The organism is Yersinia sp. 2553 StPb PI (genome assembly GCF_052217105.1).
Lineage (GTDB): Bacteria > Pseudomonadota > Gammaproteobacteria > Enterobacterales > Enterobacteriaceae > Yersinia > Yersinia enterocolitica_E.
This window is the reverse complement of sequence record NZ_JAZGPX010000002.1, coordinates 3,453,842-3,915,214: the sequence shown is the minus strand read 5'-3', so window position 1 is coordinate 3,915,214 and position 461,373 is coordinate 3,453,842. Positions and strand designations below refer to the sequence as shown.

The following is a 461,373-nucleotide window of genomic DNA, read 5'->3' as shown; positions in this document are numbered from 1 at the left end:
TAGCATCGAATACTACCGCTACATGGCTAGGACGATATTGCAGCAATAGACTGCGCAACATGTTCAACACGCCGTACATCGCACCCGTTGGTTCACCGCTGCCGTTGGTCAGTGGTGGGAACGCATGGTAAGCACGATAGAGGTAAGAGGAACCGTCAACGAGGATCAATGGGTTTTCTGCAATCTGGGCCATAGGGTTTCTTCATCTTTATTCAGCAAGGTCTAACGCTAAGAATGCCATAGCTGGCGACAAGAGACGAATTTTAGCGTCCATTGTTGTGCGAAAGAGAGCATTTTTACGTAGTGATCCTGAAGATCCAATCTGTGGATAACTTTGTGAGTAAAAGCATGTGCAGATTATATCTGCTCTACTTATTTTTTAGAGGTAATATTTAAAATTATAATAATCATATAGTTACATTCATTGTTTTTTTATTTTACTGTCATTTTTTCTTTATCTAAATTGTGGATATTACTTATTCAGTTACAGTCTTAAGGTAAATAAATTCCACGGGTGGATAATTTAGTGTTCTCTCTTTTTTATTACCCACCATCAAGTCGTTTTCTCTTTTTAGCATCGCTAATATCCGTATTTATCCATCACTGAAATAAATAAATCTATCGAAAACAACATGGAAAAAAATATAAAATCAGTATTTAGTCGTATTACTGTCACATTAGTAAATATGATGATTCCGTGGCAGAGATAGATACAGAATTGAAGTGCTGATGACAATGTAGGTATTGGATAAGTGAAAGAGGAGCTAACAAAAGCCAGCTCCTCCTTTTGTACAATTACTTTTGGGTCAGTAGGAACTTAACGACATCCGCATACTGTTTAACATAGGTATCCATTGAGCTGGTATCCATGCCATCATTCTTAATCATATATTTGCCATTAACAAACATGGCTGGCACACCACGTAATTGTAAATCTTCAGCCGCTTTTTGTTGTTGAGCAACCAGTGATTTAACGACAAAACTATTTAATGCTGCATCATAATCTTCGCCACTCACACCCGCTTTAATAAAGACATTACGAATATCATCAGGGGTTTGAACAGTTTGTGTTTTCTGTACACCTTCAAACATCAGTGGGGTGATTTTTTCCTCAACACCCAATGCCATGGCAACAGCCCATGCCTGAGTCAATTGCTTACCTAATGGCCCAAGGAACTCAACATGGTATCGAGTCATTTTTGTCCCTTCTGGCAGTGCTTTTTTTACTGCCTGAGGGATATGATAAACTTCTTCAAACTGAAAGCAGTGCGGGCAATAGAAAGAGAAAAACTCTAAAACCTGAGGCTCACCCGTTACTGGTTTATTTAACGTCTGGTACTGGGTTCCATCTGTAAACTGTGCGGCAGATGCACTGAATGCCAACACCATGCCAACGAGAGCTAACCATACATTTTTCATACTATAACAATCTCCATTATCTTAGCTTTAGTACATTGGCATCAGCTGCAAAGGGGGTACCTGCAACAGCTTAACCTGTTCTGTAAATGATGCAGTCTGCTGTAACCAAAAATCAGACTCCGCCATCCACGGAAAACTTTTCGGAAATGCAGGGTCCTGCCAACGTCTGGCGACCCATGCAAGGTAATAAACCATGCGCATTGCGCGTAAAGGTTCAATCAATGCAAGTTCACGCTGATCAAAATCAGCAAATTCACCATAAGCTTCCAGCAAGATATCCAACTGGATCAATTGCTCTCTGCGCTCGCCGTGTAATAACATCCACAAATCCTGAACCGCCGGACCATTTCTGGCATCATCCAAATCGACGAACATTGGCCCATCACGCCACAAAATATTACCAGGATGGCAATCACCATGTAGCCGCAACGGCTGCCAATCGGTGTGCCAATACTGCTTAATGGTGGCGATCAACAGATCGGTTGCCGCCAGAAACTTGTCTTTCTGTTTTGCCGGCACTAACACACTGCTGGCCAGTAACTGACGTGGCTCGGTCAGATATTCCTCAATACCCATCGTTGGCCGGGCAACAAAAAGTCCATCGCTACCCACCTGATGAATTCTGCCGAGAAAACGGCCCACCCACTCCAGTTGATCAAGATTGTCTATTTCATATTGCCGCCCACCGACACTTGGGAACACAGCAAAGAAAAAGCCGCCATGAGTATGCAAAGTTTCGCCGTTTAGCGCTAATGGGGCGATAACCGGAATCTCAGATTCTGCCAAATCAAGCGAGAACCGATGTTCCTCGATAATTTGTTCACTGCTCCAACGCTCGGGACGATAAAACTTCACCACATACCGTTTACGATCTTCATCCATAAACTGATAGACGCGGTTCTCATAACTATTAAGCGCGGTTAACCCTGAATCCACCCGTAATCCTACAGCCTCAAGGGCGTCCATAATCAGGTCTGGAGACAAAGTCTGAAAATTAAAAGCAGAATTGTTCATAACAACATTCAGTCTGTATAAGTAACAGCGGCGCGCTGAGAATAAGAAATAGTATCATTAAAGCCCCCTCCCTACGCAGACAGGAGTGTGACTAATCTTTAATGATGCCACGAGCTCTCAATAATGCTGTTTTAAAATCCTCTTCATAATCCTTTTTCAGTCCTGGAATCACTTCCGTTGATGCCGAGCCACGCATTTTCAGATGATAAATAAGAATATCGTCTGTCAAATCTGCGAAATTACCTTCAAAACCAGCTTCCTCTGACAATTTTTGTAAAAACTGCACCAGATTTAAATCAGGTTCTTGCTGCCAGGCCGGATGTAAAAGCTCAATCAGTTCATTAACACGATGACATTTCATAGCGAAGTTATCCTATTCAAAAATATGCTGACAAAGTAGCAGGGATATTCACACAGGGAAAGAGAGCCTATTGTCAATAAAAGTAAATCCTGACCTGTTCACCTATTTGAAGATACAATCCCATAGTCAGTTTAATACCGTGGAGTGATAGAAATGCGACCTAATATTACAGGCGTTATTCTTGCTGGAGGCCTTTCGTCCAGAATGGGCGGAAATGATAAAGGATTAATCTCCCTAAATGGAAAGCCACTGTATCGACATGTGATTGATAGGTTAAGACCTCAGGTTGAGAATTTACTGATTAATGCTAATCGTAACCAAGCCCTCTATCAACAAAGTGGCGTTCACGTCATTAACGATATCATTACTGGCTTTGTAGGCCCATTGGCTGGCATGCATGCTGGATTAAGCCATTCAACTACCGAATGGGTTGTCTTTGCTCCCTGTGACGTTCCTATGCTTCCACTTAATCTGGTTTCTCAACTCTGGCAGTCAAAAGGGCAGGCTCTTGCTGCTTATGTTAGTGATAACGAGCGTGAGCATCCAACATTAGCTTTAATGCATGTTAGTCTTAAACCAACGCTAGCAACGTATCTGGCAAAAGGGGAGCGTAAGTTAATGATATTTATGACGAGTATCAACGCGCAAAGAGTGGTATTCGATGGACAACCCAATCAATTCAGTAACCTAAATACTCCCGCAGATTGCGAGTTATGGGAACAAGCTAAAAGAGAGCCATTATGAGCAGCAAGACGCCCCCGTTACTCGGTATAGCCGCGTACAGTGGTACAGGAAAAACAACCTTACTAAAACATCTGATCCCCTTACTTCAACAGCGCCAAATCCGCGTTGGCTTAATCAAACATACTCATCACAATATGGAAATTGATACGCCGGGCAAAGACAGTTATGAATTGCGTAAAGCTGGAGCCCATCAAACGTTAGTTGCCAGTGATTGCCGCTGGGCATTAATGACAGAAACACCAGAACAGCCTCCGATGGATCTTCACTATCTGGCTAGTCGATTAGATACATCAACTATCGATTTGATTTTGGTTGAGGGCTTTAAGCACGAGCCGATCAGCAAAATTGCTCTTTATAGAGCAGCTGTAGGTAAGCCTTTCGCTGGTTTGATTGATGAATACGTTATCGCTTTGGCAAGTGACGAGCCGATAGATACTGTAGTAAAGCAATTAGATATTAATCAACCAGATCAGATCGCAGAGTTTATTTATAGCTGGCTCAAGATGGATCAGTCAGAGCTATAAAAACAAAAAAAGCCACCTATCAAGGTAGCCTTTTATTTTATTCATCGCTGTGACGGCCGGATTTGACTCATCTGCCCCTGCAATATTTGACTCGTCTGACTATGAGCCCTGCGACGCAACCACTCTAAGGTCACTATTTATACCTATTTCACTATTCTGCCCATAGCAAAAACCCCACGCTTTTGGCATGGGGTCTCGGCTTTATTTGATGCCTGGCAGTGTCCTACTCTCGCATGGGGAGACCCCACACTACCATCGGCGCTACGGCGTTTCACTTCTGAGTTCGGCATGGGATCAGGTGGGACCACCGCGCTATGGCCGCCAGGCAAATTCTGTCTAAACTAACCCGCTATATGTCTCCACACAGCCAGCCAGCCCAATCTCGGAACTTCGCTGAAAATTTCTATCTCTCAAATCTAAAACACCTTTGGTGTTGTAAGGTTAAGCCTCACGGATCATTAGTACTGGTTAGCTCAATGCATCGCTGCACTTACACACCCAGCCTATCAACGTCATAGTCTTTAACGTTCCTTCAGGGGGCTTAAAGCCCCAGGGAAGACTCATCTCGAGGCAAGTTTCCCGCTTAGATGCTTTCAGCGGTTATCTCTTCCGAATTTAGCTACCGGGCAATGCCATTGGCATGACAACCCGAACACCAGTGATTCGTCCACTCCGGTCCTCTCGTACTAGGAGCAGCCCCTCTCAATCTTCCAACGCCCACGGCAGATAGGGACCGAACTGTCTCACGACGTTCTAAACCCAGCTCGCGTACCACTTTAAATGGCGAACAGCCATACCCTTGGGACCTACTTCAGCCCCAGGATGTGATGAGCCGACATCGAGGTGCCAAACACCGCCGTCGATATGAACTCTTGGGCGGTATCAGCCTGTTATCCCCGGAGTACCTTTTATCCGTTGAGCGATGGCCCTTCCATTCAGAACCACCGGATCACTAAGACCTACTTTCGTACCTGCTCGAGCCGTCACTCTCGCAGTCAAGCTAGCTTATGCCTTTGCACTAACCTCACGATGTCCGACCGTGATTAGCTAACCTTCGTGCTCCTCCGTTACTCTTTGGGAGGAGACCGCCCCAGTCAAACTACCCACCAGACACTGTCCTCACCCCGGATCACGGGGCCGAGTTAGAACATCAAACATTAAAGGGTGGTATTTCAAGGTTGGCTCCATGCAGACTGGCGTCCACACTTCGATGCCTCCCACCTATCCTACACATCAAGGCTCAATGTTCAGTGTCAAGCTATAGTAAAGGTTCACGGGGTCTTTCCGTCTTGCCGCGGGTACACTGCATCTTCACAGCGAGTTCAATTTCACTGAGTCTCGGGTGGAGACAGCCTGGCCATCATTACGCCATTCGTGCAGGTCGGAACTTACCCGACAAGGAATTTCGCTACCTTAGGACCGTTATAGTTACGGCCGCCGTTTACTGGGGCTTCGATCAAGAGCTTCGCCTTGCGGCTGACCCCATCAATTAACCTTCCAGCACCGGGCAGGCGTCACACCGTATACGTCCACTTTCGTGTTTGCACAGTGCTGTGTTTTTATTAAACAGTTGCAGCCAGCTGGTATCTGCGACTGGCTTCGGCGCCGGGAGCAAGTCCCATTACCTAATGCCAGCGTGCCTTCTCCCGAAGTTACGGCACCATTTTGCCTAGTTCCTTCACCCGAGTTCTCTCAAGCGCCTGAGTATTCTCTACCTGACCACCTGTGTCGGTTTGGGGTACGATTTAATGTTACCTGATGCTTAGAGGCTTTTCCTGGAAGCTTGGCATCAACTACTTCACCACCGTAGTGGCTCGTCATCACACCTCAGCGTTGATAAGCAACCGGATTTACCAAGTCACTCCGCCTACATGCTTAAACCGGGACAACCGTCGCCCGGCTAGCCTAGCCTTCTCCGTCCCCCCTTCGCAGTAACACCAAGTACAGGAATATTAACCTGTTTCCCATCGACTACGCTTTTCAGCCTCGCCTTAGGGGTCGACTCACCCTGCCCCGATTAACGTTGGACAGGAACCCTTGGTCTTCCGGCGTGCGGGTTTTTCACCCGCATTATCGTTACTTATGTCAGCATTCGCACTTCTGATACCTCCAGCAACCCTCACAGGTCACCTTCAACGGCTTACAGAACGCTCCCCTACCCAACAACGCCTAAGCGTCGCTGCCGCAGCTTCGGTGCATGGTTTAGCCCCGTTACATCTTCCGCGCAGGCCGACTCGACCAGTGAGCTATTACGCTTTCTTTAAATGATGGCTGCTTCTAAGCCAACATCCTGGCTGTCTATGCCTTCCCACATCGTTTCCCACTTAACCATGACTTTGGGACCTTAGCTGGCGGTCTGGGTTGTTTCCCTCTTCACGACGGACGTTAGCACCCGCCGTGTGTCTCCCGTGATAACATTCTTCGGTATTCGGAGTTTGCATCGGTTTGGTAAGTCGGGATGACCCCCTAGCCGAAACAGTGCTCTACCCCCGAAGATGAGTTCACGAGGCGCTACCTAAATAGCTTTCGGGGAGAACCAGCTATCTCCCGGTTTGATTGGCCTTTCACCCCCAGCCACAAGTCATCCGCTAATTTTTCAACATTAGTCGGTTCGGTCCTCCAGTTAGTGTTACCCAACCTTCAACCTGCCCATGGCTAGATCACCGGGTTTCGGGTCTATACCTTGCAACTAGACGCCCAGTTAAGACTCGGTTTCCCTACGGCTCCCCTATTCGGTTAACCTTGCTACAAAATATAAGTCGCTGACCCATTATACAAAAGGTACGCAGTCACCCAACAAAGTAGGCTCCCACTGCTTGTACGTACACGGTTTCAGGTTCTATTTCACTCCCCTCGCCGGGGTTCTTTTCGCCTTTCCCTCACGGTACTGGTTCACTATCGGTCAGTCAGGAGTATTTAGCCTTGGAGGATGGTCCCCCCATATTCAGACAGGATGTCACGTGTCCCGCCCTACTCATCGAGTTCACAGCAAGTGTGTTTTGGTGTACGGGACTATCACCCTGTACCGTGCGACTTTCCAGACGCTTCCACTAACACACAAACTGATTCAGACTCTGGGCTCTTCCCCGTTCGCTCGCCGCTACTGGGGGAATCTCGGTTGATTTCTTTTCCTCGGGGTACTTAGATGTTTCAGTTCCCCCGGTTCGCCTTGCATGGCTATGTATTCACCATGCAATAGTGCAACGAATTGCACTGGGTTTCCCCATTCGGGTATCGTCGGTTATAACGCTTCATATCAGCTTACCGACGCTTTTCGCAGATTAGCACGCCCTTCATCGCCTCTGACTGCCTAGGCATCCACCGTGTACGCTTAGTCGCTTAACCTCACAACCCAAAGGTGTTTTTCGTTATTGGTGTGGCTGTGAACACACTCTGCTATGTTGTGCAGTGCGCGCAATCCTCATGAACGTTAAGTTCACTCCGGTTGCTGTGCGCTGTACGCCTTGCTGAGTGTCTTCTCGCTCACACTGCAACAATGATTACCCATTGGCATTGCGATTATTTGAGAGACTCTATTACAGGTTACTCTTTATCTCAGTACATCTACGGAGAGATAAATTTCGGCTGTAATGTTTCAATTTTCAGCTTGTTCCAGATTGTTAAAGAGCAATATCTTAAACACGACTCGTTAAAGTCATCTTTAAGATATTCAGTTGATAATGTCTTTCACACATTATCGGAGTGGCGTCCCCAAGGGGATTCGAACCCCTGTTACAGCCGTGAAAGGGCAGTGTCCTAGGCCTCTAGACGATGGGGACACAAAAATTTCTACTGAATCACTGATTCAGTATTTTTGTGTAAAGGTGAAAATGTGGTGACACATTCGAACGACTGATGCAGTAAAAACTCGATACCGAGGTCTTATTACACAATCATCACCCTCATCAACAGGTGCTCTTGCTCATTTACATTCATCAGACAATCTGTGTGGACACTACGCAATGCGTATCGTTAGGTAAGGAGGTGATCCAACCGCAGGTTCCCCTACGGTTACCTTGTTACGACTTCACCCCAGTCATGAATCACAAAGTGGTAAGCGCCCTCCCGAAGGTTAAGCTACCTACTTCTTTTGCAACCCACTCCCATGGTGTGACGGGCGGTGTGTACAAGGCCCGGGAACGTATTCACCGTAGCATTCTGATCTACGATTACTAGCGATTCCGACTTCATGGAGTCGAGTTGCAGACTCCAATCCGGACTACGACAGACTTTATGTGGTCCGCTTGCTCTCGCGAGTTCGCTTCACTTTGTATCTGCCATTGTAGCACGTGTGTAGCCCTACTCGTAAGGGCCATGATGACTTGACGTCATCCCCACCTTCCTCCGGTTTATCACCGGCAGTCTCCCTTGAGTTCCCACCATTACGTGCTGGCAACAAAGGATAAGGGTTGCGCTCGTTGCGGGACTTAACCCAACATTTCACAACACGAGCTGACGACAGCCATGCAGCACCTGTCTCACAGTTCCCGAAGGCACCGAAGCATCTCTGCTAAGTTCTGTGGATGTCAAGAGTAGGTAAGGTTCTTCGCGTTGCATCGAATTAAACCACATGCTCCACCGCTTGTGCGGGCCCCCGTCAATTCATTTGAGTTTTAACCTTGCGGCCGTACTCCCCAGGCGGTCGACTTAACGCGTTAGCTCCGGAAGCCACGCCTCAAGGGCACAACCTCCAAGTCGACATCGTTTACAGCGTGGACTACCAGGGTATCTAATCCTGTTTGCTCCCCACGCTTTCGCACCTGAGCGTCAGTCTTTGTCCAGGGGGCCGCCTTCGCCACCGGTATTCCTCCAGATCTCTACGCATTTCACCGCTACACCTGGAATTCTACCCCCCTCTACAAGACTCTAGCTTGCCAGTTTCAAATGCAGTTCCCACGTTAAGCGCGGGGATTTCACATCTGACTTAACAAACCGCCTGCGTGCGCTTTACGCCCAGTAATTCCGATTAACGCTTGCACCCTCCGTATTACCGCGGCTGCTGGCACGGAGTTAGCCGGTGCTTCTTCTGCGAGTAACGTCAATCAACCGTGCTATTAACACGACTGCCTTCCTCCTCGCTGAAAGTGCTTTACAACCCGAAGGCCTTCTTCACACACGCGGCATGGCTGCATCAGGCTTGCGCCCATTGTGCAATATTCCCCACTGCTGCCTCCCGTAGGAGTCTGGACCGTGTCTCAGTTCCAGTGTGGCTGGTCATCCTCTCAGACCAGCTAGGGATCGTCGCCTAGGTGAGCCATTACCCCACCTACTAGCTAATCCCATCTGGGCACATCCGATGGCGTGAGGCCCGAAGGTCCCCCACTTTGCTCTTGCGAGGTCATGCGGTATTAGCTACCGTTTCCAGTAGTTATCCCCCTCCATCAGGCAGTTTCCCAGACATTACTCACCCGTCCGCCGCTCGCCGGCAAAGTAGTAAACTACTTCCCGCTGCCGCTCGACTTGCATGTGTTAGGCCTGCCGCCAGCGTTCAATCTGAGCCATGATCAAACTCTTCAATTTAAGATTTGTTTGATTTGCTGCTAATAAAAGCAGCGATGCTCAAAGATTACTTTCTGCAAATAAGCATTCGAACCGAAGTTCAAATGTGTACTGCTTTGGTCACTCTTCAAGACTTTGATATTTCTTCTGCCTGCCGAAACAGGCTTCGATATCGTCTTGCGAGTGCCCACACAGATTGTCTGATAAATTGTTAAAGAGCGTTCGTTACCCGTTTGCCTTTCGGCGAATCTTACGGTAACGCGGGAGGCAGATAATACGCTTTCCCGCTGAAGAGTCAAGAATTTCTTTGGTTTCTTTCGAAGTCAAAATCATTCTTTTCGCTTCCTGACCCGGCGAAGTCTGTTTCGTTGTTCCCGGTCAGTGGAGGCGCATTATAGGGAGTTCCTGACAGCCTGCAACCCCTAATTTGAAAAAACTTTTCAACCGCGTTTTATTTCAGCAAAAATAGGCTAAAAGACCAATGTTTAAACAATTATTAAGCTAAACATTCACTACCAGTGTTAAACAGTAGAGTAAAATAGATATATAAGAAGATAGATAGGACAAATCACCATGCAACTAAATACCCAACAACAGGCCGCCCAGCGAAATCTCTCTTACCTGTTGGCTGAGAAGATTGGCCAGCGAATTCTCGCCGGAGAATATGCAGCCGGCAGCATACTGCCTGGTGAGATAGAGTTGGGGGAGCAATTTGGTGTTAGTCGTACTGCCGTTCGTGAAGCAGTAAAGATGCTGGCAGCAAAAGGGATGTTATTACCCCGCCCACGCATTGGTACCCGAGTGATGCCACAAACAAATTGGAACTACCTTGATCAGGAGTTACTCACTTGGTGGCTGAACAGAGAGAATTTCGATCAAGTGATGCAACACTTCCTTATATTAAGAACCTCACTTGAGCCTCAAGCCTGTTCATTGGCAGCCATTAATGCCAATGAGCAACAGCGAGCATTGTTAGCATCACTGATTGCAGAGATGCGTGCGTTAGATACTCACTTTAATCGTGAAAAATGGATTCAAGTGGATGCTCAATTTCATCAGTTAATATATGAAGCCAGTGGTAATCCGTTTTTGACCTCTTTCGCCAATTTGTTCAGTTCGGTTTATCACAGCTATTTTCGCGCCATTACCGGCGATGAAGTGATTAAGCTGCAATACCATCAGGATATTGTTGATACAATTTTGGCAGGTGACAGTCAGGGAGCCTTGCTGGCATGTCAGGTATTATTAACAGATAAAAATTAACGGCTAGCTGTTCTATCTATATATATAAAGAAGGTGCTCACACTCACCCCTATAATCAGGACGAACAATGATAAAATCTGCACGCAGTATGGCGGGCCTTCCTTGGCTAGCTGCCATGGCCTTCTTTATGCAGGCTTTGGATGCCACCATACTGAATACGGCACTCCCATCAATTGCTGAAAGCCTTAACCGCTCACCACTGACCATGCAGTCAGCAATTATCAGCTATACCCTGACGGTCGCGATGTTGATTCCAGTGAGTGGCTGGCTAGCGGACCGTTTTGGTACCCGACGGGTATTCATTCTGGCTGTATCTCTATTTACGCTAGGGTCATTACTGTGTGCACTTTCAGATTCATTGGCTTTTCTGGTGGCCTCCCGGGTTATTCAAGGGGTGGGTGGCGCAATGATGATGCCTGTGGCCCGGCTTGCGCTGATCAGGGCTTACCCACGCAGTGAATTATTGCCGGTTCTGAATTTTGTCACTATCCCAGGGTTAGTCGGCCCGGTGATGGGGCCACTATTAGGTGGATTACTGGTGACCTATACCACTTGGCATTGGATCTTTATCCTTAATATTCCTATCGGCTTACTGGGCATCTTTTATGCCCGTAAATATATGCCGGACTTCACCATGCCTAAACGTGCCTTTGATATTATCGGTTTCCTGCTATTTGGTAGCAGTTTGGTCCTGATATCCGTAAGTCTGGAGATAATGGGCCGACCGGATATCGCCAGCTATCTGCCAGTCACGGTGTTACTGAGTGGTTTATTGATGTTGCTCTTCTATATATTCCACGCCAAAGGTCATCCAAATCCATTGATTGGTTTACCGCTATTTAAAAACCGAACATTCTCGGTTGGGATTGCCGGTAACGTGGCCTCGCGTTTAGGGACTGGCTGCGTTCCTTTCCTAATGCCACTGATGTTGCAGGTCGGATTTGGCTATTCCGCTATTATTGCCGGTTGTATGATGGCCCCAACCGCCATTGGTTCGATGATGGCAAAATCTGCCGTTACTCAAGTATTACGTTCACTGGGTTATAGGACTGTATTGGTAGGTATTACGGTTATTATCGGAGTGCTGATTGCGCTATTTGCGCTGCAATCACCGGGCATGTCACCGTGGATGATGATATTGCCGCTGTTTGTCTTGGGGATGGCAATGTCGACACAGTTCACTGCGATGAATACCATCACACTGGCTGACTTAACCGATAACAATGCCAGCTCAGGTAACAGTGTTTTGGCGGTAACCCAACAACTGGCCATTAGCTTTGGCGTTGCCATTAGTGCGGTGGTATTGCGGTTTTATGATGGGTTATCGTTTGGTGGCAATGTCGATCACTTCCACTACACCTTTATTACAATGGGAATAGTGACATTACTTTCATCCATGGTGTTCTTATTACTGAAACCAAATGATGGCGACAATCTAATTCAAGGCCGTAATAGCAAAAAAGCCACACAACCTGCGGAGAGTGAAGTTTAACAACTGACCACCGATCCCCGCTCGATTAGCTCGGGAGTGAGAATCAGAACTTGTGGTTCCGCTTCCGGGTTATTCAATCGATGAATCAGTGTATCAATAGCCAGTTCACCAAGGGAGTCTTTTGGTTGATGGATAGTGGTCAATGGCGGTGTCATATATTGTGCGATTTCAATATCATCGTAACCAATAACCGCCATATCTTGTGGTATCGATAACCCCGCCTGATGCAATGCCTGATAAACCCCAACAGCCATCGCATCATTACTGGTAAATACCGCTTCTGGCGGTTCCGGTAGCGCAAGCAACTGTTTCATGGCGACTAAACCGCCACAAAATTCAAAATCACCGGCAACTTCATAACCGGATGGAATAGGTAAACCTGCGCGATCCATAGCCTGACGGTACCCTTCCAAACGTTCTTTGGCAGGGGTTTTATCTTGTGGGCCAGCAATACAGGCAATTCGGGTATAGCCTCTGGCAATCAAATATGAGGTTGCCATTTCGCCACCCAATAATGAATTATCCTGAATCACGTCATTGACGCCCTCAAAGGGTGCCCAATCCATCATGATTATCGGTAATGACGGGTAGCAACGCAGAATATCTTGAGAAGGGCGGTGATTTTCAGTGCACATCAGTAGCAGACCATCGACGCGCTTTTGCATCAGAGTTTCAATGCTACGGCTCATGCGATCGATATCGCCTTCGGTATTGCATAGAATCAAACTGTAACCACGCTCATAGCAACTGCGCTCCACGCCACGGACTACTTCAGCATAAAATGGGTTGCTACTGGCGGTAACCAACATACCAATGGTACGGGTTTGATTGAGTTTCAAACTACGAGCCAGTGCTGAAGGGGCATAGTTGAGCTGTTTGATAGCAGCCAGCACTTTGTCGCGAATAGGATCACTGACAAAGCGGTTTTTATTAATAACATGTGAGACTGTTGACGTAGATACACCCGCCAGGCGGGCGACGTCTTTCATGGTGGCCAAAGTTATACCTGGCCTTGTAGGAAACTGTCTATCTCTGCACGCCACGGAATAGAGGGCTGCGCGCCGGGGCGAGTCACCGCGATAGCGGCTGCTGCGTGAGCAAAACGTACTGCTGAGTCCATTATCTGACCTTCCAATAACGCAGTTAATAATGCGCCATTGAATGTATCACCAGCAGCAATAGTATCTACGGCGTTAACCTTGAACCCGGCAACCAATTTCCCTTTACCTTGTTCACTAAGCCATACGCCACGGCTACCCAATGTAATGATTACGGTAGCGATGCCTTTATCATGCAGAATTTGCGCTGCTTGCGCTGCGTCATCATCCTGATCAATATGAATCCCCGTTAAACGCTCGGCTTCTGTTTCATTCGGAGTAATCATATCCACCAGCGTTAATAGCTCGTCCGGTAATTCACGAGCTGGTGCCGGATTAAGAATAACCTGTGTTTGATGCAGCTTCGCCAATTTAGCGGCAGCAATAACTGTCTCAAGTGGTGATTCCAGTTGCATCAATAATGCATCTGCATCGATAACTTGCTGCTGGTAGCGACCAAGATATTCAGGTGTAACTGCCGAGTTAGCACCGGCATTGATACCAATGACGTTTTCGCCTTCACCATTCACGAAAATCAAAGCAACACCGGTTGTGGTATCCGCTACAGCCTCGATTGGCGCAGTATCAATGTTATCGTTGGCTAATTGCTGGCGCACCCGGTCACCAATATCATCTTTACCCACACAGGCAATAAACGCGATGTTTGCTCCGCTACGGCCAGCAGCTACCGCCTGGTTAGCACCTTTGCCACCAAACGCCACTTTATACTGCTTCCCGATCACCGTTTCACCTGGGCGCGGAAACTGCTCAACATTCAGAATATGGTCGGCATTGATGCTGCCCAAGACCACCAGTTTGCCTGTTTTCATCGTATTTATTCCTTTGTGAATGACACCGCCACCCGTAACGTTTTGTTTTCCGTTTTAGGGTAGCGGCGTTATATGCCCTGCTTTTCGATATTATTTAGTCACTAATTTCAAATCAACCGGGATAACGGCCTGCACTTTCTCGCCTTTCAATACTTTATCAGCGGTTTGCACGCCAATAACACCAATCTGGTCAGGGCGTTGAGCGATAGTTGCGCCCAGTTTGCCGCCTTGAACGGCTTTAAGACCGTCGTCGGTGCCATCAAAACCAACCACTAGCACATCGGCTTTACCGGCTGTTTGCAAGGCACGCAGTGCGCCCAGTGCCATCTCGTCGTTCTGTGCGAATACAGCCTGAACATTCGGGTGGGCGGTCAGCAGGTTCTGCATCACATTCAAACCTTTAGTACGATCAAAATCAGCAGGTTGGCTGGCTAACAGTTGGAATTTATGTTGATCCATTGACTGCTTGAAGCCTTCACCACGTTCACGGGCCGCAGACGCCCCCGCAATCCCTTCCAACTGAATCACTTTGGCATCATTACCCAATTTTTTGGCAATGAAATCACCGGCCATTTTGCCACCAAAACGGTTATCGGAGGCAACGTGACTCACCACAGTGCCAGAGTTTGCCAAACGGTCGAGTGTGATAACCGGGATATTGGCCTTATTTGCCATTTTGACTGCGTTACCGACTGCATCGGAATCAGTTGGGTTAATCAGCAACAGTTTGGTGCCGCGAACCGTCAGATCCTGCACGTTAGCCAGTTCTTTCGCTGGGTTATTTTGAGAATCCAATACCACCAGGTTATAGCCGAGTTTATCCGCTTCTTTTTGCGCGCCGTCTTTCATTGAAACAAAGAACGGATTATTCAACGTGGAAACTACCAGTGCGATGGTGTCTTTTGCCAGTGCGTTAGCACTTACGGTGGCGCTCAGGGCAACAACAGAGATCAAGGTAGCTAGTTTCTTCATTTTCATGGTCGCAATTCCTGTAGGGAGTTAGGAGGTTATTTGCTGCTTTTATTGTCTACCAATACCGCCAGCAGGATAACCACTGCCTTTACGATCATTTGGTAGTAAGAGGAGACACCCAATAAATTCAAACCGTTATTTAAAAAGCCGAGGATTAACGCGCCAATCAGGGTGCCGACGATCCGCCCCTTACCCCCAGCAAGGCTGGTACCCCCAAGAACCACGGCTGCGATTGCATCCAGTTCATAGCCAGTACCGGCTGTAGGTTGTGCTGACGACAGGCGGGCCACTTCGATAATCCCAGCCAGTGCCGCTAACAATCCACATAATGAATAAACAATAATCTTAACTTTATCTACGCTAATACCAGAGAGCCGTGTTGCTGACTCATTGCCACCCAATGCGTAGATATAGCGGCCCAGGCGAGTGTGGTGCAACATGTACCACACAGCAATAAAGACGATAGCCATCAACCAGATTGGTGTTGGTATACCCAATGGGCGCCCGATACCGAACCAGCCAAAAGTATCAGCCACATCAGTAAAACCGGTATTTACTGGGCTACCATTGGTGTAAACCATAGTAACGCCACGTAATAACAGCATCATGACCAGAGTGGCAATGAACGCTTGTACCTTACCTTTAGCGACAATGACCCCGGTTATGGCACCAATAAATGCCCCTAGCGCCAATGCAGCTGCGACGGCAACCAAAGCATTCACTTCCAACCCAACAATAGATGCCGCTACTGCGCCAGTCAGTGCCAATAATGACCCGACAGACAAATCAATACCGGATGTCAGGATAACCAGCGTCATACCCACCGCCATAATGGCATTGACAGAAGTCTGCTGGAGAATGTTAAACATGTTATTTAGGGTAAAGAAGTTCGGGCTTAGTGACGAAACCACAGCAATCAGCACCAGCAGCGCAATCAGTGATTTTTGTTCTAATAACCATTCTTTACTGAACCAGCGTTTTGTCTGGATAGCTTGGGAACTCATATCTGATTACTCCTGCTCTACTCGTCATATTTCAAGCCGCATTTGCGTTGGCTTCCTGCAACTCGAATTATTTAGAGTGTAAATAAATTATTTTTCAATAAATCACGCTTGCCAACGGCTGCCGCCATCAACACTTCCTGGGTAGCCTGTTCAATAGAGAACTCGCCGCTTAGCTGGCCTTCATGCATCACAAGAATGCGGTCACTCATGCCCAGCACTTCCGGCATTTCTGAGGAAACCAGAATGATGCTCAACCCTTCTTGTTTGAATTGGTTGATTAATTGGTAAATTTCTTTTTTAGCCCCGACGTCGACACCACGGGTAGGTTCATCAAGGATCAACACTTTAGGACGGGTCATTAAACCGCGTGCAATAGCCACTTTCTGCTGGTTACCACCGGATAACAAACCAATAGGTTGTTCCATGGAAGGTGTTTTAATATTAAATAAACGAATGAAATCCGATACCGCCTGCTGCTCTTCAGCATGCTTGAGCGAACCACCTGAACGGCTAAAATAACGCAATGCAGTCAAAGACATATTCTCTTTAACTGACATTCCAAGTACCAAACCATCCCGTTTGCGGTCTTCAGAAATATAGACAATGCCATTTGCCAGACCATCTTGTGGTGAATGGGTGACAACTTCGCGGCCATCCAACATCACAAAACCTGATTTACGCGGTAGCGCGCCATAGATGATTTTCATCAGCTCGGTGCGACCAGCCCCCATGAGACCGGCAACCCCCAAAATTTCGCCACTGTATAAAGTGAAACTGACATTTTTCACGCCCGGGCCGCATAGCTGTTTGACCTGCAAACGCTTTTCACCACGGGGTATATTCAAGCGCGGGTACTGTTCTTCCAGCTTACGGCCCACCATCATCTCAATCAGTGAGTTTTCAGTCAGACTATCAACCGGTTTTTCGGCAATAAATTGCCCATCACGAAATACCGTGACGTCGTCGCAAATCTCAAAAATCTCTTTTAACCGGTGAGAGATATAAACAATTCCGCGACCTTCCGCCTTTAGCTCTTTAATCACATTAAACAGAGAGGCGGTTTCAGTATCGGTAAGCGCATCGGTTGGCTCATCCATAATGATCACTTTGGATTCAAAGCTCAGCACTTTGGCTATCTCCACCATTTGCTGATCACCAATGGAAAGCTCACCCACTAGCCGATGGCTGCTGTAACTGATATTAAGACGCGCCAGCAGTAAATCGGCTTCGGCATACATCTTTTTCCAATCGATGCTGCCAAAACGATTAACAAACTCACGCCCTAAGAAGATGTTTTCTGCGATAGTTAATTGAGGAATCAGGTTAAGTTCCTGATGAATAATGCCAATGCCCGCTTCCTGCGAGTCTTTTGGGCCATTAAACGCCACTTCCTTACCCATAAAATACTGACTGCCAGCATCTTTACTGTAGATGCCGGTCAGCACTTTCATCATGGTCGATTTTCCAGCGCCATTTTCGCCTACCAGTGCCATCACCCTGCCGGGATAGACACTCAGTGCGGCACCGGAGAGTGCTTTAACGCCGGGAAAGGCTTTATCAATCCCTTTAAGTTGCAGCAAAGGTTGCATAAATGCCTCAGAAGGTTACGCCGGAACAGAGAATGACATTAGCAAAGGGGGAACATTCCCCGCTACGGATCACTGCCCGGCTTTGTTTGGTTTGCTCTTTAAAAGCCTCATGGCTGATATAGCGCAAAACAATTTGGTTTCCCTGGTGCTGCTCAAGTTGTGATAGTTGCGCGAGTAACGCTTCATGGAGTTGCGGATTATTTTTAACGATCTCCTCCGCCAAGACTGCACTTTCAACCTGCATTTCTTGTGTTACCACCTCAAGAACCTGAAGAAATCCAGGGACGCCTCGTGTCAGTGCCAGATCGATACGTGTGGTGGTTGCCGGTATCGGCAGCCCCGCATCACCTATCACAACCTGATCGGTATGGCCCAGGCGGGAGATAACAGCGGAAATATCAGAATTAAGTAATGCGCCTTTTTTCATTTTCCACTCCAACAGCGAAACGTTTCGCTGATACTGAGTTTAGAAAAATAGCCGCAGAAGGCAAACCCAATTTGATGAAATTGTGATCGCCATCGAAACGTTTCGCTGAACAGTGGGAAAAGAAGAAGAATAGGTACAAAAAAGGCCGTTAATCATAACGGCCTTTCAGATTAAATCTCTACCTGCGTCCCAAGCTCAATCACCCTATTCGGTGGGATCTCAAACTGGTCAGCTGCACGCAGCGCATTCCGACTGAGCGCAATAAATAACTTACCGCGCAGGAACAGGTACCACGGCCGCTTGGTAAGGATTAGCGACTCATGGGACATAAAGAATGAGGTTTCCATCATCTGGCATGGCAACCCCTCCAGGCCGCAGCGATGGAAGATTTCTTCCACATTCGGTGTTTCACGCCAACCATAACTGGCCACCACTCGCCAAAACGTCGGGGAGAGTTGTTCGATGGTTACCCGGTTCACATTGTGCACATACGGCGCATCTTCAGTTCGCAATGTCAGTAGCACAACCCGTTCATGCAACACCTTATTATGTTTAAGGTTATGCAACAGCGCGAAGGGAATGACATTCATTGCGCGCGACATATACACAGCAGTACCCGTAACCCGCACTGGGGGGGATTTCTCCAATGAAGCAATCATCGCTTCCAGTGAATTACCGTGTTCATGCATACGGCGCAGCAAACCGAAACGTTCACTTTTCCAGGTCGTCATGATGATAAACATCACCAGCCCCAGAGACACTGGCAACCAACCACCGGAGAACAATTTCAACGCATTGGCAGAGAACATAGGGACATCGATAATCAGCAAAATCACCAGTAAGATGCCGACAAATACCCGATTCCAGTGCCAGTTTTTCAATGCCACGATGCAGAACAGAATACTGGTTATCACCATGGTACCGGTTACGGCGATACCGTACGCGGCCGCCAGGTTACTGGAACGTTCGAAGCCAACAATAACCAATACCACCGCCAGATAGAGAGTCCAGTTAATGACCGGGATATATATCTGGCCAGATTCCATTTCGGAGGTATGAATAATCCGCATTGGCGGTAAATAGCCTAGGCGAACCGCCTGCCGGGTGAGCGAGAATACACCGGAAATAACCGCCTGCGAGGCAATAACGGTCGCCAGGGTTGCCAGAATTAACAGCGGAATCAATGCCCAGTCAGGAGCTAATAAGAAGAAGGGGTTTTTGATGGCTTCAGGATTTTTCAGCAATAACGCGCCCTGACCAAAATAGTTCAGTACTAATGAGGGCAAAACCACGGTAAACCAGGCTAAACGAATAGGGAATTTACCAAAATGGCCCATATCTGCATATAAGGCTTCCACCCCAGTTATCGCCAGTACAACTGCGCCAAGCGCATAAAACGACACGGATTTATATTCAGTAAAGAAACCTATCGCCCATTTAGGATTCAGCGCAACCAATACTTCTGGATTCGCAATAATACTGCGCAAACCAAGTAGTGCGATCGTCAGAAACCAGACCAGCATCACGGGAGCGAATAATTTACCGACACTGCCGGTACCGTGCTTTTGAATCACAAACAGCAGGGTGAGTACCGCAATGGAGCAGGGAACAATATAAGGGTCTAATGCTGGGGCTGCTATTTCTAGCCCTTCAATGGCCGACATAACGGATATTGCCGGGGTGATGACCACCTCACCATAAAAGAAACTGCCGCCAATTAACCCGAGAATCACCAGTATTGAGGTGGCTCTGGAAGAGGTATTACGCCCTGCCAAAGACATTAACGTTAAAATGCCCCCTTCGCCGGCGTTATCGGCCCGCATGACATAGGTAAGATATTTAATCGAGACAATCAGGATAAGCATCCAGAAAATCAGCGATAAAAAGCCAAACACCACGTCCGGGCGGACATCAAAACCATAATGACCAGAAAAGCACTCTCTCAAGGTATAGAGCGGGCTGGTACCAATATCACCGTAAACTACCCCTATTGCCGCCAGGGTTACCGCCGATAAAGACTGTTTATGTTCTGTGCTCATAATTGATTTCTTTTTGCTAGAACATCCATAAGCTGATGCGTGCGTTTAAGAACCTTAATCCTCGGTTCTGTATTGTTTATACGCCCACCAAAAGGCGCACAGTATGCACGATTTCAATGGATTGCCTACTCTTAAATAGGCACCTAACAGAGCGAAAATTCATCAACTACAAATAACTGATGATATAAAAATTCTACGAATCAACGAACTATCTTATTAATAAAACCAGCGATCCCATGAAGAAAAGATGGTTTATTCCTTTTTATCAGGTAAAAATCAATCAACTAACGGAACATGTAGAACAATTATGGCGCAATCATCACAATTAGCAGAAAGAATCTCCCGCTTAAGCAGTGCCCTTGAAAGTGGTCTGTATGAAAGACAGGAAGCTATCCGCTTATGTTTGCTGGCCGCCCTCAGTGGCGAGAGTGTTTTTTTGCTCGGCCCACCGGGAATTGCCAAAAGCCTGATTGCCCGCCGCCTGAAATTTGCCTTCCGTAATGCCCGTGCATTTGAATATCTGATGACCCGTTTCTCAACACCGGAAGAGGTGTTTGGCCCCCTCTCGATTCAGGCATTGAAAGAGGAGGGACGCTATCAACGGATGACAGGCGGTTACCTGCCGGAGGCTGAAATCGTCTTTTTGGATGAGATCTGGAAAGCCGGCCCGGCAATTCTAAACACCTTGCTGACAGCGATTAATGAACGGCGCTTTAGAAATGGTGATCGGGAAGACAGCATCCCTATGCGATTACTCGTTACTGCCTCTAACGAGCTGCCTGACGCTGATAGTAGCCTGGAAGCACTTTATGACCGCATGTTGATCCGTCTATGGCTGGATCGCGTACAAGAGAAGCAGAACTTCCGCTCACTACTGCTCAGCCGACAGAATGAAAATCATAATCCGGTGGCAGAAAATCTCAGTATCAGCGATGAAGAGTTCTATCAGTGGCAACCGTTGATCGACAAAATCACCTTACCGGATCACTGTTTTGAGCTTATTTTTCAGTTACGTCAACGGCTCAGTGCGCAAGAACAAGCGCCCTATGTCTCAGATAGACGTTGGAAAAAAGCGCTACGCCTGTTACAAGCCAGTGCTTTCTTTAGTGGCCGCAGTGAAGTGACACCCATCGACTTAATCTTGCTGAAAGATTGCCTGTGGCATGACCTCAGTTCGCTTAAGCTGCTGCAACAGCAGCTTGAACAGTTATTAACCGAGCAGGGATATCAACAGCAAAGCCTGTTAATGAAACTACAGCATGTTCAGGGTCAGTGGTTGCAGCACCAACAACAGCAAAGTGACCATCAAGCGCTAACAGTCGTCAAACAAAGCGGTATGTTCAGCCGCAAATCCCAATATGCTCTACCAGACGACCTGACAGACAGCACTTTGACGCTTTTGCTGCAAAAACCGCTCAGCCTGCATGATATTCAAGTTACCCATTTGCAAATAGAAAAAGATGCCCTCGCTCAATGGTTGAACAAAGGAGGGAGCTTGCGCGCTAAATTAAATGGTGTCGGTTATGCCCAATCCATTGATGCAGAAATTGATGATAAATTGCATATCACAATACTAGATATCAGCCGCCAACCCTCCACACTTTCCCAACCGGGCACGGCAACTGTCAGTGTTCCCCCGGAATTGCTGGTGGAATTAACCACAGTAGAACATAGTCTTGCCGAACAACGGCGGCTATTCAGCCAACACCAGCCATGTTTATTCACTCCCTCCTCATGGCTTGCCAAAGTCGAGGCCAGCTTGTTGCAGGTGGCAGAACAACTTAAACAGCAACAGCAAAAAATGCGCGGACACTGACAGATGCTCAGCCTGGCAACATTGGATATGCTGCTATCGATAAGTGAGGGTGAGCTTATCGAAGAGATGGTGATCGGGCTATTGGCGTCACCTCAATTAGCACTATTTTTCGAAAAATTCCCGCGAATTAAACGGGCGCTAATGAAAGATATTCCTGGTTGGAAGCAAAACTTACAGCAGCGTATCCGCGAGGCTAAAGCTCCGGCTACTCTGGCAAATGAGTTTTCCCTATACCAACAAAGCTTGTTGGAAAGTAGCCCACTATTTTATGTGCATCTGCCAGATATTGTGGCTCAGTTACAGCAATGGCAATCGCCCTTTGCTTCACAAGCCAATACATTGCTACAAACCGCTGATTTAGCCAGAAACCCTCAACCCGGCGATAGTTTACAAACCTTATTTTTACAGCGTTGGCGTGTCAGTCTAACGCTACAAACCATCACCATTCATCACCAGTTACTTGAGCAAGAGCGGGAGCAACTTCTGGCTGAACTCCAGCAGAGATTGGCGCTCAGTGGGGCATTAGAACCTGTACTGGCAACCAATGATGGGGCAGCAGGGCGGCTTTGGGATATGAGTCAGGGCCACTTACAGCGTGGCGATTATCAATTGCTCCTGCAATACGGTGACTTTCTACAACAACAACCCGAATTACAACAACTGGCCGAGCAATTGGGTCGTAGCCGTTCAGCAAAGGCACAACCGACACCAGAGGCTCGCTTTGAACCTTATACTGTCATGGTTCGCCAGCCCGATACAGTGCCAGAGGAGGTCAGTGGCATTCATCAAAGCAATGATATTTTGCGATTGCTCCCGACGGAACTGGTGATGTTAGGGATGAGCGAGCTGGAATTTGAGTTTTATCGCCGTTTACTGGAGCGCCGCTTACTCACTTACCGTTTGCAGGGTGACAACTGGCAGGAGAAAACCTTACAGCGCCCGGTCAGTCTTAAAAGCAATGATGAACACCCTCGCGGCCCTTTTATCGTCTGTGTCGATACCTCAGGCTCCATGGGCGGATTTAACGAACAATGTGCCAAAGCATTTTGTCTGGCTCTGCTTCGAATTGCACTGGCAGATAATCGCCGCTGTTACATCATGCTATTTGCCACTGAAATAATTCACTACGAGCTATCTGCTGCCAGTGGTATTGAGCAGGCGATTCGTTTTCTTGGCCAACATTTTCGCGGAGGTACCGATCTGGCTGCTTGCTTAGCCAGCACATTAAATAAAATGGAAGATAGAGAATGGTATGACGCAGATGCAGTGATCATTTCAGATTTTATCGCCCAACGTTTACCAGACGAATTAGTCAGAAAGATTAAAATCCAGCAACAAGCCCACCAGCACCGTTTTCATGCTGTTGCCATGTCTGCGTATGGTAAGCCCGGTATCATGCGAATTTTCGATCATATCTGGCGTTTTGATACTGGGCTAAAAAGCCGCTTGATGCGCCGCTGGAAGCGCTAGTTAAGCAGGCCGGCACCAACGTTTATCGACAACCCCAATATCGTCATATTAAAGATAAATGATAACACTGACTGCAAGAGTACTACGCGGCGGATATCTGACGTGCCGGTAGAGACATCGGCAGTTTGGCAAGCCACACCAATGGTAAATGAGAAATAAAGGAAATCCCAATAGGAAGGCGTGGTTATCTCTTTGGGGAAAAGTAACGGTAGAACCGTTTCTGATTTATCGCGGCGCATATAAAACAAATGTGCGTAGTGCATAGTAAAAGCGGTGGATAATAATAACCATGAAACTAATAACGTCAGCCCTGTCAGGACCAAATGGAACGCCTTGGCAGAGCCTGAGAGCTGATTCGCCGTGCTCAATTCAAATAAAATAACCAGAATACTGGCCAGACACGCCATGCTGACAATACTCAGCACCATACTGGCACTTTCATCCTGCACCCGGGCTATTTTGCTGATTTTCGTCGAATCAGTGCGTAATAATTGCAACCATAAAAACAGTAAATAAAGCCAGGCGGAAACATTCCAACTCACCATCAGACGCAGCAATACCGAGTAATGTGTTGGCAGCAGGAAATAAGTGACAACACCCGCGCCAACCGAAAACAACAATCGTGGCCGAGCGTGTAAATAGTGCTTTATAGGATGAAAAAGGGCCATAATATCAACAACCTTGCATATAGTGATATTTAAAATATTTATATATCACTACAGCATAGATTAAAAACCCACAATTATATTGGGAATCAATAATCCCCAATATAATTGGTGTTGTAGGTAGGCAGCAAGCGCACTCCCCCCTACAACATCTAGTATTAAGGGGATTTACAGTAGGCCTTCAACCTTCTCGCTAATTTCTGGCCCCCATACGCCACATTGAACCTGACCGATATGTTGCTGTTGCAGCAATAACATCACTAAACGAGACTGGCCGATACCGCCACCGATAGTTTGCGGCATTTCACCACTCAGCAGTGATTGGTGCCATTCCAGTTTCAGACGATCTTCATCAGAAGTCAGTGCCAATTGGCGTTTAAGTGCCTCAGCATCAACACGTATCCCCATGGATGAGATTTCAAACGCGTCTTCAAGAACAGGGTTCCAGACAATAATGTCACCGTTCAAGCCCGCAAAACCTTCAGCACTCGGCGACGTCCAGTCATCATAATCTGGCGCTCGGACATCATGAGATTTACCGTCAGCCAATTTACCACCGATGCCAATCAGGAATACAGCTCCCAGCTCTTTAGCTATCGCACGTTCGCGGCCTTTAGCATCCAGGTCAGGGAAACGCGCACGCAGGCTTTCGCTGTGGATAAACTGAATATTCTCTGGCAGGAATGGCTTCACACCAAATTCAGCACTGATCGCTACTTCAGTTTCTTTAATAGCGGTATAAATCTTGTTAACAGTGGATTTCAGATAAGCCAGGTTGCGTTCACCATCTCCCATCACGCGTTCCCAATCCCACTGATCGACATACACAGAATGAATAGCACTTAGGCGATCTTCATCAGGGCGCAATGCTTTCATATGAGTATATATCCCTTGGTCAGCACCAAAATCAAAGCGACCCAAGGTTTTGCGTTTCCATTTAGCTAATGAATGAACGACTTCAAAAGTTGCATCCGGCAATGTCTTCACTTTTACCTGAACGGCTTTCTCTGAACCTGAAAGGTTATCTTGAGTACCATCACCCACACGACTCAGGATTGGTGCCTGTACTTCAATCAGACCCAGTTGTTGTTCTAATTGACGGGAAAAGAATGATTTTACGAAGCTGATTTGTTGTTGTTTTTGGATAAATTGTTTTTTCATTGCCGTTTTCTCGATTCGTTATTACTGATTATGCTAATTAGGTTATGCCACCTGGCTTGACATCGATTAAGCAACATAATGAGGGTTAAATTCAATATCCAACAAATAATATTGCCTTTTCGCTTTTAATAATTCATTTTTATGGGTCTTAAATTAAGTAATCGTTAAAAAAAGGAGGCAAATATGGGTGAAATTTATCAAATCGATAATCTCGATCGCGGCATCCTGAACGCATTAATGGAAAATGCACGCACACCTTATGCTGAATTGGCAAAAAATTTTGGCGTGAGTCCAGGAACTATCCATGTGCGAGTGGAGAAAATGCGCCAGGCGGGGATCATTACCGCGGCTTGTGTTCACGTTAATCCAAAAAAACTCGGGTATGACGTGTGTTGCTTTATCGGTATTATTTTGAAAAGTGCCAAAGACTACCCGTCGGCACTAAAAAAACTGGAAGGTTTAGAAGAAGTTGTAGAAGCCTATTACACCACCGGCCACTACAGCATTTTTATTAAAGTGATGTGTAAGTCAATAGATGCGCTCCAGCAGGTACTTATCAACAAGATCCAGACTATCGATGAGATCCAGTCAACGGAGACACTTATCTCCCTGCAAAACCCCATCATGCGTACCATTGTGCCTTGAGCACTAAATAACTATACCCACATTATCCACAGGTAGATCCCAGCTGATTCACAGCGTACAATACCGGCTCTTTACTTCGGTTGGGTTCTTTATGGCTGACATTACCTTGATCAGTGGCAGTACACTCGGCAGCGCTGAATATGTTGCTGAACATTTAGCTGAGAAATTAGAAGAAGCAGGTTTTTCTACAGAGACGCTGCATGGCCCTGAATTAGACGAGCTTACGCTTGAGGGTACGTGGCTAATAGTCACATCAACCCACGGTGCGGGTGATCTCCCAGATAACCTTCAACCATTATTAGAACAAATCGAACAACAGAAGCCTGATCTTTCTCAAGTGCACTTTGGTGCTGTTGGTTTGGGCAGTTCAGAATATGACACTTTCTGCGGTGCAGTGAGAGCATTGGATCAACAATTGATCGCACAAGGCGCCAAACGTTTGGGTGATATTTTAGAAATTGACGTCATACAACATGAAATTCCCGAGGATCCGGCAGAGGTTTGGGTCAAAAATTGGATTAATTTGCTCTAATTTGATTAAAGATCACGCGAACGAATGTGGATAAGTATGCTTAAAAGCAGGGTAAAACCGGTACATATCCACATAACAACCTTGGCACCTCAGAGTGCCTGTGCATAACATGGCATTTAGATCCCAGCTTATACGCAATAGGATCACCGATCATTCACAGCAAACGATCTTCCTTAATACTATGATCTTCCATGTGAATAATCACTTATCCACAGAGGATCATGATCCTAATAAGAGATCTAATAAAGAGATCTTTAAATAAAAAGATCTTCTTTTAATTAAGGGGGATCCTAAGCCGCTTGGTCGAAAGTCTAAACTTGAGTAGAATCCCCCACCCCAGGGCAAACACAGAAATTCGCATAACGGCGAGGTGCAGTACCATGTTTTATCCAGATCAATTTGACGTCATCATCATTGGTGGTGGCCATGCCGGCACGGAAGCTGCAATGGCAGCGGCACGCATGGGACGTCAGACCTTATTGCTGACGCACAACATCGACACACTGGGACAAATGTCTTGTAACCCAGCGATTGGCGGTATCGGTAAGGGACATTTGGTAAAAGAGATCGATGCTCTGGGTGGTCTGATGGCCATGGCGACTGACCAAGCGGGTATTCAGTTTAGGATACTAAACGCCAGCAAAGGGCCAGCGGTAAGAGCGACCCGAGCTCAGGCTGACCGTGTGCTGTATCGCCAGGCAGTACGTACCGCATTGGAAAACCAGCCAAACCTGATGATCTTTCAACAGCCAGTTGAAGATCTGATTGTTGAAAATGATCGCGTTGTGGGTGCAGTCACCCAAATGGGTCTTAAATTCCGAGCGAAAGCGGTGGTATTAACCGTTGGTACTTTCCTCGACGGAAAAATTCATATCGGTCTTCAGAACTACAGTGGTGGTCGTGCTGGTGATCCGCCATCCATCTCATTGTCACAGCGTTTGCGTGAATTACCACTGCGCGTTAATCGCCTTAAGACCGGTACTCCACCACGTATTGATGCGCGGACCATTGATTTTAGCCAATTGGCTCCTCAGTTCGGTGATACGCCTATTCCAGTATTTTCATTCTTGGGTAATGCTAGCCAGCATCCAGAACAAATGGCTTGTCATATCACCTACACCAATGAAAAAACCCATGAAGTGATCCGCAATAACTTGGATCGTAGCCCAATGTATGCCGGGATCATTGAAGGGATCGGGCCACGCTACTGTCCGTCGATCGAAGACAAAGTCATGCGTTTCGCCGATCGTAATTCACACCAGATCTTCCTTGAACCAGAAGGTCTGACCAGTAATGAGATCTATCCGAACGGTATTTCAACCAGCCTGCCTTTCGATGTACAGATGCAAATCGTCCGTTCAATGAAAGGGCTAGAAAATGCCCGTATCATTCGACCAGGTTATGCCATCGAATATGATTTCTTTGATCCACGTGATTTGAAACCTACCTTGGAAAGCAAATATATCCACGGTCTGTTCTTTGCTGGGCAAATCAATGGCACTACCGGCTATGAAGAAGCAGCGGCTCAAGGGCTGCTTGCAGGGCTTAATGCGGGCCGCTTCGCTAACGATGACGATGGATGGTCACCTCGCCGCGATGAAGCTTACCTTGGCGTGCTGGTGGACGATTTAAGCACCCTTGGCACCAAAGAACCGTATCGCATGTTTACCTCTCGCGCAGAGTATCGCTTGATGCTGCGTGAAGATAACGCGGATCTGCGCCTGACTGAGATGGGCCGTAAATTGGGGTTGGTTGACGATGCTCGTTGGGCACATTTCAGCAAGAAAATTGAGCAAATTGAAAAAGAACGTCAACGTCTGCGTGATATCTGGGTACATCCACACTCAGAAAACGTTTCTGAGATCAATGCATTACTAAAAGCGCCGTTGTCTAAAGAAGCCAATGGTGAAGAATTACTGCGTCGGCCTGAAATTGATTATCGTTTGCTGACAACCCTAACCTCTTTTGGCCCAGCATTAACAGATCCACAAGCTGCGGATCAGGTTGAAATTCAGGTTAAATATGAAGGGTATATTGCGCGTCAGCAGGAAGAAATTGAAAAACAACTGCGCAATGAGAATACTCTACTGCCGGCTGATCTGGATTATCGTCAGGTGTCTGGTTTATCGAACGAAGTCATCGCTAAACTGAACGATCACAAACCTAACTCAATCGGACAAGCCTCGCGTATTTCTGGCATTACCCCAGCAGCAATCTCTATTTTATTGGTTTGGCTGAAAAAACAGGGGTTGTTACGCCGTAGTGCCTAACAACCGACGTTTGCCTGCATTGCTAAGGGATAAGCAGTGCAGGTAAGTTCTTCTTTGCTTCAGGCCACAACTAACGGTTCAAACCACTGCCAAGCTAGATTATCATTCCTCATCCCGGCCCTTTTCATGCTGACTGAACGAGCTTAGTCAGAGGATATTGTTGTGTTAAAAAAATTAGATTCCCTGCTAAATGCCGCAGCTATTGTGTTACCTGAACAGCAAAAATTACAGTTGATAGGCTATGTAGAACTGCTGCATAAGTGGAACAAAGCTTACAATCTGACTTCTGTTCGTGACCCACAGCAAATGCTAGTGCGACATATTCTGGATAGTATTGTGGTTAACCCACATTTGCAGGGTGACCGGTTTATTGATGTGGGCACCGGCCCTGGGCTTCCTGGGATACCGCTGGCAATTGTACGGCCTACTGCGCACTTTACGTTGCTAGATAGCTTGGGTAAACGTGTACGCTTCTTGCGTCAGGTACAGCACGAACTGGGCTTAAATAATATTGAGCCAGTGCAAAGCCGAGTTGAGGACTTTGCCGCAAAACCGCCATTTGATGGTGTAATAAGCCGTGCATTTGCATCTCTACAAGATATGCTGTCTTGGTGTCACCATTTGCCAGCCAAGCCTGAAGGGCGCTTTTATGCGCTTAAAGGGGTGAGGCCGGACGATGAGTTAGCCGTACTGCCGGAGGGTATTAGCCTTGAATCGGTCGTGCGATTGCAGGTGCCAGAGTTGGAAGGTGAACGCCATCTGGTCATTCTTAAGTCAAACTAACTTTGTTATTTATCAAAAAAATGTAATAAATCCTTGGCGGATGGTAGGAAAATTATCGTATTTATTATTTTTAATATCGATAAGTATTTCTTCGCTTACTATCGTACCGGCAGATTATATTTTACGTGTTGTTTACAAAAACAGCGATAACAGATGGCATAACTATATTGAAAGCTGGCAAATAGTCACTTTAGTCATTACTTTAGCTGTGCCATCACTCTTTTTATGTAGACGAAGTGTTGCTTGATTATTATCTGAAATGTCAACGGGAAGTTTTTACTAAGTAGATAAGTTGTTCGATAATAGTTTAATTTTAACATTATGATTTATAAAACTTTTTAATGGCTCTTTTCGTTAAAGACAAACAGAAGCTTTATGGGATATAAATCAGTTTGTTTTAAGTTTTGTGATCAGTTGCACGCTTTATTGGTAATGGTTGGAATCGTCAGACAATTAAATGGGGGCTTTATTCCGAGGCTTTTCTTGTGAAAATAGTCCGAAAGAAGAAAATTTAAATAATTGTTCACCTTTTCGCTACTTATCGATTGAATTCGTTTGAGTGGCCCGTATAATTTGCTCGTTTTTTGCTGCTTGACTCAATGGGGTAAAAGGCAGTTTTATACCTCACTCAGCATACCCTTAGTGTGGTTCGGAGAGAACAAACGTCATGCCTGTATCCCTTTACAGTGGGAAAATCGCACGAAAGCTGCTGTTTTTGCAGTTAATGACTTTTGTTGTTCTCAGTGCTGCTTTTGGCTTTAAAAGCCTGGAATGGAGTGCTTCTGCTCTGGCAGGAGGATTGGCGGCTTGGTTGCCCAGCGCCATGTTTATGTTGTTTGCTTGCCGCCATCAGGCAAAAACAGCAGCTCCAGGTCGTGTTGCGTGGTCGTTTGCCATTGGCGAAGGGTTAAAAGTTATCATGACGATAATTTTGCTGATTGTGGCTTTGGGGCTGTTTAAAGCAGCGTTTGCGCCACTCGGTTTAACCTATTTGGCGGTGCTGATTGTGCAGATATTGGCACCGGCTGTGATTAGCGGCTACCGTACTTAACCGTTATCGTATTTAACTACAAAAAGGGTAAGAGGCATCATGTCTGCATCAGGAGAAATCTCTACTCCAAGGGACTACATAGGTCACCACCTGAATAACCTTCAGTTGGACCTGCGTACCTTTGAGTTGGTCAATCCCCACTCACCTGGCCCTGCAACGTTCTGGACGTTGAACATTGACTCTTTGTTCTTCTCTGTCGTGCTGGGGTTAGCTTTTCTGTTTGTGTTCCGCAAAGTCGCGGCAGGTGCCACCAGTGGCGTGCCTGGCAAATTGCAGACTGCTGTTGAGTTAATTATCGGTTTTGTCGATAACAGCGTGCGGGATATGTACCACGGCAAAAGTAAAGTCATAGCACCATTAGCCCTGACCGTGTTTGTTTGGGTTTTATTGATGAACATGATGGACTTACTGCCAATCGATTTACTGCCTTACATCGGTGAACATGTCTTTGGGTTACCTGCATTGCGCGTGGTACCTACTGCGGACGTGAGTATTACCTTGTCCATGGCATTGGGTGTCTTCATCCTGATTCTGTTCTATAGCATCAAAATGAAAGGTGTAGGCGGCTTCGTAAAAGAACTCACGATGCAGCCGTTCAATCACCCGATATTTATTCCAGTTAACTTAATTCTGGAAGGTGTCAGCCTGCTGTCCAAACCCGTTTCACTCGGTTTGCGACTGTTCGGCAACATGTATGCGGGTGAGTTGATCTTCATCCTTATTGCGGGTCTGTTGCCGTGGTGGTCACAGTGGATGCTCAGTTTACCTTGGGCTATCTTCCACATACTGATTATTACGTTACAAGCCTTTATCTTCATGGTTCTAACGATTGTCTATCTGTCGATGGCGTCCGAAGAGCACTGATTTTCTTAATATACCCTAAATAATTCGAGTTGCAGAAAGGCGGCAACTGAGCGAATCCCGAGGAGCTTACATAAGTTAAGTGACTGGGGTGAACGAAGGAAGCCAACGCACATGTAGCTTGAAGTATGAAGTGTATAACACTACTGCGTTTAACTGAAATAATTGGAGACTGTCATGGAAAACCTGAATATGGATCTGCTGTACATGGCTGCCGCTATAATGATGGGTTTAGCGGCAATCGGTGCTGCGATCGGTATCGGCATCCTGGGTGGTAAATTTTTGGAAGGCGCTGCACGTCAGCCTGACCTGATTCCTCTGCTGCGTACACAGTTCTTTATCGTCATGGGTCTGGTTGACGCCATCCCTATGATCGCTGTTGGTCTGGGTCTGTACGTGATGTTTGCTGTCGCGTAAGTAGAGTTTTCTCTACCGTGAACTACACCAAACTATTAACTTTTAAAGAGGCATTGTGCTGTGAATCTTAACGCAACAATCCTCGGCCAGGCCATCGCGTTTGTCCTGTTTGTCCTGTTTTGTATGAAGTATATATGGCCGCCAATTATGGCTGCCATCGAGAAGCGTCAAAAAGAAATTGCTGACGGTCTCTCTTCTGCAGAGCGTGCCAAAAAAGATTTGGACTTAGCGCAAGCCAATGCGACCGACCAACTGAAGAAGGCTAAAGCAGAAGCACAGGTGATCATCGAGCAGGCAAGTAAACGCAAAGCTCAGATCCTTGATGAAGCTAAAACTGAAGCCGAACAGGAACGTAACAAAATCGTGGCGCAAGCGCAGGCAGAGATCGACGCCGAACGTAAGCGTGCTCGTGAAGAGTTGCGTAAGCAAGTCGCGATGTTGGCTATAGCTGGCGCCGAGAAGATCATCGAACGTTCCGTGGATGAAGCTGCTAACAGCGACATCGTTGATAAACTGGTCGCTGAACTGTAAGGAGGGAGGGGCTGATGTCTGAATTTGTAACTGTAGCTCGCCCCTACGCCAAAGCAGCTTTTGACTTTGCTGTTGAGCACCAGGCGGTTGATCGTTGGCAGGATATGCTAGCGTTTACTGCCCAAGTGACGCGCAATGAACAGATCGCTGAATTGCTTTCCGGTGCTGTAGCACCTGAAACAATGTCTAAGACGTTTATTGCAGTCTGTGGTGATCAGCTCGATGAACCCGCACAGAACTTCATTCGAGTTATGGCGGAGAATGGCCGTTTACTGGTTCTTCCTGAGGTGCTACAGCAGTTTATTCAACTGCGTGCCTCGCTGGAGTCGACCGTCGACGTCGAAGTGAGCTCTGCGAGCCCACTGAAAGACGAACAGCTAGCTAAAATTGCTGCTGCGATGGAAAAACGTCTATCACGCAAAGTTAAGCTGAATTGCAAAATCGATAAGTCCGTAATGGCCGGCGTAGTAATACGTGCAGGCGATATGGTGATAGATGGCAGCGTTCGCGGTCGTCTAGAACGCCTGGCGGACGTCTTGCAGTCTTAAGGGGACTGGAGCATATGCAACTGAATTCCACCGAAATCAGCGAACTGATCAAGCAGCGCATTGCTCAGTTCAATGTGGTGAGCGAAGCTCACAATGAAGGTACTATTGTTTCCGTCAGTGACGGGATCATTCGCGTACACGGCTTAGCCGATGTTATGCAGGGCGAGATGATCGCACTGCCAGGCAACCGTTACGCAATCGCACTGAACCTGGAGCGCGACTCCGTAGGTGCTGTAGTTATGGGTCCGTACGCCGATCTTGCCGAAGGCATGAAGGTTAAATGTACTGGCCGTATCCTGGAAGTTCCCGTCGGTCGTGGCCTGTTGGGTCGCGTCGTCAATACTCTGGGTGAACCTATTGATGGTAAAGGTCCGGTAGAAAACGACGGCTTCTCAGCTGTTGAAGCTATCGCACCTGGCGTTATCGAACGTCAATCCGTTGATGAGCCTGTTCAGACGGGCTATAAGTCAGTGGATGCCATGATCCCAATTGGTCGTGGCCAGCGTGAATTGATCATCGGTGACCGTCAGACAGGTAAAACTGCTTTGGCGATTGATGCGATCATCAACCAACGCGATTCCGGCATCAAATGTGTGTATGTTGCTATCGGCCAGAAAGCCTCTACTGTTGCTAACGTAGTGCGTAAACTGGAAGAGCATGGCGCTTTGGCTAATACCATTGTGGTTGTAGCTACCGCCTCAGAATCTGCAGCATTGCAGTACCTGGCACCTTACTCCGGTTGTGCTATGGGTGAATATTTCCGCGACCGCGGTGAAGATGCGCTGATTATTTATGATGACCTGTCTAAACAGGCTGTTGCATATCGTCAAATCTCCTTGCTGCTCCGTCGTCCACCAGGTCGTGAAGCTTACCCTGGCGACGTATTCTACCTCCACTCCCGTTTGCTGGAGCGTGCTGCGCGTGTTAACGCCGACTACGTTGAAGCCTTTACCAAGGGTGAAGTGAAAGGTAAAACCGGTTCTTTGACCGCATTGCCAATCATTGAAACTCAAGCAGGGGACGTTTCCGCGTTCGTTCCGACTAACGTAATTTCGATTACCGATGGTCAGATCTTCCTGGAATCCAGCCTGTTTAACGCCGGTATTCGTCCTGCGGTTAACCCAGGTATCTCCGTATCTCGTGTGGGTGGTGCAGCGCAAACCAAGATCATGAAAAAACTGTCCGGTGGTATTCGTACTGCTCTGGCACAGTATCGTGAACTTGCTGCGTTCTCCCAGTTCGCATCCGATTTGGATGATGCAACACGTAAACAGCTGAGCCACGGTCAGAAAGTGACCGAGCTTCTGAAACAGAAACAATACGCACCGATGTCTGTTGCGCAGCAATCTCTGGTTCTGTTCGCAGCTGAACGTGGTTATCTGGGTGATGTTGAGTTGGCGAAGGTAGGTAGCTTTGAAGCTGCGCTGTTAGCGTTTGCTGACCGTGAGCATGCCGAGCTTCTGCAACAAATCAACCAAACTGGCGCGTACAACGATGAGATCGAGGGCAAGCTGAAAGGCATCCTTGATACATTTAAGGCAACCCAGTCCTGGTAACGCTATGCGGCCTTGCTTTTCATTAGAAAAGCAGGCCGTCTGGTAATGAGGAGAAGCAGAAATGGCCGGCGCAAAAGAGATACGTTCCAAGATCGCCAGCGTGCAAAACACGCAAAAGATCACCAAAGCCATGGAGATGGTCGCCGCCTCCAAAATGCGTAAATCGCAGGAACGCATGGCGGCCAGCCGTCCTTATGCAGAAACTATGCGTAGTGTGATTGGTCACCTTGCGTTAGGTAATCTGGAATATAAACATCCGTACCTGGAAGAGCGTGACGTTAAGCGCGTTGGGTATCTGGTGGTTTCTACAGACCGTGGCTTGTGCGGTGGTTTGAACATTAACCTGTTCAAAAGACTGTTGGCTGAGATGAAAGGTTGGTCTGAAAAAGGCGTTGAATGTGATTTAGCGCTGATTGGATCAAAAGCAGCTTCTTTCTTTGGTTCCGTGGGTGGCAAGATTGTCGCTCAGGTTACTGGCATGGGGGATAACCCTTCCTTGTCAGAGCTTATCGGGCCAGTCAAAGTGATGCTGCAAGCCTATGATGAAGGTCGTCTGGATAAGCTGTATATCGTTAATAACAAGTTTATCAATACGATGTCTCAGGAACCACGGATCATGCAGCTACTACCGCTTCCGCCTGCGGAAGATGGCGAGCTGAAGAAGAAATCCTGGGATTACCTGTATGAACCCGATCCTAAAGCATTGCTGGATACCCTCCTGCGTCGCTATGTGGAATCGCAAGTTTATCAGGGCGTCGTTGAAAACCTGGCCAGCGAGCAGGCCGCGCGAATGGTAGCGATGAAAGCCGCCACCGATAACGGCGGTAGTCTGATCAAAGAGCTGCAGTTGGTTTACAACAAGGCTCGTCAGGCCAGCATCACTCAGGAACTCACCGAGATCGTCGGGGGAGCCTCCGCGGTTTAACCAGGTTATTACCCTAAATAGTTCAGATTGCGAAACGGCGGCAACTGAGCAAATCCCCTGGCGCTTGCTAATAAAGTAAGCAACTGGGGTGAGAAAAAGCAGCCAACGCCCCAGCAATTTGAAGTATGACGGGTAAACGTATTACGTAGAGGATTCAAGATGGCTACTGGAAAGATTATCCAGGTAATCGGCGCCGTAGTGGACGTCGAATTCCCCCAAGACGCTGTACCAAAAGTGTACAACGCCCTTGAGGTTGAAGGCACTGCTGAGAAGCTGGTGCTGGAAGTTCAGCAACAGCTAGGCGGTGGTGTTGTTCGTTGTATCGCAATGGGCTCTTCCGATGGTCTGAGCCGCGGGTTGAAAGTCATCAACCTGGAACACCCAATTGAAGTGCCGGTTGGTAAATCAACTCTGGGCCGTATCATGAACGTATTGGGTGACCCAATCGACATGAAAGGTCCGATCGGTGAAGAAGAGCGTTGGGCAATCCACCGTGAAGCGCCTTCTTACGAAGAGCTTGCCAGCTCACAAGATTTGTTAGAAACCGGTATCAAAGTAATGGACTTGATTTGCCCGTTCGCTAAGGGCGGTAAAGTGGGTCTGTTTGGTGGTGCGGGTGTTGGTAAAACAGTAAACATGATGGAGCTTATTCGTAACATCGCGATCGAGCACTCAGGTTATTCTGTATTTGCCGGTGTGGGTGAGCGTACTCGTGAGGGTAACGACTTCTACCACGAGATGACGGACTCCAACGTTCTGGACAAAGTATCCTTGGTGTATGGCCAGATGAATGAGCCACCAGGTAACCGTCTGCGCGTTGCTCTGACCGGCCTGACCATGGCGGAGAAATTCCGTGATGAAGGTCGTGACGTACTGTTGTTCATCGATAACATCTATCGCTATACCTTGGCCGGTACGGAAGTATCCGCACTGCTGGGTCGTATGCCATCAGCGGTAGGCTACCAGCCAACGCTGGCAGAAGAGATGGGTGTGTTGCAGGAACGTATTACGTCCACCAAGACGGGTTCAATCACTTCTGTTCAGGCCGTTTACGTGCCTGCGGATGACTTGACTGACCCATCACCAGCAACCACCTTTGCTCACTTGGATGCAACCGTCGTTTTGAGTCGTCAAATCGCCTCTTTGGGTATTTACCCTGCGGTTGACCCACTTGACTCCACCAGCCGTCAGCTTGATCCGCTGGTTGTTGGCCAGGAGCACTACGATGTAGCGCGTGGCGTGCAGTCTATTCTGCAACGTTACCAGGAGCTGAAAGACATCATCGCAATCTTGGGTATGGACGAGTTGTCAGAAGATGACAAACTGGTTGTATCCCGTGCGCGTAAAATTCAGCGCTTCCTGTCTCAACCGTTCTTCGTGGCAGAAGTCTTTACCGGTTCACCGGGCAAGTTCGTTTCGCTGAAAGATACCATTCGTGGTTTCAAAGGCATCATGAACGGCGACTATGACCACTTGCCGGAGCAGGCGTTCTACATGGTTGGCACCATTGAAGAAGCAGTGGAAAAAGCCAAGAAACTGTAACGCTGTTGACTGGAGGGTGACATGGCTGCAATGACTTACCATCTGGATGTTGTGAGCGCAGAGAAGAAGATGTTCTCTGGCGTGGTACAAAAAATTCAGGTGACGGGTAGTGAAGGCGAACTTGGGATTTTCCCTGGTCACGCCCCACTGCTCACTGCCATTAAGCCTGGCATGATACGTATCGTGAAGCAGTTCGGTGAGGAAGAGTTTATTTATCTTTCTGGCGGCATCCTTGAGGTGCAACCGAGCGTTGTGATCGTATTGGCTGACACAGCTATTCGCGGAACTGATCTGGACGAAGCTAAAGCGCTGGAATCTAAGCGTAAAGCCGAAGATCATATCAACAACTCCCACGGCGACGTCGACTATGCTCAGGCATCCGCTGAATTGGCGAAGGCGATTGCGAAATTACGCGTAATCGAACTGACCAGGAAGGCGATGTAATTTTATACTAATGGGTTGCGTTAACTCGTTGATTTATAAAATTACTATATATACTCAGGTCATTGGGGTTGCAGGTAGGTAGCAAGCTAACGCTACTGCAACTTCCAGTACGAAGGTATAAATAAAAAATAGAATGCCAGTCAGTAAATCTGATTGGCATTTTTTTTTACCTATACATCAGATAACACAGATACTCGCCTTTGGTTTATCTCCCTTAATCCGCTTTCCTACTATTTAGTTAAGCCTCAGCTAAACTCAAAGCGTTTCTTTCTGAAAACTCTTGTTTCTTGTCGTAAAATAAGTGGTTAATAGCGTAAATATGTACATGTGTTTTGACAAAAACAGCACGGGAAGCGTCGCTGATCGCAGACACTTTTCGCCCCATTTTTTCGTTACATGACGAGTAGCAACAACCCTTTAACCATGCGGGTTGAGTACATTTTTCGTTGAGAAATATGTAGTAATTATTTCGCTAAACAGGTTTACTTCCGTCTATTAAATTGGAGTTATCAGGTTGCTTATGTCTAACAGCTCAATGAGTGTAGTCATCCTTGCCGCAGGTAAGGGAACACGCATGTATTCCGACCTTCCTAAGGTGTTACACCCATTGGCAGGTAAGCCGATGGTTCAGCATGTTATTGATGCGGCCATGAAGCTGGGTGCAAAAAACGTTCATCTGGTTTATGGGCACGGCGGCGATCTGCTGAAAAAGACGCTATCCGATCCCTCTTTGAACTGGGTATTACAAGCTGAACAGTTGGGTACCGGGCACGCGATGCAACAAGCCGCACCGCACTTTGCTGACGATGAAGATGTGCTGATGCTATACGGCGATGTGCCGTTGATCTCTGTGGATACCTTACAGCGACTGCTGGCGGCGAAGCCACAAGGCGGCATTGGCTTGTTGACCGTGAAGCTGGATAACCCAAGTGGTTATGGCCGTATCGTGCGTGAGAATGGCGACGTGGTGGGGATTGTTGAGCATAAAGATGCCAGTGATGCACAGCGCGAAATTAATGAAATCAACACCGGAATACTGGTTGCTAATGGGCGTGATCTAAAGCGCTGGCTATCACTGTTGGATAACAATAATGCTCAAGGTGAGTTTTATATCACCGATATTATTGCATTGGCACATGCTGATGGTAAGAAGGTTGCTGCGGTTCACCCCGCTCGGTTGAGTGAGGTTGAAGGGGTAAATAACCGCCTGCAACTCGCTGCTCTAGAGCGTGTATACCAGTCTGAGCAGGCTGAGAAACTGTTATTGGCCGGTGTGATGTTACTGGATCCCGCGCGCTTTGATTTGCGCGGAGAATTAACACATGGTCGTGATATTACTATCGATACCAATGTCATCATTGAAGGTCATGTGACTTTAGGTGATCGGGTTCGTATTGGTAGCGGATGCGTACTGAAAAATTGTGTGATCGGTGATGATTCTGACATTAGCCCATATAGCGTATTAGAAAACTCACGCCTGGATACTGGCTGCTCTGTTGGGCCATTTGCCCGCCTGCGCCCAGGTGCTGAATTAGCTGAAGGCGCACATGTTGGTAACTTCGTTGAAATCAAAAATACCCGCTTGGGTAAAGGCTCGAAAGCGGGTCATCTTTCCTATTTGGGCGATGCCGAGATTGGTTCGGGCGTAAATATTGGCGCAGGAACCATAACTTGCAACTATGATGGAGCTAATAAGTTTAAAACTATTATTGGCGATGATGTCTTTGTTGGGTCCGATACTCAATTGGTCGCGCCGGTCACTGTTGCAAAGGGTGCCACTATCGCTGCGGGAACTACCGTAACTCGCGATATTGCGGAAAATGAGTTAGTGCTTAGCCGTGTTAAACAAGTCCATGTTCAGGGCTGGCAGCGTCCGGTGAAGAAAAAATAAGCTATACCCGTTATATTTCAAGCTGCATGTGCGTTGGCTGCGTTCAATCACCCCAGTTACTTACTGGTCGTTGACCTTAAAATAAGTAAGCTTCTGGGGATCTGCTCAATTGCTGCCTTCCTGCAACTCGAATTATTTAGGTTATATTAAAACAGCCCCTTCAATATCGTTTATTCTTTGAAGGGATGTTTTGCCCTGTGTTTTTGGTTTATCTATTGATGCTGAAAACACAGAGCAAAACATAATAATCCCCAACTCTACAGGCTCGGGGAACCCTGAAAATCCGGAAAATCAGGTCACTGACATCGACAAGGTTCTAAAAGAACCTTACATAGGAATAAAATAGATGTGTGGAATTGTTGGCGCAGTAGCGCAACGTGATATCGCTGAGATTCTGATCGAAGGTTTACGTCGTCTTGAATACCGTGGCTATGACTCTGCTGGTTTAGCAGTGGTTGACGCTGAAGGTAATATGACGCGTTTACGTCGGGTGGGTAAAGTACAGGCGCTGTCTGATGCTGCCGAAAATCAGGCTTTACATGGTGGCACCGGGATTGCACATACCCGTTGGGCTACCCATGGTGAGCCATCGGAAGCCAATGCGCACCCTCATGTTTCTGACTATATCTCTGTGGTACACAACGGCATTATTGAGAATCACGAACCTTTACGTGAATTACTGATTGGTCGTGGTTACCGTTTCAGTTCTGAAACAGATACTGAAGTTATTGCTCACTTGGTGCACTGGGAGCTACAGCAAGGTGGATCTTTGCTGGAAGTGGTTAAGCGTGTTATCCCGCAATTACGTGGCGCTTACGGCACTGTCGTTATGGATAGTCGTGACCCAAGTCGTTTGGTGGCTGCGCGTTCCGGTAGCCCATTAGTGATTGGTTGTGGTGTAGGTGAAAACTTTATTGCCTCTGACCAACTGGCGTTATTACCCGTGACTCGCCGCTTCATCTTCCTGGAAGAAGGTGATGTGGTTGAAGTAACTCGCCGTAGCATCGCAATTTTTGATAAACAGGGTAATGCTATTGAGCGCCCTGAAATTGAATCTCAGGTGCAGTACGATGCCGGTGATAAAGGTGTTTACCGCCATTACATGCAGAAAGAGATTTATGAACAGCCAATGGCGATTAAAAATACGCTGGAAGGCCGTTTAAATCATGGTGTAATTGATTTGTCTGAACTTGGCCCTAAAGCGGATGCATTATTGGCAAATGTTCAACATATTCAAATTATTGCCTGTGGTACCTCTTATAACTCAGGCATGGTTTCGCGTTATTGGTTTGAATCATTAGCCGGTGTGCCTTGTGACGTAGAGATTGCGTCTGAGTTCCGTTACCGCAAATCCGCTGTGCGCCCAAACAGCCTGTTGATCACCTTGTCACAATCAGGTGAAACTGCCGATACCTTAGCTGCTCTGCGCTTATCAAAAGAGTTGGGGTATTTGGGGTCGCTGGCTATTTGTAACGTCGCTGGCTCATCGCTGGTGCGTGAATCAGATTTAGCGTTAATGACCAAAGCCGGTACTGAGATTGGCGTAGCATCAACGAAAGCCTTTACCACTCAGTTGACAGTATTACTGATGCTGGTGGGGCGTATTGGCAAGCTGAAGGGCGCTGATGCCAGTCTGGAGCAGAATATTGTTCATGCGTTACAGGCTCTACCTGCTCGTATTGAACAGATGTTGTCTCTGGATAAAACCATTGAAGCGCTGGCTGAAGGTTTCTCTGATAAACACAATGCCTTGTTCCTTGGTCGCGGTGATCAATATCCGATTGCGATGGAAGGCGCGCTGAAACTTAAAGAGATCTCTTATATTCACGCTGAAGCTTATGCTGCAGGTGAGTTGAAGCACGGTCCATTGGCATTGATTGATGCTGATATGCCGGTCATCGTGGTTGCGCCAAATAATGAATTGTTGGAAAAACTGAAATCCAACATTGAAGAAGTGCGTGCCCGTGGCGGTTTGCTGTATGTGTTTGCTGATCAAGATGCCGGTTTCACTGACAGTGAAGGGATGAAAATCATTCAGTTACCACATGTAGAAGAGATTATCGCGCCTATCTTCTATACCGTGCCACTACAGTTACTCTCTTACCATGTCGCGCTAATTAAAGGCACCGACGTGGACCAGCCACGTAACTTGGCAAAATCAGTCACGGTTGAATAAGCTGCGATAGATATAGCACAAAATATTGTGGGCGGATGAAATAGCCGTTAACTCGAAAAGTCCGGTTATGCTGTTTAAAAGCATACCGGATTTTTTTATGACCAAATTAAAACAGTCATTGTCAGGAATCGGCAAAAGTTACGTTGCCGGTTTTTTAGATAGCTGCCGCTATCATCAGTTTATATATAAAAACACAATATATTACCCAACGACACTTTAATGCCACAGCGTCGTTGGGAGAGTGTCAAGGGACATAAATAATTTCGAAGGTCGAGGTTAAATCTCTAAGCTCTTTCCTTGCCCCATCCTGGTAATGAATCTGCACATCATAATGGTAGATCAGCTTTTCTTGCGGATTAAGAATGAGTTGCAAGGCCGACACTTTCACTTCTAAGGTTTTGGTAGGCTGCTCGCTATTCAGTGCTATCGTCTGGTGGTTGATACTGATTAGTATCTGTTCTATGGGTTTCGGGCCGGTGGGATCATAAGCACCCTGGCTGCTGATAAACTTCAGCGTTTTGACAATTTCAACTGGGGTGGAATTATCGATAAACAGCTGGGGATTATTTTTATATGCAACCGGCATCCTGAGCTGTACCGGGATATTGTCAGGGCTAAAGCCTTCCTGTTTAACTTCCAGCTCGCCATTGAGCAACAGATGCTGTGCCGTGGTATCAAACAGCGCATCCCAAATTTTTGCAAACTGCGCCGATGGCAGCGTGAACGAATCAATAATACCGCTTTGCAGGTTTACTATTGCGTTGGTTTCTTCGGTTTTCCCCGCCGGTAATGACAACCGTAGTTTAAGGCTATGCGCACTGGAAAAAGGGATCAACTTACCCTGTGGCTGGGATTGGATAAAGGTAGTTTCGGCGTCGCTAATGCGTTGTCTGTCCACCTTGGGTAGCAAGAAATAGTCAAAGGTCACATTAAACTGAGCCACCTCTGTTGCCCCTTCTGGTGCAGAAAAGGAGATCGACAACATGGGTTTATTATTGTCATTGCTGTTACTGGCCAGTTGAAACGTATCGGGTAAATAATAAAGATAATCTTTACGAATATTATCCTGATAATAGTTATACCAGTATTGATGATATTCTATTGGTGTGAGAATTAATTCAAGACGTGGATTCGGTGGCGCAATGCCGCAGTAGATATAAGGATAATAATTTTCCGCAAAATAAAATATTTTAGGATCAGTAATAGTATTCAGCAGGCCGGTATCAGATTTGATGGCGATCACCAACGTGGTTTGCGCATCGTAGTTGGATAAGGCTCTTAATAACGCATCTCGCTGCTCAAGTCGGGTTAGTTTTAGTTGAGCCTGATATTGCCGTTCAGCTTTGAGTGCCACGTCCTGAAATATCATTTCATTGAATTTGCCAAACTGATTGAAATTGAGCACTACATAAGGCATTTCCTGAATGTTTTTGTTGAGAAAAAAACTCAGTACCATCGTCCAACTAATGCCATATGTTATGGTTTCAATCTGATAGCGTATTTCGCCAGAGACATTCTCGGTACTGACCTGTGCTATCAATTCATCGGATAATGGCGTTAGAGTTGTCCGTAATTTTCTGGTCAGATTAACATTGTCGGTAAACTGCTGCTGCGCGTTTTCCAGAATAATTTTGTTTAGCGTGACCAGATCATTGAGAAAGATGTTCATAGGTATCCTTCGTATCATAGAGAACAGAACAACGCCTTAGCGCTGATAAATAGGATGAGGTCCACAGATACTGCCCATCGTGACGACGATAGAGTGGTATTTCCCTAGCACTATTGGCAAGCTGCCATTTTTTTAACGGCGTAATAATGTCAGATAGTGTATCGATACCGATATTTTGGGCATATTCAAGTGTGGACAACCATTCGGCGGGATGAGCGTAGTAGGAGGTTAATTGGGTTATTCTCTGATATTCGTTTTGGCTCCAGACGACGGCTTTATTCAGCATGGTGATAATACGATAATAAGCCGGTAGGGTTGCGCATTGTTCGCCATAAAAACGATACAGTAAAATTAGCGCATTGGTATTAACACAGCAGTCGAGCTGGCTAATCTCATTATTTTGTTTCATCCAAGTGTGGAAGGTTTGACATTCAGCCCATTGATGCTGTGGTTCGGTAAGTCGGGCATCAACCTTCTGTAGCTGATAGCCATTCATCTCAATCAGCGTCAGGCGAACGGCGTCAGGCGAAATACGGCCAAATTTGTATAACATTTCGGTAATTATCGCCGTGTCATCAATATCGGCGTCAATCATCTGGCCGTTCATCCAACGGGGATGAGCGTGACGAGGCCAGAAACTGAAATGACCGGGGCGGGTTTCACAACTAGCGAGAAAATCCAGCGCGCGATCAATATAGGGAGCCGTTTGCTCGGTGTAGTCGAGCGTCCTTAATACCTGAGCAGTGACAAAAGCATTGGCATCCTGATGCCACTGGCCGTCGGGTGTTCTGACGCTGGACAGGAATGCCCCGTTTTCTGATTGCTGTTGTCGGAGGATTGCATCTGGCGACATGCCGCGCGGCGGCGGCGGGCTACGGTCTGGTAGGGCAACCTCGCGCCAAAGGTCGTTCTGCGGGCTGAAGGTACAACTGACGCCGCACCTTGCCTGTGCATCAACCGTAAAGCCGATGACATTAAACTGAAGAGGCACATTCTCCTTGAGCAACGCTTGTAGCAGCGGCATGGGCTGTGCCACGTGCTGCAATAGCTCACCAATCTTGATGGCAGCCTGCGCGTTGCCGCCTAAAAAGCGCGGCGCCATAGTAAACAGGCTAAAACTTTCCAACTGGCGTCGATGGTTATAGACCAGGCTGAAACCATAGGTGGTGGCGGGGAATTCATCTGGATTAGGCATGTTAGCTAATACCTGCCTGAGCAGCGCGGCCAGCGGAGGAAACCCACGTTCAATACCAAATAACCGCATAACGTTGGCAATGTCTGCCAGCGTTATTTCTGCGCTGTGCCACTGATAATAATATTCAGTTGGTGTGTCAGGGTTATCTGGGTAATAGCCAATCATCAACAGCGATAGTCCGGCTGCGGTTAACTGATGCAGGGGATAATCGCTATTGGCGTGATTTAGCGGGGAGGCATACAGAGCGATTAATGCTTGATTATTTGGCGGTACTTCGGAGTAAACCTTGGTTTTAATGCCGTCAGCGGTATATTTCCGCCCCAACCATGAGCCAAATTTTAGCGCTTGGGTAGGCGTATCCGGCCGTTGTATCCGGGCAATGTGTGCGAAGCAGGATGCAGACGAGTCTGACGAGGCGTGTGGGTAATTTTCCGCACTGAAGGCCCCAATATCACGAGCCTGGGTGAATAGCGGGAGAAAAGTATCAAACGTGCAAGCCACAGCCTGCGGTTTTATGCTGGATGTCGTGAACTCCAGTGGGCAACCGTTATAAGCCAATAGACTGGTATTAAATGCCGCAGACAGCAGCCCCGATGCCATCCGTTTCTGGCTAAAACGGTGAATGTCGGGTAATAGCGTGCCTGCTAAATCCGGCACATGATGGCATAAAGTGGTTACCAGGGCGTCCAATGCCGCTGGTAACACCGCAACGCGTTCAACCATGATTATTTACCGTAGCTCATGTCGGAATAACGATGGCAGGCGGATTATCTGTACCGTCGACCAACCGGGTATGCCCGCCGATCTCAAGATAGGTAATCGTATAATGAACCGTCCAGGGTTTCTCTGTCAGGCAGCGATACTTGAAGGTTTGCGCTTTGGTTTTATCGGGATTAAAGGAGAACTTCTTGGTTTTCTTTTGTTCTTTGTCATCAAGATAAGTGAGTTCAACCAGCACCTGATTGTATTTATCCCAGGAGAACTGGCGATCGAGGAAAATATCAATTTCATTGAAAGTGAGTAAATTACTCGGATCGAGACCGATGGTGGTAGAAGCGGTTTTGAATTTTGACTGATAGCTGCTGTTACCTTCCCAGCCGGAGCTGCTCGCTGATTTAAAAATAAACTCGCCTTGAATATCGAGTAATTCATTTTTGTCTTTGCTTCTGGCAATATTTTTCCGCCATTCTTTACCGTCCTCGGTAAAGGCATCACTGGTATAGACATTGTTATTGTAGCTGGCTTGAAATGCTGCCGCTTTGATACCGAACTCTTCAAAGCCATCAGGGCCGAAGATTTGCAGTTCGATTTTCTGAAAGAACGGATCATTGACGTTTACTTCAATAAAATAAGGTTTATCTTTTTGGGCTTTTAACGTGTCGGTGCCGATAAAGTTTTGTGGTACGGCGGCCTGAGTAATCGCTTTTGATGAAGTGTAGTTAAAGGATAAGGTTTTATGCTCGGTAATGTTGACCACTTTTAATTCCAATGATGCGCAGGGGAAAAGACCGCCTTTCCCTTTTTCATCTTTACTGCCAATCAATGATTCCAGAATGGAAGCGCTGGCTGATTTTGCCTGCTCATTACTTTCTGCGTTTGGTTTAATGGTTGCGTTGAAAAATATCTTTAGTAGTTCTTCTTTGACAAACTGTAATGCCCACTCTTTTTCTTTGGTCGCCTGATCGCCGGGCATACTTTCGGTCACTTTAATCACGAGTTTTTGATCTTGCTCCAGTTTCTTAATCACGCTGTCAAAGCCGAGCCAAAAACTTGCCGGTGTCTCGACCGGAATAGGAATATTAATGCCAAACTTAGCACCGAATTCCTTATAAACGCTGTCAAATTCCGCTGTAACATCCACTTTCAATGCTGGGGTGATACCGGTATAAGTGAGGTTGTAAGCCACCGCCGCTGGTGCCTGCGCTTGATTAAACGCAGCCTCCAGAATAACCGCCTGTTGTGGCGTCAGTTTGGCACTGAAAATGGCGGTGTTATTACCAAATAGGCTAGAGCTTTGTGCGCTAATCAACTGGCCGTTGGAATTTTGTGCATCCAGAACAAAAAAGTTCACAGTACCATTATTAAACGGTACTGGCGCTTTACGGGCATTTTTCGGCTTGATCTTCAGTTTATTCAGGTAATCGGTAAACGCGGTGTTGAGTTCGCCTTCATCGACGGCAGTATTGACCTCAAAGTTTATGTACCCGCCCTGTTGGTTGGCGTCATCACCGGTGTATTTAATTAATGAAAATACCGGTTTCCCATCGCGTACGGCAATATGAATATCACCGGGCAAATACCAAAATTGGTTTTCATCTGAATCATCAGAAAAAAACGTGATGTTTTTAATCGTGGCGGTTTTTTCTCTCAGTAATAACATGATATTTCCTCATGGTCAGTTAGTAATATTGATCTGTTCTTCATCGGTAATGAGTTTTTTATTTTCAACGCCGCCGTCATTATCAATAATCATGATGTCGAGATTAATAAACAGTAATGTCGGGTCGGTTTGATCTGCGCTAAATAATGCAGGTTCTGACTGGTCTTCAGAGAAATAAAATGCTTCCTTTAACGTGTTCATGGCGAATTGGTTATAGCAGTAAGTCACATTGACTAGAACCTGTGTGATTCTTTCCCAGTCAAAAGCTGGGGTGATTTTCAGCGTTCTTTGTTTATAGAGTCGTGAAGATATGCTGACATCCTGGCTGGTGGGTTGGTCTAACCTTACTGGTATATGGGGAGTGTTAGCGCTAATGCTATATTCTTTGATTACCGAAAAAGTATAGCATTCAGGATCTGGTAGCATGATGCTGTATTCTTCTGACGGTTTTTTCTCGGTGATGTGGAAGTTTTTTGATGTGCTGTTTTCTTTGTTTTCAATATGGGTACAGGTGATATTTACCAATATTGATGTATACCATGCCCAGTTGAATCTTTTTTCTGTGGCAATAACGAAATGATAACGGCTATATAACGATTCAATGTCTAAAAAAATTTCGGTTAAGGATGTGCTCATGATGGCTGAACTGACAAACATCACACCACCGACCGGATGGTTAAAATATAATGTGAACTGATACTCCACCGGCCAGGACATTTTTTTTGTTACAGGGTCGATAATGGCGGAAAAATGGAACGTTTTGGCCGCCATATTATTTCTGGAAAAAACTAACGGGGACCGCGTGTTACCATAAGTCAAATTGAGCGCCACCAATTGAATATTTTCGTCTAACTCAGATGTCAGCAGTTGAGCTTTTATGCTGCGGTAAGAGAAAAAATCATCCTGAAGCTCGTGATAGCTTACGACGTCGATGGCATCATAATGGCTCTGGCTAACCAATGTGGCAAAAAGCGCTTGAGGATAGAGAGATCGCCGTACTACCGTAGTTTCGGTGATTCGGGCACTGAGCGTGCGTTTATCAATATCTTTAACTGAGATGTTTTGTAATTGGAAACCAAATTTAGGCGCGGGGGCTGTTTTTATTTGACCAAATACTGGGGTGAAAAATTCGCAAGTCAGAATCGTGCTCAATTCAGCCGTGGCTTGTTTCATATAATGGTCGGGGTTGGTATTTCTTACCTTGATAGTAACCAGCTTATTACTGATTAAGGTTTCGGAAATATCATCAATATTAAAAGAAAAAATCAGCGCATTAAAACCGAATGAGATTTTCAGATATTCATATACCTGATCCCATTGGGCATCAAGTTCAAAGGTTGAGGGGGGTAATTGTTGCAGGTAGTCGATTTTATAACTGACGGCAATCGGTGCTGATTCCGGTTGCTGAAGCAGCGCGACGATTCGCTCAATATCATTCGTATCAGTCAGTGCGGCCATGATGTAGCAAAACTGATTATTCCCCAGCGAGGTGTGATTCAGCAGTTGAGGCATAGCTTGTGGAATACAGAGCGTGGCAGTGCTGGCAATAATTTGTAAGGGGAGCAGGGTCGCGTCCGGCGGAATATCGGGATTATCCCGCGCCGCTGCCTGTGCAGCAGCCATACTGCTGTTCAGTTGCGTCTGCAATGAGAGTATTGCGTAGTAAGTCGTCGGTTGTGCGGTGGCGCTGCTCCTGAATATTTGATAATGCACTTCGGGAATAGCCTGCTCATTTACCAAAATACTGGGTGCCAACGCGCTATAATAATAAACTTGGCTACCTGGCATTGCATTAATAAAACCGATAGTTTGTTCCGTTATTCTGTTATCCATGGGGGTGTCCATGTTGAATAAAAAACAATCAACCGAGCATCAGTCATCAATGCAATGACCGATGCTCTGCCTATCCAATAGTAATGAACACTGTTCATCACCGCCTCAACGGGAGGGCCGGTTCAGAGGCAGCACATCTGGCCGCCGCTACACCAGAAGAATGACGGGCCATTAACACTTCACCACCACCGCGACCGATGAACCGGTTACCTTGCCCTCAATTGGCTTGGGATCGCGCTCATCATTGTAAATAATGGTGCCGTTATAGGTGATTTCAGGAATGTCATCTGTGCCATCGGGTAAAAATTCGAAGGTAAGGTCGCGGCGGGTGGTGGTATCCACGAGATCTTTTTCTTCCAGATTAATCGATTTAGTCTGTTTAAACTTGTAGGTCTTATAGTTCACCATCATGTCGAAGATGATAATTAGTACATCTTTCTTCGGTGCGATGAAAAATATGGAGTAGGTCGTTTTCCTCGGTAAGGCATTCATTATTTGAATCTGGTTCGCACGGGTGCCACCATATCCGGGCAATTGCGGAGATGGTTCAATACCTGGTTCGATGTAAGTAAAATTACCACCATCCCGGGTATAATAACTGGTGGTGAAATAAATGGGATTCTCTGGCTTCATGCCTACTGGATAAATAAAAGGTTTTGGCTGCGTGGAAACATTCAATACCTGAGTATCGCTTTTTAATTCTACGCCATGCGCTGGATCGGAATATTGGGCTTTCAATAGCACCTGGTTGAATGTTTCCCATGCCTGTGTATCAAGTAACGAATCAATTTGCGCGTAGACAATACCGCATTGTGCCATGTTGATATATTGAACCAGACTATCAATTATATCTATTTTACCTGAATGATAGGGTTTTGAATGCAACCCTGAGAAATTCACCGTATATGAATAGCTGTAGGTGCGCCCCAGTTTTTTATCAATATACCATTTCTCGGTTTTTTGCGACGCGGTGTTTTTTCTGTCGAAGCGGAGTGTGCTGACATGGTTATCATCATATTTTGCGATAACAATAATATTTTCAATATCATATTTATCCAGGTCCTGACTGACATAAAATTCGGGTTGAATAAACTGAAAGAAGGGATCATCAAGATCGTATTCTTTGAAATAGTCATCGACCTTCTCAGCACCAACAATAGAGAGGATAGACGGCAACTGAGTCTGCGGCGCGATGGAAAAAGGAACAACACGGTTTTCTTCATATACGCGGGTGAAATCCTGCGTGTTTTTCAGACTTTCTTTAAATTTATCAAAACTACCCGCATCGTTCAGCAAATCCATACTCATATCCAGCCCTGTCTGGCTAGACAATATTTGTTGAAGTTGTGCTTGTCCCCAGTCCTCGAAGGTTTTTATCCAAGCGCTATATTGGTCATCTTTCATGCCCATTTCTTGCGCGCTGAGGCTGGTAATGACAGCGACCTTGGCGGCACCTTTCTCGGAAAATTCACGGGTGATTTCTTTTTCATCCGCAGACCAGGTATGCCGAGTAATGGTCTGCGTCACTTCTTTCATTTTCTCACTGTTGTAGGTGACAATAACTTTTACTGCCGGCAGAGAGGCATCCAGCGTGAAGTTATAACGAATCCCGACACTGGCGTTACTCGGCGTTCCTTTTAATACATTCTCAAACAGGGTTGCTCCCAGCCCCGTTAGCGACATGCTAAATACAGTATCGTTATTCCCCAAACCAGAGGGACTCAGTGGTGTGGGCATCTGACAGTAAAATACTTTGTTCTCATTGATGATCAATGAGGCCTGCGCTGAGGTATAGCGGGGTTGGCGCAATTCTATTTTACGCGCATTATCGGGCATCAGTTGACCAAGAAATTGATCGTCACCCGCGTCAGGGTTATAAGCGAGTATATATTTTTTTGCTTGCTCTTCGGTTAATCCAGAATTTTGAAAAGCTTTAATTTTGGCATCTTGATTGGCTTTATTGGTCGGATCGGAATTAAATAATTCTTCAGCTTTAATATACTGGACGATAAGTTTTGATTTCGCCACAAGTTGCGGTGATATCCCACTATAAAGCTGTGCTTTTATTTTGTCGGCTTCGCTTTCTGATGGCACAGGAAGTTTGACGGTAAACTGTGCGTATCCGCCTTGTTGCTCTTCTTTACGATATTTATAGAATAAGAAGTCAGGTTTATTTTCCTGACCAGAAAATACTGGAGTTTCAGGAATAACATAAAAAATATTTTTATCTTCGCTATCGCCATAGCAGGTATAGGTATATACCTTGACGCCTAAGTGTTCTTTGGTATCTATTTTAATCGAATGCTGGATGGCTGTGGTTAACATAGCTTATTCCTCTTAACTCATGGTTATTTTTTGTATTGAAGTTCAATACGGAATGAGGTCGATTGCTGTACACCTGAATCGTAATTTCTGCTTATAAATGACGACGTTTTTCCCTGCCAGTGGTATTCAATACGGCCATTCAAGCTATTTGACTGGGTATTGAGTAACCAAGTGGTTTGCCACTGCTGATCGGAAAATGAAAAATTAAAGGTAGCGCGTTTGGCCTGACCTTCTGGGACGTAATTGGCACTGCCTGAAATCGTCTTAAAATCAGATTGTAAGTGGCGGGCATCAAAGGTCACTTCATGAAACCCGATATCCTGAACGGTCAGGTTGATGTCTGCTTGCCACTGGCGCGTGATATTAATGAATGAATAGTCGGAAAAGGTGACCTTGATATTTATCTCATTCACGCGACTATCGGCGGTGACGGTGAGAGGAGGAAAGTTTGGCCACTGCATGGGTATTTTTTTATCCGCCCACGTCAGTTCAATCGACATAATCATAAATTTGCTGGCATTGAAATCCAGGCTGACTTTGCAGGTATGCTGTTTTCCCGGATCGTCAGGTTGTTTTCGTTGAGGCTCAGGCAGCGGCGAAGGGTCATAGGAAATAAGTTTATTGGCGATAAAGCCGCTAAATAGCGTCGCGATATCCTGTTCGTCGATCAGTTCATAAGATTGGGGCAGGCTGCTTTCGTAAGAAAAATCATAGTCAATTCTGGTGGGTATCTCATCAATATGCGAGATATTGGCGAGCGTATTACTGAGGATGCTGGCAGCGAGATCGACCAGATTTTTTCTCACGGTCTCTTTGGTCTGCGGCGACGGGGTATTTTTAAACTCCTCGTCCAGCACGACGATACCAGCAGTAATTTGCTTGTCGAGTAGCTGCGCAATAGCTTCTGGTGTGCGGGTTTTGGTGTTAAACGCCAGTATTAGAAACTGCCGCCAGTCGCTGTTGAGACGGGCATTAACCGTAGTGCTTACCGTGAATTGTGTGTGGGTGGCAAGAAAAACCCGCTTCGCGTTGCCCTGTATGGCCTCAGTCAACTCTATCCCTTCCGAATGGGTGGTCGACATAGAGTTTCCTTCAAACTCAACCAGATAGGGGGCGTCACCCAGCGGCTCATGAAAACGCAAGAAAATCGCCGTCTTCGCAGTACACTGCTTAAGGGTGATGTTACCGCCTGAGTGGGAGATATGTGTCTGAATATACTGTTGTATAGCTTGGGTATTGAGGGGAACTAACGGTGTAATCAGGATGACGAGGCCGCCTGCCGGACTGGTGGTAAGGTGAAAACCACTGGTTTTATTTCCCCGATCGTCATGAACTATCTCAGGCGTGAAGCAGCCGTAGGTATAGTCATTGGGCGGGCACCGCTGATCGTGAAAGACGAAAGCTCGATCAAGCAAAAAAAAGGACGCCAGATTTTTTTCAGGATTTAATGATTCAGTCTTCATTTTCAACCTCAAGTGTAATGGTTTGATTGCCCGTCACATAGTCCGACCATTGACCGTTACTGGTTTTATAACGAAACCCTGCCGCGTAAATCGATGTGACATTCCATTGATATTCATAGCAATTATCCTGCTGCGTAAACGTATGATCGCGCGTTTGCGTTTCACCCTGAGCTTGAAATCGTAACGTGACATAACGGATGCCAGTAGCAAACCGGGCGATAATGGTGGCGTGCTGCGCACCAAACTGAGGAAAACTATAAACACCGATGGTGGCTGACTGGATGATTGGCATATCGAGCACCACTGAGGCGGCGCTATCGTTATCCCAGGCGGTCAGCTTGGCATAGGCATCACGTCCCGTTATCGGATAACTGAAACAGGGCGAAGCCAGTGTGAGTTCAAAGGGTTCTGACAGGTTAGCGGAGGAGTAGTGGCCTGTGAGCATACTGTGTTGTGCGAATGTCGGATCGATATTGAGGGTCAGGAACTGACAAGGAAGGCTGGAATAATCCAGCGTCAGTATTTTGTTATTACTGGTTCGTTGCTCGCTGACGAGGGAGAGATATCCATTGGCGGTTGGGTAGCTAACGCGAATGTGGTACTGATATTCGCCATTCAAGCTGAACGTATTATTAATAAATGTGAAGGCCAAATAACTCTGACTGGGTATCAATAGCAGGGTTTGCTGTTGTCCAGCAGGATAAAGCTCGCCCGGAGGTAAAATGATTTGTATATCAATAAACGCCCCGTCTTTAAGACCCTGTGGGAAAGCGTAAAGGATGTTAATCCGCAGGCTACCGTCTGGCAGCGCAGGTGCGATTATCTGGTGGATAACCTGTTCGGGAGCCTCTTTGGCAATTTGTTGTGCCGTGGCAAAGGGATCCAATAAAAAGCAGATGGGGCGCTGGGTTAGCTCAACGCGTTTTAAATCAATTATCAGACGACGCTGTTTCTGGGGGAGCAACAGACAAATATAAGTAGTATTGGTGTTGGCGTTACCGATATAGGGCGATCCCAACGTGTTGAACAGACGATCGAGCAAAGCCTGCGCGAATAATAGCGCTTCTGCCGGGTTGGTTGAGGAGAAGGCTGGCGAGATTAGCAGCGGTAGCCGGGACAGATTTTCGTACATGTACTGAGTAAGCAACATGTAGGGAAACGCGATCCGGTTGTTGGACACCGGTTGGGCGTCTTTAATATTGGCCGCCAGTTCGGCAATTAACTGGCCGGGATCGCAATCTAGTGTGTAGTTCAGCCGTGGCGATACACCTTCGACAAAGCCATCGATACGAGCATTAAAGCCAACAATATTATCCAGCAACGTTTTTTTCATCAGTTGCGTGGTATCTGCATCAAGCGAGATCAAAAATTGAATCGACTGCGCCGAATACCAGGTCGGATCGTAATCCTGATGGGTTAATGCTGAATCATGGTCAGGTGGTGAGCGGAAACTTAGCTTATAGGGGATAACCGGCAAACCTTGGATAGCCTTCCCTGGGTGTTGGCGATTGAATGCCTCAAGTGCGCCGCCGCTGGCAAATTGTAGCTCAGCGGTAAAATCAAGGTCGCCGTAGATAATGTTGCTGCTTAGGCTGAGGATCACATCCAGTGCAAAGGCCAACGGATCACCAGCAATCAGGACGAAGGGTTCTGGATATAAATAATAGACATCAGACTGCTGACAGACGGCAACGACGCGCAGCTTGTCATCGGTGATAATTTGCTGAAAATCAGGATAACCAATAAACATATCAATCAATTACCTTATGGTTTTAATATGGTTTTGATAATCCTGACGCCATTCTTCCGGTAGCTGGTTTAGGATATTCACCGAGCGATGGTGGTAGGCCTCTTCGTAGTGATACTGCATCGTGCTATCGCCAACTAGCACGCCCGCGGCATACATGGTGCTGCTACTTTCTGTCAGATCTTTGATGGGGTCGTCAGTGGAAAGGTGCAGGTTGTACACCTCAATTTCGCCGTGTTGTTTGTTGATACGGCTGATAGCACAGTCACACTCTGGGGTTAGCAGTCGACTGGTCAGAGTCAATTCACTCGCCAGTTTCACACCGGTGGTAGTGCAAAAGGGGTGGCCCAGACTGGTGATAAGGGTTTTGAGCTGGCCGCTACTATCCCTGACTTCAATCTCAAGATAGTTTTGCTCCGTGCCGGTAATCACATCTTCGACTCTTAACGCTCGCCCATCCTGCGATTGCACCCATTCACCAATAAAGATGTCGTCAATGGCTTTTTCTTTACCATCCTGCATCAAAATGGGAGTGCCTTTACCTAAACAACCATAGGTAATCTGCATGGGTTTTAGTGTGTTGGTATTTAAAAAGCGCTGTTCAGGATCGAACGGACCGGGAGCATTGGTAATAAAACTGGCTACACTCGCTCCTTCAATTTGTAATGTCACTTTAAAGATATAATAAACCCGCTCACCGGAATCAAAATCGGGACGTTTGAATTTAAGCCAGTCTAGATCCCACGATAAAACGTTGCCATTAATTCGGGTTTTAGCGTCGTCAAAGAAATTAAAGTCATTGGCAGGGGTGATCGGATCGCCGCCCTGACGTTCGCGGACCAGATAAATTGAGTTATACGCGTTTATAGGCTTGCCATTATTTAAATCAATATTGCCGAAGTAAGTTACGCTGCCTTTTATCGGTACGGTGACATTGCCGTCAAAATTATTAAAGTAGTCACAGTCGCTTTCTTGACGGGCCAGACAGATTTTTATCAGATTATTTTTATTTAAATCAGCAGGAGAATCATTTTGAATTAATTTTGGGTAACTTTGTGTGGTAACAATTTCGGCCCCGTAAACTGTCTGGTTATTCACCGTTTGGGCGAAGGTATAGATGATATTAACCGGATAGCGGGTTTGTTTTAAACTGGCCGGGAAGGTGCCATTAGCCTGGATGGGGCAATTAGCAGTATAAATATAGTTCTTTTTACATTGTACTGTTCCCGCAGGGCTGCCTGATTCGTCAAAAATACCTAAGGTTTGCGTGATGTTTACGGCTGACACCGGCAACGAACCAATGGCATTTGCTGAGAACGTTTGCCCATCAGTAGAATCCAGGCTGACGATGCTGTGTACCTGTTGTGCGCTATCGCTATCCCCCATCGCCAGTGAGCTGACGGCATATTTAGCCAGTTTGTGGTTTGCCCAGAGCTGACTGAAATTAGGACAACGAACGAGGCTGATACCTGCCAGTCCCAGTTGAATATCATAAAATTTCACCAGCAGCGGATCGTTGGTATTAATTATAAATACACCGGTGTTTGCATATTTATTAATTACACTGCTAATAATATTATTTTCAGAAAAACTATTTTTTCCTGAGGGCATAGTTGCAGATTGCATAATATCATTTCCCAATGAGTTTACTGTGATTATCTATACGAAAATTCTCTAAAGCATCGGGCGTTTGATAGAATATAGAGACAAATATTCAGCGTAATAAAACAAGATGTTGGCTTAGTAACTCAAAAGCATTGACTGAAAATTTATATTTTCTATCTTTCGTATGCTGCCAGTTTTATGTAGGTAGCCGCGTTGGTTACTTGTTCTACCCGAGAGTCTGGCTCGGAAAGAGCCAATATGTTGTTAAGACAGAAATATTTTCTCCTGAGACGATGATTTTTTTGTGTGTAATATTGAAAATTTATTAAAATGGTGACGGTGTTCAATAGAGTAAATTAATTCAGTGTTACTCAGTATCGTAACCCTAGAAAATAATGTTAGCAGCAATGCAAAAAAAAACCACTGAGGAAATAGAGAATAGAGGGAAGCCGTCTGGGAAAATGTGCACAGCAGGATGGTGATGAGAATGAAATAATAGGCTTTATATTCGTATTTTTATTGAGTTTCCTCTCCTTATTCTTTTATCTTACGTTTACTCATCCAATTTGTTGAATATGCTCAGCGCTGAGCATAAATACAACATTATTCAATTGAATTCATTCGTTAATATAATGGATTAAACGTGATAAAAAACGACGTTATTTTATCAGAAACGATTTCGTCGTATCGAACCCACAGCGCAACGCTACTTGAAAGCGGTGACCAACCACGATCACAACTGAAGTTATTACAAATAAAAAGATAAAAAATAGTCTAATCTAATGATAAATAATGATTTTATTTTAACGCCAGCAGCTTGTCATATAACTGTAATATTTCATACATTTTTCTGTCATTAAACTGTCCTATTTTCCCTCCTGCACCATACTTAATCTGATGAAAACAATTTATACACTTGGTACTTGAGTTGCAGCGTTGTTAGCTTGGTTCATTACTCAGCCCATCCTGCAATACCAGGTTCTTTGGTATAGAGTTAATTCTAATATCCCATTAGGAGGGATTATGAAACTGATGCGTACCACCGTAGCCAGCATTGTGGCAGCGACTTTATCTATGACCACTGTGTCCGCGTTCGCTGCTGCAAGCCTGACAGGTGCAGGTGCGACATTCCCCGCGCCGGTGTATGCCAAGTGGGCAGATTCTTATCAGAAAGAAACAGGTAACAAAGTTAACTATCAAGGGATCGGCTCTTCAGGTGGCGTAAAACAAATCATTGCCAATACTGTTGATTTCGGTGCTTCTGATGCGCCATTAGCAGACGATAAGCTGGCGGCTGAAGGTTTGTTCCAATTCCCAACTGTGATTGGTGGTGTGGTGCTGGCCGTTAATATCCCTGGCATCAAATCTGGTGAACTGACTTTAGACGGTAAAACACTGGGTGATATTTATCTGGGTAATGTGAAGAAGTGGAATGACCCGGCGATTGTGAAGCTGAATCCGGGCGTTAAATTGCCAGATCAAAATATTGCAGTGGTGCGCCGTGCTGATGGTTCTGGCACTTCATTCGTATTCACCAGCTATCTAGCTAAAGTGAATGCGCAGTGGAAAGAGAAAGTGGGTGCAGGCTCAACGGTTAACTGGCCGACCGGTTTAGGTGGTAAAGGTAACGACGGTATTGCGGCATTTGTTCAGCGCTTGCCAGGTGCCATTGGTTATGTGGAATACGCTTATGCCAAACAAAATAACCTGGCTTACACCAAACTGGTTTCAGCCGATGGCAAACCAGTCAGCCCAACAGAGCAAAGCTTTAGCGCTGCGGCCAAAGGTGTAGACTGGAGCAAAACGTTTGCTCAAGACTTAACCAATCAGAAAGGTGATGATGTTTGGCCAATTACCTCTACTACTTTCATTTTGGTGCACAAAGAGCAGAAAAATGCGGCTAAAGGCACTGAAGTACTGAAGTTCTTTGATTGGGCATACAAAAACGGTGCTGAACAAGCTAATGCGCTGGATTACGCCACATTACCAAAAGAAGTGGTTGAACAGGTTCGTGCAGCTTGGAAAACCAATGTTAAAGACAGCAACGGTAAGCCAATCTTCTGATTGAAGTTAGTTTTGCCTGTAATAATTTATTTATAAGATATTGATTTAATATACCCAAAGTAATTGAAGTTGCAGGTAGGCGGCAAGTGAACGAACCCCGATGAGCTGACTCAGGTCAGTGATTCGGGTGAGCGAACATAACCAACAACCCTGCGGCTTCAAGTACGAAGGGAATTAACACCCGGATGAGAAGAGAGTCTATGGCTGATTATAAGCCGACTACCAAAGCACCGAGCAAATACGGTGACATCATTTTCAGCGCGCTGGTTAAACTGGCTGCGCTGATTACGCTATTTCTGCTGGGCGGCATTATCATTTCATTGATTGTTGCTTCTTGGCCAAGTATTCAAAAATTTGGTTGGGCTTTCCTGTGGACCAAAGAATGGGATGCCCCGGCTGAGCAGTTTGGTGCATTAGTGCCGATTTATGGCACAGTTGTCACCTCTGTTATCGCCTTACTTATTGCAGTCCCGGTCAGTTTTGGTATTGCCTTGTTCCTGACTGAGCTGGCCCCTAACTGGCTAAAACGCCCACTGGGTGTGGCTATCGAACTATTAGCGGCTATCCCTAGTATTGTTTACGGGATGTGGGGTTTGTTTGTTTTCGCTCCCTTATTTGCCCGCTATTTCCAAGAACCCGTCGGCAACGTGATGTCTGGCATCCCGATTGTGGGTGTGTTGTTCTCAGGCCCGGCATTCGGTATTGGTATTCTGGCCGCAGGTGTCATCCTGGCCATCATGATTATTCCTTACATTGCAGCGGTTATGCGCGATGTGTTTGAGCAAACCCCGGTGATGATGAAAGAGTCAGCCTATGGTATTGGCTGTACCACTTGGGAAGTTATCTGGCGCATTGTGCTGCCTTACACCAAAAACGGTGTGATTGGCGGTGTGATGCTGGGCCTGGGGCGCGCTTTGGGTGAAACCATGGCAGTGACCTTTATTATCGGTAACACCTACCAACTCGACAGTTTCTCACTCTTCATGCCAGGGAACAGTATCACCTCTGCGTTAGCGAATGAGTTTGCTGAAGCGGAGTCCGGTTTACATACTGCCGCGCTGATGGAATTGGGCCTGATATTGTTCGTGATTACCTTTATCGTGCTGGCGTTATCTAAGTTAATGATTTTGCGTCTGGCTAAGAAAGAGGGGCGCTAAGATGGCGACAATGGATATGCAAAGTGATGCGACGCTACTGGAAACCCGCCGTAAAAAGCAGGCTTGGCGTCGCCAAAAGAACCGTATAGCCTTACTGCTTTCAATGGCTACCATGGCGTTTGGTTTGTTTTGGTTGGTGTGGATTTTGTTCTCCACCGTGACCAAAGGAATTGACGGCATGTCTTTGGCGCTGTTTACCGAGATGACTCCGCCACCCAATACCGCGGGTGGTGGTTTGGCTAACGCCATTGCCGGCAGTGGTTTATTGATCTTATGGGCCACAGTCATTGGCACCCCTCTGGGTATCATGGCGGGGATTTACCTGGCTGAATATGGCCGTAAATCCTGGTTGGCGGAAATTACCCGCTTTATAAATGATATTTTGCTATCAGCACCTTCCATCGTGGTCGGTCTGTTTGTCTACACCATCGTGGTTGCCAAGATGGAGCACTTCTCCGGTTGGGCTGGGGTGATTGCATTGGCGCTGTTACAAGTGCCGATTGTTATCCGTACTACTGAGAACATGCTCAAGTTGGTACCAGATAGCCTGCGTGAAGCTGCCTATGCCCTGGGAACACCGAAATGGCGCATGATATCGGCTATTACGCTGAAAGCGTCTATCTCCGGTATTTTGACAGGCATCTTGCTCGCGGTAGCACGTATTGCCGGTGAAACAGCACCCTTGCTGTTCACATCGCTCTCCAACCAGTTCTGGAGCACTGATCTGAGCCAGCCTATCGCTAACTTGCCGGTTACTATATTTAAATTTGCCATGAGCCCATTTGCCGAATGGCAACAACTGGCTTGGGCAGGGGTGCTGCTAATTACCCTGTGTGTATTGTTACTGAATATTCTGGCTCGGGTTATTTTCGCGAAGAAAAAGTATTAATCGGCTGCGTAAGTATCAGCATTGAGTAATGAAAATACCGAATCGCCAATAAATTTCAAAATGCGGCTACGGCAGCATTGGCTAAAAGAGAGAAGTCTTGATGAGTATGGCTACTGACATCAATAACAGCAAAATCCAGGTTCGCGATCTGAACTTCTACTATGGCAAATTCCATGCGCTAAAGAATATCTCGCTGGATATTGCTAAGAACCAGGTCACAGCATTCATCGGGCCATCAGGTTGCGGTAAATCTACTCTGCTGCGTACATTCAATAAAATGTATCAGTTGTATCCTGATCAACGTGCTGAAGGCGATATTTTATTGGACGGTCAGAATATCCTGACTGACAAACAAGATATTGCGTTGTTGCGGGCTAAAGTTGGCATGGTTTTCCAAAAACCGACCCCGTTCCCGATGTCGATTTACGATAACATCGCCTTTGGTGTGAAACTGTTCGAAAACTTGTCCCGTGCTGATATGGATGAACGGGTGCAATGGGCGCTGACCAAAGCGGCATTATGGAATGAAACCAAAGATAAATTACACCAGAGTGGTTATAGCTTGTCAGGCGGGCAGCAGCAGCGTTTGTGTATTGCCCGTGGTATTGCTATCCGCCCTGATGTATTGCTGTTGGATGAGCCTTGCTCAGCGTTGGACCCTATATCCACCGGTAGAATTGAAGAGTTGATCAGCGAATTGAAGTCCGATTACACGGTAGTTATTGTGACGCATAACATGCAGCAAGCTGCACGTTGCTCAGACCACACTGCATTTATGTATCTGGGCGAGCTAATCGAATTCAGTGATACCGATACCCTGTTTACTGCGCCACAGCAGAAACAGACGGAAGATTATATTACTGGTCGCTATGGCTGATCGGCCTATCCCCGTAATACTTCAAGCTGCATGTGCGTTGGCTGCTTTCGTTCACCCCAGTCACTTACTTGAGTAAGCTCCTGGGGATTCGCTCAATTGCCGCCTTCCTGCAACTCGAATTATTTAGGGTATACATCAATTTCGCCTACTTACACGTACGGGAAGTATTATGGATAACTTGAATCTGAATAAACATATTTCCGGCCAGTTCAATGCAGAACTTGAACATATCCGCACCCAAGTATTGACCATGGGTGGACTGGTGGAACAACAATTATCTGACGCGATCACCGCAATGCATAATCAGGACGGTGAACTGGCGAAGCAAGTGATTGCAGGCGATAGAAAGGTCAATATGATGGAAGTGGCGATTGATGAAGCCTGTGTGCGCATCATTGCCAAACGTCAACCTACGGCCAGTGATTTACGCTTGGTGATGGCGATTATTAAAACTATCTCTGAGCTGGAGCGCATCGGTGACGTAGCAGATAAAATCTGCCGTACCGCGCTGGAAAAATTCTCTCATCAGCATCAGCCTTTGTTGGTTAGTCTGGAGTCTTTGGGCCGCCATACGGTGCAAATGTTGCATGATGTGCTGGATGCTTTCGCACGTATGGATTTGGACGAGGCTATTCGGATCTATCGCGAAGATAAAAAGGTTGATCAGGAATATGAGGGCATCGTGCGGCAATTGATGACTTATATGATGGAAGATCCGCGAACTATCCCAAGTGTACTGACTGCCCTGTTTTGCGCTCGCTCTATTGAGCGTATTGGCGACCGCTGTCAGAATATTTGTGAGTTTATCTTCTATTTCGTCAAAGGGCAGGATTTCCGCCACCTTGGTGGCGATGATTTAGAGAAACTGCTTTCCAGTAAGACTGAAAAATAACGATTTCCCCAATCATCCTGGCGAATTAGGCAGGTTGGGGATTGTTTTTTGTATTTGCCCTCCTTTTTTGAACAATATAAGATAACTCTATATTGTTTCATGTTTGTTTATATTCTAAATCCTAATTTGTTGACATAATAAAATAGCATTGTGCTTCTCTGTTTTTATATATTCCTGATAATTTTGTTATAGGTGGGAAATATATTTTCCTTTTGACGGAAGATGTATTTCCTATATCTAAATTGTTTTTGGTGATATTTAAATTTCAGCTTAACATGATTATTTTGGTATGTTTTTACGCGGGAGCGGGATAAGTGAACATGGGTCTGTATACACACAAAAATGTAACGCTTAGCCTATTTTGGTTGCTATGGATAGCATGTTTAGTGAGCTATATAGTCTACAATTTATTTTTTTATCTACTGCTTGCTCCTACTCTATTCCTTATCTTTATCTTGATAAAAATTATGTTTAAAAAGAAAACTAACAGTAATAATGAGGTGTTTCCTGTGACGAATATTCCCCATAAAGCCCATTCACCATTAACTGATTTGTCACCAGATACAACTAAAACAAATACCATTATCGCCGCAGGTACGCAATTAACAGGTGATGTTAGGCTTGATGGCGACATTCAAATTTATGGTGTAGTGGTCGGCGATATTATCGTTAGTGATGGCACCATAAGGCTGATGCGCAGTGGCAAGATTGAGGGTAATTTAACCGCACCACACATTACGGTGGATGGACGGATTGAAGGGATCTGTGTTTCTGATCATCTGGAAATTCTGGAAAATGGACGTTTAAACGGCATTGTGAAAGGCAGTAATTTCTCAATCAAGAAAGGTGGCGTCTTTATCGGTCAGTCTGAGATAACAGAGGAACCTGACAGCCAAAGCAAGGGTAAAGTAAAACCTGCTGTAATAGTGCCCCAGGAAAAGGCTAATACAGAAGAAGCCCGATCTGATGCCATTTCCAGTAGCAAATAATTCTGTCAGTTCACTTTTTTCTAATACATGCTAATAACACGATTGGGCTAAATTTTAGGGCTACGATCGTGTTACTTGCTCACTTTTTTGGGTGTTTTTTCATCGATTATTTTTTTATTTGCTGAATATACAGCATTTTTCAACCTACAACTTCAGAAACAGGCTTTGGGATGCACTCTAAGGCTCCCTATTCTCCTCATTTTCCTTTGCCACCGATCCCACTTTCTTTGCCAATATAATCAGACTAATTGACTGAGATTAATTAGTTATAAATATATCGTTTTATATTATTTCCTGACCTAACGCCGAATTGATAGCTTATCCACATCGCAACATCTCAATCATCTTAGGAGCTTTCAATGAAGCAATCTCTGTCCACAAAAAAAAGCGCACTGGCATTAACGCTGTTAGCGGGTCTGGCGACGCTGTCTGGTGCAGCCCACGCTGATAAACTGGATGATATCAAGCAAGCGGGTGTGGTGCGGATTGCTGTTTTTGATAGTAACCCTCCATTTGGTTATATCGACCCACAGACTAAAAAGCTGGTGGGATATGACGTGGACGTGGCGAATGCTATCGCGAAAGATCTCGGTGTAAAAGTAGAACTACGCGCCACTAACCCGGCCAACCGTATTCCATTACTGACATCGAAGAAAGTTGATCTGATTGCGGCAAACTTCACTATTACTGATGAGCGCGCTAAGGAAGTTAACTTCAGCCTGCCATATTTCGCTACGGGTCAGAAATTTATCGCGCATAAAGGTGTGCTAAAGACACCTGAAGATATCGGCAAATTACGTATTGGTGCGGATAAAGGTACGGTTCAGGAAATTACCCTGCGGGAGCATTATCCAACCGCAAAAGTGATTTCTTACGATGATACACCGCTGGCATTTACTGCTTTGCGTAATGGTAACGTTCAAGCTATCACCCAGGATGATGCGAAACTTGTCGGCCTGCTCGGTAACTTACCGGCGGCACAAAAAGCTGATTTTGAGATCTCACCGTTCAGTATTACCAAAGAGTACCAAGGGGTTGGTATTCCTAAGGGTGAAGAGCGCTTAACGGCAAGTATTAACGAAACACTGGTGAAATTGGAAAAAGATGGCGAAGCGGCGAAGATTTATGATCGTTGGTTTGGCCCAGCAACCAATGCAGCCCAGCCGCGCGGTGAGTTTAAATTTGCGCCATTGGATCAGCAACCTAAAGCCTAATATATCCTTCGTCCTTGAAGTGAGAACATTAAAGCCCTGCATTGTCACGATGTGGGGCTGCTTGCATTGTAATCCGTTAGTGATTAACACCATGGGGGATAGGTAAGATGGATTTTACAACACAGCTAATAATAACTATTGAGATGCTTTTAGCGCGATATGGGTATCAAGACCTATGAATCTACATCATCTCACTGATTGGTTGTTGGCCCCGCAATATCTTAACTGGCTGTGGCAGGGGTTTCTGCTTACGTTGTGGATTTCTGCCTGCACGGTGGTTGCTGCCACGTTATTAGGCTTTTTGCTCGCTGCCGCCAGAGATAGTGAACTTAAAGTGCTGCGGTGGTTTGCTGTTGGCTATAGCACGCTATTTCGCAATACGCCGCTGCTGATACAACTGTTCTTTTGGTATTTTGCTGCCAGTCAGTTTCTGCCTGCTTCCTGGGTTCCATGGCTCAATACGCCCCATGAAATCACCTTTATCGGACTCACGTTAAGTTGGCCTTCTTTTGAATTTTTAGCCGGGTTTATCGGGCTAACCCTCTATTCCACGGCGTTTATTGCTGAAGAATTACGTTCTGGGATCAGCGGTGTCGCTAAAGGACAAAAATACGCGGCACATGCGCTGGGGTTAACGGGCTGGCAATCGATGCGCCATGTGGTGTTGCCGCAGGCGTTGAAAATTGCCATGCCGCCATTGTTGGGCCAGTACATGAATATTATTAAAAACTCCTCTTTAGCGATGGCTATCGGGGTGGCTGAGCTTTCCTATGCTTCTCGTCAGGTTGAAACCGAAACATTGCGGACATTTCAAGCCTTTGGGGTGGCAACAGTATTGTATATCGCCATTATCGCGTTGATTGAAGCCTGGGGCATGTGGCGTCAACAGCGAACCACAATCAGGGGGCATTGAGATGGATTTTACAATTATTGCTGATAACTGGACTTATCTACTGTGGGGTACTTTCCCTGATGGCCCTCTGGGTGGGGCGGCATTAACCCTGCTGATCAGTATCATGGCTGGAGTGGCCTCCGCAATCTTAGGGACCGTGCTGGGGGTATTGCTGGCAATGTCTCGTGGTGTTTGGGCGGGCGTATTGGCGGCTTTTTTGGGCTTTTTCCGCGCCATCCCGGTGATAATGCTGATTTTTTGGACTTACTTCCTGCTGCCAATTGTATTTGGTGTGGATATCCCCGAAATCACCACGGTGGTGTGTGCACTGGCATTGATTGCTTCCGCCTATCTGGCGCACGCAGTAAAAGCGGGGATTGTGGCGATTGGTGCAGGGCAGTGGCAGGCTGGGTTGTCGCTAGGTTTTAACCGCTGGCAGGTTTTATGGTTTGTGGTCTTGCCGCAAGCATTGCGCATGATGGTGCCATCATTTATCAATCAATGGATTTCATTGATTAAGGACACATCGCTGGCTTATATAGTTGGGGTGAATGAACTGACTTTTCTGGCAACTCAGGTTAATAACCGCAGCATGGTTTATCCAATGGAAGTGTTTCTGTTTGTCGCGTTGGTCTACTTCGTTTTATGCCTGGCTTTGGATTTATTGGCAAATGGCCTTAACCGCCGTTTTAGCCCACAGCATGCTATTAAGAAACAAAGTGCCATTAAACGTTCATGGCGCTGGTTGAGTCATAAACCAGCGCCGTCGGCACACTAATGATGAGTAATCTGCCAGCCTCTTTCGCGCCACAAGTCAGGCAGTTGCTGCATATCATCAAACATGGTGACTAGCGGGTGGTGTATCGGCTGGTTGTGTGGATCAGCGCAGTAGTAAAATACCGGTATACCTGCGGCAATCCCAGCGTGGGTGCCGGCCGCGGAGTCCTCCACCAAAATGCAGTGCTCGGCGGCCACCTGCATCTCTTTTGCCGCGTGATAAATCAGCGCGGGATCAGGCTTCCAACGCTGAATGTCGTAACCGCTATAGAGGCGCGTATCAAAGAAAGACAGCAGGCCAGTCAGGCCAAGGGAGTGCTGCATTTTGCTCACTGGCCCGTTGGAGACCACGCAGACGGGCAGGGTGATTTGCTCCAATAGCGCTTTTGCCCCAGCAATAGGCTGTAATTCGGCATCAAACAGGCGTGCAACCTCAGCGCGGTAGAGTTTTTCCAGCGTTGCTATTGATTCATCCAGACCGTTTTCTTTACTCACCAGCGCGACTATTTCATTCAGTTTTACCCCTTTAAAACGCTTAATCACCTCTTCCAGCGACAGGTGAATACCGTAATGGGCAAACATCACGACGTATGCACGACAACACAGAACTTCACTGTCAACCAAGGTGCCATCGCAATCGAACATGACGCATTCAATGTTATTCACTCTACTTATCCTTAAATTGTGCAGATCTACGTTCACTTCACTTTAATCATCCTGAGTAAGAATGCGATGTTTATTGACCCTACTAGCAGAAAAACTAATAACAAGTTAATAAAATACAACGGGTTGAATAATATGCAGTCATAATGAAGGCGTTGTTGCGCAACAGTGAAGATAAAAAATAGCCAAAAAAGAGTGTGATCCCGCTCTAAACAATAGTTTTTTGTTATAGGATATCCCCCGACTATCACTCCCTTCTGTGGAACTCTTCGAATGAGTAAACCAAACCTTGATACTGAGCAGGGGCTGCTCGAACGTGTATTTAAACTGAAACAGCACGGTACCACGGCACGTACTGAGTTGATTGCCGGTATCACTACCTTTTTGACTATGGTCTATATCGTGTTCGTAAACCCCCAGATTTTAGGGGTTGCGGGTATGGATGTGCGGGCTGTTTTCGTGACAACCTGCCTGATTGCCGCCTTTGGTAGCATCTTTATGGGCTTATTGGCTAACTTACCGGTAGCACTGGCTCCGGCGATGGGGCTTAACGCTTTCTTCGCTTTTGTGGTGGTTGGCGCGATGGGTATTTCATGGCAAGTCGGCATGGGTGCTATTTTCTGGGGCGCAATCGGTTTCCTTTTACTGACCATTTTCCGCATCCGGTATTGGATGATTGCTAACATCCCACTGAGCCTACGGGTGGGGATTACCAGTGGTATTGGCCTGTTTATTGCCATGATGGGGCTGAAAAATGCCGGTATCGTGGTGGCAAACCCGGATACCTTAGTCGCGGTAGGTAATTTGACTTCTCACAGTGTGCTGTTAGGTGCGCTGGGCTTCTTTATTATTGCGGTTCTGGCCTCTCGCAATATCCACGCTGCGGTGCTGGTGTCGATTGTGGTCACCACGCTGATTGGCTGGGCGCTGGGTGATGTGCATTACTCTGGCATTTTCTCCATGCCGCCAAGTGTGACTTCGGTGGTCGGGCAGGTGGATTTAGCCGGAGCGCTGAATATAAGTATGGCGGGGATCATTTTCTCCTTCATGCTGGTTAACCTGTTCGATTCATCCGGCACATTAATCGGCGTCACGGATAAAGCGGGCTTAACCGACCACAAAGGCAAGTTCCCGCGCATGAAGCAAGCGCTGTACGTAGATAGCATCAGCTCGGTAGCCGGTGCTTTTATCGGTACCTCATCGGTGACCGCGTATATTGAAAGCTCCTCAGGGGTGTCTGTCGGGGGTCGTACTGGTTTAACGGCCGTTGTGGTTGGTATCTTGTTCCTGCTGGTGATGTTTGTGTCACCCCTGGCCGGTATGGTGCCTGCTTATGCCGCTGCCGGTGCGTTGATTTATGTTGGCGTGCTGATGACATCTAGCCTGTCACGGGTGAAGTGGGATGATTTGACTGAAGCCGTTCCTGCGTTTGTTACCGCGGTGATGATGCCGTTTAGTTTCTCTATCACTGAAGGGATCGCGCTGGGCTTTATCTCTTATTGCCTGATGAAGCTGGGCACTGGCCGTTGGCGTGAAATCAGCCCATGCGTAGTGGTTGTTGCGCTACTGTTTGTGCTGAAAATTGCCTTTGTTGATCACTGATAGCCGATCATAAAAACGCCCCCCTTTCGACACCGAGGGTGGGGGCGTTGTCGTTATAATCTTATGCTTTTAACTGAGCGCTGATTTGCTCCAGTGCCTTTGTCGCACATTGTGCGTCCAAATGCCCGCCCGGTGCACCGGCAACACCCACTGCACCGACCACCTCATCCCCTGCTTTCACTGGCACTCCACCCCCTAACAGCAAGAACCCTGGAATGTCTTTCAGGTTGTTGGCCGCAGGTGTCTTTTGGCTGTTTTCCATCACTTGCCCGCTTGGGGTTTTAGTCGATAGTGCCGTAAAGGCTTTTTGCTCGCTGGCTTTAACGGTGTGCGGACCGGCATTATCAGCACGTAATACAGTTTTGATGATCCCAGCACGGTCAACCACAGTTACCGCCACGTTGTAACCATCCGCCTGGCAAACAGCGAGGGTGCGGCTGGCCAAATCGGTGGCCAGCGCCTGAGAGATATTACGTTCAGTGTTCAGACCCGCAGCAGAGGCTTGAGCTATCAGGCCAATGAATAAGGCGGAGGTCAGGGCAATAGGCTTGATCATATAAAATCCTTATTGTTAGCGAAGTGATTTCATCACTGTGCCGCTATGTTACGGCGATAAGTGGTGAAAAAACATTCGGCTAACTACCCGTTTTACTCCGTACTTCTACCTATTCCCTTCGGACTTGGCGCCGCAGGGTTGTTATCTGCGCTCACGCATCCACATCACTTGACTGCGTAAGCTCATCGGGATTATGAGCCTCATCAGAGGCTCACCCTACGGGCCACGCAGGCGCTGTTCAAAATGGTTTACAACCAATTTGTTGTTCACTTGCTGCCTACCTGCAACACCAATTACTTTGAGTATATTATTGGTAGGATATAGGAGTAATTATGAATAAGTGATGCCAGCGAGTTGACCTCCAGCTTGGAGAATATATTCGCGCGGTGCGCTTCAACGGTTCGCGGTGAAAGTGACAACATATGGGCGATTTGCTTGCTGGTTTCCCCTTGGATAATCAGCGCGGCGACTTCCCGCTCGCGGGGTGAGAGCTGGCTAAGTAACTGTTGATAGCTCACTTGCTGCTTTTTCACTGCCAGCGCTTGCTCATGTTGCTCCAGTGCCATGCCGACCGCCTCGATCAGCACATCGGCGTCGATAGGTTTGGTCAAAAACTCCAGCGCTCCACCTTTAAATGCCCGGCGGCACAATTCAATATTACCGTGCCCAGTCATTATGATGACCGGAAGAGTGCTATCACGGCATTGAATGGCTTCTAATACTGCCATCCCACTCTTACCCGGCATTCTGATATCCAGGAGTACGCAACTTGGCTGGGTTATTGCCAATGTATCGAGGAAATGCTGGCCGTCACTGAATGCTTTTACTTCCCAGCCCAGGGTGGCGAGTAATGCGGTTAGCGCGGCGCGAACACCGTCATCGTCATCAATCAGATAAATGTGTTTTGTCATGCGTATTCTCGCCAATCAGGGGAAAGGTTAGGGTAAAACAAGCCCCGCCATATTCACTGTTTGCGGCTTTTATGTCACCTCCCATTCGCTGTACCAATGTCTCACACAGGGTTAGCCCTAATCCCAGGCCACTCTCGCGAGTGGTATAAAAAGGTGTGAACAGGTGGTCTAACTGCTGATGGCTTAGCCCCGGCCCATTATCTTCTATCTGAATTAGCCATTGCTGTGGTTGCAGGCGGGCAGTGAAATAAATTAACGGGGTCGCAGTATGTTGTACGGCATGGATAGCATTACTGAGTAAATTATGCAGAATTTGCTCCAGCCATAAAGGATCGGCCGAGAGTGGTGGTAAATTCGCTGGAATACTATTCACAACCGTTACTTTGCTGGCGGCTATCTCATTACTTAATAAAGCATTCACGCGTAACCAGATATCCGCTACCACCACCGGTTGTAAATTCACCTGCCCACGGCTGAGTAATGTGCGTAGCCGCTCCAGTAGCGCCGAAATCCGTTTGATTTGCTCAACTGACGCCCGTAGCAGTGGGGTAATTTTGTCGTCCTGTGCGGGTAATAACCGCAGAGCGGTTTGGTTATACGTCAGGGTGGCAGTGAGCGGCTGGTTCAACTCATGGGCGATACCTGTGGCAATTTCCCCCATGGCATTGAGTCTGGCTTGATCAGCAAATTTAGCCCGTTGTTCGGCGCGATTGCGGTATTGCGCCAACTGCTGCCAACGGTGCCAACCATAGAGGGTAGCTCCCCATATGAGTGAAAGCAGGAGGGCAGTTAACCAAGGCAGGTCACGCCAAAGAGGAGTTGCATAGCCAGTTAACGCAAAGGATTGAGCGCCCTCTCCCAATGGTTTTTGCCATTGCCAAAAGCTGTCTGGATTTGGCTTGCCCAGCACAGCTAACAGATGTTGCTGATAGCGCAATGTCACGCTGTCGAAATTTTCTGGTAAACCCACTACCTGTAACAGTTTTAACCCATTAATCTGCAAGCCACTGCCATTGTATGAGTTCGATAGCTGATAATCACCGCCGTGAACTTGCAGCGTTAACTGGCCTGCTTTTGATTTGTCGGCTTTAGTTTGGCTAATTGCGACTAATTGCGGGAAATGGCGCTGTAGTTGCGACAGTTGGTTTGGTTCAAGAGTCAGAAACAAAATAGCCTGTTGCTGGGCTAATTGCTGGCTCAATTCACGGTGGGTAATACGAAATTCGGCCTCACGCTCAGCTTGCTGCTCATTTAAACCATACCAACCCAGCCAGAGAGTGGATATCAGGGTCAGGATAAGCCAGACAGTGATTTTAACGGCCATTTAGCAGCATCCAACATGTGTGGGTCAAGAGAGTAACCCCCAATCACCAGCGGCCAGTGGGGGTTTTGAATCATGGGTTACTTCACGCGGACACGATCAATATAGGTCGCAAAGGCTGCTAGTTGGCTGGTAAGGAAATCCAGCGTTCCTTGATCAATCAACGCCTTGGCATGCTCATCCACTTTGCTTTGAATCACGCCACCCATAAATTCAGGCTTATTCATCACCATCGCATCAAGGAAAACCAGGATCTGACGTAAGTGATACTGGCAACGTGCTCCACCCACCGGCCCCATTGAGCTGGTTTGAATAGCAACTGGCTTGCCTGCCAGTGGTTGGTTTGGCAAGCGAGACAACCAGTCGATCGCATTCTTCAATCCACCTGGCACCGAATAGTTATATTCCGGTGTGACGATGATAACCCCATCAGCTTGACGAATCTGCTCAGCAATAGCTTGAACTGTAGCCGGGAAGCCGTCTTCCTGCTGAACATCAGCATCATAAAGCGGAATATCACGAATAGAAGGCAGTGCTTCAATGGTGACGCCTGAAGGCGCTAATTTAGGCAGTGCGCGGGCTACCATCGCATTGTAAGAACCATTACGCAGGCTACCCAGTAGGGTAACAATTTTAAGGGATTGCTGTGGCATGACATACTCCCGTTCAGTAAATGGATGAGGCTTTATACCCGTCATCTTTCTCATTGCAGGTGTGTTGGCCTCTCACCTGCATTTTGAAATCTATTGGTTATTTGTTACCAGAGTAGGCCAAACTTATGCGACAAAACAATGACTATCTCGCGTATGACGACATTTAAACATCACTTAAATTGGTGTTAGGGGGGAATTATTACGCTGAAACTGTGACCGCAGGAGAGGAACGGAAAAATCGTTTTTATCAGTCATCAAGTCTGTGCGCAAAATGCCGTTAATAGATCTGGAGCTATCCAGCTCTCTTAATTGAGCGACACGATAATGCTAAAAACCACTCAAGCCCGCTTTACCTTACTCGTCAGTGCGTTTTTTATTTTATTACTGATAATCACCGTGGTGGTTATTCAGCTTTTTGTGACACCACAACTCAAACAATCTGAAAGTACCATTGTCGGTAATAGCGTTGACCAAATTGCGACGGCAATCACGGCGCAAATGAACAAAGTGGAAGCGCAAGCCCGCAGCATTACACAGGCTGTTGCCATTATGGACAGCAATACCATTGATCAACTATTACCGGGGCTGGTGGATCAGTACGGCGACAGTAATGTGTTTGGTGGTGGCATTTGGCCATTACCTAATAAACGTGAGCAAGGGGTGACTAAGTTCAGCACTTTCTTTGCCCGTAATGGAGAAAATAAGTTAACGGTCAACACCCATTGGAATTCACCAGAATCACAAAATTATTTTGAGCAACCATGGTACAAAGATGGCTTAAATGCGCCTAAAGGCTTCTGCGCGTGGGCTAAGGCCTACCAGGATGATGCCAGCCCACAGCCAAGAACCAACTGCGCGATGGCAATTTATAAAGGTGACGAGGCCTACGGTGTTTCAACCATTGACGTTACTTTAGGTTTCTTTAACCGTTTGGTTAAAGAAATGGAACAGAAAGTGAATGGCACTATTCTGATTGTCGAAGCTGATGGCAAGATTGTCGGCAGCAGTGCTCTGGCGGATGGCAAAGCCGAATTAAAAAATCTGTCTGACTTTGCGGCCAACTCGCCGATGGCGGCTGAAACCCAGCGGTTATTGCCGCAGTTAAAAGATCAAAAAGCACTGGAGAGTGAATTTGATGTCGACGGTACCTCTCACACCCTGTTTATTCGCCCGATCGCCAATAGCCCGTGGTATTTGGTTACTGACTTACCAACCAGTTTATTGGTGAAACAGAGCCACGCCATCCTGTTGCATCTGGGGTTAGTACAGATTCCAATTATGCTGTTATTGCTCTTGTTCCTGGTGTTTTCTATCCGCGTCTTTATGAAACGCTTAGCGGCTTTGAAAGAGAATATCACTGCATTATCGGCGGGAGGGGCTGATTTGACGCAGCGCTTACCGGAAAGCAATAGCCCAGAATTCAATGCAATTAACCAAAGTTTCAACAATTTTATCGACTATTTACAGCAAATGATGCGGCAAGTCGGTGAAAGTAGCCTAGCTATTGCCTCAGCATCGCGCCAGATAGCTAGCGGTAATCTGGACTTATCCGCCCGTACTGAAGATCAGGCCAGTTCAATTGAACAAACCGCAGCCTCAATGGATGAACTTACCAGCACGGTGAAACAAAATGCGGATAACGCCAGTCACGCCAACCAATTGGCGAGAGATGCTTCTACTGTTGCGGTGAAAGGTGGCAAGGTGGTGAAACAGGTGGTGGATACCATGGGTTCAATCAATCATTCATCGAAGAAAATAGTCGATATCATTAGTGTGATTGACAGTATCGCCTTCCAAACCAATATATTGGCACTTAATGCGGCGGTAGAAGCAGCAAGAGCGGGTGAACAAGGCCGTGGTTTTGCGGTGGTGGCATCAGAAGTGCGTAATCTGGCGCAGCGTTCAGCGACATCTGCTCGTGAGATTAAAAAACTGATCGAGGACTCGGTGGCTGATATTGCCATTGGTACTGGCTTGGTGGCTGACGCGGGAACCACTATGGATGATTTAATGAGCGGGGTGTCCAATGTGGCGGCATTAATGAATGAAATCATGTCATCCAGTCAGGAACAAAGTTTGGGTATCGAACAGGTTAATCTGGCAATCAATCAGTTGGATAATTCAACACAGCAAAATGCGGCGCTAGTGCAACAAGTTGCTGCTGCGGCTCAGGCGATGCAGGATCAAACTTTACAGTTGGAGAGTGTGATTAGCGGCTTTAAAGTTTAATTTTATACCTGTCATACTTCAAGCTGCAGGTGTGTTGGCTACGTTTAATCATCCGAATCACTTACTTATGTAAGCTCATCGGGATTATGGGCCTCTAATGAGGCTCACTCTGCGGGCCAGCGCAAGCGCTGTTCAACATGGTTTACAACCAAGTTGTTATTCACTTGCCGCCTTCCTGCAACTCGAATTATTTAGGGTATATATTGCAGTTATGCCAAAAATCTGACCCCTTTTGCTCGCCGAAAAGGGGTTTTTTTATCACTCACGGCGAATTTTACTGGCAAATAAATTACCCAGCGATTGGATGAGCTGTACCGTAATAATCAATACAATCGCGGTAGTGACAGTTACGAACGTATCAAAGCGCTGATAGCCATAGGTTATAGCCAGATCACCAATCCCACCGCCGCCGACAGTACCTGCCATGGCGGTAGCACCAATCAAGCCAATGGTGGCTGTGGTCAGTGCCAATATCAAAGATGACAGTGCTTCGGGTAATAGAAAATACCAAATCGCCTGAAGGGGCGTGGCACCCATCGATTTTGCTGCCTCGAGAATTCCGGGGTTAACATCCAATAATGAATTTTCTACTAATCGGCCAATATAAGGTGCGATAAAAATAATCAATGGCACGATGGCTCCTGGTGTTCCGATAGTGGTATTCACGATCAAGCGGGTAAGTGGGATAATCGCTACCATCAAAATAATAAAGGGCAGTGATCGGATGATATTAATCAATGGGTTAAGAATATTATAAAAAGTGCGATTGTTAATTAGCCCTCCGGGCCGGGTTACCACCAATAAGATTCCCAGTGGGATACCAATAAGAGAACCGATCACCAATGAAATACTGACCATAACCAGTGTGTCGTGTAGCGCCTGGACAAATTGGTCCAACGTAATTGCGGTTTCGATCATTAATGTATTTCCTGTATATCAATTCCTGTTCCAGCCAGGTGCGTGACGGCACTATCAATGAGGTTGTTGTCACCGCTTAACAGCAGCACCATATGACACAATGTGGTGTCTTGTATCTCCGACATGTTGGCAAATAGAATATTCACGCCCACATCATATTGCCTGATAAGTTGATTTATCACCGGTTGCGTCGCAATCGCCCCCATAAATGCTAAACGAAATTGGCGGCCAGCATGACTGCTATCTAACAGTTTTCTCACACTATCGGGCAGGCTGTCCTTGATCACGGTGCGGACGAAATTAAGGGTTGTGGGGTGAGTGGGGTGGCCAAAAACCGTTAATACCGAACCCTGCTCAATTATTTGGCCGTTTTCCATAACCGCGACCTTATTACAGATTTTTTGAATGACGGACATTTCATGGGTAATCAGCAACACTGTAATATTGTATTGCTGATTAATTTTCTTCAGTAATAATAAAATCTGGGCGGTAGTTTGTGGATCCAGTGACGATGTGGCCTCATCACACAGCAGAATTGATGGATTGGTTGCCAGAGCACGAGCAATACCTACCCGCTGCTTCTGCCCCCCCGATAATTCATTAGGAAAACTATGGCTCTTATCACCTAACCCAACAAAATCCAGCAATTCAGCGACGCGCTCCTGAATGAATTTTTTATTTTTACCTAATAAGATGAGCGGCATAGCTACATTCTTAAAAACAGTTTTTGACTCCAGTAAGTTAAAATTCTGGAATATCATTCCGATGTTTTTTTTAAGTAGCCTGAGTTGCTCATGACTAAAATCATGTAGATTATTACCATCAATAATCACATCACCGGATGTTGGACTTTCCAATGAGTTTACCATTCGTAATAAGGTGCTTTTCCCTGCACCGCTATAACCGATAATGCCAAATATATCGCCATCTTCGATGGTTAAACTAACATTATTAAGCGCTTGTAGCTTTACACCTTTACGTTCAAAGGTTTTAGAAATATGCTGAAGTTCAATCATCAGATTATTCCATTACTTAAGATAATCAGGCAGCATATAACCGGTGTATTTCTCATTTCCTAGAATGTATTTTTTGAACTCCGCCGAGTGGTATCCCGCAATAATATCCTTGGCAAATTCTGCATCTTTATTTTTACCGGCGACAGTTACCACATTCACAAACTGTGTGGTTGGTTTTTCAAGTTGCAGTGCTGAGCTGAGTTTTATACCGTTAGATACAGCAAAATTACCCTGAATAGCACCAAAGTCGACATCGGGTAATGCTCTGACTTGCTGGGCATTATCCATATCTTTGATCACCAGATGGTACGGATTTTCTGCTATGTCTTTTTGCGAGAAGGTCGCTGGATCAATTTTTTCCTTTAGCTTTATCCAGCCGATAGATTGCAACAACAGTGCTGCGCGGTACTCATTTGAGGGCTGGTTAGGGACTGAAATCAAAGTACCTTCTTTGGGTTTTTGGTCTTTTTGGCTTTGCTGATATTTATCAGAATACAGTCCCATCGGTGGCGTTGGGACCTGAACAATACCGGTATTATCAATCCGCAGACGCTCATTTATCGCTTGCAGATAAATAGGGTGTTGCATGATATTGCCATCAATCTCGCCAGTGCTAACGGCATTATTAACCTGGATGCCATCATTAAAATCTTTATATTCGATGCGATAGCCTTTGTTGATCAGATAAGGGGCTACACCTTTTTCAAATTGTTCTTTATAAGGGCCAGGATTAAATCCCAATTTGATAACTTTATTTTCTTCACTATGGGCATTTAGTGAAGTAACAATAATTAAACTAAATAAAGGTATCGTCAGTGAAGGTATTCTCATCATAATTTCCCTGTGGAATAGTGTTAATTTAGTCTCTACCAGAGGCTTTATTTATTATGTTGCCGGTTATTCTTTTAGCTAAAAGCGGGATAACTAAGAATGAAATCATTCAAACATTGCGGGGATGAAGCGTAAACGAAGAAAATGATCTTAGCTTATCTATAATAGAGATAATGGATTTAGTGTTTTTTATTAGGCGATTGGGACGAAAGGCGGATTATCAACCCGCTGCGTACAAATTGCGCAGCGGGTTCTATCGCTATAACCGGGGTTTAGCCCTGAATCAGATTAGGGATTTTTACATCAGGATTTACGTCAGCGTCATAATCCACACCGTCGACGGCAAACCCAAACAGGTTTAAGAACTCAGTCTTATAACCGGTAAAGTCGGTCAATTGGTAGATATTGTCATTGGTGACTTGATCCCACAACGCTTGTACCTGGTTTTGAATTTCTGGTGCCAGTTCTTTGTAGTCAGCACGCAAACGGCCATCGGCGTCTAGATGCGGTGCCTCACCACACAAGCTGTCTTTATACAGCGAATAAACTTGCTCGATGCAGCCTTCATGAGTGCCTTTTTCTTTCATCACCTTGAATAGTAATGACAAATACAGTGGCATCATTGGGATAGCGGAACTTGCCTGAGTCACTACCGCTTTCAACACGGATACCCGGGCATCACCGCCGCCATGGGCAGCTAAGCTATCGCGGATAGTCAGAACTTTTTGGTCCAGATCCTTTTTGGCTGCGCCAATAGAACCGTTCCAATAGATATCATGAGTGATTTTTTCACCCAGATAAGTAAAGGCGGTAGTTTGTGCCCCTTCAGCCAGCACGCCAGCTTCCAGTAGTGCATCAATCCACATCTGCCAGTCTTCGCCACCCATCACTGCTACCGTGTTGTCTATCTCGGTTTGAGTTGCGGGTTGCAGCACAACTTCTTTGATAACTTCTTTATCGGTATCCAGGCCACGGAATTTAACTTCATGGCCGATTGGCTTCAGTGTGGAGTTAAACACTTCGCCGGTTTTTGGATGAGTGCGGCGCGGCGAGGCCAGGCTATAGATAACCTGATCAACCTGACCCAGATCTTGCTTAATAGCCTCGATGGTCAGTCGTTTGATCTCATCGGAGAAAGCATCGCCATTGATGCTTTTCGCATACAGGCCTTTCTGCTCAGCAAACTTGTGGAAAGCTGCGCTGTTGTACCAGCCGGAGGTCGCCGGTTTACCTTCTTCTCCTGGGCGTTCAAAGAAAATACCCAGCGTATCGGCACCACAACCAAATGCTGCTGTGATTCGAGCTGCCAGCCCGTATCCAGTTGACGCACCAATCACTAATACTCGTTTTGGGCCGTTAGCAATTGGGCCTTCTGCTGTGACATAGTCGATTTGCTTTTTGACGTTAGCTTCACAGCCCGCCGGGTGAGCAGTCACACAGATAAAGCCGCGTACACGTGGTTTTATAATCATGGATACCTCAGTTTATGAATAAAGTTAAGTGTTCGAGCTACCGTCGGTCGAGACTCTAACAGTTCGGACTCATAGAGTCAGATTATCAAAATTAGCGATAATCTGCTCCAGCTCTATAACATCACACTCATTTTCCGATACAAAAACTGGAGAAAATGCGCCCCAGTAAGTCATCTGAGCTGAATTCGCCGGTAATTTCACTCAATGACTGTTGTGCTAAACGTAGCTCTTCCGCCAATAACTCACCGGCGTAAGCGCTTACTAACTGTTCGTGGCCTTGCACCAAATGCTGGGCAGCGGCTTCCAACGCTTGCAAATGGCGTCGGCGAGCCAGGAAGCCACCTTCGGTGTTACTGGTAAAGCCCATACTCTGCTTAAGATGGCTACGCAGCAGGTCAATACCTTCGCCGGTACGGGCCGATAAGCGAATAAGTGAGTGACCATTCACTTCGGTTAACCCCAGCGATTCACCTGTGACATCCGCTTTATTGCGCACCACGGTGATGGGCAGAGTCGATGGTAGGCGGGCCATAAACTCAGGCCAGATAGCGGCCGGTTCGGTGGCATCAGTCGTCGTACCATCAACCATAAACAGTACGCGATCTGCTTGTTCTATCTCATTCCACGCCCGTTCGATGCCAATGCGCTCAACTTCGTCACTGGCTTCACGTAAGCCAGCAGTATCGATGATATGCAATGGCATCCCATCGATATGAATATGTTCCCGTAAAACATCACGAGTTGTGCCTGCGATATCGGTTACGATTGCAGCTTCACGGCCCGCTAACGCATTGAGCAGGCTTGATTTACCGGCATTTGGGCGGCCGGCAATGACCACTTTCATCCCTTCACGCAACAAGCTGCCTTGCCGTGCTTCAGTGCGCACCTGCTCAAGATCGGCCATCACACCGTTCAACTGGCCTTCAATCTTGCCATCAGAAAGGAAGTCAATTTCCTCATCTGGGAAGTCAATGGCAGCTTCGACGTAGATTCGCAAGTGAGTAAGTGCTTCCACCAATTGATGGATTTTAACTGAAAATGCACCCTGCAATGAATTTACTGCTGAGCGGGCGGCTTGCTCCGAGCTGGCATCAATCAGGTCGGCAATCGCTTCTGCTTGAGCCAAATCCAGCTTGTCGTTTAAAAACGCGCGTTCAGAAAACTCACCCGGACGGGCAATGCGCAGCCCTGGCAGCGCCAGAATGCGTTTTAACAGTAAATCCAGTATAACCGGACCACCGTGACCTTGCAGTTCCAGCACGTCCTCGCCAGTAAAGGAATTGGGGCCGGGGAAGTAGAGAGCGATACCTTGGTCTAATGTACTGCCATCAGTATCTTTAAACGGCAGATAATCGGCATAGCGAGGCTTGGGCAATTTGCCCAAAACCGCCTGCGCCACGTCTGCGGCAGCACGACCTGAAACACGTAAAATACCAACACCACCACGGCCTGGCGGGGTTGCTTGTGCCACGATAGTATCAGTGGTGCTCATGGTTATTTCTCTCTTTAAAAGAATAAGGCGGTCATATAGCTATGACCGCCTCATATACCCTTCTTAATTGCAGTCGCAGCGTTTGTTAGCTGCTCTCCCCCAGTTACTGACGTATGCCAGTGACTGGGGTATCTATCATGTTAAGACTGTTTCTTCTTATCGCGGCTATGTAAACCACGTTTTTCCAGACCACGATAAATCAACTGCTGTTGCAGGATGGTCACCAGGTTACTGACGATATAGTACAGTACCAGACCAGCCGGGAACCACAGGAAGAACACAGTGAAGATAACTGGCATAAAGGTCATTATCTTCTGCTGCATTGGGTCCGTCACGGTAGTTGGTGACATCTTCTGAATGAAGTACATGGTGATACCCATCAGAATCGGCAGAATGTAGTACGGGTCTTGTGCTGACAGGTCATGAATCCACAGGATGAACGGCGCATGACGCAACTCAACGGAACTCATCAACATGTAGTACAACGCCAGGAAGATTGGCATCTGAATGACCAGCGGTAAGCAGCCACCCAGCGGGTTAACCTTCTCAGCTTTGTACAGCGCCATCATCTCCTGACTCATACGCTGCTTATCGTCACCGATACGCTCACGCATGGCAGCCAGTTTAGGCTGTAGCAAACGCATTTTCGCCATCGAGGTGTATTGCGCTTTTGTCAGCGGGTACATGATACCGCGCACGATAAAGGTAATCACGATGATGGAGAAGCCCCAGTTACCGACAAAGCTGTGAATGAATTTCAACAGTTTGAACAGTGGCTGAGAAATAAACCATAACCAACCATAATCAACAGTCAGGTCCAGATGTGGCGCAATGGCCGCCATTTTGTCCTGAATTTCTGGGCCAACCCATAAGGTAGCACCCAGCTGTTTCTGCTCACCCGGTTGAATAATAACTGGCGCACCTTTAAAGCCGATAGCCGCCAGACCATTACCCAAATCAGAAGAGTAGAAAGTGTTGGTTTCATTAGCTGCCGGGATCCAGGCGGTTGCAAAATACTGTTGCAACATGGCTACCCAGCCACCTTTGGTGGTGATGTCCATATTTTTGTCTTCGATATCACTAAAGCTGTATTTTTTATATTTAGTGTCATCAGAAGAGTAAGCCGCGCCACGATAGGTGTGCAGCGCAAAGTTATTGCTGCCGGTATCACGGTGTTTAGGCAAATTGATGCTTTGCTTCAACTGACCAAACAGCGTCAGCTCCAGCGGGGCAGCAGAGGCGTTTTTAACGTGATAATCCACGCCAATGGCGTAATCGTTACGTTTTAGCACAAAAGTCTTGGTGAAAACGGAGCCATCTTTGCCGGTAAAGGTCAATGGAATACGCAGTTCATCCTGACCGTCAGCCAATACAAAGCTGGTTTGAGGCGCTTCAAACAGTGGGCGCTCACCGTTAGCTGGATTATCCGGGCCGCTTTTGCCTGTCAGACCGCTTTGCGCCTGATAGACGAAAGCTGGAGTGGTTTCCAGTAATTCGAAAGTTTTATCTGAACCCAGAGCATCCGGGTAAGCCAGCAGGTTAGCCTGCTCGATGTCACCACCACGGGTATTAATGGTCAGAGACAGCACATCAGTTTTTACAGTAATCAGTTGACCCTGACCACTGCCGGGCACAGCCTGGCTTGCTTTATCACCGGTAGCAGTATTCGCAGTCTGTTGCGTGGTCTGAGCGGCTGGTTGTGGACTGTTGTCCACTTGCCAGGCTTGCCAGATCATGAAAGACACGAACAGCAGAGCGATGAGTAGAAGATTGCGTTGCGAATCCATCGTTAGTGTTCTCTGTTATCGTCGGGTTTCGGCGGCACGGGATCATCGCCACCTGGGTTCAAAGGGTGGCATTTTAATACGCGTTTCAGTGTTAACCAACTGCCTTTTATCATCCCAAACCGGCGCAATGCCTCAATTCCGTAATGAGAGCATGTCGGATGGAAACGACAACGCGGCCCCAGCAGCGGACTAATCACGAGCTGATAGCCCCTGATTAGCCCGATCAGGATGCGGGAGCCTGGCGACAGTGGCGACGCCATAATTTTTCCAAAGCTTCCGTCAACGCACGGTTATCGAGGTCAGCCACACCCTTTTTCACCAAAACGACAAAATCCATAGACGGTAACGTATGCTGATGCAAACGGAAGCTTTCGCGTGTGAGGCGCTTTATCCGGTTACGTTCGTGAGCACGTTTGACATGTTTTTTGGCGACGGTAAGACCGATGCGGGGATGCCCCAGCTCGTTCAGGCGGCCGAGGATGGTGATTTGCGGCGTGCCAGCCCGTTGTGGCTGCTGGAAGACAAAAGTGAAATGACTGGGAGTTAACAAACGTAACTCCCTAGGAAATGCTAGCTTAACCACTGAGATGGTTAGCTTTTATTACTTAGAAACAGTCAGACGAGTACGGCTTTTCGCACGACGGCGAGCCAGAACTTGACGACCATTTTTGGTGGCCATACGAGCACGGAAACCGTGGCTACGGTTGCGCTTCAATACGGACGGTTGGAAAGTGCGTTTCATAGCGATTTCTACCTAAACTTAAAATAATTACTGATTCAGTAAACGCGTTTGGCTGCTCGGAGTGAAGACACCGACGCCTCAATCGCAACATATAAAGAAGCGGGATTGTAATAATTGTACAGTCCTGAGTCAATTGACATTGCGCCCGCCCGCACAGAAGTTTTCTGTATCGGGAGTTTACCAAGAGCCTGCCCGTGTTCACCGCTGGTTTCTTTTTGGCCAAAGCCATCAAGAACACAGGCATCACACGTAGGGCTGAGGATTATACGGACTCCCAGACAAATCGCAAGGATCGCCGTGAGATCCTTTGTGGATTAATGAGGATCAGTTGTTAGAAAAGGGGAAGGTGATACCAGTATATTCTGAAATATTTTGCGATCATTGCTGATGAGGGACACGAAAAGCTGTGCACTGGGTTACACTCCTAACAGAAGTTATGTCCTGTGGATAAAAAGGATCTAATCTGTGAGGAAGGGGAGGATCTATTGCTCCTTTTGCGCTATGATCCGCCATTCCGATCGCATCCGCTACTCTGGATCACTACTCCGGGATCGTAGGGGGATGTTAGTCGTAAAAACAACCGAAAAACGGTTCGCATGTCACTTTGGCTTGCTACAGGCCATATTGGCGTGTGTCAAAAACGATGAGTTACAAAAAATCCTGATTTCTTTCTTTTATTGATCTTGTTCGAGTGGAGTCCGCCGTGTCACTTTCGCTTTGGCAGCAGTGTCTTGCCCGATTGCAGGATGAGTTACCTGCCACAGAATTTAGTATGTGGATACGCCCCCTACAGGCGGAACTGAGTGACAATACTCTGGCGCTTTACGCCCCTAATCGTTTTGTACTGGACTGGGTCCGTGATAAGTACTTAAACAATATCAATGGCTTACTTAATGACTTTTGTGGTTCCGAGGTTCCTTTACTGCGTTTTGAAGTAGGGAGTAAACCGGCGGTAAGAACACACAGCCATCCAGTAACCGCCAGTGTTAGTGCACCTGTCGCTCCGGTTACCCGCAGCGCCCCTGTACGCCCGAGTTGGGACAGTTCGCCCGCTCAACCTGAACATTCTTACCGTTCGAATGTGAACCCGAAGCACACATTTGATAACTTCGTTGAAGGTAAATCCAACCAACTGGCTCGTGCTGCGGCACGTCAGGTTGCTGATAATCCGGGTGGCGCATATAACCCGTTATTCCTCTATGGCGGTACAGGTTTGGGTAAGACTCACCTGTTACATGCAGTAGGGAATGGCATCATGGCGCGTAAAGCCAATGCCAAAGTGGTTTACATGCATTCGGAGCGTTTTGTGCAGGACATGGTTAAGGCCTTGCAGAACAACGCGATAGAAGAATTTAAACGCTATTATCGTTCCGTTGATGCATTATTAATCGATGATATTCAGTTCTTTGCCAATAAAGAGCGTTCCCAGGAAGAGTTTTTCCACACCTTTAATGCCTTGTTGGAAGGTAATCAGCAGATCATTTTGACCTCAGATCGCTATCCAAAAGAGATCAATGGCGTCGAAGATCGTTTGAAATCGCGTTTTGGCTGGGGTTTAACGGTTGCCATTGAGCCGCCGGAACTAGAAACCCGAGTCGCGATCCTGATGAAGAAAGCGGATGAAAATGATATTCGCTTGCCCGGTGAGGTTGCGTTCTTTATTGCCAAGCGTCTGCGTTCCAATGTGCGTGAGCTGGAAGGGGCATTGAACCGTGTGATAGCTAATGCCAACTTTACCGGTCGGGCAATCACCATTGATTTCGTGCGCGAAGCTCTGCGTGACTTGCTGGCATTGCAGGAAAAGCTGGTTACCATCGATAATATTCAAAAGACTGTCGCAGAATATTATAAAATTAAGGTCGCTGACCTGCTCTCCAAACGGCGTTCTCGTTCGGTGGCCCGCCCGCGCCAAATGGCGATGGCGCTGGCAAAAGAGTTAACCAACCACAGCCTGCCTGAAATCGGCGATGCGTTTGGTGGCCGCGACCATACCACGGTGTTGCATGCTTGCCGCAAGATTGAGCAATTGCGTGAAGAAAGCCACGACATCAAAGAAGATTTCTCTAACTTAATCAGAACATTATCCTCCTAGCGCTATGAAATTTATCATTGAACGTGAGCATCTGCTAAAACCGCTGCAACAGGTCAGTAGCCCGCTGGGTGGACGTCCTACGTTGCCAATTTTAGGTAACTTGTTGTTGCAAGTGACCGAAGGCTCTTTGTTGCTGACGGGGACCGATCTGGAAATGGAGATGGTCGCGCGCGTGGCGCTGTCTAATCCCCATACCCAGGGAGCAACCACCGTACCGGCCCGGAAGTTTTTTGATATCTGGCGCGGTTTGCCAGAAGGGGCAGAAATCACGGTGGCGCTGGATGGTGATCGTCTACTGGTGCGCTCTGGCCGTAGCCGCTTCTCGCTGTCTACCCTGCCCGCGGCGGACTTCCCTAATCTGGATGATTGGCAGAGTGAGGTGGAGTTCACCTTACCGCAAGCCACACTGAAACGTCTGATTGAGTCCACTCAGTTCTCGATGGCTCATCAGGATGTGCGCTATTACTTGAACGGTATGCTGTTTGAGACTGAAGGTGAAGAGCTGCGCACTGTGGCGACCGATGGCCACCGTTTGGCGGTATGTTCCATGCCAATCGGGCAGACATTACCTTCACATTCGGTGATCGTGCCGCGTAAAGGTGTGATGGAGCTGGTCAGGTTATTGGATGGGGGTGATACACCACTGCGCCTGCAAATCGGCAGCAACAACATCCGCGCGCATGTGGGGGATTTTATTTTCACCTCTAAGCTGGTTGATGGCCGTTTCCCTGATTATCGCCGGGTATTGCCGAAGAACCCTGACAAAACGCTAGAAGCGGGTTGTGACTTGCTGAAACAGGCTTTTGCCCGTGCAGCAATTTTGTCAAATGAGAAGTTCCGCGGCGTTCGGCTCTATGTCAGTCACAATCAGCTCAAAATCACCGCCAATAACCCTGAACAGGAAGAGGCGGAAGAAATCCTCGATGTTAGCTACGAGGGAACGGAAATGGAGATCGGTTTCAACGTCAGCTATGTACTTGATGTGCTGAATGCACTGAAATGCGAAGATGTGCGCCTGTTATTGACCGATTCGGTCTCCAGTGTGCAGATTGAAGACGGTGCTAGTCAGGCTGCGGCCTATGTTGTCATGCCAATGCGTCTTTGAACTATAGCGGGCTATCTTACTTGCCAGCTTGGGATTGGGCAGTGCTCACCATCCTCACGTACATTAAGTACGCTCCGGTGGTTGTGCGCTGTCCGCACCCAATCTGTCTGCGACAATTACGCCCTCTTTCAGAGGTAATGCGATAACGCCCTTGATGGTTTGATGTTCAATAATGAAGACATTTGCAGCATGGCTCTGACACGGTTGTTAATTAAAGATTTTCGTAATATCGAATCGGCAGACTTGGCGCTGGCAGCGGGGTTTAATTTTTTAGTTGGCCCCAACGGTAGCGGTAAAACCAGTGTGTTAGAAGCGATTTATACCCTTGGCCATGGTAGGGCTTTTCGTAGTTTACAAGCAGGCAGAGTGATCCGTCACGACTGTGCCGAGTTTGTGTTACATGGCCGGGTTGATGTGAATGAACGTGAATCATCTATTGGGCTAAGTAAAAGCCGGCAGGGTGATAGCAAGGTGCGGATCGATGGCACTGACGGCCACAAAGTGGCCGAATTGGCGCAAATGCTGCCCATGCAATTGATCACCCCTGAGGGGTTCACCTTATTGAATGGCGGGCCAAAATTCCGGCGCGCTTTTTTAGACTGGGGTTGCTTTCATAATGAACCCGGTTTTTTTACGGCCTGGAGCAATCTAAAAAGATTACTTAAGCAGCGCAACGCCGCGCTGCGCCAGGTTAGTCGCTATGCGCAAATCCGGCCTTGGGATCAGGAAATTATCCCACTGGCTGAACGCATTAGTGAGTGGCGGGCGGCATACAGTGATGCAATTGCGGCAGATATTTCAGCCACATGCTCCCTGTTCCTGCCAGAGTTTGCCTTGAGTTTCTCTTTCCAGCGCGGCTGGGATAAAGAGAGTGACTATGGTGAGTTGCTGGAACGCCAGTTTGAGCGTGACCGCGCGCTAACTTATACCGCCATCGGGCCACATAAAGCGGATTTCCGCATTCGGGCCGAGGGTACGCCGGTAGAAGATTTGCTATCGCGTGGTCAGTTGAAGTTGCTGATGTGCGCACTGCGGTTAGCGCAGGGTGAGTTTCTCACCCGACAGAGCGGGCGGCGTTGCCTGTATCTGCTTGACGATTTTGCTTCCGAATTGGACACCGGCCGTCGTCGATTATTGGCCGAGCGTCTCAAGGCTACCCAGGCACAGGTTTTTGTCAGCGCAGTGAGTGCTGAGCAAGTTGCCGACATGGTAGGCGAAAAGGGCAAGATGTTCCGCGTGGAACATGGCAAAATAGAGGTTCAACCACAGGATTAAAAATGAGCGAGAAACGTTGATGTCGAATACTTATGACTCCTCAAGTATCAAGGTATTAAAAGGGCTGGATGCGGTTCGTAAGCGTCCGGGCATGTATATCGGTGATACTGATGACGGTACCGGTCTGCACCACATGGTATTCGAGGTTGTGGACAACGCTATCGACGAAGCCCTCGCTGGCCACTGTAAAGAAATTATAGTCACCATCCATTCGGATAACTCTGTTTCTGTGCAGGATGATGGCCGTGGTATCCCAACCGGTATGCACGAAGAGGAAGGGGTATCAGCCGCAGAGGTCATCATGACCGTGTTGCATGCTGGCGGTAAATTTGACGATAACTCTTACAAAGTTTCCGGCGGTTTGCACGGCGTGGGCGTGTCCGTTGTTAACGCCCTGTCTGAAAAGCTGGAACTGGTCATTCGCCGTGATGGCAAAGTTCACGAGCAAACCTACAAAATGGGCGTGCCTCAGGCACCGCTGAAAATGGTGGGTGAAACCGATCTGACCGGGACGACCGTGCGTTTCTGGCCAAGTTTCCAGACCTTCACCAATAACATCGAATTCCAGTATGAAATTCTGGCTAAACGCCTGCGCGAGCTGTCGTTCCTGAACTCCGGTGTATCAATCAAACTGAAAGACAAACGTAACGACAGAGAAGACCACTTCCATTATGAAGGGGGTATTCGGGCGTTTGTTGAGTATCTGAGCAAAAACAAAAACCCGATCCACCCGAAAGTGTTCTATTTCTCCACCATGAAAGATGATATCGGTGTGGAAGTGGCATTGCAGTGGAATGATGGTTTCCAAGAAAATATCTACTGCTTCACCAATAACATTCCGCAGCGCGATGGTGGTACTCACTTGGTGGGCTTCCGCACGGCGATGACCCGTACGCTGAACAGCTATATGGACAAAGAAGGCTACAGCAAGAAAGCGAAAATCAGCGCCACTGGTGATGATGCCCGTGAAGGCCTGATTGCTGTTGTTTCTGTTAAAGTGCCGGACCCTAAATTCTCCTCACAGACTAAAGATAAATTGGTTTCTTCTGAAGTGAAAACTGCGGTCGAAACGCTGATGAACGAGAAGTTGGTTGAGTATTTGCTGGAAAACCCAACCGACGCCAAAATCGTGGTTGGCAAAATTATCGATGCTGCCCGCGCGCGCGAAGCCGCGCGTAAAGCGCGTGAAATGACACGCCGTAAAGGCGCGCTGGACCTGGCAGGTTTGCCGGGCAAACTGGCAGATTGTCAGGAACGTGACCCCGCGTTGTCCGAACTCTACTTAGTGGAAGGGGACTCTGCGGGCGGCTCTGCGAAACAAGGCCGTAACCGTAAGAATCAGGCCATTTTGCCGTTGAAAGGTAAAATCCTGAACGTTGAGAAAGCGCGCTTTGACAAAATGCTTTCTTCGCAGGAAGTCGCAACGCTGATTACTGCATTGGGTTGTGGTATTGGCCGGGATGAATATAACCCTGACAAACTGCGCTACCACAATATCATTATCATGACCGATGCCGACGTGGATGGTTCTCACATCCGCACGTTGCTATTGACCTTCTTCTACCGTCAGATGCCGGAAATTATTGAGCGTGGCCATGTGTTTATCGCTCAGCCGCCACTGTATAAAGTGAAAAAAGGCAAACAAGAGCAATACATCAAAGATGATGATGCGATGGAACAGTATCAGATGACACTGGCACTGGATGGCGCTGCATTGCACGTCAATCCTGAGGCACCACCGCTAGTGGGCGAGCATTTTGAGAAACTGGTTGCTGAGCATTATAGCGTTCAGAAGACCATTGCTCGTATGGAGCGCCGTTATCCGCGTGCTTTGCTGAATAACCTGATTTATCAGCCAACCTTGAAAGAAGAGGATTTGAGCGATAAAGCAGTGGTGACACAGTGGATTGATTCACTGGTGGTGTTACTGAATGAAAAAGAGCAGCACGGCAGCAGCTACAGTTCTGTGGTGCGCGAAAACCGTGAGCGTCAATTGTTCGAGCCAATATTGCGTATCCGTACCCACGGTGTAGATACCGATTATGATCTGGACTTTGATTTTGTCCACGGCGGTGAGTATCGCAAGATCTGCCTACTGGGCGAAAAACTGCGTGGCTTAATTGAAGAAGGCGCATTTGTTGAACGTGGCGAACGCCGAGTTCCGGTTTCAAGCTTTGAAGATGCGCTGGACTGGTTAGTGAAAGAGTCTCGCCGTGGCTTGGCAATTCAGCGCTATAAAGGCTTGGGTGAAATGAACCCAGAGCAGTTGTGGGAAACCACCATGGACCCAACCAGCCGCCGTATGCTGCGAGTGATGGTGAAAGATGCCGTTGCAGCGGATCAGTTATTCACCACCCTGATGGGTGATGCGGTTGAGCCTCGTCGTGCCTTTATCGAAGAGAATGCGTTACGCGCAGCCAATATCGATATTTAATCCGATAAGCGATTGATCGGATAGAAAAGCCCAGGGCAGTAAGCTGCCTCTGGGCTTTTTTTTGCCTATTTGCACCCCATTGAGAATTCATCGGGTTATGACATTCAAAATCAACTCAAGAGCAGCAAACCAGGTTTACGCTATGTCGGATGTGCCAATGGGGCGATGTCAGTTTTGCGTGAAGCTAGCGTGCTGTTTGCCGTGGTGATAGGTTGTGTATTTCTTGGCAAATCGCTGTCCATCAGAAAAGTGGTGGCGTGCACCGTAATTGCTATCGGTTCGATCCTCATTAGGTAACGGTTGGGGGGCATGGAATATCCCAATCAGGTTGCCGCAGGACAGCATAGGATAATCAGGAGAATGAAAGATGTCTTTGAATCCAACCATTGCGCTTATTGGTCCGGGCGCTATTGGCACCACCATCGCAGCAGTACTGCATGAGGTGGGACGTACACCGGTACTTTGCGGTCGAACTGCGCATTCGCAGCTAGAGCTACGCTATGACGGCGGCCAGATTATTGTACCCGGACCAGTGCAGATCCATCCCGCAGCGATTACCCGGCCGGTCGATCTGGTTTTTGTTGCTGTAAAATCGACTCAGGTTGACGCGGCAGCGCCATGGCTGGCGACTTTATGCAATGAGAATACCGTGGTGTGCGCACTGCAAAATGGTGTTGAGCAGATGAGCCAACTTGCGCCTTACGTATGTGGCGCCACCGTTCTGCCTTCAGTAGTGTGGTTCCCCGCACAGCGTGAACCGGATGCTTCTGTATGGCTGCGTGCTAAACCACGTCTTACCTTGCCGGATTCTCCGCCGGCGAATTTGGTGCTCACCGCGCTAAGTGGCACCCGTTGCTTAGTCGAGCTGGCGGCTGATTTCACCTCTATCGCCTGGCGCAAGCTGCTCCAGAACGCGGTGGCGGGGTTGATGGTACTGGCGAATCGCCGTGCTGGCATGTACACACGTCCCGACATCACCGAGTTGGCACTCGCTTATCTGCGGGAATGCCTCACCATCGCGCGAGCTGAAGGCGCAAAACTAAGTGATGACGTGCCGCAGGAGATTGTGGATGGCTTTCATCGCGCCCCGGCTGATTTAGGTACTTCGATCCTTGCCGACCGTCAGGCGAATCGTCCGCTGGAATGGGATATTCGTAACGGCGTGGTGCAGCGGTGCGGGCGTGCGCATAATATTCCAACACCGTTCAGTGATGTCATCGTTCCACTTCTTGCGGCAGGCAGCGACGGGCCTGGGTGATCATGCTAATTGAGGATAAAAAACGCATCATTCGTACATCCGGTTTACGCAAAGAAATCTGTCACCCCAATACAAGATATATGGCGGGAAATTGTGCTGATGCCAGTTGCAGTGCCAGTCCAAGTCGGGACTGTATATGCGTCGTTACCTGATTGATTTCTCGCGCGTACGCTTTTATTCCATTGGCTCTCATACCCCATTCACTAGCATTTGAGCGCTGAATCGCGTTAGCATGAGGCATTAGTTAAATAAATGTGAGGACCTATGGCTATTGAACTGATCGCTATCGATATGGACGGCACGTTACTGAATCCGCAGCACGAAATCACTCCACGGGTAAAGCAGGCTATTGATGCTGCCCGGGCTAAAGGGGTCTGTGTGGTATTGGCCACGGGTCGGCCCTATATTGGGGTCCAACGTTATTTACGTGAATTAAATATGCAAAACAGTGGTGATTATTGCATCAGCAATAACGGTGCATTAGTGCAAAAAGCCGCCACGGGTGAGTGTATTTTGCAGGAAACTATCAGTTTTGAGGATTACCTCTATTTCGAGGCTTTATCGCGCAAAATGGATGTTAGCTTCCAGGCTTTTGATTTTGATACCTTATATACCGCGAACAAAGACATCAGCAAATACACCCTACATGAAGTGTTATTGACCGGTATTCCATTGAAATATCGTGCAATCGAAGAGATGGACCCAACATTACGTTTTCCTAAAGTGATGATGATTGACGAGCCAGAAAAACTGGATCGTGCCTTAGCGATGATGCCAGCCGAAGCTTTTGAGCGTTTCACTATCATGAAGAGTGCACCGTTTTATCTGGAAATCCTGAGTAAGCGAGTGGATAAAGGGACTGGGGTGAAAATGCTGGCAGATCACTTAGGCATTGCGCAGGAAAATGTGATGGCTTTGGGTGATCAGGGTAATGATATTGCGATGGTTAACTATGCTGGTGTCGGTGTTGCAATGGGGAATGCTATCCCTGAATTGAAAGAGATAGCGCAGTTTGTCACGTGCACCAACAGTGAAGACGGTGTGGCGGTAGCGATAGAGAAATTTGTACTTTGATATTTAACTGATGCAGTAGCTCATTAATTTGCTGCTCGGATCAGGTTTCGGTTGATATTCAATTTGTTGCTATTGCCGACCGTTATGCCTCAACCAAGCAAGAGGGCTGGCCGGCCCTCCTGCACCTGCGGCTTGCGCGAAATATTGTGGCTTCGCCATACCCTCCGGCAGCTTACCGGCTAATCGAACCGGTGCTGACTCGCTCCCAGCTCGACAGCACCTTTCGCCGCGTCCATGCGGCTCATTCGGCCTGTAAACTTTGTCGGCAATATTCCTGATTGCGCTCAAGGTCAACAGAGAAAATCTAAAAGCCTACCCTCTCTTTTATCACCCTAGAATCCCTTTCACTATTTGCACATCCTGAATCCCTAATCCGGTTAAATCCGCCAGAGTGATCTGTTGGTCATTATCTCTAAAAGAGATACCTTGCGCTAAAACTGAACCCACCTCAGTTAAGGTGTGAGTTGCTAATAGCCCTTGCTGGAATGCCTGCGAAATCTCACCAAATTCTGAGCATTGCGCCCATGAGTCCAGCAATATTTTATCGGCTTTAGCTACCAGTTCAGGGGATAGCTCATGTTTACCTGCACTATCTGCACCGACCGCCGTAATATGGGTTCCTGGCTGAATATCCGCCGCTTGCAAGATAGGTTCTCTGCTCGGTGTGGTGGTGATAATCAACTGGCATTGACGGGCTAACTTTGCGGCATTCAGTGTAGTATTAACCGCGAAACCTTCATCTTCAGCATACTGCCGATACTCCTCTAATGCCGTTTCACTGCGACCCCAAACCCATAGCTGACGGCATGCCACCACACTTTTTAGGTACATCAGATGTAGCCGTGCCTGCATACCGGTACCGATGATACCAATAGCACTGATATGTTTTGGTGCGCAAAGCTCGGCGGCAATTCGCCCGGCCAGCGCAGTACGCAGCGCAGTTAGCCACCCCTCATCGAGCAAGATAGCTTGTGGCTCGCCAGTAAGGGCGGAAAAGGCCATCATCAGCCCTTGATTACTGGCCAATCCTTGCGCGGGATTATCATAGAAACCGCCGGAAACCTTTACCACAAACTGACTGTCACCTTGCAAATACCCACTTTTAATACAGCAATCACCGTTGGCTTGCCCAAACAGCAAATGTTGCACTGGGGGCATTTGCACTTGCTGCTGGCTATATGCAATAAAGCCCTCTTTGAGCAGCAAGGTGATGGCATCTGCATCGAACTTGTCAAGAATTTGTTGCTTACTCAAAATTAGCATTCGGCGATGGCTCCCAGATATTTTTCCAGTACGATATTTTTACCGCACAGTACCACTGCCACTTTCTTACCTTGCCAACGTGGTGCCAGTTTCAACGCTGCCGCTAATGCCACACCAGCAGCACCTTCAATCATCCAACGGTCTGTGTGGGCAATCAAGCGCATGGCATCTTTGATTTCCTGCTCACTCACCAGGACTTTCTGATCGATCAACTGTTGGCAAAGTGCGAAGGTGATGGCTCCGGGTTCAACACCTCCGGCGGTACCGTCAGACAGGGTTTCCTGCTCTGCCACTTCCTGAATTTGGCCATTTTGCAGGCAGGTATACATGCTGGTGGCATTCGCCGGCCAGCAACCAATCACCTGTGTTTTATCCGATAATTTCTTTAAAACTGTCGCAATACCAGAAATCAGGCCACCACCGCCAACGGCAATAAACACAGCATCAAGGTCTGGTTGCTGTTCCACCATCTCCATGCCACAGGTACCTTGCCCGGCAATCACTTGCGGGTCGTTATAAGGAGAGATATAGACTTTGCCCTGCTGCTCTGCGGCGATACTCGCAGCCAGTTCGGCATTTAAAGCATCTCCTGCTACCAGTTCAATATGGCCGCCCAGTGCGCGAATAACTTCCAGCTTGATAGCTGCCGCTTGCTCTGGCGCATATATGGTGGCTTTCACTCCTGCCAGTTTCCCCGCTAGCGCCATAGCTTGCCCGTGGTTACCGGTCGAGGCAGTAATAACGCCGTTCTGGCGCTGTTCATCGGTCAACAAACGCAACTTGTTACTGGCTCCACGAAATTTAAAAGAACCGGTATGTTGCAGATGCTCACACTTAAGATAGATTTCGCAGCCACTGTGCTGCGATAGCAATGGGCTATATTCCAGCGGCGTCACTCTCACTTGTGGGCGTAATACCTGATGAGCTTCTTTAATGGCATCGAATAATGTATTCATGACGGTTCCTTAAAATCCTTTAGCTGGTTTTTATATTTTTCAAATGGTTATAAACAGTCGCCCGACCAATGCCGAGGATTTTTGCCACGTAACCTGCTGCATTCTTACCGTTGAATGCGCCCTGTTGATAGAGGGTCTCAATGAGCATCCGGCGGCTAGCATTATTCAAAGCTGCTAGCGTGAGCTGCTGCTGCTGTAACCAATGATGGATATAAGTGTTGATGCGTTCCTGCCAATCATCCTGAAACAGCACATCCGGTTGTGGCTGTAGTTGTTGCCCTGACAGGAATAGCTCCAGTGCTGCTTTGGCACTTTCAAATACGGTGATATCCAGATTGATACATAACAATCCAATTGGCTGCCTATTGTCATCACGTAATACCGTGCTGATGGAACGCAGTTGACGGCCATCCCAATTACGCTTTTGGTAAGGCCCGATCACCTGTGAGTGCTGATCAAATCGCAACTCACTGAGATTGGAGTCTTCCCCTAATTCCCGCTGTGAATAGTTGTTGGCGATATAAACCAATTTTTGGCTGGTTAAGTCATGAATGACGACTTCTGCATAGGGAGAGAAAAGGGTGGCGATTGCATCGGCAATGGGCTGGTATCGATTAAGCATAGGTCATTTTATTTGGAATTAAAAATCCATATTAGACTTTTATTTCTAAATGCACAGGGGTTATGCCGTTTTTTTCATTCATTTTGTGATGGATTGCTTATTTTGCGATCCAAATTGTAGTACAAAAATAAAGTATAGCTCTACAATCTGTTTGTGTTGAATGACAAAGTTTGAAAATTGTGCGGCGTTGTGGGGACGGTTAATCAAGAGATGCGTAAAGTAAGGGAATCATTATTGGTTAACCTGAAATAACCGGAGCGAACATGACAAAAGAACAACTCAGTAAAACAGACCGCATTATTTTGGTTATTGGTCAGCAGATTGTTGAAGGCAAATATCCACCGGGCTCACCGTTGCCTGCCGAAGCGGAAATTTGTGAGGAATTTCAAACCTCTCGTAACATGATTCGTGAGGTTTTTCGGGCGCTGATGGCAAAGCGATTGATTGAAGTGAAACGTTTTCGTGGAGCGTTTGTCCGGCCCCGTAATCAGTGGAATTATCTCGATACCGATGTACTGCAATGGGCGCTGGCCAGTGATTATGACCCACGTTTAATCAGTGCGATGAGCGAAGTGCGTAATCTGGTCGAGCCAACTATCGCCCGCTGGGCTGCCGAAAGGGCAACCTCGAAAGAGCTGGCGGTGATTGAAACGGCACTCAATGAAATGATCGCCAATCATCAAGATAGAGACGAATTTAACGAAGCGGATATCCGCTATCACGAGGCGGTATTGGCTTCGGTACACAATCCGGTATTACAGCAACTCAGTGTGGCAATCAGCTCTCTGCAACGGGCGGTGTTTGAACGAACCTACATGCCTGATGAAGAAAACATGCCGCGCACATTACAAGAGCATCAGGATCTTTATGACGCTATTCGCCATCAAGATGCTGATGCGGCAGAACGGGCTGCGTTAACCATGATAGCCAGCTCCGCTAAACGGCTAAAGGATATTACATGAGTGAGCAGAGTTATGGATAAAAGCTATATCGCCATTGATTGGGGATCGACCAATCTGCGTGCTTGGCTTTATTTACGTGGTGAATGTGTAGATATGTTGCGCTCAGAAGCTGGGGTCACTCGCTTTAATGGGCAAAGTGCGCAGCAGATATTTCAGCAGGTTATCGCGCCGTGGCGCGAGCAGCAGCAACAGTATGACTTGCCAGTGCTGATGGCGGGCATGATTGGCAGCAATGCGGGTTGGATTTCAGTGCCTTATCTTGCTTGCCCAACCCGTCTTACGCAGGTATCGCGTCAATTAACTTGTGTGGCGGAGGCTGAGCCAATTCGGGCATGGATTATCCCCGGTTTATGTGTTGATAAGCCAGATAACCGCAACGTGATGCGTGGTGAAGAAACCCAACTGATCGGTGCGTATAGCGAACGGCCTTCATCAGTCTATTTAATGCCGGGAACTCACAGTAAATGGGTGCAAATGCAGGGTGACCAGGTCATGGATTTCCGCACTCTGATGACAGGTGAATTGCACTATTTGCTGCTGAATAATTCATTGGTGGGGGCAGGGCTGGAGGCTCAATTACCGGACAATACTGCGTTTATCGATGGCCTGACGCAAAGCTTTAATGACAGCAATATCATGCGTTGTCTGTTTGAGACGCGTGCTGCCCATGTGTTGGGTCGATTGAAGCGAACATCGGTCGGCGACTGGCTTTCTGGCCTGCTGATTGGCAATGAAATCGTGCAGATGCAGCAGCAATATCCGCTCGCTGCTGGTGAGTGTATTACGGTGATTGGCAATCCTAAACTGGTTGAGCGCTATACCCAAGGGTTAGAGATGGCTGGGATGCTTTATCAGGTGTTGGATGGCGATCAGGCTTTTCAAGCGGGAATCAGGAGTATTGTAAATGAAATGGAATACTAACATGCCATTGATTGGCATTTTGCGCGGCATCACACCGGCGGAAGTTCATGACCATGTGGCCGCTCTGCTTGATGCAGGCTTTGATGCGGTTGAAATTCCGCTGAATTCCCCACAATGGGAAGTGAGTATCGCGCAAACGGTCGCGGAATTTGGTCATCGTGCATTAATTGGTGCGGGCACGGTACTGAAACCCGAGCAACTGGATGTGTTGCATAGCATGGGCAGCAAGCTGGTGGTCACGCCGAACACCCAACCGGCGGTGATCCGTCGGGCTGTTGAGTTAGGCATGACGGTTTGCGCTGGGTGTGCCACCGCATCTGAAGCTTTCACGGCGCTGGATGCAGGCGCGCAAGCCCTGAAAATTTTCCCCTCGGTCTCTTTTGGTCCCGACTATATCAAAGCATTAAAAGCCGTATTGCCCCCTGAGGTGCCGGTGTTTGCCGTTGGTGGGATTACACCTGAGAATTTGTCTATTTATTTGGCTGCGGGTTGTGCTGGTGCTGGTTTGGGCGGTGACCTTTACCGCGCAGGCCAATCGGTATCTCAGACCGCACAACAAGCGGCTGCGTTTATTAAAGCCTTTAAGGATGCTACAAAATGAAAATTACCAAGCTAACCACTTACCGTTTACCCCCACGCTGGATGTTTCTGAAAATCGAAACCGATGAAGGCATTATTGGTTGGGGTGAACCGGTAATTGAAGGGCGTGCTCGTAGCGTTGAAGCTGCGGTACATGAGTTATCGGAATATGTTATCGGGCAAGACCCGGCGCGTATCAACGATATTTGGCAGACATTATATCGCGGCAGTTTCTATCGCGGTGGTCCTATTCTGATGAGTGCTATTGCCGGCATCGATCAGGCGCTATGGGATATTAAAGGTAAAGCGTTGGGAGTTCCGGTTTACCAATTATTGGGTGGATTGGTTCGCGATAAAATTAAAGCTTACAGTTGGGTTGGCGGTGATCGTCCGTCTGATGTGATTAGCGGTATTAATAAACTTACTGAGATTGGTTTTGATACGTTTAAACTCAATGGATGTGAGGAAATGGGCCTGATTGATAATGCCCGTAAAGTTGATGCCGCAGTAGCGGTCGTAGCACAAATTCGTGAAGCCTTTGGTAACCGTATTGAATTTGGTTTAGATTTTCATGGTCGGGTTAATGCGCCAATGGCAAAAATCCTGATTAAAGAATTGGAACCTTATCGCCCATTGTTTATTGAAGAACCCGTATTAGCTGAACAGGCAGAATATTATCCCCGTCTGGCGGCACAAACCCATATTCCTATCGCAGCAGGCGAGCGGATGTTCTCCCGTTTTGAATTTAAACGGGTATTGGCCGATGGCGGGCTGGCAATTATTCAACCTGACTTATCTCATGCTGGTGGCCTGACTGAGTGCTTTAAAATTGCCGCTATGGCAGAGTCTTATGATGTGGCATTAGCACCACATTGCCCACTTGGGCCAATTGCATTGGCGTCTTGTTTGCACCTTGATTTTGTCGCCCGCAATGCAGTCTTGCAGGAGCAAAGCATGGGGATTCATTACAACCAAGGTGCTGAGCTGCTGGATTATGTGATTAATAAAGACGATTTCAAAATGACCGATGGTCATTTCTATCCACTGACGAAACCCGGCTTAGGGGTAGAAATCAATGAGGAATTAGTGATTGAACGCAGCAAGAATGCCCCTGATTGGAGAAATCCGGTTTGGCGCTATCCTGATGGTGCCGTCGCCGAATGGTAAGTTGCCCTCGTTCGATTAATTAATAAATTATCTAATACAATTATCAGGGAAATAATCCTAACAAAGATAAAGCGTATATCAGCCGTTAAAAAACTATTTTCTTCCGGTTAATAATTCGGGTGGAAAAATAGAAATTATATTAAATAACAATTTATTGCGACCCTACACGCAGGAGTTCCCTTGCGCCCAAAATACGGTAATGCGACAGTGTTATCAGCAATTTGGGCAGGGAGCTTCGGCGTATATTAATCCGATTATAATTGGGATCATTACCATGGAAATGACCTTAGCTACTGCCCCAAGCAAAAGGCGCTATCTGACACTATTTATGATATTTGTCACGGTTGTCATTTGTTATGTTGATAGAGCCAACCTTGCCGTTGCTTCAGCCCATATTCAGGAAGAATTTGGTATCACCAAAACCCAGATGGGTTATATTTTCTCCGCTTTTGCCTGGACCTATACCTTATGCCAGATCCCCGGAGGCTGGTTCCTCGATCGCGTTGGCTCCAAAATGACGTATTTCATTGCTATTTTGGGGTGGTCAGTCGCGACCTTATTACAGGGATTTGCGAACGGGCTGGGCACCCTAATTGGTTTACGTGCGATTACCGGTTTATTTGAAGCGCCTGCTTTCCCAACCAATAACCGCATTGTCACCAGTTGGTTCCCAGAGCAGGAGCGAGCCTCGGCAGTTGGTTTTTATACCTCAGGTCAGTTTGTCGGCCTGGCATTTCTGACTCCATTACTTATTTGGGTACAGGAAGTCCTCAGTTGGCACTGGGTATTTATTATCACTGGGGGGATCGGCGTTATATGGGCATTGATATGGCACTTTGTTTATCAGCCACCACGTAAATCCAAAGGTATTAATCAGGCCGAACTGGATTACATTCAATCGGGTGGCGGTATTGTTGATGGTGATGCGGCGAGCGAGAAAAAAGCCCGAACCCCCATCACCGCTGCTGAGTGGAAACTGGTATTTAACCGCAAACTGGTTGGCGTCTATATTGGGCAGTTTGCCATAACCTCGACGCTGTGGTTCTTCCTGACCTGGTTCCCTAACTATCTGACCCAAGAGAAACATATCAGTGCGTTGACTGCCGGCTTTATGACCACCGTACCGTTTTTGGCGGCTTTCTTTGGTGTATTGCTCTCTGGGCTAGTGGCCGATCGCATGGTGCGCAAAGGCAAGTCCATTGGCTTTGCCCGTAAAACACCAATTATCTGCGGTTTATTGCTTTCTACCTGCATTATGGGGGCTAACTATACCAACGATCCGTTCTGGATTATGGTGTTAATGGGGTTGGCTTTCTTCGGTAACGGCTTCGCTTCTATTACCTGGTCACTGGTTTCATCATTGGCACCAGTGCGGTTGATTGGCCTGACGGGTGGCGTCTTTAACTTTGTCGGTGGGCTGGGGGGGATCACGGTTCCACTGGTGGTCGGTTATCTGGCACAGGATTATGGTTTTGCTCCTTCCCTGATTTATATCGCAGCAGTGGCATTTATGGGTGCACTCTCTTATATCTTCCTGGTCGGAGATGTAGAACGGGTGGGATAAACCCTGACTCTGCATGTCGCTGATAGTGGTGATATGCAGAGCATTTGACCAGAGACAGAGCACCGGGTGGTGATATAATTCGTATAAATGATTTAGCCTTCCGTATCACCGGAGCCAAGATGACCTGTCAGCAAGATGCCCCTTCACAAGAACAGCAACTCACCTTTGATCCTCGCGGTCATCAACTCACTAATATCAATGTCTGGACCCCTGATAGCCAATGGTTGGCCTATGATGTGCGGCCCAATGGTAGCACTTTTAGTGGCTTAACGATTGAGCGGGTTAATTGTATTACTGGTGATATTGAGGTGATTTATCGCGCTCAGCAGGGGGCGCATGTTGGTGTGGTGACGGTCAGCCCAGACTCACCCGCGCGTTATGTGTTTATCCACGGGCCAGAGCACCCGGATAGCCACTGGCACTATGATTTTCATCATCGGCGCGGTGTGATTGTGTCCGAACCGGATAGAGAGCTGGCGGTAACACTGGATGCGATGGATATCACCCCGCCCTATACCCGTGGGGCATTGCGTGGTGGTAGCCATGTCCATGTTTTCAGCCCAGACGGCAGCCGCCTTAGCTTCACCTATAACGACCATGTATTACATGAATTAGACCCGTTATTGGATTGTCGCAACGTGGGTATTGCACTGCCGCTGCATGGCGTGAATCCACCTAAACAGCATCCTCGTGAATATGATGGCAGCCATTTCTGTGTTTTGGTCAGTCACACCACGCCCATACCACAAGCGGGCAGCGACCAGATAAATCGGGCATACGAGGAGGGGTGGATTGGTACGCAGGGGTATCTTAAAACGGACGGTACCCGTCAGCGTTGGGCATTGGCCTTTATCGGCGACACCCTTTCAGCACAGGGCGAAAAAATCCCAGAAATCTTTATTGCTGATTTGCCCGAACATGACCGAGAGTATGCCCATGCCGGAACGATGCCACTTGAGGGGACGCAAAGCACGCTACCTGCGCCACCCGCAGGGGTGATTCAGCGGCGGCTAACTTACACCAGCGAGCGGCCTTTCCCTGGTCTTGCTACCAGCCCGCGTCATTGGTTGCGTTCATCGCCGGATGGCAGTGCCATTGCTTGTTTGATGAAAGATGATAGCGGTATCGTACAATTATGGCTGGTTTCCCCCAATGGTGACTCACTACGGCAACTGACATTCAGCGAGGGAGGGATTCAATCAGCATTTAGCTGGCATCCACAGGGCGGTAGTTTGGCTTTTGTCTGTGATAACAGTGTGATGCTCTGTGATAGCACCACCGGTCAACTGCGCCGTTTGACGGCTCGCAGTACGGTTGCGCCACTGGCGGATGCGGTGGTTTTTGCACCAGACGGTAATAAGGTAGCATTTATGCGGGAAATAGATGGGTGGGTGCAAATATTTACTGTGAATGTAAGCTAGGCCCCTTAGCTAATACGGTCAGGGGCTGGAGAGGCCACGAGCTGTGATTACTGTATCGGTGCACTGACAGTTTGTGTCGGTTGCTGATTTTGTGTTTCCGATTGACGGATACGCTCGCGCGGTGAGCTGGCCATTTTGTCTTCATTGTCTGAGCGCAGATAATCGTAGGGTAGGAGCAGGGTATCCATCACCGCAGAGAAGGGCAGATCTACTGCCAACAGGGGCCGTAGCGCCCAGCCGGTATTGTCATCTTTAAGCATCGCCACATTGGCTTCAGTGCCAGAGTAGTAGCCTTGACTGCTGCTGGTATGGGTCATAATGCTTGAGCAGCCACTAACGAACAGCAGAGAACAACCGGTAACAAAAGGGATAACTGTATTTCTCATTGTTGTACTCAGCTCTCATGATACCGTGATTAACTGACACGACACTATGTCAGGTTTTGTCGTAAATTGTTACACCCATTTACAGACACTTCCGATGGTCAAAGATTCAATCTTGTGGACTGATTTAACTTAAGTGTAAGTTATAACAGCTGATTTATCGAATATTAGTTTAATAAACATCCTATTGAGATTTTTCGTGTAAATTTTTTTTGATTTTACTCTTGAAAAAAACAAGACCGATACCATCTTATTATCAGGTCAGAGAGAATACGCCGATAGGGTATTCAGACCATTAGTCTGTCCATAGTGGAAGGCTTAATTAAAAATAGGATAACACCCTTGCTAATATATTTAGGAGGCAGTTTTTATGCGTAATTCCGAGCTTGCTCCATTGTACCGTTCAGCTATCGGTTTCGACCGGTTATTTAATCTATTAGAATCCGGCCAGAACCAAAGTAATGGCGGTTACCCTCCCTATAACGTCGAGTTGGTAGATGAAAACAACTACCGCATTGCTATTGCTGTGGCAGGCTTTGCAGAGCAGGAGTTGGAAATTGTTACTCAGGATAACATATTGATTATTCGAGGGTCTCATGCTGGTGAGCCTGTGGCTCGCACCTATTTATATCAAGGTATCGCTGAGCGTAACTTCGAGCGGAAATTCCAGTTGGCTGAGCACATTAAAATTAAAGGTGCCAACTTAGTGAATGGCTTACTGTATATCGATCTTGAGCGATTGGTACCAGAAAGTTTAAAACCGCGCCGTATTGAAATTAAGCAATCAGCTTAATATGTTTTTTCAATAATATGGCTAAGTCACATTATTAATAACTGAGCCAAGTCTGCCGTAATCGGGGACTGACCGGCTTTCTATTATCTCGCTTCTTAGAAGGAGTTATATTTATGCGTAATTATGATTTGTCACCTTTACTTCGTCAGTGGATTGGTTTTGATAAACTGGCCAGCTCAATGCAAGGCAGTCAGGATGCCCAAGGGTTCCCGCCATATAACATTGAGAAAACTGATGATAACCACTATCGCATCTCACTGGCATTAGCCGGATTTAAGCAGAGCGAACTGGATATCGAAGTAGAAGGCCCACGCCTGACGGTACGCGGTAAGCCCGCGCCAGTAGAAAAACAGGTTGAATACCTGCATCAAGGCTTGATACGTAAAGAGTTCTCATTGACCTTTACTCTGGCTGAGCATCTGAATGTAGATAATGCTCAGTTTGAAAATGGCCTGCTGCATATTGATCTGCTGCGCCAAGTGCCAGAAGCGCTGCAACCACAGCGTATTACCATCGGCAATGCTGCACCTGCGGAGCGTCAAGTATTAGATAGCCCGGCGGCAACCGAGCAAACTGAACAGCAGTAATTATGATGACCGGTACCTCTGCGTGAGGTGCCGGTATACCCTTCTTACTTAACGCCGCCGCTTTGTTAGCGGCGTTTTCTAACCGAGAGTTTCCCCGCTCTCCGGTGCATTTTGTGGTGTATCACACATTCAACCGTTCCCCCTTCTGACAGAATCCCTACTAATTATATGTCCGTCATTCTTCAAGCTGCATGTACGTTGGCTGCGTTCAATCACCCGAATCACTTACTCATGTAAGCTCATCGGGGTTCTCTCGCTTGCCGCCTTCCTGCAACTCGAATTATTTAGGATATAAGAATTTAAGGCTATGTATGACATTGGTGATATTTCACATGGCCGACCGGTTTTTAAACTTAGGCAAGGAAGTGATTTATGAGTGCTATCGCCCTTACCGTCAGTATGTTGGCGCTGGTCGCTGTATTGGGGTTATGGATCGGTAATTGGAAGGTCTATGGTGTTGGATTAGGTATTGGCGGGGTGCTGTTTGGCGGCATTATTGTGGGCCATTTTGCACAAACCTATGACGTTGTTCTTAATGGGGACATGCTGCACTTCATTCAGGAGTTTGGTCTGATTCTGTTTGTCTACACTATTGGTATTCAAGTCGGACCGGGGTTCTTCTCTTCACTGCGAGTATCGGGGTTACGACTTAACTGCTTTGCCATTCTGATGGTGATTGTCGGTGGGTTAGTGACTGCCATTATTCACAAACTGTTTGCCGTGCCGCTGCCGATTATTTTGGGGATATTTTCGGGGGCGGTGACTAATACACCGGCACTCGGGGCGGCACAGCAGATCCTTACTGATTTGGGGTCACCACCTCAATTGGTTAGCCAAATGGGGATGGGTTATGCCATGGCATACCCATTTGGGATTTGTGGCATTTTGCTGGTGATGTGGCTGATTCGTTTATTCTTTAAAATCAACGTCGATCGTGAGGCCAAAGAGTTTGATAGTAGCCACGGGCAGAATCGTGAATTGTTGCAAACCATGAACGTTGCGGTGCGCAACCCTAATCTGAATGGTTTGTCAGTACAGGATGTGCCGTTGCTCAATAGTGATGAGGTGGTCTGTTCCCGATTGAAACGTGGTGATTTGCTGATGGTACCGTTGCCCGCCACGGTGATTGAACTGGGGGACTATTTGCATTTGGTTGGTCAGCGTGAAGCTTTAGAAAAAGTGCGGCTGGTGGTGGGGGAAGAGGTGGACGTTACGCTTTCCACTGCGGGGACGGCGTTGCAAACCGCTCGGGTGGTAGTAACCAATGAAGCAGTATTGGGTAAGAAAATCCGTGACCTCAATCTGAAGCAGAAGTATGACGTGGCTATTACGCGCCTTAATCGTGCGGGTATCGAACTGGTGGCCAGTAACAGTGCCAGTCTGCAATTCGGTGACATTCTTAATTTAGTGGGTCGCCCAGAAGCGATTGAGGCGGTATCCGCTGTCGTGGGTAACGCGCAACAGAAGTTGCAACAAGTGCAGATGTTACCGGTATTTATCGGTGTCGGTCTGGGGGTATTGCTGGGGTCGATACCGCTGTTCATTCCTGGGTTCCCGGCAGCATTACGGCTCGGGCTGGCGGGTGGGCCACTGGTGGTGGCGTTGATTCTTGGGCGTATTGGTAGCATCGGTAAGTTGTATTGGTTTATGCCACCGAGTGCCAACCTGGCTTTGCGTGAACTGGGGATTGTGCTGTTCTTGTCAGTGGTCGGGCTGAAGTCCGGCGGTGATTTTATTAATACGCTGGTTAATGGTGATGGGCTGGCATGGATTGGTTATGGCGCGATGATTACCGGCATCCCGTTGCTGACTGTGGGGATTCTGGCACGCATGTTAGCTAAGATGAACTATCTGACGCTGTGCGGCATGTTAGCCGGGTCAATGACCGATCCTCCGGCGTTGGCATTTGCTAATGGCCTGCACCCAACCAGCGGTGCGGCAGCGCTCTCTTATGCCACGGTTTACCCACTGGCGATGTTCTTACGAATAATGTCGCCGCAGATACTCGCCGTGCTGTTCTGGACATTGTAATGGATAGCCGATTATCCTGCGTATAGGGTGTTAATACAGTGAGAACAGGCAGATCGTAAAGACGCCGTCAATCCATCCCGGGAGGCTCGAGCCGCGCCATCCCTGGCGCGGACGCTTTACTCTTCTGCCTATCCTCACCGTATAAAGACTAAGGTGATATTTTCCAAAGGAATAGCAAGTTACGCAATTTGCTGCTTAATAATCACTTCGCTTCTTGAAATGCCAGCTCAATCTCTTCGGCCAGAATTGCGACACCCTTTTCGATCTGCTCAGGCGCGGGCACATAGTTCATCCGCATGCATTGATGGGTGTGCGGCCAGTCATGTTCCAGACCTGGGAAGAAATAGTGGCCCGGTACCATTAGCACGCCACGTTTTTTCAGGCGCTGATAAAGTAGTTCGGTGCTGATCGGCAGCTCTTTAAACCATAACCAGAGGAAAATGGCACCTTCGGGTTTGTGGATCAGGCAGCGTTCGGGCGGCAGGTATTTACGCAGGATAGCGATAGTTTGCTGCACCCGTTCAAAGTAAAATGGCCGGATCACCTCATTGGATAAGCGCAACAAATCACCACGCTCAATCATTTCGGCAGCGATCGCAGGCCCCATACTGCCGGGCGATAAGCTGATAATGCCATTCATATTGGTGATGGCCGAAATCACTTTCTCATCGGCAATCACAATACCGCAGCGGGAACCTGGTAAGCCCAGCTTCGACAGGCTCATGCACAGGATGATATTCGGATTCCACAATGGCGTAGCATCAGTAAAGATGATACCGGGGAAGGGCACACCATAGGCGTTATCAATCAATAGCGGAATATCACGTTGCTGAGCTATTGCATCAAGGCGAATCAGCTCTTCATCGGTAATCACATTACCGGTAGGATTGGTTGGCCGCGATACACATATCAGGCCAATATCATCGGTAATATTGAGGTGATCGAAATCGACGTGATATTTGAATTGGCCTTCTGGCAGCAGCTCAATATTCGGCTTGGCAGACACGAACAGGTCTTCATCCAAACCTGCATCGGCATAGCCTAGATACTCCGGTGCCAGTGGGAACAGCACTCGACGGCGGCTGCCATCAGCATAGCGACCAGCGAATAAATTAAATAAGTAGAAAAATGCGCTCTGACTGCCATTTGTCAGTGCAATATTCTGTGGCTCAATTTGCCAGCCCAACTCCTCGCGCAGCATTTTTGCCAGCGCTTTCAGCAGCAAGTCTTTGCCTTGTGGCCCGTCGTAATTACACAGCGCCTCAGTCAATTGCCCGCGCTCCAGCATCTCCTGACACAGTTGTTGGAAGTAGGCATCCATCTCTGGAATATGTGCCGGATTACCGCCGCCAAGCATGATAGAACCTGGGGTTCTAAGGCCGTCGTTGAGGTCATCCATCAGTCTGGTAATACCCGCGTAGCGGGTAAATTTATCGCCGAAAAGTGAAAACTTCATAAATGAAAATTTATTGTTATCCGTAAGTGAACAAGTACCATACGCGTAGATAAAAGTGGGTGCAATGCGGAAAGATTTCTTCCTGCCGATGGAAAGTGTCGGCAGGGAGTGTTTTTGCGGGATAATATTCTTATTTACTCTTTCTTGTCTCCGACCCAAACCACCAGCACATTATCCCCCTGATACTGGCGACTAAAAGCATAATAATCATCAGTTTGTTGGGATTGTTGTACTCCGGCACCAATCGCCGGATGGCGAGCGCGGAACTGACTGACTTTTTGCCAGTGTGTCAGCAGCGCACCTTTGGCACCGGTGAGTTCATTCCAGTTCATATCTGATCGGGTGCCCTGCAACGGATCTGAACCCGTTGGGCCGAATTGCCGCCCACTTTCATCGCCATAGAAGATTTGCACCGCACCTGGAGCCAGCAGCAGCAGTGAGCCCGCCCGTTGCTGTTTCAGTAATGACTGCTGGGCATCATCTTTGAAGAATAATCGGGTATCGTGTGATGACAGGTAACTCAATACATTGAAAGCTTGCAGTTTTTCAGCCATTTGCTGATAGGTGCTATCAATAGAAGAGAAGCACGCTAGCGCTTGTTTTGCTTGATCCTGAAAATCAAAGTTAATCATCGCATCGAAGCCGTTTTGGTAGTAATCGCTCTTCATCACACCGTGGCCCCATGCCTCTCCGGCCATCCAGAACGGTAAGTTATCCAGTGCTTGAGAGGGATGGGCCGCTTTCCATTCAGCCAATGCGGCAGTGGTTTGTTGTTTAAGCTGTTGCCATGCCGGCTTCTCCACATGCTTGGCAGTATCAACCCGAAAACCGTCGATACCGTAATCGCGTACCCATTGGCTTAACCAATGAGTTAGGTAATCACGCGGCGTGGCTCCAGCAATTTCCCGCGCTGCGGTATCACGTTTATGCCGATAAAACACCGGTAAGCCGCTGGGGTGAGTCGATTCTGTTTTGATGTCCGGTAAGAAAGCTAATGACATGGTTAGGTCGTCATAACCCGGTGAGTCGTAATCGCCAATATCGGTGCGGATCCACTGCTTACCCCACCAGTTGTCCCAACTGGCTTTATCACCGAAGTTGATGTAATCATTAAAACTATGCCAAGTTTGCCCTTTGCCGGGCGTCCAGTCGGTCCATTTTTTACCCAGTGTTTTTTCCAGTTGGTCGCCTGGCAAATAGAGTGCCCCGAACTGGTAACTTTGCATATCCGCTAAAGTGGCGTATCCCACATGATTCATCACCACATCAAATAGAACACGAATACCACGTTTATGGGCCTGTTCAACCAGTTTATGTAAATCCTGTTCGGTCCCCATATTGGCATCCAGACGGGTCCAATCCAGCCCGTAATAGCCATGATAGGCATAATGCGGGAAGTCGCCTTTAGTACCGCCCCCGACCCAACCGTGAATCTGCTCCAGTGGCGAACTTATCCACAAGGCATTAACGCCAAGTTGTTGCAGATAATCAAGTTTCTCGGTTAAACCCGCCAGGTCGCCACCGTGGAATGTGCCAATTTCCTGCATACCATCGCCATGGCGGCCGTAGCTGTGGTCATTGGCGGGATTGCCATTTTTAAAACGATCCGTCAGCGCAAAATAAACAGTCGCATTTTGCCAGCTAAATGGCGCGGCATGTTGAGTTTGGGCTGATTCCAGTAGTAATAAACCACCGCTTTCGGGGGCCGGTTGTAGCGTGATTTTCCCCAGCGAGACTGTTGCCGTTTGGCCGGAATAGAAATCCCGTATCGTTTCGCCTTCAGCAAAGGTTTTGCTCACATCTACGGTAACAGGCAAGCCATTCCAGCGCTGGCAACTGTGGGTTACGACTTTTGCCACTTCCGCCACAGGTTCTGTGAGGCTTAAAGTGAGTGTCGGCGTCCCGCTGCGGATATCAATGCGCGCCTGATACTGGCCATCACGGAACAATCGCCACTGGATATCGGCTTGATTCTGACAGGGTTGCAGCGAAAACGTCTGGTTCAACTTCACCGGCCCGGTGGGCTGCCAGCACTGTTTATTCTGATAAAACTTGAGCGGATATTCCCCTTTAGTCAGAGTGCTATTACTGACAAAAATACCACTGTCCTGCTCGGTGAATACCGGGAAATGCTGGAGTGACCAGTTAGCCATCGCTGCCGGTGAGAGTAGTAGCAGCAAGGATATTTTGAGATGTTTCATGGCACATCTTCCTATTTTGGGCGCGAGGTTTATTCGGATTGAGGCTGGTTTAGTGTGCCGTTTGGTGAGGAAATAGCCTCATCCCTGAGTGGATTTTATGGGGAGGAGACGTGCGGAGGAGTGGGAATTGGCCTGCTAGCAGGCCAATGGGCGTGGTTAGGCTTTCTGCAAAACCTGCGGATTCACGCAGTTTTCCGTCACGGTACCGGTTAGCGCGGCGATCAGGTTATCCACTGCACAGGCAGCCATGTTGTAACGGGTCTCGGTGGTGGCGGAACCAATATGTGGCACGGCAACGACATTGCGCAGTGAGAGTAAGGGCGAATCTATCGGTAGCGGCTCTTGTTCAAACACATCCAACCCAGCGCCATGAATCGTGCCATCTTGTAGCGCGGCAATCAGCGCTGGCTCATCGACAACCGGCCCACGGCCCGCATTAATCAGAATTGCGCTGGATTTCATTTTAGCCAGTTGGTCACGGCCAATCATATGGTAGGTCTGCTCGGTCATCGGCAGCGTAATACAGAGAAAATCAACTTCAGCCAATAAGGTATCGAGAGAACAGCGACGGGCATTAAAGCGTTTTTCGGCTTCTTCATGTGGGCGGCGGCTGGTATACAACACCGGCATACTGAAACCGAAATGTGCCCGCTGGGCCAGTGCCATCCCAATGCGACCCATACCGAGAATGCCGATGGTTTTGTGATGGATATCAACACCATACCAATCATCGCCAATGCTACCTTGCCATTCACCGGCTTTCACCCGTTCAGCCAATTCAACCACTCGACGGGCGCAAGACAGCACCAAGGCCATCATGGTGTCGGCGACGGTTTCTGTCAGCACCGTTGGTGTGTGCATCAAGGCCACACCACGCTGGCTCAGGGCATCAACATCAAAGTTGTCATAACCGACAGAAATGGTTGAGGCAGCGCGCAAACGCGGTGCTAATTGTAGAAAGTCCTGATCGATTTTACCGCCGGAACCGATAAGCCCCTGTGCCTGTTGCAACGCAGACAATAGCTCTGGCTGATTATCAGGCGCTAAGCCATCAAAACTGTTTACGGTAAAATGTTGGGCTAAACGCTGATGCAGATCGCTGGGAATACTTTTGTACAGCACAATAGAAGGCTTCATCGCAAACTCCAATGACGTTACCCTTCATACTTGAAGTCGTAGGGGGTTAGCTTCATTCACTAATCCGAATCACTTGACTGTGTAAGTTCATCGGGGTTTGCATCACTTGATGCCTGCCCGCAACCTCAATTACTTTGGGTGGGTGAAATTTAAAGCCAGCATACCAGTGATCACTATTGTGGGATCAAGCGCTAATCACCTTCGTCATGTTACAACGCATGAAAACCAACCTGCGTTGGCAGGTCGGTGACGTCGAATTATTGTGCTTCGCTGCGGGCGGTATTTTTAGCCGTCAGGGTATGCGAACTGATGGCAGCGCAACGTAGTGCGGTAATAATCGCCAATGCGGGTGCGATGGCAAACAGAATAAACAGCCAATGGGCGGTATTTTCTGCCCCCGCTACTCCCCCTGGGGAATTAAGGCCAGAGAGGTTGGCTACCATGCCAGCCATCGCCGCACCGAGTGCGGTGGCAAACATCTGAACTGTGGTAATCGAGGCTCCGGCAATGTCTTTATCTTCTTCAGCAGCCACTTGCAGAATACGGGTCAGCAAATGTGGCCAGCCAAAACCGATACCAAAACCGACCAGTGTTAATGCAATAGCGATCGGCACCATATGTTGCCAACCACCGAGTGAACCGGCTGGCATCAAGATAGACAGTGCCACTAACCCCACTAGCACAATAATTGGGCCGCTGATAATCGCCCAGCGGACGCCTGATTTCTTCCAACCCGCGCTCATTACTTCAGAAAGGGTCCAGCCAGCCGCCATGGTGGCTGCAATATAACCTGAAATCAACGGTGACTGACCATGGAGGATTTGCAGGAAGTAAGGGACGAATATCTCACAGGTAATGCCGATCGCTAGCAGAGAAATGGTGATATAGAGTGCTGCCAGCGGTGAGTTAAGGCGCAATGCATCTTTTGGCAGTAGCCGAGAGGTGGCACGTGACTCGATGCGCAGTAACAACAGCAACAGTAAGATGGCAAACACCATACCCACCATGTTTATTAGGCCGCTACTGGCAATACTGCTGGCAGAAATAGTCAAAACAATCGCGGTTAATAACATCAATTGCGTGACGGGTAATGCCGACGCTGTCGTGGTATTGGATCGGCCCGCTGGCAGGATTCGCCAGGTAAAAATGGCATAAATAAGGGTGATGGGGAGTAGCGTCCAAAACGCAAAACGCCAGGCATTCATTTCAGCAAAGATGCCACCAATCGCAGGGCCAACCAGGGTAGCAACACCCCACATACCTGAAATCAGCGCCATTGCCCGCGGCCATAACGATTGTGGAAATACCAGATTAATCATGGCGTAAGAAAGGGCAAACAGGAAACCACCCCCTAAGCCTTGCACAGTGCGGCCCAGCAGCATCAGTGGCATATTCGGTGCCATGGCACATAACGCACTGCCGAGCATAAAGATTAGCGAGGCAAACAGGTATGCGCTACGTGGCCCGTAGCCACTGAGTAAGCGCGCAGAAAGGGCAGAGCCGAGGATCGAGGCGGTAACGAATAGCGTGGTATTCCAGGCGTACAAGCTCAGGCCGTCAATATCCAGCACCACGGACGGTAAAATGGTGGTGGCGATGTAGATATTGATGGCATGTAACACCACACCACCTGACAGGGCTATGGCAAAGGCCGCATTTTTACCGGAGAACAGGTCACTCCAACGGCTTGCATCATTTATTATCACGTTTCTATCCTGCCAGAAATCTGGTTGTTGAGTTGAGTTGATTTGGTGGTTACGATAAAATTAAACAAGTAAATTCTTGGAATAACTTAGGGCAGTTACTAATAATAAGTCAAGCATACGCTTGGAAAATGTTATGCTGGCATTGATTGATCAAAAATAAAAAACCTAGCAATGATACCGGGGAAGATATGAATATCGACCATACCACCAGTCAGCCACAATCGGTGGCGAAACGCCTACTGATGCTGCTTAAAACTCGTGGTCCGATGCAAGCGAGTGATGCCGGGATGATTTTAGGCACGACAGGTGAAGCGGCCCGGCAGCAATTCGTCAAATTGGCTAAGGAGGGGTTGGTGGTCTCCGAGGCGCAAACGCGCGGTGTGGGTCGGCCGATTCAATTATGGCAGCTAACCGAGGTGGGTAACGCGCAGTTCCCTGATACGCACAGCGAACTGACGGTACAACTCTTAGGTTTAATCCGTTCTCAATTGGGTGACAGCGCCCTTGAGTTGCTGATTGATAGCCGCGAACAGGAAACCCGCACTCAATATTGTCAGGCGATGGTGGGGGCAAATAGTGTGACCGAGCGGGTTGAGCGGCTGGTGGCCATCCGCAGCCGTGAAGGTTATATGGCACAAATGCAGCAGGAGGCTGATGGGTCACTCTTGTTGATCGAAAATCACTGCCCGATCTGTGCCGCAGCGGCCAGTTGCCAGGGTTTTTGTCGGGCGGAGTTAGCCGTGTTCCAGCAGGTGTTAGGGGTAGCGGTTGAGCGTGTTGAGCATATTCTATCCGGCTCGCGCCGTTGTACTTATCGCATTAGATTGGCGTCATTATGATGACCGATTGGCTGCTGTAATGAAAATGCGGATAAAGCCTGAGGCACTATCCGCAGAGAAAGTATTAAGAATCACAGCGGGCTTAAGGTGATTTCAACCCGGCGGTTTTGTGCTTTACCGGCGGCGGTGCTGTTGCTTGCGACCGGATTGTCCGGGCCTGCACCACTGGTGCGAATACGATTAGCGGCCACGCCCTGCACGATGAGTGCGCTACCCACGCTGTCGGCGCGTTGTTGTGAAAGGGTCATGTTATGAGCTCTGGCACCGGAGCTGTCGGTATAACCCGTCACATTGACGGCGGTTTTATCATACTCTTTCAATACCATCGCCACGCCGGTTAAGGTGTTGGCACCCGCGGGTTTCAGATTGCTGCTGTCAGTATCAAATGTGACATTATTTGGCATATTCAACACGATATTATCGCCCTGACGGGTGACACTAACACCGGTACCGTTCATTTTTTCACGCAGTTTGGCTTCCTGCACATCCATGTAATAACCGGCACCACCACCCAACGCGGCACCTGCTGCTGCGCCAATTAACGCCCCTTTGCCCCGATCGTGTTTCGATGATGACAACATACCAATGCCAGCCCCTAATGCCGCACCAATACCAGCACCGTAACCGGATTTTCCGGCTTGAGACTCGCCAGTATAAGGATTGGTAGTACAAGCGGAAAGCGTAAGCGCCACAGCAACGGCGGCCACCGTGGCCAGAATGCGTTTTTTCATTGAATTTCCCTTAAATGGCACTCTATTTTGGCGAAAAGATAGATAACGTCGCCCAATAGCAGATTAAAAAATCAGTAACCAGCATTAAGTCCTGTTGCTGGTTTTTATCTGCCATCGTTATCCGGTAAAAAGGGGGGGAATACCATTGAGAAAACTCTCATAGTGCTGTGGCGTTAGTCTAAATGCTGTGTTTGTCGGCAGAAAAAGCACAGAAAAGCGCTTTACTCGCTGCCGGGTATTTCAGGAAACCGTAAAAGTGTTAACTATCAAAACTCATCATGCTGGAAGCTGAGTTTTGTGGCTACTCGCGCAGCGGGCTGACTCGGGGTGCGAAAACGTAAAACTTTTACCCCATGTTGTTGTAGATAACGTGCCAGCCCGTGCAGTGCGGCGCTACCGGCCCCGCGAACACTTCCTTCATCATCAGGCAGCAGCACATAGTTGGGATCAGTCACAAAAAATTCGATGTAGTAGTTCTCGTGACTATTTTCAAAAGTCTCATCTCTGCGGGCTGCCAGAATGTTGACAATATCTCCTTGCAGCCGTATCGCCACGTACACATAGTTATTTTCGAAAGAGATCAATTCGCTATACAGGACGAAGTTGTTTATCCGCCCGGCTTCGATAGTGCGGTTATGTTCCGACCAGGGTTCGCTAGTTATGTGGTAATAGATGGGCGCCTCGTTATAAATGTCTGACCATGCGCCTACCGCCGCTAAGGCATCATCCATAAAGGCGGCATCGATATCTGGCCGTATCGGAATGGTGGTATCAAAAATATCGACATCAAAATATAAATCGGGGTGGGTGACCCACTGATCATTCTCAAGCACTCGTACGGTAGGCGGATCGGTGGGGTAATGATAAGAGGCTAAAGAGAGTGAATAGGTGCCTAATGGCAAGCGCTGTGCACCAGAGGGAGGGGCAGTAGCGGTAGGGTTATGTAGCAAATAACGTGCGTAATTTAATCTCGTATAATCAAAAGCCTGAGATAGTTGGCGGATGGTTTCATCTATTCCGAATTGACGAACAACTAACTGGACCTCATTCACCAGGCGACTTTCTGCTGCCGGATCACTGGCCGCATAGCCCGTGGTATCATTAGTATGGATTTGCATTAATACCCGGCGTAGAACATCCAGAGTCCAGTCGCGCAGTGAATCACCGAATAACAGCGTGAAATCGGCTAATACTCTTGCTACCCACAGTTGGCAGTTTAAATTTACGTCTCGGGGATAGCGCTCGGCGAGGATATTATCTATCGAGGTTTTACAAAATTGCGCCGCGGCGGGGAGTGTAAGAGCCTGATTATGTAGTTGGGTGTCGAGCTTGGTTAACATCAGTCCAGCGCTGTCACTATTTTCTGGGCGTTGTGGCTGTGGCTCAAGTAAGGGTGGCTTGGTGGTAATCACAACCGATTTATCTTTGTTATCATCAGAAAACCAATGTTTTACTTTACCCCACAGCGTATCGCCCTGATTGCAGCGGCTGTGAGTGACGTAATTATAAATCGCCAGCGCGGGAATAAAGGTACAACCCAATGTTCCGGCGGTATCCCGTTCGCTTCTGTGGTGCACAGGCTGAATATCTTCAGTGCTGGCAACCATCACTATTTGGTCGATGATCAGTGGCTGGCTGGCATTGTTATTAATGGTTAACCTTGCATCAAACTGGGAATTATTGAATGGGAAGGTGCCAAGTTCAATGGTGGGCGATAAGGCAATTTGTTCGGTTCCACGACTTTCCATATAATCTATCGCAATCCTGTTACTGTTCAAATGGAATGTCAGGGATAAACGATTGGCATCTGGGTGGAGATGGAAAACCAATGGTTCGTCACCAACCTGGCCAAAAATGGAAAGTTCTCTGTTAGATAACCATATGACTGGGGCTTGTGGTAAACCCACCATAAAGTCACTGGTATTATTAATATCGAAACTTAATAAAACCTGTTTGTTAGGGTGATTTATATTGTTCCAGTATGAGGCGAAAATTTTGGATAAAGGAAATTGCATTCGCTTTAAAATGATACAACGTTCACTACAGACTTTAAGGGGAGAATTAGCAACTATAACGCTGCTGATTTGATTATCCATATCCAAAGCAGCTAAATCACGCTGCCCGATTGACTCGGCTAAATTAAAGTAAGGCATATTGTAACTATCATTTTTATAGATGGTGGCGAACATGCCATTTGGAATGGAGATTGAGGATATACTGTCATTTCTAATAACCTCATCATCTTGATCGATAAAATCGATTCCTTGCTTATGAGATAAGCACATCGATTCTCCCTGAAAATCATCTTCATTATATAAACAAACCTTTGTGTTGTTTATTTGAGGGATATATCTGTTATTAGGTGATAAATGATTATGCTTAATGCAGTCGCGGTCCATTTCATGAGACATGGTCATCGGCGATAATATTATTAATGAAAGCAACATAAATTTATTAGTTATGACTTTTAATTTCATGGTTTTACCTCTATTCGTTTTCTCCGAAAAGTGGAAGGGGGGGAATATCAAAACTCATCATGTTTGAAGCCTAGTTTCATTTTTACTCGGGCAGAGGGTTGTGAAATAACGGTAGAACGTAGTGTTTTCACCCCCTTTTCTTTCAGATAACGAGCCAATTCATACACTGCTGCGGTACCTGCCCCGCGAATATTTCCCTCTGCATCTGGCGTTAGCACATTGCGCGGTGCGCTCACCGAAACATCGATATAGAACTCATCGTTAGCGTTCCCCTTCGCGGCCCCCAGCACGCTAACAATCTCGCCCTCAAGCCGCACCACCACAAACAGATAGTCATTACTGGTGTTTTCCAACTCGAGCAACAGCGAGGTACTGGTGGTGCGTGCGGCACTGATGGTGCGATCAAGGTCAGTTAGAGGATTGTCTTGCTGGTCAGTTTCTAATGGTGTGAAAAGATAAGTATTAAACCAATGGTCCATCACTGTGTGCGCACGAGTAATCGTTGATCTATCTGTGGTGCTGGCATCAATGATCTCCACCTCAAAATGTAAGTCGGGTCTGGTCACCCATGCATTACGCTGACGAATGCGGACGGTAGGTGGCTCGGCGGGATAGTGATAAGACTCCAGCGAAAGTGAATATTCCCCTAACGGAAGACTTTGTGCAGCGGCAGGTGATTGTGTGGCGTTGGGATTATGTTCGACATAATTGGCATAATTTAATTGGGCATAGCGAAATGCGCGGGTGATCTGCCGGATGGTTTCAGCCAAGCCCAATTGTTGGATAATCGCACGGACACCACTGACCAGATGACCCTCAGTGGCCTGATCGTTACCTGCATAGCCCGTCGTATATTGTTCATCAATCCGCGTGACGACATCCTGTAGTTGCTCTGGTGTCCAGTCCCGCACAGAATGACCGAATAACAGGGTAAAATCTGCCAAGACTTTTGATACCCAATGAGGGCAGTTTTCATCTGGGCTGCGGGGATAGCGCGCGGCGAGGAGATTCTCTAGCGAGGTTTTACAAAATCTTGCGCTGGCCGGTAATGTCAGGGCTTGATGATGTAATTGCGTATGAACTTTACTTAATATAAATGCGAGCGGGCTGGCTTGGTTATTGTTGTTTTCGCGGCGGGAGGATTGTGGCTCAAGTAAAGGAGTGTTGCCGGTAATCAAGACTACCTTGTCTTGATTATCATCGGAAAACCAATGTGATATCTGACGCCATAATTTATCCGCCTGATCACAATGGCTATGGGTAACATAATTATAAATCGCCAATGCGGGGATGAAGGTGCAGCCTAGCGTGCCTGCGGCATCCCGTACCTTTCTACTGCATCCACTATATTCAATGTTATCCGTTACGGCAGTATCAACTTGATATTTATCTTCAGAATATAAACAAACTTCTTTGATTTTAATGCCATCGGCAATGGCTAATTGGGAGGATGTTATTAAGAAAATTAAGGCTAATTGGATATTTAGCAATGTCCCTATCATATTAAATCCCTCACTTAATTCCCACAGGAAAATAGGCTCAGGAATAGAGTAATGCAATTATGGATTTGAACCGGTTATTAAAATTTGTCAGATGCAGGGAGAGTTAAAGCAGGGATGAGTTAAATGGGCGCTGCCAATGCAGGGTCAGGATAGTGTTTTTGGTCTCTGCATTATAGGTTTTCCCTACTACGGTAAAACCTTGTTTACGATAGAAGTGATAGGCACGCTGATTTCGTTGGTAGACCTCTAGAGTTAGCGCGCAGTAGCACTGTTGAACGTAATCCATCAACGCTTGCCCAATCCCCTTACCGTGCAAGGATTGGGTGACGAACAGCGCGCCGACCAGTTGTTCTTCGAGAATACTAATAAAGCCTGCAATGGGGTTAGCATCACCGGTAGTTTCCGCTGACAAATATAGCCAAGTGCGTGCCGCCGGGAGATAGGTATTCCGTACCAACGGGGCGCTCTCGTGCCAGTATTGTTCGGCCACAAAAGGATGCGCAGCAATGGTACTGGTCAGCCACAATTGCATCAGGTCATCGAGATCGCTTGGTTGGTAAGGTCGAATCATTTTACGGCGTTATCCGGGTGACAAAAACAGCTTGCCAGATGGTCGTTCACTAAACCGCTGGCCTGCATAAATGCGTAGCAAATGGTGGAACCGATAAATTTAAAACCTTTTTTTTTCAATGCTTTTGACATTGCATCTGATACGGGTGTGGTTGCGGGTGACTCCGCCAGACACCACCAATGGTTAATTTTTGGCTCGCCATCAACAAAACTCCAGATAAAGCGCGAAAAATCCTCACCGTTGGCTTCCATGGCCAGATAAGCCTGTGCATTGGTGATAATGGCCTGAATCTTACCGCGATGACGGATAATACCGCTGTCCAGCACCAGTTTTTCTACATCGTCTGGCCCCATTTTCGCCACACGCACCGGATCAAAATTATGGAAGCACTTGCGGTAGTGTTCACGTTTTTTCAGCACGGTTATCCATGACAGTCCGGCTTGTTGCCCTTCGAGGCAGAGCATTTCGAACAGCGCCTGACTGTCGGTCCGTGGGATACCCCATTCAGTGTCGTGATAAGCGAGATAGAGAGGATCAGAGGTGACCCAACCGCAGCGTTGTAGACTCATAACTCGTCTTCCTTTTTATTATCTGACTTAGCAGAGGATGATCGCTGTTCATTAGCTGATTAGCAACCTATCGACGGACTCTTTACCTTTGTTGGCGCAGAGCAGAATAATCAGTTGGAATACAGTGAAAGGCTCATTTTATCGACAAATCCATCTTGATTGTTGCATCTTGCCGGATTCTGGCTGTATATCTTACGGTCAACGGGTATACTGACTCATTCCATTTTAATCCACTTGTATCGCGTGCGAATCCAACATGCAAAAGTTTGATACCAAGACCTTTCAGGGCCTGATCCTGACGTTACAGGACTATTGGGCGCGCCAAGGCTGCACCATTGTTCAACCACTGGACATGGAAGTCGGCGCGGGTACCTCCCACCCAATGACCTGCCTGCGTGCACTTGGCCCAGAGCCAATCGCTGCCGCTTATGTACAACCTTCACGCCGCCCGACCGATGGTCGCTACGGTGAGAACCCAAATCGCCTGCAACACTATTATCAGTTCCAGGTGATCATTAAGCCTTCACCAGACAACATTCAGGAGCTGTATTTAGGCTCGCTGAGAGAACTGGGTCTGGACCCGACTATCCACGATATCCGCTTTGTCGAAGACAACTGGGAGAACCCGACCTTGGGTGCCTGGGGTCTGGGCTGGGAAGTGTGGTTGAACGGGATGGAAGTGACGCAGTTCACTTACTTCCAGCAAGTGGGCGGTTTGGAATGTAAACCGGTCACTGGCGAGATAACCTATGGTCTGGAACGTTTAGCGATGTACATTCAGGGTGTAGACAGCGTTTATGACCTGATTTGGTGCGACGGCCCGCTGGGCAAAACCACTTATGGCGATATTTATCATCAGAATGAAGTGGAGCAATCCACCTATAACTTCGAATACGCCGATGTGGATTTCCTGTTCTCCTGCTTTGAGCAGTATGAGAAAGAAGCTCAGTCGCTGCTGGCACTGGAAAACCCGCTGCCGCTGCCCGCTTATGAGCGCATTCTGAAAGCTGGCCATACGTTTAACCTGCTGGACGCCCGTAAAGCCATCTCGGTGACCGAGCGCCAACGCTATATTCTGCGCATTCGTACGCTGACCAAAGCTGTCGCCGAGGCTTATTATGCTTCCCGCGAGGCGTTGGGCTTCCCTATGTGCAAAAAGAATCAGAACTAAGAGGCTGTCATGACTCAACAGACTTTCCTGGTGGAAATCGGCACGGAAGAGTTGCCGCCGAAGGCTCTTCGTTCTCTGGCCGAATCTTTTGCTGCCAACTTTACTGCTGAACTGGATAACGCCAACCTGCCTCATGGTGAGGTGGTTTGGTATGCTGCGCCGCGCCGTCTGGCGGTAAAAGTGGCCGATTTAAGCGCGGCTCAGGCGGATCGTGAAGTTGAAAAACGCGGCCCTGCCATTGCGCAAGCTTTTGATGCTGAAGGTAAACCGAGCAAAGCCGCCGAAGGCTGGGCACGGGGTTGTGGTATTACTGTCGATCAGGCTGAACGCCTGGTTACTGACAAAGGCGAATGGCTGCTGTACCGCGCCCATGTCAAAGGCCAATCAGCACAATTACTGCTGGCAGATATGGTGAATAGCGCGCTGAGTAAGCTGCCTATTCCAAAACTGATGCGCTGGGGTGATAAAGAAACCCAATTCGTTCGCCCGGTTCATACTGTAACCCTGCTGTTAGGCAGCGAATTGATTCCAGGCACTGTGTTAGGTATCGATTCAGACCGCATTATTCGTGGTCACCGCTTCATGGGTGAGGCTGAGTTCACTATTGATAACGCTGACCAATACCCGCAGATTTTGCTGGAGCGCGGTAAAGTCATCGCTGATTATGAATCACGTAAAGCTATAATCAAGCGTGATGCAGAACTGGCAGCGCAGAAGATTGGCGGTATTGCTGATCTGAGTGAAAGCTTGCTGGAAGAAGTGACATCACTGGTTGAATGGCCGGTGGTGCTAACCGCCAAGTTTGAAGAGAAATTCCTAGCAGTACCTGCGGAAGCACTGGTCTACACCATGAAAGGTGACCAGAAGTACTTCCCGGTTTACGATGCTGCCGGTAGCCTACTGCCAAACTTCATTTTTGTTGCCAATATCGAATCTAAAGATCCTCAACAGATTATTTCCGGTAACGAGAAAGTGGTTCGTCCGCGCTTGGCTGATGCGGAGTTTTTCTTTAAGACTGACCGTAAAAAACGTCTGGAAGACAATTTGCCGCGTCTGGAAACCGTGCTGTTCCAACAGCAATTGGGGACGTTGCGTGACAAGACCGACCGTATTCAAGCATTGGCGGGCTGGGTTGCCGCACAGATTGGCGCGGACGTTAACCATGCTACCCGTGCAGGTCTGCTGTCCAAATGTGACCTGATGACCAATATGGTGTTTGAATTCACCGATACTCAAGGTGTGATGGGGATGCACTATGCCCGTCACGATGGTGAAGCTGAAGATGTTGCTGTAGCGCTGAATGAGCAATACCAGCCACGGTTTGCCGGTGATGATTTGCCATCTAACCCAGTTGCTTGTGCATTAGCGATTGCCGATAAGATGGACACATTGGCCGGTATTTTCGGCATTGGTCAACATCCGAAAGGTGATAAAGACCCGTTTGCGCTACGCCGTGCGGCGTTGGGAGTACTGCGCATTATCGTCGAGAAGAACTTGCCACTTGATCTGCAAACGCTGACTGAAGAGGCGGTGCGCCTGTATGGCAGCAAGCTGACCAATGGCAACGTGGTCGATGAAGTGATTGAGTTCATGCTGGGCCGTTTCCGTGCCTGGTATCAGGATGAAGGTCACAGCGTTGACACTATTCAGGCGGTACTGGCTCGTCGTCCAACCAAACCGGCTGATTTTGATGCGCGGGTGAAGGCGGTGACCTATTTCCGTACCCTGGATGCCGCAGCGACATTGGCTGCTGCTAACAAGCGTGTATCGAATATTCTGGCGAAATCCACTGATACCCTGAATGACCATGTGCATGCCTCGGTGTTAAAAGAGCCGGCAGAGCTGAAACTGGCAACACATTTAGTGGTGTTGCGTGACAAACTGGAGCCAGTCTTTGCTGCGGGCCACTATCAGGAAGCGCTGGTGGAACTGGCAGCTCTGCGAGAAACGGTCGATGAGTTCTTCGACAGTGTTATGGTTATGGCAGAGGACGATGCAGTGCGGATCAACCGTCTGACATTGCTGAGTAAATTACGCGAGCTATTCTTGCAGGTTGCTGATATTTCGTTATTACAGTAATTCTGTACTTGGCTGGTCACAGGGGAGCGTATATCGCTCCCCTTAGCTATTCTTATTACTCACGTTAGATGATAAGAATGGGATTTTGTGAAAATAAGTACTTACTACAGGAGTAGTTTCACATGACTTTTGCACTGAATACAGCCCGATATTCACGTTGGTTAGCGCCATTACTGGCGTTACTGGTGGTGTTCCAATTGACCGCCTGCGGGGATAAAGAGCCAGAACAACGTAAGGCTTTTATTGATTATCTGCAAAATACAGTGATGCGTAGCGGGATGAAACTGCCAACACTGAGCGAAGATCAAAAACAGAAATTTGGCCCTTATGTCAGTGATTATGCGATTTTAGTCACTTTTTCACAGCAGCTTACCAAATCTGTTGATGCCAGCTTGAGCCCGGCGATTGCTCAAATCAATGAGATTCGCGTGGCGCAGGATTATCTCGCCAAGCGTGATGCATTACAGCAGTCCGCAGGTGCATTGAACTTGTTAGTGCAACAGATTCGTACGGCAAAAACACAAGCCGATAGTGCGGTTGCTGCATTGAAACAGCCTGATGATTTGAAAGTGGTATTTAATAAAGCTTTCGATAATATTGTGACTCAGCCAGCCAATGTGTTGATCCCAGCAGTGCCGGTGATTTCTGCTTTTGTGCAGGATCTGGCACAAGTTGGTGATTTCTTGCAGCAGCAGGGAACGCAGGTCACTTTCAATAATGGCGGCGTTCAATTCCAGACCCCACAGCAAGCAGCGCTATATAACACGATGATGGCTAATTTAGTCGCCAAGTATCCGGCGATGATGACGGCACAGAAGAGTGTTGCGAGTGTCATGCAGTGATGGTTTTGGTTGATTTGATTTGATTTGATTTGGTGATCGGTTCGGTTGTTAGGACTGATCGAGTTATTCTTTCGGTTAGTATTTGATAAGTGAATAAGTTCGGTTGTTAAAGTAACTGAATTTACTTAACCTGCGATGAACCAACCGGCAAAGGGGCCATAAGCGTGGCCCCTTGTGCAATCCCGCGCTTGCGCGAAATATTGCCCTGCGGGTAAACCGTCCGCGTCTTTCGGGCTGACGAGCCAGCGCGATTCGCTCCTGCTCAAGCGCGCTTTTCGCGGGCGTCCATGCCCGCTCACTCTACCCTCATTCCTTGTCGGCAATATTCCTGATTGCGCTCAACGTCAAAACCATCGCTTTAGGTTTTGATTTTCTCTTTTGACTTTAAAAGCACATTTGAGCTGCCGAGTGAAGAATGAAGTCAGCGAAATCCGCCATGGACGGCGGATTTAGGCGTCATGAGCAGGGATGCGACAACACTGCGAAGCAGTTTTGAACAACGCTTGCGTTGGCCCGAAGGGTAGCCTCAAAGAGGCCATAATAAAGCCGTCCCGCCAGCGTAATGATGAGCCGCAGGCAAGCGATACGTGCGCAAGCGCGGATTGTTAAGGCCCACGCTTATGGGCCTTAACTCGGTTGAGGCGACTGAGCTAAAATGACCTCTGAGCGTTTATCAACCGAAACCTGATCCGAACCTAAGCACTAAACCCATATCAACCGAAACCCGCTCCAATAATGTGCCCCCTTCCCCCTGTTATTTTATTACACATTTCTACCGAGAGTTGAGTCTGAGAGGTTATTAGCAGGGTGAATGTCTCATCTCCTCTCTACGAGCAAAAATAACTTGTGATTAACATCACATTTTCAAAACAAACTAACCCACGCAAAATGTGATTTATATCACTCTTATCGAGCTTTTTAGCTTAAAAATTCGTCGTCGTGGTTTTCTTACAGTCATTTAGTGTGATCTGCGTCAACAAACACACCCCTATAATAGGTGGTTTGGTGTGACTTATGTCACATAAATCCAGTGAGCTACGCGTGAATAAAGGAGCATGCTAGAGTTTGTTTTGCATACAGCGTGTTTGTATTCGATAGCACCGGCGGGTTTTGCAGAACTGCCTCAACAAAACAATTATATCGCGCTCTTATTGTTAGCGCGTACCAATAGGGGTGTTTTATGTTTTCACCAGACGCAAAGGTCAGAATTCAAAATTTTGGCCGATTCCTCAGTAACATGGTTATGCCCAATATCGGGGCGTTTATTGCCTGGGGTATTATCACCGCACTGTTTATTCCAACCGGCTGGCTGCCAAATGAAACACTAGCCAAACTGGTTGGCCCAATGATCACCTACCTGTTACCACTGCTGATCGGTTTTACCGGTGGCCGTTTGGTGGGGGGTGATCGCGGTGGTGTGGTAGGTGCTATCACCACCATGGGTGTTATCGTTGGTGCGGATATGCCAATGTTCCTCGGTGCGATGATTGTGGGTCCACTGGGTGGCTGGGCAATCAAACACTTTGACCGTTGGGTTGAAGGTAAAATCAAAAGCGGCTTTGAGATGCTGGTTAACAACTTCTCAGCCGGTATCATCGGTATGCTGTTGGCGATTTTGGCCTTTATGGCGATCGGCCCATTTGTAGAAGTGTTGTCTAAAGCACTGGCTGCTGGTGTGCATATCATGGTGCAGCTTAACCTGCTGCCATTAACGTCTATCTTCGTCGAACCAGCTAAAATCCTGTTCCTGAATAACGCGATTAACCACGGTATCTTCTCACCTCTGGGTATCCAGCAGGCGACTGAAACCGGTAAGTCTATCTTCTTCCTGATCGAAGCAAACCCAGGCCCAGGTATGGGTGTGTTGATGGCTTACATGTTCTTCGGTAGAGGCAACGCTAAGCAATCTGCTGGCGGCGCGGCTATCATCCATTTCTTCGGTGGTATCCACGAAATCTATTTCCCATACGTGCTGATGAACCCGCGCTTATTGCTGGCGGTTATTCTGGGCGGTATGACCGGCGTGTTCACTCTGACTGTGCTGAACGGCGGTCTGGTATCACCTGCGTCTCCTGGTTCTATCCTGGCAGTATTGGCGATGACACCTAAAGGTGCTTATTTTGCCAACATTGCTGCAGTTGCTGCTGCGTTTGCCGTCTCCTTCGTGGTATCCGCTATCTTGCTGAAAACCTCTAAAGTCAAAGACGACGAGGAAGACAGCCTGGAAGATGCAACTCGCCGTATACAAGATATGAAAGCGCAATCTAAAGGCGCACAAGCGGCGAATGCTGCCGCTGCCGCAGGCGACCTGACCACAGTACGTAAAATCATCGTAGCTTGTGATGCTGGTATGGGTTCTAGTGCGATGGGGGCCGGTGTGCTGCGTAAGAAAGTACAAGATGCGGGCTTGAGACATATCTCGGTGACTAACTGTGCTATCAACAACTTACCAGAAGATGTGGACTTGGTTATCACCCACCGTGATTTGACTGAGCGAGCCATGCGCCATGCGCCACAGGCACAACATATCTCGTTGACCAACTTCCTTGATAGCCAGTTGTACACCAACCTGACAGCACGTTTGGTGGAGGCGGCTAACACGACAGCAAGCACTCAGAAAGTGATTGAAACGCTGGACGATAGCTTTGAAGCCTCTGAAGCCAACTTGTTCAAGCTGGGCGCGGAGAATATTTTCCTCAATCAACACGCAGCCACCAAAGAGCAAGCTATTCGCTTCGCTGGTGAGCAGTTGGTGAAGGGCGGTTATGTTGAGCCGGAATATGTTGAAGCGATGTTGGAACGTGAAAAACTGACCTCCACCTATCTGGGCGAATCTATCGCGGTACCACACGGTACCATTGAAGCGAAAGACCGTGTGTTGAAAACCGGTGTAGTATTCTGCCAATACCCTGACGGCGTGCGCTTTGGTGACGAAGAAGATGAAGTGGCGCGTTTGGTGATTGGTATCGCGGCCCGTAATAATGAGCATATTCATGTTATTACCAGCCTGACGAATGCGCTGGATGATGAGTCGGTGATTGAGCGCTTAAGTAAAACTACCAGCGTGCAGGAAGTATTGGACTTATTGGGTGGCAAAAAGTAACCCAGCAATAACTGAATAGGGCCGTTGGGAGAAACGGCCCTTCTACAGCAAAAGGTAACGAATATGAAAGCATTACATTTTGGCGCAGGTAACATTGGCCGGGGCTTCATTGGTAAACTTCTTGCTGATGCCGGTGCGCAACTGACCTTCGCAGATGTTAACCAGCCGCTGCTGGACGAACTGAATAAACGTAAAAGTTATCAGGTCAATGTGGTTGGTGAGCAGGCGCGGGTTGAAGAAGTCAAAAACGTGAGTGCAGTAAACAGTAGTAGCCCAGACGTGGTGGCGCTGATTGCTGATGCCGATATTGTCACCACCGCTGTTGGACCGCAGATTCTGGCACGTATTGCCGGCACCGTGGCACAAGGCTTAGTCGCTCGTCATCAACAAGGTAATACTCGTCCGCTGAATATTATCGCCTGTGAGAATATGGTGCGCGGTACCAGCCAGTTAAAACAGCATGTCTTCGCTGCGTTACCGGAAAGTGAACAAGCGTGGGTTGAGCAACATGTCGGTTTCGTAGATTCCGCGGTAGACCGTATTGTGCCGCCATCAGAAGCGGGCAGTACAGATATTCTGGCAGTGACGGTAGAGACCTTCAGTGAGTGGATTGTTGATGGTACCCAGTTCAAAGGGCCGCCACCGGAAATTGCAGGTATGGAGTTGACCGACAACCTAATGGCGTTTGTGGAGCGTAAACTCTTCACCCTGAACACCGGTCATGCGATAACGGCCTATCTGGGGCAACTGGCCGGCCATCAAACCATCCGTGATGCCATTCTGGACCCAGCAGTACGCCAGACAGTGAAAGGCGCGATGGAAGAGAGCGGTGCAGTGCTGATTAAACGCTATGCTTTTGATCCACAAAAACATGCCGCTTATATCAATAAAATCATCTCCCGTTTTGAGAACCCTTACCTGCATGACGATGTTGAACGTGTTGGCCGTCAGCCACTGCGTAAACTGAGTGCCGGTGATCGATTGATCAAACCGCTATTGGGTACACTTGAGTATCAACTGCCACACACCAATCTGGTAACCGGTATTGCGGCGGCCATGAGTTATCGCAGTGAGCAAGACTCACAAGCTCAGGAGTTGGTTGAATTACTGGCGAAATTGGGGCCGAAAGCTGCTTTGGCGCAAATTTCAGGCTTACCCGCTGATGGCGAGGTTGTCGAACAGGCGGTGAGTGTGTATAACGCCATGCAGGACAAGCTGACGCACTAATTTTGTGATGAACAAAATGAGTTTGCGTTAGGTGATATACCCTAAATAATTCGAGTTGCGGGAAGGCGACAAGCGAGATACAAATCGGTCGGGAACCGATTTGTACAGCATTTATGCTAGCCCGTAGGGTGAGCCTCCAGGATGAGGCTCATTAATCCCGATGAGCTTACGCAGTCAAGTGATTCGGGTTATTGAACGTAGCCAACGCACATGCGGCTTGAAGTATGACGGGGATAAATACCGTGTCAGATTGCGCGGTATTTATCTTTTCGTAGCCCGATATTCTGAAACCACCTCAGTGACAAGCGATGATTGAAAAAACACAGGCATTTGAGAATCGGGTACTTGAGCATCTGAACGCAGGCAAGACCGTTCGGAGTTTCCTGATGGCTGCTGTCGAATTATTGGCAGAAGCGCTGAATATTCTCGTGGTGCAGGTTTTTCGTAAAGATGACTATGCGGTGAAATATGCCGTGGAGCCATTGCTGGTTGGCGATGGGCCGCTTGGTGAGCTATCTGTGCGACTAAAGTTGGTTTATGCCTTGGGTGTGATCACCCGTCATGAATACGAAGATGCTGAGCTATTGATGGCGCTTCGTGAGGAGTTAAACCATGATGGCACCGAGTATCGCTTTACTGATGACGAAATCCTCGGGCCATTTGGTGAATTACATTGTGTGGCTGAATTGCCGCCAGTGCCCACTTTCCTGCGCCCGGATGAAGCAGACGCGTCGCTGATTGCCATGCAACGCCAGCGTTATCAGCAAATGGTGCGTTCCACCATGGTGCTCTCGATTACAGAATTGCTCTCCCGCATCAGCTTAAAACAGGTTTCCAAGCTGTCACCACTCGGCCATGCCTGAGTTACGGCAACACACTGAGCCATTCGTCAACTAACAGCCACAATGCTGTTATTGCCATCAAGCCCCCCATCACTCCATTGAATAATCGTAGTTTCCAGTTAACCCGTAACGCATGGCGTAACTGATCCCCCATCACCGCCCAAACGGCCACACAAGGCAGATTTAACAGAGCAAAACCACTAACAATCAGTAGGGTATGGCTCAGCGTAGCACCTTCACGTGGTGTAAATAAGATGGCGACATTCATAGCCATCAGCCAAGCCTTTGGATTAATGGCCTGGAATAAAGCCCCCTGGATAAACCCCATTGGTTGCTGGCCATCTCTTGACTTCGGGCTACCGGAATTAAAAATTTTCCACGATAACCAGAATAAATATGCACATCCCAGCGTCACCAGTGGCAAGCGAATTACCCCCAGCCAACTGAGAATTAATGCCAACAATGTGGTCATTAATGCGCATTGCAACGCGCAGCCAAAGGTAATCCCCAACATCATTGGGAAGGTACGACGTAAGCCAAAATTGACACCAGATGCAGCTAATAACAGGTTATTTGGGCCTGGAGTGATCGACATAACGGTAACGTAACTGATGAAAGCACTGTCTAGCATGGGATATCCTCCCCTTTCGTACTTGAAGCTGCACGGGTGAGTAAGCTTGTTGCCTACCTGCAACTCCAATTACTGTGGGTATTATATTATTGATGTTATCGAGAGATTCAGCATAAACAGCAATCCGCTATGGCGTCAGAAGCAGAAGTTATCTATTGTTGTGGGTACAGTTTGTATAAGATTTAACTGTACCCATTGAACCTGCGGAGAACTGTCACCATGCCCGTTGTTATGAATGAAATTCGCTACTTGCAAGTGGCTGACAATCTGGCGCAGGCCATTAAGAAAGGCAGTTTGCTGGCGGGTAGCCGCCTGCCATCAGTGCGCGGTTACGCCAAAAACCATCAGGTGAGTATCAATACGGTGGTGGCAGCTTACCGTACGCTGGAGGATCGAGGCTTGATTGAAGCGCGTCCGCAGTCAGGGTTTTATGTTTGTAGTCCGTCAACGGCGGTGGTGCCAACAGCGACAGTCGGCAAACCGGTAAATGAGGTGCTGGATTTAATTGATACGGTATTTGCCGCACAACAAAACCCTCGCTTTACCAATATCTCGCTCGCCTGTCCACAAACGGCGGATTTTTACCCCAGCGCCAAGTTGGGCCGCATCATGGCATCACTATTGCGTCGTGAGCCGCAGTTAATCAGTCAGTACGCGTTGCCACCAGGATGCCAGCGCCTGCGTCAGCAAATCGCCCGCCGCGCCATGACCCTAGGGATGCTGGCTAATCCGGCAGATATCACTATTACGCATGGTTGTATGGAGGCGTTGCAGTTAGCGTTGCGGGTCACCACCAAACCGGGTGATTGTGTCGGGCTGGAATCGCCAACCTATTTCTATCTGATGCCATTACTTGCCAGCCTTGGCCTGAAAGCCGTGGAGATTCCAACCGATCCACAGCAAGGTTTATCGTTGGATGTGTTGGAGTTACTGCTTCAGGAGGGGCGGTTGAATGCATTGATCGCTATGCCAACGGTGCAGAATCCGTTAGGTTTTACGATGCCACTGGCGGCGAAAAAGCGCCTGGCACAGTTGATGAACGATCATCAGGTGCCGCTGATAGAAGATGGCTTATATGCAGAAATACAATTCGGTTCTACTTTGTCCCCAGCGGTAAAAGCCTTTGACCGCGACGGTTGGGTGCTGTTCTGTTCCAGCTTCACCAAAACACTGGCCCCAGACTTCCGTATCGGCTGGATTGATGGTGGCCGCTTCGCTGAGGCATTACATAAGCTCAAAGCGGTGTCGTCGATGGCGGAACCGGCGTTATTATCAGAAACACTGGCACTGTTTCTGGAGTCTGGCGGTTACGACCACCACCTGCGCGGGCTACGGCGCCGTTATGCGCAACAAGTACAACAGGCGCAGCAACTCATTGCACAGTACTTCCCTCGTGGGACCAAAGTGACCCAACCAGCAGGGGGTTTTGTTTTCTGGGTCGAGTTCCCTGCCTGTGTCGATACCGTGGCGCTATTTCATCAATTGCTACAAGAACAGATATGCCTGACCCCCGGTACGCTTTACTCGCCGAGTGGCCGCTATCGTAATGCTTTTCGCCTCTCGTGCTGTTATCCGTTCAACCACCACTATACCCAAGCTTTGGTCAGGCTCGGGGAGGTTGCTTGTGAAATTAGCAGCCTACCGGCCGGCATGCAGTGGCAACCAATACAGGAGGCTGCTGCTGAAAAGCACGCATCCTGATACACTCTCTATCTTGATGCACAATCAGTGCTATCCTATCCCCAACTTTAGCGAAATATCGTGCCCATCAGTGGCATGTACGGGCCAATACTATGAAAGAACATGCAGAAATCAAACGTCTAAGCGATATGCTGGATGCGTTGAACCACAAAGACCCTACCGTGATCCAACAGGGTAATATGGATTTGATCGCGCAGCATATGAAAGAAAAAGAGAAACTGGCGGCTGAAATTCAGCGCCTGAAAGAAGTGCGGGTTAAAAACCTGAGTGCTGAAGCACAAAAGCTAGCTCAACTGCCGTTCAGCCGTGCTATTACTAAAAAAGAGCAGGCGGATATGGGCACGCTGAAGAAAGCGGTACGCGGTATTGTGGTGGTACACCCAATGACGGCATTAGGCCGTGAGATGGGCTTGAAAGAAGTGACCGGCTACGCGAAAAAAGCGTTCTAATTGCGACTTTCGAAATAACCGGGTGTGTGGCATGGCCGCTACCCGGTTTGTTGTGGGTTTTCATCTCTCTTGACATATGCTAAGCATATGCTAGTGTCTTTAGTGACACGATTATCAGGAGTAAAAATATGAGAACAGTCTCTATTTTCAAAAATGGCCAAAATCGGGCAATACGTTTACCAAAAGATATGGACTTTGCGGGTGTCACCGAACTGGAAATACTCAAAGATGGCGATAATATCATTTTAAGACCTATCCGCCCTACATGGGTATCATTCATGGATGAAGATAAAGCGGATAACGATTTTCTTACGGAAAGACAAGACGTTATCGAAGAGGGACGCTTCGAATTATGATGAAAAGAATATATATGCTCGATACGAATATTTGCTCTTTTATTATGCGGGAACGCCCTGCTGAATTAATTATAAAATTACAACAGTGTATTGAGCATCAGAATAAAATAGTCGTTTCAGCCATTACATACTCAGAAATGCGGTTTGGTGCAATTGGTAAGAAAGCATCACCGAAACATAACTATTTAGTAGATGAATTTGTGAAACGATTAGATGCTATCTTGTCGTGGGATGCAGCGGCTGTAGATGCTACCACTAATATTAAAGTTGAGCTGGCAAAGCAGGGTACGCCAATTGGCGGAAATGATGCAGCAATAGCCGGACACGCAATTTCGGCTGGAGCAATATTAGTGACTAATAACATTAGAGAGTTTGAAAGAGTTAAAAAGCTGCGAATTGAGGATTGGAGTAAATAATCATCATTTCTAATAAAATTTACAAATACAACCCAATCATATATTCAAGGTGGTGATTAAAATTACCTATTTAATTACTGCTCTTTCATATAACTTGCCGTCCTTGGCAAGATCGTGTGTTGTATTATTTGATAATTAATACATCAAGAACCTAATAACCGCCGATTGAAATCCTCGATCTTTCCTTGCGAAAGACGCGTTAGCATAGTTTTACTCCAACTGGTGGATAATCCTGATACAGCCAGCAAGCGGTGATACTGTTCTTTATCGAAAGGCATATGCCAGGCGATGGCAATCGCTTCTGCCACCGAGATATCACTGGTGCGCGCCAACAGCTCTAATGCATGGCCCTCACTAACAATACCGGTGGAAATTACGCGATACAGCCAGCCGCAATAACCGGTCTGCTGCATCAGTGCCGACATCTCCTCGATAGCGAAATGGAAGTTGAGCTTGTAACAAGGTGAACGCGGTTGAGTCACCTGAATGATTGCCCCTCCCCAGCGGTAGATATCCCCCATATAGACATTTTGTTCCGTCATGCCGAGGGTTGAGATATTTTCGCCATAGGCTGGTGCTGCGAAAATATCTTCCTGTGCAGGGAATCGCTCTATCCAGTGGGAGTAGTGTTCTCGTGGATAATGGCATAAGGCGCGGTCCGGCCCACCGTGAAAGCGGGTCTCGGCTTGTTCATCCCCTTCCAATCCCAGCGTCGTGAGCATGATGCCACCCTGAACCTGACGTTTACCAATCGCGCTCGGGGAACTGCCGTTATAAGGCTCGATTTTACCGATATAAACCTGAGGATACTTCATCTGCTCTCCTTGTCTGCGTTGGGAAGGGAGAATCAGAATACCCTGCCTGACCGCAGGGTTCCAAGGTAAAAGAGGTTATCGATAGGATTGAGCGAAACGACGAGATAGGCAGGAGTAACCGCATTGGCTACTCCTGCCGGGTAACGCGGTTTAGCGGATAATCAGAAGGTTTCCCAATTATCGTGCTGAGTGGTGCGACTGCTTTCTGTGCCAGAGCGAGGTGTTGGGGTACTTTTAGGTGCCACGGATGCACCGACGTTTTTCTGTGCCGATTCTGCCTCTGCATCGGATAGGCGGAACACGGCGACGGCCTGTGCCAGTAAAATGGCTTGTTCAGCCAGTGAGTCGGCGGCGGCGGCAGACTCTTCCACCAGGGCCGCATTCTGCTGAGTGGTGCTGTCCATTTCAGAGATAGCCTGGCTAACCTGCGTGATACCACGGCTCTGCTCATCGGATGCTGAGGCAATTTCCGCCATAATATCGCGCACATGGGTCACTGAGCGGACAATATTCTCCATCGTTTGCCCGGCATTTTGCACCAACGTGGTTCCGGCATTTACCTGAGTCACTGACTCGCCAATCAAGCCTTCAATTTCTTTCGCCGCTTGTGCACTGCGTTGTGCCAAATTGCGAACTTCGCTGGCGACAACGGCAAAACCACGGCCTTGCTCGCCGGCGCGGGCGGCTTCAACCGCAGCATTCAAGGCCAAGATATTGGTCTGGAAAGCAATACTGTTAATGACTGAAGTAATCTCAGAGATACGTTTGGAGCTACCGGAGATATCGTTCATGGTGCGCACCACATCGTTAACCAGCTTACCGCCCTGTTGTGCGGTTTGTGATGCCTCGGTTGCCAGTTGATTAGCATGGTGGGCATTATCGGCATTCTGCTTAACCGTGGCATTCAACTGCTCCATGCTGGCAGCGGTTTCCTCTACAGCCGCAGCCTGCTGTTCGGTGCGGGAAGATAAATCGGTATTACCGGCAGCAATTTCGCCGGAGGCATGAGACACCTGACTGACACCAATGCGGATCTCATCAATCATGGCGCGCAGGTTTTCATTCATCCGGGCGACGGCATTCATCAACAGGCCCAACTCATCGGTACGGTTTGATGTTGTCGCCGCAGTTAAATCACCGGTAGCAATGCGCTCTGCCATCGCCAGTGTGGTGCGCAGTGGTACCGTGATCTGGCGGGTCATGCGCCATGAAATCAATAGACCAAACAGCAGTGCGGCAATGGCAGCAATAGTTAACTGCAATTGCGCATTATTGATTTCTGCGTGGGTCCCTTGCAGCTCTTGGGTGAACAGATGGGTGGCCAGTTTATTCAATTCGTTGGCATTCGACTCCATCACTTTACCGGTCTCCAGCTCTTGCTGATAAGCCGGTAAATAGGCCAGTACGTTATCTTTATAGGTACTCAGGCTGGAGATAACCGGAGCCAGCAGCTTTTGCTGTTCGGCCGATAGCACCGGCATAAAAGCATTTCCGGCACTATTAGCGATATTGATTGAGGTAATCAGCGAGGACTCTGCATCCTGGTTGCGATCCAGCAATAAGCCGCGTGCGTTGTAGCGTACGGTCATCAACTTCTGGTTCATCTCTGCTAGCAGGATTTGGGTATTGGTATCTGCCCCTTCATTAAGTAGGCTTTGTTGCAGCTCGTTGAGGTTCTTCTGGGTTTCAGAAATATTCCAGCTTTTGCGCACATCATCTTTATGGGCTACGGCATTGACGAAGTTACTCTGCTGCTGCAGATACTCCTCTACCACATCGGAAATACTGCTAATGGTTTTGCGGTTATCTGCCGACCAACTAAGACTTTCGCTCTGGGTCAGAAGATTTTTTATATTATTGATATGTTGAGAATTTTCTTTGATGTATTGCAGAGAGTAGGTACGTTCATATAATGCGCGATTATATTTTGCCTGATTGGATTCATCGTTAACTTTGTAACTCAGGTCAACTTTATAAGCATGATCTTCAATCACGGAGAAATGATAAGCGGTGGTACCGGCGATGATCCCGACCAGCAACAACATCAGGAAAAAGCTTAATCCCAGCTTTTTACCGACTTTCATATTTTCAAAGCTGCCAAAAACGTTGCTAAATACTGCCATGTTCTTCTCCGTTATGCGGTGTCTCTGATGCAAATCAATCAGCGTAGGTGAGTTTGGGGAGGTCTAGTTATTAGAAGATTTTGGGGAGTTGGTGGTATGTGGGGTAGCCTTGGCAAGAGTACTTATCCCAAACGATATACCCGTCATACTTCAAGTTGCATGTGCGTTGGCTGCCTTCCTGCAACTCGAATTATTTAGGGTATAGTTCATGAGCTTTATATCCATGAATACCAACGCCCTTCTTGGACAATCTATCGGCAGAAATTGGCTAAACTTTAGCAATAAAAATGCCAGCAAGATGACCTTGCTGGCATGTATCCTTCGGACTTGAAGCTACAGGGTTGTTAGCTGCAACTCCACGTTCTTTGGATATGCAACATACGGTTTATGCGGCTTATTTGGCTTGAGTGAAACGCGCTGCTGCTTCGTCCCAGTTAACCACGTTCCAGAATGCTTTGATGTAGTCTGGGCGGCGGTTTTGGAATTTCAGATAGTAAGCGTGTTCCCACACATCCAGGCCAATAATTGGGAAGCCTGATGCGCCAGAAACTGCTTCGCCCATCAGTGGGCTATCTTGGTTAGCAGTAGATACAACCGCCAGCTTGCCGTCGTCTTTCAGAACCAGCCAAGCCCAGCCAGAACCGAAACGGGTTGCCGCAGCAGCTTCAAATTTCTCTTTGAAGCTATCTACGCTGCCGAAATCGCGCTCAATAGCGGCTTTCAGATCACCCTTCAGGGTTGTGTCCAGTTTCAGCCCTTTCCAGAACAGGCTGTGGTTAGCGTGGCCGCCGGCGTTGTTACGCATAAAAGTGCGTTTTTCAGTAGGAACTTTGTCCAGATCTTTGATCAGGTCTTCAACGCTGAATTTAGCCAGCTCAGGGAAGCTCTCCAACACCGTGTTTGCATTGTTAACATAGGTCTGGTGATGTTTGGTGTGATGGATTTCCATCGTCTGCTTATCGAAGTGGGGTTCCAGGGCGTCATAAGCATAAGGCAGGGATGGCAGTGAGTAACTCATAATCATCGTCTCCGTAGTGTAGGGCGGCGCAAAAAAAGTAAGCGCCGCGTAAGCATTCGGATCATTATAGTTAATTAAATGATATTGAAAATGATTATCAATGCCGTACTAATTGTATGGTCTTTCTATTCGCTAATCCGCTGCGGATGGGTGTAAACCGTTGCTCTACCGGGTTTACTGAAGCCAACCAGCGTCAGATTACAGCGCTCGGCAACTTCAACCGCTAAGGTTGTTGCAGCAGAAACAGCAAATAAAATCTCTGCACCGCACATTGCGGTTTTCTGCACCATCTCATAGCTAGCACGGCTGGAAACCAGCACAGCACCTTGCTGCCACGGCTGTTTGGCCCGAATCCCCAGCAGCTTATCCAGTGCGACATGGCGGCCCACATCTTCACAACCACCCAACAATTCACCTTTCGGATTAATCCAGGCCGCAGCATGAGTGCAACCCGTCAACTGACCCACAGTTTGTACCTGCTTGAGTTGTGCCAGTGCGTTATCGAGTTGATTCAAATTAAAGGTCTGAGTGAAAGGCAGAGGGGTGATGGGGCGAAAAATATCATCAAGCTGTTCAATACCACAGACCCCACATCCGGTGCGGCCGGCCATAGCCCGGCGGCGCTCTTTTAAACCGGAAAAGCGACGGCTGGATAACTCAATGTTAACTTCTATGCCATTACAGCCTGGTGTCACATCAATGGCGTAGATATCTTGTGGGGCGCTAATAATGCCTTCTGACAACGAAAAACCTAGCGCGAATGCTGCCAGATCTTTCGGGGTTGCCATCATCACCACATGGGAAATGCCGTTGTAGACCAGCGCTACCGGCACTTCCTCCGCCAGCCAATCCAATTGCGGCTCGGCCATTTGATGGCGCTGTAGCACGTTAAGTTGTTTTGCACCGCAGATTCCGGTGGAGAGGTCAATTGTTGAAGGTTTGATCTGGCTCACTATGCGGCCCTGAAAGTTATAACCCATAATCACAATGTGGTAACATTCACATTAAGAATGGTATGGGTATAATTCTATTTCCAGAAGAATGTATCCCACACCGATAAAGGTGATATCGCGTAAGCGATTTTAGCGCTTCCGGTTTCGTTGAGGGAAGTGTGAACTGAAATAATGTGACAATGAACGAAGGAGAGACCCATGCAGGTCAGCAGAAGGCAGTTCTTTAAGATCTGCGCTGGCGGTATGGCAGGAACCACGGTCGCGGCACTCGGCTTTACGCCGTCAGTGGCGCTGGCGGAAACGCGCAATTACAAATTGCTGCGCGCCCGTGAGACGCGGAATACCTGTACATATTGCTCCGTTGGTTGCGGGCTTTTGATGTATAGCCTCGGTGACGGCGCAAAAAACGCCAAAGAGAGTATTTTCCATATCGAAGGGGACCCGGACCATCCGGTAAACCGTGGCGCGCTGTGCCCGAAAGGTGCAGGGCTGGTGGATTTTATCCATAGCGAAAGCCGCCTGAAATATCCTGAATACCGTGCTCCGGGTTCAGATAAATGGCAGCGAATCACTTGGAATGATGCATTTGACCGCATTGCCAAGCTGATGAAAGAAGACCGGGACGCTAACTTCATTAAGACCAACGACGCCGGTGTTACCGTCAACCGTTGGCTGAGTACCGGTATGCTGTGTGCCTCGGCATCCAGTAACGAAACGGGTTATCTGACCCAGAAATTTAGTCGCGCTCTCGGCATGCTTGCCGTAGACAACCAAGCACGTGTCTGACACGGACCAACGGTAGCAAGTCTTGCTCCAACATTTGGTCGCGGTGCGATGACCAACCACTGGGTTGACATCAAGAACGCAGACTTAATTATCGTCATGGGCGGTAATGCGGCAGAAGCGCATCCGGTGGGGTTCCGCTGGGCGATGGAAGCCAAAATCCACAACAATGCTAAGTTGCTGGTGATAGACCCACGCTTTACTCGTACTGCATCGGTGGCGGACTTCTATACGCCAATCCGCTCCGGTAGCGATATCGCGTTCCTGTCCGGCGTGTTGTTGTATCTGATGACCAACAACAAAATTAACCGCGAATACGTCGAAGCTTATACCAACGCCAGCTTGCTGGTGCGGGAAGACTTTACCTTTGATGACGGCCTGTTCAGTGGCTATGACGCCGAAAATCGCAAATACGACAAAACCACCTGGAATTACCAGTTGGATGAAAACGGCTTTGCCAAACGCGATGTCACGCTGCAAGACCCGCGCTGTGTGTGGAACTTGCTGAAAGAACACGTCAGCCGTTACACGCCAGAGGTGGTCTCCAATATTTGCGGTACGCCAAAAGAAGATTTCTTGCAGGTTTGCGAATATCTCGCCGAAACCAGTGTGTCCAATAAAACCGCCACATTCCTGTATGCGCTGGGCTGGACACAACACTCGGTTGGCGCGCAGAACATCCGTACCATGGCGATGATCCAGTTGTTACTGGGCAATATGGGCATGGCGGGGGGCGGTATTAACGCCTTGCGCGGTCACTCTAATATTCAGGGTTTAACTGACCTGGGTTTGCTGTCACAAAGCTTGCCGGGCTACCTGAATCTGCCGTCAGAAAAACAGCCGGATATTGACACTTATCTGAAGGCCAACACGCCGAAAACCCTGTTGCCGGGCCAGGTTAACTACTGGAGCAATTACCCGAAATTCTTCGTCAGTTTGATGAAAAGTTTCTACGGTGATAAAGCCCAGAAAGAGAACGGCTGGGGCTACGACTGGTTGCCGAAGTGGGATAAAGGCTATGACGTATTACAATATTTCGAGATGATGTCGCAGGGTAAAGTGAATGGCTATATTTGCCAGGGCTTTAACCCGGTCGCGTCGTTCCCGAACAAAAACAAAGTAGTAGCATCACTGTCGAAACTGAAATTCCTGGTAACTATTGACCCGCTCAATACTGAAACCGCGAATTTCTGGCAAAACCACGGTGAATTTAACGATGTCAGTCCATCGAAAATTCAAACCGAGGTGTTCCGCTTGCCATCCAGTTGTTTTGCTGAAGAAAACGGTTCAATTGTTAACTCCAGCCGCTGGCTGCAATGGCACTGGAAAGGTGCTGATTCACCGGGCGAAGCATTGAACGATGGTGCCATTTTGGCAGGTATCTTTAGTCGTCTGCGTGACATGTACCATCGGGACGGTGGTGCAGTGCCAGAACAGGTGCTCAATATGACCTGGGATTATCTGACGCCAGACAATCCAGAGCCAGAAGAAGTGGCACAGGAAAGCAATGGTAAAGCACTGGCTGATATCACCGATGCTGACGGCAAAGTGCTGGTCAAAAAAGGCGAGCAGCTCAGTACCTTCGCTCATCTGCGTGATGATGGTACTACCGCCAGTGGATGCTGGATCTTTGCCGGTAGTTGGACACCGGCCGGTAACCAGATGGCACGCCGTGATAACGCTGACCCATCCGGCCTTGGCAATACACTGGGCTGGGCGTGGGCATGGCCGCTTAACCGCCGCATTCTATACAACCGTGCCTCTGCTGACCCACAAGGTAAACCGTGGGATCCGAAACGCCAGTTGCTGGAGTGGGATGGCACCAAATGGGGTGGCGTTGATATCCCAGATTACAGTGCCGCGGCACCGGGTAGCGATGTCGGGCCGTTTATCATGCAGCCAGAGGGCATGGGCCGCCTGTTTGCCATCGACAAAATGGCAGAAGGACCGTTCCCGGAACATTATGAGCCATTTGAAACGCCGTTGGGCACCAACCCGCTGCACCCGAATGTGATATCCAACCCGGCCGCGCGCGTGTTTAAAGACGATTTGGCCGCAATGGGTTCTCATGAGCAGTTCCCGTATGTCGGTACCACTTATCGTCTGACCGAGCATTTCCACTACTGGACTAAGCATGTGCTGCTCAATGCTATCGCACAGCCAGAACAGTTTGTGGAAATTGGCGAAAAACTGGCAGCGAAAAAGGGCATTAAGCAGGGCGATACCGTGAAAGTCAGTTCCAACCGTGGCTATATCAAAGCCAAGGCGGTGGTGACCAAACGTATTCGTACGCTGAATGTTCATGGGCAGGAAGTTGACACTATTGGTATCCCGATCCACTGGGGATACGAAGGGGTGGCGAAAAAAGGCTTCCTGGCCAATACCCTGACACCGTTTGTCGGTGATGCCAATACGCAAACGCCAGAGTTCAAGGCGTTTCTGGTCAACGTGGAAAAGGTGTAACGGAGAGAACCTATGTCACTGCAAACCCAAGACATTATACGGCGCTCCGGCACCAACTCCCTTACGCCGCCGCCACAGGATCGTAACCACCAGCAAGAGGTGGCCAAGCTTATCGACGTCACCACCTGTATCGGTTGTAAAGCCTGTCAGGTGGCGTGTTCGGAGTGGAATGATATCCGTGATGAAGTCGGTCATAACGTCGGGGTGTACGATAACCCCGCAGATCTGACCGCTAAATCATGGACGGTGATGCGTTTTTCTGAAGTTGAAGAGAGCGGCAAGCTGGAGTGGCTGATCCGTAAGGATGGCTGCATGCATTGTGCTGACCCCGGCTGCCTGAAGGCATGTCCGTCGGAAGGGGCAATCATTCAGTATGCCAATGGTATCGTCGATTTCCAGTCAGAACACTGTATCGGCTGTGGTTACTGCATCGCCGGTTGCCCGTTCGATGTGCCGCGCATGAACAAAGATGACAACCGGGTGTATAAATGTACCTTGTGCGTCGATCGCGTTGGTGTTGGCCAGGAACCTGCCTGTGTGAAAACCTGCCCGACCGGAGCGATTCACTTTGGCACCAAAGAGTCGATGAAAGAAGTCGCTGCGGGCCGGGTTGCTGAGTTGAAAACTCGTGGCTTTGATAACGCAGGGTTATATGACCCCGCTGGCGTGGGGGGCACCCATGTGATGTATGTACTGCATCATGCGGATAAACCGCAGCTCTATCATGGTCTGCCGGAGAACCCGACCATCAGTCCGACAGTCACCTTCTGGAAGGGGATCTGGAAACCACTGGCAGCGGTGGGCTTCGCTGCAACCTTTGCGGCCAGTATCTTCCATTATGTGGGTGTCGGCCCGAACCGGGTTGAAGAAGAGGAGAACGAAGACGATAAGCCGGATTCAACACCTGCTGACACGTCATTGCCGCCACCGGAGCAGACCACCGCTGAGCACTCAGACGACGGGGAGACGCCCAAATGAAAAAAGAAAAACGCATCCAGCGCTACAGCGCGCCGGAGCGCATCAACCACTGGATAGTGGCCTTCTGCTTTATACTGGCCGCTATCAGTGGTTTGGGGTTCTTCTTCCCGTCATTTAACTGGCTGATGAATATTTTTGGTACGCCGCAGTTGGCACGCATCCTTCACCCCTTTGCCGGGGTGATTATGTTCGCCGCCTTCCTGATCATGTTTTTCCGTTACTGGAAACATAATCTGATCAATAAGGAAGACCTGGAATGGGCTAAAAATATCCATAAAATCGCCATGAATGAGGAAGTCGGCGACACGGGGCGCTATAATTTCGGTCAGAAGTGCGTATTCTGGGCTGCTATTATCAGTCTGGTGTTGTTGTTGGCCAGTGGTGTTGTTATCTGGCGGCCTTATTTTGCGCCTTCCTTCCCGATCCCGCTGATTCGCCTGGCACTGCTGGTGCATTCGCTGGCGGCGGTCGGGTTAATTATCGTGATTATGGTGCACGTTTATGCTGCCCTGTGGGTTAAGGGCACCATTACCGCGATGGTAGAAGGCTGGGTACCGGCGGCGTGGGCGAAAAAGCACCATCCGCGCTGGTACCGTGAGGTTAACGCCAAAAGTCAGCGTCAGAAAAAACAGGAAGAGAAACCCTGATGAGTATTCGCATTGTCCCTAAAGATCAACTAGGAAAACAAAGCGAAAAAGGCACAACGGCGGGGAATATCCCGCCGTTACTTTTCGCGAATTTAAAAAGCCTGTATACCCGGCGCACTGAACGTTTACAGCAACTTGCGCTGGATAACCCGTTGTCCGATTATCTGGATTTTGCGGCTAAAATTACCCAAGCGCAGCAAAAAGCGCTGCATGACCATCCGCTGGTGTTGGATATGCAGGCTGAGTTGGAGCAATCCGCTGCCAGCGGTAAACCGCCCCTGGATCTGAGTGTTTTTCCTCGCACTGAACATTGGCGTAAGCTCCTGTCAGCACTGATTGCTGAACTACGCCCTGATGCCCCGGATCATATTGTGGCCGTATTGGATAATCTGGATAAGGCATCGGTACATGAGCTGGAACTGTATGCTGATGCGCTGTTAAACCGCGAGTTTGCCCAAATCGGCAGTGAAAAAGCGCCATTCATCTGGGCGGCTTTATCGTTGTATTGGGCGCAGATGGCCAGCCAGATCCCCGGTAAGGCGCGAGCTGAATATGGTGAACATCGCCAGTTCTGCCCAGTCTGCGGCAGTATTCCGGTCTCCAGCGTGGTGCATATCGGTACCCAAAACGGTTTACGTTATCTGCACTGCAACTTGTGTGAAAGCGAGTGGCATGTGGTCCGAATCAAATGCAGTAACTGCGAACAGACCCGTGATTTGAATTACTGGTCACTGGACAGTGAACTGGCGGCAGTAAAAGCGGAAAGTTGTGGTGATTGCGGCACTTACCTGAAAATTCTCTATCAGGAAAAAGACCCACAAGTTGAAGCGGTTGCTGATGATCTGGCCTCGCTTATTCTTGATGCCAAAATGGAAGGTGAAGGATTCGCCCGCAGCAGTATCAATCCATTCTTGTTTCCAGGGGAATAGGTTTCCGGGTCACAAAATAGAAGTATAGTTTGTATGGTTATTATACAATGGTCGCGCTCACATGTGATGGCCATTGTAACCACTGTTGGTTTTATTGACAGGCGCTACTCCATCATCCGAGCGATACGCTAACTTAAATAAGGATATTTATTGTATGTTGAAGATAGTCGCAAAACTGACGGTAGTGATGGTGTTGGTAGGTGGTCTGGCCGCGTGTGATAACAGTAAGGAGAGCAAGGAAAGCACCAACAATGCCGCCCCTGCATCGACCCCTGCTACAACACCCGCGCCCGCTCCGGTAGCCTCTACACCCGCAGTAACTCCGCCAGCAGCAACCACGCCAGCCGCTAAACTTTCCGCTGACCAGCAGCAGGTTAGTCTATTTGATGGTAAGGTTACCTTTGTATTACCAACATCATTTGTTGACCAAACTAAATTGGCGGGTGACGTAAACAATGAGCAAAATCAAACGTTGTTATTGATTGATGCTGCCGGTAAACAAATGGCCGTCACTGCGGTGACTAACCCGCCGGGCGTTGAATTGCTTGATACCAGTGATTTGTCCCTTGATGCGTTAAACAAAGGGTTATTGCAGGGGTTCAGTGCTCAGTACCAGAATATTAAACAAACCGGACAAAAAGACATCACCGTTGATGGCCATAAGTTCCGCCTGTTTGATACCAAGCAAAAAATACAAAATTCGCCGATGGTAGCGACTACAATCTTTACTGTGTTAGATAAGAAAGTGGTATTTATTCAGATGGTCTCTGCCGCTGAAAAAACCAAGCAACACCAAACGTTAGTGAATAGCGTGGTTGATTCTATCGCGCTACACTAATTACTCAGACCGAGCGCCGTACCATTATTATGGCGCTCTTTCGACCTTATTACCTGAGTGAGTATGAGCGCAGAACCCCATCAGTTATACAGTCAGTTACCCGCAATAGATCGCCTGCTACGCGAGCCAGATGTTGCCCCTTTAGTGGCTGAATATGGCCCTGTTTTATTGACCGATATTTTGCGTCAAATGCAGGTTGAGGCTCGTGAATATATCCGCCAATTTCATTCACTGGCTGATTGGTGCAGTGACTGGCCAACAGCATTAAAGCAGCGTTTACATAGCCGCCAATCCGCGTTAAAACCCGTCTTTAACCTTTCCGGTACCGTATTGCATACCAACTTGGGCCGTGCCCCATTGGCTGAATCAGCTATTGCTGCGGTGAATGATGCGATGCGTGGCGCGGTAACACTGGAATACTCTCTGAGTGGTGCCGGGCGTGGCCATCGTGACCGGGCTATCGCCGATTTGCTGTGTGAGCTGACCGGTGCGGAAGATGCTTGTATCGTGAATAACAATGCTGCTGCGGTGTTTCTCATGCTGACGGTAATGGCGGCGGGGAAACAGGTAGTGGTTTCTCGCGGTGAGCTGGTGGAGATTGGTGGTGCTTTTCGTATCCCGGATGTGATGCGACAGGCGGGGTGTGAATTGGTCGAAGTGGGTACCACTAATCGCACGCACCTTAAAGATTACCGCCAAGCCATAAATGAACACACTGGCCTGCTGATGAAAGTGCATACCAGCAATTACAGTATTGAAGGTTTCACCGCCTCGGTTGCCGAAGCGCAACTCGCAACATTAGGCCATGAATTCTCCATCCCGACCGCCACCGATCTGGGCAGCGGTTCGTTGGTGGATATGACCCGCTATGGTTTGCCAGCAGAACCAATGCCACAGCAATTGATTGCAGCGGGTATCGATTTAGTCACCTTTTCGGGCGATAAACTGCTGGGTGGCCCACAGGCCGGGATTATTCTTGGCAAAAAACAGTGGATTGAGCAGCTACAGCAGCACCCACTTAAGCGGGTGTTACGCGCCGATAAAATGACGCTGGCCGCACTGGACGCCACCTTGCGTCTCTATCAGCAGCCAGACCGGTTGACAGAGTTGCTGCCAACCATGAGGTTACTCACCCGGCCAACACAGGTTATCGCCGAGAGTGCACAACGGGTATTGGGTGCTCTAACCGCTCGTTATGGCACCGATTTCACGCTGGCGGCAGAACCTTGCTGGTCGCAGATCGGTAGCGGTTCGCTACCGGTAGACCGTCTGGCCAGTTGGGCGGTAACGTTCGCACCAAAAGAGGGGCGTGGAAGTGCTCTGGAAGCCCTAACAGCGCGTTGGCGCGGTTTGGCTAAGCCGGTTATTGGCCGCGTGGCTGATGGGCGTTTGTGGCTCGATTTGCGTTGCCTGGAGGATGAGGCGGCGTTGCTCAGGGAATTGGCTCGATGATTATTGCAACAGCAGGCCATGTCGATCATGGCAAAACGACACTCTTACAGGCTATCACCGGGGTGAATGCGGATCGCCTGCCGGAAGAAAAACAGCGCGGCATGACCATTGATCTGGGTTATGCCTATTGGCCCCAGCCCGACGGCAGCGTTATGGGTTTTATCGATGTCCCCGGCCATGAGAAGTTTTTAGCCAATATGTTGGCGGGCGTGGGCGGTATTGATCATGCTTTGCTGGTGGTTGCCTGTGATGATGGTGTCATGGCACAAACCCGCGAGCATCTGGCGATTTTGCGCCTCAGCGGTCGCCCCACGTTGACCGTGGCACTGACCAAAGCTGATCGGGTTGATGATGAGCGTATCGAACAGGCTCGCCAGCAGGTGCTGGCAGAGCTGGCGGCACAGGGCTGGCAAGCAGAGCAAGTCACTTTGTTCGTGACGGCGGCGGCGACCGAGCGTGGCATTAACGAATTACGTGAACATCTGGCGCAATACCACCAACAAAATGCACAGCACAGCCGGTTACAGCGGCGCTTTCGTCTGGCTATCGATCGTGCATTCAGTGTGAAAGGGGCTGGCTTGGTGGTAACGGGCACGGCGTTGGCAGGTCAGGTGGAACTCGGTGATACCTTATGGCTCACCGGCGGCGACTGTCCGGTGCGGGTGCGTGGTATCCATGCCCAAAATCAAAATACATCACAGGCGCAAGCTGGCCAGCGTATCGCCCTGAATATCAGTGGCGATATCAGCAAACAACAGATCAACCGCGGTGACTGGCTATTAACGCAACAGCCGCCGCAGGCCACGGAGCGGGTACTTGTCATTGTGGATGCTGATACACCGATCCAACATTGGCAACCTTTACATCTGCATCATGCCGCCAGCCATATTACCGGGCGTTTTTCGCTGCTGACCAATCCACAACCTACCGACGAGAACCCCCAGCCGATACTTGCTGAACTGCTGTTGGATAACCCGCTATCGCTGGCTGAAAACGATCGTCTTATTCTGCGTGATATTGCGGCGAAGAAGACCTTGGGCGGTGCTCGGGTGATTCATCTGACGGCCCCCAAACGCGGCAAACGGCAACCTGCGTATTTATCTTGGTTAACCGCGCTGGCCCAGGCAGCCTCTGACCGTGAAGTGCTAGATTTACATCTGGCCCAAGGGCCGGTTTCTTTGTCTGACTTCAGTTGGGCACGCCAGCTAACTGAACGTGATATGGCGGACTTACTGGCGCAGACCGATAGCGTTGTCGCCGGTGATATCGCACTCTCGCGCCCTCATGCTCAGCAAGGGCAACAAACCTTATTACATGTCCTGTGCCTGTATCATCAACAGCATGGTGATCAGTTAGGATTAGGGCGGGCGCGCTTGCGGCGTATGGCGTTGCCAACGCTGGATGAAGGGCTGGTATTCCGTTTGATTGATGATCTGCTGGCTGAAGGGGCGCTAAAGAATACCCGTGGCTGGCTACATCTGCCAGCTCATGGCCTGGCATTTACTGCCGAGGAGCAGGTTCAGTGGCAGCAGGTCGCATCCTATTTTGCCGATGACCCTTGGTGGGTGCGCGATTTGGCGGCACAGATGCAGATTGAAGAAGGTGAGATGCGCACACTATTGCGCAAAGCGGCACAACTGGGCTATATCACAGCAATTGTTCCTGATCGCTACTATCGCAGCCAGCGTATTGAGCAATTCGCTGATTTGGTACGTGAGCTGGATGCCAGCCAGGGCAGCGCCTGTGCCTCAGATTTCCGCGATAGACTGGGTGTTGGCCGCAAACTGGCGATTCAAATCCTTGAATTCTTTGACCGCAGTGGGTTTACTCGCCGCCGAGGTAACGACCATTTGTTGCGTGACAGTGGGCTATTTCTTAATACATCTCCTAATATGTAATTTTTACGATATCCAGCGCATGAGATGTATTAATTGTTGGGTGCTGCTTTTGGCGCTAACCTAATTCGCAAGGATAGTTATATGGCGTGACAGCTTTTCAGCTTTAAAGTTACGCTAACAAAAATATTTAGCGGGAGAAAAGCGCTGCTTCTCTCCCGCTTTAAAACTACTCCGCAGTAACCGCCTCCGGCTGACGGCGAATAAATATCATCACCAAGCCCAGCCACAGCAAGCCACTGATCAGATTGAACAGGTTAAAGATACCGCTGTTGCCCCACAAGTAAGCGATTTTGGCAAACTCAATGCCGAAGGTGAATACCATCATACTGATCATCCCCATGGCGGCAGATACCGTACCTTTACTGATATCACTGGCGAACAGTGTCAACCGCACCAAACCGGCATTAGCCAAGCCAATACCAAAGGCATACAGGCTCAGTCCTGCCGTCATCCACAGATAAGCATGGGATGAATAGAGCGTTGAGCCTGCGGCAACCAGCAAGCCAATAATCATCGGACCGGCACCGTAGCGGATAAGACGTGGAATACTGGTTTTGCCGCTCAATCTCGCCAGTGTCAGATTACCAATAATCAGTGCGCCGAAAATGGGCACCTGCAAAACACCATATTCAACAGTGGATAGCTGCTCACCGCTGATCAAAATGACAGGTGATTGCGCAATCCACGCCAGCAATGGCAGGCTGGCAAAGCCTAACGCCAGGGAACCACACATGAAACGGCGGTTGGCGAGCACCAGCTTATAGTCATGCCACATCGCTGCCACTGACAGTTTCTCCCCTTTCAGAGCGGCGGTTTCCGGCATGGCGCGCCATAAGCCCACAAATGAAATGGCCCCCAGCACGGCAAATAGCACAAACATTGCCTGCCACGGAGCGACATGAATCAAGGCGGCCCCCGCCAGAGGGCCGAGTAATGGGGCAATCAAGGCGACATTGGCCATTAACGCGGTAATTTTAATACAGACCGCTTCTTCAAATGATTCCTGAATAGTGGCGTAACCGACGGCACCAATAAAGCATAAGCCGATCCCTTGCAGGAAGCGCATGGCGATGAACTGTTCGATACTATTGACCAGCAAGATGGCAAGGCATGTCACCACAAAGAATGCGACACCGAACAACATTACCGGGCGGCGCCCACGGCGGTCTGACAACGGCCCAAGTAACCATTGCAAGAACATCCCGCCAGCCAGATAGGCAGTCATAGAGGTCGGAACCCACTCAATACTGGCATTAAAATCAGCCACTACGGCGAGCATACCTGGCTGGATCATATCGTTAGCGATATAAGCGGCAAATTCGAACAATACTAAACAAAGAGGGAATAAAAGCGCCCGTCGACCTAAACGTGTCGCGGGTGAAAATGAAGTTTGCATAAATTAAGCTATTAATAATAAACGTAAAAAAGGATACGGCTCAGGCAGGGTGTGCATTCAAAGCGCGTCAGGTCGGTTATTTTGCCGTCAATAGAGGAATATGGCAATGCCAATTATTTTGGGGATACGTTAAATTTACGTTATTGTTTGCAACCTGATTATTGATGCCGTAAATAGATCAACGCTTTTAGTATGCTGACAGGTGATAGAGAGTATGCATGACCAATAAGATTGGCTGGATTGATAATTTGCGGGCGGTGGCCTGCATTATGGTGGTCATGATCCATGCCACAACCTATTACGTCACCAGTGGTGCTCAGGTGGGTGAGGCTAACTGGGATATTGCCAATCTGCTCAATTCTGCTTCTCGTGCCTGCGTGCCCCTGTTCTTTATGATCTCTGGTTATCTGTTTTTTGGTGAAAAAAGTGCACAGCAAAAGCACTTCACCCGAATTGGGCTATGCCTGCTGTTCTACAGTGTGATTGCCCTGATTTATATTTCGATCCTGACGCCGATCAACGGTTGGAGCTCACTACAGAATATCCTGCAAAAACCGGTGTTTTATCATCTGTGGTTTTTCTACGCCATTATCGTGGTTTATCTGGTATCACCACTGATTAATGTCAAACCGGTGTCAGGCCGCTATCTGGCGGTGGTGATTTTACTGCTGGCAGTGCTAGCCAATCCCCAAGCCAGCAAATATTCGATTGGCGGTTTCCATTTATTGCCAATCAACCTCTATATCTACGGTGATACTTTTTATTACTTGCTGTACGCGCTGTTGGGGCGGGCAATTGGAATGTTGGAAACCAAAGGCAGGGTGATCAGTTGGGGGGCGGCATTGCTGTTTATCACCAGCGTAATATTTATTGCCATCTCAACTGAAAAGCAGACGCGGATTAATGGCAGTTTTGCGGATACTTTCTATATGTATTGTGGCCCGCTGGTGTTCGTTGCGGCGGTATCACTGCTGGTGTGGTTTAAAAACTGCATGAACCAGCAAATTGGCTGGCTAAGCTGGCTCGCCGGGCATTCATTGGCGATTTACGGCTTCCACGCGCTCATTATTCACTTTATTCGCACCCATCATTACGATTTTACGGGTTATCCGATACTGGATATTTTCTATGTTTTCGCACTGGCTCTCGCCCTGAGCACTTTGCTATCCATGGGATTACAGCGCATTGACCGGCGGCGTCTGGTCAGTTAACCACGACCTGCCCACGCTGTTGTGCGCGCCGAAGCTGGCGGCCGGAGGAGAACCCGGCAGCCAGTGCGGCTTTCTCCAGATTAAACCCTTCTTGCAGGCGAACTTCGGCCACTGCGACTCGCAATTGTTCGTGAAATTCACGCACACTGATCCCGACATGTTCGCGGAATAATCGTGTTAAATGGCGGCTACTGACATGTGCTTTCTGCGCGACCTGAAGCAGTGACCATTCGGCTTCCGGTTCTGCCGACATCACATCCTGCGCGCGGTGTACGGCGGGATGCAGGTGATTGCGGTAACGTAACCAGGGGGAAAGCTGCGGATCATCGCCAGACCGTCGAAAATAAACCACCATTTCCCGTGCGACTTCTAATGCAGTTTGTGGGCTGCAATAGCGGCTAATCAGATGCAAAGAGAGATCAATACCCGCCGTAATTCCGGCGCTGGTATACACGCCACGGTCTTCAACAAAGATACGGTTTTCTTTGGTTTGTGCGGCGGGTGCCTGCTGACGTAATCGCTCAAGTACATTGTGATGAGTGGTGCATTGGTAGCCATCCAGTAGCCCCGCTTGTGCCGCCAGTAATGCACCGGAGCAGACACAAACCAAGATTATTTTTTGCTGTGTAATGGCTATTTTTTGCTGTTGTAACCAGTGACGGGCCACTGCGGCCGTTTCGGTTGCAAAGTAGTGGCGTGAGTCGCTCACTCCCGGCACGACCAGTAAACTGCCCTCTGGCAAGCGGTCAGGCAGTGGTTGTAACTGGCCTAGCACCATGTCGGTGGAAGCCGTCACTTGCGGCAATGGACTGATATAGAAGAGATTAAATGACCCTGCCAACCGTAAGGTTTCAGCCGGGCCAGTTAAATCCAGCGACAGCACGCCGGGAAGCAATAGGAAATAGACATTTCGTTGCATGGTTAATCCACAGTTACCGTCAGATAACGGTTCAGATAAGCCGGAATATCCGGGGTGTGCTGTAGCAAAGTAGCAACAAAAGCATCGCGTTCAAAGGCCATAACCTGCAAATCCCACACACAGAACGATTCATCCCGTGCCGCACGCCACACTCCCTGCTCTTGTACCCAGACTTTCACGCGCAATTCATTCTCATTGTCCCACCATCCAACAATCAGGTAATTCAGTGTTTTCCCCTGATGCTCAATCACAAAACCAATGCCTGGGCGGTTCACCGTTTCTGCTTCTTCAGGTAACCACTGCCCAACTAACTGATAAGCGGGGGCGTAATATGGTGTGTCACCTTGGGCCTGCGAGTAACGAATAACATAGCGCTTCAACTGCCACTGCTTAAGATATTTAACGTCAGCAGGGGTGATATCTCGTGGCAAATAAGGCTGTGGCTGCCAGTTTACTGTTTTTTCTGCAACCACCTCTGACGGCCGAGTATCCAGAGCATCCAGTGTTTTCGCAACGGTACGGATGGTGGCAAACCGATCGACTAACACGGTTTCAGTGCGCAGCTTTAATTCTTCGCTACTCAATACCACACCATTTGGCTGCATCATTGGGAAGGTTAGCGTAGCTTCAGTCACGAAGGTCACTTGATAACCTAAATCCGATGCCACACGGGCGGTGGTTTCACAGCATTGCTCAGTACGCATACCGGCAATAATTAGATGATCTATCTGCCTTTCCTTTAGCCACTGATCCAGACCTGAATCAGTCAGCGCGTTATGTACCCGCTTTTGTACGGTAACATCTGCCTGATGGGAAACCAGCGACATTGGTTTAACATAGCCTGACGCCAGTGAGAAAGGCCCTTCTGGGGCGACATGAAAAACATCGACCAGTGCCACTCCTCGCAGTTTACAGCCGGTAATTAATAGATTCAGTGCCGCCGAGAAGGCGGGTAAGTCTTGCTGCTGCCAAAAAGATTTATGTTCGAAAGATTGTTGAACATCAATAATCAGTAATGCGCTGTTAGTCATTTCCGGCCCTCCGCCGTATGGATGTAGCTCAATCATGGGCTGGTTTTAACTAGAGCGGAATGCCAAATCCGGCCATCATAGGGTGTAAAAGGGACCAGTTAACCATTTGTTTATACCCCTTATGCTTCAACTTGCTGGTGTATTAGTTGTGCTAGCCTGCATTTTGCAATCTCGGGATATATATCATTTGGTTTCCAACATCTTTTTTATCGACAAAATTTGACATTAAAAATGTATTCATTGCTTATTATATACAATTTGAATTAATTAAAAGAATAGTTCTATTGATGGCGTATGAATATATTCCTATATTTTGTAGGATTTTTCCTTCAACATTGTTGATGTCTCTGATTTGTCGAATAAACACAGATAAGATTTATTGCTGATATTATAAAAATATTTGAAGTATAACCTTGCTTAGTCAAGCCTATTTGGCATAAATAACTGGGTTTTGATCATAAACATGGCATAAAACACCAAATAAATTATATATAACGATCGATTTGGCCGATAAATTCGTATTTACTAGATAAAAAGATCGCGTATAGTCCTACCCATGTCCAGTCGGGGCGAGAACAGCCAGATAATATAAATACATGGGAGTTTATAAAGTATCGGTTACTATTTAATATAAATTACACTTTGATGATTATAATTTAAATATTGAGGATTAATTCTGGAATTTTTATTCTGGAATGCATTCCTATAATTAAATTTTAGTGTCATTTTGTGATTTCATCTTATTGCATTTTTACTTTCATGTTTTTTATTTATTTTATCGTGGTTATAGCCATCGGTAATGACGTGAGCCGTTGATGGCATTCCATCAGCGTATTCTTTAAATATGGTGTCTAAATAAAGGTTTTTTAATATGTCTAATTTTAAGAAAAGTGCATTGATTATTGCGTTGGCGTCTTCTGCTTTCATTTCCCAAGCATTTGCTGCAGATGAAGGTAATGGCCGTATTCATTTTACCGGTACTGTTATTAATGCACCATGCTCTATCGCGCCGAACTCTACTGATATCAGCGTAGATATGGGGCAGGTAGCGAATAAATTACTGGAAACCGGTAATAAATATTCTCAGAACGTTCAGTACAACATTGATCTGCAAGATTGCGATCTGACTGAACAAACCGCAGGTTCAGTAACTTACCCTGCAATGTCTAAAGTTACCGTAACTTTCGGCGGCGTTTCTGATGCAACCTCTCCAGCATTGCTGGCAAACACCGGTAGCGCAGGTGGTGCAGGTATTCGTCTGATCGACACTAACGGCGCATTGCTGAAAGTGGGTGATACCGGTGCTGATGTTAATCTGGTAACTGGCCCGAATCAGATAGTATTCGCAGCGCGCGTTGAAGCAACTGGCGCACCTGTAACAACCGGTACTATCGTGTCCCAGGCTACTTACGCGCTGAACTATAAATAAAATTACCCTTCGTACTTGGCGTTGCAGCAGCGTTAGCGGCACTTGTTTGCTGCTTTGCTGAAACACCAATTACTTTGGGTCATACCCTGCTTATTTGACGTTACAGCGGCGTATGTAGCTTCAATTTAAGGGGAGGATACTCCCCTTTATTAATACTTTGCCATAAGACAGTGATTTATTTATGCAATATAAATCTAGAAGAAAAGAAATGATCTTTCGAATGGTGCAAATATTAACATTGGCAGGTTTGAGTTTATTATTGCCTGGAATGGCTGCAGCAGTAGAGTTTAATACCAATATTATCGATGCAAAAGATCGCAGTAATATCGATCTGTCTCGTTTTGAGGTTGATGATTATACCCCTCCTGGTGATTATCTGCTTGATGTCCTGATTAATGGCCGGCTGTTACCTGAGCGCTACCTGATACCCTATTTACCTGTCGATGATGGGAAATTAACTAAATTATGCCTGTCTCCAGATTTAGTTGATCTGCTAGGGTTAGCTCCGGCTGTGCGTGAGTCGCTGACATTATGGAATGATGGCAAGTGTGTCTCTATTGATCAAAAAGAAGAAATTACGGCAAATTACGATAAAGAAAAACAATATTTAATTATCTCTATTCCACAAGCATGGTTAGCTTACAGTGATCCTAATTGGGTGCCGCCTTCTCAATGGGATGATGGCATTCCCGGCGCTATATTGGATTACAACCTGTTTGGTAATCGTTATGCGCCGAAAAGTGGTAGTAGTAGCACTAATTTTAGCAGCTACGGAACTGCGGGCGCCAATATGGGGCCATGGCGTATCCGTGCTGATTACCAATATATCAATAATGAAACAGAAGGCTCGCACTACAGTAATTTTGACTGGTCACAAGTGTATGCATTTCGGGCTATCCCAGCGATAGGGGCTAAATTTATTGGTGGTCAAACCTATCTCAGCTCCAGTATTTTCGATTCATTTCGTTTTCTGGGGGCATCACTTTCCAGTGATGAGCGGATGTTGCCACCGACACTGCGTGGCTATGCACCGCAAGTGATCGGCATTGCTCGCACCAATGCCAGAGTCATTCTGAGCCAAAATGGCCGTACCCTTTACCAAACCAACGTTGCTCCGGGGCCGTTTGTTATTCAAGATATTAGTGAGGCGGTACAGGGCAATATTGATGTCCGCGTGGAAGAGGAAGATGGTCGTGTAACCACTTTCCAAGTTAGCGCCGCAACCGTACCATTTTTAACCCGCAAAGGTGCCATCCGCTATAAAACGGCTTTGGGCCGTCCGATGCAGGGCAGCAATAACGCGGTAAGTGATCCGACTTTCTTTAATGGTGAGTTTTCATGGGGGGCATTTAATGATGTTTCCTTGTATGGCGGAGTGATTGCTACGTCACAGGACTACACCGCGATAGCCATGGGTGCTGGGCAAAATTTACATGATTTCGGTGCGCTGTCTGTCGATGTTACACATTCCCGCTCTCAGTTACCGCATGAAGGGAAGCAGAGTGGTGAAAGCTACCGGGTTAACTATTCCAAGCGTTTTGACCAGACTAATAGCCAGATTACCTTTGCCGGATACCGTTTTTCCGAAAAGAACTTTATGAGCATGAGCCAGTATTTGGATCGGCTAAATGGCAATAATTATCTACAAAATGATAAGCAAACATACACCGTGACCGCGAACCAATATTTGGCCTGGCCGGATATCACTATGTACTTATCTGCTACCCATAAAACTTACTGGAATGATGTATCCAGTAATAATTACGGTGTTTCTGTCAGCAAAATTTTTGATATTGGCTCTTTTAAAGGCATTTCGACGACAATCTCTGCCAATAAAGTGAAATACCAGTATGAAAGCGAAAATCAGGTGTTCTTCTCATTCAGCGTCCCGATTGGTGTTGGGCAGCAGGTCAGTTATGACGCGCAACGTGATAAGAACAACGGCTACTCGCAGAATATCTCCTATTTCAACAGCCAGGACCCGAGGAATATCTGGCGTGTCAGCGCCGGGGGCGCCAGCCCTGAAATACAGCAAGGAAATGGCGTGTTCCGTGGTGGCTATCAGCATAGCTCCCCTTATGGTGAGTTTGGTGTCGATGCCAGCCATAAAAATAATGAATATAACTCGTTGAATACCAACTGGTATGGCTCGATAACCGCGACTGCGAAGGGTGTTTCAGCTCACCAGAATAAATCGGGTAATGAGCCAAGAATAATGATTGATACCGGCAATGTTTCAGGTGTGTCATTGAATAATAATTCGGCGATTACCAATCGGTTTGGTGTGGCAGTGGTAAATGGCGTTACCAGTTATCAGCAGTCAGACGTTCGGGTTGATGTGCAAAGCCTGCCGGAAGATATTGAAGTCTATAGTACTGTTATTCAAAAAACCCTAACCGAAGGTGCTATTGGTTACCGTGAAATTAGGGCAGTAAAAGGTCAGCAAATTATGGCCATAATCCGCCTCAATGACGGTAGTTTCCCACCACTTGGGTCATCGGTTATTGCTGATAAAACCGGAGCCGAGGTAGGTATTTTAGGCGAAAGTGGCTTGGCCTATTTGGCTGGCTTAGAAGATGCCGGGAAACTGACGGTTCAGTGGGGCAAAAAGCAGTGCAAGATAGTATTGCCGGAAAATAACGGCATGAATTCAGGGAAAATTCTACTTCCTTGTCAGTAGGTTAGGCAGCAATATGGAAAAATATTAATTAAAATAGTTTATTGACCGAAAACTATTATTGACCGTAAATTATTTTTTACCCAAAACTGTTGCTTACTTAAAGCAGTTATTCACAGCATAACGATCTAATTTAGAGCGGAACAGAAAATGAAAGACCTTAATAACATGATGCTGGTTAGGAAGAACCAGCAGATAAATAATGCCATAGTAGGGATTGCCTTATTGCTTACCACGATGGTCAGTGAGGCGGCGATTAATCTTGACCGGACACGGATTATCTTCAACAGCAGCGATAAATCAGCCAGTGTTATTTTGCAAAATCAGAGTAAAACATCACCTTATTTAGCGCAATCATGGTTAGAAAATGCCGCTGGCCAGAAAGTAGATAACCCATTGGTTGCTTTACCGCCAATGCAGCGGATTAATGCCGGCCAAAAAAGTCAGGTGCGCATTATGAAACTGCCTGATGCTGATAAATTAGCTACAGATCGCGAGACGCTATTCTATTTCAACGTGCGGGAAGTACCACCAAAAAGTGAAATGACCAACGTGGTACAAATTGCGATTCAAAATAGAGTGAAGCTATTTTACCGCCCTACGGCGATAAAAGCAGATTATAACGAGGTCTGGCAGGAAAAATTACAGATTAGTAAGCAAGGTGAAAGTCTAAAAATTCATAACCCGACACCGTATTACATCACGTTAGGGTATTTAAGCCAGGATAATCGCGGTAATTTCCCCGGTTTCGATAGCCTAATGATCGCGCCTTTTGGTACTGAGATTGCCAAGACGCCAGGTTATAGTGGCAGTCGTTATAGCATTGGTTATATGGATGATTTTGGTGGCATGGTCATCCGTATTTTTAACTGCTCGGCTGTTGATTGCCAAATTCAACCTGCGGAAAAGAAAAAGTAATGCGCGCAGCCTGTTCCGGTACCGGTAAAGGAATGACAATGACTCATGCTATGTTAAATAAAATGGGCCGGATGGGTGGCTCGGTAGTTATTTTATTGGTGACGCTGCTGTTATCGCAGGCGGCCTATGCCCTTGATTGTGTTGAAAAGGGAACCGGTATTGTGATTAAGCCTGCGATACCTATCGGGCAATTAGCGATACCATCGAATGTTGCGGCAGGGACGAAAGTCTGGGAATCGAACGATATTACTGTTACAGCCTATTGCGATAACGTATTAGGCTCGACGGTTGACCAAGTGTGGTTCTATTTTAACCCGCTACATCAATCGTTGGGGCAGGGGTTGCAATTAGGTGTCAGTTATAATGGGCAGGATTTAGAAACTAACGCGGCCCGTTTAAATACCAATTCCTCTCCGATTGTTAAAGGGCAAAACGTTACCGTTACGGTGACTTTCCGGCTATATATTAAAGTGACCGGTAACCCACCTTCGAGCGGTTATTATGTGGGTGCAGATAACTTCACGGTATTCCAACTTGATGGTTCAACTGGGCTGAATCTGACCTCTGGGGCAAAGAACTTGCGCTATGCCTTATCAGGGTTAACGGGAGTACGGTTTATTGCCTGCGGTGCAGACTTGGTGGTATATCCAGAATCGCAAATCGTGAATTTTGGCGTATTCAATAAAGCGTTGCTACAAAATAGCGGCAATAATATTAGTCAGCCGTTTTCCATTACCGCAGTCAAACAAGGTTGCTTGTCCAATTTTTCTATTCAGGCGCAGTTCTCAACCACGAATCCGTTAGTGGGTGATAATGCCATTGATATGCAAAACGGCACGAAATTGACGATTTATAATGATGCCAGTCAGGCGATTGTATATAACCGTTATAACGAGTTCGCACAGTTGAACGATGTGAGTCAGGTGACAAAAAATTATACTGCCAGCCTGAATGCTATTGCCGGGCAATCAGTGAAATTAGGCCAATTTGATGCCACAGCCATCGTGAAAATCAACTATTACTAATACGCTCAGGGCTGAGGGGTATTACTCGCCAGCCCTGAGGTGTTATTTACTCACATAACGGCAGTAATTGCTGATAGAGCTTTTTGAAGATTGTCCGTTGAGCAGTGTAATAGTGATGGCGATCTGTATCAGGTAAATGGGTTTGTTCCAATATCAGTTCAGGTAATAAGTCCGCTAATGGCGTTTCTGGGTTCAGTGCAATTTGAGCCAACCGGGCTGCGCCCAACGCTGGGCCGATATCCCCCCCGGTACGATATTCCAGCGTTTGGCCACTGATATCAGCCAACATTTGCCGCCAATAGGCACTGCGAGCCCCCCCGCCAATCAATGTGACTGATGTCGGCTGCAATCCGCTGGCATGCACCGCATCCATCCCATCAGCTAAAGCAAATCCCACCCCTTCTAACACCGCACGGGCTAAATCTGCCCTGCCATGTTGGTGGGTAAAGCCCCAGAATGCCCCTTTAGCATTGGGGTTATTATGGGGAGTCCGTTCGCCAGAAAGGTAGGGTAAGAACCATACCGGGGTAGCCGCTGGCGGTGCTTTCTCCACTTCTGCTATCAGTGCAGGAACATTATCGACGCCGGTGAGTTGGCAAGCCCAGTCAAGACAGGATGCGGCACTTAGCATCACCGACATCAGGTGCCAGGTATGTGGTAATGCATGGCAAAAACTATGAACTGCGCTGGCGGGGTTGCTGAGAAAACCGTCACTGACGGCAAAATAGACGCCGGAGGTACCCAGCGACAACATCGCCTGTCCGGTCTGATACAGACCAACACCAATAGCACCGGCAGCATTATCACCACCTCCGGCCACTACCGGAATGGTGTTGATACCCCAGCGGTGGGCAATAGCTGTACTGACATGGCCGGTAATCTGGCTGCCTTCAAACAGTGCTGGCATGTGCTGGCGGTTTAAACCGCAGGCGGCCAACATCTCATCACTCCAGTCACGCTGCGCGACATCCAGCCACATAGTACCGGCGGCATCGGACATATCGCTGGCGAAATCACCACTGATCAGAAAACGAAGATAATCTTTTGGTAACAGTACCTTATCAATACGATTAAAAATATCTGGCTCATGCTCAGCCAGCCATTTCAGTTTTGGTGCGGTAAACCCGGGCATCATCAGATTACCTGTAATCTGGCGCGACTCGGGTACTGCTTGCTCCAGTGCCTGACATTGGGCAAAACTGCGGCCATCATTCCATAGAATGGCTGGGCGCAGCACCTGATGTTGTTTATCCAGTAAGGTTGCGCCGTGCATTTGCCCGGTTAACCCAAGGGCTTTTACCTGCTGCAAATCATGTGCTGCGGCCAGAGCCTGCATGGCCTGATCGGTTGCCTGCCACCAGTCAGCTGGGTTTTGTTCCGACCACAACGGGCGTGGGCGCGAGACGGATAAAGCGGCACTTTGGCTCGCAACTACTTGCCCGTTTTCGGCCAGTAGAATTGCTTTGACGCCGGAGGTGCCCAAGTCGATGCCAAGGTACATATACCTTCCTTATAGGTGAGATTGGGGCAGCGGGTGCCCCATCTTAAACATCAGCCGAATAAATAGCGGTTAACCAGATTTTCTAACTGCTCCTGATGACCACTCTGATGTTGCGGATTCAGGTTATGCTGTTCGGCATAGCGTGCCAGCTCTTCCAGCGACAGTTTACCTTGCAGAATTTGCTGACCCATCTCAGTATTCCAACCGGCATAGCGCTTGGCAACGCGTTGATCCAACTGACCATCTTCAATCATTTTGGCGGCAACTTTCAGTGCCAGCGCCATGGTATCCATCGCCCCAATATGGCCATAGAACAGGTCATATTTATCGGTACTTTGGCGGCGTACTTTTGCATCAAAGTTCAGCCCACCGGTAGTAAAACCACCCGCTTTGAGGATCTCAAACATCACCAACGCATTTTCTTCTACACTGTTTGGAAACTGATCGGTATCCCAGCCCAACTGTGGATCACCACGGTTAGCATCTACTGAACCGAAAATACCTAAGGCAATAGCACTGGCGATTTCGTGATGGAACGAGTGGCCCGCCAATGTGGCATGGTTGGCCTCAATATTTACTTTAATCTCTTTTTCCAGCCCAAACTGCTTGAGGAAGCCATAAACGGTAGCCACGTCATAGTCGTACTGATGCTTGGTGGGCTCCTGTGGCTTAGGTTCAATTAATAGCGTGCCCTGGAAACCGGTTTTATGTTTGTGCTCCACCACCATCTGCATAAAGCGGCCAATCTGCTCGCGTTCCTGGCGCAAATCGGTGTTTAACAGTGTTTCGTAGCCCTCACGCCCGCCCCATAACACATAGTTTTCACCGCCGAGTTTTTTGGTGGCATTCATGGCAGTAAAGACTTGAGTTGCAGCCCAACTAAAGACTTCTGGATCAGGGTTAGTGGCTGCCCCCGCGCCATAGCGTGGATGGGTAAAGCAGTTAGCTGTACCCCATAATAATTTTACGCCGCTGCTCTCTTGTTTCTCGGCCAATACCTCGGTCATAACGGCAAAATTATTAAGATACTCTTTCATTGACGCGCCTTCTGGCGAGACATCGATATCATGGAAGCAGTAATAAGGCACATTCAGTTTATGAAAGAATTCAAATGCGACATCGGCTTTGCGTTTTGCCAGAGCCAGTGCATCCCCCGGATGCTGCCACGGGCGATCAAAGGCATTGCTGCCAAACATATCGGCCCCGCCCCAGCAGAAGGTATGCCAATAACAGGCCGCAAACCGGAGGTGGTCGGCCATTCGCTTACCAAGAATAATTTCATCCGGGTTGTAATGATGAAATGCCAGCGGGTTAGCGCTCTGGCTGCCTTCGTAACGCACTTGTTCTAATTCATCAAAATAAGATTGCATGCAATACTCCTTGGAAGCTGGCCCCGCTTTTGCCGGGCTGATGAGCTTTTATCTTCGGAGTTGTTAGCGATTCTCTCAATTACGTTATTTCACACTTAAATTCAGAGAATTATTAATTGTGGTGTAGATCTCATAAATAACCGCTTAATTATAAAAATGCTTAGATATTCATTACACGGATAACATCCCGTAATGGAATTATGCATTTTATGAGGAAGAAAACATGATCGTTATCATAAAATTAACATTAAACCAAAAAACATAATTGGCGGATGAAAATCTGTAATTGCCGATGTGCAAATAAGCGTCAACAATCCCTATTGCAGTCGATGTTTACCGTTTCTCTTACCCTGCTTGCACAATAAGAAAGGTACCGAAAGATGAAATTTAAGAACATTTTACTCTCCGCATGTGCCGCTCTGGTGATGATTAGCCAGCCCGGATTTAGTAAAGAAATTAAAATCGGTATGGCGATAGATGATCTCCGCCTGGAACGTTGGCAGAAAGACCGCGACATTTTTGTTAACAAAGCTGGATCACTTGGCGCTAAAGTATTTGTGCAATCTGCAAATGGCAATGAAGAAACACAGATGTCACAAATAGAAAATATGATTAATCGTGGCGTTGATGTGTTAGTTATTATTCCCTATAACGGTCAAGTATTAAGTAACGTTATCGCCGAGGCTAAACGGGAAGGGATAAAGGTATTAGCGTATGATCGTATGATAAATAACGCTGATATTGATTTTTATATCTCATTTGATAATGAAAAAGTGGGTGAGTTGCAGGCGAAAAGCCTGGTTGAGCGGGTGCCGCAAGGCAATTACTTCCTGATGGGTGGGTCACCCGTCGACAACAATGCCAAGTTGTTCCGCCAAGGGCAAATGACAGTGCTTAATCCACTGATAAAAGAGGGGAAAATAAAAATTGTCGGTGATCAGTGGGTTGATGCCTGGTTACCAGAAAATGCCTTGAAAATTATGGAGAATGCACTCACTGCCAACAATAACAAGATTGATGCTGTGGTGGCATCCAATGATGCAACTGCTGGCGGGGCAATTCAGGCGTTAGCCGCACAAGGGTTGGCAGGGAAGGTGGCTATTTCCGGTCAGGATGCTGATTTGGCTGCAATAAAACGAATTGTTGCGGGTACGCAAACCATGACCGTATATAAACCAATCAGTAAATTAGCCAATGATGCGGCAGAAATTGCAGTCACCCTGGGTAAAGGTGAGGAACCAAAAGCCAACAGTAAATTAAATAATGGTATAAAAGATGTTCCTGCTTATTTATTAACACCGATTCAAGTTGATAAAAGCAATATTGATAGCACTATCATAGCCGACGGATTCCACAAAAAAGCAGATGTTTATTGATTGGCATATTGCTGATTGGACTTTGTAATAAACGGCCAGTTATTTAATTTATTAACATGGCCGTTATTTAATGTAGCCGCAATGCTATAAAATCAGCAGTATTAAGGAGGGGTTATGCCCTACCTGCTAGAAATGAAAAATATTACTAAGCAATTCGGTGTGGTTAAAGCCGTAGATAATATCAGCCTGACATTAGAGGCCGGACAAATATTATCGTTATGTGGTGAAAACGGTTCGGGGAAATCCACACTAATGAAAGTGTTATGTGGTATTTATTCCACCGGTTCTTATCAGGGAGAAATATTTTTTTCAGGCGAAATGTTACAGGCCAAAAATATTCGTGAAACAGAGCAAAAGGGCATTGCGATAATTCATCAGGAACTGGCGTTAGTGAAACAGATGTCGGTGCTGGAAAACATGTTCCTCGGTTCCGAATGGGGGCGCTTCGGCATTATGGATTACGATGCCATGTATTTACGCTGCCAGCGGATGTTGGCACAGGTCAAACTGGTCGTCGACCCTCACACTCCCGTCGGTGAGTTGGGCCTTGGGCAGCAACAGCTCGTTGAAATTGCGAAAGCGCTGAATAAACAAGTGCGGCTACTGGTATTAGATGAACCTACCGCCTCACTGACTGAAAGTGAAACCGCTATTTTGCTGGATATTATCCGTGACCTGCGAAACCACGGTATTGCCTGTATCTATATCTCGCATAAATTGAATGAAGTCAAAGCGATATCCGATCATATCTGTGTGATCCGCGATGGTCGTCATATTGGTACCCGCCCGGCGGCGACCATGAGCGAAGATGACATTATCGCTATGATGGTAGGCCGCGAACTGAAAGAGCTTTACCCCCATGAAGCCCACCATATTGGCGAAGAAATTCTACGGGTGGAAAATCTCTGTGCCTGGCATCCGGTCAACCGCCATATTCGCCGGGTCGATGAGGTCTCTTTCGTGTTGAAACGTGGCGAGATTCTAGGTGTTGCCGGGTTGGTAGGCTCAGGTCGAACCGAAACAGTGCAATGTCTGTTCGGCGTCTATCCGGGCCGTTGGCAGGGAGATATTTTTATTGATGGTAAACCGGTGACCATCAACACGTGTCAGCAGGCGATGAAATTGGGCATTGCGATGGTGCCAGAAGATCGCAAAAAAGACGGCATCGTACCGGTGATGGGGGTGGGCGCGAATATCACACTGGCGGCCTTGGATGATTTTACCGGTGCTTTTAGCATGCTGGATGATGCCAAAGAGCAATCCACCATTGCGCAGTCTCTGGCGCGGTTAAAGGTCAAAACCTCTTCATCAGAGCTGGCGATTGCCCGCCTTAGCGGTGGTAATCAGCAAAAAGCGATTCTGGCTAAATGCCTGTTACTGAACCCGAAAATTTTGATTCTCGATGAGCCAACTCGTGGTATAGACATCGGCGCAAAATATGAAATCTATAAACTTATCAATCAATTGGTCCAGCAGGGAATTGCGGTCATTGTGATTTCTTCTGAATTGCCGGAGGTTTTGGGATTAAGTGATCGGGTGTTGGTCATGCATCAGGGGCGCATCAAAGCTGATCTCATTAACCATAACCTGACCCAAGAAAAGGTCATGGAAGCCGCACTCAGGAGTGAAACCCATGTCGCAAGCTAATCAGTCTGAACTGAATACACCAGAAAATGGCGTTAAAAAGCCACTATTTCGGCTAAAATCAGTTAATTTGCAAGTTTTTGTCATGTTGGCCGCTATTGCCATTATTATGCTGTTTTTCACTTTTACCACTGAAGGGGCCTATCTCAGCGCCAGAAATATCTCGAATCTTCTGCGCCAAACGGCGATCACCGGCATCTTGGCGGTGGGGATGGTGTTTGTCATTATCTCAGCGGAGATTGATCTGTCGGTCGGTTCGATGATGGGGTTGCTGGGCGGTGTGGCCGCGATTTTTGATGTGTGGCTTGGCTGGCCGTTACCGCTAACCATTGTGGTTACGCTAGGCTTGGGGCTAGTACTGGGGGCATGGAACGGTTGGTGGGTTGCCTATCGCAAAGTTCCTTCATTTATTGTCACCCTTGCCGGAATGCTGGCTTTCCGTGGCATCTTAATCGGTATTACCAACGGCACCACGGTATCGCCAACCAGTAATGCGATGTCACAAATCGGCCAAAGCTACCTGCCTAATGGATTCGGTTTTGGTATCGGGGCGATTGGCCTGATGTTGTTTGTGGCCTGGCAATGGCGTCGGCGTAGTCACCGTATTCGGCTGGGTTTGCCGGTTGCGGCACCCCAGGGAGATGTTACTCGCCAATCTATTACTGCTGTAATAGTTCTTGGGGCTATATATTTATTGAATGATTATCGTGGTGTCCCTACCCCGGTATTAATTCTTACGGCGCTGATGCTGGCCGGTATATTTATGGCTACCCGGACTGCTTTTGGTCGCCGGATCTACGCCATTGGCGGCAATATCGATGCAGCCCGTTTATCTGGGGTCAATGTAGAACGCACCAAACTGGCGGTATTTGCTATCAATGGATTGATGGTGGCAATAGCCGGTCTGATTCTTAGTTCCCGCCTGGGGGCGGGTTCACCTTCTGCGGGTAATATTGCCGAATTGGATGCCATCGCAGCTTGTGTGATTGGTGGTACCAGCCTTGCAGGGGGTATCGGCAGTGTTGCTGGTGCCGTGATGGGCGCATTTATTATGGCTTCTCTCGACAATGGGATGAGCATGCTGGATGTGCCGACTTTCTGGCAGTACATTGTCAAAGGTGCGATTTTGTTGCTGGCTGTATGGATGGATTCCGCGACCAAACGCCGGGTTTAACCCTATCTTTTTGCAGAGAGATCAATGCCATACTGCGTTGATCTCTCTGCTTATTGAGTCTTGATATCCCACCTATTTCAGGAGCCATTCCCATGTTTGAGAAACGCTACCGGATAACCTTGCTGTTTAACGCTAACAAAGTATACGACCGGCAAGTGGTGGAAGGGGTCGGTGAGTATTTACAAGCTTCACAATGTGATTGGGATATTTTTATTGAAGAGGATTTTCGTTGCCGTATCGATAACATTCGAGATTGGCTGGGTGACGGTGTTATTGCCGATTTTGATGATCGGCAGATAGAGCAATTACTGGCGAATGTAGATGTCCCGATTATTGGCGTGGGTGGTTCTTATCATCAACCGGCAGATTATCCGCCGGTCGATTATATTGCGACGGATAATGCAGCGCTGGTTGAGGCTGCTTTTATGCACTTGAAAGAAAAGGGTTTAAATCGTTTTGCTTTCTACGGACTGCCTGCCAGCAGTGATAAACGCTGGGCACAGGAGCGAGAATATGCTTTCCGACAGTTAGTGGCGGCGGAGCAATACCAAGGGGTGGTTTATCAAGGAATGGCTACCGCGCCGGCTAACTGGCAATACACCCAGAACCGCCTGGCGGACTGGGTGCAGACCTTACCACACCAGACCGGGATTATTGCTGTGACGGATGCGCGAGCGCGACATTTGCTCCAAGTGTGCGAGCATCTGGATATTGCGGTACCCGAGAAGCTGAGTGTTATTGGTATTGATAATGAAGAGTTAACCCGCTATTTATCGAGGGTGGCACTCTCTTCGGTGGTGCAGGGAACCCGACAGATGGGCTATCGGGCAGCTAAGTTGTTGCATCAACGCCTTAATCAGCGTCAGAAACAACAAGAGACAGCGCCATTACAGCGCATTCTGGTGCCACCGGTTAAAGTCATGGCCCGCCGCTCAACCGATTTTCGCTCGCTACGTGATCCGGCAGTGATTCAGGCGATGCATTATATTCGCCATCATGCTTGTAAGGGGATTAAGGTTGAGCAGGTATTAGATGCGGTAGGAATGTCGCGCTCAAATCTGGAAAAACGCTTTAAGGATGACATTGGGCAGACCATTCATGGCGTAATTCATGAAGAAAAGCTTGATCGGGCGCGTAACTTATTGGCTGCCACTTCCTTGCCTATCAATGAAATATCGCAAATGTGCGGTTATCCATCGCTACAATACTTCTATTCGGTATTCAAAAAAGGCTATTCCATTACCCCGAAAGAACACCGCGATAAATATGGCGAAGTGAGCTATTAACTGATTCGGTACTCTCAATAATGTCTCATCCCACTCTTACTTGAGGGGATTATTCATCATGTTTATTGAATGGCTAGCACCATACAATAAACAAGCTATAATCACCGCCTTACACCATTCTTCCAAATGGAAGATCATCGTCCCCGGTGGGGCGGCTGGACTTCAAATCCAGATGGGGCCGCCAGCGGTCCCTGGCAGGTTCGACTCCTGTGATCTTCCGCCAAGGCCTATCTCCTGCTTTCTCTATTCGTCAATAAATCCTTTTATAATCATATGGTTATATGGAAAGTAGTCTGTCTGAATCTACCGTGGTCTACTGGTTTCTACCCTGTGCTGGGGGCATAATTGGGGGCATAAAAATACTGTCATTTTAGAGATGCCCCCAAATGAAACTCAATGCCCGCCAGGTAGAGACTGCAAAGCAGAAAGAGAAATCCTACAAGTTGACTGATGGGGGAGGGTTATATCTCGAAGTCAGTGCCAGTGGGGCGAAATACTGGCGTATGAAATACCGCTATGGCGGCAAAGAGAAGCGCATTGCTTTTGGGGTTTATCCCCATGTATCGCTGGCCGATGCACGTCAAAAACGAGAAACGGCGAAGAAGCTTTTAGCCTCCGGAACAGATCCCGGAGAGACTAAAAAAGCTGAGAAATTGGCGCAAAAAATAGCGATGGAAAATAGCTTTGAATTAATGGCGCGGGAATGGCATAAAAATAAAGCCGATCGCTGGTCATTGCGTTATCGCGAAGAAATTATCGATACCTTTGAAAAAGATATTTTCCCCTTTATTGGCCGTCGCCCAATAGCTGATATTAAACCAATGGAATTGCTGGAAACGCTCAAACGCATGGAAAAGCGTGGCGCATTGGAGAAAATGCGTAAAGTACGCCAGCGCTGCGGCGAAGTATTTCGTTATGCCATTATTACCGGGCGCGCGGAATATAATCCGGCACCGGATTTAGCCGGTGCTTTGCAAACCCATAAGAAACAGCATTTACCTTTCCTCACAGCTCAAGAGTTGCCTTATTTCTTACGAGATTTAGCGGGCTATACTGGCAGCATAATTACTAAAACTGCCACTCGGATTATTATGTTGACCGGTGTTCGCACCCAAGAACTGCGTTTTGCCCGTTGGGAGGATCTTGATCTCGATAAAGGCTTATGGCACATCCCTCCTGAGCACATGAAAATGAAACGCCCCCATGTTGTTCCTCTTTCTATTCAAGTTATTACCGCGTTTAAGCAACTCCACCCGCTGACCCATCATTATCCGCTGGTATTCATTGGCCGTAATGACCACCGCAAACCCATCAGTAAAGAGAGCATCAATCAGGTGATTGAACTGCTGGGTTATAAAGGGCGGTTAACTGGACATGGTTTTCGCCACACCATGAGCACTATCTTGCACGAGCAAGGCTATAACTCTGCATGGATTGAAACTCAGCTTGCTCATGTGGATAAAAACTCAATTCGTGGCACGTATAACCATGCTCAATATCTCGATGGGCGACAGGAGATGTTGCAGTGGTATTCAGATTATATGGATAGCCTTGAACTAGGGGGTAATGTGTTGCATGGCACTTTTGGTCAGCGACGATAAGCAGGGTTAAGATTCGGCGGCTTATAAAGAGATAACAGGAGTAATCTCATGATAAACCCAGCGGAAAAGCTCAAGGCAAAGCAGCAGGAATTTATCAGTATCAGGGAGTTGATTAAGCGAATTTCGCGTCTCCACCCCGCGATGAGTCAGGCGCAGATAGTCAACTGGCTGCTGATAGAATTGACAGATGCCAGGGCAGTTACACCGCCGTTATTGATTCAGGACGCGCTCGGCGTGATCCGTTCACCCAGCTTTGATGACCCCAAACTTTGCTATTTTGATCTGCTCTCGGCAGCGATGGCCAACCCTAAAATGGATGGAGCGCCTTATGATGGGTGGATACCTGAAAGTTATAAACCCAGCGAATTTAATCACCGGCCCGATGAGGAGGATGATCACGAACTTCCCTTCTAAGGTATTAACAGCATGAATTGTTATGATTACGTCGGATTTAACCGCACTGAAATAGAACAACTTTTGCAGATTAACCTGCGCGACAGTGACGAAGAATATCAAAATATTCTTAAAGATAAATTGCCAAAATGGTTAACGCCATTTCTATCCAGAATTAATATTACAATAAAAGAAACTGCGGCATTGATTGTTGGGGTAATGCCTTATTCTATTCAAACTGATGATATAGGAATGGTAATAATTAATTATGAGAACTCATTATGGGATGCAGTGGATTGCAACCTATTAAGTTGTCGAGATGGCTTTGTTGAATAATTCGGATTTAGATAAAAGCGCCTCTCGTCACTGACTTCCTCAGGCAATCCGCACACTTTCTGGCATCCCTGCACGCGTCATTTTGTTTAAGGCACGGATCATGGCCATAGTTTCTCCAACCTGCGCATCGTAATCCCTCAACGTAAGATGCCCACCAAACAGCTGTTTTACGCGGTACATCGCCGTTTCGGCCACTGAACGCCGGTTATAAGCCGTGTGCCATTTCCAGTACGCATTGCTCCCAGTAAGCCGTTGCCTCGCCACCGCCTGATTTCTGTCGGCATACTCCACCGGCCAGTAGCCGGCGCGCGTTCGCGGCGGGATAAGCGCCTTAATTTTCTTGCGCCGCAACTCGTCGTGGCACCGCTTTGTGTCATAAGCCCCGTCGGCACAGGCGGCCCTGATTTTCCTGTGCGTCTGACGGATAAGCCCCGGGAATGCCTCTGCATCAGTCACGTTGTTTAGGGACAGGTCAGCGCAGATAATCTCATGCGTATCAGCATCCACCGCCAGGTGCAGTTTCCGCCAGACGCGGCGCTTTTCCTGGCCGTGTTTTTTCACCTTCCACTCACCCTCACCGAAGACTTTTAAGCCGGTGGAATCGATAACCAGATGGGCAATTTCACCGCGTGTTGGGTTTTTGAAAGGGATGCTGACGGATTTAGCCCGCCTGCTGACGCAGGAATAATCCGGGCAACGGAGCGGGAGCTTCATTAGGGTAAAGATGGAGTCAATGAATCCCTGCGCAGCGCGAAGTGTGAGGCGAAAAACGCGTTTGAGCATCAGAACGGTTGAAATGGCCAGCTCAGAATAACGTTGCGGACGACCGCGTAAAGACGTGTTGGGCTCGTCATACCATGCCTGAATGGCCGACTCATCAAGCCAGAATGTCAGTGAGCCCCGATTGACAAGCGCCTTGTTGTAGGTGGCCCAGTTGGTGATTTTGAACTTTTGTTTTGCCACGTGATATCGCTGCAGGATCAGGAGTGTGGTGATCTGATCCTAACTACGGCCAAAAGTTCGATTTATTCAACAACGCCAATTTTTATCTATGGTGATTACCTCTTTACTATAGCTATTATTTTGAATAAATTCCACAACAAAATAATTATAACCAACTGATATAAAAAGATTTATCTTATCATGATTAATCGTGCATTCTGCAGGAAAAACAGAGGGTTAGGCCAAGGAAACTAAAAAAACACTTGATTTCACGGTTTCAGCCAATCACTTTTCTCGTGAGTGCATATGGTGTTCATAAAATCGTAGTTACCCTAGAGCGTAAACGGTAACTCGTTTTAATCAAGTTGTTAGAAACAGAGTAATAGCCGCACCATTTGAACTGATGGGGAAGAAATGTTTAAGAAATTCATATTATGAAAATTCGTGATAGGTGCGCCCTGCAGCCAGTCGATTGACACCATCATTTACCATGATTTGAATAGCTTCATTAGGGATGGTCTGATTATCTTCGAGTTTTGCATTACACCCACAAATGCGGCCCCTCTCGCATCTACAAAAATGTTTGTCCTAATTTACCACTGGTTAATTGAACAGTAGAGAATGGCCGGATATAGTGCCCTCGCAGCGGCAAAATCCGTTGCTGGGTTTAGCAGCCCGAGACAAAACAGAGCGCACAACCGCGCAGGCGGTTACTATGTGCGGGTACAGTTACACCTGTGAAAAACAATGGTGGGCTGGACGGGGGCATCGAAAGATGCGCCGGGTTCTCTGTTGACCGGTCTGCTAACCCCGTTCAGTCCACCACCCAAAGGGATTAGCAGCTCTTGGTGGTGGGATAAAGCCATCAACTGAGAGGTTGTCATCATGGATTCGACGACTAAAGCCCCTTGCCGTACCGCTTTTCTTCACCTGCCAGCATCACTGGCCGCCACTCTCCGGCCGGAGGTGCGCCATGTACGATAACTCGCCCCGCGTAGTGGAAGACCTCATTGATCATTGCCGTGCGCTCATTTATGCCGTTGTCGTGCTTGATCAACCCGCTGCGAAAGAAATACTCAATCTCGTCCTATGGCAGCAAATAGACCTGCTACATCAAACTTATCATCAAGCTATCAGTGAGCCTCTCGAGGCCGAATAACCCCTAAATGCAAAAAGGCATCGTGAGATGCCTTTAAAGTTTAAGAATCACTCCATCTCACTTCATTTGAGCACTTAACGTACTAATCTCTTGATAGTTAACAAGATATAGATGCTCATTTATAACTTTAATTTTTTAAAGTAACTCATTGTTTTAAATTAAAAACAATCTATAATAAGCATTGATTTACCTATGAGTACTTAAAGGAGGCAATCATGATTTTGAAGCAAAAACTGTTGCGCTCCATCGCCAACCGGAAAGGTACTGTTGTACTGCGTTCGGAGCTGGAACACTTGGGTAGCAAATCGCAAGTTAGCAAGGCATTGTCTGAACTCGTTAAAGAGGGCGTATTAATTCGAGTTAGCCTTGGCGTGTATGCAAAAACTAGATTTAACCGATTTGCGGGGAAAAGGACGGTAGCCGCACCATTTGAAACTGTTGTGGAAGAAACGTTCAAAAAACTCAACGTGAAAGTCACTCAGGGCAAGGCCTTAGAGGATTATAACGCGGGAAGAACGACACAGATCCCAATGCAGCTCCAAGTCAGAACTCCAGGAAGGAAAATATCCAGAAACATCACTGTTTCGGGTAAAAATGTAAAATATGAAAAAACTTACGGATGAGCAAATTGCTGATATTCAGGATGCGGAAGCTGCGGGCCTGCTAAATGGCCTGCCAGCATTTGTCGCTGAAAAAGATGTGCATGTAACAGATGCATTGCGTGTATTAGCTAACTTGAATGTAGTGCATGAGGCACAGTTAAAAGGATTTGACCCTAGAAGTAAAAAATTACCTGTTGAGCCAGTAAATATAGAGCTTCCTGTCCGATTAGTGTTTGCTGGCGGTACTTGCTTATCGAAAGCTTATAATTTGATTAGTCGGATGTCAGAAGATATTGATATAAAAGTCATTCTTCCAGAGGTTCCGAACACCTATAAATTAAAAAATGAATGCTCATCTGATAAAGCAAGACTGAAAGATATTCATAAAAAACTGACAACAAAGCTAGAAGAACTAGGTTTCTACCTTACTGATAAAGAAGGTGAAAACCCTGAAATTAATGATAAGCACCGTCATTATAATGTCGATTTAAGCTATCAAGGGAATTTCAGTAGCGGTGTTTCTAACCCTTTGCGTAGCTGTATAAAAGTAGAATTAATAAATCGCCCCATCAATTTACCTACTGAGAAGTTAAAGATTAATTATCTTTATCAACAATTAGTAAATGGTAAAAGCTACCCTGATTTTGATATCGAATGTATCAACATATCCGAGACTCTTGCCGAAAAGGTCTTATCTCTTCTAAGACGATTTGCAATGTATTGTGCTGGCGTGAGGCAAGCCGAATTTGATGAGGCGCTAGTACGGCATATTTATGATGTATGGCGCATATACACAATAAAACCCAAAGCGATTAATGCTGCTGCTAGTATGTTCGGGCACTCAGTAAAAACTGATATGGAAGAATATTCACAGCAATTTCAGGCATTCGTTGATGACCCGTATAGTGTCCTGAGTAAAAGTCTTGATGTCATAAAAAATACTAAAGATGGGCAGGGTAAATGGTTGAACCATTTATACATAACGAGGCTTAGCCCACTGGTTTATTCGCAGGAACCACACTCCTATGAAGAGGCGTTGGCAAGTTTTGTCGAGGTAGCTAACCACTTACTCCGGGCCTTAGCTGAAAAGTGAATATATAGATGTTCACTAGGCGTCTATCAGACGAATTAATTGGAAATACACTCAGAAAAACATTCATCAGCCATATGGTTATGGTATCAACATGAAGTAATAGCGTGTCGAAAAATACCTTAAAAATGTACCTGAAAGTTATCCTCTTACGGGCCAGCAGCAGCGGCCCGTTTCAATTCAGCGCCCTAGACATCAAGCAAAAGTATTTGGGGGCATAATTGGGGGCACATCTCAGGCGCGGGATTTTAAAATGTAGTAAATACAAAAGATTATCTTGTAATACCGACTCCTGTGATCTCCGCCAAAAATTTTTTTTGCCTATTCCTCAGCACTTACAAAATATCCCCATTTTAAGTAAATATGAAAAATAAGTAGAATCAGCTTGTTGAAGTTATGATGATTCGATACGGATGATTTTGTATGATTCTAAACCAATAAAATGCCAAGTTATTTTCAGTAGTACTGATAATAAAAACATGTTCTTAAAAACAGTATTGACATCTGGTACAGAACACGTAGATTGGAATTCAACACCGGTGCAATTAGTAACGAACTCTTTATTTAGCCGGTGTCCATGTAGTTGATTTAAAATAATGCGATAAAGGTCACGAAATATTTTTTTATGTGAGATTCGCGATGGGTTTTTAATAATGGACTCGTGCGATGATGATTTCAGGCCACGTAATAAATCTTTACGATCGCATATGTGGACCAAAACGCGATGAGTTAAGGCTTTGTTGTTAATAGTAATGTTCGCGATTTGTGTACGTAAGTATGAAGTCGAGGATATCGCGAAGAAAGTAAAGCCATGTAGTAAGAGTATATATCGCGAGGGTGATGTACTAATTTAGTCAGTGTTATCATAAGCATGGCTAAATGTAACAAACGGGAAATGTTATCATTCAGTTAATATATTGGAGGATAGAGTTAGTTGTAAGCACCAAATATTCCTGTAGAAATAGGTACATCTTTGTAAATAGTACTAAGATAAGTGTCACGTTATTAAGTTGATTAATGTTTAATTTTAAATCTGTAGTACCTTAAAAGCCCTGACTACTGTAGTCGGGGCTTTTATCATTGTGGCTTTATAAGGTTTTGTATTACTGCGTTTTATCGGGGCGATCCAATGCTGTTATCCCGATAAGAACAAAATAACCGCCATGAGGGCGCCCCAATCCCATCAATAACTGAAGCTTTTAACCCGCGCCAGCACATGCTCCCCTACCGGCATAGTAAGTGACGTACATCCTATATAATCGCCAACTAACCCCAGAAAAGACGTAAATGTCTTAAATACATTGATGGCTTCGTTTAATATTGTTTTCTTTCATTTTATCCGATGGGGTCACCGATGATCGCAGTTATCTTTGAAGTTGAACCGGCAGAGGGTGAGTACCACGCATATCTGGATTATGCCGGGGCACTGAAACCTTTATTGGAACAAATGGACGGTTTTATTTCAGTAGAACGTTTTCAGAGTTTAAGTAATCCGCAGAAGTTGTTATCGCTATCATTTTGGCGCGATGAGGCGGCCGTTAAGCAGTGGCGGAATATTGAACAGCATCGTAGCGCACAAGCCGCGGGGCGTGCGAGTGTGTTCGCCGGTTATCGCCTGCGGGTAGCGGCGGTGGTACGGGACTACGGCTTAACTGAGCGAGAGCAAGCGCCTGTTGATAGCCAGGTTCATCATAAACAATGAGTTATAGGTAACGACGGATACATTTTGTGTTTGGTAGCCCCCTAATGGTCAACCGCGGAACCGTATAGTGTATTTGGGACGATATCGCCGATTTAGTGTGTCACAATGTAAAATCCATGTGACGTATATGTGACTTCGTGCGCAAAAACACACCAATTTTATGCTGATTTCATCAGTAAAACCACGTTGAAAATCCTTCTACTCTGCCTTAACGCAGAACGAAATTAATTATAACTAATTAATTTAAAACACTATTCATAATATTATTTTTTTTGGGTACGGCAGAATATTGCCTTTTTACCAGAGCTTGATTGTACTTGTCTATACGAGTATATGTTAATAAATACTCAAGCTAAGTAATGTCGTTGATACCTGAAAAACTGGTTGAAGGAAATTGCCGTGACTGCCCCAAATAGATTCCGTGATACTGAGATTCGTGCCCCGCGTGGTACGCAACTTACGGCCAAAAGTTGGCTGACCGAAGCCCCGTTACGTATGCTAATGAACAATCTTGATCCAGACGTGGCTGAGAATCCAAAAGAATTAGTGGTTTACGGCGGTATCGGCCGCGCAGCCCGCAATTGGGAATGCTATGACAAGATTGTTGAAAGCCTGACCCATCTGAATGACGACGAGACGCTACTGATTCAGTCAGGTAAGCCCGTCGGTGTCTTCAAAACCCACAGTAACGCCCCTAGAGTATTGATTGCCAACTCGAATCTGGTGCCTCATTGGGCCAACTGGGAGCATTTTAACGAACTAGATGCCAAGGGGTTGGCGATGTACGGCCAGATGACCGCAGGCAGTTGGATTTATATCGGTAGCCAAGGCATTGTGCAGGGTACCTATGAAACCTTCGTCGAAGCCGGTCGACAGCACTTTGGTGGCAGCCTGAAAGGGCGCTGGGTATTAACGGCAGGTCTGGGTGGCATGGGCGGGGCACAGCCACTGGCGGCAACCTTGGCGGGTGCATGTTCTCTGAATATTGAGTGCCAGCAGAGCCGCATCGATTTCCGTCTTAAAACCCGTTATGTCGATGAACAAGCCACCGATCTGGATGATGCGTTAGCGCGAATCGAAAAATATACTGCGGCGGGTGAAGCTGTTTCTATTGCACTGTGTGGCAATGCGGCTGAAATTTTACCTGAGCTGGTTCGTCGTGGGGTTCGCCCAGATATGGTGACCGACCAAACCAGTGCACATGACCCGCTAAACGGTTATCTACCAAAAGGCTGGAGCTGGGAAGAGTATCGTCAGCGCGCCCAAAGCGAACCCGCATTGGTGGTTAATGCCGCTAAAACTTCCATGGCGGAACATGTTGAAGCGATGCTGGCCTTCCACAATATGGGTATTCCAACCTTTGATTACGGCAATAATATTCGCCAGATGGCACAAGATATGGGGGTCACTCATGCTTTTGATTTCCCTGGTTTTGTCCCTGCGTATATTCGCCCGCTATTCTGTCGCGGTATTGGCCCGTTCCGCTGGGCTGCGCTCTCTGGTAACGCCGACGATATTTATAAAACCGATGCCAAGGTTAAGGAACTTATCCCTGATGATGAGCACTTGCATCACTGGTTGGATATGGCCCGCGAACGTATCAGTTTCCAAGGGCTACCGGCCCGTATTTGCTGGGTAGGCTTGGGGCAGCGCGCTAAATTAGGTTTAGCTTTTAACGAGATGGTTCGCAGTGGTGAACTGTCGGCCCCGATTGTCATTGGCCGCGACCATCTGGACTCCGGTTCAGTTGCCAGTCCTAACCGAGAAACCGAAGCGATGCAGGACGGCTCTGATGCCGTATCTGACTGGCCGCTGCTCAATGCATTGCTCAATACGGCCAGTGGCGCAACGTGGGTTTCTCTGCACCACGGTGGTGGTGTCGGGATGGGCTTCTCCCAGCACTCTGGCATGGTGGTGGTCTGTGATGGCACTGATGATGCTGCTGAGCGCATCGCCCGGGTATTACATAACGATCCGGCTACTGGTGTTATGCGTCATGCAGATGCAGGTTATGACATTGCCATTAATTGTGCACAAGAGCAGGGGTTGAACCTGCCGATGGTTGCTGCAACTCAAGGTAAAAAATCATGAAAACAGTCAATAAAACAGTCAATAAAACAATGGTACTGCACCCTGGGCTGATGACGTTGGCGGATTTGCGACATATATACCAACATCCAGTCAACATATCGCTGGATGAAAGTGCTGATGCGGCTATCCAGCAGAGTGTGAAGTGCGTACAGGCAATATTGGCAGAAAAGCGTACTGCCTATGGCATTAATACTGGTTTTGGCCTGTTAGCATCGACTCGCATCGCTACCGAAGATCTGGAGAACCTGCAACGTTCGATAGTCCTTTCCCACGCAGCCGGCGTCGGAGAGCCGAATGACGACGCCATTGTGCGGCTGATTATGGTGTTGAAAATCAATAGCCTGGCGCGTGGATTTTCAGGTATCCGTCGGGAAGTCATTAATGCGTTGATTACGTTAGTTAACGCAGAGGTCTATCCGCATATTCCGCTAAAAGGATCCGTGGGTGCTTCCGGTGATTTAGCACCGTTGGCGCACATGAGCTTGCTGCTGTTGGGAGAAGGTAAAGCGCGTTATCAGGGCGAATGGCTTGATGCTCGCACGGCTCTGACGAAAGCGGGCCTGGAACCGCTCACCTTAGCGGCCAAAGAAGGGTTAGCATTACTCAATGGCACTCAGGTTTCAACAGCTTATGCACTACGTGGTTTGTTTGAAGCCGAAGATCTCTATGCTGCGGCGTCTGTCTTTGGCAGTCTCACCGTGGAAGCGGCTTTAGGCTCCCGTAGCCCGTTTGACGCACGTATTCATGCGGTGCGAGGCCAGCGTGGTCAGATTGACGCGGCCAATACTTATCGCCACCTGTTGGGCGATCGCAGTGAAATCTCTGAATCTCATAAGAATTGTGACAAAGTACAGGATCCTTACTCTCTGCGTTGTCAGCCGCAGGTGATGGGTGCCTGCCTGACTCAAATGCGTCAGGCAGCAGAGGTGCTGGCTATCGAGTCGAATGCAGTATCAGATAATCCGCTGGTGTTTGCCGAACAAGGCGATGTGCTGTCAGGCGGTAATTTCCATGCTGAGCCGGTGGCTATGGCAGCGGATAATTTGGCATTGGCACTGGCTGAAATAGGTTCATTAGCCGAGCGTCGTATTTCACTATTAATGGATAAACATATGTCGCAGTTACCACCATTCCTGGTGGAAAATGGCGGCGTAAACTCTGGTTTTATGATTGCACAGGTGACTGCTGCTGCATTAACCAGCGAAAATAAAGGGCTGGCATACCCTTCCAGTGTTGACAGTATTCCTACATCTGCCAATCAGGAAGACCATGTCTCTATGGCACCACGTGCGGGTAAACGCTTGTGGGAAATGGCCGAAAACGTGCGCGACATTCTGGCTGTTGAGTGGCTAGCGGCATGTCAGGGGTTGGATTTGCGCAAAGGTTTGAAAACCTCGGATGCATTGGAGCCTGCCCGCCAGCTATTGCGCCAACATGTAGCCTACTACGAGAAAGATCGTTTCTTTGCCCCCGATATTGAAGCGGCAAGCCAACTCATCGCGCAGCGTCATATGAATGAACTGATGCCTGCGCACCTACTACCCAGCCTTTAATAACGATTTGTCCACTAATAACCGTTCATCAACTAATAACAATTAATCTACTAATAACAACGGTCACCAGTTATTACATCAACCTATGGGTGGTCCCGATTACCGGGATCACCCTCTCTGAACCCCTGCCTGAAAAGGCACAAATTTTGCGAGAATGTACCATGAAAAATGATTCATCCACGCTCAAACGAGGCCTCAGTGCCCGGCATATCCGGTTTATGGCGTTAGGTTCCGCCATTGGGACCGGTCTGTTTTATGGCTCTGCCGAGGCGATTCGTCTGGCGGGACCAGCAGTTTTACTTGCTTACCTCATCGGCGGAGCGGCCGTGTTTATGGTGATGCGCGCGCTGGGTGAGATGGCAGTGCATGACCCGGTAGCAGGCTCTTTCGGTCACTATGCCAGCCGTTATCTTGGGCCGCTGGCCGGTTTTCTCACTGGCTGGACCTATACCTTTGAGATGATTATTGTGGCGTTGGCTGATGTCACCGCATTCGGTATCTATATGGGGTTATGGTTCCCTGATGCGCCACAGTGGGTTTGGGTGCTGAGTATTATTTTCTTTATTGGTGCGCTGAATCTCTGCTCAGTCAAAGTGTTTGGTGAAATGGAGTTCTGGCTATCGTTGCTAAAAGTGACGGCGATTATTGCCATGATTGCTGCCGGCTTGGGCATCATGATGTTTGGCTTTGGTGCAGGTCATGAGAGCACCGGTGTCAGTAATCTCTGGTCTCATCAAGGATTTATGCCGAATGGCTTGACGGGGGTGATTGCATCATTTGCCGTGGTGATGTTTGCTTTTGGGGGGATAGAAATTATCGGTGTCACGGCCAGTGAGGCAAAGAACCCAGAAAAAGTACTACCACGTGCCATTAATACCGTACCGATACGCATTCTACTGTTCTATGTTTTGACCTTGTTTGTGCTGATGGCTATTTATCCATGGAATAGTATTGGGCAAAATGGCAGTCCTTTTGTTGAGATTTTCAGTAGTTTAGGTATTAGTTCTGCTGCTAATATTTTGAATCTGGTGGTTATTACCGCGGCTATTTCCGCCATTAACAGTGATATTTACGGTGCGGGTCGCATGATGTACGGCATGGCGCAAGAAGGGCTGGCACCGAAGTGTTTTAGCCGTCTGACCCGTAATGGTGTGCCATGGATGACTATTTTGGTGATGGCAATCGCACTGTTATGTGGTGTGGTGCTGAACTATCTGATCCCGAAAAATGTATTCCTGATTATTGCCTCGATTGCCACCTTTGCGACGGTCTGGGTATGGCTGATGATCCTTATCTCGCAAGTGGCGATGCGCCGCTCTATGAGCAAAGAGAATATTGCCCGGCTGACATTCCCGGTACCGTTCTGGCCAGTGGCACCGATTCTGACCATCATCTTTATGGCATTTATTATCGCGGTTTTAGGTTACTTCCCTGATACCCGTATCGCCATGTATGTTGGGGTGGCGTGGGTAGTATTAATGACTCTCGCCTGGTGGGTCTGGTTACGCAAGGCTTCACCACGGTCTCTTCAAGAACCGATAGAGAGTTTGCAAAAACAGATAGAAAGTCGCGAGGTTTAGTCACGACTGGCCGCTGATGATCGATTCAGCGGCCATACTGTTGCTTTTTAGCTCTGTGGGGGGCGAGTCGGCACATTGATCACCAATTTTTGGTGTAATTCTAACGCCATGGTTTCAAGGCGGGTGGTTAATTGATTGGTCAGGGTGGTGAGTTCTGTATTCTGCCGCAGTAACTCCAGCATTTGTTCCGCATTTTGCGCTGCCATTCTTTGCCGCTCTTCATTCGCAATGGCTAGTGCCTCGCGATGTTGTGCATCGGCTTGTGCATTAGCCTTATCACGTTCTGCCTGGCGGGTTTGCGCCAATAAAATAAGGGGTGCTGCGTAGGCCGCCTGTAAGCTAAAAGCCAGATTTAGCAAAATAAACGGGTAAATATCAAATTTGACAATACCCATCACATTCAGACCAATCCAGATCACCACAATGAGTGTTTGTGCGCCAAGGAAGACTGGCGTGCCGAAAAAACGGGCAAAAGCTTCTGCTTTCTGGGCAAACCAACTGTTGCCGAAAGGGGTTGATAAGTGTTCATGAGCACGATGGTAGCGGAGATAATCGACTTTACGTGTCTGTAGTGGCGGCTGCTCGGTCACGGGTTCAGTTTTTTTCATAGGATGTTACCCCGGTAGATGAAGGATTCTGTTGAGGTCAGCTCACGACAAAATTAAATCAGGTTACTTAATGCTTCAGACTATTTAATTATAGAGTGGGGTCCGATGAGCAATGGATAATTACCCCGTCTAAAGATGTTGAGTTGATGGAATAATCACATATTCATTTTATTGTTATCGCACTATATACCAAGATAATGTTTTGCGTTTAAAGTAGCGGCGTGGCCAGATGGTGATAAACTGACCTCAATTGTGAAAAATTATATACATACGGAGTAGCGGCCCATGCCTGCCATAGCCATTAAGCGGTGGATTAAACGGATTGTACTGGTCTTGGTGGTAATGTCAGTTACCATACTGGCGATACGAATTTACGATACACAACGTGGCCCAAAGCTCGAGCTTTGGCATACGTTTGTTCCTCATGATATGCGCGCGGCTGAGATTGATAAAGCCAGTTGGGCGGATTACATCAAAGCTGAAAATAACCTTTTCGATGAAGTGCGGATTAATGTTACCGAGAAACTGGAACCAAGGAATGAAATTCCATTAAATCGTTATTACTCTGGTAGCTCGATTTACCCCCCACATTTCAAAAATGACTGGAATCGCTCATATATTCTTGAGCCAGAAGGTAAACCTAAAGGTGCTGTGGTCTTACTGCATGGTTTAACTGACACCCCTTATAGCCTGCGTCATATTGCTGAAAATTATCGTCAGCGTGGATATGTTGCCATTGGTATTCGTTTGCCCGCTCACGGAACAGTGCCTGCGGCTCTGACCGATGTTGAATGGCAGGACTGGCTGGCGGCAACGCGCTTAGCTGTTCGTGAAGCCAAAGCACTGAGTGGCCCTGATTTACCGCTACACGTGGTCGGCTTCTCCAATGGCGGCGCGTTGGCAATGAAATATACGTTGGATTCAATGGATGACCCAACACTGGCGAAACCGGTGCGGGTTATCTTGATATCCCCGATGATCGGTGTCACCAGTTTTGCGCGTTTTGCCGGTATTGCCGGTTGGCCCGCTATCTTCCCGGCCTTTGCTAAAGCTGCCTGGTTGGGGATTGTGCCGGAGTTTAATCCTTTCAAATATAACTCGTTCCCAGTGAATGCTGCCCGTCAGTCTTATTTACTGACGTCTGTGCTGCAACAGCAAATTGCGCGTGATGCCAGAAACAATAAGATGGAGGAGTTACCTCCGATTCTGACCTTCCAGTCGTTAATGGATTCAACGGTCAGTACTCGTGCGGTTGTTACTGCTCTTTATAACCACTTGCCGAAGAATGGTAGCGAAGTGGTGCTGTTCGATTTGAACCGTGCCGCCAGTTTCGGCCCGCTATTAAGAACTTCTTCTTATACTGCTCTGGCGCGTTTGTTGCCTCCACCACCACGTAATTATAGCGTAACGGTGATTACCAACGTTTCACCGCAAAGTAATGAAACAGTGGCGCTGACTACCTTGGCGGGTGAGACTAACGAGGTTTCAGTACCTACCGGCTTGATTTACCCACCGGACATTTTCTCGTTATCCCACGTGGCATTGCCATTCCCAATGAGTGATTCGCTGTATGGCCGCTATCCAGAACCGCGTGACCAATACGGTATCAGCTTGGGGACTTTTGCCGCTCGTGGTGAGCGGGCGGTACTGGTTGTCGGGTTAGACTCACTGATGCGTATCTCATCAAATCCATTCTATTCGTACATGTTGCAGCGGATAGATGACAAGATAGACGCACCAGCGAAATAAGATGATGTTAAAGCCTCCGAATCGGGGGCTTTTTCATAATGAGTGCCATACTTTCAAGTCGTAGCTGTTGTTCATATTTACTGACCCAGAAAGGAAAGCAAAATGTCTATTGAAAAAGTCGTATACCGTGCCAAAGCTAAAGCCACTGGCGGGCGTGATGGTCGGGCAACATCCTCAGATGGCGTATTGGATGTGAAATTGGGCGTCCCAAAAGAGATGGGTGGGGCGGGGGGCGCTGTGACTAATCCAGAACAGCTCTTTGCTGCGGGCTATTCAGCTTGTTTCCTTGGTGCGCTGAAATTTGTGGCATCAAAAGAAAAGGTGAAAGTGCCTGATGATGCCAGCATTGAAGGTACCGTGGGTATTGGTGCCATTCCAACTGGTTTTGGTATTGAAGTGCAACTGGATATCAGCTTGCCGGGTATCGAGCGTAGCGTAGCAGAAGATTTGGTGAAAAAGGCACATGTTGTCTGCCCATATTCCAATGCCACGCGTGGCAATATTGATGTGACATTGAATATCAAATAAGCCAATTTCTCATCTCAGCAGCCCATGAGAATTATCTTGTGGGCTATATGCTGCATCCCCAAATTTTCTGCTCTAACTTCAAATAAATAAGCCAATATATCCTCTAGAGACTATGCGCTAGTTCGTGGATTGACGAACTAAGAATTGTTAAGATAATTCTTGTAACTAAAATCAATAGCATGCTTATTGATCTCGCACTGAACCTGAGGGGGGGTTCACTGTCTGACTGATTCAAGCCGCAAATAGTGTCTCTGGAGACCTGGCGTTATATGGACAGAGTTAAATCTTTATCACAGCAAAGCATTTCTTTGTTGTTGGCTGTTTATATTGGTATTTTCCTGAATATATCTGTCTTTTATCGTCGTTTTGACTCCTTTAGCCAAGGTATCCAAGGCATAAAAGTCGTGTCTGCTATCATCGAAGTGATGGCCATTATTCTGTTTACCTTTTTTGTTATGAGGGTGATCTCCCTCGGTGGCCGGTGGTTTTATCGTGTTATTGCCACCCTGCTGGTCCTAATTTCTGTCGCTGCCAGCTATTACATGACTTTTTTCAATGTTGTCATTGGCTACGGCATCGTTATTTCGGTGCTGACCACCGATACAGATTTATCGAAAGAAGTCATCGGGTTACATTTTGTCATTTGGATGGTATTGGTCAGCACACTACCGTTACTACTTATCTGGAAAAACACTCTGCGGCTAACCCTGCTTGAGCAATTTTTGACACCAGGGCAGCGTATTAAGCCTGTTTTGTTGATGGCGGTTGCTGTGGCGCTGGTTTGGTTGCCGTTACGCTATCTGGATAATGTACAAGATGCTAATGAGCAACTGAAAACGGTGGATTTGCCGAGTTATGGCGGTGTGGTTGCTCACTCATATTTACCCTCTAACTGGTTGGCTGCATTGGGTTTATATGCTTATACCCAATATAACGAGCGTTATGATGCGGTAACATTGTATAACCCGACCGAACACCATACTTATATCGCGCCTGCCGGTATTGATGACACCTATGTTGTGTTTATCATTGGCGAAACAACGCGTTGGGATCATATGGGGTTGTTGGGATACCCACGTGATACCACTCCTCGCCTGAGTAAAGAGAAGAATTTAGTCGCTTTCCGTGGCACATCTTGTGATACCTCAACCAAACTTTCACTGCGCTGCATGTTTGTGCGCGAAGGCGGCACTGAGAATAATCCACAGCGCACATTGAAAGAGCAAAATGTGTTTACGGTGATGAAATCATTGGGTTTTACCTCTGAACTGTTTGCCATGCAGAGCGAAATTTGGTTTTACAACAATGCGAATACTGATAATTACTCGTTCCGTGAATTGATTGCTTCAGAGAAGCGCAACGATGATAAGCCGGTAGATGACATGCTGCTGGTTGATGAATTGAAGGAGTCTCTGGGACGTTATCCTGTAGGCAAACATTTGGTGGTATTGCATACCAAAGGCTCACATTACCTCTATTCCCAACGCTATCCCCGCAGTTATGCCCGCTATCAGCCTGAATGTATGGGGGTCGATGATTTTTGCAGTAAGCAGCAATTGGTGAACGCTTTTGATAACAGTGTGCTGTATACCGATTCGTTTATCGCAAATGTGATTGACCAAATGCGGGATAAAAAAGCATTAGTGTTTTATGCATCGGATCATGGTGAGTCTATTGACGAGAACTCCCACTTCCATGGAACACCACGTGAAATGGCGCCCCCGGAGCAATTCCGTGTGCCATTGATGGTTTGGGCCTCGGACAAATTCCTGGCGCAACCGGATCATCTCGCGGCTTTTGAGCAACTACAGGCTGAGCAGCGGGTGGGTAAGACCCATCGTCAGGTTGAATTGTTTGATTCTATTTTGGGTTGTTTAGGTTATACCTCGCCAGATGGCGGCATTAATGCCCAGAATAACTGGTGCCAGGCACCGGGGCGGCCCGCAAAATAAACATTTAGCACAAGTATAATCCGATACGGAATGATTTTTGATTCCAATCCCATTGTCACTTTTAGGTTACGGTATACTCCAGTTCCAATCCCTACTGGCTGGAGTCTTCCATGACTTACCGTGTTGCCTTTATTGATGATCATGACATTGTGCGCTCAGGTTTTGCCCAGCTACTTTCTCTGGAAGACGATATTCAAGTGGTGGGGGAGTTTAGTTCAGCAAAACAGGCACGCCTCGGATTACCTAGCCTACAGGCGAATATCTGTATTTGTGATATCTCGATGCCTGATGAGAGTGGTTTAGATTTACTGAAAGACCTCCCTTCAGGGATGGGGGTCATTATGCTCTCGATGCACGACAGCCCGGCGCTAGTGGAAATGGCGTTGGAGCGTGGTGCGCGGGGGTTCCTATCCAAGCGTTGTAAGCCAGAAGATCTGGTTTCCGCTGTCCGTACCGTTGGCAGTGGCGGCGTCTATCTGATGCCTGAAATCGCCCAACAATTGACTCGTATTGCTGTTGACCCCTTAACCCGACGTGAGCGGGAAGTTGCCTTGTTATTAGCGCAAGGAATGGAAGTGCGCGAGATAGCCGAGTCACTTGGCCTGTCACCGAAAACCGTGCATGTTCATCGCGCTAACTTATTTTCCAAGCTCGGTGTCAGTAATAACGTTGAGTTAGCTAAGCAGGTATTGAATCTATGATGCAGCGTTTTATTATGCTGCTGGCATTGTTATTTATTTATATCACTGCAGCTTTCTGTTTATGGTCCGTTGGCACTCAATTAGTTGATCGGCCGTTACAGGCACTACTGCTGTTCCCGTTTGGCCTGCGGATGGGCATTTTATTGCAAAGCCCACGTCAATATTGGCCGGGCATTCTGTTGGGTGATGCACTGCTATGGTGGCTGCTGACCGATCAGTTTGGCTATCCTTATAGCTTGCTGTGGGCTGCGATTCCCTTACTGCTGGCGACCACGTTATTGGCGGTTATCGCTTCTCCTTGGCTGTTGCGCAATCAGAGCAGCGGCAGTGAATGGAAGTGGCCCTTGATGCAAGGTGTGGTGATTTTTGGTGCTGCATTGATACAAGCATTAGGATGGCAAATTAACAGTGGTCAGGGTGCGATGGCGCTGTTATTGGGGTTGGTGGGTGGATTTACCATCGCGCCGATTTGTCTGTTGTTGTGGCACTATCTGGCGCGTCAAATCTGGGCTCCGCTGGAGCCGGGGCTGATTCATAAACCCATTAATCTACGTTTGCGCCATATCCTGTGGTATCTGCTGCTATTCGCCTTGAGCATATGGCTACAACATCATGTCACCGAGTCAGATTTGTATTTGTTTGCACCGTTCTGTTTGGCAATCCCGATTGTATTTATGTCTTATCGCTATGGTTGGCAAGGGGCGGTGGTGGCCACATTGCTCAATGGCATGGTGTTATTGATCAATACCCCCGCAGAATTAGATTCACACCGTGATTTGTTGTTGTCGTTATTGGCGCAGAGTTTGACCGGCTTATTATTAGGTGCGGGGATCCAGCGTCAGCGCGAGTTAAATTACCAATTACAGCTACGGCTGAATGAAAATCGTGAGTTGGCTAAAGCATTGGTGGTGGCCGAAGAACATGCCCGGCGTGATGTTGCACGTGAACTGCATGATGAGGTTGGGCAGACAGTGACGGTTATCCGAACCCAAGCCAGTATTATCAAACGGTTAACTACCCAACCACAGGTATTGGCCAGTGCCGAAATGGTCGAGACGCTGGCGTTGCGGGTTTACGATGGTGTCCATGATGTTTTGGCGAAACTGTGGCCTGCGGCATTGAATAATCTGCCCTTATCGGCGGCTATTGCTGCACTAATACGTGAACTTATTCCGCAGGATCAATCAGTGACCGGTGTGCTTAACTGGCAACTCAGTGACGCTGATATAGATGAAACACTGAAAATCACCCTATACCGTATCTGTCAGGAGGGAGTAACCAATGCCTATCGCCATGGTGCTGCCAGCCGGATTGAAATTAATGCACAACAGAATGATAGACAGATAACACTGACGATTCGCGATAATGGAAAAGGTGTTGATTTGGCGACATTAACCCCAGGTTATGGGCTAAGAGGTATGCAATCACGGGTGAGTGCTTTAGGGGGGGATTTTACGCTGAGTGTCGATAACGGCACCTGTTTAAATGTGATCTTGCCCACAGTTTCTCTGCCAGCTAATGAAAACTAAGAAATATTCTCGGTTTTTGCAGGGTTTTTTCTCATTGGTTTTGTACGCACGAGGAACATGATGACTCTACTTGAAAAAATTTCTGAGGTTCACATGTGGTCTTTCCTCAAAAGCCGCGATAACGTGCCGCCCGTCACGGATCAAGCGCAAATTGATTCGTCTTATAAATATTGGCGTATTCAACTAATGTGGACGATGTATATCGGCTACGCTGCGTTCTATTTCACCCGTAAAAGCTTTAACTTCATCATGCCTGCAATGCTGAGTGATTTAGGGCTGACCATGTCTGATGTCGGGATTTTAGGCACACTCTTTTATATCACTTATGGTTGCTCTAAATTTATCTCCGGCATGATAAGTGACCGCTCAAATCCGCGCTACTTTATGGGCATTGGGTTGGTTATGACCGGGGTTATCAATATCCTGTTCGGCATGAGCTCGTCACTGCTTGTGTTTGGTTCTTTGTGGATCCTTAATGCCTTCTTCCAAGGTTGGGGTTGGCCGCCTTGTTCCAAAATCCTGACCAGTTGGTATTCGCGCTCAGAACGCGGGGGTTGGTGGGCGATGTGGAATACTTCGCATAACTTTGGTGGTGCACTGATTCCCTTGTTGGTCGGCTTTATTTCTCTGCACTTTAGCTGGCGTTACGGCATGATTATCCCTGGTATTATCGGTGTGGTGATCGGTTTACTGATGTGTTGGCGCTTGCGTGATAAGCCGAGCACGATGGGGTTGCCGAGTGTGGGTAAGTGGCGCAATGATGCGATGGAATTGGTCCAGGAATCTGAAGGCCAGGGGCTATCAAATAAAGAGATTGTGAAGCGCTATGTATTAACCAACAAATATATCTGGTTGCTGGCGGTATCTTACGTGCTGGTTTATATCGTTCGTACTGCTATCAATGACTGGGGTAACCTTTATTTGACACAAGAGAAAGGTTATTCATTGATGACGGCCAACTCGGCGATTTCACTGTTCGAGGTGGGGGGTTTTATTGGCTCGTTGGTGGCAGGTTGGGGTTCTGATAAGTGGTTCCGTGGCAACCGTGGGCCAATGAACTTGATATTTGCTATTGGAATTTTCCTCTCGGTGGCGTCGTTGTGGATTATGCCGGGTGTCAGTTACATCTTGCAGGCGAGTTGCTTCTTTGCCATTGGCTTCTTCATTTTTGGCCCGCAGATGTTAATTGGTATGGCTGCCGCTGAATGCTCACATAAGGATGCTGCGGGAGCTGCTACCGGTTTTGTTGGGTTGTTTGCCTACTTGGGTGCGGCCTTATCTGGCTACCCCATTGCCCGCGTGATGGAGGTTTGGCACTGGAATGGTTTCTTTGTGGTTATTTCCATTGCGGCCTGTTTATCTGCATTCTTCTTGCTGCCATTCCTACGGGCGCAATCGCCAGAATTAAAGCAAGCGGAAGCCTGATTTACGTGCAAATGCGTCAGTTTTAGCCGTTGGTGATGTTTTTAACAACAGTCACTCAGCGTTTGTTAAAAAGTGATTGACGGCCAAAAATCGTAGCAGTAAGATGCGCCCCGATTCGGCGAGTAGCGCAGCTTGGTAGCGCAACTGGTTTGGGACCAGTGGGTCGGAGGTTCGAATCCTCTCTCGCCGACCAAATTTAAGAACCCTGACTTTTAAGTCAGGTTTTTTTTTGTGTTTTTTCTGCCAAATTTGCCTATCCATCCCGCTATTTCCTTAATCTAAATCGCCCCCACTGACATGATTTGGTCACCGATAATATCTGTTGCGCAGTCATGCACTCATAAGGGGCACCATTAGGGTGCACTTTCGTATGAAGCCTTGCTATCTCTTGGACGGTGAGGGGGGTGGCAAGCTGACTTTGCTTTTTTAACGGCACGCAAGATGTGTGAAATTCTGGCTGGATGTGACAACGATCACGTCACTTATCGGCTGTCACGACAGCATTTCCTCCTGTTTTCTGTCGAGATTACAAAAAAATCCGACCAGATATGCATCATTTAGCAACAAAGTTTTTTCGTTTGTCACTGGATGTTGCGACTGCTTTATTCTAATTAGCCAGTCAATATCGCTGGCATATTACCGCTAGCATAATTTTTCATGCTAATAATGTTAACGAGAAGTTTTTTTTATGTTTGCATGCTGTTTCTCATTGTCTTGATAAAACCTTTCAGACCGTATTGACGTTGCCACCAACTGTTGCCAAATTGGTACCCTCAGGGGGAGTCATAGAGAGCAGTTTGGGTGATTCAATGCATTCAAAATTGCTGTCGTGATAGCTTTTATCCGACATCTCAATCCCGCATCCCTGCGGCTAATGAGCCAAAACGGTACAGTCCACGGACGAAAAAATTATAGGGTCTGGCCGTACACACAACACACATCACCATAATGGAGCACAAGCGATGACGATTTCCTTGGGAAAAACAGGGATACTGAAATTCGGTATTGGGCTGATTGCACTGACCGTGGCGGCCAGTGTACAAGCAAAAACATTAGTCTATTGTTCTGAAGGTTCACCTGAGGGTTTCAACCCGCAGCTCTTTACCTCTGGCACAACGTATGACGCCAGCTCGGTACCCATCTACAACCGTCTGGTTGAATTCAAACTCGGTACTACCGAAATTGAACCTGGTCTGGCTGAAAAGTGGGAAGTTAGCCCAGATGGCAAAAGCTATACCTTCCATCTGCGTAAAGGCGTGAAGTGGCAAGATAATAAAGACTTCAAACCGACCCGTGATCTCAATGCTGACGATGTGATCTACTCCTTCATGCGTCAGAAAGATGACAAACATCCGTACCATAAAGTGTCTGGCGGCAGCTATGAATACTTCCAGGGCATGGGTATGGGTGATTTGATCACCAATGTGGTTAAAGTTGACGACAACACCGTGCGTTTTGAATTGGCGCGTCCTGAGTCGCCATTCCTTGCCGATCTGGCGATGGACTTTGCCTCTATCCTGTCTGCTGAATATGCCGACAAGATGCTGAAAGCGGGCACCCCGGAAAAAGTCGATTTGAACCCAATCGGTACCGGCCCATTCCAGTTGCAACAATACCAAAAGGACTCCCGTATCCTGTACAAAGCCTTTGAGGGTTTCTGGGGTACTAAGCCGAAAATTGATCGTTTGGTGTTCTCTATTACACCAGATGCGTCAGTCCGTTACGCTAAATTGCAGAAAAATGAATGTCAGGTTATGCCATACCCTAACCCGGCTGACATTGCTCGCATGAAAGAAGACAAAACCATCAACCTGATGGAGCAACCTGGCTTGAACGTCGGTTACCTCTCCTTCAACGTTGAGAAAAAACCATTGGATAACGTGAAGGTTCGTCAGGCGTTGACCATGGCTGTTAACAAAGAAGCGATTATTGATGCGGTTTATCAGGGTGCTGGTCAAGCAGCCAAGAACCTGATCCCACCGACTATGTGGGGCTACAACGATGACGTGAAAGATTACGCTTACGATCCGGCTAAAGCGAAAGAGCTGTTGAAAGAAGCGGGCCTACCAGATGGATTCGCTATCGATCTGTGGGCAATGCCAGTTCAGCGTCCGTACAACCCGAATGCCCGTCGTATGGCTGAAATGATCCAGTCTGATTGGGCGAAAATTGGTGTGAAAGCCAAGATAGTGACTTACGAGTGGGGCGAATACCTCAAGCGTGCTAAAGACGGCGAGCATGAAACGGTGATGATGGGCTGGACTGGGGACAATGGGGACCCAGACAACTTCTTCGCCACCCTGTTTAGCTGTGATGCGGCCAAGCAAGGTTCCAACTACTCCAAATGGTGTTATAAGCCGTTTGAAGACGTGATTCAGCCTGCTCGTGCTGAGTCTGATCATGACAAACGTGTCGCACTTTACAAACAAGCTCAGGTTGTTATGCATGATCAAGCTCCGGCGCTGATTGTTGCTCACTCAACTGTGTATGAGCCAGTGCGTAAAGAAGTGAAGGGTTATGTTGTAGATCCGTTGGGTAAACACCATTTCGAGAACGTGTCCCTGGATTAATTTTAACCGTGCATAAGACCGGTGAGTATGTGTAAAAGCATATTCGCCGGTTTCTTATTGATACCCAAAATAATTCGAATTGCAGGAAGGCGGCAAGCGAATGAGTCCCGATGAGCTTACTGAAGTAAGTGATTCGGGTGATTGAGTGTAGCCAACGCACATGCAGTTTGAAGTATGAAGGGTATAGGTTAAAACAGATACAGATGTGAGCCATATAACCTCTCCCAATAAGTGTCATTGTCGCAGAAATTTTGAGCATGGACAGCGCGCAAGCACTGGAGCGGACACCATGACCTTGTAAATCATGGCTACGTGACGGTGGTGAGCACTACCCTAGGTCAAAATGGCAAGTAAAATAGCTTATTGGGAAGGTTTTAATAAGCTGGGTTGCCCACGAGCAGCCCGGCATTCTACACAGAGAGTTCGGGATATGTTGCAGTTCATACTCCGACGTTTGGGGTTAGTTATCCCAACGTTTATCGGCATTACTTTGCTGACCTTTGCTTTTGTCCATATGATCCCGGGTGACCCGGTGACCATCATGGCTGGGGAACGCGGCATCTCCACCGAGCGTCATGCTCAAATCATGGCGGAAATGGGGCTAGACAAGCCTCTCTATCAACAATACTTCCATTATGTGAATGGCGTATTACATGGCGACCTCGGCATCTCGCTGAAAAGCCGTATTGCTGTCTGGGAAGAGTTCGTCCCACGCTTTAAAGCGACACTGGAACTGGGGATCTGCGCGATGCTGTTTGCTATCGCGGTGGGTATTCCGGTGGGGGTGTTGGCGGCAGTTAAACGCGGTTCAATATTCGATCACACCGCTGTTGGGATCTCCCTTACCGGCTATTCGATGCCTATCTTCTGGTGGGGCATCATGCTGATTATGTTGGTCTCGGTCCAATGGAACCTGACTCCGGTTTCCGGGCGCGTCAGTGATACGGTGTTCCTTGATGACAGCCTGCCTTTGACTGGTTTTATGCTGATTGACACCTTTGTTTGGGGTGAGCCGGGTGATTTCAAAGACGCGGTGATGCATATGATTTTGCCTGCCATCGTTTTAGGGACTATCCCTCTTGCCGTCATCGTGCGTATGACGCGCTCCTCGATGCTGGAAGTCTTGGGTGAAGATTATATCCGTACTGCGCGGGCGAAAGGCCTGAGCCGGATGCGGGTGATTGTGGTCCATGCACTGCGTAATGCTTTGCTACCGGTGGTTACCGTGATTGGTTTGCAGGTTGGTACCATGCTGGCAGGCGCTATCCTGACGGAAACCATCTTCTCCTGGCCGGGGTTAGGGCGCTGGCTGATGGATGCTTTGCAACGCCGTGATTACCCAGTGGTTCAGGGTGGTGTGTTGCTGGTCGCAATCATGATTATTTTAGTTAACTTGCTGGTAGATGTGCTCTATGGCGTAGTTAACCCGCGTATTCGTCACAAGAAATAAGGGGCGCAGAATGTCTCAACTTACTGAGTCTACAGTAAAAAGTGCGCCGAAGCCGATGACTCCATTGCAGGAGTTTTGGCACTATTTCAAGCGCAATAAAGGGGCTGTTATCGGCCTGTTCTACATTATTATTATGCTATTGATTGCTGCCGGTGCTACCTGGCTTGCCCCGCACGGGCCGGCAGAGCAATTTCGTGATGCGTTACTGAAGCCGCCGGTCTGGGAAGAGGGCGGCAGTTGGAAATTCCTGCTGGGTACCGATGATGTGGGCCGTGATGTCTTATCTCGCCTGATGTACGGTGCTCGCCTCTCGCTGCTGGTGGGTTGTCTGGTGGTGGTGCTATCACTGGTGATGGGCGTGATTTTCGGTTTATTGGCCGGTTATTTTGGCGGTATCGTTGATGCCATCATCATGCGTGTTGTCGATATCATGCTGGCACTGCCAAGCCTGTTGCTGGCATTAGTGCTGGTGGCGGTATTTGGCCCCTCCATCGTTAACGCCTCGCTCGCATTGACCTTTGTTGCCTTGCCGCATTATGTGCGTTTAACCCGTGCCGCGGTGCTGGTTGAGGTTAACCGCGACTACGTAACGGCCTCAAGAGTGGCTGGGGCGGGTGCGATGCGCCAGATGTTTATCAATATCCTGCCCAACTGCCTTGCGCCGTTAATCGTGCAGGCTTCTCTCGGCTTCTCTAACGCCATTCTGGATATGGCGGCTCTCGGCTTTCTCGGCATGGGTGCGCAACCGCCAACACCGGAATGGGGCACCATGCTCTCTGACGTGTTGCAGTTCGCCCAAAGCGCCTGGTGGGTCGTGACCTTCCCCGGTGTGGCGATCCTGCTGACGGTTCTGGCGTTTAACCTGATGGGGGACGGCCTGCGTGATGCTCTCGACCCCAAACTCAAGCAGTAACAGAGGTAGAGAGAGATGGCACTTTTAAATGTAGATAAATTATCGGTGCACTTCGGTGACGAAGGTGCGCCGTTCAAGGCCGTAGACCGTATTAGCTACAGCATTGAGCAAGGGCAGGTGGTAGGGATTGTGGGTGAATCCGGTTCCGGTAAGTCGGTCAGTTCACTGGCGATTATGGGACTGATTGATTACCCCGGCAAAGTGATGGCTGACAAGTTGGAGTTTAATGGCCGTGACCTGACCAAGATTTCCGAGAAAGAGCGACGTCAGTTAGTGGGTTCGGAAGTGGCCATGATCTTCCAGGACCCGATGACCAGTTTGAACCCGTGCTATACCGTCGGTTTTCAGATTATGGAAGCGCTGAAGGTGCATCAGGGCGGCAACCGTAAAACCCGCCGTCAGCGGGCGGTGGATTTGCTGACGCTGGTGGGCATTCCTGATCCCGCGTCACGTCTGGATGTGTATCCGCATCAGCTTTCCGGCGGGATGAGCCAGCGCGTGATGATTGCGATGGCGATTGCTTGTCGGCCGAAATTGTTGATTGCTGATGAGCCAACGACTGCGCTGGACGTGACCATTCAGGCCCAGATTATTGAATTGCTGCTGGAGTTACAGCAGCGTGAAAATATGGCGCTGCTGTTGATAACCCATGATCTGGCACTGGTGGCTGAGGCGGCTCATCATATTATTGTGATGTATGCCGGTCAGGTAGTGGAAACCGGTAAAGCCTCGGAAATCTTCCGCGCGCCACGGCACCCGTACACTCAGGCATTGTTACGAGCCTTACCGGAGTTTGCTCAGGATAAAGCGCGTCTGGCGTCGTTACCGGGTGTGGTACCGGGTAAATATGACCGTCCTGACGGGTGCTTATTGAACCCACGTTGCCCGTATGCCAATGATCGTTGCCGCCGTGAAGAGCCAGAACTGCTGGGGCCAGCGGGGCGTCAGGTTAAATGTCATACACCGCTCGATGATGCGGGGAGGCCGACCTTATGAGCCAACCAACTGATATGAAAAAAGAATCACAGGTATCCAAGCCGCTATTACAGGCTATCGACCTGAAAAAATACTATCCGGTCAAAAAAGGGTTCTTTGCACCAGAGCGTCTGGTTAAAGCACTGGATGGGGTTTCTTTCACCTTGGAGCGCGGTAAAACATTGGCCGTGGTTGGCGAGTCCGGTTGTGGTAAATCCACACTGGGCCGCTTGCTGACCATGATAGAGATCCCAACTGGCGGTGAGCTTTACTACCAGGGTCAGGATTTACTTAAGCCGGATGAAAGTGCGGAAAAACTACGGCGTCAGAAGATTCAAATTGTGTTCCAGAACCCTTATGGCTCGCTGAACCCACGTAAGAAAGTGGGGCAGATTCTGGAAGAGCCACTGCAAATCAATACTAATCTCAACAGCAAAGAGCGGCGTGAGAAAACATTGGCAATGATGGCAAAGGTCGGCCTAAAAACCGAGCATTATGACCGTTATCCCCATATGTTTTCCGGCGGTCAGCGCCAGCGTATCGCCATTGCTCGTGGGCTGATGTTGAATCCCGATGTGGTGATTGCCGATGAGCCGGTTTCTGCACTGGATGTTTCGGTGCGGGCTCAGGTATTGAACCTGATGATGGATTTGCAGCAGGAACTGGGTCTGTCGTATGTCTTTATTTCCCATGATTTATCAGTGGTTGAGCACATTGCTGATGAAGTGATGGTGATGTATCTGGGGCGCTGTGTTGAGAAAGGCAGTAAAGAAGCCATTTTTAATAACCCACGCCACCCTTATACACAGGCATTGCTCTCTGCTACCCCTCGGCTGAACCCTGATATGCGCCGTGAGCGAATTAAATTGACGGGTGAGCTACCTAGCCCCATGAGCCCGCCACCGGGGTGCGCATTTAATGCCCGTTGTCGTCGGGCGTTTGGGACTTGCACCCAACTACAGCCGCAACTGAAGCAATATGGTGATCAAATGGTCGCCTGCTTTGCGGTTGATCAGGATGAAGCAGAAAAAGCCAGCTAACACGAGTTAAGGCCCCAGCGCTGTTGGTTGGGGTCCAATCGACGAGTGCGATATCAATTACAACAACGCCGATAATTCGGCGTTTTTTTATAACTGAAAATAGCCTTCCACTGACTATTTATAACTTCATTTTAAAAATAATTACTGTAAATGTGAATGTAATATTGTAAATAAATAGTTACGCAACAATTTAATATTGCTGAATGTGACTTAATAACCGAGTACTCCTGTTATTTAGGTCGAGATTAACATTCACTTAAAATGATATAGATCACATTTTTAGTTCTATCTGGCAAATGCAGTCACTATCGATGTAAACATCATTTTGTTGATATGTGAATAATAAAGGGTGCAATGAATGCACCCTTTATCAAATAGCCGAAGACAATACTATTCGGTTTTTATTGTGGGTAAGGCACCCAGTCACCGCCATTTAATCGAATATAAGGTTTTCCCTGATATTGAATCACAATGGCATTATCGTTTTCCGATATTACCGCTGTTTGCGGCAATCCTTGTGTCAGGGTCTGCCAATTGATAGTCGGCGCAGTAAATACTTTGCCATCGACCATACGTGATACTAATTCAGAAAGCGCCAGATAGCTGCTTGGCGTATTGATAATCACCGGGCTGGCGGGCTGTGGCGCTTTGATTCCCATTAACGTAATCCCAACAGGGATATGCGTGATACTTGGGCTGGGGATATCCCTCAGGCCGGACATCTGCATTTTATCGCCAACCAGCGCGGCTCCATGCTCTGGTACCACCACCACCATAACTTTGCGGCCTGATTTTTCCAACGCCGCCAAAAACGTATTCAATTGGTCAAATAGCGTTTGGGCGCGAGCGTGGTAATCAGCCGTTTTATTGGTACCAACGAAACGGTTACCATCATGTAACGGTATGATATTCAGGAAGGTTGCGCTGCGGCTATCCCCCCCTTTCTGCTGCTGTTCCAGCCAGCGGTTGAGCAGTTCCAGATCATTGTAAATTGGCTCACCATCGAAGGACGCCAATTGATTACTGATGCCTTTTTGTGACATCAGCGGCGCGCGCATATTGCCGTCATCTTGAATGTTTTGCAGATAATTACCAAATACACCTGAGTGGTCCATCATCAACTGAGATGTGAAGCCAAGTTTCGCAAGATTATCAAACAGATAACACTGCTGCTCTTGTGGCAGATAGAGGTCTTTGTGCGATGACTGGCCACAACTGGCGCGCAGTAGTCGAATAGAGGCTGGGCCACTGTAGGCGGTGGCAGAGTTGAAGTTCTTGAACAGAATATCAAACTTATTCCACAGCGGGTGCTTATCCAGTTGGATAGCTTCAATGTCTGACCAAGACAGCGAGCAGATATTAATAACTAACAAATCAAAAGGTTGCGCATCTGTTGGCAGCGATGTAGGGAATGCCGTATGGCGGGTTTTCTCCTGCTCATAAAATGCATTCAGATAAGCCGTCAGATTGGCATCGGTTGGTGGGCCATTGGCCGCCACCTGATGACTATTAGGCGTTGGCGGCTCAGCCCCCAGTGTTACTGGAGATGATGCTACCGACGTTTCAGCGGCAGGTGCCAGAGAAAATGCCGGTGCGGCGATGCTGGCAACATTCAGCCAAATCATGGCTGCAACAACAAAAACCGTCACTCGAATCCACTGTGAAATAAACAGGTAGCCCACCAGAATAACAAAGGCGGTCCCTATCATGGCCCAGTTAATAAAACGGCTAATTAATTCAATTAGATAACTGAAGCTAAAGCCCGTAATCTGCGAGCCTTGGCTCAGGATACTGTTGAGCCCCGGTAGCCAGGTGTCGTGATATAGCAAACCAATACCTATTGGTATCGCAATCCAGTGACGCCAGCGGTGGACCCTATAGGCCGGGATCGGAAATAGCAGGAAAGCAATAAACACCAAGTTGGCCAGCGGATGGAAGTTCAGGTAACCAAACCACAGCAAGGCAAACTTTAGCAGGAAATAGTAGTTCCATGCGCCAAGACCACGCCAATAGCGCCACGGGCTCGGTGATTCTTGCAGTTTATTCTTTGCATTCATGGTTGTTTCTTCGTCAGTGAAGAGGAGCCATTACGCAACCAAACCCCTTCTGATTTTAAATATCGCGCAGATAAGAACAGATGTTGTCTTTTCTCCCACCAGCGTGGAAACCAACGGTGTGCTACATAACCCAGAGGGAAAAAGATAACCGCAGCGCACAGCAGGATTTGCCAGATATCGTTGAGATTCATTGGGTTTGCTCCTTGTTCGGCCCGACATTCAGTGCCAGAGGCACGGGGACTCGTCGGCTAACTTCGGCTTGCTCAGCTGTATCCATTTGTTGCGTATAGGATTTTTTGTCACCGGTCATTTGCCATGCATCGGGGGTATTCATCCGATGAATCTCAGCGATAATTGCCTGATCCTGATACCACACCCGTTGATTACTGAAAATTTCAGCCACCGGCAAACGGAATATATACTTCAGAGCGGTATCTAAATCATTGATACGGCAGGTAGAAAGGAATAATACCACGTGGTTATCAGCTACCGTTACCACATCACCATAGCGGCGTAGATGGCACAGTGTTAGTGCTTGTCTGGCCTGTAACCCAGGGACTGTCCGCAGAGCAACCATGACACCTTTGCCGTTTTCTGGCAGCAGCGTGTTGTTCATCAGTTGCAAAACAGAGTGGCAGAACTCAGCGGGAGGTAAATAACCTTTAAGCTGAAGTGGGCGTAACGCCTCCAATAACGCATTGATATCTTGAGGAACATGCCGAGAGGAATGTTGGCCCTGAATACCTTCTAACATGGTAAGAAAGCGTGACAGCGGTGCGATGTGAGGCACGATCAGATTCGCGCCGCAGGCCAGCAATAAACGTTCATCGCTGTAACGCAGGCTGGCGTTCATTTCACGCACCACAATTTTGATAGCATCACCCCGTTGGCGGCGTATGTTATGGATCTGATGTGCTAAATCGTCAATTTGCTCACTTTGATTAAGGGCAAAAATCAATGTGGCGGCATGAGCACTTATTGCCCGCTGCGCCAATACTACATTATTATCAAGTAGTTGCCAGTTGGTAGAGAGTGGCGGAGCGCCTTCCAAAATAGTGCGCTCCGCCAAATACAGATGCTCATCATTACGTGAAAGCGGCAGTGCCTGTTGAACTTCATCCGCCATGCTCCAGCCTTGTTCATCTGCTTCCAATCGGACTAACTGATTGGCGGTAACCCCTTTTTCAGTGCTCCACCAAGAGGCAACATACTGGGCATTATCTTGCTGCCATTGCAGGCTAGCCAATCCTTGTAAATAACGGTGCTGGCTAACTAATTGATTCTTAATTTTATTAATACCAGAACTGTGGCAAATTACGATTAACGTACAGTTTTGCGCCTCCAGCCATTGCTGAATATGCTGTAGCCACTGCTGCATCTCTTCGCCAGTGAATGTTTGCCATAAACTGGCCGGTGCTAACAGAATGAACAGTCGCTGTTGCGGCCGTAATGAACGCATTAAATCTTGAGTTAAATGTAGTAATGCTTTTCTTTGTGCCGGTAAGGTAAAAAGTGGCAATTTATAGGGGCCATAACCCACAATATTTGCCAGTAATTTCTCAGGTTTTAGCCCGCAACAAATCAAGGCGGCCCGAGTATTTTCAGATTGGTTACGAATAAGTTGCTGACAGAATAAATTAGCATCAATTTGACGTTCAATATTGACCCAATAAAACCCAGGCGCCTGCATCACTGCTAATTCATCCCAGATTTTTCGAATACCTAATGTGAAAGATCGTGGCATAGATTCTTTATCTGCTTGGTTAAAATGCGATTGGGCCAATTACTGGATAAATTCAGTGAACAATTGTAACATTGCAATAATTATTAACCAATGTCTTTCCCGTGATAATAATCTAAGACTCATCTTATTGGGAGAAAGTATACTCGAATTATTGTTATAATTAATTACCATAGCCTATTTTCTAAAGGCGGATAAATGAAAACCATAATAAATCGATTTCACGCCAAAACATCGCTCGAATCTCAGGATGATCTACTAGCATTAACTCAGGCTTTCTCATTACCAACGTTAAGTTATATCGATATCGTCCGTCAGGAACGATTAACTCAGATGATGGCTCGCTGGCCATTGTTGGCTGAACTGGCACAATCCACAGGGAGTGAATAGTTTATGCCGGTACTGGCGTTACAAGGGATAAGAGGGGGGACTGGTACCACATCGGTAACCGCCGCGCTTGCTTGGGCATTGCAACAACTGAAGGAATCAGTTCTGGTGATCGATTTTTCACCGGATAATTTATTGCGGTTGCATTTCAATATGCCGTTTGATCAAACCCGTGGTTGGGCCAAAGCTGAAATTGAGGGCCAAGGTTGGCAGCAAGGGGCGATGCGCTATACCGAAGGGTTGGATTTTCTGCCATTTGGCCAACTAACTCTCATTGAAACTGAGCAACTGAACTCGTCCTTACAACAGCACCCCGGTCAATGGCGAGAAAACCTGTCTGCGTTGCAAGCCAGCGCGCCCGATTGCTGGATTCTATTGGATATCCCTGCGGGTGATAGTATATTCACGCGCCAAATTTTAGCGCTGGCTGATCTGGTGCTGGTATTGATCCATGCCGATGCCAGTTGTCATATTCGTCTACATCAGCAAAATTTGCCTGTCGACTGCCATTTCCTGCTGAACCAATTTTCTGCCAGTAGCCATCTACAACAGGATTTACATCAGCTTTGGCTACAAAGCCTAGATAACTTATTGCCTACATTTATTCATCGCGATGAAGCAATGGCTGAAGCGTTGGCGGCCAAACAACCATTGGGTGAATACAGTGAGCAAAGTTTGGCTGCTGAAGAGGTCACCACACTGGCAAATTGGTGTTTGATTACTGTGGCGAACAACAGGCTATGAACTACTTGATGCGGATGTTATTTCTGACCCCGGTTTATCAGGGGATGCGCCGTCGTTATCATCTGTATATGCAGCAAGGTTGCACCGTGCTCACCGCCTTTTTGACCACGTTGGCGCTGCCGTTGTGCTGGATTTTTCTGCGTCTGGAGTCGCCCAGTTGGCAACGTGTAATACAAAACCGCACTTACTGGTTCCCACAGATTTCACCTATTCGCCCACGGCTTGGCGATGGCCTACGGTATCTCTTGCAAGGGCTGTGGCTGCTACTGACCTATCCTGAATCGCGCAATGAAAAGAGGCACCAGCCTGCCGCAGTCGGCAAAAAGTGGGTAAAACATACCAGACAAGGTTATATCCGTTGGCTGGGGAATATGCCCGAACGTTTTGAACTCCAGCGACTGGAACAATCGCTTATCACCCGATTAACCCCGTCATCAAAGCGCACCCGCCGGGTCCTGTTTATTATTTTGGGTATTTTTACCGGCATATTAGCGTTGCTGTGTATTTCTCAGCCGTTTGGCATGATGGCGCAGTTCGTTTTTGTGCTGTTGCTTTGGGCGTTGGCGATGGTGGTGCGACGGGTGCCGGGTCGCTTACCAACCTTAATGCTTATCGTGCTGTCTTTAACCGTCTCCTGCCGCTATCTGTGGTGGCGCTATACCGAAACTCTGAACTGGGATGACCCCGTCAGTCTGGTATGCGGCTTATTGTTGCTGTTCGCTGAAACATACGCCTGGGTGGTGCTGGTGCTGGGTTACTTCCAGACCATTTGGCCGCTTAATCGCCAGCCGGTGGCAATGCCGGATGATATCAATAGTTGGCCGACCATTGATTTGATGGTGCCGACCTATAACGAAGATCTTGGCGTGGTTAAACCAACTATTTATGCCGCTCTTGGTATTGATTGGCCAAAAGACAAAATCAATATCTATATTTTGGATGATGGTAACCGACCCGCGTTTAAAGCATTCGCTGCTGAGGTCGGGGTGCACTACATTGCCCGACCCACCCACGAGCATGCTAAAGCCGGTAACATTAACCATGCACTGAAACAGGCTAACGGTGAGTTTGTCGCCATTTTTGACTGCGACCACGTGCCGACCCGTTCTTTCCTGCAACTGACGTTGGGTTGGTTCTTTAAAGATACCAAGTTGGGCATACTCCAGACGCCGCATCACTTTTTCTCTCCCGACCCCTTTGAGCGAAACCTGGGGCGTTTTCGTCAGACGCCGAATGAAGGCACACTGTTTTATGGCTTGGTGCAAGACGGTAACGATATGTGGGATGCCACCTTCTTCTGTGGCTCTTGCGCTGTGCTGCGCCGCAGTGCGTTAGATGCTATTGGCGGTATTGCGGTAGAAACAGTGACTGAAGATGCCCATACCTCGTTGCGTATGCACCGTAAAGGATACTCCTCCGCCTATATCCGCATTCCGCAGGCCGCAGGCTTGGCAACAGAGAGTTTATCGGCGCATATCGGGCAGCGTATCCGCTGGGCGCGGGGCATGGTTCAGATCTTCCGGCTGGATAATCCACTACTGGGTAAGGGGCTGAAGTTAGTCCAGCGCTTATGTTATGCCAATGCCATGCTGCACTTTTTATCCGGTATTCCACGCTTAATCTTTCTAACCGCTCCGCTGGCTTTCTTGTTGCTGCATGCTTACATCATTTTTGCTCCGGCACTGGCGATTGCACTCTATGTGTTGCCGCATATGATCCATGCCAGTCTGACCAACTCCCGCCTGCAAGGGAAATACCGCCATTCCTTCTGGAGTGAAATCTATGAAACGGTGTTGGCATGGTATATCGCCCGTCCGACCACCATGGCACTTCTCAGCCCACACAAAGGAACGTTTAATGTGACGTCGAAAGGGGGGTTGGTTGAAGAGCAGCATGTGGATTGGGTGATTACCCGCCCGTATATCGCGCTGGTTCTTCTCAACGTTGCCGGCCTGATTGCGGGTTTGTGGCGTTTGGGTCATGGCCCGTCGAATGAAATTATGACGGTGGTTATCAGCTTGGTGTGGGTGATTTATAACATGACGATTTTAGGCGGTGCCGTCGCGGTGGCAGTTGAAGCTAAACAAGTGCGCCAGTCACACCGGGTCGAGATAGCCATGCCAGCCGCAGTAGCCCGTGCTGATGGTCACTTGTTCTCCTGTACATTGCGCGACTATTCCGATGGTGGCGTGGGGATTGAAATGCGCGAAGCCGGATTACTGCAAGAGGGTGAGGCGGTTCATTTACTGCTCAAACGTGGGGCGCAGGAGTACACCTTCCCCTGTGAGGTGACCCGAGCCTTCGGCACTAAAGCCGGGATGCGAATGCATCAACTGAGCGTGGCACAACATATTGATTTTATACAGTGTACCTTTGCCCGTGCCGATACCTGGGCGCTGTGGCAGGATGGTTTTCCTGAAGATAAGCCGATTGAAAGTCTGCGCGATGTGTTGGCGCTGGGCTTTAGAGGATATGTCCGTATGGCCAGCTATGCGCCACCGGTAATGCGAAATGTATTGGTAGGATTTACTTCCCTGATTGCCTGGATAGCGTCATTTGTACCCCATGGCGTCGGTAAGAATCAGGCTCCGAGTAGCCAAGGCCAGACAGTGGCTCAACATTGATGATGGTATGGTGATGAGAAAAATAACATGGTTTACCGCATTGGCTTTGGGATTGACGTCATTCACCCATGCTGAAACTCCAACGGTACCGTCAGCTCAATCGGCGGTCATGGCCACTGACGTGGCGCAGATACCCGCAATATCGGGTGATGTACCGATGCGCGACGTAGAATATTCGTTTGCCAAAATCGCGCCGCCGCCGGGGACCTTCTCCTTGCGTGGCACTAACCCTGAAGGCCAGCTTGAGTTCGGCGTGCGCAGTGATGAGGTGGTGACTCATGCGACCTTGAATCTTGAGTTTACGCCATCACCTTCGCTGATCCCGGTGGAGTCGCAGGTGAAAATTTTGCTGAATGATGAACTGATGGGCGTCATGGCGATCACCAAAGATCAGCTTGGTAAACCCACCCACCTTCAATTACCGATCGATCCGCGTTACATCACTGATTTCAACCGCTTGCGGTTAGTTTTTGTCGGCCATTATCAAAATATCTGTGAGAACCCAGCGAGCAATACCCTGTGGTTGGATGTCAGTAAGTCCAGCTCACTGGATTTGCGCTATCAATCGCTGCTGGTTAAAAATGATTTATCCCACTTTCCTGAGCCATTTTTTGATGCCAGAGATAATCGCCCGCTGATTCTACCCGTGATATTTGCTGCTGCACCTGATGTGTCGCAGCAGCGGGCCGCCGCTATTCTGGCCTCATGGTTTGGTGATAAGGCGCAATGGCATGGGCAGAACTTCCCGGTATTGTATAACCAACTGCCTACTCAGCATGGCGTAGTATTCGCGACTAATGCTCAACGCCCTGATTTCCTAAAAGATTACCCGCTGGTGAAAGCTCCAACGGTGGAAATCATCAGTCATCCGAATAACCCGTATGTGAAGTTATTGCTGATTCTGGGGCGCGATGATAATGACCTGATTACTGCGGCACAGGGGATCGCGCAAGGCAATATTCTGTTTCGTGGTCAGAATGTAACGGTGGATAAGGTTGAGCCATTAGCACCTCGCCTGCCTTATGATGCACCAAATTGGGTGCGTACCGACCGCCCGATGACATTTGCTGAGTTGCAGCAATATCCTGAGCAACTGCAAACATCGGGATTACTGCCGCCGCCGATTTCATTAGCGATGAATCTGCCACCGGATTTGTTCTTGACTCGCAGTGCTGGTATCGATATGCGCTTGATATATCGTTACACCTCAACACGTTTGATGGATGGTTCCCGCTTAAGTATTAGCTTGAATAATCAGTTTGTGCAGGATTACCCACTGTCACCGAATATGCCCGAAGACAGTAAGATCCTGCGTCTGCCATTGCTACAAGGCTTACAGGATGCTGCCAAAAGGCTAAGCATTCCGTCCTTGAAACTGGGCGCGACTAACCAATTACGTTTTGATTTTGATTACAGCACCTTGCTGGCAAGCGGTGCCGAGGGGCGATGTGAAACCTATTCTACCGCGCCGAATCACGCGGTAATTGACGGTAACTCTACTATTGATTTCTCCGGTTACCGTCACTTTATGGAAATGCCTGATCTACGGGCATTTGCCAATGCTGGATTCCCCTTCAGCCGTATGGCTGATCTCTCCGAAACGCTAGTTCTGGTACCACCAAACCCGGCGCCAGCACAGATAACCACCCTACTCAATGCGGTGGGAAATATCGGGGCGCAGGTGGGTTACCCCGCGGTCGGTATTAACATTACCGATGATTGGTCACAGGCGGCGGAGAAAGATGCGGATGTGTTGATTATTGGCACCATTCCGCCAGAACTGCGCAATGATCGAAAGATTAACGTACTGGTGGAACAGACCCTGAGTTGGGTAAAAATGCCAAATCGGCAAACCGGCTTACCAACCATGATGGTACCGCAATCAGATTGGGTAGCAGACAGCCAGGCGACGATAAGCTCTGAAGGGGCGATGTCGGCGATTATCGGTCTACAGTCACCTCACTTCCCTCAGCGCAGTATTGTGGCGTTATTGGCCGACAGCTCGCGTGGTTATACCTTGCTGAACAATGCCATGCTCGATACTGGCAAACGCGAAGCGATATTTGGCTCAGTCGCGGTTATTCGCGAGTCGGGCGTCAACAGCCTGCGGGTTGGTGAGACCTATGATGTCGGTCATTTACCGTGGTGGGAACGTATCTGGCATACCTTATCTACCCATCCGGTACTGTTGGCAGGGGTGGCCGTATTGGTCGTGGTTATGGCTGCAATGATGGTCTGGCGTGTATTACGTCTGATCAGTCGCCGCCGGTTATCACCTGATGAGCGAGATTGACGTTGAAGGTCGTGATGTTTAAGCGACAGATCTGTGCCCTGCTGCTCGTCAGTTTTGGTAGCGCAGCAACATGTGATTGGCCAGCATGGCAGCAGTTCAAACATGACTATGTCAGCGATGGCGGGCGCATTATTGATCCCAGCAGCCCGAGGAAAGTCACCACGTCGGAAGGACAGAGTTATGGGTTGTTTTTTGCTCTGGTTGCCAATGATCGGGAAACCTTTGACCAATTATTGTCCTGGACGGAAAACAACCTGGCCGCCGGGGATTTAACCGCACGTCTGCCGGTATGGCTATGGGGACAACGCAAGGATAATAATTGGGATGTTCTGGACCCCAATTCGGCCTCTGACGCGGATTTATGGATTGCATACAGCTTGCTGGAAGCGGGGCGGTTATGGGATAGCCGCCGTTACCAGACGATGGGTACTTTGTTGCTGCAACGTATTGCTCAAGAGGAAGTGGTGAATATTCCGGGCCTTGGCGAAATGCTATTGCCGGGGAAAATTGGTTTTAATGATGATGACCGTTGGCGGCTCAACCCGAGTTATCTGCCGCCACAACTGTTGGCCCGCTTTGCCTCTTTGGCGGGGCCGTGGAAAGCGATGGTTAAAGTCAATCAGCGCTTATTGCTTGAAACGGCACCCTATGGTTTCTCCCCTGATTGGGTGGTTTGGCAAGAGGGCAAAGGCTGGCAACCTGATGAGACACGGCCCGATGTCGGTAGCTACGATGCGATACGCAGCTATTTGTGGGTTGGTATGTTGTCCAATAACAGCCCAGAAAAGGCTGTATTAATCCAGCGCTTCCAGCCGATGGCGGGGGTAACCCAACAACGTGGGGTACCACCAGAAAATACGGATACCAGCAACGGTAAAACCAGTGGTAAGGGATCGGAAGGGTTCTCGGCGGCATTACTGCCATTTTTAGCCAGTAGCCCTGAACCCTATAATCAGCAAACCTTGAGCGTGCAACAACAACGTGTGCAAGATTCGCCACCGCCCGCAGATGCCTATTACAGTGCGGTGCTAACACTGTTTGGTCAGGGATGGGCGCAGCATCGTTATAGTTTCAATCGTCAGGGTGAGCTTCAGCCCTCATGGAACAGTCAATGCGCAACATTAAAATATACTGGCTCTTAAGCTTAGCGCTGTTGTCCCAAGCCTTTACCACTCCGGCGCAGGGCGCTGAGCCTATCTCACCGACCCAGTTTTTACTGGAGCAGGTACGGCTAGGGGAAGCAACCAATAGAGACGAGTTGGTTAAGCAATCACTGTATCGCTTGAATATGATGGACTCGAATAACCCGGAAGTGGTGGCGGCAGGAATGCGCCAAGCTCTGAGACAGGGTAATTTGGCTGAAGCACAAAAACAGTTGGATAAGCTGCAACAATTGGCACCCGACTCAGAGGCTTATCAGCGGGCTAAACTGCTGTTGGCGCTGACTAAGCCGGAGGTACGCCAACAATTACAACAAGCGCGTCTGTTAGCGACCGCCGGGCGGGTGACTGAGGCCAAAGTTCAATATGATCAACTGTTGCAAGGCAAACCACCAACACTGGATCTTGCTGTGGAATACTGGCGGTTGGTCGCACGTGTACCGGGGCAGGAAGCTCTCGCCACCCAGAAATTAGCCGCGCTTGACCAACAATACCCCGGTAATGTCGCGCTGCGAATGGCCTTGGCGCGCCTGTATTTCAATCAGCAAAATGCCACGCAAGGCTATGCCACATTGGAGAAAGTGGCCGCGGACCCAGTGGGAGCTTCAGATGCCGCAGACTTGTGGATGGAGACTGTCAAAACCATGACTGTCAGTCCACAAAGCGTGGCGGCGCTGACCCATTTCCTCGACATCTTCTCGTCTGGTCCTCAGGCTAATATCGCCCGTCAAGCATTGGCCAGCCAGCAGGCCATGCTGGCTTCACCGACTTATCAAGCGCGTTTAAGTGGATTGGCAAAAGTAGACAGCGGTGGCGGGGCGGCGGCTATCCCCGCACTAAAACAGGCACTGGCTGCCGCACCTAATGACCCCGAGATACTCGGCGCGCTGGGTCTGGCATATGCCCGTAGTGGTGACCGTGCCCAAGCTCTGCGCTTGTTTGAACTGGCGCAAAAATCAGATAAAGATGGTCTGAAAAGCGACAAGTGGATCAGCCTGATAAAAACCAATCGCTACTGGCTGCTAAATGACGAGGGGGATAAAGCGCTGAAAGCCGGTAATACCGGGGTGGCACAACAGAAATACCAGCAAGCGCGCCATATTGATGGCAGCGACAGCTATGCATTGATTGGTTTGGCTGATGTTGCCGTGGCCCGTCATGATGATAAAACGGCCGAGCAGTATTATCAGCAGGCACTCCGTCTGGACCCATCAAACGGCAGTGCGGTACGAGGGCTAACCCATATCTACCAGCGCGAATCGCCGCAAAAAGCACTGAGTTATCTGAGCAGTTTACCACGCAGTCAACAAGCCAAAATGCATGACACATTAGACAGCCTGCAAGTCGATATGCTGAAACAACAAGCCGAAAATCTGGCGGCGCAGCAACAATGGCATCAAGTAGCGGAAAAATATCGCCAGGCGCTGAAGATGGCCCCGGACGATGTCTGGATAACCTACCGGCTGGCACAAGCGTTAGCGCAAGAGGGGCATTTGGTGGAAGCTGACGCACAGTTCCACCAATTAGCGAGCCGTAAGCCGAAAGATCCCGAGCAGGTATATGCCTATGCGCTGTATCTCTCCAGCACCGGGCGTGATAGTCAGGCATTGGCGCATTTGGCAACACTGCTAACCCTGCACTGGAACGATAATATCCGCGCTTTAGACCAGCGCTTGAAATTTGCTCAGCTACTGACATTAGCTCGCCAACTGCGGGCTAGTGGTGATGAAGTGGGGGCGATAACCCTATTACGTCAACAGCCAGCCAACACTGCCATTGACTTGACGCTTGCTGATTGGGCGTTGGAGCGTGGTGACTATCACACAGCGCTGGTGGGGTATCAGCGAGTTCGGGCGCGCGAGCCACAAAACCCCGATGCTATTCTGGGTGAGATTGAGGCTTATATTGCCGAAGGCCGTCTCAGTGACGCTCGCCAATATTTACAACATGAGCCACTTTCCGGTGACGGGACTAACTCAAGCGCCCAGCGGCGGATAGCCAATGCCTGGTACGGCGTGGGCGAGCCACAAAAAGCGGCAGAGATCTTCCAGCACTTGAAACCGGCGGCAGCTAAAGGGGGACCCTCACAGGATAATGCATTGATATTCCGTGATTCAGGTCGATTAGCACAAGCGCAGGGGCAACCCGCTGCGGCACAAGATGATTTCAAACATGCCATGGTAGCCAGTGGTATCACACCGACACTGGCGGCGGATAACGACAGTTATACCTTGCTGACCCGCAATCAGGCCACCGATGACTGGCTTAAGCGGGGCATTCGTTCTGATGCCGCTGACCTTTACCGCCAGCAGGAGACCCGTATCACGATTGATCACGACTACCTGCGGTCAAGCGGCACGGAAGGGATCTCTGATCTCCGGGCGCACAACACCATGTTGCAGGTAGATACCTCGCTGGCTGATGGTCGGGCTTTCTTACGAACAGATACGGTGCAGATGGATGCCGGGACCTTTGACAAGAATGCCCGATATAAAGCCGGTACCTGTTACCAGACAGAAAAGCCATGTCAGACTAATCTACATCAACAGGCAACGGGTACCAGTGTTGCCGTGGGCTGGCAAAATGACAGTTGGGAAACTGATCTTGGTACTACACCGATGGGTTTTGATGTCGTTGATGTGGTCGGTGGGCTGGCATACAGCAATAGTTGGAATCATATTGGCTGGACCGCCACGGCGTCACGTCGGCCAATATCCAGCTCGATGCTGGCCTTTGCTGGAGCCAAAGATCCGAATACCAATGTGACCTGGGGGGGCGTGCGTGCCAACGGTGTGAGCCTGGGAGCCAGTTATGACCGAGGTGAGGCTCACGGAGTGTGGAGCGATTTAAGTTATCACTATCTGACCGGGCAGAATCTGGCGGATAACCAGCGGCTGCGCTTTATGACGGGTTATTATTACAAGCTAATCAACGAAGATAACCGCCGTGTTACCGTCGGTTTGAACGGGATGTGGTGGCATTATCAAAAAGACCTCAGCGGTTATACGCTAGGCCAGGGCGGGTATTACAGCCCGCAAAAATATCTGTCACTGGCTATTCCGGTAAATTATCGGCAGCGGACGGCTAACTGGTCGTGGGAGTTGGGTGGGTCGGTGTCTGTTTCACATTCTGCAACTAGCTCACGGGCACGTTATCCACTGCAAAATCTGCTCAACCACAGTATCCAGACTATTCCAGACCGGTATGAACCCGATGATGGTGATAGCAGTAATGGGGTGGGTTATACCTTGCGCGCCTTGATCGAGCGCCGGTTGAGTTCGCATTGGACATTGGGAGCTGGGGTTGATATCCAGCAGGCGAAGGACTATACCCCAAGCCATGCGCTTATCTACTTGCGTTACTCTCTGGCTGGATGGCAAGGCTCTCTGGATATGCCACCACAGCCATTGGTGCCATACGCAGATTTTAAGTAATCATTGGGTCGTGATGATTTGCACGAAAAAACAACGTTAGAGTGAGAAATAGCACTCTGACGTTGCGATCCTGATAGGAAAAGACTGAAACCCACGGTATTCTTCCCCTCCGGTTTGGTTTCACCAGATAAAATCTGAACGCGATCGAGTATCATACACCCAAAGTAACTGACTCGCTGTGAGCGAGCCATAAGCTGATGCTGGTTAGTGCTTCGTGAGTGGAGAGCCGCTAACATCGCTGCAACTTCAAGCAAGAAGGGTATACTCAGACAGCATCGACGAGTCGCCATATCACCATGGCACTCTCTTATATTATTCAGTTGGCATTGGCGGAGAGCGAGTTTGCAGGTAAGGCGTTCATTAACGATTAAACAAATGGCGGCAGTGGCAGTTGTGGCACTGGTGACCATCTGTATTTTTATCGTCCTTCAGTTGTTCCACTTTGTGCAGCAGCGCAAAGATGACTACGCCAAGCAGTTGGAGAGCATTGCATATTCGGTTCGCCAACCGTTGTCAGAAGCCATACTAAGTGTCGATGTCCCACAAGCCAAAAAAATCCTCAATAGCTTGTTACCGATTGGTATTCTCAGCCGCGCTGAAGTGATATTACCGAATCAGATTCAGGTATTACATGCTAACTTCCCCACAGAACGGCCTGTTCCACGCTGGGCTAAGCGTATTTTTTCCCTGCCAGTACAGATAACAATACCGCTGTATGCACTGGAGCGGGTATCCGCAAATCCGCAGCCACTGGCACATTTAGTGTTGCGAGCCGACTCATTTCGTATGTATCAGTTCATTCTCAGTGCATTGTCGGCCATGCTATCGACCTATTTGTTACTGGCATTGGTACTTTCGGTCTCTATCGCCTGGTGTATTAATCGCCTGATTATTCATCCATTGCGGGCGATGGCCAAAGAGCTGGAAAAGATTGGTCAGCAAGGTGTGCTTAACCACCAACTGTCCTTACCTGCCCACCATCAGGATGATGAATTAGGCGTACTGGTACACAATTACAACCGTAACCAGCAACTATTAGCCGAAGCTTATACGGATATGACCCGTATAAATACCCGTTTCCCGGTGACTGAACTCCCCAACCGCCCGTTGTTTATGGCTCTACTTGAGCAGGAAATTGCAGCTGGCATGCATGCTGAGAAATTCCACCTGTTAGTCATTGGCATTGAAACATTGCAAGAAGTGTCCGGCGTAATGAGTGAAGAGCAGCACCGGCAGCTCTTGCTGACTATGGCACAGCAACTTGAACAATGCATTGATGAAAACAGCTTGCTGGCGCAACTGAGTAAAACTGAGTTTGCAGTACTTGCCAGAGGGATCAGCCGCCCGTTCCCGGCGATGCAGTTGGCGCGGCGGATTATGCTGCAAATTACTCAACCCTTAGTCTTTGGCAATATGCAACTGCGGCCCAGCGCCAGTATTGGGATTACTGATTACCAATACCAAGATGAAACAGCCGAGTCTCTGATGGGCAATGCCAGCACTGCGATGATGGCCGCTCACCATCAGGGGCGAAACCAGATTATCGTGTTTGAGCCGCATTTGACTGAGAAAACGCAAAAGCGACTGACTCAGGAGCATGACATTTTACAGGCAATTGAAAATCACGACTTCAGGCTGTTTTTACAACCCCAATGGAATATGCAAGATCAGCGGGTTATCGGTGCAGAAGCGTTGTTACGCTGGCCCCAACCGGATGGCAGTTATCGTTCCCCTTCAGAGTTTGTCCCCGGAGCGGAAGAGGGGGGCGTGATGATGCCACTAGGTAACTGGGTACTGGAAGAGGCATGCCGCATTCTGGCTGACTGGAAAGCACAAGGGATTACCCTATCTTTGGCAGTAAATATTTCGGGTTTGCAGGTGCAGAGTGATCAGTTTTTACCGCATCTGAAAACCATCATCGATCAGTATCAAATCGACCCGCGCCAATTATTACTGGAAATAACCGAAACCGCCCGTATTCAGAATCTGGATGAAGCTCTCGGGCTACTGCGCGAATTACAAGGGCTAGGTTTGTCGATCGCTTTGGATGATTTTGGTATGGGATATTCAAGTCTTCAATATCTCAATCATCTGAAAGGCCTACCAATCAGCATGATTAAGCTCGATAAATGCTTTGTGGAGCACCTGCCAGAAGATGATGTAATGGCGCGAATAATCGCCACTATCTCAGAAGTATTAAAGCTGCGAGTGATGGCCGAAGGTGTCGAGACCGATGAGCAACGTCAATGGTTGCTAAACCACGGCATTTACTGCGGGCAGGGTTTTTTGTTTTCGGAGCCGTTACCGCGAGAGGTGTTTGAGGCGCGCTACATCCTTCGTCCTTGACGCCGCAGCGTTGTTAGCTGCACTCGTATACTCGGCCCATCCTTGGGCCTCGCCTCGTTGAGGCCGCTGCAAGCAGCGTTCAAATCTGCTCCCGGCAGATTTGTCACCCGAATCACTGAATTGAGTCAACTCATCCTACGGGCTAGCATAAATGCTGTCCAAATAGATTCCCGACCAATTTGCCGTTTGCTGGCTGCCTGGCCGTTATTCCATTTCAGGGGTATTGCGTTGAAGCCAGCGGTAAGTTTATCACTACTGGCTATGTGCAAATTACCAAAAGATGGGCCTTGTATTTTTATAAAAAAAAGCATGATGTTAGTTTGTATTTATCGAGAATTAAGTTAAATGAATGTAGGATAAATGTACTAACACAGGCAAATAAAAAATAAAATTCTCACTCCGTTGTAGGAATTTTATTTTTTATCTGTAGGCTAAAATACTGGGTATTTGGGATTGTTTACCCCCCAAAATGGAAATGGATTATTTTATTCTTTAAAATAAAAACATAATAATCTGCTAAAATGATCTTAATCCACATTAACGATTACTTTTCTATATGTAGACGATCTAAAAATCTTCGGAAAAGACAGTATTCGGTATAATATACTGCAAACCAATATTGCTTTCAGACCATTGATCTGCAATATCGATGTTTACTAGATGAATCGATCGCGTATACTTTAATCCATAGCAAGTGAGCACAGCGACAAGGATGTTTCAGGTTTCTAAGTCGCTTAATATACAGCACGGACATTGTGAATATTAGAAACCCGCTTTACTCCCGCTCTTAAAAGATATTTAAAATATCGTTTTCGCTACCTAGTATATATATTGAGCTTCGACATTTATTGGATGGTTGAAAAAACTCATTACTGGTCTTATTGCCCAGCAGCGATAAATAAATATCTAATGGATTCTTGTGGAATAACCACCACCAAATTAACACAACAGTACTGAGTTATTTAACTCATACATCTATTATTAATTGGAAATTTAAATGAAAAAGTTAGCTATTATTGCCTCAATCGTTGCTGCATTCGCGGGTGTTAACGCTGCTCAAGCCGCTTCTACCGGTACCATCACCTTTAACGGTGAACTGACAGCGTCTACTTGTGACGTATCCGTCGACGGCCAGGGTGCAGACGCAACAGTAGTACTGCCAACTGTCGGTACCAACCAGTTGACTTCTGCTAACCAGGTTGCTGGTAGCACAGGCTTTAACATGGCGCTGAGCGATTGTGCTGGCACCCTGAAAACAGTTTCTGCTTTCTTTGAAGCAGGCCCAAGTGTCGATGTGGTTACCGGTCACCTGAAAAATGTAAGCGGTACTGCCGGTCAGGTTAGCCTGGAACTGCTGGACGCGTCTAACGCCATGACGCCAATTAAAGCCGGTAACAGCAACCAGACGACCAGCACGACTTATATTGATGCTTCTACGGGTTCTGCTTCACTGCCGTATGCGGTTCAATATTATGCTGATGGCGCAACCACTGCCGGTACAGTTATCAGCAACGTGGTTTACTCTATACAGTACAAATAAGTATTAACGCGTAACATATAAATTTTAAAGGGCAGATATCTGCCCTTTTTGACGATAAGCACTAAAATTAAAGCATGCACACATTCATTAAGTGTCGAGGTTGTTATGAACAGCACTAACCGTCTTTTATTAACTGTATTTTCAGCCTTGTTCTTGATTCTATTTGTCGGACGCTCTGTTCAGGCCAGTGTGGTTATTACCGGCACCCGGGTAATTTATCCGGAAAAACAAAAAGAAGTGACGGTAAAGGTTAATAACACCGGCACCGGCCCGGTGGTATTACAAAGCTGGATTGACAATGGGGATGTGAATGCCCGCCCGGAAACCTTGAAAGTGCCTTTTGTGCTTACACCTCCAATCAATCGCGTCGAGCCTAATAAAAGCCAGACATTACGCATCAGTTATACCGGAGCCTCTTTACCCACAGATAAAGAATCGGTGTTTTGGTTGAACGTATTGGAAATTCCCGCGAAAGTGGATTCGGGTAGCAGTCAGAATTATTTGCAGATGGCGTACCGCTCCCGTATTAAATTGTTTTTCCGTCCCGCAGGGTTAGTGGGTAATGCGAATGATGCTGCACAATCTTTAGTCTGGACCAAAGTCCCTGGCGGACTTAAAGCCACCAATCCGACACCGTTTCATGTTTCTTTGGTCACGGTGGGGATAACGGGCAGTAAAACAGCGCCGGTTGAAGGCCAAATGATTAGCCCTAATAATTCGCTGACCTTTTCGTTACCGGGAAATACCACCGGCAATAACGTTGATTTTGAATTTGTTAATGATTATGGCGCACTCAATAAACTGAGTCAGCCCATTAAACCTTAATTTAATTTATATACAGCAGTTATACACAGCGTCCGCTGGTTATCTCGTGGGGGCGGAATACGTCTGTACACTACGGAATAATTGAATAATGAAACACCCTGCAATGCCTTTTTCAGCAGAACGGCGTACCCGCAATGTTGGTTTAACACCCGTTGCGGCGGCGGTTATTACCGTTTTTTTGTCACCAACTGTTTTTGCTGTTGATAGCATTGGAAAAACAGAGAGTACTGTATCACTTGAGCCTAATAAACCTCAGGCGGTGGAGTTTGACAGTATTTACTTAAATACCGAACACGGTGGTTCCGGCATTGATTTAAGCCGCTTCTCGAAAGGGGGCAGCGTGCTACCCGGCACTTACCGGGCTGACATTTATTTAAACAATACCCTGATTGGCAATGAGAATGTGGAATTTAAGGCCCGCGACGATAAAAGTGTCCATGCCTGCTTATCCTCGTCGGTCATTGCCAGTCTTAATCTCAAGACAGAAGCATTGCCGCCTGAATCACTGGCCCCGCTGAAAAAAGAGGACGGCTGTGTTGATCTGGCGTCGCTGCTCCCCGATGCCCAGGTGGCTTTTGACAGCGGCGAACAACGGCTGGATATCGCTATTCCCCAGGCATTGTTACTCCGTACCGCCCGTGGCACCGTCAACCCCGCGTTGTGGGACAGCGGCGTGACGTCAGGGATGTTGGGCTATTCACTCAATGGCTACAGCTCCTCCGCCAACGGACAGACATTTAACTCGGCTTTTGCCGGGATTAACACCGGGGTAAACCTCGGCTCATGGTATTTCCGTCATAACGGCTCGTATAACTGGCAAGAAGACGGTGACAGCAAATACACCAGTATTAACAGTTATGTGCAGCGGGATGTCCCGGCTGCGCTGGGCCGGGTGTTGCTGGGACAATCCAATACCACCGGGCAGTTATTCGATACCGTGCCTTTCACTGGAGCACAATTCAGCACCGATGACCGCATGTTGCCAGAGTCCCTGCGTGGCTATGCGCCGGAAGTGCGCGGGATTGCCCGCACCAATGCGCTGGTGACCGTGCGCCAGAGTGGTCAGGTATTGTATGAAACCACGGTTTCGCCGGGCGAATTTATCATTGATGACCTCTATCCGACCGGTTACGGCGGCAATCTGGATGTCACGGTGCGTGAAGCCGACGGCAGCACACAGAATTTCCAGGTGCCGTTTGCGGCAGTGGCGCAATTGCTGCGCCCCGGTTCGCAGCGCTACAGCCTGACGGTGGGTAAAGTGCGCAATGATTCGCTCTCCTTTACCCCGGGTCTTTATCAGGGAACCTATCAGCGTGGTCTGAATAACAGCATTACCGGTTATACCGGGGCGCAGGCCAGTGAAGACTACTATGCCGTGCAGGTCGGGACTGCGTTCAGTACCCCGATTGGGGCGGTGGCGGTCGACGTGACCCAGGCCAATACCCGCCTGCGTAACGGCAATGAAAGTGGCCAGAGCTATCAGGTCAGTTACAGCAAGGTGATTGCTGAAACCAACAGTAACCTGAGTGTGGCGGCGCACCGCTTTTCGACTCAGGGCTATCTCGATTTCGCCACGGCGATGCAAACCCTTGATGCCGAACGTCAGGGCTATGACGCCAACAGTATCTACCGGGCAAAAAACCGCTTAACCGTGACCGCCAATCAGGGGTTACCGGACGGCTGGGGCCAGATGTATATCAGTGGTTCTTTGCAGGATTACTGGAATAAAGGTGGCAGTGACCAGCAGTATCAGGTGGGTTACAGCAACAACTATAAAAGCATGACCTACCGCGTCAGCGTGAATCGCAGCCGCTCCGGGTTTGGCGAGATGCAAAATACTTATCTGGTCAGTATGAGTTTCCCGTTGGGGCGTAATGACCAGCAGAACGTGCCGCAAATGCGACTGGAAATGAACCGCAATGGTCAGGGCAACTGGGGCGAACAGGCATCGGTTTCAGGCAGTGCTGGCGAGCAAAGCCAGTTCAGTTATGGGGCAACCGCCATGAACAGCAACGGCGGGTCGGGGGCCAGTGGCAGTGTCAATGGTCAGTACCGCGGTTCTAAAGCCACCAGTATGGCGTCTTACGGTGGCGGTCGCGACTATCAGAGTGGCTCGGTCGGCATTTCAGGCAGCATGATTGCCCACCCCGGTGGCGTGACATTAACGCCGTACAGCAGTGAGACCTTTGCGGTGGTGGAAGCGAAGGGCGCTGAAGGGGCCGAAGTGTCCGGTTACTCCGGCGTGAAAATTGACTCCCGGGGTTATGCCGTGGTGCCGTATCTGAGTGCCTATCAGATGAATGAGATAACCATCGATCCGAAGGGGACCTCTTATGACGTGGAGCTGGAATCCACCAGTCAGAAAGTGGCGCCGAATGCCGGTGCGGTGGTGATGGTGAAATATAAAAGCACCAAAGGCTATCCAATATTGGTCAATGCCACCCAGTCGGATGGCGAGCCGGTGCCGTTTGGCGCACAAGTGTTAGACACCAAAGGTCAGGTAGTGGGTTCTGTCGGTCAGGGTGGTCAGATTTATGCGCGGGTGAGCGAGGAGCGTGGCCGTTTGCAAGTCAGTTGGGGTGAAGGTACCGGCCAGCAATGTTACCTGAACTATATTCTGCCGCCGCAATTAGCCAACGGTAAAGCCAGCGCGATGATGCGGTTTACCTCGACCTGTGTGCCCCAAGGACAAGTCAGTGAGCATCGAGCCATCACAAACTGAGAAGAACGGCATACAGAACTAAAGGGGGAATAACCTGTGCGTAAAGTATATTTAAATCAATTTTGTGTTCTGTCGATGACCGCCAAAATAGTGAACGTAATGCGTAGTTGTGCCAAAGGTGAACGAATGAAAAAAATAATACAAAGTATCGCCGGGCTTGTTTTACTCATGATGACCAGCCATAGCGTTTGGGCTGAGGTGGTTTGTGCGCCGCTGAATGGGGCCCCCCGCACGGATACGGTGCAACTCACTCCTCCGGCGATTTCAGCCGGTGCAGATATTCCAGTCGGAACGGTGATTTATCAGGGGCGCTGGAATAGTGGATCCACTGGCCTTAGCGTGATGAAATGCACATCCCCAGTAGATACCACTATGTGGCTCAATATTGCATGGGGGATTGAGCAAGCCCCTTTGCCACTGGCTAATTGGACGGGTAGCCCCTTTAGCGGTGCGGTATATCAGACCAATATTCCGGGTGTCGGGATTGCCATATCCCGGAACAACAACGCTGATGCAGCTATTTTGGGCCAGGCTAACTATCAATTCCCTGCCGATGTACAAAGTCCGGTAGCGGGTGGGTCTTATGAACCTTTCCTGAATGGCAGAACCGTCTATGTCTCATTGATCAAAATCGGCACGATTACACCTGGAAATTATAGTCTTGATGCGTCAACACTGCCGTCTGCCAGTATCTCTATTGTTAACCCACTGACTCACTCTGCAACAACAGGGCTTCCGGTCAAAGCTAATGTGATCAAGTTTCAGGGGCAGTTAACGGTCTCTGCCCAGACTTGCACGACACCGAATGTGAATGTGAACATGGGGAGTTATGAGAAGCGGCAATACTTTACGGCTATTGGTGCTACGACGCCGTGGATAGATGCCTCGATTATATTGACAAATTGTCCTACTTTTTATGGCTTCTATAATGCGAACAATAGCACGCTGATGTTTGATTACAGCACCGGCACGGGTGCTGTAGCAACGTCAACCAGTAACAGTATTGGTGTGCGATTAACACCCACTAGCAATGTTATTGATTCGACAAGTGGAGTGATGGCTATCGATTCAACAGTATCAGGAGCCGCATCGGGTGTAGGCATACAAATCGGTTGGGGTGTGAGCAACCAGACGCCAACACTCTTTAACTTTGCCGCAGAACAAACGTTAACGCTGCCAAAAGATGGCAGTTCTACGATACGCGTTCCACTGGTGGCTCGCTATATTCAAACAGAAGCGAACCCCATGCCAGGTAAAGCGAATGGTAAAGCCGTATTCTTGATCAATTACTATTAACTAAATTGTTGTATCAAATTTAATTAAATTAATAACATGGCCTTTATGGGAGGCGAGGTGCCGCTGAAGATAAAGCGGCACCGTTGCAACGTTGGTTTGGTGCTTACCAAAAAACGGGTTGAGGTAACCGGTGGTATTGGCCATTCGCTGGCTGCTCCTCTTGGTCTACAGATTGTGCTGGTGTAATCACTGCAATATGGCTAGATATCAGAACTTTCATCTATGCAGGAAATATCAAGATATTATCTTTTCTTATATTAATTAACCTTAATTTTTAATAAGAAATATCCGTCACACCTTGGTTCGGCGTGTATATCCACTAATCCTTTGCCCACAAGAAAATAGCAAATATCATCTGTAGTGTAAAAGTGATTAAAACTATCAATAATACCCATATGAAAATATTGGACTAGGATGTATTTGCCTTATATTCGCTTGTACCTACAATATTATTGCCTACCACGTCAAGACTATTTATCCCTCACATTATCCTCTTTAAAATAGCGACAATCCCTTGCTATGCCTACGTTACAGCAGAATTATTACAGACGAGAGATATTGGTTAAAACTATTTACTTTGAACCATGTCACATAAATGGATATTGGTTTTATTAATTTCAAACTATCGGTCATGGATCTCGGAACTTAATATCAAAATAAATAGAATTATGTTTCATAAATGTCTTTTGTATTTATCATAATAATACTTATCTTTATTAAAATAAGGGAAATTGGAATGAAATTTAAATTACTATCTCTGGCAATGGCATCACTTATCAGCACTAGCGCAATGGCGGTAACTATTGACTATCGTCATGAAATGCAAGATCAAAGTGGTAACACCCACAAAGATCGTTTATTAATGTCACATCGTTTTGCAAATGGCTTCGGTTTGTCACTGGAAGGCAAGTGGAAAGGAGCTCAGGACAAAGATAAAGCATTTAATGAAACAGTCAGCAATGGTACTGAAGTCGTTGCCAGCTATGTATACAAAATTGATAATACATTTTCTATTGAACCAGGTTTCTCATTAGATTCAAGCTCCACAGCCAATAGTTATCGTCCTTACCTGCGAGGTAAGGCTAATATCGTTGACGACCTCTCTGTTTCCTTCCGTTATCGTCCTTATTACAAACGCACCAGCGCCAATATTAATACGCCAAAAGATACATCTGAAAATGGCTATAATCTGACGAGCGTGGTTAGCTATAAATTCTTTAAAGATTATCAATTAGACTATGAGCTGGACTACAAACAAGCCAATAAAGCTGGGGTTATACTGGCAAATAACGAGAACTACGATTGGAGCCACGATTTTAAATTGACTTACAAGTGGGATAAAAACTGGTCTCCTTATATGGCAGTGGGTAACGTTGCTGGCAGCAAAAATACCAACGAACGTCAAACCCGTTATCGCGTTGGGGTGAAATACAGCTTCTGATCCATTATTGAAATAATCAGATTCTGACCTCAGGGGGTCACACCTCACATAACGATTTTTGACAGGTAGCAAGTAATGAAAAAAAGAGCGTTATTCTTGAGTATGGCAGCGCTGGCAACGCTGTATATACCCGCTGGACAGGCAGCGGATACCGATCGTCTCACTGTCGTGAAACAGTATGTCGATAACGTGTTAAGCAAAGCTTCAGATACTTACCACGGCGATAAGCCCAGCCCGTTATTGGCGGATGGTGTTGACCCCCGTACTGGCCAACAAATGGAATGGATATTCCCCGATGGCCGTCGGGCTGTGTTATCAAACTTCTCAGCACAACAAATTCTGATGCGTGTCATGAGCGGCCTGAGCCAGCTTACTCAGGACGCCCGTTACCCAAAACGCGCTGAAGATATCGTTCGTTATCATTTCCAAAATTATCAGGACCCGAGCGGCTTACTCTATTGGGGCGGCCATCGCTTTGTCGATTTGAAAACGCTGCAACCAGAAGGGCCGAGTGAAAAAGAGATGGTGCATGAACTGAAAAATGCCTATCCCTACTATGACCTGATGTTCAGTGTTGATAGTGATGCCACTGCCCGGTTCATTCGTGGTTTCTGGAACGCCCATGTTTATGACTGGCGTATTCTCGAAACCAGCCGCCACGGCGAATATGGCAAACCAATGGGGAAATTGTGGGAAAGTAAATTCGAGCAACAGGCCCCCTTCTTTGCAACCAAAGGGCTTAGCTTCCTCAATGCAGGTAATGATCTGATTTATTCCGCCTCTCTGCTTTATAAACATCAGCAGGAGCCAGAGGCATTAGTGTGGGCTAAGCGTTTGGCCTCGCAGTATGTATTGCCACGTGATGCGAAAACCGGTCTTGGTGTTTATCAGTTTACCCAAGCTCTTAAACGGGAAGAGCCAACAGATGACGCAGATACCCACTCCAAGTTCGGTGACCGCGCCCAGCGTCAGTTTGGCCCAGAGTTTGGCCCGGCAGCATTGGAAGGCAACATGATGCTCAAAGGGCGCACCAGCACGCTTTATTCTGAAAATGCGCTGATGCAACTGCAACTGGGTAAAGATCTGGGCAATCAAGGGCAGGATTTATTGAAATGGACCGTGGATGGCCTAAAAGCATTCGCGCAATATGCTTATAACGATAAGGACAACACCTTCCGCCCAATGATTGCTGATGGGCAGGACTTATCCAATTATACACTGCCGCGTGATGGCTATTACGGCAAAAAAGGCACCGTACTCAAGCCGTACAAAGCGGGCAACGAATTCCTGATTTCATATGCCCGTGCTTATGCCATTGATAATGATCCACTGTTGTGGAAAGTGGCTCGCGGTATTGCAAACGATCAGGGGCTGGGTGATCTCGGCACAGCACCGGGTAAAGAGGTGAAGATCAAGTTGGATACCACCAACAGCGATCCTTACGCATTGTTTGCTTTGTTGGATCTCTACCATGCCAGTCAGGTGGCGGAGTATCGGTTATTAGCAGAGAAAATCGGCGATAACATCGTTAAAACCCGCTATATCGATGGTTTCTTTATGGCTTCACCGGATCGTCAATATGCAGATATAGATGCCATTGAGCCTTACGCTTTATTGGCGCTAGAGGCTTCACTACGCAATAAACCACAGGCAGTAGCCCCTTTCCTGAATGGTGCTGGTTTTACTGAAGGTGCTTACCGAATGGACGACGGTTCAGCCCGGATCTCAACCCGTGATAATGAACTGTTCTTGCTCAATGTGGGTGAGAAGCTGCAACCGAACGGCCGTAAATAGTCCCGACAGCGGCCCGTGCTGGGGCCGCTGTTGGTAAAGTGCCGGGCAGTGGCTTCCCAGGGTTGCTTGTCCCGGCGCTTTCCTCTCGGGTTTCTGTGTCGTGATAAAAAGGATAGGTTGATGAAAAAACAGGTTTTAGCCACTCTGGTGTTAGGTTCGTTGTTCTGCGCATCGGGTTATGCCGCGCAGATTGTTGCTGTCACTGCATCGGGTTATGACAGTGAGAAAGGCCATGTTCCGGCGAATATTGCCGACGGCGATGTAAAAACGCGTTGGGCAGCATCGGGAGATAGCTGGATTCAACTGGAATTGGATAAAGCGCAATCCATTGAAAATATTCTCGTGGTTCCATTTAAACCCACCGAACGCAAGCTGAAGTTCTCCATCGCCTATTCCAGTGATGGGAAGAGTTGGCAGCCGCTGGCGCAAGGGCTGGAAACCTCTACGGCGAACAAAAGCGGTGAGAAGCTGACTTTTACACCGGTGACAGCCAAATATATCAAGCTGGACACTTTTGGCACAGATATCAATAAGTGGAGTGCCATTAACGAAGTCGCCATTAACAGTGCTGCCACCGCGCCCACCCGGGCAATTAAATAAGCTTACTGGAAATGGCTAACTCGCCCCCTTGACCAATCATCCTTAAAGGGGGCTATTGCTGCAATACATCGGCTGTTCACGTCGTTCAAAAACCTTCTTTTTCCCCGACACACCATCCCGATTATTTATCTCATTTCTACCCCTTCTGCGGACTAATCATTTTGGTTAATTGTCTGGTTGATCTGTCTGTTTTTCCGTTGTTGCTCTCGCTTGAAGCGTTTCAGTTCTTAATTTCGTGTTAAGGGTGCAATCCAGTGCAACTAATAATTTCCATATTGTTATGAGGGTGTTATTTTCCGCGCAAGCACGGATAAAAAAGAAGTGTCACTCAATCATCACAAAGAGTTAAGCGACAGGCTGCCGTGTATTTACCCAAAAGGACATAGTCATGAAAGTTTCAATATTTAAAAGTCTTTATTTTCAGGTGTTAACGGCGATTACCTTGGGCGTATTGTTAGGGCACTTTTACCCTGACCTCGGCGCTCAGATGAAACCTCTGGGTGATGGATTTGTTAAACTAATTAAAATGATTATCGCACCCGTGATTTTCTGTACCGTGGTTACCGGTATCGCGGGCATGGAAAGTATGAAGGCCGTTGGCCGTACCGGTGCGATTGCACTGCTCTATTTTGAAATTGTCAGCACCATTGCACTATTGATTGGGCTGGTGATTGTTAACGTGGTGCAACCCGGTGCCGGTATGAATATCGACCCGGCAACTTTGGATGCCAAAGCAGTTGCACTTTATGCCGAACAAGCCTCGCAACAAGGGATTGTGCCATTCTTGCTGGATATCATCCCAGGCAGTGTGGTGGGCGCGTTTGCCAGCGGTAATATTCTGCAAGTATTGATGTTTGCTGTTCTGTTCGGTTTTGCCCTGCACCGTTTGGGTGAAAAAGGTCAGCTCATCTTTAATGTTATCGAGAGTTTCTCCCGCGTTATCTTCGGTATCATCAATATGATTATGCGCCTGGCGCCGATTGGTGCTTTCGGTGCGATGGCCTTTACTATCGGTAAGTATGGTGTCGGCAGCTTGGTGCAACTGGGGCAGTTGATTATTTGCTTCTACGCGACCTGTATTCTGTTTGTGGTGGTGGTGCTGGGGTCAATTGCGAGATTCAATGGCTTTAACATCTTCAAATTTATCCGCTATATAAGAGAAGAACTGCTGATCGTATTGGGGACGTCATCTTCTGAGTCCGTGCTCCCGCGCATGCTCGATAAGATGGAGAAAGCAGGGTGTAAGAAATCGGTGGTGGGGTTGGTTATCCCGACCGGTTACTCCTTTAATCTGGACGGCACCTCTATCTACCTGACCATGGCGGCAGTGTTTATTGCGCAGGCGACCAACACCCATATGGATGTTATTCATCAGGTCACATTACTGGTAGTACTGCTGCTCTCCTCAAAAGGTGCGGCCGGTGTGACAGGCAGTGGCTTTATTGTGTTGGCGGCGACCATCTCTGCGGTTGGGCATTTACCACTGGCCGGGTTGGCGCTGATTCTGGGTATCGATCGCTTTATGTCCGAAGCTCGCGCCCTGACTAACCTGATAGGTAACGGTGTGGCAACTATTGTGGTTGCCAAATGGTGTAAACAACTGGATAACGACCAGTTGCAGGCGGTGTTATCAAACAAAACACCACCTAACAGTGAGATAAAAAACGGTCTTTCTTCTTCGTAGCATCAAGTGCGAAAGATATAACCAAGATTCAGTCGATTAGTACGACCAAATCGCTACCGGTGGCTTGCTGTCACCGGTAGCACCTCTGCACTATAATCGCGAAAATAATGCCCCGCGATCCATTTTCTGGTGTTAAATACCCTTTAGCTACTATTTTTTACTCTGTTGAGTGACATCGGCAAAAGCATGCGGTCTAACAGAATGGTACACTGCCACCTCCGGTTTTCACGGTGGCGTTGACCGTTGATTTTTCGCCTAATAATGACGGCAGAGCGATCAGTTTGTGATGGCTGGACTGGGGTTATTAAAGCTGGATTGGTTTATGCATGTCTTTATGGCTGCCATATCGATGGCGCTGACAAGTTAAACATGGGCTGTTCGGGTGAAAACACGACTGGCTGGTGTAAATTTGTATCGTTTTAAAATTGGATAGTTTATTAAGTAGGGGTTCACATGCAGGGCACCAGAATTCGTCTCATAGTTGGTGGATTATTGTTGGCTGCCGCCAGCAGTAATGTGCAGGCTGAAGCACTACAACCCGATCCTGCTTGGCAGCAGGGGAAGTTAGAAAACGGGTTCTCATGGCAGTTGCTGGCTACGCCGCAACGCCCAAGCGATCGGATCGAGTTACGTCTGGTTGTTAATACTGGCTCATTATCTGAAAGCGCACAGCAAGTTGGCTTTGCCCATCTGCTACCACGCCTGGCATTAATGAGTAGCGCGAGTTTTACTCCCGCCCAACTTCAGTCGCTGTGGCAACAAGGGGTCGATAACGAGCGCCCGTTGCCACCGGCCATTACATCTTATGATTTCACGTTATACAGCTTAAGTTTGCCCAATAACCGCCCCGACCTGATGAAGGAAGCGCTGGCCTGGTTATCTGATACCAGTGGCAAGCTGGCTGTAAATGAACAAACCGTTAATGCAGCACTGAATGGTGCCACCGATCCTATTGCCACTTTCCCGCAAAATATTCAGGAACCTTGGTGGCGTTATCGGCTTAAAGGTTCTTCTTTGATTGGGCATGATCCGGGTCAACCTGTGGCGAAGCCGGTCGATGTCGAAAAGCTAAAACAGTTTTATGAACAGTGGTACACCCCGGATGCGATGACGTTGTACGTGGTCGGAAACGTGGATAGCCGCAGCATTGCCGCCCAAATTGGTAAAGCGTTCTCTGAGCTGAAAGGGAAACGCGCGACACCTGCACCGATTGCGATGTTAGCGCCATTGCCGCCAGAGCCGGTAAGCCTTATTAATGAACAAGCGGCACAAGATACGCTATCGCTGATGTGGGATACCCCATGGCATCCTATTCAGGATTCCATCGCATTGAGCCGCTACTGGCGCAGTGATTTGGCGCGCGAGGCACTGTTCTGGCATATCCAGCAAGTGTTGGATAAAAGTGATCAGAAGAACCTGAAGCTGGGCTTTGATTGCCGGGTGCAATATCAGCGTGCGCAATGTGCTATCCACTTGAATACGCCGGCTGAAAACCTGACGCCAGGGATGAGTTTTGTTGCCCGTGAACTGGCTAGCTTGCGCGCTAATGGCCTGAGTCAGGCTGAGTTTGATGCGTTGATGGCGCAGAAAAATGATCAGCTAAGTAAGTTGTTTGCAACCTATGCCCGGACTGATACCGACATTTTGATGAGCCAACGTTTGCGTTCACAGCAAAGTGGCGTAGTGGATATCGCCCCGGAACAGTACCAGAAGTTGCGCCAGGCATTCTTGTCGGGTTTGACGCTGGCTGAGCTTAATCAGGAATTGAAACAGCAGTTATCGCAAGATACCACGTTGATTCTGACGCAGCCGAAAGGCGAGCCAGAAGTGAATGTGAAGGCATTACAGGCGGCGTATAACGCAATTATGACACCCCATACGGTGGTGCCAGAGGATGCCACGCCAACAGTAGCGGCACCACCAACACCGACCACTGCGCAGTAATCAAAAAAGCCCGGGCGGTATGTGCCGGGCTTGTCGTTAATGAAATGAATTCATGACGATATGAAGCAGCAGAGGCGGACCGTAGCGACGTCAGTCACCGGCCGCCTGAACCTGTTGGCGAGTATCAAACTGCTGGCATTGCTGCCAGTGGAATGATAGCACCACGATATTGAATCACCGTGCTGGCTGTTAAATGGCCACGTACTGCTGCGTCGTGGGCGCTACCGCCCGTTAAGCGAACCGCCAGATAGCCCGCACTGAAGGAATCCCCCGCAGCAGTGGTATCCACCACTTTCTCTTTCGGCAGTTTGACCGCGGGAACATCATATTGATGGGCTTCAAAACCGTCTTTTACCCAGACGATACACGAGTCCGCACCACGCTTGATGATAATCTCGCTCACGCCCAAAGCCTGAGTGCTTGCAATCACCTGTTCCAGTGGCTTCTCGCCCCACAGCATATCTTCATCATCCAGTGTCAGGAACGCGATATCCGTACAGGCTAACATGTCACGGTAGGCTTCCTGAGTCTCTTGCTTGCTCTGCCACAGGCGTGGGCGGTAGTTGTTATCAAAGATAACTTTGCCGCCGTTGGCACGACAGGCGCGCAGCAATTGCAGCAGACGCTGGCGCGATGCGCTGTCCAGAATGGCCAAACTGATCCCACTAAGGTACAGATAATCAAATTTTTCCAGCCGCTGGCAGATTTCATCGGCTGCCGGGCTGGTCAACCAGAAACGGGCTGCGGCATCATTGCGCCAGTAATAGAAGGTTCGCTCACCGGTGTTGTCGGTTTCGATGAAGTACAGACCCGGCAACTTATTATCCATACGCTGAATAAGATCAGTGTGGATTTGTTCTTGCTGCCAGGCAGCCAGCATCTCTTCACTGAAGTTATCAGTCCCCAATGCGGTCACGTAATGTACATTCAAAGCCTGCTTTGATACCTGACGGGCAACATACACCGCAGTGTTCAGCGTATCACCGCCAAAACCCCGGCTAAGATCGGTACCTTTTTGTGACAGTTCAATCATGCATTCGCCGATAACGGCAATATTTTTGCTGGTCATGGAAAGCGGCCTATTTCTGAATGATGAGTCAGTGATGGGAATGATATTGGGTTATCCCCGGCTAACTTGACGTTGTAGCGTTGTTTGCAGCCGTGCTACAACGCCAATGACTTTGACTATAGTCTCACTGCTGGCTTGGTCGGAGTCAATAGTATTAAAACGACGTTTTAAATTTTTTATGATGTAGGTCGGGAAACTGACAAGTTTCCCGCCACTCAGAACAGAATTATGATGATTTCCGCAGTTCGGTGACGCTTTGACCACCAATACCCCAGTTATCAGTGTCCACTTCATCAATCACGACGACCGTAGTCGCGGGGTTTTTACCTAAGGTATCGACTAATAGTTGGGTGACTCCGGCAATTAGCTGTTTTTTCTGCTCCGCCGTCGCTCCTTCGCGAGTAATTTTAATATTTACATAAGGCATACAGACCTCCATTAACATTAATGGCATTATTGAGTTAACTACTGTAGATGGCTTTAATGTACCGTGCCAGCCCGCTTGGGAACGATAATCTGTCATGCCGCTATATAAAGTTCTGGTCGCTCGAGTCGATAACATCTCCAGAAAGAAAACCGTTTACCACAGGATGCAATCAGGCTGGCAGCGATATACACTGCCATTACTGTACGGTGTCTTGCAACATGGCGACTAAACTGATGATGACCAATAAAGTATCAGGTTTACTTGCGCCATCCTTTGCCGCTATTGATCGAAATAAAGGACAGAGCTTCTGGCGGCAATGTCAGCGTCGGTACACTTTTCAACCTATCTATCGTACATCTGGTGCGTTGCTGGCAATTGAACTGCTCACGGCTGTTTTTCATCCTTCATCCCCGGATACACGTTTAAATCCAGAGGATTACTTCAGTGCTATTAGTATCCGCGCTCGTTTGGATGTGGTACTAGAGCAGTTGAATATGATTAAGCAGTGGCACGCCATATTTGTTCATCACTCGGTACTGGTTTCGATCAACATTGATGGACAGGCATTGATGGCGATGCAAGATGATCTGCAAGCCAAATTGCTAATCGATGCTATGCCCTATATTCGCTTTGAATTACTCGAGCACGTTGATACCTCCCTTGATACTCCTTTTGCGCGTATTGCTGAAGCTGACCGACTCTGGTTGGATGATTTTGGCAGCGGGCTGGCGAATTTCACTTCATTTATCAGTTGGCGCTATGAGTACATCAAAGTCGCCAGAGATTTATTTATTGTGTTGCAAGAAAGTGAGGTTGGAAACCAACTGTTCTTCACCTTGGTCACCTTAATGGGGCGCTACTGCAAAGGGGTTATAGTTGAAGGGGTTGAGACCTCGCAGGAGTGGGCCATGGTGCAACGCTCTGATGCCGCTGCCGCACAGGGTTATTATCTGTCCCGGCCAACTTCATTTGATAGATTACAGACGCTGCCTATGTTGTTTTGTGGTTAACCTTCTCTGAGAAAAAGCACTTCCCTGCCGTGTTGCCTCTGCGCATCACCGGATTCAACTGCCCAAATAATGGATTCTGAACCATCATCGACTATGGTTAGTGTAGTCTTCTGAATCCGCATTATTAATCAGTTAGCTATTTTTATGGCTGATTTTTCGATTAAATTACCGCGAACTGACGTCCATTAAATACGCGCCTGGTGTCGGATTTAGCTTTATCTATTATGAGTACGGGCATGGAGCTGTTATGACAAAAACCGGAAAAGTGCTGACAGGTGTTGGTGGACTTATCGTGCTGCTACTGGCGGCGACGGTGATTTTCGTGATGACCTTTGACTGGAACCGTTTGAAGCCAACCATCAATGAAAAAGTCTCTGCTGAGTTGCAGCGGCCGTTTGCTATCCGTGGCAACTTGGGGGTGGATTGGTCACGTAAAGGGGATGAGCCGGGTTGGCGCGGCTGGATACCATGGCCACATATTCATGCTGAAGATTTGGTGTTGGGTAACCCGTCAGATTTAGTCAGTGATAAAACAGATAATAAAACTAACACGCTAGCCACAGATTTTCCGGCTGGGGAAATGGTCACGTTAAAACGGGTTGATGCCAGTATTGCGCCGTTGGCTTTATTGGCACAGAAAGTGTGGATCCCTCGTATCTGGCTAACACAACCGGATGCCAAGCTGCTTCGTCTGGCTAACGGTAAGAATAACTGGACCTTCAATCTGGCCAATAGCCCTACGCCGGGTGAAGCACCTTCTTCATCTTGGTCAGTGAATATTAACGATATTGTGTTTGATCGCGGTGAAATAACCCTCAGTGATGCCATTCTGAAAGCTGATTTGCACGCCGTGATCGACCCACTGGGTAAGCCATTGCCGTTTGCTGAGGTGACCGGTACTCGTAATGAGACAAAGGATAAACAGGTCACGGATAAGGCGCAGAGCCATACGCCAGATTATGTTTTCGGCTGGAAAATTGACGGTAAGTATCAGAGCCAGCCACTCACCGGCAGCGGAAAAATAGGCGGCATGCTGTCGATGAGTGATGCGAGCGTACCATTCCCGTTGCAGGCTGATGTGCGTTCTGGCTCTACCCGTGTGGTGGTAGCCGGTACCTTAACCGACCCTGGCAATCTGGCGGGATTAGATCTGCAATTGAAATTCTCCGGTGCCAGTCTGGACAACCTCTATCCCCTTATCGGTGTATTGCTGCCCGCGACCCCGCCTTACAATACCGATGGCCGCTTAATTGCCAGCCTAAAGCAAACTGGTGGCGCAGTTTATCGCTATGAAAACTTTAACGGTAAAATCGGTGACAGTGATATTCACGGCAGCCTGACCTATACCGCCAGCCAGCCACGGCCGAAATTAACGGGCAAAATGTCATCAGAAAAATTACGTTTTACTGATTTAGCCCCCTTGATTGGTGCTGACTCCAATCAGGAAAAGGCCAATCGTGGTGAGCGAAACCGGCAGCCTGCAAACAAGGTATTACCGACAGATAAGTTTGATACCAAAAGTTGGGGAGTGATGGATGCAGATGTTACGTATGCGGCTAAGCGTATCGAACGGGATAAATCATTACCTTTGAATAATCTGTCTACCCACGTGGTACTCAATCAGGGTGAGTTACGACTCGATCCACTGCGTTTTGGCATGGCGGGCGGTAACCTTAATGCCACTTTGCGGCTGAATGGCAACAAAGATCCGATGACCGGCAAGGTTGATTTGCATGCCCGTCGCCTGCAATTGAAAGAGCTATTGCCACAGGTACAGGCGATGCGCAACAGTCTGGGGCAGTTGAATGGCGACGCATCATTTACCGCTACCGGTAACTCAGTGGCTGCGTTGCTGGCAACCAGTAATGGTAACCTGCGCTTGCTACTGAATCAGGGGCTAATCAGCCGTAGCCTGATGGAGTTGTTGGGGCTGAATGTGGGTAACTATCTGGTGGCGAAGCTGTTTGGTGATGATGAGGTGAAAATTAACTGCGCAGTGGCCGATGTGCAGTTGCGCAATGGATTGGCAACACCGCGCCTGTTTGTTATTGATACCGAGAATGCCATTATCAACATTACCGGTAATATCAACTTTGCTACTGAGCGGTTGGACTTATCGGTCAATCCAGAAAGTAAAGGGCTGCGTATTCTGACCCTACGCTCTCCGCTGTATGTGAAAGGAACATTTAAACAGCCTGATGCTGGTGTGAAAGCGGGGCCGTTGATCGCCCGTGGTGCGGTTGCTGCTGTATTGGGTGTCGCACTCACACCTGCTGCGGCCTTGCTGGCACTGATTTCGCCCAGTGAGGCTGATGAAAACCAGTGCACCCCTTTCCTGCAAAAGATAAAGCAAAAGAAATAGAGCAATAAAAGATCTATCGCCAGGCTAATGGGAGCCGGTAAATCAATCAATTTGAACAGGGTAGCGGCTGGGCGGTGAGAGCGAGTAACTAACTGCCCGGCCGTTTTAACTCTACGAAGAAGAGAGCAGCGGCGGCGGCGGTGGAGATAGCAAATTACAGTCGTGATCCTGCAATTCTTCCACGGATGCACGGTGCAGTTTCGTCAGGCTCGCCTGGCTTGCCAGTAGTAAAAATGCCCCATCAGGCAATGCGGTCATGGCTAAACCATAGCGGCCCATACTATCTTTCGCTCCAGCCACCTCATCGGCTAACAGGCGGAATGCACCTGAGTGCTGCAATTCAGCGGCTGTTGTGCGCCGCACCAGATAGTCATGACCTAACAGACCACCTGGCAGGGGCTGCCACTGCTGACGGAAGTTTGCTTCTTGCGCCGCCAGCGCCGCTTTTACCTGTGGTTTCAGGCAAGAAATATGGATATGTAAATGATCCTGACTACGCCCGTATTTTGAATTAATGGTCAGTGAAATATCCGCATCATCAATTGGTGCGCCATATTTATCGGCCATAAAGTGACGGGCTTGCCAGGCATCAAGGAAGTAGTTTGGGCTGCTGCTCGTTAACAACTGTGGGCTTTCCATGCCGCTGATTTTAGCGGTCGGCATCAACAAATACTGCAATGGCCCAACATTCGATTTATACACCACAAAACCAGCCGGTATGTCAGCCGCGACACAAGGCTGCGGGCTATGTTCTGCGACCATATGGGGAACACATTGCTGGCTGACGATTTTCCACAGTGCATCCGCATTGCTAAAACGCAATTTATACACTGTGGCCAGCACCGCAACTGCAAGTAATATCAGTAAAAACCACGGTTTTTTTATATAACGCGACACGGATAGCCCTCTGTTTTTGATAACGGCGGCCAGTGTAGTGATAAGTCAGCGAGGTGAGCAAACGCCATAATGCTTATTTATCATTAATGGGGTATTGACCCTATCTGGTTGGGCTTATTGGGTGGCCTTGTTTCCCCCGCCTTGCGGTAAGGTTTCATCCTCATCGTAGTGGGCTGTGGCTATCCAGGCGGCACAAAATAACGTTAGCCGGGCAAAAAAGTAGAAAAACGCCATTAAACCAATAACGGAGCCAAAAGCCGCCCCGGACGGCGAACTGGCAAGGCGTGGTAGCATCATCGTCATGACAAACTTAATTATCTCAAAGCCGATAGCGGCAATCAGGGTGCCGCGCAGTAACGCTTTTTTCTTAGGTTTATGGCGCGGCAGAATCCAGAATATCCATAAAAATAACAAATAGTTAGCCGCAATAGAGATCGACAACGCAATCAATGTCATAACGGGCCGTAACCAATCAATTCCCCCCAATCCTAATGCATCAACAATGGCAGATTGTGCAGCACCGGCAATTGACGTCAGTGACAGGGTGATAATCAGTGCGATAACCAACCCGGTCAGCGAGATAAAATCGCGGGCATAACGGTAGTAGAACTTTTCCTGATCCTGTGGATTACGCTCCCACACATCCCGTGATTGAGCACGAATCGCCTCGCGTAAGTTCCCCATCCAACTGATACCGGAATACAGCGCAATCGCTAAGCCAGTCAAGCCGACGGTGGTGCGCTGCTGGATTGCGGTATTTACCGTGTTTTTAAGTGTAGCGGCCAGTGTTGGATCACTGATGGTATTGACAATTTTATTAATTAATTCAGCTAATAAGTCAGGATTAGACGCCAGGACAAAACCGACTGCGGCGAAAGAAACCATCAAAATAGGGATCAGTGACAAAAAAGAAAAATACGTAATAGCTGCACCAAACTGGCTGCCCATCCGGTCATTAAAGCGATCGGTGGCACGGATAATATGAGCAACCACTGGGTAAGCTTTGATGTGGTTACTCAGCTGGGTCATATAGGAAATGGCTTTTTTACCGGTTTCAATCCCCGCCGCCAGTGGGGCTGAATTGTCTTTCGGTGCGTTCGGCATAATTCTCCTCAGTGGCCTTAATCCATGCCTTATGCAGATGATTATTCTACAAAATATGATACAAAATGGCAGCAACCTGTTGATAATAGCAGAGTCGACGTCTATCACAACCTAACCAATAGTTATGCCAGGGTGTCGGTCGGGATTCTGTATGACCACGGATATCTCGATAGCTTATGTGTGCTCAATCATCATCACCGCAGTGGTATCCACGGCCAGTGCTTCAAAAATATGTTCCACATCAGCAGAATAGCTAATGTAGTCTCCTGCGTTTAACTCAACTGCTTGATCAACTGGGCCGATTCTGGCTTTTCCTGAACTGATAATCACATGTTCAATGGTACCGGGCATATGTGCTCGGGAGCGCCTGAGTTCACCGGGTTGAACATTAATCCGATAGATATCCCGCTGTACCCCTGTGGGGCAGGCAGCCAGCAACGTCGCGGTGTAGTTCGCCTGTTCAGAAACCGCAGTAATCCCTTCATTGGCCCTGATCACCTGAACATGCATGCGCGGCTGGGCGATAAGCCGACTGACCGGAACATCCAGTGCCATGGCTAACGACCACAGTGTTTCCAGACTGGGATTACCGGCTCCACCTTCCAATTGCGATAACGTCGATTTCGCGATACCTGCACGCTTTGCTAATTCCGTTACCGTCAGCCCTAACTTCTCACGTTCCCGGCGAATAGAGGCAGAAAGCAAGCCAATCGGGGTTGCTGCATGGTCTGAGTTATCGGGTATAAAGTGAGTCATTGTTCACCATATCATTCATTTGTTCATCTTGACGAACGACTGATTGTCGTTCACCATAATAGTCACTTGTTCATTTTAATGTATTGTCTGTTGAGTGCCAAGCACTCAAATACAAAAGCATCCTGGCAGCGATTACGGAGAGAGAATGATAAAAATGAAAGCTCGCGGGGCCATGGAAATGGTCGCAGCTATGCTTATTTCCGGTACTGTGGGCTGGCCGGTTATCGCATCAGGGCAACCTGCGGTAACGGTTGTGTTCTGGCGCTGTGTATTTGGTGCATTCGCCATGTTTATCGCTTGTGCCATGCTGGGTTTACTCAAACGCGGTGTGCTCACGCGACAGCATATCGTCATTGCAGTTATCGGTGGTATTACGCTGGTATTGAACTGGGTTCTACTGTTTGGCGCTTACTCTTATGCCTCCATTTCGATGGCAACCGTTACCTACCATACTCAACCCTTTATGCTGGTTGGGCTGGGGGTGCTGTTTTTTGGTGAGAAATTAACAGTAAATGCGCTCTGTTGGTTGCTGGTCGCTTTTGGCGGGATGCTGTTTATCATTATCGGGCAACCGGGGGCCATCACCTCAGGTTCTGACTACCTCTTCGGCATCATTATGGCGCTGGGGGCGGCATTTATGTATGCGGTAACGGCCGCGATTATCAAACGGCTAAAAGGCTTGCCACCACATCTGATTGTACTGATTCAGTTGTTGGTCGGCGCTATTTTGCTGGCACCCTTTGTGTGTTGGTCTGATTTACCGCTATCAGGCAACACATGGGGATTACTGTTCATTATCGGCGTGGTTCACACTGGGTTAATGTCCGCACTGTTGTACAGCGCGATTCAGAAAATCCCAACCAGTTTGGTTGGCACGTTATCTTTTATTTATCCGGTTGTGGCGATTATTGTCGACTGGTTGGTATTCGATCACCGCTTGAGTCTCGTGCAAATAGCTGGGGCGACCGCCATCCTATTGGCTGCTGCGGGCATGAATTTTGGCTGGAAACTACTAAGGGATCACCCGCGCGAAAGTAAGAAATATTCGCGAGGATAGAATTTAAAACAATAAAAAAGGCTATCAACCCTGCGGTCCATAGCCTTTCTGATCTTTTACCAAACCTTAACGCATGGTTACAAACTCTTCTGCGGCGGTCGGGTGGATAGCGACGGTGTTGTCGAAATCTTTCTTGGTCGCGCCCATTTTCACGGCGACAGCAAACCCTTGCAAGATTTCATCCATACCGAAACCGATACCATGGATACCAACAATCTTCTCTTCCACCCCTACGCAGACTAATTTCATCCGGCATGGCTGGCGGTGCTGAGTCACCGCGCTGTACATTGCAGTGAATGAAGATTTGTACACTTTCACCTGATCGTCGCCAAACTTCTCACGTGCTTGCGGCTCAGTCAGACCAATAGTGCCGATTGGCGGATGGCTGAATACCACGGTTGGGATATTACTGTAATCCAGATGCTCATCCGGCTTGTTATTGAACAAGCGTTCAGACAAACGGCGACCCGCAGCCACGGCTACAGGGGTCAGTTCAACCGCACCGGTGTTGTCCCCGACGGCGTAGATACCTTTGACGTTAGTGTTTTGGAACTTATCAACTTCGATATAGCCTTTGTCATTGGTTTTGACACCGCTGGCAGACAGATTGAGGTTGTCAGTTGACGGTTCACGGCCAATGGCCCAAATCAGGTGGTCAACGGTGACTTCAGTGCCATTTTCCAGTTGCAGCGTTAGGCTACCATCGGCGTTTTTAATCACCGCTTTTGGTACCGCGTCGGTATGCAGTGTTGGCCCTTCGGTGTTCATCACTTCAAGCAGAGTTTCAACAATCAGCGGATCAAAAGTACGCAATGGTGCATGTTTGCGCACAAACAGATGGGTTTCTGTACCTAACCCATTGAGCACCCCGGCGATTTCTACCGCGATATAACCTGCACCTACTACGGCAACTCGCTTTGGCATCTCGTCTAATTCGAAGAAGCCATCGGAGTTAATCCCGTATTCTGCGCCAGGGATATTCGGGTGACTTGGGCGGCCACCGGTGGCGATCAGGATGTGATCAGCAGTGATTTTTTCACCGTTCACTTCCACAGTATGCGCATCAACAAAACGCGCGAAACCATGAATAATATCCACTTTGTTATTGCCTAAACCACGCTCATAAGACTGATGGATACGATCGATGTAAGCAGTACGGTTAGCGATCAGCTTTTTCCAATCGAAATGGTTCACCGTGGTATCGAAACCGTAATCTGGGCCATACAAATGAATCGCTTCTGCAATTTGCGCAGCATGCCACATTACTTTTTTCGGCACACAACCAACGTTGACGCAGGTGCCACCAAGTTGTTTAGCTTCGATCAGCGCACACTTTTTGCCGTACATGGCTGCCCGGTTGATCGACGCGATCCCACCACTGCCACCGCCAATTGCCAGATAGTCGTAATGTTTGGTCATCAGAATCGTTCCCACGTTGTTTAAAATTTGCCTAACAGTTTAACGCTTACCCGAGTTTTGTCGCAAAGGTTGCGTCAATGGCTCTGATTCGCGTGACCAATTGATTTAGGCTGTGTTTATTCTGGCACTACCCACTTCACCAGGGTATGACCATGGCCCGATGGCACCAGCACGTTGTGCAGCCACGGCAACAAGGTATTCATCTGTTGTTCTAGCTTCCACGGCGGGTTAATCACAATCATGCCAGATGCGGTCATACCATGTTGGTCACTGTCCGGGCGCACTGCCAGCTCAATTTGCAAGATACGGCGGATGCCGGTGGCTTCCAGATCCCGTAACATACGTTTGATTTGCTGACGTAAAACCACTGGATACCATAATGCATAGGTACCCGTTGCAAAGCGTTTATAGCCTTCCTGAATACCTTTCACCACATCCTGATAATCCGTTTTCATTTCATACGGCGGATCAATCAGAACAAAACCCCGGCGTGATGATGGGGGCAATTGTGATTTAAGTTGTTGATAACCATCGGCACGTTGAACTTTAGCTCGCTCATCTTTAGCAAACTCATTGCGCAGCAACGGGTAGTCGCTTGGGTGTAGTTCAGTCAGATGAATTTTGTCATCTTCACGCAATAAATGGCGGGCGATTAATGGTGAGCCGGGGTAGTAACGCAGTTTTTCACTACGGTTAAAGTAATTGATAGCACTGATATATGGCGCTAAATCAGCAGGTAAATCATCTCGTTGCCACAGTAGGCCGATACCATCAAGGTATTCACCCGTGCGCTCGGCATGCTCGCCGCTTAACTGGTAGCGACCGGCACCGGCGTGGGTATCCAAATAAAGGAACGGTTTTTCTTTTTCCTTCAAAGACTCAATAATCAGACTTTGAACGGTATGTTTAAGAACGTCGGCATGGTTGCCGGCGTGAAAACTATGGCGATAACTTAACATTTTATTTTAACCAATTGATATTCTAATTTAAATCAAGGATTTAGCGAGAATATATGCTGTAGATTGTGGCAGTGCTTTTTATCTGTGGATGCGACAAACACCCTGGTGAGAAACCGCAGCCAGCACATTATGGCAACTAGTATAAACTGTCTGGTGGATAAAAACTGAATTGCATTAATCTGTGATGAATACCTGATCTCACCTCAATGGATATAATAATGACTAACAAGATAATTGCTGAGCACTACCCAGACGCTTTGCTCTGGTCCTTTGGCGACAGTTCTGAGATGGCAGATGAATTGGCACAATTGGTCATCAATGGCGCTAAAACAGCGACTTGTTGCTCCTATCGTGCTTATAAATCAGAAGCTTCGCCCAGTGTTGGTGATTACAATGTCATTCTCGATGGCCGAGGCACACCGGTTTGTGTCATTAGAACCATGAGCTTAACGCTGGTCCGCTATTGTGATGTCACCGCAGAAATGGCGGCCAAAGAGGGCGAGGGAGATAAAAGCTTGGTTTATTGGCAGACCGGGCATCGGGCCTTCTTTGAACGAGAGGGTGATTTCTCCCCTGAGATGCTATTGGTCTTTGAGCAATTTAAGCTGGTTGAGGTTTTTGCTACACCAGCAGTGCGAGCTTGATTGCCAAAATCGGTGGGTAATCAATAGTCGTCAGGCCGCCAGCCATTGATTTTCATGTTGATAGACCTCATGTTAATCATACATAGATAATTTATAAGTCGTCGTTGTATTCACCATCGCGGCGGTATTGAAAACGATCATTGATATTCAAAAGAATCATTGATATCCAAAACTATAATCAGGACTGCCCTATGACAAATCCGCTGTTGACCCCGTTCTCCCTGCCGCCATTTTCTGCGATTCGCCCCGAAGATATCGTGCCTGCGGTGAAATCCGCGCTGGATGAATGCCGTCAAGCGGTGGAGCGGGTAGTTGCCCAGCCAGGACCTTTCACTTGGGATAACCTGTGCCAGCCATTGGCTGAGTCTGACGATCGCTTATCGCGTATCTGGTCGCCGGTCGGGCATTTAAATTCGGTCAAAAATAGCCCGGAACTGCGCACTGCATATGAACAAAGCCTGCCATTGCTGTCGGAATACGGTACTTGGGTGGGTCAACATAAAGGTTTGTATCAGGCCTATGTCAGTCTGAAAGAAGGCCCGGGGTTTGATGCATTGACAGCCCCACAGCGCAAAGCAGTAGAGAATGCGCTGCGCGATTTCCAGTTATCCGGTATCGGTTTGCAACCCGATCAGCAGAAACGTTATGGCGAAATTGTCGCCCGTTTGTCTGAGCTAGGCTCCACTTACAGCAATAACGTGCTCGATGCCACTATGGGCTGGAGCAAGTTAATTACTGATGTTAACCAATTGCAAGGCTTGCCAGAAAGTGCCTTGGCTGCGGCTAAAGCTATGGCTGAAGCCAAACAGCAGGATGGTTGGTTGCTGACACTGGATATGCCAAGTTATCTGCCGGTTCTGACCTATGCTGATAACGCTAAATTGCGCGAAGAGATGTATCGCGCCTTTGCTACCCGCGCCTCTGATCAGGGGCCAAATGCCGGTAAGTGGGATAACAGTGAAATCATGGCGGAAATTCTGACATTGCGTCATGAATTGGCACAACTGTTAGGTTTTGGCAGCTATGCCGAGAAATCGCTGGCGACCAAAATGGCAGAAAGCCCGCAACAGGTGCTTGGTTTCCTAAACGATTTGGCGAAACGCGCCCGTCCGCAGGCTGAAGAAGAACTGGCACAATTACGTGCTTTTGCTGAAAAACACTACGGCGTCAATGAGTTGGCTGCTTGGGATATCACCTATTATTCAGAGAAGCAGAAGCAGCATCTGTTCTCCATCAGTGACGAGCAATTGCGACCTTACTTCCCGGAACAGCGGGTGGTGGAAGGGTTATTCGAAGTCGTTAAACGTATTTACGGTATTAGCGCCAAAGAGCGCCGAGATGTGGATACCTGGCATCCAGATGTGCGTTTCTTCGAACTCTTTGATGCCAGCGGTGAACTGCGCGGCAGCTTCTATCTTGACTTGTACGCCCGTGAGCACAAACGTGGCGGTGCCTGGATGGATGATTGCGTCGGTAGCCTGCGTCTGGCGAACGGTCAATTGCAAAAGCCGGTGGCTTATCTGACCTGTAACTTTAACGGGCCAGTCGGCGGTAAACCGGCGCTGTTCACCCATAACGAAGTCACCACCTTGTTCCATGAGTTCGGCCATGGTTTGCATCACATGCTGACCAAAATTGATACTGCCGGCGTCTCGGGTATCAATGGTGTCCCTTGGGATGCGGTCGAATTGCCGAGTCAGTTTATGGAAAACTGGTGCTGGGAGCCACAGGCGCTGGCGTTTATTTCCGGCCATTACGAAACCCATGAGCCACTGCCACAGGAGATGCTGGATAAACTGTTGGCGGCGAAAAACTATCAGGCGGCGCTATTTATTCTGCGTCAATTAGAGTTCGGGCTGTTCGATTTCCGCATGCATTATGAGTTCGATCCACTGACCGGTGCACAGATCCTGCCGATCCTGTATGAAGTGAAAAAGCAGGTGGCAGTGGTACCGTCACCGACATGGGGCCGCTTCCCACATGCCTTTAGCCATATCTTTGCCGGTGGCTATGCAGCGGGTTACTACAGCTATTTGTGGGCAGAAGTGCTCTCGGCAGATGCATTCTCGCGTTTCGAAGAAGAGGGGATTTTCAATGCTGCCACCGGGCAGTCCTTCCTCGATAATATTCTGTCCCGCGGTGGCTCTGAAGAGCCGATGACGCTGTTCAAGCGCTTCCGTGGCCGTGAACCGCAGTTGGATGCTATGCTGCGCCATTACGGTATTAAGGGCTAGAACGTGTCACAAGTCAGTATCTGTTTATTGTCTGAAGCAGGCGCCGCCCCCGGCGCCTTGTCTATTTTGGCTGAGCGTTGGGGTTTGGTGTCTGACGAGCAGGCCATTATGGCACTGGTGTTGACACCTGAGCGCCTTGAATTGCGCAAGAGGGATGAGCCGAAGCTCGGCGGCATTTATGTCGATTTTGTCTCCGGCACGTTGGCGCACCGCCGCAAGTTCGGTGGTGGGCGAGGGGAAGCGGTAGCCAAAGCCGTCGGGGTCAAAAAGGGTTATCTTCCCCGCGTGGTCGATGCTACCGCAGGCTTAGGGCGGGATGCGTTTGTTTTGGCGGCGCTGGGTTGCCAGGTGCAAATGCTGGAGCGCAATCCAGTGGTGGCAGCATTGCTCGATGATGGTTTGTGTCGCGGTTATCAGGATGCTGAGATTGGTCCGTGGCTGCGCGAACGGTTGACGCTGTTGCACGCCTCCAGCCTGATAGCACTGGCAGATATTGAACCCCGGCCAGAAGTGGTTTACCTCGATCCGATGTATCCGCACCGGCAGAAAAGTGCACTGGTTAAAAAGGAGATGCGGGTGTTCCAATCGCTGGTGGGTGCGGATGAAGATGCCGATGGTTTATTGGCACCGGCCCGCGCGTTAGCGACCAAACGGGTGGTGGTGAAGCGGCCAGATTATGCCGAGCCGTTGGCAGGAATAGCTGCGCAAGCGGCTGTAACCACTAAAAGTCATCGTTTTGACCTCTATATGCCACTTCCTTGATGTTATTACAGTGTCAGTTTGCCCTATGGCTGTAACACCAATGACTTTGGGTATATTGGTTTCAATCAGGCGGCTGCGCGTTATTGCAGCCACCTGAATCATCGATTCTACCTGGATAAATAGTTATGAAATAAGCGGTGAACTGACAATAAAATCATTGTGGGTGAATTGATGTTTACCGGTGAATTTTATCATCATATCGACTTTGCTTATTTTTGGATCGAAATCAATCATCAGATAGGTAATATTAGCGACATCATCATATTTCTGCATTAATTCTGTTTGACCATTCGCGCTGAATTGATTGACCATAACAATATTATTATTGCCAGCCATAATGAATGATAAATCAATTTTATCTTCACCAGAGGTAAAGTCGATGATGGTATCGGTATATTTTTTGGTGGAATCTCTGCTATTACGGTATTGGAAAATATCATGGCCCTCTCCCCCTTTCATCCGGTCAGCGCCGCGCCCGCCGAATAGCCGGTCATTGCCATTGCCACCGCTGAGCCGGTCATTACCCGCGCCGCCGGATAAGAAGTCATCACCCTTACCACCGGATAGCCTGTCATTACCACGGCCGCCAAATAGCCGGTCATTTCCCACCCGGCCCCATAATCTGTCATCACCACCCCCTCCGTTCAGGGTGTTATTTGATCGGTTACCGTTGATTTCATCATCACCGCTACCGGCGATGGCATTTTCAATCACGACTTTATTTGCAATTGAGACATTGCCTCTCAAACCACCAATATCAGAGAAACCACGCTTAGTCAGTGTGATTCTTTGGTCTTGATGATAGCCCGAGAAATCAAACGTATCGTTACCACCGGCATCCCACACGCAGAATACCAACTTGTCGTTAGCGTGGGTTGCAGTAAAGTAATCCCTATTACTATTGGAATTGAAACCATAAGTCGTATTACCGATACGGGTACGATTATTGGCTCCGTAAAGGTATTGAAGTGCTAAAATATCATGGAGTTGCGGGGTTGATGCAAAGTTACCCCCGTAGATTGCTCCTGAGTAGAACTCAGATAAATAGCTCATTACGCTGGTTTGTTGTGTTAAGCCTACGGTGTCATGAGTATGTTCCAAGCCGAGTGCATGGCCGAGTTCATGCATAAACACCCGACCACCATAGTTTGATTGCGTGGGGGCTAGATTCTCCTCTATCTTCGCATTAATAAATATGGGGCTGAGGTTACTAGGATTCGGGGGATAGGCATAACCGCCACGTGACCCATCGAGTGAAACATTGGTAATGGGGATGTTAGCTATAACATCATCTTTAGCCTCAATAAATTTAATATTCGCCACATCAGCAATGGCGAGCATAGCGGTTCTTATCTGGTGAATTTGGGCTTCATTAAGGGAATAGGCCGGAACACCCTCAGCTGATTTATAATAATGGTAATCTATTGGTATTCGTTGGCTAAATGAATAAGTGATAATACTTATTCCATTCTTATCTTTATTTTGCCATTTGTTTCTGCTGGTTATCGCTAATAGATTAATCGTCTTTGATTTATTAATATCAATACTATTATTAATATCTACAGTTCTGACATTATTTTTAGTCTGTTCCCTGAGCATTATTATTCCTCATAATTTAAATTATTTACTTTGCTATCGACTCATGCATGGGAAGGATGTTACTGACATCGATAATATTTAAAATAAGCACGTTCTTAAAAAGAACTAAGGATTTTATATATTACTCTGCGGGATATATGATTTTTAAATCTATGAGGATAAAGTTCCCATATTCTTCTGGTATTGTTACCTCAAAGAATATGGGAATAGAGTCTTACTTACAACACACCTTGGGCCAGCATTGCGTCTGCCACTTTAACAAAGGCCGCAATATTCGCGCCGTGTACATAGTGGGTTTGCTTGCCTTCGCCACCGTATTCAACACAAGATTGATGAATATCGAGCATGATGTGATGCAGACGGACATCAACTTTCTCTGCCTTCCAGCTCAGGCGGGCCGCGTTCTGCGCCATTTCCAGACCTGATGTGGCAACACCACCGGCATTGGCGGCTTTACCCGGTGCAAACAGCACCCCTGCATCAAGGAAAGCATCAGTTGCCTGAATAGTCGTAGGCATATTAGCGCCTTCGGCAACGGCTTTAACCCCGTTGGCAATCAGTTGACGTGCCGCTGGCAGGTCCAGTTCATTCTGCGTCGCACATGGCAGCGCGATATCAACCGGTACACTCCATGGCTGCTGATCGGCTAAATAGACCAGATTACGTTCACGGGCATAATCTTCAATACGACCATAACGATTGTTCTTAATCTCAGCCAGATGAGCCAGTTTTTCTGGGGTAAAGCCTGTTTCATCAACCACTGTACCACCTGAGTCAGAAGCGGTAATCACTTTGGCACCCAGCTCCATGGCTTTTTCAATAGTGTATTGTGCGACATTTCCGGCGCCGGAAACCGAGACTTTACGACCTTCAAAACCTAAGCCGTGACGTTTTAACATGGCGTCGGTGAAATAGACCAAGCCATAACCGGTGGCTTCCGGGCGAATCAGACTACCGCCGAAGGAGAGACCTTTGCCGGTGAAGACACAAGCGGTGTTATTCGACAGTTTTTTCATCATGCCAGACATAAACGCCACTTCACGGCCACCAACACCAATATCACCCGCCGGAACATCGGTATCCGGGCCGAGATGACGATACAGTTCCATCATCAGTGCCTGGCAAAAACGCATCACTTCAGCCTGACTTTTTCCTTTAGGATTAAAATCAGAACCGCCTTTGCCGCCTCCCATAGGCAGGGTTGTCAGGGCATTTTTAAAGGTCTGTTCAAAACCAAGGAACTTCAGAATTGATAAGTTTACTGATGGGTGGAAACGCATCCCGCCCTTATAAGGACCAATCGCCGAGTTAAATTGAACACGCCAGGCGCGGTTAACCTGAACTTTACCTTGGTCATCAGTCCAGGCAACGCGGAATTGAATAACACGTTCTGGCTCGACTAAGCGCTCGAGTAGGCTTTGTTCACGGTAATGTGGGTTTTGCTCCAGAAAGGGCCAAAGTGACGTGAAGACTTCACGTACTGCTTGGAGATATTCTGGTTGGTTGGCATCACGTTGTTGTAAAGATTCTAAAAACGACTCCAGAGAGGTTAAACCATTCATCACTAATAATTCCTTGTACCAATTAAGACTCTCCCTACACCTTTTTGCGAACTATTATTATTATCCAAATAGTGAGGAGACGATGTTGTGCATCTTCGACTATATCACTGGTTTATATTCATACAGCAAGGGATTTTGACAAAAACTTAGCAGGGTTATCAATGAGTGGCTATCGGGGCTTGGCGGGGGTTGTTGATTAAAAACGCCCGCAAAAGGCGGGCGTTAAAGCTAAACAGGATGACTCTCGCGAAACTTATTCGTCTTCGGCGTCGTCATCGCGCAGTGGCACGATAAGCATATCGACATGTACGGTATTGATCAGTTGGCGTGCTGAAGACATCAATTTGCTCCAGAAATCCTGATGATGACCGCATAATACCAAGTCCATATCATATTTCTTAATGGCATCAACCAGTACCTGGCCCAAATCGCCGCTACCGCTGAGGGTTTGCTCAATTGGGTAGCCCGCATTTTGCGAAAGCTCAGTTAATGCATTATGGGTTTCTTCAGAGATACGTTTTTGCATATCACCAAGATTAACGTCGATCAGACCGGTATAGAGGTCTGAGTAGTTAACATCAACATGGATCAGGGAAACTTTGGCATTGTACGGTCTGGCCATGGAGACCGCCTTTTCCACCAATACCTTACTTTCTGGAGATAGGTCAACCGCAATCAGAATGTGTTTGTAAGCCATAAGTAAACTCCTTCCATAATGTTAATTAATGGGTAAGCAAACATTCAACCTGTTGAACGGGTGCTAACACGGTATCTGCATACTATCATTATGACCCCTAACTGAAGTGTTTCACGGATCACAACGCACTGTTTTGATGATGATCACTAAAGCATCCGTATGTCATTTTGCACCAAATTGCACCAATAAGTGATGAGATTCGCCCGTTAATTGCCTTGGCGCACGGTGAGAATACTTGAATTTAAAGCAGATCATTATCTTAAGTATAGCGCTGATAAATCATCATGATTAACGGAATTTCATATTTGTGATGCAAATATAATTTACAAAAAACAGCAGCCAAATTTATGTAATTCAGTTAAGAGAGATTAATATTTAAGCGGAATTTGTATGGGTTACGAGCATTTATCAGTGACAGATATTCGATATAAGTTAATGCCAATCGATAGTTAACAAATGCCTAAATAGGCTTAATTTAGAGATTATCAGGCTATTTTCCATTTCATTTCCTACACTGATAAAGGGAGTCCTACACGTTCGGATACTGTGTCGAACGAACAACGTATCGAGCATAGTCAGAAAGCGGACGATAGGGGGTGTTTTTTGAGGCCCTGGGGGTGTTTGTATCGGCTAGAGTAAGCGATGGCACAGAGGTTCAGGTGATTGACCCAATGTGTGAGATATCGCTGGGAGGATAATTATGATCAGTACCGTCGCGCTTTTTTGGGCTTTATGTGTGGTATGTGTGATTAATATGGCACGTTATTATTCATCTCTGCGTGCTTTGTTAGTGGTATTACGTGGCTGCGACCCGTTGCTGTATCAATATGTTGATGGTGGTGGCTTTTTTACCTCCCACGGTCAGCCGAGCAAACAAATTAGATTAGTGGGTTACATCTTCGCCCAACGTTATCTTGATCACCACGATCCTGAGTTTATTCGCCGCTGTGAGAGGCTACGTGGGCAATTTATACTGACCAGTGCATTATGTGGATTGGTAGTGGTCAGTCTGGTGGGTTTAATGTTGTGGTATTAGTATGAATTATTGGCAGAGAAGCATTTAAAAAGGCGACCTGATAAGGCCGCCTTTTTTATTTACCGTAACCGTTCAATATGTTTACTGCCCGGTCTTATCACAGTGCTAGGTTGAGGCGCACTATGATAGTAATACGTTTCGCTGGGTTTAAATGAATCTTAGAGCCACCCAGTACAACCCACCGGAAAGAAGAATAGATATTGGTAAGGTTAATACCCACGCCAACATAATGTTCTTCACCGTTTTACTCTGAACACCACCGCCATCAACCAACATGGTCCCGGCAACTGCGGAAGAGAGCACTTGCGTTGTCGATACTGGCATACCGGTATAACTCGCAATACCGATGGAAACCGCCGCAGTCATCTGGGCAGAAACCCCTTGCGCGTAAGTCATGCCTTTCTTACCGATTTTCTCACCGATGGTGACTGCCACACGTTTCCAGCCAATCATGGTACCCAAAGAGAGGGCCAGAGCGACGGCAACGATGATCCAGGTCGGTGCATATTCCACAGTTTCCAACAAATCTGTACGCAGATTATTGAGGAAACGGCGGTCTTCAGCACTGGTTTCAGGCAGTTTGGCAACAGTCCCTGCGGTTTCGGCAACACACATCAGCAAGCGACGCATATGGCTGCGTTGATCAACCGTCAGATCGTCATAGCTTTGCAGATTAGCCAGCAACGTTTGGGCATGATCAATGGCAATCATGGCGCGTGAGCTATCACAATGGAACTGTGCCGGTGTATTCGGCAATGTTTCTGGTGCAGGTACCAGCGGTTTCAGCGCGACAGCATGAGGTAACACCTCAACATGTTGCTGATAATATTGTTGCAGATGGGTCACTGCATCGCGGGTGCGGGCAATATCATAACCGGTTGCATTCATATTCACGACGAACCCAGCCGGAGCCACGCCGATTAATACCAGCATGATCAAGCCAATCCCTTTCTGACCATCGTTAGCGCCATGAGAGAAACTCACACCGATAGCCGATAGAATCAGCGCAGTACGGGTCCAGAAGGGCGGTTTACGTTTACCGTCTTTCTTTTCACGTTCAGCAGGTGTCAGGTGAATACGTTGCTGTTTCTTGGACCCGTTCCAGTAACGACGTAGCAGGAACACCATCAAACCGGCAATAACCAGACCCACAATTGGGGATAAGATTAATGACAGGAAGATTTGAATCATCTTAGGAACGTTCAGTGCATCTACAACAGATGTACTGGTCATTAATGCATTGGTTAAACCAATACCGATGATTGCACCAATTAGCGTATGAGAGCTGGAAGCCGGGATACCGAAATACCAAGTGCCCAAATTCCAGATAATCGCCGCCAGTAGCATAGAGAAGACCATAGCCAACCCATGCGCCGAACTGACGTTTAACAGCAGATCAGTAGGCAATAAGTGAACGATAGCATAAGCCACGCTCAAACCGCCCAGCATCACGCCGAGGAAGTTAAACACCCCTGCCATCACAACAGCAACCTGTGAACGCATGGCACGGGTATAGATTACGGTCGCGACCGCATTGGCTGTATCATGAAAACCATTGATGGCTTCGTAAAACAGCACGAACAACAAAGCAAGAACTAACATTAGGCCGGTATGGAAATCCAGGCCAGCGAAAAGATGTAGCATAAGCGTTACGCCAGTTTGTGGACATGAACGCGGCGCATTATCAGTGACAATGGGGGGTGGGGAAAAGGAAAATATGACCTTTTTTTGACATGACCGCAGACGAATTCGTCTTATTGAGCAACATATGCATGTTATATCAGCAGGTTACTTAGTTTTACTGTATGAGACATTTTCTTACTATAGCGATATTCCTGCGAGCGACTTACAATCTCCCGCCGCCAATTTGTCGGTTGAATGCGCTAAATAATATAATAATCAGCCAAAAGCGGGCAATTTTGCAGCGATGATGATTTTACTCAGTGAGGCCAAGTGTGGAACAGTTTGATGTGGTAGTGATAGGTGCAGGTGCTGCGGGGCTATTTTGTGCCGCTCAGGCTGGACAAGCCGGATGTCGGGTGTTGTTGGTCGATAACGGCAAAAAGGCGGGGCGCAAAATACTGATGTCTGGTGGTGGCCGCTGTAATTTTACCAATCTCTTTGCAGAGCCTGCCGCGTATCTGTCACAGAATCCTCACTTCTGTAAATCTGCCTTGGCGCGTTATACCCAATGGGATTTCATCGATCTGATGAATCGCTATGGCATTGCCTGGCATGAGAAAGCGCTAGGGCAGTTGTTCTGCGATGACTCTGCTCAGCAGGTGGTTGAACTATTACTGAAAGAGTGTGAGCTGGGGCAAGTCACGATTCGGTTGCGTAGCGATGTTTTGTCGGTTGAAAAAAGCGGCACCGGTTTCGTATTACAAATTAATAATTTGGAAGTGAGCACTAACTCACTTGTCGTCGCCTCTGGCGGACTCTCTATGCCCGGACTTGGTGCTTCACCGTTCGGCTATAAGTTGGCAGAACAGTTTGGCTTGAAAGTCCTCCCTACCCGTGCGGCATTAGTCCCGTTCACCTTGCACAAACCGCTGCTGGAGCACCTGCAAACATTATCTGGGGTTTCCGTGCCTGCGGTGGTCACCGCCGAAAATGGCGTTAGCTTCCGTGAGAGTATTTTGTTTACTCACCGTGGGCTTTCTGGCCCAGCAATTTTACAACTTTCAAGCTATTGGCAGGCTGGTGAGTATGTGAGCATTAACTTACTTCCTGATACTGATTTAGATGATTTTCTAAACAGTGAGCGAAAAAACCACCCTAATCAGACACTGAAAAATACTCTGGCTCAACGGTTACCTAAGCGGCTGGTGGAGTGCCTTCAGACCTTGGAGCAACTGCCAGACGTTACCCTGAAGCAATTAAACGCGCCGCAGCAGGCCGCGTTAGTCGCCAATCTTCAACAATGGCGAGTGCAGCCCAATGGCACCGAGGGCTACCGTACTGCTGAGGTCACTCTTGGTGGTGTTGACACCCAAGAGCTCTCCTCTAAGACAATGGAGGCCCATAAAGTGCCTGGAATGTACTTTATTGGTGAGGTTGTTGATGTCACTGGCTGGTTGGGTGGCTATAACTTCCAATGGGCCTGGAGCTCTGCCTGGGCCTGTGCGCAGGCATTGGCGGTTGTTCTGGAATAATAAAGTTTGTACACCAAGCTATAGTTAGTCCATCAAGTGGGCTTGTTGCAAATAATGAGCGTCGGTGATTTTACTGATAGATGAGCGGGATAATTAAGCTAAAACCGCCTCAATATGAAAGAGCCGATTCATAAAGGCGGATCTTTCCCGCACTCGATACTCAGGTTCGTCACGGCGTAGCCAAATATCAAATTGACCTTTATTCAGTCGTCGCAATGTTTCAACTCCCTGAAGCGTTGACCCGGCAAGGTTTGGCCGTTTGAAGCCCCCGCCCGCTTTGACTAATTTTTTGATGGGGGCATATTCAATAAACCAACGGTAAATGGTAGAGCGGTGAACGGAAACCCCACGCTCTGCCAGCATATCGCTGACATTGGCATAACTCATCGGGGTTGAGCCGTACCACCGTAAGCACCACAGAATGATCTCGGGTGCAAAATGTTTTCATTTGAAATCGCTAGGGGGCCATGTGGGTTCACTGAAGAAGGGATGAATAGCCTCAGCTTTCATGGTCACTCCATTTTTTGCAACAAGCCCGTCTGAGCGTGGTGAATTATATCACTTACGTGCGACGCAAAAAATCAGCAATGAAACCCTGCAAAAATTGTTGCATGATTTAGATTTGCTGGAAGCGTTATTGATTGAGAAGGAAAGTTAATTTTTCTTCGGTCGGTCATCTTAAGTGATCCGGCTCCTCTCATATTTGGCAGGCAGTTAATATGGCTCTGCTGCGTCTTAATACAACACAACCTTTTCTTGTTATACATGCAACCATCCGCCAGTGTTGGGGCACCTCCTTGTTAATAAAACATCAAATCATTGGTTCTTATTAATATTATTAAACCTGAATAAGATGGGTTCACTAATTGTTCGGGGCTGTCTGATGCATCATAGGTAATGAAACTGCCGATCAGTGTCGAATCTAGCAATATAGATACGGTAGTTTATCGTTACTCACCTGATTCCGTGGGGGGGGGGTAGGAAACTAACACTAAAAAATTTTCGTCACTCTACAATATCAAACGAGATTTAGGCAATATTGATTAAATCGCGAGGTTATGTGACGGTTTTTTTACTCGGCTGAGTATAATAAATTGCGTAATTTTTTTTGGACGAAATCACTAAAAACATCCTCGAGTCATGGGTTCACGCGGGCATACGCACTACCACAAACGTTCAGGATTATTGCGTGGATTAATATCCTGTTTCAGTTACTGTTTCCTTTGAGTTTGGCATTTTCACCTGCGGTTGTCGCGTCTTCTTCGTATACTTCGCAAGTCAATACGGTTACAGAGTCTTATATTTTGCAGACCGGTAAAAACATTAATACTGTCGCCAAGTTAGGGGATGAAATTGATGTTTCCGGTAAGCTGCCTTCGTTATCCATTAGTGATGAAAGTTATTCACATGCTGATATTCACATAAATAATAAGCTGGCCGGTTATGCCCAGACCGGTGCTGTCGCATTATCTAATGGCAATGCAGTAAAATCTGGTGAGCGCATGCTCAACTCAGCTGCCAACAATGAATTAAACAACTCCACGCAGCAGTTGCTGAGCCAGTTTGGTACCGCCCGGGTACAAATGAATGTTAATGAAGATTTTAAGCTGGATGGCAGTATGGTCGATGTACTGGTTCCACTTTATGATAATCAGAAATCCCTACTTTTTACCCAATTGGGTGCCCGAAATAAAGACGATCGTAACACCGTTAACGTTGGTGCTGGAGTGCGTACTTTCCAGAATAGCTGGATGTATGGGGCTAATGCGTTTTTTGATAATGATGTTACAGGCAAAAACCGGCGGGTTGGGGTAGGCGCAGAGGCTTGGACCGACTACCTGAAGTTCTCGGGTAACAGTTACTTCGGTACCACCGATTGGCATCATTCACGGGATTTTGCTGACTATAAAGAACGGCCTGCCAACGGCTATGATGTGCGGGCAGAAACTTATTTACCCTCTCATCCCCAACTTGGCGGCAAGGTCATGTATGAAAAATACCGTGGTGATGATGTGGCCTTGTTTGGCAAAGATAACCGCCAGAAAAACCCCTATGCTATTACTGCGGGTGTAAATTACACCCCTATACCATTAGTGACTATTGGGGCTGAACATCGCGCCGGTAAAGGCAGTAAAAACGACAGCAACATTAACTTCCAGCTAAATTACCGACTGGGTGAATCTTGGCAATCTCATATCAGTCCATCAGCCGTGGCAGCAACGCGCACTTTGGCGGGTAGTCGTTATGATTTAGTCGAGCGTAACAACAATATTGTGCTGAATTATCAGGAACAGAAGGTGATACAGCTGATCCTTCCGGCTATGATAAGCGGTGAGGGGGGGACAAGCGTTCCATTGAGTGCAGAGGTATCCACCCGACATGGCCTTGAGCGTATTGAGTGGGACAGTTCTGCCTTGATAGCGGCAGGAGGTTCTCTCACACCGGTATCTGCGCACGCTGTTGTAGTAGGATTACCCTCGCATCGGCTAACGCGGAGTGGTAGTAATGCCCACACGTTAAGTGCAGTGGCTCATGACATCCAAGGTAATGTGTCATTACGTGCGACAGTGCAGATCACTGTTATGCCTAGTACTGTTGCAGCAGTGAACCTGACGGCGACTGCCGATAATGAGGTTGCCAATGGCATTGCCACCAATGCGGTGAAAGCGATAGTGATGGATGCGGGCAATAACCTTGTACCGGGCCAGGTGGTGACATTTACCGCCAGCAACGGGGCGAACGTGACGACGGTGATTGGTACTACTGGCGTGGACGGGGTTGCTACGGCGACACTGACCAATATGAAGAGTGGAATAAGCGCGGTCACCGCCACGGTGAACGGCAGTAGTCAGACGGTCGACACCACTTTTGTGGCGAACAGCAGCACAGCGGAAATCACTGCAGCCAACCTGACGGCGACTGCCAATAATGAGGTTGCCAATGGCATTGCCACCAATGCGGTGAAAGCGATAGTGACGGATGCGGGTAACAACCTTGTACCGGGCCAGGTGGTGACATTTACCGCCAGCAACGGGGCGAAAGTGACGACGGTAATTGGTACTACTGGCGTGGACGGGATTGCTACGGCAACACTGACTAATACTGACTCGGGGATTAGTGTGGTCACCGCCACGGTGAACGGCAGCAGCCAGACGGTGGACACTACCTTTGTGGCGGACGGCAGCACCGCAAAAATCACCGCAGCCAAGGTGACTGCCGATAGAAGGGTGGCCAACGGCACGGCCACCAATGCGGTGGTAGTGATAGTGACGGATGCCGGTAACAATCCTGTCGCAGGCCAGGTGGTGGCATTTACCGCCAGCAACGGGGCGAAAGTGACGGCAGTCATTGGTACTACTGGCGTGGACGGGGTTGCCACGGCGACACTGACCAATATGAAGAGTGGAATAAGCGCGGTCACCGCCACGGTGAACGGCAGTAGTCAGACGGTCGACACCACTTTTGTGGCGGACGGCAGCACAGCGGAAATCACCGCAGCTAACCTAACGGCGACTACTGATAACGAGGTCGCCAATGGCAGAGCCACCAATGCGGTGAAAGCGATAGTGACGGATGCGGGTAACAACCTTGTACCGGGCCAGGTGGTGACATTTACTGCCAGCAACGGGGCGAACGTGACGACGGTGATTGGTACTACTGGCGTGGACGGGGTTGCTACGGCGACACTGACTAATACTGCGCCGGGTGTCAGTGTGGTCACCGCCACGGTGAACGGCAGCAACCAGACGGTCAGCACCACCTTTGTGGAGGATTCGATGTTTACCGGAATAGCCGTTAACGGCCATGTGTTCACTGTAAACGATGAATTTCCAAAAACAGGTTTTACCGCGGCTACCTTCATACTAAATATGAACAGAAATGCGAGCGACTTCACCTGGAGTTCCAACCAGCCAGGGGCTGTAAACGTCAATGGTGGCGGTCAAGTGAAGCTCAACAGCAAACCTACGGGGCCAGTGACCATTACGGCGACACCCAAGGATGGAGGCAGTCCACTAAGCTACACATTTGCTGTGCAGAAATGGTTTATACATAACGGTAGCACAATGGCTGTTTGGTCAGATGCTGTGGAATTCTGTAGTCTACAGCTGGCGTCTCAGCCATCACGCACTGACTTGAGTTCTACCAACTACTCATTTGGTACCCGTTTGGTGGGTTCATTGTTCGATGAATGGGGGCGAATGGATAACTACACTGGTTCCGGTTTTATCGGCACCCTCTACTGGACGGGCGACACTCCTGACCCCAGCACTGGTTACCACTACCTTGGCGACTCGATCGCGGGCGTTACCAATAGCTACAGTGACGCCGATATTCCTAGGCATGTAATGTGTCGTCGATAGAGTTTTGAGTTTTTAAATTTGGTTTTGCTTTTCTGGTATTCCCCCGCGTTTAGTGGGGGAAAGGTCAGTGGCTTTGTGGCGCTAATACTCCGTCGGGTAACATGCTATTTTTTTGATGATGTTATCGGGCTTGTTGCAAAAAATGGAGTTGTCATGAAAACTGAGGTTATTCATTCCTTCTTCAGTGAACCCACCTGGCCCCTAGCGATTTCAAATGGAAACATTTTGCTCCCGAGATCATTCTATGGTGCTTACGGTGGTACGGTTCAACCCCGATGAGTTATGCCAATATCAGCGATATGCTGGCAGAGCGTGGGGTTTCCGTTCACCGCTCTACCATTTACCGTTGGTTTATTGAATATGCCCCCATCAAAAAATTAGTCAAAGCGGGCGGGGGCTTCAAACGGCCAAACCTTGCCGGGTCAACGCTTCAGGGAGTTGAAACATTGCGACGACTGAATAAAGGTCAATTTGATATTTGGCTACGCCGTGACGAGCCTGAACGTCGAGTGCGGGAAAGATCCGCCTTTATGAATCGGCTCTTTCATATTGAGGCGGTTTTAGCTTAATTATCCCGCTCATCTATCAGTAAAATCACCGACACTCATTATTTGCAACAAGCCCCCTAGGCCAGATAAACCTGTTTCCCTGTACGATAATGACTGGGGCCACTCCCCGGATAGATGCAGATAATTTGGGTTGAAAAACGCGATAACTGCAGATTTTTCCATTTATAAATGCAGGCTGTTACAGGTAGCGAAAGTGACAGCAGTGTTCATTCAAGCCTGCTTTTTTTGAAAATCCGAGAAAATAATAACTCAAAAGTTCCCAATCACTCGATTAGTGTACAAACTTTAATATACCGAGTCGGACTTATGTACAAACTTTATTTTTCCAACACAGCGGTTATGCAGAAACAATAAAGTCTGTTCAGTGACGCTAGAATTCGAATAGACTCGATTTTAATGACATTAAAGTTTGTTTTTTAGCTTTATATCAATAAATTGGATTTATTTTCCACCATGCTAATTTGACGTGGCTAGAACGCTGATTGCAGTATTGAAGACAATATTAATTGTTTGTAGTTAGGGTTTATGGTTAGGAAGTTGGTGTAATAAGGATCACTCCAAGTGATCCTTAACTGATTAGCATTACGCCTAATGGGGGTGTTTTTTATTGTTCCCCCCCCTATATTCCCGAACAAAACTCGGAAAGGTCTACCCCGACACAGATTAACGCCTAAATCCTCCCTCGGCCGAATTTTTTAAAAGACAATAAAACATTTAGAAAGTATCTTGATTAAGGTGCTCATTATTCTGCGTTATCTATCATTAATAACATCATGATAAGAATCGTTATTCACTTCTGGAGAGATTTATGAAGGCGCTTTTACTGAAACAGTTACCACGGTGTAAAGCATTACTGGCTCTGATGGTTGTTGGAGCCTGCGCTCTGCCTCTTGGCTTCCCGACGATCAGTATGGCTGCCGCACCCACGCAGCAACAGACGCAGGTTCCCGGTTACTATCGTATGGCATTAGGTGATTTTGAAGTCACAGCCATCTATGACGGTTATGTAAAGCTGGGTACCAATCTGCTGAAGGATATCAATGAGAAAGATATCCAGACGCTGCTGTCCAGTATGTTTATTGATAGCACCAACGGGGTACAGACTGCGGTAAATGCCTTCTTGATCAATACCGGAACCAACCTAGTCTTAGTTGATGCCGGCACCGCACAATGTTTCGGGCCGACACTGGGTGCTGTGGTCGATAATATTCGTGCTGCGGGTTATCAGCCTGAGCAAATTGATACTGTATTGCTGACCCATCTACATCCCGATCATGCCTGTGGTATTAACAATCAGGGTAAAGCCGCATTCCCTAATGCTACTGTGTATGTGTCAAAAGGGGATGCCGATTTCTGGCTGAATAAAGACGTCGCCAGTAAAGCTACGCCAGAACTGCGCCCAATGTTTGAAAAATCAATGGAATCGGTTGCCCCTTATGCGGCAAACAATAAATTAAAAATTTACACTGCTGGTGACACCTTATTACCAGGCGTCAAAGTGGTGCCAACGCCGGGCCATACCCCAGGGCATACTTCATATCTTTTCACCTCAAAAGGCGACAACTTGCTGGTGTGGGGCGATATTGTACACAGTCATTCCATCCAATTTGCGCGCCCGAATGTCTCTTTAGAATTTGATACGGATAGCAAACAGGCAGTGGCCACGCGCAAAGCTATCTTTGCCACCGCCGCTAAAGACAAACTGTGGGTGGCGGGCGCTCATCTTCCGTTCCCTGGTTTGGGCCATGTCCGGGCAAATAAAGTTGGCTACACTTGGGTGCCGATAGAATACAGCCCGATGATTGAGAAGAAATAAGGCAATAACACTAAACTGACCATAGTGAAATCTATGGTCAGTCTTATTTTATCTGATCTATCATGGAGTTAGTGCGGCATGACTATCAACGCAATGCCTGAAGAATATTATAGGCAGCTTGCACGCGAACAGGATTAGGGTAATTCTTGTTAGCTAACATCACTATGCCAATATTTTCCTCTGGGATGAAGACAATATAAGCCCCAAAGCCATTGGTAGCACCGGTCTTATGCACCCAGGATGCCCGTGTTGCCGGGTGTGCTGGCAGCAATTGCTCAACTTTACGCGGTTTCAACGCGATATCATTGCCACTGTCGGCGATAACCTCCTGTGGGTTGATAGGCCAGTTATACATTTCCCATCCCAACCCCTGGAACATCTCCCCCGCCTGGAAATAGCGAGACTGAGCCGCGATGATGGCTTTCTTTAACTTATCGTTTTCGGCAGGTAGGCTGTCTGGGTCCATATTGGCCTGCATATATCTCACCATATCTTTCGTGGTGGTTTTTACCCCATAAGCTTCCTCACCCAGCATGCCCAATGTAACGCGTACTGGCTGGCCATCCTTATATCCCCATGCATAGCTTGACTGCATCGATTCAGGGACAGTGATAAAAGTATGTGTCAGTTTTAAGGGCTGGAATACATACTTTTTCATGTAGTTTTCGAAGGTTAATTGGCTTCTTTTCACCGCCAACGCCCCGAATAAACCAATACTGGCATTGGAGTAATTGCGCATCACTCCAGGCGCCCATTGTGGCTGCCATTGCTGATAATATTGCCATAATGATTTTTGGTCTGTAACCGAATCGGGCAGTTGAAGAGGTAGCCCCCCCGCAGTGTAGGTTGCCAGATGCAGCATTTTCACATCTTGCCACTGACTACCCGTTAGCTCAGGAGCATATTCCGTCACTGGATCATTAAGGTTCATAATGCCGGTTTGCATGGCATATTCCCCAGCTATTCCGGTAAAGGTCTTACTTACTGAACCGAGTTCAAACAGCGTATTCTCAGTGACTGGGATATCTGCTTTTATATCCGCTACGCCATAGTTAAAAAACTGTGGCTTTCCGTCATAAAATACAGCGACGGCCATGCCGGGGATATTCTGCTGTTCGATCAACGGCTTAAGGGTGTTATTGACGATAGCCGCAACCTGTTGCTCCGTAAGTATGGTTTGTGCCGAGGTATAAAATGGCGAAGTTGCGATAGCGGTAAAGACCAAGGTATTGATTACAGACTTTTTCAACATTAGAAAATCTTCCTTAGATTGATAAACAACAAGCAGTGTGTCTCCTTCTGCGTCGCTGATTTTGCGATGATTGACTATGGATAACAATCGATTATATTTAGTGTTTGATAATAGAAAATCTAACAGATAATCCTATGGTACGCAGTTATATTCCCCTAAATTCACTTCGCGCCTTCGAAGCCGCAGCCAGACAGTTAAGTTTTACTAAGGCTGCTATCGAATTAAACGTTACCCATGCAGCAATAAGCCAGCAGGTCAAAGCGCTGGAACAACGCCTCAATTGCCGTCTGTTTATTCGTATTTCACGCGGATTAGTGTTAACAACCGAAGGTGAGAATCTCCTACCGATCCTTAATGATTCCTTTGATCGTATCGCTGACACGCTAGACCGTTTTTCCGCTGGGGTAATGCGTGAGAAAGTCAGAGTAGGTGTGGTTGGGACCTTTGCAACCGGCTATCTCCTGCCGCGCCTGAGGGATTTTCAACAACGTTATCCACATGTGGATGTTTCACTTTCAACGCATAACAACCGTGTTGATGTGGTGGCTGAAGGGCTGGATTATGCTATTCGCTATGGCAATGGTGCCTGGCATGATACTGAGTCGCAATTTTTATGCGATGCGCCACTTGCACCTTTGTGTGCTCCCTCGTTAGCGGGATGTTTACACCAGCCTGATGACCTGCAAAAATTTACGCTGCTTCGTTCCTATCGTCGCGATGAGTGGTCGGCATGGTTTAGTGCGGCTGGAGGATGTGTCCCTTCACCTTCTCAGCAAATAATGGTGTTCGATTCGTCGGTGAGCATGCTGGAAGCGGCGCAGGCAGAGATAGGCATTGCGCTGGCTCCACCGTCTATGTTTACGCATCTGTTACTCAGAGAACGTATCATTCAGCCCTTTAGCACCACGATTAGCCTGGGTGGGTATTGGTTAACTCGGCTACAATCGCGCACAGAAACTGCCGCGATGCGGGATTTTTCTCTGTGGTTATTATCTGAGATGAAATCTGAACTCAGCCTTGGCAGACCACTAATTTAGCAACCACTGATTCTATTCAGAAACCAGTATACCAACGCTACATTTTGGCAGCGAAGAATATAGGTTTCTGTTATTTCCTCCCTCTAGCACAAATTTCCCTCAGTATTTGTGCCGAATTCAGCATGAAGAGTAAATAGACTATAACGTGGCTGGTATATAGAGAATTGCTACAGATAAAATACATGCATGACTGATAAAATTCCCACCTTAATGATGAGTAATAAAGGCGGGGATTTTACTTTGTTGTTTAAATAATTATTTATAGGTTACTTGAGTAATCGCGAAAGTTTTTCTTTAATGCAGCAAAAACATAAATTCAAAAATATTTTCCTTTGAGTGCATCCAAAATGATCACCTGAACGTCTCTATCAGAGTAATCAAACACACAACAAGGATATCAACGATGAAACTCCGCTTGCTACCTGCAATGATCGGCTTACTGGCATTCTCGGCTCTGGCTTCTGATGTCGCAGTAAAAGAGACTACATTAGGACAAGTTTATACCGACAGTAAAGGTATGACCCTGTATACCTTCGATAATGACAAGCAAGACTTGTCCAATTGCTACAAGGATTGTGCCAAGGCTTGGCCACCGTTGTTGGTAAAAGATAATGCCACTCAACTCCCTGGGCTGGATAAAATTAAACGTGCGGATGGTAGTCTGCAATGGGCACTGAACCATCGCCCACTTTATCTCTGGCATAAAGATCTACAGCCTGGGGATATTACCGGAGCGGGCTTTAAGAATATATGGTCACTTGCCCGTGCAGATAGGGCGCCGGTCAAGGTTTACACCACCGATTCCGGCAAGATTTTAGCCAATAAAGACAATATGTCGCTCTATACCTTCTCTAAAGACAGCAAAGGGATATCGGTATGCTATGAAGATTGCGCCGCAAATTGGCCGCCATTAGCAGCCCAAAAAGATGACAAAGCCAGTGCGCCGTTCAGCGTTGTTGCACGTAAAGATGGTACCTATCAGTGGGCCTATCAGGACCAGCCTTTATATTCTTGGATTAAAGATAAACAACCCGGTGATATCACGGGTGATCAGATAAAAGATGTCTGGCATCTGGTTCATCTTTAAATAACGCGTTTGAGGTTATTGTGGTCACAGCAAATGAAGAACTACAGAAACTTTTCTCTCGGGTCAAGCTGAGAGACAGGCAGGCTTTTGAAACCTTATATAGCCAAACTAATCGCAAGTTATACGGCTTGATCATGAAAATTGTGGCTGATCGAGATATTGCCGCCGAGCTATTACAAGAGGGGTATCTCAAAGTCTGGTTTGCTGCTGACCGCAGCCCAACGACTTATCCCTGGGCCTGGATGTGTCAATTAATGCGTAATCTGGCTATTGACCATGTCCGACAGCATGGCCGTCATCATCCTATTTTTGAAGAGGCAGACATGTTATCGGAAGTGGGGAAAGAAGATGAAACCGATACCGCAGCTCACCTTGCCATTTTAAATCGCTGTATTTTTTCGCTGACACAAGAAAAAAGGCAAGCGATAAGGTTGGCTTATATCCATGGTTACTCCCATGAGGAAATTGTTGAACGATTGGCGCGTCCGTTGGGCACGGTCAAATCGTGGATACGGCGCGGTCTAAAGGAGTTAAAACAATGCATGGACACTTAACTCCGGGTCGATATCGCAATTTAGTCATCCGGGAACATCTGGTGAGTCAGTATTTACTTGGCACATTATCCCCCAAAACCAGAAAACGTCTTGAATCTCTGATGGCGGAAGATGAAAGCTGGTATGAGCTGGTTATGCAGTGGCATTCACGTTTAAGTGGACTGGAACCAATGACATCAGATAAGCCCCCTTCATGGGTATGGAAAAATATTCAGACCACATTGGGACAACCAGTAAAACCGGGGTTGTGGGCATGGTTGGGGCCAAGAAAGTGGCCAACATTGTCGCTTGCTTGCGTGGCACTGTTATTGCTGTTTTCCAGCACTATGTTGTTTATGGCCAAGCCGCAAGTCGCCATGCCCAGCTATATCGCAGTTATGTCGTCCGCAGAAAAGGCCGACCACTTTGTCCTGATGGCTTACAAAGGTGACAAACCAGGGGAATCAAGTATTCGCTTGAAATGGAATGCCCGTCATCAGTCAACCGATGCAGGAATGGAAACAGCCATGTTATGGGCACGAAATAAAGATACCGGTCAGACGGTGTTATTAGGGCGATTTACTGATTTAACTGTCCCTAAATTACTCACGCCAACGGAATGGAATACTGTCAAAAACAGCAGTGAGCTTTTCATTACGGCAAATAATAATCCTGCAAGCAAGGTTCTGTTCAAAGGTACCTGTATTGAACTGTCTGCTTCAACGGTATAACGATGAGAATAGTTGATGAAAATTAGAAAGTTAATCATTGGCACACTGAGTATCATGGCATCGGCGCTGTCCTACGCCAGCGGCCAATTTCTCGATACTAATATCATCCATCAACCCAACGATGGCGTGGTTCGCGTCTATGGGCCGGGCGGACCTCACACCGCGTTGATAAAAGCCGCAGAGAGTTTTCAGCAACAGACCGGACAACGTGTGGAAATAATCTACGGGCCAGAGGAGAAATGGTCAAAAGATGCCCAGCAACGTGCTGATATTATTTTCAGTGCTTCAGAGCAATCGATGACGGCGTATCTGGAGAATTATCCTTTTGTGGCCAGCAAGGATGTTGTGCCGATGTTTATTCATCCGGCAGTGATTGCAGTAGCAAAAGGTAATCCTAAAAATATTAAGAGTTTTGAGGATCTGATCAAACAACCGGTCAAAATTGTGGTGACCGAAGGTAAAGGAACCTACAACACCTCAGGTACCGGTTTGTGGGAAGATATTGCCGGGCGTTTGGGCCGGCTGGAAGATATCAAACAAATACGGTCACATATCGTGGCCTATGAGCAGGGGAGTGGTGCTGCATTTAAGGCCTTCCAACGGTTAAAAGCAGATGCCTGGATCACCTGGAGTGACTGGCCGATTGCTAACGCGGATAAAGTCGATATGGTGACTATTGAGCCGGAAAGACGAATTTACCGCGACTTCAATATGGCAATTTCACCGAAAGCAGATATAGGTGCGGCGCAATTCATGGCTTATTTGACTACAACGGAAGGCGCTAAGTTTTTCACCAATGAAGGATGGCTGCGATAGAATTAATTGCTTTATCTGCACAATCCTTAAAAGGCATCTGTCATTATCAAGAACCAGTCCTCGGGCTGGTTTTTCTATTTTTGCGCTGGGGGTTGCGTGCCAGCCAGACTCGGCATGGCGTGGCGCATAATATCTAAAAATGCCCGTAATCTTGCTGGGTAAAAACTGGCATGGGGATAAACCAGATAGATGGGCAAAGGTAATCCGTGCCAATCGGGAGTTAGATGTACTAACCGCCCTTGTGCAAGATCTTCGCTTACCACCCACGTTGAGGCGATTCCTACCCCGCCCCCCGCGAGTGCGGCATTACGTAAGGCATACAGACTGTCGGTACTCAATTGTGGCTGGATAGAAAATCGATGTATGTCACCACTCGTCTGATGATTTAGGACGACTTCATTACGGTAAAAGGAGCTTAATGCCAGCCAGCCTAAATCCTGCAATTGGTCAGGATGTAGCGGTAGCGGCTTATCATTGAGCAATTCAGGCGCGGCGACGACAATACGCGGCACCTCGGCCAGCAGAATCGCAATCACCGAAGGATCGGTGACGGCTCCAACTTGAATGGCGCAATCAATACCTTCCACGATGAAATCCGGGCGGCGATCATTTAGCATCCATTCCACAGACATTTTCGGATAACGGCCTAAATAGTCTTTAAGCGGTTTGATTAATTGATCTTGCCCGAACGCGTGCGGCACTAAAACTCGCAGTACTCCTCTGGGCTCGTCCGTGGCCCCGCGCAGGTCATCCTCCATCCTATGCCAGTTTTCAACCAGTGCTTTAGCATGGGAATAGCAGCGTTCGCCATCGTCGGTGAGCTTCATAACATGCGTAGTGCGCTGCAATAATTTCAGACCAAGCAGGCGTTCCAGTGTCTGTAACCGCCGGCTAATCGTCGGCTGGCTTGTACCCAGGCGTACTGCTGCTGCCGATAAACTACCAGCCTCAACGATGCGGATAAATGTCTGCATTAACTCTATACGATCAATGCCAGTCAAACCGAGTTCTATCATACGTTAAGCGTATAACAGTTTTACTCTTTAGGCGACTACCAACACATGTCTACTCAGGCAAGAATACTGACTCAATATCATTATAGGTAGCCGCCATGTCAGCCATTCAAACCATACCAAGTACTTTAGATAGTCCTGAGAAAACCCTTTCCGGCCGGACAGTTCTTATGTTGGCAACCGGCGCTGGGCTTAGCGTTGCCTCAATTTATTATAGTCAGCCATTATTGGGGGTTATGGGTACCGACCTGCATGCCAGTGTAGGTACGGTTGGTATGGTGCCGACACTGACACAGATTGGTTATGCTTTAGGTATCTTGTTGCTCGCCCCGCTAGGTGATCGCCACGATCGTCGGATTGTTATTTTATTGAAAGGTCTTTTGCTTACCGCAGCGTTGCTGTGCAGTGGTTTTATCTCTGGTATCAATGGGTTGTTAGTCACCAGCTTTGTGGTCGGGATTGCCGCAACCATGGCACAGGACATTGTTCCTGCATCAGCGACGTTGGCTTCAGCAGCACAACGGGGCAAGACCGTCGGAACTGTAATGACGGGCTTATTGCTGGGGATTCTACTGTCGCGGGTGCTGAGTGGTTTTGTCGCCGAATATTTTAGTTGGCGGGTGCTGTATATCGGTGCGGCGCTGTCAGTTATTTTTATAACGCTGGTGATATGGCGCGGTTTACCTCGGGTTCCCGCCGCTTCAACACTGAGTTATCCAGCACTACTTATGTCGATGATTCACTTGTGGCTTCAGTTTAAAACCTTGCGCCGTGCGGCGCTATCACAAGGGTTGTTATCGGTCGGATTCAGTGCTTTTTGGTCAACACTAGCAGTGATGTTACAAGATACTTATCATCTTGGTAGTGCTGTTGCCGGTGCGTTTGGCCTTGCCGGTGCCGCAGGTGCTTTGGCGGCCCCTCTTGCTGGAGCATTGGCGGATCGCCGTGGACCACATAGGGTTACTTTGATTGGTGCAAGTGTGGCAACCCTCTCATTTGCAGCGTTATTTCTTCTGCCGCTATTGCCACTTCAATACCAGATTGGGCTTATGGTCATCAGCGCGATTGGTTTTGATTTCGGCGTTCAGGCGACACTGATAGCACACCAAACCATTATTTACAGCCTGGAACCTGCAGCTCGTAGCCGGCTCAATGCCTTGTTATTTACCGGTGTGTTTGTTGGGATGGCGGTTGGTTCAGCTTTAGGCAGCCTGATGCTGGAAAAAATGGGATGGACTGCTGTAGTTAGTCTGATTACCCTCGCGGGTGCAGCTAGCCTGGTCGTACGCTGGAGCAATCGTAGCGCCAGGTAGCCGTGATTCTGCTCATAATGAGCAGAGAGGATAGTAATTTTGCCAATATAGTTAGCATGTCGGGATGTCTAAGAAAACAGGCACCCCGAGCCGATGTCTTGAGTTCCGTTTTAAAGTGTTAAGCCCAATAGTCAGTTATCAGCCCCAATATCAGTAGGGCTGATTAGCTTTGTAAATAAGCCATGCTCTGGCGAATTTCTCTTTCTATATCAGCTTCAGACCAAATATTTAGTTGTGACGAAAACGGTTCAAAAGCATAAATTCCCTGATAACCCATACGTTCAAGATTTGCGACTTGTTGCTTACTGTTCAACTTATCTTGCTCGCTGAGCATAATGCGGTCTTCATCAGTCAGTGTGGATTTCAACCTGTTCTCTTCGACGCCGGAAAGGTGTACTAAGCCAATTATATTAACGTCAATATGTGCATCAAACTCGGCCTGAACGATATCACTCAGGTAGTAATGGAAAGTATCCAACACCATTTGGTAGGGGGCAGCCGATGTGCGGATCAGTGATTGTGTTACCAGATGAGAACGCAATGAACTGATTCCAAAGCCTAAAGGCTCAACTAATCCAGTGACTTGATATTTCTTAAACAGGGGGGCAAGTAGCCGCAGTGCATCCAGGGTGTCATACTCTTTTTGCTCGGCTGAACGTTTGTCACTGGCACTACAATTCGGGCACAGAATGACTCCGTGACAGTTGATATCCCGTGCCAACTTGAGCATGTTTTCCGCTTCTTGTAGTAGCTCGCCTCGCTGCTCTGGCAGATTGAAATATTGCAATGCATTGATAGTAACAATCTCAATTTGATGTTCATCAGCCAGTGCATTGAGTTGGGCCGTGCTTAGCTCGTCAGTCACTTTTCCACCGGGCATATCATCGCGTAGCTCAACCTTATTTAAGCCACATTTCTTAACCAGACGGAAAAAATTCTCAATACTGAGATTCGGGGCGATTTTGCGATTAATACAGAAACGATCTTGCGCGATGGACATGGTGCTCTGCTCCTGCTGTGATAAATGCTATACATAGCTCAAAATAAGAACATTTATTTCATTTTAATTAAATAACGAAAAATTAATTTTTAGATGTAGTTCAAAAATTAAGCTAAAAAAGCGATTCAGCTTTCATTAAGAACCAATGAAATCGAGCTATTGCCGTTGTTTTTTTAACCTTAACAATTTATTTATCGCAAAAGAACGAGATTTTTTAGCCTTTTTGGCACGTTGCGTGGGCTATCTGGCTTTTTTGATGGTGGTGTTAAAGCCTTGCAGGAACTTGCGATACATCGCACAAAACAAAATTTCTAAAAGAAGTTATTTGAAACTTTTTTTTCAATGGAATAGAGTCTGCATGTCGGCTGGTTTTTCGCCTCTCTGGTGGCAGGTCGCCTTGCTGGCTATTTTGGTCCCACCACAAGATAGCCTTTACTGATTGAGCGTATGGTCCGTTAGGAATGAGTGTCAGGTTAAAGCCACTTTGAGCGAACCTTGCGGTAGCAGCTATTGAGAAGAGGGTTAGACATGAAAATCGTGAGTAACTTTATTGGCGGGAAGAATTCCCTGAGTTCCAGCAATCAGACTGCCGAGATTCATAATCCAGCCACCGGTAAAGTCGAAAGCCAGGTTACGCAAAGTACTGCCGAGGAAGTTAATCAGGCTATCGGCGTGGCTCATCAAGCATTTGCCGATTGGTCACGGACTACCCCACTGCGTCGCGCCCGTATTATGTTTAACTTTAAAGCACTGATTGAGCAACATCGTGATGAGTTGGCTGAGTTGATTGTCCGTGAGCACGGCAAGGTTTATTCCGATGCGTTGGGTGAGATCACCCGTGGGCTGGAAGTCGTCGAGTTTGCCTGTGGCATTCCACATCTCTTGAAAGGTGAATATTCCGCAGATGTTGGTACGGGGGTGGATTGTTTTTCCATGATGCAGCCGTTAGGTGTGGTCGCAGGTATAACACCGTTTAACTTTCCTGCTATGGTCCCGATGTGGATGTTCCCCGTTGCCTTAACTTGCGGCAATACCTTTATCCTGAAGCCACCGGCATTAGACCCGTCAGCCTCTGTTCGTCTGGCGGAATTGTTGACTGAAGCTGGGTTACCGGATGGTGTATTCAATGTTATTCACTGTTCAAATGAGAGTGCAGCCCAACTCTGCACTGACCCACGAATTCAGGCCGTCAGTTTTGTTGGATCTTCTACCGTAGCTGAACATATTTATACTACTGCCAGTGCACACGGTAAGCGCGTACAAGCATTTGGTGCTGCTAAAAATCAGGCAATTATCATGCCTGATGCTGATTTGGATGCCACAGTAAATGCATTGATGGGTGGTGCATTTGGTTCGGCGGGTGAACGTTGTATGGCTTTGCCGATTGCGGTTGTCGTGGGTGATGACACCGCGGACAAATTAATTGAGAAGTTAAAACCACTCATCACTCACTTGCGAGTCGGCCCTGGCTTGCAGCAAAGTGGTGAAGAAAATGAGATGGGGCCGCTAATCTCAGCCACCCATCAGAAAAAAGTGCTCGGTTATATCGATCAAGGTGTGAAAGAGGGCGCAACGTTAGTCACCGATGGCCGCAATTATAAAGTTGCAGGTTATGAGCAGGGATATTATGTAGGCGGCACTCTGTTTGACCATGTCACGCCACAGATGAAAATCTATCGGGAAGAGATTTTTGGGCCGGTACTGGGTATTGTCAGAGTCCCTGATTACCAAACAGCCATTGATACAGTTAATAGCCATGAGTTTGGCAACGGCAGCGCTATTTTTACCAGTAGCGGCCATTATGCGCGGCTATTTGTGCATGAAGTTCAGGCCGGAATGGTTGGCGTCAATGTTCCAGTACCTGTCCCAATGGCATTCCATAGCTTTGGTGGCTGGAAGCGCTCGGTATTCGGTGCGTTAAATGTTCACGGTACCGATGGCGTGCGTTTTTACACCCGGATGAAAACAACCACTGCCCGTTGGCCTACCGGCCAGCAAACGGTTTCAGAGTACAGTATGCCAACACTTGGCTAATGCTATCAGTGGGTGTGCCTTGGGTTAATTTCAGTGTTAACAGGAGAGCTATTATGTCTTCACTGCTTGCCAAATGTCAGTTACCGGATGCGGATGGACGTATTCAACACATTTCACCGCAAAATGCGGGTTGGCGTTTTGTTGGATTTGATGTCTATCGTCTTACTGCGGGTAAAGCATTAGTTCTGGACAGTGGTGACAATGAACTCTGTCTGGTATTGGTTGCTGGTGTTGCTTCAGTTTCAACTCTGCACGCTGAATACCCACATATTGGTAAACGTATGAGTCCGTTCGAACGAACACCGCCTTATTCTGTTTATGTCCCACATCATGATCATGTGAAAGTGGTGGCAGAAACTGACTTGGAATTGGCGGTATGCCGTGCCCCTGCACAGGGGCATTTGCCTTCCCGCCTGATTACGCCGGCTGATGTCGGGGTCGAACGGCGCGGTAAGGGGCGCAACCAGCGGTTAGTGCATAATATTCTGCCTGACAGTGAGCCTGCGGACAGTTTGTTGGTGGTAGAGGTCTACACAGACGAAGGGAACACCAGCTCATATCCAAGTCATAAACACGATCAGGAAAATTCTACCGACGAAACTTATCTTGAAGAAACCTATTATCACCGGTTGAACCCTGAACAGGGTTTCTGTATGCAGCGTGTTTATACTGACGACCGTTCACTGGATGAGTGTATGCCTGTTTATAACCGTGATGTGGTGAAAGTCCCCAAAGGTTATCACCCGGTGGCAACGTTAGCAGGCTACGACAACTATTATTTGAATGTGATGGCAGGGCCGGTACGGTTATGGAAATTTACCTGGGAGAAAGACCACGCATGGATCAACAGCGATAACTATCCGGTTAATAACAGCTAACTTACTCTGGCTAAAGCATATAATAATGGGGTAGGAGGAATCCTACCCATTCTAGGTGTGAGCAGAAATGACGAAAAACAAACAGAGTCTCCTATTGGAGTGTTTACTCTTTCGCGTTATTCAGTGCCAGTGAAACTGCCAATGTTTGTGCTAGACACATAGAGGCTACTTGCGAACGGAAACCGTCAACTTGAGCTTCTCGCACGACAAAACACACATCGCTAAAAGCCGCTAATGGGCTGACCTGGCTATCTGTAATCGCAATCTGCTGTGCACCACTCTTCGCCCCTAATTCCACCAGTTCTAACGCCTCTTGCGCATAAGGTGAATAACTAATGGCGATCACTACGTCTTTGGGTTTCACCATGCTCAGTTGTTCAGAGAACATTCCCCCTAGCCCATCGATCAGAAAAGCACGACGTTCCAGATGGCGTAACGCATAGGTGAGATAAGAAGCAACACTAAAAGAGCGACGTAGACCAATCACATAGATATTTTCAGCATTTTTCAACAAGTTAACTGCTCTCTCCAACTGTTCTGCGCTGGTTTGTACGGCCAGTTGTTGCAGCGCTTGTGCATTTACCATGGTAAATACATTCAGTATTTCTGCCGGACTTTCTGGTGCCGTACTGCCATCTGTCGATATTTGGCGGAATAACCGTGCTCGCTCAGTATAGTTAACGGTTTCTTCCATCAAATGCTGGCGGAATACCTGTTTCATTTCGTTGAAGCCGCTGAAATTAAAGGCATTAGCAAATCGGATCAATGTTGAAGGTGGTACGTCGGCTTGAGCCGCAATAGAAGCAACCGTATCAAATGCAATGCTATTACTGTTATCCAATATATAACGGGCAACTTGTTTTAAGCGTTTGCTTAACGTCTCATAGCGATGACGAATTTGGTCTTGTAACAATGAAAGTTGAGTAGGGTTATTCATCCATTCGGCCCACGGCAGAGGAAATTTCAGGGGTTATTCCCTTCGTACTTAAAGCTGCAAGGTTGTTAGCTAAGGTTATTCACCCGAATGACTGACATGTGTCAGCTCGTCGAGATGTGTTCGCTTTGGCTGGCTGCAACCCCAAGTTCTTTGAGTCTATCTGACAGTATTCTAACAGGTGGTTGGAAAATTTCATTTATTGATGTCAGTATTTGCTTTTATTTCATCGCAACTTAAATAAATTCACCAAACTATATTAATAGAAATGAATGAAATCTAAAGATATTCCTTTATTAACTTTGATGGAAATCAGGATTTTTTTGGCTTTATGGGGAATAAACAGCGTAGATAGCGGCATAATAGTGGCGCTGAGGCAGTATCACTTCAGCGCCGATAGAGTCGTTTTTAATTCAAATCGCAGGGCGATAGTCACGCCAATAACCGATCAGGGTTTGGTAATTTTGTTTCACTTGTGTCATTAACTCGGCATCATTCAATTCACCTTGTAACCAGTGGCGCGATGCCAGGCCAAAAATGGTCCGGCCGACAGCAAAACCTTTAACCCACGGGGCGTGTGCAGCAGCGGCAAACCCTGCTTTTAATACGGCCTCTGTCGAGTCCAGCCCAAGAATTAATACACCTCGGCAATAGGGATCTTCAGTTTCAATCAGTTTGCCAACCAGTTGCCAGTTTTCTGCCGTTAGCGGCGGCAGCTTCCACCAATCTGGCTGAATGCCTAGTTGATAGAAATGAGCCATAGTTTCAATATAATAGCGCTCATCCTTATCCTTATTATCTTCAGGTAAAATCACTTCCAGTAGCAATTCATGTCCTGATTTACAGCATCCACGATATACATCCACAATCAGCTCATCCTGCTGTTGGCGCAGTTCTGCACGGTCTTGGGGATGATAAAAAACCAGACACTTAACAACATGTTCAAGTGGCCAATCTATTAGCTGGGAACCAATATTACCGTGTTCAAGCCGTAATGGCCTGGAACTGGGTAATTCTATGGGGCGGCCTATCCACCATCCCTGGCCGGTAATGATATTGAGCGCCTCCTGACCATATGTCGTATCAGCCAGAATGCCACTTTTATGCTCCAATCCAGACTCCAAAGCGGCTTGTTGCGCTGCTTGTAGCAACAATGTCTTAAGTTTTGGGATGCGCTCTTCACCAACACCGGCTTCACGGGCCATATCAGCCAATTGTTTGCGGTGGTCAAAGGCAAAAACACAAAGTTCAGGCCACTGTTGCTTACGGGTAGTCACCCGATGTAAATGATTAAGGCGGCTATCCTTGTCAGGGCGTGACACGGAATATTCGCGGCTAAGATAATCATCCAGTTCAATTTTTGTCGGCATCGCTGGAGCACAACCATGACGTGAAACAACTAGCGCCCCACAGGCATTGGCGTAGCGGCAGGCTTGCTCCCAGCCTTCATCATTCAGATAACCGCGCAGCAGGCCAGACATGAAGGCATCGCCAGCCCCTAATACGTTGAGAACCTCGACGCGCACACCAGAATGCAGTTTGATTGACTCCCAACGGGTGGGAATATCCCCTTCAAAAACAGAGCAACCTTGTGCTCCGCGCTTGCAAACCAGTGTCGCTGGCGTGGTTTTACGCACATTTTGCAGGGCTGTCAGCGTATCTGTGCTCCCCCCCGCAATGTGAAATTCTTCTTCTGTACCAACGATTAAATTGAAATGATGCAGTACTTCCTGCAATTCCTGCGTTACTTTTTGCGACTCTATGAAACGCGTTTCACCGTCTCCAAGTGAGGTCAGGCCCCATAATACCGGACGATAATCAATATCGAGCGCTGTGCGCAACCCATACTTATGGGCATATTCCAATGCTTTTAGCACTGCTGCTCGGGTATTCGGATGCGAAAGATGTGTACCCGTGATTGCCAGCGCGCGTGATGAAGCAATATATGTCTCGTCAATATCATCTGGCGTCAGGGCCATATCAGCGCAGTTTTCACGGTAAAAGATCAGTGGAAAAGTCTCTTGATCTTTAATACCCAGAATAACCAGACCTGTCAGCCGTTGTTTATCAGTAATAAGAAAACGGGTATCAGACCCAACACGCTGTAATTCCTCGCGTAGGAAACGGCCCATATGTTCATCGCCAACACGTGCCAGCATGCCTGACTTCAAGCCCTGAATTGCCGTGCCATAAGCAACATTACCTGATGACCCGCCTAAATATTTGGCAAATGTACTGGTATCTTCCAGCCGGGCACCAATCTGCTGCCCATAAAAATCGACGGCAATACGACCGATACATATGACATCCAGTACTTTGTGTTGTGTACCCATCCCCATTTCCTTCTGTATTAAACCAAGCCCCGACAGTGACCGATGAAATAAACCTGTAATGACATTTCTAAAACCAGTATGAGGAATAAAAATTTCAAGTTCAAGATTAAATGAAATTTATTCCCCGGTTGTGTGACGAAGATAAAAGCCTCATATCAGGTCTGAAAATGGGACTTACACCAAAAGCTTAGGCCGGTTATTGGCAGTGTTTTCGAGGTGTAATAAAGAAGAGTTAAAATCAAAATAGTATATTAATATCAATTAATTATGCGTTTTTATTGACGATTGGAAATGAACGGTCGATTGCATGGTAAGAGGGGGGACGCGTTATTTCAGTGTTTCTGAGAATATTTGATCTTCATCGCAGAATGAAATGTTTCTTCTGTAATTTTATTTTATGAAAAAAATATTTGTTTATAATCCCTGCTATGTTTCACCTTACTGTCGTCAGCCAGGCGAAAGCTAACAAGTCTGCTGCTTCTCTCCGGCATATGTATCTTCAGGGGCTGAACGTCACTTGGTCACCATGATGTAGCGCAACAGAGCAAAGGATGGGTAAATGAATAAGATTCGGCTAACCACTGCACAGGCATTAGTCCGGTTTTTGGACAACCAATACCTGCAAGTTGATGGTCAGGAAATCAAATTTATCAAAGGGATTTTTGCTATTTTTGGCCACGGTAATGTGCTGGGAATGGGGCAGGCGTTGGAACAAAACTGTGGCGATTTAGTGGTTCATCAGGGGCGGAATGAGCAAGGGATGGCCCATGCCGCTACCGGTTTTGCCAAACAAAAACTGCGCCAGCAAATTTATGCCTGCACCTCATCCGTCGGGCCGGGCAGCGCTAATATGATTACCGCCGCTGCAACGGCAACGGCCAATCGTATTCCTCTACTATTGCTCCCAGGCGACGTATTTGCATCCCGCCAACCGGACCCAGTGTTACAACAAATAGAACAATCTCATGACCTTAGCATCAGCACTAATGATGCATTCAAACCGGTTAGTAAATACTGGGATCGCATTACGCGGCCAGAGCAACTGATGAGAGCCTGTATTAATGCGATGCGGGTTCTGACTGATCCGGCAGAAACGGGGGCTGTGACACTGAGCTTGCCACAAGATGTGCAGGCTGAAGCCTATGACTATCCTGACTATTTCTTCCACAAGCGAGTTCATCGCCTTGACAGACGCCCTGCCAGTGCCGCTATGCTGGCTGATGCCATTGCGTTACTGACCGCCAAACGTAAGCCCATTTTGGTATGTGGGGGAGGGGTGAAATACTCACAAGCCGGCCAGGCATTGCAACGATTTGCTGAATGTTTTGGTTTGCCGTGGGTAGAAACGCAAGCCGGTAAAGGCACTATCAGCTCAGAACATGAATTAAATCTTGGTGGTATTGGTGAAACCGGCTGCCTGGCTGCTAACACATTAGCAAAACAGGCGGATCTGGTGATCGGCGTTGGCACTCGCTATAGCGATTTCACCACGTCCTCTAAATGGTTATTCCAGAATCCAGACGTTTCATTCCTGAATATTAATGTCAGTGCCTTTGATGCCGGCAAATTGGATGGTTTGCAATTGTTGGCTGATGCGCGTGAGGCATTATCAGCATTGCATCAACAGCTTGGCACTACCGGTTATCAAGCCGGATGGGGGGATGAAATTGCTCGCATGCGCGCGGAACAATTAGCTGAAACGCGGCGGGTTTATCAAGTGCAATACCGCGCCGACGATTTCGTTCCTGAAATTAATGACCATTTGGACCGTGAACAGGTTTTTGCTGAATTTATCAATAAAACCGGCTCTTTCTTGACGCAAAGCCAAGTGCTGGGAGTACTGAATAACACATTACCTCCTGATGCCATCATTGTTGCGGCTGCGGGTAGTTTGCCCGGCGATTTACAGCGGGTGTGGCGTACCAAAGGGAGTAACGACTATCACGTCGAATACGGTTATTCGTGCATGGGTTATGAGGTGGGTGCCGCACTGGGTGTGAAGTTAGCTGAACCAGACAGGGAGGTCTACTCATTGGTTGGGGACGGCGCATTTATGATGCTGCATTCCGAACTGGTTACCTCTATTCAAGAGCGTAAAAAAATTAACGTTGTGCTGTTCGATAACATGACGAATGGCTGCATCAACAACCTGCAAATGGAACATGGCATGGACAGCTATGCCACAGAATTCCGCTTTCGTAATGAGGACACAGGCCAATTAGATGGCGGTCTTGTTCCGGTTGATTTTGCCATGCTGGCTGCCGCCTATGGCTGTAAAACATATCGTGTTTCTACCGAGCAACAGCTGATCGATGCATTAACCGATGCCCATTCGCAGGCAATTTCTACCTTGATTGACATAAAAGTGCTGCCAAAGACCATGGTACATAAATACCTGAGTTGGTGGCGGGTAGGGGTTGCTCAGGTTTCTGAAAGTGAACGAACCGATGCAGTGGTTCGTGAGCTGGAAAAAAATATCGCCAAAGCCCGTGATTACTAAGGCTAATTAAGCAGGCAATCAATGCGTTATACCCAATAGCTTTCAACACACAAAATGGCGGTACAGGGATGTGCCGAGTCATGAGGGCTGCCAACGCACCTGCAACTTGCAAGTTGAGCTGGATGTGAAGTCGTAAAACGAGCAGGTATCACCTGCAAACCGAAACTTCATGAGGAAAATAATATGTCGTTAAATATTGGTGTCATCGGAACAGGTGCTATCGGCCAGGATCATATTCGTCGTTGCAGTAAAGTTTTACAGGGCGCTCGTGTGGTTGCTGTAACGGATATCAATCAGCAGCATGCCACTAAAGTTATTCGTGATCTGGGTATTGAGGCGAATATCTATGCCGATGGGCATGAAGTGATTAATGCAAAAGAGGTGGATGCGGTATTAGTCACATCTTGGGGGCCGAGTCACGAAGAGTTTGTTCTGGCAGCCATCGCTGCGGGTAAATATGTATTTTGTGAAAAGCCGTTGGCGGTGACAGCTGAAGGGTGTAAGCGAATTGTAGAGGCTGAAGCCGCCAAGGGTAAACGCTTGGTTCAGGTTGGGTTTATGCGCCCTTATGATCAGGGTTATCGCGCACTGAAAGATGTGATTACTCGTGGGGAAATCGGTGAACCCTTGATGCTGCATTGTGCTCACCGTAACCCGAGAGTCGGCGAAAATTACACCACCAATATGGCTATTACTGACACATTGATCCATGAGATTGATGTACTGCGCTGGCTGCTGGATGATGATTATGTCTCCGTTCAGGTTGTTTTCCCACGTAAAGCCAAACACGCTAAAGCGCATCTGAAAGACCCGCAGGTGGTGTTATTTGAAACGGCGAAAGGAACGCGTATAGATGTTGAAATCTTTGTGAACTGTCAATATGGCTATGATATTCAATGTGAAGTGGTAGGTGATACCGGTATTGCAAAATTACCAGAACCCTCATCCGTGCTGATGCGCAGCCAGGCACGGCTATCGCATGAAATACTGACCGATTGGAAAGACCGCTTTATTGATGCTTATGATGTTGAGTTACAAGCATTTATCAATGACGTTTTAGCTGAAAAACTCACCGGTCCTTCTGCCTGGGATGGTTTTGCTGCCGCCGTTACTGCGGATGCCTGTATTGCGGCACAGAATAGCGGTGAAATTGTTCCTGTGAGTTTGCCGCCACGACCTGATTTTTATAATAAATAACATCAAACTCTGCTGCCTGTGCGCTAGCTAGCCTGCTGCCGCATAGTCAGGTTTTTTGTTGCAAATGGAGTTTATCTCAAGCTTGCATGTATCTTGCGTGAAACGGGGGAGCGATGAAGATTGCATTTGATGTTGATGTCATTAAAGGCCTTGGTATCAGCAATATGGTTCGTCAAGTGGCAGAATGGGGATATGACTATATTGAACAATCACCGCATCCGCAGTTAAACCCATTTTATAAACACCCAAAAGCGGGCCGCGAAGTTGTTGCTGAATATAAGAAAGTACTAAAAGAAACCGGGGTGCAAATATCTTCCTTTATTGTGGTTTATCGTTGGGCTGGGCCACTCGAGGCAAGGCGGCAGGCTGCGGTGACCAACTGGAAGAGAATGATTGAAATTGCAGTTGAAATGGGTGTCTCTGTGATTAATACCGAACTTTCTGGCGATCCAAATGAGCCAGAAGTTTGCGAAGAGATGTGGTATCGCTCAATGGAAGAGTTATTGCCGATTATTGAGCGGGAAGGGATTCGGGTAGAGATTCAATCTCATCCGTGGGATTTTTGTGAAGAAAATAATGAAACCGCAGATTTAGTGAAATCACTCCGCAGCGATAATGTGAAGTATCTGTATAGCGTGCCCCATACCTTTTTCTACGATAAGGGCAAAGGAGACGTTGCCAGCATGCTGAAATATGCGGGTGTTGACCTTTCTCATGTATTGATTGCAGACACCATGAATCACACCAAGCATTGCCGTTATATTGTGAATCCACCAGGTGTTGATGCGGTTATTCATCAACATGTTGGTATTGGTGAAGGGGAAGTCGATTTCTCTGCCTTATTTCAAACTCTGCGCGATATGGATTTCGCTAATCGCACCTTTAAAGTCGGTGGTGAGTCAATTATTGCGACTTCTCTTTTTGGTTATCCAGAAAAAATGGTGCATCAGGCGGTGGCTACTCGCGAACGTATTGAGCGCGAATTGTTGGGGAAATAAAGTCGCCCGGCGGCCTCAGTTGCAAGTTCTCTTTAAGATTTTAAATAAAAACTTAGCCCAACGTTATTGACGTTGCAGTGAACAACGCCGCAGCTTCAAGCGCCAAAGGTATATTTTCCTGCATTAAAGACGGGCAATTAATCACATTTTAATTGTATTCATCTCTATAAATTGGATGTATCGCAGAGGTTTATTATGAATAAAGAACGTGTGAAGTTAGCAATCGCGCCAATTGGCTGGACCAATGATGATATGCCTGACTTAGGCAAAGAAAATACCTTCCAACAATGTATCAGTGAAATGGCTCTTGCCGGATTTACTGGTTGCGAGGTTGGTAGTAAATACCCGCGAGATCCTAACGTACTTAAACCTATGCTTGAGCTGCGCGGTATGCAGATTTGTAATGCATGGTTTAGCACTTTCTTTGCCGATGACCAGCGGACCAAGACCATTGATGAATTTATTAATCATATGAATTTCCTCCATATAATGGGCGCAAAAGTGATTGGTTGCTCAGAACAAAGTAAGAGCATTCAAGGGACGACGAAGGCAGTATTTGAAGAAAAACCACACTTCACTGATGTGCAATGGCAGCGAGTTGCTGATGGTTATAACGAATTAGCCAAGATTGCGGCAACCAAAGGTATGCAAGTCTGTTTGCACCACCATATGGGGACGGGGATCCAAACTACCGAAGAAATAGATCGTTATATGAGTATGGTTAACGACGATGTATATCTGCTCTTTGATACAGGTCATGCCTATGTTTCTGAGGGGAGCCAGGCGGCGATGCTGGCTATTTTGGAGAAATACCTGCCGCGTATTAATCATGTTCATTTAAAAGATGTGCGGGATGAAATAGTGGCTGATGTGAAAGCGAATAAACTCAGTTTCCTCGATGGGGTGAAAAAAGGCATGTTCACTGTACCGGGCGATGGGGTAATTGATTTCCGTCCGGTATTTAAATTGCTGGATGAAAAAGGCTATCAGGGCTGGATGGTAGTAGAGGCAGAGCAGGATCCGGCTATCGCTAATCCATTTGAGTATGCAGTAAAAGCCCGCCACTATATTAAAGAAACCGCGAGCATTTAGTCATATTCAGTTATGGCAGGGGATAGGCTGATACACTATCCCCTGAGGATTAGGCGGATATCTTGATTCGCCCCATATGATACGCATCGATATATTGGCCCTCGCGAAAAGCAAAGCGTGGGCTGGTACCTTCAATTTCAAAGCCAAACTTGCGGTAAAGCGCGATAGCCGCCAGATTATCGACAAACACTGTTAGCTCAATACGTTGTATATTCAACCAGTTATCACATAAATCAATCATGGCAGTCATTAATACACTGCCGATGCCTTGTCCACAGTAATTTGCATCAACGGCAATACCAAAAGTGGCGACATGCTTACGCCGTGCCCGTTGGTTGGCTTCGACAGTCAATTGCCCAACGATCTCCTCGTCAATACATGCCACCAGGCTATGCATCCCGGCGGGAAAATCTTTAATTCTTTTGGCCCACATCTCTTCAGAAGGTAGGGGAAGCTGTAACGTGTCGCGATAAACCTGTGGATGAGAAAATAACTGCCGCAAAGCGGGATAGTCGGTGAACTCCACATGGCGTATCTGCACATTTTCCATAAACATACCCTTACTCTTACTATTTGAATTACCTAATAAAATAGCGTTTTATTTACCTGAGTCAATAATATTGCAGGTGGTTAGAAAAAACACTTTACAAGTGAGAGTGATAATGATTATCATTGTCGTGCTTTCAGATGAGGCCATCAGTGTTTAGGTGTTCACATTACGAAGGCACGACATTGCTCACATTGCTTCCAGTGTTTACTTAGCCAGCCGGGTGCTGGCTTTTTTTTTGCCTATTTCGCACTGTTTGTTCGCTGCATCATTGGTTCGTAGGCAGTCATATCTCAAGTTCTCTCAACGTTTTCTTTCGCTAATTACTTCAAATTCAAATCATTTGTCTTTCAACTTATTAATCAGTCGAATTTTTTGAACAGAGGAGTGAGTTTTTTACGCTTTCATATTCTCCCGCGACATCTAGACTAAAGAAAACGTTGAGGAGAACTGAACATGATCTATTTACGCAAAGCAGAAGAACGTGGCCATGCTAATCACGGTTGGTTGGACAGTTGGCATACCTTCTCATTCGCTGATTATTACGATCCAGAATTTATGGGGTTTTCAGCACTGCGAGTGATTAACGAAGATGTGATCGATGCAGGTCAGGGGTTTGGTACCCATCCGCATAAAGATATGGAAATTCTGACTTATGTGCTGTCTGGTACTGTCGAGCACAAAGACAGTATGGGTAATAAAGAGCAGATCCATGCCGGTGAATTCCAGATTATGAGCGCAGGTACCGGTATCCGCCATTCAGAATATAATGGCCGTGACGACCAACCGCTGCATTTGTACCAGATTTGGATTATCCCCAATAAGACAGGTTTGGAGCCGCGTTATGAACAGCAGATGTTTGATATCCCGCAAGGGCGGCAGTTGGTGTTATCACCGGATGCCCGCGATGGCTCGCTGAAAGTATTCCAGGACATGACACTCTGGCGCTGGGCACTGAAACGCGAGGAGCAGTCCATTTATCAGATTCAAGCAGAGCGCCGCATCTGGATACAGGTAGTCCGTGGTAAGGTCTCTATCAATGGGCATCATGCTGCGGCCAGCGATGCATTCGCTATCTGGGATGAAGCTGCACTTTCTATTCATGCTGATGAAGACAGTGAAATTTTGTTGTTTGATTTACCGCCAGTTTAAGTTTGACCATCTCATACCCTAATAATTCGAGTTGCAGGAAGGCGGCAATTGAGTGAATCCCGATGAGCTTACTCAGGTAAGTGATTCGGGTGAAAGAAAGCAGCCAACGCATAGGCAGCTTGAAGTATGACGGGTATATGTAAAAAAGGGTATGTGCATCGCGCCATACCCTTTTCTTTGCTAGAATAGCATCCCATTTACCCAGCCTCAGTTCATTGATAATGAAGAAAAAAAGGCCAGTGCTCCAAGACGTCGCCGATATGGTTGGGGTGACAAAAATGACCGTCAGCCGGTATTTGCGTAATCCAGAACAAGTTTCTGCGCTTTTGCAGAAAAAAATCGCGCTGGCATTAGACGAACTGGGCTATATCCCCAACCGCGCCCCCGATATCCTGTCCAACGCGACCAGTCATGCCATCGGTGTATTGTTGCCGTCATTGACCAACCAGGTTTTTGCCGAGGTTTTGCGCGGCATTGAGAGTGTGACGGATGCGCATGGCTATCAGACTATGCTAGCGCACTATGGCTATCAGAAAGAGCGTGAGGAGCAACGGTTAACCTCGTTACTCTCTTATAATATTGACGGCCTAATCCTCTCCGAACGTCACCATACCGCCCGTACATTGAAAATGATTGAGGTCGCGGGGATTCCAGTCATTGAGCTGATGGATTGTATTTCACCGTGTATTGATTTGGCTGTGGGCTTTAATAACTTTGAAGCGGCAAGGCAGATGACGCAGCAAGTTATCGCCAAAGGCCATCGCCATGTTGTCTATTTTGGTGCACGTCAGGATGAGCGTACCGTCATTAAGCAGCAAGGCTATGAGCAGGCGATGCGTGAATCCGGTTTGGTGCCGATGAGCGTGATGACCAGCCGTTCATCGTCATATTCGGCAGGTGCTGAGTTGTTGCGTGAAGCGCAAGCCAGTTATCCACTGATTGACAGTATTTTTTGTACCAATGATGACCTGGCAATTGGTGCTGTATTTGAGTGTCAGCGTCAGGGGTTATCTATCCCTTATGATATGGCAATAGCGGGTTTCCATGGTCACGATATTGGCCAGTCGATGGTACCCAAGCTGGCCAGTGTGCTTACCCCGCGTGAAAGAATGGGGCAAATTGGTGCCGAGCGTTTGCTGGCAAAACTGCGCGGAGAGGCGGTAGCGCCGAGGATGGTTGATGTCGGTTTCACCATCCTCCCCGGCGGCAGTATTTAAATCACAATGGTTTAGCTAAATAACTATTGCTGCCAGATGCTATATCACCATGGCTAATAACAGGCAACCGACCAGGCCGCAGACCGAAATAATGGTTTCCAGCACTGACCATGACTTAAAGGTTTCCACAATGGTCAGGTTAAAGTACTCCTTGAACAACCAAAAGCCCGGGTCGTTGACGTGAGAGAAAATCACGCTACCCGAACCGACGGCAATAACCATTAATTCAGGGCTGGCACCGGTGGTGGCAATGAGCGGTGCCACGATACCGCCAGCCGTAATCGCCGCCACTGTCGCAGAACCTAGCGCAATACGCAGTACGGCTGCGATTGACCATGCCATCAGAATTGGTGATAAACCGCTGCTATTCATCATGTTGGCAATATAATGATCGACGCCACTGTCGACTAAAACCTGTTTGAAAGCACCACCGCCGCCGATAACCAATAGCATCATTGCAATGATTTTGATGGAGTCGGTCACGGTATCCATCACTGATTCCATTGACCGGCCACGGTTTAAGCCAAAGGTGAAAATCGCTATCAATACAGCAATTAAGGTGGCGATCACCGGGTCACCGAAGAACTCCGCATAAGAGAGCACTGGGTGGCCTTTTGGCAAAATCATCTCTGCCACTGCCCGCAATGCCATCAAAATCACCGGAACCAGCGCTGTACAGACACTGACGCCAAAGCTTGGCATCTCTTCATCGGTGAAGGTTTTCGGGTTATACAATCCTTCTGGTACTGGTTTATCAATTCCTTTTAGAAAGCGCGCAAACACCGGGCCGGCCAGAATAACGGTCGGAATTGCCAGTAAAGTCCCGTATAGCAGCGTTTTACCCATATCCGCGTGGAAAATGGTCGCAATAGCCGTTGGGCCTGGGTGAGGTGGCAGGAAACCGTGGGTTACAGACAAGGCTGCGGCCATCGGCACACCGACATACAACAGTGGGATACGGGCTGACGCCGCGATACTAAACACCAGTGGCAGCAACAGTACAAAGCCCACTTCATAAAACAGCGCAAAACCGACAGTAAAACCAGTCAGCACGACCGCCCACTGAATGTGTTTTTTGCCAAATTTATCAATCAGCGTGGTCGCAATTCGTTGAGCACCACCACAATCAGCCAGTAATTTACCGAGCATGGCACCAAAGCCCATAATCAGCGCCAGACTGCCTAACGTTCCGCCAACCCCAGCTTTGATTGAGCCGACGACTTTATCGACTGGCATCCCTTGCATGATACCTACCGCCAGCGCGACCAGTATCAACGAGATAAATCCGTTCAGTTTGAAACGGATCATCAGTAACAGCAGCATGGCAACGCCAACCGCGACAATGACTAATGGCATAGTATTTCTCCAATAACTTTGGGTATTTCGTTTTTTGTTATGATTTGCGGTCAGCTTCTTTTTATCGTCAGTAGGGTCGGAAGATGGCCTTTGTGATAAAAATCACATCTTCATTTGTTACCGGTATCATGATACCGGTAACATGGTAAAATACGGAACCATAGAGAGCAGTAAAATTCCCATTCTGAGATAGAGATCAACATTATGGCAGGACATAGCATTATCGTGATGGGTGTATCGGGTAGCGGCAAAACCACGGTAGGAGAGGCTGTAGCCCGCCAAATCCATGCCAAATTTATTGATGGTGACGATCTGCATCCTCGTGCCAATATTCAGAAAATGGGCAGTGGGCATCCACTGAATGATGAAGATCGTATGCCGTGGCTGGAGCGTTTGAGTGATGCTGCCTACAGCCTGAATCATAAAAATGAAACCGGTATTATTGTCTGCTCAGCGCTGAAGCGCCGTTATCGTGATCGTCTGCGGGAAGGTAATCCGGGGATGGTGTTTATATATCTAAAAGGCAGTTTCGACGTCATCATGGAGCGATTAAAAGCCCGCTCCGGCCATTTTATGCCAACTGATCTGCTGAAAAGCCAGTTTGACGCGTTGGAAGAGCCAGGTTCAGATGAGCCAGATGTTCTCTGCGTCGATATTGATGCGGATATTGATAACGTGGTGCAGCGTTGTGTATTAGCACTGAAAAGTCGTAACTAAAGTGAGTTTATACCCAAGAGGGCGCGCCCCTCTTGGATTGCGCAATTGAGGCCAACCCTATTTGGTCAAATATGCCCGCACACCATCTAAAAACATCTGCGTAGATAGCATCACCAAAATTAACCCCATCAACCGTTCCAGCGCACTGACACCTTTATTACCCAGCAGGCGCAGGAACAGATTCGACATCAGCAAAATCGCCGCAGACAACCCCCACGCAATCATCAACGCCAAAACTAAATGGCTAATTTGATTAGGATATTGATGCGACAGTAGCATCAGCGTTGCCAGAATCGACGGACCCGCGACTAAGGGAATAGCCAGTGGTACTAAGAATGGCTCTTCCCCAGCCGATAACCCGGTAACGTTACTTTCTGGGGTGGGGAAAATCATCTTAATTGCGATTAAAAACAGAATAATACCACCCGATATCGACACCGTTTCAGTTCGCAGATTTAGGAACGCCAGAATCTTCTCGCCAGCGAATAGGAAAATCAGCATTAATATCAGCGCAATGAGCAATTCGCGAATCAATACGACTCGCCGGCGCTTAGGTTCCAGATGCTTGAGTACCGACATAAAAATCGGCAGATTTCCCAGTGGGTCCATAATCAAAAACAGCAGCACTGTTGCCGCAATCATCTCAGTCATTATTACCTCTAGGGACTGGCGTTTCCCGCCAATCAAAGCCACATATTAGGAAGATTGCTTTGAATCATTCTGGTATCGAATAAATTCACTTGCCACTTTGTCCATATTTTGTAAGGTGGTATCAGGTCTATCTTAGTCAGTCTGCCGTACCCTTACAGCGCGCAGTTATACAAGACAGGCATCCATTAATCGGTGTCACCTTCCAAGGCAGGACAGTAAACATGAAAAATGTTGGTTTTATCGGCTGGCGCGGTATGGTCGGCTCAGTACTCATGCAACGCATGATTGAAGAACGCGACTTTGACGGTATTCGCCCGGTCTTTTTCTCCACCTCGCAACATGGCCAGGCCGCGCCGACATTTACCGGCCAGCAAGGTACGTTGCAAGATGCTTATGATATTGATGCGCTGAGTGCATTGGATATTATCATCACCTGCCAAGGAGGAGATTATACCAACGAAGTTTATCCAAAGCTGCGAGAAATCGGCTGGAAAGGCTATTGGATCGACGCCGCTTCTTCTCTTCGTATGCAAGATGACGCAATTATTATTCTGGATCCGGTTAACCATAGTGTCATTCAACAGGGTTTAGATAAAGGTATCAAGACCTTTGCGGGGGGTAACTGTACCGTTAGCCTGATGCTGATGTCTTTGGGTGGTTTGTTTGCTAATAATTTGGTTGAGTGGGCATCAGTTGCCACTTATCAGGCAGCATCCGGTGGTGGCGCGCGCCATATGCGTGAGTTGCTGACTCAGATGGGTATGCTACATGCTGGCGTGGCTAAAGAGTTGCAAGACCCGGCCTCTGCCATTTTGGATATTGAACGTAAGGTCACTGCTGCAACCCGTAGTGGTACCTTGCCGACTGATAACTTTGGCGTACCGCTGGCAGGTAGCCTGATCCCGTGGATCGACAAACAACTGGATAATGGTCAGAGCCGCGAAGAGTGGAAAGGCCAGGCTGAAACTAACAAAATTCTGAACACCAGCAGCGTCATTCCAGTAGATGGTCTGTGCGTGCGCATCGGTGCGCTGCGTTGCCATAGCCAAGCCTTTACGCTGAAACTGAAAAAAGACGTGCCATTGCCAGAAATTGAGCAAATGTTGGCAACGCACAATGACTGGGTTCGTGTTATCCCGAACGACCGCGAGCTGAGCATGCGTGAACTGACTCCGGCTGCGGTAACCGGTACATTGAATACCCCGGTTGGCCGCCTGCGTAAATTGAATATGGGGCCGGAGTATCTCTCCGCCTTTACTGTAGGTGACCAGTTGCTATGGGGCGCGGCAGAGCCATTGCGCCGTATGCTGCGCATCTTGATGTGATTGGTTATTAAGAGTAATAACCATAAAGCCCTGATCTTATGGTCAGGGTTTTTTTATATGATTAACACGGCTTTTTTGTATCCCTCGATGTGTCAGCAACTACGTTGCACGCCACCCGATACGGGCTTCGCACTACAGCAATTGGCTGATATTCAGCTCTTCCATTAAACGATAGTTATCTGAATAATCCACCGGGATGGCAATGACTGCCGGGCCTAATACATCCATAGCTTGATGCAATTTATGGGATAATTCGTCAGCAGATTCTACGGCAAAACCTTTCGCACCAAAGGATTCGGCGTACATTTTGAAATCAATCGGGCCAAAGCTAACTCCCGATGGCCGATGGTATTTTTTCTGCTGCTGTATTTCCACCATGTTGTAACCGTTATCGACCCAAATAATATGCAGTAAATTGCTTTTCAGGCGCACCGCAGTTTCTAGCTCCATACTTGATTGCATAAAACCGCCGTCACCTGATACGGATACGACCTTTTGATGTGGGTTCACCAGTGCGGCGGCAATGGCCCATGGCAGTGCAACACCCATAGTCTGTTGACCGTTTGACATCAAAATTTGACGGGTGCGGAAGCTGTAAAGATAGCGGGCAATCCAGATGTGAAAGCTCCCCATATCGACACATAGGGTCACGTCACTATTAACAATATCCTGCATTGCCCGGACTAAACGCAGCGGATGAATAGCGAAACCACTCATATGGTCAGCCCGGAGGGCCAAGTCTCGTAGTTGGCGGCAGCGCTCTTCCAATACCGCCTGTGTTGCCAATGTTAATATTAACGGGCCATGTATCCGGGGGGCTAATGCATCTATGGTAGCGGCAATATCGCCCAATAACTCTTTTTCCGGTTGATAGGCTGCATCTATTTCGGCGGGTAAAATATCCAGATGTATCAGTGTTGCCTGGCCGTTGTTCCATAGCGCTGGGTCATATTCCACAGGGCTATAACCGATGGTGATAATCACATCGGCTTGTTGTAGTAACTTGTCGCCAGCCTGATTATTAAACAAGCCCACCCGCCCGGCAAAATGATCAAAGTGCGCCTGATCAACCACCCCTGCGGCTTGATAGGTGCTGGTGACAGGTATTTTGCTATGGTGAAGTAAACGCCGAATGGCTTGAGCGTTTGCCGGCTGACTGGCCATCAATCCAAGGAGCAAAATGGGATTTTTAGCGTTGTTAATCAACTTAGCCACGGCAGTAATCTCATCCAAGGGTGCACCGCCATTGTGTGGACATGGTTGATGAATCAATGCCTGGCTGGTCACAGGGTTGTTGAGGATATCTTGCGGCAGGCTAACAAAGGCCGCGCCCGGCCGACCAAATTCAGCGGTTCTAAAGGCATTACCCAGGACTTCTGACAGCGCCGCAGAGGCCGTCACCTCCGCACTAAACTTAGTTATCGGGCGAAAAATACTCACAGTATCCATACTCTGGTGAGTTATTTTCAGGCTATCGGCTCGTTTTACCGCGCCGCCCAGTGCCACCACTGGATCCCCTTCAGAGGTTGCTGTTGCCAGTCCGGTGACTAAGTTGGCGCAACCCGGCCCTGAGGTGACTAATGCAACGCCTGCTTTACCGGTTAGCCGGCCGATGGCCGCAGCCATGAAAGCCGCATTCGCTTCGTGGCGCACCACAATCGTTTGAATGCTGGAATCTTCCAGTGAATTAAATACTCGATCAATTTTAGCGCCGGGAATACCGAACACCTGCTTTACACCTTGCTGCTCTAAATGATTAACCACCAGATCAGCCCCGCACTGCCAAGCCTGAGTATGCGTTTCATTGGTCATGATGTGTTGTCCTCTATGGTTGATTTAGCCGCTATTAATTGATGTTTTACCGCCGGTTAACTTTCTACCGCGCGGATGGCGTTATTGAGATTTTGCGGGGAGAGATTGGCCTGGAGAAAATCAGCTTCCTGCGGCAGATCGATTACCAGTTTGGCCACGGTGCCGAAGGTCAGAACACCCTTTTCCAATTGGTAGTCGAGCACATGGCCACCGCCATTGCGGGTGTCAGTAATAAAATGCTCGTGGTAGCCAGCAACATTTATTCCTTGGGTATAGTCTGGGCTGCGAAAACCGATGATCACGCCATTTTGATGGGTGAAATCAAACGTCGGTTGCTCGGAGATGGCTTCAAGCATGGGTTTATAGGGGCGCTGTTGGCAGGGAACGGTGCGGGTTTCAACGTGGCTGAAGGTGCCATCAATACGCAGAGCACAAAACAGATTATCTGTTTTGGTAAGGTCATCAATCACATTATGGAGCTGCTTTCTGCTTATTTTATGTTCGAAACTGCGTTTTTCTGTCGGCTGAAAAAACGTCATTACTGCGAAAGGTGTCTTCTGTTCTGGTTGTGCTGAACGGGCGCTGCCATCGGATCGTAATTGATAAATTTTACTGTTTAGTGCGACTAATTCACCATCAAGATTGTTAAATGTTCCTAATCCAAAATCACCGTGTTTCAGTAGTTCTGCCATGGTGATTTGGCCTTCATAAACCCCACTAATTAGCGCGCTCATTAGTGATGTTTGATAAATAATGCACTCAGAATGCTTTTCTCTATAGGCAATAAAGCTTTTTACAATCTCTTGAGTACATGAACAATGCGATGTTATTGATTTAGTCATCTCTCTCTCCGTCTTACCTGTAACATAAATTATATTTATATTTACGTATAAGGTTGACGCTGAAAGAACATAAGTACCAATATAGGAATCCCACTTTTTTGATATCAATAATATATGGAACTACGTTATCTACGATATTTTGCTGCGGTTGCTTCAGCCCGCCATTTCACCCGGGCGGCTGAAAAGCTGGGTATCTCTCAGCCACCACTAAGTCAGCAAATTCAAAAGCTAGAGCGGGAGATCGGGACACCACTGCTACGTCGGCTCACGCGCGGTGTTGAACTGACTGATGCAGGGAAAGCGTTCTATGTGGATGCCTGTCATATATTGACGCTTACGGATGAAGCGATAGAGCGAGCTAAAAGTATCGCGCGCGGGGAGACGGGTAAGTTGCGGGTAGGTTTTGCCAGCTCGACAGCCTTCCAGCCCTTGGTATTGCGCCTACTCCACGCCTATCGGGATAAATATCCTGAGGTGATATTGTCACCCAGTGAAAAGACCATGCCGGTGTTAATGAATGATTTGCATAACGAACGCATTGATGTGGCTTTTATCCGTCAGCCATGTGATGCCAGTAATGAATTCACCTGTAAGGTGCTGGTGGAGGAAGATATGTTGCTGGTACTGCCCCATAACCATCAGTTGCATCGCTGCCCACAAATCAATCTGCAAGCGATACAGCATGAAAAGCTGATTACTTTCCCTCGCGAAGTGGCTCCCGGATTGTTTGATACCATTATCAGCGCTTGCTACCGTGCCGGATTTAAGCCGGAGCTGGGGCAACAATCCCCCCAGTTGGTGTCTGCCATAGGGATGGTGTCGGCAGGCTTTGGTTTTACTATCGTGCCTCGCTCACTGACAACTATTCAGACGAATAATGTTACTTATCATGAGATTGACGATAGTTTGCTAAAAACCAAGATTACACTGGCATGGCGGCGGCATGAGCGCTCTGCCGCGGTACTTAATATGGTGAGTATCATTGCCCGCACGGGTAAGTAATTAACCGTTGTTAACCCTCACTCGCGGTGATAAAGGGCAATTTAAGTGTAATGCGCGTGAATTTATCTGCCTCGCTTAGGGCGGTGACACCATATTCGTTGCCATAGCGGACTTTAATTCGCCGGTCTACCAGATTCATCCCCAGCCCATCGCCGTTTGGTTGCGGTTGATACAAACCAGCATTGTCTTCCACTTCCAGTATCAACGTATTGCCCTCGAGCTTACCGTGCAAGGTGATGCGCCCGTTATTGAACATCTGCGCTATGCCGTGTTTGATGGCATTTTCGACCACGGGTTGCAGGGAAAAAGCCGGTAAACGCGCTTCCATCAATTCATCAGGTAATGAGATCTCAACGGAGAGGCGGTCGGCAAAACGTGCCTTTTCTATTTCCAGATAAGCATTCACATGTTCAATTTCATCGCTCAGCGTGACCACATCATGGCTGCGCTTGAGGTTCTTACGGAAAAATGTCGACAAAGAAAGCACTAGCTTGCGGGCATGGTCTGGATTACGGCGGATTACTACTGACAGGGTATTCAGTGCGTTAAAGAGGAAGTGAGGATTTACTTGCGCGTGCAGTAGCTTGATTTCTGATTGTGCCAATAGCTGTTTCTGTTGTTCAAATTCACCCGCCAGAATCTGGGCGGACAGCAGGTGAGCAATACCTTCACCCAATGTGCGGTTGATACTGGAGAACAATTTACTTTTTGGTTCATACAGCTTGATGCTGCCAATCACCCGATGCTCTTCACCGCGTAGTGGGATAACTAACGTGGAACCCAGTTTGCAATTAGGTGAAATAGAGCAGGTATAAGGGACGGCATTGCCATCGGCATAAACCACCTGATTCAACTCAATCGCCCGGTGGGTATGGTCTGAGGTGATAGCACTCCCCACAAGGTGATGGTCGGCGCCAGTACCGATAAATGCCAGCAGCTTCTCGCGGTCGGTAATTGCCACCGCGCCAACGCCCAGCTCCTCATACAAGATACGCGCCACCCGCATACTGTTTTGTTGGTCAAAACCATGGCGTAGTTGCCCCTCCGCCCGTGCGGCAATTTGTAATGCTTTGGCTGAGAAGGCGGTGGTGTATTTTTCGAAAATAGCCCGCCGGTCCAATAAGATACGCATAAACATGGCAGCACCAATGGTATTGGTGATCATCATCGGCAGGGCAATGTTTCCGACTAACTCGACAGCTTCATGGAATGGGCGAGCAACGGCCAAAATAATTAACATTTGCAGGACTTCAGCGACCAGCGTAATGCCTGCAACCACCAGCGGCTGGAACAGCAAGTCAAGGCGGTTTTTACGTATCAAATAGCTGTGGAGGAAGCCACCCAATAGCCCTTCAGCGACGGTAGACAACATACAGGCGGTGGCGGTCATCCCACCCATGGAGTAACGGTGCAACCCACCCGTCAGCCCTACCAGAAAACCGACCGATGGCCCCCCCAAAACACCACCTAACACAGCGCCGATAGCACGGGTATTGGCGATGGAGTCCTCAATATGCAGACCAAAATAGGTGCCCATGATGCAAAACATGGAAAACGTGAGATAGCACACCAGTTTGTGGGGCAGCCGAATGGTAACCTGCATTAACGGAATAAACAGCGGTGTTTTACTTAACAGATAGGCGATCACCAGATACACACACATCTGTTGTAGCAGGGAGAAAATCAGTTCGGCTTGGCTTACGCCCATATTGATAACCACAAATGCTAATTCTTGCCGCTATTGTAACCACATTTAGCCGCAGAAAGTTTTAACCGTCACCCCTTTTAAGCAAAAAGGGCCTTATATGGGCAAACGTCAGCTCAGTTCCCTGTTTTGGGCATTTCTACTGGCCGATGTTATCCGCACTGTTTTTACGTCTTAACTTAGGGTTTTACGTCATTCACGCACGCCTTACGCCGTTTAAACACTGTTTTTTTTGCTAATTCATATGAGAAAAAATTTCATTAATAGTAAGCCGATTTTTTTGGCGGCCTTTGACTATGCTTATAGTTTGGGTAAGAAAAGTTAACTGACGAGCTTTTACTGTCAGAAAATGAGTATTAGGGCATTAAATCAACTAATTGGTTAATCATTGACCTTAGTCACTCTTTAAACGCTAAATGGATTGCATGATGAAAAGGTCGGTTCTGCTGTCAGAGTTCAGAATTTGGCTCAAAATCATGCCGTTAATCATAGGAAGAAATCATGCCAGTACTTCCCGATCGTCAGGTGATTAATCAGATTATTTCCGGCCATTATGCCGATCCCTTTTCCATTTTGGGTATGCACCAAACTGCGCAAGGGTTACAGATATGCGCTTTGCTGCCAGATGCAAAAGAAGTCTGGCTGGTCGAAACGGAAAGTGGGCGCAACATTGCTCAGTTGACCAGTGAAGACCCGCGCGGTTTTTTCATTGCGAAGCTTCCTCGTCGTAAAAGCCCGTTTCGTTATCAATTAGCGGTTACTTGGCAAGACAGTCCCCAAATCATCGAAGATCCTTATCGATTCGGGACGTTATTGCAGGATATTGACAGTTGGTTATTGGCCGAAGGCACCCATCTACGCCCTTATGAACGTCTGGGCGGGCATTTAATGAGCCTTGATGGAGTCGCGGGGGTCAGTTTTGCCGTTTGGGCACCTAATGCCAAACGAGTGTCTGTGGTGGGGGAGTTTAACTTTTGGGATGGTCGCCGCCACCCGATGCGGTTACGGCGCGAAAATGGTATTTGGGAGCTATTCCTGCCCGGTGTACAAGCCGGCCAGTTGTACAAATTTGAGATAATAGACAGTAATGATCAGGTACGCTTAAAAGCGGACCCTTATGCATTTGAAGCTCAGATGCGGCCAGAAACTGCCTCGTTGGTCAGCCCGTTACCTGAAGTGGTACAAAATACGCCAGCAAGACAGAAAGCCAATGATTTGCGCTCACCGGTTTCTATCTATGAAGTCCATCTCGGTTCATGGCGCCGCCATACCGATAATAACTATTGGCTCAGTTATGGCGAGTTGGCTGAGCAATTGGTTGAATACGTTAAATACATGGGGTTTACCCATGTCGAGCTGCTGCCGATTAACGAACATCCATTTGATGGCAGCTGGGGTTATCAGCCGCTCGGGTTATATGCACCGACCCGCCGCTTTGGTACTCCGCAGGATTTCAAAGATTTTGTTGCCGCATTCCATACCGCGGGGATTAACGTCATCCTTGATTGGGTTCCCGGCCACTTCCCGAGTGATGAACACGGGCTCATGCAGTTTGATGGCACCTCGTTGTATGAATATGCCGATCCGCGCGAAGGCTATCACCAGGATTGGAATACCCTGATTTATAACTATGGTCGTAATGAGGTCCGTAATTATTTGGCTGGCAATGCGTTTTACTGGATGGAACGTTTTGGTATCGATGCATTGCGTATTGATGCCGTGGCTTCGATGATTTATCGCGATTATAGCCGTGCTGAAGGGCAGTGGGTGCCTAACTATTATGGCGGGCGTGAAAATCTGGAAGCGATTGCTTTCCTGCGTTACACCAATCACACCATCGGCGTTGAGCGCCCTGGCGGTGTGACGATGGCGGAGGAATCGACCGATTTTCCTGGCGTGACATTACCGCCCGATGCCGGTGGATTAGGGTTTAACTATAAATGGAATATGGGTTGGATGCATGACACGCTCAATTACATGCAGTGTGATCCGATTCATCGCAAGTACCACCATAATCTGATGACTTTCGGGATGTTGTACGCCTATACCGAGAACTTTATCTTGCCTATCTCCCACGATGAAGTGGTGCACGGTAAGCGCTCGGTGCTCGATCGTATGCCGGGGGATGCCTGGCAGAAATTCGCCAACCTGCGTGCCTATTACGCGTTTATGTGGGCGCATCCCGGTAAAAAACTGCTGTTTATGGGCTGCGAGTTTGCGCAGGGGCGCGAGTGGAATTTCGATACCAGCCTGGACTGGCATTTACTGGATGATGAAAATGGCTGGCACCGTGGCGTGCAGCGTTTTGTTCGTGACCTGAACCACTGCTATCAACAACATGCGCCACTCTATGAATTGGATTATCAGCCCGATGGCTTTGAATGGCTGGTGGTAGATGACCACGAAAACTCAGTGTTTGCTTTCTTGCGCCGTGATGCGAATGGTGGCGAACTGATTGCCATCAGTAATTTCACACCGGTGCCGCGTTATGACTACCGTGTGGGCATTCCGCAGGCAGGGCATTATCGGGAAGTACTTAATTCTGACTCTGAGTTTTACCGTGGCAGCAATCTGGGTAATCAGGGGGGGATCCATAGCCAGCATGTCGGTAGCCATAACCACGCGCACTCATTGTTGTTAACACTACCGCCACTGTCGACTATTTACCTGTTACGGGAGGGGTAGGATGACTGGCCTTACCCGTGGTTCCCCGACACCGATTGGTGCCCATTTTGATGGGGCTGGGATAAATTTCACGCTGTTTTCAGCCCATGCTGAACAGGTCGAACTGTGTCTGTTTGATGACAATAACCAAGAATTGAGGATTGCCTTGCCCGCCCGCAGTGGTGATATCTGGCATGGCTATCTGCCTGGAGGTAAACCGGGGCAGCGCTATGGTTATCGGGTCAGCGGGCCATTTGACCCACAACAAGGACATCGTTTTAACCCACATAAATTATTGATAGACCCCGGTGCCCATGCATTAGATCGCAAAGTGGCGGATGATCCAAGCTTGGAGGGGGGGGTTAATCAGCCCGATGAGCGCGACAGTGCTGCCGCCTTACCTAAGTGCATTGTGGTACATGAAGAATATGACTGGCAGGAGGATAAGTCACCGGCTATTCCTTGGGGCAATACCGTGATTTATGAAGCCCATGTACGCGGCTTAACCAAACTGCACCCTGATATTCCGGCTGATCTGCGTGGTAGCTATGCGGCGTTAGCTCATCCCGTCATGATTACCTATTTGCAAGACATGGGCATTACCACACTGGAGTTGTTACCGGTGCAATTCCACGTCGATGAACCTCGTTTACAGAAGATGGGACTGGGTAATTATTGGGGCTATAACGTGCTAGCGCCTTATGCCGTTGATCCTGACTATGCCTCGGGCCGTGACGGCATATCTCCGCTGCGAGAGCTGCGGGATGCGGTCAAAGCGTTACATAAAGCGGGTATCGAAGTGATTCTCGATGTGGTGTTCAATCACAGCGCCGAATTGGATATTTTTGGCCCAACCCTGTGCCAGCGCGGTATCGACAATGCTAGCTATTACTGGCTCACTCCTGACGGTGAATACGACAACATGACTGGCTGCGGCAATACGCTGCGGCTTAATCATCCTAATGTCATGCAGTGGGTTATCGACTGCCTGCATCATTGGCTCGATAGCTGCCATGTTGACGGCTTCCGCTTTGATCTGGGTACCGTTCTGGGCCGCACGCCGGCTTTTGACCAACATGCCCCTTTATTTACCGCGCTGGCTGCCGATGAGCGGCTGCGTGCCTGCAAAATGATTGCCGAGCCTTGGGATATTGGTCTGGGAGGCTATCAATTGGGTAACTTCCCTACCGGTTTTAGTGAATGGAATGACCAGTATCGTGATGCGATGCGCCGTTTCTGGTTAAGGGATGACTTACCGCTGGGACTATTTGCTCAGCACTTTGCCGCTTCAAGCAATCTTTTCCAACAGCGGGGGCGTTTGCCTTCCGCCAGTATCAATCAAATTACCGCCCATGATGGTTTTACTTTGCAGGATTTGCTGTGTTTTAACCAAAAGCACAATCAAATCAATGGTGAGGAAAACCGTGATGGCAGTGATAACAATCTTAGTAATAATTTTGGTAGCGAAGGGTTGGTGGCTGATGAGGCTATCTGGCAACGGCGTAAGTCTTGTCAGCGGGCATTGTTGGCCAGCTTATTACTCTCGCAGGGAACGCCAATGTTACTGGCCGGTGACGAGCATGGTCACAGCCAGCAAGGTAATAACAATGCATATTGTCAGAACAACATCCTCACCTGGCTCGACTGGGGCAGTGCGGATCGTTCATTAATGACATTTACCGCCGATCTTATCCGGTTACGCCAGCAAATTCCGGCCCTGATTAAGGACGCATGGTGGCAGGAGGGTGATGGCAATGTGCAATGGCTGGATAGTCAGGGGCAAGTGCTGAGTGATGCAGCTTGGGAACATGGCTGCCAGAAACAGCTGCAAATTCTGTTGTCTCAGCGCTGGCTGGTGGTGATTAACGCCACTGGTCAAGAATGTGAAATACAGTTACCTACGGGGGAATGGGAGGTTATCCCTCCTTTTGGGCCGTCAGATCAGATGGAATCATTCACCGTATGGAACGGAGCCGCGCATGACATTTGCGTGCTCGTACTGAAATCTTAAGGAGTCAGCCATGGTTAAATTCGAAAATAAAGACCCATTGATGTTAGCCAGACAATTACCGAATAAATCTGTAGCGCTGATTCTGGCCGGAGGTCGTGGTTCTCGTCTGAAAGATTTGACCGCCACCCGTGCCAAACCGGCGGTACATTTTGGCGGCAAGTTCCGTATCATCGATTTTGCGCTATCTAACTGCCTGAATTCAGGTATCCGCCGTATCGGTGTCATCACCCAGTACCAGTCTCATACTCTGGTGCAGCATATTCAACGTGGCTGGTCATTCCTCAACGAGGAGATGAACGAGTTTGTTGATTTATTGCCTGCCCAACAACGTTTGAGCACCGAGCATTGGTACAAAGGTACTGCGGATGCGGTTTATCAAAACCTGGATATTATCCGCCGCTATGAGGCGGAATATGTGGTCATTCTGGCCGGTGACCACATCTACAAGATGGATTACTCGCGCATGCTCATCGACCACGTAGAGAAAGGCGCTGAGTGCACCGTTGCTTGTATCCCGGTACCCATTAACGAGGCCAATGAATTTGGGGTAATGGAGGTGGACGAGGATTACCAGATAACGGCTTTCTTTGAAAAACCTGCGAACCCGCCTTCAATGCCTGGACGGCCTGATATGGCGTTAGCCAGTATGGGGATCTATATTTTTAATGCCAATTATCTGTTCAAGTTATTAGAAGAAGATATGAATACCCCTGGCTCTACCCATGATTTTGGTAAAGATTTGATTCCCAAACTTACCGAACAGAAGGCGGCTTGGGCACATCCGTTTGATCTCTCCTGCGTGACCTCCAATGCCGAATTGCCACCTTATTGGCGTGATGTTGGGACATTGGATGCCTACTGGCGGGCCAACCTGGATTTGGCATCGGTCACACCAGAGCTGGATATGTATGACCGTGCCTGGCCAATCCGTACCCATATGGAGCCGTTGCCGCCGGCTAAGTTTGTTCAGGATCGCTCCGGTAGCCATGGCATGACCATGAACTCGCTGGTCTCCGGTGGCTGTATTGTTTCTGGCTCGGTAGTGGTGCATTCGGTGTTGTTCCCTCGGGTTCGGGTGAACTCGTTCTGTACCATTGATTCCACGGTATTGCTGCCTGATGTCAATGTTGGTCGCTCGTGCCGTTTACGCCGCTGCATTATTGATCGCGCCTGTCACATACCTGAAGGGATGGTTATCGGGGAGAACGCCGATGAAGATAGCGCCCGTTTTTATCGTTCGGAGGGCGGGGTGGTGCTAGTGACCCGTGCGATGCTGGCGAAATTAGCCGTCAACGTCAAATAGGGCTATTTTATTTATCCGATAGGTGTCAGGAGTCACGATGCGGGTCTTACACGTATGTTCTGAGCTATTTCCTTTGTTGAAAACAGGGGGATTGGCTGATGTTGTTGGCGCTTTACCTGCCGCACAAATTGCTGAAGGGGCCGATGTTCGGGTCATGCTACCGGGCTTCCCTGATTTGCGTCGTGGAATACCAGACACCGTGCTGGTTAGGGAGATAGACACCTTTGCCGGACGGGTTTCTCTGCGCTACGGCCATTATCAGGGCATTGGTATCTATCTTATTGATGCTCCGGGGTTATATGACCGCGCTGGCAGCCCTTATCACGACCAGTCGTTGCATGCTTACGCCGATAACTATCGCCGCTTTGCCTTGCTGGGATGGATGGCGTGTGAGCTGGCCTGCGGGCTGGATGGTTTCTGGCGTCCCGATGTGGTGCATGCCCATGATTGGCACGCTGGGCTGGCCTGTGCTTATCTGGCGGCGCGTGGTAGACCGGCACGATCAGTATTTACCGTCCATAATCTGGCCTATCAGGGGCTATTTGCTGGGTACCATTTGGCTGAGTTACAACTCCCCGCCGCATTTTTCCAAATGTACGGGTTGGAGTTCTACGGTCAAATTTCCTATCTGAAAGCTGGGCTGTTCTTTGCTGATCATGTCACTACTGTCAGCCCGACCTATGCCAAAGAAATTACCCAACCTGCTTTTGGTTACGGCATGGAAGGGCTGCTGCAAGAACGAGCCAGTCAGGGGCGTTTGACCGGCATCCTCAATGGGGTGGATAGCGCCATTTGGGACCCACAGAGCGATACCTTGCTGCACGCCTGCTATGACATAGAGAACCTGCAGCAGAAAGCGGTGAATAAAGTGCATCTGCAAACCACGATGGGGTTGGAGGTGACGGATAAGAAACCTATTTTTGCCGTGGTCAGTAGATTGACCGAGCAAAAAGGGTTGGATTTGGTGCTGGAAGCTTTGCCTGAATTACTGAAACTAGGTGGGCAACTGGCGGTCTTGGGGGCGGGGGATGCCATTCTACAAGAGGAGTTTTTGGCGGCAGCGGCAGACTATTCCGGCCAGGTTGGGGTACAAATTGGTTATCACGAGGCATTTTCTCACCGAATTATTGCCGGTGCGGATGTGATTCTGGTGCCTAGCCGTTTTGAACCTTGTGGGTTAACGCAGTTGTATGGTTTGAAATATGGCACTTTGCCACTGGTCCGGCATACGGGCGGGTTGGCAGATACCGTGGTGGATTGCGCGCTGGAAAATCTGGCGGATGGCAGCGCCTCGGGGTTTGTGTTTGATGAATGCGATGCGCAGGCATTGGTGCGGGCAATTCGCCGTGCTTTTGTTCTGTGGAGCCGGCCAAAACATTGGCGTCATGTTCAGCGCCATGCAATGGGGTTGGACTTTGGTTGGCAAGTAGCTGCTGGTCAATATCTGTCACTTTATCGGCGTCTCTAGTTGTCGATTTGTTGTAACCACGAATTGGGAAAACCGCTATGACATCACCGTTCAGTTATACCTCACCCGTTGTCAGTGTGGATGCGCTGAAACACTCGATTGCCTACAAATTGATGTTTATTGTCGGCAAAGATCCCTCGATTGCGACTCAGCACGATTGGCTGAATGCGACATTATTTGCGGTACGGGATCGGATGGTAGAACGCTGGCTACGCTCTAACCGCGCACAATTATCACAAGACGTTCGTCAGGTTTACTATCTGTCGATGGAGTTTTTATTGGGGCGAACCCTCTCTAATGCACTGTTATCTATGGGTATTTATGAAGATATCGAACAGGCGCTGGATGAGATGGGCCTCAATCTGTCAGAGCTGTTGCAAGAAGAAAACGACCCTGGGCTTGGCAATGGTGGCTTAGGCCGTCTGGCGGCGTGTTTTCTGGACTCACTGGCAACACTGGCACTACCGGGCCGAGGCTACGGCATCCGCTACGAATATGGCATGTTCAGCCAGAAAATAGTGGATGGCCAACAGATGGAGTCGCCAGATAACTGGCTGGAATATGGTAATGCCTGGGAATTCCCACGCCATAATACCCGCTATAAAGTGCGCTTCGGTGGCCGAATTCAGCAGGAAGGCAGCAAAACTCGCTGGCTGGAAACCGAAGAAATCCTCGCCTGTGCTTATGATCAAATCATCCCTGGCTTTGATACGGATGCAACTAATACACTGCGCTTATGGTCTGCGCAGGCCAGTAATGAAATCAATTTGGGCAAATTCAATCAGGGTGATTACTTTGCTGCGGTTGAAGATAAAAACCATTCAGAAAACGTATCACGAGTGTTGTATCCCGATGATTCTACCTATTCCGGCCGTGAATTACGTTTGCGACAAGAGTACTTTTTAGTGTCGGCGACGGTACAGGATATCCTCAGCCGCCACTGGACCATGCATCAGACGTTCGATAATCTGGCAGATAAGATTGCTATTCATCTCAATGATACTCACCCGGTCCTTTCCATTCCTGAAATGATGCGTCTGTTGATCGACGAACATAAGTTCAATTGGATGGATGCGTGGGACGTGGTGCAGCAGGTGTTCTCATACACCAATCACACGCTGATGACCGAAGCGCTGGAAACCTGGCCAATTGACATGATTGGCAAAATCTTACCGCGCCATCTGCAAATCATTTTTGATATCAATGATCACTTCCTCAAACTGGTGCAGGAACAATATCCGTCTGAACCAGAACTGTTGCCACGAGTCTCTATTATTGATGAAACCCATGGGCGGAAGGTCCGTATGGCATGGCTTGCGGTGATCGCCAGCCATAAAGTTAACGGTGTGTCTGCTTTGCACTCTGAACTCATGGTGCAGTCACTGTTTGCCGATTTCGCTCACATTTTCCCTAATCGCTTCTGCAATAAAACCAATGGGGTGACGCCACGGCGCTGGCTGGGGTTGGCTAACCGACCACTGGCTACGGTATTGGATGAGAGTATTGGTCACAATTGGCGGACTGATCTGAGCCAACTCAGTGAGCTGGAAAAAAACCTCGATTACCCCAGCTTCTTGCAGGCATTGCAAAAGGCCAAGCTGGAGAACAAAAAACGGCTGGCGGCTTATATTGCTGAAAAATTGAATATTGTGGTCAATCCGGGCGCGTTGTTTGATGTGCAAATCAAACGTATTCATGAGTACAAACGACAATTGCTGAATGTGTTGCATGTTATCACCCGCTATAACCGTATTCTCGAAGCACCGAATGAGAAGTGGGTGCCGCGCGTGGTAATTTTTGCCGGTAAAGCGGCATCAGCGTATTACAATGCTAAGCAAATCATTCGATTGATCAACGACGTAGCGAAGGTAATCAACAATGACCCTCGGATTAATAACCTACTGAAAGTAGTATTTATTCCAAACTATAGCGTGAGTCTGGCGCAGTTGATCATTCCGGCGGCTGACCTATCGGAACAGATTTCTCTGGCGGGAACCGAGGCTTCGGGTACCAGTAATATGAAGTTTGCCCTCAACGGGGCGCTGACCATTGGCACATTGGATGGGGCTAACGTCGAGATCCGCGAACATGTGGGTGAGGAGAATATCTTTATCTTCGGCAATACCACCGAACAGGTCGAGGTGCTGCGTAACAATGGTTATAACCCACGGAAATATTACGATGAAGATCCTGAATTGCATCTGGCATTGACGCAAATGGCGACGGGCACCTTTAGTCCCGAAGACCCTAAACGCTATACCAGCCTGTTCGATTCACTGGTTAATTTTGGTGATCACTACCAGCTATTGGCTGATTATCGCAGCTATGTGGATACTCAGGAGCAGGTTGATACGCTATATCGCCATTCGGACGAATGGACGCGCAAGACGTTACTCAATATTGCCAATATGGGTTACTTCTCTTCAGATCGTACCATTGAAGAATATGCCGACGAGATTTGGCATATTAAACCTATCAGGCTGTAGTTATATCCACTGAGCTAATAATAAAAACCCTCTTCAACAGTCAACTGTGAAGAGGGTTTTTTTAAGCAGATCGATGAACTGGATGGGTTATCAGGAAACCAGCGATAATGTCTGTTGTTTTCCGGCCTGCACCTGTGCCAACCATTCGGCAACGCGCTGTTTCTGCGCATCGTCCAGAGCCATACCTAACTTGGTACGACGCCAAATCGCATCATCTAGTTCTACAACCCATTCTTTTTCAACTAGATAGCGTAATTCTGCTTCGTACAAGCCATGGCCGAAATGTTCACCCAAGCTTTCGATACTGGTCGCTTCTGCCAAAATTATCTCGCTATGGCTACCATAAGTACGGGTATAGCGGCGGGCCAGCCCTTCAGGTAACCAGTTATAGCGATGGCGCAACTGAACAGTATAGTTATCACGGCTGCCGCCAATATCACCACCCGGCAATGCGCCAGTCTTGGTCCATGCTGGGCCGACATTCTGATAGTAGCCAGACAGTTTTTCCAGCGCGTGTTCTGCCAGTTTGCGATAGGTGGTCAGTTTGCCGCCAAATACAGAAAGCAGTGGTGCTTTACCGTCTTCATCGGCTACATCCAACGTGTAGTCGCGGGTAACAGCTTGCGGTGAATCTGATTCGTCGTCACATAGCGGACGTACACCAGAGTAGGTCCACACGATATCGTCGCGACCCAACTGTTTTTTAAAGTGATCGTTATACACTTTCAGCAGGTAATCGATCTCTTGTGAGTCGATCTTCACCTCTTTCGGATCGCCGTGGTACTCCACGTCAGTAGTGCCGATGATGGAATATTCATCCAACCACGGAATGACGAAAACAATACGATGGTCTTCGTTTTGCAGAATATAGGCTTGTGGCTGATTATGAACCCGTGGCACGACGATATGGCTGCCTTTAATCAAGCGGATGCCATAAGGCGATTTCAGCTTCAGGCCGTCGTCGAAGAATTGCTTAACCCATGGTCCGGTCGCATTTACCAAGCCTTTGGCACGCCAGGTAAAGGTTTTGCCGGTATTCACATCAATGGCTTCAACCATCCATAGACCTTGTTCACGCCAGGCACGGGTCACTTTGGTACGGGTGCGGACTTCACCACCGCGCTCGACCACTTCTTGGGCATTCAGCACCACCAGGCGAGCATCATCGACCCAGCAGTCAGAATATTCGAAACCGCGCACCAATTCTGGTTTCAATATCGATTCTGGTCCAAAACGCAACCCTTTACTGGCAGGCAGACTGGTACGTTTGCCCAAGTGATCGTACAGGAACAAACCAGTGCGGATCATCCAGGCTGGGCGCAGGTGGGGTTGATGCGGCAGACGAAAACGCATTGGGAATGCGATATGCGGTGCCAGTTTCAATAATACTTCACGTTCGGCCAGTGCTTCACTTACCAGACGGAATTCATAGTGTTCCAGATAGCGCAGGCCACCGTGGATAAGTTTGGAGCTGGCGGAAGACGTAGCACAGGCCAAGTCTTGCGCTTCCAGCAGCAGAACGGACAGGCCACGCCCTGCCGCATCCGCAGCGATACCGGCACCATTAATGCCGCCACCGATCACGATCAAGTCTTTGGTTTCCATGCTTCCTCTCTCCAGATGTTCGAAACAGCTCTTTAATGTTCGTTTTCGCTCATGATTGTAATCAAAAACCAACAAACAAGCCAAGAGTTAACCAAAAAAAAACATTCCCCCGTGATGGAGGTAACAGTTTTGTTATCAAAATGTGGGGAAAGTTTGGATTTGGATTTGGATTTGGATTTGGATTTGGATTTGGATTTGGATTTGGATTTGGATTTGGATTTGGATTTGGTGATTAGGTTTGGTTGTTCGGTGTTCTGTGGTCCGATTCGGTTGTTAGAGCACTTGAGTTGACTTAACAACCGCACCGGATCACCAAAACTAAAATTTAATGACTAACACAACTCCAATTGAACCTGATGCTGCTCAATAATCTTCATCACACTGGGAGGAGGCATCTGATCGGTAAACAGATAATCAATCAAATTCATATTCCCCAAATTCACCATTGCGTTACGACCAAACTTCGAGTGGTCGGTTACCAGCATCACACAACGGGAGTTCTCGATAATTGCTCGCTTGGTGCGCACTTCATGGTAATCAAACTCTAATAATGAGCCGTCCATATCAATACCACTGATACCAAGGATGCCGTAATCAAGACGGAACTGAGAAATGAAATCCAGTGTGGCCTCACCAATAATCCCACCATCGCGGGTGCGAACTTCACCACCAGCCAGAATCAGCCGGAAATCCTCTTTAGCCGTCAGCAAGGTAGCAACGTTAAGATTATTGGTCACCACCCGCAGCCCCTTATGGTTCATCAGCGCGTGGGCGACAGCTTCTGGCGTGGTACCTATATCGATAAACAGTGTTGCACCATCGGGGATCTGGCTGGCAACACGCTGTGCAATACGGGCCTTTTCTTCCGACCACATCACTTTACGATCGTTATAGGCGGCGTTAACTGAGCTGGAAGGGAGTGCTGCACCACCATGATGACGATGAATTTTGTTTTGGTCAGCCAAATCATTCAAATCACGCCGGATGGTTTGCGGGCTAACGGCAAAATGTTCTACTAACTCTTCAGTGCTGACGTAGCCTTGTTGGCGTACCAATTCAATAATCGCATCATGCCGCTGCGTTTGCTTCACTATAATCCCCTAATGCGCCTGGTTGCTCAGGCAGTTATTGTGTGGTTCTTACGCTGTTGCGCGTATCCCAAAATGCCATTAATAACCCAATAATCAAACCTGAAACGTGAGCCGCATTGGCAATCGACAAACCTAAAACATCGAAATAACCGGCAATCAGCCAGAGGACAGAAAAAGCCATTAAACCTCGGGGCAACGAGATACCGCGCTCGGGTGCGCGCTCGCCGGTCAGCCAGACATAACCCATTAAGGCATACACCACACCAGACAGACCACCAAAATTCACACCGCTAAATAGCGATTGCCCCCAGCCACTGAACAGGGCAGATACCACAGTTAATACCAGCAATTTACCGGTGCCAAGCCGTTTTTCCATTTGTCCTGCCAGATACCACCACCACATCAGGTTAAATAAGATATGCAGTAGCGAAAAGTGTAAAAAGCCATGGCTGACCCAGCGCCAGAGTTGTAGATATTGGCTCTCGTCGCGGGGCCAGGCAAGCCATGACATAACGGCCGCATCGCCGACAATTTGCATCAGAATATAGATGGCGATGCACAGTACCATGACACTCAATGTCAGTGGGCCGGCCTGACTGCGCAGCGTCTGCAGGTAGGAAAAGCGCTGATAGGATAAATTTGAGTGTAAATTACCCGATTGCCAACTTGCGGCCTGATAGCGTGGATTGAGGGGATCGAGCAAAAACTGTTCCAGCTCCTGCTGCACCAAGGGCAATTGCTCATCATCGGCAAGCCAGATCTCTGCACCCTGAGTATCAGGCCGAACTTCCAGTACCACATTGCGAGTGGCCATATAATCCACAAAGGCCTGTGCCAGACGCGGATTAGAGATTGCTATTACACGAATCATATTGCCCATTACCGTCTATACCTTTTGTATTTGAGGCCGCAGGGTTGTGAGCTGCCTACCTGCAACGCCAATGATTTTGAGTATAGATATTATGAATGTGATTAAAGTGCTTAAAAATATCACAATCTGGTCGGTTGTGGCGAATGACAAGCTACAAACGGGTAACAAAGTCAGACATTTTCACGAATGATTTCTTGTGGATAGCTTTTGGCCCATGCCTCAAAACCACCATCAATGCTGTAAACCGCCTCAAAGCCCTGCTGGAGCAAATACTGCGCCGCCCCTTTGCTGCTATTGCCGTGGTAGCACATCACCATGACGGGCTGTTCAAAATCTGTTTGCTGCATAAAGGTATGCAGGCTGCTATTGGTCAAATGGAACGCGATGGGTGCATGGCCCGCTTCATAACTCTGTGGATCGCGGATATCGACCAATACGGCGGTATTCTCTTTCAGGCGGCTATGAGCCTGCTCAACACTGATTGTTTCAAACTGTTCCATCTTGCTCTACCTTACAAAAATGCATTTAGAGAGAAAATGCCAAAACACGATTATAATCATTTTTTAGCTGATAAATACCAGACTAACTGTAATGTTATTTTTGTCTCTGATTCCAATTTAATATGTTGTTTTTTTATAGAATTAATAAATTAAATCTATCGTTATTAATATAGGGCACATGGTTGGTTTAAAATAAAGGCATTATCTATGCTTAACCGCTTATCAAGTGCACAATATCAATCTCAGGCTACTATTTATAATGATAATATTAAGGTGGAGAAAAGGAATGCCAGTTTGAATGCTAATCCGACATTAAAGTCATTGTTGGAATTCATTAAATATTTCAATGAAGTGGGAAGTTTGTAGTAAAAACGAAATGAAAAAATTATATAGGCTATATAGTTGTACTTAACTTGTCTTTTCAATCAGTAGGATTGTTGCTTCAATCCCCCATAGATATTAAAGAGCTAACAGTTATAGCCGATAATATTATTAATATAAAAAATATTATCGCCAAAGACCACTGACTGCAATAACATTGGTTTAATGTAAATTGCAGTACAGTGGTAACTTATTGCCATAACAATAAAAATAATCAAACATAACCCATCATCTGTAATAAACGCTGTGCCTGTTGTACGGCTTCCTGGCGGTGAGCAACCCCCAGTTTTTGATATAAATTACGGATATGGGTTTTAATCGTAGTGGCTGCCACTTCCAGCTCACCGGCGATCTGTTCATTACTGTAGCCGGAGTAAATCAGCCCTAATACCTGCCATTCGCGCTGGGTTAGCGGGCTGGTACGGATCAGTTCTGGTACTTGCGGGTGAGTTAGCAGTTTATCGACAAATATCTCATCAAAATGGGCGAATTTATGCCGATGGTGCTGGTTAATATCCTTCAGTATTCGCTGAGCACGATGCTGTTCCAATTCCGGTAACGCGTTAAGTTGAATCAGTTGGCGCAACTGCTGTGCCATAGCTTCACCTTCAATCACGAAATGGCTGATAAAACCGGTGCGGTTAGCCAATGACAGTGATTCAATCAGCGCTTTCTGGGCCTCACTTTTACGTTCGGTTTGCCAATAAAGGATATTACTTAACAACAGATTACGGTTGAGGTCACTGGTTAAACGAAGGCGGCGGGCATTTTCGTTCAGTTCGTCCAATACCACTTCGGCTTCATTAAACCGCCCTAGCATGATCTGTATCCGCGCGATATTACGCCACTGCCCCTGTAAAAAGTGATTATCCGCCATCCCCGGTTTTTCTGCCTGGCGCAGCCAACTTGCAGCGGCGACTTTATCCCCGGTCATCTGCCAGTGAATAACCCGTGGCTTATCGGCATTGGTTATCCAGTCGAGATGATATTGGCTGCCGTGTTGCAGGGCCTCACAACGCTGAATATACATATTGGCGTTATCCAGATCACCACGCGCCAGTGAGCATTTTGCCAGCATCGCCAAACACTGCAATTGCTGTTGGGGTTGGTAATTGACCAGAATCTCAATGCCTTTGCGTGCCGCTTCTTCCGCTTCATCCAGCCGTGACCACGACCATAAAATTTGGGAGCGAATACGCAGCAGGAATTCATGCAACGGCAACTGCTCAAGATGTTGTTCATGAATTAAATCAAAGGCTTTATCTTGCGTTTCATAAGCGGCTTGCAAGAAACCTTGTGCAATCAGGATTTCGCTCTGTTGTAGCAATGCCCATAAGGCATAGTGATAGGCTTCGTGGCGACGTGCCATTTGCTCGGTTTGCTGCATCATGGGCAGCGCACGGCTTAGCTCCCCTTTACAATGATGAACTTCACCAGTTACGGAGGTTGCCACAATACGGCTATAAAAGTTCGCCATCGGCAGATATTTCAGCGCATCAGTTGCCAGTTTTTCGGCTTCATCTGGCTTACCATCATTGATAGCCACCTGAGCACGCAGGGCATCAAATTCAGCGCGTAAAATCTCATCAACAGGGATTTTGCGTTCTTGCATTGCCGATTCAGCGCGCTCGAGCAAGGTATTCACCTCACCATAACGGTGTTGGCTTTGCGCCAGCCAGGCTTGTAGCAGTGCCAGTTCTGGATTCTGCACCAATAAAGAGTAAGGCAGGGCGACTAGACATTGTTCCAGCAGCGCCAACTCACTGTGGTTAAACAGAGTCCAGGCATGTTGCAGCAAGATATCACGTAACATGCCAACATCACCTGCGGCCAATGCATGGTGGATTGCTTCAGCCGGGTAGCCCAACGCCATCCAACCTTCAGCGGCTGCGTGATGCAATTCCGGTAACTCCAACGCCAATTCCCACTGGCAGCGCTGGCGCAAGAAGGTGGCAAATAGCGGGTGGAAGCAGAACCATTCACCACTGTCATCCATACGATGAATAAATAACCCTTGGCGCTCCAACTCTTCCAGCCGTTGCTGACCGTTATCTTCCCCAGTCAGGCGCACAATCAGGGCATCATTCATGGAACGTAATACTGAGCAACGCAGCAGAAAAACGCGGGAATTGCTATCCACCTGATCTAATACTTCATCCACCAGATAGTCTGACAAATGGCTGGCATTTAACCCTGCCAGGCGTTTTGCCGATTTTTGCGCGGATGAGTTTGGCTGACGCGATGACAGTGCTATCAGTTGCAGCGCGGTAGCCCAGCCTTCAACTTCATCACACAAGCGGCTGCTATCACCTTGTTCCAGTGGCACTGACAGGCGGCAATCAAAAAATTGCTGTGCTTCCTGATGATTAAATGCCAGTTGCTGCATGCCTAATTCCAGCAACTGATCGCGCACCCGCAGGTTAGCAATTCCCAGCGGTGGCAAGGTGCGGGATAGCAGGATCAGCGTCATATTTTCCGGCTGGTGACGCAGAAAGAAGCGCACAGCTTCATGAACAGCGTCATTGGTAATCAGATGATAGTCATCGATGACCAGATAAAGCGGGCCGTCCCAATCGGACAACTCGATAAATAATTGAGCAAACAGCGCTGAAAGGCTGGCGTATTGATGCTTTTGGCTGAGCGCTTCACTTTTACTGCAATGGCCGCCAGTCGCCAACTGTACCGCAGCAATCAGATAAGAGGCGAAACGCTCTGGTTGATTGTCACTTTCATCCAGTGAATACCACCCGAGATTGGATTGGTCGGCAGCCCATTGGGCGATCAACGTGGTCTTACCATAACCGGCTGGGCAATTGATCAAAGTCAGGCGATAGTTTGCTACACCTGATAACTTAACCAATAGACGGTCGCGTATCACGGTATTTTGCAGCCGTACCGGGCGGCTCAGTTTTGAGGGGATCAGCATGCTGTGTCCGGTTTAACCAATATCCGGTGAGAAGACGTCCTGGCGAGTGATATGTCCATTTGTAATGAAATGTTACAGGCATTCATAAGAGTAATTATTTTTAGCCTCGTAATTAATCAGCACTGCTAAGGTCTGATAACGGCCATGTTATTGCAATAGAGTTAATGTTTCATATGGCTGTAAGTTGCACCGGATCACAATTTTAGCTACGCCCTGCGACTCATCCCCAGCTAATCCCCCGGCAGGATGATGCCCTTGTCAGTTCTCATTGGCAGGATAAGGGTAAAATTACCCCACTCACAGGATAGAGACCCCCTATGTCACAGCCTACGCTTAAAAAGGACGATTTCCTGGCCGCACTGACCCGCCAGTGGCAGCGCTTTGGCCTAACCTCCGCTCAGCAAATGACTCAACACCAATGGTGGGAAGCTGTCAGCGCGGCGTTAGCCGAACAATTGGCGGCTCAGCCTGCACCAGGTAAAACCCAAAAAGTCCAACGGCATGTTAACTACATTTCAATGGAGTTTTTGATTGGTCGTTTAACGGCAAACAACCTGATTAATCTGGGTTGGTATGACCAAGTGGAGGCGTTGCTGGCCGAGCAGCAAATTAACCTGTGTGATTTGCTGGAGCAGGAGACTGACCCTGCATTGGGTAATGGCGGTCTTGGGCGTTTGGCGGCCTGTTTCCTTGATTCGATGGCAACCGTTGAGCAACCCGCCACCGGTTATGGTCTGAATTATCAATATGGTCTGTTCCGTCAATCTTTCAGTGAATGTAAACAACAGGAAGCCCCGGACAACTGGCAGCGCGAGAGTTATCCGTGGTTTCGCCATAATGCGGCGTTGGCGGTTGATGTCGGCTTTGCTGGCAAGTTAGAAAAACTCGCTGATGGCCGCCAGGTGTGGCGTCCGGCCTTCACCTTGCGCGGTGAAGCTTGGGATTTACCGGTGCTGGGTTTTCGCAATGGTGTAACACAGCCGTTGCGCCTGTGGCAGGCTACTCATCAACATCCATTTGATTTAACTAATTTTAATGATGGGAAGTTCCTGCTGGCAGAACAAAATGGCGTTGAAGCAGAAAAACTGACCAAAGTATTGTATCCAAACGATAACCATCTGGCCGGCAAACGTCTGCGCCTGATGCAGCAATACTTCCAATGCGCCTGCTCGGTGGCGGATATTTTACGTAAGCATCATCTGGCTGGTCGTAAACTGGCTGAATTGCCTGACTATGAAGTTATTCAACTGAATGATACCCACCCGACTATCGCTATTCCTGAAATGCTGCGAGTACTGCTGGATGAGCATCAGCTAAGCTGGGATGCGGCGTGGGCGATCACCAGTAAAACCTTCGCCTATACCAACCACACGTTGATGCCTGAAGCACTTGAATGTTGGGATGAAAAATTGGTGCGTAGCTTGTTGCCACGCCATTTTGTCATCATCAAGCAGATCAATGCGCAGTTTAAAAAGGTGGTGGATAAGCAATGGCCTGGGGATGAAGCGGTGTGGGCCAAGCTGGCGGTTCATCATAATAAGCAAGTGAGAATGGCCAATCTGTGTGTGGTCAGCGGCTTTGCCGTCAACGGCGTAGCGCAACTGCATTCTGATCTGGTTATCAAAGACTTATTCCCTGAATACTATCAATTATGGCCAAATAAATTCCATAATGTTACTAATGGTATTACGCCGCGCCGTTGGTTGAAGCAATGTAATCCGGCATTATCTGGCCTGATTGATGAAACGCTGAAAGTGGAATGGGCGAATAATCTGGATGCATTAGCTGGGCTTGAGTCTTATGCCGAAGATAAGGCTTTTAGGGGCCGTTATCAGCAGATCAAATATGACAACAAAGTTAAGTTAGCTGAATACGTTAAGCGAACTATGGGGTTGGTGATTAATCCAGACGCCATCTTCGATGTGCAGATTAAGCGGTTGCATGAATATAAGCGTCAGCATTTGAATCTGTTACATATTCTGTCGCTCTACCGCCAGATCCGTGACAACCCGAATCTGGATATTGCGCCGCGGGTGTTCTTGTTTGGTGCCAAAGCTGCACCTGGTTATTATTTAGCTAAGAATATTATTTATGCGATCAATCAGGCCGCCGATAAGATCAACAATGATCCGATCGTCAAAGATCGCCTAAAAGTGGTCTTTATCCCCGATTATCGGGTTTCAGTCGCGGAATTGATGATTCCTGCGGCGGATGTATCGGAGCAGATTTCAACTGCCGGTAAAGAAGCCTCTGGTACTGGCAACATGAAACTGGCACTGAATGGTGCATTGACTGTGGGCACTCTCGATGGGGCTAACGTTGAGATTGCCGAGCAGGTGGGTGACGAGAATATCTTTATTTTCGGTAACACCGTGGAGCAGGTAAAAGCCATTTTGGCGAAAGGCTATAAGCCGCAGAAGTATCTTAAAGCTGACTCGCACCTGAAAAGCATTCTGGATGAGCTGGCCAGTGGTGCGTTCAGCCAAGGTGATAAGCACGCATTTGACATGATGTTGCATAGCCTGTTGGAAGGGGGTGACCCTTATCTGGTATTGGCTGATTTTGCCTCATACTGTCAGGCACAGAAGCAAATTGATGCCCTGTACCGCGATAAGGATGAATGGACCCGCCGTACCATTCTTAACACTGCCCGGGTAGGGATGTTCAGTTCTGACCGTTCAATTCGTGATTACCAATCACGGATTTGGCAAGCCAAACGTTAAGGAGAAGACTGCATGGATCGTAAATCGCTCGATCAAGCAGCGACACTGGCAGGGATAGCCGCCAGCTACATTAATGCTCATGGTAAGCCGCAGGCTATTTTGCCGGAAACCAAGCAGCAGTTGTTGGCGGCCATGGGGCGCACTCAGGTGCCTCAGGACACCTCGACAGAAAATACACCACTACCGGTGGTGAAAGTATTTACTTTTGGTAGCCCAATGCAGCTACCAATGGCGGGTTCAGGCGATTATCACTGGCAATTGCAGACAGAAAAAGGTGAGTTGCACCAGGGGCGTATCAGTGCAAAGAAGACGCTGACATTGCCATCTTCTCTGCCGCAGGGTTATCACCGTTTGATTCTCGAACAAGGGTTACAGCAGTGGCAGTGTTCAATTATTGTGGCACCGAAACGTTGCTATGAGCCAGATGCGTTGCTGGCAGGGAAAAAGTTGTGGGGCGCTTGTGTACAGCTCTATACCCTGCGTTCCGAACGCAACTGGGGGATTGGTGATTTTGGTGATCTCAGCCAAATGTTGGAACAGGTGGGCGAGCGTGGTGGTGCCTTTATCGGTTTGAATCCAATTCATGCGCTGTACCCGGCTAACCCACAGAGTGCTAGCCCCTATAGCCCCTCTTCAAGACGCTGGTTGAATGTGGTTTATATCGACGTGAACCGCGTGGATGAGTTTCAGCACAGTGAAGCGGCGCAGCTCTGGTGGCATCAACCAGCAACGCAACAGACGCTGGCTGAAATTCGGGCTAATGAGTGGGTTGATTATCCGCAAGTTATGCAACTGAAATTGATGGCGCTGCGTTTGGCCTTCCCGTTGTTTACTGCTCGTAAAATAAAAGATGCGCGGATGCAGGCGTTCCACCAGTTTGTGGAACAAGGCGGTCGTGGTCTGCATCAACAAGCAGCTTTTGATGCGCTACATGCTCATTTAAGTGCGCAAGACCCAATGATGTGGGGCTGGCCGGTGTGGCCAGAAAAATATCGTGATGGGCACAGCAGTGCTGTAGCTGATTTTTGCCGCGAATACGCGAGTGATGTGACCTTCTATCTATGGTTACAGTGGTTGGCCGCCACTCAGTTTGATAACTGTTTTCGCAACAGCCAGACACGAAAAATGCCGATTGGTTTGTACCGTGATTTAGCTGTTGGTGTGGCTGAAGGTGGCGCTGAAACCTGGTGTGACCGCGAGTTATATTGTCTGAAAGCTTCAGTAGGGGCTCCGCCTGATATTTTAGGGCCGCTGGGCCAGAACTGGGGGTTGCCACCAATGGACCCGCACGTCATGGTTGCGCGTGCCTACCAGCCTTTTATCGATTTGCTGCGCGCTAATATGACCAGTTGTGGTGCTCTGCGTATTGATCATGTGATGGCCTTATTGCGTCTGTGGTGGATTCCCTACGGGCAGACTGCCGCCCAGGGGGCTTATGTTAAATATCCGGTCGATGATCTATTGGCGATATTGGCGCTGGAAAGTCAGCGTCATCACTGCATGGTGATTGGCGAGGATTTAGGCACGGTACCGGTAGAAATTGTGGCTAAGCTGCGTGACAGCGGGGTGTATTCCTATAAGGTGCTCTATTTTGAGCATGACAGTGAGAATACCTTCCGTGCGCCACAATCTTATCCGGCACAGGCGATGGCCACCATTACGACCCATGACTTGCCGACCTTACGGGGCTATTGGCAAAGTGACGATCTGACGTTGGGGAATAAGCTGGGGTTATATCCAGACCAACAGATATTGAAGCAGCTTTATCTTGATCGGGAACGGGCCAAGCAAGGATTATTGGAAGGGTTACATCACTATGACTGTGTGCCAAAGAAGGTAGGCCATAAAGCGTCACTCCTCTCGATGAGCCCAGTCCTTAACCGGGGATTACAGCGTTATGTTGCTGACAGCGCCAGCGCATTACTGGGTTTGCAACCGGAAGATTGGTTAGATATGGCGACACCGGTAAACATCCCCGGAACCAGTGAGGAATATCCGAACTGGCGGCGTAAATTGACCTCGACCTTGGAAGAGATGTTTACTGACAGTCAGGTTAATCGTTTATTGAAGGATTTGGATAAGCGGCGCAAGAATGTGTCGGCGGGATGATAAGGGAGGGAATCTCTCAGTAGGCTGCCAATAAAGTGCTCGTGGCGGAGAGAACAGGCAGATCGTAAAGACGCCATCAATACGTCGATGTAGGCTCGTGCCGCGCCATCCCTGGCGCGGACGCTTTACTCTTCTACCTATCCTCGCCGCTCCAGATTGAGTCATCTGGTTTTGTCAGCATTAAGAACAATATTGTTCATTGGTGTTACAGCAAGGCAGCAAGCGAACAAATCCCGATGAGCTGACATCAGTCAGTGATTCGGGTGAGCGAGCGAAGCTAACACCGCTGTAGCACCAAGGACGCAGGACAATTAGTAATAGCAATGCTCAATTATTAGCCAAAGTTATTGGTGTTACAGCAAGGCAGCAAGCGAACACCGCTGTAGCACTAAGGACGCATGACAATTAGTAATAGCAATGCTCAATTATTAGCCAAAGTTATTAGCCAAAGTCATTGGTGTTACAGCAAGGCAGCCAGCGAACAAATCCCGATGAGCTGACATCAGTCAGTGATTCGGGTGAGAGAGCGAAGCTAACACCGCTGTAGCGCCAAGGACGCAGGATAATTAGTAATAGGAATGCTCGCCGCGCTGATGCTCGGTCAAATCCCTCACGCCTTTCAATTCTGGGAATTTCTGCAACAGCTCTTTTTCGATGCCTTCTTTCAATGTGACATCAACCATAGAGCACCCGTTACAGCCACCGCCGAATTGCAGGATAGCCAATGCATCTGGTGTGATCTCCATCAATGTTACACGGCCACCATGCCCGGCCAGTTGCGGGTTAATCTGCGATTGCAGAACATATTCAACCCGCTCCATCAATGGTGCAGTATCATCAACTTTACGCATTTTGGCATTAGGCGCTTTCAGGGTAAGTTGAGAGCCTAGTTGGTCAGTGACGAAATCGATTTCAGCGTCGTCCAAATAAGGCTTGCTCATTTCATCAACATAGGCAGATAACTGCTCAAATTTCAGTACAGTATCTGTTGCTTCGACCGCATCCGGTGGGCAGTAAGACACGCCGCATTCAGCGGTGGGTGTTCCGGGGTTGATAACAAATACCCGGATTTGGGTGCCTTCTTCTTGATTTGCCAACAGTTTGGCAAAATGAGATTGTGCTGCGTCTGTTATTGTGATCATGGCATCTGCTCAATAGTTGACTATTCTTGTCGGTTATAATACGCCCATTGCTAGGGTGACTACAAGGTTCGGCAGATACACCACACCTGTAATGAGGCAATCCCCTCGGACCAGAGTAGATCGGCAATCTCATTCAGTGTACTGCCCGTTGTTACGACATCATCCAGCAGAGCAATATGTTGGCCGCGAAGAGACTGTGTACAACGAAATATCCCCCGCATATTTTTACGTCGCGCGGTAGCTTTCAATCGCTGCTGCGGTGGTGTAGCCCGTACTCGCTGTAACGTCATATTACTGTAGTGGCAGCCAAGCCAGTGTGCCAATGGCCGTGCTAACAGGTCTGTTTGGTTATAGCCGCGCCGCCAACAGCGCCTGCGGTGTAAAGGCACACTAATGATTCTTTCTGGCCTGATAACCTTACCCTGACGGTAGGCATCAAGCCAGCGTAACAATAATAAACGGGCCAGTACCGGAGCCAACGGTGTGACGCCGTTAAATTTGAACTTTTTTATCAGCCCGTTCAAGGGCGGAATATAATCACTGACAAAGGTCATACTCGCCCAGCGGGGTGGTGCGTTAAGGCAGCGGCCACAAGGTAATGCCGGGTTAGTGCAGGGCAAGCCGCAGCGAGGGCAACAGGGCGGTAATTTAGGTAAATGCTGGTTGCAATAACAACAAATGCCATGCCTGGGATGATATAACCGCTGCCGGCATAGCCAACACTGGCTGACGATTGTTAGCATGTTTATCTTCCTTGATAAGTGATGTATGACGCGGCTAAGGCAACAGGATATTAACGTATGAAACAACTGTATTGGAACATCTGCGGTGAAGGTGATTGCGATCTTGTGCTGCTGCACGGATGGGGGCTGAACGCCGAAGTCTGGCATTGCATAATTGATAGACTCGCGCCGCATTTTCGTCTGCATTTGGTGGACCTCCCCGGTTATGGGCGCAGCAAAGATTTTGGTACGATGCCACTGTCTGATATGGCGGCAATTGTCTTACAACAAGCACCACCGCGCGCCTTGTGGCTCGGTTGGTCGATGGGCGGGCTGGTGGCCAGTCAGATAGCTTTGACTCAACCAGAGCGCGTGCGTGGGCTGATAACTGTCTCCTCCTCGCCATGTTTTACTGCGCATGATGAATGGCCGGGGATTCGGCCGGAAGTCTTGGCTGGTTTTCAGCAACAGTTAAGTGAGGATTTTCAGCGTACCGTTGAGCGTTTTCTGGCATTGCAAACTTTGGGGACGGAAAGTGCACGACAGGATGCCCGTTTATTGAAAGCGGTGGTGCTACAACACCAGATGCCAGAGGTGGAGGTGTTAATCGGCGGGCTAGACATTCTGCGTACTGCAGATTTACGACCCGCACTGGCCAAATGCACTCTACCTTTGTTGCGCATTTATGGTTATCTGGATGGGCTGGTGCCGCGCAAAGTGGCTTCGTTATTAGATAGTGCCTGGCCGCAGAGTCAATCGGTGGTGATGAAGGGAGCAGCTCATGCCCCTTTTGTTTCTCATCCTGATGATTTTTCAAAATTACTTATAGATTTTTCAGCACATGTTGACGCTAAAATCACACTGGAATAGCTAACTGCCACAGATTTAAGGCCTTAGCACATAGAGATGAATGGAATTTAATGCGTAATTTAATGGCTAAATATTAAATTTACTTAATAATTAAGAAGGTTCAAATTGGCGCATCCCCGCGCACTGGCATGGGGAGAGCCTTTTCTTTAGAGGTGTGGGCGGCCACTGCGCGTGGCGTCACATCAGCCAACTGTCTTTAATTAAATCAATATCATCTCTGTTTTTCTTACTGTTTTTATACGCATTAATCCTTCATTTGCGAGGTATTCGGTATGAATTTATTGAAAAATCTGGCTGTAGCTCTGGTCGTTACGGGGGTTTCTTTTGGCGCGATGGCGGCGAAAGAAATTACTAAAGAAGAAGCGAAGAATTACGAGAAGATTGGCACCATCACCACGTCGGGTCAGGCAACATCGCCGATGGATGTGAAAGAAGAGCTGTCGAAAATGGCGGATGAGAAAGGCGGTAAGTATTATGTGATCATCGCCGAGCGTGAAAAGAAGAAATTTGACGCTGATGCCGATGTTTATAAGTAATAAAAAGGCAGAGATGCCCATCGGGCATCTCTTTTTGTAACTTAATGATGATTTTTTATTTTATAAATCACAGTGTTACATTTATTTTTTCCTTCAGGGCAGCTCTTGCAACTGCCCGTCAGGCACCCACTATTATCTTGCTCAATGCGTTCAACCTTGCCCATTGCCGTCAGCCTTTCTAGCATGGCCTCAACCAGGGGTAAAGGTGTTGCCAATTGCTGGCTTAGTTGACTCGCTCCCACACTACCACTGAGCGCGATGGCATCGCGTAATTGGAGTAGGCTCGCCATCATGCCTCCTGTTGTAACAAAAGCGGTTTGTTAATGGCAATCATTGCTTGCACTCTGACAACAGCTCGCAGGTTTACTGTTTTGCAACCTGACAGTTACCCGGCTCCGCGCGCGGCGCAATCCAAACAAGATCAATGCATTAATCACCATAACCACCGCAATAATCATTAGGCTTTGTTGTGGGTGCTGGTGAAACGTAGCGGCTTGGTAGAACAGGGTTGCCAGTGAGTAGGCCACATTTAACCCCCACAATATTGAGAAGGTCATCCAGCCGCGGCTGGTTTCCCGAGCGATAGCCCCCATGACTGAGACGCAGGGCACATAGAGCAACACAAATATCAGGTAGCTATAGGCAGCAATACTGGAACCGAATTTACTGCTCATCATGCCCATCGAACCGGCTGCCATTTCACCATCACCTTTGCTGGCTTCAATGGGATTGGATAACACGCTAAGGCTAAAAGTATCTTTTAAGCCCTGCCAGGTAGTTTTAACCGCCCCGACCAATTCGCCCGGTAAGTTGAAGCTCTCGGCATCAAAGGGTTCATTCTTAATCTGCTCTGCGGTATAGAGAGTATTGAGTGTCCCTACCACCACTTCTTTTGCCATGGCGCCGGTCACTAACCCCACGGTTGCCTGCCAGTTATCGCCATGAACACCCATGGGTGCCAGCAGTGGCGTCAGCACTTTACTGACTGAGGCCAGTGCTGAGTCATTGATGCTATCTACCGGTTTGCCACTGAAAGAGAAGCTGTTCAGGCCGCCGATGAAGATACTGGCAATGACAATCACTTTCCCTGCGCGCAGGACAAAACCTTTTAACCGTTGCCAGGTTTGCAATAATAAACTCTTTAGATGGGGCACATGATAAACCGGCAGTTCCATCACAAAGGGTGAGGCTTCGCCACGCATAATGGTGTATTTCAGCACCAGCCCAGTGAGGATGGCGACCGCGATACCCAATAGATAAAGAGAGAAAACGATACTGGCCCCATCCTGACCGAAGAATGCCGCCGCGAAGACGGCAAAAATCGCCAGCCGTGCGCCACAGGACATAAAGGGTGCCATCATGATGGTTATCAGGCGTTCGCGTTGCGCATCCAGTGTTCGTGCACCCATGATCGAGGGCACATTACAGCCGAAACCGACAATCAGTGGTACGAAGGATTTACCCGGTAACCCCAGCGCCTGCATCAGCCGGTCCATAACAAATGCGGCTCGGGCCATATAACCGGAGTCTTCCAAAAAGGAGAGAAACAGGTACATCATGCCAATTTGTGGCACCAACGGCAGCACGGTATTAATCCCGCCCCCCACGCCTTGAGCGAGGAAGATGGTTAACCACTGTGGGAAATGCAGCGTATAACCCACCCATTGCAACCCCTGAATAAAGATAGCCGCAGAGCCGATATCAAATATGGGTTGCAACGCCCCACCGATATTGATGGCTAAGACAAACATTAAATACATGACAAACAGAAAGATCGGGACACCTAACCAGCGATTAAGGATCACTTTATCAAGCGCTTGTGTCAGGCGGTTCGGTTCCGCTTGCTGCGAGTTACCGACCACATCACAGATGCGGGCAATACTTTGATAGCGGGCATCGGCTATCACCAGCTCGGGATCTTCGTGTTGGCTTGCTCGCAGATTTTCACGCGCTAGCGCCACGATTGAGGGCGCTATGCCTGCACGTGCCAGGCTATAGATATCACCTTCCAATATTTGCAGTGCCAGCCAACGGCGCTGCTGTACCGGCCAGGACTCAGGCATGGCCTGTACCAACTTATCTACTTCACTGAGTAGCACTGGCGGGTAGTTAACCAAAGCCTTAAAGGGAATCGGCTGAAGTTCATCAATACTGCTTTTTAATTCATTGATACCCTGCCCGCGAGTGGAGACCAGCGGAATAACCGGGCAACCTAACTGCTGAGATAATGCCTTGATATCAATATCGATATGTTGGCTTTTGGCAATATCCAACATATTGAGCGCCACAATACAGGGAATACCCAATTCAACCAGTTGCAGTGTCAGGTAGAGATTGCGCTCCAGATTCACCGCATCAATGACATTAATCAGCAGGTCAGCTTCACCACTTAGAATGTAGTGACAAGCAATTTGCTCATCCAGCGAGGTTTGCTCAGAAATGGTGGTCAGGGAGTAGGTTCCCGGCAGGTCAACCAATGTCACTTGATGTTGCGCGGTAGTGAAATGGCCTTCTTTGCGCTCCACCGTAACCCCGGCCCAGTTCCCCACCCGTTGGCGGGCACCGGTTAACTGGTTAAAAAGGGTGGTTTTACCTGCATTGGGATTGCCGATCAGGCCGATTGTGAGTGCTTTCATGATCCAACGTGATATTAGTAAATTAAAATCAGACTACGCAGGGGGGCTTTGACACGCAGCCCGGCAGCCAAAATAGGATGTTGACCCGCAATATTAGGGTTGCAAGTCCAGCGTAAGCAGATCTAAGTCTTTTTTCCGTAGCACCAGACTGACGCGGCGGGTCTCTATCTGAATGGGGTCACCTAATGGCGCGAGGCGGACAACATTAAACGAAGAGCCGGGCAGCATACCCAGTGACAATAATTTCTGCCGGTAAGCCGGGCTGATTTCAGGCGAGAAACCAACAATTTTATAGGAACGCTGCGGGATAAGATGCATAGGTGCCTCTTGTTATTACGTTATTGGCGTACCAAAATTCAGAGTGATACGACTCTAAAAGGTAATAGATAAAATAATAATAGTAAGAATCGTTTTCATATTCAACTAAGGTGAAATACTCAAAGGTAAGTATTCGTTACTATTTCATTTTTATATACCCGTCATACTTCCATCTGCCTGTGTGTTGGCTACGCTCACTAACCCGAATCACTTACTCATGTAAGCTTATCGGGATTATCTCGCTTGCCGCCTTCCTGCAACTCGAATTATTTAGGGTATAATTAATGAGTCTGATTTTTATTTATGCTTGTTTTACCATCAAATTAACATAATCGCAAATGAAAATAATGAGTTAAATCAGTTAACTGAATGTTTCCATTATGCCCTGTTAGGGCAGTTAAATACCGATTGTTAACATAATTAATTCACTCACATTTTAATAAAATAACATTCGGATTTTAATTAACTCACAGAATGTCTTCATAATTATTTATAAATTAGAGTGAATAATTGACGAAATTAACCCTCATGTTAAATAGATTGTTAAATTAACGCCGATTTAATCATGATGTAAACGTCATTTCGCAGCAGAAAAGAATCGCGTGCTAATTAATTTAAAAGATAAATCTTCAGCTTTATAGAAGAAAAGGATATGAGAGGAAATATTAAAGATGTCGCGATAATTTGAAACAAAAACGTAAATGAAAAAAGGGCCACCAACGTGGCCCTGAGTAGAGATATCAGCGTTTTTTAAATGCCGCCGCCAGTGCATCACTCATGGCGCTGTTGCTACCAGAATTACTGTCTGCCCGGCCCTTGGCTGCTGGGCGACTGTTCGCATCATTGCTGTTACGAGGCTGGCTGGCACCACGATTGTCATTACGACCATTGGCGCTGCTATTCGCACTATTAGCGCCATTGTTACCACGACGCGAGCCGCCTTCACCAGGCTGTTCATCAAGGCGCATGGTCAGGGCAATGCGCTTGCGTTGCAAATCCACTTCCATGACTTTCACTTTGACGATATCCCCGGCTTTCACCACCTTATGTGGGTCATCGACAAACTTATCCGCCAGTGATGAAATATGTACCAAACCATCCTGATGAACACCAATATCAACAAAGGCACCAAAGTTGGTCACGTTAGTGACCGAGCCTTCGAGGATCATGCCCGGAGTCAGGTCATTGAGCGTCTCTACACCTTCAGCGAAGGTTGCGGTTTTGAACTCAGGGCGTGGGTCACGGCCTGGCTTTTCTAACTCGCGTAGAATATCGGTGACCGTCGGGACACCAAATTGCTCGGTGGTGAAATCACGCGCATTAAGATTACGCAGCGCGGTAGCATTACCCATTAGGTCCTGCAATGCCTGTTCAGTTGCAGCCAAAATGTGCTCAACAATCGGGTAGGCTTCTGGATGCACGGTTGATGCGTCCAGCGGGTTATTGCCATGATTGATACGCAGGAAGCCGGCACACTGCTCGAAGGCTTTCGGCCCGAGGCGGCTGACTTTGAGCAATTGCTCACGGTTATGGAAGCGGCCATTCTCATCACGCCAGCTAACAATGTTTTGCGCCATCATGCGGGTTAAACCCGCAACCCGGGTCAGTAACGGCACCGACGCGGTGTTTAAATCCACACCCACGGCGTTTACGCAGTCTTCCACTACCGCATCCAGCTTTTTCGCCAGTTGGCTTTGGCTAACATCATGTTGATACTGGCCGACCCCGATAGATTTCGGGTCAATTTTTACCAGTTCAGCCAGTGGATCTTGTAACCGCCGGGCAATAGACACTGCACCACGGATGGAGACATCCAGATCTGGGAACTCCAGCGCCGCCAACTCCGAGGCGGAGTAAACCGAGGCTCCAGCTTCGCTGACAATCACTTTTTGCGCGGTGACTGCCGGATACTGTTGCTGTAGCTCGACAAAGAAACGCTCGGTTTCCCGCGATGCCGTACCATTCCCGATAGCCACCAGTTCAACCTGATGCTTGATGCATAGGGCGGCCACCACGGCGGCGGCTTTAGCAGCCTGCCCGGTATGAGGGTAGATGGTATCAAAGGCAACCAGCTTGCCGGTAGCGTCCACTATCGCCACTTTCACCCCAGTCCGCAGGCCCGGATCAAGGCCCATGGTGGCGCGCATGCCGGCAGGGGCTGCCATCAACAGATCTTGCATGTTACGGGCGAATACGTTGATTGCTTCATCTTCGGCTCGTTCGCGCAGGGTACTCATCAGCTCGGTTTCCAGATGCATCAGCACTTTGATACGCCAGGTCCAGTTGACCACCGCTTTGCGCCAACCGTCTGCTGGCGCATTATTCAGCCGCAGGTCGAGATGGTTAATAATTATCTGCTCGCCCTGACTTTCGCGCGGCGGTTCGTCAAACTGCGGATCCGGATTTAGCGCCAGTTGCAGCACACCTTCATTACGTCCACGGAACATTGCCAGTGCGCGGTGAGAAGGGACTTGGGCGATAGGTTCGTGGCTGTCAAAGTAATCGCGGAATTTAGCGCCTTCCTGCTCTTTGCCTTCCACCACTTTTGCTACCAAATGGGCATTTTTCCACAAATACTGGCGCACTTTCGCCAGTAGGGTTGCATCTTCTGCAAAGCGCTCCATCAGGATATAGCGTGCACCATCCAGTGCCGCTTTCGTATCTGCAACACCTTTATCGGCATCAACATAAGCGAGAGCAACCTGTTCTGGCTCTTGCTGTGGGTCATGCCATAAACTGTCCGCCAATGGTTCCAGACCGGCTTCAATCGCAATCTGACCACGGGTGCGGCGCTTCGGTTTATAAGGGAGATATAAATCTTCAAGCTCAGTTTTACTCATGGTGCCATTGATGGCACCGGCCAACTGCTCAGTGAGCTTGCCCCTTTCTTCAATTGATTTAAGAATGGTTTGGCGGCGCTCTTCGAGTTCACGCAGATAGCCCAAACGACTTTCCAACTGGCGCAACTGGGTATCATCCAACCCGCCGGTAACTTCCTTACGATACCGCGAAATAAACGGCACGGTATTACCTTCATCAAGCAGGCGGATAGCAGAGATAACTTGCTCCGGCCGCGCCTGTAGTTCGCTTGCAATAATGCTGCTCAGTTGTTCATTCATAAGTCTGATGTCAAGTCTGATAGTGAGTAGGAAAAATGGCAGAAGATAGTTATACGGATTGCCCGGATAAATTGCCAGTAGAGCGGCAGCAGAGCTTGAGGTAACGTGGACTTATCGGTAAAAAGTTAGGGTATAGTAGAAGCATCAATGCCAAAGGGATAATTATATGGCGAAAAGTAATTACATTACCCGCGAAGGCTGGCAGGCGCTGGATCGTGAATTGCATTATCTGTGGCGGGAAGAGCGCCCGGTGGTAACACAGGCGGTGTCTGAAGCCGCAGCAATGGGTGACCGTTCGGAAAACGCTGAATATATCTATGGTAAGAAGCGGCTACGAGAGATTGATCGCCGGGTACGCTTTTTGACCAAACGCCTTGAGGTGCTGAAAGTTGTCGACCCTGACCCGCGTCAGGAAGGAAAAGTCTTTTTTGGTGCCTGGGTGCGGGTAGAAAATGAATTAGAAGAGCAGCGCATCTTTCGCCTGGTTGGGCCGGATGAGTTTGATCCGGCAAAAAAATGGATTTCTATCGATTCACCGGTTGCCCGTGCCTTAATTGGCAAGCAGGTGGAGGATGAGGTGACGGTTCAGACACCAAATGGTGAAGCAACCTACTGGATATTAGAGATCCGCTACCGCCCATTTGACGAAAGTGTTGATAATTAGGCACAACAATAAGCTTTGTAACAATTTCGACTAGAATGTATACCATAAAAAGCTGTCTGTTATACACGTCATACTTCAAGCTGCATGTGTGTTGGCTTCCTTCGTTCACCCTCCGTCACTGACTCATGTAAGTGACCGAGGGCTCGCTCAGTTGCCGCCTTCCTGCGACTCGAATTATTTAGGGTATAAAGTAAGTTTTTTTAACAATGTACAGGTTCGAGCAATACGGCCTTTGGGAGTAATAAAATGCAAGAGAATCACAAGATTCTGGTCGTTGATGACGATATGCGCCTGCGCGCGCTGTTGGAACGTTACCTAACAGAGCAAGGTTTCCAGGTGCGCAGCGTTGCCAATGCTGAACAGATGGATCGCTTGCTGACCCGTGAGTCTTTCCACCTGATGGTGCTTGATCTGATGTTACCGGGTGAAGATGGTCTATCTATCTGCCGCCGTCTGCGTAGCCAAAGTAACCCGATGCCGATCATTATGGTGACGGCTAAGGGTGAGGAAGTTGACCGTATCGTCGGATTGGAAATTGGTGCTGACGATTATATTCCTAAGCCATTCAACCCCCGAGAATTACTGGCCCGTATTCGTGCGGTGTTACGCCGTCAGGCTAACGAGCTACCGGGTGCACCTTCACAGGAAGAAGCAGTGATTGCGTTTGGTAAGTTCAAACTCAATTTAGGCACGCGCGAGATGTTTCGTGAAGATGAGCCTATGCCACTGACTAGCGGTGAGTTTGCGGTGCTGAAAGCCTTGGTGAGTCATCCACGTGAGCCGTTGTCACGCGATAAGCTGATGAATCTGGCCCGAGGTCGCGAATACAGTGCGATGGAGCGTTCCATCGACGTACAGATTTCACGTCTGCGGCGTATGGTCGAGGAAGATCCGGCGCATCCGCGCTATATCCAAACTGTATGGGGCTTGGGCTACGTATTTGTACCGGACGGCAGTAAAGCATGAGGCGATGGCGCTTTTCTCCACGTAGCTCATTTGCCCGAACCTTATTACTGATTGTGACCTTGCTGTTCGTCAGTCTGGTCACCACGTATTTGGTGGTGCTGAATTTCGCCATTTTGCCCAGTTTGCAGCAGTTTAACAAAGTGTTGGCGTATGAAGTTCGTATGCTGATGACTGACCGGCTGCAATTGGAAGATGGCACGCTACTTGAAGTCCCGCCGGCGTTTCGGCGTGAGATTTACCGTGAATTGGGGATTTCGCTTTATACCAATGCTGCGGCGGAGGAAAGTGGCCTGCGTTGGGCACAGCATTACAAATTTCTCAGTGATCAAATGGCCCAACAATTGGGTGGGCCAACCGATGTTCGGGTCGAAGTTAATAAAAACTCCCCTGTTGTCTGGCTAAAGACGTGGTTATCGCCGGATATTTGGGTACGAGTGCCATTAACTGAGATCCATCAGGGCGATTTCTCGCCACTGTTCCGTTATACCCTGGCAATTATGTTATTGGCTGTAGGGGGAGCCTGGCTGTTTATCCGTATTCAGAATCGGCCATTAGTTGAGCTGGAGCATGCCGCTTTGCAGGTGGGTAAAGGGATTATTCCGCCACCGCTACGGGAGTATGGTGCGTCAGAGGTGCGTTCGGTTACCCGGGCATTTAACCAAATGGCCGCCGGCGTGAAGTTGTTGGCGGATGATCGGACCTTGCTGATGGCTGGGGTTAGCCATGATTTACGCACGCCGTTGACCCGTATTCGTTTGGCGACTGAAATGATGAGTGAAGCCGATGGATACCTTTCTGAGTCAATCAATAAAGATATCGAAGAGTGCAACGCCATTATTGAGCAATTTATCGATTATCTACGTACCGGGCAGGAGATGCCGACAGAGTCGAGTGATTTGAATGCCGTACTCGGTGAAGTGATCGCGGCTGAAAGTGGTTATGAGCGGGTAATCGAGACTGATTTGTGTGCAGGTGAAGTGCTGGTGGATATCCATCCGTTATCGATTAAGCGTGCGTTGGCCAATATGGTGGTGAATGCGGCGCGTTACGGTAATGGCTGGATAAAAGTCAGTAGTGGCACTGAGCTACAGCGTGCGTGGTTCCAGGTTGAGGATGACGGCCCTGGTATCAAGCCTGAAGATTTGAAGCATCTGTTCCAGCCTTTTGTGCGTGGCGATAGCGCGCGGAGTACCAGTGGTACTGGACTGGGCTTGGCGATTGTGCAGCGGATTATTGATGCCCACGCCGGTTCGTTGGATATCGGTACCAGTGAGCGAGGCGGTTTACGGATCCGGGCGTATATTCCGTTGCCGTTAGATATGAAGGCGAAGCCACCGGCGGTAGTGTGAGTTTTATTTTGGTTATTTAGTATGGTGATCAGGTTCGGTTGATATGAGTTTAGTGATCGGGTTCGGTTATGGTGGGGTCGGATCAGGTTTCGGTTGATATGAGTTAAGTGCCTAATTTACCTCCGTAGCCTCAACCGAGCAGGAGGGCAAGCCGGCCCTCCTGCACCTGCGGCTTGCGCGAAATATTGCCCTACGGGTAAACCGCCTACGTCTTTCGTGCTGACGAGCCAGCGCGATTCGCTCCTGCTCAAGCGCGCTTTTCGCGGGCGTCCATGCCCGCTCACTCTACCCTCATTCCTTGTCGGCAATATTCCTGATTGCGCTCAACGTCAAAACCATCATTTTTTGCTGTTGATTTCCTCTTTTGACTTTCAAAGCACATTTGAGCTGCCGAATGAAGAGTGAAGGTAGGACGCGAGGCAGGGAAGCCGAGCGAACCGTGCTTGAGCAGGAGCGAATCACGGCGGTCCGTGAGCCGAAACGATGAGTGAGGGAACCCACGCAGTGGGCAGGCGATACGTGCGAAGCGCGGGATTCCACAAGGGTGCGCGCCCGCACCCTTTGGCGGTTGAGGCAACGGAGACAAGTTAATCACTGAACTCATATCAACCGACCCGGATCACTGAACAACTAATAATGAACACCCGACCCCGATCACTCATCCACCAAACCTGATCTAATCCATTTTTGATTGGCGAAAAACAAAAGGGACACAAATGTGTCCCTCCCATAATCATTACAAAATCAACGCTAACTTAGAGCTTTGGCCCTGCGCTAACCAATGCAGCACCTGCTGGGGTATCAGTATACTTATCAAAGTTAGTGGTAAAACGCTTCGCCAGATCTTCGGCTTTCTCTTGCCACTGTGCCACATCAGCGTAAGTGTCACGAGGATCGAGGATCTCTGGGTTCACGCCCGGTAATGCCGTTGGCACCGCCAGATCAAAGATTGGCAGAGTGAAGGTTTCTGCTTTATCAATCTCACCGTTCAGAATGGCGTCAATGATGCCACGGGTATCCTTGATGGAAATACGTTTGCCAGTGCCATTCCAGCCAGTATTGACCAGATAGGCTTGTGCGCCCACCGCTTGCATACGTTTAACCAGCACTTCTGCATATTGTGTTGGATGCAGCGACAGGAAAGCTGCACCAAAACAGGCTGAGAAGGTCGGTGTTGGCTCAGTTACACCGCGCTCAGTACCAGCCAGTTTAGCGGTGAAGCCAGACAGGAAGTGATACTGGGTTTGATTTGCTGTCAGGCGTGATACTGGTGGCAATACACCAAAGGCATCAGCAGTCAGGAAGATAACCTTAGTGGCATGACCCGCTTTAGAAACCGGTTTAACGATATTTTCAATGTGATAGATCGGGTAAGAAACACGGGTGTTTTCCGTTTTGGAACCATCATTGAAATCAACGGTACCATCGGCCAGTACTACCACGTTCTCCAGCAAGGCATCACGCTTAATAGCATGATAAATATCCGGTTCTGCCTCTTCAGATAACTTGATGGTTTTGGCGTAGCAGCCACCTTCAAAGTTAAATACGCCGTCATCATCCCAACCATGTTCGTCATCACCAATCAACTTACGTTTCGGATCAGTCGACAGCGTGGTTTTACCGGTACCAGACAGACCGAAGAAGATAGCCACATCGCCTTTCTCGCCGACGTTGGCCGAGCAGTGCATGGAAGCAATGCCTTTCAGTGGCAGCAGGTAGTTCATCATCGAGAACATACCTTTCTTCATTTCGCCGCCATACCATGTGCCGCCAATGAGCTGCATACGTTCTGTCAGGTTAAAGGCAACAAAGTTCTCGGAATTCAGACCTTGCTCTTTCCAGTCTGGGTTGGTGCATTTAGCGCCATTCATGACGATAAAATCAGGCTCGAAATGGGCCAGTTCTTCGTCTGATGGGCGGATAAACATGTTTTTGACAAAATGAGCCTGCCACGCGACTTCAGTGACAAAGCGAACTTGCAGGCGAGTATCGGCGTTAGCACCGCAGAAAGTATCAACAACAAACAGACGCTTACCGGACAGTTGCTCGGTTACCAACCCTTTCAAGTGGCTCCAGGTTTCCTGACTCAGTGGCTTGTTATCATTTTTGCCTTTGCCCTGATCGGCCCACCACACGGTATCTTGAGTGATGGCATCGCGGACAATATATTTATCTTTTGGCGAGCGGCCGGTAAAAATCCCGGTATCTACCGCTATTGCTCCTGTGGTGGTGAGGATTCCGCGCTCGTATCCTTCAAGCGTGGGTTTGGTCTCTTCCTGGAACAGTAAATCATAGCTTGGGTTGTAAACAATCTCGCTGACGTTATGGATGCCATAGGCGGCGAGCTCCTGCGGGGTAATTCCTTTAACACTCATGTCATAACTCCTGGATCGTCAATTTTCTACCAGCGATTGTAAATCCTCATCTCTGATTAACAGCGATAGCTATCAAATATTTCAACATATGACCTATTTTTCGCTAGGTTATGAGAGATAGGACACGGATTGTCGCAAGTATGAAACGCCAGAAGAAATAGCTGGGCACGAGTCAGCACCCAACCAATCATTATGCTTATTAATGAATTTGTTCTGAGGAAGTGCTGTTACCACTCTTTAATGAGGCGATATCAACGGCATCAAACAGGTAGTGATTGCCGCAATACTCACAATGCATATCAATATTGCCATCTTGTTCCAGCATTTCGGTGATGTCATCTTCCGACAGTGTGACTAATGCATCAGCACAACGCTCGCGGGAACAGGTGCAGCAGAAACTGACGTTTTGCGGCTCATATAACGTCACTTCTTCCTGATGATATAAACGATACAGCACTTCATTCGCTGGCAGCGTAAATAGCTCCTCAGCTTTGATGGTAGTGGTAAGCTGTGCCAGGTGATCAAACTCATCTTCATTGCGCTCTTCGGCTGGTAACACTTGCAGCAACATCCCGCCCGCAGCGGCTTTACCTTCCACACTGCCGGTACGAATAAACAGGCGTGTTGGTAATTGTTCCGACTGCATAAAGTAATTTTCCAGACAGGCGGCGATAGTCTCCCCTTCCAGTGCGACCACACCCTGATAGCGCTCGCCCTTTGCCGGGGTGATAGTGATAACCAGATAGCCGTTGCCGACCATCTCTTTCAGTGTGCTTTCATCGCTGATTTCACCTTTAAAGCGGGCGACACCCCGCATCTGCTGCTGGTTATTACCGTTAATCACTGCCAGTGACAATGGGCCATCCCCTCCTTGTAACTGCACGGTAATATCACCATCAAACTTGAGCGTGGCGGTCAGTAAACTGGTTGCGACCAACATCTCACCCAACAGTTTTTGTACCGCTGGTGGGTAATCATGATTGGCTAATACTTGCTGGTAGGTTTCATTGACTGAAACCAGCTCACCGCGCACAGCATGGTTAGCAAACAGATAGCGGTGTAATTGGTCGTGATTAGACATAGTTTTCTCTCTTTCTGGCTGCAAGCAAAGCCGTCATCTTTCAAGTTGCAGGTGTGTGGGCTGCCGTCCTGCATGTTGAAATCTATAGGGTTTACTCAGACTCGCCTTGTTTAAATTTGATCAGGTTGCGACGCTCTTTTTTATCCGGCCGTCGGTCAGGATGTGGCATGGTCAGGGCATTCAGTTTACGCGCCTGTGCCACCTTATCGCGATTGGCAATACTGGCTTCAGTCTCTTCATACAATGCCTGTGCTTCGCTTGCACCACGGCGTTGACCGTGTAATGCCAATACCCGCACCGTGCGTTCATCATTGCCCTGACGCAGGCGGATTTCAGCATTCAGTTCAACCAACTTGCTCGGTTTACCGCGCTGGCCGTTGTAGTGGACTTTACCGCCATCCACCATTTCCCGGGCGATTGCTCTGGTTTTATAAAACCGGGCTGCCCAAAGCCATTTATCCAGCCGAACCGATTCGTCAGAAACTGCTTTATCCTTCATGAATACTCCTGCCTGTTATCTCCGTCATATTTCACGTCGCATGCGTGTTGGTCGCCTTGTTGCAACGCGAATTATTTAGGCTATAGGGCTAAACATCTTTTTAGTCACCACGTAACTGTAGCGCGGGTAATAGCTTACGGTAATCATTGATTGCAGGGTGGCTGTGAAATGCTTTGTCAGCACAACTGGAATCCGGGTTTTCTATACCCAGACAGTAGCGGATACCGAATGTGCGCGCGGCATCCAGAATCGTTTCACTGTCATCGACGAATAAGGTTCTGGCCGGATTCAGCCCGGTATGCTGCGCGACAGCTTGCCACAGTCGTTGATCTTCCTTCGGATAACCAAATGTATGGGTGGAAAGTAATAAATCAAGGTGCTGGTCAAGTGCAGTATGCTCAATTTTGACTGCCAGACTGTGTGGATGGGCGTTGGTGAGCAAAATGGTTTGTAACCCTTGCTGGCGTAAACTGGACAAAAACGGCTCAGTATCCTGGCGCAGACGAACCCGGTTACCCGCAGCCGTGGTCATGGCGTAAATATCTAAGTCCAACCGTTCACTCCAATAATCGAAGCAATACCAGTTTAAGGTATGTTGCACTGCCAAGTATTCATCATGAATAATTTTGTGGGCCTGCTCCAGCGGGATCCCTCGGTGTTGGCTAAGGGTTTCCGGCACCTGCTTTAGCCAGAAATGGCTATCGAACTCCAAATCCAACAGGGTGCCATCCATGTCCAACAGCACGGTATCAATCTCTTGCCAATTAAATTCTGGGGGCATAGCGGCTCCACAATCACATTATTTTTATGCAAACAAATAATACGGGTTACAACGAATACCAGCGCCATCAGGGTGATGTCCCGATAACAGCCACAGATAAAGTTAGCCTAGCATATCAAAGTTACAGAGCCAGCCAGAGATGAATGATATGGCCTGAAAGAAAGCTAACGCAGGAAAGGCGCGGGAGTGAGGGTTTGGTTAAAACAATTATCATAATAGCGTTGAATATTATCCATCCGGTTACGGTTTCGTAGTATCCGTTGAATTAATAAAGTGATATTCACGGCCAGACAGGCAATCAGTATTAGCAGCAATAGGCTGGTACCCAGATAGCGACCGAGTGTGACGATATCCGGCTCACTGTGTAGCGCGATATGCCGTGTGCCATTGGCATCAATGGTGATATTGGTAATGATGCCTTCTGCCTTAAACTGAGTATTAAGTAGCAGCCCGGAGAGCCGTTGTAATTCCCGCCACTGCTCCAGTGCGCTGTAATCAAACATGGGGACGGCAGGGGCAGGGTGATTAACTAACTGCTTACCTTCATCACTGGTTAGCAAGAAGCCACCCGGCGGCGGGCTATTTAATGCTTCAGTTGCCAAATGCGTTTCACGATAAACAAACGATGAGGTAGCGGTTTTAACCAGACTTTCCAGGGTATCGGCACTGACTGGGCGCAACAGCACATTCATCCCTTTCAATGTGCCAGATTGTGCTCGTTTAACCAGCCCCGGCCAATTCTTGGCATTACCTAAGTTAACCAAGGCATTTTTCAGGCGGACACAGTCGCTATCTCCACCGCATAATGCCTGTGTTTTTAAAACGATATCTGCAAAATCATTCAGTAAAATCATGCCAGATTTTTCAATGGCGGTTGCCAACTGTGGGTTGACGTTGGCACCAGTACCTTGCGGATGCAACTGCTGATTGACTGTTGCCACCAGTGCGGCGGCTTTTTCAATGGTGTCAGATTCAGGTTGTGGCAGTGGTGCTGCGTTATTCCAATAGATCCCAGAACAATCAAACGGCGTAAAAACAAAACTATGCGGATTTTGAGTATTCGGCGGGACATAACACATACCGGTACCCTGAGCTTTCAGCATATCGCCGATGCGCAGAGGCATTTTATCCAGAGCTTCAACACTAGTAACTTGCTGGCTTTGTGCGCCTTGCAACCAGGCAATACTCAATTTCAATGGCAAGCTGAGCGGCACATAGATTAGCAATAACACCATTATTAACAGTGAGCCGGCAATAAGCGTCAGGTTTTTCCCCCAGCGCTGTAACGGGAAATGTTTCATTTCGTCATGCAGGGATAAAAAAGGCCCCTGACGCACGACCTGACGGTTGAGATAGATATCAATGTTGGTTTTCTTGCCCAGGTCATGAGCAAAATAGGGCCCCCAATGGGCCGGATAAATCAGGTCGACAATCCCGAGCGAGATGTTATTCATCTGCCCTTGGTTCGATTCACCAAACAGCCCCCAGCGCTTTGGCGTACCGCTCAAGCAATGGACTTCACGCAAATCTTTTTCAGATAACGGGCGGAACATATTCCAGCATGCCCAACCGGTTAACGTTATCGCCACAATAATCAGCCAGGGCAGTGTAACCGCCGGACCGGTGAGTGCGAAAAACAGTAATAACAATGCCAGACAGATCGCAGCGGCTTCTTTTAAGCCATTAGCACCATGTAAGGCATATTCTTCGGGTGTTTCCTTGCGGATATTCAACAGCTCTATATGTTCGCTGTCCGCTTTGCGGATTGAGGCATTTTGCGCTGGAGAAGGCAAGATAGGCTGGTAGCTATTCTCAGCCTGGTGATTTTTAAGCGTATGCCCATTAAGGGAGATCACCAAAGGAATCGTCTGCGTTTGGATAAGTTCTACGTCATTATCCTGAGCGATATATTGTTCCCACGAAGCCGGTAGGTGAACTTCAATCGAATCAAGGTAATAACGCCATTTATTGGGTTCGTCACTCGCCACGCCGTAGCGGGTGATGGCGCGGGTAACCGAATAAACATTTTCGCTTTGTGGAGTTAGAGTCAGCTTTGCTGGCGCAAGATTGCTGTTCGTCAGTGTGCGGGTGTCAAAAGTTGACTGGGATTTGAATCCGAGCTTCTCTTGCTGACCGAGCAGATAATTCTCAATATTAACCCGTTCTTCCGCGGTGAGTTTACGGTGAATAGGTTTAGCGAACGGCAGTATTGCAGTTACGGGGGCGGGGTGGCGGAATCGGAACCACCATAACAAACCTACCGCGATCAGACTGGTCAACAGTAAGGCCAATATTAAGACTATTGTGCTCATCCCATCCCCATCCGAGCGCCTCTGACTTACGTCAACTCTATGAAAGAATGCATATTATGCGTAAAAACAGTACCAAGGCATATAACAGAGTCATTCAGTGAACTAGCATTTTACACGCTATTATTCATCAAAAAACCTAATGCAAGTGCTCTTAAACTGCCCGTAGATTGATAAGGATAGCAAGGCTAAAACAGCGGTAATATCAGCATAATCCTATTTTCAAACACATTTTTTAACGTGTGTTGAGTGAGGGTAGGATGAAATTTAACCGGTTGAATCTTGACTAAACTCGACGTCATGTTAAAAACAGGTAAATTATATCTAACTGAGATTGCGATAAAGGTTCTCACTAACGCACAATGTGATCAAGTTCTAATAAATTCCAGTATAAAGTGTTGGGTTAATCGTTATCGGCAAAAAGTGGCTTACTAAGTAACCATAAAATAGCTCTGGTTATCCTGATGCAAGTCCGATAGGCGGTGAGTATTTAAATTGGGGCTATCATGAAACACCTGCAAAAACCTAAAATTCTTAAAATAGAAACGGTTGCCCACTCCCGCTTGTTTACTGTTGAAGCGGTGGATCTGGAGTTCAGTAATGGCGTACAACGCGTTTATGAACGAATGCGGCCATCAAACCGTGAAGCGGTGATGATAGTGCCGATTATTGGCGATGATCTCCTGCTGATTCGTGAATATGCCGTGGGTATTGAAGAGTATGAGCTGGGCTTCCCCAAAGGGTTGATTGATCCGGGCGAAGGTGTGCTGGAGGCGGCGAATCGTGAACTGATGGAAGAGGTTGGCTTTGGTGCTAAAAGCTTTGATTATCTCAGTAAGCTGACGATGGCTCCGTCCTATTTCTCTAGCAAAATGAATATTGTTATTGCTCATAACCTCTATCCACAAAGTCTGGAGGGTGACGAGCCGGAACCCCTGCCACAAGTCCGCTGGCCGATCGCCAATATGATGGCACTGCTGGATGAGCCTGATTTTCGCGAGGCCCGTAATGTTAGTGCCCTTTTTCTGGCTCAGGCATTTCTTAATAAGTAATGGTCAGAGATAAAAAAGCCTGGACTCTGTTACGAGCTCCCGGCTTTTTTATTGGCGCTGCTCCGTCTTGATACTCAGGCCATCAGCGTTTACAGAACAACTCCATCAGAACAACTCGTGAGTCTGCCCGTTATCCATTAGAGTCGTCCCTGCTTCATGTACTGAATACTCGGTGGGTTGTGTCCCCTCGATAAAGTACTCTGAACGACTGCCTGGTCCGCCACTGGATAACTTACCCGTCTGCTTATCAATCACTACGCTGACAATACCCGGCGGTGGAGAAACCGGTTTTTCTGGCAAACCTTCAAGGGCCGCTTTCATAAAGTCATCCCATGCAGGTTGTGCACTCTTCGCCCCACCTTCAGCACCAGAGATCTGATCTGATATGGCCCCTGATGCAGAGCTGCGGCCTAAGTCGCGGCGATGGTCATCGAAGCCAATCCAGACGGAGGTCACGGTATCCGGGCCGTAGCCAGAGAACCAAGCATCTTTTGAGTTGTTAGTGGTACCGGTTTTACCGCCAATATCCTTGCGTTTCAGGTCACGCCCGGCACGCCAGCCGGTACCCATCCAACCCGGTTCCCCGAAGATATTTGAGTTCAACGCATCACGAATCAAAAAGGCCAACGGCGTGCTTATCACATGGGGTGCGTATTGCTGGTCACCGTTGAGCTTGGCCTGTTCGGGCGTCACTTTTTCTAACTCAGGCATTGGCACATTACTGGCGTTATTGTTCTGCGAGGTGGCGACGTTTTCGATGTTATCATCAGACAGAACAACTGAGCGCTGAGTGTCACCGTAAATAACCGGTAAGTTACACTCTTCACAGACAATCTTCGGTTTCTCTTCGAACAGCACATTGCCCACATCATCAGTTATCTTGGTGATGAAATAGGGATCGACCAGATAGCCGCCGTTTGCCAACACGGCATAACCACGGACTAACTGCAATGGCGTAAAGGAGGCGGAACCTAATGCCAGGGATTCTGAGTGCACAATATTTTGTGCTGGGAAACCAAAGCGTTGCAGGTATTCAGCCGCATAATCCACACCCATGGCACGCATTGCCCGCACCATCACCACGTTCTTCGATTGACCTAAACCTTGGCGTAAACGAATTGGGCCGTCGTAAGTCGGTGGTGAATTTTTTGGCCGCCAATCGGTGCCTGCACCCGCATCCCAGCGTGTAATTGGCAGGTCATTGAGGATGGTTGCCAGCGTCAGACCTTTGTCCATTGCCGCGGTATACAGGAAGGGTTTGATATTCGAACCGACCTGGCGTAGTGCCTGTGTCGCACGGTTAAATTTACTTTGGTTAAAGTCAAAACCGCCGACCAGCGCTTTAACCGCACCATTGTTTGGATCGATAGAAACCAAGGCTGAGTTGACGTCCGGCACCTGTGCCAGCCACCAATTATCTTCTACTTTTCTTACCCAAATCTGCTGGCCAGGCTGCACCACATCGGTCACTTGTTTTGGTGTTGGCCCTTGGGCGTTATCCGATTTAAACGGACGTGCCCAACGCATGCCGGACATTGGTAAGGTCACGTTGCTGCCATCTGCCAACAGTGCCGTTGCTTGCGTCGTATTAGCTTCGGTCACCACCGCAGGCAGCAGTGGGCCATAGACCGGCAAGGTTTTCAGTGAATCGATAATCTGCTCGCGGCCCCATGCGCTTTCGCCCACTTTCCACAACACATTGGACGGGCCTCGATAACCATGGCGCATATCATAAGCCAGCACATTGGCACGCAATGAGTCGACCGCCGCCAACTGGAGCTTTCTGGTTATGGTGGTATAGACCTGATAGCCGTCGGTATAGGCATTCTCACCGTAACGCTTAATCATCTCCTGCCGCACCATTTCTGACAGATAAGGCGCTGAGAAGGCGATTTGCGGAGCATGGTAGTTGGCAACCAGATCTTCACTGCGCGCCTGATCGTACTGCGCCTGGGTGATGTACTTTTCATCCAGCATACGCGAGAGCACTACGTTACGGCGTGCCACTGCTCTGTCATGTGAATAGAGCGGGTTGAAGGTGGATGGCGCTTTTGGCAAACCGGCGATCATCGCCATCTGGCTGAGGGTCAACTCATTGACTTCTTTGCCGAAATAGACCTGAGCTGCCGCACCGACACCATAGGCACGGTAGCCGAGATAAATCTTGTTCAGGTACAGTTCAAGGATTTCATCTTTGGTCAGTAATTGTTCGATACGAATGGCCAGAAAGGCTTCCTTGATTTTACGTATCAAAGTCCGTTCCGGGCTTAAGAAGAAGTTGCGAGCCAATTGCTGGGTAATGGTACTTGCCCCTTGTGAGGCACGCCCAGAAACCATAGCAATTGAGGCAGCACGTAGGATCCCAACCGGGTCCACACCGTGATGCTCATAGAATCGGCTATCTTCCGTAGCAATAAATGCATGCACCATTTCTGGTGGAATTTGTTTTAATGTCAACGGGATACGGCGTTTTTCACCGTATTGAGCGATCAATTCGCCTTCGGCGCTATACACCAACATAGGTGTTTGCAGCCGGACATCTTTCAGCGTGGCAACATCGGGTAGCTGTGGCTCAATATATTTGTACAGGCCAAATATCGAGGCTGCTCCCAGTAAAATGCAACACACTGTAAGGATCAAAAAATACTTTACGAACTTCACCTGAGATTTCCCATTCAATGTCAATTGGGCAGTTTATAAACAACCGCGCCGTAGTATAAAGGCAAGCCCGTAACATGGATACGTTCTTTTATTGTCTCTCGACATGGAGGTCGACAAAGATGTACTCACAATATTGGCAGGTTGGGCTAGATATTCAAATAGATGCTATACGTGCTTTGGCTGTTGTCAGACGCCGCTATGGCTGGCAACTGCGCTACTGGTGGCATCAAACCTTACCTTCTGGCGTTTTGCGGGAGGGTATTTTACAACAGCCAGATATGGTTAGCGACAAACTCAAATTATTGCGTAAACAATTACCAAAACATATTTCATTACGTATCGCATTGCCCGCACAGCGCATATTGCAACACACTATTCCGACACCGGACCGGCGTTTACGCGAACCGCAGCGTGATGGTTTTATCAAAGCCGCAGCAAGTAAGGTCTTTCCGCTCGGCAGTCAGGCTTTAGCCCTCGATTATCGTAGTGAAACCACAGCCAGTAGTGAGTTAATCATCACCGCCGCCCGTCAGTCAGAAGTTCAGCAATGGCAGGCGTGCTTGCATCAAGCGGGTTTACCTTCCGATATGATTGATATTACCCCCTGCGCTCTTCGTTATATGGCGATGGCGGCAGGATTATCGGGACCATATTGGTTGGTTCACCGTTTGGAGAGTGAGTGGCTGTGGGTGTCATCGGCTGACATGCCGTTTGACTTTGGTGTGGTAGCAGCCGACTCAGAGGATGTAGCACCAGGCCAGCCGCCTACTACATTCAATCCATTACCGACGTTGCTGAGACAACTTCAGGCGCGTTATCCCGAGCAGAGTGGAATACCGATAACGGTGTATTACAGTAATGTGGTGGATGATGCCCCGGTTGAAAATACCACCGGCTGGTCACCCTTTACGGCTTTTGCCCAGTATCAACCGCCACTGCCGCGATCTCCCGCTGCATTTATTCTGGCCGGAGGGCTGGCATTACGCCCGGCAGACGACTGATGTATCAAGTTAATTTTTCGTTATGGCGTGCAGAACGTCAATCATCCCGTTACCGTTTTTGGCGCAATCTAGGTTTATGCCAATGCCTATTTTTAGCCATCCTACTGGTTGTAATACAACTGCAATCACGGGTAGTAAATTTCAGCCAACAAATCCGTCTGGCAGCGCTATCCCAGCAGCAAATAGCCTTAGGCCAGCACCATCAAGAGGTGCAACAGGCAATGGCACAACTACGGCATCGGGAACAGCGCGCTCAGATTTATCGTCAGGCCCACCAACTTGCCCAGCGATATTCAATATTATTGCAGCAGCTATCGCAGCAAATTCCAGATAGCTGCTGGTTGGTCAGCCTGATACCACAAGGCGATAAGGTGGTTTTTGAGGTAATTAGCCAGAGTTATGCCGCAATTAATCTCTTTGTAGTGCGTTTAGGCCGCTCGCCTCTCTTCACAACAGTGCATTTACAAAAAATTGCTCAGCAGGATGACGGTAATTTTCGCTTTGCGGTTTGGGCCGACTGGCAGGACAGAGATAGTGATGAAAGAGGTAGTGATGAATAAGCGGCTGCAACATTGGATGGATAGGCCGGGTTGGCAAATCTTGATAGGGCAGTGGGTTTTTCTTGGGCTTTTAAGTGTAATGGCTTATGGCATGTTATTACGTCCTGCATGGCAACAGCAGAGGCTCACCGCAGATAAGATTATTCAACATCAGCAACAGGTTGATCATCATCAGGCGGCTTTGGCACCGTTACCCTCACTTTCTCTGGTTCGTCAGCAAATGATGGTATTGAAAGAAAGGGAGGCATCGTGGTTGTCACTTGATAGTTCAATGGCCCATCTGACCGATGAATTGATTGCCCCGTTTGGCGGGCAAGTCATTCGCTGGCAGCGACAATCCGGGCCAGTTGGCGAGGCCGCAGTGGATTCCATAAGGCACCAACAGTGGCACGCTACTCTGCGGGTCAATTTCTATGGATTACTCCATTTATTTCGTCAACTAGCCGAAATCCCCACCCCTGTTCAGACCCAGCTGGTTGAGATTAATAGTGATAATTCCGTACTGTTGGTGAAATTAAGCCTGAAAGAATATCTCGCAGGTGGCGTCAATGAGTAGCGGCAAAGGGAGCACGGTATGGGGCCTCTAAAGATAGTCTCTCTGATAATCGTATCACTGGCACCTGTGGCTTATGCCGACCCCTTATTGACCGCCACAGGGCGTAATCCTTTTCAGGACCTATCAGCACAGCCATGTGATGGTGAGCGGGAGAAACTCACTCATTGGCGATTACAAGGGGTTATCAGGGGAGGAGATTACTCTTCTGGTTGGATACTGCGGCCAGAGGGCCGCTGGCAGAAGCTAGTGGTCGGCTCACGGCTGTTGTCAACTTGGCAAGTTACCCATATTGGCTCACGGCAGGTGAGCCTACAGAATACTGGCTTAGTTGGCTTTTGCTCTGGATTGTCGGAGCCAGTGGTGCTGCTGATGCACTAACTAACGGGTTTTTTTAGATGATTATTATCATCACTAAAGAGCTTGGCTGGGCAGCATAAGCACTCTTACCGTTTCAAATATACAGGACATAAAAGGAATTAGTCTGATGAATGTTTCTACTACGAAAACCCGGAGTGGGCTTACCCCAACACTCAGTGCTGGGGTGATGATGCTGCTGCTGGTATTACTCACAAGTCGTGCCTTTAGCGCAAAAAGTGGGCCGCCGGTAACCCTGGAGTTTCAAGATGCGCCGATAGCGGTAGTGTTGCAGGCACTGGCGGATTATCAGCAACTGAATTTAGTCATTGCCGCCGGGGTTGACGGTAATCTCAGCCTGAGATTGGCGGATGTTCCGTGGGAGCAGGCTTTGGCGATTATTTTGCGTATGGGCCGTCTGAAAGTAGAGCGCGAAGGGTCGGTAATGATGGTTTTTACCGAACAGGAGATACAAGAAAGACAGCAACGGGCGGAACAGAAAGATGCATCTGAGTCCCTAAATAATTTCTCACTGGCCTTGCAGTATGCTGATGCTGAACAAGTTGCCGACAGTTTGACTCTTCCTGAAGGTGGGTTGCTATCGCCACTGGGTAGCGTAGTGGTAGATAAACGTACTAATACATTATTAATTCGCGATACTCCCGCCTCTTTAGCACTATTGAAAAGTTGGCTGGCAGAGATGGATTTGCCTTTACAGCAAGTGCAGTTAGCGGCACACATCGTAACTATGAGTCGGGAAAATTTGCATGAACTTGGTGTGCGTTGGGGTATGGACGAAGCAACGCAGCCCCGTGCGCTGAGAGTGAATAATTTTAATGTGAATTTGCCACTCCCCAATAGCGCCCTCAGCGCTGGATTCAATGTTGCCCGTATCGGCGGGCGTCTGCTGGAACTGGAATTGAGCGCGCTGGAGCAAGAAAATCAGGTTGATATTATTGCCAGCCCTCGGCTGGTGACATCCCATCAGCAAACTGCCAGTATCAAGCAAGGTTCTGATATTCCTTATACGGTCTCGCGGGGTAAAAAAGGGGTGCCTACTATTGAGTTTAAAGAGGCAGTATTAGGGATGGAAGTGACACCGAAAATACTGCGTAATGGCAAGATTACTCTAAACTTGAAAATCAGCCAAAATATGCCCGGAATGGCAATTAAACGCGGAGATAGTGAAGCTTTATTAATAGATAAGCAGGAAATAAAAACCCAAATAACCGTAAACGATGGGGAAACTATTGTGCTTGGGGGGATTTTCCAGCAAAAAAATAGTCAGGGAATTAATAAAGTGCCCATCCTGGCCGATATCCCTTGGCTGGGCGCGCTGTTCAAACAAGACACCCAACAACAAAGTCGGCGGGAGTTAGTGATTTTCATCACGCCAAGGCTAATCAGTGCTTGAGCCTTATGGGGGGGTGTTTTATGAAAACAGACCAATCTTGGTGACTTTCTGCAACTTTTTGTGTGATAGGAGGCTTCTAAATTTGACGCTGCCTCCGATTTAGCTTACAAGGGTTACCGAATTGAGCTCCGAGGTTTTAATAACGTTGATACGCCGATAAAAACGTATGGTTTCCCTCCCACGACGTGTACAACGATTTATTCGGTTGCCAAACTACCAGAAGTGCTGAGATAATTTTCCGTCTGATCTCGCACTATCGCTCATGAGGTTTCAGTTTAGGTCCCGCCGCTGATTTGATTGGCGGGGCGGGTTATCATTAACGAATAGTCTTAGTAATACCAAAAACATGGCAGAGAAACGCAATATCTTTCTGGTTGGGCCTATGGGTGCCGGCAAAAGCACTATTGGTCGTCAGTTAGCTCAGCAACTCAATATGGAGTTTTTCGACTCTGATCAAGAAATTGAGCGACGTACCGGAGCTGACGTGGGCTGGGTATTCGACGTGGAAGGCGAAGAAGGTTTCCGCGATCGTGAAGAAAAAGTTATTAATGAACTGACGGAAAAACAAGGCATTGTTCTGGCAACCGGTGGTGGCTCTGTTAAATCCAGAGAAACCCGTAACCGTTTGTCAGCCCGTGGCGTTGTGGTTTATTTAGAAACTACAATCGAGAAGCAGTTGGCCCGTACACAGCGCGACAAAAAACGTCCGTTGTTGCAGGTTGATGCGCCTCCACGTGAAGTGTTAGAAGCACTGGCAAAAGAACGTAATCCGTTGTACGAAGAAATTGCAGATGTCACCATCCGCACTGACGATCAAAGCGCGAAAGTTGTTGCTAACCAGATTATCAACATGCTGGAAAGTAACTGATTTTAGCATTTTACTAATGCCTCCGGGCGTAAGTTAAGAAGGTTACTGAGCGCGACATGGAGAAGATTACTGTCACGTTAGGGGAACGTAGTTACCCCATTACGATTGCTGCCGGATTGTTCAATGATTCGGCCTCTTTTGCGCCACTAAAGGCGGGTGACCAGGTAATGCTGGTAACTAACCAAACGCTGGCTCCACTCTATCTGGATTCGCTCCGGGCAGTGTTGGAACAAAGTGGCATTAAAGTTGATCAGGTGATTTTACCTGACGGTGAGCAGTACAAATCTCTGAGTGTTCTGGAGCAGGTATTTTCTGCCCTTCTGGAAAAACCGCATGGTCGTGATACTACACTTGTTGCCTTAGGTGGCGGTGTAGTAGGCGACCTGACCGGTTTTGCTGCGGCTTGCTATCAGCGCGGCGTTCGCTTTATTCAAGTTCCTACTACCTTACTGTCTCAGGTGGATTCCTCTGTCGGTGGCAAAACCGCAGTAAATCATCCACTGGGCAAGAACATGATTGGTGCGTTCTATCAACCAGCATCGGTAGTGGTTGACCTTAATTGCCTTAACACTCTCCCTTCGCGTGAGCTTGCCTCCGGGCTGGCTGAAGTTATCAAATATGGCATCATTCTTGATGCGGCTTTCTTTGATTGGTTAGAAGATAATATCGATGCATTACTCGCACTGGATATGTCAGCGTTAGCTTACTGCATCCGCCGTTGCTGCGAATTAAAAGCCGATGTTGTTGCTGCCGATGAACGTGAAGAGAGCGGTATGCGCGCATTACTCAATTTGGGCCATACTTATGGTCATGCTATTGAGGCTGAAATGGGCTATGGCGTCTGGTTACACGGCGAAGCCGTTGCTGCGGGAATGATGATGGCAGCACACACCTCCCGTCGATTAGGTCAGTTCTCAGCCAGTGATGTTGAGCGTATCAAACAACTACTGTTACGAGCCGGTCTGCCGGTCTGCGGGCCGCAGGAAATGACACCAGAGTCTTATCTGCCGCATATGATGCGGGATAAAAAAGTACTGGCAGGCGAGCTTCGTCTGGTACTGCCAACGGCTATTGGTAAATCAGAAATCCGTAGCGGTATTGCACATGACACGGTGTTGGCATCGATAGCTGATTGCCAGTTATAAAAATGGCATAAGTCCGATATTTATATGTTCGATACCCATAGTTATTGGAGTAGCTTGTAGGCAACAAGGGAAAGGCAAATTGGTTGTAAACCATTTTGAACAACACTTGTGCTGGCCCGCAGGGTAATCCCTGGTGAGGCTCATAATTCTGCTGAGCTGACGCAAGTTAGCGATTTGGAAGAGAGGGTGGCTAGTACCTTTGCGGCTTCAAGTACGAAGGGTATGCGCATAAGTTCTAAGATGTTGTACTATAAGAACATCATATTCCTTTGCTACGGGCGATTTAGCCTGTTTGCAGTCAGTAAAATCAATCAGCCAGATCGCAGTGATCAATGCGGTGGGCTTTTGCCTCTAGTTGGAGGGTTTAGATGGATGATTTAAAGCCGGAAGACGATCTGAAACCAGATAGCAGTGACCGTCGTCCTACACGTGCCCGTAAGTCCTCGGCCGGACCTAAGCTTGCTGTTTCACGCCAACACATCATGATTGGTATCGGCATTTTAGTGCTTTTGTTGATCATTATCGCCATCGGTTCAGCCCTGAAAGCCCCGACTGAGCATGAAGCATCCCAGCAAAACCCGAATGTTGATGCAGCGAGAAATATTAATCTGTCTGATTCATCTTCACTCACTAGCGGCAATAACACTCAGCCCGGTGTAGCAAACAATGCCAGCGACGGTCATGATGCCAATGGCGTGAAGAACTCGGCTCAGCCACAGGATATTAGTGCTCCGCCAATTTCGCCAACGCCAACTGAAGCTTCAGTGCCGCCTTCGGCGAACAGCCCGACTCAGCGTGTTGAATTGCCAGGCAATATGTCTGATGCACTTTCTCAAACTCAGGGGCAGGTTGATACCTTGTCTCAGAATATGAACGACGGTCAGACATCCACCTTGCCGACGGCACCTGCAACGGTTTCTGGTTCAAAAGGGGCTAAAGCACCGGCACCGGCTACGGGTGAAACCATTACCCACCCGTCGCAGAAACAAGCTACGACAGCAGCTAAGCTGCCAACCAGCAACCATAAAAAACCGACCACCGTGGTTTCTCCAGCGGCATCTGCGGTGACCAAATCAGGTTCCGTTGGCAGCAGTAGTACCTTAAAGAATGCACCAGGTAACCATTTCACGTTACAACTGAGCAGCGCATCACGCTCAGACACATTGAATGCCTATGCTAAACAGCAAAAATTAACTGACTATCATGTCTATGAAACTAAACGTGATGGTAAACCTTGGTATATTTTAGTAAGTGGTAACTACCCCTCTTCTGCTGATGCAAAAAGGGCCATCACGACGCTACCAGCCGATGTTCAGGCGAAAAAACCGTGGGTTAAACCTGTACAACAAGTGCAGCAAGACCTTAAAAAATAAATCATTCTTATTTGTGCGCTGATGTGCTGTTTGAAACAGAGTACAATCTGCGGCTCTGAATTATTAAGTAGCTAACTGACGGCATGAAGAAAAACCGCGCTTTTTTAAAATGGGCTGGTGGGAAATATCCGCTGGTTGATGACATACGACGCCATCTTCCAGCGGGAGACTGCTTGATAGAGCCATTCGTCGGTGCGGGTTCGGTGTTTCTTAACACTGAGTATGAGTCTTACATACTGGCCGATATCAACAGCGATCTTATCAACCTCTACAATATCGTGAAGGAACGCACTGATGATTTTGTGCGTGACGCCCGTGTTTTGTTTACGGGCGACTTCAATAAATCCGAGCAGTTTTACCTACTGCGTCAAGAGTTTAACGCCAGTACTGATGCTTATCGCCGCGCATTATTATTTCTCTATCTGAATCGCCATTGTTATAACGGCCTGTGTCGTTATAATTTGAGCGGTGAATTCAATGTGCCTTTTGGTCGTTATAAAAAACCTTATTTCCCTGAGGTAGAGCTTTATTGGTTTGCTGAAAAATCGCAAAATGCGGTATTCGTTTGTGAGCATTATCAGGAAACTCTCTTAAAAGCAGTGCATGGGGCGGTAGTTTATTGCGATCCTCCGTATGCGCCATTGTCAGCGACGGCGAATTTTACGGCATATCACACCAATAACTTTGGCATTGTGGATCAACAGAATCTGGCTCGTCTGGCTTATCAACTTTCGGCCGAAAGCAAGATTCCAGTTCTGATTTCTAACCACGATACAGAGCTGACGCGCAATTGGTATCATCAGGCGTCACTGCATGTGGTGAAAGCGCGCCGTACTATCAGCCGTAATATTCTTGGTCGTAGTAAAGTGAACGAGCTTTTGGCGCTGTATAGCTGAGCGGGAATGCCGCTCGGTAAAGATTCAAACCCAATGGTTTATGAAATAGAACCCCTGACGTAGATGCGCCATCTGTCAGGAAGATGTTTTATAGAACAAAGAGATACGTTTGGAGACGCGGATGAAAAAGTTTTTAATTGCCCCATCTATTCTGTCAGCCGATTTTGCCCGTTTGGGTGAAGATACCGCCAAGGTGCTCGCGGCCGGGGCTGATGTTGTGCATTTTGATGTGATGGACAATCATTACGTTCCTAATCTGACCATCGGGCCGATGGTGTGTCAGGCCCTGCGTGACTATGGTATTACCGCGCCGATTGATGTGCATCTGATGGTAAAACCGGTTGACCGTATCGTCCCGGATTTTGCCAAAGCGGGTGCCACGTATATTTCATTCCATCCCGAAGCCTCTGAACACGTCGACCGTACCTTACAACTGATCAAAGAGAATGGCTGCAAGGCGGGCTTGGTGTTTAACCCTGCTACGCCGCTGAGTTATCTTGATTATGTAATGGATAAGCTGGATGTCATCTTGTTGATGTCAGTTAACCCCGGTTTCGGCGGCCAGTCATTTATTCCTGAAACACTGAATAAGTTACGTCAGGTACGTAAATTGATTGATGCCAGTGGCTATGACATTCGCCTGGAAGTGGATGGCGGGGTGAAAGTCGACAATATTCGCCAGATTGCGGCGGCTGGTGCTGATATGTTTGTAGCGGGTTCAGCTATTTTCAGCCAACCGGATTATGCTGCGGTGATTGATGCTATGCGCAGTGAGCTGGCGATGTCTGCTCATGACTAAATTCGATACTATCCGTGGTGTGGCGTTCGATCTGGACGGTACATTGGTTGATAGCGCACCAGGCCTTGCCAGTGCTATTGATATGGCGTTGCAGCATCAAGGCTTACCGGTTGCCGGTAACGCACTGGTATCCACCTGGATTGGCAATGGTGCTGATATTTTGGTCGAGCGTGCGTTACGCTGGGCAGGTCATGAGCCGGATGCTCAGTCAGTCACACATACCCGTGAGCTGTTTGATCACTATTATGCCAAAACGGTTGAACAGGGGAGCCAGCTATTCCCGCAAGTGAAAGCTACGCTGGCTCAACTGGCAGCCCATGGTTTGCCGATGGGGCTGATTACCAATAAGCCGACGCCGTTTGTTGCTCCTTTGCTGGCATCACTGGGTATCGCAGATTATTTCTCAGTAATTATTGGTGGCGACGATGTGGTAGTGAAAAAACCGCATCCGGCCCCGCTCTATTTACTGTTAGCTAAACTTGGCCTTCGCGCCAGCGAAATGCTGTTTGTCGGCGATTCGCGTAATGACATTATGGCTGCGCAGGCCGCGGGTTGCCCTTGTATTGGGCTGACCTATGGATATAACTACGGCGAAGCTATTGCCACCAGTCACCCCGATTGCGTGCTGGAGCATTTTGCCGATCTGTTGCCCGCCATCGGGCTGTCGTCTTTAAAAGATCAGGATGTATAAAATGAGTAAACCCACTGAATTAACCACTGTATCCAGTAAACCAATCAAGCCTATCGTATTTAGCGGCGCGCAACCGTCCGGCGAATTGACCATTGGCAATTACATGGGTGCGCTGCGTCAGTGGGTACAGATGCAGGATGATTATGAGTGCATTTATTGCATCGTTGATCTGCATGCCATTACTGCCCGTCAAGATCCGGCGCAGTTACGCAAAAGAACCTTAGATACGTTGGCGCTGTATCTGGCTTGCGGTATCGATCCGAAAAAGAGTACGATTTTCGTTCAGTCCCATGTGCCTGAACACTCTCAGCTAAGCTGGGCGCTGAACTGCTATACCTATTTTGGTGAATTGAGCCGAATGACTCAGTTCAAAGATAAGTCAGCCCGCTATGCTGAAAACATTAATGCCGGTTTGTTTGATTATCCTGTATTGATGGCGGCGGATATTTTGCTCTATCAAACTAATCAGGTGCCAGTCGGTGAAGACCAGAAGCAACATCTGGAGCTGAGCCGCGATATCGCTGGTCGATTCAATGCGTTGTATGGTGATATTTTCAAAATCCCTGAGCCGTTTATTCCGAAAGCCGGTGCGCGGGTAATGTCTTTGCTAGACCCGACCAAAAAGATGTCTAAATCTGATGACAATCGCAATAACGTCATTGAACTGCTGGAAGATCCGAAATCGGTGGTTAAAAAGATTAAGCGCGCGGTGACGGACTCAGACGAGCCAGCAGTTATCCGTTATGACGTAGAAAAGAAAGCCGGTGTTTCTAACTTGCTGGATATCTTGTCAGGTGTGACGGGTCAGTCAGTTCCTGAGCTGGAAGCACAGTTTGAAGGCCAGATGTATGGTCATTTGAAAGGTGCCGTGGCGGATGCTGTCTCGGGCATGCTGACAGAGCTACAGGCGCGTTATCACACTTATCGTGAAGACGAGGCTTTCTTGCAGGAAGTGATGCGTGAAGGGGCTGCCAAGGCGCGTGCTCGCGCGCAACAGACATTAGCTAAAGTGTACGACGCTATCGGTTTTGTCGCCCATCCGTAAGACTCAATAATATGAAGGGGGTTTGCCCCCTTCATCAGCAAGGTTTCCTAACCCACCTTTTCTACCTGTTCCGCTGTTTTGCTGTGATCAGTACTGGAGAACCAATTCAGTTTTTCACGTAAACGGACCACGCTACCGACGATGATCAGGCTAGGGCTGTTGACCTGCTGGGACAGTAATCCCAATTGGCTCAGTTCGCCGCTGACTACACGTTGATGCCGCGAGGTGCCATTTTCCACCAATGCCACAGACGTGGTAGCCGGCATCCCATGTTGAATCAGTTGCTGCTGAATTTCTCCCGCCTGGGATAACCCCATATAAAACACCAGCGTTTGTTTCTCTGCCGCCAGATTGGCCCAATCTAATTGAGCGTCTTTTTTGGCATGACCGGTAATCAAACGCACACTTTGCGCATGATCACGGTGAGTCAGGGGTATCCCGCTGTAGGCGGAGCAGCCGGAAGCTGCGGTAATTCCCGGCACTACCGAGAACGGAATCCCCGCTTCTGCCAGTGTTTCCAACTCTTCGCCGCCACGGCCAAAAATAAACGGGTCACCACCTTTCAAGCGTACCACTCGTTTACCCTGCTGTGCCTGTTGCAATAGGAGCTGATTGATACTTTCTTGCGGAACGCAATGGTAGCCGGACTCTTTTCCGACAAAAATCCGCTCGGCATCGCGCCGTACCAGATTCATCACCTCATCAGACACCAACCGGTCATACACCACCACGTCTGCTTGTTGGATCTGCTGTAACCCTTTTAACGTCAGCAAACCGGCATCTCCCGGCCCGGCACCCACCAGAACCACCTCACCGCGATCACTCAGCGGCGCATTGAACAGATGCTCAATATGTTGTTCGATTTGTCGCTGATCGTCGTTAGCCAATGATTGCGCCAGGCGGTCGTGAGTAAGCAGTTTTTCCCAAAAGCGGCGGCGATCGGCCATCGCGGTAAAATGTTGCTTCACCCGCTGGCGCAAATTGCCCGCCAATTGTGCCAATTGGCCCAAATGCTGTGGCAACATTGCCTCGAGTTTTTCGCGCAGCAAGCGCGCCAATACAGGGGCTTTACCGCCGGAAGATATCGCTATCATAATCGGCGAGCGATCAATGATGGACGGCATGATAAAGCTGGTGCGTTTCGGGTCATCCACCACATTGCAGAACACCCGCTGTAGATTGGCGCTCTGATAGACCAAGGCGTTGACTGCCACCTGATCAGTTGCTGCAATCACCAGCCACTTCTCTGCCAACAAATCCGGTACAAATTCGCCGCAGACTAATGTGAGCAGCCCCTGTTCCGCCCAGTGGTGAAACTGTGGCGTAAACTCACAGGCATTGACGGTAATTACCGCACCCGCATCCAGCAGCAAGCGAGCCTTGCGTTCGGCAACTTCACCACCGCCGACCAACAGGCAGGCTTTATGTTGCAGTTGGCAGAAAATCGGGAAGTAGTCCATCGGCAATCCTTCAGTCTAGGGGCGGAAGTGGCTATTGATAAGTTCAGTGATTGAAGGGGCGACCATACCCCGTGGCGCTTCGATGGTTTACACCGAATGGCTCCAACGGCACGTTTCCCCTTAATCAACATTCTCAGTACGTTACTGTTTCACAGCTTGCGGCGCGTTAACTGCCGCAGGTTGCGGGCGGTTTTCCCGTGGTGTGGCATACCAGTAGCCAAGGCCCATAAAGACTGCGCCTGACAAGGTATTACCCAGGGTTACCCACAACAGGTTGTGACCGATGCCACTTAAGGTGTAGGCCTCGCTATGATTACCAAACCAAGACAGGGCAAACAGTGTCATGTTGGCGACAGAGTGCTCGTAGCCTGAGGCAATAAAGGCCAGTAAACACCACCAGATAGCGATAAATTTGGCGGCACCCTCCACACGGATTGCCATCCAGATCGCCAGACAAACCAGCCAGTTACATAATACACCTTTGAAGAATAAGGTCATAGCGGGCGCAGAGGTTTTTGCTAATGCCGCGGTGTGTACCAAGCTGGTATCCACCGACAGCAGGTTACCGCCACCGTAGTAATAGAGCAGAGCCACAAAAACGGAACCCAGTAGATTTCCCAGCCAGGTTTGTGGCAATACTGCCCACATCTGGCTGGATTTGATGGTGCCGGCCTTCACACCGAAAGTCAGGAACATGGTGTGACCGGTGAACAACTCGGAACCCGCAATAATGACCAACGTCAGCGCCAGGCCGAAGGTGGCTCCCATTACCAGTGGGCGGTAAGCAGGATCGATTAGGTTACCCAGTGTGAAAATCAGAATAATGCCAAGGCCGACGTAGGCACCGGCCATTGCTGAGCCAATCCAGAAACCCAACGGGCTTTCTTTTGATAACTTGACGATGCGAGCCGCGTTGGCGGCGCATTTGTTGATCGTATCTGTATACATACTCATACCTGTGATCGAGAGTTATTTTATGGTTATCTGGTACTGACCGGATAACTGTTATTTATCACGCTTTGACTTGCACCATGCCGTCGCGAACTCGCACGTCATAATGGGCAACTGAGCGACTTTCATCTTCCAGACAGAAACCATCATGCAGGCGGAAGTGTTGCTTTTTCAGCGGACTGGCCACCCATAGATCACCTTGATGTTCCGCGATTAATCCGCGTGATAACACACTGGCCTGTGCGAAGGGATCTATATTGCTAATGGCAAAGAGTTGTTCGTCAGCATAAGGGCGGAAAACCGCGACATGCTGCTCACCGATCAAGCCGCATACGCCGCTACCGGGTAAAATATCGTTTAATGGACAAAGTGGAATCCACTGGCTCATACGTTATCCTCCAATTCCAACACCCGGACTGGGATACGCTCATCTGGGCGCGCTGGGCGATGTTGTTCACGTTCAGGTACCACTTGTACATTCGGGTCGCGTAGCGGGCTGTTAATGAAGTGGGCAAAACGAACCTGTGCTGCTGGGTTCTCAACCGTCACTTTCCATTCACAGGTCACTTTGTCGCGTAGGCGGGCAATATCGGCTTCCAACTGGTCGTTAATAGCTAACTTGTCGTCGAGGATCACGGCGCGCAGATAATTAATGCCGCCTTCCAGACTTTCCAGCCAGACGGAGGTGCGTTGCAGCTTATCGGCGGTGCGGATGTAGAACATCATAAAGCGGTCGAGGTAGCGCATCAGGGTCTCTTCATCCAGATCCGCTGCCAGCAGGTCAGCATGACGTGGCTTCATACCGCCGTTACCACAGACATACAGGTTCCAACCATTTTCGGTGGCGATAATTCCGACATCTTTACCCTGAGCTTCCGAACATTCACGGGTACAGCCGGATACGCCAAACTTCATTTTATGCGGTGTGCGAATGCCTTTGTAACGATGCTCCAGCGCCACACCAAAGCCGACGCTGTCGCCGACACCAAAGCGGCACCAGGTACTGCCAACGCAGGTTTTTGCCATACGTAGGGCTTTGGCATAGGCGTGTCCGGTTTCAAAACCGGCTTCAATGAGTTGCGCCCAGATAGCGGGCAGGTCATCTTTTTGCGCGCCAAACATCCCCACCCGCTGAGAGCCGGTCAGTTTGGTATACAAATTATAGTGTTTGGCGATACGGCCAATGGCTAACAGGCCATCCGGTGTGATTTCCCCGCCCGGTGAGCGAGGGATAACCGAATAGGTACCATCTTTCTGAATATTACCGAGGAAGTTATCGTTGGTATCCTGCAACGGCGTGTGTTGCGGCTCTAAGATATACTCATTCCAGCACGATGCCAGCAGTGACCCTACGGTTGGCTTACATACTTCACAACCGTAACCTTTACCGTATTTCTCCAGCAAGGCATCGAAGGACTTAATCCCTTCAACCCGAATCAGGTGATATAACTCTTGGCGCGAATAGGCAAAGTGTTCACACAAATGATGGTTAACTTCAATGCCTTGCTTACTCAGTTCGGCATTCAGTACCTGGGTGACCAGCGGAATGCAACCGCCACAACCGGTACCGGCTTTAGTGGCGGATTTCAGTGCGGCAACGGTGTGGCAACCCTGGCCGATAGCCTGAATGATGTCGCCTTTAGTCACATCAAAACAGGAACAGATTTGCGCGCTGTCCGGTAGCGAGTCCACGCCCATTGCCGGTTTGCTACCCGCATGGGCCGGCAGAATCAGGCTGTCCGGGTTTTCTGGTAATTCGATGTTGTTCAGTGCCAGTTGCAGCAAGTTGCCATAATCGGTGGTATCACCCACCAGCACTGCCCCTAACAGGGTTTTGTTATCTGCGCTAACCACCAGACGTTTATAAATTTCTTTACTTTCATCCAGATAAACGTAGCTACGAGCACCCTCAGTGCGGCCATGAGCATCACCAATCCCACCGACATCCACGCCCAGTAGTTTCAGTTTGGCACTCATGTCGGCACCGTGGAAGGCGTTTTCGCGGCCAAGTAGATGGTCTGCGGTGACCTGCGCCATTTTATAGCCCGGCGCGACTAAGCCAAAGGTGCGCTCTTGCCATGAGGCACATTCGCCAATGGCGTACACATCAGGGTCGGAGGTTTGGCAATAATCATTGATAGCAATACCGCCACGGCGCGCGGTGGCTAAGCCGCATTGGTGTGCCAGTTTGTCTTGTGGGCGGATACCGGTGGAGAAGACGATAAAATCTACTTCTAACTGGCTACCATCGGCAAACAGCATGGTTTTGCGGCTGTTTTGGCCTGAATGAATAATTTCTTGGGTATTTTTACCTGTATGGACTCTGACCCCCATGCGTTCAATCTTCTGGCGTAGTTGGTCACCCCCCATCGGATCAAGCTGTTCGGCCATTAATACCGGTGCAAACTCAATGACATGGGTTTCAACGCCAAGGCTTTTCAGGGCACCAGCGGCTTCCAACCCTAACAGCCCGCCGCCGATAACCGCGCCACGTTTGCTACGGCGAGTACAAGACTCAATCGCATTCAGATCTTCAATGGTGCGATAGACAAAGCAATCTTGCCCTTCACTGCCTTTAATCGGCGGGATCCACGGGTAAGAACCGGTTGCCATAATCAGCTTGTCGTAATACAGCGTACGGCCACTGTTGGAATGGATCACTTTCTCGGTGCGATTAATAGTGATGGCACGTTCGCCAACCAGCACTTTTACACCGTGCTTTTCATAAAAGCCTTCACGAACCAGTGATAACTCTTCCGCAGTGTGGTGGGAGAAGTAAGAAGAAAGATGTACCCGGTCATAAGCGATGCGCGGTTCTTCGCAAAATACGGTTATCTCAAATTGGTCTTTATCTGCTTTATCTAATAAGTCTTCGATAAAGCGGTGGCCGACCATACCGTTGCCGATGATGGCAAGTTTGACTTTGCTCATTTTTGCCTCAATTTTTAATTTTCTACGCTTACAGTAATCCTCCCTACACCGCACTTCTTGATGTAAATCAATTTGCTTTCCATATACCTCTAAGGTGGTAGATGGATGATTTTTAACGATTTTTGATAAGTTGCGGATTTCATTCATCTTTAGCTGAAAGGTTTCAGTTTTAGATTTTAAATGACGGGAAAAGAAAATCGGGCAGCATACTGTTGGTCGGGTAAGCTAAAGCAAATAGCTTTTGGTTATGACCAGAATATAAAAGGGATCATGGAGGCATCGATGACAACGCAATCCTTACCAAATCACTTACTCACCACTATCAATAATGTGCGGCTTGCCGGGCAAGCGGGCTTTTGGCAGATAACTATCGCGGAGGGCAAAATCAGTGCTATTAGCCCGCAGCCGGAACAGCAGACGGTTGGCGCCGGGGTGCTGGATGCGCAAGGTGGGTTGGCATTGCCGCCTTTTATTGAGCCACATATCCATCTGGATACCACCCAAACGGCCGGGCAACCGAGCTGGAATCAGTCAGGTACTCTGTTTGAGGGGATTGAGCGCTGGGCAGAGCGCAAAGCCTTGCTCACGCGCGAGGATGTTAAACAGCGGGCATGGCAGACGTTGAAGTGGCAAATCGCCAATGGTATTCAGCATGTCCGTACCCATGTGGATGTTTCCGATCCTAGTCTGACGGCACTCAGTGCGATGTTAGAGGTAAAAGAAGAAGTCAGCCCATGGGTGGATATGCAGATTGTCGCTTTCCCACAAGAGGGGATTCTCTCTTATCCCGACGGTGCCGCGCTGTTGGAAGAGGCGCTGCGACTGGGAGCTGATGTGGTTGGGGCCATCCCTCATTTTGAATTCACTCGCGAATATGGTGTTGAATCTCTGCATATCGCCTTCGCCTTAGCACAGAAATATCAGCGGCTGGTAGATGTGCATTGTGATGAAATTGATGATGAGCAGTCACGTTTTGTTGAAACAGTGGCGGCCTTGGCGCACCGGGAAAATATGGGGGCGCGCGTTACCGCCAGCCACACCACAGCAATGCACTCCTATAATGGGGCTTATGCTTCCCGGCTATTTCGTCTGTTGAAAATGTCCGGTATCAACTTTGTCGCCAATCCATTAGTGAATATTCATTTACAAGGGCGCTTTGATACTTATCCGAAACGGCGTGGTATTACGCGGGTTAAAGAGATGTTGGCGGCAGAAATTAATGTCTGCTTCGGCCATGACGATGTATTCGACCCGTGGTACCCGCTAGGCACTGCCAATATGCTGCAAGTCCTGCATATGGGGCTACATATTTGTCAGTTGATGGGGTATAGCCAAATTAACGATGGGCTGAATCTGATAACCACCCACAGCGCCAGGACAATGCATTTATCTGATTATGGCTTGCAGCCAGGTAATAGCGCTAACCTGATTATTCTGCCCGCAGAAAATGGGTTCGATGCCGTGCGGCGACAGGTGCCAGTGCACTATTCCATTCGTCATGGAATGGTGATTGCCAAAACCCAGCCAGCCGAAAGCCGCATATATCTGGGGCAGGAAGAGGTAGTGAATTTTAAATAGGCGCTGCCCTGCAACCGTGATGGCGGCAGGGCAGTAAAACCGATAAATCAGTCAGTCACATGGCCGTGGCTGCGGTGCTTGGTGAAGAAGCCCAGAATCAGACACATCACAAACACTGCCAGGTACAGGCCGTTTGCTGTTGCCAGCGCGGCATGAACACCACTGTTGGCGACAATCGGGCCAGTCACCACGAAGGTCAGCATGGTACCGACAGTACCGCAGGTCAGGATGAAGTTAACCAGTTTTGGCGAAGAGACTTTGGTTTGCAATGAACCCAGAGTAATCAGTGTGGTGTAAATTGCACTGGAAACAAAACCCAACGCCAGAATGTAGTAGCTCAGGTATTGTGGGTTATCGGTGCTGACAAACAGATACATCGCCAGTGTTGCCAGTGCCGCCAGTACAGTTACGATGCGTTGTAGGTCAAAGAAGCGCAGGATAAAGCTGAACACCCACATCCCAATCATATAAGAGATCCAGAAGTTACTGACCAGTTGGCCAGCCTGACTGATATCCATATTGAACGTTTTGGTAGCGTATTCCGGTACCCACTGGATAAAACCAAGTTGGCCAAGGATATAGCACAATGCGGCAATCGACAGGAACAGCACGCCAACCCCCCATTTCTCTTTCGCGACCGGTTTGCTTTGATCAGCGGCTTTGTGGCCCAGAACTGGGAACTCAGAGCACAGTGTTAGCACAAAAATACCGACATACAGCAGGCCGATACAAGCGTACACCCAGTACCATTCGATATGGCGTGCCAGCAGCATTGCGGCGGCGACAGGGAAAATCATCCCAGCCATACTGAAGAACGAATCGGTAAACAGCAGGCGTGAACCGCGCTGACGCCCCTCGTACATATGGGTTATCAGGAAGGTACCAATCGACATGGTTATCCCGCTGACCACCCCGAGGATGAACATGCTGATTGAGAAGACCATTAGATTATGGCCAACCATCAATCCGGCGATAGCAATCAACATCAGAATAAAGCCAAACACCAACTGGCGTTTTAATGGAATGATTTCCATTAACCAGGCATTGAGGAAGATGGAGATTAAAATACCCGCGTTAAGGAAAGTAAATGTGTTACTCATACTGGCAATAGGCAGATTGAAATACTCTGCGATATTCCCCATCACCATCCCGGTGACAATAACTAACGCACCAGTAAGGGCGTAAGAGAAGTAACTGATCCAAGTGAGCCGAATGCGATTGCTGTTATTCATAAATAGGCCTGTGCGTCAGTATCAAATAAATAAAGAGTTAAAGACAGATAATTGCTAAAAACGGACATAGGGCTAAAAGGAGGTCAAACCGGTTTTCAGCACTAAGGCGGCGGATCCTAGCACAGGCATAGTGAGTTTTTGTGATTTACATTCAACTTTTAATGTAATGACTGAAAAGCAATTGCGAATAATAGTGAGCCGTCACAGATTACGATGCGGCCTCAAATGATAAAGATTCTTAATTCTATTAAAGTGTGGGTCGTGTTAAGGTTGCTTCAGGTATGATTTGCCCCGCTTGTAGATCAGTAAAAACTCATATACCGGTCGCCCTTCAAGATACAGGGGTGTTGGCAGCCCTTGCTCAGCCCAGTCACTTAGTTATCTAAGCTGCAGGGGATTTGCTCGGTTGCCGTCTACCTGCATCTCAAAGTAACTTGGGTATAAAACTATTAATAAAACAGATAATTAATCCGCCTTACTTTCTTTTTTTCATCGATATAAAGGAATTTATCGTGATGAGAAGCGTGAACACCGATGTAACACCAACGGCGATAGGCTGCCGTTGAGCCAAATTCTTTATCAAAGAAGGCGCTTTTCTGCCTGGTTGGGGATAGCGGCGATCCTGATGTTATTTATCGCTCCGGTGGTTTCAGTTTCACTGGCGCTTTCGTATGAGCAAAAAACCATCTCAACGATGAGTGTGAGTGCTGCTAAGGCCAATTGTGCTATGGATATGGCGCATCACGCTGACCATCAACAGAGCCAGGCAACGGCCCAACATAGCAATACCGCACAGGCCGGAGGCGGTCATGATGGCATGATGATGGATCATGCAGCTTGTGGTTATTGTGTATTACTGACTCATTTGCCCCTACTGAATACAGCTTCCAAAGCGGATATTCGCTCTGCACTACTGTTAGCCGAGATCCCTCCGCCGTTATTTATCTATTGGTTAATTATTCAAGATACCTATTCAGAGAGCCAACCACGCGCACCACCTGCCTTTTATTCCTGATAATCCGATAAAAAATAAAAACCATTTTTCTGGTGTGGATAAATACTCACCGGAGTAATTTGTATTGCCCAAGGAATAATTATGTCTGGCAAGAGTAAAACCTATAAAAAAACATTATTAGCATGCGCAGTAACCGCTGCTTTTTCGGTATTTGCCTTAAATACCGTTGCCGCTACGCATGATCATCTGATGACTCATGATCCGGTGGCGAATAACACCATCAACGATAGCAGTGATAAAAAACTCAATGATGCTGATGTCATAACTGTTAGCGCGCCTCTTCATTCGCCGCTGGTTATCGTGACCTCGCCTAAAGCGCCGCGCCAACCTGTTCCCGCCAGTGATGGGGCTGACTATCTGAAAACTATCCCCGGTTTCTCGCAAATCCGTAATGGGGGTACCAATGGGGATGTGGTGTTCCGTGGCATGTTTGGTTCACGGATAAAAATTCTGACAGATGGTGGGGAAACACTGGGGGCCTGCCCATCAAGGATGGACGCGCCCACATCCTATATTTCACCAGAGAGTTTTGACCTGCTGACCGTAGTGAAGGGACCACAATCGGTGTTGTGGGGGGCTGGTGCTTCCGCCGGTACTATTTTGTTTGAGCGGCAACCCCCTCACTTTGACCAGGCGGGCATCAAAGGGAATGCCAGTCTATTGGTGGGCTCTAATGGTCGCTGGGATAAAAATCTCGATACCAGTTTAGGTAACGAGCAAGGCTATTTGCGCATGATGGGTAATCAGTCTCAGGCTGGTGATTACAAAGATGGCAATGGGGCGCGGGTGCCCTCGAAATGGGATAAATGGAATGCCGATATCGCCGTGGGCTGGACACCAGACAGCGATACGTTGCTCGAGCTAACGGCGGGTAAAGGTGACGGTGAAGCAAGGTATGCCGGGCGCGGTATGGACGGTTCCCAGTTCTTGCGCGAGAGTCTGGGCGCACGCTTTGAAAAAACAAATATCGGTGACGTGTTGGATAAAATTGAAGCCAAAGTCTACTACAATTATGCCAATCACATTATGGATAACAATACCTTACGCACACCACCGATGATGGCGATGTCCAGTAATGTGGACCGGCGCACGATGGGGGGCCGGGTCATGGGCACTTGGTTGTGGCGGGATCTGAAATTGGAGGCGGGTACTGATTTGCAAACCAATACGCACCGTAAAAATAAACAAGGCCATTGGGATAAAGATGCTCGCTTTACCAGCAACGGCTTGTTTAGCGAACTGACCTGGAGTGCCAGCGATCAGGATAAACTGATTACCGGTGCCCGCATTGACCATCATGAAGTCACCAATTATGCCCGTGCTTTTCAACCGACACGCTCTGCAACGCTCCCCGCCGGTTTCATGCGTTTTGAGCATAATCTGGCTGACTTACCGGTGATGTGGTACGCCGGTTTGGGCCATACGCAGCGTTTTCCTGATTATTGGGAGCTATTTTCGCCGACGTTCGGGCCTGTTGGCTCCAGCAGTGCTTTTGAGGGGGTGAAGAGTGAAAAGACCACTCAACTTGATATTGGCGCGCAATACAATGGTAAGCAGCTCAACAGTTGGGTCTCTGCTTATCTTGGTCGGGTCAATGATTTCATTTTGTTCAAGTATGACCCGAACAATCTGCGCATCAGTCAGGCAGATAATATCAACGCAACTATTATGGGGGGTGAGATGGGGGCCGGCTATGCCTTTAACGACAATTGGAAAGCTGACGCCAGCCTGGCTTATGCCTGGGGGAAAAATACCAGTAATCATCGTCCGTTGCCGCAAATCCCTCCCCTTGAAGCACGGTTAGGATTGACGTTTGAAGCAGGGGATTGGAGCAGCACGGCATTATGGCGGTTAGTCAGCAGCCAGCACCGGGTCGCGATTAACGAAGGGAATGTGGTAGGTAAAGACTTTGCTGATAGTGCGGGCTTCGGTGTGCTGTCTGCCAATGTGGCTTACAAGGTTACAAAACAAGTCAAAGTCAGCACTGGTATCGATAATCTACTGAATAAAGCGTACAGCGAGCACCTCAATCTGGCCGGTAATAGTGGATTTGGGTACTCGGCTAATACGTCGTTGAATGAGCCGGGTCGAACTCTTTGGGCAAAGTTGAATGTGACGTTTTAATAGAGCGACCCTTGGTACGTGAAGCAATAGGGGTGTTAGGCACGCAGTCGCATCACTTATTCATGTGAGTGATGCGGGTGATGAGCCTCTGATAAGGTTTATTCTGTGCCAGCAACGCCAATAACATTCGCTATCTTCATGAACGAAAAGAGAGATAAGCAGGAAAGAGCGATAACTTGCCACCGGGGCTGACTAGCGGAGTTGTTTCGGTGGCATAACAGAATCGCGCATAATAATTGTTGGCGGGAAACTGGCACTGGGGAGCTGCGGATTAATCAACCACTGGGTGGCGAATTGCGCCATTCCAACAATCGGGAAATGCAGACTGGTTAATGCCGGACTAACAAAAGGAGCGCGTTCGCCACTGTCATAGCAAATCAATGAAATGTCCTGTGGCACCTGCAAATGGTGTTTATTAATAGCCAACAGCGCGCCGATTGCCATTTCTTCGTTACAGCAATAGATAGCGGTTGGTAGGCGAGGCCGCTTTAAGATCTCGTCCGCGCGTTGATAGCCACTTTCCAGATCGTAAACGCCTTCCACACAGGCGGTAGGTTCTAAACCTGCGAGTTGCATGGCATCCAAAAAACCCTGACGGCGTAACACACTGGAATAGCGCTGAGAAGAACCACTGATACAGGCAATATGACGGTGGCCTGCATCGATAAGTACCTGAGTCGCCATCTGACTCGCATGCCGGTGATCAAAGGTCACACAGCGGGATTCAAGACCGGGAACCATCCTGTCTAATAACACAAATGACCGGCCTGCCGCTGCAAGTTGTTGCAGTTTCTCGTCACTGAGAAAACGTACATGGAGGATTAAACCATCGCAGCGTAAGTTATACAGGCGCTGAATTGCCTGCCACTCTTTATCAGCATTATCCCGCCCTTGGGTGACCAATAACTGCTTACCCTGTGATTCTGTTTCGGTTTGTACGAAGTCCATCAACGCGCCAAAAAAGCCACCGCGATATGAGGTTGTCACCAACCCCAAGGTATTACTTTGGCTGGAAGCCAGTGCACGTGCGGCAGGGTTTGGGGTGTAACCCAATACCGCGACCGCTTGTTCAACCTTTTCGCGGGTCAGGGTTTTGACATTGGTATCACCGTTGACCACGCGGGAAACCGTAGCGCGGGAAACCCCGGCTAATACCGCGACGTCTTCCAGTGTAACCATTTCATGCTCCTGTTTAGGCTAAAAGTAACCCTTGGCTATTGAGGCCGCAGGGGGTTAGCGGCGTTCGTGACTCACTCCAGACCGCAGCAATCAGCATTCAAATCTGCCGATTGGTCACCCGAATCGCTTGATTGCGCAAGTTCATCGGGATTTGTGCGGGTTATCTGGCTATAACGCCTATAGCGTTGGGTATAAAGTCAGAACCCGCAACAATAGTTAATTTACCATCACAGTTCTGTGAACTGAGGCAAGTAAGGTTTATTTACCTGTAGAACTTCCTCCAATAGTGGCTGAGCAATGCTGGCGTTAGCAATCAGTGGGTTAGTCACTAACGCCAACAAGGCACTACGACGGTCACCGTGAACCGCAGCTTCAATAGTCAGGCGCTCGTAGGCTTTTACTTGCTGGGTCAACCCATGCATAGCAACAGGTAATGGGCCGAAGGTGAGTGGGTGTGCACCTTGTGCATCAACAATACAGTTAGTTTCTACTACTGAGCCGTCAGATAAACCGCGAATTGCACCCCGGTTTGTTGTATTGACAACAAGTTGCGTACCTAAATTATTATGAATGGCACGAATAAGTTCCAGTGCAACTTCAGAATAAAATGATCCGCCACGGAAGCTGAGTTGCTCTGGTTTACTGTCCAAATGCGGATCAGCGTACAGCTCGAACAGCTCTTTTTCTACCTGCATAACTTGTTCCGCACGGGTGCCACGCTCGGCTGCTGCGGCCATCTCTTCTGCCAACATATCCTGAGTCTGATAGAAATAGCGATGATACGGACAAGGAATCGCCCCCATTGCCCGCAGGAACTCTGGCGGCCATGGTGCTTCCTTAATGTTGTTCATGGTTAGTGAGGCCCCGTCACACAACATGTCCAGTACCTCGGCGGTAACATCTTTGCCACGTTGTAACACCTCATGCACCCACACCATATGATTTAGCCCGGCAAAGCGCAGTTGGATATCTTCATAAGGTGCGTGGAGCAAGTTGGCAATCATATGGTGCATGCTGATTGGGACATTACACAAGCCGATGATTTTCGCTTTGCTATAACGTGTCACTGCTTCAGTAACGATACCGGCTGGATTGGTGAAGTTAATGATCCAGGCATCCGGCGCTAACCGCTCAACTCTGGCGGCAATATCAAGCATCACCGGAATGGTACGCAGAGCTTTGGCAAACCCACCAACCCCGGTAGTTTCCTGCCCAAGCAGGTTATATTTCAGCCCTAAACGTTCATCCGCGGCGCGTGCAGGGAGTTGGCCGACACGGAACTGTGTCAGGACAAAACTGGCTCCGGCAATCGCGTCATCCAGTGAGAAGTGAATGCTGACTTTTACATGCTCTAGCCCATGCCGGTCCAGCATTCTTCGGGTTAATGCAGCAATGATTTCCACTTTTTGACGGCCCAATTCGACATCAGCCAGTGCCAGTTCAGTGACCGGTAACTGGTCAATACGCTGAATCAGCCCATCAACCAACTCCGGGGTATAGCTACTACCGCCACCGATAATGGCAATTTTAAAGGTTTTCATCATTTGGCTTCCATATAGATTAATTAGAAATGAGAGCGCTCTCATTTGGAAGCAGACTAGCGATTAACCAAAAACAAAATGAGATGTTTCTCTCAAAAATGGCAGATAAGATAAAGGAAAATAAACAAGACGTGATCCCTATAGCAGAATTCCACTGTTGCCTGGGAGTGCGGGAATGGTTTAATTTGGCTAATTAATCATCATGGTGTGGTTTAACTGCTGAAGAGGCAGCTTTTCAGCCTAAATGCGCATTCTGTTACGTAAAATTCCGTAAATGGGTGGCATTGCGCGGGTCAGCTCTCTAGAATCAAAGCGCTTTTCCGTTGTTCGCATCCTACAGAAAGGAACCGTTAATGTTTAAACGTACTTTAGTGACCTTCATTGCACTTTGTTCCCTTAGCGCCGTGGCCCCCGCAGCGTTTGCTGCCGGTGAGCCTCATGTGTTGTTAACGACGTCAGTTGGGAATATTGAGTTGGAACTCAATAGCCAGAAGGCCCCGGTTTCAACACAAAACTTCGTTGATTATGTTAACAACGGCTACTACAACAACACTATTTTTCACCGTGTTATCCCTGGTTTTATGGTTCAAGGTGGTGGTTTTACTGCTGACTTCAAACAGAAAACTGCTAAAACACCAATCAAAAATGAAGCGGATAACGGCCTGCGCAACCTGCGTGGCACCATCTCTATGGCCCGTACTGCTGATAAAGACAGTGCTACCAGCCAGTTTTTCCTGAATGTGGCAGACAATGCCTTCCTTGACCACGGCCAACGTGACTTCGGTTATGCGGTGTTCGGTAAAGTGGTTAAAGGGATGGATGTGGTAGAGAAGATCTCCCAGGTTCAGACCGAAAATGTCGGCCCGTATCAGAATGTGCCGGTTAAACCTATCACTATCCTGTCAGCGAAAGTTTTACCTTAATCGCTGGTTACCAGCCTTCACGTTAAACCTCGAAGGCTGGTTTACAACCAAGCTGTCTTTTGCTTGCTGCCCACCTGCAACGCCACGTTCTTTGGGTAACAGTCGCATTGCTGTCATAAATTAATCCGTTTGCCCGAATCGGGTGCTTATAATCAATTATCTGTCTCTAACGTAAACGTGATGGGGTGAAGGTTTATGAGTGAAACATTGCTTATCGCGAAGGTGCCGCCGGCACAGGATTTAGTGATTTTATCGGCTCTGGCTAACCGTCATGGCTTGATTACTGGCGCGACCGGCACGGGTAAAACAGTCACCCTGCAAAAAATGGCTGAGCAATTTTCCCGTATTGGTGTGCCGGTATTTCTCGCCGATGTGAAAGGGGATTTATCTGGCATTGGGGCGGAAGGGGTTGATTCGGAAAAACTCCAAACCCGACTGGCAGCGATAGGTGTTACGGATTGGCAGCCACAAGCTTGCCCGATTGTGCCGTGGGATATCTTCGCTGAAAAGGGTCATCCGATCCGTGCCACTATTTCCGATCTTGGCCCGCTGCTGCTAGGTCGTCTGCTTGATCTGAATGACGTGCAAAGTGGTGTGTTGCAACTGGTATTCAAAATTGCCGATGACAACAACCTGCTGCTGCTTGATATGAAAGACTTGCGGGCTATCGTGCAATATGTTGGTGACAACGCGAAACAGTTCCGTACGCAATACGGCAACATCACGCCGGCCTCAATTGGTGCTATCCAGCGTGGTTTACTGGCTTTGGAAGAGCAAGGTGCCAATCAATTCTTTGGCGAGCCGATGCTGGATATTCACGATTTAATGCAAATCGACAGCCATGGGCAGGGAGTTATCAATCTGTTAGCGGCTGATCGGTTAATTAATCAGCCCAAACTGTATGCGATTTTTCTGTTGTGGTTGCTGGCTGAACTTTTCGAGCAACTTCCTGAAGTGGGTGATGTTGATAAACCTAAGCTGGTGTTTTTCTTTGATGAAGCCCATCTGTTGTTCAGTGATGCGCCAACGGCGCTGGTGGATAAAGTTGAACAGGTGGTCCGGCTGATTCGCTCGAAAGGGGTCGGCATCTATTTTGTGACGCAAAATCCATTAGATATTCCCGATAAAATCCTCGGTCAACTGGGCAACCGGGTACAGCATGCTCTGCGTGCCTTTACCCCACGGGATCAAAAAGCAGTTAAAGCTGCAGCTCAGACTATGCGCGCGAATCCGGCATTCAGTGCCGAACAGGTGATTACCGAATTGGGGGTTGGCGAGGCTCTCATCTCTTTCCTTGATGAGAAAGGGCGGCCTAATGTGGTCGAGCGGGGTATGGTTATCGCGCCACAATCAAAAATGGGCGCATTGGATGCGGCAGCGCGTAATCACGCCATCAATCATTCCCCACTATATGGTCGTTATGAAGAAGGGGTGGATCGCGAGTCTGCTTATGAGAAATTATCTGCGGGTGGATTCTCTACCATGGGGGATGCAGCGCCCGGAGGGGGGGCGGCTTCTCAGCCGTCAACCGATCAGCAGGGTAGTGCGGGCGGTGGTTTGATGGATGGGCTGAATGATTTACTGTTTGGTTCTACCGGCCCGCGCGGTGGCAAACGTGATGGTATCGTCCAGACGGCAGCTAAGAGCATGGCGCGGGACTTGGGGCGACAAATTTTGCGTGGTGTCTTGGGGTCAATTACCGGTGGGCGTAAGCGTTAACCTGATTTTTTGGATATGAAATGCTGCTATTGATCGATAATTACGATTCGTTTACTTACAACCTCTACCAGTATTTTTGTGAATTGGGGGCTGAGGTGGTGGTTAAACGTAATGATGAGGTACAACTTGCTGATATTGAAAAGTTATCACCCTCACATTTGGTGATTTCGCCTGGCCCTTGCACGCCCAATGAGGCCGGAATTTCTTTAGCGGCCATCAACCATTTTGCCGGAAAATTACCGATACTGGGTGTTTGCTTGGGGCATCAGGCACTAGGGCAGGCTTTTGGCGCACGTGTAGTGCGAGCGCGGCAAGTGATGCACGGTAAAACCACGGCTATTTGCCATAATGGTCAGGGGGTTTTTCGGGGGCTTAACCAACCGCTGACCGTGACCCGTTATCACTCTTTGGTGATTGCGACCGACTCATTGCCAGACTGTTTTGAACTGACCGCCTGGACGGAACATGAGGGAGTGATGGATGAGATTATGGGTATCCGTCATCGCACCTTGTCATTGGAGGGGGTGCAGTTCCATCCTGAGAGTATCCTCAGCGAGCAAGGTCATCAATTATTAGATAATTTCCTTAAAAATTAGCTGGTTGAGTTGTATTTATTATTTAATTGTTTTTTTTGTTTGCCTGATTGTGATTTTTTATGCATATTTTGTGATTATATTTTCATATACCAATAATTGGTAACTCAATGGATTATACCCAAAGTAATTGGAGTTGCAGATAGGCAGCCCGCAAACGAATCCTGATGAGCTTACACAGTCAAGTGATTCAGGTGACAAATCTGTCGGGAACAGATTTGAACGCTGCTTGCAGCGGCCTCGAAGAGGTGAGGCCCAGGGATGGGCCGAATAATGCGTGCAGCTAACAACCCTGTAGCTTCAAGTGCGAAGGGGATATCAGGGTGGACAGTATAATGGCGGATAAGTTAGCAGTAACTCGCAGTACATTCGATCAGGTTATTTTGCCTGTTTATGCACCAGCACAGTTCATTCCGGTAAAAGGGAAGGGCAGCCGAGTGTGGGATCAACAAGGCAAGGAATATATTGATTTTGCTGGTGGAATTGCGGTTACTGCTCTGGGGCATTGCCACCCGGCGCTGGTAGCGGCATTGCATCAGCAAGGTGAGACGTTATGGCATACCAGTAACGTTTTCACTAATGAGCCTGCACTGCGTTTGGCGCAAAAACTGATTGATGCCACCTTTGCGGATCGCGTGTTTTTTGCCAACTCGGGTGGCGAGGCAAATGAAGCGGCCTTTAAGCTGGCTCGTCATTATGCCATTGAACGTCATAGCCCCTATAAGACTAAAATCATTGCTTTCCATAATGCTTTCCATGGCCGCACCTTATTTACTGTATCGGTGGGTGGTCAGCCCAAGTATTCCGATGGTTTTGGCCCGAAACCTGCCGATATCATCCATGTGCCGTTTAATGATCTGGCTGCGGTGAAAGCCGTTATGGATGACCATACTTGTGCGGTGGTGCTCGAACCCATTCAGGGAGAAGGGGGGATCACCTCTGCGACGCCTGAATTTCTACAAGGGGTGCGGGCTTTATGTGATCAACATGATGCGCTGCTGGTATTTGACGAAGTACAAAGCGGTATGGGGCGTAGCGGCAAGCTATTTACCTATATGCATTATGGTGTGACGCCAGATATTCTGACCACGGCGAAAGCCTTAGGTGGTGGTTTCCCTATCAGTGCGATGCTAACCACGGAAGAAATTGCGTCGGTAATGGCGGTGGGAACTCACGGCACCACCTATGGGGGCAATCCTCTGGCCTGTGCCGTCGCTGAGGCTGCTCTGGATGTGATTAATACCCCTGAGGTACTTAATGGTATTGAACAGCGCCACAGCCTGTTTGTGCAGGCGCTGCAAGAGATCAATAACAAGTATCACCTGTTTGACGATATCCGTGGCATGGGGTTATTGATTGGTGCCGAGTTAACGCCGCAATACCATGGCCGTGCGCGCGAGTTGCTGATGGCTGCGGCGGCTAATGGCTTGATGGTCCTCAATGCCGGGCCAAATGTGTTGCGGTTAGCCCCTTCATTAGTGGTGGAGCTGGATGATATCAAACAAGGAATGGCGCGGTTAGAGCAAGCCATCGCCAGTCTGGTCCAGGGTTAACTCAATTATGGAGAGGTATTTTGCCTCTCCATTGCTATACATGCTCCCGTAATCTCTGACTGCGCCAAATACCGTGATGGGGTTGTTGTTGCCAAGCCATGGCAGACACCGTATGCATCACGCTTAAGTGTGACAAAACCCGGCGTAAATTACGTTCCAACTCAGAAATTTGTGTGTCCGGTGTGACATCCGGCATCTGCACGAAATCGTTATTCCCCTCGCTGTTGTCTGACTCCAGCCGTTGCTGGCATTGCTGAATGGCTATCTCACAGAGTTGTAAATAATCTGCCGCCAGTTCGACGCTGAGCTGAATGTGATATTTACCTGGTACTGAACTCCCCAAGGGATAAGCCCGCGTCAGGATAGTCATCTCATTGATATGCCCAACAATCAACTCACTGTGAGTGGCCCATAATCGCATATCTGCCAAATATTTTGAGTTGAACCCCGGCTCTTGCATCGCCTGATTTAAGGAGCTTAACACGGTGTTACTGGCCTTATTTACTTCAATGCGTTTATAGGCCAGTTGGTTGATATCAGGCTCAGGCGTCAGCAGCAAGCGCAAAATCTTCTGATATGCCTCTAGCGCCTGATGGGCATTCTTACGCAGTAAACCGCTCTGCCACTGAGGCCACAGCCATAGGGCGCTGGCAAAGGCCAATGCGCAGCCAATTAAGGTATCTAGCAATCGCGGAACCAAGAAGTCAGCGCCTTCTCCGGTCAATAATTGCAAGATATAGACTGCGGTTATGGTTCTGCCAACAACAGATAGCCCGTAGTTTTTACGTTGAACCAGATAAGCGGCAAGGGTAATGAGCAGCATAATGCCAAGGGTGGCACCCTCTGGCATTGGCAGATGCAATAGACCAGCGGCCAATATCAGCCCAATCAAGGTGCCGAGTGCACGGTGATGGATTCGTACCTTGGTGGCGTTATAACCGTTCTGCGTTACCAGCATCACAGTAAGCAAAATCCAATAAGGTTTGGGTAGATGAATTAAGTTACCGATATAGCTACCTGCTGCCAGTGTTACGCCCAGACGAGCCGCTTCCCGCAGTGCACCTGATTTGAACGACAGATAGCTGATCAACGCCGGCCAGAAAGGTTGTGGTTGTTGGCTGGACATCAGGTCACGGTCATACAGTGGTCGCCGGTCACTCAATAGCTGGGTCACGTGGCTGATATGGTAGTAGTAGAATTGTGCGACCGGGTTGTCTGGGTGTGCCTGTGCGATGCTTGCCAGTTCTGTCAGACCATCATCGGCAGTGAAATGCTCATCAGCATGGTGGTGATAGAGAATGTCGTTGGCGATGCTGCGCATTTGAGCTGAGATTTTCTGGCAATTACGGCGTATCACGCTCTCAATCTGTGTCTGCTCCATTAACTCTTGTGCTTTTTCTGGCTGAATCAGGGCCGCAGTAATGTGCTCTTGCAAATCGAGAGCCATTTGGAACAATCCCAACAACCGTTTCTGTTCTTTCTTCGTGGTGTTATGAATCAGATTAAATTGCTGATAAAGCTGATTAATCTTGTCCATAATCGCCTGTTGTCTGTCCAGCAGCGGCGGTATCGATTTTTCCGGCTCAAGGTGCTGAGCAAACAGGCTGTATTTGGTGTCACAATAATCGGCTAGTAAGCGATAAAGCTGACTCAAAGGTTCGCGAATCGGTTGATCCTTGCAGAGTCGGAACCATAACCCGTTAAACACCCCATACCACAGTGTCCCTACGGCACACAGCAACGGGGCTTGCCAGATCGGAGCGCGGCCCACCATGCTGAGGCTGAAAATAGCAGCAATCAGTGCCGCGGGTAACAAATGGCCATTCAATTGGCTAATCGCCCCACTCACTCCTAGAACTAATGCCAGGCTGAGCATGACAGCAGGCAACGGAATATCCCATAGCAGCAGTTGCTGGGTTAGGAAGCTACTCACAGTAAACAGCGCGCCGCCGACCAGCAGACGCCGGAAAAAATGTTGGTGTGGTGTATCCAGTGAGGCAATGTTGCAACAGGCGGGTATCAGAGAAAACATCAAGCCCAGCCGAAGTTCGCCGAGAGCGAACCCTAATGCTGCAGGCAGGCAGAGCACTAATGTTTGGCGTAGTGCGTAATTAACTTCAGGATGATAAATAAGCCGTTGCCATTTCATAAAGGCCCCAGAAATTTATTGATCACAAAAGATTAAAAAACTGATGCCGACAGTATCGGCACCAGTTTAGGGGGAATTAACGGGTGCCGTAGACGACAATCGTTTTACCGTGTGCGGAGATCAGGTTTTGATCTTCCAGCATTTTTAGTATCCGCCCCACGGTTTCGCGGGAGCAGCCAACTATCTGACCAATTTCCTGGCGGGTAATTTTAATCTGCATCCCATCTGGGTGGGTCATGGCATCAGGTTGTTTTGCCAGATTAAGCAGCGTTTGTGCAATACGCCCAGTCACATCAAGGAAAGCAAGGTTGCCCACTTTCTCAGATGTAATCTGTAAGCGACTCGCCATCTGTGAAGATAGGCGCATTAAAATATCTGGATTGACCTGAATCAGCTGACGGAATTTTTTGTAAGAAATTTCAGCCACTTCACAGGCGGTTTTTGCTCTAACCCAGGCGCTACGTTCTTGGCCTTCTTCAAATAATCCAAGTTCGCCGATGAAATCTCCCTGATTAAGATAGGAGAGAATCATCTCTTTACCTTCCTCATCTTTGATAAGCACCGCAACGGAGCCTTTCACGATGTAGTAAAGCGTTTCGGCCTTTTCACCTTGGTGAATCAGCGTACTCTTCGATGGATATTTGTGGATATGGCAATGAGACAGGAACCATTCGAGAGTCGGGTCTGTTTGTGGCTTGCCGAGAACCATTCGCTGTTATCCTCTGTTGTTATCGCTGCCTAACATAACAGGGCTCAGAGTTCCCTGTACGGCGTGCTTATAAAATACACTTTCTCGTAGCATATTAATTTGCTCAACTGCCGAAAGGTATAGCCAAGATACGTACCGGGTAGAAACCCTCCACTGAGTATTGAGAAGCTACCCTATTTAATTCTAGAAACAACACTTTCGGTTCTGTTTGTAGCACAGGATGAAGCCAGTGTCTTGTGTTGTATCGCTTCAGCATGATGAACATCGGGTTACATTGCCAGTTTGTAAATGAAAGGGTAGTCTGGATCAGAAAATTTAACCGGGAGCAAGAGTTATGCAGGCACGTGTAAAGTGGGTTGAGGGGCTGACATTTTTGGGTGAATCGGCATCAGGTCATCAGGTGTTGATGGACGGTAATGCTGGAGACAAAGCACCGAGTCCGATGGAAATGTTGTTAATGTCAGCAGGCGGTTGTAGCGCGATTGATGTGGTCTCTATTTTACAAAAAGGCCGCAATGATGTGCGTGATTGCGAAGTGACATTAACCTCGCAGCGTCGCGAAGAGGCACCGCGTCTATTTACGCAAATCAACCTGCATTTTATTGTCAGCGGCAAAGGTCTGACCGACAAAATTGTGGAACGAGCCGTTGAGCTGTCAGCAGAAAAGTATTGCTCCGTCTCACTGATGTTGGGTAAAGCGGCGACGATTACCCACAGTTTTGAGATCCGTGACATCGCCTAAGCAAACCCTTCGTACTTGAAGCTGCAGGGTTGTTAGCTGCGTTCGCTCACCCGAATCACTTACTTATGTAAGCTCATCGGGATGAGTTCGTTTGCCGCCTACCTGCAGCTCCAATTACTTTGGGTTGGGATAGAGTCAAATTATTTTTTTCTCTCCAGCCATTGCTATACTGCGGCTTCAAGAATGAAGGAGATTAACCGATTTTCTCCCCTTCCAGCAACTGCTGCACTAGCGGCGCCATAATCAGCTCCATTGCCAGCCCCATTTTTCCGCCGGGTACCACTAATGTATTGATATTAGAGATAAATGATCCTTGCAACATCGCCAGTAAGTAAGGGAAATCAATTTGATCCAAACCCCGGAAATGAATAACCACAAAGCTTTCATCCAGTGACGGAATCGCTTTGGCAGCAAACGGATTTGATGTGTCAACGGTTGGCACGCGCTGGAAGTTGATATGAGTGCGTGAGAACTGCGGCGTAATGTAGTTGATATAATCATCCATGGAGCGCACTACGGAATCCATCACCGCTTCACGCGAATGGCCGCGTTCGCCGGTATCGCGTACTAATTTCTGAATCCACTCCAGATTGACGATAGGTACCACGCCCACCAACAGATCGACGTGTTTCGCCACATCATGATGTTCAGTCACCACGCCGCCATGCAGCCCTTCATAAAACAGCACGTCGGTGGGTTGTGGTAATGCTTCCCACGGGGTAAACGTGCCGGGAATTTGGTTGTATGGCACCGCTTCATCATAGGTATGTAAATACTTACGTGAACAGCCAGTGCCGTGTTCACCGTATTCCGACACACTTTGCTCCAACTGGCCAAAGTCATTGGCTTCGGGGCCAAAATAGCTGATATGTCGGCCTTGATCTCGTGCTTTACGGATGGCTGCATCCATCTCAGGGCGGGTATAGCGATGGAAACTGTCACCTTCAATTTGCGCTGCGCGAATATTCAATTGCTGAAAGATCTTACGGAACGCCAGGCTAGTGGTGGTTGTCCCTGCGCCACTTGAGCCGGTAACGGCTATAACCGGATGTTTAGTCGACATATTAGCTGTAACTCCATGGGGGTTAGATCTTCAGTGACTGGGCTGCAATCGCCTGTTTTTTTATCGTTGATGATTATTTTTAGGGCAAAGTGGCGGGCTTGTCACCCTGTTTCAGCCAATGTCTTCGTAACAGCGAGAGGACTATTGCTGCTCTTCTGCTCCGGCGCGAAATGCGCTGCGCGGCATAATATTGATGGTTTCATGTAATTCGGACCACACCAATATGGCTTCACCGCTGATCAACTGGCGGCGCACATCCTCGACTTTTTGCGCTAATGAGCGCTCATGCTCGCCGTAATCGGTACCTTCACGTAACACAAAGGCTTCAAGTAAGTTATCCAGCGTTTCACCGTCAACTTGCTGCCAGGGAACTATCATTGCTGTTGCTCCAGATAAGGGGAAAGCCAGGCCGGAATACGTTGTTCCAGCCACATTTGTGGGTGTTTCAATGAGCCACTGACGAAACCAACGTGACCGCCATGTTCGGTTAACTGATAGTCAATATTGGCCGGTAACTCGCTGAGATCCGGGATAACTTCAGCCGTCATAAACGGATCATCTTTGGCATGAATGATCAGCAGCGGAGTCGTAATCTGCGGCAATAGCGGCAGGGCGCTGCAACGGCGATAATAATCAACGGCATCATTAAAACCATGAATTTTAGCAGTAATGACATCATCAAAATCTCTGATTCGCCGCAACCCTTTCAATTGAGCCAGATCCAAAGGCAGACTTCCGGGGTAATGCAAAAGCTTACGCGTGGCATTTAACTTTAGTTGGCCCAGTAAATAATGCTGATAGACCCGGGAGAAACCTTGCTCCATACGATTAGCACAGGGTTCAAGCATCAGTGGTGCTGACACCACCACTGCGGCCTGCAACAGGCTATCTTGGCCTTGCTCTGCCAAATACATCGCCAGCATATTGCCACCCAAAGAGACCCCGACGGCGGCGGTTGGCACCTGGCCATAGCGCTCTCGAAGCCAGCGGAGAAAGAAGCGAGCATCTTCTGTTTCACCGGAGTGATAAATGCGTGACTTACGATTTGGCTCTCCACTGCATCCACGAAAATGCATCACCACACCGAGCCAGCCTTTGGCTTGCCATGCACTTAATAACCCATGGGCATAAGGGCTGTAAAAATTACCTTCCAAACCGTGGAAGAGTACGACTCTGGGTTTATCTCTCGCCAGCTCGGGATTTTCACTCCAGGCCAGATCGACAAAATCGCCATCAGGCAGTTCCAGCCGTTGCCAGAACGGTTGCAATTGCACATGCCGTCTGACCAGTCGTGGCAACAGTGTTTGTAGATGTGGATTACTGGCTCCGGCCAGTGGGCGAAATAATTCATGCATATAGTGAATGGAAATCATGTTGTTGCTCTTGTGTGATCAATAACACACTGTTAGCTTCATGGGTATATCGCGCATCATTTTGGGTGAGAGGCACCCGTCTCATGGAACTGAGTTTATTTCTTTCAATGGTAGGCTTTCTTTGGGTTGCAGCTATTACCCCCGGTCCAAACAATATGTTATTGACCTCTGCGGGGGCTAACTTCGGCTTTATGCGTTCTATCTGGCTGATGTTAGGTATTATGTTAGGCATGCAGAGCATGTTGCTGTTGGTAGCTTTTGGTGTCGGCGGCCTGATTCTTATCTACCCCTCCCTCCATCTGGTTCTGAAAATTTTGGGTAGCCTATATCTGCTATGGCTGGCATGGAAAATTGCCACTTCTGCCTATGAGAAATTGGAAACCAATGTCGTACCGCCAAAACCGTTGCGTCTGTATCAAGGCTGGTTATTGCAGTTCCTTAATCCCAAAGCCTGGTTGATGGGACTCGGGTCAGTCGCCAGCTTCAGTATGACCGGGGCCGCTTATAATCATTCTATCGTAATGATAAGCCTTGGTATGTTTATGGTGAACCTGGTGGCCGGTATCATTTGGCTGGGTTTTGGTACTTTGATTGGGCGCTTGTTACGCAGCCGCCGTGCCTGGTTTAGCTTTAATATCTCGATGGGCTTGCTGACGGCAGCTTGTGTGTTATTGATTTGGCATTAATCAGTGGAGCTAATAGATGGCCTATAACTATTTTCATGTTGATGCTTTTGTTGGCGCAGGGTTATCTGGCAACCCGGCAGGGGTGTATCTGCTGAAGAAACCGTTGTCGGCCGCAGAGATGCAAAGTATCGCGGCCGAGATTAATTTACCGGAAACCAGTTTTGTCTGGGATGAAGGGGATAAATCGGCGATCCGCTGGTTTACGCCGGAACGTGAAGTCGACTTATGTGGACACGGCACATTGGCGGCGGCGCATGTGATGTTCAGCATCATTAATCCTGGCTTGCATGATATCTGTTTTCGCAGTGCCAGCGGTGACTTGTACGTCAAGCGCGATGGCGATAACTTCGGCCGACTGTCGCTGGATTTCCCTTCATTACCGCCCGACCAAATTGCTGTCGCGGCAGAGTTGAGTGCATTGCTTGGCAGCAACATTCAGCAGGTATGGCAGGCAAAATCTCTGTTGGTGGTGCTGGAAAACGAGCAGCAGGTACAGCAGTTACAACCCGATATTGTTGCGCTGATTGCCTATACCGGTCGTGGGGTGATTGTGACCGCGCCGGGTGATGAAGTGGATTTTGTTTCGCGTTACTTTACCCTTGGCAGCAATGAAGATCCGGTTACCGGCTCAGCCCATTGTACCTTAATGCCCTATTGGGTCGCGCGACTGGGAAGGTCATCACTGCACGCCCGGCAGATATCAGCACGCGGTGGCGAATTATTCTGCACCTTAGCCGGTGATCGTACTTTAATTGCCGGTGATGCCCGCATTTTTATGAAAGGCCAAATAGATCTTTAAGTTAACTGCATAGACAATTCCTTCAGATTTTTATTATCACTAAAAGGAATAAAGAATATTCTTTTATTCCTTTTATCGTATTACTCCTTCGGGTAACACTGTCATCTCAGAGCGCCCGGTGCGCTCAGGGTCGCAGCGATAGCGAATGACACAGTTAACCCAGCGGAGTGAACCATGGCGATAACCTTATCTTCTGCAAGTCTTACCGCCGCAATACGCGGCTTTTTACGGCCAGGTGGTGCACTGTTAGCTCTGTCGCTAGTTGCTGCCAGTGCACATGCTGTCGATGTGACAGTGGCTTATCAAACTTCCGCAGAACCGGCAAAAGTCGCGCAAGCGGATAACAGCTTTGCCAAGTTGTCCGGTGCCAATGTGGATTGGCGCAAGTTTGACAGCGGCTCTAGCGTTGTGCGGGCATTGGCCTCGGGTGATGTACAAATTGGTAATATCGGCTCCAGCCCATTAGCCGTTGCTGCCAGCCAAAAGGTGCCAATTGAGGTCTTCCTACTGGCGTCACAACTGGGAAGCTCAGAGGCGCTGGTGGTGAAGAAAGACATTAAAACCCCACAAGATTTAATTGGTAAACGTATTGCCGTGCCGTTTATCTCCACGACACATTACAGTCTGCTGGCAGCCCTGAAACATTGGGGAATTAAGCCGGATCAGGTCACAATCCTCAACTTGCAGCCACCTGCTATCGCCGCCGCTTGGCAGCGGGGTGACATTGATGGCGCTTATGTTTGGGCTCCTGCCGTTAACGAATTAGCCAAAACCGGTACCGTCCTGACTGATTCTGCCCAAGTAGGTCAATGGGGCGCGCCAACCCTGGATGTCTGGGTGGTGCGCAAAGACTTCGCCAAAGCCCATCCTGAGGTGGTTACCGCCTTCGCCCGCAGTGCATTGGCCGCCCAAGGTGCTTATCTGGCCCAACCAGAACAATGGCTGAAAAATCAGCAGTATCTGGGGCAGCTTTCGCGCTTAAGTGGTGTCCCTACCGATCAAGTGCCGGAGCTGGTGAAGGGCAATACTTATTTGCCTGTCGCTGAGCAGATAACGCAACTGGGTCAACCAGTGGATCAGGCCATCCGCGATACTGCCGCGTTCCTGAAAGAGCAAGGCAAAATCCCGCAAATTGCCAGTGATTATAGTGATTTCGTCACTGACCGCTTTGTGAAAGCAGTGCAGGCCACACCGCAGTCCTAGGAGTCATCATGCTAAACGTGCGCGGCCTGTGGGCCGAATATCAGGGCAAACCTGCCTTACAGGATGTGTCACTACAAATCGCATCTGGAGAGTTGCTCGTGGTATTGGGGCCATCAGGTTGCGGTAAAACCACGTTATTGAATCTAATTGCCGGATTTATGGAGCCTTCAGCTGGCAGCATCACTCTGGATGATATACCGGTTCACGGCCCGAGTGCCGAACGGGGAGTGGTGTTCCAGCATGAGGGCTTACTGCCGTGGCGGGATGTGGTCAGCAATGTGGAGTTTGGCCTGCAACTGGCAGGATTAAGCAAACAACAGCGGCGCGAAACTGCCCTGAAAATGCTTCATCGGGTAGGGTTAGCTGGTTTTGAACATCACCTTATTTGGCAACTCTCTGGTGGGATGCGCCAACGAGTAGGGATTGCCCGTGCACTGGCGGTTGACCCGCGCTTGTTGCTGTTGGATGAGCCGTTTGGCGCGCTGGATGCTTTTACCCGCGAGCAGATGCAAGAGCTGTTGCTGACTATTTGGCGTGATACCGGTAAACAAATTTTGCTGATCACCCACGATATCGAAGAGGCGGTGTTTCTGGCCAGCGAGCTGTTATTGCTGTCTCCAGGGCCGGGGCAGGTGGTCGAACGACTGTCGCTGAATTTTGGTCGGCGTTATGCCGCTGGTGAGCCATGCCGATCCATTAAGTCTGATCCTGAATTTATCGCCCGCCGCGAATATGTGTTGGGTAAAGTCTTCCAGCAACGGGAGGTATTGATATGAGCCTGCACAGCACGTTACGTAATCAAGCCGTCACGCTGCCGGTTCACCGCCTACCGGCTAACGATGAACCCCCGCTGATTGCCAAGAAAGCGGTTCGCCGTTTACCTGCGGGTAATGGCCTGTGGCTTAGCATCACTACTCTGATTGTGGTGGTCGCGTTATGGTGGGCGGTGACGGCGTTACAGCTTATCAGCCCACTCTTTTTACCCGCGCCGCAGCAGGTATTACATCAGTTATTGGTGATTGCCAGCCCGCAGGGGTTTATGGATGCCACGCTATGGCAACATCTGGCTGCCAGTTTGGGGCGAATTCTCATCGCATTACTCGCTGCGGTCGCACTTGGTGTTCCAACGGGCATTGCGATGGGGCTAAGCAGCACCGTACGGGGTGTGTTGGACCCACTGATTGAGATTTATCGCCCCGTTCCCCCCTTAGCCTATTTACCCCTTATGGTTATCTGGTTCGGCATTGGTGAAACCTCAAAGATCCTGCTGATTTATCTGGCGATATTTGCGCCGGTGACGTTAGCCGCTGTGGCTGGCGTGCGTAGCGTGGCACAGGTGCGGGTGAGAGCTGCTCGTGCATTGGGGGCCAGTCGCTGGCAGGTTTTATGGTTTGTGGTGCTCCCCAGCGCCTTGCCAGAAATCTTAACCGGTATCCGCATTGGGTTGGGTGTGGGGTGGTCAACGTTGGTGGCTGCGGAGCTTATTGCCGCTACGCGCGGATTGGGGTTTATGGTGCAATCAGCCGGTGAATTTCTCGCAACCGATGTCGTCATCGCCGGCATCAGTGTGATTGCTATTATCGCTTTTGGTATGGAGCTAAGTTTGCGGGCGATCCAACGTCGGCTAACACCTTGGTATGGAGCACAGCAATGAATGAACGCTTGGTAGTCACGCCGTTAGGGCCGCATATTGGTGCTTTGGTTGAGAATATTAATATTGCCCGCCCGTTGGGTGATAGTCAGTTTGAACAGCTTTATCACGCGTTACTCAAACATCAGGTACTGTTTTTCCGCAATCAGCCCATCACGCCATTACAGCAACGTGAACTGGCCGGGCGTTTTGGTGATTTACATATTCATCCGGTTTATCCGCACACCAAAGAGTGTGAGGAGATTATCGTGCTGGATACCCATGATAATAATCCGCCGGACAACGATAACTGGCACACCGACGTGACGTTTATTGCCAATCCGCCATTAGGTGCGATTCTAGCGGCAAAGCAGCTACCGCCAACCGGTGGTGATACCTTGTGGAGCAGTGGGATTGCGGCTTATGACGCACTTTCTGCTCCGTTTAAACAGCTTTTGGCCGGTTTACAGGCCGAGCATGACTTCGCGCACTCCTTCCCCGAGCACAAACATCGTGCGACCCCGGAAGAGCATCAACGATGGCTACTGGCTAAAGAGAATAATCCGCCGATATTGCATCCGGTGGTACGTACCCATCCGGTGAGTGGGCGTCAGGCATTGTTCGTCAATGAAGGATTCACCACCCGAATCGTTGAGTTGAGTGATAAAGAGAGCGATGCTTTACTGCGTTTCCTGTTTGCGCACACCACCAAACCCGAGTTTCAAGTACGCTGGCGCTGGCAGCAGGATGATGTGGCGATGTGGGATAACCGTGTCACCCAGCACTATGCCAATGCCGATTATCTGCCACAGCGGCGGGTGATGCATCGGGCGACTATTCTGGGGGATAGGCCGGTGTACCGGCCTGGTTAACGGGCGGTTTGATTTAGTCTGTGATTAACAATGAGCGGGCCGCTGCGTCAACAGCATCAACGGTGATGTCATCAACCTGTGGCCCGGCATGTAACAACACATGGCGGGTTAACGGGTACCAGCGCCGGTATTTTTCTGGCCGCGACTCAAACAGTGCGACGACCGGGATCTGTAATGCTGAACTGATATGGACCGGTGCGCTATCAGCCGAAATAACTACATCCAATTGACTGGCTGCGGCCACGAACTCATCAACTGACGGTGTGAATAGACTTCGGCCGTGGATGCTCGCCAGTTGCTGTTCACTTGGCGGTGCGATGGGATCATACAAAATCACTATCTCGGCCTGATCACTGAGCTTCAGTGCTAACTGTTGCCACTTTTCCCACGACCAACGCCGTTGCGGTGCTTTATTCGAGACAAACAGCCCGATGCGTGGCCGATTGTGTTCACCTAATTCTGCCTGCCATTTTGCCTGCAATTGTGGGTCAGGATAGAGATGTAACTTGAGCGTATCGATGTCGACCCGCCCCAGTTCGGGTAGCAGTGCAAAACCTGACAGTGCCTCATGGCGTATTGGCCGATTGGTCACATGGTCAGGATTGCGGTCATCAAATTCACTGCCCGGGTTATGCCAGCGGCTATCGACCACATTAAGTTGTTTAGCGAACTGGATACTGTTTTTGTTCATGCCACCGTTAGGGATAACCAGTAAATCAAAACGTAAACATCGCAGTCGCCAAATCAGGGCCAGACGATTAAACAGCGCCTTGATCCTGCCCGGTTGTTGGTTTCTTTCACATTGCTTACTGTAAACGTAGGTGTGAACGGTGCTGATATCGGGGTTACGTGCCAGTGCATCTCGATTGTATTTATTTGCCAGCACATGAATTTCGGCTGCTGGCCAGCGCTGCTTTAATGCATGTAATAAAGCAGTGGTACAAACCAGATCGCCAAGGAAATCAATTCGGATAACCAAAATGCGCTGCATCTATACATATTCCCAGAAGTAATTTTATGCCTTATTAAACATGAAAATTTCCTGAGTAATAACAAAAATAAACGTAAATTTGAGATCTATTTTGATAATGAATGCTTCTGCTGCGCATAACGCCATAGAGTGACTGATAAACGTACCGCTCGCCAGAACTCACTGATATTCCCCGCGCCCTGAAACAGCGCTTTGGGTAAGCCTAATGCCTTAAACTCAGCCGCGAGTGCCGAACGTTCTGGTGACGGGGATAATCTCTTACGCATCAACCCAAAAAAATGGCCGCTCTCCTGATTAGCGTGACGTAACAGCGCACGGCATAACGGCGGTTGTTGCGTGGCAGAAAGGTTAATTAGCGCGTTAATAATTCTAAGATAGCTATTGGCGCGAGCCAACAAGGCTTGGGGTGACGGAGAGAGGGTGATGGAGTGTGGGTTGGTGCGATAACCATAAAATGGCGTATCACAGAAACCGACACGTTGTACGGCGAGTGCCAGATGGGTGGTCCACAGAATATCTTCATGTAGCATTCCAGGGATGAATGCGAGTTGATGGGTCGCGACCAATTCGCGCCGAATCAATTGTAGCCATACATAATGTGGCCACTCATTATGTTCAATACTGCGAATAACCCATTGCTGGCCGCTAAGTATCTCGCTCCACGGCTGTTTATATAACAAGGGGCTGCTGGGCGCTAGGTGGGGATCAGTGGTAAAGGTAAAACCATTACCTATCAGTAAATCTAATTGCTGCCGATTGGCCTGTTGCAACCAAGTTGATAAAGCATCAGAGGCCAGCCAGTCATCGCCATCAACAAAAGCAATCCAGGGGGCGGTTGCCCGAGCGATTCCGGCATTACGGGCCGCAGAAAGCCCCTGATTGGCCTGATTAACAATGACCAGCCGCGAATCACGGCGCGCGGCGGCTACTAATATCGTCAGGCTGTCATCGGTCGAACCATCATTGACGGCAATGATTTCCAATGACACACCCGACTGCTGGTACAATGAATCCAGTAGTTGTGTGAGGTAAGCGGCGCAATTAAATACCGGAACCACCACACTAATATCCTTATTAGTCATGATCTTATTATCCTTAATACTGGCGTTTTCTGAAAAGCGGGTTATCCCGCTTCAAATATCTTAGTGAGGTTCTCCAACTGCTCCTGAGCATCTAGCCAGTGCATTTCAGTCTCTTCAAGTTTGGTTTTCACTTGCGTCTGCTGCTGTAAACATTGGGTCAAATCAGCCTTACGTGCAATATCGTATAAGGCAGAATCAGCCAATTGTTCTTCGATGACTGCCAGCTCGGTACTGAGCTTATCCATCTGTTTTTCCAGCGTCATAATCTGCTTACGCAATGGCTGAGTCTGGGTTCGGAACTCTGCCTCACGGCGTTTTTGATCTTTACGCTGTTGGGCACTATTACCTGACAACTCTTTTGTCGGATTATCCTGCTGGCTTTGCTGGCGCTGCACATCGACCAAAAATTGCTGATAATCTTCTAAATCGCCGTCGAATTGCTCTACTTTGCCATCATGCACCAGATAGAGGTCATCGGTGGTGGAACGCAGTAAATGGCGGTCATGGGAAACCACCACCAATGCGCCTTCAAAATCAATTAAGGCTTCGGTTAGCGCCTGACGCATATCAAGATCAAGGTGGTTGGTTGGCTCATCGAGTAGCAATAGGTTAGGGCGCTGCCAGATAATCAGTGCCAGTACTAAACGTGCTTTTTCACCGCCGGAGAAGCGGGCCGTTGGGTCAGTAACCTGATCGCCCTGAAAACCGTAGCCACCTAAATAGTCGCGCAGTTGTTGTTCCGACTCTTTGGGTGCCAGGCGGCTCATATGCTGTAGCGGTGATTCATCCGCACGCAAAAACTCCAACTGATGCTGGGCGAAGTAACCCAGTTTAATCCCTTTGGATAAACCAATCTCACCGCTTTGTGGCTCTAAAGTGCCGGCTAGTAACTTAATTAGCGTAGATTTACCCGCACCATTGCGCCCCAACAGACCGATGCGTGAGCCGGGGACCAGATTGAGCTTAATGGACTGCAAAATCGTACGATCACCATAGCCTGCGCTCACTTTCTCCATGCGGAGTAGGGGGTCAGGCAAACTTTCCGGTGTACGGAAGCTGAAGTGGAATGGGTTATCCACATGGGCAGGTGCAATCAGTTCCATCCGCTCAAGCATCTTGATGCGGCTCTGAGCTTGTTTGGCTTTAGTCGCCTGTGCACGGAAACGGTCGATATAGCTTTGTAAATGCGCCACTTTTTCTTGCTGATGCTGATACATAGACTGCTGCTGCGAGAGCTTGGTCGCTCGCTGGCGTTCGAAAGATGAATAGTTACCGGTATATTCATTCAGCGTCTGCTGTTCAATATGCAGAATCTTATCAATAATAGGATCAAGGAAATCGCGGTCATGAGAAATTAATACCAGCGTGCCAGAATAACTTTTCAGCCACTTTTCCAGCCAGATAACCGCATCTAAATCCAAGTGGTTGGTTGGTTCATCCAGTAGCAGCAAATCAGAGCGGCAAACCAGCGCTTGGGCCAGGTTAAGGCGCATGCGCCAGCCGCCGGAAAATGAACGTACCGGTTGCTGTAATTGCTCTTGAGAAAACCCCAGCCCGTGTAGCAAACTGGCGGCACGGGATTGAATTGTCCAGGCATGGATGGCATCAAGTTTGCCGTGCACGGTGGCGATGGCATGACCATCGTTTTTTTCATTAGCGGCCTGAAGTTCGGCCTCCAATTGGCGATATTCGCGATCCCCGTCGATAACATACTCTATCGCCGGAATATCCAGTGCCGGAGTTTCCTGATTAACCCAGGCCAGTGCCCAGTTACTGGGGAAAGTGGCATTGCCCCCATCGGCGCTCAGTTCGCCTTTGAGCAACGCCAGCAGGGTGGATTTACCACATCCGTTCTTGCCGACCAGCCCGACCTTTTGGCCAGGATTAATCGTTGCTGTAGCGTTGTCCAGCAAGACGCGGGTACCACGTCGTATTTGAAGCGAAGAAAAAACAATCATAGAGTGCCGTATGTTTAGAGTTTACCCGTCATACTTCAAGCTGCATGTGTGTTGGCTGCGATCGCTCACCCGAATCACTTACTCTAGTAAGCTCATCGGGATTCTCTCGCTTGCCGCCTTCCTGCAACTCGAATTATTTTGGGTATATGTTAAATTATTATCCCCGTGGTTCTTGTCGCTACCGACGGGTAACGCCAATGACTTTGGGTATAAATCTTAGTCTTTTTTAGTCTTTGCGAAGTATGGTAACGGAAAAACCGGACCCTGACGACGCTTTGGAGGGGAATGATGTCGCAGCCACCGAAGGTTTTGCTGCTGTATGCCCATCCGGAATCACAAGACTCGGTGGCAAACCGGGTTTTACTGCAACCGGTGCAGCAGTTAGAACATGTTACTGTGCACGATCTCTATGCACATTATCCTGATTTCTTTATTGATATTCACCATGAGCAGCAATTGCTACGTGAGCATCAAGTTATTGTATTTCAACATCCTCTCTATACCTACAGTTGCCCGGCGTTGCTGAAGGAGTGGCTGGACCGGGTATTAGCTCGTGGGTTTGCCAATGGTGTGGGTGGTCATGCTCTGACGGGTAAGTATTGGCGCTCGGTAATTACCACCGGCGAACCGGAAGGGGCCTATCGGGTAGGGGGCTATAACCGCTATCCGATGGAAGATATTCTGCGCCCTTTCGAATTGACAGCGGCTATGTGCCATATGCATTGGATGAACCCGATGATTATATACTGGGCGCGACGTCAGAAACCGGAAGTCTTAGCCAGCCATGCGCAAGCTTATACGCAGTGGTTGCTGTCGCCGTTGCCTGCGGGAGGGCACTGATATATGGAAGGCTCAGCGCTACTTACTGCCATTTTATTATTTTTATTTGCCGCTGTGGTTGCGGTTCCTATTGCTCAACGCCTGGGTATTGGTGCGGTGTTGGGTTATCTGATAGCCGGTATTGCTATTGGTCCATGGGGGTTAGGTTTTATACGTGATGTTGACGAAATACTGCACTTCTCCGAGCTTGGTGTGGTGTTTCTGATGTTTATCATTGGGTTGGAGTTGAATCCAGCCAAGCTATGGCAGTTGCGGCGCTCTATTTTTGGTGTCGGTGCGGGTCAGGTTGTTATTACAGCGGCAGTATTGGGGGCATTACTCTATTTCACTCAGTTCGCCTGGCAGGCGGCGGTTATCGGTGGCATTGGTTTAGCAATGTCCTCGACCGCGATGGCATTGCAGCTAATGCGGGAAAAAGGCATGAACCGCAACGAAGGCGGGCAGCTCGGATTCTCGGTGTTACTGTTCCAGGATATGGCGGTTATACCTGCTTTGGCGTTGATCCCTATTCTGGCGGGGGGCGGTGGTGCTGCCAATGATTGGGTCAAAATTGGTATTAAAGTTGCGGCGTTTGCGGGCATGTTGATTGGTGGTCGCTATCTGCTGCGCCCCTTGTTTCGCTATATTGTCGCCTCTGGTGTGCGGGAGGTTTTTACTGCGGCCGCATTACTGGTGGTATTAGGTTCTGCACTGTTTATGGATGCATTGGGCCTATCGATGGCGTTAGGGACATTTATCGCCGGGATATTACTGGCCGAAAGTGAATTTCAGCACGAACTGGAAATTGCCATCGAACCTTTTAAAGGGTTATTGCTCGGGTTGTTCTTTATTTCGGTTGGGATGGCGCTGAATCTTGGTGTGCTATTCACTCACCTGCTGGATGTGTTGTTAGGTGTGCTGGCGCTGGTATTTATCAAAGGCACCGTATTGTATGGTTTGGCACGTACATTTGGCTTGCGCCGTTCGGTGCGCTTGCAATTTGCCGGAGTGCTCAGTCAGGGCGGTGAATTTGCTTTCGTCTTGTTCTCCGCTGCATTCTCTCAACATGTTCTAAATGCTGAACAACTGGCATTGCTGCTGGTGGTGGTTACGTTGTCGATGATGACGACACCATTATTGATGCAGGCTATCGATCGCATTCTGATCCGCCGTTATAACGCGCAGGAAGAGAGCGATGAGAAGCCGTTCGTGGAAGATAATGATCCGCAGGTGATTATTGTTGGTTTTGGGCGATTTGGTCAGGTGATTGGCCGCCTACTGATGGCGAACAAAATGCGTATTACCGTGTTAGAACGTGATGTCAGTGCGGTGAGTGTGATGCGCAAATACGGTTACAAAGTCTATTACGGCGATGCCACCGAATTGGAACTGTTGCGGGCCGCCGGCGCGGAAAAAGCTAAAGCTATTGTTATCACCTGTAATGAGCCGGAAGATACCATGACATTGGTGCATCTGTGCCAGCAACATTTCCCTGATTTGCACATTCTGGCGCGTGCCAGAGGGCGTGTTGAAGCACATGAACTGTTGCAAAATGGCGTCAAAGACTTCACCCGCGAAACCTTTTCCAGTGCGCTGGAGTTGGGGCGTAAAACGCTATTGGGATTGGGAATGCATCCACATCAAGCTTATCGGGCGCAACAACATTTCCGTCGTCTTGATATGCGGATGCTGCGTGAATTGGTGCCGCAGCATCATGGTGATGTGGCGCAAATCTCCAGAGTTAAAGAGGCCCGCCGTGAACTGGAAGATATTTTCCAGCGAGAAATGCTACATGAAAGTCGGCAGTTAGATGGGTGGGATGAATACGAATAATGTCGGAGAAAACGATGACAAGTGCTCTTAATAAGACAAAAACGCGCAAAAGATTTATCGCTGGAGCGGTTTGTCCAAAATGTAAGGCATTGGATACATTGGCTTTATGGCGTGAAGATCAGGTAGAGGTGGTCGAGTGTGTCAAGTGTGGTCACCATCAACGCCAGACGGATGAACAGGTCAATCAACACGTCCGCCCGCATGAACAAGTGATCGGTATTTTCCATCCCGAGTAGCGTTATCCTTCGCGATTTTTTATGCTGGTGGGTACAGCGGTGCAGATTTCAGCTACAATCTGTGCCAATTTTTGTTCCAAGGGTAGGAGATATCATGAAAGTAGCAAAAGACTTGGTGGTCAGCCTGGCTTACCAGGTACGTACAGAAGACGGTGTTTTAGTTGATGAGTCTCCGGTGAGTGCGCCGTTGGACTACTTGCATGGACACGGTTCCCTGATCGCTGGTTTGGAAAAAGCGCTCGAAGGTCATGAAGCTGGCGACAGCTTTGATGTGCGCGTGAATGCAGACGAAGGCTACGGCAGCTATGATGAAAATCTGGTGCAGCGCGTACCGAAAGACGTCTTTATGGGCGTTGACGAGCTGGAAGTTGGCATGCGTTTCCTGGCTGATACCGATCAAGGTCCAGTACCGGTAGAGATCACTGCTGTTGAAGATGAGCACGTGGTGGTTGATGGTAACCACATGCTGGCGGGTCAGGATCTGAACTTCCACGTTGACGTGGTTGCTATCCGTGAAGCAACAGAAGAAGAGCTGCAACATGGCCACGTACATGGCGAGCATGATCATCATCATGAACACGGTGATGGTTGCTGTGGCGGTCATGGCCATGATGAGAGTGACCACGATCATGAACATGGTAAAGGTGGTTGTGGTAAGGGCGGCTGTGGCTGTCACTAAGATCTGACTCTGTCAGTCAAAAGCCAGCCTTGCGGCTGGCTTTTTGCTATCCGCATTAATAATGCGGAGGCGGTGTCTCTTCTGCTGGCGAGGCCATCATGGAAGACTGAGATTCGCGCAGTTTATCGGTCAACAAGCGCAGATGCTCCCGCAATTTGGTCATTTCCATTTGGTGCTCCGTCACGATCAAATTGAGTTCCTCAATCGTCACTTCCTGAAATGCCAGACGGCTTTCCAGCATTTCCAGCCGTTGTTCAAACAGGGATTGTTCCATATTAATTTCCTCTCATGACTGCAAACCATACCCTCTTATTATTTCCTATTTGATACTCATAGAGAAAAAACAGGGGAGGGGCGATTCTACCTGTAAAACGCCGTGATTGCCTTGCGAGGGTCAAGATATCGATAAAACGAAACTTCTTGTAGTAAAAAAAGTCTTAATATCACTTAATAGCATCAGCATAGAGATTGTTTTGTGTTCGCACAGACAGTTATAGTACAAGTTACACTTATAATCGTTGCTTGGGGTAAGTGTCCTTAAGCCAATGGAGAAATGGATGAAATCACTGTTTAAAGTAACGCTACTGGCTACCACCATGGCGCTGACCCTGAATACCTCTGCTACTTTCGCTGCTGAAGCAGCCAAAACCGCAGCCGCGCCAGCAACGACCAATAGCGCATTTAAAAATGATGACCAGCAATCTGCTTATGCATTAGGCGCATCATTAGGGCGTTACATGGATAATTCCCTAAAAGAACAAGAAAAGCTGGGTATTAAACTGGATAAAGACCAGTTGATCGCCGGTGTTCAGGACGCGTTTGCTAACAAAAGCAAACTGACTGATGCAGAAATTGAAAGCACTCTGCAAAGTTTTGAAGCTCGCGTAAAAGCTTCTGCTCAGGCAAAAATGGAGCAGGACGCTAAAGAAAATGCCGATAAGGGCGCTAAGTATCGCGATACTTTCGCTAAAGAAAAAGATGTGAAGAAAACCGCATCTGGCCTGCTGTACAAAGTAGAGAAAGCCGGTACTGGTGAAGCACCAAAAGACAGTGATACCGTGGTTGTTAATTACAAAGGGACACTGACTGATGGCACTGAGTTTGATAACTCCTACAAGCGTGGTGAGCCATTATCCTTCCGCTTGGACGGTGTTATCCCAGGTTGGACTGAAGGCCTGAAGCAAATCAAAAAAGGTGGCAAGATCACCCTGGTTATCCCACCAGAACTGGCTTACGGCAAAACTGGCGTCCCAGGTATCCCAGCTAACTCTACTCTGGTATTCGATGTAGAACTGTTAGATGTGAAAGCGGCACCAAAAGCTGATGCTCCAGAAGAGCAACCAGCAGCAGCTGCAGGCGAAAAAGCGAAGAAGTAATTCAGCTTAGTTCACCGATTCTGCTTATAACCGCTGCGATAATTGTCGTGGCGGTTTTTTTTGCGGCACATCTATCAATTTTCACTTCTGTTCGTTGATAACTTGACGGTTTATGGCTTGTGGGCTTAACGTCAATATCACGCGCAAACGCAAGGATTTTATCTCAGCATATTTGCTAGACTTAAAATCTAAGATATTGAGTTATGAGTCTGCCAACGATATTGAGACAGGCTTTACCTAGAGGATGGTGTCTTCGATGTCTAATTCGCTTCTCAGTAGCGAAACCAGTGAACTGGATTTACTGGATGAACGTCCGTTCAGTCAGACGGACCATGAAATACTAAAATCATACGAAGCTGTCGTTGATGGCTTAGCTATGCTTATTGGCGGCCACTGTGAAATCGTTCTGCACTCACTGGAAGATCTGAAAAGCTCTGCGGTAAGAATTGCGAATGGAGAACACACTGGAAGGCAAATTGGTTCACCGATAACCGACTTGGCTCTACGGATGTTGCACGATATGGCCGGTGCTGATAGCAGTGTTTCAAGAGCTTATTTCACCCGAGCCAAAAGTGGTGTACTGATGAAATCAGTCACTATCGCTATCCGTAACCGTGACCAGCGTGTTATTGGCTTGCTGTGCATCAACATGAATCTGGATGTGCCTTTCTCACAAATCATCCAAACGTTTATGCCGCCGGAAACGCAGGAAGTTGCTTCCTCGGTCAACTTTGCCTCATCTGTTGATGATTTGGTGGCGCAAACACTTGAATTTACCATCGAAGAAGTCAATGCGGACCGTAATGTTTCTAACAATGCGAAGAACCGCCAAGTGGTACTTAATCTTTATGAAAAGGGTATTTTTGATATCAAAGATGCCATCAATCAGGTTGCAGAACGGCTTAATATCTCTAAACACACCGTCTATCTCTACATTCGCCAATTCAAAAGTGGCGACCTTGTAGGGCACGACCGTTAATGTCTGGCGTGAAAAGATATTGTCTTATGGTCACTGGGCCTGCTTATGGTACGCAGCAGGCCAGTAGTGCTTATCAATTTGCACAAGCGCTGATAAATTCAGGTCACAGTTTGGTGAGTGTTTTCTTCTATCGCGAAGGCGTTTTGAACGCTAACCAATTAACTGCCCCTGCCAGTGATGAATTTGACTTGGTAAGGGCGTGGCAACAATTGGCGGCTGAACATGCTGTTATGTTGCATGTGTGTGTGGCGGCGGCATTACGCCGTGGTGTAACCGACCAACAGGAAGCCGAACAACTCAATCTTGCGGCAGCGAATCTGCAACCGGGTTTTACCTTAACCGGCTTGGGTGCGTTAGCCGAAGCCGCATTGACCTGTGATCGCATGGTGCAATTTTAATGGCAATGAAACGTGTCGCTTTTGTTTTCACCCAAGGTCCGCATGGCAATTCGGCAGGGCGGGAAGGGTTGGATGCCTTACTGGCCACATCGGCATTAAGCGAAGATTTAGGTGTATTCTTTCTGTCAGATGGTGTCTTGCAGCTATTACCTCAGCAACAACCGGAAATAATTCTCGCCAGAAACTATATTGCCACTTTCGGTGTCTTACCCCTGTACGATGTTGAGAATTGTTATATCTGCGAAGCCTCATTAGAGCAACGCGGGTTGAGTGGTGTGACGAACTGGATCCTTGATGTCGAGGTATTATCTCCGGTAAATTTACGTCGCCAATTGGCAACTTATGATGTTGTGCTGACTTTTTAATGGGATTTGGGTCGCTATAATGCTGTATACCGTCAGTCATTCTCCTTATCGTTGCGATTTATCTGCTTTGCTGAGATTAGTCACATCCGAAGATGAGATTCTCTTTCTACAAGATGGCGTTATGACTGTTTTGAAAAACAGTGAAAGTCTTAAGCTATTGTTAAATAACCCAGCTTCTCTATTTGTGTTAGAAGATGACGTTATTGCACGTGGTTTGTCTGGTCAAATTTCAGACAGCGCTACGCTAATCGGCTATACTCACTTCGTGGATTTGACCCTAAAACATCAGCAACAACTGGCATGGTAATGCAGTCAATGCTGTATATTTCTTGACACCTTAGATAGTCAGCCATAAAATTCTGCGTCCTCGTTCTCTGCCAGTCGTGCAAACGAGGGGGATTTATCACGTGTTTACGAAGCAAAAAACCAGGAGCTTTTTTAATAATGGCAACGATTAACCAGCTGGTTCGCAAGCCACGCAGCATGAAGGTTGCTAAAAGCAACGTTCCTGCGCTGGAAGCATGCCCGCAGAAACGTGGTGTATGTACCCGCGTATATACCACCACCCCGAAAAAACCTAACTCCGCACTGCGTAAAGTTTGCCGTGTGCGTTTAACTAACGGTTTTGAAGTCACCTCCTACATTGGCGGTGAAGGTCATAACCTACAGGAACACTCCGTGATCCTGATCCGTGGCGGTCGTGTAAAAGACTTGCCAGGTGTGCGTTACCACACCGTCCGCGGCGCGCTTGACTGCTCAGGTGTTAAAGACCGTAAGCAATCACGTTCTAAGTACGGCGTGAAGAAGCCAAAGGCTTAATGGTTCTCCGTTAAGTAAGGCCAAACATTTTCACATTAATGTCAAAATAAACTCTTAGAGTTTTGGACAACCCTGAATTAACAACGGAGTATTTCCATGCCACGTCGTCGTGTAATTGGTCAGCGTAAAATTTTGCCAGATCCTAAGTTCGGATCTGAATTGCTGGCTAAATTTGTAAATATCCTGATGGTAGATGGTAAAAAATCTACTGCAGAAGCAATCGTCTATACCGCGCTGGAAACCCTGGCTCAGCGTTCTGGTAAAGATTTTCTGGAAGCTTTCGAAGTAGCTCTGGATAACGTGCGCCCGACTGTCGAAGTTAAGTCTCGCCGCGTTGGTGGTTCTACTTATCAGGTACCAGTTGAAGTTCGTCCGGTTCGTCGTAATGCCTTGGCAATGCGTTGGATCGTTGATGCTGCTCGTAAACGCGGTGATAAATCCATGGCTTTGCGCTTGGCGAATGAACTGTCTGACGCAGCAGAGAACAAAGGTTCTGCTGTTAAGAAACGTGAAGACGTTCACCGTATGGCCGAAGCTAACAAGGCGTTCGCGCACTACCGCTGGTAATTACCACGCAGTAGCTATGCTAACCATGCGGGCGCTTTAATAGTTAACCCGCATGGTTAATCGAATGAACGCCTAAGGCAATAGAGGAATCAAATGGCTCGTAAAACACCCATTGAGCGCTATCGTAATATCGGTATCAGCGCTCACATCGACGCCGGTAAGACAACCACTACCGAACGTATCCTGTTTTACACCGGTGTAAACCATAAGATCGGTGAAGTTCATAACGGCGCAGCCACTATGGACTGGATGGAACAAGAGCAGGAACGTGGTATTACCATTACTTCTGCGGCTACTACCTGCTTCTGGTCTGGTATGGCTAAACAGTATGAACCACATCACATCAATATCATTGACACCCCAGGGCACGTTGACTTCACCATTGAAGTTGAACGTTCTATGCGTGTTCTTGACGGTGCGGTAATGGTTTACTGTGCAGTTGGTGGTGTTCAGCCACAGTCTGAGACCGTATGGCGTCAGGCGAACAAATATAAAGTCCCACGCATTGCGTTCGTTAACAAAATGGACCGCATGGGTGCTAACTTCCTGAAAGTTGTTGGCCAGCTTAAAGCTCGTCTGGGCGCGAATCCAGTTCCATTGCAACTGGCAATCGGCGCGGAAGAGAAATTCACTGGTGTTATCGATCTAGTGAAAATGAAAGCGATCAACTGGAATGAAGCCGATCTGGGTGTGACCTTCGAATACGAAGAGATCCCTGCTGATATGGCTGAGCTGGCTGCTGAATGGCACCAGAATCTGGTTGAATCGGCTGCAGAAGCGTCTGAAGAGTTGATGGACAAGTATTTGGGCGGCGAAGAGCTGACCGAAGAAGAAATCAAGAAAGCTCTGCGTCAACGTGTTCTGCGCAACGAAATTATCTTGGTTACCTGTGGTTCTGCGTTTAAAAACAAAGGCGTACAGGCAATGCTGGATGCAGTTATCGATTATCTGCCAGCGCCAACTGACGTTGAAGCAATCAACGGTATTTTGGACGATGGTAAAGATACTCCGGCTGTTCGTCATTCAGACGACAAAGAGCCGTTCTCTGCATTGGCATTCAAAATTGCTACCGACCCGTTTGTGGGTAACCTGACATTCTTCCGTGTGTACTCTGGCATTGTTAACTCCGGTGACACTGTGCTGAACTCAGTACGTTCGCGTGAAGAGCGTTTGGGTCGTATCGTACAGATGCACGCCAACAAACGTGAAGAGATCAAAGAAGTTCGCGCAGGCGACATCGCAGCAGCGATCGGCCTGAAAGACGTGACGACGGGTGACACCTTATGTGATCCAAAGCATGTGATCATTCTGGAACGTATGGAGTTCCCTGAGCCAGTGATCTCTGTTGCCGTTGAACCAAAAACCAAAGCCGACCAGGAAAAAATGGGTATGGCTCTGGGGCGTCTGGCAAAAGAAGATCCATCATTCCGTGTGTGGACTGACGAAGAATCAGGTCAGACTATCATCGCTGGTATGGGTGAGCTGCACTTGGATATCCTGGTTGACCGTATGCGCCGCGAATTTAGCGTGGAAGCAAACATCGGTAAACCTCAGGTTGCTTACCGTGAAACTATCCGCGATACCGTCAAGGACGTGGAAGGTAAGCACGCTAAGCAGTCAGGCGGTCGTGGTCAGTACGGTCATGTTGTTATCGATATGTCTCCGTTACCACCGGGTGGCGCTGGGTATGAATTCGTCAACGAAATCGTTGGTGGTTCTATTCCTAAAGAGTTCATCCCTGCTGTTGATAAAGGTATCCAGGAACAACTGAAGTCCGGTCCTCTGGCTGGTTATCCGGTTGTGGACGTTAAAGTGCGTCTGCACTACGGTTCTTACCATGATGTTGACTCCTCAGAATTGGCGTTTAAATTAGCCGGTTCTATCGCCTTTAAAGAAGGTTTCAAACGAGCTAAACCAGTTCTGCTTGAGCCAATAATGAAGGTTGAAATCGAAACCCCTGAAGATTATGCGGGTGACGTAATGGGTGACCTGAGTCGTCGTCGTGGCATGATCGAAGGTATGGAAGATACGTTAACTGGTAAGACTATTCGTGCCCAGGTTCCGTTGTCTGAAATGTTCGGTTATGCTACTGACCTGCGCTCTCAGACCCAGGGCCGTGCTTCATACTCTATGGAGTTCCTGAAGTATGCTGAAGCGCCGAGTAACGTCGCTCAAGCCGTTATCGAAGCCCGTGGCAAATAAGCTTTCGGGTTTAAAACAATGATCCAGTGCTCTCTCATAAGTGGTAGAGCACCAGAGTAAGGAATATAGTCGTGTCTAAAGAAAAATTTGAACGTAACAAACCCCATGTAAACGTCGGTACTATCGGCCACGTTGACCATGGTAAAACTACCCTGACTGCAGCAATCACTACCGTACTGGCTAAAACCTACGGCGGTAGCGCTCGTGCTTTCGATCAGATCGATAACGCACCAGAAGAAAAAGCTCGTGGTATCACCATCAACACTTCTCACGTTGAATATGACACCCCGACTCGTCACTATGCGCACGTTGACTGCCCAGGACACGCCGACTACGTTAAAAACATGATCACCGGTGCTGCTCAGATGGACGGCGCGATCTTGGTTGTTGCTGCAACTGATGGTCCTATGCCACAGACTCGTGAACACATCCTGTTGGGTCGCCAGGTTGGCGTTCCATACATGATCGTATTCATGAACAAATGTGACATGGTTGACGACGAAGAGCTGCTGGAACTGGTAGAAATGGAAGTTCGTGAACTTCTTTCTGCTTACGATTTCCCAGGCGACGACATTCCAGTAATCAAGGGCTCAGCTCTGAAAGCACTGGAAGGCGTTCCTGAGTGGGAAGCAAAAATTATCGAACTGGCTGAAGCATTGGATACTTATATTCCACTGCCAGAACGTGCTATCGATAAGCCATTCTTGCTGCCAATCGAAGACGTATTCTCTATCTCAGGCCGTGGTACTGTTGTAACTGGTCGTGTAGAGCGCGGTATCGTTAAAGTTGGTGAAGAAGTAGAGATCGTTGGTATCAAAGATACTGTTAAATCTACTTGTACTGGCGTTGAAATGTTCCGCAAACTGCTGGACGAAGGCCGTGCTGGTGAGAACGTTGGTGTTCTTCTGCGTGGTATCAAACGTGAAGATATCGAACGTGGTCAGGTTCTGGCTAAACCAGGCTCTATCAAACCACACACTACCTTTGATTCAGAAGTTTATATTCTGAGCAAAGACGAAGGCGGCCGTCATACTCCGTTCTTCAAAGGCTACCGTCCTCAGTTCTACTTCCGTACAACTGACGTAACCGGTACCATCGAACTGCCAGAAGGCGTTGAAATGGTAATGCCTGGTGATAACGTGAACATGGTTGTTACCTTGATTCACCCAATCGCAATGGACGACGGTCTGCGTTTCGCAATCCGTGAAGGTGGCCGCACTGTAGGCGCTGGTGTTGTTGCTAAAGTTATCGCTTAATTGCTTTACTGATTAATTATTTTATTGATCAAGTAACCAAGGGTGCTTCGGCACCCTTTTTTTTTGATAAAGTGAATAATCTTAATTGAAATAACACGCATTCTTATTTACACTTGAGAGATTGGTTAAGAAGTGAGTCTCTCTATGTATGTTTGTCTGTGTAATGCGGTATCTGACAAAGTTATCCGTAAAGCTGTACGTCAGCACCATCCACATACCATTAAACAACTGCGTCAATTGGTACCCATTGGTACAGACTGCGGTAAGTGCATCCGACAGGCCAGAGAGATACTGATCGAGGAACGCGCGAACATTCCAGAAATGAATGATGTTGCCTAATAGTTAGCAGGGAGAAGTATTCCCCACACTTTGCCATCTGGTACTACACTTTGTGTACTGGAAGCGGAGGGTATAGTTATGAAAGGCGATAAAAAGATAATTGCACATCTCAATACACTACTCGGCAACGAGCTAGTTGCCATCAATCAATATTTTCTCCATGCCCGAATGTTTAAAAACTGGGGGCTGATGCGCCTTAATGATAAGGAGTATCACGAATCTATAGACGAAATGAAGCATGCCGATAAATACATCGAACGTATTTTATTCCTCGAAGGTATTCCTAACTTACAGGACTTGGGTAAGCTGAATATTGGCGAGGATGTTGAGGAAATACTGAAATCAGATTTAGCTCTCGAGCTCGCCGGGGCGAAGGATCTGCGTGAAGGTATTGCTTATGCTGATTCTATCCATGATTATGTTAGTCGCGATTTATTGAAAGAAATTCTTGCTGATGAAGAGGGCCATATTGACTGGCTCGAAACAGAACTGAGTCTGATTGAGCGTTTAGGTATACAAAACTACTCTCAGGCACAGTTGGCGAAAGACTAAACACTTGCAAGATAGCTTGTTTATTAACCATAAGATTACGCAGTCAAAAAGAGTGAGAATCCTTCTTGGACTCACTCTTTTTTTCATTCCTACCGCACAAATTAACCTTATATCCCCTTAATTAAATTATCTGGCAAGTTTTTGCATAGATTCCCAACACTGACTTGCTTCCTGCTGGTATTTACGTATAATGCGCGGGCCTACCTAATCTTGGTTGGCCAGATTGAAACTAATCTGTCAGTCATAGCCTAGTGCTGTTACTGAACAATACTCCCGATATGGGGGTTATATGTTGAACGATTACACTCCCCCATCAATCGAAATGGGTGCGAGGAGTAATCATTTACGTTTATAAATAATTGGAGCTCTGGTCTCATGCAGAACCAAAGAATCCGTATCCGCCTGAAAGCGTTTGATCATCGTTTGATCGATCAATCAACTGCGGAAATCGTCGAGACTGCCAAGCGCACTGGTGCGCAGGTTCGCGGTCCGATCCCGCTGCCAACTCGCAAAGAGCGCTTTACCGTTCTGATCTCTCCGCACGTCAATAAAGATGCGCGCGATCAGTACGAGATTCGCACTCACAAGCGTCTGGTTGACATCGTTGAGCCAACCGAGAAAACCGTTGATGCTCTGATGCGTCTGGATCTGGCTGCTGGTGTAGACGTGCAGATCAGCCTGGGTTAATCAGGTCATTGAGCGATTGAGAGGTTGAAACAATGATTGGTTTAGTCGGTAAGAAAGTGGGTATGACGCGTATCTTCACTGAAGATGGCGTTTCAATCCCAGTAACTGTTATCGAAATTGAAGCGAACCGCGTAACTCAGGTCAAAAGCCTGGAGAACGACGGATACCGTGCTGTGCAAGTAACTACCGGTGCTAAAAAAGCTAACCGCGTTACTAAACCAGAAGCGGGTCATTTCGCTAAAGCTGGCGTAGAAGCTGGCCGTGGTCTGTGGGAATTCCGCCTTCCAGAAGGTCAAGAATTCACTGCTGGCCAAGAAATTAGCGTCGAAATCTTTGCAGACGTTAAGAAAGTCGACGTTACAGGTACGTCTAAAGGTAAAGGTTTTGCCGGTACTGTTAAGCGCTGGAACTTCCGTACCCAAGATGCTACCCATGGTAACTCCTTGTCTCACCGCGTTCCGGGTTCTATCGGTCAGAACCAGACTCCGGGCAAAGTGTTTAAAGGCAAGAAAATGGCAGGCCATATGGGTGATGAACGTGTAACTGTTCAAAGCCTGGATGTAGTACGTGTTGACGCTGAGCGCAACCTACTGCTGGTCAAGGGCGCTGTACCGGGAGCAACCGGTGGCAACCTGATCGTAAAACCGGCTGTCAAGGCGTAACGTCGAGGAGATAGGAATGGAATTGGTAATGAAAGACGCGCAAGGCGCGCTGACTGTTTCCGAAACTACCTTCGGGCGTGATTTCAATGAAGCGCTTGTACATCAGGTTGTTGTTGCTTACGCAGCAGGTGCCCGTCAAGGTACTCGTGCTCAGAAGACCCGTGCTGAAGTAACAGGTTCCGGTAAGAAACCGTGGCGCCAGAAAGGCACCGGCCGTGCGCGTGCAGGTTCTGTAAAGAGCCCAATCTGGCGTTCAGGTGGTGTGACCTTTGCTGCGAAGCCTCAGGATCACAGTCAGAAAGTAAATAAAAAGATGTACCGCGGCGCGCTGAAAAGCATTCTGTCCGAATTGGTACGTCAAGATCGTCTGATCATTGTCGAAAAGTTCTCTGTTGAAGCACCTAAAACTAAGTTGCTGGCGCAGAAACTGAAAGATATGGCTCTGGAAGATGTGCTGATCGTAACGGGTGAACTGGACGAGAACTTGTTCTTGGCAGCTCGCAACCTGTACAAGGTTGACGTTCGCGATGTAGCCGGTATCGACCCAGTTAGCCTGATCGCCTTCGATAAAGTGGTTATGACTGCTGATGCTGTGAAGCAAGTTGAGGAGATGCTGGCATGATTCGTGAAGAACGTCTGCTGAAAGTACTGCGCGCGCCGCATGTATCTGAAAAAGCGTCCGCTGCGATGGAAAAGAATAACACCATCGTTCTCAAAGTTGCCAAAGACGCGACCAAAGCAGAAATTAAAGCTGCAGTGCAGAAACTGTTTGAAGTCGAAGTCGAAGACGTTAACACCTTGCTGGTTAAAGGCAAGAGTAAGCGTCACGGTCAGCGTGTTGGTCGTCGTAGCGACTGGAAAAAAGCTTACGTCACCCTGAAAGAAGGCCAGAATCTGGACTTCATCGGCGGCGCAGAGTAAGTCGGAGGAGTAAAACAATGGCAATTGTTAAATGTAAACCTACATCTCCGGGTCGTCGCCACGTTGTTAAGGTGGTTAACCAGGAGTTGCATAAGGGTAAGCCTTATGCCCCGTTGCTTGAGAAATTAAGCAAAAGCGGTGGCCGTAACAACAATGGCCGTATCACTACCCGTCATATCGGTGGTGGCCACAAGCAACATTATCGTCTGGTTGACTTCAAACGCAACAAAGATGGTATCCCTGCAGTGGTTGAGCGTCTGGAGTACGATCCGAACCGTTCCGCGAATATCGCGCTGGTTCTGTACAAAGACGGCGAACGCCGTTATATCCTGGCGCCAAAAGGCCTGAAAGCTGGTGACCAGATTCAATCTGGCGTTGATGCGGCAATTAAAGCAGGTAACACCCTGCCTATGCGTAACATCCCAGTTGGTTCAACGGTTCATAACGTAGAAATGAAACCAGGTAAAGGCGGCCAATTGGCTCGTTCTGCTGGTGCATACGTTCAGATCGTTGCTCGTGACGGTTCCTACGTTACTCTGCGTCTGCGCTCCGGCGAAATGCGCAAGGTTCAAGCTGATTGCCGCGCCACCTTAGGTGAAGTCGGTAACGCTGAACACATGCTGCGTGTGCTGGGTAAAGCAGGTGCTAGTCGTTGGCGTGGTATTCGTCCTACCGTTCGCGGTACGGCGATGAACCCGGTAGATCACCCACACGGTGGTGGTGAAGGTCGTAACTTTGGTAAGCACCCGGTAACTCCGTGGGGCGTTCAAACCAAAGGTAAGAAGACCCGTAGCAACAAGCGTACTGATAAGTTCATCGTACGTCGCCGTAGTAAAAAATAATTAGAGGATAAGCCATGCCACGTTCTCTCAAGAAAGGTCCCTTCATTGACCTGCACTTGCTGAAGAAGGTAGAGAAAGCGGTGGAAAGCGGAGACAAGAAGCCAATTCGGACTTGGTCCCGTCGTTCAACGGTCTTTCCAAATATGATCGGTTTGACCATCGCTGTCCATAATGGTCGTCAGCACGTTCCCGTTTTTGTAGCCGATGAAATGGTCGGTCACAAACTGGGTGAATTCGCGCCGACCCGTACTTATCGCGGCCATGCGGCCGATAAAAAGGCTAAAAAGCGCTAAGGTAGGAGGAAGAGATGGAAACTATCGCTAAACATCGCCACGCTCGTTCTTCTGCTCAGAAGGTTCGCTTGGTAGCGGACCTGATTCGCGGTAAGAAAGTGTCGCAAGCTCTGGAAACTCTGGCCTATACCAACAAGAAAGCTGCTGGTTTGGTTAAGAAGGTACTAGAGTCTGCCATTGCTAACGCAGAACACAACGATGGCGCTGACATCGATGATCTGAAAGTCACGAAGATCTTCGTAGACGAAGGCCCTAGCATGAAGCGCATTATGCCGCGTGCAAAAGGTCGTGCAGATCGCATCCTGAAGCGCACCAGCCACATTACTGTGGTTGTGTCCGATCGCTGAGACTCTGGAGACTAGCAATGGGTCAGAAAGTACATCCTAATGGTATTCGACTAGGTATTGTCAAAGCTTGGAACTCTACCTGGTACGCAAATACCAAAGAATTCGCTGACAACCTGGACGGCGACTTTAAAGTTCGCCAATTCCTGACTAAGGAATTAGCGAAAGCTTCCGTTTCTCGCATCGTTATCGAGCGTCCAGCGAAGAGCATCCGTGTGACTATTCACACCGCTCGTCCTGGCATCGTTATCGGCAAGAAAGGTGAAGATGTCGAAAAACTGCGTAAGGTCGTAGCGGATATCGCTGGCGTTCCTGCACAGATTAACATCGCCGAAGTCCGTAAACCGGAACTGGACGCAAAATTGGTTGCTGACAGCATCACTTCACAGCTGGAACGTCGTGTTATGTTCCGTCGTGCTATGAAGCGTGCTGTACAGAACGCAATGCGTCTTGGCGCTAAAGGTATCAAAGTTGAAGTAAGCGGCCGCCTTGGCGGTGCTGAAATCGCGCGTACCGAATGGTACCGTGAAGGTCGTGTTCCGTTGCATACACTGCGTGCGGATATCGATTACAACACATCTGAAGCGCACACCACTTATGGTGTAATCGGCGTTAAGGTATGGATCTTCAAAGGTGAGATCTTGGGTGGTATGGCTGCTGTTGAACAACCGGAACCGGCTGCTCAACCTAAAAAGCAGCAGCGTAAAGGCCGCAAGTAAGGAGAATCGCTGATGTTACAACCAAAGCGTACAAAATTCCGTAAGATGCACAAAGGCCGTAACCGTGGCCTTGCGCAAGGTACGGATGTTAGCTTCGGTGAGTTCGGCCTGAAAGCTTGTGGCCGTTGCCGCCTGACGGCTCGTCAAATCGAAGCAGCCCGTCGTGCGATGACACGTGCAATTAAGCGTCAAGGTAAGGTCTGGATCCGTGTATTCCCGGACAAGCCGATCACCGAGAAGCCGCTCGAAGTGCGTATGGGTAAAGGTAAGGGTAACGTAGAGTATTGGGTTGCCCTGATCCAGCCAGGAAAAATGTTGTTTGAAATGGCTGGTGTACCTGAAGAAACTGCTCGCGAAGCATTTAAGCTCGCAGCAGCGAAACTGCCTGTAGGAACCACCTTTGTAACTAAGACGGTGATGTGATGAAAGCACAAGAGCTGCGTGAAAAAAGCGTTGAAGAGCTGAACACTGAGCTGCTCAACCTGCTGCGTGAGCAATTCAATTTGCGCATGCAGGCGGCTAGTGGCCAGCTGCAACAAACTCACCTGTCGAAACAAGTGCGCCGTAATATCGCACGTGTTAAGACTTTACTGACTGAGAAGGCGGGTGCGTAATGACTGAGCAAATCCGTACTCTGCAAGGTCGCGTAGTTAGTGACAAAATGGAGAAATCCATGGTTGTTGCTATCGAACGTGTGGTGAAACACCCTATTTACGGGAAATTCATCCGTCGTACGACGAAATTGCATGTACATGACGAGAACAATGAATGTGGAATCGGTGACGTGGTAGAAATCCGCGAATGCCGTCCACTGTCAAAGACTAAGTCTTGGACGCTTGTTCGCGTTGTAGAGAAAGCGATTCTGTAATAGAGTAGCCAACTCGAACATAATAAACGGCTCAGAAAGTGGGCCGTTTATTTTTTCTACCCATAATTTGGAAGCGGTGTTATAATGCTGCGCCCTCATTAATGGGGCTTTTAAACGACCTATTCTGGGTCCTAAAGTAGTAGTTGACATTAGCGGAGCACTAACATGATCCAAGAACAGACTATGCTGAACGTGGCCGACAACTCCGGTGCACGTCGCGTAATGTGTATCAAGGTTCTAGGTGGCTCGCACCGTCGCTACGCAGGCATCGGCGACATCATCAAGATCACCATCAAGGAAGCAATTCCTCGTGGCAAGGTGAAGAAAGGCGATGTTCTGAAGGCGGTAGTGGTGCGCACCAAGAAGGGTGTACGTCGCCCGGACGGTTCTGTCATTCGCTTCGATGGTAACGCTTGTGTTATTTTAAATAATAACAGCGAGCAGCCAATCGGCACGCGTATTTTTGGGCCGGTAACTCGTGAACTGCGTAATGAGAAGTTCATGAAAATTATCTCTCTGGCACCAGAAGTACTCTAAGGAGCGAACCATGGCAGCGAAAATCCGTCGTGATGACGAAGTTATCGTGCTAACCGGGAAAGACAAAGGTAAGCGCGGTAAAGTAAAGAATGTCCTGTCTGCTGGTAAGGTCATTGTTGAAGGTATCAACCTGGTTAAAAAACATCAGAAGCCGGTTCCGGCCCTGAACCAACCAGGTGGCATTGTTGAAAAAGAAGCTGCAATTCAAGTTTCCAACCTTGCGCTGTTCAACACGACAACCGGTAAGGCTGACCGTGTAGGCTTTAGATTCGAAGACGGCAAAAAAGTCCGTTTCTTTAAATCTAATAGCGAAACTATCAAGTAATTTGGAGTAATACGATGGCGAAACTGCATGATTACTACAAAGACGAGGTGGTCAAACAACTGATGTCTCAGTTTGGCTACAACTCTGTCATGCAAGTCCCTCGGGTCGAGAAGATCACCCTGAACATGGGTGTTGGTGAAGCGATCGCTGACAAGAAACTGCTGGACAATGCAGCAGCTGACTTGGCAGCAATCTCCGGTCAAAAACCGTTTATCACCAAAGCACGCAAATCTGTTGCAGGCTTCAAAATCCGTCAGGGCTATCCGATCGGCTGTAAAGTAACCCTGCGTGGCGAACGCATGTGGGAATTCTTTGAGCGTCTGATTACCATTGCTGTACCTCGTATCCGTGACTTCCGTGGCTTGTCCGCTAAGTCATTCGATGGTCGTGGTAACTACAGCATGGGTGTGCGCGAGCAGATCATCTTCCCGGAAATCGACTACGATAAAGTCGATCGTGTACGTGGTTTGGATATTACCATTACCACTACTGCGAAATCCGATGATGAAGGCCGTGCATTGTTGGCTGCTTTTAAATTCCCATTCCGCAAGTAAGGTAGGGTTACTGATGGCTAAGCAATCAATGAAAGCACGCGAAGTTGTTCGCGTGAAACTAGCTAACAAATACCGCGCTCAACGCGAGGAATTAAAAGCTATTATCTCTGGTGTGAACTCATCCGACGAAGACCGTTGGAATGCTGTTCTGAAGCTGCAGTCTCTGCCGCGTGATTCCAGCCCGTCCCGTCAGCGTAACCGCTGCAACCAAACTGGTCGTCCGCATGGTTTCCTGCGGAAGTTCGGGTTGAGCCGTATTAAAGTCCGTGAAACCGCAATGCGCGGTGAAATCCCGGGCCTTAAGAAGGCTAGCTGGTAATTGTCACCAATTGAATCACGGGAGTAAAGACAGATGAGCATGCAAGATCCGATCGCGGATATGCTGACCCGTATCCGTAACGGTCAATCCGCAAACAAAGTCGCGGTCACCATGCCTTCCTCCAAGCTGAAAGTGGCAATTGCCAACGTTCTGAAGGAAGAAGGTTTTATTGAAGATTTTAAAATCGAAGGCGACACCAAGCCTGTTCTGGAATTAGCTCTTAAGTACTTCCAGGGTAAGGCAGTGGTAGAAAGCATTCAACGTATCAGCCGTCCAGGTCTGCGCATCTATAAGAAAAAAGATGAGCTGCCAAAAGTTATGGCCGGTTTGGGTATCGCTGTTATTTCTACCTCTAAAGGTGTTATGACCGATCGTGCAGCTCGCCAAGCTGGTCTTGGTGGCGAGATTATCTGCTACGTAGCTTAATTCGGGAGGAAAGAATGTCTCGTGTTGCAAAAGCACCCGTCGTCATTCCTGCCGGCGTAGAGGTAAAACTCAACGGTCAGGTTATTTCGATAAAGGGTAAGAACGGCGAGCTGACTCGTACCGTCCATAGCGCTGTTGAAGTTAAGCAAGAAGAAAATACACTGACTTTCGCTCCACGCGAAGGCGCTGTAGACGGTTGGGCCCAAGCGGGTACCACTCGTGCACTGCTTAACGCAATGGTCGTTGGTGTTACCGAAGGCTTCACTAAGAAGCTTCAATTGGTAGGTGTAGGTTACCGTGCCGCAGTTAAAGGCAACGTGGTGAATTTAGCTTTAGGCTTCTCTCATCCAGTTGACCATGAATTGCCGGCTGGCATCACTGCAGAATGCCCGACCCAAACTGAAATCGTGCTGAAAGGCGCTGATAAGCAGGTGATTGGTCAGGTTGCAGCAGATTTACGTGCCTACCGTCGTCCTGAGCCTTATAAAGGCAAGGGTGTCCGTTACGCCGACGAAGTCGTGCGTACCAAAGAGGCTAAGAAGAAGTAAGGTAACACTATGGATAAGAAAGCAGCTCGTATCCGTCGTGCGACCCGCGCACGCCGCAAGCTCAAAGAACTGGGTGCGACTCGCCTGGTGGTACATCGTACCCCACGCCATATTTACGCGCAGGTTATTGCACCAAACGGTTCAGAAATTTTGGTAGCAGCTTCTACTGTAGAAAAAGCTATCAATGAGCAATTGAAGTACGCCGGCAACAAAGATGCCGCCGCAGCTGTAGGTAAAGCTGTTGCAGAGCGCGCATTGGAAAAAGGGATCACGAAAGTATCCTTTGACCGTTCCGGTTTCCAATATCATGGTCGAGTCCAGGCACTGGCAGATGCTGCCCGTGAAGCTGGCCTTCAGTTCTAAGGTAGAGGTGTAAGATGTCACACATCGAAAAACAAGCTGGCGAACTGCAGGAAAAGCTGATCGCGGTAAACCGCGTATCTAAAACCGTAAAAGGTGGCCGTATTTTCAGCTTTACCGCACTGACAGTAGTTGGTGATGGTAACGGTCGCGTTGGTTTTGGCTACGGCAAAGCACGCGAAGTTCCGGCAGCGATCCAGAAAGCGATGGAAAAAGCCCGTCGCGCTATGATTAATGTTGCTTTGGATAACGGTACTCTGCAGCACCCAGTTAAAGGTGCTCACACAGGTTCTCGTGTATTCATGCAACCAGCTTCTGAAGGTACCGGTATCATCGCCGGTGGTGCAATGCGCGCCGTCTTGGAAGTTGCAGGGGTTCATAACGTATTGGCCAAGGCCTATGGTTCTACTAACCCGATCAACGTGGTTCGTGCAACTATTGCAGCTCTGGAAGATATGAAATCCCCAGAAATGGTCGCTGCCAAGCGTGGTAAGTCCGTCGAAGAAATTCTAGGGAAATAACCATGGCAAAGACTATTAAAGTAACTCAAACAAAAAGCAGTATCGGTCGTTTGCCGAAACATAAGGCAACTCTGATCGGTTTAGGTCTGCGTCGTATTGGTCATACTGTAGAGCGTGAGGATACTCCTGCTGTGCGTGGTATGGTCAACTTGGTTTCCTACATGGTTAAAGTTGAGGAGTAACAGATGCGTTTAAATACTCTGTCTCCGGCTGAAGGTGCCAAGCATGCGCCGAAGCGTGTAGGTCGTGGTATCGGTTCTGGCCTGGGTAAAACTGCTGGTCGTGGTCACAAAGGTCAGAACTCACGTTCTGGTGGTGGCGTACGTCGTGGTTTTGAAGGTGGTCAGATGCCTTTATATCGTCGTTTGCCGAAATTCGGCTTCACCTCTCGCAAAGCTATGATCACGGCAGAAGTTCGTCTGTCTGAACTGGCTTTAGTGGAAGGCGACGTAATCGACCTGAACACGTTGAAAGCCGCTAACGTTGTTGGTACCCAGATTGAGTTCGCGAAAGTTATGCTTTCAGGCGAAATCACTCGTGCGGTAACTCTTCGTGGTCTGCGTGTCACCAAAGGCGCTCGTGCTGCTATCGAAGCTGCTGGCGGTAAAATTGAGGAATAAGTAGCAGATGGCTAAGCAACCAGGATTAGATTTTCAAAGTGCTAAAGGCGGATTAGGCGAACTGAAGCGCAGACTTTTGTTTGTTATCGGTGCGCTTATTGTTTTCCGTATCGGCTCTTTTATTCCGATTCCTGGTATCGATGCCACTGTGCTTGCTAAATTGCTCGAGCAGCAGAGAGGGACCATCATTGAAATGTTTAACATGTTCTCTGGTGGTGCTCTCAGTCGTGCTTCTATCTTTGCCTTGGGTATCATGCCGTATATTTCGGCATCGATTATTATCCAACTGTTAACGGTGGTTCATCCAGCGTTAGCAGAGATAAAGAAAGAAGGGGAGGCTGGCCGTCGTAAGATTAGCCAGTACACCCGTTATGGCACGTTGGTATTGGCTATATTCCAATCGATCGGTATTGCTACCGGTCTGCCGAATATGCCTGGGATGCAAGGTCTGGTAATCAATCCAGGCTTTGCTTTCTACTTTACCGCTGTTGTTAGCTTGGTCACCGGGACTATGTTCCTGATGTGGCTGGGCGAACAGATTACTGAGCGTGGTATCGGTAACGGTATTTCAATCATAATCTTTGCTGGTATTGTTGCTGGTCTTCCACCTGCAATAGCCCATACCATCGAGCAAGCTCGGCAAGGCGACCTGCACTTCCTCCTGTTGCTGTTGGTTGCAGTATTAGTGTTTGCAGTAACCTTCTTCGTTGTTTTCATTGAACGTGGTCAGCGTCGTATCGTCGTTAACTATGCTAAACGTCAACAAGGTCGTCGTGTTTATGCAGCACAGAGCACACACTTACCGTTGAAAGTGAATATGGCTGGGGTTATTCCAGCAATCTTCGCTTCCAGCATAATTCTGTTCCCTGCCACGATTGCATCATGGTTTGGGGGCGGGACAGGTTGGAACTGGCTGACGACTATTTCGATGTATTTGCAGCCGGGACAGCCGCTTTATGTGTTACTCTATGCGTCTGCAATCATCTTCTTCTGTTTCTTCTACACGGCGTTAGTGTTTAACCCGCGTGAAACAGCAGATAACCTGAAGAAGTCCGGTGCATTCGTGCCAGGAATTCGTCCGGGAGAGCAAACGGCGAAGTACATCGATAAAGTAATGACGCGTCTAACCTTAATTGGTGCGATGTATATTACTTTCATCTGCCTGATCCCGGAGTTCATGCGTGACGCGATGAAAGTACCATTTTACTTTGGTGGTACCTCCCTACTTATCGTAGTGGTGGTCATCATGGACTTTATGGCTCAAGTGCAAACTCTGATGATGTCTAGTCAATACGAGTCTGCATTGAAGAAAGCAAACCTGAAAGGCTATAACCGCTAATTCAGGGATGTTTGAGAAGTTACGGAGAGTAAAAATGAAAGTTCGTGCTTCCGTCAAGAAATTATGTCGTAACTGCAAAATTGTTAAGCGTAACGGTGTCGTTCGCGTAATCTGCAGTGCCGAACCAAAGCATAAACAGCGTCAAGGCTGATTTATCTTGCATATTTTTCTTGCAAAGTTGGGTTGAGCTGGCTAGATTAGCCAGCCAATCTTTTGTATGTGACTGCAATACTATTTGAGTATCCTGAAAACGGGCTTTTCAGAATGGTATTGCTGTATAAAATAGTAGGAGTGCATAGTGGCCCGTATAGCAGGCATTAACATTCCTGATCAGAAACATACCGTAATCGCGTTAACTGCGATCTACGGCATCGGTAAAACCCGTTCACAGGCTATCTGTGTTGCTGCGGGTATTGCTGAAAATGTTAAGATCAGTGAGCTGTCTGAAGAGCAAATCGAGAAGCTGCGTGACGAAGTTGCCAAGTACGTTGTAGAAGGTGATCTGCGTCGTGAGGTGACCCTGAGCATCAAGCGTCTGATGGACCTTGGGACTTATCGTGGTTTGCGTCATCGTCGTGGTCTACCAGTTCGCGGTCAGCGTACTAAGACCAACGCACGTACCCGTAAGGGTCCGCGTAAACCGATCAAGAAATAATCGGGGTGATTGAATAATGGCAAAGGCACCTATTCGTGCACGCAAGCGTGTAAGAAAGACAGTCTCTGACGGTGTGGCTCATATCCATGCTTCTTTCAACAACACCATCGTTACTATTACAGATCGTCAAGGTAACGCATTGGGTTGGGCAACAGCAGGTGGTTCCGGTTTCCGTGGATCTCGTAAGTCTACTCCGTTTGCAGCGCAAGTTGCAGCAGAGCGCTGCGCTGACGCAGTGAAAGAATACGGTATCAAGAATCTGGAAGTTATGGTTAAAGGACCTGGTCCGGGCCGTGAGTCTACTATCCGTGCGTTAAACGCGGCTGGTTTCCGCATCACTAATATTACTGATGTGACTCCGATCCCTCATAACGGTTGTCGTCCGCCGAAAAAGCGCCGCGTATAACGCTGCTTTTAGGTTTGTTGGAGAGAGAAAATGGCAAGATATTTGGGTCCTAAGCTCAAGCTGAGCCGTCGTGAGGGCACAGACCTGTTCCTTAAGTCTGGCGTTCGCGCGATTGACACCAAGTGTAAGATTGAACAACCACCTGGCCAGCACGGTGCGCGTAAACCGCGTCTGTCTGACTACGGTGTGCAGTTACGTGAGAAACAAAAAGTTCGCCGTATCTATGGTGTTCTAGAACGTCAATTCCGTAACTACTATAAAGAAGCAGCACGTCTGAAAGGCAACACAGGTGCAAACCTGTTGCAACTGCTGGAAGGTCGTCTGGATAACGTAGTTTACCGTATGGGCTTTGGCGCAACTCGTGCTGAATCACGTCAGCTGGTTAGTCATAAAGCTATCATGGTAAATGGTCGCGTTGTTAACATCGCTTCTTATCAGGTATCTCCGAATGACGTAGTCAGCATCCGTGAGAAAGCTAAAAAGCAGTCTCGTGTTAAGGCAGCTTTGGAGCTGGCTGAGCAGCGTGAAAAGCCGACTTGGCTGGAAGTTGATGCTGTCAAGATGGAAGGTGTGTTCAAACGTATTCCTGAACGTACTGATCTGTCTGCGGACATTAACGAACACCTGATCGTCGAGCTTTACTCCAAGTAAAGCTTAGTACCAAAGAGAGGACACAATGCAGGGTTCTGTGACAGAGTTTCTAAAACCGCGCCTGGTAGATATCGAGCAAGTCAGTTCGACGCACGCCAAGGTGACCCTTGAGCCGTTAGAGCGTGGCTTTGGCCATACTCTCGGCAACGCACTGCGCCGTATTCTGCTTTCATCTATGCCGGGTTGCGCGGTGACCGAGGTTGAGATTGATGGTGTACTGCATGAGTACAGCACCAAAGAAGGCGTACAGGAAGATATCCTGGAGATCCTGCTCAACCTGAAAGGGCTGGCGGTGAGAGTTCAGGGTAAAGATGAAGTTATTCTTACCCTGAATAAGTCTGGCATTGGCCCTGTGACTGCAGCCGATATCACCCATGACGGGGATGTCGAAATCGTCAAGCCGCAGCACGTTATCTGCCACCTGACCGATGAGAACGCATCTATTAGTATGCGTATCAAAGTTCAACGTGGTCGTGGTTATGTGCCGGCTTCTGCCCGAATTCATTCGGAAGAAGATGAGCGCCCGATTGGTCGTCTGTTAGTAGACGCATGCTATAGCCCTGTAGAGCGTATTGCCTACAATGTTGAAGCAGCGCGTGTAGAACAGCGTACCGACCTGGACAAGTTGGTTATCGAGATGGAAACCAATGGTACGATCGATCCTGAAGAGGCGATCCGCCGTGCGGCAACTATCTTGGCTGAACAGCTTGAAGCTTTCGTTGATTTACGAGATGTACGTCAGCCGGAAGTTAAAGAAGAGAAGCCAGAGTTCGATCCGATCCTGCTGCGCCCTGTTGACGATCTGGAATTGACTGTCCGCTCTGCTAACTGCCTCAAGGCAGAAGCTATCCACTACATCGGTGATCTGGTACAGCGTACCGAGGTTGAGTTGCTGAAAACGCCGAACCTGGGTAAAAAATCTCTTACTGAGATTAAAGACGTGCTTGCTTCACGTGGTCTTTCTTTAGGCATGCGCCTAGAAAATTGGCCACCAGCTAGCATTGCTGACGAGTAACCGGATCACAGGTTAAGGTTTTACTGAGAAGGATAAGGTCATGCGCCATCGTAAGAGTGGTCGTCAACTGAACCGTAACAGCAGCCATCGCCAGGCTATGTTCCGTAACATGGCCGGCTCTTTGGTTCGTCATGAGATAATCAAGACGACCCTGCCGAAAGCGAAAGAGCTGCGTCGCGTTGTTGAGCCGCTGATTACTCTTGCCAAGACCGACAGCGTAGCTAATCGTCGTCTGGCATTCGCCCGTACTCGTGATAACGAGATCGTGGCAAAACTGTTTAACGAGCTAGGCCCGCGTTTCGCGAGCCGCGCCGGTGGTTACACTCGCATTCTGAAGTGTGGCTTCCGTGCAGGCGACAACGCACCGATGGCTTACATCGAGTTAGTTGATCGTGCTGCATCGCAAGCAGAAGTAGTTGCTGCAGAGTAATCTGTAAACGCGTAAAAAAACCGGGCTTGCCCGGTTTTTTTACGTCTACAATTCAGTGATATGCGTTTATCCTTCCCATATATTGCCAATCCTCTCTTATTATTTTGCTACCGATCCTTTAACCTTAACTATTCTTCGATTTTATAAAGTCTGATCTCTTGGTCGTGATATGGAATTAATTGATGAATGGGCGGAACGACGCATTATTGATGCTCAGCAAAAGGGCGAACTCGATAATCTGTCAGGCAGCGGTAAACCACTACAGCTAGATGATGACTCCCTAGTTCCTCTTGATTTGAGAGCAGGTTACAGATTACTGAGAAATGCAGGGTACCTCCCCGTTGAATTGCAGGATCGTCAAGAAGCGCTTACTGTCGCCGAATTGTTGTCACAGATAGATAAGCAGCACGATAACTACCAGAATTTACATAAGCGCTTGGCATTATTGGAACTGAGATTGAGACAAGCAGGGTTTAGCACTGACTTTCTCCATCAGGAGTACCAACATAAAATGGTCGATAAACTGTCAAAAGAGGAGTAACTAAATGTTAAAAATTGGGCAACTCGCTAAACTGGCTGATGTTACACCAGATACTATTCGCTACTATGAGAAACAAGGAATGATGGATCATGGCAAACGGACAGAAGGTGGTTACCGACTGTATAGTGAACAAGATTTACAGCGTTTACGTTTTATCCGCTATGCGAAGCAGCTCGGGTTTACATTAGAAACTATCGCCGAATTACTGTCGATTCGTGTCGATCCTGAACATCATACCTGTCAGGAATCAAAAGCAATTGTGGATTCTCGATTACATGATGTGGAAAGTAAGATAACTGAGTTTAAAAGAATGCGTGAATCACTAAAACGCCTTAGTAATGCCTGCTGCGGAAGTACTCATGCAACGACTTATTGTTCTATTCTGGAAGCACTGGAACAAGGGGCGACTGAAGAACTCGCTAAAGACTAAATTTTAGGTGGGTAGTTTAAATCAGCTTACATTAGCAGTATTATGCGTAGGATTTTTAATCAATAAATTTATCAGTGAGGTTTTATTATGGCGGTATATCGACATACCAAGGGGAAAATTAAAGATAATGCGCTAGAAGCATTACTCCATGACCCACTTTTCAGGCAACGTATCGAGCAGAACAGTAAAGGAAAAGGAAGTTATCGGCGTAAAGAAAAATACGCAAAAGGTGGTAACTGGGAGGCCAGTGGTAAGCAATCAATAGATTCATTACCACTGGTCTTCTGATTTGAAAGCAGTAAAAAGCCATCGTATGATGGCTTTTACGTTTATCAAAACTGAACTTACTTTGATTGCTGCGCTTTCAGTAAATCACGAATCTCGGCTAACAGCTTTTCTTCTGTTGTTGGTGCTGGCGGTGCTGCAGGCTCTTCCGCTTTTTCACGGCGCATTTTATTCATTAGTTTCACTGCAGAAAATATAGCGAGTGCCACAATAACAAAATCGAAAATGCTCTGAATGAATGTACCGTAGTTCATTACTACAGCAGGTATAGTCCCTTCAGCAGCACGTAATATGAAATGGAATTGCTTGAAGTCGACCCCCCCAAGCAATAAGCCAAGTGGCGGCATGATGATGTCGGCAACAAGTGAAGAAACAATTCTGCCAAATGCGGCACCAATAATTACCCCGACTGCCAAATCGACCACATTGCCACGCATGGCAAATTCACGAAATTCCTTCATAAAACTCATAAATGACACCCCCTTTAAAAATGAATGACTTAATCTTAGCTAAATAAAACTCGGTAGAACCATAATTATAGAAAATTTTCCCACTATCTACGGAAATAGTTTTAATTTATAAATGGGTTCGAACTAGTTAATTATTAATAATTACAGGAAGAATGGGCTTGGTTGGAACAAACGCTCCACATCGGGCACGAATTTCTTGTGAGTAATAAACATCACTACGTGGTCACCCTGTTTAATTATGGAGTTGCTGTTGGCAATGATAACCTCATCCCCACGTACAATTGCCCCAATGGTAGTACCTGGTGGTAACTTTATATCCTCAACCATTCGGCCAACAACTTTTGATGTGGTTTCATCACCGTGGGCAATTGCTTCGATTGCCTCAGCAACACCTCGCCTTAATGAAGAAACACTGACAATATCCGCTTTACGGACATGACCTAAAAGGGCTGAAATAGTGGCCTGCTGCGGTGAGATGACAATATCAATAACGCTTCCTTGAACCAGATCGACATAGGCGCTACGTTGGATTAATACCATTGCCTTTTTTGCGCCCATCCGTTTTGCCAGCATCGCGGACATAATATTGGCTTCATCGTCATTGGTAATGGCAATAAAGACATCGACCTGTTCAATATGCTCTTCTGCCAGCAGTTCCTGGTCTGACGCATCGCCATAAAATACGATAGTATCGTGTAACATCTCGGCTAATTCGGCGGCTCGCTGCGGGTTACGCTCAATTAATTTTACACTGTAATCTTTTTCTAATCGTAGGGCTAAACCGGCTCCGACATTACCACCGCCAACAATCATAATGCGCTTATAGGGTTTTTCAAGACGTTGTAACTCACTCATTACAGCGCGGATATGCTGTGAGGCAGCAACAAAGAAGACTTCATCACCTGCTTCAATGATAGTTGAGCCCTGTGGACGAATTGGTCGGTCTTGACGAAAGATTGCTGCCACTCTGGTATCAATATGAGGCATATGTTCACGCAGAGAGGATAATGCATTCCCCACCAATGGGCCGCCATAATAGGCTTTTACCGCCGCAATACTGACCTTACCTTCAGCAAAATTAACTACCTGTAATGCACCAGGATATTCGATTAGTTTATAGATATTATCGATAACTAGCTGTTCCGGTGATATCAAATGGTCAATGGGTACCGCTTCTGGTAGAAAAAGCTTATCAGCTTCACGAATATATTCAGCCGAACGGATACGTGCGATGCGATTTGGTGTATTAAATAGTGAATACGCAATTTGGCAGGCAACCATATTGGTTTCATCAGAATTGGTCACTGCAACCAACATATCGGCATCTTCAGCCCCCGCTTCCCGCAAGACTCTCGGATGCGATCCATGCCCTTGTACTACACGCAGATCAAATTTATCTTGCAACTGGCGTAGGCGGCCAGAGTCAACATCCACAACGGTGATATCGTTGTTCTCGCCTACCAGATTTTCTGCCAGGGTTCCGCCAACTTGCCCCGCCCCAAGAATAATTATTTTCATAGCGTTCTCTGTTCCACACTGAAATTAGGTTTTGAGGCATAGCCAAAGCCACGATTATCTTTTGATTAACTTCGCATAAAAGAAACCATCGCCATCCTCAGGGTGTGGCAAGTTTTGTTTACCGGGAGTCGCGTTAGTACCAGTTTCAACCAATTCTGCTTCACAATGTCGTTGCAGGAAAGCGGCTATCTGTTGCTGATTCTCTTGCGGCAATATCGAACAAGTAGCATAAACCATTACGCCACCTTTCTTCAGTCTAGGCCAGATAGCTTCAATGATCTCAGATTGTAATTCTGCCAGATCGGCAATATCACTGTCTCGGCGCAACCATTTGATATCAGGGTGGCGACGAATCACACCGGTGGCAGAGCAAGGTGCATCTAGCAGAATACGATCAAATTGCTGATCGTCACACCATGTATCCGGGGTTCGACCATCGCCGACTCGCACCACTGCATGTAATTTCAGACGTTGTAAATTTTCCTTAACCCGGCTGAGCCGTTGTTCATCAATATCCACAGCTAATACATGTGCTTTTGGCGCAGCTTCGAGGATGTGTGTTGTTTTACCGCCCGGAGCGGCACATAAATCAAGGATCTGTTCACCATTTTGCGGATCAAGTAGATCAACACAACCTTGGGCTGAAGCATCTTGCACTGTTACCCAGCCTTGTTCGAAACCAGGCAGATCATTGACGGCGCACGGGGCAATAAGCCGTACTGCGTCGGGATAAAAGGCATGAGGTTCTGCATCTATCTCCGCTTGCTTTAACAGCTCGAGATATTCACCGCGGGTATGATGGAGACGATTTACCCGCAGCCACATTGGTGGCTTTTGGTTATTCGCGTCCACAATCTGCTGCCATTGTTCTGGATAGGCTTGCTTAATACGCGCTAATAACCAGCTAGGATGCAGGTAACGGCTATCACTATTTGCAGCGCGCTCCAGTAATTCCACTTGCTGACGCTGGAATTGACGTAGTACACCGTTGATCAACCCTTTTAGTTGCGGACGTTTCAGCGCAGTGGCACCTTCAACCGTTTCGGCTAAAGCAGCATGTGGCGGAATCCGGGTATAAACCAACTGGTATAGCCCGATCATAATCAGGTAGTGAAAAACACGCTGTTTACCAGTCATTGGGCGCGCCATCAACTGCTGGATACACCACTCTAGCTGTGGTAGAACACGCAAAGTGCCAAAACACAACTCCTGTAGCAATGCGCGATCTTTATCGGAAATATTTTTCTGTAGCCCAGGCAAAACGGTACTGAGCGATTGCCCCTGATCCAATACCTGGCTAATTGCTTTAGCAGCGATGCTGCGGAGATTATATGTGTTTTTCATAACCAAAAAAGCCGACAAACGTCAGCAAATAAAGGGAAAGTGGCCCGATGATGAAGTATCGGGCGATGAAACCTACATCCGTCATCTTTCAAGTTGCAGGGGTGTTGGCTGATCTCGTTACTTGACCATCTCTGGACCGGCCTTCCTGCATCTTGACATCTATTAGGTATATAGCTGTAGCTGCTGAGTTATTATGCTAGTTGACTACCGGGCGCAAACCATTCGCGACGTGAATTTAATAAGTCAGCTGCGGACATGGCTTTCTTGCCGGCTGGTTGCAGTTGCGTGATATTTAAAACGCCATCTGCGGTAGCCACTTGGATCCCATGTTTATCTGCATGAATGATGGTTCCGGGCTTGGTATTATCTACTTTAGGGAGTACCTGTGCCTGCCAGACCTTGATGAGCTGTTCATCAACGACAAAATAGCTAACTGGCCAAGGATTAAAAGCACGAATACAGCGTTCTAACTGAGCCGCAGAAAGTGACCAATCTAATTTGGCCTCCTCTTTACTTAGCTTTTCTGCATAAGTGGCTTGTGCTTCATTTTGTACTTCCGGCTGTGCACTGCCTTGCGCTAATTGCTGCAATGTTATCAATAAGCCCTGAGGGCCTAATTGCGCCAGCTTATCGTACATTGTCGCACTGGTATCATCCGGCTGAATGTCACATTCAATTTTATGCAGCATATCTCCGGTGTCTAGCCCAACATCCATTTGCATGATTGTTACCCCAGTTTTTGCATCACCGGCCCATACTGAACGTTGGATAGGCGCAGCACCACGCCAGCGTGGTAATAGGGAACCATGGACGTTAATACAGCCTAATCGCGGCATTGCCAAAACAGATGCAGGCAAAATCAGACCATAGGCAACTACGACCATAATATCAGCATTCAGATCAGCCACGAGATGTTGGTTCTCCTCGGGTCGTAGCGATTTCGGCTGAAAAACGGGAATACTTTGTTGTTCTGCCAATACCTTCACTGGGCTCGGGGTCAGTTTATTACCTCGGCCAGCGGGACGGTCCGGTTGAGTGAAAACACCAACAATCTGATGTTGGGAAGACAACAGCGCGCCAAGATGGCGCGCTGCAAAATCAGGCGTTCCTGCAAAAATAATCCGCAAAGAGTCAGACACGTTGGTTTCCTGCATTAGATGGGGTTAGTCGGCTCGGGCATTTAACTTGGCCATTTTCTCCAACTTTTGGCGGATACGCTGACGTTTCAGCGGCGATAAATAGTCCACAAACAGTTTGCCAACCAAATGGTCCATTTCGTGCTGAATACAGATTGCTAATAAATCATCCGCTTCCAGTTCGAACGGTTTACCATCACGGTCCAGCGCTCTGATTTTTACTTTTTCAGCGCGAGGGACTAATGCCCGTTGCTCAGGAATTGATAAGCAACCTTCTTCAATGCCGGTTTCACCGCTTTTCTCCAACAGCTCTGGGTTAATCAACACCAGGCGTTGGTCACGATTTTCCGAAACATCAATCACGATAATTTGTTTATGAACATCCACTTGGGTTGCGGCAAGGCCAATGCCTTCCTCTGCGTACATGGTCTCGAACATGTCGTCCACAATACGCTGGATTTCGCCATTGACTTCTTTTACCGGCGCAGCAATTTTGCGCAGCCGCTCATCTGGGTAATGTAATACTTGTAATACTGACATAAATATCTAGATCTGCGTCCGAGTAGTGAATGATATTCAATCTCTATTCTAGACATTTCCGGCTCTGATTGACAGCATCGTCTACCAATTGAACAAATCGGTGTCAGCATAGAAAGCAAGCCAGGGAGGCAATATGTTAGCGGCTGAATTATGGCTCAGGATGAGCAAGGTTAAGGGATTTGGGGTAGTGAAAAGCAGTGCATTGGTCAGACGGTTACTTGTCCGTGGTGATGTCCACCCCGGCAGATTGGCTGCTTACGGATTGGATGCTCAGCAATGCCAGCAGTTTTATCAAGTAGATCCCCGCTATATTGAGGCCAGTTTAACTTGGCTGAGTCAGCCTTCTCACCACTTATTAGCCTACGGTGAGCCAAGCTATCCACCCCGTTTGGCTCATATCTCTGCCGCTCCTCTGGTGCTGTTTGTTTCTGGCGAGCTCGATGTGTTGTATCGCTCTCAGATTGCCATGGTGGGTAGCCGTCATTTCAGCCACTATGGTGAGCAGTGGGGCTGTTACTTTGCTTCAGAACTGGCTCGAACGGGGTTGGTTATCACCAGTGGTCTGGCAATTGGGATTGATGGGATTTGTCATCAAGCGGCTTTGAATGCTAAAGGAAAGACCATCGCGGTATTAGGTAGCGGGTTGGAGAACATATATCCACGTCGACATCGTCATCTGGCCAAAGACATTGAGTGCCAAGGTGGAGCTCTGGTCTCTGAGTTTTTGACAACAGCATTGCCGGTCGCTGCCCATTTCCCCAGAAGGAATCGTATTATCAGTGGGCTAAGTTCTGCTGTATTAGTGGTTGAAGCTACGCTGAAAAGTGGCTCTTTGATTACTGCCCGCTATGCTATAGAGCAAGGGAGAGATGTTTTTGCTTTACCGGGGCCATTAGGGAGTGCAACCAGCGAAGGTGTGCACTGGCTGATTCAACAAGGCGCATATCTGGCGAGGTCAGCACAAGAGATAGCTACACAAGTGGGCGGTTCACTTCAATGGATATCATTGCCCGGGAAAGTAACTATTTCTGCATCAGAGGAGCAAGTTGAATTGCCATTTGCTGATGTGTTGGCTAACGTAGGAGATGAGGTGACACCCGTTGATGTCGTCGCCGAACGTGCCGGCCAACCTGTGCCAGATATCGTCAGCAAATTGCTTGAGCTGGAGTTAGCAGGGTGGATCGCAGCTGTACCCGGCGGCTATGTCCGATTAAGGAGGGCAGGCCATGTTCGACGTTTTAATTTACTTATTTGAAACTTATATGCATAACGAGTCGGAAATGCTTGTTGATCAAGACAAGATTACTGACGATCTTGCTGACGCAGGTTTCTATCGTGAGGATATCAACAACGCCCTGAACTGGTTAGAGGCTCTCGCAGACCTACAAGAAGGGCAGAAAGCACCTTATCTTTATGCTGCGGATCCGCAAGCATTGCGGATTTATACGGCGGAAGAAGCCCAACGTCTGGATACCACTTGTCGCGGCTTCATCCTATTTCTTGAGCAAATTCAGGTGTTACATCTTGATACCCGTGAGATGGTCATCGACCGTATTATGGCGTTGGACTCTAATGAGATTGACTTGGAGGATCTCAAATGGGTTGTGCTGATGGTGCTGTTTAACATTCCGGGTTATGAAAGTGCCTATCAGCAGATGGAAGAGCTACTTTTTGAAGTCAATGAAGGTTATTTGCACTAAGTGGTAGTATCGCTGGCTAATAACCTTATATAGAAGGCGTTATGACGAAAACAGTTATTGCCAAGGATAATGGGTCGTGTCCTGAATGTGGATCGGCTTTAGTCATTCGTAGTGGGGGTCATGGCCCATTCCTTGGTTGTTCACATTATCCCGGCTGCCAGTACATGCGCCCGTTGAAAGCACAATCTGATGGGCATATCGTGAAAGTTCTTGAAGGACAATATTGCCCTGAATGCGGTTCAGAAATGGTGTTACGGCAAGGGCGTTTTGGTATGTTTATTGGTTGTAGCCAATATCCACAATGTGATCATACTGAAGTTATTGATAAGCCTGATGAAACAGCGATTGATTGCCCACAATGTGGCCAAGGCAAGTTACTACAGCGCAAGTCCCGGTTTGGAAAGATCTTCCACGCCTGCAATCGCTATCCCGATTGCCAGTTTACAATTAATCAGCAACCCATTGCCGGAGAGTGTGCGTATTGCCACTATTCCTTGTTAATGGAAAAGAGAACCGCGCAAGGCGTAAAACGTTTTTGCGCTAGCAAGTTATGTGGGAAGGCAGTGGTAAGTGAGTAATAACAGCGTGAATAAACAAGAAAATAGTGGTGCTCTGTCAGATGTATTGCGGGCTTTGCAACAAGAAGAGGTCATCGCTTATCCAACAGAAGCCGTTTTTGGTTTAGGTTGTGACCCTGATAGTGAAAAAGCAGTAAATGCTTTATTAGCTTTAAAACAGCGGCCATGGCAAAAAGGTTTGATCTTAATCGCCGCTAACTATGAGCAGTTGAAGCCATATATTGATGACTCAATGCTGAATACAGCGCAACAGGAAATGCTCTTCTCCTGTTGGCCTGGGCCGGTAACATGGGTTATTCCAGCGCGCGCTAAGACACCGCGTTGGTTAACAGGCAGTTTTAGCTCATTGGCTGTAAGGGTGAGTGACCACCCACTGGTACAGCAGCTTTGCTCGCAATATGGCAAGCCACTGGTTTCAACCAGTGCCAACTTAAGCGGTCACGAGCCATGCCGTACAGAAACTGAAGTGAGAATGCAATTTGGCCCTTTTCTCCCAGTGCTCTCTGGCGAGGTGGGTGGTCGTTTGAATCCATCTGAAATAAGAGATGCGTTAACCGGTAAGCAATTTCGCCAAGGATAGAAAGTAGCATGGATCAGAATTTCGCAGTGTTTGGTAACCCCATTGGGCACAGTAAGTCGCCAAGGATTCATGCGCTTTTTGCCGAGCAGACAGGTATAGAGCATCAATACGGTATGGTATTAGCCGCTCATGGCGCTTTTGAGGAAACGTTAACGTCGTTTTTTGCAGATGGTGCATTAGGCGCGAACATTACCACGCCGTTTAAAGAGCGCGCTTATGCCAAATGTGATGAACTAACCGATCGTGCGTCACTGGCAGGTGCTGTCAATACTATCAAGCAATTAGAAGACGGACGCTTGTTAGGTGATAATACGGACGGTATTGGTTTGCTCAGTGATCTTGAGCGCCAGGGTTTGATCCGAGTCTCTGATCGGATCTTATTGATGGGCGCGGGGGGGGCTGCGCGCGGTGTGATCTTGCCGTTACTCTCTTATGGATGCACTGTGGTCATCACTAACCGGACTTATAGCCGCGCACAGCAGCTTGCCGAAGTCTTTCATCATTTGGGTGATATCGAGGCTGCCGAAATGCAGGCGCTGAGTGGACAGCAGTTTGACTTAATCATAAATGCTACCGCTGCTGGAATTCATGGCGAAGTACCAAACTTATCTAAAGATATTATGAGTCCTGCAACACGTTGCTATGACATGTTTTATCAAGTGGGGGATACACCATTTTTAGCTTGGGCTAAGCAGTTGGGTGTGGCGAGTTACGCTGATGGCTTAGGGATGCTGGTGGGGCAGGCAGCCCATGCTTTCAAACTTTGGCATGGTGTGATGCCACAGATAACACCGGTGCTAAATAAGTTGCGTGATGAACTGAGCCGATAGAAAGATATTCAATAATGCAGGGAAGGTAATGATTTACTCCCTGCATCTTATGTTACTGCTTATTTAGTTTCTGCCAGATAGTCATCTTTCCAGCGTACGTAGTTGCTCGCAGAATAAAGTAGGCCTTCTAATTCTGCCGGCGTTAAAGGGCGAACTTGTCTGGCTGGGCTCCCCATATAGAGGTAACCACTGACTAATCGTTTACCTGGGGAAACCAGACTCCCCGCGCCAATCATCACATCATCTTCGATAACTGCACCATCTAACAAAATAGACCCCATCCCCACCAGTACCCGATTGCCAATAGTACAACCGTGGAGCATCGCTTTATGGCCAACAGTAACGTCTTCACCAATAACTAGGGGGTTCCCTTCAGGATTATGCTCTGAATGATGGGTTACGTGTAACACACTACCATCTTGAATATTTGAACGAGCGCCAATGACGACCTGATTAACATCACCACGAATAGCAACCAACGGCCAGACACTGACATCATCACCCAAAATGACATTACCAATGATCACGCTCGATCCATCGATCATCACGCGTTTACCAAGAGTAGGTGAATAATGAAGATAAGGGCGGATAGGGTCGGACATAGCAATAGCCTCTCAATAAGATCACACTTTACCGGCAATACTAGCCTTTGCTGATGGAATTACAACCAATCGACCGTAGGGATCATAGGGAAAATGCAGCGGATCGACCAAGATCTGCACGTAAGGAGTGAAAAGTATTCAAACAGTAGAAAAAGGCGAAAAAAGAGTTGTGCAAAAAATTCGACTCCCTATAATGCGCATCCATCGAGACGGCACACAACGAATCAAGTAGTTAAGTGACCGGCAAAGAGAACAGAGAAATTCAACGAAATTAGTAGTTGACTCTGAATGAGGAAAGCGTAATATGCGCACCTCGCGTTACCAACCACCGGTTGCTAACGCACTGCTCTTTAACAATTTATCAGACAATCTGTGTGGGCACTCGCAAGACGATATCGAAGCCTGTTTCGACAGGCAGAAGAAATATCAAAGTCTTGAAGAGTGACCAAAGCAGTACACATTTGAACTTCGGTTCGAATGCATATTTGCAGAAAGTAATCTTTGAGCATCGCTGCTTTTATTAGCAGCAAATCAAACAAATCTTAAATTGAAGAGTTTGATCATGGCTCAGATTGAACGCTGGCGGCAGGCCTAACACATGCAAGTCGAGCGGCAGCGGGAAGTAGTTTACTACTTTGCCGGCGAGCGGCGGACGGGTGAGTAATGTCTGGGAAACTGCCTGATGGAGGGGGATAACTACTGGAAACGGTAGCTAATACCGCATGACCTCGCAAGAGCAAAGTGGGGGACCTTAGGGCCTCACGCCATCGGATGTGCCCAGATGGGATTAGCTAGTAGGTGGGGTAATGGCTCACCTAGGCGACGATCCCTAGCTGGTCTGAGAGGATGACCAGCCACACTGGAACTGAGACACGGTCCAGACTCCTACGGGAGGCAGCAGTGGGGAATATTGCACAATGGGCGCAAGCCTGATGCAGCCATGCCGCGTGTGTGAAGAAGGCCTTCGGGTTGTAAAGCACTTTCAGCGAGGAGGAAGGCAGTCGTGTTAATAGCACGGTTGATTGACGTTACTCGCAGAAGAAGCACCGGCTAACTCCGTGCCAGCAGCCGCGGTAATACGGAGGGTGCAAGCGTTAATCGGAATTACTGGGCGTAAAGCGCACGCAGGCGGTTTGTTAAGTCAGATGTGAAATCCCCGCGCTTAACGTGGGAACTGCATTTGAAACTGGCAAGCTAGAGTCTTGTAGAGGGGGGTAGAATTCCAGGTGTAGCGGTGAAATGCGTAGAGATCTGGAGGAATACCGGTGGCGAAGGCGGCCCCCTGGACAAAGACTGACGCTCAGGTGCGAAAGCGTGGGGAGCAAACAGGATTAGATACCCTGGTAGTCCACGCTGTAAACGATGTCGACTTGGAGGTTGTGCCCTTGAGGCGTGGCTTCCGGAGCTAACGCGTTAAGTCGACCGCCTGGGGAGTACGGCCGCAAGGTTAAAACTCAAATGAATTGACGGGGGCCCGCACAAGCGGTGGAGCATGTGGTTTAATTCGATGCAACGCGAAGAACCTTACCTACTCTTGACATCCACAGAACTTAGCAGAGATGCTTCGGTGCCTTCGGGAACTGTGAGACAGGTGCTGCATGGCTGTCGTCAGCTCGTGTTGTGAAATGTTGGGTTAAGTCCCGCAACGAGCGCAACCCTTATCCTTTGTTGCCAACACGTAATGGTGGGAACTCAAGGGAGACTGCCGGTGATAAACCGGAGGAAGGTGGGGATGACGTCAAGTCATCATGGCCCTTACGAGTAGGGCTACACACGTGCTACAATGGCAGATACAAAGTGAAGCGAACTCGCGAGAGCAAGCGGACCACATAAAGTCTGTCGTAGTCCGGATTGGAGTCTGCAACTCGACTCCATGAAGTCGGAATCGCTAGTAATCGTAGATCAGAATGCTACGGTGAATACGTTCCCGGGCCTTGTACACACCGCCCGTCACACCATGGGAGTGGGTTGCAAAAGAAGTAGGTAGCTTAACCTTCGGGAGGGCGCTTACCACTTTGTGATTCATGACTGGGGTGAAGTCGTAACAAGGTAACCGTAGGGGAACCTGCGGTTGGATCACCTCCTTACCTAACGATACGCATTGCGCAGTGTCCACACAGATTGTCTGATAGAAAGTAACGAGCAAATAAGGCCGGACTGAGAGATTAGTCGGGCTTTAGTACCTTGTTGGGTCTGTAGCTCAGGTGGTTAGAGCGCACCCCTGATAAGGGTGAGGTCGGTGGTTCAAGTCCACTCAGACCCACCAACTCATCCTCATAGTGCGTTACAGACACACTCGTTTATACCCATAAACGTCGCGTGACTGCGCCTTGTCTGAGAATGAGTTATGCCGATAAGGTATTTTGCTTTTTATATGGGGCTATAGCTCAGCTGGGAGAGCGCCTGCCTTGCACGCAGGAGGTCAGCGGTTCGATCCCGCTTAGCTCCACCATATAAAAAAACTATTTCAAAACGTACTGCGGCCGTAAGGCACAGTGTGTTGTGAAATATTGCTCTTTAACAATCTGGAACAAGCTGAAAATTGAAACATTACAGCTGAAATTTATCTCTCCGTAGATGTACTGAGATAAAAAGTAACCTGTAATAGAGTCTCTCAAATAATCGCAATGCCAATGTGCATTCTGATGAAGAGAGTCGCGTGAGCTAAGTGAAGGCAAGGCGTACGGCACGGAGGAAGCGGAGTGAACTTCATGTTCATGAGCATTCCGAGTACCGCACAACGCTGTATTGACGACGCGCAACCGACTTGAACATAAGAAACACCTTTGGGTTGTGAGGTTAAGCGACTAAGCGTACACGGTGGATGCCTAGGCAGTCAGAGGCGATGAAGGGCGTGCTAATCTGCGAAAAGCGTCGGTAAGCTGATATGAAGCGTTATAACCGACGATACCCGAATGGGGAAACCCAGTGCAATTCGTTGCACTATTGCATGGTGAATACATAGCCATGCAAGGCGAACCGGGGGAACTGAAACATCTAAGTACCCCGAGGAAAAGAAATCAACCGAGATTCCCCCAGTAGCGGCGAGCGAACGGGGAAGAGCCCAGAGTCTGAATCAGTTTGTGTGTTAGTGGAAGCGTCTGGAAAGTCGCACGGTACAGGGTGATAGTCCCGTACACCAAAACACACTTGCTGTGAACTCGATGAGTAGGGCGGGACACGTGACATCCTGTCTGAATATGGGGGGACCATCCTCCAAGGCTAAATACTCCTGACTGACCGATAGTGAACCAGTACCGTGAGGGAAAGGCGAAAAGAACCCCGGCGAGGGGAGTGAAATAGAACCTGAAACCGTGTACGTACAAGCAGTGGGAGCCTACTTTGTTGGGTGACTGCGTACCTTTTGTATAATGGGTCAGCGACTTATATTTTGTAGCAAGGTTAACCGAATAGGGGAGCCGTAGGGAAACCGAGTCTTAACTGGGCGTCTAGTTGCAAGGTATAGACCCGAAACCCGGTGATCTAGCCATGGGCAGGTTGAAGGTTGGGTAACACTAACTGGAGGACCGAACCGACTAATGTTGAAAAATTAGCGGATGACTTGTGGCTGGGGGTGAAAGGCCAATCAAACCGGGAGATAGCTGGTTCTCCCCGAAAGCTATTTAGGTAGCGCCTCGTGAACTCATCTTCGGGGGTAGAGCACTGTTTCGGCTAGGGGGTCATCCCGACTTACCAAACCGATGCAAACTCCGAATACCGAAGAATGTTATCACGGGAGACACACGGCGGGTGCTAACGTCCGTCGTGAAGAGGGAAACAACCCAGACCGCCAGCTAAGGTCCCAAAGTCATGGTTAAGTGGGAAACGATGTGGGAAGGCATAGACAGCCAGGATGTTGGCTTAGAAGCAGCCATCATTTAAAGAAAGCGTAATAGCTCACTGGTCGAGTCGGCCTGCGCGGAAGATGTAACGGGGCTAAACCATGCACCGAAGCTGCGGCAGCGACGCTTAGGCGTTGTTGGGTAGGGGAGCGTTCTGTAAGCCGTTGAAGGTGACCTGTGAGGGTTGCTGGAGGTATCAGAAGTGCGAATGCTGACATAAGTAACGATAATGCGGGTGAAAAACCCGCACGCCGGAAGACCAAGGGTTCCTGTCCAACGTTAATCGGGGCAGGGTGAGTCGACCCCTAAGGCGAGGCTGAAAAGCGTAGTCGATGGGAAACAGGTTAATATTCCTGTACTTGGTGTTACTGCGAAGGGGGGACGGAGAAGGCTAGGCTAGCCGGGCGACGGTTGTCCCGGTTTAAGCATGTAGGCGGAGTGACTTGGTAAATCCGGTTGCTTATCAACGCTGAGGTGTGATGACGAGCCACTACGGTGGTGAAGTAGTTGATGCCAAGCTTCCAGGAAAAGCCTCTAAGCATCAGGTAACATTAAATCGTACCCCAAACCGACACAGGTGGTCAGGTAGAGAATACTCAGGCGCTTGAGAGAACTCGGGTGAAGGAACTAGGCAAAATGGTGCCGTAACTTCGGGAGAAGGCACGCTGGCATTAGGTAATGGGACTTGCTCCCGGCGCCGAAGCCAGTCGCAGATACCAGCTGGCTGCAACTGTTTAATAAAAACACAGCACTGTGCAAACACGAAAGTGGACGTATACGGTGTGACGCCTGCCCGGTGCTGGAAGGTTAATTGATGGGGTCAGCCGCAAGGCGAAGCTCTTGATCGAAGCCCCAGTAAACGGCGGCCGTAACTATAACGGTCCTAAGGTAGCGAAATTCCTTGTCGGGTAAGTTCCGACCTGCACGAATGGCGTAATGATGGCCAGGCTGTCTCCACCCGAGACTCAGTGAAATTGAACTCGCTGTGAAGATGCAGTGTACCCGCGGCAAGACGGAAAGACCCCGTGAACCTTTACTATAGCTTGACACTGAACATTGAGCCTTGATGTGTAGGATAGGTGGGAGGCATCGAAGTGTGGACGCCAGTCTGCATGGAGCCAACCTTGAAATACCACCCTTTAATGTTTGATGTTCTAACTCGGCCCCGTGATCCGGGGTGAGGACAGTGTCTGGTGGGTAGTTTGACTGGGGCGGTCTCCTCCCAAAGAGTAACGGAGGAGCACGAAGGTTAGCTAATCACGGTCGGACATCGTGAGGTTAGTGCAAAGGCATAAGCTAGCTTGACTGCGAGAGTGACGGCTCGAGCAGGTACGAAAGTAGGTCTTAGTGATCCGGTGGTTCTGAATGGAAGGGCCATCGCTCAACGGATAAAAGGTACTCCGGGGATAACAGGCTGATACCGCCCAAGAGTTCATATCGACGGCGGTGTTTGGCACCTCGATGTCGGCTCATCACATCCTGGGGCTGAAGTAGGTCCCAAGGGTATGGCTGTTCGCCATTTAAAGTGGTACGCGAGCTGGGTTTAGAACGTCGTGAGACAGTTCGGTCCCTATCTGCCGTGGGCGTTGGAAGATTGAGAGGGGCTGCTCCTAGTACGAGAGGACCGGAGTGGACGAATCACTGGTGTTCGGGTTGTCATGCCAATGGCATTGCCCGGTAGCTAAATTCGGAAGAGATAACCGCTGAAAGCATCTAAGCGGGAAACTTGCCTCGAGATGAGTCTTCCCTGGGGCTTTAAGCCCCCTGAAGGAACGTTAAAGACTATGACGTTGATAGGCTGGGTGTGTAAGTGCAGCGATGCATTGAGCTAACCAGTACTAATGATCCGTGAGGCTTAACCTTACAACACCAAAGGTGTTTTAGATTTGAGAGATAGAAATTTTCAGCGAAGTTCCGAGATTGGGCTGGCTGGCTGTGTGGAGACATATAGCGGGTTAGTTTAGACAGAATTTGCCTGGCGGCCATAGCGCGGTGGTCCCACCTGATCCCATGCCGAACTCAGAAGTGAAACGCCGTAGCGCCGATGGTAGTGTGGGGTCTCCCCATGCGAGAGTAGGACACTGCCAGGCATCAAATAAGCAAAAGAGGCTACCCTAACGGGTGGCCTTTTTTGTTTGTCTGTTGTGCAGGTTCGATTCGAGCATGATATGCAGTTTGAACATTGAATAACTTTTTCTTTTTGCTTTCTGTCATTTTTATAACCCCCACCACAGAAAATAACCTTTTTTACCTTAAAATCATTCAATCAAAAATTGAAACGATGTTTTGATTGTGAGGTTTGAATGAATGCCGGTCTATTTGTCTGTTCGCTCGCCCTGTCAGCGATACTTACTGCCGCAACAGCACAGGCCAGTCCTGTGACGTATCAAAAAGAAGCTATTACTGAAAATAGTCTGCCAGTATTTTATCCACAGCTAAAAAAACAGATGACTTATCAAAGTTCATGGCTGGCAGGGAGATACACTGACTTTTCACAGTGGAAGAGTGACACCAGAAAGATCTTCCGACAAGCATTGCTCACCCCTGACTCAACAATTGCATTTTCAGCAGAGAAAATAGATCAGCAGGACCGTGGCCGCTATATTGCTGAAAAAATAGCATTAAACATCACAGATGAAAGCCGTGTCCAGGGCTTGCTATTAACACCGAAAAGCAAAGGCCCTCATCCGGCGATTGTTCTTTTGCATGACCATGGGTCTAAATTTGATATTGGCAAAGAGAAAATGATCCGGCCTTGGGGCGATAGCGCGCAGCTTGCCTCAGCGCAGGCTTGGTCGGATAAATTCTTTAGCGGTAAATTCATCGGCGATGAGTTGGCAAAACGCGGTTATGTTGTGCTTTCTATTGATGCTATTGGCTGGGGTGATAGAGGCCCTATCAGCTATGAGCAACAGCAGGCTTTAGCTAGTAACTTCTTTAATCTTGGCCGTTCATTAGCGGGCACGATGGCTTATGAAGATATACGAACGGTTGATTTTCTGGCGACACTTCCATCAGTTGACCGCCAACGTATTGGTGCTCTTGGATTTTCTATGGGAGCGTATCGTGCCTGGCAGTTAGCTGCATTATCGGATAAGGTCGCGGCCACTGCGGCTATCTCTTGGTTTGGTAACTATCAAGGTTTGATGACCCCAGGTAATAATGTACTTCGTGGGCAATCCGCTTTTTACATGCTCCACCCTGGTATTGCCAATAAGTTGGATTTCCCTGATATTGCCAGCTTAGCAGCACCAAAACCGATGCTTCTTTTTAACGGCGGGAAAGATAAATTGTTCCCATCGGATGCGGTCGAGCAGGCTTACAGTAAAGTGCATGCAATCTGGCGGTCACAAAATGCGGAATCACGCTTGGTCACTCGTAGCTGGCCTGCGTTGGGGCACGTATTTTACCAAGAGCAACAAGATGTGGTTTTCCCTTGGTTAGACCGCTGGTTGAAGCCATAAAAAAGGCCCCGAGGGGCCTTTTATCCGCCGAATACGATCAGTGAGAGCTACTTTGAGAGGCACCCAACCCCGTTTGTGAACGGACAAACTGTGCTTTGAAGCGCAGACGTTCTTGCTTACCTTCTTCTGAATTATCGGTGACGGAGAAGAACCATATCCCGACAAATGCCACTATCATTGAGAATAATGCTGGGTATTCATATGGATAAATTGGTTTTGCGTGCCCTAGAATGGTTACCCAGATAGTTGGGCCTAAAATCATCAGGAGCACCGCAGTCAGTAACCCCAACCAGCCACCAATCATTGCACCACGCGTGGTCAGTTTATCCCAATACATTGAAATGAAGATGATTGGGAAGTTACAACTGGCGGCAATGGAGAATGCCAAACCTACCATGAAAGCAATGTTTTGCTTCTCAAACAAAATCCCCAAGCCGATTGCCACAAACCCTAAAATAACGACTGTGATTTTAGAAACTCTCAGTTCATCGCGTTCATTTGCTTTACCCTTCTTGATGACACTGGCGTAAAGGTCATGAGAAACAGCAGATGCCCCCGCTAATGTCAGACCGGCAACCACCGCCAAAATAGTTGCGAAAGCAACTGCCGAGATAAAGCCTAAGAAGAAGCTACCCCCCACGGCATCAGCCAGATGCACTGCTGCCATATTATTACCGCCAAGCAGTGCCCCCGCCGCATCCTTAAAGGCTGGATTCGGGCCGACCAACAGGATTGCGCCAAAACCAATAATAAAGGTCAATATGTAGAAGTAACCGATAAAGCCAGTGGCATAGAACACGCTCTTGCGGGCTTCTTTGGCATCACTTACCGTAAAGAAACGCATTAGAATGTGTGGTAAGCCTGCGGTACCAAACATTAATGCCAAGCCGAGCGACAATGCTGATATTGGGTCAGAGACTAGCCCTCCAGGGCTCATGATCGCCAAGCCTTTAGGGTGAACTTTAATGGCCTCACTGAATAAGGTATTGAAGTTAAAGTTAACCGACTTCATAACCATAATGGCCATAAACGAAGCACCCGCCAGCAGTAACACCGCTTTGATAATCTGTACCCACGTTGTGGCTAACATGCCGCCAAACAAGACGTACAGTACCATCAGGATGCCCACCAACACGACAGCTACATGGTAGTTCAAGCCAAACAACAACTCTATCAGCTTACCGGCACCGACCATTTGAGCTATCAGATATAAAGCGACCACCACTAACGAACCACAGGCAGATAATGTTCTTATCGGCCTTTGTTTCAAGCGATAAGAAGCCACATCAGCAAAAGTATAGCGACCCAGATTACGCAGCCGCTCGGCAATTAAAAACAGAATGATTGGCCAGCCGATTAGAAAGCCGATGGAGTAAATCAAGCCATCATAGCCAGAGGTATAAACCAGCGCGGAAATACCCAGAAATGATGCCGCAGACATAAAGTCCCCAGCAATGGCCAAACCATTTTGGAAACCGGTTATGCGCCCGCCAGCGGTATAATAATCACCCCGGGAACGGGTGCGCTTTGATGCCCAGTAGGTAATATATAATGTCGCGCCAACAAACAGTACGAACATAATGATCGCTTGGATATTGAGCGGCTGGCGATGAACTTCGCCGGTAATTGCTTCTGCCTGTGACAGCGCAGGCAGAGTCAGTAAGGAAAGTACGGACCAATGGCGAGTCTTCATTGCTTCACCTCACGAAGAATTTCTGCCGTCAGACGGTCAAACTCGCCATTAGCACGAATAACGTAAATACCTGTAAGAACAAAAGAAATAACGATCAACCCCACACCAACGGGTATGCCGCGAGTAATGCTGGAGCCTGCATATAGCGGGGTACCGAGCCATTGTGGTTCGAAAGCAATAAGGAAAATGAAACCGACATACAGCGCTAGGGTAATGAGCGACAGTATCCAGGCAAAGCGGCCACGCTTTTGCACCAACTCTTTGAAACGCGGGTTATTTTCAATCTCTTGATAAATGCTGTCATTCATCAGAGTCTCTCCTTTGAGGCATTAATTAAGTTTGCCGCCGGTAGGCGGCACAATTTACGACGGTGTTTGCATTGATTGTTTTTCTTCCAGTAATTTGTCCACTACGCCCGGATCGGCCAGTGTTGAGGTATCCCCTAAGTTGCTGGTATCGCCAGCCGCAATTTTGCGCAGAATACGGCGCATGATCTTGCCTGAACGGGTTTTTGGCAGTGAATCAGTCCAGTGCAAAATATCTGGGGTCGCAATTGGGCCAATCTCTTTACGCACCCAATTACGCACCTCGGTATACAGCTCTGGTGTTGGTTCCTCACCGTGATTCAGCGTGATGTAGGCATAGATAGCTTGCCCTTTAATACTGTGTGGGACACCGACGACGGCAGCTTCGGCAATTTTCGGGTGTGAAACCAATGCGGATTCAATTTCAGCGGTCCCTAGGCGGTGACCTGAAACGTTAAGTACGTCATCGACGCGGCCGGTTATCCAGTAGTAGCCATCTTCGTCACGGCGAGCGCCATCACCACTGAAATACATGCCTTTAAAGGTTGAGAAGTAGGTCTGCTCAAAACGGTCATGATCGCCGAATAAGGTTCTGGCCTGACCCGGCCAAGAGTCGGTTATCACCAGATTGCCTTCGGCTGCACCTTCTTGCAGGTTACCTAAGTTGTCGACCAACGCTGGCTGTACCCCAAAGAAGGGGCGAGTAGCTGAACCGGCTTTTAACTCTGTGGCTCCTGGCAGTGGCGTTATCATGAAACCGCCCGTTTCAGTTTGCCACCAGGTATCAACAATCGGGCATTTACTGTTACCAATCTTGTTGTAATACCATTCCCATGCTTCCGGGTTAATAGGTTCACCAACTGAACCCATAATGCGTAGGGAGTCGCGTTTTGTCCCTTCGATGGCTTTGTCACCTTCGGCCATTAAGGCACGAATGGCGGTAGGAGCGGTATACAGAATATTAACCTGATGTTTATCGATAACCTGACCCAAGCGATTGACGCCTGGATAGTTAGGAACACCTTCAAACATCAGAGTAATAGCACCGCAAGCCAGTGGGCCATACAGCAAATAGCTGTGGCCGGTGACCCAACCAACGTCCGCGGTACACCAGTAGATATCGCCGGGGTGATAATCAAAAACGTATTTAAAGGTCAACGCGGCATAAACCAGATAACCGCCGGTGGTATGTAAAACCCCTTTTGGTTTGCCAGTAGAACCCGAGGTATAAAGGATGAACAGTGGGTCTTCGGCATTCATCTCTTCTGGCGGGCAGTCGGCGGAGGCTTCTTTTATCAGGTCATGCCACCACAAGTCTCTCCCGTCTTTCCAATAGCTGGCATTGCCAGTACGTTGGAAGACGACCACATTTTTGATACTGGTGATAGCTGGATTTTTTAGGGCTTCATCGACATTTTTTTTCAGTGGAATTGCGCGACCAGCACGAATGCCTTCATCGGCAGTAATCACCAGTTTTGAGTTAGAGTCGATAATTCGGCCAGCAACGGCATCAGGTGAGAATCCACCAAAAATAACAGAGTGCACGGCGCCAATACGCGCGCAGGCCAGCATAGCAACAGCGGCTTCTGGCACCATCGGCATATAGATTGCAACCACATCACCTTTCTTGATGCCCAGTTTTTTCAGCACATTAGCAAACTGGCATACATCGTGGTGAAGCTGTTTATAGGTGACGGTTTTTGATTGGTTAGGATCATCACCTTCCCAAATAATTGCGGTTTGATCGCCACGCTCTGCCAGGTGACGGTCAAGGCAGTTAGCTGCAAGATTCAGTGTGCCATCTTCGAACCAGCGGATGCTGATATGACCGGGGTCAAAGGAGGTGTTTTTAACCGTTTTATACGGTTTAATCCAATCAATAATCTTGCCATGTTCGCCCCAAAATTCATCTGGGTTCTGCACAGATTGTTGATAATATTGCTGATATTGTTCAGGGTTTATCAGGGCATGCTCTGCAATTGCAGTTGGAATAGGGTGTTTATGTATTTGGCTCATAATAGTTCTCCTTGAGATTGTTAATAATATGTCAATCAAAAGTTAATTATAGTGTGGAGGGCCGTTTTGTTTCTTTTTTGGGCGGCAGATCACGCATAAAAGATGTTGATTTAGAGACTTACTTAATGTGCTGCGTGGTGAATCGATATCTTAATGATAGGAGACGTGCCTTGTGATCATGCAATAAAGGAAAGGAAATGTGCAGATCAGCTCATTTCTAGCGTGAAATAAGAATATTGAAGGGGGAATGTCACTAAAAGTACTAATGTAGCGTGACTAATGCAATTTAATAGTAGTTGTTAACCAAAAAATTAAAAATTAATTTACAATCATCGGAAAGTTTATATTTTTATATTTTACTGTAATTAGAATTACATATATATATCAACTGAGAATATGAATATATAAATACAAAGCCCAATGGAATAAATATGCAATTTACTATTTTCTCTATTTGAATAAATTTCTCTTATTTCGCTGAAAAAAAATCGACTTTGGTTGCGAAACCTCCAGAATAAGCGGAGAATTAAAATGGCTGAATTTAACAAAATAAAAACAAAATAAGTGAAAAAATAAAACACAATGAGAGTTTATCATGTAATTTAATTTAGCTTGTTTTTTATACAGACAGTTGCGATGTTATTTGTCTCTGATGGATTTTATTATTTTAATAACAAATATTTACTGTGATCTAAAGATTTTTGGGGCTGAAGTTATGCCTCAGCATCATGTGGGCTTAGTGTAAACAAGGCTTGCAGAAGAGTGTCCAGAAATGATACTGATTTATAACGTGGTCGGCTGGCGGGAGGCTGAACCATACGTTTTATCAACTATAGCCCCGTATTTAATGATTAAGTATTCTATTTGAAATGCTTGGTAACTTGCATTTTATAGGATGCTTTGAGGAATTTTTAGGGTATGAAAAGTGTAAAAATAGGTCTGGCCTGGCAAATACTCATTGCGCTGGTATTAGGTATTTTGGTTGGTGCGGTTCTGCATAATCAAATTGAATCCAGAGAGTGGTTAGTTAGTAATATTTTAAGTCCAGCAGGTGATATCTTCATCCGCTTAATTAAAATGATTGTTGTACCGATAGTTATTTCGACCTTGATCGTGGGTATTGCTGGTGTTGGTGATGCGAAGAAGCTTGGGCGAATTGGCCTGAAAACCATTATCTATTTCGAAGTTATCACTACCATCGCCATTATTGTTGGGATCACCTTGGCGAATGTGTTTCAACCGGGGCACGGCATTGATATGTCGGCATTGACGGTGGTCGATATCTCCCAGTATGAAAAGACCACTGAGCAAGTACAAAGTGGTAGCCACAGCCTGGTGAGCACTATCTTGTCGCTCATTCCTGCCAACGTCTTCGCTTCCATGGCGAAAGGCGATATGTTGCCAATTATCTTCTTCTCAGTGTTGTTTGGTTTAGGGCTGTCTTCATTGCCAAAAGAAACCAAAGAGCCACTGTTGAATGTGTTTAAAGCAATTTCTGAAAGCATGTTCAAAGTCACTCATATGATTATGCGCTATGCGCCTATCGGGGTGTTTGGTTTGATCTCGGTGACGGTTGCCAATTTTGGTTTTGCCTCGCTTATTCCATTGGCCAAGCTGGTTATTTTGGTTTACGCCGCGATTCTATTTTTTGCACTGGTCGTGCTGGGCACCGTTGCCAGATTATGTAAATTACGTATCTGGACATTGATTCGAATTTTGAAAGATGAGCTGATTTTAGCTTACTCTACCGCCAGTTCAGAAACTGTATTGCCACGAATCATCGAGAAAATGGAAGCCTATGGCGCGCCAAAATCGATTACCAGCTTTGTGGTTCCGACGGGCTATTCCTTCAACTTAGATGGTTCTACCCTTTATCAGAGTATTGCCGCCATATTTATTGCCCAGTTATATGGTATCGAGCTGTCCATTGGGCAAGAGATCATTCTAGTCCTAACCTTAATGGTGACTTCTAAAGGGATTGCTGGTGTTCCGGGAGTTTCGTTTGTTGTCTTGTTAGCAACGCTAGGCAGTGTAGGTATTCCACTGGAAGGTTTGGCCTTTATCGCTGGTGTGGACCGTATTCTGGATATGGCACGTACCGCACTGAACGTGGTGGGGAATGCGTTAGCGGTGCTGGTTATTGCCAAGTGGGAACATCAGTTTGACCATAAAAAAGCCAAGGCATACGAGAAGGCGTTATTTGCACCAAAACAGACGCCGGTTAACCAAAGCTAATACTCTTTACCCTTGATGTTCCGGTGATGTTAGTCGCTCGTATTGGCCCGAATCATTTACTCATATAAGATCATTCGGGCTGATTTATTCGCTGCTTGGAGTTGGGCATTGATATTTGTAGGCCCCCTATCGATGAGCTACAGATAGGGGGTTTTTATTTGTGTCTATCATCAATAAAACACCAGTGACATTATTCATTTAGTCCTAAGCGGTATGACCAATGGATAAGCTCAGCGACTTTGTGCACATCCAGTTTTTTCATCATATTAAGGCGGTGGGTTTCTACGGTTTTTTGGCTGATAGAAAGGTGAACCGCGATAATACGATTACAAGCACCCTCGGTAATCAGTTTTAGGATCTGTCGTTCTCGTGGTGTTAGTACTGGTTGGCTGGCATCGCTACCTTGTGCCAGTTTATTAACCAGAGAACTATTGAGTGCGGGATCAATATAGCGTTTACCCACCGCCACCGTTTGAATGGCGGCCAGCAGAATTTGCTGTGGGCTTTTTTTCAGAACATAACCTAGCGCGCCACTGCTTAACGTTTTGCTGGCGTGATGTTCCTCATGACGGGCTGTTAATGCCAGAATCCTCATCGTCGGCCAGCGGCGAAGCAGTTGAATAATGACATCAAGGCCATCCATGCCAGGCAATCCGAGATCTATAATCGCAATGTCTGGTTCTGTCTGGCGGCATAAATTGTATACATCCAGCCCATTATCAGCTTGGCCAACAATTTGATAACGTGGATAAGCTGCCAACATATTTTTAATACCATTAATGATTAGTTCATGATCGTCGACAATCAGTAATTTCGTATTCATAAAGTTATTCCCTTTACCTGATGATTGAAATGGTGTCGCGGGGCTCCCGCGGTTGAAACAGAAAATGGATTATCTCGTCGAGGTGATCGATATCTTGCTGTGTAATGAGTTCATGATTTTCGACTGCTATTTCCAGCTGAATCACAGCGTCTTGTAACTCAATAAGGCCCGCTTGCCCGGCACAGCCTTTTAAGGTGTGAAGCTGGTGCGATAACGTGGGGGTATGGGTGAGAGACTCTCTCACTTGCTGCACTAATAGTTGCAATGATTGTAATAGTTTAAGGCGCAATGAGCTGTCAGCCAGATTCAATAGTGGCCTCGGTGTTGATAACTGGGGAGAGAGAGTGACCCCGCGTTCGAGCTGGAATTGTGCGGTCAGATCCAGTACTTCTGCCAGTTGGCTGAAAGTTACTGGTTTAGAGAGATAATGATTCATCCCCGCCTGACTGGCCCTTATCTTTTCCTCAGGATTGGTATTGGCACTTAATGCCGTAATCATGCAGCGATTATCCTGGTTGGTCGCATCATCACGCCAATAGCGGGTTGTTGCCAGCCCATCCATACCTGGCATACGAATATCCATCAGCACCAGATCAAAACGCTGCGTTTGGCCGAGGCGTAGTGCGATTTCGCCACTCTCTGCCAGAGTCACTTGATGCCCCAATTGGCGCAGCATCATGCCGGTGATATCTCGATTGGTTTCAGCATCATCGACTAACAATATGGTCATATGCCAAGGTTGTAGTGGGAGAGCATGTGGTATCTCTTGCTGAGATGAGGCGGGCTGCTTCTCTCCGTTAAGATGCTTTTTAACGTTGCTATATAAGCGACCGGGTAGGTAGCACAGCTCTTTATCGTTAAAGGGGGTCTGCGGCAGGTGTACTGATTGATTACCTTCTGGCGGGCAGGTTATCCCCCACGAAGATAATTGAGCATGTAATGGCTGTGGTGCACATATTTCACCTTTAAACGGTTTGAGCACTATTATCCCACAAAATGGCAGACTTAATGAGAAGCGACTACCGTGGTCTGGTAGGCTAAAAAGTGTAATATTCCCCCCCATCATTCTTGCCAGATTATCTGCAATAGTTAGTCCCAACCCCGTTCCCTGCCCGTGCTCATGGGTCTGGACAAAAGGGTGGAATATCTCTTGTTGAAGCTGCAAATCAATACCACAGCCGGTATCTTCAACAGTGAAGCAGAGCTGCTGGCCCTTACGGACTACATTGAGCCTAATATGGCCACATTGCGTGAATTTAACGGCATTGCCCAATAAGTTAACCAGAATCTGCTTTAAGCGTTGTTTGTCCAACTCCAGTTCCAGCGGCACATCCGAACTGACGTAAGTAGAGAGGGTGATGGCTTTACTCAAGGCCTGGCTATGAATAGTTAACATGGCCTGATCCAATAAGGGCAATAAGGCGGTTTTCTCTTGAGACAAGGCCATTTGCCCCGACTCAATACGTGAAAAATCCAACAGGTTGTTAACTATCATCAGTAAAGAATGTGAGCACTGGCGAGCGGTCTCGGCCAACCGATATTGCTCGCAGGTCAGTGGGGTATTTTGTAATAACTCAACCGCACCTAGCGTGCCATTTAAAGGGGTACGAATTTCATGACTGATAGTGGTTAGATGGACACTCTTACGGCGATTAGCCTGTTCGGCCAGCTGTTTTGATTTTGCCAGTGCCAGCGTGCGTTCCTTTACTTTCATTTCAAGGGTGTCGTACTGCTCATTCAAGGTGTCTAGCAAGTTGTTATAAGCACGAGCAATCTGCCCTAACTCATCCATGCGTTTCACTGGTAAACGCGGCTCCATCGCTTGTGGGCCGGTGGCACCAATAATATTGATGAAGTTCCATAGGGGAATAGCGAGGTAATATCGCAGTAATAAAGAGAGCACTAACGTGAGCAGCAGCAAAATAGCCAGTGCAAAGGGGAGTTGATGTAATGCGGGTTTGGCCGCTTCCCAGGCAAAACCGACGCGGGGATAAATAACTAACTGTTGCCAACCGGGGCCTTTTAACTGGGTTCTTAATACCAAATAATCAGGTGTTTGTTGCCAACCATCATGTAAATTTCGGTCTTTTAGCTGGCGAAGAATCTCATGTAACTGATGCGAAGGTATATTTTGCTGAGATATCGGTAACAACTCGCCACTCTTATCCAACCATAAATTAATATCTCTCTGTTCAACTGGCTGATTATCCGTCACCAACTCATTCAGTTTTAATGAGAATCCAGCTAATGAACCGGCGTGGTCACATGCGGCAACAGAAACATGCCAGCCTCGTTGTGGGCTATAAGTCGGCATCCCCCAAAAAATATTGTCATGGGTAGGAAATATTGGCAGTAAAAGTAATTCTTTACGTCGCTGGTTCAAATAGTTATTTGATACCGCCTGTGGTCTGAATATGGTAATACCTTCTTTGTTTTTAATCGTGAAACTGTCGAGATAATAAGTTTGACCAGAAGTTCCATATGCCTGAGCGATGCGAAGGTCATGTCTGGATTGGATGGCATTACACATTCCTGAACTAAAAGGAATATTGTCGCTCGGATCATCATCTGTATGTCTAATAGGCAATCGCCAGGTGGCTTGGTAACTTGTCTGGCGACTTATCAATGCGGTTGCGTCCCGTTCTGCGCCTTCAAATTGGTAATTACTTAAATCTGCGCGTAATGATGCCATGTGGGTTAATTCATTCACCAAACGTTGGCGTGTATCCTCATATGAGAAGAATGCCATGGCCGCAATTGAAATAAGCCATATGGCCATTAAGGTCATGCCCAGTAATAGTGTCAATCGAGTGACGAGTGATGATGAATTTTCCATAAAGTCACCTGACTGTTTTTTTTAGTACGCCACAGCCAAAATTTGATATCAAGAAATACACTGATTTCATTACTGCTCGTTATAGATTCATTTAGTTCTGTAAAAAGAGTAAATCAGGGTTTTACCTTATAACGAATATTTAATTACGGAGGATAATTAAATCGTACTGATGCAGGAGTTACCGCCGATGCTTGAAATGTTGAAGAGACAACCCTTAGTTAACGACATTGATTTATCAGATATTAATATTGTTCAATTCACGTTGAAGGGAATTCCTGCCAAAGCGATGGATTACCATCATTCTATTTGTATTGGTGTTTTTTTTATTGAGAGAAAAATGATATCCAATACTGTTATTCGATATATTGCACTTATGCTGGTGGCGCTGGAGAATACGCAGGATTTTGCTTTACAGTTTAACGATGGCAATTGGTGGTTATGGGGGCGATATACACTTGATAATAGCGAGAGGATCGCCGGTGAGAATCAAGATCTCTCGATGAAATTAGAACAAATTCATGCCGTTATTCAGCATTTAAGTGGCTTGGTAGCCACATTGAGTACTTCCCAAACAAACGTCTTAACCAAACCGAAGAAGCATGTCAGCAAGGCTATCTCATGAAAGAACTTGCCAGTTTAATATTACTGTTTTCAGTGTCACTGGCCCATGGACAAGCTATTCCCTGGCAAGGAGAGCCTTTCTTTATTTATAGCCGGGGTATGAGTGTATCTAACCTATTAAAAGATTTAGGGATGAATTATGGCATCCCGGTAGTCATTAGCCCGGAAATAAACGAACACTTTAGTGGGAAAATTCGCGACAAAACACCAGAAGCAATCCTGTCTAAATTAGCCGGTCTATACAATCTTACCTGGTACTATGATGGTGAAATACTCTATTTTTACAAAGCTCAAGCCATCCGAAGGGAATTTATATCGCCAGATGGATTATCAACGACAACTTTAATCAAATATCTACAACATAGCGGAGTAGCCGCAGGAAAAAACTGTGCGATAAAGGCTATTTCTCGTCTGGATGCTATTGAGGTTACAGGTGTTCCTATCTGTATTGAACGGGTGACGACATTGAGCAAAATGCTTTCGTCTCAAGCCCGTAAGCAAAACCAAAATAAAGAAACAGTGAAAGTCTTCCTGCTAAAATATGCCTCTGCGGCTGACTCTAATTATCAGTATCGTGATCAGCAAGTTAAATTACCGGGCTTAGTCAGCGTATTGCGCGAGATGAGTCAGGGCAATAGTCTGCCTTTAGTTGCAGGAAAAGAACAAGATGAGGCGCATACCAGCATGCCTCTTTTCTCGGCTGATCCTCGGCAAAACGCAGTTATTATCCGTGATCGTCAGGTCAATATGCCGGTCTATCGTAGTTTGATCGCCCAGTTGGATCAGCGGCCAGTTCAAATAGAAATATCAGTGACCATTATTGATGTTGATGCCGGAGATATTAGCCAGCTTGGTATCGATTGGTCCGCATCTACTTCCATTGGTGGCGCGGGTATCTCGTTTAATAGTAATTCGGGGAAAAATAGTGCTGATGGTTTCTCCACTGTAATTGATGATACTGGGAACTTTATGGTTCGCTTGAATGCGTTACAAAAGAATTCACGTGCCAGAGTCTTATCACGCCCTTCGGTGGTCACCCTAAATAATATTCAGGCGGTACTGGATAAAAACGTAACGTTTTATACTAAGTTGCAAGGCGATAAAGTGGCAAAACTTGAATCGATCACCTCTGGGTCATTATTGCGAGTGACACCGAGAATGATTGATGCCGATGGTGTAAAAGAAGTTTTGCTTAATCTTAACATTCAGGATGGGCAACAGCAGGCGCCAATAAGCAGTAGTGAACCGTTGCCGGAAATACAAAATTCAGATATCTCAACGCAAGCCACGTTGCGTGTTGGGCAAAGTCTGTTATTGGGTGGCTTCATCCAGGATAAACAAATTGAGTCGCAAAACAAAATACCGCTACTGGGCGATATTCCATTATTAGGTGGGTTATTTCGCAGCACTGATAAGCAATCTCACAGTGTTGTCAGGTTATTTCTGATCAAAGCTGTACCGGTTAATACAGGGGAATAGCATGGCAGTACGGTTTAAACTCCGCCTGTTAAATGGTGAACTTAATGGGCGTGAGCTGATGTTACCTGAGGGGGAGTTTACGCTAGGGGGTCAGCAGTGCGACGTATTATTACCCTTACTTCAGGGGCAAATATTGACCTTGAGAATAAGTGATGAGCACATAACTTTGCAGACATCTGGGGATGTCTGGGTTAAGGGGGAGCGGTATGATTTACAACAGAAACTCCCACTCGGACAGGCGATTGAAACCGGGGGATTAATCTTGGTTGTTGGTGAGGCGGGCGATAATTTAAGTGATATTCATTATATCCCTCGCGCTCGGCCACGCTTATTACTCTGCTTATCTGTACTGGCATTTATCCTATTGTTACTGCTATCGGTAGTTATATTCTGGTTTATACAGCAGCCAAAAGCGCTACTGGCTTATCTTCCTCCTGATATTCCAACACAACTCTCAGAGCAGTTAAAGCAACCCGCTTTACAGGGGATAAAAGAAAACTGGTTATTAGATGGCAGTGTTGTTTTGAGTGGTCACTGTAGCTCATCACCCGCAGTGATTAAGTTGCAGAATTTCCTGGTTCTTAACCGTATTGTTTTTCGTAATCAATTAGTCTGTGATGACCATCTGCTCAGTAGCGTCAAGGATGTATTACACCAGTATGGCTATCAGGATATAGAGGTCGACACGGGGAAACATCCAGGGCATATCACAATCCATGGTGCTATTGAAATGGGGGGGCAATGGTTAAAAGTTCAGGAAACACTGGCGACAGTGGCTGGGTTAAAGGGCTGGGCGGTTATTAATAGCCATGATGGGCAAATTGCGCAATTAGTTGAGCGCTTGAGGGAACTGGGGTTATTAGGCTATCTCAGTATGGCGCAAAGTAATAAGGAAATCATTATCAGCGGTATATTGTCGCTCAGCCAACAACAACAACTGATGGAAATGTTGACAGCATTGGCCCGGCAACAACCGGACTTTCTGGCGGTGAGGTATCAGAATATTCCCACGTCAGATCAAACTGCTCAGCTTCTTCCCGCTGCAATTGTCAGCTATGGCGGAAATAAATTTTCAGGATTCGTGCAATTAGCTAATGGATTACGCTTACAGCAAGGGACGGTACTGGCGAATGGCTATAAAGTTATTTTTATTGGAGAGCAAGGCATATCATTACTAAAATCTAACAATTTAATCCATATACCCATGAATTTTTAAGGATTAGGAGATCAACGAGTGTCGCATATTACTGAACTGGAAGATGCTATTAAATATGACGAGAAAAAAACACAACAGAAGAATGCGTTGTTGGAAAATGGGAGGTTATTAATTTCACAACAATTGTCTCTACAGCAAACACCTGATAATTATAAAACTCTTAACAATATGATGCTGGCCCTAAGTAGTGCGGGGAAAATAATAGCAACACTGTCAACTCGCTATGGAAATTAAAAAACAATCATCATGCCATTTTATGGAAAAAATGGAATAAATATAAAAGACAGATGCTTTTTAGTGAGACAAAATAATATTATATATTTATCAGTGCATCAGGAAATTCAATATGAATGATAATGATTCTATTCAGAGCATGTTAGGGGACCTACACAGTCGGTATAGTAAATTACTGTCTGATCTAGGGAAGTTGAAAGGATTCCAGCAACAAATCGAATTACTGAAAGAAAAAGCCAAAAATGACAGTAAAGCAAGAGAGAGGTTAATTCGCTTGAATGAAGCCTTTCCGAATGGTTTAAATCAAGAAAAAGCACAAATGGTGGTATCTATTGCAAACATGAAAGTACAGTTTAAACAACTGGAGACGCAGCTCAGAAATATAAGTTCAGGTGAGGCAATGTAGTTAATCTCTTCCTGAAATATCATTATTATCTTGAGTTAAGGAGTATTTCTATGGTCGCGAACACTGGTGTAAATAAATCAGACAACACTTCCTCGTATGTTAACCAATCTTCCAATAATGAATTTAATTTTTCCGTTTTGGAAAATAAATTTAATAGTCTTCACAACAATATTAATAATGTTGGCAGTAATCTGAGTAATAATCTAAGTGAGCATGCTGATATTTTCAGTATGGGATTGAGTGCCTTTTATGAGTACCTGGACGTACTTGAATCACTTGCCAGAAGTGCCTATGACGCTATGCACACCCGATCAAAATATGCCAATGATATACAGGATAACGCTAATCAGGTTGATTCCGTAATTGCCGAAGCGGCTAAAGGTGACGATAAAACAACCAAGCCGCTACCGGATTCAGTTATCGAGTTTATGCGGGAGCATGGCATCAAAGTTGATAAGATGAGTATTGATGAGTATTTAAAGAAGAATGGGCCAGAACTGGATAAAGGACAATTACAGGCAGTAAAAGCGGCATTAGATAATGAAAAGACCCGCGCGTCAGATACCATGACTCAAGAACAATTACAGTTACAGAAGTTTATGCAAAGTTATAACGTTAATGTTAATAACATCAGTACATTACAGACAGGTTTAAAAGATATATTAACGACGATTGCCCGCAATCTTTGTTAACCAAGTTATGGCCGTAAGGATGATTCGATATGAATATTGAACCTACTGATCAACTTATTAATTTTATGCGACGTGGCGGTTCTCTGCGTATGTTGGCAAATATGTCGGAGCAAGACTTGACGTTAATATATGAATATAGCGTACAACTTTGTCACGGCGGAGAATATGACAGCGCAAAAAAACTGTTAAATATATTGATTCGTTTCGACCATTGGAATTTTGCTTATTGGTTAACATTAGGTTCGTGTTATCAACAAACCGGGGATTGCCATCAGGCGATTTATTGCTTCAGCCGCGCGGGGCAAATTCAGGTCGATGACCCTCGTCCATCTTGTTTCGCTGGGGAATGTTATTCCGCTTGCGGCAATACTATTTATGCTGAAAAAGCATTCCGTGCCGCATTGAACTGGTGCCATGCTCACCCTGAGCAGGCTCAAGTCCGCCAGCAAGCTGAACGGGGACTGGCGGCATTATTACTGGAGGTGAGACATGCCTAATAGTATTGCATTTAAAGCCGACACACAGACTGATTGGGCACTGGCTGCCGCAGGTAAAAGCACACCTTTGGCACCGGCGAAAATGCCAGATTGGTGGGCAATTTCCGGGTTGTCACCCTCGGCGGATATGAATATGACGTCACCCAAGGTGACGCAGCAAAAAGCCCAGGCCGCCTTGGATCGCCTGCTGGTCGCCTTACCCCGTTCCGGCGCCAAAGCAGGGGACAGTGGCCGGCTTTCCCTTGATCAGTTGGGCAGTACAGATATGCAGCTTATCCTCTCGATGGCTGGCAACCTGAGCCTGGTTTTTTTTTCTGATTCCTGTAAGTCAATCCGCCAGCAGATGGAGCGGGCGACGGATGTGCAGACTTTTTTACGCGATAAACGGGTTAATGAGTATCAGCAACAGATTGATAAAGCAGTTCAGCAAGCGGATAAAGCTCACAAGGCTGGTATTTTCAACATGGTGCTTGATTGGGCCATCGGCTTAGCCGAGATAGTTTACGGTGCGATTAAGGTCTCTGCCGGGGTATTAACCGGGGATCCGGTGGCAATGGCTTCCGGGGTCGCATATTTGGCGGCGGGGACCGCCGGTTTGGTTAAAGCCGCCGCCGAAACGGCGATGCTGGCTGGAGCCTCAAAAGAGAAATGTCAGGAAGTTATTGATGTTGCAGGTAAAGTTCAACTCGGTTGTGAATGCTTTGCTATGGCAATCGACCTGTTTCAAGCCGCCCGCGCGATTAATGCCGCTCGAGCGGTGACCAAAGGGGCGGGTGATGTGCTAAAAGCGGGCGGAGCTGATGCGTTGACCGAAGCGATGAAGAATCTAAGTCAACAAAAAGTGCAACAGTTAACTGAACAGTTCGCCAAGAATGCCTGTAAGCAGATAACTGAAACGGAAATGGCCTTGATGCACAATATCAGCAACTCTTTTACCCACGCTGGCGTTGAAAAACTGGTGGGCGATGTGACGAAAGATCTGGTTAAAACCGCGATTAAGAAAGGCACTACGCTCACTGCGGAACAATTTACTCGCCAATGTACCAAGGAAATTATGAAGGAGATGGTTAAGAAAATAATAAAAGATATCAGCCTCTCACTATTAAATATAATGCAAAAAGTTACTCAAGGGTTAGTGCAGGTTAATAGTGGCCAGTTGGCGATCCAAAATGGAGGGCTGCAAAAAGAAATTGAAAAATTGATGCTTGATCAAGACTTCACGCAGTTTATGGATCAATGGGTTGAGCGGAATAAACAGCAGCAAAGTAAACAACTCAAAGATATCTCTCAGAGCGCACAAGACACATTGGAGAAATTAAGCGATAACATCCATCAAAGCGGCATGCTACAAACGAGAGTGGCAGGTTCATTAATATAATGAGGTTATAATGAATACACCTATCAGCCAGGACATAAAAATAAACGACAAAGCCCTACAGGCTGTCGATGATGATGGGAAATTAGATAATAATATTGGCAATATCATTAGTGATATCTCCGATATTATTTCCCAAATGTATGCATTATTTAAAAAAATGCGTGATTTACTGAGTGCCTATGGTGGGAAACAATTCGAACTTCTATTTAATATCAAAGCTACTGCTATGAAAAATCAACGCGAAGCTATCGATAAAACAGCATCAGCGGCCATCGCCAGCGGAGTTTGCTCCATGCTATCCGGTATATTTAGCGGCGTCGGTGCTGGAGCAGGCGACCGGTGGGGCGGTATTGGTGGGCATATTAGTAATGCTACTGGGCAATCTATTATCGGTATTGGGAAACTGGCCGAGGGTGATAAAGCCCGTGCTGCGGAAACCTTGCGCATGGCGAGTATTCTGCAAAGCTCTAGCTCTGATAGTTATTCAAAAAATTCCAATGAAATACAGGATAAAATAGTAGAGCTAAGGCAAGCATTCAAGGAATTTGGCAATACCTTGACTAACCTAATAAACCATATTTCCATGGCGGTGAAATTATGATATATGAAATTTAACTCTCAGTGCATTGAGCAATACTTACTCAGTAAAGGCTGTGTGACTCAAGCAGCCTTTTTCGAAAATAGCCCTATAAAATTAGGGCGTGAGTTTTTATTTGATGCATATCGGGTAATCTACCGTATTGAACAGCATGAATTAATTATTTGTTCTTTGGAGATTTCCACTGAAAAAAATACGACGGGGAATTTTTTGGCATTATTTAATTTCCTGCTCCATTTAGGTGAGGAAATTACTGATATATCGATAGTCAGGATGCTGATTATTAATAATGTCGCTAATCAGCCGTTGCGGTTGATCCGCAGTAGACTTATTCGAATATTAATAGTTAAAGGAGCATTCAGTAAAAATATCGATGGTAATGATTGGCTACTATTTGATGTCAGTACGGGGAAATAGAATTAAGGAGGCCCAATGGACGATTTTTCTGCCGATGATTTCCAGTCCCTGTGTGTAAAGATAAATAGTGTATTGAAAGAACAGAATATTATTCAGTACCCAATGAGTGATTTTAAGCAGCAACCTGATCCGCAGGAAGTAGAAACGCGCTATACACGGGGTTATCAGGCCTGGCTGGCAGATGACTATACTGCTGCGATTAGCGATTTTTCTTGGCTTACACTCTGTTGCCCCTTAGTGTCACGGTTTCATCTGGCTTTGGCCGCAGCTCTGCAAATGCAGCAAGAATATGCTCTGGCGCTGAGTGCTTATGCCGCCGCGCTATTACTGGATGCAAATGATCCTGAACCGGTATATCAAATGGCGGTTTGTTTACGCGCGCTGGATAAAGGGGCTGATGCCAGAGAAGCATTACAAACCGCCATTGAAATGAGTTATCTGAACCCTGAGTATGCGTCTACAGCAACGAAAGCCAATCGATTATTGAATGAAATATAAATGAAATAATACGAATGTTATGGCCAATATTTAAAAGGGGATAGCGATGGATGGCATAGACAATATTAATTGTGTTAATGATTTATCTGAGCCTAATGCGGTAGTTAAACCGAATATCGAGGGGAGACCCTCTATTAGCCCCCCTGAAGCATTAGCAAATGACTTTCTGAACAACACTGTTCCGAATGCTAAGGACAAAATAATTGAAATTTTTGTGACTCAAAAAGATATTGTTATTAAAGAGCATGAAATCAGCGTTAAGTTAGCCAAAAAACAGTTTTTCATCAATGTGATTGAGTTGACGGTTTCTCTGGCTTCATTTGTTGTCAGTGTTGGCATGAGTATTTGCAGTGGCGGGGCGGCGACCCCGGTTGCCATAATTACTGGGGTGAACTTAATGTTATCACTGTCTAACCTGGCATGCGCCTACCATAACTGGAATTGTGCCAGTAAAAATAAAGAGGGGCTAACCATGGGCAGTGATGCAATTCAGCAAGCTGCCTTTATGCTCGCTAAATCCTGTGGTGTTTCATCCGATAATTGCAAAAAAATCGCGCGCTACACATCGTTCTTTATTCGTGTTGGTATCGTGGCCTCTTTAGCAGGTATAGGGCTACTAACGCACCCGGTCGTTACCAACAGTTTATGTTTACTTGCTAAAAACTATAATCCAATAGTGGCCTCTATAACCAGTATTATTACTGCCGGTGCGCTAGGTGTGTGGATAAGTAATGATCATGATCAGAAAAAAGAAATAGAGGGTATTTTAAGGAGTAATGAGCTGGAAGCAAATGAAATACTAATAACAACTCATGCTGAGGGGGCTGCATATCGAAAAATCGGTATCATCAAGGATAATGTACAAACAAATTTCGCTTAGGGTGAATGCCGGATAGTCTCTTTAGTGTTATTTGTTAACCTTGTATAAGGTTAATTACTCTCTAAGGGATATGATGAAATCAATACAGTTTATTTTATTTCGGCAAGAGGGAACATTACGTAGCAACGGAGAATGTTATACCGTACCTGCGGGGAATTTGGTTGTTACCCACGAGTTGGCTACGGTATCTTCTTTCTCACAGAGCACTTTTATTTCAATATTGTGTCATTCGATAGATCTTTTACCTATATATCAAAACTTAGCCAGTAAAATGGTGCAGTCGAATAAATTTCGCTTACCCCATAAAATATCTGATCACTACAAAATATTGCCAGCAAATAAAGATGTTATTCACGCAACTGAACAGTTAATTGATATTGAGCGCTCAGCATCATTACGCTTTCTTTACCTGTATTGTTTAGGTCTGGATTCAGTTTATTTCTCCAGATTGTTGGAATCAATTGTGGGTACCAATAATGAGTTACTGGAGTTTTTTGAACAAAATCGCCTCAATCCCTGGACGGTATCGCGCTATGCCGATGAATTAGGTATTTCCACCCGTAAATTGAATTTTCTATTTTACGAAAAATTCGGTATGTCTGCAAAGCAGTGGTTACTGGATCAGCGTTTGAAAAAAGGCTGTGAATTGCTGTTATCTACACAGCTACGCGTGGCAGATATCGCCATGGAATGCGGTTTTAGCAATCACGCACATTTTTCTGATAGCTTCCGTCGCCGTTTTCAGCAGTGCCCATCGCATATGCGGTCACTTATGGAATAGGGAGGTTTGATGGATATAAACGCATTAATGAACGAAATGACGAATAGCATTAATAAGATAAGTCAGGACTTTCAAAACCAGATGGCGGCCGGTAATCCCTCTGATCCTGAACATATGCTCAAGATGCAATTTGCCATGCAGCAGTATTCGTCTTACATCAACTTTAGCAGTGCGCTGATGAAGAATATTAAAGATATGACCAGTGGGATTATTGCCAAAATATGATCTTACTTTCAGCACAATGTCGCCAGTTGGTGGTTGAAGCCGCCTTGGCCGGGGTGAATCACAGCCTACAGGCTGAAGCCCAAAATATCCTTAATGTGTTACCCCAACTGATACCGGACCCTCAGGTACGTTTGGTCTGCGAGGCAATGCTGCTATTCGGACTTAATGACAGAGTGGCAGCGCTGGCGTTACTGGCAACATCCGCATCTGAAGATGCGCAGGCCATGTTGGCGTTGCTACAACAAGGGATCTCTGCTGCTGACTCAACGTCATTGGCGTTGCCGATAACAACGCGGCAGCCTCTGGTACTAAAGGCATAACACCGCAACGATATAAAATTGCTTATCAACAAGGAGATCATCAGATGGAAATTGATGCCATTCAGGCTGCTTCAATGTTGAATACCCCCCTTCAGCCAGCGGCCGGTGAGCCGCAACAAATCGCCAAATTTACGCAGTTAATGCAACAGGCGGAACCTGGCACGGCAATGATGTCGCCATCCCAATTATTGGGCGTTCAGTCGCAATGGATGTACGCCACATTAGCAGTAGATTTAACGGCTAAAGTGGCCGGTGTTCTCGGGCAGAACATCAATAAACTGGTCAATATGCAATGAAACAGCTGCGGCGTGCGATAGCACTCTTGCTGGTGGTTATCTCCCTTTCAGGCTGTGGTATGGAGCTATATAGCGGGCTTTCTGAGGGGGAGGCCAACCAGATGCTGGCGTTGCTGATGTTGCACCAGATTAAAGCCGAAAAGCAGTCCGAGAAAGGCGGGACGGTAGGGCTGAGTGTCGATAAAAGTCAGTTTATTAATGCAGTGGAACTGCTACGACAAAATGGTTTTCCGCGCCAGAAATTTACGACCGTGGATACGTTGTTTCCGTCGAACCAGCTCGTGACATCACCTGGCCAAGAGCAGGCCAAGATGGTCTATTTGAAAGAACAGCAGTTGGAAAGCATGTTGAGCCATATGGATGGGGTGATTCATGCCGATGTGACCATTGCCATGCCAGCGCCGACCGACGGGAAAAGCAGTGTTCCCCACGCCGCCTCAGTGTTTATCAAGTATTCCCCCGAGGTCAATTTACAAAGCTATCAGCCACAAATTAAAAATCTGATCCGCGATGGTATCCCCGGTATCGATTACTCACAGATTAGTGTGGTGATGCAGCCTGCCAATTATCGGTTTATCGCCGCTGAGCCACACCAGCACGCTGAGGCACAACTGAGCTTGCAATGGCTATTACGCCACGCCGGTGCGATACAGATAGCGTTAGGGTTACTGTTAGTGCTGCTGGCTGGGTTGTCAATGGCGTGCTTATTACGCTATTTACGCCGATAAATTGCGAACTGAAGGGAAAAGGAATGATATTACCGTTAACCGCTGATATCCGGCATTTGCATCAGTTAGCCTGGCGACCCGCACAATTTGCCCATCCTCTCTGGTTGGCGGCGATGGGGATTAAAACAGAGAACTACTGTTATGGCCGCAGTAAAGCGCTGGACAGAGTGTTGAATAATGCGCTAATTCGGCAACGAAAATTTCCACAGCAAACGCTGCCTGCGGTGCTGAGCAAGCAGCAGCAAGAGCGAATGGCAAGTTACCCGCGCTTATCTGCCCGCTGTCTGGCGCTGGGGTTGGTCCATTTACAATGTGGTGATTATTTGCGCCTACGGCGTTATCGCGAGAGGCTTTCGCCACTGTTGGATGAGGCTGATATTCAACAACTCATTGGTATGGGATATCAGGGTCACCTGCCTGCCAGCTTAAGCCCACAGCATCTGCCCACGGTTGCCTTACGTCTGGGGCATAGCCTGGCACATCAGGTACGCCACGATGATGTGGTTTGGCGTGCAATCTCTATCTCATTACCCCCTCAGCCCCGTGCGTTATTTTTGTCCCAGGCCTTCTCTTTTGCGGTTGACAGTTGGTTAACCCGACTGGAGCGTTTGCTGTGAACCCTTTTCATCTCAGGATAGAGAAATTTGATTATTCGCTGCCAGCGGGGCGGGTCATTGCGGCGGTTCAGTTACAGGAAATGGCGCAGAGCCGCGATATTTTATCTGCTGCCCGAGAGCAGGCGGCCAAGATTGTGCAAGCAGCACAGGATGAGAGCCGCGTGTTGTTAGCGCAAGCACAGCAACAAGCAGACATGCTGATGGTTCAAGCGCGGAATCAAACAGAAGCTGAGGTGGTGGCGCAACATGTTGGCTGGCTAGTGGCGGCGGAGCAATTGGAGGCATCCTTGATTACACAAGCCCGTCAGCAGATTCTGGCAGCGATTGCGTCGGTGGTAACTGCCTGGGCCGGTCAGCAATCTGTGGAACAGATTTTGATTCATCGGCTGGGGGCGCAAGTGGAGAAAATGGCGCACGATGAAAAGTTGCTCTTACAGGTTCACCCGCAGCATCTGCCTGCCGTGGTCTCTGCTCTGGGTGAACGGGTGCAGTGTGTGGGGGATGAGAGCATGCCTGAAGATACCGCCCGCTTAGGTTCGCCAATGCTGCAAGTCAGCCTTTCTCTGCGTAGCCATTTGGCGCAACTTATCCTTTGGCTACAGGAGCCAGCTCATGATTAGTGCCAATAATGTGTCAGAGACCTTGGCAGTTCACGGCTCTGAGCAACATGTGGGGAAGGCTCATGGCGAAGTAACCCCCGCACACTCAGTCATGGAATTGGCCAGCATTGAATTATCTGAAGTGAGACAAACCGCGCTGGAAGAGACGATGGAAGAGATCGGGCTGAGTCTCGGCTCCCGTTTGAAAGATCAAAAATCCATTGAGGCTGAGGAGCGTAATCTGCGCCGCCAACAGCTATTGGTGAAGTTGATAACCCAGCTCTCCGGTAGCAACGATATGCTGTTTTCACAGAACATTCCGCTTGATGTGGATATTGTTTCGCTTGCCAATAAGCTTCGACAGGGTGAGCTATCGGCAGGGCAGCAAGTGTTACTGTTGGCCGCCATGCTGGCACACAGCAAAAATAATCCATTACGCCGCCGCAGCTTATCGCAACTACTTGGCCCACTACTTGAGCGTGAAGGCTGGGAGGTTGAGCTATTTGGTCTGTTGGAGCTAGGTGCAGAGGGTAGCCGCTCGCTGGGAGCCGTCAAACAGTTGTTTCAGCAAAGTATTCATCAAAGTGAATTGTCGCTGGCGGAGTGGTTTACCCGGGTGAGTCGTTGGCCACAGCGCCAGCAACGTGTTCGGGTACTCATGCGTGCCGTCGCGTTTGATTTGTCCTGTCGGCCGTTCGCTCAATACGGTGAGCGTTTGTCCGCGACACTCCACCAGTTGCGCCGTTTGCTGATGTTTCTCGGGTTGGAAGACCATTGCAGCCAGGTGGGGAATGTCTGTGGCGTGGCAGGAGATATGATTCTGAACGAGGTACTGGCAGTGGTGGGGCAACCCTGGTTATTCAGTAGCTGGTTGCAGCCACGAATTGAAGCGATTACCGGTTCGGATGCCAAAGCACAGCGAGGATTCATTCGTCGGTTTTATGAGTTGTTTAAATTGATGCCAGTGGATTGTTTCAATGATCAGGAACAACAAGCACAAATTTTAGCCACCTTGCTGGAGATATGACTTTTCGTTTCAGGCGAACCCCCGATGGTTGATAAGGCATTAGCTGCTTATTCTTTTCATTGTTTACTCTCGTCATTTTTCAACTTGCAGGTGTGCTGGCTGCGCTCACGACCCGACCCGGCCACAACCGATTTGTCTCTTGCTTGCCGCCGGCCTGAATTTTGAAATCTATTATGTATAGCGAAAAGTTGCATCAAAAGGACATTGGTTATGGAGATGGATTTAGTTGTTACCCGTAACCTTCAATTGTTTATCCGCATGGCGGAATTGCCCTGCTCGGCAATCACCTCTCGCATGCAGTGGCAGATAGAAAAACGGATTATTTTCCTTGAGTGGCGAGCATCAAGGTTACTGCTAACTTGCGGTTTACAACAACGGCACTACAACCATGACGATCTGCTGCGGCTCCAGCAATGCTGGCGGCTTGAGCGATTTAATGGCGTGCCACAGCGTATCTACTTACTGAAAATGGGTATTATGGTCAGTTGCTCCCCGCCAGCATTGTCCGATGCTGAGTTTTGGTATCAGCTCTACCGGCAGCAGTGTGCCTTGCTGTGCCGACTGCCGGGAGCATGTCCATGAGGCAATCGGCGTTGATACGTGGCTTGCTGATGATAACTGCGCGGCAGGATATTTTTCTGGCGATCATGCTGTTGGTAGCGATCTTTATGATGATCCTGCCGCTGCCAACCGTGTTGGTAGATCTGCTGATTGCGATCAATCTGGCTTTCTCGGTCATCCTGCTCATGATCTCGATTTACCTGCGCGATCCGCTCGAATTTTCGGTTTTCCCGTCGTTATTGCTGATTACCACACTCTATCGCTTGGCGTTGACTATCAGTACTACGCGCTTAGTGCTGCTCCAGCATGATGCCGGTGAAATTGTCGAGGCATTCGGTCAGTTTGTGGTTGGCGGTAATCTGGCTGTGGGGTTGATCATTTTTACTATTATCACCGTGGTCCAGTTTATCGTGATTACCAAAGGCTCAGAGCGAGTGGCAGAGGTCAGCGCCCGTTTCTCGCTTGATGGCATGCCCGGTAAGCAAATGAGTATTGATGGTGATATGCGGGCGGGCGTGATTGATGCGGCCGAGGCTGGGCGGCTAAGGGAGAGGGTGCAAAGAGAGAGCCGGTTGTTTGGGGCGATGGACGGCGCGATGAAGTTCGTTAAAGGCGATGCTATTGCCGGGATTATTGTCATTCTGGTGAATATTATTGGCGGCATCACCATCGGTGTGCTGCAACATAATATGTCGGCGGAACAGGCGATGATCACCTATGCGGTGCTCTCGGTTGGCGATGGGCTATGTGCCCAAATCCCATCGTTACTTATCTCCATTACTGCTGGGATTATCGTGACCCGCGTTCCTGGCGGCGATAAGCAGAGTTTGGCTAAAGATCTGGCGGTACAAGTGGGGCGTCAGCCAGATGCTTTATGGTTAGCCGCCGCCATCCTGACTGTTTTTGCTTTGTTACCCGGTTTTCCATTCCTGATCTTTATCATACTGGCGGCGCTGGTGGCCGCGCCTGCCTTTTTACTCTATCGCAAGAATCAGTCAATACGGCACAGAGGTACGGTAACGGGGGCTGGTGACAGTGGCTTATCTGCGGACCATGCAATGACACCAGGTGCGATACCTTTGATGTTGCATTGTGCGACCAACCTGGATTATCCCGAGTTGGCCCGAGATATTGATAGCTTGCGTTGGCGCTGGTTTGAGCATCTTGGCGTGCCATTGCCGGAGGTGGAGATCCGCAGTGATCCTACCTTGATTGAGAACAGCTTATCGATCCGGGTCTATCAGGAGCAAGTGCTGGAACTGACATTACCATCAGATGATTTGCTACTGACTCAGCCCAGTGCCCAGCTAGAGACGCGCAGCCAAAGGTTAGGCAGCAGAATGGGCACTTTTGAGTGGTTAGCTGCAGATCAGGGCAGCCATGCCAGCATCTTGGGCATCCCATATGTACAAGGGCATAAACGTATTATCTCTTGCCTGACACGGGTATTTGAGCGACATACGGCTGAATTTATTGGTGTGCAGGAAACCCGTTATCTGATGGATGCGATGGAAGGGCGTTACGGGGAATTAGTGAAAGAACTACAGCGCCAGATGCCGCTGGGCAAAGTCGCGGAGATACTGCAACGGCTAGTGGAGGAGGATGTGTCGATCCGGGATTTGCGCGCCATTTTCGGCGCGCTGGTGGTCTGGGCACCGAAAGAGAAAGACAGTGTCATGTTAACCGAGTACGTGCGCATCGCCTTACGCCGCCATGTGTGTCGCCGGTTCAGTAAAAACAGCGTCTGGTTACCGGTATTGCGGCTGGGAGAGGGGGCTGAGAACTTGATTCGTGAATCTATTCGCCAAACCTCTGCGGGTGCTTACTCGGCGTTAGCCGATAAACACTCATGCTTGATCCTCGACAAGATAAAAGCCGCTGTTGCACAAAACAGTGATGTTGTCCTGCTGACCGCCATCGATGTACGGCGTTTTCTGCGCAAAATAGTTGAGCGGGATATTTTCACGCTGCCGGTACTTTCCTGGCAGGAATTGGGTGATGAGATGAATATCAAGGTGGCAGGCACTATTGAGTTGATTGGTGATGAACTTGATGAAGCTGCCTGATAGTCCAACACTAAGTGCTCAGTTGCATCAGCAATTGCGCTTATCGTCTCTGCCGCCGGATGGTATGGCCTATCGCGGGCCAATACTGGATGTTGGCCCAACCCTATTACGCGCCAATCTGCCCGGTGTGGCGCTGGGGGAGTTATGCCGTATTGCGTCACCGGACATGCTGGCCGAAGTGGTAGCTATTGAACAACAGACCGCGTTGCTATCGCCATTCGCCTCTTCAGCCGGTTTGCGCAGCGGTCAGTGGGTGTCACCACTTGGGCATACCCACCGTGTCAAGGTGGGGCCATCACTGGTTGGGCGGGTTTTGGATGGTTTGGGGGTCGCCATGGATGGCGGCCCTCCGGTTATCGGGCATTGGCGTGAGTTGGATTGCCAACCCCCGGAGCCACTAACCCGCCAGCCGATTCGGCAAATACTGACCACCGGGATCCGGGCCATTGATGGCGTATTGAGCTGCGGTGAGGGGCAGCGAGTCGGTATTTTTGCGGCTGCAGGGGTCGGGAAAAGTAGCTTGCTGAGTATGCTCTGTGCGGGCAGCAATGCGGATGTCATGGTGTTGGCGTTAATTGGTGAACGTGGCCGTGAAGTGCGGGAGTTTCTTGACCAGGTGCTCACCTCTGAAACCCGTGCTCGCACCGTAGTGGTAGTCGCAACCTCTGATCGTCCGGCTCTGGAGCGGCTGAAGGGTATTTATACTGCTACTACCGTGGCCGAATACTTCCGTGAGCGCGGGTTGAAAGTGTTGTTAATGGTGGATTCGCTAACCCGCTATGCCAGAGCGGCTCGAGAAATAGGGCTGGCGGCCGGTGAACTGCCTGCGGCGGGCAGCTTCCCTCCCAGCGTCTTTGCGGCATTACCCCGCTTATTGGAACGGGCCGGTAACAGTGAATGCGGCAGTATCACCGCTTTTTACACCGTACTGGTGGAAGGGGACGATATGAATGAGCCGGTGGCTGATGAGGTGCGTTCGCTGTTGGATGGGCACATTGTGCTATCCCGCCGACTGGCCGGTGCCGGGCACTATCCGGCTATCGATATCGCCGCCAGTGTTAGCCGTATCATGCCGCAAATCGTCACGGTAGAACATCTGGCGCTGGCACAGAAATTGCGCCAAATACAAGCCTGCTATCAAGAGATCGAACTGTTGGTTCGCGTGGGTGAATATCAGGCGGGGCAAGACCCGCAGGCTGATGACGCACTGCAACGTTACCCGAAGGTCTGCGCCTTTTTGCAACAGGAGAACGCCTTATCGTGCCATTCCGACGCCGTCAGCCTCAACCACACCTTGGAACAACTCGGCCAAATAATCAATTGAACCACCCCGCGCTGGATATTTTGCAGCGCTTGCTCTGTTTACGGCAACGCAAGGAGCGCCGGTTACGCCAACAACTGTTCCGTTGGCAGCAAGAACAACAGCAGCAGGAACTGCAATTGATACAGTGCCGTCGCGAACGCTACCAGTTATGTCAGCAGTTACAACAACTTGTGCAATGGCGCGGTAGGTTGCTCCCCGCGCAAGCGGATCAGCAGAGAGTTTTACAACATCAGGTGTATCAGGCGGAGCGGCAGCAGCAAAAGCAAATTAGCGCGTTGCACGCTCTGGGGCTGCAACAACGGAGCGCTATAGCAGCACAACAGGCGCTGATACGGAGTAATCAGCGTGAACAGGAAAAATTACGGATGTTAATAAAAGATGAGTCGAATCGATATTGAAGGTGCATTACCTCTGCTCAGTGAGCATTATTTGGACGGTTATTCGCAGCGGCTAGTCGGTAATGAGAGACAAAAACAGCAATTTGCCCGTTATCTCTCTCCGCGCGTTCTTCCCATGGCGGAGATGGCCGATGCAATTACCACGGTGAGAGATCGTGGCTTGATATCCACTGATTACTGTATTGCCAGTGGGCCGTTGCGTGGGACACGCGTCAGTGTCAGCCTGGCTGTTCAGGGCTTAACTATTGTGCTCAGCCACGCCAATGGTGAATTGGTTGAACGTTTGCAACGTATACAGTCGCGCTGGCAACGGCAACTGCACTTGTTAGGCTTTCCCTGCTGGTTGGAGGTCATCCATGTTCGAGAGTCTGACGGCTGAATTACGCCAACTCAGCGCCGTGATTGGTCATGGGCGGCATTCGGCTGGGGTGTCTGCAACCTTCATCAAAGCTGGGGGCGAGGGGGTTTATCTGCCATTGCAATTTAACGGGCAGGAATGTGGCTTGTGGTTATCGCAGTCATGTTGGCAGCACTGGCTGGCTTATACGCTGGCAACGGATGATGCCCCTCTTCTGGCGGCAGAATTGGTGAATGCAATGGCGCATTGGGCCGTCAGTCCACTGCTTGCATCGCTACCTGAGTTGGTCATTCATGGCACGCCGCCTCAGGCGATGACACTGCTGACGCAGTGGGCGGTGGGGCTGACTTTCGAACTGGAAGGGCAGCAACTCAGTGTCGTGCTGTGTAACTGGCCGCCGGTGGCATTAATAGCAAGGTTATCCCACTGGCAGAGTGAGGCGCTGCCAGCCCAGCAAGATGCTGTCTGGCAAGCTGGCTTAGTGGTTGGTTGGAGTCATTTATCCTTACACCAGTTACAGCAAATCAGGCCTGGAGAGGGGGTGCGGATACTGGCGGCCGCTGAACTGGAACAGGGGAATTGTTGGTTATGGCAGAGGTCATCCGCGCAGATTTATATCAAATTAGAGGATGGAAACAAAGTGACAATTCAACAGGTTAATGACGATATTGACCGGTTGCTGGCGCTGGATATTGCCACGGTGACCCAAGAGCCACCGGCGGTGGCGCTAGAGCAATTACCGCAGACACTCGTCATGGAAATAGGGCGGCTGACACTGCCGCTGAGTGATATCAAGCAGTTAGCCGTCGGGCAAACACTGGACTGTAAAACCGCCTTCTACGGTGAAGTGAATATTCGTTTGCATGGGCAATCGGTCGGCAGTGGCAGCCTGTTGTGTTGTGATGAGCAGTTGATTGTGCGGATTGAGCAATGGTTTCTCACCGCTCACCCTTGATAATGCGGCGCTGTTGGGCTGAGGCTCTGAGGTTATTCAGGTCATGACCTGATTCCGGCTAAGGCGGGCTGGGCAAATACTGTGGGTATTGTTTTTACTCAACAGGCCAGCCTTTTGCGGAACCGATTATGGAGTTACTGAATTCGTCCTCTCAATTGATTGTCCTACTTTTTTTGCTGTCGGTGCTGCCACTGCTGATGGTGATGGGCACCTCATTCCTCAAACTATCGATAGTTTTTTCTTTGTTACGCAATGCGTTGGGTGTTCAGCAGGTGCCCCCTAATATCGCTATTTACGGGCTGGCCTTGGTGTTAACTATTTTCATCATGGCACCGGTTGGCTTAGATGTGCACGCCCGACTGCAAGATGAGCCGCTACCCAACGATATTGGCGCTTTGCTACAACATATTGATGATCATGCACTGGTGCCATACCGCGATTTTTTGCAACGTAATACCGATACAGAACAAGTCACCTTTTTTAACGATATCGTCCAAACCAAATGGCCCGAACGCTATCGCAATAGTGTAAAACCCAATTCACTGTTGATATTAATGCCTGCATTTACGCTAACCCAACTGACAGAAGCATTCAAAATCGGTTTGTTGCTCTACTTGCCGTTTGTGGCGATCGACTTAATTGTGTCCAATATTCTGTTAGCCATGGGCATGATGATGGTGTCACCCATTACCATTTCACTCCCATTCAAACTATTGATTTTTATTCTTATTGACGGCTGGGGATTGCTGCTAGGTCAGTTAGTGGGGTCGTACTTATGATTCTCCACCGAGGGCTGCATCAATGAGCAATGCCATTGTTGTTCATCTGGCGACCCAACTGTTGTGGATAGTTTTACTGCTCTCGATGCCAGTAGTGGTAGTGGCCTCCGTGGTCGGGTTAATTGTCAGTTTGTTGCAAGCGCTCACCCAAATCCAGGATCAGACATTACAGTTTTTGATTAAATTACTGGCGGTGTCCGCCACGTTATTGATTACCTACCATTGGATGGGGTCGACACTGCTGAATTATACCCAGCAGACCTTTTTGCAAATCACCAGTATGCGGTCCTGAGATGCCAGACTCTCTGTACTGGCTCGAGGCGCTGGGGTTGGCGATGATGCGCCCTTACGGCATGTTGCTGATATTACCCCTGTTTACTGCGCGCAGTCTGGGCAGTAGCTTATTGCGTAACGGCCTGGTTTTTGCCATCGCTTTGCCGGTCACACCACTGTTTTTCTCCCTGCCACTGATAACCCACGATAGCCTCATCGGTTGGTTTGGGGTGCTGTGTGTTGAGCTATTGATTGGGGTGATGATTGGCTTTGTCGCGGCGCTGCCTTTCTGGGCCATCGATATGGCGGGGTTCCTGATTGATACTCTGCGTGGTGCCACCATGTCCACTTTGTTTAACCCCAGTATGGGCATGGAATCGTCTATTTATGGTGTGTTGTTTACGCAAATATTAACCGTACTGTTTTTATTATCTGGCGGTTTCAATCTGGTGCTGGCAGCACTCTACAGCTCCTATGACATTCTGCCTGCTGGCAGTGGTATTCGCCCCTCATCAGCAATGCTGCACTTCCTACAAAGTGAGTGGCTACTGATGCAGGAACTCTGTCTGAGCTTTGCGTTACCCGCGATGCTGGTGATGGTATTAGCTGATTTATCTTTAGGATTAATCAATCGCTCGGCACAACAACTGAATGTTTTCTTTCTGGCGATGCCGATTAAAAGTGCATTGGCCCTGCTTTTATTGCTGATTAGCCTGCCTTATGCCCTACATCACTATCTGGTGGGGATTAACCAGACCGAACAGAAGATAAACACACTTATCCCGCTGATAAATGGGGCTGCTGATGGGGGGTGAGAGCAGTGAAAAGAATGAAAAACCTACCGCGAAACGCCTGAAGGAAGCCAGGGAGAAAGGGCAGGTGATTAAAAGTGTTGAGATAACCTCCGGCGCCCAGTTAGTGGTGCTGGTGGTTTACTTTCTCCTGACAGGCTACACGTTGGTCGATCAGGCCATAGTACTTATCCGTAGCTCCATCAGCCAATTACAACAACCGTTGGCCATGGCACTGGCCCGCATTGGTGCGGAGTGCATGGCAGTACTTATTCATATTATGGGGATATTAGGCGGTGCGCTGATTTTAGTCACCATTCTGGCCGGTATCGCGCAAATCGGGCCGTTATTGGCAACCAAAGCGGTAGAGTTTAAAGGCGAACATATCAATCCAATCAATAATGCCAAACAACTATTCTCACTGCGCAGTGTGTTTGAACTGACCAAGTCATTATTGAAAGTAGGGGTGCTCACACTGATTTTCGGCTATTTATTGCTGCACTATGCGGTTTCTTTTGGTTATCTGGCTTACTGCGGAAGTCGCTGTGCGATCCCCGTCTTTGCCACATTAATGAGCTGGCTACTGGGTGCTCTGGTTGCCTGTTATGTGGTTTTCTCTTTGATGGATTATGCCTTTCAACGCTATAACACCATGAAACAACTCAAAATGTCTCTGGAAGAAATCAAGCGGGAACATAAAGACAGCAACGGAGACCCACACATCAAGCAGAAACGCCGACAGTTACAGCATGAAGTGCAAAGTGGCAGTTTCGCAAAAAACGTCAGACGCTCTACAGCAGTGGTCCGTAATCCCACCCATTTTGCGGTTTGCCTGTTTTATCACGCTGATGATGCACCCTTGCCCGTAGTGATTGAAAAGGGTCATGGCGAACAGGCCGGGCTGATCATTGCATTAGCAGAGGAGCAGGGTATCCCGGTGGTGGAAAATATTGCGCTGGCACGGGCATTACACCGCGATGTAGCCTGTGGCGATACCATACCAGAGCAATTCTTCGAGCCGGTGGCGGCTATCCTGCGCTTGGCATTGGCATTGGATTACCAGCTGCCAGCGGGTGAAGATAGCTGATCGTGGATGTTTCCTGCCTCTCCGGCACTGTTACTGACGTAACCTTTGATTAACATCTAACTTACGTCACAACATACTTCATTGAATGGATAATTGGCTTATTATATCTAGGTCTATTTTATCGTCGCCGCGAATAGTCTTGATATCGCAAGTGACTGTATCTATTTGGAGGTATCAGTGTGAGCTGGCAAGTATTTAAATCTCAATATCTGGTGCGCTTTTGGGCGCCACTACCAGCGGTCATTGCTGCTGGTATCTTATCGACTTATTACTTCGGCTTAACTGGTACCTTCTGGGCGGTGACTGGCGAGTTTACCCGCTGGGGAGGCCACCTCATGCAGTTGTTTGGCGCGCATCCGCAAGAGTGGGGTTACTTTAAAGTTATCGGATTGGAGGGGACGCCGTTAGATCGTATTGATGGCATGATGATTATCGGCATGTTTGCCGGATGTATCGCGGCGGCTCTGTGGGCTAACAACGTTAAGTTGCGCAAGCCTCAACACGGTATTCGCATCGCACAAGCGCTGGTTGGCGGCATTATTGCGGGTTTTGGTGCGCGTCTGGCGATGGGCTGCAATTTGGCGGCTTTCTTTACCGGGATTCCACAGTTTTCACTACATGCCTGGTTCTTTGCCCTTGCGACGGCGGCCGGCTCCTACTTTGGTGCCAAATTTACGCTGTTACCTCTGTTTCGCATTCCGGTAAAGTTACAAAAAGTGACGGCTGCATCGCCCTTGACGCAGCATCCGGCCCGCGCCGCACGCCGTTTTCGTCTTGGTATGGTGGTGTTTGTTCTGGCACTAAGCTGGTCGTTGATTGAGCTGTTCCGTCACCCAAAACTGGGCATCGCCATGTTGTGCGGTATTGGTTTTGGCTTGCTGATTGAACGTGCGCAAATTTGTTTTACCTCTGCGTTCCGTGACTTGTGGATAACCGGGCGTACTCACATGGCAAAGGCCATTATTCTTGGGATGGCGGTCAGTGCGATTGGTATTTTCAGTTATGTCCAACTGGGGGTAGCACCTAAGATTTTGTGGGCCGGGCCGAACGCGGTGATTGGCGGTTTGCTGTTTGGCTTCGGTATCGTGCTGGCCGGAGGCTGTGAAACCGGCTGGATGTATCGCGCGGTCGAAGGGCAGATTCATTATTGGTGGGTGGGGCTGGGTAACATTATCGGCGCGACCATTTTGGCCTATTATTGGGATGATTTCGCCCCTGCTTTGGCGACCAATTATGACAAGGTGAACTTGTTGCAGATCTTCGGGCCAATAGGCGGATTGTTGGTGACTTACCTGATGTTAGCCATTGCCTTTGCTGCCATGCTGTGGTGGGAAAAACGTTTCTTCCGTAAACAGAAAGCGGCCACATCCGTTCTGGCTAAGGAGCTACTATGAGTCATTCCTCATCGACAACGACCGTCATCGTACCTGATTACCGCTTAGATATGGTGGGTGAACCGTGCCCATATCCCGCGGTGGCGACGCTAGAAGCCATGCCGCAACTGAAGCCGGGCGAAATTCTGGAAGTGATCAGCGACTGTCCGCAATCGATTAATAATATCCCATTGGATGCGCGAAACTACGGCTATACCGTGCTGGATATTCAGCAGGACGGCCCTACGATTCGTTATTTGATTCAGCGCTGAGATAAGTAAGTCTATGGCTCTGATTTTTCCTTTGGGGTTAATGCCTTATCTGCTCAGTGGCCGGGGTGTAATCTGAAAATGTTTAGTTTGAGTGAGGCGAAATAAGTGATTAGGTGGCCATGAGCATTATTGTTATTAATAATACTCATGGTCTACCCGATTAGTTCAACTCAGTTGCGGTTTTGCTGGGTGTTGCCACCGCAAGAGACACGCCTGCGGCCCTAAGCCGTTTTAATATGCTGAATAACAAAGAGCTTTTGGTATTACTGACCATTCGTGGACTGGGGACTAGACCGGTCACACTGAGGACAATACCGTCCGGGCTTAACTGACTGAATTTCACTGATGGAGCCGGGGTATCAAGTATCGACTCGTGTTCTTCATAAGCTTCTATCAACAGTGCCTGTGCCAGTTCAACATCCAAATCCAGTGGGAAGGTCAGGGCAATGGTCACCACCCCTTGAGCATTAGCCATGGTGGCGTTACGCACATTCTGCGAAATCAATTGGGAGTTCGGGACAATAACTGTTGAGCGGTCACTGAGTTGGATCTCAGTAGCGCGAACATTGATGCGGCGAATGTCCCCTTCAACCCCACTGATACTGATCAAATCCCCCACTTTGACTGGCCGTTCGGTCAGCAAAATAATGCCGGAAATAAAGTTTTTCACAATCTCCTGCAAGCCAAAGCCGATACCCACCGACAGTGCACTGACAATCCAGGCTAATTTATTCCATTGGATACCCAGTACCGATAAGGTCAGTAGAATCACCAGCACGTAACCGATGTTACTGAAAAGCGTTACCGCCGAGGTCTTTATACCGGAATCCATCTGGGTTTGTGGCAAGAACTCATTATTCAGCCAACGCCGTGCGGCTTTGAGCACGTATAAACCGACCAGTAAGCAAACCAGCGCATTAAATAAGTTAGTGGGAACAATATTTAATTTTTCCAGACCTTCGCCACTTAATAACTCTACCGCTTTTTGCAGTAGTGAAATCGGGGTAGTGGAACCAAAGGTGCCATTAAGTAATGCGATAATAGCCAACAATATCAGCAGTACTTTGCTGGAGGCGGAGAGTAACGTTGCGGCCTGGGCTAAATGGCGGTCATCAATATTCAGTGATTGCTTAATGGCTTTACCGGCGCTGCTGGTGGGCGAGAAAATGCTTTCCGCCAAATCAACACACAGATGAACTAATAAATATAAACAGGCGATGACCAGACAGCTCCACACCAACTTGTAACTTAAGAATTTCGCCAGTGCGATATAACCGACTAACAATGACAGTAATATGGCTATTGCCGTAATGCCGATGGCGAAATGAATCAATCCCGCTAGCGTGGAATAGGCTTCAGGTTTTTCGCCATTTACCACCAGATTACGCCGTACCCGATTAGCACGTAACGGAATAATCGCCGCAGTAAGCGCCACCAGCAGCGCCGAAATACCATTACTAAAAATTGCCCCAGACACACTGATATTGATCATATTGTTCATCTGATCAAGGGCACCAAAAATCATGATGCAACTGGCTAGCAGAGGGGGGAATAGTCTCAGTGATGTGGCCACTTCATCAGCGATGGCAGGTAACCGCCATGAGGGGCGTTGGTTGGATAAAAATGCCCGCCCAAGGCCCGCGATTAAAGCGGAGAAGAACATGAGCTGAACAAATGCCAGCGCAAAATCCATCACTACCTGTGAGACATCCGGCGTGCGAGTAAAGGTTTGAGTGATACATTGCGCCACTGTGACGGTGATCAACACCGTACAAAGCGTGGTGGCTGAGGCCATAAAGCTGCGGCGTAGCGGGCCTGGTGGTAAGCATTTGGTACAAAACCAGGCGGTCAGCACATCGAGAAATTTAAAACCAAATATGCTGATTAAGAGTGCTAGCAGCAGATACATCGTGGTGCCGAAACGCCATTCGGGTTCCCAGGCGGCGCTCCAGGCATCGGCCAGCTCTTGGGTAAAATCTTTCAGTCGGCGGTCATCGTCAACATTGGGATTGACGATCGGTGCCCAGAAGTTCGCACCCAAAATGCTGCCAGAATTTAAGGCAATTTGTGATTTCAACGCGGTGCGCCGTAACGCGATGATCTGTGTTGCCAGGTTTTCCGCGTTGGTTTTGATAGCTTGGGCCTGATCATTCTGGCCATCTAACTGGATTTTACGGGTATTCAATATCCGCCGCTGCTGGGCGACTACTGGGGTCTCTGCCAATGCTCCGGCGGCAGGTAACGGGCCTAAAACCTCCAACTGTGTTTGCAGTTGTTCCCGCTTGGGCTTCAGGTCGGCTATCAAGATATCAGCATCACGCGCCAGTGCCAGTGCGGTCTCGTTTAGCACACTCAACTGGTTATCGGAGGTACTGGCAGAGACACTCTGTTTCAGCTTATCCAACTGTTTTTGTAGGCTAATCAGTTGTACTGATACTGCCGGTTTTACTGGCACCTCACTGTTTTCAGCCGTAGCATCTGATGCTATGGCGGCAACGCTGGTACCTGATATTGACGCAAAAATAAGCGTTAGCAGCAGCCACAGCAGCGGATAGTTTCTACGTGCAACAACGTACCCAATCTTTTTCATAAAACCGATCAGCCTGAAAGTGAGTGCCACAATTAACCCAAAAATCCGATAGGTGTGCTGTTAAAGCCAGCCTGACCGCCATTGTGGCACATTCTGCACCTTACGGAATAATCTTACTCCGATAATTACTCCCCTCACTCAAATGATAAAGATAATAATTATCATTGAAATTAACACTCTCATTTAATAGATTGTGCGCTGAACTTATGGACCCACGATATGTGGCACGCAGGCAATATTATTGCGCTGTGAAATAGCAATGGATGCTGATTATAACCATCTATTTTATATGCCTAATTATCTGGGGAAGATAACTATGTTTTCGGTTTTTGTCATAAAGCGTTCTGCTATTTTATGTTCATTGGCGATGTGTATTCCTTTCGCTTCGCTGGCTGAAGATACGATAGAAGTCACGGCCAAAGCAGGTAATGCTGCTGATCTCCCGACCTCGGGCTACACCGCGATAACCACCAAAGGGGCGACTAAAACTGATCAACCCTTAATTCTTACCGCCCAGGCGGTATCGGTGGTGACGCGTCAGCAGATGGATGACCAAAATGTCGCTACGATTAATCAGGCGCTGAATTACACTCCTGGCGTGTTCACCGGTTTTTCCGGCGGAGCCAACCGCTATGACACCATCGCACTGCGGGGTTTCCATGGCGGTGATGTGAACAATACCTTCCTCGATGGTCTGCGCTTACTCAGTGACGGCGGCAGCTTTAACGTGTTGCAAGTAGACCCGTGGTTCCTGGAGCGCATTGATGTCATCAAAGGCCCCTCTTCGGCACTGTATGGTCAGAGTATCCCCGGTGGTGTGGTGATGATGACATCTAAACGCCCACAGTTTACTTCTGAAGGCCATTTCCGCCTGACGGCCGGTAATAACAATACACAAGCGGTTGCCTTTGATTATACCGATGCTATATCCGAGCATTGGGCGTTTCGTCTCACCGGGATTACCCGTAACAGTGACACCATGTACGACCATCAGCGTGAAGAACGCTATGCCATCGCACCCTCATTGTTGTGGCAGCCGGATGAGAATACCTCTTTGTTATTGCGGGCTAATTTGCAAAAAGACCCTTCTGGTGGTTACCACAGTTCGGTGCCGGCTGATGGTAGCATCTATGGGCAGAAATTAAGCCGTGGCTTCTTTGATGGCGAAAGTAACCACAATGTATTTAAACGTTGGCAGCAAATCTATAGCTATGAATTTTCACATAAATTTGATGATGTTTGGTCATTCCGCCAGAATGCCAGTTACACCCATTCCAATACTCAGTTAGAACAGGTTTATCAGGGAGGATGGAATAGCGATCGCACTCTGATGAATCGCTATTATTCCGGTGAGGACTCCTCGCTCAACGCGTTTGCTATTGATAACCAACTGGGTGCTGATTTTGCTACCGCCGCAGTTGAACATAAAGTGATGCTGGGCTTTGATTTCCAGAAGTTCAGCAATAATCTGCGCAGCGACAGCGCTTTTGCGACCACACTGAACCCTTACACCGGTATTTCGGCGGGGAGCACGCTTTATAGCGATTATCTGTTGACCACTCCGGGCATCAACACCTCCTATTTAAACCGCCGCTATGAACAGAGTGGCATCTATTTGCAAGATGAAATGACGCTGGATAATTGGCACCTGAATCTATCAGGTCGTTATGACCGGATGAAAACTGAAAACATTAATAAGACTGCCAATAGTACCGATGAACGCACCGATAAACATGCCAGTGGGCGCGCGGCATTACTGTATAGCTTCGACAGCGGCATTTCACCCTATGTCAGCTACAGCCAGGCCATCACGCCAAGTCTGTTCCCGGATGCACAACAAAACTTATTGAAACCGATGACCAGCGAGCAGTATGAAGTCGGTATCAAATATCAGCCGCCGGGCAGCACTTCACTCTATTCCGCCGCTTTATATGACCTGACACAAAATGATGTGGCAAACCGTGCCGTGCCGGCGACCTATTTTGTACCAGCCGGTAAAGTTAATTCACAGGGGTTGGAATTGGAGGCCAGAAGCCAGGTTAATGACCGGTTAAGTGTGATTGCGGGCTATACCTATAATCGGGTGAAATTCAAAGATGCTATTGATGGTAATGATGGCAATACACCGGTGTTAGCACCGTCAAATATGGCATCACTGTGGGCGCAATATGAGGCAGGTTACGGCATCAATATTGGTGCGGGTATCCGCTATATTGGCAAGCAGTGGGCTGATGATGCTAATACTTTGCGCGTACCCTCTTATACACTGGGCGATGCCTCTGTCCGTGCTGATTTAGGCACTTGGGCTGCGTCGTTGAAAGGGGCATTTGTTCAATTGAATGTGAATAATATCGCCGACAAAAAATACGTCGCAGCCTGTTACAACACCTCTTATTGCTACTGGGGTGCTGAGCGCTCAGTGCTGGCAACCGTCGGTTATGATTTCTAACTAATAATACTGGCTTCGGTACGGTATTACACCGAAGCCAGTCTATTCAGCTTTAAGCTTATTTACTGCCATGAGAACCCTAACTCAGCGCCAGAACGGGCGGCTGTAATCCCGTTTGATATCATCCCGGCTTAGGCCAATATCCTTTAATTGATCTGAATTCAATCTTGACAGTGTATTCGCGGTTTTACGTCGTTCATTGCACTGGTATAGGTATCTGTATGCTTTCAGCCACACTTGAATAAAAATATTGTGGCGGCTTTTCGTTGCTCGAGCAGCCGACGAACAACATTCATCTATTTGATCTTCAATTATATTATTCATCATCGACTCCCCGTCATTAGGTGAGCCACTAGCATGAAACTTTGGCGAAAAACATTACAGATGCAAATGGGGACTATTATTTCCATACAGATATGCGATATATAAACTGAATGGTACAAATAAGCGCCATCTGTACTGGTCCCACTCAATTTATCAGGTGATATCAATGACTCGTTACCAACAACTGGCTGATATTCTTAGTCAACGGATTAAAGAGGGGCTGTATATTGCAGGGGAGCGGCTGCCTTCTGTCAGAGTATTGAGTGACGAGCATGGTGTCAGTATCAGTACCGTCCAGCAGGCTTATCGGCAGTTGGAAGAGTGCCTGCTAATTGAAGCGCGCGCGAAATCGGGCTATTTCGTGCGTTGCAGTTCAAACCTGCCTTCCTTACCGGCGACATGCACCCATGCCCAGCGGCCGGTAGAGGTATCACAGTGGGAAAATACGCTGGCATTTTTGACCAGGGGCGATCAAGCGAATGTTATCCATTTGGGCGTCGGTTCGCCCGACCTGTCTGGGCCGGGACTAAAAATACTCAGTCGATTGCTTAGCCGGATTAGCCTACACCAAAGCGAGGAAGTGCTGGAGTACGACAATATTTATGGTACCCCGGCTTTGCGTGAGCAAATTGCCCGGCTGATGCTGGATAGCGGTAATCATCAGTCGGCTGAAAATATCATTATTACTTCTGGCTGCCATGGCGCATTGGCTATCGCATTGGGGGCGGTTTGTCAGGCCGGTGATATTGTTGCTATCGATTCCCCCAGTTTTCACGGTGCGATGCAAACCCTGAAAGGGATGGGAATGAAGGTGATTGAGATCCCGACCGATCCGGTGGTGGGGATCAGTCTGGAGGCATTGGAAATGGCACTGGATCAATGGCCGATCAAAGTGATTCAGCTTACTCCAACCTGCAATAACCCTCTGGGCTACAATATGCCGGCCGAACGCAAAAAGGCTTTACTGACCTTAGCTCAGCGCTATGATGTGGCGATTATTGAAGATGATGTATATGGCGGGTTGGCTTATCAATACCCGCGCCCACCGACCATTGCCTCATTTGATGATGATGGTCGGGTACTGCTGTGCAGTTCTTTTTCTAAAACGGTGGCACCTGGTTTACGCATTGGTTGGATTGCACCGGGGCGCTATTTAGAGAAAGCGCTGCACATGAAATATATTTCTGCTGGGCGGGTGGCGTCGTTGCCACAACTGGCGATGGCTGAGTTTATCAAGCAAGGGCATTACATGCAGCACTTGCGCCGGATGCGCCGCCAATATCAACGTAACCGCGATATTATGACCAGTTGGGTAATGAAATACTTTCCACCGAGTACCTGTCTGAGCAGGCCGCAGGGCAGCTTTATGCTCTGGGTCGAGTTGCCTCATGGATTTGATAGCTTGCGGCTTAATCGCTGCTTATTACCACAGGGGGTACAGGTTGCCGCTGGGTTTATTAGTTCAGCTTCAGGGAAATACCGCAATTGCCTGCGGCTCAGCTACAGCAAACCAATGACCGCAGAAATCGAACGAGCAGTGCAAATTGTGGGTAAGGCAATTTATGAATTGTTGGCTGATGCAGAACCGAAGGTGGCGTTAGAAAAGCAAAGCTAGCCTTAGACGGGTGAGGTTAATGGCAAAGTGCCGGCGGCGCAGAGAATAGGCAGATGGTAACATCGCCCTTGGTGGTTCGAGCTGCGCCATCCCAGGCGCGACGTTTTACTCTTTTTTCTATTCTCACGGCTTCAGATCGCATCATCGTGATTTGTCGTCAGTCTGACTGGCCGCTCGCTTTGAGCCTCGCAATGTGTATCATTTACTGGCGCAGATAGATCTGTGGTAGTGCGGTTTCAGGGTGGCGTGAAATCCCCAAATCTGCCTGATACCAGCGAGTCAGCGTCTCGGCATTGAGCACTTCCGCTGGTGTGCCACAGGCCACCAGTTCGCCCTGTGCTAGCAGCAAAATACGATCGGCATAGAGTGCGGCCAGATTCAAATCATGCAACACACAGCACACCGCCAAGGGTTCTTGGTGGGTGAGCTGGCGCAATAGGCGCAGGGTATGCTGTTGATGATACAAATCTAATGCGGAGGTCGGTTCGTCAAGGAACAACCAGCGTGGTGTCGGTTGTGGTTGCCACAATTGTGCTAATACGCGGGCTAATTGTACCCGTTGTTGCTCACCACCAGACAGTGCGCGATAGTCACGCTGTGCCAGTGACAAACAGTCCGTTTGAGCCATCACCTCTTCTAAAGCTTGCCTATTTTGTGCCGCGCCATAAGGGGCTCGGCCCATCTGAA

General features: G+C 48.1%; 401 protein-coding genes, 5 tRNA genes, 6 rRNA genes and 2 pseudogenes (2 of these 414 only partly in view). 276 read left to right on the top strand and 138 right to left on the bottom strand.

Going from position 1 to position 461,373, the window contains the following annotated elements; genetic code table 11:
- The 4 genes from polA to V2A84_RS19340 form a co-directional block, all read right to left on the bottom strand.
- Positions 1 to 193, bottom strand: partial view of a DNA polymerase I gene (polA, locus tag V2A84_RS19355; protein ID WP_420073476.1) — the 5' portion only. 2,606 nt of this gene lie to the left of the window's left edge; 193 of the gene's 2,799 nt are visible here — the first part of the coding sequence; it begins with the start codon at positions 191 to 193; its stop codon lies off the left edge, out of view.
- 602 nt (positions 194 to 795) lie between these two features.
- The gene (gene dsbA / locus V2A84_RS19350; RefSeq protein ID WP_442849021.1) at positions 796 to 1,419 is read right to left on the bottom strand and encodes a thiol:disulfide interchange protein DsbA; all 624 of its coding nucleotides are present in this window, start codon (positions 1,417 to 1,419) and stop codon (positions 796 to 798) included.
- Positions 1,420 to 1,446: 27 nt separating this feature from the next.
- Positions 1,447 to 2,433 (bottom strand): serine/threonine protein kinase, encoded by a 987-nt coding sequence (locus V2A84_RS19345; protein ID WP_083161619.1) that lies wholly within the window; start codon positions 2,431 to 2,433, stop codon positions 1,447 to 1,449.
- Between the two features lie 91 nt (positions 2,434 to 2,524).
- The gene (locus V2A84_RS19340; RefSeq protein WP_083161617.1) at positions 2,525 to 2,794 is read right to left on the bottom strand and encodes a YihD family protein; all 270 of its coding nucleotides are present in this window, start codon (positions 2,792 to 2,794) and stop codon (positions 2,525 to 2,527) included.
- A 153-nt stretch (positions 2,795 to 2,947) separates the two neighbouring features.
- On the opposite strand from V2A84_RS19340, the gene mobA reads away from it, so the two are divergent.
- Positions 2,948 to 3,538 carry a molybdenum cofactor guanylyltransferase MobA gene (mobA, locus tag V2A84_RS19335; protein WP_372569813.1) on the top strand — a complete coding sequence of 197 codons (591 nt, stop codon included), beginning with the start codon at positions 2,948 to 2,950 and terminating at the stop codon, positions 3,536 to 3,538.
- Positions 3,535 to 4,062 (top strand): molybdopterin-guanine dinucleotide biosynthesis protein MobB, encoded by a 528-nt coding sequence (mobB, locus tag V2A84_RS19330; RefSeq protein ID WP_372569814.1) that lies wholly within the window; start codon positions 3,535 to 3,537, stop codon positions 4,060 to 4,062. Before mobA ends, mobB begins: the two co-directional genes overlap by 4 nt.
- 210 nt (positions 4,063 to 4,272) lie before the next feature.
- Here mobB and rrf (V2A84_RS19325) read toward each other — a convergent pair.
- From rrf (V2A84_RS19325) to V2A84_RS19310, 4 genes are all read right to left on the bottom strand, one after another.
- Positions 4,273 to 4,388 (bottom strand): 5S ribosomal RNA (gene rrf / locus V2A84_RS19325).
- 111 nt (positions 4,389 to 4,499) lie between these two features.
- Positions 4,500 to 7,407, bottom strand: a 23S ribosomal RNA gene (locus tag V2A84_RS19320).
- A 358-nt stretch (positions 7,408 to 7,765) separates the two neighbouring features.
- Positions 7,766 to 7,841 (bottom strand) — tRNA-Glu (locus V2A84_RS19315).
- Positions 7,842 to 8,039: 198 nt separating this feature from the next.
- Positions 8,040 to 9,582, bottom strand: a 16S ribosomal RNA gene (locus V2A84_RS19310).
- Between the two features lie 552 nt (positions 9,583 to 10,134).
- Here V2A84_RS19310 and V2A84_RS19305 point away from each other — a divergent pair.
- Both V2A84_RS19305 and mdtD read left to right on the top strand, forming a co-directional pair.
- The gene (locus V2A84_RS19305; RefSeq protein WP_083161611.1) at positions 10,135 to 10,824 is read left to right on the top strand and encodes a FadR/GntR family transcriptional regulator; all 690 of its coding nucleotides are present in this window, start codon (positions 10,135 to 10,137) and stop codon (positions 10,822 to 10,824) included.
- A gap of 67 nt (positions 10,825 to 10,891) precedes the next feature.
- Complete coding sequence (mdtD, locus tag V2A84_RS19300; RefSeq protein WP_083161609.1) at positions 10,892 to 12,316, top strand: multidrug transporter subunit MdtD; 1,425 nt, start codon at positions 10,892 to 10,894, stop codon at positions 12,314 to 12,316.
- Here mdtD and rbsR read toward each other — a convergent pair.
- The 7 genes from rbsR to kup form a co-directional block, all read right to left on the bottom strand.
- The gene (rbsR, locus tag V2A84_RS19295) at positions 12,313 to 13,314 is read right to left on the bottom strand and encodes a ribose operon transcriptional repressor RbsR (RefSeq protein ID WP_083161607.1); all 1,002 of its coding nucleotides are present in this window, start codon (positions 13,312 to 13,314) and stop codon (positions 12,313 to 12,315) included. The genes mdtD and rbsR overlap by 4 nt on opposite strands.
- A 2-nt stretch (positions 13,315 to 13,316) precedes the next feature.
- Positions 13,317 to 14,243: a ribokinase gene (gene rbsK, locus V2A84_RS19290; RefSeq protein ID WP_083161605.1), complete on the bottom strand. Its 927-nt coding sequence runs from the start codon at positions 14,241 to 14,243 to the stop codon at positions 13,317 to 13,319.
- A 90-nt stretch (positions 14,244 to 14,333) separates the two neighbouring features.
- A complete protein-coding gene (gene rbsB, locus V2A84_RS19285) occupies positions 14,334 to 15,221 on the bottom strand; it encodes a ribose ABC transporter substrate-binding protein RbsB (protein ID WP_083161603.1) in 888 nt (295 codons plus the stop codon).
- A 29-nt stretch (positions 15,222 to 15,250) separates the two neighbouring features.
- Entirely contained in the window at positions 15,251 to 16,219 is a 969-nt protein-coding gene (gene rbsC, locus V2A84_RS19280; protein ID WP_083161601.1) for a ribose ABC transporter permease, read from the bottom strand.
- Positions 16,220 to 16,290: 71 nt separating this feature from the next.
- Positions 16,291 to 17,808 (bottom strand): ribose ABC transporter ATP-binding protein RbsA, encoded by a 1,518-nt coding sequence (gene rbsA / locus V2A84_RS19275; RefSeq protein ID WP_083161599.1) that lies wholly within the window; start codon positions 17,806 to 17,808, stop codon positions 16,291 to 16,293.
- 7 nt (positions 17,809 to 17,815) lie between these two features.
- Positions 17,816 to 18,235: a D-ribose pyranase gene (rbsD, locus tag V2A84_RS19270; protein WP_083161597.1), complete on the bottom strand. Its 420-nt coding sequence runs from the start codon at positions 18,233 to 18,235 to the stop codon at positions 17,816 to 17,818.
- Between the two features lie 170 nt (positions 18,236 to 18,405).
- Entirely contained in the window at positions 18,406 to 20,274 is a 1,869-nt protein-coding gene (kup, locus tag V2A84_RS19265) for a low affinity potassium transporter Kup (RefSeq protein ID WP_083161595.1), read from the bottom strand.
- A gap of 307 nt (positions 20,275 to 20,581) precedes the next feature.
- Between kup and ravA the strand changes: the two genes are divergently transcribed.
- On the top strand, positions 20,582 to 22,090 hold the full coding sequence (gene ravA, locus V2A84_RS19260; protein WP_420073467.1) for an ATPase RavA: 1,509 nt from the start codon (positions 20,582 to 20,584) through the stop codon (positions 22,088 to 22,090).
- Between the two features lie 3 nt (positions 22,091 to 22,093).
- On the top strand, positions 22,094 to 23,560 hold the full coding sequence (gene viaA / locus V2A84_RS19255; protein WP_083161591.1) for an ATPase RavA stimulator ViaA: 1,467 nt from the start codon (positions 22,094 to 22,096) through the stop codon (positions 23,558 to 23,560).
- On the opposite strand, the gene V2A84_RS19250 is transcribed toward viaA, so the two are convergent.
- Entirely contained in the window at positions 23,557 to 24,228 is a 672-nt protein-coding gene (locus tag V2A84_RS19250) for a DUF1345 domain-containing protein (RefSeq protein ID WP_083161589.1), read from the bottom strand. The genes viaA and V2A84_RS19250 overlap by 4 nt on opposite strands.
- Positions 24,229 to 24,393: 165 nt before the next feature.
- Positions 24,394 to 25,386, bottom strand: coding sequence for an aspartate--ammonia ligase (gene asnA / locus V2A84_RS19245; protein ID WP_005192864.1), 993 nt, complete (start codon positions 25,384 to 25,386; stop codon positions 24,394 to 24,396).
- Between the two features lie 183 nt (positions 25,387 to 25,569).
- Between asnA and asnC the strand changes: the two genes are divergently transcribed.
- The 15 genes from asnC (at position 25,570) to glmS (ending at position 41,558) form a co-directional block, all read left to right on the top strand.
- Complete coding sequence (asnC, locus tag V2A84_RS19240; protein WP_083161588.1) at positions 25,570 to 26,031, top strand: transcriptional regulator AsnC; 462 nt, start codon at positions 25,570 to 25,572, stop codon at positions 26,029 to 26,031.
- Between the two features lie 91 nt (positions 26,032 to 26,122).
- Positions 26,123 to 26,563 carry an FMN-binding protein MioC gene (gene mioC, locus V2A84_RS19235; protein ID WP_005192870.1) on the top strand — a complete coding sequence of 147 codons (441 nt, stop codon included), beginning with the start codon at positions 26,123 to 26,125 and terminating at the stop codon, positions 26,561 to 26,563.
- A gap of 380 nt (positions 26,564 to 26,943) precedes the next feature.
- Positions 26,944 to 28,833 carry a tRNA uridine-5-carboxymethylaminomethyl(34) synthesis enzyme MnmG gene (mnmG, locus tag V2A84_RS19230; RefSeq protein ID WP_442849020.1) on the top strand — a complete coding sequence of 630 codons (1,890 nt, stop codon included), beginning with the start codon at positions 26,944 to 26,946 and terminating at the stop codon, positions 28,831 to 28,833.
- A gap of 162 nt (positions 28,834 to 28,995) precedes the next feature.
- Positions 28,996 to 29,616, top strand: coding sequence for a 16S rRNA (guanine(527)-N(7))-methyltransferase RsmG (rsmG, locus tag V2A84_RS19225; protein WP_083161586.1), 621 nt, complete (start codon positions 28,996 to 28,998; stop codon positions 29,614 to 29,616).
- 667 nt (positions 29,617 to 30,283) lie between these two features.
- The gene (gene atpI / locus V2A84_RS19220; RefSeq protein WP_083161585.1) at positions 30,284 to 30,667 is read left to right on the top strand and encodes a F0F1 ATP synthase subunit I; all 384 of its coding nucleotides are present in this window, start codon (positions 30,284 to 30,286) and stop codon (positions 30,665 to 30,667) included.
- Positions 30,668 to 30,706: 39 nt separating this feature from the next.
- Positions 30,707 to 31,531 (top strand): F0F1 ATP synthase subunit A, encoded by an 825-nt coding sequence (gene atpB, locus V2A84_RS19215; protein ID WP_005161179.1) that lies wholly within the window; start codon positions 30,707 to 30,709, stop codon positions 31,529 to 31,531.
- A 174-nt stretch (positions 31,532 to 31,705) separates the two neighbouring features.
- Positions 31,706 to 31,945, top strand: coding sequence for a F0F1 ATP synthase subunit C (atpE, locus tag V2A84_RS19210; protein WP_004393045.1), 240 nt, complete (start codon positions 31,706 to 31,708; stop codon positions 31,943 to 31,945).
- A 60-nt stretch (positions 31,946 to 32,005) separates the two neighbouring features.
- Complete coding sequence (gene atpF, locus V2A84_RS19205) at positions 32,006 to 32,476, top strand: F0F1 ATP synthase subunit B (protein ID WP_005186686.1); 471 nt, start codon at positions 32,006 to 32,008, stop codon at positions 32,474 to 32,476.
- Positions 32,477 to 32,490: 14 nt separating this feature from the next.
- Complete coding sequence (gene atpH / locus V2A84_RS19200; protein ID WP_372560177.1) at positions 32,491 to 33,024, top strand: F0F1 ATP synthase subunit delta; 534 nt, start codon at positions 32,491 to 32,493, stop codon at positions 33,022 to 33,024.
- Between the two features lie 14 nt (positions 33,025 to 33,038).
- Positions 33,039 to 34,580, top strand: coding sequence for a F0F1 ATP synthase subunit alpha (atpA, locus tag V2A84_RS19195; RefSeq protein WP_004703877.1), 1,542 nt, complete (start codon positions 33,039 to 33,041; stop codon positions 34,578 to 34,580).
- A gap of 61 nt (positions 34,581 to 34,641) precedes the next feature.
- Positions 34,642 to 35,505: a F0F1 ATP synthase subunit gamma gene (gene atpG / locus V2A84_RS19190; RefSeq protein ID WP_002220756.1), complete on the top strand. Its 864-nt coding sequence runs from the start codon at positions 34,642 to 34,644 to the stop codon at positions 35,503 to 35,505.
- 159 nt (positions 35,506 to 35,664) lie between these two features.
- The gene (gene atpD / locus V2A84_RS19185; protein WP_083161584.1) at positions 35,665 to 37,047 is read left to right on the top strand and encodes a F0F1 ATP synthase subunit beta; all 1,383 of its coding nucleotides are present in this window, start codon (positions 35,665 to 35,667) and stop codon (positions 37,045 to 37,047) included.
- A 21-nt stretch (positions 37,048 to 37,068) separates the two neighbouring features.
- Positions 37,069 to 37,491, top strand: coding sequence for a F0F1 ATP synthase subunit epsilon (locus V2A84_RS19180; RefSeq protein ID WP_004393020.1), 423 nt, complete (start codon positions 37,069 to 37,071; stop codon positions 37,489 to 37,491).
- Between the two features lie 520 nt (positions 37,492 to 38,011).
- Complete coding sequence (glmU, locus tag V2A84_RS19175) at positions 38,012 to 39,382, top strand: bifunctional UDP-N-acetylglucosamine diphosphorylase/glucosamine-1-phosphate N-acetyltransferase GlmU (RefSeq protein ID WP_083161583.1); 1,371 nt, start codon at positions 38,012 to 38,014, stop codon at positions 39,380 to 39,382.
- Between the two features lie 346 nt (positions 39,383 to 39,728).
- Positions 39,729 to 41,558 carry a glutamine--fructose-6-phosphate transaminase (isomerizing) gene (gene glmS, locus V2A84_RS19170; RefSeq protein WP_083161582.1) on the top strand — a complete coding sequence of 610 codons (1,830 nt, stop codon included), beginning with the start codon at positions 39,729 to 39,731 and terminating at the stop codon, positions 41,556 to 41,558.
- A 244-nt stretch (positions 41,559 to 41,802) separates the two neighbouring features.
- On the opposite strand, the gene V2A84_RS19165 is transcribed toward glmS, so the two are convergent.
- The 8 genes from V2A84_RS19165 to V2A84_RS19130 form a co-directional block, all read right to left on the bottom strand.
- Positions 41,803 to 43,227: a hypothetical protein gene (locus V2A84_RS19165; protein WP_442849019.1), complete on the bottom strand. Its 1,425-nt coding sequence runs from the start codon at positions 43,225 to 43,227 to the stop codon at positions 41,803 to 41,805.
- A complete protein-coding gene (locus V2A84_RS19160) occupies positions 43,208 to 45,145 on the bottom strand; it encodes a hypothetical protein (RefSeq protein WP_442849018.1) in 1,938 nt (645 codons plus the stop codon). The genes V2A84_RS19165 and V2A84_RS19160 overlap by 20 nt, the downstream gene beginning before the upstream one ends.
- A 16-nt stretch (positions 45,146 to 45,161) precedes the next feature.
- Positions 45,162 to 46,802, bottom strand: coding sequence for a hypothetical protein (locus V2A84_RS19155; protein WP_442849017.1), 1,641 nt, complete (start codon positions 46,800 to 46,802; stop codon positions 45,162 to 45,164).
- Between the two features lie 15 nt (positions 46,803 to 46,817).
- The gene (locus V2A84_RS19150; protein WP_083161578.1) at positions 46,818 to 48,635 is read right to left on the bottom strand and encodes a hypothetical protein; all 1,818 of its coding nucleotides are present in this window, start codon (positions 48,633 to 48,635) and stop codon (positions 46,818 to 46,820) included.
- Positions 48,636 to 48,806: 171 nt separating this feature from the next.
- A complete protein-coding gene (locus V2A84_RS19145) occupies positions 48,807 to 50,960 on the bottom strand; it encodes a hypothetical protein (RefSeq protein ID WP_442849016.1) in 2,154 nt (717 codons plus the stop codon).
- A 23-nt stretch (positions 50,961 to 50,983) separates the two neighbouring features.
- Positions 50,984 to 52,423, bottom strand: coding sequence for a hypothetical protein (locus V2A84_RS19140; RefSeq protein WP_083161574.1), 1,440 nt, complete (start codon positions 52,421 to 52,423; stop codon positions 50,984 to 50,986).
- Complete coding sequence (locus V2A84_RS19135; protein WP_193784753.1) at positions 52,413 to 54,173, bottom strand: hypothetical protein; 1,761 nt, start codon at positions 54,171 to 54,173, stop codon at positions 52,413 to 52,415. The genes V2A84_RS19140 and V2A84_RS19135 overlap by 11 nt, the downstream gene beginning before the upstream one ends.
- Before the next feature lie 9 nt (positions 54,174 to 54,182).
- Positions 54,183 to 55,796, bottom strand: a complete 1,614-nt coding sequence (locus V2A84_RS19130; protein ID WP_372569828.1) for a Hint domain-containing protein — start codon at positions 55,794 to 55,796, stop codon at positions 54,183 to 54,185.
- Between the two features lie 1,002 nt (positions 55,797 to 56,798).
- Between V2A84_RS19130 and pstS the strand changes: the two genes are divergently transcribed.
- The 9 genes from pstS (at position 56,799) to V2A84_RS19085 (ending at position 65,527) form a co-directional block, all read left to right on the top strand.
- On the top strand, positions 56,799 to 57,839 hold the full coding sequence (gene pstS / locus V2A84_RS19125; protein ID WP_083161568.1) for a phosphate ABC transporter substrate-binding protein PstS: 1,041 nt from the start codon (positions 56,799 to 56,801) through the stop codon (positions 57,837 to 57,839).
- Positions 57,840 to 58,039: 200 nt separating this feature from the next.
- A complete protein-coding gene (gene pstC, locus V2A84_RS19120; RefSeq protein ID WP_005186724.1) occupies positions 58,040 to 58,996 on the top strand; it encodes a phosphate ABC transporter permease PstC in 957 nt (318 codons plus the stop codon).
- Between the two features lies 1 nt (position 58,997).
- A complete protein-coding gene (gene pstA, locus V2A84_RS19115; RefSeq protein WP_005186725.1) occupies positions 58,998 to 59,885 on the top strand; it encodes a phosphate ABC transporter permease PstA in 888 nt (295 codons plus the stop codon).
- A 100-nt stretch (positions 59,886 to 59,985) separates the two neighbouring features.
- A complete protein-coding gene (gene pstB / locus V2A84_RS19110; RefSeq protein WP_004713904.1) occupies positions 59,986 to 60,762 on the top strand; it encodes a phosphate ABC transporter ATP-binding protein PstB in 777 nt (258 codons plus the stop codon).
- 169 nt (positions 60,763 to 60,931) lie between these two features.
- Positions 60,932 to 61,654, top strand: coding sequence for a phosphate signaling complex protein PhoU (gene phoU / locus V2A84_RS19105; protein WP_049612252.1), 723 nt, complete (start codon positions 60,932 to 60,934; stop codon positions 61,652 to 61,654).
- Between the two features lie 320 nt (positions 61,655 to 61,974).
- Positions 61,975 to 62,643, top strand: a complete 669-nt coding sequence (locus V2A84_RS19100) for a bactofilin family protein (RefSeq protein ID WP_083161566.1) — start codon at positions 61,975 to 61,977, stop codon at positions 62,641 to 62,643.
- Positions 62,644 to 63,002: 359 nt separating this feature from the next.
- Positions 63,003 to 63,857 carry an ABC transporter substrate-binding protein gene (locus tag V2A84_RS19095; protein WP_083161564.1) on the top strand — a complete coding sequence of 285 codons (855 nt, stop codon included), beginning with the start codon at positions 63,003 to 63,005 and terminating at the stop codon, positions 63,855 to 63,857.
- 175 nt (positions 63,858 to 64,032) lie between these two features.
- Positions 64,033 to 64,770 (top strand): amino acid ABC transporter permease, encoded by a 738-nt coding sequence (locus V2A84_RS19090; protein ID WP_083161562.1) that lies wholly within the window; start codon positions 64,033 to 64,035, stop codon positions 64,768 to 64,770.
- 1 nt (position 64,771) lies between these two features.
- Positions 64,772 to 65,527, top strand: a complete 756-nt coding sequence (locus V2A84_RS19085; protein ID WP_372560188.1) for an amino acid ABC transporter permease — start codon at positions 64,772 to 64,774, stop codon at positions 65,525 to 65,527.
- Here V2A84_RS19085 and yieH read toward each other — a convergent pair.
- Positions 65,524 to 66,192 carry a 6-phosphogluconate phosphatase gene (yieH, locus tag V2A84_RS19080; protein ID WP_083161558.1) on the bottom strand — a complete coding sequence of 223 codons (669 nt, stop codon included), beginning with the start codon at positions 66,190 to 66,192 and terminating at the stop codon, positions 65,524 to 65,526. The two genes, V2A84_RS19085 and yieH, sit on opposite strands and share 4 nt — an antisense overlap.
- 270 nt (positions 66,193 to 66,462) lie before the next feature.
- Here yieH and V2A84_RS19075 point away from each other — a divergent pair, with 270 nt between their 5' ends.
- Positions 66,463 to 67,791: an NCS2 family permease gene (locus tag V2A84_RS19075; RefSeq protein WP_005186735.1), complete on the top strand. Its 1,329-nt coding sequence runs from the start codon at positions 66,463 to 66,465 to the stop codon at positions 67,789 to 67,791.
- A gap of 61 nt (positions 67,792 to 67,852) precedes the next feature.
- Here the strand turns inward: V2A84_RS19075 and V2A84_RS19070 are convergent, their stop codons facing one another.
- From V2A84_RS19070 to V2A84_RS19055, 4 genes are all read right to left on the bottom strand, one after another.
- Complete coding sequence (locus V2A84_RS19070) at positions 67,853 to 68,347, bottom strand: GlcG/HbpS family heme-binding protein (RefSeq protein WP_005186737.1); 495 nt, start codon at positions 68,345 to 68,347, stop codon at positions 67,853 to 67,855.
- A gap of 293 nt (positions 68,348 to 68,640) precedes the next feature.
- On the bottom strand, positions 68,641 to 69,258 hold the full coding sequence (locus V2A84_RS19065; protein ID WP_083161556.1) for a response regulator transcription factor: 618 nt from the start codon (positions 69,256 to 69,258) through the stop codon (positions 68,641 to 68,643).
- Positions 69,233 to 70,582 (bottom strand): sensor histidine kinase, encoded by a 1,350-nt coding sequence (locus V2A84_RS19060; RefSeq protein WP_083161554.1) that lies wholly within the window; start codon positions 70,580 to 70,582, stop codon positions 69,233 to 69,235. Before V2A84_RS19060 ends, V2A84_RS19065 begins: the two co-directional genes overlap by 26 nt.
- A 77-nt stretch (positions 70,583 to 70,659) precedes the next feature.
- Entirely contained in the window at positions 70,660 to 71,232 is a 573-nt protein-coding gene (locus V2A84_RS19055; RefSeq protein WP_083161552.1) for an NADPH-dependent FMN reductase, read from the bottom strand.
- Between the two features lie 324 nt (positions 71,233 to 71,556).
- Here V2A84_RS19055 and V2A84_RS19050 point away from each other — a divergent pair, with 324 nt between their 5' ends.
- The gene (locus tag V2A84_RS19050) at positions 71,557 to 73,461 is read left to right on the top strand and encodes a methyl-accepting chemotaxis protein (RefSeq protein ID WP_083161550.1); all 1,905 of its coding nucleotides are present in this window, start codon (positions 71,557 to 71,559) and stop codon (positions 73,459 to 73,461) included.
- A gap of 258 nt (positions 73,462 to 73,719) precedes the next feature.
- On the opposite strand, the gene V2A84_RS19045 is transcribed toward V2A84_RS19050, so the two are convergent.
- The 9 genes from V2A84_RS19045 to rpmH form a co-directional block, all read right to left on the bottom strand.
- A complete protein-coding gene (locus tag V2A84_RS19045; RefSeq protein ID WP_083161548.1) occupies positions 73,720 to 74,379 on the bottom strand; it encodes a methionine ABC transporter permease in 660 nt (219 codons plus the stop codon).
- Positions 74,379 to 75,395 (bottom strand): methionine ABC transporter ATP-binding protein, encoded by a 1,017-nt coding sequence (locus V2A84_RS19040; protein WP_083161546.1) that lies wholly within the window; start codon positions 75,393 to 75,395, stop codon positions 74,379 to 74,381. Before V2A84_RS19040 ends, V2A84_RS19045 begins: the two co-directional genes overlap by 1 nt.
- 12 nt (positions 75,396 to 75,407) lie before the next feature.
- Positions 75,408 to 76,226: a MetQ/NlpA family ABC transporter substrate-binding protein gene (locus V2A84_RS19035; RefSeq protein WP_442849142.1), complete on the bottom strand. Its 819-nt coding sequence runs from the start codon at positions 76,224 to 76,226 to the stop codon at positions 75,408 to 75,410.
- A gap of 272 nt (positions 76,227 to 76,498) precedes the next feature.
- Positions 76,499 to 77,698: an enoyl-ACP reductase FabV gene (gene fabV, locus V2A84_RS19030; protein ID WP_083161542.1), complete on the bottom strand. Its 1,200-nt coding sequence runs from the start codon at positions 77,696 to 77,698 to the stop codon at positions 76,499 to 76,501.
- A gap of 127 nt (positions 77,699 to 77,825) precedes the next feature.
- On the bottom strand, positions 77,826 to 79,190 hold the full coding sequence (mnmE, locus tag V2A84_RS19025; RefSeq protein WP_083161540.1) for a tRNA uridine-5-carboxymethylaminomethyl(34) synthesis GTPase MnmE: 1,365 nt from the start codon (positions 79,188 to 79,190) through the stop codon (positions 77,826 to 77,828).
- 140 nt (positions 79,191 to 79,330) lie between these two features.
- Positions 79,331 to 80,977: a membrane protein insertase YidC gene (yidC, locus tag V2A84_RS19020; protein ID WP_083161538.1), complete on the bottom strand. Its 1,647-nt coding sequence runs from the start codon at positions 80,975 to 80,977 to the stop codon at positions 79,331 to 79,333.
- Between the two features lie 2 nt (positions 80,978 to 80,979).
- Complete coding sequence (gene yidD / locus V2A84_RS19015; RefSeq protein ID WP_032906726.1) at positions 80,980 to 81,237, bottom strand: membrane protein insertion efficiency factor YidD; 258 nt, start codon at positions 81,235 to 81,237, stop codon at positions 80,980 to 80,982.
- A complete protein-coding gene (rnpA, locus tag V2A84_RS19010) occupies positions 81,201 to 81,560 on the bottom strand; it encodes a ribonuclease P protein component (protein ID WP_025380108.1) in 360 nt (119 codons plus the stop codon). The genes yidD and rnpA overlap by 37 nt, the downstream gene beginning before the upstream one ends.
- Before the next feature lie 18 nt (positions 81,561 to 81,578).
- Positions 81,579 to 81,719: a 50S ribosomal protein L34 gene (gene rpmH / locus V2A84_RS19005; RefSeq protein WP_004393543.1), complete on the bottom strand. Its 141-nt coding sequence runs from the start codon at positions 81,717 to 81,719 to the stop codon at positions 81,579 to 81,581.
- A gap of 703 nt (positions 81,720 to 82,422) precedes the next feature.
- Between rpmH and dnaA the strand changes: the two genes are divergently transcribed.
- The 6 genes from dnaA (at position 82,423) to yidA (ending at position 90,957) form a co-directional block, all read left to right on the top strand.
- The gene (gene dnaA, locus V2A84_RS19000; protein ID WP_083161536.1) at positions 82,423 to 83,811 is read left to right on the top strand and encodes a chromosomal replication initiator protein DnaA; all 1,389 of its coding nucleotides are present in this window, start codon (positions 82,423 to 82,425) and stop codon (positions 83,809 to 83,811) included.
- A gap of 4 nt (positions 83,812 to 83,815) precedes the next feature.
- Entirely contained in the window at positions 83,816 to 84,916 is a 1,101-nt protein-coding gene (dnaN, locus tag V2A84_RS18995) for a DNA polymerase III subunit beta (protein ID WP_005186756.1), read from the top strand.
- A 189-nt stretch (positions 84,917 to 85,105) separates the two neighbouring features.
- Positions 85,106 to 86,191 (top strand): DNA replication/repair protein RecF, encoded by a 1,086-nt coding sequence (recF, locus tag V2A84_RS18990; RefSeq protein WP_083163975.1) that lies wholly within the window; start codon positions 85,106 to 85,108, stop codon positions 86,189 to 86,191.
- A 19-nt stretch (positions 86,192 to 86,210) separates the two neighbouring features.
- Positions 86,211 to 88,625, top strand: coding sequence for a DNA topoisomerase (ATP-hydrolyzing) subunit B (gyrB, locus tag V2A84_RS18985; RefSeq protein ID WP_083161534.1), 2,415 nt, complete (start codon positions 86,211 to 86,213; stop codon positions 88,623 to 88,625).
- A 367-nt stretch (positions 88,626 to 88,992) separates the two neighbouring features.
- Complete coding sequence (locus V2A84_RS18980; RefSeq protein ID WP_372568427.1) at positions 88,993 to 89,883, top strand: oxidoreductase; 891 nt, start codon at positions 88,993 to 88,995, stop codon at positions 89,881 to 89,883.
- Between the two features lie 264 nt (positions 89,884 to 90,147).
- Entirely contained in the window at positions 90,148 to 90,957 is an 810-nt protein-coding gene (gene yidA, locus V2A84_RS18975) for a sugar-phosphatase (protein WP_083161529.1), read from the top strand.
- 327 nt (positions 90,958 to 91,284) lie between these two features.
- Here yidA and V2A84_RS18970 read toward each other — a convergent pair whose 3' ends face one another.
- Genes V2A84_RS18970 through V2A84_RS18960 form a run of 3 tightly spaced genes read right to left on the bottom strand, consistent with a single transcriptional unit; the run spans position 91,285 to position 93,798 of the window.
- Entirely contained in the window at positions 91,285 to 92,220 is a 936-nt protein-coding gene (locus V2A84_RS18970) for an ornithine cyclodeaminase family protein (RefSeq protein ID WP_083161527.1), read from the bottom strand.
- Positions 92,214 to 93,176, bottom strand: a complete 963-nt coding sequence (locus V2A84_RS18965) for a threonine/serine dehydratase (RefSeq protein ID WP_083161524.1) — start codon at positions 93,174 to 93,176, stop codon at positions 92,214 to 92,216. Before V2A84_RS18965 ends, V2A84_RS18970 begins: the two co-directional genes overlap by 7 nt.
- A 19-nt stretch (positions 93,177 to 93,195) precedes the next feature.
- A complete protein-coding gene (locus tag V2A84_RS18960) occupies positions 93,196 to 93,798 on the bottom strand; it encodes a helix-turn-helix transcriptional regulator (protein ID WP_083161522.1) in 603 nt (200 codons plus the stop codon).
- A 263-nt stretch (positions 93,799 to 94,061) separates the two neighbouring features.
- On the opposite strand from V2A84_RS18960, the gene dgoR reads away from it, so the two are divergent.
- The 6 genes from dgoR to V2A84_RS18930 all read left to right on the top strand — a co-directional run bounded on the left by dgoR (position 94,062) and on the right by V2A84_RS18930 (position 100,412).
- On the top strand, positions 94,062 to 94,760 hold the full coding sequence (dgoR, locus tag V2A84_RS18955) for a D-galactonate utilization transcriptional regulator DgoR (RefSeq protein ID WP_083161520.1): 699 nt from the start codon (positions 94,062 to 94,064) through the stop codon (positions 94,758 to 94,760).
- Between the two features lie 12 nt (positions 94,761 to 94,772).
- Complete coding sequence (locus V2A84_RS18950) at positions 94,773 to 95,681, top strand: 2-dehydro-3-deoxygalactonokinase (RefSeq protein ID WP_083161518.1); 909 nt, start codon at positions 94,773 to 94,775, stop codon at positions 95,679 to 95,681.
- Positions 95,665 to 96,282, top strand: coding sequence for a 2-dehydro-3-deoxy-6-phosphogalactonate aldolase (locus tag V2A84_RS18945; RefSeq protein ID WP_050087293.1), 618 nt, complete (start codon positions 95,665 to 95,667; stop codon positions 96,280 to 96,282). Before V2A84_RS18950 ends, V2A84_RS18945 begins: the two co-directional genes overlap by 17 nt.
- A complete protein-coding gene (gene dgoD / locus V2A84_RS18940; protein WP_083161516.1) occupies positions 96,279 to 97,427 on the top strand; it encodes a galactonate dehydratase in 1,149 nt (382 codons plus the stop codon). The genes V2A84_RS18945 and dgoD overlap by 4 nt, the downstream gene beginning before the upstream one ends.
- Positions 97,428 to 97,701: 274 nt before the next feature.
- Complete coding sequence (locus V2A84_RS18935; protein WP_102970574.1) at positions 97,702 to 98,991, top strand: MFS transporter; 1,290 nt, start codon at positions 97,702 to 97,704, stop codon at positions 98,989 to 98,991.
- A 119-nt stretch (positions 98,992 to 99,110) separates the two neighbouring features.
- Positions 99,111 to 100,412 carry a DUF3748 domain-containing protein gene (locus V2A84_RS18930; RefSeq protein ID WP_372568432.1) on the top strand — a complete coding sequence of 434 codons (1,302 nt, stop codon included), beginning with the start codon at positions 99,111 to 99,113 and terminating at the stop codon, positions 100,410 to 100,412.
- A 47-nt stretch (positions 100,413 to 100,459) separates the two neighbouring features.
- Here V2A84_RS18930 and V2A84_RS18925 read toward each other — a convergent pair whose 3' ends face one another.
- Positions 100,460 to 100,798 carry a YceK/YidQ family lipoprotein gene (locus tag V2A84_RS18925; protein WP_083161512.1) on the bottom strand — a complete coding sequence of 113 codons (339 nt, stop codon included), beginning with the start codon at positions 100,796 to 100,798 and terminating at the stop codon, positions 100,460 to 100,462.
- Positions 100,799 to 101,165: 367 nt separating this feature from the next.
- Between V2A84_RS18925 and ibpA the strand changes: the two genes are divergently transcribed.
- From ibpA to V2A84_RS18910, 3 genes are all read left to right on the top strand, one after another.
- Positions 101,166 to 101,588: a small heat shock chaperone IbpA gene (ibpA, locus tag V2A84_RS18920; RefSeq protein WP_372568433.1), complete on the top strand. Its 423-nt coding sequence runs from the start codon at positions 101,166 to 101,168 to the stop codon at positions 101,586 to 101,588.
- A 113-nt stretch (positions 101,589 to 101,701) separates the two neighbouring features.
- Entirely contained in the window at positions 101,702 to 102,175 is a 474-nt protein-coding gene (gene ibpB, locus V2A84_RS18915) for a small heat shock chaperone IbpB (protein ID WP_083161508.1), read from the top strand.
- A 372-nt stretch (positions 102,176 to 102,547) separates the two neighbouring features.
- Entirely contained in the window at positions 102,548 to 104,206 is a 1,659-nt protein-coding gene (locus V2A84_RS18910; RefSeq protein WP_083161504.1) for a putative transporter, read from the top strand.
- A gap of 202 nt (positions 104,207 to 104,408) precedes the next feature.
- Here the strand turns inward: V2A84_RS18910 and V2A84_RS18905 are convergent, their stop codons facing one another.
- The 4 genes from V2A84_RS18905 to V2A84_RS18890 form a co-directional block, all read right to left on the bottom strand.
- Positions 104,409 to 105,662, bottom strand: a complete 1,254-nt coding sequence (locus tag V2A84_RS18905; protein ID WP_083161502.1) for a valine--pyruvate transaminase — start codon at positions 105,660 to 105,662, stop codon at positions 104,409 to 104,411.
- A gap of 134 nt (positions 105,663 to 105,796) precedes the next feature.
- A complete protein-coding gene (locus tag V2A84_RS18900) occupies positions 105,797 to 107,863 on the bottom strand; it encodes an alpha-amylase (RefSeq protein WP_083161500.1) in 2,067 nt (688 codons plus the stop codon).
- 156 nt (positions 107,864 to 108,019) lie between these two features.
- On the bottom strand, positions 108,020 to 109,000 hold the full coding sequence (ghrB, locus tag V2A84_RS18895; protein WP_083161498.1) for a glyoxylate/hydroxypyruvate reductase GhrB: 981 nt from the start codon (positions 108,998 to 109,000) through the stop codon (positions 108,020 to 108,022).
- A 257-nt stretch (positions 109,001 to 109,257) separates the two neighbouring features.
- Complete coding sequence (locus V2A84_RS18890) at positions 109,258 to 110,700, bottom strand: MFS transporter (protein ID WP_193784851.1); 1,443 nt, start codon at positions 110,698 to 110,700, stop codon at positions 109,258 to 109,260.
- Positions 110,701 to 110,894: 194 nt separating this feature from the next.
- Between V2A84_RS18890 and V2A84_RS18885 the strand changes: the two genes are divergently transcribed.
- Positions 110,895 to 111,545: a helix-turn-helix transcriptional regulator gene (locus V2A84_RS18885; protein ID WP_083161494.1), complete on the top strand. Its 651-nt coding sequence runs from the start codon at positions 110,895 to 110,897 to the stop codon at positions 111,543 to 111,545.
- A gap of 71 nt (positions 111,546 to 111,616) precedes the next feature.
- Here V2A84_RS18885 and V2A84_RS18880 read toward each other — a convergent pair whose 3' ends face one another.
- From V2A84_RS18880 to V2A84_RS18860, 5 genes are all read right to left on the bottom strand, one after another.
- The gene (locus tag V2A84_RS18880; RefSeq protein WP_083161492.1) at positions 111,617 to 112,276 is read right to left on the bottom strand and encodes an OmpA family lipoprotein; all 660 of its coding nucleotides are present in this window, start codon (positions 112,274 to 112,276) and stop codon (positions 111,617 to 111,619) included.
- Positions 112,277 to 112,542: 266 nt separating this feature from the next.
- Positions 112,543 to 114,561, bottom strand: coding sequence for an exotoxin A binding domain-containing protein (locus V2A84_RS18875; protein ID WP_083161490.1), 2,019 nt, complete (start codon positions 114,559 to 114,561; stop codon positions 112,543 to 112,545).
- A 239-nt stretch (positions 114,562 to 114,800) separates the two neighbouring features.
- Positions 114,801 to 116,255 carry a GNAT family N-acetyltransferase gene (locus tag V2A84_RS18870; protein ID WP_083161488.1) on the bottom strand — a complete coding sequence of 485 codons (1,455 nt, stop codon included), beginning with the start codon at positions 116,253 to 116,255 and terminating at the stop codon, positions 114,801 to 114,803.
- 103 nt (positions 116,256 to 116,358) lie between these two features.
- Positions 116,359 to 116,826, bottom strand: coding sequence for an N-acetyltransferase (locus V2A84_RS18865; RefSeq protein ID WP_083161486.1), 468 nt, complete (start codon positions 116,824 to 116,826; stop codon positions 116,359 to 116,361).
- On the bottom strand, positions 116,823 to 117,395 hold the full coding sequence (locus V2A84_RS18860; RefSeq protein ID WP_083161484.1) for a DNA-3-methyladenine glycosylase I: 573 nt from the start codon (positions 117,393 to 117,395) through the stop codon (positions 116,823 to 116,825). The genes V2A84_RS18865 and V2A84_RS18860 overlap by 4 nt, the downstream gene beginning before the upstream one ends.
- 256 nt (positions 117,396 to 117,651) lie before the next feature.
- On the opposite strand from V2A84_RS18860, the gene glyQ reads away from it, so the two are divergent.
- The 6 genes from glyQ (at position 117,652) to V2A84_RS18830 (ending at position 126,680) form a co-directional block, all read left to right on the top strand.
- A complete protein-coding gene (gene glyQ / locus V2A84_RS18855) occupies positions 117,652 to 118,566 on the top strand; it encodes a glycine--tRNA ligase subunit alpha (RefSeq protein ID WP_005186828.1) in 915 nt (304 codons plus the stop codon).
- 9 nt (positions 118,567 to 118,575) lie between these two features.
- Positions 118,576 to 120,645, top strand: coding sequence for a glycine--tRNA ligase subunit beta (gene glyS / locus V2A84_RS18850; RefSeq protein ID WP_372568439.1), 2,070 nt, complete (start codon positions 118,576 to 118,578; stop codon positions 120,643 to 120,645).
- Positions 120,646 to 120,767: 122 nt separating this feature from the next.
- Positions 120,768 to 121,487 carry a DUF3053 domain-containing protein gene (locus V2A84_RS18845; RefSeq protein WP_083161480.1) on the top strand — a complete coding sequence of 240 codons (720 nt, stop codon included), beginning with the start codon at positions 120,768 to 120,770 and terminating at the stop codon, positions 121,485 to 121,487.
- A 1,180-nt stretch (positions 121,488 to 122,667) separates the two neighbouring features.
- Positions 122,668 to 124,590, top strand: coding sequence for a PTS mannitol transporter subunit IICBA (locus V2A84_RS18840; RefSeq protein ID WP_083161477.1), 1,923 nt, complete (start codon positions 122,668 to 122,670; stop codon positions 124,588 to 124,590).
- A 63-nt stretch (positions 124,591 to 124,653) separates the two neighbouring features.
- Entirely contained in the window at positions 124,654 to 125,817 is a 1,164-nt protein-coding gene (locus tag V2A84_RS18835; protein ID WP_083161475.1) for a mannitol-1-phosphate 5-dehydrogenase, read from the top strand.
- A gap of 308 nt (positions 125,818 to 126,125) precedes the next feature.
- Positions 126,126 to 126,680, top strand: a complete 555-nt coding sequence (locus tag V2A84_RS18830; RefSeq protein ID WP_005186837.1) for an MltR family transcriptional regulator — start codon at positions 126,126 to 126,128, stop codon at positions 126,678 to 126,680.
- Position 126,681: 1 nt separating this feature from the next.
- Here V2A84_RS18830 and V2A84_RS18825 read toward each other — a convergent pair whose 3' ends face one another.
- Positions 126,682 to 127,290 carry a LysE family translocator gene (locus V2A84_RS18825; RefSeq protein WP_083161473.1) on the bottom strand — a complete coding sequence of 203 codons (609 nt, stop codon included), beginning with the start codon at positions 127,288 to 127,290 and terminating at the stop codon, positions 126,682 to 126,684.
- Between the two features lie 219 nt (positions 127,291 to 127,509).
- Between V2A84_RS18825 and V2A84_RS18820 the strand changes: the two genes are divergently transcribed.
- The 4 genes from V2A84_RS18820 to V2A84_RS18805 all read left to right on the top strand — a co-directional run bounded on the left by V2A84_RS18820 (position 127,510) and on the right by V2A84_RS18805 (position 130,212).
- Positions 127,510 to 128,991, top strand: a complete 1,482-nt coding sequence (locus tag V2A84_RS18820; RefSeq protein ID WP_372568441.1) for an aminotransferase-like domain-containing protein — start codon at positions 127,510 to 127,512, stop codon at positions 128,989 to 128,991.
- 92 nt (positions 128,992 to 129,083) lie between these two features.
- Positions 129,084 to 129,440, top strand: coding sequence for a YibL family ribosome-associated protein (locus tag V2A84_RS18815; protein ID WP_075337794.1), 357 nt, complete (start codon positions 129,084 to 129,086; stop codon positions 129,438 to 129,440).
- Positions 129,441 to 129,568: 128 nt separating this feature from the next.
- The gene (gene vapB / locus V2A84_RS18810) at positions 129,569 to 129,796 is read left to right on the top strand and encodes a type II toxin-antitoxin system VapB family antitoxin (protein WP_050086923.1); all 228 of its coding nucleotides are present in this window, start codon (positions 129,569 to 129,571) and stop codon (positions 129,794 to 129,796) included.
- Entirely contained in the window at positions 129,793 to 130,212 is a 420-nt protein-coding gene (locus V2A84_RS18805) for a type II toxin-antitoxin system VapC family toxin (protein WP_050086921.1), read from the top strand. Before vapB ends, V2A84_RS18805 begins: the two co-directional genes overlap by 4 nt.
- Positions 130,213 to 130,355: 143 nt before the next feature.
- Here the strand turns inward: V2A84_RS18805 and yiiM are convergent, their stop codons facing one another.
- The 4 genes from yiiM to fdhD form a co-directional block, all read right to left on the bottom strand.
- Positions 130,356 to 131,027, bottom strand: a complete 672-nt coding sequence (gene yiiM / locus V2A84_RS18800; RefSeq protein WP_083161469.1) for a 6-hydroxyaminopurine reductase — start codon at positions 131,025 to 131,027, stop codon at positions 130,356 to 130,358.
- Positions 131,028 to 131,188: 161 nt separating this feature from the next.
- Positions 131,189 to 133,150 (bottom strand): methyl-accepting chemotaxis protein, encoded by a 1,962-nt coding sequence (locus V2A84_RS18795; protein WP_442849015.1) that lies wholly within the window; start codon positions 133,148 to 133,150, stop codon positions 131,189 to 131,191.
- A gap of 394 nt (positions 133,151 to 133,544) precedes the next feature.
- On the bottom strand, positions 133,545 to 134,168 hold the full coding sequence (gene sodA, locus V2A84_RS18790) for a superoxide dismutase [Mn] (RefSeq protein WP_442849014.1): 624 nt from the start codon (positions 134,166 to 134,168) through the stop codon (positions 133,545 to 133,547).
- A 125-nt stretch (positions 134,169 to 134,293) separates the two neighbouring features.
- The gene (fdhD, locus tag V2A84_RS18785; protein WP_442849013.1) at positions 134,294 to 135,148 is read right to left on the bottom strand and encodes a formate dehydrogenase accessory sulfurtransferase FdhD; all 855 of its coding nucleotides are present in this window, start codon (positions 135,146 to 135,148) and stop codon (positions 134,294 to 134,296) included.
- Positions 135,149 to 135,319: 171 nt separating this feature from the next.
- Here fdhD and fdnG point away from each other — a divergent pair, with 171 nt between their 5' ends.
- The 7 genes from fdnG to selB all read left to right on the top strand — a co-directional run bounded on the left by fdnG (position 135,320) and on the right by selB (position 145,109).
- The gene (fdnG, locus tag V2A84_RS18780) at positions 135,320 to 138,367 is read left to right on the top strand and encodes a formate dehydrogenase-N subunit alpha (RefSeq protein ID WP_102970500.1); all 3,048 of its coding nucleotides are present in this window, start codon (positions 135,320 to 135,322) and stop codon (positions 138,365 to 138,367) included.
- 12 nt (positions 138,368 to 138,379) lie between these two features.
- Positions 138,380 to 139,345 carry a formate dehydrogenase subunit beta gene (fdxH, locus tag V2A84_RS18775; RefSeq protein ID WP_442849012.1) on the top strand — a complete coding sequence of 322 codons (966 nt, stop codon included), beginning with the start codon at positions 138,380 to 138,382 and terminating at the stop codon, positions 139,343 to 139,345.
- Complete coding sequence (gene fdoI / locus V2A84_RS18770) at positions 139,342 to 139,992, top strand: formate dehydrogenase cytochrome b556 subunit (RefSeq protein ID WP_083161461.1); 651 nt, start codon at positions 139,342 to 139,344, stop codon at positions 139,990 to 139,992. The genes fdxH and fdoI overlap by 4 nt, the downstream gene beginning before the upstream one ends.
- Complete coding sequence (gene fdhE / locus V2A84_RS18765) at positions 139,992 to 140,921, top strand: formate dehydrogenase accessory protein FdhE (RefSeq protein ID WP_083161459.1); 930 nt, start codon at positions 139,992 to 139,994, stop codon at positions 140,919 to 140,921. The genes fdoI and fdhE overlap by 1 nt, the downstream gene beginning before the upstream one ends.
- Before the next feature lie 154 nt (positions 140,922 to 141,075).
- Complete coding sequence (locus V2A84_RS18760) at positions 141,076 to 141,759, top strand: DcrB-related protein (protein ID WP_083161457.1); 684 nt, start codon at positions 141,076 to 141,078, stop codon at positions 141,757 to 141,759.
- A gap of 63 nt (positions 141,760 to 141,822) precedes the next feature.
- Positions 141,823 to 143,211 (top strand): L-seryl-tRNA(Sec) selenium transferase, encoded by a 1,389-nt coding sequence (gene selA / locus V2A84_RS18755; RefSeq protein WP_083161455.1) that lies wholly within the window; start codon positions 141,823 to 141,825, stop codon positions 143,209 to 143,211.
- Positions 143,208 to 145,109 carry a selenocysteine-specific translation elongation factor gene (gene selB / locus V2A84_RS18750; protein WP_083161453.1) on the top strand — a complete coding sequence of 634 codons (1,902 nt, stop codon included), beginning with the start codon at positions 143,208 to 143,210 and terminating at the stop codon, positions 145,107 to 145,109. The genes selA and selB overlap by 4 nt, the downstream gene beginning before the upstream one ends.
- 166 nt (positions 145,110 to 145,275) lie before the next feature.
- Here selB and V2A84_RS18745 read toward each other — a convergent pair whose 3' ends face one another.
- Positions 145,276 to 146,505 carry an MFS transporter gene (locus V2A84_RS18745; protein ID WP_083161451.1) on the bottom strand — a complete coding sequence of 410 codons (1,230 nt, stop codon included), beginning with the start codon at positions 146,503 to 146,505 and terminating at the stop codon, positions 145,276 to 145,278.
- A 218-nt stretch (positions 146,506 to 146,723) separates the two neighbouring features.
- On the opposite strand from V2A84_RS18745, the gene V2A84_RS18740 reads away from it, so the two are divergent.
- Positions 146,724 to 147,716, top strand: a complete 993-nt coding sequence (locus V2A84_RS18740) for an acyltransferase (RefSeq protein WP_083161449.1) — start codon at positions 146,724 to 146,726, stop codon at positions 147,714 to 147,716.
- Here the strand turns inward: V2A84_RS18740 and V2A84_RS18735 are convergent.
- Complete coding sequence (locus tag V2A84_RS18735) at positions 147,709 to 148,635, bottom strand: GlxA family transcriptional regulator (RefSeq protein ID WP_083161447.1); 927 nt, start codon at positions 148,633 to 148,635, stop codon at positions 147,709 to 147,711. The two genes, V2A84_RS18740 and V2A84_RS18735, sit on opposite strands and share 8 nt — an antisense overlap.
- Positions 148,636 to 148,637: 2 nt before the next feature.
- Positions 148,638 to 149,666, bottom strand: coding sequence for a cysteine hydrolase family protein (locus V2A84_RS18730; protein WP_193784752.1), 1,029 nt, complete (start codon positions 149,664 to 149,666; stop codon positions 148,638 to 148,640).
- An 871-nt stretch (positions 149,667 to 150,537) separates the two neighbouring features.
- Here V2A84_RS18730 and V2A84_RS18725 point away from each other — a divergent pair.
- From V2A84_RS18725 to V2A84_RS18710, 4 genes are all read left to right on the top strand, one after another.
- The gene (locus tag V2A84_RS18725; RefSeq protein WP_083161443.1) at positions 150,538 to 151,095 is read left to right on the top strand and encodes a fimbrial protein; all 558 of its coding nucleotides are present in this window, start codon (positions 150,538 to 150,540) and stop codon (positions 151,093 to 151,095) included.
- Positions 151,096 to 151,315: 220 nt separating this feature from the next.
- Positions 151,316 to 153,775, top strand: a complete 2,460-nt coding sequence (locus V2A84_RS18720) for a fimbria/pilus outer membrane usher protein (protein ID WP_227746574.1) — start codon at positions 151,316 to 151,318, stop codon at positions 153,773 to 153,775.
- A 147-nt stretch (positions 153,776 to 153,922) separates the two neighbouring features.
- Positions 153,923 to 154,690, top strand: coding sequence for a fimbrial biogenesis chaperone (locus tag V2A84_RS18715; RefSeq protein ID WP_083161439.1), 768 nt, complete (start codon positions 153,923 to 153,925; stop codon positions 154,688 to 154,690).
- A gap of 38 nt (positions 154,691 to 154,728) precedes the next feature.
- Positions 154,729 to 155,715 (top strand): fimbrial protein, encoded by a 987-nt coding sequence (locus tag V2A84_RS18710; RefSeq protein ID WP_083163973.1) that lies wholly within the window; start codon positions 154,729 to 154,731, stop codon positions 155,713 to 155,715.
- A 46-nt stretch (positions 155,716 to 155,761) separates the two neighbouring features.
- On the opposite strand, the gene xylB is transcribed toward V2A84_RS18710, so the two are convergent.
- Entirely contained in the window at positions 155,762 to 157,216 is a 1,455-nt protein-coding gene (gene xylB / locus V2A84_RS18705) for a xylulokinase (protein ID WP_083161437.1), read from the bottom strand.
- Positions 157,217 to 157,266: 50 nt separating this feature from the next.
- Positions 157,267 to 158,586, bottom strand: coding sequence for a xylose isomerase (xylA, locus tag V2A84_RS18700; protein ID WP_083161436.1), 1,320 nt, complete (start codon positions 158,584 to 158,586; stop codon positions 157,267 to 157,269).
- Positions 158,587 to 158,966: 380 nt separating this feature from the next.
- Here xylA and xylF point away from each other — a divergent pair, with 380 nt between their 5' ends.
- From xylF to V2A84_RS18660, 8 genes and pseudogenes are all read left to right on the top strand, one after another.
- Positions 158,967 to 159,962 (top strand): D-xylose ABC transporter substrate-binding protein, encoded by a 996-nt coding sequence (gene xylF / locus V2A84_RS18695; RefSeq protein WP_083161435.1) that lies wholly within the window; start codon positions 158,967 to 158,969, stop codon positions 159,960 to 159,962.
- Positions 159,963 to 160,076: 114 nt separating this feature from the next.
- Entirely contained in the window at positions 160,077 to 161,609 is a 1,533-nt protein-coding gene (locus tag V2A84_RS18690; RefSeq protein ID WP_083161433.1) for a xylose ABC transporter ATP-binding protein, read from the top strand.
- The gene (gene xylH / locus V2A84_RS18685) at positions 161,596 to 162,780 is read left to right on the top strand and encodes a xylose ABC transporter permease XylH (RefSeq protein ID WP_083161431.1); all 1,185 of its coding nucleotides are present in this window, start codon (positions 161,596 to 161,598) and stop codon (positions 162,778 to 162,780) included. Before V2A84_RS18690 ends, xylH begins: the two co-directional genes overlap by 14 nt.
- Positions 162,781 to 162,872: 92 nt before the next feature.
- Complete coding sequence (gene xylR / locus V2A84_RS18680; protein WP_083161429.1) at positions 162,873 to 164,066, top strand: D-xylose utilization transcriptional activator XylR; 1,194 nt, start codon at positions 162,873 to 162,875, stop codon at positions 164,064 to 164,066.
- Positions 164,067 to 164,194: 128 nt separating this feature from the next.
- Positions 164,195 to 164,289 (top strand) — tRNA-Sec (locus V2A84_RS18675).
- 163 nt (positions 164,290 to 164,452) lie between these two features.
- Complete coding sequence (locus tag V2A84_RS18670) at positions 164,453 to 165,667, top strand: tyrosine-type recombinase/integrase (protein ID WP_011817421.1); 1,215 nt, start codon at positions 164,453 to 164,455, stop codon at positions 165,665 to 165,667.
- A gap of 48 nt (positions 165,668 to 165,715) precedes the next feature.
- A complete protein-coding gene (locus tag V2A84_RS18665) occupies positions 165,716 to 166,081 on the top strand; it encodes a hypothetical protein (protein ID WP_057634372.1) in 366 nt (121 codons plus the stop codon).
- A gap of 12 nt (positions 166,082 to 166,093) precedes the next feature.
- Positions 166,094 to 166,327 (top strand): annotated as a pseudogene (locus V2A84_RS18660) (hypothetical protein); the annotation flags it as partial.
- A 108-nt stretch (positions 166,328 to 166,435) separates the two neighbouring features.
- On the opposite strand, the gene V2A84_RS18655 reads toward V2A84_RS18660, so the two are convergent.
- Both V2A84_RS18655 and V2A84_RS18650 read right to left on the bottom strand, forming a co-directional pair.
- The gene (locus tag V2A84_RS18655; RefSeq protein WP_226717630.1) at positions 166,436 to 167,359 is read right to left on the bottom strand and encodes an IS5 family transposase; all 924 of its coding nucleotides are present in this window, start codon (positions 167,357 to 167,359) and stop codon (positions 166,436 to 166,438) included.
- A gap of 414 nt (positions 167,360 to 167,773) precedes the next feature.
- Positions 167,774 to 167,869: pseudogene (locus tag V2A84_RS18650) on the bottom strand (transcriptional regulator); the annotation flags it as partial.
- A 442-nt stretch (positions 167,870 to 168,311) separates the two neighbouring features.
- Between V2A84_RS18650 and V2A84_RS18645 the strand changes: the two are divergent.
- The 7 genes from V2A84_RS18645 to V2A84_RS18615 all read left to right on the top strand — a co-directional run bounded on the left by V2A84_RS18645 (position 168,312) and on the right by V2A84_RS18615 (position 177,115).
- Entirely contained in the window at positions 168,312 to 168,497 is a 186-nt protein-coding gene (locus V2A84_RS18645) for a hypothetical protein (RefSeq protein ID WP_442849011.1), read from the top strand.
- Between the two features lie 215 nt (positions 168,498 to 168,712).
- Positions 168,713 to 169,120 carry a DUF6088 family protein gene (locus V2A84_RS18640; protein ID WP_442847453.1) on the top strand — a complete coding sequence of 136 codons (408 nt, stop codon included), beginning with the start codon at positions 168,713 to 168,715 and terminating at the stop codon, positions 169,118 to 169,120.
- Entirely contained in the window at positions 169,101 to 170,192 is a 1,092-nt protein-coding gene (locus V2A84_RS18635; protein ID WP_193784751.1) for a nucleotidyl transferase AbiEii/AbiGii toxin family protein, read from the top strand. The genes V2A84_RS18640 and V2A84_RS18635 overlap by 20 nt, the downstream gene beginning before the upstream one ends.
- A gap of 1,351 nt (positions 170,193 to 171,543) precedes the next feature.
- Entirely contained in the window at positions 171,544 to 171,891 is a 348-nt protein-coding gene (locus V2A84_RS18630) for an antibiotic biosynthesis monooxygenase family protein (protein ID WP_083161417.1), read from the top strand.
- Between the two features lie 399 nt (positions 171,892 to 172,290).
- Entirely contained in the window at positions 172,291 to 173,982 is a 1,692-nt protein-coding gene (gene hutU / locus V2A84_RS18625) for a urocanate hydratase (RefSeq protein WP_083161415.1), read from the top strand.
- Positions 173,983 to 174,011: 29 nt separating this feature from the next.
- On the top strand, positions 174,012 to 175,535 hold the full coding sequence (gene hutH / locus V2A84_RS18620) for a histidine ammonia-lyase (RefSeq protein ID WP_083163969.1): 1,524 nt from the start codon (positions 174,012 to 174,014) through the stop codon (positions 175,533 to 175,535).
- Between the two features lie 161 nt (positions 175,536 to 175,696).
- The gene (locus V2A84_RS18615; RefSeq protein WP_083161413.1) at positions 175,697 to 177,115 is read left to right on the top strand and encodes an amino acid permease; all 1,419 of its coding nucleotides are present in this window, start codon (positions 175,697 to 175,699) and stop codon (positions 177,113 to 177,115) included.
- A 47-nt stretch (positions 177,116 to 177,162) separates the two neighbouring features.
- On the opposite strand, the gene V2A84_RS18610 is transcribed toward V2A84_RS18615, so the two are convergent.
- Positions 177,163 to 177,723 carry a DUF1003 domain-containing protein gene (locus V2A84_RS18610; RefSeq protein WP_083161411.1) on the bottom strand — a complete coding sequence of 187 codons (561 nt, stop codon included), beginning with the start codon at positions 177,721 to 177,723 and terminating at the stop codon, positions 177,163 to 177,165.
- Positions 177,724 to 178,008: 285 nt separating this feature from the next.
- On the opposite strand from V2A84_RS18610, the gene V2A84_RS18605 reads away from it, so the two are divergent.
- From V2A84_RS18605 to dppF, 12 genes are all read left to right on the top strand, one after another.
- Entirely contained in the window at positions 178,009 to 179,472 is a 1,464-nt protein-coding gene (locus tag V2A84_RS18605) for an alpha/beta hydrolase (protein WP_083161409.1), read from the top strand.
- A gap of 102 nt (positions 179,473 to 179,574) precedes the next feature.
- On the top strand, positions 179,575 to 180,000 hold the full coding sequence (locus V2A84_RS18600) for an organic hydroperoxide resistance protein (RefSeq protein ID WP_004713820.1): 426 nt from the start codon (positions 179,575 to 179,577) through the stop codon (positions 179,998 to 180,000).
- A gap of 269 nt (positions 180,001 to 180,269) precedes the next feature.
- Positions 180,270 to 181,952: a kdo(2)-lipid A phosphoethanolamine 7''-transferase gene (gene eptB / locus V2A84_RS18595; protein ID WP_083161407.1), complete on the top strand. Its 1,683-nt coding sequence runs from the start codon at positions 180,270 to 180,272 to the stop codon at positions 181,950 to 181,952.
- A gap of 110 nt (positions 181,953 to 182,062) precedes the next feature.
- A complete protein-coding gene (gene uhpA, locus V2A84_RS18590; protein WP_083161405.1) occupies positions 182,063 to 182,653 on the top strand; it encodes a transcriptional regulator UhpA in 591 nt (196 codons plus the stop codon).
- Positions 182,650 to 184,182, top strand: coding sequence for a signal transduction histidine-protein kinase/phosphatase UhpB (gene uhpB / locus V2A84_RS18585; protein WP_083161403.1), 1,533 nt, complete (start codon positions 182,650 to 182,652; stop codon positions 184,180 to 184,182). Before uhpA ends, uhpB begins: the two co-directional genes overlap by 4 nt.
- A gap of 93 nt (positions 184,183 to 184,275) precedes the next feature.
- Positions 184,276 to 185,607, top strand: coding sequence for an MFS transporter (locus V2A84_RS18580; protein ID WP_083163967.1), 1,332 nt, complete (start codon positions 184,276 to 184,278; stop codon positions 185,605 to 185,607).
- A gap of 116 nt (positions 185,608 to 185,723) precedes the next feature.
- A tRNA-Pro gene (locus V2A84_RS18575) sits at positions 185,724 to 185,800 on the top strand.
- Between the two features lie 769 nt (positions 185,801 to 186,569).
- Positions 186,570 to 188,177, top strand: a complete 1,608-nt coding sequence (dppA, locus tag V2A84_RS18570; RefSeq protein ID WP_083161401.1) for a dipeptide ABC transporter periplasmic-binding protein DppA — start codon at positions 186,570 to 186,572, stop codon at positions 188,175 to 188,177.
- Positions 188,178 to 188,607: 430 nt separating this feature from the next.
- Complete coding sequence (gene dppB, locus V2A84_RS18565) at positions 188,608 to 189,627, top strand: dipeptide ABC transporter permease DppB (RefSeq protein WP_005174906.1); 1,020 nt, start codon at positions 188,608 to 188,610, stop codon at positions 189,625 to 189,627.
- Positions 189,628 to 189,637: 10 nt separating this feature from the next.
- Complete coding sequence (gene dppC, locus V2A84_RS18560; protein WP_083161399.1) at positions 189,638 to 190,540, top strand: dipeptide ABC transporter permease DppC; 903 nt, start codon at positions 189,638 to 189,640, stop codon at positions 190,538 to 190,540.
- Between the two features lie 15 nt (positions 190,541 to 190,555).
- Positions 190,556 to 191,536, top strand: coding sequence for a dipeptide ABC transporter ATP-binding protein (gene dppD / locus V2A84_RS18555; RefSeq protein ID WP_083161397.1), 981 nt, complete (start codon positions 190,556 to 190,558; stop codon positions 191,534 to 191,536).
- A 14-nt stretch (positions 191,537 to 191,550) separates the two neighbouring features.
- Positions 191,551 to 192,555: a dipeptide ABC transporter ATP-binding subunit DppF gene (dppF, locus tag V2A84_RS18550; protein ID WP_083163965.1), complete on the top strand. Its 1,005-nt coding sequence runs from the start codon at positions 191,551 to 191,553 to the stop codon at positions 192,553 to 192,555.
- 401 nt (positions 192,556 to 192,956) lie between these two features.
- Here the strand turns inward: dppF and bcsG are convergent, their stop codons facing one another.
- The 3 genes from bcsG to bcsE are packed head-to-tail and all read right to left on the bottom strand — an operon-like array spanning position 192,957 to position 196,356.
- Positions 192,957 to 194,612, bottom strand: a complete 1,656-nt coding sequence (gene bcsG / locus V2A84_RS18545; RefSeq protein WP_083161395.1) for a cellulose biosynthesis protein BcsG — start codon at positions 194,610 to 194,612, stop codon at positions 192,957 to 192,959.
- Positions 194,609 to 194,803: a cellulose biosynthesis protein BcsF gene (gene bcsF / locus V2A84_RS18540; protein ID WP_083161393.1), complete on the bottom strand. Its 195-nt coding sequence runs from the start codon at positions 194,801 to 194,803 to the stop codon at positions 194,609 to 194,611. Before bcsF ends, bcsG begins: the two co-directional genes overlap by 4 nt.
- Positions 194,800 to 196,356 (bottom strand): cellulose biosynthesis protein BcsE, encoded by a 1,557-nt coding sequence (bcsE, locus tag V2A84_RS18535; RefSeq protein WP_083161391.1) that lies wholly within the window; start codon positions 196,354 to 196,356, stop codon positions 194,800 to 194,802. The genes bcsF and bcsE overlap by 4 nt, the downstream gene beginning before the upstream one ends.
- 195 nt (positions 196,357 to 196,551) lie before the next feature.
- On the opposite strand from bcsE, the gene bcsR reads away from it, so the two are divergent.
- The 17 genes from bcsR to V2A84_RS18450 all read left to right on the top strand — a co-directional run bounded on the left by bcsR (position 196,552) and on the right by V2A84_RS18450 (position 223,187).
- Complete coding sequence (gene bcsR, locus V2A84_RS18530; RefSeq protein WP_083161389.1) at positions 196,552 to 196,743, top strand: cellulose biosynthesis protein BcsR; 192 nt, start codon at positions 196,552 to 196,554, stop codon at positions 196,741 to 196,743.
- 3 nt (positions 196,744 to 196,746) lie between these two features.
- Positions 196,747 to 197,484, top strand: coding sequence for a cellulose biosynthesis protein BcsQ (gene bcsQ / locus V2A84_RS18525; RefSeq protein WP_083161387.1), 738 nt, complete (start codon positions 196,747 to 196,749; stop codon positions 197,482 to 197,484).
- Entirely contained in the window at positions 197,481 to 200,108 is a 2,628-nt protein-coding gene (bcsA, locus tag V2A84_RS18520) for a UDP-forming cellulose synthase catalytic subunit (protein WP_083161385.1), read from the top strand. Before bcsQ ends, bcsA begins: the two co-directional genes overlap by 4 nt.
- Positions 200,109 to 200,115: 7 nt before the next feature.
- Positions 200,116 to 202,401, top strand: a complete 2,286-nt coding sequence (bcsB, locus tag V2A84_RS18515) for a cellulose biosynthesis cyclic di-GMP-binding regulatory protein BcsB (protein ID WP_083161383.1) — start codon at positions 200,116 to 200,118, stop codon at positions 202,399 to 202,401.
- A gap of 14 nt (positions 202,402 to 202,415) precedes the next feature.
- A complete protein-coding gene (bcsZ, locus tag V2A84_RS18510) occupies positions 202,416 to 203,543 on the top strand; it encodes a cellulose synthase complex periplasmic endoglucanase BcsZ (protein WP_083161380.1) in 1,128 nt (375 codons plus the stop codon).
- Positions 203,513 to 206,995, top strand: a complete 3,483-nt coding sequence (bcsC, locus tag V2A84_RS18505) for a cellulose synthase complex outer membrane protein BcsC (RefSeq protein ID WP_083161378.1) — start codon at positions 203,513 to 203,515, stop codon at positions 206,993 to 206,995. Before bcsZ ends, bcsC begins: the two co-directional genes overlap by 31 nt.
- A 342-nt stretch (positions 206,996 to 207,337) precedes the next feature.
- On the top strand, positions 207,338 to 209,341 hold the full coding sequence (gene hmsP, locus V2A84_RS18500; RefSeq protein WP_227746572.1) for a biofilm formation regulator HmsP: 2,004 nt from the start codon (positions 207,338 to 207,340) through the stop codon (positions 209,339 to 209,341).
- A 997-nt stretch (positions 209,342 to 210,338) separates the two neighbouring features.
- Positions 210,339 to 210,881, top strand: a complete 543-nt coding sequence (locus V2A84_RS18495) for a fimbrial protein (RefSeq protein WP_083161376.1) — start codon at positions 210,339 to 210,341, stop codon at positions 210,879 to 210,881.
- Between the two features lie 105 nt (positions 210,882 to 210,986).
- Entirely contained in the window at positions 210,987 to 211,706 is a 720-nt protein-coding gene (locus V2A84_RS18490) for a fimbrial biogenesis chaperone (protein WP_442849010.1), read from the top strand.
- Between the two features lie 88 nt (positions 211,707 to 211,794).
- Positions 211,795 to 214,428: a fimbria/pilus outer membrane usher protein gene (locus V2A84_RS18485; RefSeq protein ID WP_442849009.1), complete on the top strand. Its 2,634-nt coding sequence runs from the start codon at positions 211,795 to 211,797 to the stop codon at positions 214,426 to 214,428.
- 126 nt (positions 214,429 to 214,554) lie between these two features.
- Positions 214,555 to 215,724, top strand: a complete 1,170-nt coding sequence (locus V2A84_RS18480) for a fimbrial protein (protein ID WP_083161370.1) — start codon at positions 214,555 to 214,557, stop codon at positions 215,722 to 215,724.
- 57 nt (positions 215,725 to 215,781) lie between these two features.
- Positions 215,782 to 215,910, top strand: a complete 129-nt coding sequence (locus tag V2A84_RS18475; RefSeq protein ID WP_372568465.1) for a hypothetical protein — start codon at positions 215,782 to 215,784, stop codon at positions 215,908 to 215,910.
- A gap of 550 nt (positions 215,911 to 216,460) precedes the next feature.
- On the top strand, positions 216,461 to 217,165 hold the full coding sequence (locus V2A84_RS18470) for an oligogalacturonate-specific porin KdgM family protein (RefSeq protein ID WP_083161368.1): 705 nt from the start codon (positions 216,461 to 216,463) through the stop codon (positions 217,163 to 217,165).
- Between the two features lie 75 nt (positions 217,166 to 217,240).
- Positions 217,241 to 218,959 (top strand): pectate lyase, encoded by a 1,719-nt coding sequence (locus V2A84_RS18465; protein WP_442849008.1) that lies wholly within the window; start codon positions 217,241 to 217,243, stop codon positions 218,957 to 218,959.
- 120 nt (positions 218,960 to 219,079) lie between these two features.
- Positions 219,080 to 219,559, top strand: coding sequence for a discoidin domain-containing protein (locus V2A84_RS18460; RefSeq protein ID WP_372568467.1), 480 nt, complete (start codon positions 219,080 to 219,082; stop codon positions 219,557 to 219,559).
- Between the two features lie 388 nt (positions 219,560 to 219,947).
- Positions 219,948 to 221,243, top strand: coding sequence for a dicarboxylate/amino acid:cation symporter (locus V2A84_RS18455; protein ID WP_372560264.1), 1,296 nt, complete (start codon positions 219,948 to 219,950; stop codon positions 221,241 to 221,243).
- Positions 221,244 to 221,696: 453 nt separating this feature from the next.
- Positions 221,697 to 223,187, top strand: coding sequence for a M16 family metallopeptidase (locus V2A84_RS18450; RefSeq protein ID WP_442849007.1), 1,491 nt, complete (start codon positions 221,697 to 221,699; stop codon positions 223,185 to 223,187).
- A gap of 124 nt (positions 223,188 to 223,311) precedes the next feature.
- Here the strand turns inward: V2A84_RS18450 and V2A84_RS18445 are convergent, their stop codons facing one another.
- Together V2A84_RS18445 and V2A84_RS18440 are read right to left on the bottom strand one after the other, a co-directional pair.
- Positions 223,312 to 224,256 carry a sugar kinase gene (locus V2A84_RS18445; RefSeq protein ID WP_083161358.1) on the bottom strand — a complete coding sequence of 315 codons (945 nt, stop codon included), beginning with the start codon at positions 224,254 to 224,256 and terminating at the stop codon, positions 223,312 to 223,314.
- A 226-nt stretch (positions 224,257 to 224,482) separates the two neighbouring features.
- Complete coding sequence (locus V2A84_RS18440; RefSeq protein WP_050086806.1) at positions 224,483 to 224,683, bottom strand: 2-hydroxymuconate tautomerase family protein; 201 nt, start codon at positions 224,681 to 224,683, stop codon at positions 224,483 to 224,485.
- A gap of 218 nt (positions 224,684 to 224,901) precedes the next feature.
- On the opposite strand from V2A84_RS18440, the gene pdeH reads away from it, so the two are divergent.
- Together pdeH and V2A84_RS18430 are read left to right on the top strand one after the other, a co-directional pair.
- Positions 224,902 to 225,693: a cyclic-guanylate-specific phosphodiesterase gene (gene pdeH, locus V2A84_RS18435; protein WP_193784750.1), complete on the top strand. Its 792-nt coding sequence runs from the start codon at positions 224,902 to 224,904 to the stop codon at positions 225,691 to 225,693.
- Between the two features lie 247 nt (positions 225,694 to 225,940).
- Positions 225,941 to 228,055: an AsmA family protein gene (locus V2A84_RS18430; protein WP_083161354.1), complete on the top strand. Its 2,115-nt coding sequence runs from the start codon at positions 225,941 to 225,943 to the stop codon at positions 228,053 to 228,055.
- A gap of 111 nt (positions 228,056 to 228,166) precedes the next feature.
- Here the strand turns inward: V2A84_RS18430 and V2A84_RS18425 are convergent, their stop codons facing one another.
- From V2A84_RS18425 to V2A84_RS18415, 3 genes are all read right to left on the bottom strand, one after another.
- A complete protein-coding gene (locus V2A84_RS18425; protein ID WP_083161352.1) occupies positions 228,167 to 228,952 on the bottom strand; it encodes a CDP-diacylglycerol diphosphatase in 786 nt (261 codons plus the stop codon).
- A 114-nt stretch (positions 228,953 to 229,066) separates the two neighbouring features.
- The gene (yhjD, locus tag V2A84_RS18420; RefSeq protein ID WP_083161350.1) at positions 229,067 to 230,056 is read right to left on the bottom strand and encodes an inner membrane protein YhjD; all 990 of its coding nucleotides are present in this window, start codon (positions 230,054 to 230,056) and stop codon (positions 229,067 to 229,069) included.
- Positions 230,057 to 230,230: 174 nt separating this feature from the next.
- Positions 230,231 to 230,812, bottom strand: a complete 582-nt coding sequence (locus V2A84_RS18415) for a helix-turn-helix domain-containing protein (RefSeq protein ID WP_083161348.1) — start codon at positions 230,810 to 230,812, stop codon at positions 230,231 to 230,233.
- 148 nt (positions 230,813 to 230,960) lie between these two features.
- On the opposite strand from V2A84_RS18415, the gene V2A84_RS18410 reads away from it, so the two are divergent.
- Positions 230,961 to 231,869 (top strand): DMT family transporter, encoded by a 909-nt coding sequence (locus V2A84_RS18410; protein WP_083163959.1) that lies wholly within the window; start codon positions 230,961 to 230,963, stop codon positions 231,867 to 231,869.
- Between the two features lie 66 nt (positions 231,870 to 231,935).
- On the opposite strand, the gene gorA is transcribed toward V2A84_RS18410, so the two are convergent.
- On the bottom strand, positions 231,936 to 233,288 hold the full coding sequence (gorA, locus tag V2A84_RS18405; RefSeq protein WP_102970497.1) for a glutathione-disulfide reductase: 1,353 nt from the start codon (positions 233,286 to 233,288) through the stop codon (positions 231,936 to 231,938).
- 116 nt (positions 233,289 to 233,404) lie between these two features.
- Positions 233,405 to 234,247 carry a 23S rRNA (adenine(2030)-N(6))-methyltransferase RlmJ gene (locus tag V2A84_RS18400; protein WP_083161346.1) on the bottom strand — a complete coding sequence of 281 codons (843 nt, stop codon included), beginning with the start codon at positions 234,245 to 234,247 and terminating at the stop codon, positions 233,405 to 233,407.
- Positions 234,248 to 234,465: 218 nt separating this feature from the next.
- On the opposite strand from V2A84_RS18400, the gene V2A84_RS18395 reads away from it, so the two are divergent.
- The 3 genes from V2A84_RS18395 (at position 234,466) to rsmJ (ending at position 237,887) form a co-directional block, all read left to right on the top strand.
- Positions 234,466 to 234,891, top strand: coding sequence for an ASCH domain-containing protein (locus V2A84_RS18395; protein WP_083161344.1), 426 nt, complete (start codon positions 234,466 to 234,468; stop codon positions 234,889 to 234,891).
- A gap of 191 nt (positions 234,892 to 235,082) precedes the next feature.
- Positions 235,083 to 237,125, top strand: a complete 2,043-nt coding sequence (gene prlC / locus V2A84_RS18390; protein WP_083161342.1) for an oligopeptidase A — start codon at positions 235,083 to 235,085, stop codon at positions 237,123 to 237,125.
- A 3-nt stretch (positions 237,126 to 237,128) separates the two neighbouring features.
- A complete protein-coding gene (gene rsmJ / locus V2A84_RS18385) occupies positions 237,129 to 237,887 on the top strand; it encodes a 16S rRNA (guanine(1516)-N(2))-methyltransferase RsmJ (RefSeq protein ID WP_083161340.1) in 759 nt (252 codons plus the stop codon).
- Between the two features lie 123 nt (positions 237,888 to 238,010).
- Here the strand turns inward: rsmJ and V2A84_RS18380 are convergent, their stop codons facing one another.
- The 3 genes from V2A84_RS18380 to uspA all read right to left on the bottom strand — a co-directional run bounded on the left by V2A84_RS18380 (position 238,011) and on the right by uspA (position 241,745).
- Complete coding sequence (locus V2A84_RS18380; RefSeq protein WP_083161337.1) at positions 238,011 to 239,486, bottom strand: M10 family metallopeptidase C-terminal domain-containing protein; 1,476 nt, start codon at positions 239,484 to 239,486, stop codon at positions 238,011 to 238,013.
- A 218-nt stretch (positions 239,487 to 239,704) separates the two neighbouring features.
- On the bottom strand, positions 239,705 to 241,048 hold the full coding sequence (gene gdhA, locus V2A84_RS18375) for an NADP-specific glutamate dehydrogenase (protein ID WP_083161335.1): 1,344 nt from the start codon (positions 241,046 to 241,048) through the stop codon (positions 239,705 to 239,707).
- 253 nt (positions 241,049 to 241,301) lie between these two features.
- Complete coding sequence (gene uspA / locus V2A84_RS18370) at positions 241,302 to 241,745, bottom strand: universal stress protein UspA (RefSeq protein ID WP_083161333.1); 444 nt, start codon at positions 241,743 to 241,745, stop codon at positions 241,302 to 241,304.
- Between the two features lie 700 nt (positions 241,746 to 242,445).
- Between uspA and uspB the strand changes: the two genes are divergently transcribed.
- Positions 242,446 to 242,781, top strand: a complete 336-nt coding sequence (uspB, locus tag V2A84_RS18365; RefSeq protein ID WP_005187112.1) for a universal stress protein UspB — start codon at positions 242,446 to 242,448, stop codon at positions 242,779 to 242,781.
- 147 nt (positions 242,782 to 242,928) lie between these two features.
- Here the strand turns inward: uspB and pitA are convergent, their stop codons facing one another.
- Positions 242,929 to 244,425 (bottom strand): inorganic phosphate transporter PitA, encoded by a 1,497-nt coding sequence (gene pitA, locus V2A84_RS18360; RefSeq protein WP_083161331.1) that lies wholly within the window; start codon positions 244,423 to 244,425, stop codon positions 242,929 to 242,931.
- A gap of 311 nt (positions 244,426 to 244,736) precedes the next feature.
- On the opposite strand from pitA, the gene V2A84_RS18355 reads away from it, so the two are divergent.
- Positions 244,737 to 245,936 carry an NAD(P)/FAD-dependent oxidoreductase gene (locus tag V2A84_RS18355; protein WP_372568472.1) on the top strand — a complete coding sequence of 400 codons (1,200 nt, stop codon included), beginning with the start codon at positions 244,737 to 244,739 and terminating at the stop codon, positions 245,934 to 245,936.
- Between the two features lie 93 nt (positions 245,937 to 246,029).
- Here V2A84_RS18355 and V2A84_RS18350 read toward each other — a convergent pair whose 3' ends face one another.
- Positions 246,030 to 246,362, bottom strand: a complete 333-nt coding sequence (locus tag V2A84_RS18350) for a hypothetical protein (RefSeq protein ID WP_227746606.1) — start codon at positions 246,360 to 246,362, stop codon at positions 246,030 to 246,032.
- Positions 246,363 to 246,444: 82 nt separating this feature from the next.
- Here V2A84_RS18350 and V2A84_RS18345 point away from each other — a divergent pair, with 82 nt between their 5' ends.
- From V2A84_RS18345 to V2A84_RS18330, 4 genes are all read left to right on the top strand, one after another.
- Positions 246,445 to 246,594, top strand: a complete 150-nt coding sequence (locus V2A84_RS18345) for a hypothetical protein (RefSeq protein ID WP_193784877.1) — start codon at positions 246,445 to 246,447, stop codon at positions 246,592 to 246,594.
- 565 nt (positions 246,595 to 247,159) lie between these two features.
- Positions 247,160 to 250,297, top strand: coding sequence for an inverse autotransporter beta domain-containing protein (locus tag V2A84_RS18340; protein ID WP_442849006.1), 3,138 nt, complete (start codon positions 247,160 to 247,162; stop codon positions 250,295 to 250,297).
- Positions 250,298 to 250,491: 194 nt separating this feature from the next.
- Complete coding sequence (locus tag V2A84_RS18335) at positions 250,492 to 250,866, top strand: hypothetical protein (protein WP_083161323.1); 375 nt, start codon at positions 250,492 to 250,494, stop codon at positions 250,864 to 250,866.
- A gap of 808 nt (positions 250,867 to 251,674) precedes the next feature.
- Positions 251,675 to 252,682 (top strand): MBL fold metallo-hydrolase, encoded by a 1,008-nt coding sequence (locus tag V2A84_RS18330; protein WP_083161321.1) that lies wholly within the window; start codon positions 251,675 to 251,677, stop codon positions 252,680 to 252,682.
- Between the two features lie 85 nt (positions 252,683 to 252,767).
- On the opposite strand, the gene ampC is transcribed toward V2A84_RS18330, so the two are convergent.
- Positions 252,768 to 253,934, bottom strand: coding sequence for a class C beta-lactamase (gene ampC / locus V2A84_RS18325; RefSeq protein ID WP_083161319.1), 1,167 nt, complete (start codon positions 253,932 to 253,934; stop codon positions 252,768 to 252,770).
- A gap of 134 nt (positions 253,935 to 254,068) precedes the next feature.
- Here ampC and ampR point away from each other — a divergent pair, with 134 nt between their 5' ends.
- From ampR to V2A84_RS18300, 5 genes are all read left to right on the top strand, one after another.
- Positions 254,069 to 254,971, top strand: a complete 903-nt coding sequence (gene ampR / locus V2A84_RS18320; RefSeq protein ID WP_083161317.1) for a LysR family transcriptional regulator AmpR — start codon at positions 254,069 to 254,071, stop codon at positions 254,969 to 254,971.
- Positions 254,972 to 255,374: 403 nt separating this feature from the next.
- Positions 255,375 to 256,058 carry a hypothetical protein gene (locus V2A84_RS18315; protein WP_083161315.1) on the top strand — a complete coding sequence of 228 codons (684 nt, stop codon included), beginning with the start codon at positions 255,375 to 255,377 and terminating at the stop codon, positions 256,056 to 256,058.
- A gap of 20 nt (positions 256,059 to 256,078) precedes the next feature.
- Entirely contained in the window at positions 256,079 to 256,612 is a 534-nt protein-coding gene (locus V2A84_RS18310) for an RNA polymerase sigma factor (RefSeq protein WP_083161313.1), read from the top strand.
- Complete coding sequence (locus V2A84_RS18305; RefSeq protein WP_083161311.1) at positions 256,597 to 257,322, top strand: hypothetical protein; 726 nt, start codon at positions 256,597 to 256,599, stop codon at positions 257,320 to 257,322. Before V2A84_RS18310 ends, V2A84_RS18305 begins: the two co-directional genes overlap by 16 nt.
- A gap of 15 nt (positions 257,323 to 257,337) precedes the next feature.
- Positions 257,338 to 258,138: a substrate-binding domain-containing protein gene (locus tag V2A84_RS18300; RefSeq protein ID WP_083161309.1), complete on the top strand. Its 801-nt coding sequence runs from the start codon at positions 257,338 to 257,340 to the stop codon at positions 258,136 to 258,138.
- 74 nt (positions 258,139 to 258,212) lie between these two features.
- Here V2A84_RS18300 and V2A84_RS18295 read toward each other — a convergent pair whose 3' ends face one another.
- Positions 258,213 to 259,154, bottom strand: a complete 942-nt coding sequence (locus V2A84_RS18295) for a LysR family transcriptional regulator (protein WP_442849005.1) — start codon at positions 259,152 to 259,154, stop codon at positions 258,213 to 258,215.
- Positions 259,155 to 259,249: 95 nt separating this feature from the next.
- On the opposite strand from V2A84_RS18295, the gene V2A84_RS18290 reads away from it, so the two are divergent.
- Positions 259,250 to 260,464 carry an MFS transporter gene (locus V2A84_RS18290; RefSeq protein ID WP_083161305.1) on the top strand — a complete coding sequence of 405 codons (1,215 nt, stop codon included), beginning with the start codon at positions 259,250 to 259,252 and terminating at the stop codon, positions 260,462 to 260,464.
- Positions 260,465 to 260,627: 163 nt separating this feature from the next.
- Here V2A84_RS18290 and V2A84_RS18285 read toward each other — a convergent pair whose 3' ends face one another.
- Positions 260,628 to 261,464, bottom strand: coding sequence for a TIM barrel protein (locus tag V2A84_RS18285; protein WP_442849004.1), 837 nt, complete (start codon positions 261,462 to 261,464; stop codon positions 260,628 to 260,630).
- A gap of 528 nt (positions 261,465 to 261,992) precedes the next feature.
- Between V2A84_RS18285 and V2A84_RS18280 the strand changes: the two genes are divergently transcribed.
- Positions 261,993 to 263,498 (top strand): CoA-acylating methylmalonate-semialdehyde dehydrogenase, encoded by a 1,506-nt coding sequence (locus V2A84_RS18280; RefSeq protein WP_083161301.1) that lies wholly within the window; start codon positions 261,993 to 261,995, stop codon positions 263,496 to 263,498.
- A gap of 53 nt (positions 263,499 to 263,551) precedes the next feature.
- Positions 263,552 to 264,376 carry a 5-deoxy-glucuronate isomerase gene (gene iolB / locus V2A84_RS18275; protein WP_083161299.1) on the top strand — a complete coding sequence of 275 codons (825 nt, stop codon included), beginning with the start codon at positions 263,552 to 263,554 and terminating at the stop codon, positions 264,374 to 264,376.
- A 103-nt stretch (positions 264,377 to 264,479) separates the two neighbouring features.
- Here the strand turns inward: iolB and V2A84_RS18270 are convergent, their stop codons facing one another.
- Positions 264,480 to 265,313, bottom strand: a complete 834-nt coding sequence (locus V2A84_RS18270; RefSeq protein WP_083161297.1) for a MurR/RpiR family transcriptional regulator — start codon at positions 265,311 to 265,313, stop codon at positions 264,480 to 264,482.
- Between the two features lie 410 nt (positions 265,314 to 265,723).
- Positions 265,724 to 267,643: a bifunctional 5-dehydro-2-deoxygluconokinase/5-dehydro-2-deoxyphosphogluconate aldolase gene (locus V2A84_RS18265; RefSeq protein ID WP_083161295.1), complete on the bottom strand. Its 1,920-nt coding sequence runs from the start codon at positions 267,641 to 267,643 to the stop codon at positions 265,724 to 265,726.
- A 559-nt stretch (positions 267,644 to 268,202) separates the two neighbouring features.
- On the opposite strand from V2A84_RS18265, the gene iolD reads away from it, so the two are divergent.
- From iolD to iolE, 4 genes are all read left to right on the top strand, one after another.
- Complete coding sequence (gene iolD, locus V2A84_RS18260; protein WP_442849003.1) at positions 268,203 to 270,143, top strand: 3D-(3,5/4)-trihydroxycyclohexane-1,2-dione acylhydrolase (decyclizing); 1,941 nt, start codon at positions 268,203 to 268,205, stop codon at positions 270,141 to 270,143.
- A 183-nt stretch (positions 270,144 to 270,326) separates the two neighbouring features.
- The gene (locus V2A84_RS18255; protein WP_083161291.1) at positions 270,327 to 271,340 is read left to right on the top strand and encodes a Gfo/Idh/MocA family protein; all 1,014 of its coding nucleotides are present in this window, start codon (positions 270,327 to 270,329) and stop codon (positions 271,338 to 271,340) included.
- 113 nt (positions 271,341 to 271,453) lie between these two features.
- Positions 271,454 to 272,338, top strand: a complete 885-nt coding sequence (locus V2A84_RS18250; RefSeq protein WP_083161289.1) for a sugar phosphate isomerase/epimerase family protein — start codon at positions 271,454 to 271,456, stop codon at positions 272,336 to 272,338.
- 195 nt (positions 272,339 to 272,533) lie between these two features.
- Positions 272,534 to 273,430 carry a myo-inosose-2 dehydratase gene (iolE, locus tag V2A84_RS18245; protein ID WP_083161287.1) on the top strand — a complete coding sequence of 299 codons (897 nt, stop codon included), beginning with the start codon at positions 272,534 to 272,536 and terminating at the stop codon, positions 273,428 to 273,430.
- A 49-nt stretch (positions 273,431 to 273,479) separates the two neighbouring features.
- Here the strand turns inward: iolE and V2A84_RS18240 are convergent, their stop codons facing one another.
- On the bottom strand, positions 273,480 to 273,980 hold the full coding sequence (locus V2A84_RS18240; RefSeq protein WP_083161285.1) for a GNAT family N-acetyltransferase: 501 nt from the start codon (positions 273,978 to 273,980) through the stop codon (positions 273,480 to 273,482).
- A 453-nt stretch (positions 273,981 to 274,433) separates the two neighbouring features.
- Between V2A84_RS18240 and V2A84_RS18235 the strand changes: the two genes are divergently transcribed.
- Both V2A84_RS18235 and gntR read left to right on the top strand, forming a co-directional pair.
- Complete coding sequence (locus V2A84_RS18235; protein ID WP_372568482.1) at positions 274,434 to 275,129, top strand: pirin family protein; 696 nt, start codon at positions 274,434 to 274,436, stop codon at positions 275,127 to 275,129.
- Between the two features lie 221 nt (positions 275,130 to 275,350).
- Positions 275,351 to 276,346, top strand: coding sequence for a gluconate operon transcriptional repressor GntR (gene gntR, locus V2A84_RS18230; protein WP_372560295.1), 996 nt, complete (start codon positions 275,351 to 275,353; stop codon positions 276,344 to 276,346).
- 39 nt (positions 276,347 to 276,385) lie between these two features.
- On the opposite strand, the gene gntT is transcribed toward gntR, so the two are convergent.
- Positions 276,386 to 277,702 (bottom strand): gluconate transporter, encoded by a 1,317-nt coding sequence (gene gntT / locus V2A84_RS18225; protein ID WP_372560296.1) that lies wholly within the window; start codon positions 277,700 to 277,702, stop codon positions 276,386 to 276,388.
- A 204-nt stretch (positions 277,703 to 277,906) separates the two neighbouring features.
- Here gntT and V2A84_RS18220 point away from each other — a divergent pair, with 204 nt between their 5' ends.
- Positions 277,907 to 278,419 (top strand): gluconokinase, encoded by a 513-nt coding sequence (locus V2A84_RS18220; protein ID WP_083161277.1) that lies wholly within the window; start codon positions 277,907 to 277,909, stop codon positions 278,417 to 278,419.
- Between the two features lie 57 nt (positions 278,420 to 278,476).
- On the opposite strand, the gene V2A84_RS18215 is transcribed toward V2A84_RS18220, so the two are convergent.
- Positions 278,477 to 279,070 carry a YhgN family NAAT transporter gene (locus V2A84_RS18215; RefSeq protein ID WP_005186017.1) on the bottom strand — a complete coding sequence of 198 codons (594 nt, stop codon included), beginning with the start codon at positions 279,068 to 279,070 and terminating at the stop codon, positions 278,477 to 278,479.
- A 221-nt stretch (positions 279,071 to 279,291) separates the two neighbouring features.
- On the opposite strand from V2A84_RS18215, the gene asd reads away from it, so the two are divergent.
- On the top strand, positions 279,292 to 280,395 hold the full coding sequence (gene asd, locus V2A84_RS18210) for an aspartate-semialdehyde dehydrogenase (RefSeq protein WP_083161275.1): 1,104 nt from the start codon (positions 279,292 to 279,294) through the stop codon (positions 280,393 to 280,395).
- A gap of 132 nt (positions 280,396 to 280,527) precedes the next feature.
- Here asd and alsS read toward each other — a convergent pair whose 3' ends face one another.
- The gene (alsS, locus tag V2A84_RS18205) at positions 280,528 to 282,207 is read right to left on the bottom strand and encodes an acetolactate synthase AlsS (RefSeq protein ID WP_442849002.1); all 1,680 of its coding nucleotides are present in this window, start codon (positions 282,205 to 282,207) and stop codon (positions 280,528 to 280,530) included.
- Between the two features lie 56 nt (positions 282,208 to 282,263).
- Positions 282,264 to 283,049, bottom strand: coding sequence for an acetolactate decarboxylase (gene budA, locus V2A84_RS18200; RefSeq protein WP_083161271.1), 786 nt, complete (start codon positions 283,047 to 283,049; stop codon positions 282,264 to 282,266).
- Positions 283,050 to 283,163: 114 nt separating this feature from the next.
- Between budA and V2A84_RS18195 the strand changes: the two genes are divergently transcribed.
- A complete protein-coding gene (locus V2A84_RS18195) occupies positions 283,164 to 284,051 on the top strand; it encodes a LysR family transcriptional regulator (protein ID WP_083161269.1) in 888 nt (295 codons plus the stop codon).
- A 10-nt stretch (positions 284,052 to 284,061) separates the two neighbouring features.
- Here the strand turns inward: V2A84_RS18195 and V2A84_RS18190 are convergent, their stop codons facing one another.
- Positions 284,062 to 285,759, bottom strand: coding sequence for a sensor histidine kinase (locus V2A84_RS18190; protein WP_083163957.1), 1,698 nt, complete (start codon positions 285,757 to 285,759; stop codon positions 284,062 to 284,064).
- Positions 285,760 to 286,257: 498 nt separating this feature from the next.
- Here V2A84_RS18190 and glgB point away from each other — a divergent pair, with 498 nt between their 5' ends.
- The 5 genes from glgB to glgP are packed head-to-tail and all read left to right on the top strand — an operon-like array spanning position 286,258 to position 295,688.
- A complete protein-coding gene (glgB, locus tag V2A84_RS18185; RefSeq protein ID WP_102970495.1) occupies positions 286,258 to 288,441 on the top strand; it encodes a 1,4-alpha-glucan branching protein GlgB in 2,184 nt (727 codons plus the stop codon).
- 1 nt (position 288,442) lies between these two features.
- Positions 288,443 to 290,431, top strand: a complete 1,989-nt coding sequence (gene glgX / locus V2A84_RS18180) for a glycogen debranching protein GlgX (RefSeq protein WP_102970494.1) — start codon at positions 288,443 to 288,445, stop codon at positions 290,429 to 290,431.
- Between the two features lie 10 nt (positions 290,432 to 290,441).
- Positions 290,442 to 291,734 carry a glucose-1-phosphate adenylyltransferase gene (gene glgC / locus V2A84_RS18175; protein WP_083161267.1) on the top strand — a complete coding sequence of 431 codons (1,293 nt, stop codon included), beginning with the start codon at positions 290,442 to 290,444 and terminating at the stop codon, positions 291,732 to 291,734.
- Between the two features lie 37 nt (positions 291,735 to 291,771).
- The gene (gene glgA / locus V2A84_RS18170) at positions 291,772 to 293,202 is read left to right on the top strand and encodes a glycogen synthase GlgA (RefSeq protein ID WP_083161265.1); all 1,431 of its coding nucleotides are present in this window, start codon (positions 291,772 to 291,774) and stop codon (positions 293,200 to 293,202) included.
- Between the two features lie 38 nt (positions 293,203 to 293,240).
- On the top strand, positions 293,241 to 295,688 hold the full coding sequence (glgP, locus tag V2A84_RS18165) for a glycogen phosphorylase (RefSeq protein WP_083161263.1): 2,448 nt from the start codon (positions 293,241 to 293,243) through the stop codon (positions 295,686 to 295,688).
- Between the two features lie 90 nt (positions 295,689 to 295,778).
- On the opposite strand, the gene glpD is transcribed toward glgP, so the two are convergent.
- Positions 295,779 to 297,293 carry a glycerol-3-phosphate dehydrogenase gene (gene glpD / locus V2A84_RS18160; protein ID WP_083161261.1) on the bottom strand — a complete coding sequence of 505 codons (1,515 nt, stop codon included), beginning with the start codon at positions 297,291 to 297,293 and terminating at the stop codon, positions 295,779 to 295,781.
- Between the two features lie 35 nt (positions 297,294 to 297,328).
- On the opposite strand from glpD, the gene V2A84_RS18155 reads away from it, so the two are divergent.
- A complete protein-coding gene (locus V2A84_RS18155) occupies positions 297,329 to 297,529 on the top strand; it encodes a hypothetical protein (protein WP_420073633.1) in 201 nt (66 codons plus the stop codon).
- A 96-nt stretch (positions 297,530 to 297,625) separates the two neighbouring features.
- Here the strand turns inward: V2A84_RS18155 and V2A84_RS18150 are convergent, their stop codons facing one another.
- From V2A84_RS18150 to malT, 4 genes are all read right to left on the bottom strand, one after another.
- Positions 297,626 to 298,384 carry a DeoR/GlpR family transcriptional regulator gene (locus V2A84_RS18150; RefSeq protein WP_083161259.1) on the bottom strand — a complete coding sequence of 253 codons (759 nt, stop codon included), beginning with the start codon at positions 298,382 to 298,384 and terminating at the stop codon, positions 297,626 to 297,628.
- A 34-nt stretch (positions 298,385 to 298,418) separates the two neighbouring features.
- Positions 298,419 to 299,255, bottom strand: coding sequence for a rhomboid family intramembrane serine protease GlpG (glpG, locus tag V2A84_RS18145; protein ID WP_083163953.1), 837 nt, complete (start codon positions 299,253 to 299,255; stop codon positions 298,419 to 298,421).
- Between the two features lie 170 nt (positions 299,256 to 299,425).
- Entirely contained in the window at positions 299,426 to 299,755 is a 330-nt protein-coding gene (glpE, locus tag V2A84_RS18140) for a thiosulfate sulfurtransferase GlpE (protein WP_083161257.1), read from the bottom strand.
- 595 nt (positions 299,756 to 300,350) lie between these two features.
- Entirely contained in the window at positions 300,351 to 303,062 is a 2,712-nt protein-coding gene (gene malT / locus V2A84_RS18135; RefSeq protein WP_083161255.1) for an HTH-type transcriptional regulator MalT, read from the bottom strand.
- Positions 303,063 to 303,379: 317 nt separating this feature from the next.
- On the opposite strand from malT, the gene malP reads away from it, so the two are divergent.
- Both malP and malQ read left to right on the top strand, forming a co-directional pair.
- Positions 303,380 to 305,785, top strand: a complete 2,406-nt coding sequence (malP, locus tag V2A84_RS18130) for a maltodextrin phosphorylase (protein ID WP_372568488.1) — start codon at positions 303,380 to 303,382, stop codon at positions 305,783 to 305,785.
- 12 nt (positions 305,786 to 305,797) lie between these two features.
- The gene (malQ, locus tag V2A84_RS18125; RefSeq protein WP_442849001.1) at positions 305,798 to 307,894 is read left to right on the top strand and encodes a 4-alpha-glucanotransferase; all 2,097 of its coding nucleotides are present in this window, start codon (positions 305,798 to 305,800) and stop codon (positions 307,892 to 307,894) included.
- Between the two features lie 566 nt (positions 307,895 to 308,460).
- Here malQ and nfuA read toward each other — a convergent pair.
- Positions 308,461 to 309,036 (bottom strand): Fe-S biogenesis protein NfuA, encoded by a 576-nt coding sequence (nfuA, locus tag V2A84_RS18120; protein WP_083161247.1) that lies wholly within the window; start codon positions 309,034 to 309,036, stop codon positions 308,461 to 308,463.
- A 59-nt stretch (positions 309,037 to 309,095) separates the two neighbouring features.
- The gene (gene gntX / locus V2A84_RS18115) at positions 309,096 to 309,779 is read right to left on the bottom strand and encodes a DNA utilization protein GntX (RefSeq protein WP_083161245.1); all 684 of its coding nucleotides are present in this window, start codon (positions 309,777 to 309,779) and stop codon (positions 309,096 to 309,098) included.
- Between the two features lie 57 nt (positions 309,780 to 309,836).
- Between gntX and bioH the strand changes: the two genes are divergently transcribed.
- Complete coding sequence (gene bioH / locus V2A84_RS18110; protein WP_083161243.1) at positions 309,837 to 310,628, top strand: pimeloyl-ACP methyl ester esterase BioH; 792 nt, start codon at positions 309,837 to 309,839, stop codon at positions 310,626 to 310,628.
- A 272-nt stretch (positions 310,629 to 310,900) separates the two neighbouring features.
- Positions 310,901 to 311,164 (top strand): YdgH/BhsA/McbA-like domain containing protein, encoded by a 264-nt coding sequence (locus V2A84_RS18105; protein ID WP_083161242.1) that lies wholly within the window; start codon positions 310,901 to 310,903, stop codon positions 311,162 to 311,164.
- Between the two features lie 41 nt (positions 311,165 to 311,205).
- On the opposite strand, the gene V2A84_RS18100 is transcribed toward V2A84_RS18105, so the two are convergent.
- The 4 genes from V2A84_RS18100 to V2A84_RS18085 form a co-directional block, all read right to left on the bottom strand.
- On the bottom strand, positions 311,206 to 311,454 hold the full coding sequence (locus tag V2A84_RS18100) for a FeoC-like transcriptional regulator (protein ID WP_083161241.1): 249 nt from the start codon (positions 311,452 to 311,454) through the stop codon (positions 311,206 to 311,208).
- 30 nt (positions 311,455 to 311,484) lie between these two features.
- A complete protein-coding gene (feoB, locus tag V2A84_RS18095) occupies positions 311,485 to 313,800 on the bottom strand; it encodes a Fe(2+) transporter permease subunit FeoB (protein WP_083161240.1) in 2,316 nt (771 codons plus the stop codon).
- A 93-nt stretch (positions 313,801 to 313,893) separates the two neighbouring features.
- Positions 313,894 to 314,118, bottom strand: coding sequence for a ferrous iron transporter A (gene feoA / locus V2A84_RS18090; RefSeq protein WP_005186094.1), 225 nt, complete (start codon positions 314,116 to 314,118; stop codon positions 313,894 to 313,896).
- Positions 314,119 to 314,858: 740 nt separating this feature from the next.
- Positions 314,859 to 317,237 carry a Tex family protein gene (locus V2A84_RS18085; protein ID WP_083161239.1) on the bottom strand — a complete coding sequence of 793 codons (2,379 nt, stop codon included), beginning with the start codon at positions 317,235 to 317,237 and terminating at the stop codon, positions 314,859 to 314,861.
- 166 nt (positions 317,238 to 317,403) lie between these two features.
- On the opposite strand from V2A84_RS18085, the gene greB reads away from it, so the two are divergent.
- The 3 genes from greB (at position 317,404) to envZ (ending at position 320,216) form a co-directional block, all read left to right on the top strand.
- Positions 317,404 to 317,901: a transcription elongation factor GreB gene (greB, locus tag V2A84_RS18080; RefSeq protein WP_005186101.1), complete on the top strand. Its 498-nt coding sequence runs from the start codon at positions 317,404 to 317,406 to the stop codon at positions 317,899 to 317,901.
- Between the two features lie 246 nt (positions 317,902 to 318,147).
- Positions 318,148 to 318,867: an osmolarity response regulator transcription factor OmpR gene (ompR, locus tag V2A84_RS18075; RefSeq protein ID WP_004709363.1), complete on the top strand. Its 720-nt coding sequence runs from the start codon at positions 318,148 to 318,150 to the stop codon at positions 318,865 to 318,867.
- On the top strand, positions 318,864 to 320,216 hold the full coding sequence (gene envZ / locus V2A84_RS18070) for a two-component system sensor histidine kinase EnvZ (protein WP_083161238.1): 1,353 nt from the start codon (positions 318,864 to 318,866) through the stop codon (positions 320,214 to 320,216). Before ompR ends, envZ begins: the two co-directional genes overlap by 4 nt.
- 755 nt (positions 320,217 to 320,971) lie before the next feature.
- Here the strand turns inward: envZ and pckA are convergent.
- The 5 genes from pckA to V2A84_RS18045 form a co-directional block, all read right to left on the bottom strand.
- Complete coding sequence (gene pckA, locus V2A84_RS18065; protein WP_083161237.1) at positions 320,972 to 322,591, bottom strand: phosphoenolpyruvate carboxykinase (ATP); 1,620 nt, start codon at positions 322,589 to 322,591, stop codon at positions 320,972 to 320,974.
- A 199-nt stretch (positions 322,592 to 322,790) separates the two neighbouring features.
- Positions 322,791 to 323,672: an Hsp33 family molecular chaperone HslO gene (gene hslO, locus V2A84_RS18060; RefSeq protein ID WP_372560316.1), complete on the bottom strand. Its 882-nt coding sequence runs from the start codon at positions 323,670 to 323,672 to the stop codon at positions 322,791 to 322,793.
- Positions 323,673 to 323,763: 91 nt separating this feature from the next.
- The gene (gene hslR / locus V2A84_RS18055; RefSeq protein WP_083161235.1) at positions 323,764 to 324,171 is read right to left on the bottom strand and encodes a ribosome-associated heat shock protein Hsp15; all 408 of its coding nucleotides are present in this window, start codon (positions 324,169 to 324,171) and stop codon (positions 323,764 to 323,766) included.
- A gap of 100 nt (positions 324,172 to 324,271) precedes the next feature.
- Positions 324,272 to 324,952, bottom strand: coding sequence for a GMP/IMP nucleotidase (gene yrfG / locus V2A84_RS18050; RefSeq protein WP_083161234.1), 681 nt, complete (start codon positions 324,950 to 324,952; stop codon positions 324,272 to 324,274).
- 164 nt (positions 324,953 to 325,116) lie between these two features.
- Positions 325,117 to 327,264 carry an intracellular growth attenuator family protein gene (locus V2A84_RS18045; RefSeq protein ID WP_083161232.1) on the bottom strand — a complete coding sequence of 716 codons (2,148 nt, stop codon included), beginning with the start codon at positions 327,262 to 327,264 and terminating at the stop codon, positions 325,117 to 325,119.
- Between the two features lie 503 nt (positions 327,265 to 327,767).
- On the opposite strand from V2A84_RS18045, the gene nudE reads away from it, so the two are divergent.
- A complete protein-coding gene (gene nudE, locus V2A84_RS18040; protein WP_083161230.1) occupies positions 327,768 to 328,313 on the top strand; it encodes an ADP compounds hydrolase NudE in 546 nt (181 codons plus the stop codon).
- Between the two features lie 105 nt (positions 328,314 to 328,418).
- On the opposite strand, the gene mrcA is transcribed toward nudE, so the two are convergent.
- Positions 328,419 to 330,974: a peptidoglycan glycosyltransferase/peptidoglycan DD-transpeptidase MrcA gene (gene mrcA, locus V2A84_RS18035; RefSeq protein WP_083161228.1), complete on the bottom strand. Its 2,556-nt coding sequence runs from the start codon at positions 330,972 to 330,974 to the stop codon at positions 328,419 to 328,421.
- Between the two features lie 119 nt (positions 330,975 to 331,093).
- Here mrcA and pilM point away from each other — a divergent pair, with 119 nt between their 5' ends.
- From pilM to trpS, 12 genes are all read left to right on the top strand, one after another.
- A complete protein-coding gene (gene pilM, locus V2A84_RS18030; protein ID WP_083161226.1) occupies positions 331,094 to 331,975 on the top strand; it encodes a type IV pilus biogenesis protein PilM in 882 nt (293 codons plus the stop codon).
- Positions 331,975 to 332,535 carry a PilN domain-containing protein gene (locus V2A84_RS18025; RefSeq protein ID WP_083161224.1) on the top strand — a complete coding sequence of 187 codons (561 nt, stop codon included), beginning with the start codon at positions 331,975 to 331,977 and terminating at the stop codon, positions 332,533 to 332,535. Before pilM ends, V2A84_RS18025 begins: the two co-directional genes overlap by 1 nt.
- Positions 332,528 to 333,091, top strand: a complete 564-nt coding sequence (locus V2A84_RS18020) for a pilus assembly protein PilO (protein WP_193784849.1) — start codon at positions 332,528 to 332,530, stop codon at positions 333,089 to 333,091. The genes V2A84_RS18025 and V2A84_RS18020 overlap by 8 nt, the downstream gene beginning before the upstream one ends.
- An 18-nt stretch (positions 333,092 to 333,109) precedes the next feature.
- Positions 333,110 to 333,469 carry a DNA utilization family protein gene (locus tag V2A84_RS18015; RefSeq protein WP_193784748.1) on the top strand — a complete coding sequence of 120 codons (360 nt, stop codon included), beginning with the start codon at positions 333,110 to 333,112 and terminating at the stop codon, positions 333,467 to 333,469.
- A 169-nt stretch (positions 333,470 to 333,638) separates the two neighbouring features.
- The gene (hofQ, locus tag V2A84_RS18010; protein ID WP_102970572.1) at positions 333,639 to 334,859 is read left to right on the top strand and encodes a DNA uptake porin HofQ; all 1,221 of its coding nucleotides are present in this window, start codon (positions 333,639 to 333,641) and stop codon (positions 334,857 to 334,859) included.
- Positions 334,860 to 335,205: 346 nt separating this feature from the next.
- On the top strand, positions 335,206 to 335,727 hold the full coding sequence (gene aroK / locus V2A84_RS18005) for a shikimate kinase AroK (protein WP_004702222.1): 522 nt from the start codon (positions 335,206 to 335,208) through the stop codon (positions 335,725 to 335,727).
- Between the two features lie 56 nt (positions 335,728 to 335,783).
- Entirely contained in the window at positions 335,784 to 336,872 is a 1,089-nt protein-coding gene (gene aroB, locus V2A84_RS18000; protein ID WP_083161222.1) for a 3-dehydroquinate synthase, read from the top strand.
- 368 nt (positions 336,873 to 337,240) lie between these two features.
- Positions 337,241 to 338,245 carry an SPOR domain-containing protein gene (locus V2A84_RS17995; RefSeq protein ID WP_372568498.1) on the top strand — a complete coding sequence of 335 codons (1,005 nt, stop codon included), beginning with the start codon at positions 337,241 to 337,243 and terminating at the stop codon, positions 338,243 to 338,245.
- An 83-nt stretch (positions 338,246 to 338,328) separates the two neighbouring features.
- The gene (gene dam / locus V2A84_RS17990) at positions 338,329 to 339,141 is read left to right on the top strand and encodes an adenine-specific DNA-methyltransferase (protein ID WP_083161216.1); all 813 of its coding nucleotides are present in this window, start codon (positions 338,329 to 338,331) and stop codon (positions 339,139 to 339,141) included.
- 121 nt (positions 339,142 to 339,262) lie between these two features.
- Positions 339,263 to 339,940: a ribulose-phosphate 3-epimerase gene (gene rpe / locus V2A84_RS17985; RefSeq protein ID WP_042568757.1), complete on the top strand. Its 678-nt coding sequence runs from the start codon at positions 339,263 to 339,265 to the stop codon at positions 339,938 to 339,940.
- Positions 339,933 to 340,631: a phosphoglycolate phosphatase gene (locus V2A84_RS17980; protein ID WP_083161214.1), complete on the top strand. Its 699-nt coding sequence runs from the start codon at positions 339,933 to 339,935 to the stop codon at positions 340,629 to 340,631. The genes rpe and V2A84_RS17980 overlap by 8 nt, the downstream gene beginning before the upstream one ends.
- Position 340,632: 1 nt before the next feature.
- Positions 340,633 to 341,676, top strand: a complete 1,044-nt coding sequence (trpS, locus tag V2A84_RS17975) for a tryptophan--tRNA ligase (RefSeq protein ID WP_083161212.1) — start codon at positions 340,633 to 340,635, stop codon at positions 341,674 to 341,676.
- A 47-nt stretch (positions 341,677 to 341,723) separates the two neighbouring features.
- Here trpS and cysG read toward each other — a convergent pair whose 3' ends face one another.
- The 4 genes from cysG to nirB all read right to left on the bottom strand — a co-directional run bounded on the left by cysG (position 341,724) and on the right by nirB (position 347,018).
- Positions 341,724 to 343,136 (bottom strand): siroheme synthase CysG, encoded by a 1,413-nt coding sequence (gene cysG, locus V2A84_RS17970; protein ID WP_083161210.1) that lies wholly within the window; start codon positions 343,134 to 343,136, stop codon positions 341,724 to 341,726.
- Positions 343,137 to 343,277: 141 nt separating this feature from the next.
- On the bottom strand, positions 343,278 to 344,084 hold the full coding sequence (gene nirC / locus V2A84_RS17965; protein WP_083161208.1) for a nitrite transporter NirC: 807 nt from the start codon (positions 344,082 to 344,084) through the stop codon (positions 343,278 to 343,280).
- A gap of 64 nt (positions 344,085 to 344,148) precedes the next feature.
- Positions 344,149 to 344,475, bottom strand: a complete 327-nt coding sequence (nirD, locus tag V2A84_RS17960) for a nitrite reductase small subunit NirD (RefSeq protein WP_050087415.1) — start codon at positions 344,473 to 344,475, stop codon at positions 344,149 to 344,151.
- Complete coding sequence (gene nirB, locus V2A84_RS17955) at positions 344,472 to 347,018, bottom strand: nitrite reductase large subunit NirB (RefSeq protein ID WP_083161206.1); 2,547 nt, start codon at positions 347,016 to 347,018, stop codon at positions 344,472 to 344,474. Before nirB ends, nirD begins: the two co-directional genes overlap by 4 nt.
- Before the next feature lie 282 nt (positions 347,019 to 347,300).
- Between nirB and V2A84_RS17950 the strand changes: the two genes are divergently transcribed.
- Positions 347,301 to 348,596 carry a cytosine deaminase gene (locus V2A84_RS17950; protein WP_193784747.1) on the top strand — a complete coding sequence of 432 codons (1,296 nt, stop codon included), beginning with the start codon at positions 347,301 to 347,303 and terminating at the stop codon, positions 348,594 to 348,596.
- A 47-nt stretch (positions 348,597 to 348,643) separates the two neighbouring features.
- Here V2A84_RS17950 and tsgA read toward each other — a convergent pair whose 3' ends face one another.
- A complete protein-coding gene (gene tsgA / locus V2A84_RS17945; RefSeq protein ID WP_050087416.1) occupies positions 348,644 to 349,828 on the bottom strand; it encodes an MFS transporter TsgA in 1,185 nt (394 codons plus the stop codon).
- 625 nt (positions 349,829 to 350,453) lie between these two features.
- Here tsgA and V2A84_RS17940 point away from each other — a divergent pair.
- Together V2A84_RS17940 and V2A84_RS17935 are read left to right on the top strand one after the other, a co-directional pair.
- Positions 350,454 to 350,843: a DUF2946 domain-containing protein gene (locus tag V2A84_RS17940; protein ID WP_372568500.1), complete on the top strand. Its 390-nt coding sequence runs from the start codon at positions 350,454 to 350,456 to the stop codon at positions 350,841 to 350,843.
- 189 nt (positions 350,844 to 351,032) lie between these two features.
- A complete protein-coding gene (locus V2A84_RS17935) occupies positions 351,033 to 352,967 on the top strand; it encodes a TonB-dependent copper receptor (protein ID WP_442849141.1) in 1,935 nt (644 codons plus the stop codon).
- Positions 352,968 to 353,159: 192 nt separating this feature from the next.
- Here the strand turns inward: V2A84_RS17935 and V2A84_RS17930 are convergent, their stop codons facing one another.
- Together V2A84_RS17930 and V2A84_RS17925 are read right to left on the bottom strand one after the other, a co-directional pair.
- Positions 353,160 to 354,146 (bottom strand): LacI family DNA-binding transcriptional regulator, encoded by a 987-nt coding sequence (locus V2A84_RS17930; RefSeq protein ID WP_442849000.1) that lies wholly within the window; start codon positions 354,144 to 354,146, stop codon positions 353,160 to 353,162.
- Positions 354,147 to 354,373: 227 nt separating this feature from the next.
- Complete coding sequence (locus tag V2A84_RS17925; RefSeq protein ID WP_083163947.1) at positions 354,374 to 355,687, bottom strand: 6-phospho-beta-glucosidase; 1,314 nt, start codon at positions 355,685 to 355,687, stop codon at positions 354,374 to 354,376.
- Positions 355,688 to 356,040: 353 nt separating this feature from the next.
- Here V2A84_RS17925 and ppiA point away from each other — a divergent pair, with 353 nt between their 5' ends.
- From ppiA to argD, 4 genes are all read left to right on the top strand, one after another.
- A complete protein-coding gene (gene ppiA / locus V2A84_RS17920; RefSeq protein WP_083161196.1) occupies positions 356,041 to 356,610 on the top strand; it encodes a peptidylprolyl isomerase A in 570 nt (189 codons plus the stop codon).
- 195 nt (positions 356,611 to 356,805) lie between these two features.
- Positions 356,806 to 358,329 carry a helicase HerA-like domain-containing protein gene (locus tag V2A84_RS17915; protein WP_083161194.1) on the top strand — a complete coding sequence of 508 codons (1,524 nt, stop codon included), beginning with the start codon at positions 356,806 to 356,808 and terminating at the stop codon, positions 358,327 to 358,329.
- Positions 358,330 to 358,349: 20 nt separating this feature from the next.
- On the top strand, positions 358,350 to 358,925 hold the full coding sequence (locus tag V2A84_RS17910; RefSeq protein ID WP_083161192.1) for an aminodeoxychorismate synthase component II: 576 nt from the start codon (positions 358,350 to 358,352) through the stop codon (positions 358,923 to 358,925).
- A gap of 332 nt (positions 358,926 to 359,257) precedes the next feature.
- Positions 359,258 to 360,475 (top strand): bifunctional acetylornithine/succinyldiaminopimelate transaminase, encoded by a 1,218-nt coding sequence (gene argD, locus V2A84_RS17905; RefSeq protein WP_083161190.1) that lies wholly within the window; start codon positions 359,258 to 359,260, stop codon positions 360,473 to 360,475.
- A gap of 34 nt (positions 360,476 to 360,509) precedes the next feature.
- Here the strand turns inward: argD and V2A84_RS17900 are convergent, their stop codons facing one another.
- A complete protein-coding gene (locus V2A84_RS17900) occupies positions 360,510 to 362,624 on the bottom strand; it encodes a YccS/YhfK family putative transporter (RefSeq protein ID WP_083161188.1) in 2,115 nt (704 codons plus the stop codon).
- A gap of 76 nt (positions 362,625 to 362,700) precedes the next feature.
- Positions 362,701 to 363,333, bottom strand: a complete 633-nt coding sequence (gene crp, locus V2A84_RS17895; protein ID WP_005186183.1) for a cAMP-activated global transcriptional regulator CRP — start codon at positions 363,331 to 363,333, stop codon at positions 362,701 to 362,703.
- Between the two features lie 334 nt (positions 363,334 to 363,667).
- On the opposite strand from crp, the gene V2A84_RS17890 reads away from it, so the two are divergent.
- Positions 363,668 to 364,075, top strand: coding sequence for an OsmC family protein (locus V2A84_RS17890; RefSeq protein ID WP_004391459.1), 408 nt, complete (start codon positions 363,668 to 363,670; stop codon positions 364,073 to 364,075).
- 193 nt (positions 364,076 to 364,268) lie between these two features.
- Here the strand turns inward: V2A84_RS17890 and V2A84_RS17885 are convergent, their stop codons facing one another.
- From V2A84_RS17885 to V2A84_RS17875, 3 genes are all read right to left on the bottom strand, one after another.
- A complete protein-coding gene (locus V2A84_RS17885) occupies positions 364,269 to 365,138 on the bottom strand; it encodes a phosphoribulokinase (RefSeq protein ID WP_083161186.1) in 870 nt (289 codons plus the stop codon).
- Positions 365,139 to 365,279: 141 nt separating this feature from the next.
- Positions 365,280 to 365,516, bottom strand: a complete 237-nt coding sequence (locus tag V2A84_RS17880; protein ID WP_032906589.1) for a YheU family protein — start codon at positions 365,514 to 365,516, stop codon at positions 365,280 to 365,282.
- Entirely contained in the window at positions 365,513 to 366,493 is a 981-nt protein-coding gene (locus V2A84_RS17875) for a hydrolase (RefSeq protein WP_083163945.1), read from the bottom strand. Before V2A84_RS17875 ends, V2A84_RS17880 begins: the two co-directional genes overlap by 4 nt.
- 101 nt (positions 366,494 to 366,594) lie before the next feature.
- Here V2A84_RS17875 and V2A84_RS17870 point away from each other — a divergent pair, with 101 nt between their 5' ends.
- The 6 genes from V2A84_RS17870 (at position 366,595) to tauD (ending at position 371,701) form a co-directional block, all read left to right on the top strand.
- Positions 366,595 to 367,197: a LysE family translocator gene (locus V2A84_RS17870; RefSeq protein WP_083161184.1), complete on the top strand. Its 603-nt coding sequence runs from the start codon at positions 366,595 to 366,597 to the stop codon at positions 367,195 to 367,197.
- A 16-nt stretch (positions 367,198 to 367,213) separates the two neighbouring features.
- The gene (locus V2A84_RS17865; RefSeq protein ID WP_083161182.1) at positions 367,214 to 367,996 is read left to right on the top strand and encodes a PhzF family phenazine biosynthesis protein; all 783 of its coding nucleotides are present in this window, start codon (positions 367,214 to 367,216) and stop codon (positions 367,994 to 367,996) included.
- Positions 367,997 to 368,170: 174 nt separating this feature from the next.
- The gene (gene tauA, locus V2A84_RS17860) at positions 368,171 to 369,199 is read left to right on the top strand and encodes a taurine ABC transporter substrate-binding protein (protein ID WP_102970493.1); all 1,029 of its coding nucleotides are present in this window, start codon (positions 368,171 to 368,173) and stop codon (positions 369,197 to 369,199) included.
- Between the two features lie 8 nt (positions 369,200 to 369,207).
- On the top strand, positions 369,208 to 369,975 hold the full coding sequence (tauB, locus tag V2A84_RS17855; RefSeq protein WP_083161181.1) for a taurine ABC transporter ATP-binding subunit: 768 nt from the start codon (positions 369,208 to 369,210) through the stop codon (positions 369,973 to 369,975).
- Positions 369,972 to 370,853 (top strand): taurine ABC transporter permease TauC, encoded by an 882-nt coding sequence (tauC, locus tag V2A84_RS17850; RefSeq protein ID WP_102970492.1) that lies wholly within the window; start codon positions 369,972 to 369,974, stop codon positions 370,851 to 370,853. The genes tauB and tauC overlap by 4 nt, the downstream gene beginning before the upstream one ends.
- On the top strand, positions 370,850 to 371,701 hold the full coding sequence (gene tauD / locus V2A84_RS17845; RefSeq protein WP_083161179.1) for a taurine dioxygenase: 852 nt from the start codon (positions 370,850 to 370,852) through the stop codon (positions 371,699 to 371,701). Before tauC ends, tauD begins: the two co-directional genes overlap by 4 nt.
- Positions 371,702 to 371,714: 13 nt before the next feature.
- Here the strand turns inward: tauD and V2A84_RS17840 are convergent, their stop codons facing one another.
- The 3 genes from V2A84_RS17840 to V2A84_RS17830 all read right to left on the bottom strand — a co-directional run bounded on the left by V2A84_RS17840 (position 371,715) and on the right by V2A84_RS17830 (position 375,732).
- Positions 371,715 to 372,692, bottom strand: a complete 978-nt coding sequence (locus V2A84_RS17840) for a glycosyltransferase family 9 protein (protein WP_442848999.1) — start codon at positions 372,690 to 372,692, stop codon at positions 371,715 to 371,717.
- 86 nt (positions 372,693 to 372,778) lie between these two features.
- Positions 372,779 to 373,774 (bottom strand): glycosyltransferase, encoded by a 996-nt coding sequence (locus V2A84_RS17835; RefSeq protein WP_193784746.1) that lies wholly within the window; start codon positions 373,772 to 373,774, stop codon positions 372,779 to 372,781.
- 41 nt (positions 373,775 to 373,815) lie between these two features.
- Complete coding sequence (locus V2A84_RS17830) at positions 373,816 to 375,732, bottom strand: ABC transporter ATP-binding protein (protein WP_083161177.1); 1,917 nt, start codon at positions 375,730 to 375,732, stop codon at positions 373,816 to 373,818.
- A 288-nt stretch (positions 375,733 to 376,020) separates the two neighbouring features.
- Here V2A84_RS17830 and kefG point away from each other — a divergent pair, with 288 nt between their 5' ends.
- The 4 genes from kefG (at position 376,021) to slyD (ending at position 379,299) form a co-directional block, all read left to right on the top strand.
- Entirely contained in the window at positions 376,021 to 376,572 is a 552-nt protein-coding gene (gene kefG / locus V2A84_RS17825; protein WP_193784847.1) for a glutathione-regulated potassium-efflux system ancillary protein KefG, read from the top strand.
- A 3-nt stretch (positions 376,573 to 376,575) separates the two neighbouring features.
- Positions 376,576 to 378,384, top strand: coding sequence for a glutathione-regulated potassium-efflux system protein KefB (gene kefB, locus V2A84_RS17820; RefSeq protein ID WP_083161175.1), 1,809 nt, complete (start codon positions 376,576 to 376,578; stop codon positions 378,382 to 378,384).
- A gap of 14 nt (positions 378,385 to 378,398) precedes the next feature.
- Positions 378,399 to 378,620 carry a YheV family putative zinc ribbon protein gene (locus V2A84_RS17815; protein WP_372560345.1) on the top strand — a complete coding sequence of 74 codons (222 nt, stop codon included), beginning with the start codon at positions 378,399 to 378,401 and terminating at the stop codon, positions 378,618 to 378,620.
- A 94-nt stretch (positions 378,621 to 378,714) separates the two neighbouring features.
- The gene (gene slyD / locus V2A84_RS17810; protein ID WP_083161174.1) at positions 378,715 to 379,299 is read left to right on the top strand and encodes a peptidylprolyl isomerase; all 585 of its coding nucleotides are present in this window, start codon (positions 378,715 to 378,717) and stop codon (positions 379,297 to 379,299) included.
- Positions 379,300 to 379,354: 55 nt separating this feature from the next.
- On the opposite strand, the gene V2A84_RS17805 is transcribed toward slyD, so the two are convergent.
- Positions 379,355 to 379,573 (bottom strand): protein SlyX, encoded by a 219-nt coding sequence (locus tag V2A84_RS17805; protein ID WP_005186209.1) that lies wholly within the window; start codon positions 379,571 to 379,573, stop codon positions 379,355 to 379,357.
- 283 nt (positions 379,574 to 379,856) lie between these two features.
- On the opposite strand from V2A84_RS17805, the gene fkpA reads away from it, so the two are divergent.
- The 42 genes from fkpA to V2A84_RS17595 all read left to right on the top strand — a co-directional run bounded on the left by fkpA (position 379,857) and on the right by V2A84_RS17595 (position 403,453).
- The gene (gene fkpA, locus V2A84_RS17800) at positions 379,857 to 380,675 is read left to right on the top strand and encodes an FKBP-type peptidyl-prolyl cis-trans isomerase (protein ID WP_083161173.1); all 819 of its coding nucleotides are present in this window, start codon (positions 379,857 to 379,859) and stop codon (positions 380,673 to 380,675) included.
- A gap of 256 nt (positions 380,676 to 380,931) precedes the next feature.
- Positions 380,932 to 381,654, top strand: a complete 723-nt coding sequence (locus V2A84_RS17795; RefSeq protein ID WP_032906602.1) for a helix-turn-helix transcriptional regulator — start codon at positions 380,932 to 380,934, stop codon at positions 381,652 to 381,654.
- Positions 381,654 to 382,052 carry a sulfurtransferase complex subunit TusD gene (tusD, locus tag V2A84_RS17790; RefSeq protein WP_083161172.1) on the top strand — a complete coding sequence of 133 codons (399 nt, stop codon included), beginning with the start codon at positions 381,654 to 381,656 and terminating at the stop codon, positions 382,050 to 382,052. Before V2A84_RS17795 ends, tusD begins: the two co-directional genes overlap by 1 nt.
- Complete coding sequence (gene tusC, locus V2A84_RS17785) at positions 382,052 to 382,417, top strand: sulfurtransferase complex subunit TusC (RefSeq protein WP_083161171.1); 366 nt, start codon at positions 382,052 to 382,054, stop codon at positions 382,415 to 382,417. The genes tusD and tusC overlap by 1 nt, the downstream gene beginning before the upstream one ends.
- Positions 382,418 to 382,436: 19 nt before the next feature.
- On the top strand, positions 382,437 to 382,724 hold the full coding sequence (gene tusB, locus V2A84_RS17780) for a sulfurtransferase complex subunit TusB (protein ID WP_049601300.1): 288 nt from the start codon (positions 382,437 to 382,439) through the stop codon (positions 382,722 to 382,724).
- A gap of 137 nt (positions 382,725 to 382,861) precedes the next feature.
- On the top strand, positions 382,862 to 383,236 hold the full coding sequence (gene rpsL, locus V2A84_RS17775) for a 30S ribosomal protein S12 (RefSeq protein WP_002212323.1): 375 nt from the start codon (positions 382,862 to 382,864) through the stop codon (positions 383,234 to 383,236).
- A 96-nt stretch (positions 383,237 to 383,332) separates the two neighbouring features.
- The gene (gene rpsG / locus V2A84_RS17770; protein ID WP_002212324.1) at positions 383,333 to 383,803 is read left to right on the top strand and encodes a 30S ribosomal protein S7; all 471 of its coding nucleotides are present in this window, start codon (positions 383,333 to 383,335) and stop codon (positions 383,801 to 383,803) included.
- Between the two features lie 93 nt (positions 383,804 to 383,896).
- Positions 383,897 to 386,005 (top strand): elongation factor G, encoded by a 2,109-nt coding sequence (fusA, locus tag V2A84_RS17765; RefSeq protein WP_083161170.1) that lies wholly within the window; start codon positions 383,897 to 383,899, stop codon positions 386,003 to 386,005.
- Positions 386,006 to 386,076: 71 nt separating this feature from the next.
- Positions 386,077 to 387,261, top strand: coding sequence for an elongation factor Tu (gene tuf, locus V2A84_RS17760; protein WP_005186230.1), 1,185 nt, complete (start codon positions 386,077 to 386,079; stop codon positions 387,259 to 387,261).
- A 144-nt stretch (positions 387,262 to 387,405) separates the two neighbouring features.
- Positions 387,406 to 387,600, top strand: a complete 195-nt coding sequence (gene bfd / locus V2A84_RS17755; protein ID WP_005186233.1) for a bacterioferritin-associated ferredoxin — start codon at positions 387,406 to 387,408, stop codon at positions 387,598 to 387,600.
- Between the two features lie 78 nt (positions 387,601 to 387,678).
- The gene (gene bfr, locus V2A84_RS17750) at positions 387,679 to 388,152 is read left to right on the top strand and encodes a bacterioferritin (protein ID WP_083161169.1); all 474 of its coding nucleotides are present in this window, start codon (positions 387,679 to 387,681) and stop codon (positions 388,150 to 388,152) included.
- Positions 388,153 to 388,527: 375 nt separating this feature from the next.
- Complete coding sequence (gene rpsJ, locus V2A84_RS17745; RefSeq protein WP_001181005.1) at positions 388,528 to 388,839, top strand: 30S ribosomal protein S10; 312 nt, start codon at positions 388,528 to 388,530, stop codon at positions 388,837 to 388,839.
- Positions 388,840 to 388,871: 32 nt separating this feature from the next.
- The gene (gene rplC, locus V2A84_RS17740) at positions 388,872 to 389,501 is read left to right on the top strand and encodes a 50S ribosomal protein L3 (RefSeq protein ID WP_002218932.1); all 630 of its coding nucleotides are present in this window, start codon (positions 388,872 to 388,874) and stop codon (positions 389,499 to 389,501) included.
- Positions 389,502 to 389,517: 16 nt separating this feature from the next.
- A complete protein-coding gene (rplD, locus tag V2A84_RS17735) occupies positions 389,518 to 390,123 on the top strand; it encodes a 50S ribosomal protein L4 (protein ID WP_004702326.1) in 606 nt (201 codons plus the stop codon).
- Complete coding sequence (rplW, locus tag V2A84_RS17730) at positions 390,120 to 390,422, top strand: 50S ribosomal protein L23 (protein WP_005159841.1); 303 nt, start codon at positions 390,120 to 390,122, stop codon at positions 390,420 to 390,422. The genes rplD and rplW overlap by 4 nt, the downstream gene beginning before the upstream one ends.
- Positions 390,423 to 390,439: 17 nt before the next feature.
- Positions 390,440 to 391,264, top strand: coding sequence for a 50S ribosomal protein L2 (rplB, locus tag V2A84_RS17725; protein WP_005186240.1), 825 nt, complete (start codon positions 390,440 to 390,442; stop codon positions 391,262 to 391,264).
- 14 nt (positions 391,265 to 391,278) lie between these two features.
- Complete coding sequence (rpsS, locus tag V2A84_RS17720) at positions 391,279 to 391,557, top strand: 30S ribosomal protein S19 (protein WP_032818077.1); 279 nt, start codon at positions 391,279 to 391,281, stop codon at positions 391,555 to 391,557.
- Between the two features lie 14 nt (positions 391,558 to 391,571).
- Positions 391,572 to 391,904, top strand: a complete 333-nt coding sequence (gene rplV, locus V2A84_RS17715; RefSeq protein ID WP_004391423.1) for a 50S ribosomal protein L22 — start codon at positions 391,572 to 391,574, stop codon at positions 391,902 to 391,904.
- 17 nt (positions 391,905 to 391,921) lie between these two features.
- Complete coding sequence (gene rpsC / locus V2A84_RS17710) at positions 391,922 to 392,620, top strand: 30S ribosomal protein S3 (protein ID WP_083161167.1); 699 nt, start codon at positions 391,922 to 391,924, stop codon at positions 392,618 to 392,620.
- A gap of 12 nt (positions 392,621 to 392,632) precedes the next feature.
- Positions 392,633 to 393,043: a 50S ribosomal protein L16 gene (gene rplP / locus V2A84_RS17705; protein ID WP_038242806.1), complete on the top strand. Its 411-nt coding sequence runs from the start codon at positions 392,633 to 392,635 to the stop codon at positions 393,041 to 393,043.
- On the top strand, positions 393,043 to 393,234 hold the full coding sequence (gene rpmC, locus V2A84_RS17700; RefSeq protein ID WP_005159843.1) for a 50S ribosomal protein L29: 192 nt from the start codon (positions 393,043 to 393,045) through the stop codon (positions 393,232 to 393,234). Before rplP ends, rpmC begins: the two co-directional genes overlap by 1 nt.
- Positions 393,234 to 393,488, top strand: a complete 255-nt coding sequence (gene rpsQ, locus V2A84_RS17695; RefSeq protein WP_032820219.1) for a 30S ribosomal protein S17 — start codon at positions 393,234 to 393,236, stop codon at positions 393,486 to 393,488. The genes rpmC and rpsQ overlap by 1 nt, the downstream gene beginning before the upstream one ends.
- Before the next feature lie 165 nt (positions 393,489 to 393,653).
- Positions 393,654 to 394,025, top strand: a complete 372-nt coding sequence (gene rplN / locus V2A84_RS17690) for a 50S ribosomal protein L14 (protein ID WP_002213325.1) — start codon at positions 393,654 to 393,656, stop codon at positions 394,023 to 394,025.
- Positions 394,026 to 394,035: 10 nt separating this feature from the next.
- Positions 394,036 to 394,350, top strand: a complete 315-nt coding sequence (gene rplX, locus V2A84_RS17685; protein WP_049612315.1) for a 50S ribosomal protein L24 — start codon at positions 394,036 to 394,038, stop codon at positions 394,348 to 394,350.
- Positions 394,351 to 394,364: 14 nt separating this feature from the next.
- A complete protein-coding gene (gene rplE, locus V2A84_RS17680; RefSeq protein ID WP_004391419.1) occupies positions 394,365 to 394,904 on the top strand; it encodes a 50S ribosomal protein L5 in 540 nt (179 codons plus the stop codon).
- 13 nt (positions 394,905 to 394,917) lie between these two features.
- The gene (rpsN, locus tag V2A84_RS17675) at positions 394,918 to 395,223 is read left to right on the top strand and encodes a 30S ribosomal protein S14 (protein WP_004391418.1); all 306 of its coding nucleotides are present in this window, start codon (positions 394,918 to 394,920) and stop codon (positions 395,221 to 395,223) included.
- Positions 395,224 to 395,256: 33 nt separating this feature from the next.
- Positions 395,257 to 395,649 carry a 30S ribosomal protein S8 gene (gene rpsH, locus V2A84_RS17670; protein WP_032820216.1) on the top strand — a complete coding sequence of 131 codons (393 nt, stop codon included), beginning with the start codon at positions 395,257 to 395,259 and terminating at the stop codon, positions 395,647 to 395,649.
- Positions 395,650 to 395,663: 14 nt separating this feature from the next.
- Positions 395,664 to 396,197, top strand: a complete 534-nt coding sequence (rplF, locus tag V2A84_RS17665) for a 50S ribosomal protein L6 (protein ID WP_004391415.1) — start codon at positions 395,664 to 395,666, stop codon at positions 396,195 to 396,197.
- 9 nt (positions 396,198 to 396,206) lie between these two features.
- Positions 396,207 to 396,560: a 50S ribosomal protein L18 gene (gene rplR, locus V2A84_RS17660; protein ID WP_004391413.1), complete on the top strand. Its 354-nt coding sequence runs from the start codon at positions 396,207 to 396,209 to the stop codon at positions 396,558 to 396,560.
- A gap of 14 nt (positions 396,561 to 396,574) precedes the next feature.
- Positions 396,575 to 397,078: a 30S ribosomal protein S5 gene (rpsE, locus tag V2A84_RS17655; RefSeq protein WP_004391412.1), complete on the top strand. Its 504-nt coding sequence runs from the start codon at positions 396,575 to 396,577 to the stop codon at positions 397,076 to 397,078.
- A 2-nt stretch (positions 397,079 to 397,080) separates the two neighbouring features.
- Positions 397,081 to 397,260, top strand: coding sequence for a 50S ribosomal protein L30 (rpmD, locus tag V2A84_RS17650; protein WP_002213339.1), 180 nt, complete (start codon positions 397,081 to 397,083; stop codon positions 397,258 to 397,260).
- Between the two features lie 3 nt (positions 397,261 to 397,263).
- Positions 397,264 to 397,698: a 50S ribosomal protein L15 gene (gene rplO / locus V2A84_RS17645; RefSeq protein WP_004391411.1), complete on the top strand. Its 435-nt coding sequence runs from the start codon at positions 397,264 to 397,266 to the stop codon at positions 397,696 to 397,698.
- A gap of 7 nt (positions 397,699 to 397,705) precedes the next feature.
- Entirely contained in the window at positions 397,706 to 399,037 is a 1,332-nt protein-coding gene (gene secY, locus V2A84_RS17640) for a preprotein translocase subunit SecY (RefSeq protein ID WP_002213344.1), read from the top strand.
- Positions 399,038 to 399,071: 34 nt separating this feature from the next.
- The gene (gene rpmJ / locus V2A84_RS17635) at positions 399,072 to 399,188 is read left to right on the top strand and encodes a 50S ribosomal protein L36 (protein WP_002227352.1); all 117 of its coding nucleotides are present in this window, start codon (positions 399,072 to 399,074) and stop codon (positions 399,186 to 399,188) included.
- A gap of 147 nt (positions 399,189 to 399,335) precedes the next feature.
- Positions 399,336 to 399,692, top strand: a complete 357-nt coding sequence (rpsM, locus tag V2A84_RS17630; RefSeq protein WP_004702348.1) for a 30S ribosomal protein S13 — start codon at positions 399,336 to 399,338, stop codon at positions 399,690 to 399,692.
- Between the two features lie 16 nt (positions 399,693 to 399,708).
- Positions 399,709 to 400,098: a 30S ribosomal protein S11 gene (gene rpsK, locus V2A84_RS17625; protein WP_004709234.1), complete on the top strand. Its 390-nt coding sequence runs from the start codon at positions 399,709 to 399,711 to the stop codon at positions 400,096 to 400,098.
- Between the two features lie 30 nt (positions 400,099 to 400,128).
- Positions 400,129 to 400,749: a 30S ribosomal protein S4 gene (gene rpsD / locus V2A84_RS17620; RefSeq protein WP_002218949.1), complete on the top strand. Its 621-nt coding sequence runs from the start codon at positions 400,129 to 400,131 to the stop codon at positions 400,747 to 400,749.
- Positions 400,750 to 400,774: 25 nt separating this feature from the next.
- The gene (locus V2A84_RS17615) at positions 400,775 to 401,764 is read left to right on the top strand and encodes a DNA-directed RNA polymerase subunit alpha (protein WP_002438685.1); all 990 of its coding nucleotides are present in this window, start codon (positions 400,775 to 400,777) and stop codon (positions 401,762 to 401,764) included.
- Between the two features lie 40 nt (positions 401,765 to 401,804).
- Entirely contained in the window at positions 401,805 to 402,194 is a 390-nt protein-coding gene (rplQ, locus tag V2A84_RS17610; RefSeq protein ID WP_004391407.1) for a 50S ribosomal protein L17, read from the top strand.
- Between the two features lie 169 nt (positions 402,195 to 402,363).
- Positions 402,364 to 402,735 carry a DnaJ family domain-containing protein gene (locus tag V2A84_RS17605; protein ID WP_083161165.1) on the top strand — a complete coding sequence of 124 codons (372 nt, stop codon included), beginning with the start codon at positions 402,364 to 402,366 and terminating at the stop codon, positions 402,733 to 402,735.
- 4 nt (positions 402,736 to 402,739) lie between these two features.
- Positions 402,740 to 403,165, top strand: a complete 426-nt coding sequence (gene zntR / locus V2A84_RS17600; protein ID WP_083161163.1) for a Zn(2+)-responsive transcriptional regulator — start codon at positions 402,740 to 402,742, stop codon at positions 403,163 to 403,165.
- Positions 403,166 to 403,252: 87 nt separating this feature from the next.
- Complete coding sequence (locus tag V2A84_RS17595; RefSeq protein WP_083161161.1) at positions 403,253 to 403,453, top strand: alternative ribosome-rescue factor A; 201 nt, start codon at positions 403,253 to 403,255, stop codon at positions 403,451 to 403,453.
- A gap of 56 nt (positions 403,454 to 403,509) precedes the next feature.
- Here V2A84_RS17595 and mscL read toward each other — a convergent pair whose 3' ends face one another.
- From mscL to def, 5 genes are all read right to left on the bottom strand, one after another.
- The gene (gene mscL / locus V2A84_RS17590; RefSeq protein ID WP_032906607.1) at positions 403,510 to 403,920 is read right to left on the bottom strand and encodes a large-conductance mechanosensitive channel protein MscL; all 411 of its coding nucleotides are present in this window, start codon (positions 403,918 to 403,920) and stop codon (positions 403,510 to 403,512) included.
- Positions 403,921 to 404,061: 141 nt separating this feature from the next.
- A complete protein-coding gene (trkA, locus tag V2A84_RS17585) occupies positions 404,062 to 405,438 on the bottom strand; it encodes a Trk system potassium transporter TrkA (protein ID WP_083161159.1) in 1,377 nt (458 codons plus the stop codon).
- Positions 405,439 to 405,492: 54 nt separating this feature from the next.
- Positions 405,493 to 406,782, bottom strand: coding sequence for a 16S rRNA (cytosine(967)-C(5))-methyltransferase RsmB (rsmB, locus tag V2A84_RS17580; RefSeq protein WP_083161157.1), 1,290 nt, complete (start codon positions 406,780 to 406,782; stop codon positions 405,493 to 405,495).
- Between the two features lie 191 nt (positions 406,783 to 406,973).
- A complete protein-coding gene (gene fmt, locus V2A84_RS17575) occupies positions 406,974 to 407,921 on the bottom strand; it encodes a methionyl-tRNA formyltransferase (RefSeq protein ID WP_083161155.1) in 948 nt (315 codons plus the stop codon).
- Between the two features lie 24 nt (positions 407,922 to 407,945).
- The gene (gene def / locus V2A84_RS17570) at positions 407,946 to 408,458 is read right to left on the bottom strand and encodes a peptide deformylase (protein ID WP_083161153.1); all 513 of its coding nucleotides are present in this window, start codon (positions 408,456 to 408,458) and stop codon (positions 407,946 to 407,948) included.
- A 133-nt stretch (positions 408,459 to 408,591) separates the two neighbouring features.
- Here def and dprA point away from each other — a divergent pair, with 133 nt between their 5' ends.
- From dprA to aroE, 5 genes are read left to right on the top strand one after another with little or no spacing between them, the layout of a single operon-like run.
- Positions 408,592 to 409,713, top strand: coding sequence for a DNA-protecting protein DprA (gene dprA / locus V2A84_RS17565; protein ID WP_083161151.1), 1,122 nt, complete (start codon positions 408,592 to 408,594; stop codon positions 409,711 to 409,713).
- The gene (locus V2A84_RS17560; RefSeq protein ID WP_032906609.1) at positions 409,685 to 410,158 is read left to right on the top strand and encodes a DUF494 family protein; all 474 of its coding nucleotides are present in this window, start codon (positions 409,685 to 409,687) and stop codon (positions 410,156 to 410,158) included. The genes dprA and V2A84_RS17560 overlap by 29 nt, the downstream gene beginning before the upstream one ends.
- A 41-nt stretch (positions 410,159 to 410,199) precedes the next feature.
- A complete protein-coding gene (locus tag V2A84_RS17555; RefSeq protein WP_083161149.1) occupies positions 410,200 to 410,736 on the top strand; it encodes a DNA topoisomerase family protein in 537 nt (178 codons plus the stop codon).
- A 7-nt stretch (positions 410,737 to 410,743) separates the two neighbouring features.
- Positions 410,744 to 411,316 (top strand): L-threonylcarbamoyladenylate synthase type 1 TsaC, encoded by a 573-nt coding sequence (gene tsaC / locus V2A84_RS17550; protein ID WP_083163935.1) that lies wholly within the window; start codon positions 410,744 to 410,746, stop codon positions 411,314 to 411,316.
- An 8-nt stretch (positions 411,317 to 411,324) separates the two neighbouring features.
- Positions 411,325 to 412,146: a shikimate dehydrogenase gene (aroE, locus tag V2A84_RS17545; protein WP_083161147.1), complete on the top strand. Its 822-nt coding sequence runs from the start codon at positions 411,325 to 411,327 to the stop codon at positions 412,144 to 412,146.
- A 59-nt stretch (positions 412,147 to 412,205) separates the two neighbouring features.
- On the opposite strand, the gene V2A84_RS17540 is transcribed toward aroE, so the two are convergent.
- Positions 412,206 to 412,748, bottom strand: coding sequence for a gamma carbonic anhydrase family protein (locus V2A84_RS17540; protein ID WP_083161145.1), 543 nt, complete (start codon positions 412,746 to 412,748; stop codon positions 412,206 to 412,208).
- A 304-nt stretch (positions 412,749 to 413,052) separates the two neighbouring features.
- Here V2A84_RS17540 and V2A84_RS17535 point away from each other — a divergent pair, with 304 nt between their 5' ends.
- The 7 genes from V2A84_RS17535 (at position 413,053) to V2A84_RS17505 (ending at position 420,054) form a co-directional block, all read left to right on the top strand.
- Positions 413,053 to 413,193, top strand: coding sequence for a hypothetical protein (locus tag V2A84_RS17535; protein ID WP_193784765.1), 141 nt, complete (start codon positions 413,053 to 413,055; stop codon positions 413,191 to 413,193).
- A 99-nt stretch (positions 413,194 to 413,292) separates the two neighbouring features.
- Positions 413,293 to 414,835: ribosomal RNA gene (locus tag V2A84_RS17530) — 16S ribosomal RNA — on the top strand.
- Positions 414,836 to 414,937: 102 nt separating this feature from the next.
- Positions 414,938 to 415,014: transfer RNA gene (locus tag V2A84_RS17525), tRNA-Ile, on the top strand.
- Positions 415,015 to 415,124: 110 nt separating this feature from the next.
- Positions 415,125 to 415,200 (top strand) — tRNA-Ala (locus V2A84_RS17520).
- A 345-nt stretch (positions 415,201 to 415,545) separates the two neighbouring features.
- Positions 415,546 to 418,453: ribosomal RNA gene (locus V2A84_RS17515) — 23S ribosomal RNA — on the top strand.
- A 111-nt stretch (positions 418,454 to 418,564) separates the two neighbouring features.
- Positions 418,565 to 418,680 (top strand): 5S ribosomal RNA (gene rrf, locus V2A84_RS17510).
- A gap of 213 nt (positions 418,681 to 418,893) precedes the next feature.
- Positions 418,894 to 420,054 (top strand): dienelactone hydrolase family protein, encoded by a 1,161-nt coding sequence (locus V2A84_RS17505; RefSeq protein WP_083161143.1) that lies wholly within the window; start codon positions 418,894 to 418,896, stop codon positions 420,052 to 420,054.
- A 37-nt stretch (positions 420,055 to 420,091) separates the two neighbouring features.
- Here the strand turns inward: V2A84_RS17505 and actP are convergent, their stop codons facing one another.
- Genes actP through acs form a run of 3 tightly spaced genes read right to left on the bottom strand, consistent with a single transcriptional unit; the run spans position 420,092 to position 424,068 of the window.
- Positions 420,092 to 421,747 (bottom strand): cation/acetate symporter ActP, encoded by a 1,656-nt coding sequence (gene actP / locus V2A84_RS17500; RefSeq protein WP_083161141.1) that lies wholly within the window; start codon positions 421,745 to 421,747, stop codon positions 420,092 to 420,094.
- Entirely contained in the window at positions 421,744 to 422,055 is a 312-nt protein-coding gene (locus V2A84_RS17495; RefSeq protein ID WP_083161139.1) for a DUF485 domain-containing protein, read from the bottom strand. The genes actP and V2A84_RS17495 overlap by 4 nt, the downstream gene beginning before the upstream one ends.
- Before the next feature lie 54 nt (positions 422,056 to 422,109).
- Entirely contained in the window at positions 422,110 to 424,068 is a 1,959-nt protein-coding gene (gene acs / locus V2A84_RS17490) for an acetate--CoA ligase (protein ID WP_083161137.1), read from the bottom strand.
- A 918-nt stretch (positions 424,069 to 424,986) separates the two neighbouring features.
- Between acs and gltP the strand changes: the two genes are divergently transcribed.
- Complete coding sequence (gltP, locus tag V2A84_RS17485; protein WP_083161135.1) at positions 424,987 to 426,303, top strand: glutamate/aspartate:proton symporter GltP; 1,317 nt, start codon at positions 424,987 to 424,989, stop codon at positions 426,301 to 426,303.
- Positions 426,304 to 426,493: 190 nt separating this feature from the next.
- On the opposite strand, the gene V2A84_RS17480 is transcribed toward gltP, so the two are convergent.
- Positions 426,494 to 427,126, bottom strand: coding sequence for a two component system response regulator (locus tag V2A84_RS17480; RefSeq protein ID WP_083161133.1), 633 nt, complete (start codon positions 427,124 to 427,126; stop codon positions 426,494 to 426,496).
- Positions 427,127 to 427,139: 13 nt separating this feature from the next.
- Positions 427,140 to 429,962: a two component system sensor kinase gene (locus V2A84_RS17475; RefSeq protein WP_102970491.1), complete on the bottom strand. Its 2,823-nt coding sequence runs from the start codon at positions 429,960 to 429,962 to the stop codon at positions 427,140 to 427,142.
- Between the two features lie 187 nt (positions 429,963 to 430,149).
- Here V2A84_RS17475 and V2A84_RS17470 point away from each other — a divergent pair, with 187 nt between their 5' ends.
- From V2A84_RS17470 to yedF, 32 genes are all read left to right on the top strand, one after another.
- On the top strand, positions 430,150 to 430,584 hold the full coding sequence (locus V2A84_RS17470) for a hypothetical protein (RefSeq protein WP_083161131.1): 435 nt from the start codon (positions 430,150 to 430,152) through the stop codon (positions 430,582 to 430,584).
- Positions 430,581 to 432,062, top strand: coding sequence for an EscC/YscC/HrcC family type III secretion system outer membrane ring protein (locus V2A84_RS17465; protein WP_442848998.1), 1,482 nt, complete (start codon positions 430,581 to 430,583; stop codon positions 432,060 to 432,062). Before V2A84_RS17470 ends, V2A84_RS17465 begins: the two co-directional genes overlap by 4 nt.
- 1 nt (position 432,063) lies before the next feature.
- On the top strand, positions 432,064 to 433,278 hold the full coding sequence (gene sctD / locus V2A84_RS17460) for a type III secretion system inner membrane ring subunit SctD (RefSeq protein ID WP_083161127.1): 1,215 nt from the start codon (positions 432,064 to 432,066) through the stop codon (positions 433,276 to 433,278).
- A gap of 18 nt (positions 433,279 to 433,296) precedes the next feature.
- Entirely contained in the window at positions 433,297 to 433,512 is a 216-nt protein-coding gene (locus V2A84_RS17455) for an EscE/YscE/SsaE family type III secretion system needle protein co-chaperone (protein WP_083161125.1), read from the top strand.
- 112 nt (positions 433,513 to 433,624) lie between these two features.
- Complete coding sequence (locus V2A84_RS17450) at positions 433,625 to 433,918, top strand: chromosome partitioning protein ParA (RefSeq protein WP_083161123.1); 294 nt, start codon at positions 433,625 to 433,627, stop codon at positions 433,916 to 433,918.
- A 50-nt stretch (positions 433,919 to 433,968) separates the two neighbouring features.
- Positions 433,969 to 434,610 carry a chemotaxis protein gene (locus V2A84_RS17445; RefSeq protein WP_083161121.1) on the top strand — a complete coding sequence of 214 codons (642 nt, stop codon included), beginning with the start codon at positions 433,969 to 433,971 and terminating at the stop codon, positions 434,608 to 434,610.
- A gap of 29 nt (positions 434,611 to 434,639) precedes the next feature.
- Positions 434,640 to 435,107 (top strand): SycD/LcrH family type III secretion system chaperone, encoded by a 468-nt coding sequence (locus tag V2A84_RS17440; RefSeq protein ID WP_083161119.1) that lies wholly within the window; start codon positions 434,640 to 434,642, stop codon positions 435,105 to 435,107.
- Positions 435,100 to 436,485, top strand: coding sequence for a type III secretion system translocon subunit SctE (gene sctE / locus V2A84_RS17435; protein WP_442848997.1), 1,386 nt, complete (start codon positions 435,100 to 435,102; stop codon positions 436,483 to 436,485). Before V2A84_RS17440 ends, sctE begins: the two co-directional genes overlap by 8 nt.
- 10 nt (positions 436,486 to 436,495) lie before the next feature.
- Positions 436,496 to 437,086 (top strand): chemotaxis protein, encoded by a 591-nt coding sequence (locus V2A84_RS17430; RefSeq protein ID WP_372568537.1) that lies wholly within the window; start codon positions 436,496 to 436,498, stop codon positions 437,084 to 437,086.
- A gap of 3 nt (positions 437,087 to 437,089) precedes the next feature.
- Positions 437,090 to 437,500 (top strand): pathogenicity island 2 effector protein SseE, encoded by a 411-nt coding sequence (locus V2A84_RS17425; protein WP_083161115.1) that lies wholly within the window; start codon positions 437,090 to 437,092, stop codon positions 437,498 to 437,500.
- 15 nt (positions 437,501 to 437,515) lie between these two features.
- Complete coding sequence (locus V2A84_RS17420; protein WP_083161113.1) at positions 437,516 to 437,998, top strand: SycD/LcrH family type III secretion system chaperone; 483 nt, start codon at positions 437,516 to 437,518, stop codon at positions 437,996 to 437,998.
- 46 nt (positions 437,999 to 438,044) lie between these two features.
- On the top strand, positions 438,045 to 438,878 hold the full coding sequence (locus V2A84_RS17415) for a hypothetical protein (RefSeq protein WP_083161111.1): 834 nt from the start codon (positions 438,045 to 438,047) through the stop codon (positions 438,876 to 438,878).
- Positions 438,879 to 438,951: 73 nt separating this feature from the next.
- Positions 438,952 to 439,659, top strand: a complete 708-nt coding sequence (locus V2A84_RS17410; RefSeq protein ID WP_083161109.1) for a helix-turn-helix domain-containing protein — start codon at positions 438,952 to 438,954, stop codon at positions 439,657 to 439,659.
- 9 nt (positions 439,660 to 439,668) lie between these two features.
- Positions 439,669 to 439,884, top strand: coding sequence for a type III secretion system needle filament subunit SctF (gene sctF, locus V2A84_RS17405; protein ID WP_083161107.1), 216 nt, complete (start codon positions 439,669 to 439,671; stop codon positions 439,882 to 439,884).
- Positions 439,881 to 440,204 (top strand): EscG/YscG/SsaH family type III secretion system needle protein co-chaperone, encoded by a 324-nt coding sequence (locus V2A84_RS17400; RefSeq protein ID WP_083161105.1) that lies wholly within the window; start codon positions 439,881 to 439,883, stop codon positions 440,202 to 440,204. The genes sctF and V2A84_RS17400 overlap by 4 nt, the downstream gene beginning before the upstream one ends.
- 44 nt (positions 440,205 to 440,248) lie before the next feature.
- On the top strand, positions 440,249 to 440,500 hold the full coding sequence (sctI, locus tag V2A84_RS17395; protein WP_372568540.1) for a type III secretion system inner rod subunit SctI: 252 nt from the start codon (positions 440,249 to 440,251) through the stop codon (positions 440,498 to 440,500).
- Positions 440,497 to 441,228 carry an EscJ/YscJ/HrcJ family type III secretion inner membrane ring protein SsaJ gene (gene ssaJ / locus V2A84_RS17390; protein ID WP_442848222.1) on the top strand — a complete coding sequence of 244 codons (732 nt, stop codon included), beginning with the start codon at positions 440,497 to 440,499 and terminating at the stop codon, positions 441,226 to 441,228. The genes sctI and ssaJ overlap by 4 nt, the downstream gene beginning before the upstream one ends.
- A gap of 23 nt (positions 441,229 to 441,251) precedes the next feature.
- Positions 441,252 to 441,845, top strand: a complete 594-nt coding sequence (locus V2A84_RS17385) for a type III secretion system domain-containing protein (RefSeq protein WP_442848221.1) — start codon at positions 441,252 to 441,254, stop codon at positions 441,843 to 441,845.
- Positions 441,842 to 442,465, top strand: coding sequence for a type III secretion system stator protein SctL (gene sctL, locus V2A84_RS17380; protein ID WP_442848220.1), 624 nt, complete (start codon positions 441,842 to 441,844; stop codon positions 442,463 to 442,465). The genes V2A84_RS17385 and sctL overlap by 4 nt, the downstream gene beginning before the upstream one ends.
- Complete coding sequence (locus V2A84_RS17375) at positions 442,458 to 443,471, top strand: TyeA family type III secretion system gatekeeper subunit (RefSeq protein ID WP_083161095.1); 1,014 nt, start codon at positions 442,458 to 442,460, stop codon at positions 443,469 to 443,471. Before sctL ends, V2A84_RS17375 begins: the two co-directional genes overlap by 8 nt.
- A gap of 210 nt (positions 443,472 to 443,681) precedes the next feature.
- The gene (locus tag V2A84_RS17370; RefSeq protein WP_083161093.1) at positions 443,682 to 444,053 is read left to right on the top strand and encodes a type III secretion system protein; all 372 of its coding nucleotides are present in this window, start codon (positions 443,682 to 443,684) and stop codon (positions 444,051 to 444,053) included.
- Positions 444,050 to 446,098, top strand: a complete 2,049-nt coding sequence (locus V2A84_RS17365; RefSeq protein ID WP_442848996.1) for an EscV/YscV/HrcV family type III secretion system export apparatus protein — start codon at positions 444,050 to 444,052, stop codon at positions 446,096 to 446,098. Before V2A84_RS17370 ends, V2A84_RS17365 begins: the two co-directional genes overlap by 4 nt.
- Entirely contained in the window at positions 446,085 to 447,422 is a 1,338-nt protein-coding gene (locus V2A84_RS17360) for an EscN/YscN/HrcN family type III secretion system ATPase (RefSeq protein ID WP_442848995.1), read from the top strand. Before V2A84_RS17365 ends, V2A84_RS17360 begins: the two co-directional genes overlap by 14 nt.
- On the top strand, positions 447,419 to 447,820 hold the full coding sequence (locus tag V2A84_RS17355; RefSeq protein WP_372569843.1) for a type III secretion protein: 402 nt from the start codon (positions 447,419 to 447,421) through the stop codon (positions 447,818 to 447,820). Before V2A84_RS17360 ends, V2A84_RS17355 begins: the two co-directional genes overlap by 4 nt.
- Complete coding sequence (locus V2A84_RS17350) at positions 447,801 to 448,199, top strand: hypothetical protein (protein ID WP_083161089.1); 399 nt, start codon at positions 447,801 to 447,803, stop codon at positions 448,197 to 448,199. The genes V2A84_RS17355 and V2A84_RS17350 overlap by 20 nt, the downstream gene beginning before the upstream one ends.
- Complete coding sequence (locus V2A84_RS17345; protein WP_083161087.1) at positions 448,177 to 449,133, top strand: YscQ/HrcQ family type III secretion apparatus protein; 957 nt, start codon at positions 448,177 to 448,179, stop codon at positions 449,131 to 449,133. Before V2A84_RS17350 ends, V2A84_RS17345 begins: the two co-directional genes overlap by 23 nt.
- 128 nt (positions 449,134 to 449,261) lie before the next feature.
- On the top strand, positions 449,262 to 449,912 hold the full coding sequence (sctR, locus tag V2A84_RS17340; RefSeq protein WP_083161085.1) for a type III secretion system export apparatus subunit SctR: 651 nt from the start codon (positions 449,262 to 449,264) through the stop codon (positions 449,910 to 449,912).
- Between the two features lie 22 nt (positions 449,913 to 449,934).
- Entirely contained in the window at positions 449,935 to 450,204 is a 270-nt protein-coding gene (locus V2A84_RS17335; RefSeq protein ID WP_050085721.1) for an EscS/YscS/HrcS family type III secretion system export apparatus protein, read from the top strand.
- Between the two features lies 1 nt (position 450,205).
- Positions 450,206 to 451,000, top strand: coding sequence for a type III secretion system export apparatus subunit SctT (sctT, locus tag V2A84_RS17330; RefSeq protein WP_442848994.1), 795 nt, complete (start codon positions 450,206 to 450,208; stop codon positions 450,998 to 451,000).
- Entirely contained in the window at positions 450,990 to 452,063 is a 1,074-nt protein-coding gene (locus V2A84_RS17325; RefSeq protein ID WP_083161081.1) for an EscU/YscU/HrcU family type III secretion system export apparatus switch protein, read from the top strand. Before sctT ends, V2A84_RS17325 begins: the two co-directional genes overlap by 11 nt.
- Before the next feature lie 179 nt (positions 452,064 to 452,242).
- Entirely contained in the window at positions 452,243 to 453,457 is a 1,215-nt protein-coding gene (gene yedE, locus V2A84_RS17320; RefSeq protein ID WP_083161079.1) for a selenium metabolism membrane protein YedE/FdhT, read from the top strand.
- The gene (gene yedF, locus V2A84_RS17315; protein ID WP_083161077.1) at positions 453,454 to 453,708 is read left to right on the top strand and encodes a sulfurtransferase-like selenium metabolism protein YedF; all 255 of its coding nucleotides are present in this window, start codon (positions 453,454 to 453,456) and stop codon (positions 453,706 to 453,708) included. Before yedE ends, yedF begins: the two co-directional genes overlap by 4 nt.
- 160 nt (positions 453,709 to 453,868) lie before the next feature.
- Here the strand turns inward: yedF and V2A84_RS17310 are convergent, their stop codons facing one another.
- On the bottom strand, positions 453,869 to 456,328 hold the full coding sequence (locus V2A84_RS17310) for a DUF3772 domain-containing protein (RefSeq protein ID WP_102970490.1): 2,460 nt from the start codon (positions 456,326 to 456,328) through the stop codon (positions 453,869 to 453,871).
- Between the two features lie 286 nt (positions 456,329 to 456,614).
- Here V2A84_RS17310 and V2A84_RS17305 point away from each other — a divergent pair, with 286 nt between their 5' ends.
- On the top strand, positions 456,615 to 458,747 hold the full coding sequence (locus V2A84_RS17305) for a TonB-dependent siderophore receptor (RefSeq protein WP_083163929.1): 2,133 nt from the start codon (positions 456,615 to 456,617) through the stop codon (positions 458,745 to 458,747).
- Between the two features lie 84 nt (positions 458,748 to 458,831).
- On the opposite strand, the gene V2A84_RS17300 is transcribed toward V2A84_RS17305, so the two are convergent.
- Positions 458,832 to 459,071 carry a DUF1127 domain-containing protein gene (locus V2A84_RS17300; RefSeq protein WP_083163927.1) on the bottom strand — a complete coding sequence of 80 codons (240 nt, stop codon included), beginning with the start codon at positions 459,069 to 459,071 and terminating at the stop codon, positions 458,832 to 458,834.
- Between the two features lie 166 nt (positions 459,072 to 459,237).
- Between V2A84_RS17300 and V2A84_RS17295 the strand changes: the two genes are divergently transcribed.
- Positions 459,238 to 460,686: an aminotransferase-like domain-containing protein gene (locus V2A84_RS17295; RefSeq protein WP_083161073.1), complete on the top strand. Its 1,449-nt coding sequence runs from the start codon at positions 459,238 to 459,240 to the stop codon at positions 460,684 to 460,686.
- A gap of 202 nt (positions 460,687 to 460,888) precedes the next feature.
- Here V2A84_RS17295 and V2A84_RS17290 read toward each other — a convergent pair whose 3' ends face one another.
- On the bottom strand, positions 460,889 to 461,373 hold the 3' portion of the coding sequence (locus tag V2A84_RS17290) for a heme ABC transporter ATP-binding protein (RefSeq protein WP_083163925.1). The gene runs 322 nt beyond the window's last position; only the last 485 of its 807 coding nucleotides appear in the window; its start codon lies beyond the right edge, outside the window; the stop codon is at positions 460,889 to 460,891.

Bases quoted from the DNA above. Each gene is read 5' to 3' on its own strand.
- V2A84_RS18380 (WP_083161337.1), bottom strand. From the start codon at position 239,486: ATGCTCAGGGAACAGACTAAAAATAATGTCAGAACTGTAGATATTAAT.
- V2A84_RS18235 (WP_372568482.1), top strand. From the start codon at position 274,434: ATGATCTATTTACGCAAAGCAGAAGAACGTGGCCATGCTAATCACGGT.
- kup (WP_083161595.1), bottom strand. From the start codon at position 20,274: ATGAGCACAGAACATAAACAGTCTTTATCGGCGGTAACCCTGGCGGCA.
- rplP (WP_038242806.1), top strand. From the start codon at position 392,633: ATGTTACAACCAAAGCGTACAAAATTCCGTAAGATGCACAAAGGCCGT.
- uhpB (WP_083161403.1), top strand. From the start codon at position 182,650: ATGATGCAGCGTTTTATTATGCTGCTGGCATTGTTATTTATTTATATC.
- bcsQ (WP_083161387.1), top strand. From the start codon at position 196,747: ATGCCGGTACTGGCGTTACAAGGGATAAGAGGGGGGACTGGTACCACA.
- V2A84_RS17900 (WP_083161188.1), bottom strand. From the start codon at position 362,624: ATGAAATGGCAACGGCTTATTTATCATCCTGAAGTTAATTACGCACTA.
- aroB (WP_083161222.1), top strand. From the start codon at position 335,784: ATGGAGAAGATTACTGTCACGTTAGGGGAACGTAGTTACCCCATTACG.
- fdxH (WP_442849012.1), top strand. From the start codon at position 138,380: ATGTCACTGCAAACCCAAGACATTATACGGCGCTCCGGCACCAACTCC.
- V2A84_RS17875 (WP_083163945.1), bottom strand. From the start codon at position 366,493: ATGCATGAATTATTTCGCCCACTGGCCGGAGCCAGTAATCCACATCTA.
- V2A84_RS18905 (WP_083161502.1), bottom strand. From the start codon at position 105,662: ATGAAGTTTTCACTTTTCGGCGATAAATTTACCCGCTACGCGGGTATT.
- V2A84_RS19070 (WP_005186737.1), bottom strand. From the start codon at position 68,347: ATGATCAAGCCTATTGCCCTGACCTCCGCCTTATTCATTGGCCTGATA.
- dnaN (WP_005186756.1), top strand. From the start codon at position 83,816: ATGAAATTTATCATTGAACGTGAGCATCTGCTAAAACCGCTGCAACAG.
- V2A84_RS18285 (WP_442849004.1), bottom strand. From the start codon at position 261,464: ATGTCCATCGCGCAAGATCGTTTCTGTATTAATCGCAAAATCGCCCCG.
- rplO (WP_004391411.1), top strand. From the start codon at position 397,264: ATGCGTTTAAATACTCTGTCTCCGGCTGAAGGTGCCAAGCATGCGCCG.
- glyQ (WP_005186828.1), top strand. From the start codon at position 117,652: ATGCAAAAGTTTGATACCAAGACCTTTCAGGGCCTGATCCTGACGTTA.
- fkpA (WP_083161173.1), top strand. From the start codon at position 379,857: ATGAAATCACTGTTTAAAGTAACGCTACTGGCTACCACCATGGCGCTG.
- rplQ (WP_004391407.1), top strand. From the start codon at position 401,805: ATGCGCCATCGTAAGAGTGGTCGTCAACTGAACCGTAACAGCAGCCAT.
- glmU (WP_083161583.1), top strand. From the start codon at position 38,012: ATGTCTAACAGCTCAATGAGTGTAGTCATCCTTGCCGCAGGTAAGGGA.
- V2A84_RS18495 (WP_083161376.1), top strand. From the start codon at position 210,339: ATGAAAAAGTTAGCTATTATTGCCTCAATCGTTGCTGCATTCGCGGGT.
- yhjD (WP_083161350.1), bottom strand. From the start codon at position 230,056: ATGCCGAACGCACCGAAAGACAATTCAGCCCCACTGGCGGCGGGGATT.
- V2A84_RS18665 (WP_057634372.1), top strand. From the start codon at position 165,716: ATGATAAACCCAGCGGAAAAGCTCAAGGCAAAGCAGCAGGAATTTATC.
- malP (WP_372568488.1), top strand. From the start codon at position 303,380: ATGTCACAGCCTACGCTTAAAAAGGACGATTTCCTGGCCGCACTGACC.
- V2A84_RS19140 (WP_083161574.1), bottom strand. From the start codon at position 52,423: ATGAAGACTGAATCATTAAATCCTGAAAAAAATCTGGCGTCCTTTTTT.
- mobA (WP_372569813.1), top strand. From the start codon at position 2,948: ATGCGACCTAATATTACAGGCGTTATTCTTGCTGGAGGCCTTTCGTCC.
- V2A84_RS18455 (WP_372560264.1), top strand. From the start codon at position 219,948: ATGAAAGTTTCAATATTTAAAAGTCTTTATTTTCAGGTGTTAACGGCG.
- tusB (WP_049601300.1), top strand. From the start codon at position 382,437: ATGCTGTATACCGTCAGTCATTCTCCTTATCGTTGCGATTTATCTGCT.
- rpmD (WP_002213339.1), top strand. From the start codon at position 397,081: ATGGCAAAGACTATTAAAGTAACTCAAACAAAAAGCAGTATCGGTCGT.
- fdhE (WP_083161459.1), top strand. From the start codon at position 139,992: ATGAGTATTCGCATTGTCCCTAAAGATCAACTAGGAAAACAAAGCGAA.
- phoU (WP_049612252.1), top strand. From the start codon at position 60,932: ATGGATAACTTGAATCTGAATAAACATATTTCCGGCCAGTTCAATGCA.
- V2A84_RS17480 (WP_083161133.1), bottom strand. From the start codon at position 427,126: ATGAATACGAAATTACTGATTGTCGACGATCATGAACTAATCATTAAT.
- V2A84_RS18395 (WP_083161344.1), top strand. From the start codon at position 234,466: ATGACTAACAAGATAATTGCTGAGCACTACCCAGACGCTTTGCTCTGG.
- V2A84_RS18155 (WP_420073633.1), top strand. From the start codon at position 297,329: ATGTTCGTTTTCGCTCATGATTGTAATCAAAAACCAACAAACAAGCCA.
- V2A84_RS19340 (WP_083161617.1), bottom strand. From the start codon at position 2,794: ATGAAATGTCATCGTGTTAATGAACTGATTGAGCTTTTACATCCGGCC.
- V2A84_RS18820 (WP_372568441.1), top strand. From the start codon at position 127,510: ATGCCCGTTGTTATGAATGAAATTCGCTACTTGCAAGTGGCTGACAAT.
- V2A84_RS18710 (WP_083163973.1), top strand. From the start codon at position 154,729: ATGACTCATGCTATGTTAAATAAAATGGGCCGGATGGGTGGCTCGGTA.
- V2A84_RS18860 (WP_083161484.1), bottom strand. From the start codon at position 117,395: ATGAGTCTACAACGCTGCGGTTGGGTCACCTCTGATCCTCTCTATCTC.
- rplX (WP_049612315.1), top strand. From the start codon at position 394,036: ATGGCAGCGAAAATCCGTCGTGATGACGAAGTTATCGTGCTAACCGGG.
- V2A84_RS17870 (WP_083161184.1), top strand. From the start codon at position 366,595: ATGGAACTGAGTTTATTTCTTTCAATGGTAGGCTTTCTTTGGGTTGCA.
- sctR (WP_083161085.1), top strand. From the start codon at position 449,262: ATGGAGTTACTGAATTCGTCCTCTCAATTGATTGTCCTACTTTTTTTG.
- gntR (WP_372560295.1), top strand. From the start codon at position 275,351: ATGAAGAAAAAAAGGCCAGTGCTCCAAGACGTCGCCGATATGGTTGGG.
- hofQ (WP_102970572.1), top strand. From the start codon at position 333,639: ATGCTGCTGCTGGTATTACTCACAAGTCGTGCCTTTAGCGCAAAAAGT.
- V2A84_RS18670 (WP_011817421.1), top strand. From the start codon at position 164,453: ATGAAACTCAATGCCCGCCAGGTAGAGACTGCAAAGCAGAAAGAGAAA.
- V2A84_RS18760 (WP_083161457.1), top strand. From the start codon at position 141,076: ATGTTGAAGATAGTCGCAAAACTGACGGTAGTGATGGTGTTGGTAGGT.
- V2A84_RS17795 (WP_032906602.1), top strand. From the start codon at position 380,932: ATGTCTAATTCGCTTCTCAGTAGCGAAACCAGTGAACTGGATTTACTG.
- V2A84_RS18965 (WP_083161524.1), bottom strand. From the start codon at position 93,176: ATGAATACATTATTCGATGCCATTAAAGAAGCTCATCAGGTATTACGC.
- fdoI (WP_083161461.1), top strand. From the start codon at position 139,342: ATGAAAAAAGAAAAACGCATCCAGCGCTACAGCGCGCCGGAGCGCATC.
- mnmE (WP_083161540.1), bottom strand. From the start codon at position 79,190: ATGAGCACCACTGATACTATCGTGGCACAAGCAACCCCGCCAGGCCGT.
- bcsG (WP_083161395.1), bottom strand. From the start codon at position 194,612: ATGAATGCAAAGAATAAACTGCAAGAATCACCGAGCCCGTGGCGCTAT.
- rsmB (WP_083161157.1), bottom strand. From the start codon at position 406,782: ATGAAAAACACATATAATCTCCGCAGCATCGCTGCTAAAGCAATTAGC.
- yedF (WP_083161077.1), top strand. From the start codon at position 453,454: ATGAGTCATTCCTCATCGACAACGACCGTCATCGTACCTGATTACCGC.
- V2A84_RS19060 (WP_083161554.1), bottom strand. From the start codon at position 70,582: ATGGCCGTTAAAATCACTGTCTGGCTTATCCTGACCCTGATATCCACT.
- iolB (WP_083161299.1), top strand. From the start codon at position 263,552: ATGTCTTCACTGCTTGCCAAATGTCAGTTACCGGATGCGGATGGACGT.
- glgB (WP_102970495.1), top strand. From the start codon at position 286,258: ATGCCAGTACTTCCCGATCGTCAGGTGATTAATCAGATTATTTCCGGC.
- iolD (WP_442849003.1), top strand. From the start codon at position 268,203: ATGAATAAGATTCGGCTAACCACTGCACAGGCATTAGTCCGGTTTTTG.
- mioC (WP_005192870.1), top strand. From the start codon at position 26,123: ATGGCTGACATTACCTTGATCAGTGGCAGTACACTCGGCAGCGCTGAA.
- tusD (WP_083161172.1), top strand. From the start codon at position 381,654: ATGTCTGGCGTGAAAAGATATTGTCTTATGGTCACTGGGCCTGCTTAT.
- fabV (WP_083161542.1), bottom strand. From the start codon at position 77,698: ATGATTATAAAACCACGTGTACGCGGCTTTATCTGTGTGACTGCTCAC.
- V2A84_RS18645 (WP_442849011.1), top strand. From the start codon at position 168,312: ATGTACGATAACTCGCCCCGCGTAGTGGAAGACCTCATTGATCATTGC.
- V2A84_RS18415 (WP_083161348.1), bottom strand. From the start codon at position 230,812: ATGACTCACTTTATACCCGATAACTCAGACCATGCAGCAACCCCGATT.
- xylR (WP_083161429.1), top strand. From the start codon at position 162,873: ATGTTTGAGAAACGCTACCGGATAACCTTGCTGTTTAACGCTAACAAA.
- sctF (WP_083161107.1), top strand. From the start codon at position 439,669: ATGGATATAAACGCATTAATGAACGAAATGACGAATAGCATTAATAAG.
- bcsR (WP_083161389.1), top strand. From the start codon at position 196,552: ATGAAAACCATAATAAATCGATTTCACGCCAAAACATCGCTCGAATCT.
- V2A84_RS17365 (WP_442848996.1), top strand. From the start codon at position 444,050: ATGAGGCAATCGGCGTTGATACGTGGCTTGCTGATGATAACTGCGCGG.
- rpsN (WP_004391418.1), top strand. From the start codon at position 394,918: ATGGCTAAGCAATCAATGAAAGCACGCGAAGTTGTTCGCGTGAAACTA.
- V2A84_RS19250 (WP_083161589.1), bottom strand. From the start codon at position 24,228: ATGGCCCTTTTTCATCCTATAAAGCACTATTTACACGCTCGGCCACGA.
- V2A84_RS18195 (WP_083161269.1), top strand. From the start codon at position 283,164: ATGGAACTACGTTATCTACGATATTTTGCTGCGGTTGCTTCAGCCCGC.
- V2A84_RS19150 (WP_083161578.1), bottom strand. From the start codon at position 48,635: ATGGATAACAGAATAACGGAACAAACTATCGGTTTTATTAATGCAATG.
- V2A84_RS18885 (WP_083161494.1), top strand. From the start codon at position 110,895: ATGAATATCGACCATACCACCAGTCAGCCACAATCGGTGGCGAAACGC.
- bioH (WP_083161243.1), top strand. From the start codon at position 309,837: ATGAAACAACTGTATTGGAACATCTGCGGTGAAGGTGATTGCGATCTT.
- V2A84_RS18970 (WP_083161527.1), bottom strand. From the start codon at position 92,220: ATGCTAATTTTGAGTAAGCAACAAATTCTTGACAAGTTCGATGCAGAT.
- V2A84_RS17350 (WP_083161089.1), top strand. From the start codon at position 447,801: ATGAGTCGAATCGATATTGAAGGTGCATTACCTCTGCTCAGTGAGCAT.
- secY (WP_002213344.1), top strand. From the start codon at position 397,706: ATGGCTAAGCAACCAGGATTAGATTTTCAAAGTGCTAAAGGCGGATTA.
- V2A84_RS18105 (WP_083161242.1), top strand. From the start codon at position 310,901: ATGAATTTATTGAAAAATCTGGCTGTAGCTCTGGTCGTTACGGGGGTT.
- V2A84_RS18715 (WP_083161439.1), top strand. From the start codon at position 153,923: ATGAAAGACCTTAATAACATGATGCTGGTTAGGAAGAACCAGCAGATA.
- xylA (WP_083161436.1), bottom strand. From the start codon at position 158,586: ATGCAATCTTATTTTGATGAATTAGAACAAGTGCGTTACGAAGGCAGC.
- V2A84_RS18025 (WP_083161224.1), top strand. From the start codon at position 331,975: ATGTATCAAGTTAATTTTTCGTTATGGCGTGCAGAACGTCAATCATCC.
- V2A84_RS18485 (WP_442849009.1), top strand. From the start codon at position 211,795: ATGAAACACCCTGCAATGCCTTTTTCAGCAGAACGGCGTACCCGCAAT.
- rplW (WP_005159841.1), top strand. From the start codon at position 390,120: ATGATTCGTGAAGAACGTCTGCTGAAAGTACTGCGCGCGCCGCATGTA.
- V2A84_RS17885 (WP_083161186.1), bottom strand. From the start codon at position 365,138: ATGTCGACTAAACATCCGGTTATAGCCGTTACCGGCTCAAGTGGCGCA.
- rpsQ (WP_032820219.1), top strand. From the start codon at position 393,234: ATGACTGAGCAAATCCGTACTCTGCAAGGTCGCGTAGTTAGTGACAAA.
- V2A84_RS18445 (WP_083161358.1), bottom strand. From the start codon at position 224,256: ATGACCAGCAAAAATATTGCCGTTATCGGCGAATGCATGATTGAACTG.
- atpH (WP_372560177.1), top strand. From the start codon at position 32,491: ATGTCTGAATTTGTAACTGTAGCTCGCCCCTACGCCAAAGCAGCTTTT.
- asd (WP_083161275.1), top strand. From the start codon at position 279,292: ATGAAAAATGTTGGTTTTATCGGCTGGCGCGGTATGGTCGGCTCAGTA.
- mscL (WP_032906607.1), bottom strand. From the start codon at position 403,920: ATGAGTTTTATGAAGGAATTTCGTGAATTTGCCATGCGTGGCAATGTG.
- V2A84_RS17835 (WP_193784746.1), bottom strand. From the start codon at position 373,774: ATGACTAATAAGGATATTAGTGTGGTGGTTCCGGTATTTAATTGCGCC.
- mobB (WP_372569814.1), top strand. From the start codon at position 3,535: ATGAGCAGCAAGACGCCCCCGTTACTCGGTATAGCCGCGTACAGTGGT.
- V2A84_RS17375 (WP_083161095.1), top strand. From the start codon at position 442,458: ATGATTAGTGCCAATAATGTGTCAGAGACCTTGGCAGTTCACGGCTCT.
- uspB (WP_005187112.1), top strand. From the start codon at position 242,446: ATGATCAGTACCGTCGCGCTTTTTTGGGCTTTATGTGTGGTATGTGTG.
- V2A84_RS17295 (WP_083161073.1), top strand. From the start codon at position 459,238: ATGACTCGTTACCAACAACTGGCTGATATTCTTAGTCAACGGATTAAA.
- V2A84_RS18295 (WP_442849005.1), bottom strand. From the start codon at position 259,154: ATGATAGAACTCGGTTTGACTGGCATTGATCGTATAGAGTTAATGCAG.
- alsS (WP_442849002.1), bottom strand. From the start codon at position 282,207: ATGACCAATGAAACGCATACTCAGGCTTGGCAGTGCGGGGCTGATCTG.
- V2A84_RS19135 (WP_193784753.1), bottom strand. From the start codon at position 54,173: ATGTTTATTGGTTATCCTGATTTTCAGCAAATTATCACCGATGACAAG.
- V2A84_RS17980 (WP_083161214.1), top strand. From the start codon at position 339,933: ATGACTAAATTCGATACTATCCGTGGTGTGGCGTTCGATCTGGACGGT.
- dppD (WP_083161397.1), top strand. From the start codon at position 190,556: ATGGCACTTTTAAATGTAGATAAATTATCGGTGCACTTCGGTGACGAA.
- rpsE (WP_004391412.1), top strand. From the start codon at position 396,575: ATGTCACACATCGAAAAACAAGCTGGCGAACTGCAGGAAAAGCTGATC.
- V2A84_RS18745 (WP_083161451.1), bottom strand. From the start codon at position 146,505: ATGCAAACTTCATTTTCACCCGCGACACGTTTAGGTCGACGGGCGCTT.
- glpD (WP_083161261.1), bottom strand. From the start codon at position 297,293: ATGGAAACCAAAGACTTGATCGTGATCGGTGGCGGCATTAATGGTGCC.
- xylF (WP_083161435.1), top strand. From the start codon at position 158,967: ATGAAATTTAAGAACATTTTACTCTCCGCATGTGCCGCTCTGGTGATG.
- V2A84_RS18315 (WP_083161315.1), top strand. From the start codon at position 255,375: ATGAAACTCCGCTTGCTACCTGCAATGATCGGCTTACTGGCATTCTCG.
- glgC (WP_083161267.1), top strand. From the start codon at position 290,442: ATGGTTAAATTCGAAAATAAAGACCCATTGATGTTAGCCAGACAATTA.
- V2A84_RS18465 (WP_442849008.1), top strand. From the start codon at position 217,241: ATGAAAAAAAGAGCGTTATTCTTGAGTATGGCAGCGCTGGCAACGCTG.
- V2A84_RS19165 (WP_442849019.1), bottom strand. From the start codon at position 43,227: ATGAACATCTTTCTCAATGATCTGGTCACGCTAAACAAAATTATTCTG.
- V2A84_RS18255 (WP_083161291.1), top strand. From the start codon at position 270,327: ATGTCGTTAAATATTGGTGTCATCGGAACAGGTGCTATCGGCCAGGAT.
- V2A84_RS19095 (WP_083161564.1), top strand. From the start codon at position 63,003: ATGAAGCAATCTCTGTCCACAAAAAAAAGCGCACTGGCATTAACGCTG.
- V2A84_RS18250 (WP_083161289.1), top strand. From the start codon at position 271,454: ATGAAGATTGCATTTGATGTTGATGTCATTAAAGGCCTTGGTATCAGC.
- pstS (WP_083161568.1), top strand. From the start codon at position 56,799: ATGAAACTGATGCGTACCACCGTAGCCAGCATTGTGGCAGCGACTTTA.
- V2A84_RS18345 (WP_193784877.1), top strand. From the start codon at position 246,445: ATGGTCACTCCATTTTTTGCAACAAGCCCGTCTGAGCGTGGTGAATTA.
- asnA (WP_005192864.1), bottom strand. From the start codon at position 25,386: ATGAAAAAACAATTTATCCAAAAACAACAACAAATCAGCTTCGTAAAA.
- cysG (WP_083161210.1), bottom strand. From the start codon at position 343,136: ATGGACTACTTCCCGATTTTCTGCCAACTGCAACATAAAGCCTGCCTG.
- selB (WP_083161453.1), top strand. From the start codon at position 143,208: ATGATTATTGCAACAGCAGGCCATGTCGATCATGGCAAAACGACACTC.
- trpS (WP_083161212.1), top strand. From the start codon at position 340,633: ATGAGTAAACCCACTGAATTAACCACTGTATCCAGTAAACCAATCAAG.
- rpmH (WP_004393543.1), bottom strand. From the start codon at position 81,719: ATGAAACGCACTTTCCAACCGTCCGTATTGAAGCGCAACCGTAGCCAC.
- V2A84_RS17605 (WP_083161165.1), top strand. From the start codon at position 402,364: ATGGAATTAATTGATGAATGGGCGGAACGACGCATTATTGATGCTCAG.
- V2A84_RS17465 (WP_442848998.1), top strand. From the start codon at position 430,581: ATGAAAGAACTTGCCAGTTTAATATTACTGTTTTCAGTGTCACTGGCC.
- V2A84_RS18270 (WP_083161297.1), bottom strand. From the start codon at position 265,313: ATGAATAACCCTACTCAACTTTCATTGTTACAAGACCAAATTCGTCAT.
- xylB (WP_083161437.1), bottom strand. From the start codon at position 157,216: ATGTACCTTGGCATCGACTTGGGCACCTCCGGCGTCAAAGCAATTCTA.
- V2A84_RS18930 (WP_372568432.1), top strand. From the start codon at position 99,111: ATGACCTGTCAGCAAGATGCCCCTTCACAAGAACAGCAACTCACCTTT.
- V2A84_RS17305 (WP_083163929.1), top strand. From the start codon at position 456,615: ATGTTTTCGGTTTTTGTCATAAAGCGTTCTGCTATTTTATGTTCATTG.
- V2A84_RS18835 (WP_083161475.1), top strand. From the start codon at position 124,654: ATGAAAGCATTACATTTTGGCGCAGGTAACATTGGCCGGGGCTTCATT.
- rplB (WP_005186240.1), top strand. From the start codon at position 390,440: ATGGCAATTGTTAAATGTAAACCTACATCTCCGGGTCGTCGCCACGTT.
- glgP (WP_083161263.1), top strand. From the start codon at position 293,241: ATGACATCACCGTTCAGTTATACCTCACCCGTTGTCAGTGTGGATGCG.
- V2A84_RS19130 (WP_372569828.1), bottom strand. From the start codon at position 55,796: ATGCAATCTGCAACTATGCCCTCAGGAAAAAATAGTTTTTCTGAAAAT.
- trkA (WP_083161159.1), bottom strand. From the start codon at position 405,438: ATGAAAATAATTATTCTTGGGGCGGGGCAAGTTGGCGGAACCCTGGCA.
- V2A84_RS18845 (WP_083161480.1), top strand. From the start codon at position 120,768: ATGACTTTTGCACTGAATACAGCCCGATATTCACGTTGGTTAGCGCCA.
- rpe (WP_042568757.1), top strand. From the start codon at position 339,263: ATGAAAAAGTTTTTAATTGCCCCATCTATTCTGTCAGCCGATTTTGCC.
- aroK (WP_004702222.1), top strand. From the start codon at position 335,206: ATGGCAGAGAAACGCAATATCTTTCTGGTTGGGCCTATGGGTGCCGGC.
- rpsD (WP_002218949.1), top strand. From the start codon at position 400,129: ATGGCAAGATATTTGGGTCCTAAGCTCAAGCTGAGCCGTCGTGAGGGC.
- gntT (WP_372560296.1), bottom strand. From the start codon at position 277,702: ATGCCATTAGTCATTGTCGCGGTTGGCGTTGCCATGCTGCTGTTACTG.
- V2A84_RS18610 (WP_083161411.1), bottom strand. From the start codon at position 177,723: ATGAAAAAAACTGAACCCGTGACCGAGCAGCCGCCACTACAGACACGT.
- V2A84_RS18725 (WP_083161443.1), top strand. From the start codon at position 150,538: ATGTCTAATTTTAAGAAAAGTGCATTGATTATTGCGTTGGCGTCTTCT.
- rpsJ (WP_001181005.1), top strand. From the start codon at position 388,528: ATGCAGAACCAAAGAATCCGTATCCGCCTGAAAGCGTTTGATCATCGT.
- V2A84_RS18960 (WP_083161522.1), bottom strand. From the start codon at position 93,798: ATGCTTAATCGATACCAGCCCATTGCCGATGCAATCGCCACCCTTTTC.
- V2A84_RS17345 (WP_083161087.1), top strand. From the start codon at position 448,177: ATGTTCGAGAGTCTGACGGCTGAATTACGCCAACTCAGCGCCGTGATT.
- V2A84_RS17615 (WP_002438685.1), top strand. From the start codon at position 400,775: ATGCAGGGTTCTGTGACAGAGTTTCTAAAACCGCGCCTGGTAGATATC.
- dgoD (WP_083161516.1), top strand. From the start codon at position 96,279: ATGAAAATTACCAAGCTAACCACTTACCGTTTACCCCCACGCTGGATG.
- V2A84_RS18440 (WP_050086806.1), bottom strand. From the start codon at position 224,683: ATGCCTTATGTAAATATTAAAATTACTCGCGAAGGAGCGACGGCGGAG.
- V2A84_RS18430 (WP_083161354.1), top strand. From the start codon at position 225,941: ATGACAAAAACCGGAAAAGTGCTGACAGGTGTTGGTGGACTTATCGTG.
- V2A84_RS19045 (WP_083161548.1), bottom strand. From the start codon at position 74,379: ATGATCGAAACCGCAATTACGTTGGACCAATTTGTCCAGGCGCTACAC.
- prlC (WP_083161342.1), top strand. From the start codon at position 235,083: ATGACAAATCCGCTGTTGACCCCGTTCTCCCTGCCGCCATTTTCTGCG.
- V2A84_RS18190 (WP_083163957.1), bottom strand. From the start codon at position 285,759: ATGGGCGTAAGCCAAGCCGAACTGATTTTCTCCCTGCTACAACAGATG.
- V2A84_RS17495 (WP_083161139.1), bottom strand. From the start codon at position 422,055: ATGAATGACAGCATTTATCAAGAGATTGAAAATAACCCGCGTTTCAAA.
- V2A84_RS17595 (WP_083161161.1), top strand. From the start codon at position 403,253: ATGGCGGTATATCGACATACCAAGGGGAAAATTAAAGATAATGCGCTA.
- fdhD (WP_442849013.1), bottom strand. From the start codon at position 135,148: ATGGGTTATAACTTTCAGGGCCGCATAGTGAGCCAGATCAAACCTTCA.
- V2A84_RS19345 (WP_083161619.1), bottom strand. From the start codon at position 2,433: ATGAACAATTCTGCTTTTAATTTTCAGACTTTGTCTCCAGACCTGATT.
- dppA (WP_083161401.1), top strand. From the start codon at position 186,570: ATGACGATTTCCTTGGGAAAAACAGGGATACTGAAATTCGGTATTGGG.
- nirC (WP_083161208.1), bottom strand. From the start codon at position 344,084: ATGTATACAGATACGATCAACAAATGCGCCGCCAACGCGGCTCGCATC.
- V2A84_RS17470 (WP_083161131.1), top strand. From the start codon at position 430,150: ATGCTTGAAATGTTGAAGAGACAACCCTTAGTTAACGACATTGATTTA.
- rpmC (WP_005159843.1), top strand. From the start codon at position 393,043: ATGAAAGCACAAGAGCTGCGTGAAAAAAGCGTTGAAGAGCTGAACACT.
- aroE (WP_083161147.1), top strand. From the start codon at position 411,325: ATGGATCAGAATTTCGCAGTGTTTGGTAACCCCATTGGGCACAGTAAG.
- V2A84_RS18950 (WP_083161518.1), top strand. From the start codon at position 94,773: ATGGATAAAAGCTATATCGCCATTGATTGGGGATCGACCAATCTGCGT.
- V2A84_RS17450 (WP_083161123.1), top strand. From the start codon at position 433,625: ATGAATGATAATGATTCTATTCAGAGCATGTTAGGGGACCTACACAGT.
- bfr (WP_083161169.1), top strand. From the start codon at position 387,679: ATGAAAGGCGATAAAAAGATAATTGCACATCTCAATACACTACTCGGC.
- tusC (WP_083161171.1), top strand. From the start codon at position 382,052: ATGGCAATGAAACGTGTCGCTTTTGTTTTCACCCAAGGTCCGCATGGC.
- V2A84_RS17420 (WP_083161113.1), top strand. From the start codon at position 437,516: ATGGACGATTTTTCTGCCGATGATTTCCAGTCCCTGTGTGTAAAGATA.
- V2A84_RS17840 (WP_442848999.1), bottom strand. From the start codon at position 372,692: ATGCAGCGCATTTTGGTTATCCGAATTGATTTCCTTGGCGATCTGGTT.
- V2A84_RS17475 (WP_102970491.1), bottom strand. From the start codon at position 429,962: ATGGAAAATTCATCATCACTCGTCACTCGATTGACACTATTACTGGGC.
- V2A84_RS17930 (WP_442849000.1), bottom strand. From the start codon at position 354,146: ATGGTTACACTGGAAGACGTCGCGGTATTAGCCGGGGTTTCCCGCGCT.
- envZ (WP_083161238.1), top strand. From the start codon at position 318,864: ATGAGGCGATGGCGCTTTTCTCCACGTAGCTCATTTGCCCGAACCTTA.
- rbsC (WP_083161601.1), bottom strand. From the start codon at position 16,219: ATGAGTTCCCAAGCTATCCAGACAAAACGCTGGTTCAGTAAAGAATGG.
- V2A84_RS18290 (WP_083161305.1), top strand. From the start codon at position 259,250: ATGTCAGCCATTCAAACCATACCAAGTACTTTAGATAGTCCTGAGAAA.
- feoB (WP_083161240.1), bottom strand. From the start codon at position 313,800: ATGAAAGCACTCACAATCGGCCTGATCGGCAATCCCAATGCAGGTAAA.
- V2A84_RS18305 (WP_083161311.1), top strand. From the start codon at position 256,597: ATGCATGGACACTTAACTCCGGGTCGATATCGCAATTTAGTCATCCGG.
- hutH (WP_083163969.1), top strand. From the start codon at position 174,012: ATGGTACTGCACCCTGGGCTGATGACGTTGGCGGATTTGCGACATATA.
- mdtD (WP_083161609.1), top strand. From the start codon at position 10,892: ATGATAAAATCTGCACGCAGTATGGCGGGCCTTCCTTGGCTAGCTGCC.
- kefG (WP_193784847.1), top strand. From the start codon at position 376,021: ATGTCGCAGCCACCGAAGGTTTTGCTGCTGTATGCCCATCCGGAATCA.
- V2A84_RS18740 (WP_083161449.1), top strand. From the start codon at position 146,724: ATGACCAATAAGATTGGCTGGATTGATAATTTGCGGGCGGTGGCCTGC.
- V2A84_RS18910 (WP_083161504.1), top strand. From the start codon at position 102,548: ATGAGTGCTATCGCCCTTACCGTCAGTATGTTGGCGCTGGTCGCTGTA.
- V2A84_RS18865 (WP_083161486.1), bottom strand. From the start codon at position 116,826: ATGATTCGACCTTACCAACCAAGCGATCTCGATGACCTGATGCAATTG.
- malT (WP_083161255.1), bottom strand. From the start codon at position 303,062: ATGCTGATCCCCTCAAAACTGAGCCGCCCGGTACGGCTGCAAAATACC.
- V2A84_RS17535 (WP_193784765.1), top strand. From the start codon at position 413,053: ATGCGCACCTCGCGTTACCAACCACCGGTTGCTAACGCACTGCTCTTT.
- rplD (WP_004702326.1), top strand. From the start codon at position 389,518: ATGGAATTGGTAATGAAAGACGCGCAAGGCGCGCTGACTGTTTCCGAA.
- V2A84_RS17360 (WP_442848995.1), top strand. From the start codon at position 446,085: ATGAAGCTGCCTGATAGTCCAACACTAAGTGCTCAGTTGCATCAGCAA.
- yiiM (WP_083161469.1), bottom strand. From the start codon at position 131,027: ATGAAGTATCCTCAGGTTTATATCGGTAAAATCGAGCCTTATAACGGC.
- bcsZ (WP_083161380.1), top strand. From the start codon at position 202,416: ATGTTTAAGCGACAGATCTGTGCCCTGCTGCTCGTCAGTTTTGGTAGC.
- sodA (WP_442849014.1), bottom strand. From the start codon at position 134,168: ATGAGTTACTCACTGCCATCCCTGCCTTATGCTTATGACGCCCTGGAA.
- bcsA (WP_083161385.1), top strand. From the start codon at position 197,481: ATGAACTACTTGATGCGGATGTTATTTCTGACCCCGGTTTATCAGGGG.
- V2A84_RS17865 (WP_083161182.1), top strand. From the start codon at position 367,214: ATGGCCTATAACTATTTTCATGTTGATGCTTTTGTTGGCGCAGGGTTA.
- V2A84_RS17940 (WP_372568500.1), top strand. From the start codon at position 350,454: ATGTTATTTATCGCTCCGGTGGTTTCAGTTTCACTGGCGCTTTCGTAT.
- rbsK (WP_083161605.1), bottom strand. From the start codon at position 14,243: ATGAAAACAGGCAAACTGGTGGTCTTGGGCAGCATCAATGCCGACCAT.
- V2A84_RS18795 (WP_442849015.1), bottom strand. From the start codon at position 133,150: ATGGCAGTATTTAGCAACGTTTTTGGCAGCTTTGAAAATATGAAAGTC.
- feoA (WP_005186094.1), bottom strand. From the start codon at position 314,118: ATGCATCTTATCCCGCAGCGTTCCTATAAAATTGTTGGTTTCTCGCCT.
- yidD (WP_032906726.1), bottom strand. From the start codon at position 81,237: ATGGCGTCGCCACTGTCGCCAGGCTCCCGCATCCTGATCGGGCTAATC.
- V2A84_RS18875 (WP_083161490.1), bottom strand. From the start codon at position 114,561: ATGTGCTTATCTCATAAGCAAGGAATCGATTTTATCGATCAAGATGAT.
- ampR (WP_083161317.1), top strand. From the start codon at position 254,069: ATGGTACGCAGTTATATTCCCCTAAATTCACTTCGCGCCTTCGAAGCC.
- ssaJ (WP_442848222.1), top strand. From the start codon at position 440,497: ATGAAACAGCTGCGGCGTGCGATAGCACTCTTGCTGGTGGTTATCTCC.
- V2A84_RS17915 (WP_083161194.1), top strand. From the start codon at position 356,806: ATGAGTGAAACATTGCTTATCGCGAAGGTGCCGCCGGCACAGGATTTA.
- V2A84_RS18925 (WP_083161512.1), bottom strand. From the start codon at position 100,798: ATGAGAAATACAGTTATCCCTTTTGTTACCGGTTGTTCTCTGCTGTTC.
- gdhA (WP_083161335.1), bottom strand. From the start codon at position 241,048: ATGAATGGTTTAACCTCTCTGGAGTCGTTTTTAGAATCTTTACAACAA.
- rpsK (WP_004709234.1), top strand. From the start codon at position 399,709: ATGGCAAAGGCACCTATTCGTGCACGCAAGCGTGTAAGAAAGACAGTC.
- V2A84_RS18730 (WP_193784752.1), bottom strand. From the start codon at position 149,666: ATGACTAACAGCGCATTACTGATTATTGATGTTCAACAATCTTTCGAA.
- tsgA (WP_050087416.1), bottom strand. From the start codon at position 349,828: ATGAATAACAGCAATCGCATTCGGCTCACTTGGATCAGTTACTTCTCT.
- V2A84_RS18100 (WP_083161241.1), bottom strand. From the start codon at position 311,454: ATGGCGAGCCTACTCCAATTACGCGATGCCATCGCGCTCAGTGGTAGT.
- V2A84_RS19050 (WP_083161550.1), top strand. From the start codon at position 71,557: ATGCTAAAAACCACTCAAGCCCGCTTTACCTTACTCGTCAGTGCGTTT.
- V2A84_RS18085 (WP_083161239.1), bottom strand. From the start codon at position 317,237: ATGAATGAACAACTGAGCAGCATTATTGCAAGCGAACTACAGGCGCGG.
- rplF (WP_004391415.1), top strand. From the start codon at position 395,664: ATGTCTCGTGTTGCAAAAGCACCCGTCGTCATTCCTGCCGGCGTAGAG.
- V2A84_RS18580 (WP_083163967.1), top strand. From the start codon at position 184,276: ATGTGGTCTTTCCTCAAAAGCCGCGATAACGTGCCGCCCGTCACGGAT.
- V2A84_RS18825 (WP_083161473.1), bottom strand. From the start codon at position 127,290: ATGCTAGACAGTGCTTTCATCAGTTACGTTACCGTTATGTCGATCACT.
- V2A84_RS17890 (WP_004391459.1), top strand. From the start codon at position 363,668: ATGCAGGCACGTGTAAAGTGGGTTGAGGGGCTGACATTTTTGGGTGAA.
- sctI (WP_372568540.1), top strand. From the start codon at position 440,249: ATGGAAATTGATGCCATTCAGGCTGCTTCAATGTTGAATACCCCCCTT.
- yidA (WP_083161529.1), top strand. From the start codon at position 90,148: ATGGCTATTGAACTGATCGCTATCGATATGGACGGCACGTTACTGAAT.
- argD (WP_083161190.1), top strand. From the start codon at position 359,258: ATGGCGGATAAGTTAGCAGTAACTCGCAGTACATTCGATCAGGTTATT.
- xylH (WP_083161431.1), top strand. From the start codon at position 161,596: ATGTCGCAAGCTAATCAGTCTGAACTGAATACACCAGAAAATGGCGTT.
- V2A84_RS18215 (WP_005186017.1), bottom strand. From the start codon at position 279,070: ATGACTGAGATGATTGCGGCAACAGTGCTGCTGTTTTTGATTATGGAC.
- yidC (WP_083161538.1), bottom strand. From the start codon at position 80,977: ATGGATTCGCAACGCAATCTTCTACTCATCGCTCTGCTGTTCGTGTCT.
- glmS (WP_083161582.1), top strand. From the start codon at position 39,729: ATGTGTGGAATTGTTGGCGCAGTAGCGCAACGTGATATCGCTGAGATT.
- V2A84_RS17560 (WP_032906609.1), top strand. From the start codon at position 409,685: ATGTTCGACGTTTTAATTTACTTATTTGAAACTTATATGCATAACGAG.
- V2A84_RS19075 (WP_005186735.1), top strand. From the start codon at position 66,463: ATGAGTAAACCAAACCTTGATACTGAGCAGGGGCTGCTCGAACGTGTA.
- V2A84_RS17415 (WP_083161111.1), top strand. From the start codon at position 438,045: ATGGATGGCATAGACAATATTAATTGTGTTAATGATTTATCTGAGCCT.
- asnC (WP_083161588.1), top strand. From the start codon at position 25,570: ATGGGTGAAATTTATCAAATCGATAATCTCGATCGCGGCATCCTGAAC.
- V2A84_RS17325 (WP_083161081.1), top strand. From the start codon at position 450,990: ATGGGGGGTGAGAGCAGTGAAAAGAATGAAAAACCTACCGCGAAACGC.
- rpsH (WP_032820216.1), top strand. From the start codon at position 395,257: ATGAGCATGCAAGATCCGATCGCGGATATGCTGACCCGTATCCGTAAC.
- V2A84_RS18460 (WP_372568467.1), top strand. From the start codon at position 219,080: ATGAAAAAACAGGTTTTAGCCACTCTGGTGTTAGGTTCGTTGTTCTGC.
- V2A84_RS19305 (WP_083161611.1), top strand. From the start codon at position 10,135: ATGCAACTAAATACCCAACAACAGGCCGCCCAGCGAAATCTCTCTTAC.
- V2A84_RS19040 (WP_083161546.1), bottom strand. From the start codon at position 75,395: ATGATTGAACTTCAGCATATTTCTAAAACCTTTGAACGTAAAGGTGTA.
- atpA (WP_004703877.1), top strand. From the start codon at position 33,039: ATGCAACTGAATTCCACCGAAATCAGCGAACTGATCAAGCAGCGCATT.
- rpsG (WP_002212324.1), top strand. From the start codon at position 383,333: ATGCCACGTCGTCGTGTAATTGGTCAGCGTAAAATTTTGCCAGATCCT.
- V2A84_RS18805 (WP_050086921.1), top strand. From the start codon at position 129,793: ATGATGAAAAGAATATATATGCTCGATACGAATATTTGCTCTTTTATT.
- rbsA (WP_083161599.1), bottom strand. From the start codon at position 17,808: ATGCAACCTTTGCTGCAACTTAAAGGGATTGATAAAGCCTTTCCCGGC.
- yrfG (WP_083161234.1), bottom strand. From the start codon at position 324,952: ATGCCCCCAGAATTTAATTGGCAAGAGATTGATACCGTGCTGTTGGAC.
- selA (WP_083161455.1), top strand. From the start codon at position 141,823: ATGAGCGCAGAACCCCATCAGTTATACAGTCAGTTACCCGCAATAGAT.
- dsbA (WP_442849021.1), bottom strand. From the start codon at position 1,419: ATGAAAAATGTATGGTTAGCTCTCGTTGGCATGGTGTTGGCATTCAGT.
- rbsB (WP_083161603.1), bottom strand. From the start codon at position 15,221: ATGAAAATGAAGAAACTAGCTACCTTGATCTCTGTTGTTGCCCTGAGC.
- atpD (WP_083161584.1), top strand. From the start codon at position 35,665: ATGGCTACTGGAAAGATTATCCAGGTAATCGGCGCCGTAGTGGACGTC.
- ompR (WP_004709363.1), top strand. From the start codon at position 318,148: ATGCAAGAGAATCACAAGATTCTGGTCGTTGATGACGATATGCGCCTG.
- bcsF (WP_083161393.1), bottom strand. From the start codon at position 194,803: ATGAATCTCAACGATATCTGGCAAATCCTGCTGTGCGCTGCGGTTATC.
- uspA (WP_083161333.1), bottom strand. From the start codon at position 241,745: ATGGCTTACAAACACATTCTGATTGCGGTTGACCTATCTCCAGAAAGT.
- ppiA (WP_083161196.1), top strand. From the start codon at position 356,041: ATGTTTAAACGTACTTTAGTGACCTTCATTGCACTTTGTTCCCTTAGC.
- V2A84_RS17425 (WP_083161115.1), top strand. From the start codon at position 437,090: ATGAAATTTAACTCTCAGTGCATTGAGCAATACTTACTCAGTAAAGGC.
- eptB (WP_083161407.1), top strand. From the start codon at position 180,270: ATGGACAGAGTTAAATCTTTATCACAGCAAAGCATTTCTTTGTTGTTG.
- V2A84_RS17400 (WP_083161105.1), top strand. From the start codon at position 439,881: ATGATCTTACTTTCAGCACAATGTCGCCAGTTGGTGGTTGAAGCCGCC.
- rbsD (WP_083161597.1), bottom strand. From the start codon at position 18,235: ATGAAAAAAGGCGCATTACTTAATTCTGATATTTCCGCTGTTATCTCC.
- sctE (WP_442848997.1), top strand. From the start codon at position 435,100: ATGCCTAATAGTATTGCATTTAAAGCCGACACACAGACTGATTGGGCA.
- V2A84_RS18015 (WP_193784748.1), top strand. From the start codon at position 333,110: ATGGGGCCTCTAAAGATAGTCTCTCTGATAATCGTATCACTGGCACCT.
- atpB (WP_005161179.1), top strand. From the start codon at position 30,707: ATGTCTGCATCAGGAGAAATCTCTACTCCAAGGGACTACATAGGTCAC.
- V2A84_RS18220 (WP_083161277.1), top strand. From the start codon at position 277,907: ATGGCAGGACATAGCATTATCGTGATGGGTGTATCGGGTAGCGGCAAA.
- V2A84_RS17925 (WP_083163947.1), bottom strand. From the start codon at position 355,687: ATGAAAACCTTTAAAATTGCCATTATCGGTGGCGGTAGTAGCTATACC.
- V2A84_RS19100 (WP_083161566.1), top strand. From the start codon at position 61,975: ATGGGTCTGTATACACACAAAAATGTAACGCTTAGCCTATTTTGGTTG.
- V2A84_RS17995 (WP_372568498.1), top strand. From the start codon at position 337,241: ATGGATGATTTAAAGCCGGAAGACGATCTGAAACCAGATAGCAGTGAC.
- ghrB (WP_083161498.1), bottom strand. From the start codon at position 109,000: ATGAAGCCTTCTATTGTGCTGTACAAAAGTATTCCCAGCGATCTGCAT.
- V2A84_RS17505 (WP_083161143.1), top strand. From the start codon at position 418,894: ATGAATGCCGGTCTATTTGTCTGTTCGCTCGCCCTGTCAGCGATACTT.
- glgA (WP_083161265.1), top strand. From the start codon at position 291,772: ATGCGGGTCTTACACGTATGTTCTGAGCTATTTCCTTTGTTGAAAACA.
- pdeH (WP_193784750.1), top strand. From the start codon at position 224,902: ATGGCGACTAAACTGATGATGACCAATAAAGTATCAGGTTTACTTGCG.
- V2A84_RS18600 (WP_004713820.1), top strand. From the start codon at position 179,575: ATGTCTATTGAAAAAGTCGTATACCGTGCCAAAGCTAAAGCCACTGGC.
- V2A84_RS18635 (WP_193784751.1), top strand. From the start codon at position 169,101: ATGAAAAAACTTACGGATGAGCAAATTGCTGATATTCAGGATGCGGAA.
- V2A84_RS17880 (WP_032906589.1), bottom strand. From the start codon at position 365,516: ATGATAGTTCCCTGGCAGCAAGTTGACGGTGAAACGCTGGATAACTTA.
- nfuA (WP_083161247.1), bottom strand. From the start codon at position 309,036: ATGATCACAATAACAGACGCAGCACAATCTCATTTTGCCAAACTGTTG.
- V2A84_RS18400 (WP_083161346.1), bottom strand. From the start codon at position 234,247: ATGTTAAGTTATCGCCATAGTTTTCACGCCGGCAACCATGCCGACGTT.
- V2A84_RS18690 (WP_083161433.1), top strand. From the start codon at position 160,077: ATGCCCTACCTGCTAGAAATGAAAAATATTACTAAGCAATTCGGTGTG.
- mnmG (WP_442849020.1), top strand. From the start codon at position 26,944: ATGTTTTATCCAGATCAATTTGACGTCATCATCATTGGTGGTGGCCAT.
- tauA (WP_102970493.1), top strand. From the start codon at position 368,171: ATGGCGATAACCTTATCTTCTGCAAGTCTTACCGCCGCAATACGCGGC.
- glgX (WP_102970494.1), top strand. From the start codon at position 288,443: ATGACTGGCCTTACCCGTGGTTCCCCGACACCGATTGGTGCCCATTTT.
- pstA (WP_005186725.1), top strand. From the start codon at position 58,998: ATGGCGACAATGGATATGCAAAGTGATGCGACGCTACTGGAAACCCGC.
- viaA (WP_083161591.1), top strand. From the start codon at position 22,094: ATGCTCAGCCTGGCAACATTGGATATGCTGCTATCGATAAGTGAGGGT.
- gltP (WP_083161135.1), top strand. From the start codon at position 424,987: ATGAAAAGTGTAAAAATAGGTCTGGCCTGGCAAATACTCATTGCGCTG.
- V2A84_RS18470 (WP_083161368.1), top strand. From the start codon at position 216,461: ATGAAATTTAAATTACTATCTCTGGCAATGGCATCACTTATCAGCACT.
- V2A84_RS18880 (WP_083161492.1), bottom strand. From the start codon at position 112,276: ATGAAAAAACGCATTCTGGCCACGGTGGCCGCCGTTGCTGTGGCGCTT.
- V2A84_RS17445 (WP_083161121.1), top strand. From the start codon at position 433,969: ATGGTCGCGAACACTGGTGTAAATAAATCAGACAACACTTCCTCGTAT.
- hslR (WP_083161235.1), bottom strand. From the start codon at position 324,171: ATGAAGGATAAAGCAGTTTCTGACGAATCGGTTCGGCTGGATAAATGG.
- rplR (WP_004391413.1), top strand. From the start codon at position 396,207: ATGGATAAGAAAGCAGCTCGTATCCGTCGTGCGACCCGCGCACGCCGC.
- pckA (WP_083161237.1), bottom strand. From the start codon at position 322,591: ATGAGTGTTAAAGGAATTACCCCGCAGGAGCTCGCCGCCTATGGCATC.
- V2A84_RS17335 (WP_050085721.1), top strand. From the start codon at position 449,935: ATGAGCAATGCCATTGTTGTTCATCTGGCGACCCAACTGTTGTGGATA.
- V2A84_RS17540 (WP_083161145.1), bottom strand. From the start codon at position 412,748: ATGTCCGACCCTATCCGCCCTTATCTTCATTATTCACCTACTCTTGGT.
- dam (WP_083161216.1), top strand. From the start codon at position 338,329: ATGAAGAAAAACCGCGCTTTTTTAAAATGGGCTGGTGGGAAATATCCG.
- V2A84_RS18605 (WP_083161409.1), top strand. From the start codon at position 178,009: ATGCCTGCCATAGCCATTAAGCGGTGGATTAAACGGATTGTACTGGTC.
- rpsC (WP_083161167.1), top strand. From the start codon at position 391,922: ATGGGTCAGAAAGTACATCCTAATGGTATTCGACTAGGTATTGTCAAA.
- V2A84_RS17385 (WP_442848221.1), top strand. From the start codon at position 441,252: ATGATATTACCGTTAACCGCTGATATCCGGCATTTGCATCAGTTAGCC.
- V2A84_RS18300 (WP_083161309.1), top strand. From the start codon at position 257,338: ATGAAAATTAGAAAGTTAATCATTGGCACACTGAGTATCATGGCATCG.
- V2A84_RS17815 (WP_372560345.1), top strand. From the start codon at position 378,399: ATGACAAGTGCTCTTAATAAGACAAAAACGCGCAAAAGATTTATCGCT.
- zntR (WP_083161163.1), top strand. From the start codon at position 402,740: ATGTTAAAAATTGGGCAACTCGCTAAACTGGCTGATGTTACACCAGAT.
- V2A84_RS19085 (WP_372560188.1), top strand. From the start codon at position 64,772: ATGGATTTTACAATTATTGCTGATAACTGGACTTATCTACTGTGGGGT.
- V2A84_RS19055 (WP_083161552.1), bottom strand. From the start codon at position 71,232: ATGCCACAGCAATCCCTTAAAATTGTTACCCTACTGGGTAGCCTGCGT.
- V2A84_RS18900 (WP_083161500.1), bottom strand. From the start codon at position 107,863: ATGAAACATCTCAAAATATCCTTGCTGCTACTACTCTCACCGGCAGCG.
- V2A84_RS17805 (WP_005186209.1), bottom strand. From the start codon at position 379,573: ATGGAACAATCCCTGTTTGAACAACGGCTGGAAATGCTGGAAAGCCGT.
- V2A84_RS18735 (WP_083161447.1), bottom strand. From the start codon at position 148,635: ATGCAACGAAATGTCTATTTCCTATTGCTTCCCGGCGTGCTGTCGCTG.
- bcsB (WP_083161383.1), top strand. From the start codon at position 200,116: ATGGTGATGAGAAAAATAACATGGTTTACCGCATTGGCTTTGGGATTG.
- V2A84_RS18020 (WP_193784849.1), top strand. From the start codon at position 332,528: ATGAATAAGCGGCTGCAACATTGGATGGATAGGCCGGGTTGGCAAATC.
- V2A84_RS17950 (WP_193784747.1), top strand. From the start codon at position 347,301: ATGACAACGCAATCCTTACCAAATCACTTACTCACCACTATCAATAAT.
- V2A84_RS19065 (WP_083161556.1), bottom strand. From the start codon at position 69,258: ATGACAAAACACATTTATCTGATTGATGACGATGACGGTGTTCGCGCC.
- V2A84_RS18980 (WP_372568427.1), top strand. From the start codon at position 88,993: ATGTCTTTGAATCCAACCATTGCGCTTATTGGTCCGGGCGCTATTGGC.
- ravA (WP_420073467.1), top strand. From the start codon at position 20,582: ATGGCGCAATCATCACAATTAGCAGAAAGAATCTCCCGCTTAAGCAGT.
- dppC (WP_083161399.1), top strand. From the start codon at position 189,638: ATGTCTCAACTTACTGAGTCTACAGTAAAAAGTGCGCCGAAGCCGATG.
- iolE (WP_083161287.1), top strand. From the start codon at position 272,534: ATGAATAAAGAACGTGTGAAGTTAGCAATCGCGCCAATTGGCTGGACC.
- nirB (WP_083161206.1), bottom strand. From the start codon at position 347,018: ATGAGCAAAGTCAAACTTGCCATCATCGGCAACGGTATGGTCGGCCAC.
- hslO (WP_372560316.1), bottom strand. From the start codon at position 323,672: ATGTCTAATCACGACCAATTACACCGCTATCTGTTTGCTAACCATGCT.
- V2A84_RS18450 (WP_442849007.1), top strand. From the start codon at position 221,697: ATGCAGGGCACCAGAATTCGTCTCATAGTTGGTGGATTATTGTTGGCT.
- fusA (WP_083161170.1), top strand. From the start codon at position 383,897: ATGGCTCGTAAAACACCCATTGAGCGCTATCGTAATATCGGTATCAGC.
- V2A84_RS17410 (WP_083161109.1), top strand. From the start codon at position 438,952: ATGAAATCAATACAGTTTATTTTATTTCGGCAAGAGGGAACATTACGT.
- atpE (WP_004393045.1), top strand. From the start codon at position 31,706: ATGGAAAACCTGAATATGGATCTGCTGTACATGGCTGCCGCTATAATG.
- dgoR (WP_083161520.1), top strand. From the start codon at position 94,062: ATGACAAAAGAACAACTCAGTAAAACAGACCGCATTATTTTGGTTATT.
- V2A84_RS19155 (WP_442849017.1), bottom strand. From the start codon at position 46,802: ATGTTATTACTGAGAGAAAAAACCGCCACGATTAAAAACATCACGTTT.
- recF (WP_083163975.1), top strand. From the start codon at position 85,106: ATGGCTCTGACACGGTTGTTAATTAAAGATTTTCGTAATATCGAATCG.
- malQ (WP_442849001.1), top strand. From the start codon at position 305,798: ATGGATCGTAAATCGCTCGATCAAGCAGCGACACTGGCAGGGATAGCC.
- V2A84_RS18945 (WP_050087293.1), top strand. From the start codon at position 95,665: ATGAAATGGAATACTAACATGCCATTGATTGGCATTTTGCGCGGCATC.
- sctT (WP_442848994.1), top strand. From the start codon at position 450,206: ATGCCAGACTCTCTGTACTGGCTCGAGGCGCTGGGGTTGGCGATGATG.
- V2A84_RS17430 (WP_372568537.1), top strand. From the start codon at position 436,496: ATGAATACACCTATCAGCCAGGACATAAAAATAAACGACAAAGCCCTA.
- V2A84_RS19160 (WP_442849018.1), bottom strand. From the start codon at position 45,145: ATGGTTGAACGCGTTGCGGTGTTACCAGCGGCATTGGACGCCCTGGTA.
- V2A84_RS19090 (WP_083161562.1), top strand. From the start codon at position 64,033: ATGAATCTACATCATCTCACTGATTGGTTGTTGGCCCCGCAATATCTT.
- rpsS (WP_032818077.1), top strand. From the start codon at position 391,279: ATGCCACGTTCTCTCAAGAAAGGTCCCTTCATTGACCTGCACTTGCTG.
- dppF (WP_083163965.1), top strand. From the start codon at position 191,551: ATGAAAAAAGAATCACAGGTATCCAAGCCGCTATTACAGGCTATCGAC.
- ampC (WP_083161319.1), bottom strand. From the start codon at position 253,934: ATGTTGAAAAAGTCTGTAATCAATACCTTGGTCTTTACCGCTATCGCA.
- dppB (WP_005174906.1), top strand. From the start codon at position 188,608: ATGTTGCAGTTCATACTCCGACGTTTGGGGTTAGTTATCCCAACGTTT.
- V2A84_RS17370 (WP_083161093.1), top strand. From the start codon at position 443,682: ATGGAGATGGATTTAGTTGTTACCCGTAACCTTCAATTGTTTATCCGC.
- V2A84_RS18935 (WP_102970574.1), top strand. From the start codon at position 97,702: ATGGAAATGACCTTAGCTACTGCCCCAAGCAAAAGGCGCTATCTGACA.
- rplV (WP_004391423.1), top strand. From the start codon at position 391,572: ATGGAAACTATCGCTAAACATCGCCACGCTCGTTCTTCTGCTCAGAAG.
- V2A84_RS18830 (WP_005186837.1), top strand. From the start codon at position 126,126: ATGATTGAAAAAACACAGGCATTTGAGAATCGGGTACTTGAGCATCTG.
- V2A84_RS18815 (WP_075337794.1), top strand. From the start codon at position 129,084: ATGAAAGAACATGCAGAAATCAAACGTCTAAGCGATATGCTGGATGCG.
- rpmJ (WP_002227352.1), top strand. From the start codon at position 399,072: ATGAAAGTTCGTGCTTCCGTCAAGAAATTATGTCGTAACTGCAAAATT.
- V2A84_RS18330 (WP_083161321.1), top strand. From the start codon at position 251,675: ATGAAGGCGCTTTTACTGAAACAGTTACCACGGTGTAAAGCATTACTG.
- rplC (WP_002218932.1), top strand. From the start codon at position 388,872: ATGATTGGTTTAGTCGGTAAGAAAGTGGGTATGACGCGTATCTTCACT.
- V2A84_RS18045 (WP_083161232.1), bottom strand. From the start codon at position 327,264: ATGAGCACAATAGTCTTAATATTGGCCTTACTGTTGACCAGTCTGATC.
- pilM (WP_083161226.1), top strand. From the start codon at position 331,094: ATGTACTCACAATATTGGCAGGTTGGGCTAGATATTCAAATAGATGCT.
- def (WP_083161153.1), bottom strand. From the start codon at position 408,458: ATGTCAGTATTACAAGTATTACATTACCCAGATGAGCGGCTGCGCAAA.
- V2A84_RS18480 (WP_083161370.1), top strand. From the start codon at position 214,555: ATGAAAAAAATAATACAAAGTATCGCCGGGCTTGTTTTACTCATGATG.
- acs (WP_083161137.1), bottom strand. From the start codon at position 424,068: ATGAGCCAAATACATAAACACCCTATTCCAACTGCAATTGCAGAGCAT.
- rpsL (WP_002212323.1), top strand. From the start codon at position 382,862: ATGGCAACGATTAACCAGCTGGTTCGCAAGCCACGCAGCATGAAGGTT.
- V2A84_RS19180 (WP_004393020.1), top strand. From the start codon at position 37,069: ATGGCTGCAATGACTTACCATCTGGATGTTGTGAGCGCAGAGAAGAAG.
- bcsC (WP_083161378.1), top strand. From the start codon at position 203,513: ATGCGCAACATTAAAATATACTGGCTCTTAAGCTTAGCGCTGTTGTCC.
- V2A84_RS18265 (WP_083161295.1), bottom strand. From the start codon at position 267,643: ATGGGTACACAACACAAAGTACTGGATGTCATATGTATCGGTCGTATT.
- crp (WP_005186183.1), bottom strand. From the start codon at position 363,333: ATGGTTCTCGGCAAGCCACAAACAGACCCGACTCTCGAATGGTTCCTG.
- pstC (WP_005186724.1), top strand. From the start codon at position 58,040: ATGGCTGATTATAAGCCGACTACCAAAGCACCGAGCAAATACGGTGAC.
- nirD (WP_050087415.1), bottom strand. From the start codon at position 344,475: ATGAGCCAGTGGATTCCACTTTGTCCATTAAACGATATTTTACCCGGT.
- V2A84_RS18630 (WP_083161417.1), top strand. From the start codon at position 171,544: ATGATCGCAGTTATCTTTGAAGTTGAACCGGCAGAGGGTGAGTACCAC.
- V2A84_RS18280 (WP_083161301.1), top strand. From the start codon at position 261,993: ATGAAAATCGTGAGTAACTTTATTGGCGGGAAGAATTCCCTGAGTTCC.
- sctD (WP_083161127.1), top strand. From the start codon at position 432,064: ATGGCAGTACGGTTTAAACTCCGCCTGTTAAATGGTGAACTTAATGGG.
- dprA (WP_083161151.1), top strand. From the start codon at position 408,592: ATGTTAGCGGCTGAATTATGGCTCAGGATGAGCAAGGTTAAGGGATTT.
- atpI (WP_083161585.1), top strand. From the start codon at position 30,284: ATGCCTGTATCCCTTTACAGTGGGAAAATCGCACGAAAGCTGCTGTTT.
- vapB (WP_050086923.1), top strand. From the start codon at position 129,569: ATGAGAACAGTCTCTATTTTCAAAAATGGCCAAAATCGGGCAATACGT.
- ibpA (WP_372568433.1), top strand. From the start codon at position 101,166: ATGCGTAATTCCGAGCTTGCTCCATTGTACCGTTCAGCTATCGGTTTC.
- V2A84_RS17830 (WP_083161177.1), bottom strand. From the start codon at position 375,732: ATGATTGTTTTTTCTTCGCTTCAAATACGACGTGGTACCCGCGTCTTG.
- pstB (WP_004713904.1), top strand. From the start codon at position 59,986: ATGAGTATGGCTACTGACATCAATAACAGCAAAATCCAGGTTCGCGAT.
- tauB (WP_083161181.1), top strand. From the start codon at position 369,208: ATGCTAAACGTGCGCGGCCTGTGGGCCGAATATCAGGGCAAACCTGCC.
- bfd (WP_005186233.1), top strand. From the start codon at position 387,406: ATGTATGTTTGTCTGTGTAATGCGGTATCTGACAAAGTTATCCGTAAA.
- actP (WP_083161141.1), bottom strand. From the start codon at position 421,747: ATGAAGACTCGCCATTGGTCCGTACTTTCCTTACTGACTCTGCCTGCG.
- atpG (WP_002220756.1), top strand. From the start codon at position 34,642: ATGGCCGGCGCAAAAGAGATACGTTCCAAGATCGCCAGCGTGCAAAAC.
- uhpA (WP_083161405.1), top strand. From the start codon at position 182,063: ATGACTTACCGTGTTGCCTTTATTGATGATCATGACATTGTGCGCTCA.
- rplE (WP_004391419.1), top strand. From the start codon at position 394,365: ATGGCGAAACTGCATGATTACTACAAAGACGAGGTGGTCAAACAACTG.
- glpE (WP_083161257.1), bottom strand. From the start codon at position 299,755: ATGGAACAGTTTGAAACAATCAGTGTTGAGCAGGCTCATAGCCGCCTG.
- glpG (WP_083163953.1), bottom strand. From the start codon at position 299,255: ATGATTCGTGTAATAGCAATCTCTAATCCGCGTCTGGCACAGGCCTTT.
- kefB (WP_083161175.1), top strand. From the start codon at position 376,576: ATGGAAGGCTCAGCGCTACTTACTGCCATTTTATTATTTTTATTTGCC.
- V2A84_RS18840 (WP_083161477.1), top strand. From the start codon at position 122,668: ATGTTTTCACCAGACGCAAAGGTCAGAATTCAAAATTTTGGCCGATTC.
- slyD (WP_083161174.1), top strand. From the start codon at position 378,715: ATGAAAGTAGCAAAAGACTTGGTGGTCAGCCTGGCTTACCAGGTACGT.
- bcsE (WP_083161391.1), bottom strand. From the start codon at position 196,356: ATGCCACGATCTTTCACATTAGGTATTCGAAAAATCTGGGATGAATTA.
- V2A84_RS18870 (WP_083161488.1), bottom strand. From the start codon at position 116,255: ATGATAGGGACATTGCTAAATATCCAATTAGCCTTAATTTTCTTAATA.
- V2A84_RS18720 (WP_227746574.1), top strand. From the start codon at position 151,316: ATGGTGCAAATATTAACATTGGCAGGTTTGAGTTTATTATTGCCTGGA.
- V2A84_RS18615 (WP_083161413.1), top strand. From the start codon at position 175,697: ATGAAAAATGATTCATCCACGCTCAAACGAGGCCTCAGTGCCCGGCAT.
- tauC (WP_102970492.1), top strand. From the start codon at position 369,972: ATGAGCCTGCACAGCACGTTACGTAATCAAGCCGTCACGCTGCCGGTT.
- V2A84_RS17555 (WP_083161149.1), top strand. From the start codon at position 410,200: ATGACGAAAACAGTTATTGCCAAGGATAATGGGTCGTGTCCTGAATGT.
- V2A84_RS18240 (WP_083161285.1), bottom strand. From the start codon at position 273,980: ATGGAAAATGTGCAGATACGCCATGTGGAGTTCACCGACTATCCCGCT.
- ibpB (WP_083161508.1), top strand. From the start codon at position 101,702: ATGCGTAATTATGATTTGTCACCTTTACTTCGTCAGTGGATTGGTTTT.
- nudE (WP_083161230.1), top strand. From the start codon at position 327,768: ATGAAACACCTGCAAAAACCTAAAATTCTTAAAATAGAAACGGTTGCC.
- tauD (WP_083161179.1), top strand. From the start codon at position 370,850: ATGAATGAACGCTTGGTAGTCACGCCGTTAGGGCCGCATATTGGTGCT.
- budA (WP_083161271.1), bottom strand. From the start codon at position 283,049: ATGACTAAATCAATAACATCGCATTGTTCATGTACTCAAGAGATTGTA.
- V2A84_RS19035 (WP_442849142.1), bottom strand. From the start codon at position 76,226: ATGAGAATACCTTCACTGACGATACCTTTATTTAGTTTAATTATTGTT.
- pitA (WP_083161331.1), bottom strand. From the start codon at position 244,425: ATGCTACATCTTTTCGCTGGCCTGGATTTCCATACCGGCCTAATGTTA.
- V2A84_RS17440 (WP_083161119.1), top strand. From the start codon at position 434,640: ATGAATATTGAACCTACTGATCAACTTATTAATTTTATGCGACGTGGC.
- V2A84_RS18640 (WP_442847453.1), top strand. From the start codon at position 168,713: ATGATTTTGAAGCAAAAACTGTTGCGCTCCATCGCCAACCGGAAAGGT.
- gntX (WP_083161245.1), bottom strand. From the start codon at position 309,779: ATGCTAACAATCGTCAGCCAGTGTTGGCTATGCCGGCAGCGGTTATAT.
- V2A84_RS19145 (WP_442849016.1), bottom strand. From the start codon at position 50,960: ATGTTAACCACAGCCATCCAGCATTCGATTAAAATAGATACCAAAGAA.
- V2A84_RS18490 (WP_442849010.1), top strand. From the start codon at position 210,987: ATGAACAGCACTAACCGTCTTTTATTAACTGTATTTTCAGCCTTGTTC.
- gyrB (WP_083161534.1), top strand. From the start codon at position 86,211: ATGTCGAATACTTATGACTCCTCAAGTATCAAGGTATTAAAAGGGCTG.
- rplN (WP_002213325.1), top strand. From the start codon at position 393,654: ATGATCCAAGAACAGACTATGCTGAACGTGGCCGACAACTCCGGTGCA.
- V2A84_RS17910 (WP_083161192.1), top strand. From the start codon at position 358,350: ATGCTGCTATTGATCGATAATTACGATTCGTTTACTTACAACCTCTAC.
- glyS (WP_372568439.1), top strand. From the start codon at position 118,576: ATGACTCAACAGACTTTCCTGGTGGAAATCGGCACGGAAGAGTTGCCG.
- V2A84_RS17935 (WP_442849141.1), top strand. From the start codon at position 351,033: ATGACTCATGATCCGGTGGCGAATAACACCATCAACGATAGCAGTGAT.
- greB (WP_005186101.1), top strand. From the start codon at position 317,404: ATGGCGAAAAGTAATTACATTACCCGCGAAGGCTGGCAGGCGCTGGAT.
- V2A84_RS17300 (WP_083163927.1), bottom strand. From the start codon at position 459,071: ATGAATAATATAATTGAAGATCAAATAGATGAATGTTGTTCGTCGGCT.
- gorA (WP_102970497.1), bottom strand. From the start codon at position 233,288: ATGACCAAACATTACGACTATCTGGCAATTGGCGGTGGCAGTGGTGGG.